Here is a 461,373-nt window from a genome sequence, read left to right as displayed (position 1 = left end):
GAGTGGTAGAATTTACTTACGTAAAACGACAGCAACGTTACGTGAAACATTTTTTAGTAGGAGGATCTTATGAAGGACTTAAAGACACAAGTTCAGCAGAAATTAATGGATATTGTAATGTCTGCCTTAAATAAAGCCATTGACGATGGGGCTTTGCCGATTAAGGACATACCTGATTTTCATATTGAAGTTCCTCAGGACAAGGGCCATGGAGATTTTGCCACAAATATCGCTATGATTTTGGCAAGGGAAGCTAAAATGCCTCCCAGAAAAATCGGAGAGGTCATTGCCGAAAGAGTTGATACTACACATAGCAACTTAATTGAAAAAATAGAGGTTGCAGGTCCCGGATTTATCAATTTTTACTTAGTACCTACTTGGGTTAATGCTGTGATTTCGGATATACTAAAATATGGCAGCGACTTCGGGCGCTGCAACACAGGTGAAGGTAAAAAAGTTCAGGTGGAATTTGTAAGTGCAAACCCCACCGGCCCTATGCACATGGGCAATGCCAGGGGTGCGGCATTAGGTGATGCCCTGGCATCAATCTTAGAAATGGTAGGATTTGATGTAACAAAGGAGTTCTATATAAATGATGCCGGCAATCAAATTGAAAACTTCGGCCTTTCATTGGAAGCCCGTTATCTCGAGCTGATGGGCAAGCAGGGCGAAATCCCCGAAGGCGGCTATCACGGTGAAGACATAATAGAACATATGAAAGACTTGATTGAGCAGGAAGGCGACAGGTTTTTATATATGGACTCTCCCACCCGCAGAGCCTACTTTATTAATTACGCGCTCGAGAAAAATATAGAGCGCATGAAAAAGGATTTGGAAAACTTTGGAGTTCATTTTGATGTATGGTTTTCAGAACAGAGCTTGCACAGTAGCGGAAAGGTAAATGAGGTTATAAAGATTTTGACAGACAGGGGATACACCTATGAAAAGGATGGTGCCCTTTGGTTTAAAGCTTCACAGTTTGGAGAAACAAAGGATGAGGTATTGATAAGGGCAAATGGCTTGCCTACATACTTTGCATCGGATATAGCTTATCATAAGAATAAATTTGACAGAGGCTTTGACTGGGTAATAAATATTTGGGGAGCAGACCATCATGGGCATATAGCCAGAATGAAGGGGGCTCTTGAAGCCTTGGGTTATGACCCGGACAAGCTTACGGTTATCATCATGCAATTGGTCAGGCTTTACCGCAATGGCGAGATAGCCCGTATGTCCAAACGTACCGGTCGGGCTGTTACCTTAGCCGACATTGTGGAAGAAGTGGGAAAAGATGCCGCAAGGTTTTTCTTTAACCTTAGAAGTGCCGATACCCACTTGGACTTCGACTTGGATTTGGCTATAAAACAATCTGACGACAATCCCGTATACTATGTTCAATACGCCCATGCCCGCATATCCAGCATACTCAGGCAGGCAAAAGAACAGGGAGTAGATATACCCAATGTAAATAATCTTACACAAAATGACATGAATAAATATGCAGACTTATTAATTGAGGAGTCCGAAATAGAGCTCATTAAAAAACTTGCCGACTTTCCCGGTGAAATAAAGCTTGCTGCCGACAATCTTGCTCCGTACCGTATTACCGTATACTCTCAAGAACTGGCATCGGCATTTCATTCCTTTTATAATAAATGCCGAGTGCTGACAGATGCTCAAGATTTGACAACCGCCAGACTTTTGCTGGTTATGGCTGTCCAGCAGGTAATTAAAAACGCACTGGCGATTTTAGGAATCAGTGCACCGGATCGCATGTAGGGTTCATCCAAGAATTGGAACTGGCAGAAATGGATAAAATAACGGTGCAAAGAAGGAATTTCAATTTTTACCAAGAATATATTATAGTTAGGATATTTTTTTATAGAGATATATATAAACTAAAACCTTGAATGAAAGGGAGGTTTTCCAGTCGTGAAAATTCGGTGGTTCGGCCATTCCTGTTTTCTTTTGGAATCAAAAGATGGCACAAAGATAGTTACCGACCCATTCGACGGAAGTGTGGGCTATAAGATACCGATGGTTGAAGCAGATATAGTAACCGTAAGTCATGACCATTATGACCATAATTATGTGGAGGGAATTCAAGGCGACCCGGAGGTTGTAAAATCTACAGGTGAATGTGCTATAAGCGGTATAAGTATAAAGGGTATCCCGGCTTTTCATGATGAAGCCAAGGGAGCCAAGCGAGGTCCCAACATAATCTACACTTTTGAGATCGATGGTATTAGAGTATGCCATGTAGGAGATCTGGGGCATTTACTTTCAAAAACCCAGATAGAAGAAATCGGCGATGTGGATGTAATCATGATTCCGGTAGGAGGAACCTTTACCCTGGATGCCGATGGAGCTGCTGCATTGATAGAACAGCTTTCCCCCAAGATTACCATTCCCATGCATTTTAGAACACCGGCTGTCAGCATGCCCATAGATCCGGTGGATAAGTTCGTAGAGAAGATGGGTGATGTGGAGCACTTAGATTCCAATACCATAGAGATAAACCCCGAAACCCTTGATAATCAGAATCGTATAGTAGTTCTAAATTACGAATAAAAAACGGTTCGGGACAAAACTCACAGCAGCCATCATTATGAGTCTGAAAACTATCGTCAAATCCCCTGAGAGGTTTTATTCTTCGGGGATTTTTACTAAAATAAAAGCTCCGGTGCTATTGACAATCACCCTTATAGATAGCTAAAATAAAGTGTATGAGATTTTTCATGTACGGATAAATATCAAGGGGGATTTATTCATGTCAACCAAATATATATTTGTAACGGGAGGCGTAGTGTCTTCCCTAGGCAAAGGTATAACGGCGGCCTCGCTGGGGCGCCTTTTAAAAAGTAGGGGTCTATCTGTCACTATGCAGAAATGTGACCCCTATATTAATGTGGATCCGGGAACAATGAGTCCCTATCAGCATGGCGAGGTTTACGTAACCGATGACGGGGCAGAAGCCGACCTTGATTTAGGCCATTATGAACGCTTCATTGATGTAAGTCTTACCAAAAACAGTGATATAACCACAGGGGAGATTTACTGGACGGTAATAAACAAAGAGCGGCAGGGCAAGTATCACGGAAAAACGGTGCAGGTCATTCCACATATAACCAACGAGATAAAAGAACGAATAATTCGCGTTGGCGAAGAATCCAAAGCCGATGTGGTCATTACCGAAATAGGAGGCACTGTCGGCGATATTGAAGGTCTTCCGTTTTTGGAAGCCATAAGACAGATGAAGACAGATGTGGGGCGCGACAATGTGCTCTATATTCATGTAACGCTTGTACCTTATATTTCTACAGCCGGTGAACTAAAAACAAAACCGACCCAACACAGTGTAAAAGAGCTTCGCAGTATCGGTATACAGCCTGATATCATCGTCTGCCGTTCGGAATATGCCATACCCAAAGATTTAAAAGAAAAGATTGCACTGTTTTGTAATGTTGAGCCGGAATGCGTCATCCAGAACTATGATGCCGAAACTATCTATGAAGTGCCTCTCATACTTAAAGATGAAGGCCTTGATGAGATAGTTGCAAAAAAGCTGGGCGTAGACGGCAGAAAAGCCCAACTTGCCGAATGGGTAGAGATTGTGCAGAGGATAAAAAATCCTTTAAAACAAGTGAATATAGCGCTGGTAGGCAAATACGTGGAACTGCACGATGCATACCTTAGTGTGGTTGAGGCCCTTTGCCACGGCGGTGCGGCCAATGATGCCAAGGTTAACATCAAATGGGTTCATTCGGAAGAGCTTGAGCAGGAAAGTGAAAAGCTTTCATCGGTTTTTTATGATATAGACGGAATAATAGTTCCGGGAGGTTTTGGCGAGCGGGGTATAGAGGGTATGATAAAGACCGTTGAATATGCCAGAGAAAACAAGATTCCGTTTTTTGGCATAGGTATAGGTATGCAGTGTGCAATAATAGAGTTTGCGCGAAATGTATGCGGTTTGAAAGACGCCCATTCCACCGAAATAAATCCTGAAACCCCTCATGCTGTCATAGATTTTCCGCCGGAAGAAAAAGCACTTAATGTCAAGGGCGCCATGCGCTTAGGCAGCTATCCCTGCAGAGTTGCCGAAAATACCATAGCCATGGCGGCATACGGCAAAGAACTTATAAGCGAACGGCACCGCCACCGCTACGAGTTCAATAACGATTATCGAAAAGTCGTTACAAATTTTGGTTTAGTGTTATCAGGTATATCACCGGATGATAAATTTGTCGAAATAATAGAGCTTAAAGAACATCCGTGGTTTTTAGGAACCCAGTTTCATCCGGAATTCAAATCTCGACCCAATAAGCCCCATCCACTCTTTACCAACTTCATAAAAGCTGCCGTTAATTTAAAAAATTAGCAGGAAAAACCAGATATTTGTCTAATAATATATATATTACTTTTCTGAAAAGGAGGAAGAGTCGTGAAAGGAATTCGACTAAGAGTGGTTTTAATTACAATGCTGTTGGTGGCCTTTTCCTTGGGTGGATACATATACTGTTTTCACGGGGAAGACTTTGCAAGTACAAATAATCTGCTGGCAGCAGCCGCAGCAGTTTTAGTTTCCGGTATTATATCTTTTTTAGTGACAAAAGGGGCCTCACGCCCGTTGGAAGCTATAGAGCAGAGCTTAAGCGCCATAGCAAAGGGTGACTTTACTGTCAAGGCTAAAAGGATTATTGGGGATGACATAGGTGCACTGGCTGATGTGTATAATGATTCTTTGGACAAGGTAAGAAAGATTTTGAAAAATGCCAAGGATACCACAGCAGATATGTTGGCATCAGCTGCTTCTATTGGAAAGATAACTCATCAGAGCAAGGAAATGTCTTCAAATATTGAAACATCCATAAAGAATGCCTTGAACCATATTACCGACAGACTTAAAGAAATGAAAGACTTAATAGACGGCATGTCGGATATGCTGTCGCAAATGACCGGTGGGGTCGAACAGATTGCCGTAAGTTCCTCTGAAGCAGCCGCAACGGCTTCCGATGCATCTCAACTTGCCGAATCCGGCCGCACTGCTATGGATCAGGTAACTTTACAGATGGGCAAAATCAAAGAATCAAGTAATTATACTGCCTCGGTCATAAAGTCTTTGGGAGAAAGCTCCGAAACTATCGGTCAGATTGTAGAAACCATTACCGGCATAGCCGACCAGACCAACCTTTTGGCATTAAATGCCGCTATTGAAGCCGCCAGAGCAGGCGAGCAGGGTCGGGGATTTGCCGTTGTGGCAGATGAAATAAGGAAACTTGCCGAGCAGTCAGGCGATGCCGCAAAACAGATAGGGCAGCTCATCGGCACTGTTCTAAATGAAGTGGATAAAGCTGTCAAGGCAAAAGACCAAGGTTCGGCCAATGTAGAAAACGGTATTAAAGCAGTGAAATCCGCCGCCGAAACCTTTGAGCAAATCTTGGTTGCCGTTGGAAAAGTGGCAGAACAGATGCAGGAGATTTCCGCAGCAACGGAGCAGATGGCGGCCAGCACAGAAAGCACCAGCGAGTCCTTTAAAAAGATGACTGATATCAGCCTGGACGGCTCCAATCAGGCACAAACCATAATTGATTCAATAGAAAAACAGCAGAAGCTGCTGGATGAAATTGCTTCCTCGGTGCTAAGACTCGGAGAAGATGCGGATAAACTTGATAAAATCATGAATGTAATAAAAATCTAAGCCTTCCAAAAGGGCCGGTAAGCAAAATTTACCGGTCCTTTTTTGTAATACTTTATTTAATCGTCGAATAAATCATGTATAATATATAATAAAGGTCGGGGTAAAACATTTAGCGGAGGTTATTCATATAATGGAAATAAAAATCATAAATCAAGATGAGAAGAAATTTTTTAACGATTTTATGGCTTGGGGGCCTAAAGGACATGTGCTTCAGTCCTATGAATGGGGCGAAGTAAAGCTGCACACCGGATGGGAACCTATCAGGCTGCTTGTCATGGATGAGGGCAAACCTAAAGCCGGAATTTCTATATTAAAGAGGAAACTGCCCATTCCGGGTTTTAACAAATGTATTTTTTATGCTCCCAGAGGACCTGTAGCCGACTATACTGATAAAGATACGCTTAGATTTCTCTTTACAAAAATAAAATCTATGGCAAAACAGCATGGGGCTATTTTATTAAAGATAGACCCGGATATAAAGGCACCCAACGATGAAGTTGTAAAAAACCTTCGCTCATTGGGCTTTAACCTTATTGATTCAGGCAAGGATTTCGATGGCGTCCAGCCTAAATTTGTTTTTCGCTTGGATATAAGCAAGCCGTTGGAAGAAATTGCTGCCGATTTCCACCATAAAACCCGCTACAATATCCGACTGGCAAAGCGCAAAGGTGTCACGGTCAAGGTGGGACGTAGGGAGGATTTAAAGCCGTTTTATGATATCCTGGAGGAAACCTGTATTCGCGATGAGTTTCTTGTAAGAAGTTTTGACTATTTTGAAACACTATGGGATGAGTTGGTGGAAAATGGGCTTGCACGGCTATTTATGGCAGAGTATGAGGGAAGGTATATAGCGGGGACGCTGGCCTTTATTTTCGGCGACAAGGCATGGTACATATATGGAGCGTCGTCCAATGAAGACCGCAATGTCATGCCTAACTATGCCCTTCAATGGGCAATGATTGAGTGGGCAAAACAAAACAACTGCACCATGTATGATTTTCGGGGGGTATCCGGGGACCTTTCACCAGATAACCCTTTATATGGGCTGTATAGATTTAAAAAGGGATTTAACGGCGAATTTACCGAATTTATCGGGGAATTCGACATGCCGCTTTCTCCGTTTTTCTACTACCTGTGGGTGCAGGTGATTCCGGCTTACCGCAAAATAAGAAAAGATGTGGTAAACTTTTTCCGCCGAGCAAAAAAAAGATAAGAAGGTGCATATATGCTTAAAAAGCTTACACACGACCAACTTAGAGAAACCTGCGATAAATCGGTTCTTTCTTTTCAATCAACAAAAGACCTAACTCCGCCTGCGGACATCATCGGTCAAGAGCGGGCCGTGCGGGCTATGGAGTTTGGCCTAAAGATAGACCTTAAAGGATATAACATTTTTATGACGGGCCTTACCGGTACCGGGAAAACAAGCTATGCCAGAGCGGCGGTTGCCAAAGCTGCTCAGGGCAGGCCGATACCTGATGATATCATCTATGTGTATAACTTTTTAAAGCCGGAAAGGCCCATTGCCATAAACCTTCCGGCGGGGAAAGGCTCTGAATTTGCAAAGGATATGGAAAAACTTATTTATGATATTCGTTCTGAAATATCAAGAGCATTTAGCGATGACAGCTTTGAAGAGCAGCGGCAGGAGATTATTGACCGCTATCAGAAACAATCCATGGAAATAATTGCAAATTTAGACGAAATTGCTAAAGCCGAAGGGTTTGCACTTCAGAAAACTGTTCAAGGCATTATAGCAATACCGCTGTCGCTTTCCGATTCAAACCCAAAACCCATGAGCCAAGAAGAATACGAAACACTTACGACTGAACAGAAAAAAGAGCTTGAGGAAAAAGGCAGGAATCTGCAAAATAAAATAGATGAAGCCATACGAAAAATGCGGGCACTTGATAAATCAGCCAGGAGAGAAATGGATGAACTGGAAAAAGGCACAGCACTTGCCGCCATAAACCCGCTTTTTGAAGAAATGAACGCAGTGTACAAAGACAACGCTAAAATCATCGATTACCTTAAAGCAGTAAAAAACGACCTTATAGCTAACCTGATGATTGTAAAAGAGGATAGGAAAGAAAAGCAAGACGGCGATGAAATCGTCCCATTATACGGCACAACAGGTGCATCTGAGTTTTTTTTGCGGTACCGCATAAATCTCTTTGTGGACAATAAAGCTACGGCACATGCACCGGTAATATTTGAAACAAATCCTACATATTATAATCTCTTTGGTAAGATAGAAGGAAGAGCCCGCCTTGGAACCGTTGTTACGGATTTCATGCTTATAAAAAGCGGTGCAATTCATAAAGCAAACGGCGGCTACCTCATAATTCAAGCTGCAGACCTTTTTAAAGAGCCGTTTGCATGGGACGCCCTTAAAAGGACACTGAACAACGGTGAGTCGCAGATTGAGAATATAGGGCAGGAATACCTCCTCTTTCCTACCGTAACATTAAAGCCCGAGGCGATTCCGATAGATGTGAAGATTATCCTCATAGGCAACCCCTATATTTACAGTCTTTTAAATGTATATGACGAGGACTTTAAAAAACTTTTCAAGGTAAAAGTTGATTTTGATGTAGAAATGGAGAGAAACCCGCATAATATAAAAAAATATGCGGAACTCATTTCCGAAATTGTAAAAACTCGCGGCCTTCTGCATTTTGACACAAACGGTGTTGCCGAGATAATTGACTACAGCTCACGCCTTGCGGAGGATAAAACAAAACTTTCCACACGATTTAATGAAATTCTTGAAGTGCTTTATGAGTCAAGCACATGGGCGGAGCTTGACGGCAGCAGCCTTGTTACAAAAGAACATGTAGAAAAGGCCGTATCAGAAAAGATTTACCGATCAAATCGCATAGAAGAGCGGCTGCTGTCGATGATTGAAAAAGAAGAGATTCTGGTGGATACGGAAGGCTTTGCTACCGGACAAATCAACGGCCTTTCGGTAATTGACACCGTCGACTATATTTTTGGTCAGCCTTCACGCATTACGGCTCGAGTTTACATGGGCAATGCCGGTGTGGTGAACATCGAACGCGAGGCTAAAATGAGCGGTCGAATTCACAACAAGGCAGTTATGATTCTTACAGGTTATCTGGGAGAAAAATATGCCCGCAGTATTCCTTTGAGTATATCGGCGAGCTTAACATTTGAACAAAATTACGGCGGCATAGAAGGGGACAGTGCAAGCTGTGCCGAGCTTATGGCACTGTTGTCGGCTATTGCATCGGTGCCGGTGCGCCAGGATATAGCGGTCACCGGTTCGCTGGACCAGCATGGGAAAATCCAGCCGGTAGGGGGTACCACCTATAAGATAGAAGGCTTTTATCACGCGTGCAAACTGAAAGGCTTTACCGGAACTCAAGGTGTGGTCATTCCTTGCCAAAATATCACAAACCTCATGCTGAAACCTGAAGTGGTAGCAGCCGCCAAATGAAGATAAGTTTCATATTTATACGGCCGAAACCATCGACGATGTCATAGAAATAATGACAGGCATGCAGGCTGAAGAATTTCACGACAAGGTAAAGGAATCGCTGAAAAATATGGCTGAAACCGCCAAAAAGTTTTATGACAGTGAGAAATGAAGAAAAATATATATTTACAGATATTACATTTATATTACATTTCCCCTAAAAATGTTGACCAGCAGCCAGACGGATGCTATAATAATTCTAGATGTTGCACATTGATAATTTAATAATGAGTTCCAAGGCATACTCAAATCTGGAACAGAGCTCATTGTTATAAATAAATTTTTCACATAATCACTAAACAAAGCAGGAAAATTCATCCTTGTTATCGAAATATACAAAATGCAAAATGACCTCAAGTTTTTCGAATCTGCCTTTAACTTTCAATCTGTCGAGCAATTATATAATTATTGCTCTGTTTTAGTGCTTTTAAAAAGATTGAAAGAAGGATAAAACTCAACTTTTAATAATTATTTTTTAAAGGGGGGATGGCACCGAGAGGACTGAGAAAAGCCTTTTTAGCAAGTATTACTTTCTTAAAAATTAAAAGGAGGATTTGAGTATGAGAAAGGCAAAAAAATTACTCGTAACCCTGCTCGTGCTTACATTTGTAATGAGCACATTCAGCGTAGGGTTCGCAGCTACAACAACTGACACAAAAGACCTGCCTACAGAAGTAGTAAGAGCCATGGCTCTCGGCTACTTAAAGGGCGATGCTCAAGGCAATCTTAACCTAGAAAATCCGATTACCAGAGCAGAAGCACTGGCTATAATTATCAGGGTTTCCGGTCTGGAAACTTCCGCAGAACTAATGAAGGGTCAGACCAAATTTGCAGATGTAAATCCTGATCCCTCGCTGGAATGGGCCACGGGTTACATAAACCTGGGAGTAGGCCAGGGAATCATCAACGGCTATCCCGATGGCACATTCAGAGGAAATGCCAACGTAACATATGCAGAAATGGCTAAGATGATTCTTTATGCCATGAACTACGGCGTAACCGTAGAAGGTGCTCCATGGCCTGCAGGCGTAATGGGCAAAGCCGATGACCTGGGACTATTTGACAAGGTCAGCTCAGCACCAGACGCACCGGCTATCCGCGGTGATGTTGTCAAGATGATCGACAACTCATTGACCATAAAGCACTTAGAGCAGACCGGCTATGGCGATCTGAAACAGTATGTCGAAGGCGACAAGACCTTCTTATCCAAGATGGATGTTGATGAACTGGAAGATGTAAGAGTAACCGAAATCGCCAGAGTCAACGACAAACTGGATGATGACGAAATAGAACTTACCGAATATGACAAAAACGGTAAAAAAGTAGATTCCAACATCTACACACTTATAGCTGATGTCAATCCCGAAGCAATCTTCGGTCTTAAGGTAGATGCATGGGTCAACGATGATGACGAGGTGTTCTTCGTAGAGGTTTCTACAGAAGATAAAGATATCCTCCTCGATGCGGTTGATGCTGAGGAGAGCGACGAAGATGAAATCTATCTGAAGGAAGCAGATAAAGCATACAAATGGGCAGATAGCGCTGTTGCCTATGTCAATTTTGAAGAAAAGGATCTCGACGAGATACCTGAAGACGCATACGGCAAGTTTGTCCTCGACAGAGGTCAGGTTGCGTTTGCTAACCTCTTTGATTTTGACGAAGTAGGTGTAGTAACAGCGGTCGACGGCAAGGTTATCGAATTCATCAACATAAATACCGATGAAGACGAAGTAGACCTTAGCGACTATGATGATGTATACATCTACAATCCCGACTTCACAAAAGCTGATGTAAAAGACATCGACGAAGACTCCGCCATTTTCTTCTGGGAAGGCGACGACGATGATGTTTACATCATAGTTAAGAACGAAACCGTAAAAGGTAATGTTGACAGTGTAAAAGAAGATAAGATTAAAGTTGACGGCAAGGAATATAAGAGAGGCAGCTTTAAGGGTACAAAAGCTCTAATCACTCTCGATAAAGGCGATAACTACGAAGAATGGGCAGACTTAGAAGCAGTTGAAGACTTCGTTGACGAAGATGTAATGCTGGTTCTCGACCTTCGCGGAAGAGTACTGCTTGTAACAGGTGCTGCCAAGGCTACCAGCGGTAACCTCTACGGCATAGTAACCTATGCAAAATCAGGCAGATATCCTACATTAACAGTCTTCAACAAAGAAGGCAAAGAAGTAGACTATGTAGCCGAGAGCTCAAAAGAGTTCGATGAGTTAACAGACTTAAAATATAATGCTAATACTCCGCAATATGCAGCATTGAAATACAAGCTGACATCCGACAGCGAAATTGCTGAAGAAAGGTCAGTATATGCTGTAATAGAAGGAACCGATATTACATCCAGAAAATCATATGACAGTGATGTAAAAGCTTCCGAAGTAATATTCGAAGGAAAACTTACAAAAGACACTGATAAGAAAACCTTCAAACTTAATGGAGAAAGCTTCTATATTTCAAGTGATACAGTAATAATGAAAGCACTAAACGAAGATGGTGAGTTAGATCCTGAGACCATATCCGTTGATAGATTCGTATCTATTGGTGTAAGCCAATATAACGAAGCTGTCGTATTTGGTGAGGCTGGTAAAGATGCAGACCTTATTGTTATGCTGAATAAGGCCTTTGAAGGAACCGAAGAAGATTACTTCTACGGCGTAGTAACCGATAAGCCTTACAAATCAGGCAGTTCTTACTATGCAACAATCAACGTCTTTGGCGAAGGCGAAAAAGACTACAAGGTAAATGATGCGGCAGACTTCAAGAAAGGTGTAGTCGTAGCATTTAACCTCAATAGTAAAGATGAGGCCGTGCTAAAGACCTCTAAGCTCTATGATGATAAAATTCTTAAGAAATACGACGATGGCTTTGTTACCATCGACGGCAAGGTCTACAAAGTAGACAGTGCGGCCGTGCTCTATAACAAAGACAAAGATGGCGACTTAGATAAGAAGATTGGTAGAACAAAACTTAAAGAGTATGCAAACAAACGAATTGACTTTGCACTTGATGATGGTATAGTAGTCGCAGCAGTAGTATACGATGGCAAAGATGGTTCATCGGATACTAAAGTTACAGGTGAAGTAACCTATATCAACGTTGACGAAGAATTAATTGAAGTAGACGGGAAAGTACTCGAACTTGATAAAAGAGTAAGACTTGTTGACGCAGACGGAAAGACCATAGCAATAGGACCAAAAGACGTAGCCAAACAATTAAAAGTAGGCGACATTCTATCTAAGATTACAGAAGAAGACGGCGTAGTTACTGAAATGAAGCTTGCTAAAGATGATGACGATGAGCCAGGAGTGCCAGAAGAAGAGCTGACAGCCGAAGCAACACTGGGTTCACTGCTTGGAGTAAAATATGCGGAAATCACTCTAAGCGATTCATCGAGAATTGACGAAGTAAAAAATGTAAAAGTAAATGGTGTAGTAAGAGATTATAATATCAAAGGTGATATTATAAGAGTTAACTTCGGTAGCGAAATCACAGATATAAAACTTATACTGAACGATGGTAGTGTAATAGATGTAACAATTAAATAACTAACTATATATAGTGTAAGTATAAGGTCTTTGCCCCACTCAATGGGGCAAAGACCCATATATAAAAAATAAAGGAGGGTCACATGTTGAGAATTAGTAAAAGATTGCTATCGCTGTTACTTGCTCTGACTCTGATACTGAGCATGACAACAGTGGCTTTTGCAAAAGATTATGACCTTATCAACAAAAACACACTGACTCGAAATGACTTTTTTGACCTGACAGACGACATGGATTTTTTCTCTGACGTTTTAGACAATCCAGGTCAGTATGTCATTGAAGTCAATGGCAAATATTATGAAGTTGAGCAGGTGGACGCAGCAACACAAGATGGAACAGGAATAGATGAAGCTGTTGTAGGCCTAGTTCCAGTTGATTTAGACACTGACGAGGAACTTAAGGTTGTAAGTGTAAGTGCTATTAATGCTAAAGAAGTTCAAATTAAGTTTAGTAAAGCTGTGAAAAAAGACACAGTCATCACTACAGGTGCACCTGATACGTTAAAGAATATAACTTTCACAAATATCGGAAGTGCTCCAGCTATTACTTCTACTTCAGCAGAAGCTAAGCTAAGCGAAGATGGTAAAACCCTAACTATAACTGCTAGTGGAACAGAGTACTTTGATGGACAATACGCTGTGTTAGTTCCGGTTGCAGTAACTGACCTAGACGGTAATCCAATAGAGGCTTATTCAGCTGTTGTGACGCTTAAGGATACTGTAAGACCTACAATCAGTGGACCAACTTATCCTGACAATAACACTGTAAAATTCGAGTTTTCCGAACCTATGAATTTAACAAGCGGAACTACACTTGAAGGGATTTCAACATTAAAAGATAAAAATGGTGCAACTGTTTCTATTACTGGTCTTATTACCTTAGCCACAGATAAAAAGTCATTTACACTAAACATGGCAGGATTGACAGTTGATGAAGAATACAAATTAACCATAGTGGGAGCAAAGGACTTTGCAGGAAATCTAATTAGTCCAAACCCCGTAACAGTAAGCTTTAAAAAACAGGTTGTTGACAATGTTAATCCAGAAGTTGTTTCCGTAGAAGCTGTTAATGATTCTAAATTAGTAGTGACTTTTTCAGAGCCAATTAAAACAACCCCTACAATATTTAAACTTAATATCGGCTCAACTGGCACTCCAGTAGCCGTTACTACTTCAAATGCAACTGTTAGCGATGATAAGACAGTAGTTACGGTGGATTTAACAACCGCTGGTTTTACTTCATTATCAGGCTTAAAGAGAGTAGATATAACCGAATTCCAAGATCTATCCGGTAATCCTGCCACTATAACAGATTCTGCGTACAACACTTTAATTAACTTCGTACCTGATACAGAGGCACCTGTGGTAAAAACTGTAACAGTAGAAACCATCAGCGGAACAAGATATATAGTTGTAGAATTTGACGAAGATGTTACTGTAACAGCAGCAGCACTTACACCCGTGACTTACGTAGTAGATGGAGTCCAAAAGACATTAACTGGCGGAATTGCAGTAGCAGCTGTAAGTGGTTACGATAAGGACAGCGATGGAAATGATGAGTCTGTAAAGATTGATACTGAAAACTATGACGGCAGTGGTGCTGTAATGCCAAACGGCGAATACACCATTACACTACCAGCAAATTTAGTAGCAGATGCTGCGGGAAAGAAAAACGCACAAACTACAATAAACGTTACTATCGGCGACATTGCCGATACAACTAAGCCAGCAGTACTAAGCGGATTAGCTGGAATTAACTTACCTGATAATGATACTGTAACTATACAGTTTACAGAAGAAGTTACAAATGCTACAGCATTAAATACCGCAAACTACACTGTAGAAGGCGAAAAGGTATTTGTGTCCGCTATATTTGATGGAGACAAAACAAAAGTTAAGTTAACTCTAAGAGATGGAGCTATTGACGTTAACGGCGAAAGAAGCTTAGAGATTAAGAACATAGCAGATAATGCCGGAAACGTTATGGATCCTGTAACATACCCTGTAGACTTTACTGAAAACGTAAAACCTCAAATGCTTTCAGCTAAAATAGTAGATGTTGACAAGATTCTAGTGACATTTAGTGAAGGAATAAAAGCTACTTCAGCTATACCTGCTAACTTTACAGTAAAAGTTAACGGCGTTTCGGATACAGTAACTGGTGTTACTGAAGAAGATGGGGCTACTGCAGTAGCTGACGGAGATACTAAAGTATTGCTAACTCTTACTACAGGAATAGCAAATTTAAGCGATGTTGTAACAGTTGAGATAGCAGACGAAACTATAGAAGATGTGAACGGAAACCTTAATAAAGGTGCCAAGACAGTAACCGCTACAAGGTAACTAACGCCAAACACAAGAAGAACTGACCTTAACCGGTTGGTTCTTCTTTTTTATTAAACACAAGGGGACAGTCCCTCTGTGTTATAAGAAATAGTAGCAATCAAGAAGAACTGACCTTAACCGGTTGGTTCTTCTTTTTTTATTGCAAAAAAACAAAATTACCATTGACATTGGAAATGATTGGGTATATAATAATGTTAGCTTACAAGCATACAAGCATGAGAGGAGGTATGATGTGATAGATTTAGACTTTAGAAGAAAAAGTAATGGGGTGCCAATTCTCTCAAAAGCTGAGATAGAAACCCTAGCCGAAATGGTTATAAAGGATTATAACCCAAAACTTCTTGAAGAGCCAGGCAGCTTAGATGTTGAGGATTTTGCTGAAGGATATGCGGACTTAGAAATGGACTACAAGGACTTAACCCATAACCAATCAATACTAGGCATGACGGTATTTTGCAACTGCTATATTCCTATATACAACGCCGAAGAAAACAAAGCCGAAGAGATACCGGTGGATGAAGGCACCATTATCGTAGATAACAGCCTTTTAAACGATGGCCAGCTAAGGCGAGGCCGCTTTACCCTAGGGCATGAAATATCCCATTGGCTATTACATCGGCACATCTATATGATTGATAAAAACCAGCTGTCTTTATTTGATTTCCTACCAAATGATACCCAACCTGTAATTAAATGCCGCAGTACCGACATAGAAAACAGCGGCAAAAGACAATTTGAAACAGATGATGACTGGATGGAGTGGCAAGCTGACTATATGGCATCAGCCCTACTAATGCCTAAAAAAGCTTTTACCAGAGCCGTTAAAGAAAAGTTCAAAGCCATGGGATTAAAGAAAGACTACTTTGAAGTAGGCACCGATTTTGAATTAAATTTACGTGCTGAAGTGCTGCCCTACGAGCTAGCAGACCTCTTTGATGTATCTGTAACAGCGGTAAGAATAAGATTAAAAGGTCTAAACTTTATTAGAAAACAACAGGAGAACAATCAATCTTTATTTGGATAAGGAGGTGTTAAAGAATGAATAAGTTTGGTGAGTTCATCACAGCAAGAAGAAAAGCAGAAAAAATTACTTTAAGAAAAATGGCAGAACTACTAGACTTCTCCCCTGCCTATTGGAGTGATATTGAAAAAGGGAGAAGGAATCCACCCAATATTAATAAGTTGGAAGAGTTGGCTAGGATATTAAAACTAACATCAGAAGAAAAATACCACATGATAGATTTGGCATCCGAAGACAGAGATGAGATCCCCATGGATCTACCCGATTATATTAAGGACAGTGGCCTAGCCAGAACTGCCCTTAGAAAAGCTCGTAGAATGGATGAAAAAGAAGGCAGTAGTGATATTACCGAAAGAGCGTGGAAAGAATTTATAAAAACCTTAGATGAAGAAAGGGGGAAATAGCCGGTGAACAACCTATTTAAGGATATGCTAGCAGAGCACTTTGAACAGGAAATCTATGATTTTTTGCAGGATCATATTATGAATAACTATGACCAATACGATTTAACCCGAAGAGCAAATGAGGTTAATGAAGTCCTCGAAGCTAGCCTCGATTTGGCTGAAGTCCTACGAGTATATAACATCAAGCAGGATGGTAGTGATGTAGCCTTTAACATGTTAGTTAGTTGTGATATTGAAATAGGAGATTACTTTGCCGGTGAAAATATCACGGAATCGGTATGCCAATGGTTTGAATTAAGCTGTAGTGCCGTTCTAGAAAACGCTACATTAACCGATTTTAGTATTGATGGAATTGAAGCTTATAATAAATAGGGGGAGAGGTGCCGATGAATTTAAGTAAAGACCTAGTGCCGATTATAAGTAAAAAGGATATGGATATAGAAGCCGCTAAGTTTTTAGAAAAGTATTGTCCCGCAGCATTAGAAAAGCCCATGCCAATTCCTGTTGAGGATATTGCAGAGTTTAAAATGGGATTGGAAATCGATTATGCAAACTTAGACAAAAACTGTGACACACTTGGAATGGTGCTATTTTCTAATGGTATGGTAGAACTTTATGATAAAGAAACAAAGAAATATTTTAAACGCCCCTATGAAAAAGGAACTATACTTGTTGAAAATGACCTAGTCGAACTGGATAACAAAGGCAGAGAAAGGTTTACTATCGCCCATGAATTAGTCCACTGGGACAAACACCAACTGAGATTCATGACCCTTTCCTATCAAGATAAAACCCTAGCTAAGGCATGTCGCTGTCCTAGTGAAAAAGTGCATAGACCCAAAAAGCCGGATGAGTGGGTGGAATGGCAGGCTGATAACCTGGCAGCAGCAATCCTTATGCCTGCTGAAATGTTCAGGCTAAAAGCGGAAGAAATTAAAAATAAATACCGTGGTAGAGTTGGAACAAAGATTAATGAATTTATGTGGAAAGGATTTAGCCCAGGCATGATTGCAGAATTTATCACTGATGAATTAGCGGATTTCTTCCAGGTTTCAAAGCAGGCAGCGGGAATTAGAATCCAGACACTAGGTATCAACTTACCAAAATAGCAAGTCTAAACCATGTATGCCATAAAGCATGTGAACACTTTTAAATACACGTAATACCATATTTTTTTACCCATAGCGTTCGCATACATGCTTATAGGACTAAACCAAAGGGGGTGAGAGTTATAGCTAAAAAAGTAAGATGCCCTGTTTGTTCAAATAAAAGACTTTTTGACCTTGTATCAGCAACCCAAGCGGAACTCATAATAAAATGCCCTAAGTGTAGAAATTTAATCTATTTATACTTTCAAAACAACCAAATAAAAGCCAAAGCAGTATGATTCATACCGAGCAGCGGAGTCTTCTGAACTACCAAATAGCCGGATGATCGCTATTAATTTAGCGGTCATCTGGCTATTTTTTTTATTTTAAATATCTTTTTTAAACATGAAATAGACCTGCATATTTAACATTTATTCTTTAGTCACAGAGCAAATAGAAGGGGGTGAGAAAGCGATGGGACCAAATGAAAGACGCATGGAAATCATAGAAGCCTTATGCCGTAGAAGGCAAGATACGATGTCCAACTTGGCGATTGAGTTTGGCGTCAGTGTTAGAACTATAAAAAATGACATTGACATCCTATCGCTTTCCTACCCTATAGAAACTATCCGGGGTCGTTATGGTGGAGGTGTTAGGGTAGCAGATGGCTATTATTTGCACAAAAAATATCTAAAGCCTGAGCAGCAAGAGCTATTGGAGCGGTTGTGTGCTAACCTTTCCGGCAATGACCTAATGGTGATGAACAGCATTATTAAAGATTTTGCTCTGAATGCCTAAAGGAAAGAAGGTGGAGCTATGAGTGATTTGCATTATGCATTAGCAGAAGAATTAGAAAAACTAGCAGCTGGATATCGTGCTTTAGCAAGAGGTGAGGTAAAGCCCTATGAGGCTAATATTCAGGATATAAGCATTGTACTCACAGAAAAAATTAAAAAAGGCAAGGTATCGGAAATTAAGGCGTTACTAAAGAAATATGGTGCAACGAAATTAGTGGAAGTTAAGAAAAAAGACTATGAGGCCTTTTATAAAGAAGCGAAGCACCTATAAAGGAGAGGAAAAGAATGAGCAAAATGAAGTTAGCTTTAGATGTTGTGGAAAATCTACGGAGTCTTGCAGATAGTATTGAAGCTTTAACGGATGTAGTAGAAGGAAATGAACCTAAAGAAAAGGTGGAAGATAATTTACCAACATTAGAACAAGTCCGGGCAAAGCTTGCGGCTTTAACCCAAAGTGGCAAGCAGGCAGAAGTGAAGGCCCTTATCACAAAATATGGAGCTAAGAAACTGTCTGAAATACCTGAGGACAAGTATCCAGAGCTACTTAAAGATGCGGAGGGGATTTAATTGGTAGAACACGCCCTACTTTCCGCCTCCGGCTCTGACAGGTGGCTTAGCTGCCCACCATCAGCAAGGCTTGAAGAATCAATAGAAGAGAGGGCCAGTGAGTATGCCAAAGAAGGCACCTTTGCCCATGCTTTGGCAGAACTCAAACTGGCCCACTACTTAGGAAACTTAACCAATCTTAAGTATAACACAGAACTAAAAAAGCTAAAACAAGATAGCTTTTACAGCCGAGGGCTAGAGGATGATGTGCAAATCTATGTGGACTTTGCCGTTGAAAAGATTAACGAAGCTAAAGCCCGTACCAAAGACGCAGTAGTGCTGTTGGAGGCCAAACTAGATTACTCCTCTTGGGTGCCGGAGGGTTTTGGCACCGGGGACTTAGTTCTTATCACAGACGGGATATTAGAAATTGTCGACCTTAAATTTGGACGTGGGGTTAAAGTTTCAGCAATTGATAACAGCCAGATGAGGCTATATGCCTCGGTGCCATCAACCAGTTTGGTTATCTCTATGATATTGAAACTGTAAGGATGACTATTCATCAACCAAGGCTTGATAGCGTTTCCACTGATGAAATGCCGGTAGATGAATTAACTAACTGGGGAGAGGCAACCATCAAACCAATCGCAGCCCTTGCCTTTAAAGGTGAAGGAGCATTTCAACCCGGGGAACATTGCCGATTTTGCAAAGTTAAGGCCACCTGCCGAGCTAGGGCAGATGAGAACCTAAAATTAGCAGAACATGATTTTAAAAAACCACCTCTTTTAACAGATGATGAGATTGTTGAAATATTGGCAGCAGCTGATGAGCTGCAAAGCTGGATATCAGATGTCCAGGCCTATGCCCTAGACCAAGCCGTAAACCATGGTAGGGAGTGGCCCGGCTTTAAATTAATCGAAGGTAGGAGCTACCGAAGATATGCAGACGAAGCGGAAGTGACGGAGGTTTTAGTAGCGGCAGGTTTTGATGAAGAAGAGATTTACACCAAAAGCCTCTTAGGCATAACCGCCATGGAAAAGCTTGTGGGCAAAAAGCAGTTTAATGAAATTCTTGGCACCTTGATAATTAAACCACCGGGCAAACCAAGGCTTGCACCGGAATCAGATAACAGACCAGCGATTAAAAGCACCGCTGAAATAGATTTTAAGGAGGAATTGTAATGAGTACAAAAGTTGTTACCGGAAAAGTGAGATTTTCATACGCCAATGTGTGGGAGCCGCAGAGTGTAAACGGCAGCGACCCCAAATATTCAGTAAGTTTAATTATCCCCAAATCAGATAAAAAGACTATCGAAAAGATTAAGGCCGCTATTGAAGTAGCAAAGCAAGAGGGGGCTTCCAAGCTAGGAAAGAAAATCCCAGCCAATTTAAAAACCCCACTTAGGGATGGGGATATTGATAGACCTGATGATGAAGCCTATGCCGACAGCTATTTTGTAAACGCCAACAGCTTCACCAAACCCGGTATTGTAGATAAAAATGTAGAGCCTATCCTAGACCAGACTGAATTTTATTCCGGTTGCTACGGTAGAGCCAGCATCACATTTTATGCATACAACGTGAATGGGAATAAAGGCATTGCTTGTGGGCTTCAAAACCTTCAAAAGTTAGAAGATGGGGGACCGCTGGGTGGCAAATCAAGACCAGAGGACGATTTTGAACCAGTGGAAATTGAGGAAGACTTTTTAGGATAATGACGATTCTGAGCATCGATATTGAAACCTATTCTAGCGTAGACCTCACCAAGTGTGGGGTTTACGCTTACACCCAAGCGGAGGACTTTGAAATATTACTTTTTGGCTATGCCTTTAATAATGACCCAGTAGAGGTTATCGATTTAGCAAGTGGAGAGCAGATTCCGGATGAAGTGACAAATGCCATAACAGATTCCGCAGTAATTAAAACAGCCTTTAATGCCAACTTCGAAAGAACCTGCTTAGCAAAATATTTAAATAAACCCATGCCACCAGAAGAGTGGCGGTGCAGCCAGGCCCATGCTCTAACTCTAGGGCTTCCTTTAAACCTTGCCGGGGTGGCCAAATGCTTAGGTTTAGCTGACCAAAAGATGAGCGAAGGAAAAGCACTCATTAGATATTTTTCCATACCCTGCAAACCCACCAAAGCCAATGGTGGTAGGACTAGAAACCTTCCCCACCATGACAGGGAAAAATGGGAAACCTTTAAAGCCTACTGTAAACAAGATGTGGTGGTGGAGCGAAGTATCCGTAAAAGATTAGAAAATTACCCTATGACTGATAAGGAACTAAAACTGTGGTCTTTAGACCAGAAGATCAATGACTATGGAGTGCGGGTAGACCGGCAGTTAGTAGAAAACGCCATCTGCTGTGATGGAATCCACCAAAAGGAATTAATGGCTGAAGCTATAGATCTAACTGGGCTTGAAAACCCCAACAGCCCGGCCCAGTTAAAGACTTGGCTTAAAGGTAACCACAACATCCAAGTAGACAGCCTATCTAAAGCCAATGTGGAAGAACTTTTAAATAAAATCAACCACCCCACCGTTACCCGAGTCTTGGAGCTAAGACAGGATATGTCCAAGACTTCGGTTAGGAAATATGAGGCCATGGACAGAGCAATGGGTGGGGATGGGCGGATAAGAGGGCTGCTCCAATACTATGGAGCCAATCGCACAGGCCGGTGGGCAGGCAGACTGGTGCAGGTGCAAAACCTGCCTCGAAACAACATGAAGGATTTGGATTTAGCTAGAAAACTACTGCTTGCCGGGGATTATGAAAGTTTGGAACTATTATTCGACAGTGTGCCGGATGTTTTATCCCAATTAATTAGAACAGCCTTTGTCCCTTCCCCTGGCCATCGCTTTATTATATCTGACTTTAGTGCTATCGAAGCAAGGGTAATCGCTTGGCTAGCCGGTGAGAAGTGGGTTGTTGATACCTTTAAAGGCCATGGCAAGATTTACGAAATGACCGCCAGTAAGATGTTTGGAGTGCCTATGGAGCTTATCGTAAAAGGCAATCCAGAGTATGAGTTAAGACAAAAAGGGAAAGTAGCAGTTTTAGCATGTGGCTATCAGGGGAGTGTTGGTGCTTTAAAAGCTATGGGAGCTTTAAATATGGGACTTAAAGAAGATGAGCTACCAGCCATTGTAGCTGCTTGGCGAGAGTCTAACCCTAATATCGTAAAGCTGTGGTGGGATGTAGAAGATGCAGCTATAAGAGCCGTAAAAGACAGGACTTCAATTACTATGCAGTATGGTCTTAAGTTCTACTACAAATCAGGAGTGCTGTTTATCAGACTCCCCTCTGGTAGAAATCTCGCCTATGTTAAGCCCAGGATTGAATTAGACACACGGTTTAACAAAGATAAATTAACTTACGAAGGTATCATGCTCGGAAACAAATGGGCTAGGATTGACACCTACGGCGGGAAGCTCACAGAAAACATCATTCAGGCAATCGCCAGGGACTGTCTAGCAGAATCCCTTTTAAGGCTAGATAAAGCCGGATATAAAATTGCCTTTCATGTCCATGATGAAGTGGTACTAGATGTCCCCCAAGGCTTTGGCTCCCTCAAAGAAGTGGAGGAAATCATGAGCCAGGATATCAACTGGGCAAAAGGACTGCCACTTCGGGCAGAAGGCTTTGAAACTAATTACTATATGAAAGATTAAGGAGGTTAAGAACCCATGTTTTATGTAAAAGCAAAAATTAACGATGCTGTGGAGATAGCCGCAGAAATTCACGATGACAATGTGTTCTGTACCTGTCCTGGCTGCGGGTGTGAGGTAGAAGTTGACCTTGCGGAAGTGTTCAGCAATAGCGACAGTGATCTGTACGGCACGGCTGTTTACTGCACCAAGTGCAGATTGGAGGGAAAATGATGAAGGAATTAATTCCAAAGGATAAATATGGTGTTTTTGCTGATGCCCGTGATACCGCAAGAGCGGACAGCAGGTTTGTTGCCAGGTTTTTTGAAAAGGAACATAAAAACGTCCTCCGGGATATTGAAAAAATCACTGACACCAATTCTGGATTGAGTGAGGAATTCGCACGGCTCAATTTTGAGCTGTCCTCTTACCGCAACTTACAGAACAAAAAACAACCTTGCTATATGATGACTCGTGATGGATTTACCATACTGGTTATGGGATACACCGGCAAAAAAGCAATGAGGTTTAAGGAGATATATATCAAACGTTTTAACGAAATGGAACAGTTCATTAAAACTCTTGTTACAGCTCGCAAGGAATTCCCATTATTAACTGAAAACATCAAGCTCTTACATGAAAATCCTAGACCATACCACTTCAGCAACGAATGTGACATGATTAATCGCATTGTTACCGGGATGTCAGCAAAGCAGTTTAGAGAAGCAAAGGGTTTAGCCAAAGGCACCAGCATTCGTCCCTATCTAACCGGTGAGCAGGTTAGGATGATGGAAACCCTGCAGAAAGTTGATATTGGCTTGCTGTTATCAGTTCCGGATTACCAGCAACGCAAGCGCTACCTGGAATGGTACAAAATGAAGCTGGTTGAAAAAATCGCTTAAGGAGGGGAGAAATCTATGGACAAGATAAATCCTGACCATTACAAGACAGGTGGCATAGAAACTATTGATTTTATCAAGGCCAAGCTCACCGGGGAACAGTTTAAGGGCTACCTGGCGGGGAATGTCATTAAGTATCTTTCTCGCTTTGAGCATAAAGCCGGAGAAGAAGATTTACAAAAAGCTCGCTGGTATTTAAACCGATTGTTGTTGCAAAGGAAAAGACCCATCATCTATGTCTGCTCTCCCCTACGAGGAGATATTGATAGAAACATTCATAAAGCCATCGGCTACTGCCGGTATATTTACAGCCGGGGCGGCATCCCGTTAGCCCCACATGTCATCTTTACCACTTTCCTGGATGATGCCGTCCCCGAGGAGAGAGCAGCTGGTATAGAGCTGGGTTTAGAGGTATTAAGCATGTGTGATGAGCTGTGGGCTTTTGGAGAAAAAATCTCTGAAGGGATGTCTTATGAGATTACAAGGGCCAAAAAGCTTGGGATTAGGATGAGAAGGTTTAACGAAAGGTGTAAGCCTCTGGAGGTGGTGGCTGGTGATGCAAGAGGAGACTAGCAATAAAAAAGTCAAGCCCTCTTTCAAATACGATGGAGTTTTAACCATTGTCACCGGAAGGAGCCGCAGGGAGCTGGAGTGGAAAAACCGGGAGACGCTGTGGTCAGAGCTGGTGAGAAAATTAAGTGTTACTACCAGAACCCATGAGACCTATGGGGAGTATAAAAAGCTCCCCAAGGCCGAAAGGGACGATATAAAAGACGTGGGTGGCTTTGTCGGTGGCACTCTAAAGGGTGGCCGTAGGAAGGCAGACTGTGTAGTCTGGCGGCAGATTATAACACTTGACGCTGACCATGTGAAGGGAGATTTATGGGCAGGGGTAGAGGTGATGTTTGGCCGTGGCTGCTGCATGTATTCTACCCATAGCCACAGCCCTTCATTCCCCAGATTAAGACTGGTTATTCCTTTAAAAAGGCCTGTATCACCTGATGAGTACCAAGCGGTATCAAGACGTATCGCCGGGGATTTGGGCATCGACTTCTTTGATGACAGCACATATCAACCCCACCGATTAATGTATTGGCCTTCTACCTCCAAGGACGGGGAGTTTATCTTTAAATACCTGGATGAAGAGTGGGCAGACCCGGATGAGATATTGGCCCGGTATCCCGATTGGCGTGACCCCTCTTACTGGCCAGAGTCCTCCCGGACTAAAGCTGAACGCAAGAAACTGGCGGATAAGCAGGGCGATCCCAGGGAGAAGCCCGGCATAGTTGGCGCCTTTTGCCGAACCTACACCATAGCCCAAGTTATCGAGAAGTTCTTAAGCGATGTCTATGCACCAGGTGATGACCCTAGCCGCTATACCTATATACCCGGAAGCACTGCAGGTGGCTTGGTCCTTTACGATAGAGACAACTTTGCCTACTCTTACCATGCTACAGACCCTATATGTGGAAAGCTTTGTAATGCCTTTGATTTGGTGAGGCTGCACAAGTTCGGTGAGCTAGATGATGAAGCCAAAGATGGAACTCCAGTTAATAAGCTGCCATCGTATATGGCTATGCAGCGACTAGCCACTGAAGATTTGGAGGTTAAAAAGCAGGTTGCTGCAGAGCGAATGGAATCTGCCAGTGATGATTTTAAGGGCGAGGAAGATTGGCAAGCGGGGCTTGAAATTGACAATAGAGGTGAATTAAAAAACACCTTAACCAATATGTCCTTGATTATAAAACATGACCCGGCTTTGGCTGGTATCTACTACAACCAGTTAAGGGATGGGGTGGATGCAGACGGGGAATTACCTTGGAAACGTCTTAAAGCTGGCTGGAATAAAACTGATGATGCAAATCTTGCCGGATACATTGACGCTCGCTATAAATTATACTCCCCAGGGAAATTAAGGGATGCTGCCTTAAAGGTTGCTGTTGAAAGAGCAAGACACCCCATCCGAGAATATCTAAACAGTTTGCCAAAATGGGACGGTGTAGAAAGGCTAGATAGGATACTAATTGATTATCTTGGAGCTGAAGATAGTGAATATGTGAGGGCTGTTACTAGAAAGACTCTAGTGGCAGCAGTGGCAAGAGTAATGGAGCCAGGTATTAAATTCGATTATATGTTGGTACTAAATGGCCCTCAAGGGATTGGTAAAAGCACACTATTTAATAGGCTGGGTGGAGAGTGGTTTAGCGATTCGTTATCTATAGCTGATATGCGGGATAAAACCGCTGCTGAAAAACTGCAAGGTTATTGGATAGTGGAAATTGGGGAGCTGGCCGGAATTAAAAAAATAGATGAGGAAACCTTAAAGTCCTTCCTATCCCGGCAGGATGATAAGTATCGAGCTGCTTATGGCTATGCAGTGGAAGATCATCCAAGGCAGTGCATCATTGTGGGAAGCACCAATAAGACCACCGGCTTTTTAAGGGATTTAACAGGAAACAGAAGGTTCTGGCCGGTTAGGGTGCCAGGTAGTCAAAACTTAAAGCCTTGGGACTTAAAAGATGTAGATCAGATTTGGGCTGAAGCTATTGTTAGATATAGAGCCGGGGAGAAGCTCTTCTTGGAAGGTGCGTTAGAAGAGACTGCTCAAAAGGTGCAGCTGGAAGCTTTAGAAAGCGATGACCGAGAAGGCTTAGTTCGGGAGTATTTAGATAGGCTTTTGCCTACTAACTGGGATGAGATGGAGTTAAGCGATAGAAGGGGTTTTATCCGAGGAGATGGTTTTAGCGATAGCATCAAAGGCGAGGTAAAAAGACAGATGGTTTGCACCCTGGAAATTTGGTGTGAACTGTTTTGTAAAGAACCTAGTGCTATGAGAAAAATTGATTCTTATGAATTAAACGCTATAATGCGAAAGATTGAAGGCTGGGAGCAAAGTGATAAGACGGTCAGGCTTCCCATTTATGGCAAGCAGCGAGTTTATATTCGGTTGGAACAAGAATAGGAACGAGGTCCGGAACAAGCGGAACAAGATCATACCTTGTTCCACCAAATATTAAAGTAGGTGGAACAAGGAGAACGAGAATTACATCTTGTTCCACATCTTGTTCCAGCCTTAAGGTCAATGCCCATAGAGGTTACAGAGGTTATGGAACAAGTGGAACAAGATTTACTATATACGATTAAAAATAAAGAATAGGCATACACACACGTATATATAACGCCTAATACGTATAGGCACATATATGTGGGTAGGGCTTGTTCCAGATATTGAGGCGGGATGATTATATGAGAGAAAAGCAAATCGAAGCAAAATTAAAGCGGGAGATAAAACGAAGGGGTGGAGCTGCTCTAAAATTCACTTCTCCTGGAATAGCAGGAGTGCCAGATAGGTTAGTGCTTTTACCTACTGGGAGCGTGGTGTTCGTGGAGCTAAAAGCACCTGGCAAGAAGTTAAGGCCTCTGCAGCTAAAAAGAAAAGAGCAGCTGGAGAGCTTAGGTTTTAAGGTTTACGTCCTGGATTCGTATGCAGCAGTTGATGCTTTTATCGAGGAGGTGGCGGATTGAAGTATATTCCTTACGATTATCAAAAATATGCCCTAGATTTTATCTTAAACCAGAAGGCAGCAGGGATATTTTTAGATTGTGGTTTAGGGAAAACAGTAATCACTTTAACTGCCATTGCCGAACTTATGCATAACCGCTTTGAAATAGCTCGACCTTTGGTAATTGCACCTTTAAGAGTTGCAGAGAGCATCTGGGATGTGGAAGCTAAGAAGTGGGATCACCTAAAACATCTACGCATCGCCAAAGTGCTAGGTTCAAAAGAAGAGCGCATCCAAGCCTTGAACACTGCTGCCGACATCTACGTCATAAATAGGGAAAACACAAAGTGGTTAGTCGATTACTACAAAAATAACTGGCCTTTTGACATGGTGGTGCTAGACGAGCTCTCCAGCTTTAAATCCCATAAAGCCCAGAGGTTTAAGGCACTTCGCAAGGTAAGGCCCTTTTGTAAGCGGGTAGTAGGCCTTACTGGCACTCCAGCTCCTAACGGGCTCATTGATTTATGGTCCCAAGTTTACCTTTTAGATAGCGGCAAAAGGCTTGGCAAAACCATAACCGGTTACCGGGAGCGCTACTTCTTGCCTGATAAAAGAAACCATAATGTAATTTTCACCTACAAACCCAAAGAAGGTGCTGAGGAAGCTATCTACAACAAGCTCTCTGATATCTGCATCAGTATGAAAAGTGGGGACTACCTGAACATCCCCGAGCGCATAGACAATATCGCAACAGTTGAGCTGCCGCCAAAGGCTATGGAGCAGTACCGAAAGTTAGAACGGGATTTACTGCTGCCGCTGCTTAATGGTGATGTGGTGGCGGGAAGTGCTGCGGTGCTGACTAATAAACTTTTGCAGATAACCGGCGGAGCGGTATACGACGAAGATGGCGGAGTGCAAGTTCTTCATGATGAAAAGCTAAAAGCTTTAGAGGATTTGGTAGAAGCAGCAAATGGCAAACCGGTTTTAATCTATTATGCTTATCGCCATGAACAGAAGCGGATACAAAAACATCTGGACTGCCGGGTGCTGGATAAACCTAAAGACATTGCTGATTGGAACAAAGGGGAAATACCGGTGATGCTGGCACATCCTGCCTCTGCTGGCCATGGCTTGAATCTCCAGGCAGGCGGCAGCACCATCATCTGGTTTGGACTGCCCTGGAGCCTGGAGCTTTACAGCCAAGCTAATGCCCGCATCCACCGCCAGGGGCAGAGGAACACGGTGGTGGTGCATCATCTGGTAGCCAGGGGAACCATCGACGAAGACGTGATGCAAGTGCTGAAGAATAAAGAAGCTGGTCAAGATGCACTGCTTAATGCGGTGAAAGCTAGAATTTATCGGGAGGTGAGTTAACCATGCATAAAGATTGTTTTGCCTATAAACATCATGGCTGCACAGCCTTAAAAGTTAGACAGTGTGAAGGCTGCAGTTTCTATAAAACCAAAGAGCAGTATGAGCTGGACCGACAGAAGGCAATAGAGAGAATTCGAAGTTTGGATGTCGAGAGACAAGAACATATCTTTGAAACTTACTACGGCGGCAAACTGGAGGTGTTAAAGGATGAATGCTAAAGAATATTTATCTAGAGCCCTATGGCTTGACCAGAGAATTAACAATAAATTAGAACAGCTGGAAACGTTACGAACGCTGGCAATGAAGGTAGGAGCCAACCTAACAGAAGAAAAAGTCTCCGGCGGCAATAATACAAAAAGTCATATGGAAAGCACCATTGTCAAGATTGTGGATTTGGAAAAGGAAATTAATGAGGATATCGATCGGCTGGTAGATATAAAAGCTGACATCATGGAGACTATTAGCCGGGTGGATGATCCTATCAGTCAAATAATACTAGAGATGAGGTATGTTAACGGCAAAGGCTGGGACGAGATTGCAAGAGGATTAAAATACAACGACCGATCAGTTTTCAAGATTCATAGCCGAGCACTAAAAGAAATTGCTAAAATACGAAAAGAGGGCAGTAAAGTTCAGTAAAGGGCAGTAGAATTCAGTCCCAATACCTGCTATAGTATAAAGTGTACAGGCATGGAAAAATATCAAGAACACCAGGTGCTGTTTGAATAGGCCTAGGGATAGATCGACCACGACTCCCAGGAAACGCAGCATTCTTGATAAAGCCCTTGGGGATTAAATCCTCCGGGGCTTTTTCTGTGCCAAGAATAACTAAGCTCTGAAAGCAATTTGCTCTCAGGGCTTTTTCTATATACGGAGGTGCTGGTATGAAACATATCAAGTGTATATCCTGTTGCTTTGCTTCGGTAGATAAAAAGGCAAGTGATAGTGGTTGGACGGCGTATGAGTGCAGCAACCCAAAGAGTGAATACTATAAAGCTTTGTTGAATGTAACTCCTGATGGCGATAAGCGTATCCGGATTACTTGGTCTGGGTGTGCCTGTGGTGAAAGAAAGGTGAAGGAGCATGCCCAGAAAACCAAAGAAGCCCTGCCGCTATCCTAGCTGTCCAGAGCTTACAGAAGAAAGGTACTGTAAAAAACACCAAAAGGAAATAGACCGGGAATACAACAAAAGCAGCAGGCCTTATAAAAAACTATATAACTCCAGCCGCTGGCAGAAACTGCGGAAGCATGTTTTAACTAAACAGCCTCTCTGTGTCATCTGCCTTGGAAATAAAAGAATCAACCCGGCAACAGTGGTGGACCATATTAAACCTCACAAAGGCGATGTGAAGCTGTTCTTTGATATTAACAACCTGCAGCCTCTATGCAAGACTTGCCATGATAGGAAAACCGCCAAAGAAGACGGCAGATGGGGCAAGAAAGGTGTTGTATATGGTTACAGCCAATAGCGTACCTTATGCACCAGGTAGAGGCAAGGCTAAAACAAATCGCTATGGCTACCGGTTCGAACTAAAACAAGAATTAAATTATCAACATCAATACGGTAAATCAAAAGCCAGTCAGGCTGAATATGGCACTCACGATAACCACTCCATCTGCCGGAAAGGTTATGGTCACGGAATTCGGGTGGCAACTTTTCTCCGGTTGCAAGCATGCGGATACAATCATCTAATAGGGTAATATTAAGTCCACGTTTTTCCGCAAGCTTATAATCCTTTTTAAATTGTGTTGTCCACAAAATCTGGCGGCTCATGATTTTAACTCCTGCAGCGCTTCCTCGACATCAAAATAAGGTTTAGCATCTGAGTTATTAGCAATTTGCTCTGCTTCAAGTAGAGCGGCCACTGTCACAGCATTAGGGGTATTTAGAGTGACATCAAAGGGAATACGTCCTTCTCTTATTGATTGGCGTAGAAAAATATTGAAGGCTGTAGTCATATTAAGTCCAAGCTCTGCAAACAGTTCATCCGCCTGTTTTTTAATATCGGCATCGATTCTAAAGCTAACACTAGCTGTTTTTTTGGCCAAGGGGATCGCCTCCTTTTCATAGTTTATGTAGATATTATAGCAAATATTTCTTGCATTGTAAAGCCAATGTAGTGGTATTAGCATTACAATAGCTTTCAAAAAATACATGCAGTAAATAGTTTTATATGCACGTTAGAGGGACCATGAGGGGGGTTCTAATTTTTAGAAACATGCTCAACAAGAGCGGCGGCGGGGTCTCGCGCAAGAATTCGCAAAATTCAAGGGCGGGGGTATATGCGATAAACCTTGACTTTGCTGTTTCAGAAGACGTTAATAACAAACAGAAAAAGGAGGCACCTATTTTGGATATTCGAAAGATACCGCTGGAAAAGTTAAATCCGGCTAAATACAATCCCAGGAAGGATTTAAAGCCAGGGGATGCGGAATATGAAAAGCTTAAGAAGTCCATGGAGACCTTCGGCTATGTGGAACCCATTGTCTGGAATAAACAGACGGGAAACATTGTAGGAGGGCACCAGAGATTAAAAATATTACAGCATCAAGGTAATACCGAGATAGAGTGTGTAGTGGTGGACCTAGATGAAACCGAAGAAAAAGCCTTAAACGTGGCCCTAAATAAAGTCAGTGGTGAGTGGGACTTACCCAAACTAGCGGATTTAATTGGCGAACTAGATAACGGAATATTTGACATTACCTTAACCGGCTTTGATGCCGCTGAAATAGAGGATTTATTTAGTAAAGTTCATGATAAGGATGTTAAAGAAGACGACTTTGATGTAGATGAAGCTTTGAAAGAACCGGTTATTAGTAAGCCAGGAGACCTGTGGCTGTTGGGTCATCATCGGCTACTTTGTGGTGACAGCACGAAAGCCAAAACCTATGAAAAATTATTGGATGGTAAAAAGGCAAATCTTGCGGTAACAGATCCCCCATATAATGTAAATTTCACCGCTGGCAAGGAAAATGAACGCCTTATTAAAAACGACAACCAGAAAGACGATGAGTTTTATGAATTTCTCTTGGCAGCCTTCAAAAATATCTATCAAGCTCTTGCTGATGGTGGGGCTTTATATGTCTTTCATGCTGACACTGAAGGATTAAATTTTAGAAATGCTGTAAAAGAAGTTGGCTTTCATCTTTCCGGGGTTTGCATTTGGGTTAAGGATTCTTTGGTACTAGGCCGAAGCGATTACCAATGGCAGCATGAGCCTATAATCTACTGTTGGAAACCTACAGGTAGACATAGGTGGTATGCTGACCGTAAGCAAACCACAGTATGGCAGTTTGACAGGCCCAAAAAGTCAAAGGAACACCCGACAATGAAGCCGGTGGCACTTTGTGCATATCCCATACAAAATAGCAGCGCTCCCAACGGCATTGTCCTTGACCCTTTCTCTGGAAGTTTTTCAACAGGAATTGCCTGTGAGCAGCTAGATCGTATCTGCTACGCTATCGAACTGGACGAAAAATATGTAGATGCAGGAGTAAAAAGATACGTTGAATACATGGGCTCAGATGATGAGGTTTTTCTAATAAGAGATGAAAAGAAAATACCATATAAAGCCTGTTTTTAAGCTTAAAAATAAAAACCTAAAGTATACAAGATATTATCCAAATACGACTTGCTATACCGTGTGTTTACGGTAATATACACATACCAAAGACACAGGGGGAGAGGAAAAGATGAAAAAGAAAGCATTTTTTGGCAGAAAGGTTGCAGACTTGGAGGAATTAAAGGCTCTAACGGGGGAAGCTAGCTCCGCCTACCAGGTAACCAAAGAGGTCCTGCTAAGCAGCAAAGAATTTGAGCAATTTGCCAGCGACTTCTTCCAGGACCAGCCTTGGATTAGCCCGGAAGACGGCGGTATTAATGAAAAGAGAGAGGTCCGCTGCATCCGGGTAATAAACAAGGAAACCGGTGAGCGGGTGCTCGTAAACAGCGAAGGCTATAACTACCCAAGATACACAGCCCTAGAAAAATAATCAAGCCCTACGGGGCTTTTTTTACTTGACTTATCTGTGGTTTTAAGTGATGTATAGACATACCAAAAACCACAGGAGGGATAGAAATGACAAGGAAAGAGCTTGTTTACAAGTTAGCCCAGCACTTGGAAATAGAACCTGTTTATTTAGCTGCACCCACTTTTGCCTATCAAGTTGGAGATTACATCGTGGACCGGCACAGTAACATTTTAGATAAACAGGAACAGGTGGTGGAGCTAAAAGATTTGCTAGAAAATCCAGTAAAAAAGGAGGAGCTAGAATTGGAAGATGCGGTTACTCAAGAAACTGCTACAGAAAAAGAACCCATTGCATTGGAAGTGACGATACCAATGGAGGGCTTCCAAGGTAAGGGTTTACGCAACTTGCTGCACATAATTTATAGCTATCAACCCTTAATTAAAAAAGCTCTAGGGCTAAAAGACGATCTTGTCAGTGAAAAGATCATTGCTGCCTTAAAACAGGAGCGGATGACGACCCTGGATCATTTTAAGCAGGCACTTGCTGGGGTAGACAGTCCTTACATTGACTTTGATTTTGAAAAGGAAACCATCACCTTTAAGCTAGGACCAGGCGGCGATGATCCAGAAAAGGCAGAAGCAGCAACCAAGCTATTTGGACTTGCAAACATCAGCGCTAGACGGCTTAAAAGCAACACCGCAGCCAAGGTCAAACATACAGATAACGAAAAATACACCTTTAGAACTTGGCTCCTGCGCCTAGGGATGATTGGCGATGAGTATAAAACAGCCCGGAAGGTGCTTCTACAAAACCTTTCAGGCAACAGCGCTTTTAGAAAACAGGCCAAGGAGGAAGCCGTAAATGGATAAGCCAAAATGCAAACTTATCGGAGAAGACGGCAACATTTTTAACCTGATGGGTATTGCCTGTAGAACTTTAAGACGGGCCGGACTTGATACGGAAGCGAAAGAAATGGTAGATAGAATAACAAAATCCAAAAGCTACGATGAAGCTCTAGTGATAATCATGGAGTATGTTGAAGTGGAGTAATTGGGTGAAGTAAGCCCCACACTTGCCCTGTAAGGGCTTTTTTAAGAGGCTAGGGCTTTCCATAGGGACCTTATATTTTTAACAAAAAGGGCTTTGGAGCGGGCAAAGCATTTGCTCAAAATTACCTAAAGTATACAAGATATTATCCAAATACAACTTGCTATACCGTGTGTTTACGGTAATATACACATACCAAACACACAGGGAGGCTGAAAAGATGAGAAAGATAAGAGACTTGCACATTGATTTTCCGGAGGAGTTAATACCAGACAACGTAGAGGTTTTAATTGACAGACTTGATGATGCCGACAACCGCAAAGTGGGAAGGCTGGCGAGAAAAGAAGAAGACAGGGGAGAATTTAGCTACGGGCTGATTAAAGCGGTTAAGGAAGCCATTCAGCAAAGAAATAGACTGGATAACACAACAACCAGCGCCAAAGACGCCAGGATAGACAGAATCCTATTTACCACAGACTCAGACGGAAGAAGAAAAAGCAGGAAATGGAACTAAAGGCCTTTAAGGCCTTTTTTCAATTGGAGGTGAAAAGCTATGGCGATGCGAGGAAGAAAACCCAAACCAACTGCACTTAAAGTTTTGGAAGGCAACCCCGGCAAACGGCCGCTAAACGATAAAGAACCCCAGCCAGAAAAGAAGGCACCCCGCTGCCCGTCATGGCTGGAGCCGGAAGCAAAGAAAGAATGGAAGCGGATGGCTAAGACTTTAGAAGCGATGGGGGTTTTAACCCAAGTAGACCGGACAGCTTTTGAAGGCTATTGTCAGGCCTATGCTAGGTGGAAAGAAGCCGAGGAATTTTTATCAAAACACGGCACCATCTTTAAAACCCCTTCCGGTTATATCCAGCAGGTGCCCCAGGTATCCATTGCCCAGACATACCTTAAAGTGATGAAGGATTTTTGCTCTGAATTTGGCCTTACACCTGCTGCCCGGACCAGAATTCAGGTAAATACCATTGACACACCAACAGATGATCCTATGGAAGAGCTGTTAAGGGTGAGCAAATAATGCTCTTTGACCATGAAAAAGCAGAGCGGGTAGTAACCTTCATCAATAATTTGAAACACACCAAGGGGGTATGGCGAGGTGTGCCTTTTGATTTACTACCTTGGCAGGATAAAATTGTTCGGGATATATTTGGTACTGTTAAAGAAGATGGCTACCGGCAATATAATACTGCCTATGTAGAAATTCCAAAGAAAAATGGGAAGAGTGAACTAGCTGCTGCCATTGCTCTATACCTTACCTGTGGCGATGGGGAATGGGGTGCAGAAGTTTATGGCTGTGCAGCTGATAGGCAGCAGGCTTCTATAGTATTTGATGTAGCAGTGGATATGGTAGATCAGTGCCCAGCCTTAAAGAAAAGAATAAAACCGGTACTATCCCAAAAGCGATTAGTCTATATGCCGACGGCTAGCTTTTATCAGGTGCTGTCAGCAGAAGCTTATACTAAACACGGCCTTAACGTGCATGGGGTGGTATTTGACGAACTACACGCGCAACCCAATAGACAACTGTATGATGTTATGACCAAAGGTAGTGGTGATGCTAGAAAGCAGCCACTATTTTTTTTAATTACCACTGCCGGAACAGATAGACATTCCATCTGCTATGAAGTCCATCAAAAAGCAGAAGATATTTTAAGAGGAAAAAGGGTTGACCCTACATTTTACCCGGTCATTTATGGGATTGATGACGATGATGACTGGGCGGATGAAAAAGTGTGGCGTAAAGCTAACCCTTCCCTTGATCATACCATTGATATAGAAAAAGTAAGAGCAGCTTTTCAAAATGCCAAACAAAACCCGGCAGAAGAAAACCTCTTTAGACAGCTTAGACTTAACCAATGGGTAAAGCAATCTGTCCGATGGATGCCCATGCATGTGTGGGATGAGTGCTCCTTTAAAGTGGACCCTGAAAAGCTAAAGGGAAGAAAGTGTTATGGCGGTCTTGACCTATCAAGCTCCATTGACATTACCGCCTTTGTTTTAGTCTTTCCGCCAGTGCCAGATGATGATAAGTATTATGTGCTCCCCTACTTTTGGATACCGGAAGAAAACATGAAACTGAGGGTAAGAAGGGATCACGTCCCATATGATATCTGGCAAAGCCAGGGGTATCTTCAAACAACAGAAGGAAATGTGATACACTACGGCTTTATTGAAAAATTCATAGAAGAGCTCTGGCAGGACTATGACATAAGGGAGATCGCCTTTGACAGATGGGGAGCAGTGCAGATGACACAGAACCTAGAAGGTGCAGGCTTTACGGTGGTTCCCTTCGGCCAGGGTTTTAAGGATATGAGTCCACCGACAAAAGAACTGATGAAATTAACTTTGGAAAAAAGAATAGCTCATGGAGGACATCCAGTCCTCTCTTGGATGATGGATAATATCCATATTAGAACAGACCCTGCAGGCAATATCAAACCGGATAAAGAAAAGAGCACGGAAAAAATAGACGGCGCAGTAGCCCTTATTATGGCGCTAGATAGAGCCATAAGAAATGAAGGAAGCAGATTTGATTTAAATGAATTTACTTCAGAAGAAACACTAGATAAACTTTGGGGCTAGGGGGTGATAAAGTGCTTGAGAGAATAAAGAACATCTTTAAACCAAAGGCCCAGGCGGTGCCGGAGGTAGTAGAAATAAACGATAGAAGGCTCTTGGAGCTACTTGGGATTGAGCCCGGGGAGCTAAACTTTAAGGGCAAAAACGCCCTAAAAGAAGCCACCGTCTTTGCCTGTATCCGCATTTTAGCAGATGCTGTAGGGAAATTACCGGTAAAGATTTATCAACATAACGGCACTGTAGACCATTATTTAACCCCGCTTTTAAAGATAAGGGCTAACCCCTGGATGAGCTCCAGGGACTTTTTTAAGGCCCTAGAGGTCCAGAGGCATCTTTATGGAAATTCCTATGCTTGGCTGGAGTTTGAAACTAAAGGCAAGAACGCAGGTAAAATAACAGGGATTTACCCTTTAGATAGCGCCAAAGTGCAAATTTACGTTGATGATATTGGGTTACTGCCAGGTAAAGGCAAACTGTGGTATGTCTACACCGACAGCAAAGGCACCGAATACCGCATTGACCCTGATGAGATGCTGCACTTTAAGGGCTTAACAAGTGATGGCATTGTGGGAATTACTCCCTTAAGCGAGCTTAAAAACACAATAGAAAATGCCGGAGCTGCTAGCCAGTATCTAAACAACAGTTTCAAAACCGGCCTGCAAACTAAAGGTATCATCCACTATGTGGGGGATTTAAGCCCGGAAGCCCAGCGAATATTTAGAGAACGTTTTGAACAGATGGCAAGCGGCCTTAAAAACGCAAACAGGGTATCCCTTCTTCCGCTAGGGTATCAATTTCAGCCCCTTAGCCTTACTATGGCAGATGCCCAGTTTCTAGAAAACACTCAGCTTACAGTAAAGCAAATTGCCGCAGCCTTTGGAGTAAAAAACCATCAGCTAAACGATTTAGATAGGGCAACACACACCAATGTAGAGCACCAGCAGCGGGAATTTTACGTTGATACCTTGATGGATATTTTAACAGGCTACGAGCAGGAACTAACATATAAACTTTTTACCCAAAAAGAACTGGATGATGGGTACTACATCAAGTTTAACGTCAATGCCATACTGAGAGCAGACCCTAAAACAAGGTACGAAGGCTATAGAATTGCCATCCAATCAGGCTTTATGACGGCAAATGAGGTGAGGGCCTTAGAAGAATTAGAGCCTAAAGAAGGAGGAGAAAGACTTTTAGTAAACGGCAACATGATGCCCATTGATATGGCAGGAGAGCAGTATAAAAAAGGTGGTGGTGAAAATGGGGAGTAAAAAGTTTTGGAACTTTAAAAACCAAGATGAAAAAACCGGGGAGCTTACCCTATACGGGGAGATTGCTAGTGCTACTTGGTGGGGAGATGAAATAACTCCTAAAGAGTTTAAAGCTGATTTAGATGGCTTGGGAGATATAGACACATTAAACATCTACATCAATTCTCCCGGAGGGGATGTGTTCGCAGGCCAAGCCATTTACAGTATGCTAAAAAGGCATAAGGCTCATAAAAACGTATATATTGATGGACTTGCAGCAAGTATCGCAAGTGTCGTAGCTATGGCCGGCGATACTATTTTTATGCCCAAAAACGCCATGATGATGATCCATAACCCCTGGACTTTTGGCTTGGGAAATGCAGATGAGTTTAGAAAGCTTGCAGAAGACCTAGATAAAATCCGGGAGGGCTTAATTGCTGCCTATGAAGAAAGGTCTGCCTTAACAAGGGATGAGATTATAAAGATTATGGATGATGAGACTTGGCTTACGGCAGACGAGTGTTTTGAATACGGGTTTTGCGATGTGGTGGGAAAGGAAAAACAGATGGCGGCATGTATTGATAAGACGCTATTAACGAAATACAGAAACACACCTAAAGAATTGTTATCAAGACTAAAACCTGATGAAAAAAAGCAGGAGTTATTAAAACAAAAAATATTACTAGAACTTGAGCTGTAAGGGCTCATTTTTATTTTGAAAGGAAGGCGATCACTTTGAGTAAAAAACTACGTGAACTACTGCAGGCATTGGAAACTGAGAAGGCAAAAGTGCGAGGGTTACTTAAAGAAGACAAAGTCCTTGATGCAGAAAAAGCCATGGAAAAGGTGCGCTCCCTGCAAAAGGAAGTGGCCCTACAGCAGGAACTGGAGGCACTAGAAGACCAGACCCTTGATGATGCAACTCCCATCGACCATACCCGCAACCGCACCGATGCCGAGCTTGAAGCAGAATATAAGCGAGTGTTTTTAAAGGGTTTAAGGAGGCAGAGGATTACTGCCGATGACCACAGCATTATTAATGAATACCGGGCAGCAATGCATGAAGGTGGAGTAACTGGAGATTCAGATGGAGACACAGGGATAATTGTTCCCCAAGATATTCAAACCAGAATAAATGAGTTAATGAGGACCTTAAACGATTTATCCAAGTATATCCGGGTAGAAACCGTTAATACCCTATCAGGCTCTAGGGTGCTGGAAAAGGATGAGGACATGGTGCCCTTTGCTGTAGTGGATGAGTATGGGGAGATCCAGGAAATCGATAATCCAAAGTTTACACCAGTTACTTACAAGCTCATTAAACGAGCTGGCTTTTTACCATTAACCAACGAGCTTTTAAAGGATACTGACCAAAATATCTTAAGCTATGTCACAAACTGGATTGCTAAAAAGCATGTGGTAACTAAAAACAGCTTAATTATTGCCATCTTAAACAGCCTTAATAAGAAGGGTTTAACAGATATCAAAGCTATCAAGAAAGTTTTAAATGTGGACTTAGACCCTGCAATTAGCCTATCCAGCACCATCATCACAAACCAGGACGGCTTTCAGTGGCTGGATGAGCAGGAGGATGCCAACAACAGACCACTCTTGCAAGATGATATTACTCAGCCGGGCAAGAAACTCTTTAAGGGAAGACCCATTGTAGTGGTGGCCAATAGAACCCTACCTTCCACCGGAACTACTACTGTTAAGGCTCCTTTCATTGTAGGAAACTTTAAGGAGCTAATGGTGCTATTTAGTAGGGGCGTTTATGAACTTGCTTCCACTAACATCGGCGGCGATGCTTGGAGAAGGGACAGCACAGAGCTTAGGACCATCACAAGAGATGACTGTGTAAAGTGGGATAGTGAAGCAGCGGTATATGGTCAGCTTACAATTTCTTCAGGTGCGTAAGGGGCGGTCTTTCCGCTCCTTTCCCTTTAAGGGGTGAGTGAATTTGATTATTACACTGGAAGAGGCAAAGATGTATCTCAAGGTAGATCATACTGAAGAAGATGATTTAATAGAATCCTTAATCGATGCCGCTGAGACTTATCTTAAAAACGCTACCGGTAGGACTTTTGATGGCTCAAACTATATTGCCAGGCTGTTTTGCTTAACCCTAGTAACTGACTGGTATGAAAACCGAGGGCTTATGGTTGGTAAAGTAGGAGAAGGGGCAAGACCGGTCATTGAAAGCCTATTAGCCCAGCTAAACTACTGCTTTCCGGAGGTGGAAAAATGAACCCAGGGGAGCTAAATAAAAGAATAACCCTGCAAAGGCCAATTATCACCATAAATGAAAGGGGCTTTGAGGAGGAAACTTGGGAGGATGTAAAAACGGTCTGGGCAAAAGTCACTAATCTTCATGGTGGGGAGTATTTTGCCGCTGCTGCTGTTCAGGCAGAAAACACGGTGAAGTTTACTATAAGGTATTTACCAGGCATCCATACCACCATGCGAATTCTTTTCCGGGGAAAACAATACAACATCACCGCAATCGATAACATCAAATACCAGAACCGCTATTTGGAGATTAAAGCATTGGAGGTGGTAGGTAGTGGCTAATTTAGAACTTGAGGGAATAGAAAACCTAATAACTGAAGTAGAAAAGTTGGGACAGCAAGGAGCAAGGATTGAGAATAAAGCCCTGCGGGAAGCGGGAGAAGCGATGAAAGAAGCCATTAAACAAGAGGCTCCCCGGAAAACCGGCACTCTAAAAAAGAGCATTGAAGTTTCTAGAGTTAAAACCAAAGATGGAGCAAAGTATGTAGAAGTAGGTCCTGGTAAGGAAGGCTGGTATGGAAAATTTTTAGAATTCGGTACAGTCAAAATGAAGGCTAAACCTTTCATGGCCCCAGGTTATGAGAAATCTAAAGAAAGGGCAATGGATGAAATTGAAAAGAATTTAAAAGAAGGCTTAGGCTTATGAGCATAAATCAAGAAGTGATAACAGCCTTAAAGGATATTGGAGTGCCGGTCTCTTTCCAAACCTACACTGGAGCGGCCGATACCTATATCACCTTTTTCACCTATCTAGATAAACCTGAGCAACATGCCGATGATGAGGAAACCATTACCGGTCACTATGTTCAAATTGATGTTTGGAGTAAGAAAGATTATACCGACCTGGTTAAAGCTGTGCATGAAAAAATGCTGGCAGCGGGTTTTATAAAACAAAGCTTTTATGACCTGTATGAGGATGACGTGAAGATCTATCACAAAGCAATGCGATTTTTTAAGGAGGTGCTGTAAAATGGCACAGGTAGGACTTAACGATTTACATTTTGCTATTTTAAGCGAAGACACTAAGGAAACATTAACTTACGAGGTTCCAGAGCCAATGGTGGGGGCTATCAATGCTACCATTAACCCGGCAGTCAACACCCAGGAGCTTTATGCCGATGACCAGCTGTGGGAGTCTGTATCAGCTTTAGGGAAAATCGATGTAGAAATAGAGACAGCGGATTTACCTCTTGACATAAGAGCAAAGATACTAGGCAACGAACTAAAAGAAGGGGTGCTGATTGAAAAAGCTACCGATGTCCCGCCCCATGTTGCCCTTGGCTTTAAGAGCTTAAAGTCTAACGGCAAGTACCGCTATATATGGCTCTTAAAAGGAGTAGCCCAGCCCATAGCTGAAGACTTCTCCACTAAAAAAGATAATGTGGAGCATAAAACTCCTAAGGTGAAATTTACCTTTATGGCAAGAGTCCATGATGGCCAGTGGAAACATACTGCGGATGAAGACAGTGAGGATTTCACTGGAGCCGCTACTTGGTTTGATAAAGTACCTGGTAGCACCGTGGCATCCAACCCGGAGCTATAGAAAGGAGGACCTAAGCCTTGGAGATTGTATTAAAAATTAATGGCAAAGACAAGACTTACACCGCTGGCTTTATCAGCGCCAGGATGGTAAGAAGGACCATCGAAGTATCCAAAGAGGTAAACTTTGATAACATCTTGCCTGAGGAGCTGGATAAGCTGATGGATTATATCGTGGAGCTCTTTGGAAATCAGTTTACCAGAGATGAGCTTTATGACGGCCTGGCCTCTAAAGACTTAATCCCCACCATCACCAAGTGTATTAATGAGGTGGTAGGCGAGGTAAGTAGCGTCACAGCAGGTGAGGGAAAAAACGAGTAGAGGGGGATGCCATGGACCCCCAAGACTTTATTGACCAGCTTTATTTAGCACTTCTTGATAAAGGCTGGACCTTAAATGATATCGATTCCATGGACATTATTTATTACTTGAAACTATTGAACAAAAAACTAGGAAACGAGAAAGTGTATATTGATGAAATCTTATAGCACCTTGCAATCAGGTGCTTTTTTCATACCCAAAAGGTGGTGAGAAATTGGCTAAAGAAATCGGGCAGCTAAATGTAAAAATCGGTCTAGACTCCACTGGTTTTCAAAACGGCATCAGTAGCTTGAACCGAGAGATGAGAAAGGTGCAGTCCGAGTTTAAGCTGGCAAGTGCCGAGATGGGTAAACATGGTAAAGAATTAGACAGCTTAAAACTTAAATCTGATAGCCTAACCAAACAGACAGAGTTGCAGCGGCAAAAGGTAAAGGCATTAGAAGAAGCCCATCAAAAGTCTGTAGAGACTAAGGGAGCCGACGCTAAAGCTACCCAGGATTTAGAGATAAAACTAAATAAGGCAAAGACACAGCTTGCCTATATGGAGCAGGATTTAAAGAAAGTAAATCAGGAAATAGAGCTTCAGTCCTCTACATGGTATAAGCTTTCCAAGAGCTTAGAGCCTCTAGGACAGTCCCTGCAGAACGCAGGCAAAAAGATGGAGGATGTAGGCAAGAACCTATCTATGAAAGTGACAGCACCTCTTGCAGCTCTTGGGGGCGTAGCAGTAAAGGTAGGCTCTGATTTTGAAGCGGGGATGAGTGAGGTTGCCGCTATCAGCGGAGCTACTGGCGAGGACCTTAAAAAGCTAGAAGAAAAAGCCAAAGAGATGGGAGCTACCACCAAGTTTAGTGCAAGTGAGTCTGCCGAAGCCTTAAAGTATATGTCTATGGCTGGCTGGGATACAACCCAGATGCTAGACGGTTTAGAAGGAGTTATGATGCTTGCAGCAGCAAGCGGTGAGGATTTAGGTCTAGTGTCTGACATCGTGACAGATGCTTTAACAGCTTTTGGCATGGAGGCAAAACAAGCCGGAGAGTTTGCAGATTTACTTGCCAGCGCAAGTTCTAACAGTAACACAAATGTTGCCATGCTGGGGGAGTCATTTAAATATGTGGCTCCCCTCTTTGGTGCATTGGGTTATTCGGCAGAAGACGCAGCACTTGCACTAGGGCTAATGGCAAATGCGGGTAGAAATACATGCTCGGTTGCAGGGAAACTTGCAGCATAAAATACCGCTCTAATTCGGTGGAAATCTAAGTTGAATATTCAAAATGCTGGGTTTGCTTAGTTCGGGGGTGAGCTAGCAATGAAAAGATTAAACCATACTGAATTTATAGAAAGAATAGAAAGACAACATGGGAAGGAAATAAAGGTATTAGGGGAATATAAAAATAAAAGAACCAAGGTTTTGGTACAACACAGCTGCGGGCATGTTTGGGAAGCTAATCCTGAACCGTTATGGAACGGGCATGGTTGTCCCAAATGTGCTAATAACCTTCGCAAGGATACCCCACAATTTAAAAAAGAAGTTTACGATGTTGCTGGGGATGAATACGAAGTTTTAGGCGAATATGTTAACACGCATACACCTATATTATTTAGGCATAACGTGTGTGGGGCAGAATTTGAAATGTCGCCAAATGCCTTTTTGCATCAAGGTCAAAGGTGTCCAAGCGAAAGGTATATCAGGAGTGCAGAATCAAATAGGCTACCATTAGAAGAAGTAAAGGCACACATTAAAGATCTAGTAGGTGATGAGTACGCTATCATTGGAGGTTATCAAGGCTCAGCTAAAGAAACTACTTTTATTCATCATAAGTGTGGAAGAAGTTTCCGGATGTTGCCCACAAGATTTATCAATCAAGGTGTCAGATGCCCACATTGCTATTTAGATCAAAACAGGTCAAACGGTGAGTATGTTGTTGTAGATTACCTGAAACAAAAAGGTGTCTTTTATCAAGAGCAATATAAAATGGATGGCTGTAGGAATGTGAGGCCTTTACGATTTGATTTTGCAGTTTTTGATACTAAACATAACTTGCAGCTTTTGATAGAGTACGATGGCTCCCAACATTTTACCCCTAAATTCCCTAACGGAGCTAAAAACTTCGAAAGAATCCAAATAAACGATCGCATTAAAAATCACTATTGTAGGGAAAATGACATTCCCCTGCTAAGAATAAAACACACTAGAAGTAGTAACTCCGATACTTTTAGGAGAAAGGTTATAGATAAGCTAGACCAAGCATTTTCAAATATTCAATAAGACAATACCGAGCCAAGCCTAAGAGGAAACTCTAGGAAGGTGTAACGACTAGGCAAAGTAGGCTAAGTATTAAAGACGCTATTTAAATAGGGTCTTTTTTATATGCCCAAATGCCCACGAATGGGCGGAACCCTAACACATGATGGTGAGGGTTAAGATATAGTCTGAACTGGGGATGAATTGACATCCCGTCATGCGGGGAAACTCCCAGAAGTAAGGATAAAGAGCCTTACGATAACACAATTGATTAAATCGAGCCAGGCCGGTACCTCTTTAAAAACCGCCATTGCAAACCTTGCAAATCCCACTGACAAGATGAAAACAGCTATGAATGAACTAGGCATCTCCATCACAGATGCCAATGGAGAAATGCTGCCGTTTAAAGATGTGCTGGATGAATTAAGGTCTAAATTTGCAGGACTTTCTGAAGAACAGCAAGCCCAGTACGCTGCCACCATCTTTGGAAAAGAAGCCATGGCAGGGATGCTGGCCATCATTAACGCCAGTGATGAAGATTATGCCAAGTTGACGGAAGCTACCAGGAACTATACCGGTACTGCCAAAGAGATGGCGGATGTAATGATAGATAACCTGCAGGGAAGTATCGTTATACTCAAATCAGGCTTAGAGGGTTTGGCTATTCAAATCTTTGATATTTTAGTCCCTCATCTAAATAAGTTGGTGGAAAAGCTGCAGCAATTAGTAGACTGGCTTGCCAACTTAAGCCCTGCTACTCAAGAAACTATCGTGAAAATTGGTATGCTTGCAGCTGCCATTGGTCCACTACTTTTAATTTTCGGCAAGCTGGTGGGTGGTATCGGCTCTGTCATAGGGGTTTTATCATCAGTATCAGGTGCCATAGCAGTTGCTACTACCGGAGCGGCAGCTGCTACCCCGGCAATAGGAGCTTTAGCCACTGCCTTTACTGTTCTTACAGGACCTGTGGGGATAGCGGTTGCAGCTATAGGAGGGGTGACGGCAGCAGGTGTTGCGCTATATAGACACTTAAGTCAAGAGAGCATCCCTGAAATTAAGCTTTTTGGCAATGAGACGTCTAAAGCCACACAAGAGGCTGTAACTGGATTTTTACAGCTCAATGATGAAGCAACCCTTGCATTAAATCAGCTTTCCTGGAGCGGTCAGAAAGTGACCAAAGACATGGCGCAGAAAATAGCCGGTAACTTTTCTCAAATGGCAAGTGATGTTCAAGCAGGTCTTGATAAACACCATCAAGAGTCTTTATCTAAGATGCAGGGCTTTGTTACTAGCAGCACTGCTTTATCCAAAAAAGAACAAGAAGAGATTTTAAACAATATGCAGCAGGGCTATGAAAGCAGGAAACAAACCATAGTTGAAGGGGAAGCTCGGATTAAAGAAATACTTGATACTGCATCTGGTGAAAAAAGAGCATTAACCAAAGCCGAGCAGGAAGAAATAAACGCTATCCAAAGGACCATGGTGGAAACCGGTATCAAAGTCTTATCCGAAAACGAAATAGAAGCCAAAGCCATCATGGAGCGCATGAGAGCTCAGGCTGGTGAAATCACTGCTTTGCAGGCTGCTGAAGTTGTAAAAAACAGCATTGAGCAAAAGGATAAAACTATCAAAGCTGCCGAAGAACAGTACAACGAAGTGGTAAAAGAAATCATCCGGCAAAGAGATGAAGCAGGGATCATCTCCAAAGACCAGGCAGATAGATTGATTAAGGAAGCTGCCCGGCAAAAAGATGAGTCCATAGCCAGAGCAGAGGAAATGCACCAACGGGTGGTAGAAGAGGCCAAGATGCAGGCAAAGGAACATGTAAATCAGGTGGACTGGGAGACAGGAGAAATAAAGAGCAAGTGGCAAGTAATGAAGGATGATATAACAACTAAGGCAAAGGAGATAAAAGAAGATGTAATAAAGAAATGGGAAGATATAAAGATAGCTACTTCAGAGAAATGGGAAAACATAAAGACATCCCTTGCAAATAACTGGCAGTCTATGAAAGAAGATACCCTACTGAAGGTTAAGGAAATAAAGGAAGATGTTACTCGAAGGTGGGAAGAACTGCAGATTTCTACAAGGGATAAATGGGCTAGCATCAAATCCTCGGTAGCGGACAGTATTGATGGCATTAAATCTAAAATATCGGAAGGCATAGAAAAGATTAAGGAATGGAACGCCACTACCGTAAAAGAAAAAGTGTTCAGCATTGTAGAGAAAATCACAAGAGTTATTAGAACTGTAACTTCCGGTGGCAGTGCTGCATCAAACTTTAGTGGAACAAGCTTTTTTCCCGGTGGGCTTACTATGGTAGGAGAACTTGGACCAGAGCTTGTAAAGCTTCCAAGGGGAAGTAAGATATATAACGACCATGAAACCAAAGAGATTTTAGGGGGTAATAAAGGGATAACTCAAAACATCACCATTAATAGTCCTACTCCCCTTACCCCGGCAGAAACAGCTCGGCAGATAAAGAACGCATCAAGACAGCTAGCTCTTGAATGGTAGGAGGTGTGCCATGCAGGAAATTATCATAACTAACCAAAACGGAGAAAGCATTACTTTGGGCAATCGGGCTCCCTTTTTCCTAGAGACCATAGACGGCGTTGGGGAAGTAGGGGTAGCTATTGAAAGCCAAAAGGCACCCAAACAAGACGGCTCAACATATATCGATAGCACCCTGGGAAATAGAGCCATTACTATCAAAGGCATGATTATAGCTAAAGGCGACCCCGATGCTGTTTTGCAAGCTCGCAGGCTGATGCAAAGGGTTATAAATCCAAAATTGGATGAAGTAAATATTGTCTATCGCCAAGGAAACTTGGTAAAGGAAATCAAGGCTATAGCTGAAAGCACACCCGTATTTCCAGCAGCAAAGGGCAATCAAGGTCTATATTACCAGAAGTTTTTATTATACCTTCTTTGCCATCAGCCCTTCTGGCTTGACACCTTCTACGAAAGTCGCAAGATGTCATATTTAATGGGCGGAATTCAGTTTAGGCTTAGGCTGCCAACAGCCTTTTCTTACCGGGGCTTTAAGAGGACGGCATTAAACGAGGGGGATGTAGCTGCACCTGTAGAAATTGAATTTACTGGACCTGCTATCAACCCTACGGTATCAAATCTTACCACTGGCGAGTTTATAACCGTCAACCGAAAGCTGGAGGAAGAAGATATCTTATATATCTCCACTGCCTTTGGGGAAAAGCATGTAAAAATTAACGGAGAGAACGCTTTTCACTATATAGAACTAGACAGCACCTTCTGGCAGCTAATACCAGGGGAAAACCTCTTAAGCTATACCAGTAACAAAGACAGCATAAAGACAAAGGTACTGGTTAAATGGAAAAACCGTTATGTAGGCTTATAGGAAGGAGGGACATTGTGGAAAGGTTTAGATTTTTTGACTCCATCGATGGTGAAGATGAGCGCTACTATACCGCTGATGAGTTTGCCGAATATTTTAGGCAGTTTATCAGAAACGGGATATTTAACGGAGGAGAAAACCTGCAAGTAGGAACTGATGAAAGGGACATGAAGATATTTATTAAGCCCGGCTATGCCTGGATTGAAGGGTATCTTTATAAAATTGAAAAAGAGCCTTTAGTATTAGAACACAGCATGGCAGACCCAGAACTTAATAGAATTGACAGAGTTGTAATTCGCCTGGACAAGACTTTAGAAAACCGCTATGTAAAGGCCTTTATTCTAAAAGGCGCTCCAGCAGAAACACCACAGGTACCGGAGCTGACAAGAGATGAAAATATCTATGAAATATCCCTTGCCCAAGTAGAAGTTATCGCAGGAAAGAGCTTTATCGAAGCACATCAAATAACTGATGAAAGACTGGACAATGAAGTATGTGGACTTGTCACACACCTTTTTGAACAGGTAAACACCACAGAGATATTCAACAGGTTTCAATCTTGGCTTGATTCTAAAACATCAGAGCCAGATGGCGATTTTTACCGAGAGTGGAAAGATTGGTTTGATGAAGTGCAGGACACTACAAATCTTGTTACAAAAACCCAGTTTGATGAGCACTTGTCGGCATGGGATGCATTTAAAGAAGAAATAAAAAAGAAGTTAGATAATTACTCTTTGTATGCTTTTGATAAAGACATAAATGGCATATTTACAGTAGTTGAGTATAGAAGAAAAGATGATACTTTATATATGAAATCGACTGTAAGCGATGCCGATGAAGAAGGTAATTACCAAATTAATACGTGGGAGTTTTTTGACACTGATGGAATTACATTATTAGATACTGTAATATGGAATATTTCCTATGATAAAGACGGGGACATAGTCAGCAAGGTGGTGAGTTGATGAATATAGATAGCGTATTAAAAGCACATGGAATCGGGTTAAAAAAGATAAAAGATTTTGAAGTAGTAACAGCAGTTGACAATTTAACCTTTCCAGTTATAGCAAAAAGAAGTGTTAGTGGCCCAGCTCCTCGGGTTGTTCCCGAGCATAATGAAGGAAAATATATATTCTATTGCGTATCTTCCAGCATTTATGTATATGATATGAAAACTCTGGACCTTGTTCAAACGATTTCTTCGCCATTTCCAAGCGCTCATAAATTTAATTATGCTTTTGTTCTTGATGGATTGGTGTTTATTAGTGGATTAGATAGGAACTTAAATGATTCTTACAACACAGTTCACATTTATGATGAAAGTACATGGACTAAAGTTGCTACATTATCCCCGGCTATTGTCGATTTTTTAGATTATGATGCTAGCTATATTTACTGTTTAACACAAAACCCTGCCGAGACAACCAGTATTTTTACTAAAATAAACAGAAGCACCTACTCAGTCACAAGAAAATCTTTTACAAACTGGTCATCACCACACTATACAAGAATGTATCCTACAAATTGTTGTCTTGTAATAGATTTTTACAATAGTTCAAATAGGGCTATCATAGACTCAAAAGGAAATATAGTTACATCATCAGTAGACTCCTTTCTATCCACGAATACGACCTTCCCCGTAAATGGTAGAACTCCTAATATAATCTACGGGTTTAATTATAGTTATAAAAATGGCTGGTATATGGCAAATGTTGGCTATTTTGATATAGAAACTTTTGCTTTGATTAAGTCTGAATATATAATGGATGACTACAATTTACATTATACGTATGGCTATGGTTTTACGCATAACAAGAATAAAACCTTAACTTTACAATGTTCAACTGAATTTAGGTCGCATCCAATAGATAAGAATGGGTTTTTTATATATGGGACTGAATCTTATAAAAACTTTAGACAGACTGGAAACTTAAGTCCCCTGTACTCTTTTGAAGATAATAAAGGCGTAGTTATTGTGGGCATTAATCCAGATGGAAACCAAATTCAATGTATGAAAACCTATATTACGGTATCAGAATAACAGGAGGGGAAATTATGTATTTTATAAAATATGACGCCGAAACAGAGAGTTTGCTTGTTCATGCTATGCCTTTCCATAAAAAATACGGATTTGGCAAGACCAAAGAGGAATTAGAACAAGAAGGTTTTTTTGTAGAAAGCATACCAGAACCACAACAAATAGAAGGTAAAGCACCAATTTTACGCTGCAATCCTACCACAAAAGAGCTCTGGTATGAATACGAAGACATACCACCAACACCAGAAGAGTTGCAACAGGAGCAACTTGGTATTTTAGGACAACAACTATTTCAAACTCAAACTGAACTGCTGGAAACTAAAAGAGAAAATGAACTTTTAGGTCAGCAGCTTTTTAATTTACAGACCATCCTAGTAGAAGAAGGGGTGATGTGACATGACAGATTTTGAGTGGTGTAAGTTTTGCTACGATAAAGGTTGGGCTAGCAAGTGGCAGCTGCAAATTTGGGTGCAAGCAGGAAAGATAACTGAAGAAGAATTTAATACTATTACAAGTCAGGAAACTTAAAGAAAGCTGGTGGGGTATGAAACCAATTAGGATACTATCACCTGCACTTGACCTACAGGGAGAGGTAGACAACTATCTCTCCCTTACCTTTTGCCGCAGCTACCACTTGCCTGGAAAGTTCCAGCTGGTCACAAATTGCAAGGTGCAAAATACCGATAAGCTAAACATTAATAGCCTTATAATGCTGGGAGCAGATAAATACAAGACAGCTATTATCCGGCACAAGGAAATCAAATCTAATGAGCGGGGCGAGGAAATACTTACCGTCAAAGGACCTGCTTTAGGGGTAATCACCCAGCAGCGCATTACCATCCCACCTACCGGACAGGCCTACGACATCCAGGAAGACGATGCAGAAACAGTGATGAAGCACTATGTGCAGCGCAACTGCAAGGACATACCAGAGATGAAGTTTCCCATGCTTGCTATAGCTGAAAACAAAAACAGGGGTCCCGTAGTTAAGTGGCAAAGCCGGTATAAGAACCTGGGCGAGGAGCTAGAGCAAATAAGCAAACTCACCGGTCTTGGCTGGCGCATCTATCCAGACTTTGAGCAAAAGAGGTGGATATTTGACATATGCAGTGGAAGGGATTTTTCTGTAAACCAGAATACCAATCCTCCTGTTATCTTTTCTCCTGAGTTTGAAAACATAAGCTCCCAGGAATTTACCGACAGCTTAATCGGCTTTGCAAACTATGCTGTTGTGGCTGGACAAGGAGAAGGGGTAGATCGGGAGATTGTCTTGGCAGGCAGTGATGCTACCGGTCTTGATAAACACGTTGTCTTTGTTGATGCCAGGGATATTAAAAACAGTGCTGACCTTTCGGAAAGGGGCAAAGTGAAACTTGCTGAACACAAAAGGATTATATCGCTTCAATCAGAGATACTTACCAAAGGTCCCTTTGAATATGAAAAAGACTGGGATGTGGGAGATATCGTAACAGTGCAGAATAAAGATTGGAACTTGACTCTGGACAGCCGGATTACCGAAGTGGAAGAAATCTACGAGGCAGGTGGGTTTAAGCTAAATGTCACCTTTGGCAGCAGCCTTCCTACCCTTGCCCGGAAGTTAAAATCTGCACTTGGGGAAATAAAAATAGAAAGTACCCGTTAAGACATTTTTTATGAAAAGGGGGAGAAACAGTATATGAAAGAGCTAATTCACACCTTGCAGCTAATTTTTGCTGCCATAGGTGGCTACATCGGCTGGTTTTTAGGTGGCCTTGACGGGCTCCTTTATGCCTTAGTGGCTTTTGTGGTTGCCGATTACATCACTGGTCTTATGGCTGCCTTCTTAGAAAAGAAGCTATCCAGCAGCGTTGGCTTTAAAGGTATCTTTAAAAAGGTGCTTATATTCGCCTTCGTAGGGCTTGGTCATATCATCGACTTTTATATTATCCAAAAAGGCAGCGCACTTAGAACAGCTGTTATCTTTTTCTATCTGTCAAATGAGGGCCTAAGCATTATTGAAAACGCTACCATGATAGGCCTGCCGGTGCCGGAAAAGCTGAAGGCAGTATTTATAGAGCTGGGAAAGGAGGATGAAAAAAGTGGCTAGATTGTGCTTTGATTACGGACATGGTGGGTCTGATCCAGGGGCTGTATATAAAGGAAGGAAAGAAAAAGACGATGTATTAAGTCTAGGTAAAGCAGTTGCAGCAGAACTAAGAAGGCATGGAGTTATTGTAGATGAAACAAGAACCAGTGATAAAACCGTAAGCCTTAAAGAGAGGGCAAGCTTTGAAAACAAAAAAGCCTATGATTACTTCATATCCTTTCACAGGAATGCTTTTAAGCCAGAAACTGCAAAAGGTGTTGAGACTTATACCTATCTAAAACCAAAAGCAAAGACTAAAGCGCTAGCAGAAAAGATCCAGTCAGCACTGGTGGGTATCGGTTTTACTAACCGAGGCGTAAAAGAGGCAAATTTTTATGTGCTAAGAGAAACAAAGGCACCTGCAGTACTCATTGAGATAGGATTTATAGATAACACAGAAGATAACCGTTTATTTGACAGCAAAAGGGACGAGATAATAAAAGCAATAGCGGGAGCAATCCTATCCCAGCTGGAAATAAAATATACTGCAAATAGCCAAACCCTATATAGAGTAATGGCGGGCTCTTTTAAAGAAAGAGAAAACGCACAAAGGCAGGTGCAGAAATTAAAGCAAGCGGGCTTTGATGCCACTATCATGATATTTAATAAGCCTTGAAACTTCAGGGCTTATTTTTTTTTAACCCTAAAACTCTTAAATTTCTAATATAAATTATGCCTTAACTATAAGTGAAAATTAACTTGATAGTAATGAAATGTAACGGTAACATGCTAGTACCAAAGAAGGAGGAGATAAAATGCTATTAGGTCAAGGGATACAAGAGTTTATAAAATACATGAAGCTGATAGACAGATCAGAGCAGACCATCACAGGCTATGAAAAAGAGCTTATCTACTTTGACAGCTTTTTAAGTGTAAAGCATAACTGTCCAGTGTATATAGAAGATGTCACACTGGAGGATATTGAAGATTATCTTTTAGACCAAAAGAAAAGGGGCATAGCATCAGCCAGTAGAAGCAGGTCAGTTTACATCTTAAGAAGCTTTTACAACTACTGCGTAAAAAAGGACATTACAGCTAAAAACATCGCAAGCCTTATCGAGCCAGTAAAAGTAAAGCAAAAAGAAAGAGGCTATTTAACAGAGGAGGAATTTAACAAATTGGCGGTTGCCATCAAGCAACCGGTTATCAGGACAGCAGTCGAGACCATGTTTTACACTGGCGGGAGGATGTCAGAGATAATACATCTAAAACTAGATGATGTAAATTTAGAAGAAAAAGTCATTCACATCACCAAAGGCAAAGGAGGAAAAGCAAGGGACATCCCGATAAATGACAAACTCTATGATATCCTAAAAAACTATATAGAAAATATAAGAGATGCAAAATCTAGTAGGTTCTTTGCCCTAAAGAGCACTGGAAAGGTTTCAAGCTCATATGTAAACAGGCTCATTAAAGAAGCTGCCTACGAGGTAGGACTTAAAAAGGATGTGTCAGCACATATCTTGCGGCATTCCTTTGGAACAAACCTTTTAGAAAAAGGGGCATCAGTTGTGAGCATCCAAAAACTATTAGGTCATGCAAACCTTGCAGTTACAACCAGATACCTTCACCAGGACATGAATAAATTAAGTGATACCGTAAATCTCTTATAGGAGGGAAAAGAATGAGCGATAATAAACCGATTTATGATACAAGGGTAAGAAAAATAATAGAGCTCTTAAAGTTTATGACAAGGGATGAAGCTGCACAAAAGCTGGGATATAAGAACTATAGAAGCCTTGACATGTACATGAGAAGGAAGAACTTTAAATACGACAGCGAAAGCGGGCAGTATGTGCCAAAGGAAAACATAGCAGATAAACTCAAAAAAGACCCTAAAAGCTATGCACCCACAAAGGTTGCAAGCATCATCACCGCCTTTGAAAAGGCAAATGCAGACCCGATGATGATTGCAAAGCAAGAGGGATTTAAAGACCATAAGGAAATGGCAGAATACATGGCAAAAAGAGGCTATGAGTGGAATGCCTATAAAGGCAACTATGTAAAGACTATAGGAAAGGTAGAAGAAAAAACAGCAGATGAGGTAATAGAGGAAACAGAAAAAAACCAAAGCCTGCCAAATGACATAGATGAATACATCCCATTTATCAGATTCCTTTATGAAAAAAGGGATGATATTTACCAACTTTTATCTGGAACTAAAGAAGACGGAACAATACCAAGATATGTAGTGCCAGGGCTTGTAAGGACTAAAGCAATTTACATGAGCGATATGGTGGCAAAGCTTACTGCAGAATTTAGCAAAGAGAAAAATATAACTCAAAGAGAGGTTATGGAAGGGGCACTGATTGAATACCTTAAAAAGTATGGGTATAAGAGGGAGGTTGATGCTTTACTTAAAAATTAGTAAAATTGTATCAAAAAGTAAAACCCACTGTTATACTCTTAAATTATAAGGTATAATAAAATAAAGAGGTGATGAGATGGGAATACAAAATCCCCACGATAAATTCTTTAAGGAAATATTCGGCAATGTAGAAGTAGCAGAGGACTTTTTTACCAACTACTTGCCTCAAAGCATATTAAACATTATAGACCTTGAAACTATTGAGCCTCAAAAGGACAGCTTTATCAACAAGGACTTAGAAGAAAGCTTTTCAGATCTTCTCTTTAAGGTAAACATAAATAATACCCCAGGTTATATCTACTTTCTCTTTGAACATAAAAGCTATCCCTCAAAGGATATAGCCTTTCAACTTCTAAAGTATATGATAGAAATCTGGGAGGCAAAGGTTAGGAAGGAACAGCTAAATAAGCTTCCAATAATTATACCCCTTGTAATATACCACGGGACAGAAAGATGGAAAGCAAGTACCGCTCTTAAAGAGATGATAAATGGATATGATAAGCTTCCTGAAGATGTAAAAGCATACATACCAAACTATGAATACTTGCTTTATGATATTTCAAGGTATACAGACGAAGAAATAAAAGGGGAAGCACAACTTAAAATATTCTTTACCACAGTAAGAGATATATTTACTAAAAGTAGTAAAGGAGCATGGGATTCTATTGATAGAGCAATAGCATACCTAAAAGAACTTGAAGATAAACAAACAGCAACAGAATACTTTGAAACACTTATGCGCTATATATTCAGTGTAGACAAGAGCTTAACAAGCTCGGATGTTAGCAAGATAGTTAAGAAAATCGAAACTACTTATCCCGAAGGGAGTGAAGTTGTGATGACACTTGCTGAAAAACTTAGAGAAGAAGGCTTAAAAGAAGGATTGGAAAAAGGAATGGAAAAAGGGCTTGAAAAAGGAATGGAAAAAGGGCTTGAAAAAGGGCTTGAAAAAGGAAAAAGAGAAGAAAGAATAACTACCGCAATAAAGCTTCTAACTAAAAAGTTCGGTCCTTTGCCAGAAGAACTTAAATCCAAGATATTAAAGCTGGATGCAGTTACCCTAGAAGTTATAATTGATGGCATCTTCGACTATGAGAGCCTAGACGATGTGAAAAAGTATCTCGGTTAGTATAGCCGGCAATACTAGGAGCAAAGCAGGGTAAATTGGAAGTAGCTAAAAGGGTAATAACTATAGGGTTGCCCATGAGCAAATAGTTGATGCTACAGGGCTACCTAAAAAAGAAATAGAAAAAATAGCCGCGGAAATGGATAATTAGATCATTTTATTACAAAACCTTTATGAATTATAAGCTTATAAAACCTATCAGTATGGATAATGCTACTCATTATATGAATGAAGACTAATTTAGGCATGTAAGGAGGCTCTAAACCCTTGATATGAGTGGGGTTAGGGCTTTTTTCTTATACATAAAAACAGTATATTTTGTGCTATTAATGCTAAAGAGGTTCAAATTAAGTTTAGTAAAGCTGTGAAAAAAGACACAGTCATCACTCCAGGTACACCTGATACGTTAAAGAATATAACTTTCACAAATATCGGAAGTGCTCCGGCTGTTACTTCAACTTCAGCAGAAGCTAAGCTAAGTGAGGACGGCAAAACTTTAACTATAATTGCTAGCGGCACAGATTACTTTGATGGACAATACGCTGTGTTAGTTCCGGTTGCAGTAACTGATACAGAAGGTAATCCAATAGAGGCTTATTCAGCTGTTGTGACGCTTAAGGATACTGTAAGACCTACAATCAGTGGACCAACTTATCCTGACAATAACACTGTAAAATTCGAGTTTTCCGAACCTATGAATTTAGCAAATGCAGCTGCACTTGAAGGAATTTCAACATTAAAGGATAAAAATGGTGCAACTGTTTCTATTACTGGTCTTATTACCTTAGCCGCAGATAAAAAGTCATTTACACTAAACATGACAGGGTTAACAGTTGGTGAAGAATACAAATTAACCATAGTGGGAGCAAAGGACTTTGCAAGCAATCTAATTAGTCCAAACCCTGTAACAGTAAGCTTTAAAAAACAGGTTGTCGACAATGTTAATCCGGAAGTTGTTTCCGTAAAAGCTGTATATAATTCTAAATTAATAGTGACTTTTTCAGAGCCAATTAAAACAACAGGCACAATATTTAAATTAGATATTGGCTCAACCGGCAGTCTGGTAGCCGTTACTACTACAAATGCATCTGTTAGCGATGATAAGACTGTAGTTACGGTGGATTTAACAACCGCTGGTTTTACTTCATTATCAGGCTTAAAGAGAGTTGATATAACCGAATTCCAAGATCTATCCGGTAATCCTGCCATTATAGCAGAGTCGGCATACAACACTTTAATTAACTTCGTAGCCGATACCGAAGCGCCGAAGGTAAAAGCTGTAACAGTAGAAACCATCAGCGGAACAAGGTATATAGTTGTAGAATTTGACGAAGATGTTACTGTAACAGCAGCAGCGCTTACACCAGTTACCTACGTAGTAGATGGAGTTCAAAAGACATTAACTAGCGGAATTGTAGCAGCAGCCGTAACTAGTCATGATAAAGACGGCGATGGAAATGATGAGTCTGTAAAGATTAATACTGAAAACTATGATGGCAGTAACAGTGTAATGCCAAACGGCAAATACACCATTACACTACCAGCAAATTTGGTAGCAGATGCAGCAGGAAATACTAACGCACTAACTACAATAAACGTTACTATCGGCGACATTGCCGATACAACTAAGCCAACAGTAATGTCGGCTGTTTATAGTGATAATGATACTTTTATAGTATTATTTAGTGAGGAAGTTACAAATGCTACAGCATTAAATACCGCAAACTACACTGTAGAGGGCGAAAAGGTATTTGTGTCTGCGATATTTGATGGAGACAAAACAAAAGTTAAGTTAACTCTAAGAGATGGAGCTATTGACGTTAACGGTGAAAGAAGCTTAGAGATTAAGAACATAGCAGACAAAGCCGGAAACGTTATGGATTCTGTTACACTCTCTGTAAACTTTATTGAGAATGTAAAACCTCAAATGCTTTCAGCTAAAATAGTAGATGTTGACAAGGTATTGGTGACATTTAGCGAAGGAATAAAAGCTACTTCAGCTGTACCTGCTAACTTTACAGTAAAAGTTAACGGCGTTCCGGATCCAGTAACTTCTGTTACTAAAGAAGATGGGACTTCTGTAGCTGTCGGAGATACTAAAGTATTGCTAACTCTTACTACAGGAATAGCAAATATAAGCGATGTAGTAACAGTTGAGATAGCAGACGGAGTTATAGAAGATATGAACGGAAACCTTAACAAAGGTGCCAAGACAGTAACTGCTACAAGGTAACTAACGTCAAACACAAGTAGCAAGCTCGGGGGAGAAAAAGCCTTCCCCCTCGCAAAGGTACCGGGTACCACCCGGCTTTTGTCGAAACTTGCGAATGAGATAAAGAAGGACCTCACAGGTAGAAATACTTGTGGGGTTCTTTCTTATTATCATTATATCGTTATTTTTATCGACTCCAAGTAAACGCAGCATTCTTAAATCCCCTGAAGATGGCCTTTTCCATGCCTTAAATCAAGGATGGTATATTATTACTGTTTACTGTATAATATAATTAAAAGCAATCTAAGTAGTAAAAGGATAGGCGCACGGAGGTAAATATGGCATTTAAGATGGATGATATTAAAGAGGCTTTGAAAAAAGATAAGATAAAGTGGAGTGGACATATTTTAACTAGAATGCAGCAAAGAGGAATAAAGATTAAAGATATTATAAATTGTCTTTCAAACGGAGAAATTATAGAGTATTATGAAGATGACTATCCTTATCCAAGCTGCCTTATACTAGGCGATACAGTTGATAATAAAAGTATTCATGTGGTATGTGCCTTGGAAGAGGACAATATTTGGATGATAACGGCATACTACCCGAGTAAAAGCGAATGGTTAGATGATTTAAAAACTAGAAGGAGGTAGGCATCATGAATTGCATTATTTGCAAAGCTAATTTGATAGAGGGAAAAGTAAATCATATTGTTGATTTTGGAGAAGGAATAATCATTATAAAAAATGTGCCTGCAAATATCTGCAAGCAGTGTGGAGAGTATTATCTAGATACCAAAATAGCTTCAAAATTAGAATCCATTGTGGAAGAAATAAAGAAAAACAAAGCAGAAGTATTTATCGTAAACTACAGTGAAATGGTAGCTTAATAAAAGGTGCCTGGCACCGCCCGAATTTTGTCGAAACTTGCTAACGAGATAAAGAAGGACCTCACAGGTATAGCATATCAGAGGAACTAAGGGGTCCTTTTGAAAACACTATGGCTAAAATCATCAATTTGGAAAATGAAATCAACCAAGAAATAGACCGGTTTATAAAGCTAAAGCAAGAAATAATGGAGACTATTTGCCAGGTGGAAGATGTGAATTGTCAATTGGTATTGGAGAAGAGATATATTAACGGTAGGTCCTGGGAGGATATCTCCCTAGAATTAGGCTATAGCAGAAGTGGGATTTTTAGAATCCACAGTGAAGGATTAAAAGAAATCAACAAAATACTAAAAAAGTGGACTAAAATGGACTAAAATGTAGTTAAAGATGTGATATAGTATAAAGTGTATAGATATAAAAATGAAAGATATTCAAGTGAAGCCTCGGGAAACTGTGTGCTTTACTTTTTTAGGAGATGAAACCAAATGAAAAAATGTGCCTACCAAGGCTACCTGCTTGAAGCAAAACCCGGCAGCCTTTATTGTAAATATCATGCCAGGATGGTTGCGATAGAAGATAAATACCCTGAGTGGTTAAAGGACAGACTTAAGGAAAAAAGAAGAGAAATTCCAAAAAGCAAGGCGAAAAATGTGATAGAATGTAAATAGTGGAAACCTGTTAAGTTGTTTCCGGTGATTGGCAGCAGGGTTTGTTTAGTATATTGTAAAGGTAACAGAGCCCACCACGCCTCTTAACAATGCGGACTAGGGTGGGAATTTTATTTGGTAGTAGTTTATTTTAACAGAAGAAACGATTTTAAAGGGGGAGGGGTATGTCCAGAAGTATCAGTTTGTCCAAAACACAACAATATTTAGAGTGGCTTAAAACGAAATTATTTCTTGACTCAAATGCCGAAAGTGCAAAAAGAAGAGTAGTTAAGCGAGGCGAAGTTTATAAATGCTATCTAGGCATAGGTATTGGCAGCGAAGAGTCCAAAGAAAGACCTTGTGTGGTTTTGCAGCGAGATAGGGCTAATTTGGAATCGCCTAACACGATAGTGGCCCCGATAACCCATACTTCATCTACACTGCCCGTAGTTATACCAATAAGTCCTAAACACGATAGTTCTGGGGGCGTTGTGCTAGATGGGAATGTGTTATTGGGAAACATTGTTTGTGTAAGCAAAGCTCGATTAGGAGATTATGTCGCAAGACTAGAGCCTTCAGAAATGAAAGCTGTTGATGAAGCGATTGCAATTTCCTTGGATATTAAGGGATACTATGATAAGTTGGATAATATACTTAATGATAAGCTGGTTTATATAGACAAGCTCAAAAAAAGGGTAAAAGACTTGGAAGAGCTCTTGGCACAAGAAAAGAAATCAGATTAGTTTTTTTAAATTTACCCTAGACAAAAAGGGATAGAAGTGTTATTATTAATATACAAAGAAGCTGTTCACGAGTGGGACAGCAGTATTACGTTTCAAATTATAGGGGACTACGAGTGAGTCCCCTAGTATCAATTTAAAAAAGCAATTAAAAAAATGTAATCAAAAACCTTGCATATGAATATTATATAAATGTGTGGGGATAATAAAGAACACAAAAACATTTTGAGACGAGTGCTCAAAGTAGTATGAAAGTCAAAAATAGGGAGTCACGAGTGGGCTCCCTAGTAGTATTTTCACGACCTATGTGTATAGTAAATACTAACGATGAACAAAAACCTTTATGGTTTTTAGCGAGAAGGTGCCCGCACCATCTCGTATTTTTATTTTTAAATGATATTTAACGTAGTATCCTGACTTTTGCAGTAAAACGAGACAAAAAAGCCCCTAACCACTTTGATACAAAGGGTTTTGGGCTTTTTATTTTTGTCAAAAAGTTGTAGTGAAAATCACCTTTTTTTAACCTCACCTAAAATTTTTTTAATATCTCCGAGTTTCATATACTTTTTGCTAAAATCAATATCCAACTCATTACCGATATCTTTAAGAACATCATTGTAAAAGCCAAAAAGATAATAATTCTCCTTAATATTACAACAGGATGCCCTACTAAGGCTCTCAAGTATTTCTGTCACAGAATACTTCCACTTTAACCTGTACTCAAGTATCCTGATAATTACAAGTGATATAAAGCAAGTTAAAAAATGAGCATCAATATGTTCTTGCAGCGACAGATAAACCGGTCTGCTCTCAAAATCGCTTTTTGTAACCTTAAAAGATTCTTCAATCTTCCAAAGACCGCGGTACATCTCAATGATCTTCTCAGGAGACTCCTTGTATTCGCTAGTAACAATGGCATAATATCCGTCGAACTTTTCTTCTTCACGTAATTTTTCTTCATCAAAAGCCAAGTGTTGGTAAACACTTTCCAATATCTCGCCGGTTTTAGCATCGAAGGTAAGGTTTTTTACATACTTAGCAGCACCGAAAGATGTTGATTTATTGTATTTTGCAGGATTCTTAATCAAATCCATTGCCTTAATCAGTGCTTGCGCACGCTCTTGTTTAGCTTTGGCTGCATACTTAGGGCTATAAAAAATCACCTGCTTTTCATCTACCGTCTTTTTTAACTTCTTTCCTCTCACCGAAGTCACCTTTATTTCTCTTGGATAAAGCCTAGATTTAATTTTAAAACCATCGCCTTTATGGATATATCCATCCTCATCAAGGACATAATCCTTAAATTCCCTATCGGCTGATCGAACAGAGTAGCTCAATATATATCCGTTTTTAGCAGAAAGGATATACCAAATATTATCCCCTGTGGTTATCCCTCTATCTGCAACAATAATAATTCTACCTAAAGAATATTCTCTTTGGATCTTACCCAATGCAGGAATCAACGTAGTTTTATCGGGAGCGTTCCCAGGGAAAAGCTTATACGTGATAGGTATACCATTTGTATCCATAAATAATCCCATCTGCACAATCGGATCCGGACGGTGTTCTTTCGAAACCCCCTTCTTCCTTAGCTCATCTTGCTTGTCTATTTCAAAATAATAATTTGTAACATCGTAATAAACCAAATCAGTATTGCGCCCATACTGCTCTTTAATGCGTTCATGTAACCAAAACTGAAGATCATCACTGTATTTATTAAAAAAAGAAAGGCATCGATAAATATCATCCAAAGAAAAGTCAAACTTCTCGAAGAACATATCCCTATTTTCAAAAGTCTTTTTCTTAGAACAAGGATACAACAAACGCGAGAATACCAGTAGTTTCATAATGGCATTGGCATCATATTTTTCTTTAGAATGTCGTTGCCTGTTTTTAAGGAATGTATCAATTTTAAGTTCATGATAAATTTTACTCAAAGCTGCATAGCCAAAATTCTTCAGGCCATCGTAATTGGATTCCATAGATTCATCTAGAGAAATTTTAAGATTAACGGGTAGCCTTTCTTCATAATGCTTTTCATTCATTTTGCGGACTTCCTCAGTGAAAAAAGCAATAGGATCGTCATATTTCTTTTCAAGCTCATCCAGATATCCAATGGAGCGAACTGTAGCTGTACGAGATTGTTTAGTTTTCTTGTCATAATAGCTACTAACGATTGATAAATAGGTCCTTCCAGTCTTTTTATTTGTACTTTTTTTAAGATATATTTTAAAAACCCCCACCGTTTTAACAATTAGGCATCTCTTACAATTATACCATGTAACGCCATAAAACACCAGCATTATTTGACTAAAATTTAAAATAAAAATACCCGAAATCATTAGTAATGTCAATGGTTTCGGGCTATGCTAATTTGGAATTGGCTGCAAAACTAGGGAAAACCTTTATGGTTTTTAGCGAGAAGGTGCCCGCACCATCTCGTATTTTTATTTTTAAATGATATTTAACGTAGTATGTATGCGATTTTTCCAAGATAAACTTAGACAGCCTATTTTATTATACAATTAAATTCGGATCAAATCTTAGCTCTGGGGCTTTTGCTCTCAGGGCTTTTTCTATGCCCTTTTTTAGGAGGTGCCCTATAAAAACAAATAAAAGTATCAGGTGTATATCCTGTTGCTTTGCCAAGGTAGATGAATATGTAAGCGAAAGCAGATGGAAGGCGTATGAGTGCAGCAACCCTGAAAGCAAATATCATAAAGCCTTATTAAATGTATCTGCCGATGGCGACAAGCATACTCGGATATCGTGGTCAGGGTGTGCCTGTGGTGAAAGAAGGTGAATGGGAATGCCCAGAAAACCAAAGATGCCCTGCCGCTATCCCGGTTGTCCAGAACTAACCGAGGATAGGTATTGCCCGGCGCATCAAAAGAAAACAGATAGGGAGTACAACAGAACCAATAGACCTTACAAGAAGCTCTACAACAACAGCCGCTGGCAGCGATTAAGAAAGCGGCATCTGTTGAAGCATCCACTGTGTGTGGAGTGCGAACGAAGAGGACGCTTTACCCCGGCAACAGTGGTGGACCATATCATCCCCCACGAAGGTAGGCTGGAACTGTTCTGGGATGAGAACAATATACAATCCCTTTGCAAGTCCTGCCATGACCGCAAGACTGCCGGAGAGGGACGCTGGGGCAAGAAGGGTGCTGTGTATGGTTACAGATAATAGTGCACCTTATGCACCAGGTAGAGGCAAGGCTAAAACAAGAATTAAATTATTAACATCTTTAAATTGTGTTGTCCATAAAATCTGGCGGCTCATGATTTTAACTCCCGCAGCGCTTCCTCGACATCAGAATAACGTTTAGCATCTGAGTTATTAGCAATTTGCTCTGCTTCAAGTAGAGCGGCGACTGTCACAGCATTAGGGGTATTTAGAGTGATATCAAAGGGAATACGGCCTTCTCTTATTGATTGGCGTAGAAAAATATTGAAGGCTGTAGTCATATTGAGTCCAAGCTTTGCAAATAGTTCATCCGCCTGTTTTTTAATATCGGCATCGATTCTAAAGCTAACACTAGATGTTTTTTTGGCCAAGGGGATCGCCTCCTTTTCATAGTTTATATAAATATTATAGCAGATATCCCTTGCACTGTAAAGCTAATGTAGTGATATTAGCATTGCGATAACTTTCAAAAAGTAGTATATGCAGTAAATAGTTTTATATGCACGTTAGAGGGTTATGAGGGGGGTCTAATTTTCTAAAGCCAGGTGTGCCTGGAACGGCGGCGGGGTATCGCGCAAGAATTCGCAAAATTCAAGGGCGGGGGTATAAAGCAAAATAGCCCTCTTTTAGAGAGCTATTTAATATATCTTTTTAGCTGTTCATAAAAGTTTTCACGGGTTCCGGCAAGAAGCACTACAATCTTTTTACCGTCAACTTCGCTGATTGTATAAGCAACTTCATAATTAATACCGTTATAGTTCACATCAAAGCCATAAATACCGGTTAGGTCACCACGTTTTGGCTGACCGATATAAGGGTTTTTACTTAATTTTAGTAGAGCCGTTTTATAGGCTTCTTTTAAGGGCTTTTCCTTTATCTTTTTAAAGAAACGCTCAGCTTGGGAACTGAATAATATTTCGTACATAATCAGTCCTCTGAGCCAAAAATGTCATCAAAATTTGCCGCTTCTTTTTCACCGGCTGCAATGGCATCTGCTTCTTCAAGCATATTGGTAACAGCTCTTTTGATATTTTTACTTTGCACTTCAAACTGCTTTACTAATTCATCACCAGAGTAACCCTGGGAAACTAAGTCTTTTAGAATCTCAACGGAAAATTCACTAGGTTCCCTATGAAGCGGTTGAATAACAATTCTACCATCTTCAAGGAAACATTCAACTTCATTCTCGAGCCCAAGGTGTTTATAGAATTGTAAAGGTATGGTAATCTGACGTTTCTTTGAAACGCTGATTATTTTACGATCCATAATATCACGCTCTGCAGCATTTGCAGACATAACTTAAACCTCCTTTGTAGTATATGCCAAATTCATAAATATAATACACAAATCCTTTATCTTTACAATTATTATAACAAAGAAACAAAGAAAACTCAATAGATTAAGGAGTGATAAAACGTGGATATTCGGCGCATTTCCATAGATCAGATTAAGCCGGCGAACAAGATAACGGAATATTTGACATCACCTTAACCGGCTTTGGTGCCGCTGAAATAGAGGATTTATTTTCTAAAGTCCATGATAAGGATGTTAAAGAAGACGACTTTGATGTAGATGAGGCCTTAAAAGAACCCACGATTAGCAAGTAAGGGGATCTTTGGCTTTTGGGAAGGCATAGGCTCATATGCGGGGACAGCACCAAAGCCAAAACCTATGAAAAGTTGATGGACGGTAAAAAGGCAAATCTGGTGGTGACAGATCCCCCATATAATGTCAATTTCACCGGTGGCCCTGTGTGCATATCCCATACAAAATAGCAGCGCTCCCAACGGCATTGTTCTCGACCCTTTCTCTGGTAGCTTTTCAACAGGAATTGCTTGTGAGCAGCTAGATCGTATCTGCTACGCTATCGAACTGGACGAAAAATATGTAGATGTAGGAGTAAAAAGGTTCGTTGAGTATGCAGGCTCGGATGATGAGGTTTTTCTAATAAGAGATGGGAAGAAAATACCATATAAAGCCTGTTTTTAAGTTCTGCATCTAATAATCCGCTTTCGTTTTCAAAAGCGGTCTTTTAAGTGCAAAAAGCAAAAGGCTATAGACAAAGCCAACTTTTTGCCTTAATTACCAACTACTTTAATAAGACTCCTGTAGATATTTTAAGAGAGTACAAAAACAAAAATTCTGTAGAAATTTCTTTTGGGTTTTTAAAGGATACCGTATTTCCAAATGAAATTTTTAAAAAGAAGCCTAGTAGGATAGAAATATTGACCTATGTAATGCTTCTTGCACTTTCCTTTTTTTCTGATGGCACATCTACCAGCTAACACAGAGGAAAGAGTCATTTTTTTACTTCGTTTAATCGGCTTTGGACCGGAAATTTACACTATAGTGAGGCCAAACCCATTTTTTTATAGAGAATAATAATTGAAAATAGTCATGGGTTAAGATGCGAAATGTGGGTTACTAAATTTAATTTAAACTAATACACCCCTGAGAAAGTATTATTTTCTTTCACAGGGGTGTATTTTAATACATAATTCTTGGTTGATTTTTAAATTAAGGCAAGATATAGCTAGGACATATAGTATTTTTTTATGGTTTGGGTTTTCTTACCCACTTAATTGTAAATTCGATATTTAGTTTTCCAATATGAACATCTCCAGTAAAAGTGGTTGTTCCTTCGCCGGATTCTAATTCAGCGGATAATTCTACTTTTTTCTTTAGCTGAAGTTCACCCTCTTTAACATCAGCTAACCCCTGATATATCACCTTCCCCTTATGATCTATAAATTGCCCAACCCAGCGACCGGATTCCTCCACAATGCGAATATTATAAAAGTCGGCCAAAAGCTTAGAATCTTCCGGAGTGCGGAAATAGCCAAATAGAATATCTTGACCTTCTGCAAGTTGCTCCATAGTAAGCTTTGTCACGTCTTCATAGGCTGTAAAAGCTGCAAATAGCTCATCATCTCCTCCAGAAATAGACATCCACCCATCTAACATATCTTTTCCAGTTTCTTTAGATGCCTGCACAAGAGAATCATTTATAGTAAAAGCGAAGTCTTCTGCTGCTTTTACAATCCTTTCTCCTGCATCTGGCAAAGGTGTGGAGTCAGAACCATTTTGACCTATTTTAAGGAGAGTTTTTATAAAAATTGACCATTCCCCTTCAAAGTTAAATTCTACCGATGAGCCAGATATTGTTATGCTTATATCGGTTTTTACGCCAGCAGGCGCGGCTGCCTTGCCAGATTCAGCAGAGGCTCGCGACTCTACTTCAGCCGAGGTTTCAAGAACTACTTTACCATCTAAATTCCTAAACTGAGCTGTCCATTTATTGGCCTTTGGATCGCCTAAAACATGAATAACGTAAAATCCGGAAGGAATCTCAGAACCATCAGGCAGCTGCACAAAAGTAAATAGAACGTCAGATCCCTTTGCTAATTGCTCAATAGTTAAAGTATCTACGCCTTCGACGGCAGTGCTGATAATTTTGGCATCAGGATTATTTAAAGCTACAACATTGATAGGTCCTATATCAGCAAGCTCAATTTTTTCTTGCCGGGCTACCTCATGCATGATTTTTTTAGTTTCAGCTCGAAAGACTTTATTTGCATCTTCCATCTTGCTGATGTTATCAGCAAAAGGAGATCGCGAAGTTAATTGGATAGTAACTTTCTGCTCACTGTGCTCATACTCTACATTTGCCCCCATAGCTTCAGCAATAAACCGAATCGGCACAAGGGTGCGATCCTTATGCAAGATAGCAGGAACATCTAAGAACATAGGCACCCCATTTACAAAGGCTTGGTTATCGCCAATTTTAAGGACGATTTCAAGTTCTCTTTCTTCTTTACTGCTTATAGTAACTTTCTGCTCACTGTGCTCATACTCTACATTTGCCCCCATAGCCTCAGCAATAAACCGAATCGGCACAAGGGTGCGATCCTTATGCAACATAGCAGGAACATCTAAGAGCATAGGCATCCCATTTATAAAGGCTTGGTTATCGTCGATTTTAAGGACGATTTCAAGTTCTATTTTTTCTATAGGAACTGATGATTTGTCATCTATTATATCTGTTTGTGCCTGAGCTGTGCCTGAAAACCCCGTTAAACCGATCAAGAGAATCAAAACCATAGCAAAAAATCTTGTAAGTTTTACAGTCATTTGAATTTATCGCTCCTTTCTGATATTTCTAAAAATAATACACACAATAGATTTTCAACCTAACTGCAGCTATCCAGTCTCAATTCTTAATTTTTTGCAATATTAATGTAAAACTATTAAATCTTAAAAATTCGACATCCCTCCTTTTTTATTAAACGAAATCAACCGTTTTTTTGACGAAAGAATATCTATAAACATCTTAAATATATATTCTCCATATTTTTGGATATTCCTTTAAAAAACAAAGACCAGCGCAACACAAGGGGACGGTTCTTTTGTGTTCCTTCTTTTGTGTTCTTTGCCGGGTAGACTATTTAGGCACGGAACAAATTCTGATTTTATGATTAGTTTTAGAGGATATATAATAAACCAAGAAGAAGTTGCTTACTCACAGAAGATTGAATAGTTGTTTCTAAAAGACCATAAGGTCTTAAAGATATTAATAGGGAAAAACACGCAGAATTAATCATTGATGCTTTTAAGTCATTGGGCTAATAATAATGAACGCAGCAGCTTTATAACAGTTGCGAGAATATTTCCTTGACGATATCATCCCGGTGGGGATTTAATCTTGATATTTATGTGTGCCGATGAAGTTAGACTGCTGATATATTGCATATCGCAATACAAAATGGTAAAATATAAATAACAAGAAGGAGGCGATATGCATGTCGAAAACCACAAGTGTTTTTGCTCGTGTCGAGCCGGAAATAAAAGAACAAGCAGAAAAGGTGTTAAATAAACTTGGCATACCTATGTCAAATGCTATTAATATTTTTTTAAGACAGGTTATTTTGCAAAACGGACTACCATTTGAAGTTAAAATTACACATAACAGACCTCTTGCAGTTGAGGATTTAACACCTGAAGAGTTTAATAATGAAATTGAAAAAGGGTTTAATGATTTAAGGGCAGGCAGAGTTGTATCTGCGGAGAAGGTAGCCGAGCGCATCAATAGGGAATATGGGCATGAGTTATAAAATTATTTATACCGAAGAATCAGAGTGGGATCTTGTAAATGTTTACAGGTATGTTGCAATGAATTTATTAATGCCAGAAACTGCGAAAAAGCAAATCGATAGAATTATGAATGCAATTAAAGGCCTGGATGAATTGCCCTTGCGGCATAAACTCTACCAAGATGAACCATGGCACAGTAAGGGCTTGAGAGTCCTTACAGTGGATAGCTATCTTGTATTTTATATAGTAATTGAAGAAGAAAAGACGGTTGCAATAGTAAGAATAATGTATGGCGGCCGTAATATAGATTTACAATTGTCAAACACAAAAATTGTTGAGTAATCCATAATGGCATCTCGATGGAGGCGCTTTTTTCATGCCTATTTTTAAGGGAGTGAGAACTCTTGTATGAAAATACCTATCCTGTCGAACTTATTTAAGTCCAGAGCCGCTCCTGAAAACAGCTTCTAGCAGAGCACCTATGCCTTCTTTTTCGGCCCTACGCCCAGATTATCCGGGATGGCAGGGGGTGATGTGCTTATGTTACCTACAGCCATGCTGATGATTCACAACCCGGTTACCTTTGTTTGGGGTGAGGAAGCCGACATGCAAAAAGGCATCGAGATGCTCTCGGAAGTCAAGGAAGCCATCATCAATGCCTTTGAAGCCAAGACGGGTCTTAAGCGAACACAAATCGCTAAAATGATGGACGCCGAGACATGGGTTAGTGCAGGAGAGCAGTGGAGCCAGGTTTTGCTAATGAGATTCTCTACAGCAAGCTAACCTTCCAGGGAACAGAGCTAAAAGCAGCAGGGCTGATGGAATCAGGTTAACAAATAAAGGGGTGATGAGTGTATGGTGGTAACTTTGGAAGAAACAAAACTGTATTTAAGAATAGATGGTGATGAAGAAGATGCACTCATCACTAATTTAATTCTTACTGCCCAGGAAATTTGCGAAGATATCTTGAGGTACCCCTTATCTGAATTTGAAGGAACACCGGCAGTATTAAGGCAAGCTGTTCTTTACTGTGTGGCCAATATGTATGAGAAAAGAGAGGAAGCCCACTATTACATGAAAAACGAGAGCGGCGGTATTTCAGAAACCATTAAAGTGATGAAACTGATACTTGGAAATCTTCGCAGGGAAAACAATACAACATAACCGCTAAGGAGAGGACAATTTGTGATATTATTAGAAATCGCAGCTGCCGTCTTAAACGATGCCATTAAAAGATATCTTAATTTTAAAGACAGGTGAAGATTTATGGCTAAGAAAAATAATATAAATTCGGATACTGATACGAAAAAACTAGCTAAGGAAGACCTTTGTTCGAAGCTCGCTGAAGCAGGAAAACAGCTTGAAAGCACAGAACTATTGTTAGATGCGAAGGATGTCTTTGAAGGCTTAAAGGAAAAATATATCAGGGCGACAAAAGACAAATCAGAAGGTATGCAGACAGTAAGCGATGAGGAAGTAGATAGAGTAGCTAAAAAGATACTATCTAAGTGCAGGAAGGCTTTTGAAGAGTTATCAAAGTAAAAAATCTGTTAGATACTGTAAAGATAAAGACGCATTACATCTTGCATCAGCTGTCTATGGGAATTGTGAATACTTTATAACATATGATGATAAATTTGTTATAAACGGAGATGGATATTGATGTTATTGAATGAGAAAAGTAAATTTACAGATAGAGAAATAATAGAAAAAGGTTCTAGGGCGTTGATAAAGGAATTAGGATATTCTGGATTTTTAAGGTTTATACGCTATGCTGAGGGCATAAGCAAAGAAGATTATTTAAAACTAGAAGATGGAATCTTTGAGGGTATGTCTTTAGATGAGATATATGATAATGCAAAGAAGTATTGGGAAAGCAAAGAACGATAAGTTATCGGTTGGCTTAGGAATAGAACTGCATACTTAAACTTAAGCAGGTACCTTGCAATCAGGTGTTTTTTATGCCTACTTTTATCTGGAACTAAAGAAGATGGAACAATTGTCCCGGTCAATAAAAATTTTGATTTTCAAACCTTTAAATAGGAACTCCAAGAATGCTATTTCAGATATGAGAAACGAGATAAATGTAGGACTTATGTTTATTTTGATGAAGAATACCTTTGATATGAACGGATACCAATTTAGGCATGCAGGGAGGTTCTAAACCCCTGTTTTAATGGGGTTAGGGCTTTTTTATTATACATGAAAATAGTATATTTTGTGCTATTAATGCTAAAGAGATTCAATTTAAATTTAGTAATGTTGTGAAAAAGATACAGTCATTCTTCAGCAGAAGCTAAGATAAGTGAGGACAGCCAATACCGGAGTATTTTTTAACGAAAACCATGCAGGATTAGCGGTTATGCTAATCTTTTCAATATTATATACAATATCTACAACATTATATTAGTTGACAGAATAAAAAAATTGGAATATTGAGAGACATTGGGATATCAAATAGAGACATTAAAAGAATGTTTCGAGATCAAGTTTATTTTATATTGTATTCGGGATGCTAATAGGTATACAAGCCGGGATTGTATTTTCCTACATAGGTGTAAGAATAGTATATGGATATAAAATGTTTAAATTTGTAAAAGAAAGGATGCTTAATAAATATAGATATAAAAATAAAGGGACTTACCAAACATTAATTCTTGAATCTGATGATGAAACAGATATATTAAACCATAGCAGAAGAAAATCAATGGTATAGTTCGGAAGAGAGCGATTCCTTGTCTTTTTTTATTTAAGGCTCAAAATAGCACTTGACAAATATCATTTACACATGTAAACTATACATAGTTTCATCGTTTACAGCTGTAAATAAAAACAACAGGGGTGGTTACATGAAAAATATCCCTAATATAACCGAATCAGAGCTTGTGGTCATGAAGATATTGTGGGAAAAGAGTCCGTTATTAGCCAGTGAAATCATCGCATTACTGCCAGAAGAGATAAACTGGTCAGACCAAACTGTAAAAACCTTTTTAAACAGACTTCTTAAAAAGCAAGCTATAACTCATAAAAAATCCGGAAGGAATTATATCTACTATCCGGCAGTATCTCGTGATGAATACATCAAAGCAGAAAACAAAACCTTTCTGCACAGGGTATATGATGGTGCTGTGGGTATGCTTTTTTCAAAGTTCCTAGAACAAGAGGAACTGACAGAAAAGGAAATCAAACATCTAGAAAATATTCTAGAACAGAAAAAAGCATCTAAAAAAAAACCATAGAAAATTTAATTAATGAGGGTTTTTAAAAATGATTATTGTATTAAAGAAAATATTCTTGAGGGTTTTATATGCGTCTTTGACATCAACAACAATAGCCTTACTCATTCTTTTTATCGGGAAAATATTTAAAGATAAACTTACACCTAGATTTCATCACATTTTATGGCTTCTTGTATTAATAAGACTATTGATGCCTTTTGCCCCTGAAAGCAACCTAAGCATATTCAACCTTTTGCCAGGCAGCAAAGACAGCATATCACTTGAGACACTAATACCCAGCACAAAAGAAACGGAACCCTTTACTAAAAGGCAAATAGACATGGCAATAAATAAAGCAAAGCCAGATCTAACTAATATCAATAAACAAGGACACCAAGACAACAATTTCTTAGAAGATGACCTACTAAAACCAAAGAAATCAATTTTAAATAAAAATGAAACAAATAAGTTTGAAAACATCATTGGCTTAAGCAGCTGTGCATGGCTTATCGGTTTTCTAACAATGGCTGCATTTTTATTAACTGCAGCAATAAGATTTAAGAAAGACACAAAAACCTTCGAAAAAATAACCCATCCAAATACTTAGATATACTAAATAATTGCAAAAAAAAGCTGGCAATAAACACGCAAATTGAGCTTTTCTGTGGTAAAGGCTTTTGCAGCCCCTTTATCTTCGGCATATTAAAACCAAGAATATACCTACCTAAACATATCTTAAACAAAATTGACGACAAAGAACTTTCACACATACTCCTACATGAACTCAGCCATTACAAAAGAAAAGACCTATTATGCAATCTACTTTCAACGCTAGCCATAATGCTGCACTGGTTTAACCCCATTGTATGGTTTGCCATGAAAAAAATGAGAGCTGACATAGAGTGCGCATGCGATATGTATGTACTTGAAAACCTAGAAGAAAATGAATTCACCCATTACGGCAGGACAATAATAAAACTCTCTAGCTTAATATCAAGACCACAGCACAATAAAATGCTCTATGCATATTTTTATGAAGGCAAAGAGCAAATTGAGAGGAGAATTATCATGATAAACATGTTTAAAAAGGGTTCATATAAACTATCGGCTATTGCCCTGATATTTTTCATAGTTCTTGGCTGCTGCACCCTTACAAATGCAGAAACTGGTACCAACACAACTTTAAAGCCGGAAAAAAATACGGAAACAGAGCAATTTAGCTTTGATGAGGCCGAAAAAGTTTTTTCCACTTTAGATAGAGCCATGGATTTTATTGATTTTGACTTTAAGGTGCCTGACAAGATGCCTACAGATTATGAATTTGACAAAATATTTTTTTATGAAGAGAAAGGATTAGCCAGTGTAGATTTTACTAAAGTTGACGTTGATAAGCAAATTGGTGTATCCATCTTAGTTTCTAACAATGATATGATAAAATATTTGAAGGAAATGCATTCAGATGCCAATGAAAAAGTTATTAATGAAAGGACTATTAAGCCCAATATAAAGTTTAGTGAAGAACCCATGAACATTTCAAATATACAGGGAACTTGTTTAACAGTAAGCAAAGACTGGGATATAAAGGAAGAAGACTTAGAAGATTACAGAAAACATGATACAGGACGTATAAAAGTTAGACCTATTACTAAAATAGTTGAAAAATACTTTATATGGCAAGATGGAAATATATGGTATAGCATACCATATTATCGTAAAAATGGCGATTTCGAAGGTTTTTCCCTTAGCGAAATTCCAAGAGATGATATAAAGATACTTCTCTCATCCCTTAAATTCCCTAAAGACATACAAAATATTGAATATAAATCAAGGGATTATGATAGGTTTTTGGAAATTTACAGTAATAAAGACCTAGAAGCGGCCCGAGAAATACTGGGATTTGCCCCTAAATTTCCACTAAACTTGCCCGGCGGATTTGTTCCAGTTTCTTCGCTCATCCGTCCTTTTAGCGAAACTCTACACGATAATAAGCTAGTTGAAATGATTAAAATGGAGACAATTTTTCAATTAAAAGATAAAGACTCCATACAAGAAATATCTTTATACCAGACAAACGACACCTCAAAATATGATGACATGATTCAAAATGGCTATATAAGCTTGGAATATTACAAAGACCCTATTATAGATGCAAAAGTAAAAAATAATGTTGCCGAAAAGAAGATAGATGTTGTTTCTATAATGATTAATGACATTAAAGTCTTAAAATATGAACTAGATATCACAAACCCCAATATAATATCAAAAGGCATAACTAAGACCCAGAATTATATATGGAAACAAAACGATGTTGTCTATGAAACCCAATTTATCGGTGATACAGGCAATCAGCAAGAGATAGTAAAAGCACTGATAAATTGACGAAGATGCCTGGCACCGCCCGAATTTTGTCGAAAACGGACGGGCACGGCAACAAGCGGGTTTGAGCTAAAAAACACAGACACCTCATAGGTAGAGATACTTGCGAGGTGTCTTTTTTCTGTTCGCGGATTTGCTAGAGAATCTTAATTCTACAGCCAGTCCTATATCCTCTATCCTCCCACGTTTAGCCTCAAAACGTCCTACAAATTAAATCCACGATTGCAAGCTGAATATTAAATCTTATCAAAAATATGTTATAATTTACCTATGAAAGTTAATTAATTAGCAAACTTGGGGGAGAAAAAGATCTTCCTTCACAAAGGTGCTTGGCACCGCCCGAATTTTAGAGGAAAAAAATAAAGTTTAGGAGGTATCTGGTTTGGGCAAAAATTTTAATAGTTATTCTTATCATAACTGCTAGCTTACTTGTAAGTTGCATGAAAACAACAAAGCAATCCATAGGAGGTGATATTTAGTAGTAAGAGAATTATGAGCCTTATTAATATCAATTTTAGGTCTATCAGGTGAAAATCATTTAAATTAAAATTAAACTCTCTGTAAATATATCTTTATATTTGACAATACGATAAACATAGAGGAGGCAATTTATATGAAAATCAAAACGAAAATAATTTTATTTACATGTATTTTATGTATAGTAAGTATTTGTTCAGCAACACTAATAAATTATAAATTTTTAGCAGGAGAGCTTCTAAATGAAACAGAAGAGAATGCAAGAAATTCAGCTAAAATTACTGCAAAGGAATTGGATAAATGGTTAAGCATACAAAAAAATTCCTTAAAAGAAATAGCAGATGCTCTTTTATATAATGACGATTTTGAATTTGATTATGTATATGGTTATTTAAGTGGTCAAGGAGAAATCAATGAAGGCAATGAATACTATGTTGGATTGCCCGATGATTCTTTAATATCAGGAGGCGGTTGGATACCTCCAGATGATTATAAACCTACTGAAAGAGATTGGTATATAAATGCTAAAGGATCAGATGATGTAGTAATATCTTCTCCTTATATAGACGCTAAAACAGGAGATGTTACAATTACTATATCTAGAGCTCTTGAAAAAAATAACAAACTAGTAGGAGTTTTAGCTTCAGACATACATTTATCCTATATACTAGGAGTTACTTCAAATATAGATTTAGGTGATTTCTCTATAGCCCCCTAACCAACTTGGAGAAAATCTTTGTATATGATAGTATAAAAACAGGGGGTTAACTTAAATGACAAGAAAACAATACACAGAAGAATTTAAAGAGCAAATAATTAAAGAATGCCAGGAAGTGGGAAACGTAGCCCTAGTAGCTCGCAGACACGATATTTCATCAAATACTATTCATAATTGGATTAGGAAAGCTCAAAAAAGAGGCTCAATTACTCCATTGCCGAAAAGCGAAGAAAAACGTATCCGTGAGGTAGAGAACAGATTAGAAGCTATAAGCAAAGAAAACAATACACTTAAGAAACTATTAGGTGAAAAAGAACTTGAGCTTGCAGTATTGAGAGATTTGAGGGATAGGATAAACCCTCAGTAGCCGACAAAGTTGCAATAGCTAAAAAGTGGATCAGTAAAGGCTATAAGGCATCCCTTATACTGAACTTTGTCGGGCTATCTTCATCCACATATTATGCTAATTTATCAAGAGAAAAAAGCAAACAAGAAGAAAATAATTCATCTGTTCCTTGCAAAAATGTAGGAGGAAGGAAAGTCCGGGATACTCTTTAACCAAAACCGGTGAAAAGATATCTGATGAACAAATCAAAGAATGGCTGAACGAACTAATATGTGGTGACGGTTTCCCCTATGGATACAATAAGCTTACTATTTGCCTCAAAGAAGAGTATAACTTGCTAATAAACCGTAAAAAGGTTTATAGGCTTTGTAAAGAGCTAAATATACTAAAGCCCCAGCGAACAATACATAGAAAGCATCCAAAACATTTAGCAAGGCAAGATACTATAACAGGATCTAATCAGCTTTGGGAGATGGATGTAAAATACGGCTATATTACAGGAACCGATCAATTCTTCTTTCAGCTGTCTTTAATAGATGTATTTGACCGCTCAATAATTGATTATCATTTGGGACTATCTTGCAAATCAAAAGATGCAGCAAGAGTACTTAAAAATTCACTATCTAAAAGAAATTTGGCAAAAGGTATGATACTTCCTAAAATAAGAACGGATAACGGTCCGCAATTTACTTCCAATCTTTTTGAAGAAACAGTAAAGGAATTAGGCGTCGTACATGAGAGAATTCCTGTAAAAACTCCAAACATGAATGCTCACATAGAATCTTTTCATTCAATTCTAGAGGATGAATGCTACAGTCAAAACGAGTTTGAAAGTTTTATGCATGTCTATTCCGTAGTAACAGACTACATGAAATACTATAACGAGCGCAGGAGACATGGCAGTATAAAATTCATGTCACCGCATAAGTTTTATGCAGCATTTATAGATGATACAGTAAAGGTCAAACCTTTTACGGCGTAATCTTTAAGCTTTAAACAATTATTAAAGTTAATGCAAAAGTACGATTTTATGAGAAATACAAAGATATTGTCCAGAGATAGGGGACCAGACCGATTTAGGAAAAGATTCCTATGGATTTTTAATAGATGGAGAAGGAAATATTATAACTCACAAAAATGAAGCCTTTAATCCTGACCCGGAAAAAGGCTATGTAAACATAAATGAAATATTAGATGGGGAACTAAAAAACATAATGGAAACAGGAAAAGCTGCAAAAAATAGAATAAATAAAATAAATGATTATGATGGGAAAGAACGAGTATTTTTTGTAGAAGATATGGAAGAAGCCAATTGGAAAGTAGGAGTAGCCATATCAAGTGCTGAAATGTTAAAAACCTTTAAAAAATCAGTAAACAGATTAATTATGATTAGTATAATAATAGTTATAATTGCAATAATGTTTTCCACCATAATGGGGAACTCTATTTCCAAACCAATCATAAAATCAGTAAAGGTAGCAGAAAAAATAGAAAGATTGGATTTGACAGAGGATATAGATGAAAAAGACCTAAAAAGAAAAGATGAAATTGGTCAAATATCATTATCCTTCCAATCCATAATAAACACCTTAAGAGATTTTGCAAAAAAAGTAAAAGAATCCTCGGAACAAGTCGCTTCATCCTCGGAAGAACTAACAGCCGTATCCGAAGAAGCAGCAGCAGCAGGTGGCAGCGTAGCAGAATCAGCCAGCGAAATAGCCGCAGACTCAGAAGAACAGCAGAAGGATATATTAAACGTTGTATCAGCAGTAGAAGAAATATCAGCTCAAATTCAAGAAATATCATCAAACGCAGAAGAAATAAACAACCTAAGTCAAGAAGTATCAGGCATTTCTGATGAAGGAAGGCATAATATAGAAAATGTCATATCCCAAATGAATAATATAGTCAAAAGTACCGGAAAAGTACAAACATCCCTAGTAGATGTAGACAACAGTTCCAAAGAGATGGACAACATAATTCAAGTTATACAAAATGTCGCAGAACAAACCAACTTACTTGCACTAAATGCAGCAATAGAAGCAGCAAGAGCAGGAGAAACAGGAAGAGGATTTGCGGTAGTAGCAGAGGAGATAAGGAAACTAGCAGGAGAAGTACAGCACTCAACAGAAGACATATATGAAATAATAAAGAAAAATCAAAGTATAATAGACGAAGCAAATGAAAACATGAACATGAGCAAAGAAGAAGTAGACAAAGGACTAGGAACCATAGACGAGACAAAAGAAACATTTATAGCAATCATAGACTCCATAGACGAAATATCCAAACAAATACAAAACATATCCAAAGCCATAAACCAAGTAGCAGAAGGAACAGAAGATGTAGTTGGTTCTGTAACTTCTATAGAAAACAAATCTAGAGGAATAGCAGAAAACATACAAAATGTATCAGCAGCAACAGAAGAACAAGCAGCCTCTATGGAAGAGATAGCATCAGCAAGTGGGAGTTTAGCAATGCTTGCAGAAGAACTTCAAATACTTGTAGCAGAGATAAAAATGTGAGAAAAGGTGCCTTGCTTGGTACCGCCCGAAATGGTATTATGAAGCTTTTGAAGAAGCAATTAATAGTCATATCTACGAAAGGCTAGAGGATGGGAGTGAAAGATGGTTAGAATTAATTGATCCTGATATAGAAATGTAGAAAATTGTGATATTATAAGGAACCGCAACATTCTTGATTAAGCCCAAAGAGGGCTTTTTTTATGCCTATTTTAGGGGTTGGAACAAATGAATAAATGCAAGAAATGCATCAGACTTACCCCAGCAACGGTGGTTGATCATATACCGTTAACTTCGTTGATTGTATAAGCAACTTCATAATTAATACCGTTATACTTCACATCAAAACAATAAATACCGCTTAGATCACCACGTTTTGGCTAACCGATATAAGGATTTTCATTTAATTTTAGTAAAGCTGTTTTATATGCATTTTTTAGAGGCTTTTCCTTTAGTTTAAAAAAACGTTCACAATCAGTCCTTTGAGCCAAAAATGTCATCAAAGTTTGACGCTTTTTTGAAACACTGATTGTTTCCTATAATATAGCCGTATTTTATATCTATCTCCCAAAACTGATTCGATCCTGTAATAATTTCTTGCTAAAAATTTTTTATAATATCGTTTAATATTTTTAGCTGCTCGGTAGAGAGTTTTTTGGCGTTTTTTAAAAGCTCTAGGTATTCGGGAGACATTTCTTCTTCATCAATACTGAAAAAGTCGATAAGTGTAATACCTAAAGCATAGCAAATTTTTTCTAAAGTTTCTATATCCGCTTTGCGATTGCCGTTTTCTATTCTGTTCATGACAGGTTGCGACAAGCCTGCTTTTATAGCCAACTGCCGATTTGATAATCCTAGGCTTTCGCGCAACTGACGTATTCTTTTACCAATGTCCGTACCGCCTTTTGCCATATTATCATAACCCCATATTCGAAAATAGAATATTACTAAACTAAATATATATGAAAAACTACAAAATCACAAGTTTTTTAGAGTAAAAACTAAGATATGAGGGTTAATTATTCATAAAACGAATAATAATGAGTTGTATATTATGCGATAATAGAATAATATTTAAGATAATTAGCCAGATATGGAGGATAGCTTATGTTTGGCCAAAAGATAAAGCAGCTTAGAAAACAAAACAACTTGTCACAGTCTGAACTTGCTCGAAGGACTAGAATCTTCAACCAATCTCAGATTAGCAAAATAGAGAACAATACAAGATTCCTCAAGGCCAACGAATTAAAAATTATTGCTGATGCATTGGGGGTGAAGGTTGAAGAACTGTTAAACAGACCTGCCTGAAATGATGAAATTAAAAAATGAGTTGCAAATATTGATGCTTAAAATCTAACAAAAAAAGAAGCAAGAGTTATCTAAGATTTATCTTAAAATATTAGGATGGGAGAGATTGTTGTGAGGTATAACTTTGATGAAGTAATTGATCGCTCAGGAACTAATTCGGCAAAGTGGGATAAAAAAACTCTGCAAGAAATGTTCGGCGTAGAGGATGTGCTGCCGTTTTGGGTGGCTGATATGGATTTTAAAGCAGCACGTCCTATAGTTGATGCGGTTGTAAAGCAAGCCGAGCATGGTATATATGGATATAGCAGCAGGCCAGATTCTTATTATGAAGCAATAATCAATTGGACAAAGAGGCGCCACGGGTGGGAAATAAAGAGAGAATGGATTGAATTTACCCCAGGAGTAGTGCCGGCGATTAACTATGCGATCCAAGCTTTTTGCATGCCGGGGGATAAGATAATGATACAAAATCCGGTGTATTATCCTTTCCACGGTGCAATAGAAAACAATGGCTGCCATATAGTAGATAATACATTAAAGCTTAACGGAGATTATTATGAAATAGATTTTGCGGATTTTGAAAAGAAGGCAAAAGACCCAAAACTGACACTTTTCATACTCTGTAGTCCGCATAACCCTGTTTCAAGGGTTTGGACAAAAGAAGAACTGGAAAAAATCGGTGACATTTGCTGCAAAAACAATGTAATTGTTCTTGCTGATGAAATTCACAATGATTTGGTCTTTTCAAGGTACAAGCATACGATGTTTGCTTCCATAAAGGAAGAATTTGCTGCAAACTCTATAACATGTACCGCACCGAGTAAAACATTTAACCTTGCAGGCATGCAAGCATCCAATATTATCATAAAAAATCCTGTTCTTAGGGAGAAATTTGAAAGAATACTGGAGAAAAATGCGATTGGCGGTCAAAACCCCTTTAGTATCGCAGCCCTTGAAGCAGCTTATAATGAGTGTGAAGATTGGTTAGATCAGCTTTTAGATTATTTGGAAGAAAATATTAGGTTTATTCATTATTACCTTGCAGAACATCTTCCAAAAGCAAAATTGATTGAGCCTCAGGGGACTTATTTAGGGTGGCTTGATTTAAGGGAATATGAACCAAACGGCAAAAAATTGGAAAGCGTTGTTTATAAGAAAGGAAAAGTTGCTTTAGATGGCGGAACTTGGTTTGGTAGGGGCGGAGACGGATTTATTAGGCTAAATTTTGCATGCCCGAAAATCTTGCTTGCGCAGGGATTAGAAAGAATATCCAAAGCTATAAACGAAGAATACAGCAAATGACCCCAAATTCCCTTTTCCTGCAGTAAAAACATGTGCAGGAAAAGGGGATATATATTGAATTTTGAAAAAAAGGAGAGATGATTATGAGCGATGTAAGTGTTAGTACCAAGGACCTAAACAGGGTTTTAGGCAGGTGGGATCTTATGGCCATGGCTGTGGGCCAAATTATTGGCGCAGGCATCATGTCTATGACCGGAATAGCCATTGGCATGACGGGTAAATCAGTATTCTGGGCATTTCTTATTGCAGCGGTTTTTGTATTAATACAGGAAATACCTGTAATAATACTTGGTGGAACCGTAAGGATGAGGGGCGGGAATTATACTCAGATAGCATTTTTGACAAGCCCCAAATGGGCAGGAATGTATATAATTACATATATAGTTAGCAATATATCTATAGCTATGTATGCACTGTCATTTGCCGATTATTTTCTTTCCCTTATACCTGGCGCACCGCACAAATTAGTATCTGCAGGGATAATGACACTTTTTTTCATAACAAATTATTTTGGAATTCAGCAAGCGTCAAAGCTACAGAACATAATGGTTGTTGTCTTAGCAACGGCATTAGCAGTATTTACCGGATTTGGGTTGCCTAAAGTGCAGCCGGGATTTTTTAGTGAACCGTATTATATGACCTCAGGAGTGCTGGGGCTGCTGTCAACGGCCGCATTTTTAACCTTTGCCACAGGAGGTGCAAGCATAGTATTAAATTATGGAGCCGAAGCAAAAAATCCGGTAAAAGACATACCATTTGTGATTGTAGTATCCACTGTCTGTGTAGCCTTTCTATATGGGCTTATGTCAATTGTCGCAGCAGGAGTGCTGCCGGTGCCTGAAGTAGCAAATCAGCCGCTTACGGTAGTTGCTGCAAAAATACTGCCAAAGCCGTTGTACGTATTCTTTATAGTTTGCGGAGCCTTGTTTGCACTTACTACGACACTTAACTCTCAAATAGGTGGAATAACAAAACCCGTCTTACAAGCATGTATTGACGGCTGGTTTCCTAAAACACTCGGAAAATTACATCCAAAATATAAGACACCGGTTTATTTACTACTACTTTTCTATATTGTAGGCATACTGCCTATCTTGACCGGATGGGATATCGGATTTGTCGGAAATATAGTTTTGTTTATAAACAGAGGGTTTTTAATAGTGCTATCAATTTCGATAGTAAGACTGCCTAAGGTTATACCGGAGATATGGGAAAGATCTAAATTCCATGTAAGTAACGGCATGTTGTGGTTTTTTGCAATAGTTTCCGCAGGAATAAATGTTGTTCAAACTTTTTTGCTTGCAAGGAATATTTCTAAAGCGGCAGTTATCGGAAATCTCTGCATATTTGCTTTTGCGATAGCATATGGTTTTCTTTTAGAGAAAAAAGTAACCATGGAAATTAGCTATGAAGAAAGCTAATTGCCATGGCTTGAAAAATTAAAAATCAAAGCGTAATAAAACATTAACATAGATTATAAGAAAAAACAAGTGTTAAGGTGCCTGGCACCGCCCGAATTTTGTCGAAAACGGACGGACATGGCAACAAGCGGATTGACGCAGACACCTCACAAGTAGAGATGCTTGTGAGGTGTCTTTCTTATTATATATCGTTATTTTATCGACTCCAGGGAAACGCAGCATTATTAAATACAAGTCCTGAAGAGCTGTTTTACGATGCCGGCAACTTGCAGCCAATATGTAAATCCTGCCACAATAGAAAGACTGCAATGGCATCTGCTTCTTCAAGCATATTGGCGACAGTTTTTTTAATATTTTTACTTTGTGTTTCAAATTGCTTTACCACTTTGCAGGGCCTAACAGAGGGGCCCATTTGCGCTAATGATATCCTGGATCTCTCGGGTAGGTATGGGAAAAGTTACGAAACCATAAACATAAGGTGCAAGTTCATATAACTGGAAATATATCATAAGAGTCCTGTTTTCTATATAAAAATCCTGGTCGGGCTTTATCTCGGTAAAATCAACTATAAGAGGTATGTTTTTTTCCTTTATTTGACGTTTTATTATATCGGACAGGGACTTTACATAATTCACATTTTCTTTAAAAAGATCTTCCAGGCGGTATATGCTTCCGGTGCCCAAATCGAAAGTAACTGATTTTAAGACCGTCATACCGTGAGCACCACCCGCAAACCAATACATTTCGATGGAAATGCTTAAAAAGCCATTCTCATTTGTTCTTATATGATATCTTCCCGTCACATCAGTTGCGGGGTTTTCATAATAACCGGTTTTCTCTATCAAGGTATTTACAATACTCATTAAAACTGAATTGATATACTGTTCCACGTTTTTATCGGCCAATCCTTCGACTGCCGGATATTCTACATCCAATCTTTCTTTTTTTATACGGTGAGTTTTAATAGTCGCACGGGGTTGATTTTGTATCATTAAATATCTCACTCCTTAAAAGAAGATGTTTTATATAGTCTATTCAGATGCGTGCGTCAAGGTGTAAAAGCGTAAGGGGTTAGTGCCCGCTTATACACTTATACAGGAAAAATAAAAACTTAATAAGAATTTACAAAATCAAGTGGTGCAATCATGTAATAATCAGGATGCAGCAAAGAGTTATGAGAGTTGAAGATATTATTGATTGTATTTTCAGTGAAGAAATTATAAAATATTTTAAAACCAAAAAAGGATTTAATATCTATCTCGTCGAATATATTTAAGATGTATTGTTTAACTAAAAAATATGGAGGTAAAATTAATGTTATCTAGGAAGATAGGAAATAAGTTTTTAATTGCTTTACTTATCATGCTTTTAGTAGCACCTACGGCTTTTGCCGGAGAACAGGTCAAGTTGATTTTTAACGGTAAGGAATATCAGGCAGACGTTACTTTAAAAGACGGTGTTACTTATGTGCAGTCTGCAGCTCTTAATAAAATCCCAGGTTTAGAAGTAGGAAACGATCCAATCGTTCCAATTCGAAAATTATTTGAAAGTCAAGGCGGGGTGGTATCCTGGGATAATGACAATAATCAGGTAATAGTATCTTGGAGGGAAAAAGCAGGAGATCTTACAGCAGACGAGCTAGTTATAAAGTATTCTGAAAGCCTTAAAGAGGCTAATACTTATAAGATGAAAGGCAGCTATCAGCTTGAGTTTGGAGTTGAAGGAGTTCAGGATTTAATTGAAATTCCGAATATGCCAAAAATGGAAGCTACAATTGAAGGAATTTTTCAATACGAACCAATGGCCATGTATATAAAGCAAACCATGAATATGCCTTTGGATGAGCTGGAGGAGTTGGGGCTTAGTCCCGAAGAATTGGAAGCAGAAGGCCTTGATGAAGAGATGGTTACAGAGATTGTTTGGCTGGACAATGCTATTTATCAGAAGAACCCCGGGTTTGACCAGTGGATAGTTCAGGATTTGGCTGAGGTAGAGGGGATGCCTGATATTAATGAGTTAATGCAAATTACCCCTCAACAATCTATGGAAATGATGAATAAGGCCGGTGTTATTAATGTATTCGGTGAAGATGTAGAAAAAGATGGTAGAGAATATTACACCATTAAAAACTATATTGATGCTGATAGCTTTAAGAGTTTAGTAGAAGAAACCATGAACAATTTTGATATAACAGCATTTATAGAAGCTGCCGGTGCACAATCGGATATGGATGCACAGGAAGCTGAAGATTTTAATGAAATGTTTGAAAAGGTATTTGAGACTATTCTTAATAACATCAATGCCGTATACTATATAGATACCTTAGTTGATAAAGAAACCTTATTACCCGACTACATGAATTTCGATTTAAATATGCAAATAGACCTCAAACCATTGATAGAGATAATAGCAGCAATGGAAGAAGTAGATGAAACTGAAGAATTATCGGAAATTCTGGAAATGCCGATAAGTCTTGAATTAAAGATGAAAGGCGACTATCAATTGTATGATTACGGAGCCGACCTTGAGCTTCCTGATCTAAGCGATGCCATTAGCCAGGAAGAATATATACAACAGTTAATGGAATTAATGGAGCAAGCAGAGCAAGATTAAGGGAATAGGCATTGGGCACTTAAATAAGGATACAGGTGCCGGGGAAGTCTTTTGAAAATAATAAGACCTGCATAACCTATATAGATATGCAGGTCTTATTATTACAAACATATATTTAGCGGCATAAATCTTAAATCAAATATAGGCAAAATAGTCCTTAACCATTTAATATCAAGGGTTAAGGCTATTTGTTTTTACAATAAAATTTTTTCAAGATCTTTGAGCCTTATATATTTATAGTTACATCAGTGCAATTAGATTATTATTGTTATTATCATGTGTCAGGAAGGGGTGGGTAAGAGGAATAATGGAGAATTGCTAGCGAAGATTGTTTGTGGTCCAGAATCAATAGCATCATGTCACAAAAAGCCTTTTGCTTACGTTATAAGTGAATAAGTGTATGCCGGGCACGGCAAACTAATGCAATAGTCCTGAAAGAATCGAAGTTCTTACTATAATCCCTAAAAGCTTATCATTGTCATCTACAACCACTATAGGGTATCTTGATTTAGTTCCTATTTCCAGAAGGTCTTTTATATATACATCTTCCTTAGTTTTATAGTAGTCATGTTTTAATAAATTTTCCAGGGATGACTTTCCATCTTTTACGGCTTTTACGCAGTCATCTATGGTTACGATACCTTCAATTTTCCTCTCGTCATTTACGACAAATACGCTAGATATGGCATTTAAGCGCATTTCCTTTATTGCAACTCGCACGCCGTCATTTATTGAAACTAATGCATTAGGTTTCATCATTATGTTCTTAGCTTGCACTACTTTTGTGCGATCAACATCTCTTACGAAGTCTTCAATATATTCATTAGATGGATTATTTAGTATCTCCTCAGGGGTTCCTATTTGAACAATTCTCCCGTCTCGCATTACTGCAACTCTATCTCCTAATCTAAAAGCTTCGTTTACATCGTGAGTTATAAAGACTATGGTCTTTTTTAATTGTGATTGAATGTCAAGCAGCTCTAATTGCATTTCTCGTCTAATGAGAGGATCTAATGCACTAAAAGGCTCATCCATCAAAAGGATATCAGGATCATTGGCAAGTGCTCTCGCAAGACCGACTCTTTGCTGCATGCCGCCGCTCAATTCACCGGGCATTTTATCTTCCCAACCCTTAAGACCGACAATCTCAAGGGTTTTTCTGGCTATCTTTTCTCGCTCATCTTTGCTGACATTTCTTATTTCCAATCCATATTCTACATTTTCCAAGACAGTTCTATGAGTAAACAGCCCAAAGTTTTGAAAAACCATTGCAGCCTTTTTCTGTCTAAATTCCCGCAATTGATCTTTGTTGTATTTTACGATGTTTTCACCATCTATTATTATTTCGCCGGCATCAGGTTTATTTAAAAGATTTAAGCATCTAATTAAAGTTGATTTGCCGCTACCGGAAAGTCCCATAATTACAAAGAACTCTCCATCTTTAACGGAAAAGGATGCCCTGTTTACACCTACAGTATGGCCTAATTCATCTAAAATTTTTTTCTTTGACCAACCTTCATTGAGCTTTTTAAGAGCAACTTTTGGTTTTGGACCAAAGATTTTAACCAAATCTTTTACTACAATCTTTTCTGTCATTTTTTAGCACCTCCATTGCGATAATTATACATGTTCATACGTATTTGAAACCTGCTGGGTGATTCGATCGATAATTATTGCAAGGAAGACAATACTTATACCCGAATTAAAGCCCATAGCTATGTCTGATCTATTGATGGCTATCAGAACATTTTCGCCAAGTCCTTTAGCACCGATCATTGAGGATATAACTACCATTGACATAGCCATCATTGTTGTTTGGTTTATACCTGCCATAATTGTAGGCATTGCTTGGGGAAGTTCGACTTTAATTAAAGTTTGCCAGCGCGAAGATCCAAAAGAATAAGCGGCTTCTCGCATCTCTTCTGGAACATTTTTTATAGCTAAACTCGTAAGCCTAATACAAGGTGGTGTAGAGTAAATAATTGTTGCAAAAACCGCCGGAACTGTTCCTAGTCCAAAGAAAATCATAGCCGGAATAAGGTAAACAAAACTCGGCATTGTTTGCATACCATCTAGGATAGGGTTTAAAATTATTTCGGCTTTTGAATTATAGGCTGTATAAATTCCCAGCGGAACGCCTATCAATATACATAAAATAACTGATGTAAGCACAATAGATAATGTGAATAACATTTCATCCCAAAGTCCAAGCAATCCTATTAAAGTAATCATAACGGCATAAGATATGCCGGATTTTATATTTTTAGTCCTCCATCCGATCAAAAAGATGAGGAATATAAAAATGAAACAAGGTATAAAGTTTAGTATAGATTGCATATTAAAGACAATCCATTTTATACCTACAGTCAAGGCATCAAAAAAACCTTGAAAATTTAATGTAAGCCAGTGGACAAAAGCTTCTACATGTACGCCAAAATCAATCTGAAAAAAATCTGGAAATTCATTCATAAATTAGAACATGTCACCTCTCAATATAAATAATTAAAGGGCATTTTTGACTTTTTGAGCTATGTCTTCAGGTACCCAATCTGCCCACAGATCTTCGTATTCTTTTAAAAACCATTTAGCTGCATCTTCAGCTTCAGCATTGTTGTCTTGCATGTAAGCTAAAAGTTTATTGGTAATTTCAGAACTTGTTTTATAGTTTTTTAGAAACTCTACAACTTCTGGTGCTTTATCTGCAACATCTTTATTTACAGCAACAGCTACTTTAACGCCTGGGAATTCGCAAGCATAACCATTTTCCCATTCTTCCGGGTCAAAGGGTTTATCTTCAAGAAGAGTCATATCATATTTACCCATTATCCATGTGGGCTCCCAGTAGTATCCCACCCAAGGCTCGCCTTTTTCAACAGCAGCCACAATAGATGCGTTTAAGGCTGTATCGGATCCGGGATTAAAATAAGTAAAATTTTCATCTAAGGAATAGGTCTCAAATTTAGTGCGAAGAATTTCATCGGCAGCCCAGTTAGGAGGAGCTCCATAAATTCTACCTTTTGTTGGTTCATCAGGATCTTTAAATACTTCCCAATACTTGGGGAGATCTTTTATAGATTTTAAATCAGATGCAAGAGGCTCAATTTCTCTTTCTTTATCACCCTTTATTACATATGTTGGCACATACAAACCTTGAGCATTATCATCAAAGTTAATCGACAATTCTTTGATTTCATCATTTTCTATACCGGCTTGGTATACCTCACGAACGTTATCTGTCCAAACCTCCATATAAATGTCGATATCGCCTTGTCTAAGACCCCTTATCGTTATAGGTGAAGAACCTGTCATACTATCTGTTTTGTAACCATAACCGTTCTCGACTATAAAACCTGCTATTGCATTATGGATTCTTATACTATCCCATCCAGCATCGGCAAAGACAAGTTTTTCCTTTGAATTGCTTTCTGCATCATTACTCCCTGCTGAACAGGCAGACATAAATACCATAAAATTAATTATTAAAGTAATAAGTAAGTTTTTTCTGATGTTAAATAAATTAATAGCATACCACTCCCTTTTTTAGTTTTTCTTACAAACACATGTTAATATTATATATACAAAAACTGTTTATCGTCAAATTACTGCTGATTTTAAATAATTTCCAGTAAAATGCAGTATATCTTAGCATCTATTATAACGGCAATTGTCAGAGCCATCAGGAAAACTGAAGAGTTGAATTGATTTTCGCCCCTATTTGCCTATCAAACCTTCCTCTTCAAGAAATTCTCTTGCTACATCAGCATGCAATCATAATTGCTTGAATAGCGTTACTATTCAGAGACTGAAAACGACTTGTCATCCTGAACACAGTGAAGGATCGGGTCTTTGACACTTAACTGAATCAAAAAATGCTTAAAGCCTTGAAGGGCTTTATTTTTTCGCCAAATTTACATATTTACTATTGTGGAATATGTTACAATGCAAACAACAGGTAGATGTCGCTGGATGCTTATAATGCAGGAATTAATTTTTATAAAGAAGATGGCGGAATATGGCTTAGCGATGCGATATCGGCTAAATTTATTAAAGCTTAAAAATAAGCCAGGGGAGAAACCGCCCGATTGAGGCTTGTGGAGATAGTAAGCTGCGAGGCTGATGAAGCGAGAATCTCCTGCCTCTAAATGAAGTGAAAGTGAAAGGTTCATGCAGTGTTTTTGCCATTTCGTTCGTCTAATATGTGAAGCGGCTTCAAAAAGATAGAGGGGAGCGAGAATGGTGATTGGTAAAATAGATTTTTACCGATAGAAAGGAGTAGAAAATGATCGATGAAATAAGTTTTAAACGAGCCAAGAATAAAGATGCAGAAAGTTTCTATAAACTGCTGGAACCTATAAAAGACCGGCTGTATAGAACGGCTTTCATGTATATGAAAAATGAAGATGATGCTTTAGACTGTGTCCATGATTCTATTGTGAAAGCCATACAATCAATTGACAGCTTAAGAGAACCACAGTATTTTAATACATGGATTACCCGCATAACTATAAACACCTGCAAGGACAATCTGAGAAAAAGTAAAAATACCATATCCCAGGACACAGTTGAATTTGAAGGCATATTAGCCATAATGATGGGGATATAGAAGAGAACGTAGATTTACATAGGGCGCTTGATAATTTAAAGGACGATGAAAAGGAATTGATTGCAATGCGGTATATGGAAGATATGAGTATAAAGGATATTGCAAAAACAGTCCATTCACCTATGGGAAAATAAATGAAAATGCCACAAAGCTTATTATAACTCCTAAGGTCGAATTTGAAGTATTAGGTGAAGATGAGCACCGCATAATTGGCCCCTCGATTCTTGAAAGTGATGAAAAAGAAGTATTAAACTACTTAAAACAGAAAGGAACATTGCCAAAAGAGGTATTCTTAGAAGATATAGTTGTAGATTTGAAGTTAAATCAGTAAGCAATAGCGAAAAGAGAAGTCTACTTCTTTCTAGAAACCGATACTTTTAAACTCGCCCTAGTGGCGAGCTTTTTACAATAATCAAAAAGTTTAATTTAATTTTTCCTCCCGTTCTTATAGGCAGGTATGATAGATATAGTTTTTCTAAAAAACATAAAATTACTTGATGTGATCCAAATATTTGTGCGACATTGACCGCATATCCTTTGGATGATATAATAAAAGTGTTGATGCAGCAGGGAAAGCACCTGTATACTTGGTAAATTTGTCGCAATATACACCCTAGAGTATTTATTTAAAAAATTACTTAGGGAGGTATGTTTAATGACTCAGTATCATGAATCTGTGGACAAGTTAAGCAGTCATACCCTTAATATCTCAAGAGCCCTAAACAGTTTAAAAGAAGAAATAGAGGCCATAGACTGGTACAGTCAAAGAGTCGATGCATCGGATGATGCGGAGTTAAAGGCTATAATGGCACATAATAGGGACGAGGAAATTGAACATGCAGCTATGCTGCTCGAATGGCTCAGAAGAAATATGGATAATTGGGATGGAGAACTCAAGGATTATTTATTTACCACAGGCTCTATTACAGAACTTGAAGGCCAAGCGGCTGAAGAAGAAGAAGCAGAGCCTGGCTTAAATATCGGAGATTTAAAATAAAAGGGGGTATGAGTAAATGTTTAACAGAGAACATGCACCTATAAGTAAAAAGGCGTGGGAAGAAATAGACGCAAGGGCAAAAGAGGTTTTAAAATCATATTTGTCCGCAAGAAAGGTTTTTAAAGTAAATGGCCCTTATGGTTTGGACTTTAATGTAATTTCAGAGGGAAGATTAGCTGATATTGTTGAAGGTGGAGGAGTTTCCTACGGAACTTATAAGGTTCAGCCTTTGACAGAAGTCAAAGTTGAATTTGAAATGGACAGGTGCGAGTTAGATAATGTTGACCGCGGAGCGGCAGATGTTGATTATGAGCCGTTGGAAAAGGCAGCAGAAAGCATCGCACTATTTGAAGAAAATGCTGTATTTAACGGGTTGGAAAAAGCCTCAATCCCCGGCATAAAAAATTCTGTAGAGCATGAAGCAATACTTTTGGGCAAAGACCAGGCTTCTATAATGAAGGCGCTGTCCGAAGGTATCATTACCCTTAGAAAATCGTACCAGGAAGGCCCCTTTGATCTTGTGGTAAATGACAAGGCATATACAAGAATCTTGTCGGCAGAGGGAGCATATCCCCTTGATGAAAAAATAGAGGATTTAATCGGCGGCAAGATAATATTCAACCATGTCATTGACGGCGCATATTTGCTGCCCCATGACCATGATGATTTGGAACTTACAATCGGACAAGACTTTGCAATAGGATATAAATGCCATACAGCCGATAAAGTGAAACTGTTCATTAAGGAATCTTTCACTTTCAGAGTGCTGGATCCAACCTTGATAGTTAAATTTAATCTAGATTAAATAATTTAGGCAGGAGAATAAAATCTCCTGCCTTTAATATATTACCCCTTATTCCACATCAAATAATTTGCCGGGATTTAGTATCATGTTAGGATCGAAGGCTTTCTTTATGCGCTTCATCAGTTCGATTTCCGTATCCTTTAGCACAAGAGGCATGTAGGCTTTTCTCTTGTGTCCTATGCCGTGCTCGCCGCTTATAGTGCCTCCGAGCTCTCCTACAATCTTATACATTTCCGGCAAGAGTTTGTTTAAGGTGTCATACCATTTATCCAGTGACCACTCCGGGTCTTTGACAGGTGTTACGTGCAGGTTTCCGTCGCCTGCGTGGCCATAGCATGGAATAGATACATTGTATTTTGCCTGAAGTTCTGCCAGCCTATCCATAAATGTTGGTATCTCAGATATCGGCACGACAATATCTTCAAGGCTTTGATGGGGGCTTACAAGCTTCCACGCTTCGGCAATGTTTCGCCTTATCCTCCATACCCTTTCAATGGTTGTGGCGTTGTCAGCTACATAGACTTCTATAGCTCCGTTTTGCATGCAAAGCTCCCCAATGGTTTCATACTGTGATTCGATTATATCCATGTTATCGCCGTCCAGCTCGATGAGGAGCATGGCTTTTGCACTCTGATAAGGGAGTTTTTCGTTTAAGTATTCGCATGATGTCTTAAATGACAGTTCATCCATAAACTCTATAGAAGTAGGTATTATTTTACCATTTGTCATTATTATGGGAACTATGTCGATTGCTTCCTTTACGCTGTTGAACAGCACTAAAAGGTCTGCTGTTGCAACGGGCATCGGCTGAAGTTTTACTATTATCTTAGTAAATATGCCAAGGGTGCCTTCTGAGCCAACCATAAGATGCAGCAGGTTGTAGCCTGTAACATCCTTTACTCTCTTGCCGCCTAAGTTTATGATATCTCCTTCCGGTGTTACCATTTCAAGTCCCATGATATATCTTGCCGTAACACCATACTTTATGGCTTTGCCGCCGCCGGCGTTTTCAGCCACGTTTCCGCCTACATAGCATGTTTCTACGCTCATGGGGTAACCTGCATAGTAGAGACCGTATTCCTTTACAACATTGTTTATTTCATTTGTAACAACACCGGGCTCAACGACAGCCATGAGGTTTTGCGTGTCAATTTCCAAAATCCTGTTCATCTTTTCTACAGATAGGACTATGCCACCATAGACGGGAACAGCGCCGCCGGAAAGTCCACTGCCTGCTCCTCTTGGTGTCACGGGTATCTTATATTTATTTGCAAGCTTTACTATCTTTGAAATCTGCTCAGCCAAAGTTGGTTTTACTACTACATCGGGCATGTGTGCATAATGCTTTTCTGCTACTTCATCATGAGAGTATGCTTCCATTGCTTCTGCATCATCATATATGACATTTCTTTCGCCTACTATCTGTTTTAGCTCATCCACAATCTGTGGAGTTACACTATTATATTTCATTCTTCGCCACCTCCAGCCTTTCTATAAGTGCGGGCACTAATTCGGTTACATCTGCTACAATACCTAAATCAGACACTCTGAATATCTGGGCATCCGGGTCTTTGTTGACAGCTATTATTGTGTCAGATGTCTGCATGCCTGCCAAATGCTGTATTGCTCCGGATATGCCAAGAGCTATATAAAGTTTTGGGTTTACTGTCTTACCGCTTAAACCTACTTGGTGAGGATACCCTATCCATCCTCTGTCTACAACATCCCTAGAGCCTCCTACCGCTCCACCTAAAAGTTTTGCCAGCTTGTAGACTATCTTAAAGTTTTCTGCCTTGCCTATGCCCCTGCCTCCGGATACGACAACATCAGCGTCTTGTATAGTGCCGCCTTGTGTCTCATCTTTTATAAAGTCTAGTCTTGCGGTTGGAAGGTCCTCTTGTGTAAGCTGTATATCTACATTTACTATTTCGCCCTGTCTGTGCTCATCTATAGGTGCAGGCCTGGTAGAGTGAGGTCTTACTGTCGCCATCTGAGGCCGCGTAGCCGTCTTTATAGTTGCCATAATATTGCCTCCTATGGCAGGCCTTGTCTGTAGTAAATTGCCTTCTTCATCGATATCGAGGCCGGTGCAATCAGCAGTAAGTCCTGTCCTTAACCTTACAGCGGTATAGGGCATGAGTGTACGTCCTTGAGTTGTAGCAGGCGCGATGATGATTTCAGGGGTATATTTTTTTACAAGTTGGGTGAGCACTTTCGAATAAGGTTCCACTAAAAAATCTTTAAGCTTGGGACTATCTACATAGTATACCTTATCTGCCCCTCTTTGGATTAGCTCATGTTTATCCTCATCTGGTATCTTGTGCCCGATTAAGACAGCTGATACTATTGAGTTATCCAGCTTTTCCTTTAAGTCCAGAGCTCTTGTAAGAAGCTCGTGGGCAACTTCATTTACCCGCCCGCCTCTTGCCTCGGCATATATCCATATTTCCTTCAAGTCCATTCCCTCCCTTATATTATTGCCTTCTCTTTGAGAAGTTCTATTATTTCATCTACAGCCTGATTGAGGCTCTTTTCATCTTTTACTTCTATAACTTTACCTTCACGTGCTACCTTCGGGCTAAATGTTTTGACTACCCTTGTAGGTGAACCTTTAAGGCCTAAATTTTCAGGGTCTGCTTCAATTTCCTTGGCTGTCCACTGCTTTATTTCCAGCTTTTTGGCTTTAAGTTTCCCTGTAAGCGTAGGAAGCCTTGGGTCTGCGATTTCTTTGACTACGGTTACCAAAGCGGGCATCGGCAGATTTAGCACTTCATAGCCGCCTTCTATAAGCCTGGTGGCTTTTATATGGCCATCTTCTATCTCTACTTTGCTGGTAAATGTTGCAAGAGGCAAACCTAAAAGAGAAGCAATACCGGGTCCTACTTGAGCAGTGTCGCCGTCTGTTGCCCTTTCGCCGCATAAAATCAAATCGAAGGGTTTTAATTTTTCTATTGCCTTAGAAATTGTGTAAGAGGTTGCAAATGTATCTGATCCTGCAAAGAACTTATCCGTTAGCAGTACAGCATCATCACAGCCCATGGCGATAGCCTCTTTTAAAGCTTCCTCGGCTTTCTGAGGTCCCATGGAAACTACAATAATCTCACCGCCGTATTTTTCCTTTAGCCTTATACCTGTTTCAATAGAATAAAGGTCTAAAGGATTTATTATGCTTTCCACACCCTCCCTAACCATTGTGCCGGTTTCGGGATCCATTTTAACATTGCTGGTTTCAGGAACCTGTTTGATTGGTATGATTATTCTCATAGGGTTTCTCCTCCCAATTTTATTTTTTTGACACATAAACTTCCTATAATAAGCTGACTATTAAAACTTCTGCACCTAGTAAAAGTGCATATATCAGGCAATACAAAAGAGTAGAATTTAGTATCTGCCCCTCGTGCTGTTCAAGACCTGTAGCTGAAGCTGCTATGGCTATGCTCTGAGGGGATATCATCTTACCGGCAGAGGCTCCTGTGGCATTGGCTGCCGCAATCCAAACAGGGTCTTTGCCTATCTGGAGCGCAACCTGCTTTTGCAGCGCTCCAAAGAGTATATTAGATGAGGTGTCACTGCCTGTTACGAATGTGCCAAGTGCCCCTATCAGTGGTGCAACAAAGGGGTATATGGGTCCTGCGGCGCTTGCTAGTGCTATTGCAATACTTGAAATCATGCCGCTGTATCCCATTATCTTAGCCATGGATACTATAGAAAGCACGGTGCCGATAGTGGGTAAAAGCTGTTTAATCGTGCGCAAAAATATGGAAAATAACTGCTCAAGGCTTGCTTTTTGCGCCAGGCCCCCTATAACGGCAGATATTAACATTAGAGTACCCGGTGTTGTAAGCCACTGGAAGGTAGCAGGCTTGCCGCCTGGCCCAAAGTAAAGCTGCATGCTGGATGCAAAGGGTGCCTTTCCCAGAAATTTCAGTGATGGTATAAGGTTTATGCTCATAATCAGTATAAAAAGGACGATGTAAGGCATCCATGCAGCGGCAAGGCCTACACTTTTATCTGCATCAATCGAAATATTTACTTTATTTGTTGCCTGGCTTTCACCTGGGAAAAGCCATATATTATCAAGTGGGAATATTCTGACACATATTATTGTACCCACCAAGGATGCAAGTGAGCCTATGATGGCTGCTACTTCAGGGCCGATATATACGGCAGTAATGGTTTGAAACAGGGCAAAGAGTACACCGCTTACTAAGCATGCACCTAATACGTCTTTTAAACTTTTAAAAGATTTTGTAAGTAAGAGGACAAGTGCGAATGGAAGTATGATAATGAAAATAATAAGTTGGTATGCAATGCTTGCTGTAACAGCTGCCAGGTTCAGTTCTGCCACCTGAGCAAGAGTTATAACCGGTATGCCTACACCGCCAAAGGCTACCGGCACCGTATTTGCGACAAGGCAAATTATTGCTGCAAAAATCGGGTCAAATCCTATACCTGCCAAAAGACTCGCAGGTATTGCAACTGCCGTGCCAAAACCTGCGGCAGCTTCAAGAAAACCTCCAAACGAGAAAGCGAGTATCAGGGCTTGGATTCTTCTGTCGGGGGATATTTTAGCAAGGGTTGCTTTAATAGTGTCCATACCGCCGGTTTCTACGGTGACATTGTATGTATACATAGCTGCGATGATAACCCATAGTATTGGCCAAAAGCCGGTAAGAACTCCTTCAACTACAGACTGCAGCACAAAAACACCCGGCATTTGCCATGCGGTAAGTGCGATGACTGCAGTTAGGACAAGTGAAGTAAAACACACCTTATAAGAAGGGAGTTTTAACCAACCAAGACCTAACAGTAAAAATAAAAGTGGAAGAAAAGCTATAAGGCTGGAAAGAAAAAGGCTTGCAAAAGGAGATGTCAAGGGCTCCCACATTTTTAAAACCTCCTGTCAAAATATTTTAGCCTATATAAACATTTCTTACTATTTAATTATATTATACTATTATACTGGTCAGACCGCAAGAGGAAAATAAAAAATATTTTGACAAATCTTTCACAATCTTTTAAGCTTTTCTTCGACAAAATCTATATGCATTTCCATTTCTCGGGCGGCAGCTTGGCCATCCTTGTTTTTTATATGGTTACATATGGCGATGTGTTGCTGAAGCAGTGCATCCACATTGCGGGGATCCTGCATAAGCCTTTTTCGTGCATCCTTTATATATGCATCTATGCCGTCGGCTATTACTTCAACCATATCTATAAGCAGTTTGTTGCCGGTGGCTTCGCTTATAATCCGGTGCAGCTTTTTATCTGCTTCGGCCCGCCTTCCCTCGTCATCGCTTTCCATCATAATCTTTATTTGTGACTGCATTTTTTCCAGGTCTTCATCTGACCGCATTTCGGCTGCCCTTTTTGCACAGGCACTTTCCAATATCTTTCTTAACTCAATAAAGTCGGCCTGGTTTTTTTCCAAGGCTATAATAAGTGAGAGCGGCTTGAACATGGAGGAAGTAATCTCATCTACAATATACGTACCTTCACCGGGCCTACTGTCAACTATGCCCATTACCTCCATTGCCCTTAAAGCCTCGCGCATGGATGCCCTGCTGACGCCCAGCATCTGACAAAGCTCCCTTTCCGGCGGGAGCTTGTCTCCTTTTTGTAGCTGTCCGCTGTATATCATATTTTTAAATTGCTCTATTATATCTTCATATACTTTTTGCACTCTAATTGGTGTAAAGTCCATCTTTCATATTCCTTTCATATTTGTATTGCTGTAAATTACAAACCTTTAACTATTTTTAATCCATCTGCCCTCTAAAAGGCAAAGCTTTTTGCCTTCCTCGCTTAATATGCTGTGTCTTGTTATAACTTCATCATCACTTTTTATAACCTGCGCCTGAGACCTTATAATCATGCCATAAGTTGTTTCCTGCTTATATGTAACCTTTAAATTTCTAAGTTCATAATTTGAAATGATATCATAAGGCAAAGCCTCTAAGGCCCATGTGACATATACCACATTATTTACATGGCTGTTGGTGTCTATGTCGCTGTATCTTACTTGAAATTTTTTTTCTATATCACAGGAGGAAAGCTCTGTTATTTCTCCGATTTCAAGAGGCTCATCAGAAGTTACCTGATAGGCTTCATACATCACATCAGGAATTTTAAGCGGACGCCTTTTGTCTGTATCCACAAAAAGCCAAACAGAATTAGCATTTACCAGCGTTTCCCCGTCCTTATTTAAAACATCAAACCAGCGATAGGCATAAAATTTTCTAAAAGAATAGGGGGCGGTTCTAACCTTAATAGTTTCACCATATCTTGGGTATTTGTTTATTTTAATATCCCATTGATATAACATCCAGGCTACATTATGCTCCTTAAGATAGTTTATGCCGACTCCCAGCTCCCGACTTTGCTGTGTGGCAATATCATCAAAGTACCTCATCAAACTAGCGATTAAAACCCTTCCCTTAGCATTTACCTCATAATAATGAATCCGGTATTCCTTTTCAAGTATATTACTACCACTCAAAACCACGACACCTCCGAGGAAATTCAGCATTGTAATCAATACAATATTATCATAAGATTGAGGTAAAGTCATTGAAAATTAGTATCTGACCTATTATTCTAAATCAACCTTGTTACTTTATAAAAGGATGGCTGGGCAAATATTTTATGTTTAGCTTTTTGGAGGCATGATGAGTCGAGAAGAACACTGAAAACTTAAATAGTTGATTAAAAATATTATGAAATATACTATCATATGATATTGAAAATATTGATTAATGTATATTATTATGATAGAATTTTCTAAGAGGAGTAAAGCAAGATGGCAGATATTTGTGAAGTGAAAGCTTTTATTAACAAAATGCGAGAACTTTTAAATCAAGGATTATTTGATTTAGTTCCTAGAGGAAAAAATTTAGATTCAATTAAAAAGGCAGGCTTAATGATTAAGCATGTTAAGGAAATTTTAAGCAATCTAAGTTACGAAAATTATAGCAAAGGTCCTTTAGCTGATATAGGATATAAAAGGCAAGGATATGTTTGGGAATTTGGATATGATATAGAAGGAACAGAATTCTACATAAAACTAAAGATTGAAGAAAGAAATAGGCAGCAGTATATTATTTGTTTATCGTTTCATGAAGCAGAATTCATATTAAAATATCCTTTGAGAGAAAATAAATAGGAGGCGGGCAGCGTGAAAAAGTTTTGCTATGTGTGTGGCAAGGAACAAGATACAAAGATCATAACTAAAGAGGAAGTTTCTATTATTCGGGGTGAAGAAATAAAATCGGAATCTCATATACGGATATGCTCTTTTTGTAAAGAAGAATTATTTGATGAGGAATTAGACGAGGAAAATATTCAGCGAACTTATGATATATATAGAAAAAAATATGGAATACTCTCCCCGGATGAAATTAAAGAAGTAAGAGAGCAATATGGGCTTAGCCAGCGTTTGTTTGCAAAATTATTAAATATAGGTGAAGCTTCTATAGCCAGATATGAGACAGGGGCTTTACCTGAAAAGTCTTTAAGTAATATGATAATGCTTTTAAAAGAGCCTCGGAACATGAAATTGCTTTTATATAAAAATGCAGAAGTTTTAAATCATAAGGAAAAGTATAAGTTAATACAAAAAATTAATGATTTAATTTCACAAGGCGAATGTGCAACATCGGATGAAATTGATTCACATCAGCTGTATATTTTGCTTAAAAATAATGCAAAAAAGGAAGGTAAAAGCATCAAAGCATATATTGAAGAAATTATTAAAAAAGATGTTGTATAAATATGAGGGCCTTGCTATGACTGCTGAAGTAGATGGGGTAAATAAATATTCGAATTGATAAGGTATTAAGAGTGAACCGAGCCTTTAAGTTAAGGAAATTGCCATGACCCATCTGAAGAGGGATATTTTATCGAAAATAACACAGAAAGAAGTATTATTTTAAGCACATTAAAACACAGTAGAAGTATTTAAGAAGCCGTAGGGATACTCACACTATGCTTATCAATAGAATCAAAAAATATGAAATAGAGGTTTCATAGCCAAAAGATATGATATACTCATAATACTAAATATCCATGTAAAGGAGCGGGGCATATATGAAGGAAAAGTTTGTGTCACTTACGGAGCAATATAAAGAGAAATTATTAAAACTGCTTATGAGATGATTCAAATCAATTCTCAGTTAACCCAGGAGGGTGACTTAGCCCAATATGTAGTAAAAAAATGAAAGATTTGGGTTAATACCAAGATGCGCATTAGAATTGGCATATTTTTTTACAGTTCGATGTAATCATTTCAAGAAAAATCGCTGCATATTAATAACTGAGAATATCAATCAAAATTTTCCAAAACATTGACATTCATTGGTATAAACGGGTATGATAGTAAAAGAAGCAGTAAAATAATTTAATATTTTGGAGGTCTTCTCATGCGTAAAAAATTTGTAATATTAACGGCTGTTTCAGTTGCGGCTGTAATGTTAATCTCAACTATTGCGTTAGGTGCCACAGGAGCCAAAGATATTAAAGCATATTACAGAGATATTAAAATTAAGGTAAATGGCAAAATAATCGATGCAGGCCAGACAGAGCCCTTTATTTACAATGATTCTACATATGTGCCCATAAGGCTTATAAGTGAAGCTCTTGATAAGGTAGTGGAGTGGGATAATAATCAAAGTATAGTGATAATAAACGACAAATCCACATCACAAACATCGCAGGAACTTGCTGCCAAGAATGCAGAGATTCAAAGTTTAACATATCAGAATTCGCTGCTGCAAAGCAAGATTATTGAGTTAAATAAGACAATCGATGAACTGAAAACAGCAGAAGAAGATAAAGATGAAAATCCTGATGATTATTTAGAGGATTATCTTTATGATGAGTATTCCAAATGGAATGGTATAAAGTTTAAATATAAAGTAAAGGAATCCAAAGGTGATTTGACTCTGACCATAGAGTTTGACCGAAGCGACTACAAGTCAGAATGGAACAAACTAACCGAGAGAAAAATTGAAAACTGGTTAAATGACATTTTTGATTATGTTACCGATGAGTTTCCAAAAGCTGATTTTGAAGGTACAATCAGAGACACAGATAAAAAGGAAACACTAGTGTCGTTTGAAAAATCTGGCAGCAAATTGAAAGTAAAGTTTTATGATGATGTTTCTTATGATGATTTGGAAGAGGACTTAAACGATTTATATGGTTCAGGCTTAACTTCATACCATAAAAACTTCGGAAGCTTAAAAGCTACTATTGAAGTGGAAGATTATGACGATGATGAGCTTTACATTACTGTTATTGTAAACACCTCAAGGTATCCCGATGAATGGGACGCTGTTAAAGATACGGCAGCAGCTGACGACTGGCTCTATGATATAATGGAATATGCTTATGACGAGTATGAAGATTATCTCATAACAGGGCATGTAGAAAACAGCAGCGGTAAAACCCAAGCCACATTTGAATGCAGTTCCTCCGGCCGTATGAAGATAAATTGGAAATAATAGCATAAAAAAACAGCTAATTCTTTTAGAATCAGCTGTTTTTTTATTTTAGCAGCAAGACTTAAGCTTCATTGTTCCCGAGTAAAGGATTTTATTACTGGTTTGTAGAACTCTTAATTAATTACATATACACTCAGACGGAGGGATTTGTTTTATGGATAGGCTTGAAAAGATAATACAGGCCATAGACTTTATCTTAAAACGTGTCCATGAGGGAATAGTCATAGCCGATAGAAACGGTAAAGTGATTTATGTAAATGAGGCAAATGAAAGGATAACAGGTCTTAATAATAAAAAGATATTAGGGAAGAAAGTTATTGATGTAGTCCCCACATCATCGTTAATCGATGTGCTCAAATACGGTAAGGAAAGGCTTGGTGTCAAGACAAAGGTAAATAACAAGTATGTTTATTCAAATATAGTTCCCATATATGAAAACGGAATATTAATCGGAAGTATCTCCATTTTTTTAGACTTAACCGAAATACAAGATTTAAATCAAAAATTAAAAGAAGCCCAGCAGCAAATCAATATTCTTTCAAAGCAGCTATCGGGTTTTATCGGTGACAAAGATTTTATTGTAGGTAGGAATCCTAAAATGCAAAAGGTTTTACATATATCCCAAAAAGCTGCCGGAGTTATTTCCAATGTTTTGATTACCGGTGAAAGCGGAACAGGGAAAGAGGTCGCGGCACGATATATTCATAAAATTGGTCCGCGAAAAGACAAACCCTTCGTAGAGGTCAACTGTGGTGCGATTCCTGAAACTCTTTTAGAAAGTGAACTTTTTGGATATGAATCGGGAGCCTTTACAGGAGCTGACCCGAAAGGCAAGATGGGGCTTATGGAAAAAGCTAATGGCGGAACTATTTTTTTAGATGAAATCGGCGATATGCCCTTTTCCCTTCAAGTTAAACTGCTGAGAGTTTTGCAGGATAATGAAATCCGCCGATTGGGCGGCGGCCGTAAAATAAAGCTGGATATTAGAGTTATATCTGCTACAAATAAATCTTTGGAAGCCATGGTAGAAAAAGGTACTTTTAGGGAGGACTTATACTACAGGCTAAATGTAATACACATTGAGCTCCCTCCTTTAAGAGAACGAAGTGAGGATATTCCTATATATGTGAAATTTCTTATGGAGAAAATCGGACAGCGCTTAGATAAAAAGATTCACGAAATATCGCCTGCGGCTTTACGCTGCCTGATAAATTATCATTTTCCAGGCAATATAAGAGAGCTGGAAAACATATTAGAAAAGAGCTTTGTCATGGATGAGGATGGGATTATTGATGTAGATGACCTGCCGGAGTTTCTGAGCTTAATACCCAAGAATGATGATTTTAATTGGGATTTTGAAGGGAATTGGCCCACATTAAAGGAGATAGAGCGAGCAATAATAGAAAGAGCACTGGCAGCCTTTCCTAACAAGACAAAGGCTGCAAAAGCATTAGGAATATCAAGGGCAACATTGTATAGAAAAATGGAGGAAATGGGTTTAAATCAGGATATTGTATAATATTGAGACATTCATATTCCAATGATATGTTTGAAATAGTCAAATTTTTAAAAAATGTCTAAAGACGATACGCTCTACTTTTAAAATTGTATCATAATAAGACAAATTAAAATGATAGTGACAGTAAGAAAGGGGCCTGTCCCATCGGCATGAAACTTGCAACACTTTATATTATAAAAATATATATTAAAAGGAGAGGAGATTAAGATGTATAAAAGAATAGCGGAACCATTTAAAATAAAGATGGTAGAGCCTTTAAAGATGATAAGCCGGGAGGAAAGGGTAAAGGCGTTGGAAGGAGCCGGGTATAATCCGTTTTTGCTAAACTCCGATGATGTTTATATTGACCTTCTTACCGACAGCGGAACCGGTGCTATGAGCGATAACCAGTGGTCGGGCTTGATGCTGGGAGATGAATCTTATGCGGGCAGCAAGAACTTTAGAAATTTAGAAAAGACCGTGAAGGATTTGTTTGGGTATAACTATGTTTTACCGGTGCATCAGGGCAGGGGAGCAGAGAAAGCGCTTTTCCCAAGCCTTATAAAGAAAAAAGGACAATATGTATTAGGTAATATGCACTTTGATACGACAAAAGCACATATAGAGCTAAGTGGTGCAAGAGCCGTAGATTTAGTCACGGAAAAGGCTTTTGATACAGCAACACCCTATGAGTGGAAAGGGAATTTTGACCTTGAGAAACTGGAAGGGTTTATAAAAGAGCATGGAGCAGAAAATGTTGCATTTATCCTAATTACTGTTACTTGCAACAGCTCCGGAGGCCAGCCGGTATCCATGGCCAACGTAAAGGCAGTAAGTGAGATTGCAAGAAAATATAATATCAGACTATTCTTTGATGCTGCAAGGTTTGCGGAGAATGCCTACTTTATAAAGAAGCGTGAAAAGGGATATGAAGATAAGAGCATAGCAGAAATAGTTCACGAGATGTTCTCTTATGGAGAAGGCTTTACTATGAGTGCTAAGAAGGATGCTATAGTAAATATCGGAGGCTTGATAGGGATTAAAGAAGATGAAGAACTGTTTAATGAAACTGCCGGCAGGGTTGTACCTTATGAAGGTTTCATAACATATGGCGGTCTTACCGGCAGAGATATAGAGTGCCTTGCTCGAGGTCTTGTGGAAGGTATAGATGAAGACTATCTTAATTATAGAATATCTCAAGTTGAATATTTGGGGCATCGTCTTACAGAAGGAGGAATTCCCATACAAACTCCTACAGGAGGTCATGCTGTTTTCGTAGATGCGAAAAAAATGCTTCCACATATTCCCTACTACCAATTCCCGGCACAGGTACTGGCTAACGCACTTTATATAGAATCTGGGGTCCGAGCAGTAGAAGTAGGCTCCTTCCTGCTTGGAAGAGATCCAGAAACAGGCGAGCAGCTTGAATCGCCATTGGAACTGTTAAGGCTTACAATTCCGCGAAGAGTTTATACGAATGATCATATGGATGTTGTTGCCGATGCACTGATTTCGATTAAAGATAAAGCTAAAGACCTAAAGGGTCTGGAGTTTACTTATGAGCCAAAAGTCTTAAGACACTTTACTGCAAGGTTAAAGCCTATCGAATAAGAACATATGCTATAATAGTCTTTAAATAACTAATAGGCCACCGCAGGTAAGTTACCTGTGGCGGCCTAAGTTGAATAATATAAAATAAAAGGGAAGGGGAGGAAATTATGGAAAACAAGGAAACGGTAAAAACCGAACGCGGTCAATGGGCATCAAGCATCGGTTTTGTTATGGCAGCAGCCGGAGCGGCAGTCGGGTTGGGGAATGTTTGGAAGTTTCCTTATCTTACCGCCAAGTTTGGAGGAGGCACATTTCTTTTTGCATACATCTTAATGCTGCTGTTTTTGGGAATACCTGTTTTAATAACCGAAATGGTCCTCGGCCGGCGTGGAAAACTAGACCCTGTAGGCACTTATTCAAAACTTTCGGGTGGGAGCAGTTTGTGGAAATTTGCAGGATATGTGGCAATAGCGGTAAACTTTATCGTGTTATCCTTTTATGGAGTGGTCGGCGGTTGGATCACAAACTATATGTTTCAGTATATCACAGGTGGAATAAAAGGTGATATTGTCGGATATTTTGGAAGTTTCGTTTCTAATCCGTATGCACCGCTTCTATGGTATGCCATATTCATGGGGCTTACAATTTATATAGTAGCCAGAGGAGTTTCCAACGGTATAGAAAAAGCCAGTAATATACTAATGCCCATATTATTTGTATTATTTATAGTTCTTTCCATTAGGGCGGTTACTCTACCCGGTGCATTTAAGGGTTTAAAATATTATTTATTGCCCGACTTTAGCGAACTTTCGGGAACTACGTTTCTGATGGCTATGGGCCAAGTGTTTTTCAGCTTGAATATCGGAGCAGGCTGCACTATGACTTATGCAAGCTATCTTTCCGAAAATGAAAATATACCAAAATTGGCTAACATAGTGCCGGTAATGGACTTCTTAGCAGCGTTTCTTGCCGGAATGATAGTAATACCTTCGGTTTTTGCTTTTAATTTAGACCCTGCGGCAGGACCGCCTTTGCTGTTTATAACGATGCCCTTTGTTTTTGAAAAGATGCCCCTAGGGACAATATTCGGACTGCTATTTTTTGTTTTGATGCTATTTGCAGCCTTAACTTCTGCGATTTCAATGCTGGAAGTCAATACTGCACTCTTGGTAGATAATTATAAAATAGATAGGAAAAGAGCTGCTTTAATAGCGGGAACGCTAATATTCATGCTTGGGATACCTTCCTCCTTATCACAAGGAATCCTGGCGAACTTTAAAATATTTGGCCTTGACTTTTTAAGTGCGATGGATTTTCTGGCATCATACATTTTAATGCCTTTCGGAGCTTTTATGATGACATTATTTGTTGTTAGAGTTTTGGGGCTTGATGAGGCTATAAAAGAAGCTACAAATGACGGTACGGTACCCTTTGGATTGGGAAAAATATGGAGTTTCTTAGTAAAATACGTTGTTCCGGTCATAATATTTTTAGTATTTTTAAGTTCCGTAGGTATTATCAAAATCTAAATGTTAGTTATTGACTTTAATTAAAAAAAACAATATCATGTTAATAATAAAGGCAAATGGCTGGTTCGTGTGAGGAATCAGCCATTTTTCGCCATGTGGAGAGGTCTTACGTGATTGATAATAGAGGGTATGCCTTGGTAGTAGTTCTCTTTGTTTCTGCTATTATATTTGCATTAGGTGCCGCAGTATTAAACATGTCCACAAATGAGTATTTGATGAGTTGCTATGCCAGGGATTACACCATGGCATACTATCTTGCAGAAGGAGGCGTGCAAGAAGCACTTTCGATTTTAAAAGACAATCCCGCTTATACACCTGGCACTAATTGGAATACTATGGGTGAAGGCCAATATAAAGTCAAAATATCGTCTAAACAGGGCGGTGATTCAATATTAATAACCTCTACTGGTAAAGTAAGAAAAGCAGAAGTTGTACTAAACGTTAATGCAAAATTGTATATAGAAATAGATGAAGAGGTATACCCTGATCCGCCTCATAGAAATGTGGAAATACAAATATTATCATGGCACTGCGAAGGGCCAATTTAATAATATAAGAAAATTGCGCATATTAAAGCCAGGTATTGAATAATTATACATATGGGTGTATAATTATAGCCAGTTATTTAGACTTAGGAGGATGAAAATGAATAGATTAGCAAAAATATTAATTTGTGTGCTATGCTTAACTTTAATACTTGGCACTATGACAGGCTGCGGCAAAACCGAACAGCAGGACCCAGACAAAGCAAATTCAGGTGAGCAGCCAAAGGAAGAAAAAAAGGTATGGATTGTAGGAACATCTCCGGACTATCCTCCCTTTGAATTTGTAGATGAGAAGGGCAATTTTGCCGGTTTTGATATGGACCTTATTCAGGAAGTCGGCAATCGACTGGGAGTGGAAGTGAAAATTGAATCGCTGGAATTTGAAAGCCTGATTGCATCTTTAAAGCAGGGCAAGATTGATGCAATTATTTCCTGCATGAGCCCAAATGAGGAAAGATTAAAAGAGGTAGATTTTACCAAACCTTACTATAAGACAAAACATGGTGTTTTAGTAAATCCGGAAGGTAAAGCTGAAATCAAAGAGCTCAATGATGTGCTAAAGTATGAATTTGGCGTTCAAAGCGGAACTACAATGGCCGCATGGGCACAGAGCCAGATTGAAAAAGGTGCAGTGAAGGAATCCCAGGTTAAATACTACACAGATGCCAATGCCGGTGTATTAGATGTGAAAAATGGGCGATTAGCTGCATTTGTAATTGACCTGCCTGTTGCCTATGAGAAAGCAAAAGAATTAGGTCTTGAAGTTGCAGTTGAAACAGTTCTAGAGAAAGATGAAGACCCGGGAATCGTTTTAAAAAAAGGGTCTGATGAAATGCTGGAAAAGTTAAATAAAATTATCGATGACATGATGGCAGATGGAACAGTAGAAAAGTTAGAAGAAAAGTGGTTTAAGCAATAATTGGAGGCTTAAGTTAATGAAAACTGAATTGTTATTTATGAAACAAGAAGATGTAATAGCAGCAGGGGCTTTAGACATGCAAAAGATTTTGGAGCTTGTGGAAAAGGTATTTTATCTTCAAGGCCATGAGCAAATTATAAATCCTCCCAAAACCGTATTTGGTATTCCTATAGGAGAGGAGCCCCAATCCCACTTTTTTTCAATGCCGGTTTATATAGGCGGAGATGTTAATAGACCGGGTATCAAGTGGGCAGCCGAGTCTAAGACAAATGCTAAGACGGGTAATCTGCCTATGGGCATAGATATGATTATTTTAAGTGATCCGGTGACGGTTCAACCAGTAGCCATCATGGACGGTATGGTCATTACTGCCATGAGAACAGCGGCTGCCGCAGGGGTTGCTGCAAAATATCTTGCACCTGATGATGCGAAGGTTGCAGGACTTGTAGGGGCTGGAGTAATAGGAAGAACAATGATTATGGCGTTAAAAGAAGTTATCCCGAGCCTAAAACAGATAAAACTGTGCGATTTGAACACGGAAAAAGCCCGAAACCTTGCAGATGAGTTTAAAGGTGAAATAGAAATCATTTTGTCAGATAATGTGGAAAATGCCGTAAGCGGTGCAGATATAGTAGCGACCATGACCACCAGTAAAAAGCCATTTGTCAAATCTGAGTGGGTGAAAACAGGTGCTATGGTTATACAGATGAGCTCATATGAGGTAGAAGCAGGAGTTGTTGAAAAGTCAGACAAGATTGTAGTTGACAGTTGGGAACAAATGAAAGAGAATGAGCTTTCTATCATAAATCAGTTAGTTAAAAAAGGTTCACTGGATGAAAAGGACATATGGTCCTTAAGCAAAGTAGTATGCGGTACAAAACCCGGCAGAGAAAACAAAGATGAGATTACTATGTTCAGCTCTCGCGGCATGGGGTCATTGGATATAATTATAGGTGATTACCTTTACAAAGAGGCTATGAAAAAAGGCCTCGGGCAAAGACTTGTATTGTGGGATGAGGCAAAATGGGTTTAATAAGTGATAAGGCTTTTGATGTTTTAAGAAGCATTCCCTACCTCCTTGAAGGGGTAGGGATAACCCTTGAAATAACAGTGATAGCCCTTGTACTGGGTACGATAGCCGGGCTTTTTTTGGCGTTGTGCAGAGTTTATGGAGGCAGTTTTCTCCACAATTTTGCCGTAGTGTATAGCCGCATTATAAGAAGCTTGCCGCTGCTTGTAATTGTGTTTATGCTTTACTTTTTAGGTTCTGAAATCATAAACATACCGGCATTTTGGGCGGCAGTTCTAGCTTTGGCGATGCATACCAGTGCATATCAGCTGGAGATTTTCAGAGGAGCTATTCAATCTATAAACAAAGGACAAATGGAGGCAGCTTTGGCATTGGGCATGAGCAAATACCAAAGCATTTTTGCTGTTATCCTCCCCCAATCTTTGCGACGGGCAATTCCTTACTGGGCCAATGAGGCAACTATTGTACTAAAAGATTCTGCTATGGCGTATGTGCTGGGTATCACCGAACTGATGCGCCGCAGTGAATATGTAAGTGCACGTACGGCTCAACCCATGTTGACATACATTGTATCGGGGTTAATCTATTTAATAATGACATATGCATTTACAAAGAGTATGGCTAAAGTTGAATCCAAAGTAAGGATTCCTGGCCTTGAAAGGTGAATTTTTAATGACTGAACCAATTTTACGTATTAATAATCTGCATAAAAAATTTAAAGATACCGAAGTGCTAAAAGGTGTAACACTTACCGTAAATGAAGGTGAAGTTGTTGTAATTATTGGTCCCAGCGGGACAGGTAAAAGTACTCTCCTTCGCTGCATTAATCGGCTGACAGAGCCTGATGCCGGTGAGATTTACTTGGGCGAACATAAAATCGAGTCGGCTAAATCAAACCTGACTAAAGTTCGCCAGCGAATTGGCATGGTATTTCAAGACTTTAACCTTTTCAATCATTTGACAGCTTTACAAAACGTCGCCATTGGCCCGATAAAGGTAAAAAAAATGAACAAAAAGGATGCTTTAGAGCTTGCAATGCGCGAATTGGAAAGGGTCGGAATGGCTGATAAGGCCCAAAATTATCCGGCAGAACTTTCGGGAGGACAAAAACAGCGAGTTGCCATCGCCAGAGCACTTGCCATGGACCCTGAAATCATGCTTTTTGATGAACCTACATCGGCATTGGATCCTGAACTGATAGGCGAGGTTTTGGAAGTAATGAAAAAATTGGCGGATGCAGGTATGACCATGGTAGTGGTTAGCCATGAGATGGGATTTGCCCGGGAAGCAGCGGATCGCATAGTGTTTTTAGAAGATGGGGTAATTGCGGAAATGGGAAGCCCGGAAAAAATATTCAACAATCCCGAAAAAGAAAGAACTCGCGAATTTATCAGCAAAATAGCCAGGCTTCACGGCAGTGATAGTGAAATGCCAGGAACCGGGAGTTGATGGGTAAATAATGGAAATGATACAGTTTTTTATCAAGATTTGGCCGGAACTATATAAAGGTCTTCTGGTATCCTTGCAGCTTTCGGCCGGTGCGCTATTGCTTGGCCTTGCCATAGGTCTTCCCATGGCACTTGCAAGGACATATGGAAAAGGTTTAGCTAAAACTTTAGCAACAGCGTATATCGAGATTATTCGCGGCACTCCCATGATTGTCCAGCTGTTTATAATATACTACGGTTTGCCTGATTTTGGAATATTACTTGACAGAATGCCGGCGGCTATTATAGCATTGGGAATAAACAGCAGTGCATATCAAGCCGAATATTTTAGAGGTGCGATTTTATCGATTGATGAAGGCCAAGGCCTGGCAGCTCAAGCATTGGGCATGACAAAAAGCCAAACCATTGTAAACATTATACTGCCTCAGGCGCTAAGACTTGTACTGCCGCCATGGTCAAATGAACTTATATATATGGTCAAATACACATCAGTTGCATTTCTGATTGCCGTACCGGAGCTTATGGCACGTGGAAAAATGATTATAACACAGACATTTAAACCCATGGAAACATTATTTTGGGTAGGGGCCATATATGTAGTCGTGCTATCCGTAATAGCTAAAGCCGTTGACATAATTGAAAAAAAACTTGCTATACCGGGATTCCAAATGAGCAGGGAAGATTAAAAACCTGCTCATTTTTTATAGGATTTCTTTGCAAATCTCCTCAATGGCAAATCGCCCGTCTGCCTCTAAAAAATCTAAAACAAGGTCTAACTGCCTGTCCACAAACTGACTGCTGTTTGATACACAGGCAATACCGATTACTGCACACCTCTTGACATCTTGCTGGTCCACTTCGGCTATTGATACATTAAATCGATTTTTTGTCCTTTCAATTACGCTTTTAACTATCTGCCTTTTATCCTTCAAAGAAAAGATGTCCCCCAAAGACAATTTCACTATCAATGTTCCTACTACCATGATTATCACCTGCCAAGCATTGTTTGACTAACTATATCCTAACAGACTGAAAATACTTGTGCAATAATCTTCCAACAATAAAATCGTTTAAAGCTTTATATAAATGTGGTATTATTGTAACAGAGGAAGGGTTAAAGGAGAATATCATGTACAAGTTTATAATTATAGCAATCCTAGCATATATCATCGGCAGCATTCCGGTGTTGATTAATGATTATAGAAAATACGGTATTGAGCTTGCAAAGGGATTTTTGACACTTATGGCGGCAGGGATGTATCTTAATTCGGGGCTTTCCTACCTTATGGCATCGGTTGGTGTTCTGGCAGGCCAGAGCAGATCGATGTTTTTAAAATTTAGCGGACATACTACCGAGGCAGTTTCCCTTGGGATAATACTTTACATGTCGCCGGTCTTCGGGATTGTGTTAATAATGACCTTTATTGCTGCAAATAGATTTCTCAAAGATTATGGACAATCAGTATTTGCTACATCTTTGATAATTCCTTTTGCTGCTTTTAGAATATTTACAAGTGACAGTTTTGTAATAATATCTTTAATTATCTTTGCCGGTATTGTAATTCAGTTCTGGCCTCCATTTTTAGAAAAAAGATTGCGCTCGAAAGTGCTTTATGATGCATTAATAGGATTAGGTGTACTTAGCTTTATTATTATTTTTTTCTTTAATAAATATGTTTATAAAGGTTTTGGCATGCAAAAAGATATAATTCGACATGGCCCGCACCATTTTAAGTATGTGGCACTGACCTTTGATGACGGTCCTGATCCGATTTATACTCCGGAAATTCTTGATATATTGAACGAAAAAAATGTCAAGGCTACATTTTTCTTAATAGGTAAGAACGTGGAAGATTATCCTGAAGTTGCTCGGAGGATAGTGAATGAAGGGCATACTATCGGAAGTCATACTTATTCCCATAGAAGCCTTATACCGCTTACAGCCAAAGGAACAGATTATGAAATTAAAAAAACTGAAGCTGCAATAGAAAAAGTAACGGGAGTCAGGCCGACTTTGTTTCGACCGCCCAGAGGAGTCTATTCAAGCTATGCTCGAAGATTGCTGAAAAACAAGCGATATACATTGGTGCTGTGGGATTTATCGGCCATAGATTGGGCGGAACTTGCACCTAAAGAGATAGTGTCAAATGTAGTAAATAATGTAAAACCCGGTTCCATCATACTAATGCACGATAGCGGAGATCTCATAAAATATCGCGGCGGCAATAGATACTCAACTGTAAAGGCCCTCCCTGAGATTATTGACAAACTGAGGGCTCAGGGTTATGAGTTTGTAACTATTGACCAAATGATATTCCTTTCTGAACTTATGGAAACGGAGGAATACTCTCATGAAGATTATCTTGGCCCAATACCAGCATATTGATGAGGTTGCAGAATTGTTTTGTTTGGCTTTTGAAGAAAGCATAACCTTTTTCACACCGATGAGCGAAAAAATAAAAAACGCTATGAAAGATGCTTTTCACCTTCTGCATGAGGTCTTTACTCAAGGTTTTTTCGTAGCAGTAGAGGGTGATAAGGTATGTGGGTATATAGTCATGGCAGATGATATAAAAAGACTTTGGATGCAAGCCATAACTTCCGGTTTTCTTAAAAAGGCCATAGTTTCGGTAATACGGGGAGAATACGGATTGACACTGCCCACACTCTATAAAATAGTTAAAAATAAATTACTTTATTTTCGATTTGAATTAACAACCAAACCCTCGGCTCAGCTTTTATCCATAGCAGTTCACCCAGAGCATCAAGGCGAAGGTATAGGTCAAAAGCTGCTGTCAAAAGGCATAGATTATATAGAATCCTTGGGTATTAAGCGTATAAAGTTGGAAGCAAGACCAGATAATACAGCTGCCGTCAAAATATATGAAAAGCACGGATTTCATACTGTAGGCCAGACTTGCGATTTACAAGGTAAATGGCTGATAATGGTGAGAGAATAGAAGTCTTTGATAGTGTTGACAAGGGAATAAATTTTGTGCTATACTTTTAAAGAGTCATCGGACAGGAGGGGTGTCCGAGCGGTTTAAGGAGCTGGTCTTGAAAATCAGTGTCTCGAAAGAGCCGTGGGTTCGAATCCCACCCCCTCCGCCATAACTGAAAACTAAAAACAAAAGTCAAACAAAGATGATCCTGCAGCATACGGATAATATGCTATATGACATCTGATATCAGACTTTTGTAAAGGAGAGATGGCCGAGTAGGTCGAAGGCGGTCGCCTGCTAAGCGATTATACGGACTAAAATCCGTATCGAGGGTTCGAATCCCTCTCTCTCCGCCATTTGCATGCGCCTGTAGCTCAATTGGATAGAGCGTCTGACTACGGATCAGAAGGCTGTGGGTTCGATTCCTGCCAGGCGCACCATTATTTAAACGCATTTAATTGCGCCCGTAGCTCAGGAGGATAGAGCAGCGGTTTCCTAAACCGCGTGCCGGGGGTTCGAGTCCTCCCGGGCGCACCATAAAATGATAAATGTAAATAAGGATTGTAGTAAAATATGCCTACACTCGAATATCAGAAGGATGATTTTTTTTTCATGAGGCAGGCCATCCAAGAAGCCAAAAGGGCTATGGAGATAGATGAAGTGCCGATTGGCGCTGTTATTGTAAAGGCTGACGAAGTCATAGCCAGAGCCCATAATCTCAGAGAAACATTGCAGGATGCAACTGCTCATGCGGAACTCTTGGCTATTAGAAAGGCCTGCGAAGTATTAGGTACTTGGCGGCTGGAAGGCTGCACTTTGTATGTAACACTAGAACCTTGTCCTATGTGTGCAGGTGCCGTCATTTTGTCGAGAGTTGACCGATTGGTGTTTGGCGCAAAAGACCCAAAGGGTGGGGCTTGCGGTAGTCTGATGAACCTTCCCGCTGATGAAAGATTTAATCATAGACCAAAGATAGCAGCCGGGATAATGGCCGATGAGTGTGGCAATATCTTGAAAAAATTTTTTCAAGATAAACGAATGAATAAAAAAGCTTAAACATAAAAGTAAAATTCTATATCGAGCAACATCTGGCATCCGACTTCTGAAACAGGGAGAGATGGCCGAGAGGTTGAAGGCGCTCGCCTCGAAAGCGAGTGGGCGGTTACCCCGTCCCGTGAGTTCGAATCTCACTCTCTCCGCCATTTAATATATTCTAGAGGCCGCAAACCAGAGCTAAGATATAAGTGTGAAACTAATTAAAAAATTGGTATTGATTGTAGACAGCAATTCCAAATCCGATGTCTAATATCAGATATCCGAGACGTGGAGAGATGGCTGAGCTGGTCGAAGGCGCGCGACTGGAAATCGCGTAACCGTGCTAAAACGCGGTTCGAGGGTTCGAATCCCTCTCTCTCCGCCATATATGAAAACAAACAAGGGTTACAGGAAGCAGGCCTGTAGCCTTTTTGAATGTATAAATTTGCAGCTTGCTTTAAGGTATTAAATATAGTAAAATAAATGAGTAACAGATTGCTTAAAAGTTTGCCGTGCTAGATGGGGAGGCAGCGGTGCCCTGTACCCACAATCCGCTACAGTGGGGTCGAATTCCCTCTAGAGGTCTTTTCCCTGTGAGGTCTGGCTTTGACAAGTGGTGACGATGACCGGGTCCTGCGCAATGGAAACTTTCGAACCCCGTCAGGTCCGGGAGGAAGCAGCGGTAAGGAAGCCCTTTCATGTGCCGCAGGGGAGCCTGGTCGGAGCTAACTGTCATTGTAACGCTCGGAGGGATGGATCGACGGAGGGTGCACGGCATATAGATTTTAGCCGCCGATATTATCGGCGGCTTTTAAAATAAATGCATGACTTTCATTTTAAGTATTTAGGAGAGATTTTCATGTCTTATGTGGCCCTTTATAGAAAATACCGTCCGCAGAATTTTGATGAAATAGTCGGCCAAAAAGCTATTGTTACAACTTTGAAAAATCAATTAAAAAGTGGTAAAATTGCACATGCCTATCTTTTCTGCGGCATGAGGGGAACAGGTAAAACCAGCACTGCCCGGGTTTTTGCTAAAGCTCTTAATTGTGAAAAGGGACCAATTGAAAATCCGTGCAATACATGCGCATCCTGTAAAGCGATAACAAGCGGCAATATGATGGATGTCATAGAAATGGATGCTGCATCAAACCGAGGGATTGATGATATTCGAGATCTCAGGGAGAAAGTAAATTTTGCTCCTTCAGAAGGTCGATATAAAATATACATTATTGATGAAGTCCACATGCTTACTACCGAAGCTTTTAATGCCCTCCTAAAAACCCTTGAAGAACCGCCTAAATATGTAATTTTTATTCTTGCAACCACCGAACCTGACAAGCTTCCGCCGACAATTCTGTCAAGATGTATGAGATTTGATTTCAAACGAATTACCACATCTGAGATTGCTGAGCGGTTAAAAAAAGTTGCACAAGATTCCGAAATTGATGTAGATGATAAGGCACTACTACAAATAGCAGCTCATTCACAAGGGTCGGTCAGGGATGCCTTGAGCCTTCTTGACAAAGCCATGGCTTTTGGCAAAGGAAAGCTTGCTTATGAGGATATACTGATACTGCTCGGAGCAGTAAGCAATGAGGTGTTTTATGATGTTTCTGCTGCGGTCATAAAAGGCAACGGCACTGACTTATTGAATGTCGTAGATGAAGTAGCAAAACAGGGTAAAGACCTTTTTAGATTTATGGATGACCTTTTAGAACATTTCAGGAATTTGCTCATGGTTTCCATTGGCGCAGACAGGAGTCTTATTGATGTTATCGATGAGGATTATGCAAAACTCCAGGAGATTTCCAAAGGATATACAAGAGAAAAGCTGTTATCTATCATAAATGTATTGAAAGATGCTGCAAATGATGTAAAATGGTCTTCACAGCCTCGGATTATATTAGAAGCAGCCTTGGTAAAACTTACACTTCCGGCATTTTGGGAAAAAGAAGAAGGATACATTGCAAGAATACAGCAATTAGAGAGGCAAGTGGCGGCTTTAGAGGAACAATTACAAAATGCGGTAAAGATTGGTTGTGATAACACAAATCAATCTATTTCGAAATCACATGATGCCGCATCTGCCAAAAATACCTTACCGACAGACACCCTAGTAAGCGATGGCCATGATTTAACTCAGAAGATAAAAAAGTCCAAGGATAAAAGCGAATCCGTTGAATCTGTTAAAATCGATGAAAGCGATAAAGAAAAGGCAGATGATTCGAAGATTTTGCTTAGACTTCAAGAGGCTTGGCCGAATGTGCTGGAAAGCTTAGGTTCCAAACGAAAAATGACACTTTACTCATCTATCAAGGCAGGCGGGATAAGACCTGCTAAAATCGAGAAGAATAAATTGTATCTCATAAATGACGGCGATGCTGTTTATGAGGAAATAATTCTAACTGAAAAGCATACTATAGAAGAGATTATAAAACAGATTACAGATATAGATGTGACAGTTAAAGGGTTTATAGTTGAGCAAGATAATGAACTGCCTGAGCCTAGCGCATCTGAAGAATTATCCGCTGCTTTAGAGGAAAACGATTCTATGGCAGATGAGTCTAAAGCCGAAAGCGAAGAAATTTCCGGCGAAGAGTATGGCAAAAGAGTTATTGAGTTTGTTGGTGAAGATATTGTTACCTTTAAAGATTAATAAAAAAATTAAGGAGGAAGAAGCTTTGAAAAATATGGGAAATATGAATAAACTTATGAAACAGGTTCAAAAGATGCAGCAGGATATGGCAAAACTTCAAGATGAGCTTCAGGAAAGAACAGTTGAAGCCACTGCAGGTGGTGGGGTGGTTAAAGTTGTAGCCAGCGGAAAAAAACAGATTGTAAGCATCGAGATAAGCCCAGAAGTCGTGGATCCTGACGATGTAGAGATGCTGCAGGACCTTGTAATGGCAGCGACCAACGAAGCACTGCAGAAAGCTGAAGATATGGTGGCTGAAGAAATGGGCAAGCTTACCGGCGGGCTAAATATGCCAGGTCTTTTTTAGGTGGGGATTAAATGGCTTATTATGCAGAGCCGCTGGATCGCCTAATCGGCGAACTTTCCCGCCTGCCGGGTATAGGCCCCAAAACAGCCCAGCGCCTTGCCTTCTATATTCTAAAAATGTCCAAAGACCGTGTGGAAAGCCTTGCAGATGCTATTTTGCAAGCTAAAGAATTAATTACCTACTGTTCGATTTGCGGAAATTTTACTGATGTGGACCCGTGCAGTATATGTCAAACACCCTACCGGGATAAAAATACAATTATGGTAGTGGAGGATCCTAAAGACATAGTAGCTATGGAAAAGACCAGAGATTATAAAGGTCTTTACCATGTGCTCCATGGAGCCATATCTCCCCTGGAAGGCATAGGCCCCGACGACATCAAGATTAAAGAACTATTGGCAAGGATAACACCGGAAATAAAAGAAATCATCCTTGCTACAAATCCCAATGTGGAAGGCGAAGCTACCGCCATGTACCTGGCCAAGTTACTCAAACCCCTTGACGTAAAGGTTACCCGCATAGCTTACGGAATTCCCATGGGCGGAGACCTAGAATATGCCGACGAAGTAACACTGACAAAAGCCCTAGAAGGCCGCCAGAAGATTTAAGATGTCAGGGAATTGTCTCCATCAAATAAAGTCCTATCATTATGCAAATTCATTTTAGGAAGTAAATAAAGTAGTATTAGGAAACATGGTTTATTAGGGATTAGGAATCTCGGGTAGGCCATGTTTTTTTTATTAGAGGTTTGTAAGGATTAAGGGATATGGAGTAAGGCTCAAGGACAGATAAATCAATGGATTAGAAGATAAGATGGAGGAGAGAATGGCAGAATAAATGGACAAAATCTCCCCTTATCCCTAGTTCCTAAATCCTATTATTTCCTCAATTCTACAAGTACTTTATTTTCAATATTTGGCCAAAAAATCAGGAAATGCAAGGACTTTAAAAGATAAATTAAAGAGAAAAGGGTGTAAATGGGAAATCAGGGATAAGGTAACAGGTCAGTAGTATCAAGGGTTTGAATGGTGTTGGTGAGAGAACTTTATTTGAAAAAGGAGAGGAGTTTGTTTGATGAACACATAGTTAGGAACAAGGGAAAAAAGGAAGTAGATGTTTTTATAGGTTATAGGGTGTAAAATAAAGGTATATGGTATGGATTGATAGAATTATCTGAAACAAAGATTATTTATATTTTTTTATTGGGGGTAACGTATGAAAAAATTGAGAAACATGATTCCGTATTTAGCAGTAATTATGTTGGACTTTTATCTGCTTCCATTTTTAATTAGAGATACTGGGTCGGCTATGCTGATGTTGCTCGTAGTAGTCCCTCTAATTTGTTTTGTTTGCTCACTTGTTTATGGGATAAAAAATTCTTTTTGTTCGGCATATGCAATAGTTGTAGCGGTTTTATTCATTCCAACGATTCTAATTTTCTATAATTCAACTGCCTGGGTATATATCTTTGGATATGGGGCTATTGCATTAGTTGGTAATGCGATAGGGATGATGTTTAGTAAGAGAAGAAAATGAGCATAACTTGTATCAGTAATTAATACGTATTGCTTTAGATATTGCTTATTAGTAAAATAATGTGAATTAAAGGTTACTTAATATAATATGTAGTCATAAATAAATTATAGAAGTGGGATGACTTGAATATTATAGGAATTGGCAATGTGAAGTTTATATTTACTGATGAGTTAGACCTTGTACCAGAGAACTTTCCAAAACCAGTACTTCAACTGGAATTTGAAGTTATGCTGCCATGGCTATTGGAAGAAAAGCCTTTATGAAAGTAAATATAGCAGTAAAATCGGAGGATAATGAGATGGATTGGAAAGAGATTAATTCAGAAAATGATATAAATGATTTACTAAAGACTTTTGGAGGATTCCATGATGGAGTTTTAAGGGAAATGCATCTTTGGAATGATTATTATGTAGACGAAGATTTAAGAATGGATTCTGGAGATGGAATGTTAAATGCAAAAGTATTATTTCAAAGGCAAGGAAAAGAGCCTTCTGTAATAGAAATAATATTTTTGGGTATTGATAAAATAAATATTGTATCGACTCCTCCTAACTACTGGTATATGATATTTGATGCAACATGGGTTTACAAAGAGGGCTTATATTATTGGGCTGAAGTAGGGGATTGGGAGATAGAAGATAATAGTGTTACATGGCTTTCTTCCCAAAATATAAAATGGAGAAGTGTGGATGGGTGGCTTGGAAGTAAGTTAAGATACGGGTCGAGTAGGTAATTACAATATGATATTTAGTTACATCAATCATAAGTACATTTATATACATTTGCAGGGGGTGATAGTTTGGCGAAGCATGATTTTGGAATAATAGATTCTTTTGAAGAAAACAAATGGTATAGTGTTTACGAACCAGAAAAATATAATTGCATTTCTGTCAGCGACGATTTAATTAAAGAATTAATTATAAAGTTTAATGACGAATTAATGACAATAAAGACATATTTTCAGGTTACAACCCAACCAGGTACTGGATTAGATTATAATGGTGTAACGCTTGTCCCTCCAGAATCCCTCAGGCAATTCAGAGATATAATTATAAAGGCAAATAGCCAATATCAATCGCAGGAACTTAAATTGCTTATTGAAAAGGTATTGTATGCGGAGTGGGAATATAAAGGAAATACATAATTTTGAAGATTTATTTGGGACAAGGAATTGCATAGCAACTATGGAATTGCCTACACAATTAGATGCATTAATTGAAAATATGCCTGTAAACTCAAAATACACAGTAGAATATTTTGTCTATAAACATACCTTATTTCCCTTTCTTGCAGCATTTATTCCAGAGGAACGTGCTAACAAAATAATTAAAACTATGAGAAATGGTGAAGGTGCTGTTTCTTACATGAGTTTGGGCCTTGTTACGAGTTCCGTTACTTTAAATCGGTACTTTCGATTTTGTCCTGAGTGTTTTAAAGAGGATATAGAAAGATTTGGAGAACCATACTGGCATAGAAGCCATCAAATTACAGGGGTATTTGTATGTGCAAAACATAAAATACCCCTTTATAATAGTACGGAACTTATAAGGGGAGGAAATAGACAAAGATTTATTGGTGCATCTCATGCGAATTGTATAGTAGAAAAAGAAATAAGTTTTCCAAGCGATTTAATGGAAAAGATGCTTTGGCTGGCAGAAGATGCAGAAATACTTTTAAACAATCAAATTGGATTTAAAGAACATGATTGGTTTAAGAATCAATTCCGGGTAAAATTAATTGAAAAAGGATATGCAAGGATGAACAATTATATTCATCAGAAGAAATTAAAAGAAGATTTTATAGAATTTTATGACTATGAATATCTGAAACTTGTTCAGTCTTCTCTACCTGATAAAAGCGGAGGCTGGCTATCTGATATGGTAAGAAAAAATGATAGAACAACTTACGCAATAAGGTACTTGCTATTAACGAGATTTCTTGAAATACCTGTCGTTGAATTATTTAATACAAAACTTGGCTTTAATGATGATAATGAAAGTAATATTGATGCTTATCAAGAACTGTGGGACCAGAGATTAATAGAACTTTCATAGTCAGGATTATCAATACGGGAAATAGCAGATATACTAAAGTCTTCCACGAAAACTATTAGAAAAGCGATTGATAGGTTAGGTATAGAGCCATTATTTTGGAAATTCAATGGTGGCGGAAAATACATTTATAAGAAATATACTGATACCGAAGAATTTAAAGTAAAAAGAGAAGAGTATAGAAAAAAATGGATTGAACTTCATGTTCAATATCCTGATAGAAGTAGTAACCAAATTAGAAGAAATAACGATGGATTGTATTCTTGGCTGAAAAAATATGATAGTGAATGGTTGAAACAAAACTATCGCAGGGTAAAAACAGTAGTTAATCCTGTTGATTGGAATAAAAGAGATGCTGAACTACTACCATTGGTAAGAGAAGTTGTAAGTGAAATGAAAGAAGGCAAGCCTAAAAGAATCACTTGGACAACCATAGGTAGTAAATTAGGGATTAGTGGATGGCTTTCTAAAAGGAAAGAGAAACTTCCACTGACAAAGGCATATATAGAGTCAGAACTAGAAAGCCTAGAAGAATATCATATAAGAAAGATTAAATTGGCAATTGAAGAATTAGAAAGGCAGGGAAAGGAGATAACATTATGGAATTTGGCAGAAACAGCAGGAGTTAAGCCAAGGTATATGAAAGTAATTTCTAAAGAAATACGGGATACATTAAGGGAGAAAGGATATAATTACATCTTTAGCAATAAACAACTTTAAGACTGTACATAAATGTGTGCAGTCTTTTTTGACAAGTGACCCCTTTCAAATTTCAGGGAGTGTTAAATAAAATTAGACAATACAAATAGTGTGTTATAATTAAAAATATAGAAGTTTATGTAAAAATAATGAATGACATGATGGTTTAAAGATGGGAGGGATTTTGTGAAGGAAGAGATTCTTAAGATAATTACAGATTATTATTTGAAATCTGGGGATTTTAATGGATTTCCATTATACAATTTTGATAAAAACTATAATGACTTGATTTGTAAGTTAATTGATGAAGATAAAGTAGAGGTGTTATCTTCAGCATTTGTAATAAACCCTCATATAAAAGCCTTGAGACTAAATATCGATAAAGAAGACCAGAAAAAAGAAGTTATTAATAAAGGTGACTCAGTTGTCTTATATCCTACTGAAAAATATCTAAAATCATTAAGTATAGGTAGTGAAAAGCCTTTTACAAAGATGCTTTTAGATGGACAGGAACAACTCAAGATATTATTTTTTGATATAGAAATATTAGAACCATATTTTCAAGACCCAAGATATAAAATATTTTGGTATGAATATGGTGGAAGTATTGAAATCTCAGAAGAGTTTTATTACGAAAACCTCGAAAATGAATATATAAATGATTTTGGATTAGGTTATCATAAAGAAAAGCCATACGAAGAAAGAGTGGTTGGGGTTTTTCTAGGAGATTTAGCATGTCTTTCACTTAAGGCGCAACTCAAATGGAAGTTAACTTACATAGAATGTCAGCATGATTATATAATTAATGAAGGTTTTTATAGAAATCAAATTTTAGGGGAATGGATAGATGAAGTGTCGATTTATGATGCTATTCTCGATGAGATGATAGTTATAAATAAAATGTGTGAGAACATGGGAATTCCATGTTTTTTCAATAAATTATATAAGCCACATACATTCGAGAAACCAGAAGATTATAGGATAATATTTCTTCCAACCCTTAAAAACTATTATAGTTTTATATTGACACTTGAAAAAATGATTGTAGATAACATTAATTATAAAACTTTTATAACTGCTACTGAACATATAAGACCAGTAGAACGAAAAGACGAAGAGGGAAATATAAGAAAGCCTCTACAAATGATGCCTGAGTGGTTTAACCAGAATTCAAAAAGTATTGAAAATGTTGATGAATTAATTATAACCCCTTTAAAATCCATTAGACAAATCAGGCAAGTTCCAGCACATAAAATATATTCTAATCATTATGATAAATCATTATTTAAGAAACAAAACGATATTATACTAAAAACCTATAAAGCAATAAGAAATATTAGATTATTTTTCACTAATTATCCAGAAAATCAGGATATAAAGATACCTGAATATCTCATTACAGGTGAAAAAATAAGGATATATTGATGAACAGGAGTGAAATGGAATGGGAGGCGCAGAAGGGGCAAGAGGTTATCTATATCAAGCAATTGCGTGTGTTTTGAATTCTATGAGAGAAGATAATTGGATAAAAGTTCAAATGGAACCTGTAACTTCAGAAGATAAAGTAGATATTGCTTATGAATATGAAGATGGCAGTTATAAAGCAATACAAGTAAAGTCATCAATTAACAATTTTACTAAAGGTGAGATATTTAATTATTTTAAATCGTTAATAAGGGATATGTCTAATGCTAATGAATACTCTTTGATTTTGATTGGAACATGTTCAGATAATACAAAAACTATAATAAATAGCATAAATAAAATTAGAAGGAATAATGTAGACAAAACAACGAAATCAGTAATAAATGATTTAGACCCAGAATTAAAGGCTGTAAAAGAAAAATTATCTATAGATTTGTTGAATAATGATATTTATAGTTTAGAATCAAATATAATGCGTGAATTTAATTATTTTTTGAGTCAACATGGATATTCTGTTGATTATCCAATTCTTGAACTAATAGTGGGCGCTATTAACTATCAGTTTAATAAATTTTCAACTAATTCAAGTTTTATTACAAAAAAAGATTATGAGAAACAAATTTTAGAGTGGATAAATTTTTGCTATCCTCAAATACAAAAAGGGAAGAGAAAACGTGTCAGTTTAATTGTTAATTATTATTATGAAAGTACTTTTCAAGATATTTTTGAAGGTCAAAAGGTTGATGTTGATTATTTATTTAAATCAAAATATGTGCTTGAGAAAAAGAAACGGCTAATAAGTCTTTTTAATGAGATTAACAGCATTCAGTTATCAAATAAAACCGCAGTAAAAAATATTGAAAAATATAATTTAACTATTCAGGATGCGTATTTATTATATAATTGGTGTGATTGTGAATATAATGAGGAATTAAAAGAGGAAATAAAGGATAAAAGTAAAAAATATTTAGATATCACCATTGAAGATACATTTTTTTATTTAGGAAATCTGAAGAAAGAAAAATACTATTTAACTGGGCCATTTATTAATTCAAAACCAAGGTTTAAAGGAGAGCAGAATGAAATAGAAAAGTATGAGAAACTTCAAAATTTTAGATATGGTTTGGACGAATTGACAGGTATTATGGAAATGTTAGAGTATATAGGTGAATATTATATAATACCACTGGCATTGAGAAATATTGGAGAATACTATGATGAGAAAATTAGGGTTAAATTAGAATTACCTAAAGACATAAACTTGTTAACACCTGATGAATTCAAATTACCTATTATAGATGTTTTAGACTATTTTATTGGCGATACTAGTATATTAAACTGTATATTAAAACATCATTCTGATAGTAATGTTGAGGAATATCCTGATTCTTATATTCCTATACCAAAAATAAGTATGCCGTACTTAAGTAATAAAGATTATTATGATGAAATTAAAAATGATTATAATGAATATAAAAGATATTTAGAAGCATTGATGAATGTTAGAGTTTTCGATGATAATAAAGATTATAAGATTCTTGAATATGAGTTTACAGAATTAAAGCCTAAGGAAAATATAGCATTTCCATCATTTATTTTAGTCAAATACGATAAATCTTTTAAGATAAGGTTTAAAATAACTTCAAAAAATTCATCAGATGTGCAGGCAGGAGAACTGAATTATATAATTTAATCAGTTTTATATAAATATGATGGTAAAAAATATATGAATGACTATAAACTTATTCCTTTTGCCTTTTCCCTGTATCTATGTATCCATCAAATAAACTCCTTTCATTTTTCAAATGTTAGAGAAGGAGTAAATAAAGTTCTTTCAGGAGACCATAGGGAAAAGGTATAAGGATTGCCTTGGAACTATGGTTTTTTTGTTAGGATTTTTAGGATAGAAAGGGACAAGGGATAAGGTTAAAATCCAGATAAATCAATGGATTGAGAGATTAAATGGAAAAGAAAATGGACAGGAGAAATGGACATAATTCTCCTTAACCCTAAATCCTATAACAACTTTATTTTCTTTTTTTACCCCTAAAATTCCAAAATGCAACTACTTTAATGAGTCAGGTTCAAGGGTAGAGGAATTAAGTAGAAAACTGGAAGAGAATAACAAACCAGTATTCTCAAGGGTTTGAGGACTGTCTATGAAAGGACTTTATTCTAAAAGGGAAAGAAGTTTGTTTGAGGTGCATAAAAGCTGTATAACCAAAATAAAGTTTTGTGACGGAAAATAAAGTCTTATCATGTTTATTAGCAACAAGGCTCAAGAATCAAGGAATAAGAATATTTTTAAGAAGGATTTAGCGACAATCGCAACAGGCTAAAAACATTGATAGTAAAGACTTAAGAGGGAAAAGGGATTATGATAAGAATAGTCCTTTTCCCTTTTTTCATATACCTTGATCTTGCTCTCATGACAGAACTTTATTTACTTTTTCAGAGGGCATTAAGGGGCATTTAAAGGCAAAAAATAATAGAAAGTAAAAAGGAGGTAAAAAGGAAGAAAAAGACAAAGGTAGAGATATCAAGGGTTAGCGGGTAGTGCGTGACAGAACTATATTTGCTTTTTGACAGAACTTTATTTTGATTGCACACCTATCAAAAAGAAAATAAAGCTATATTATTTATATGGATATAGAAAACAGGTTGCAAAAGAGGTTGAGAGGGTATTAGGAGAATTGGCTAAAAAGTCGGAAGGTGTAAGGAAGTAGATGCCTTTATAAGTTATATAGTGTAAAATGAAGGTATGCAGTATGGGTTAGTATTACAAGGTATAAATAAAGATTTACCCACATTTTGAGGGGGGAAGAAAAATGAAAAAGATAAATTATTTAATTTTATTTATTGTTGTGTTTATCGCTACATATTTTGTGCTCCGTTATTTGCCAAGTCTTCGGATTAAACTATTTGCTCCGCCAATGGAGTATTTTGTTGAGAGCATAAAGCATATGGTATTTTTTAAATCTTTAGTTTCGGTTGTTATAGGATTATTAGCGCTTGGCATACCATTCATTATTCAAGGTAGAACAAAATAAGCACATTTTTAGTTCGTTAAGACTTATCAGTAGATAAATGTGAAATATGAATTATTTACCCAACTTTCCCACCCGCTGATTGTAGGTCTATCTGCAGGGACATGTTTCACTTATTACGGTATTTATATGATGTGAATGAGAAAAACTTAAATAAGTTGTCAAACGATAATAAATTTGCAAATAATTATGAACAGTATATGGGGCAAATTCAAAAATACCATTATGACGATAACATTGAATATGCTAGAATTTTCTCTAATACAAAAGAAGAATTAATAGCAGAAGCAAAAAAATATGTTAAAGAACTTAATTATTTTGATAAAGAATTCGGCAATGAGGATGAACTATCAGAATATGAAATGGTATTGCAAGAAACAGATATTAGTTTTATAGGGCAAGGATATTATGACATTTATTTGTTTTGTGGAGAATTAGGTGTTTATAGAATAGATGCAATGCTTAGAAGCACGCTTGAGGCCGAAATGACGAGAATTTCAAGCATTGAAGAAATTTGGGAATATATTTGTGGACGCTTGGATGAGGACGAGGATTAATAATCAAGTTTCATTATAACGTAATTATGTTGGATAAAAGACTATAAAACTATTAAAAAAACAGGATGTATATTCCTGTTTTTTTATTTAGGGTTCCAGTATATTGATGTTATTTCAGAAAAATTGGAAACAAAACTATTGACTTTTCCTAAAAGTAGTAATATTATTTTCATAAAGAAAGCACATTAGAGGGGAAATTATGTTATAGAACGATGGTGAGTTGATTGGATTATATGTTTATTACCCCAGATAAAATGGATGGAAAGCGAATTTCTTATGATTATGTAGTGCAGCAATATGAAATACAGAGGCTGTTGAAAGGACATCCCCTTATAGTATTAAGGGATATTTGTGAAGAAATCACGAGCGGGATTCGAGTTAGGAAAGAGTATTATACAGATAAAGATGGATACAAAATCATTGCTCCTGGAGATATAAGAAATGAAGTTATATATATTAATGAACTTAAAATAGTACAACCAGAAGTAGTAAGAGAGAAAGACATTATAAATAATGGAGATATATTAGTTACAGCCTCAGGTAAGTCGGGACAAATAATATATGTAAATGGAATCTTGGAAGGCTGCGTTATAACATCAGATATTATTAAAATTACTTTAAAAGACAAGAGAGAAGGAATAAGACTATATAAATTCCTAAAAAGCAGCATAGGCCAAATGTTATTAAACTCCATAAAAATAGGAATCTTAAATAAAATTTTTGTAGAGGATATTGAAAAACTATCAATTCCCGAGGACTTTGACACATATGGTGATGATAACTGGTATGACATTAGTCCGTATTCAAGTGCTGAAAAATTATATAAATCAGCAGAACTTATATTTTCTAGATTACTTGATTATAAAGGCGAAGAGGAATATTTAAAATGTTTTTATGTTATGAAACATCTTGATAGCCACAGATTAGACCCTGAATATTATTCGAATTTTTACACTGAATTGTATAGGTTGATTCATAAAAATACAGGAAATGTGAAATGGCAGAGAATCGCTGAAGTTGCAGAAATTAAAAGGGCAAATAAACCTGATATAAGTGAGAACCAAAAAGTTAAGTATTTTTTATTGGCAGATATTGACCCTAATTTATCAATAATAAAAGAAACACATGAGGACTTTTATGGTAACCTAAGTAATCGAATGAGATATATTGTCAGGGATGGCGAATTAGTTACTGCTAAGGGGGGAAGTGCCACAGGGACTAAGGGACATGTATCAGCGCTTATTACAGAAGAGTTTGATGGCATGGTAACAACAGATGCACTGTATAACTTGGTTCCTAAAAATATTAGTCCCTATTATCTTCTGTTTTTGTTTAAGCAGCCAGTAATTTTAAATCAGATAAATATGTTTACTAAAGGAACACTATATAAACTTATTCAGAGAAAAGATTTTGAACAAATCAAAATACCAAGACTGGAAAGTAGTTTAGAGGAACAAATAGCAGATAAAATGCTAAATTATTTAACCAAGTTAAGAAACCAAAATTAAAGAGGTGTTGTATATGGGAAAAAATCAGAACTAATTATCCAAGGGAGAGATGCAAAAATAAGAAGTAAAGATAGTTATGGAAATGACCCGTGTCCGCCAAGGGATAAGGAACATTAACTGGGGGTGGGTATTTTGGTAGAAACAATATATGAACAACTAAAAACACCTAAGCCTATTGAAGAATTACATCAAATACTAAACGAGGCTGGGGTTAAATGGAATATGTCACAATTACAACTATTTCTTTTGATGGATAGCAATATCAAAAAGACTGGGAACCTATACAGCGCTGGAGGAAATAATCTAAATACTATTATATTAGACATAGTGGATAAAGTAATGGATGGTAAACCTGTTGCACCTATAAGAAAGATTATGGAGTATGTACCAAATGATATTACTATAAGTGCAGAAGAAATATCAAGGATAGCGGAATCTAGTGGGAAATACAAATTACATTCCAATGGTGCTGTTTTAATGAGAACGAAAAACTAGGGAGGACTTACTATGCAAGAGTTAAAGGATAAAATAAAGGAACTTGGCTATGAAACTATAAAGGATATTGATGAGACTACCTTTGTAGCCAGCCATAAAGATATATATGTATATATAAAAAAAGTAGATGAAGAGCAGTTAAGACCAGACTTGGTTGTAGCTATAACTTATGAAGCAATGGTAACAGACCCTATTTCTACATATGCTTGGATTACAAATGGTACAAGTAATGCTTATGTGCTTGTAGGAGAAGAAAAGGCTGTTTCTGAAATTCCACCTGTTTTTGAAGACGAAAGCAATGTATATTCGTGGAAAAGACAACTTACTGATAGGGATAAATGGTCAATAAGAAAATATCAAGAGTTACAGGAAACGTTCGATGGACTTCATGAAATGATATATGCAAATAAAGACCATGTGAATAACTCCAATGATGTAATAGATGAGTTCAGTAAACTTATTTTTATGGAGACATTCAGACTGCATCATCCTGAATATAGACTTGCAAAAGGAAATGTAGCAGGAAAATTATTAAATGAAATATTTAGATATGAATATGTGGAGGAATATAAAGATGCAGCAGTCCAAGAGATAAGGGAAGCATTTAAAGAGATAAAAGACCATCCGGATTATGTTGCTACTTTAGATAACGGAGAAAAGGCAAATATATTTAGTCAAGATGAATATATAAAACTTGAAAATCCTAATATCTATATTGCTGTTTTAAAGGCTCTGCAAGATTTAGGGCCAATAAAAATTGACGGTGTAGAGAGACCTGCTAATTTAATGGATTTAACAGGAGATGTATTAGGTAGAGTCTTTGATGTGCTGCTCCGAGGGAAGTTTGAGAATAAAGGTGGAATGGGTATTTATCTTACCCCAAGACAAGTAACGGAAGCAGCGGCAGAAATGGTACTGCACGACCTTACAAAAGATGGGGCTGCGAAATTAATAGAAAGGGATTCAGAAGGAATACCTACTCTGCGCATAGGTGATTTGTGCTGTGGATCTGCAGGGTTTTTAATAAAAATGCTTCAAAAAACTGAGCGCTATCTTCTAAATAAATTGACAGGAGATAAGAAGCAGTATGAGGAACTCTTTGAAGAAATTAAAGAACATAGTTTTATCGGTGCGGATAATTCACCGGGAATGGTGCTCAAAGCAAGGATTAATATGGCACTTCACGGAGCGCCTAAGTGTCCAATTTTCCAAACAAGAAATTCCTTAATGAATACAAGACTTGAACCAGGAACCTTTGATGCAATCCTTACAAATCCTCCGTTTTCAAAAACTGGAGTTTCAAAAACAATTAAAAAAGGTAGAACAACAGTAGAAAATCCAGAAGGAGTTGAAATTATTAAATATTACTCTTCTGATATAGATGAAGATGGGCAAAATCGGATGAATCCTTATGGGTTGTCCTTAGGGTCAAAACCAGATAGTAGAGGTAAGTGGAAAGAAGTAAATTCCGTAGACCCAGCAGTATTGTTTATTGATAGAAACCTTCAACTGCTAAAACCAGGTGGACTACTTATGATAGTTGTACCAGATGGAATTTTATCTAATTCAGGAGATAAATATGTCCGTGAATATATCATGGGTAAAAAGAACCCTGTAACAGGTGAATTTGAAGGCGGAAAAGCGATACTTAAAGCAGTTATAAGTCTTCCCCAGGAAACTTTTGCATTATCAGGGGCAGGTGCAAAGACATCTCTACTTTACTTAAAGAAGAAGGAACATCCAGGAGAGAAGCAGGGACCAGTATTTATGGCGGTTGCAGATGAAGTGGGGTTTACAGTAAAACAGAATGTGGAAGTTCAGTTAGGTGATGACCACAACGACTTATTAAAGATTGTGGAGGCTTATAAAAAGGGTATACCAGAGGATATGGAGTAAGGTGGTGATGTTGTGAATGAATATAATATAGTTAGTAGTATACCAAGTTGTGTTTGGACTAATGGGGTTGCAATTAATGACAGAATTGACAGCATGTATTATAGAAGTAGTAGTATAAAAGATTACCAGAAAATCAAAAAATTTAGCAAGATTAAAAGAGTATCTAATTATTTTGATGTTAGCAAATTATCTGGATTTGAATACACTGACTATTTTACTGAAGAAAATTTAAAAAGTGGTACGGTCATTGCCTTGACTAGCCAAAATGTTATGGAAAATCAAATTAATTTTGATAATATTATAAAAATACCATTTGAAATTCATAATTCTCTTGAAAGGTCAAAAATATATCCAAATGATATTTTATTATCTTATACTGGACAGTATAGAAGGGCTTGCACTGCTCCGCAGAATATTGAATTACATTTAGGACCTAATATTTGCAGGTTAAGAAGTACAAAATTAATAGATGTTCATTATGTATCTACTTTTTTAAATTGCAGATATGGACAGTCATCTTTAGATAGGGAAAAAACTATGTCTGCACAACCAACGGTTAATATGGGCAGAATAAGAGATATTCTACTTCCCATCCCACCTCCTGAAATCCAAAGATACATAGGAGATAAGGTTAGGAAAGCAGAAGAGTTGAGAGAAGAAGCGAAAAGGTTGAAAAAAGAGGCTGAAGAGATATTAAATACTGAATTGAACTTAAGTTATTTTAATGAGAGAGTTAAATATGCACCTAAAATGTATAATTGGATGTGTGGAGAGTTAATTGAGGCAAGAATTGATAGTCAATATTATATTAATGAAACTAATTTCATTAATGCCGAAATGAATAAAAAGGGGCTAAAATTAAAAAAAATTAGTGAGGTTGCAAGTGTCGGCAAGGGATTTAGTTATACAAGTTTAGATAAAAAATCAATTCCTTATATTAGAATTTCAGATTTAGATGATTTGCTTATTAATTTTGATAGTGTGGAAATGGTAGATAAAAAAACATATTCAGAAAAAAAATCAAGCCAGTTAGAACAATATGATTTAATTTTTGCAATTACAGGAGCAACAATAGGAAAAGTATCATTGTTTTATAATAACAAGTGTAGTAAAGCAACTTTATCGTCTGATACAGCCTTTGTAAGATTGAAAGATAAAAATGATGCAGCATATGTACTGCTATATTTAAAATCGATTATTGGACAAATAAGTATTTTAAAGGGGATAACTGGTGCAACAAATAGGCACTTATCGTTAGAGCACATAGGCGACATTTTTATACCTGTTATAGATAATAAGTTAAAGCGAGAAATAAACATAATAGTAATAAAAGCAATAGATAATATGTTTTTATCGAAACAATTGATAAAAGAAGCCAAGCAAGATGTAGAAGATTTGATAGAAGGCAACTTTAGCATGAAAAAATAAAAGGTTGCAAATTAGGGGGAGATAAGTTGAAAACTCAAGATGTAGTATATAAAATACTTCAAAAGTTGGATGAGACACTCGATGAAAACAATCCAGATTTTACGGATTTAAGTCCAGAATCACTTGGAATAAGTGAAGAAAGAAGAAATTATATACTAGAAATGATGCAAGATGCTGGCCTTATCAAGGGAGTTAATTTTATTAGAGATGGAAATAATAGAGCACCTATTATGGCTTTTTTAGATAATATGAAAATAACCTTAAAAGGAATAGAGTATTTAGCGGAAAACTCATCCACTGCAAAAATATTAAGAGCAGCAAAGGAAATTAAGGACTTAATTCCAGGAATATAAATGATCATGGAGATGAAAGAGGGTGATATTTATTGGTAAACATAAACGAGTTGGTTAAAAGTTTAAACTTCCTATACGATTATGGAGAAATAAAAAACAATATAGATTTGCAATACCTTATAGACCAAAATTTTATTAGGCTTATAGAGGATAGGATGGTTATTACGAAAAAATGGATTAAATTTAGTGGAAAGGTAAACAGAGAAGACTTTATATCCTCTCTTCTCTGTTTCTATCCTCCATTATTACATAAACTGTTGCAAAAGGTTTACGCAGAGGCATGTATTATAGGTCGGAGGGGGGACAGTAAAGCCCTATATGAGTTTATAGACAGTATCCCTGAATTTGTCGAAACAATATTAAAGATAAAAGATGAGACTATAGATGAAACAGGAGAGGTAAAGGGATTTTATCAGGCTATATTTAATGGTTATCCACAATATCCCTCAATACTTAACAAACTTAAGACCATGCAGTTAGTAGAGAATATAGAAGATGTAGATTCGGATTACATGGGAAAGAATCCTAATGAAATATGGACAAAAGGCAGAAAGGTAACTTCATCAATAACTCTTGCAAAGTTAGATAAAAATAAATATACATTTACCCCTTACGAATATAGGGATTTTTCAGTGGAGGAACCAGTGAGAGAAGTTCTTTCTTACCCGTGGAAAACCTTTTTAACCTTGTTGACTATGGTAGCCCTGGAATACCAGACGGCTGGCTTTGAAGGTTTAGCCATAAGACCTACAGACCACAACAATTACTATGCAGTACAAGCCTTAGACTTATACATTTTCAATACAAAAGGGAGAGAGGTTAGGGTAGGAATGCTCAATGATTTTGTATATGAGTTTTGTTTAGAGAATGACATATACTTATTTCCCGACAAGGCTCCAGAAGTAGACAAGGTGATTTTTGATATGATGGACGAACAAAAAATAGATTTTAAAGATGGAGAATATGTCCTTAATGAAAAGTTTAAAGACCTGATATACTCCAAGGATATTATTATTAAAAACCGTTCCAGAAAGTTTAAAAACATCCTTAAAGATTACATAGAAAAGTTGAGGAATACATTATGATTATTAAAATAGGTACTGATAGATTCTGGGTAAAACCATCTAACATAGAAAGATGGGCGGAAATTTTAAAATCCTTACCAGAAAAAATACCTTGCACCAGCAAAAAAGATATAGCCAGAGACTATTTAGATTACAAGGTTGATGAGGGCGGAAGGATTGTAAATGCTGATGAGGTATATGGCCTATTTGGGGTTGAAAAGACAAAAGACTCTGTAACTATCGTTGGATGTAATTTCATTAAAGAGAATGAATATGGATACGAACTTACAGAGGGTGCTATTGAACTGGTAGAGCGGTACAAACAAAATGCGGGATGGGAAAAGGTATTGGCAAGTCAATTATTAAAGTATTCTATAAGGGTTAGAACTATTGCTTTTGCAATGTTAAATGGAGGACAACTTCTTTTTGAAAAAGGATATATGAAAAACTTCGCTAAGGCTTATATAATCTTTAACAACAAGGAATATTATGTATTTAGCAATAAACCAGAAGAAATAAATATAAATGATTTAATGAGTGAAAACACTTTAAAAATATTAGGGGATTTTTGGGGAAAGGAACTTAACATAGATGAACCAGAAGAAATAATGTTTAGAGGAATTAACAAGGATTATCCTTCATTAGGCTCCATGAGTACATATTTAAAAATACCAATGCTGTTATTTGATTATTTGGGCTGGATTATTGAATATGAAGATGGAAAGTACATATTAGATAAGCAGAAAATAAAAAAACGACGCAGGTCAAAGTGTATATGAAAGTCTAGTAAATGGGGCGAATGCAGATGAATTAGAAATATTAGAACAATTAATAAAAGAATATTCTGATGCAAGAGGATTTTTCCCAATAGGAATTGTAGGCTCCATGCTTAAAACTAGTATCGATAGCCAAAGCAATATGACAGAAGAACAGTGGATTGACCATTATTTTATTACGGGAATAAACCAGGGAAGGTTTAGGATTAAGAATCATGAGCAAGGACAGCCAAGGCATGGCAGGGGACTTTTAGGTAAAAGAGATTATCAATTAATAAAATTAGAAATTATAGGTTAGGAGGTATGGGTATGTCTATATGGGCACCCTTTGGCACTAGCGATTTTCCATTAAACCAGCCAATGGTTGGACAAAAAGAGTTTTATGATATTTTTAAAGGCTTTACAAAAACCATGAAAAATGCAGGGATGGCGACCATATTCCCATTGATTTCAAAGTGGGGTGTAGGTAAATCCCGAATTGGGTTTGAACTTATCTCAGAACCTCTTGGGATGGATAAGGGCTGGATTATTAATGAAGATGGAGAACAAAAGGAAGTAAGGATTTTTAAGCCTAACTTCGAAGATAAGGTTCTTCCGTTATACATAAGGTATTCTCAAATGTGTCACCCTGATTTGCTAGGGGATAACTGGGTGGCTTATGGTATTTATACAGCCTTATCTTATTTAAGTAGAGAATCCGATGGAAGTATCCAAGGAAAGATTATGGAATCTATCCAAGATGCCCTAATTCCTATGGGTTTTGATAGAAATACCTTAGGAGATTTGCTGCAATTAAATAACGTAAATACAGATGAATTGGTAATAAGTAAAGAAAGGCTGGATGAGTTAACCCGAAAAGGAATGGAGTATGTCAAACAGTTTGATATTGAGCATTTTATGATTATTTGCGATGAAATGGAAACAGCAGGAGAAATCGCAAAGTATGGAATTGAAAAAGATAAGGAACTCGTAAACAAAGTTGATGGGGAAGCAATTCAGGTAATTACCAGTGCAATAAAACATGAAGACCCAAGAAAAAAATATCCAGAGGTTTCTTTCCTTTTGTTGTGCTCTACAGCCATTGGAGGAAGTATCCAAGGAATAGGTGCACTAGATAGAAGGACGGAAATGTATGAAATGCTTCAGAACTCCTTTGCAGACATATCAGATTTTATATATTTTCTAAACAAAAAAGGTATGATACCAGAATATCCAAAGGGGTTGGTGGAAGCAGCCTATACTATAGCAGGAGGTAATTTTGGCTGGTTTAATGTTATCATGCACAACGTAGACCAAAAGATGGAGGATAATACTATTAGGAAAGATACAGGGCACATCTTTGAAAATATACTAAACTCCAGCAATCGCTTTAAGGAAAGTTTAATTGATAAACCAGCCTTTGATTATATTAGGTGTGATGATAGGTTTAGACAGACGGTTAAACATGCTCTTCTAGGTCAAATTCCTCAGAAAAAATCCAATTATTCAGATGAAGAAATTATAGCCATGATGGATGCCAAGGCAGAAGATGGGGAGAAGTTATTTAAAGAGTTTTACCGTGTAAAATTAGAAAAAGATGATTTGGCCGTTTACCTTAATTCACAGGGCTACAAAAGAGAATTGGGGGATAATTTTATCAATAACTTTGGCAGCAGTTTTGACCTAGGTATACTTTTTAGAAGTCTGAAAACTTTTTCTCTTAATGTAAAAGAAAATGAGTACATTGTAGGTAAAGAAGAAGAAACATTTTTAGACCAGGTAAGGATGTTATATCCAAAAGAAGATATTGAAGAAGCAGCAAGATATATATATAGTTATATAATTGAAAAATTAGAAAAAGAAGATGTAAAAGAAGCAGAATATATTGGTCCCAATTTTGCCTATTTAAGCCGACTTGATAAAAGATATAGGGTAGAAAAAGATGACTTTGGATTTGTTCCTGATACGGAAAAGAACAAAGAGATTGAAGAGTTAATAAAAGAAAGAAGTAAAAATAGAAAAGAAGAAGTGAAAAGGGTTCTTTCAGGGGCATGCAGGGCTTTAGAGATAAATTATCCTGAAGAGAGTTTTTATACTATTAATGGTGTTGAATGCGTCAGGACTAAGGTAGAAGGGGGTCCTTATCTGGATGTCCACGGAGATAAAATAGTAGATATTATATGGGGTAAGGATGAAGAAAAACTAAAAGGAGTATTGCTTGATAATAGGCTCTTAAAAGACGGGGTTCATCCTGTAATTGTGATTTCTGATTCGGTAATAAGTACAGAGTATACTGATAAATTTGTTAAGGAAAAGTATGAAGGTATAGGAAAGTGCTTGATATTTGTTAATATAACCAGACTCCAAAAGGATATTTTAGAAGTTATGTCCTTAGATAAGGATATATTGGATATAAGGGAAAATAGAAATGTTATCACATCTACCTTTAGGGATAGAATTCGAAAGATTAGAGACCATTTTAATCTAAAAGCGGGAGAATGGTTTGAAAAATTAGATGAAGAAGGCTGGATTTTAAGGCCTATTATCTATAAGAAACATGATGAAAAACAACTAGCAGTTCTTTCTAATGCTTTTAAAAAAATGCTTATATATGACCTTGATTTTGAGGAACTTGGCAGTAAGAAAGATGTGAGACTATCAGATGCAGAATATACGGAGTTAAAGATTGTTTTAAAATCAACTACTATAGGAAGAATGAATGAAGGCCAAGGGTATAAAGAGACAGGATTGTTCATCAAAGAGGATGAAAACAAATATAGTATAAATATACCTTCTTGCATGAATAGGATACTGAAGTTTAATGGGAACCACAACCAATCTTTGGCTGACTATGGTAATAAGTTCTTCTTTAGCCTTATACATGAGGTAAAGCCAAAACGTATTGTAGAACAATGGATAGAGTTCATGATGGGTTTAAACCTTCTGTTAAAGACTAGGGAAGGCTTTATAGAGAGAATATCCAACTATGAGTTGAATGGAAAGTATTCTGTGGTTAAAAAGTGGCTTGAAGATGACTGCAAAAAGGAAATTAGCAGTATGAAGAAGGTTATAAACGGTCCTTATTTGGATGTTCTTGAAAAGAATCAAGTGCCCTACTATAAAGTGCAACTTCAAGATGCTGAAAAAATTAAGGATAGCATTAATGCTGATAAGTTATCAGAAAAAGATGATAAGAACATGGAAAACTTCAGAGAGGTCATTTCTAAGGTTGAGGAATTTTTAGGTGTTTGCTATCAAGTATATGACAGTGATGGATGGAATAACATCAAAACCTATAACCCAAATATCATAAAGGATATTAAAATTGATGATAAGGATAAGCCTTTATGGTTTAGGGTAAGGCATATAAGATTGTTTATAGACTATATTAATAATTTGAAAGACCCAGCCGTAAAGAGCATTATGAAGAAGATAGAAGAAATTAAAAATAATTGTATATATGAAGAATTCATGCTTCCTATTTCTCCAATAACGAATATATTGCAAAAATATTGCAATGAGTTGGAAAATTCTACGGATTATCAAAAGATGACCATAGCAGGTACAGGTACTATGGTTTCCTATATAAATACTCTGGCATATAAGTTAATGGATGGGGATTTTAGTGGGGCATATAAACGAATTGAAGATATTCTTGATGCCTGTGGCTTGGAAGTCATCGAAAATAATGAGTTAAAGTGGGCAAATGATAAAGGGATAATAGGTGAGTACAGGACAATCTATAAGAACTTTACCTCAATTATAGACTGTTATAAGAAATTACCTGAAAGTAAAAGATGGGTTGATTATTTCTCGGATGCCCCAGAAAAATTAAAAAACCACTCTGAAGTAAGAAATTTAAGCAACTGCATTAGGGAAATAGAACTATTTGTAAATGGCGGACTTGAACAGGAAATTGAAGATAACGAACCTGTTATGCTGAGTAAGCCTGATGACTTTTTAGCACTTCTTAAAAAGAGTGTTGAAGATATGCAGCAGTATGTGGGGCTCATTGAGGGTTATAGAACAAACGTTATGAACTTGGCAAGGACAAGAAAGAATGAATTTTATGACATACTACTTATAAAAACTTTGGACAAGGTACGAAAAGTACAAGGAAAGAATCCTATATCTGCCCAAATAAATATGGAGGAGTATCCGGAAGAGTCAACATATGAGGCTACCAAGATAGCAATACAGGATAAAATGAATGCCTTTACCAATGAAGGAGAATCTTTCTTTAAAAATTCATCATCAATTAAAAAGACTACTTTTGGTTTCTTTAAACAGGTGGTTGAAAAAGATGGTGATATTACATGGGATGATTACCCTGAAGAAAAGAGGGAACTGGAATTAGTGAAACTGATTCGGACAAAGGTTGAGGTGCTGTGATGTTTGTTCAAATATTAGATGAATATAAAAACAGAACAGAATATAGAATGCTTAAAGGTTTCTATAACTGTCAAATAGCAAACCTAGATGCACTTCAAAAAGGAGTTCTAGTTTTACCTGGTATTCTTTTAAATAGGATAGATAAGGAACAATTGAATTTACTAAATATCTGGCTGAAAGACAGCAGCAATCAGTTAATACTGATACCTACATGGATTGAAATGAACTTAAAAAATTTTTTCGATTCATCAATAGATATATTAATTACTAAAACAGATAGCAGTTTTGATAAAATCCCAGTAGATTATAAAATCGAAGCCACAGTAAAAGATATTATATTTCAGCAGGATGGAAAGATTTTTAGTGTTAACTATAGAAGAAATACAGGAACAGGTCTAATAACGGTAGTTACTCTACCGTTATTAGACTATAGGCTAATCCAGTTTGAGTATAAATTAAAAAATTTATTTGATTCCTTGTTTCAGGTTGACGTTTCAGCACAAGAATCTACAGTGGAGATAAAAAATTTTGCTTTAAACGATATACATATTTATTTAATTATTTTATTAGGTGCCCAAGTGGATTTGGTTAATCAAATGTCTAAAAAAATTAAGAAATACTTTGGAGTCACAGTTGATGAGGAAACTGCTATGGGAATGTATAAAGATTTAGTGGCTCATCAGTATATAAATGTCGATGGATTAACGAATAAGGGTATGGACATAGTGAAGGAAAAGAAGTTAAAACCTTTTATTCAGGTTGTAAAAAAGAGAGGTGAAAAAGAAGATGGATGGATTTAAAGAAAGCGGTACCCCTATATCCCAAAGTATAGTTGCTAATATTCAGTTGGGACTACCGGCCACAGTTTCCAAGTTGTCATCAAAAATGCGGTTTATAGATAAAATAGCCCCCACGTTAAAAGAAAGTGGAGTGATTAGAAACATAGAACTAATTAATCCTCTTACCATTAATGCTTCAGGAATTTCGGCAACTAACAGGACTTCTAATGCATTTGGTGGAATTTTATATGTTGCTGGGGCAGTACGACAGGATGTTCTCATCGATGATGGTTCTATCTATAAAACAAGGCAGGAAAGTATAGTAGATGTAGACGAAATAGATGATTTAGATAACCAGAAAAAATTAAAGTTTATAGATATCATTAATGTATATAAATTGCTTGGAGATTTAATGGAGGACGATGAAAAACCCGAACTTGTTTTGGTGGATGTACCAATATTGTTAGAGCAACAGGACGTACCTATATCAGGTAGAAAAGACCTTGAAAAAGTCTATAAACAGTGTGTTGATACAATAGAAGAATTTTGGGTTAAGTATAAAGAAAAAATATATCCATTTGATGATAATGGCATTAAAATAGCGTCAGTTGGTAACAAACGATTTGGTGCAGTAATATTTGCTCTAACACAAGACAAAGTGAAATATGTTGTTGATGATATCGACAGGAATATTATTAAGAATATGAATGGCATAATACCGAAACTACAGGATGTTGGTGTAAAAAGGCTTTTAACAGGAATTCTGGTTAAGAGAACGAGAACAGCAGCATATGAGATTAGCAGAATCAATGAGGAAGAGAGAAATAGGCTGGAACCTCAATCTGTTGGAAAATATGAGATGGTAGGAATGCATATTAAGGCTGGAAACACTACTCCTCCAATGCTTGTAGAAATTTTAGGCAGTAAAGAAGTGTGGACAACAGAAATGCTCGATGAATTGGCTTCACAGATTATATCATTAATTACATTTGACCAGCAAAAAGCAATGCCATTACCATTATGGTACGCAAAATATGCTTTAAAACCAGTTGAAGCAACAAATAACGGGAAAAATGTTATCTTACAATACTATAAATCACAAGCAAGAGAGATGCTTAAAAATGAGGAGTTAGAAAGTATTTGGAAAGAAGACTTAGATGTATTTGAAGAATAAAAGGAAGGGGTGAGTATTATTTATGGACAAATACATAGGCAAACTTATCGGTAACACTGGGAATCCTAATGATTTAAAGATTGCCCTTGAAAATAGTTTTTCTGCTAAAAGGGGTGAGTTTGTAAAAATTAAACATAGAGAAACTGAAGAAGATGGAGATACCTATGTTCTAGGAAGAATTGTTTCCATATCCAGAAGCAATATTCTATATAACTCCAACATGGGTGAGGGGTTATCATCCCTTGAAATATTACCAGGTGCGCAAATTACAGGAGAGACACTATTTGGAACCATAGAATTAGTAGGGTATAGAGATAATTATGGGCAGATAAAAATACCAAGGAGACCTCTTAACCCAGGGGAAAAGGTATATGGTGTTGATTATGAGTTTTTATCAAAATTTTATAAATTTGATGAAAATACTAGCCTTAATATAGGAAATCTTATTGGATACGATAAGGGGAGCAATATAGTTCCAGTTTATCTTGATGTAAATAAACTGGTTACAGAGCATATGGCAGTGCTGGCTATGACTGGTTCAGGTAAATCATACACTGTAGGCAGGATTATTGAAAGACTTGTTGCAGAAATGAATGGAACAGTAGTAGTATTTGATGTTCATGGGGAGTACGGGAAAGCATTTGAAAAGGGAGAGATACACTTTAATAACAATTTCGATTATATTGAGGATGAGAAAGAAAAGGAGAGTATACAAAAGATTCAGGAAAATTTATCAAAGATGCTCAATGCTGGTGGCGGAATAAAAGTATATACTCCTCAGATTGATTCTTTTGATTATAAATATAGTGCAAAGAATCATCATTTGGCTCTGCAATTTGACAGATTTGATATGGATGATTTGTCATCTATTCTTCCTGGGTTAACGGAGGCTCAAGAAAGAGTATTAGATGTTGCAATAAGATATTGGAAGGCAAAGTACAATAATCCTCCTAGAGATATTCAGGATTTAACATATTTGCTCTCAGATGAGCGAGGATTAGAAGAATTAAAGAGTTGGGATAACTTGACTGAAGGAGAAGCAAAAGCATTAAACAATAGAAGTGCAGCAGTTGCTTCTCTGAAGTTGACTAGAGTAATAAATGAAGCAAAGAGTTTTTATACAAGGGCTATCGGCGAACCTACAGATATTTATGAAATGATTGGAGAAAGAGGAAAGAGTGTTGGAAGGCTTGTAATTATAGATTTACAAGGCTTATCTGACGATGCAAAGCAAATTATTACAGCATTGATATCCAGTGAGATAATGAGAGCAGCATCAGATAAGAAAAGGCAGATAAGACCATGTTTCCTTGTTTACGAAGAGGGACATAATTTTGCACCAGCAGGTATACCGAGTATATCTAAAAAAATTATAAAGAAAATTGCTGCAGAAGGAAGAAAGTTTGGTACAGGGTTTGCAATTATATCCCAAAGGCCATCGAAACTGGACCCAGATGTTACATCACAATGTAATACAATTATTACAATGAGGTTAAAAAATCCAGATGACCAAAGGTTTATTGCAAAAACATCAGATATGTTTTCAACATCTGATATTGAGGAATTGCCATCTTTATCAACGGGAGAAGCATTGATAAATGGTAGGTCAATACCCGCGCCACTACTTGTAAAAATAGGAACAAAAGCGCTTATACATGGTGGAGAATCTCCTGAAGTTATTAAGGAATGGGGCTCATTCAATGAATAGGCAAAAGATTATTGATTTTATAAAAAAAGAATTTAAAGAAGGAAATATTAGAAATGAAATGTTCCCCATGATGACACAATTTGGGATAAGGGATTATTCAGAAACTGTTCATACTGTAGGTCTTAATTACATAACTGCTATAGGGAGACATGTAGAAGGAATTACATCCCTTTCAGAATGTCCTGTATATCCATATTCACAAACAGGTTATTATGGACAAATGGTTGCAGAAAACCAAGCCAATTACGAAGTTAAAGTTAATGAGGTAAGGCCAGATTCTATTTGGTATTCAAAAGAAGATAATAACCCTATATTGATTTGCGAATTTGAAAGATATGAAAAGAATAGAAGAAAAGATTTAAAAGTCAAAGAAAAAATAGAAAACTTGCTTATTGCTTATCATCAACTAGGCGGGAATATCCCTATCATATTATTTGTATATTGGAGTTATGCCGGGGAAAATCCGGGAGAGATTGAAGAATATATATCCATATTAGATAATGGATTTAAAAAAAGTGATGGTTCCTATATAAGAGGAATTAATGCATTAAAAACTAAGTATTTAATATATCGGTGTGTTGCTTCAGGTAATGCTGATAATCTTATGTTAAATCAATGGGTAGAGGTTGGATAAAATGAGAAAAAAGAAAGCCGTTAATTTTCGCCCACAGGTAGATATGAATATAGGAGACAAGTATTTACTAAAGGAATTTATTGATGAAGGTTCTTTTGGTTATGTATGGAGGGCTGTAAATCTTGAAAGCAAAGAAATTGTGGCACTTAAAATACCTAAGGACCAAGAACGGGGAGATAATACTTTATCCGAAGGAAAAGAATTCATTGGAAATCATCATCCAAATGTAATTACTATATACTGGATGGGACGGGTAGATGGAGTTTTTCTCATTGAAATGGAATATTTTAATGGGCATAAACTATCAGATGAATTATGTGAAACGGGATTTATGAGTCCTCGAACTTTTGAAGAAATATATAGTATGTTTTTTCAGATACTTGATGGAATAGAATATATTCATTCAAAAAATATCTGCCACGGAGATATTAAACCTCAGAATATTTTAACGAATGGGACAACAGTTAAAATAACTGATTTTGGCACAAGTAAACTGATAGAAGACTTATTTATAAAAACAATTGATGGTGGGGGAACTTGGGCATATATGGCTCCTGAAGTTGCTGGTTCAAACCGCAGATATCTGAATTCTGATATTTATGGATTGGGAGTGCTTTTATATAAGTTTTTAACTGGCAGGACGCCACATGAAACTGCTAATCAATTAATAAATAATATGCCTTATCCTAGACCAAGAGAAATAAATGACAATATACCTGAATCTGTTGAAAAAATTATTATGAAGTTACTCAAAAGAAATCCAGAAGAAAGGTATCAAAATGTAAAAGATATCAAAAGGGATTTTGAAGAAGTGTTTAAAAATGGGAACTACGATATTATTTCTTACGATGAAAACTTTGAAGTAAGGAATAAGGGCACTGATTGGATAGAAAAGGTAATCCAGTGCTACAAGAATAAAAAATTTGATAAAGCAGAATTACTGCTAAAAACGGAATATGAGAATGGAAATAAATCTGCTGATGTATTATATCACACTGCCTACACGTATTTTCAGCAGCGAAGATATTTTGATAGCATTGATATGTTAAAAAGCATAGATATTGAAAAAGTAGAAGAAATAAGAAGAGAGGCATTGGAAGATAATCTTCTATATTTAAAAGGGAAATTATTCTTTGAACTAAAAAGATACGAGGAAGCAGTCAAAGTTTACGAAAAACTTGTATCAAGAAATCCCGATGACTTAAATTACAGATATAGGCTAGCGTGTGCTTATGGTTTAAATAGCGAACAGGAAAATGCCATAGATATATTAGAGGAAATTAACAAAAAGACTCCTGGAATGCTTTATATAGTAAAAAAACTGGGGCATGCATATGACCAGAAGAAAGATTTTAAAAAGGCAAGGGCTTATTTTAATTATGCAATGAGGCTTGACCCAAATGATGAGTTGATTAGGGACAGGCTAGAGGAATATGGCAAGTATTTAGGTTATCTGAGGTATTAGGGTGAGTTAGTAATAGTAGGTAAAATTACATTTTAATATTAAAGAACTTTAAAGATGTGAGCAGGTCAGTTATATTTACAAAAAAATATCGGGGGTATAAGCATGAATACGGTTTTTAAAAAGGAAATTGAGGACATAAGCGCTTCATACGACTTATTGGAGGATAGTTTAGAAAATCTAAAAAATAAAATCCTGCAAGAGCATATACCTGATTGCAGTAAAAATGGTCAAGTTGAAGAAATACAAAATGCATTACAAATGTTTGAAAAAGTTAAAAACCATATGAATGAACTAGCAAATTTAAAGGGCTCTTACAAAGAGATATTTGGAGATTACATAATTGATAATGACCAGGAAGAAGATAACGAAGAAATTGAAGAGGAGAATGAAAAAGACATAAAAGATGTAGCAGATAGAACAACGTGGAAGAAGGAAAATGAAAACATAAGAATTGAAACGGCAAGGCCTGATGGAAGCAGTAGTTATCCCAATATAATTCCAATACACATATTTGAAGAAATTGTTCGAACTATCATAGATCAATTTGTTAGATATAATAAGGATTATATAAAGACATCTACGATATCTTCACTATTGAATGATAAAATTATTCAAGAAACAAATTATAAAAAGTCTCCAAAGACGCTTGTATACAGCGTTATTAAAGTTCTCATAAAAGAAAATATACTAGAAAATAAAGAGAATTATAAGAGAATGTATGTTTTAAGGGAAAGCCCTGAGTATATATTAAAATGGTTAGAGAGCATTTAATAATTTAATTATACAATTTTAAGTATAATTTATCAGTTAAAAAAGGATTATAGGTTGCCTTTATTAACCTAAATATATTATACAAGGCGATAAAAATGTCAAAAGAACATCCTTCAGTATTCATCAGTTATAGTTGGGATAATGAGAAACACGAAGACTGGGTAACAGTTTTAGCGGCTAAATTAAGAGAAAATGGTGTTGCTGCAACAATTGATAAATTTGAAACACAAAGTAGGACTGTTAACTTGAACAGAATGATGGTAGAAAAGATAAAAAATAGTGATAATATCTTACTCATTCTTACTGAGAACTATGCTAATAAAGCAGATACTTTCCAGGGTGGAGTTGGCTATGAAACGAACTTGTTAATACAATATATAAAAGATAATCTAGATAAAATAATCTTAATAATGAGGCATAAGGGAGACTATAGAAAAGCCGTCCCATTTTATCTGGAAGGGTTTCATTTTATTGACTTTTCACATGATGAGCAATTTGATATTAAGTTTGATGAATTACTGCATAGGATTTATCAGGTAGATGTAATTGATGTACCAAAAGTAGGAGCCAAACCTAAATTAGATTCAAAGAAAATTATTTATGATGGGGTGGAAAATGGAGATATTGGTATAATTCCCAACTTTAAAGAAATAACGGATTTGGATAAAAATAAATTTATGAAACAAAGTTATGCTGAAATATTATCCCATTTATCTGACTTTGCGGAGCAGACTAAACGAAAAAATAATAATTTTGATTATGAAAAAGATATTATACACAATCAAAAGGCTATTATAAGATTCTATATAAACGGTATGGAAAAGTATGCGATTAAAATATGGCTGGGGAATTTGCTCGGTGGTATAAGTCAAAATATATATCTGTCATATGGGTGGCTTAGCATTGATAGTGATAACTCATTTAATAATGTGATTGAATGTGAAGTAACTAAAAATAAAGATTTAAAATTAAAAATGACAATGAATTTTATGGCTGAAAATAATGCAGGTGATGCGTATGGCATTGCTGTTAAAATATGGGAAAATATTGTTCAATATCTAGGCTACTAACTTATAATAAAGAGGAGGTGCGTATTCCGGCTTATCCGGACAGTGAATCCGAAGGCATCCGGACACCTTGTCGTTATTTTAATTTTACATTTAATGATCATATTTTTCAATAAGTTTTTACAACTTTCATGCGAATGCATGTTTATTATAAAAAATTATCTTTCATAAACAATTCCATAAAGTTAAAAACCCTTATGTCATTATATTTTTAGTATAGAATATCCAAGTAATATTCCTTTGTATCCATGACTAAACTCCTTTCCATAACCTTTACCACGATTTTAAGAAGGTCTAATATAGATTTCAAGTCAATATGGCAGGTTGATTTAAGGGTTAAAAAGGAGACTAAAAGTTTTGTGGACAATTTTTAAGGGCTTATTATCTCTAATTGTTACAAAAGAGTAGTAGGTTTTTATAGTATTATCCACAGAACACATATTTTGTTGACAAATTTTGTGGAAAAGTTATGAAGTTTGTCCTATAATTTATATAGGTTATAAATATATTTTGTGGGGTTAAGGTATGAAACAATTTCTGGATTTACGTAATTGGTTTAATATAAGTGAATACTATGAACATAATAAATGTAAGACAATTACACTGTTATGGAAGGATAACCTAGAAGATGACGATATACAGTGTTTTGCGATTGAATTTGCAAAGTTGATTTGCAGATTACGGTGTAATGGTGAATTGATATTGGAGGATAATGGCGAAGATTTATGTTATAAGTTTCAGCAAGCAATTGATAATGAGGTTGAATTGGAGGAAAAAGAAAAGAAGTATCTTGCTGAATATATTTTTTTCGATGGAATGGTAAGTCAGTCTAGGTATGATGAAACAAAGAATTGTGCTGAATCCTTAGATAGAGATTTATTTAATGGGTATTTTGGTGAAGTATTATTCTATATTGTAAGAGAACAATGTCTTGAAGATGAAAAGATAATGATTGAGCCAAGTTGCCCAAAAACAAATTCGAAACAATCAGGTTTGGACTATGTAGAAATAAGGAAAAATGAAGATGATTATTATTTTATTATTGGAGAAGTTAAAACAACCGATAATACAATTGGGAGTTATCCTGACAAAATTATTGATTCTTTGATAAAAAGACCTGTACACCTAATACATCAAGAAATAAATGCCTTTAAAGAAAGAACCAAGCATAGTGGACCTGAAGATTTAAAGAATTTTATTAGCAGGATGCCAATATACTTTATGGGTAAGAATCCTACAGCACAGAAAAGATTTGCAGGAGTAATTAATTACGGAAGGAACTCTTCTCCACAACAGACTGTATTTCAAAACTTTAATACTAAATGTACAAATCATTTGTATGATAGTAGTGAGTGTAGGAGAGTAAAATTAATAGGTATCAAAGGAATCAAAAATATCAAAGAAAGAGTGCTGGAAGTGATATGGAAAAACTTATAGATATTAATAAGTTATACCTTTGCTTAAAGGATATTATAGATAATAGGGAAGATGTGGAAAAGGTTAGGGAAATTATTCTTGACCTCCACTTTTACATACAAAAAATCTTACTCAATAGAAAAGAAGTAGATAATATTGACCGATTTTCTATGGAAAGCATTTCAATGTATTTACTTTCATTGTTAACTAATGTAACAAGTGAAGAAATGAAAAAATATATTCAAGACTTTTATGTTGAAGGACTAAATATTGCTGGACTTATATTTGAATTGCTTGCTGATATAGAATTTGAAGACCCTGAAAAAAAGTATCAGTATTTATTTTATTCATCAGTTTCATACAGTTTATCAGATAAAGAAGCAAGTGCAGCGGTCATAGGGAGAAGATTAAAGTCTATAATTGAAAATGATAAACGTATTAATTTGGAAGTTGATATTAAAGAGTCATGTAGATATATTTCTTTTACTTTAACTAGAGAACTTAAGACAATTTACAAAGATAGGAATAAATTAGGTTTACCCATTAAATTATCGAATAACACCATATGGGAATTTTTGAATAGAATTTTAATCCAAAATGCTTGTTGCTTCGTTGACGGAGGTGATAATAAAAGAGTATTTAGGAATATAGAGGAACTAAAGAACTTTTTGGTTATCCAGGATGATATAGAGACATTATTCTATATTTCATTATTTAGTGAAGTATTGCAAAAAATGCACAGTAAAAGTGTCTGGACAATACTTTCCCAGGAAGGTTTTTTAAACGAATATATAAACGTGCTAACAAAATATGATAGTAAAAATGTATACGAATTATGGAGGTCTCAGTTAGATGCTTTGAGGCACAATGATAATGGATTTAATTATCTAAGTGATAGCATAAAAAGGGTACTTATTTCTATGCCAACAAGTGCAGGTAAAAGTTTTATTGCAGAATTAGCGATAGTAAAGTCACTACAGTTAGAGGAAGATAAAGTATGTATATACGTAACCCCAACACGAGCACTTATGTCGGAGATTGAAAGTAATTTATTTTATAGGTTAAGAAAAGTTGGATATAATGTAACATCAGTTCTTGATACTGACGAGAATGAGTATGAAAATGATTTACTAAATCATGCTAATGTTCTTGTAGTAACACCTGAAAAACTGGATTTACTGATGCGGAGACATAAAGAATTTATTGAAAGAATAAATTTGATTATTTTTGATGAATTTCATAAAGTGTCTGATAACAATAGGGGCTGGTTACTAGAAACACTTATAACATGGTTTATGATTAAACAGCAGCAATATAATTATAAAATTATACTAATGTCGGCTATTGTTAGTAATAACGAAGAAGTCAATGTTTGGCTTGGAAATGATGAGTTTAAGCCTGTATTGTCGGAATGGACCCCAAGTAGAAGAGTATATGGAGTTTTAAATCCTGATTACCAACAAACTAAAATTGTAAGAATTAACAAGAAAAAAAGGCAAGAGTTTACTCCCTATCATTTAATTTTTAAGTATCAAGAAAATGGAAAGGTAATCGAAGATGTATTTACAAATATAGTTGAAAAGGGAAATACAAATGGTCGTTGGATAAAAAATTATAGTAAATGTGATACTAAATACGACCGTTGTTTTAAGTTCATAACAACATTAAATAACGGTAAGGTTTTGGTTTACTTTTTTACAAAAATAGACCTAGAGCGTTTTATTAAGTATTCAGATAAATATTTGCCTTTAAAGAATGATGAAAGAATAAAGCATCTAAAAACATTTTTAGAGAGCCGACTGGGAAGTGAACACCCTCTTGTCAATAGCATATTATATGGAGTTGCCTATCATCATGGAGATTTGCCTATTGAAGTAAGAAAAGAGATAGAAAAAGCCTATAAAGCAGATTTAATAGATATTCTAGCATGTACCACAACGTTATCTGATGGAGTTAATTTGCCAATAAAAAATTTTGTTTTGGGTTCTTTTACATCGTATGAAGGAAAATATAAATTATCTATTGCAGATTTCAAAAATATAGTAGGCAGGGCTGGAAGAGCATATATTGATACAGAAGGGAAGATATTTTTAATTTTTCATCCAGAATATTATGAAGAAAGTAAGAAAAGTTACTTCAGACAGCTTTTATTTTGTGAATCTCAGGAAACTAATGTTTCAAGTTCCATAATTGGAGAACTTGATAGCATATACTCAATTCTCGACCAATTAGAGGAAGTAATAGAATTATCCATACAGGATGTAGAAAAATCCCTATTGGATTTCATTGATAGGTTACAGGTTTTTATTTTTAGTCTATATGAAGAGTATATTAACTACATAGATAGTTATGATGATTTGTATGAACTTTTAATGAATTCACTATTTGCCCAACAAGTGGATGATAAAGTATTAGATAAGTTCAATAAGATATGTATAAAATATTATAATTTCCTTGATGAATTAAATAAAAATACTTTAGAAAAATTTAATAAGACAGGACTCAGTTTTAGGTCTAATCGCATTTTGTTAGAAATTATTAACGAGATTTCAAAAAATGAAAATGAATTTGATTTTCGGTTGCAAGCAATTATTACTCCAGAAATATTTCAAAAAATACTTGATTTAAAGGAAATTAGTCCTAAACCATATTACTATAAAGTTGGTAATAAGAATGTTGATTATGATATAGACCATTATAATGCTTTTATGAGTTGGGTTAGTGGAGATGGTTTTCTTAAAATCCGCGACTCTATATTTTATGAAGATAATAATATCTCAAACAGAACCCAGACTTGTGCTAATTATATCAATGATATGTTTTTATATAAATTACCTTGGGCATTTAGTTCTTTATATGCTTTAGCCGAAGATGATTTAATGTTCGCTGATATTATCCTAAAAGATTTACCTGCTAAAATAAAATATGGTGTGCAGAATTCGGAAGCCGTTAAATTATGCACATTAGGTATTGAATCCAGAGAATTGGCTAATATATTAGCACTACTATATGAAAAGGACTCATCCAAAGATCCCGAATGGGCAATTGATAAGTGGATTTTAGAAACCTCCTTTTTCTATTTTGAAAAAAATATAAAAGGAATAGACGATATTTCTATAAGGCAAATTGCAAGAGTTAGAACTAAATTAAGAAACAGAACTTCATTTTTAAGAGATATAGGCAAAATTATATGCGAAGTAAAAGGATTACAGTTTTACAATTATTTTGCTTTATACAGTAACAAGACTATAAATAAGGATACACAAATGTTATTAAATCATGAGCCTCAAAACTTATATGATGAATTCGCTATTGAAGTTAAAACACTAAAAGGGGAAAAAATTGGCTATGTTCCTGCTGAATATTCAGAAGAAATATTCGAGTATATTCAGGGTGACGATGATTTAAAAGTGGAAATTACCAGGTTAACACCCAGAAAAGTAGAGGTAAAGATAACTATTGGCAATTAAAGAGTATGTAAAAAAACTTTCCATTTGCTTGATTAGAAAACTTGATAAGAATATGTAGCCCTCTTTATATTATATAGAGTTCAAGAAACAGGAATTTTGTAATATAGGGAGGGCTTATAATATGTTATCTAGAGCAGAAAAAAGTTATTCTATGTTTATTGAGGAAGATGTTGAGATTAAGGTTAGTAAGGAATTACTATTTCCGCTGCTCCAGCAGTTAAATAGGCACTTGGAAGCATTAAGTTATGAGCAAGGAATTATAGATAATTTTGCAATACAAGATAACATAAATCATGCAGAAATGATAATGGTTAAACTGTTAATCTTAATGGCTGAACCGTACGATAGAAAGGAAATTATACTTGAACTAAATATAGCAGAATTTTTAGTTTTTAGGGAGTGTGTACACTTAAACTTACAATTAATGGGCATGTACAATAAGAAATATGAGGACCTTGTACGGCAAATAGAAAGCATATATTCTATGCTGAATAAAAGGGATATAAAGGAATACAAGGATTACATTTATAACTATAAAGTCAATAAGGCTATTTTAAATTGATAAAGGATTAGGGTGTTGGCGATTTATTTGCTAACATTTTTTTGCAACTTAAACTTAATATAATTGTAACATAATCTTTATATTATTCTGATTTTTTGGTGACTCTAGAAAATTTTCGTGTTATGCTAAAAGTAAATAAAGGAAAAGGTGGGGAACATATAAAATGGAAAACAATATAGATAATATAGTAAGTTTGGATAACTATAGATTAAAAAAATTGAACAAAAACATAAATCCTCTCGGGGTTTTCATCTTAAAGAAAGAAAAAGAAAATTATATCTTACTGAAAAAGAAGTAGAGATTTATTAGATTTCATCGATGAAGATATAGGCTATGCAAACGAAGAAGAGGAAATGTTTATAAAACAGAATGAATGGAAGATAGTGGAGAATTGCAGAAAAGATAGACAGGATTGTGAAAGAATTAAAAAAATAATAAAGGATAATATAGAAACCTATGGAGATTATGTTGTGTTAGAACGTAATGATATAAGTTTTCTTGATTTAGAAATACACATACGCAATTATAGTACAGATAAGGAAGAGGAAGAGAGAGATTTTAAAAAATATGAAACAATAATGAAAAAATTTGATGAAAAATTAATAGATAAAAGACCCATTATATGAATTCATAGGGGCAAAGGGTTGAGGGGATAAAAGGGTTTAGAATTGCACCAAAGATTATAATATGAAAGATTACGCTTTCCATTAACCAATATGAAAAAGCATTAGTGGGAAATAGATTCTGGTAATGCTTTTTCTAATAAAGAATTTTACAACTGAAAAGGTAAACTCATGTGTTGTAAAAATATTTTTTACAAATTGTATCTTTTTAAGGGCTTTTGGTATATAATATAGTAGGAGGTGTAAAAAACGACTATGGAATTATTGTTCGAAAATAGAAAACTAATTGGTGAAAATATATTGAATATCATTAAAGATAATGGATATACAAAATCTTCTTTTTCAAGGCTTACGGACATTTCAAGGCCTACTTTAGATAAACTAATTAAAGGAGAAGTTGATAGCTTTGCCACCTTTAAAACCCATGTTCAAAAAATCTTAGAAAGCCAGAACATGGATGAAGAACAACTTATGAATTATGTTCCAAGGTACAAGGAGAAAAAGGAACTTGTTTTTGCGCTGTCTGACAATGCACCCGATAATCATGTCCTGAACCCTAAGGCTCAAGAGATGTTTGGTATTTTAGAAGATATAGTCCATATGTATGAACTGTATTACAATTAAGAAGGTGGAATTATGTCGGAATTAATAACGAATAAGAACCTTGAACAAGTTATTGAAAAAAACAAACTGATTAAAGATGATATACTAAGATTAACAAACGATTTTACAGTTAGATACAATAAGTCTGGGGTGACAGGACAAGACAAACTATCTTTTTCGGTGTTGAAAGAAAAGCATTTAATCCAGATTCCTATTGATGACAAATATTGGGGTGGAGCCATTATTACAAAGGAAAATATAAAAATACCAGTTATAAATACTGCCCAGCCCCGTGTTTATCAATACTTTGTAGCATGGCATGAAATATACCATTTGCTCTATGACCTTAATTTAATTGAAGAGACACATAATATTGCCATTGATATGGACCTAAACGAAAGAAAAGCAGATTATTTTGCTGCAAAAATGATTTTTGGCAATGTATATGAGTACTATTATTCATTAGATGATGAAGATTTCATTGATAGAGTTATGAAATGTATGGATGTATATAAGGCACCATATAAGGCTGTGCTAATAGAACTGTTTGAAGAAGCCACAACAAAATACAATGATTTAGATTTAAAAGAAAAAATTCTGGAGCATTTTGATAATAAGCCTGAAGATTTAGTACAAAAATTTATAGATCTGGGATTAGATTCAGAATTAGTAAAGCCTTCATGTGTTGTAAATTTAGGTGGGTTAGAGAAAAAGATACAAAGTGTTATGAAAGATAACCCAGATGTTTCCCATCATAAAGACAATTATGAGTTTCTACTTACGCTAAAGGATAAAATTAAAAAAGAAATGGAGGGGCTTGTCAAATGAAAGGGGAAGATATTAACTACTTGAAAAGATACCTTTCAGCAGGCAAGTCTCTTAAAGTTTGTATTTTGGATAATAACTCAATTGAATTTTTAACATGGATACATGGTAGCATTAACCCTGAAAATATATTTAGTCAGTATGATATTATTCTTATTCCGGGGTGGGTATGGGTTGAGGTATGTGACAGTGAGAATAGGGAAAATTACATAAATGACTTAAAACATTATTCGAAGGTCCAAATTATAGATGAAGTTGACTATTTAATGTTAGTGGATTATAAAGAAGCAGAATTATATTATTTGTTTCTGTACTGCTGCTACAATGTGAGCAGGCTTGTTAGTTTTATCAAGAAAAACATTCTAAGAAATAGGCCAGTGGAGGATTTAGATCCCTGTGAGGAATGGTTAAATATATTTTATAAAGAGGGATTAGACTATAGGGAACTTTCAAATGGTAGAATTCAAAGGAAGAATGCAGGAGAGATTTCAATTTCTGTTTTAAGTTATATTCTTTCCTATTACTATAGCAGAAACATTGATACTATAACTATCTTCAGCAGCGACAGGGATGCCTATGAATTTGTTTCTAAGGCTAAGGAAATGCTTTATAAAGATGAGCACTTTAAAAATAGAAAGAACACTTCTATAACCTTCAAATCGAATGACTTTTTGATTTATGAATGGACAAGGTTTGGATATATAAGTGAAGATAACATTAATACTTTTGTGGAAAGTAATAGACAGGCGAGGAGAATAAAATTTACGAGAAAAAAGCAGGATAATTCAATTGAAGAGCAAGATAAAATTATTGATAATGTTATCTTTTTAGAAATGTTAAAAGATAGTACAATGCATATAATTTTTTAATGTATTAGACTAACTTTATGATAAAAAGGTTTCCTTGATTGTTAGAATTTTTCTAACGGAAGCCTTTTTTGTGATTTTAGTTTTTCTTATCTTTCCTATATAAGAATAGGTTTGATTTCTAATACCATTAAATATGCTCCAACTATAATTGTTGCTCCGATCACTTCATTGAAGAGTAAGACAATATTACCGACTCATATTACAATAGACAAAGAACATTCTGGCATGGATGTAGATAGTGTTGTATTATTAGAAAAAGTGTTGACAATCGAGAAGAAAAGTCTTAGGAATAAAATGGGACATATCAATGATAATATTATGCAACAAGTGTCACGTGCATGGATGATGATTGGTGGCATTGAAACAGAACCTAATGAACAAATAATATCGGATAAATATATTATACGAGGAGAAATAGAATGGATAAATACAGTGAAGTAATTAAAAACTATTTAGATTATAAAGATAAATACTTCTGCGATGACTGTTTATCAAAATTGCTGAGCATAGAACCACGTCAAACTATTAATGCTGTATGTAATAAATTATTTAGGCAAGATATGATAAGCCGCCGTAAAGGCGAATGCTCATACTGTAAAAAGATTAAAATAGTAAATGGCATTAGTCATACGTATAATAACGAAGTGGTAAACAATGCAGTAAGCAGTCAGAATCATCGCTCGAATCTACAAAATATAAATAATAACGGTGTTTTTTCAAGGCTCCCTTTTGACAAATTTGAAAATAGAGTAGGATTATATTTAAATAAAAAATGTAAGGATAGTTTCTATGAAAAGCCATTAATTGTAGGCGTTAATAAAGTTCATAAGTTTGATTTGGTTTCATTGGATAACTCCATTGTGGCGGAATGTAAAAGTTATACTTGGACAAAGGATGATAATTTTCCTTCTGCTAAAATATCAACTGCAATAGAAGCAGTCTTTTATCTTTCTAGAATAATTGCTGAAAGAAAAGTTATAGTTTTCCAAGATGATTTTAATAAAAAAGGAGAAAGTCTAGTAGAAACTTTTATAAGAAGATATGATGGAATACTTGATGATGTTGAAGTATGGAGATATTTAGTCGGAGAATCAATTGAGTATGATAGAATTGAAATAAAACGGGAAGGAAAAGAATGTTGGTATAAAAATTATATAAATAAAAGATAATCTGAAATCGGCAACAAATTGATATATATTATTGTATCCTTATTCACTTGCCCCTTACCCCTTGTTCCTGTATCTATATCTACATCAAATAAAGTCCTATCATTATGCAAATTTATTTTAGGAAGTAAATAAAGTTGTTGTAGAAAACCATAGGGAAAAGGTATAAGAAATACCTTGGAACTATGGTTTTTTTATTAGATTTTTCCTTAAACCTTCTCCCTAAGGAAATCCTATCAAAAAGAAAATAAAGCTATATTATTTATGCGAATATAGGAAACAGGTTGCAAAAAAGGTTGAGAGGTTATTAGGAGAGTTGCTTAAAAAGTAGTAAGATGTATGGAGTAGATGCCTTTATAAGTTATATAGTGTAAAATGAAGGTATATAACATTAGCAGATTATTACGAGGTAAGGATAGTTTATATTATTTCTAACAAGAAGATATTCACGAATCAAACTATAAAACAAGAGGACTGATTATAAAATGAAACGACTTTTTTCACTAATTTTAATATTTACTCTTGCAATTGCATTAATTGCTTGTTCAAACAAGACAGATTCTCATAAACTTTTAACAAAAGAAGGAATTATGCCTTACAAATTATCAGAAAGCGAGAAATATATATTACAATCTTTTGGAATGGAAGATAGTTCGCAAATTATTTCTTTTTTGGCACCAAAAGAAGCAATAACTTTAAATGTAAATGTTTATATACTAGACGATAATGAAAATTGGAGCAGTATTGGTGGCGGGGCTATTTCAATAGGCATAGATAGAGAGCCCATTAAGCAACTGTCCGGAACTTTCACAATGCAACTAAAAGAAAACCATGCGATTGATTTCAATATAAATGCTGGAGGAAGGGCGTCATTTAAAACAGACGAAATTATACTTGATACAGAAACAATGGCCTCTACTAAAGCATTCTTACAGGAATTTCAGAATATAGAACTCAATAAAGAAAAACCTGTTGCTTTGATGGTTTATGATAGCGGTACAAGTATGAGAGGCTACTCACTCCAGGATTATTTTAATCCTTCAGTATTTGAAGGAATGGATTTAGTGCAGGTAGTAACATTAACTTTTACTGATAAGGAGTTGTAAGTCTCAATTTAGAACATTATTTTAGAATCGCCCTAAGAGTCATCACTTAATTTTTTATGGGGCATGGCAGTCTTCCCCCTTCAATCCTTTGTGTATGAGCCAGGGGATGAGTTTGTTATAGACCAAGCCTCTTGTATTATTACTGTAAAATTCACTGATAGCGAAATAAAAGAATTAAAACATACCTCATTTATAAGCTCTTCATTCATCAAAACAATTTGATTAATATATTAGAAAAATTGGTATATGTGCTAAACTATAGAGTGGGTATATCTTTCTAGTATATCAAGGGTGACTCCAATAAGTGGTAAGCTCTTGCAATAAATTTTGGCATAATTTTTAAATAACATTTTTGAGTTTTGTCACACATTAAAGGACATTTACAAGCATAAATTAAAATTATATTATATGAGTATAAGCGAATATAATCATGCAGGAGCGGATAAAATGATACTTATGCAAATATTAAAAGCACTATCTGATGAAACTCGATTGCGTATTTTAAATTTATTATGGCATGAAGAACTATGTGTCTGCGAATTAGAAATGTTGCTTGACATAAATCAATCCAATACTTCTAGACATCTTAGCAGACTCACAAATGCCCAAATTATAAGCTCTAAGAAGAGGGCACAGTAGGTTTACTACAAAATAAACGAAAATACTTTGAAGGAGTATGGTTTTATTAAAGAGATATTAGATAATGAATTGATAAAACTAAAAATATATAAAGAAGATTTAGAGGCACTAGATAAATACAGGAAAAGTGGGTTTTCTTGTGATGATTTTAAAGGATGGAGAAATATATTTCAAAAATAAATGTAATAGGAGGTACGCCGGTGCATGAATTGTAAAAAGCTAGAGGCTTGTGTAAAAAATACAGGATAAGAATCAGGAATAGTTTATAGTGATATAAATTTAAAAGTTTAATATAGACTTATTTAGAGGAGGGAACATTCATGGACTGCAAATGTAATACAGGATGCTGCGGAAGCACAGAAAACAATCGCGTTGAAGGGGAAAATAAAATAATCATTGATTTTCTATATTTAGATTTAAATATCTGTAATCGATGCCAGGGGACTGGCGAAGGCCTAGAAGAAGCTATTGCAGATGTAGCAAAAGTGCTCGAGTCAGCAGGAATAGAAATAGTTGTAAATAAGATTCATATCAATAGTAAGGAAAAAGCAATACAATATAGATTTGTTACTTCACCAACTATACGAGTAAATGGAAGAGATATACAAATGGATTTCAAAGAATCTTTATGTGAGCCATGTGGAGATTTATGCGGTAATGAGGTGGATTGTCGAGTGTGGGTATATAAAGGGAAGGAATACAATGTTCCTCCGAAAGCTATGATTATTGATGCTATCCTGCGCGAAGTATATGGCAACACCGAAAAAATGCCTGATAACGAGGCTAATAAAGAACCGTATCAATTGCCGGAAAATTTAAGAAGATTTTTTGAATCAAACAAAAAATACATCTAAATATATATTTATATTACCGGAAGATATCTGTCTCTTAGGGCTTTCTGCCTCTAAGAGACAGAGTGCATTTATAGCACTTTTTAACGACATCGTGAAATTATACTAAGCTCCTTAGGCTGTTTTCCGTTAGACATACATGTCTGGTATTCTGAGGCTAGCCACCATCGATATTTAAAAAAAGAAGAATTGTAAGATTAGTTAATAAAATATAAAAAGAGGGAATATAATTGAAACCAATTTTAATAATTGCACCTCATAGAAGAGTGGAACAAATTGCACGAAAAGTGGTTGAGGATTACAGTGATGTGGATGTGGTAATGGGATTATTGGACAGAGCAATTGAAATATCAAAAAATGCTGAGAAACAAGGAGTGGAAATAATAATATCTAGAGGCGGTACGGCAAATATCATCAAAAAAACTGTTTCATCAATACCTGTGGTTGAAATACCGGTTTCTCCGTATGATTTGCTTAATGCTGTAAATTCTGCTAAAAAATAAGGAAAAAACTGAACAGTTCAAAGCAGTTCTGAATCATATCAGCGAGGGTATAATAGCAATAAATAGCAATGGAGAAATTACTGTGTTTAATCCTGCTGCAGGAAGAATCATGGGAATTTCCGAGAAAGAAGCTATAGGCCGTTCAATAGATGAATTAGTTCCTGAAACAATACTCAACAGTGTTATAGAAAAGAATAAAGCTGAATTAGGCCAGGTGCTTCGTATTGGGCAAGCTCAGGTTTTAGCAAACCGGGTACCAATAATAATTAACAATAAAATGGTTGGTGCTGTTACAACTATTGAGGATATAACAAAAATACAGGAGTATGAGCAGAAAATCAGGACCAAGCTTCTAGTAAAAGGACAGGTAGCCAAGTATAAGTTTTCAGATATTATTGGAGAAAGTGATGTTTTATTAAAGACTAAAGAAAAAGCAAAGAAATATGCTGCTACTAATGGCACTGTGTTGATTATTGGCGAAAGTGGTACAGGTAAAGAGATGTTTGCTCAAAGCATACATCTGGAAAGCGAAAGAAGAAATGGACCTTTTGTTGCTGTAAATTGCACAGCAATACCTCAAAACTTGTTAGAAAGTGAGCTTTTTGGATATCAGGGAGGTGCATTTACAGGCGCAAGAAAAGAAGGCAAGTCAGGTCTATTTACTGAAGCACATGGAGGAACCATATTTTTAGATGAAATCGGGGAAATGAGCACTGAACTACAAGTGGCATTACTAAGGGTAATTCAAGAGAGGGAAGTTAGGCCCGTGGGTTCTAATAAAGTAATTCCTATAGATGTACGCATAATTGCTGCTACCAATAAAGATCTTCTGCAAGAAATACAAAAAGGAGCATTTAGAAGAGATCTATATTATAGGTTAAATATACTAAAATTGAAAGTTCCAGCTTTAAGAGAAAGAAAAGAAGATATTAAGCTACTCAGCAGATATTTTGTTAGTAAAATCTCATTAAAATATAAAAAGGTAGTGAGTATTACTGAAGGCGCTTTAGACAGATTACAGCGTTATTCATGGCCAGGGAATATAAGAGAACTTGAAAATATAATTGAAAGTCTTATTGTTTTGGCTGATGATATTATTACTGAGGCACAAGTTGACGAATTGATCGGCGAAAATGTTGAGGAAGACGCTGAGAACAAAGATTCCCTAGAAATTATAAAAAATAAACATATTTTGAAGGTTTTATCAGAGTGCGGGGGAAACCAGACATTAGCTGCTAAACGTCTCGGAATCAGTCGCACACACCTTTGGAGGCTTATAAATAATTACAAGAAGTAGCTAGACCGCAACGGTAAATTCGCTACATAATGTAACTGTAATTGTTGCATTATGTAGCGAATTTACTCTTGGTTTATACCTAATATTGCTTTACAAATCCCGCAAGTCACCTAAAATATGATTTTCAAATATTGGCATAGTAATTGCATTAAATATTAGTAGAATATCAAAAGCTTTTGCGTTTTAATTAATTTTTATAAATCAATATTAGGAGGTTAGGCTATGTCAATAGAATTAGCTTTTGTTATTGGTATGATAGTATTGTTAGTTTTAGCTATTAAGTTCCGCCTTAACGCTTTTATTTCTCTTTTAGCAACTGCAGTTGTAATTGGATTACTATCAAGAATGGATACTGTAGATATCATTAAAACAATTACAGAAGGGTTTGGAAGTACTGTAAGCAGCATAGGCATCGTAATAATATTTGGTGTTATGTTAGGTAAATATTTGGAGGATTCAGGAGGTGCACATAAAATGGCTTTAGGTGCCGTGCGAATGGTAGGTGAAAAGAATTCCTCCATTGCAATGGCCATAAGCGGCTATTTGGTTTCTATACCGGTTTTTAGTGATGTTGGGTATGTTATACTTGCTCCGTTTGCAAAGGCTATTTCCCAAAAAACCAAAATACCGATGGCGGTCTTAGGGGTTTCGCTATCGGCAGGATTATTGGCTACACATGTTTATGTTCCGCCAACTCCAGGGCCTTTGGCAGCGGCAGGAATGCTAGGTATAGATATAGGAAGGGCGATACTTTATGGATCCTTTGCCGCGATTTTTATGACCTTTTTTGGATGGGCATTTGCCCAATTTTATCTAGCTAAAAAAGGAGATGTGTTTAAGCCTGAGTTTGAAGAATCAGTAACTGAAGATAATTTATCAGAACAGGACCTTCCGGGTATGTTTGCTTCAATTTTTCCATTACTATTACCGATGTTTTTGATATTATTGAATACCACATCTAAAGCAATTTTGCCAAAAGAATCGACTTTTGTAAAAATGATGTCCTTTATTGGAGATTCGAATATAGCACTTGCTATAGGAGTAATTGCTTGCGTAGTCCTATTAGGAAAAAGGCTTGGCAAAGAAAAAGTCTTAAAAGTAATGGATAGATCGTTAAGTGAGGCTGGTTCGATTATTTTTATAACTGCGGCAGGAGGCGCTTTAGGTGCTATACTGAAAAGTTCAGGAGCGGGTACGGCTATGGCCGAAGCTGTTATGAATAGCGGGTTACCTTTTATACTTATTCCCTTTGCTATTGCAGCGTTATTAAAAATAATTCAGGGATCAGGAACTGTTGCGGTTGTTACAGCTGCAACTTTGACAGCACCATTGGCTCAACAATTAGGGATAGACCCAATTTTGATTTTCCTTGCAACAGGAGCAGGAGCAAGATCTTTCTGTCATGTTAATGATAGTTATTTCTGGGTTTATACAAAAATGAGCGGTTTTGATATGAAAACCGGACTTAGTACATTAAGTCTTTCAAATCCATTTATGGCTTTAGGAGGATTATTAGCAACATATATCGTAAGTTTGTGGGTTTAGAATAGGTTGGCTTATCTTGACAATTTTTATATAAAAATCAATTTAATTAAGATATTCAAATTTGCTAATAAGCAAGACGGAGGGATATTTAATGCATGCTATTGAAAAAATTTTAGCAAAGGCTGCAGGAAAAGATGAAGTTCACGCTGGCGAAATAGTTAATTGTAGGATTGACTTTGCTGAAATAAACGATCTTTATCTTCAAACTATATATTCTTTTTATGAAATGGGGGGTGAAAAAGTCTGGGATAAGGACAAAGTGGCATTTGTATTCGATCATTATTCACCGGCACCTACAATAAATAGTGCGCAAATACATAAGGAAATGAGGCAGTTTGCCAAGGAACAGGGGTTTGCACACCATTTTGATATTAATACTGGTGTATGCCATCAAGTCTTGGCTGAGAGTGGAATAGTGTGGCCGGGAATGATTCTTGTAGCAACAGATTCACATACTACAACCCATGGTGCCTTTGGAGCATTCGGCACAGGTATAGGAGCAACGGACATGGCTACTGTTCTGATTTCGGGCGAGCTTTGGTTTAGAGTTCCTGAAGTAATAAAAATCGAAATCAATGGGCAGCTCCAAGAAGGTGTATATGCCAAAGATGTTATACTACACATAATTGGGAAGCTCAAAGCAGATGCAGCTGTTTACAAGGCGATTGAATTCTGCGGTAATTACATTGAAAACCTTGATGTAGCAGATAGAATGACAATATGTAACATGGCTGTTGAAATGGGCGCTAAAACTGCTTATATGAAACCAAATGATAAAGTTTTCGAATATCTGAGCACAAGGATGAATGAAGAATTTGTCATTGAAGAAACTGATTTAGACTACGACTACTCAGAAACGTATGTTTTTGATGTAAGCAAATTGTCGCCACAATTGGCCGTGCCTCACAGCGTTGATAACGTTTACTCTATAGAAAATGTCGACAAGGTGAAGATTAACCAAGCATTTATAGGTTCTTGCACAGGAGGAAGAATAGAAGATATCGAGGCAGCATTTAAAATACTTAATGGAAAAAAAATACATCCTGACACAAGATTGATTATCATACCTGCCTCTACGGAAGTATTTCAACATGCAATGAAGCTTGGCTATATACAATCGCTAGTAAAAGCCGGTGCAACATTTGCTTCACCTGGCTGTGGGCCATGCTTGGGAGTACATGAGGGTTTACTTACAGAGGGAGAGGTGTGTATCTCTGCTACAAATCGTAATTTTCCCGGACGCATGGGCAGTACAGGCGCCAAGATATATCTTGCTTCACCTGCGTGCGTTGCTGCAAGTGCATTAGAAGGCAAAATAACCGACCCAAGAGAATTACTTAAGGAGGCGAAAGAAAATGCATAGCGTATTAACTGGCAAAGCCTTTGTTTATAATAATAATATTGATACGGATCAAATATATCCAGGCAGATATCTAGAACTTGTAGATCCTAAAGATATAGCAAAGCATTGTATGGAAGGGGCAGACCCTACATTTGTTGAACGTATGTCTTACGGGGATATAATCGTAGCTGGAACGAATTTTGGATGTGGCTCAAGTCGTGAACATGCAGTAATAGCATTGATAAGTGCTGGCGTAAGCGTAGTGCTGGCAGAATCCTTTGCAAGGATCTTTTTTAGAAACTCAATAAATCTAGCACTTCCACTAATGGTATGTCCGGGAATAAGTAAAAAAGTATCTAATGGAGATATATTGGAAGTGAACCTAAGGGAAGGAATAGTATTAAACAAAACAAAAAGAGAAATCATACAAGGGCAGAAAATATCCGAACATGCCATGAATATATTAGAGAATGGAGGTATTAAGCATTTATTCCAAATAAAGACTCAAAAGATGCATCAAGAAAAAAGTAGATAATGACTATATATTGCCTGTCTGAAAGATGGGCAATATACTATTTAAGATAGAAAAGGCAAATATTGAGAGCCAATACTTTCTGTTACTGGGTCTCATAATATGGCTGAAACAGCTGAAAAGACTTCGCAGGATGATTCCTGATTTATTCCGGGATTTTTATTTTAAAAGGCTGATAATTAAGGCGTAAGTTGCAAGTTTAAAGGATAATATATTTATTGACAGAAAAACAAATTAGCACTATTATATGAGTATAATCGAATATAGTCATATGGGTGGTGATAAGTTGGATTTCATAGAAATATTTAAGGCATTAGGAGATGAAAATAGAATTAGAATATTAAATCTGTTAATGAGAGAAGAACTGTGTGTATGTGAAATAGAGACAATGCTGGGAATGACTCAGTCCAACGCTTCAAGACATTTAAACAAATTAAAAAATGCAGGTATCATAACTAGTGATAAAAAATCGCAATGGGTTTATTATGGAATAAATAACGAATTTATTAAGGAAAATAATTTACTGTATGAATTTCTTAAAAACAAGATAAACGAAAATGTACAATGCCTAAAAGATGTTGAAAGGCTTAAAAAATATAAAAGCAGCGGCTTTACTTGTGAGCAATTAGGAGAAGATAAAAAACAAGTTCTAAAGTTTCTTCGATAGCAGCTTTTTTCTTGAACATAGTATTTAGCGACAGTCTACCTTGCGGATGCAGTAGCCATTTCACTTTTTGGATTGGATTCTGGAGTTGATCTTGCAACAGTTGTAGGTATAATAGTTGAAGTTCCTGTCATGCCCGCACTTGTTAGAATAGCCAACAACACAAGATACTGGTTTAGATAAACTGGTGAAAGGGGAATATAAAACACATGAAAAAGAAAGTGGCATTTGTATGTGTGCACAATTCCTGTCGTTCTCAGATGGCGGAAGGTTTGGCAAAGAAATTGGGAAGTGATGTATTGGAAGCATATTCGGCGGGAACAGAAAATTATCCTGAAGTAAAACCGCTGGCAGTACAAGTAATGGAGGAAGAAGGGGTAGATATGGGCGGATATTATCCAAAATTATTAAGTGATATTCCAAAGGAAGTAGATATTTTAATAACTATGGGTTGTAACGTAGCATGCCCTTATGTACCATGCAGGTACAGAGAAGATTGGGGTATTGAGGACCCATCAGGCGGACCAATAGAGGATTACAGAAAAACAAGGAATATTGTTAAAGAAAAAGTAATGGATTTGATACAGAGGGTAAAAAGCAAACAAATTTAATGAATATAAAAAAGATGTTAGCGGAGAGAAAAATCCGTGCACTTTTTCTTTTAAGTCTTAAAGAGGAAGTGTGCAAGACGATGCTGGAGGAGATAAAAGATAGTATAGACGATTATTTGAAACTTAAAAGAGATATTAAAAAGTGTACGAATGTTGAAGGCTATCTTGTAGTTGTGGAAAACAGGGGGGAATTATATGAATATACTAACTATGCTGTTTGGCTGGTTGAATGACCAATTATTAAAAATGAAATGGCTTTCAGAACTTATAAGGCTTTTTGTGGAGAAGGTATTTGGCTTGTCGATTAATGATAGAATAGGTGGAAGTATTCACTTCTTTATCTATGATACTATTAAAATTTTTATTTTATTATCGGTATTAATTTTTATTATATCTTATATCCAAAGTTATTTTCCACCAGAAAGGACTAAAAAAATACTCGGTAGAATAAAGGGTATAAAAGGAAACATACTTGGGGCACTACTTGGAACTATTACACCATTTTGTAGTTGTTCAAGTATACCGATTTTTATAGGATTTACTTCGGCTGGATTACCTTTAGGTGTAACTTTCTCTTTCTTGATTTCTTCACCAATGGTAGATTTAGCATCATTAATGCTTTTAATGTCATTTTTCGGTGCCAAAATTGCCATAGCCTATGTGATTGTAGGTCTTATTCTTGCGGTTGTCGGAGGTACTTTAATTGAAAAGTTGGGACTTGAAAAATATGTAGAGGGATATGTTAGAGAGATAGAGAATATAGATACCGATTTTATAGAAATGAGTCGTGATGAAAGAATTTCTTATTCAAAAGAACAAGTTAAGGATATTATCCATAAGGTATGGTTATATGTATTAATTGGGGTAGGGGTAGGGTCAGCAATTCATAATTGGATTCCTCAATCAGTTATAGAAAATGTGATTGGGGAAAATAATCCATTTGCAGTTTTAATGGCTACAGTAGTTGGTATTCCGATGTATGCTGATATATTTGGTACATTACCAATAGCAGAGGCTTTAGCTACAAAAGGAGTAGGAATAGGGACAGTATTATCCCTTATTATGGCAGTAACTGCTTTGTCACTTCCTTCTATGATAATGCTTAGTAAAGTAGTAAAAACTAAACTTCTAGCAATCTTTGTATCCATTATATCAGTAGGAATTATAATTATTGGATATCTATTCAATGCTTTTTCGTATATTTTTATATAAATAAATTGAATTAATCAATTGAGGAGGATAACTATGGTAATTAAAGTTCTAGGTTCAGGATGCGCAAATTGCAAAAAATTAGAGGCTAATGTTAAAGAGGCTGTTAAAGAATTAGGAATCGAAGCCACAATTGAAAAAGTGCAAGATTTTAAGGATATTGCATCATATGGTGTGATGAGAACACCTGCTTTGGTGGTAGATGAACAGGTTAAAATAGCAGGAAAAGTTCCAACAGTGGAAGAAATAAAGAAGTATTTATGAGGAATCCTGGTAGGAATCCGACCTAATTTATTAATTTTAGAGATGTACTATGAAAAGTCACCAAATATTTAATTGTTATTTAACTCAGCTTTAGTTTTTCTTATCTGTTTTAAAAAATGATTGAATTGGATTGCTCAGATGGCTAAAGTATGATAATCTGAGCGAGAAAGAGATAAAGTTCTATAAATTATTTGGGGCGATAGGGCTTTAGAGTGAGAGGGGCTATATAACCATGAAAAGAGCCATAAAGTTGTACAATGTGATTTTTCCTGTCTGGCTGTTACTGTTTTTCCCACCTGTAATACTTATAACATTATTTGGCAACTACATTATAGATTCTTTGGTAGTAACAGCCTGCTTTTTTGTGTATAAGTTAGCAAATTTAGGATTTAACCTGAAAATATTTTATAAAGAGTGCATATTAAAAGTCTGGCTATATGGATTTCTAGCGGATTTTATAGGCGCTGCAATATTATTTTTGCTTGGAATATGTGGAGATAGGTTTGGCTTACCCTATGAATTAGTATCGGCAATATGCTATGATCCATTTAGCCATCCTTTGGCAGTTGTAATAACAGTGAGTTCTATAGTAGTATCGGCTGCATTAATTTTTTTATTTAACTATAGATTGATTTTTAGAAATCAAATTCAGGAACACACGTTAAGGCTTAAGATTGCACTGTCCATTGCTGTTTTTACGGCACCATGGACATTCTTGATACCTACAAAGTGGTTTTATTAATAAAGCGAGCAATTAAAGAGGTATTATTAAAAGGAAACCGCATCATCAAACTGCAGAGGAATTCAAAAGGTTATTATCCGGGGTTAGTGAGCCGGCATGCATCAAAGCGAATGATCATTGCAAGTCACAAGAACTTCAACTAAAGATTAAGATGTAATCTGGGAAAAATTGAGGAATGGTCTGCACTTATGGATACAACAGGTGCTGTAGCATTCGTGTCGGCAGCCCTTCTAGCGGTTACTATTAAATTCAATTACTTTAGTCGTATATCGAGATAGAACGGTAAAATGAGATACAAGATGGATAGTAGGTATTATATACTTTGGCTATGAATGCAAATCCATTTACCCTAGTGCATCTTTATCTTGTCGGTGAAAAAGTTATGTTACTATATCAATTACAAATAGCTAGAAGTGCCCCTTTTTGTTATTACCTTTAAGCTTGTTTATTATTGGTAAGGCATCTTCGCTTATAAGATAGTTATATGTAGTTGCAGGAACCAACTCCTTCACTGTTGTTATATTTCCCTGTGAAAGCAGTTGCCGAACGTGTGAAGCACTGACTGCCGATCCTCCTTTTTCTAATCGCGGGACTTCCACTACCTCTATTCCTGCCGGAATGAGACGTTCCTTTATGGTTTTGTTGCATATTTCTGTCACCGGAGAAAAGGGTTCGGTACCAATATACCTCCTTTTGATGGTTAGAGTCGGGACAATATGCTTTAAGAAGATTTCTACATCTATGGCACTTTGAGCATATGCGAGCTTTGTGTCCTTTGTGAAATAAGAGGGAAAAGTGAGATAAGAAATTACATATCTTCCGCCGGGGATTACTTTAACATTAGGTAAGTGCTTTGTTCCTTCGATGACAAGTTTATAGCGCACATCAAAAGGAAATACAGAAAGATCTTCCTGAACCAACAATACAAACACCTTATCGCTTTGTGCAGATGCCGTTTCAATAAGATAAAGGTGGCCGAGGGTAAATGGATTGCAGTTCATCACAATTGCTGATATGTCATCATCTTTGTCTATTTTTCCTGCAAGTGATTTAATATGAAGGCAATATTCTGCAATACCCGGTCTACCCCATTCCATAAATGCTGCATAAGGTTTTGCCACAGCCACGACATTAAAACCGAGAGATTCAAATATACTTACATTCTCCGGCTTGGTAAAAAGGTAGAGATTACTTTTTTTCATTTCAAGAGCATATTTTATCAAATGAGTAATAACAATAGCAGATAAATTTTCTCCCTGATAATCAGGTGACACCGCAAGCATCTGTATCATGTCTCCTGAAAGAGAACCGGTTGCTACAAGTTCATCATTATAAAATATACCTACCGTGTAATCTACATTATAGTTTATGGTTAAACCGCATTTCTTAATCAGCTCTTCAGCTTGACTTATATCGGATAAACGTCGTTCTATGAACATTCCCAAAACCTACCCATCTTAAAATATTCAACCAAACAACTTAACTATTATATTGATAATTTGAGGAAATACCGAAACAACAACCACCAATCGAATTACTTGCAAAACATTTAGGTCAGTACTATGTATGCCCAAGTCCGAGGATATCAGTGCCATATCCGATGCTCCTGCAGGTGTTAATGCCAACATGGCTTCTTTTGTAGACATGTTAAAGTATTTACTAAGGATCTTGCCTCCAAGTATACAAGTTGAAAAGTAACCTATTAATAAAAGCAATGCCGGAATGACAAGGTATTTTAGTTCTTTTACATCACTAAAGCTGATACAACAGCCTATATAAGCACCGGAAAGAACCTGTGCAATACGTTTTGTCCACATAGGCATAAAAGCATTGTCAAAACGCAGTTTATAGTAACCAACCCCAATCATAGAAAAAATAAGTATTCCTGCGGGTATATTTAACAATTTACCAATAATTCCACAAACTGTAGCTACCGCTGCGGTCCGGACAAATGCTGATTTGGTATTAAAGTCTAGAGAAATAGCTTGTTCTTTAATGGATTTAGACGTATTGAGTTGCAAGTCGTCATTTATTTTTTTATTTTGACGACTTGCAACTATGGAGATTAGCGAAGGAAACAGACCTATACCTGCTGCCATACGGATAAATTGCATAACTACAACCTTGGGTGCATCTGCTCCCATATCTGCGCTGATGATCGGAATGTCGTTCATGCCGCCAGGAATACAGCTCATCATAGATGTCAACAAATCTAAGGGACTAATAAAATAAATCAGAAATCCTATGGTAAGGTTAAGCAATAATAGGACGGTTAGAATAAACAAAGCAGGTTTTATTAGTTTTTTTAGTTGAAAAATATCATTTTTTTCCACTGAACAGCCAATGAAAGCACCTGCAGTAATCTGTGCAGCATACTTAGCGTAAGAAGGCATATAGGCTCTGCCAAAAAAAATATTTAGAGTTGCCACACCAATAATCGCTCCGACCATCATGCCTCCGGGAACCCGAATTTTATAAAAAAAATAGCCGAAAATCAGACCCACCAAAAATGTTAAGCATAAATTTACCATATACATTTCACCCCTAATGTAATAAAATTAAGTTACAGGCTAACTTGTTATAAATCCAATATTTTTGAACCAAATCTTTCACTAACCATTCTTATAAATAGTTTGGCAGCTTTAGAAATATATGCATCCTTTTGCACTGCTATACACATTGTCCAATAAGGTGAATATTTTTCATCAATAGAGTAGTAAGCAGGTTCATAGGTGCCGGGGAAAATTTGTGAATACTGTAGGGGTACAAAAGTCACTCCAATTCCTTGACAGGCCAAGCGCCTTGCAATCTCAAAACTTTTTGTAGTAAGCACAATGTTTGGATTAATATTAGCTTTCTGCAAAATCAATTCAGAAACTTGTCTGATTCTTTGTTCACGTTTTACTAAAATAAACGGTTCATTAGCAAATAAAGTGATATCTATTTTAGGATAATCCGAATTCTCGATTTTGACGGCATATCGCTTTAAAGGATGGTCTTTTTTTGTTACAAGAAGGAAAGGGTCCTTAAATAAGGGATGAAAATCTATATTTGACATATTCGAAATCTTATAAACAGGAGAAGTGTGCATGAGAGCAAAGTCGACTTTTCCTGCGGACAGATCTTTTTCCAGTTCTGTAGAGTTTTTTTCGACAACAAACAATTCTATATTTGGGCACTCTCTTTTAAAAATAGGAAGGATTACAGGTAAAATATGCGTTGCTAGATATATAGTGCATCCGATTGTAATCCTGCCTTTTTTTAGATTATTTATATCGCTTATCTCAATTTCAAAATCATTATACATTTTCAAGATTTCGGTAGCAACCTGATAGTATCTTTGGCCGGCAAAAGTAGGTATCAAGCCGGTATTTGTGCGTTTAAACAGTGTGGTACCAAGAGAAGTTTCTATTTTTTGAACACATTTGCTCAGAGAAGGCTGAGTCAAAAAGAGCTTCTGTGCTGCTTTTGATATACTTTTTTCCTCCACGATCGTCTTTATATATAGTAGTTCACGCTCGGTCATTGTAAATCATCATCTCCTTCGATTGGGTATAACTAAAAGTTATATGGGCTATAAAAATATAGGTATTTGCCTATATCATACACATATTATAAAATAAAATTAGAAATAATACAATGATGATTTTAAAACAATATAATAATACAAATATAAACATTTAACTAAATTATCTGTATTTACGAACTTATAATATTCTAACAGATAATTAGCGAGGGGTTGAAAAAAGTATGACAGAGATTCGTAGATTAGCAAAATATATTTCGGAGTTAAATTTAAATGATATTCCTAAAGAGGTACAAAATACAGCAAAGCTGCGCGTGCTGGACACTGTAAGTGTTGCATTAGGGGCTGCCGATAATAGTCTCATAAAAAACATATTAAACACTTATAGTAATATCGTAGGAGAAAGTTCAAGTGCATATTGTTGGGGGCAAAAAAGAAAAGTTCCGGTACTTACTGCAATTTTTTTTAATGCAATGATGGGTCACGCTCTAGAACTGGATGATGTCCATACAAAATCTAAAACGCACATAGGGACGGTAGTAGTTCCTACTGCATGGTCACTGGCAGAGTATCTTGGATGCAGCGGAAAAGAGCTTATAGAAGCTGTCGTTTGCGGATATGAAACCATGTCAAGGATAGGAATGGGATTTGGCGTATCCAGTCACCGCAATCGAGGTTGGCATGTTACCAGTACAGCAGGTACTTTTGGGGCTGCTGCTGCTGCATCAAAACTGCTTAAATTAGACGAAGAAGAAACTCTCTCAGCACTGGGAATGGCAGGAACACAATCCTTTGGTCTATGGGCGTTTTTAGCCGATGGTGCGAATTGCAAAATTCTACATCCTGCCAGGGCGGCCGCCAGCGGTACAGAAGCGTCATTTCTTGCAAAATCTGGCATGACTGGCCCTGAACACATTTTAGATGCAGAAGACGGTGGTTTATTTCCAGCTACATCTGATGAGTATGATTTGAGTTTGGTTTCTAAAGATTTAGGTAAAAAATATGAGTTATTATATATGGATAACAAGCCCTATCCCTGCTGCAGAAGTACGCACTGTGCCATAGATGCTGCCCTTGCAATAAAAAACAAATATGGTATTACCGAGGATGATATCCATTGTATAGAAGTTAATACATATTTAGTGGGCTATAAACAGTGTGGTGTAAGTGAAGGCAGCTTAAACCCAGTAAAATCTGTTGATGCTAAATTTTCAACTCCTTTTACAGTTGCCTGTGCTTTCATCTTCGGCGAAGTAACATTAAATCAATTTAAGCAGGAAATTATTGATAACCCAAGAGTAAAGAATTTACTTAGAAAAGTAAAAGTAATTCCTAAAGACAAGTTTACTAAAGCGTATCCCGAACACTGGGGATGTGAGCTAAAAGTTATATGTAAAGATGGAAGGGAGTTAACCGAAGAGATTACTGATGCATCAGGAAGCATATACAATCCACTTACAACAGAACAGGTAAAGTCCAAGGCATTGACGTTATTAGAAGATATTTATCCGGAGGAGGCGTCTCGGATTATAGATATAATTTTGACTATCGATGATGCTCAAATAATACCTGCATTATAAGAGGTGCAAAATGTTAAAAGGAATAAAGTGTGCCCTTTTTAGAGGCGGTACTAGCAAAGGACTGTTCTTTTTGAAATCGGATCTTCCCCTAAATAAGGATTTATGGTCGGATATTTTTTTATCTCTTATGGGTAGTCCAGATCATCTTCAGGTAGATGGTTTAGGAGGTGGTATAGCAACTGCTAGTAAGGTAGCTATTATTTCCGTTGCAGATTCTGATAAATATGACATAGACTATTTATTCGCACAAGTTGCAGTGGATAAGCCGATTGTTTCGTATAGGGGAAATTGCGGAAATATTTGTTCGGCAGTAGGTCCTTTTGCAATTGAGTCTGGCTTGATAAAGGCAACTGACCCGGAGACAGTCGTAAGGATACATAATGTTAATACAGATAAATTAATATATGCGTATGTTCCTACAAGGGATAATAAAGTAATGTATGAAGGTAACTTTGAGATTGCCGGTGTTCCAGGCACATCTGCTTGTATAAAAATGGCGTTTCAAAATCCATCTGGTTCGGTAACAGGCAAACTTCTACCTACTGGAAATGCTGTAGACACCATTTTTATTCCGGGATTTGGTCATATTGAGGCCTCATTTGTAGATTCTTCAAACCCTCTTGTCTTTATTAGAGCGAAAGACATTGGAATGACAGGTAAGGAATTACCGGATGAGATAGATTCAAATACCCAATTGATGGAACTGCTCGAGAGAATCAGAGGTATAGCGGCAGTCAAACTAGGGTTTATTAACAACTATAATGAATCACGGAGAAAATCCCCTACCGTTCCAAAGTTATCTATGGTTTCCGTTTCTCAGAAGTATGTTACAACAAACGGTAAGGAAGTTAGACCAGATAAATATGATATTTCATGCAGAATGATGTCTATGCAGAAAACCCACAAAAATTATGCTTTAACAGGTGCCATGTGTACTGCATCCGCTGCAGTAATAGAAGGAACAATTGTTAATGAATTAGTGAAAAAAGACTTTGATTCTAGGAAACTATTAATAGGGCATCCCGGAGGAATTATGCATGCGGGTGTAGAGTATCAAATGGAAATAGACGGATCAATAAATATTACCTGGGCAATTGGTTATAGAACAGCTCGTATGCTTATGCGAGGAACTGCGTTTTATTTAAACAGGCAAAAATAGTGAGGGATATTTAGTCGAGCAAAAGGAGGGAAATGTGTGAAAATACCGTGTGTATATATGAGAGGCGGCACAAGTAAGGGCGTTATATTTTGCGAAAAGGATTTGCCTAGAGACAAAAGACAATGGGATAATATTTTTTTAAAGGTTATGGGCGGTCCTGATCCAAAGCAAATTGATGGTCTTGGTGGAACAGTTTCGTCCAACAATAAGATAGTAATAGTTTCTCCCAGCCATCGAACTGATGTTGACGTTGAATATCTTGTGGCACAGGTAGTAGTAGGCGAACCTGTAGTAGATTATTCTGCTAATTGCGGCAATATGACCTCAGCAGTTGGACCTTATGCAATATCTCAGGGTTTGGTTCATGCTCGTGATCCTATAACGAAGGTGAGAATGTTAAACCTCAATACTAATAAGATAATTGAGGAATATGTTCCTACTAGAAATGGCATTGTGGAAGAAGACGGTAATTGTGCCATCGCTGGTGTTGATGGCACAGGAGCTGAACTTAAAGTCAATTTCCTTGACCCTGCAGGAGCAAAAACTAATACGTTATTTCCAACAGGAAAAGCAGCGGACAAGATTATGGTTGAAGGTTTGGGAGTTATATCTGTATCCATAATAGATATATCCAATGTTTTTGTTTTTGTCAATAATTATGATGTTGGCATAAATGGTGATGAACTGCCTGCTGAACTAAATAATGATAAAAAACTTTTAGACATTTTTGAACGCATAAGAGGAACCGCCGCACAAGAAATAGGCCTTGTGGACAAGTGGCAGGATGCGGCGACTAAAACGGCTGGTTCTCCCAAACTGATAGTTCTATCACCACCTATGGACTATATAGACATAGCAGGTAGAGCCGTAAAAAAAGATGATATGGATATTTGCGTAAGAGTAGTTTCTGTTGGTGCAGTACATAAGGCTTGTCCCTTAACAGGCGCAACAGCCATTGGAGGTGCCGCATTTATAAAAGATTCCATCATGCAGCAATATCTTGATGGCAGGAAATTAACTGACACTGTTAGAATCGGTCATCCGAGCGGGGTGATGAAGGTATATGTGGATTATGAAATTACTGATGGGCAAATTCGTTTTAATGGCATAGCTTGCCAGAGAACTGCTAGAAAAATTATGGATGGATATGTTTATATTAAGGATTAGAAGGTTTTGAGCGATTTATATATGCACATGTGTTATCTAATTATAGAAAGGTAGATAAATAATATGAATTATATAAATGAAGCCTTAAAAAAATTTGAGTCCCTGATTGATTCCGAACTTAAAAGAATTGAAAAGATGAAAAGCCAGGATGATTTTATAGATTACAAAAAACTTGACAAGGTGATTATCGGAATTTTACCGGGTGACGGTGTTGGACCTATTATTATGAAACAAGCGCTTAGGGTGTTAAATCATTTGTTACAAAAAGAAATTGCTGAAAAAAAGATAGAAATTCGGATTATTGACGGGTTGACTATTGAAAACCGCTCAGCAAAAATGCAGACAGTTCCGGATGATGTGCTTGAAGCAATTAAAAAATGTAATGTTATTCTTAAGGGTCCAACCGTTACCCCAAAAGCTACTGACCCCTGGCCGAACCTTCCCAGTGCTAATGCGACCTTAAGACGCGAATTAGACTTATTTGCCAATTTAAGGCCTGTAAAAATACCGGAAAAGAATATAGATTGGGCTTTTTTCAGAGAAAACATAGAAGGAGCATATATTCTTGGAAGTAAAGGTATCCAGGTTAATGAAGATCTTGCAATAGATTTTGTAGTAGAAACGAAACAAGGTTCCGATAGAATTGCCAGAGCTGCTTTTGAATATGCAAAAAATAACGGCAAGAAAAACATTACCGTAGTAACTAAAGCAAATATAGTGAAATTAACTGATGGCAACTTCATAAAAGCAGTCAGAAAGGTTGGTCAAGAATATCCGGATATTGATATCCAGGAAAGATACGTAGACGCAACAGCAGCGAAGTTGAACAATCCTGAATTTAATAAGGGTTTAGAGGTTTTTGTGCTGCCTAATTTATATGGTGACATTATTACAGATATTGCTGCCGAAATTCAAGGTGGCCTGGGTACAGCAGGCAGTGCAAATATCGGGAAAAGATACGCTGTGTTTGAAGCAATTCATGGTACGGCTCCTGATCTAATTAATAATGGAAGAGGAGATTATGCCAATCCTTGCAGCTTATTAAGAGCAGTTGCAATGTTATTATCGCATATAGGATATAATGATAAATCTTTCCAACTTGACAAAGCATTGGAAATTTGCACTATAACTGAGCGTAAAGTCGTGGTAACAACTAAAAAAACCGATGCCTCTGCTGCGGAGTTTACTGATTACTTGTTAGAAACATTGAAAAGAATAGGTACAGTTAACTAGCAAATTATTATGATTATTATAATGTGAAAGGACGAAATATTAATGATTAAATTATATGATACCGGCGTTTTTCTTTTAAATAAAAAAGAAATAATCTGCGATGATAAAAATGCCACTGCAATAATCAAAAATAAAACTGGCATGGCTGTATCAAAAGAGGAAGCACGAAAGGGAACCATAGCATATTCAATTGTAAATCATCATGATGTAGTCTCTGATGATACAGAGAATCTGAAGATTAAATTTGATGCTTTAACTGCCCATGATATTACATATGTTGGTATAATCCAGACAGCAAGAGCTAGCGGTATGCAAACATTTCCGGTTCCATTTGTTATGACCAACTGTCATAATAGTCTTTGTGCTGTTGGAGGCACTATAAACGAAGATGATCACATGTTTGCTCTTTCTGCGGCTAAAAAATACGGGGGCATTTATGTACCTCCCCATTTAGCGGTAATTCATGCTTATAATAGAGAAGTAATAAGTAAATGCGGTACAATGATTCTTGGTTCAGATAGCCATACAAGATATGGTGCACTTGGAACAATGGGTGTAGGTGAAGGCGGCGGTGAGCTGGTTAAGCAACTTCTAGGAAAGACATATGATATTGCAAGACCAAAGGTTATAGGCATCTACTTAACCGGTAAGCCACAAAAAGGCGTAGGGCCTATGGATGTCGCACTTACCATAGTAGGAAGTGTTTATAAAAACGGTTATGTAAAAAACAAGGTTATGGAGTTCATCGGTGATGGTATCCATAATCTAAGTGTAGAATACAGAAACGGTATCGATGTAATGACAACCGAAACTACCTGCTGGTCCTCTATATGGCAGACGGATGAAAAAGTAAAAGAATATTACAGCATTCATGGCAGAGCAGAAGACTATTCAAAACTTGAAGCACAAGATGTAGCATATTACGATGGCCTTGTCTATGTAGACCTTTCTAAAATCAAGCCAACAATTGCGATGCCGTTTCATCCCAGCAATATATACACCATCGAGGAGCTAAAGGCAAACCCCATCGAAATAATGAATCATGTGCAGAAAGAAGGCAGCAAGCAATTTGATAATCCCGATATAAAATTAGATCTTGTGAGCAAAATAAAAGACGGACAAGTTTATGCAGATCAGGGTATTGTAGCAGGCTGCGCAGGCGGTATTTATGATAACATTGTTGACATTGCAGATATAATAGATGGAAAGTCAATCGGCAATAGTACATTTAAAATGAGCGTTTACCCCGCAAGCCAACCAGCTTATGTAGAAATGGTTAAAAACGGGACCATAGAAAAATTAATGAATGCCGGTGTAATTGTCAGGTCCGCATTCTGCGGTCCCTGCTTTGGTGCTGGAGATACGCCTGCCAACCAGGAACTTTCTATAAGACACACAACCAGGAACTTCCCTAATCGCGAAGGTTCTAAACCTACAGAAGGTCAGCTTTCATACGTTGCACTTATGGATGCACGCTCAATTGCAGCTACTGCTATAAATAAAGGCAAGCTGACGGCTGCAACAGAAATAGATGCAAACTATACCAAACCCAAGTACTTTTTTAATAAAAGTATATATGATAAACGTGTATTTAATGGTTTTGGCAAGGCAGAACCTGATACGGAGCTAAAATTCGGTCCCAACATCAAAGACTGGCCGACAATTCCCAGTCTAACGAATGACTTACTTTTAAAGGTTGTAAGTTATATTACAGATCCTGTCACAACAACTGATGAGCTTATTCCATCGGGAGAAACTTCATCTTACCGTTCAAATCCGATGAGACTAGCAGAGTTTACCTTATCCAGGAAAGATCCGGCATATGTGAATAAGGCTAAAGAAGTGCAAAGATATGAAATCGAAAGAGAAAGTGGAAAGGATCCAAGCACCATTTCAGAAGAAATCAAGAAAGCTTATGACAAAATTAGGACAATAAAGGGATTCGAAAATATTGACCCCAAGAATATAGGAATTGGCAGCACAATTTTCGCTAACAAACCAGGTGATGGCTCAGCAAGGGAGCAGGCGGCTTCCTGCCAGCGAGTTCTTGGCGGATGGGCCAACATAGCTCGAGAGTATGCAACTAAACGATATCGTTCAAATCTTATCAACTGGGGTATGATTCCGTTTATCATTAAAGAAGAGCCTCCATTTAAGAAGGATGACTATATATTCATTCCCGATTTAAGAAACGCTATATTCGAGGGCAAAGCAGAAATTAAAGCATATGTAGTCAGTGATGAAATTACTGAGTTTACTGTTTCTGTAGATGATCTAACAGAGGATGAAAAACACATTATTGCAGCAGGTTGCTTAATTAATTACTATAAAATGAAACAATAAATAATGATGATAAGTAGTTATTAAGATAAGTGAGGTGAGTACGAAGATATGAATAAAAGCATGACAAGAAAAATAATAGAGGATCATTATATTTCTGGTAATATGGTTGCGGGTGAAGAAGTTGCCATTAGAATTGACCATACTCTAACGCATGATGTTACAGGTACACAGGCATATTTGGCTTTTGAAACCTTAGGCATTCCCAGGGTAAAAACAGAGAAATCTGTAAGCTATATTGACCATAACCTCCTTTATACTGATAACAAAAATATGGATGATCATTTGTATTTGCAGTCGATTGCAAAAAAGTATGGTCTTTATCTTTCAAGAGCCGGCAACGGTATTTGCCATATTGTTCATCTTGAACGTTTCGGAATACCTGGCAAAACACTGCTGGGATCAGATAGTCATACTCCTACAGGAGGAGCTATTGGCATGCTTTCTATTGGTGCGGGCGGAATGGATGTAGCAATGGCTATGGCAGGGGAACCGCTATATATAAAGATGCCGTATATTATAAATGTAAACTTAAAAGGTAAACTAAGAGGCGGAGTATCTGCGAAAGACATTATTTTAGAGATGCTTAGAAGGATCGGCGTAAAAGGCGGTCTAGGCAAGGTTTTTGAATATACTGGTCAAGGCCTTGATTGTCTAAGCGTTTATGACCGGGCAACTATTGCTAACATGGGTGCGGAAATGGGTGCAACCACGTCAATATTTCCCAGCGATGAAACAGTTCATAAATTCTTTACTCATCAGAAAAGAGAAGCAGATTGGGTTGAATTATATCCTGATAAAGACGCTTACTATGATGGTGTTATAGAAATTGATTTGAATACATTAGAACCTATGGTTGCAAAGCCTCACATGCCTGATAATGTGGTAAAAGTATCTGAGCTTAAAGATGTTAAAGTGAATCAGGTATTTATTGGAAGTTGCACAAATGCCTCTTATACTGATTTTGTAAAAGCCGCAAAGATAATGGAAAACAAGGTTGTACATGATGATGTCAGTTTAAGCATTGCTCCGGGAAGTCGCCAAATATTTAGCATGCTTTTGAGAGACGGCATTATCTCTAAGCTCGTTGCTTCCGGTGCCAGGGTGTTGGAATGCGGTTGTGGCCCATGTGTTGGTATTGGGCAAGCACCGAATACTGGGGGAATTTCTTTGAGAACCTCCAATAGAAATTTTAGAGGTCGAGGTGGCACTCTAGATGCTTACCTCTATCTTGCTAGCCCGGAAGTGGCTGCTGCTACGGCATTAACAGGTTATATTACAGATCCGAGAGATGTTATTGACTCTAAGCTCTTGGAAAATATTGAAGAACCACGAGAATATATTATTAACGATAATATGGTTATTAATCCAATAGAAACTAACGAAAACATTGAAATAATAAGGGGGCCGAACATTAAGCCAATGCCAGTCAATGATCCGATGGAGGAAATAATTGAAGCTAGGGTTGTTGCAAAGTTTGGCGATAACATTACCACTGATGACATTATTCCTGCCAGTGCTCAATTTTCAGCTTTACGTTCCAATATTCCTGCGATAAGCGAGATAACCTTTGGCCGTATTGATCCGGGCTTTTATTCAAGGGCAAAGGAGTATAAAAAGAGCATTATCATAGGCGGGGAAAATTACGGACAAGGTTCGAGTAGAGAACATGCTGCAATTGCACCAATGTACTTGGGCGTAAAGGCAGTTATAGCTAAATCGATGGCAAGAATACATAAAAATAATCTGGTTAACCATGGCGTAATACCTCTATTATTTGCTGACAGTGCTGCTTACGACAGTATTGAACAAGGTGATTGTCTCTATATTGAAGATGCAATCAGTCAGATTAGGACCAAAAAAGTTAAAATCCTAAATAAAACAAAAAACACGTTTTTTGAAACAATTGTAGATCTAACTGACAGAGAAGTTGAGCTGATTATAGCAGGTGGTAGACTAAGATTCATTCAGAATAAAAGCAAGATAAATAAACATTATTAAGATTTAAAATACAACTAATATAACTTCATTCCTCATCCACGTTTTTCCCCCTAATTGTATTGGTTGGAAATTTTAAAATTTCCAACCAATACAAAGGTTCTAATTAACCGACTACATACAAAACGTTAAACTTTGCATTTAAGAGAATAAGTAACAATCTAAGTAAAACAGCCTATAAATATTAATGATTAATTTTATTTATTAAAGTTAGAAAAATTTTTCTTAATCAGCATTTTTCATACTTCAAAATGCAAACAAAATTACTGAAAGGTTGTGCATGTTTGAATGCAAATAAAAAACACTGCTTCTGCTGGAACATTGGAGTCCGGTGACATTATGATAATTTTAGAAGAGGGTGATAATGGAATCGAGATTGATCTTAACAGCACTGTTGAAAAACAGTATGGTGAACATATAAGTGAAGTCATAAAACATACCCTTATGGATTTAGGCGTAAGAAATGCAAAGGTAGTTGCAAAGGACAGAGGTGCACTGGATTGCACAATAAAAGCCAGGGTCATGGCGGCATACTATAGAGCAATTGAATCTACAGACTACAAGTGGGGTGATGGTGAATAACATGGCATATCAAAAAGAAAGACTTAGAAGAACTATGATGTTTGTTCCCGGTAACAATCCTGGCATGATGAAAGATGCGCACTTATATGGTGCAGATTCTTTGATGTTTGACCTGGAAGATTCAGTAAAATTATCAGAAAAAGATGCAGCCAGATTTCTTGTTTATAATGCTCTAACAACTCTAAATTATGGTGATGTAGAGAAAGTGGTTCGTATAAATCCTTTGAATACTGAATTTGGTAAGGCTGATATTGATGCCATGGTTAAAGCCGGTGTCGATGTAATCAGACTGCCGAAATCAGAAACTGCAGAGGATGTTATAGAAGTAGATAAGTATATTACTGAATGTGAGATAAAATATGGTATGGAAGTCGGTAGTACAGGCATGATGGCTGCTATTGAGAGTGCATTGGGGGTCATTAACGCATATTCAATTGCTACAGCAAGTAATCGCCTCATAGGAATTGCACTTGGTGCAGAAGATTATGTTACTGACCTCAAAACTTCAAGAACCCCTTCTGGGATAGAGCTTTTTGCCGCAAGAACACAAATTGTGATAGCTTCTAGAGCAGCGGGTATTGCAGCACTGGATACGGTGTTTTCCGATGTAAATGATGAGGATGGTTTCCGCAAGGAGGTACAGCTAATTAAGGATTTAGGATTTGATGGAAAATCGGTGCTTAATCCCAGACAAATTGGGCCTGTTATTGAAATATTTACACCGACACAAAAGGAAATAGACCATGCCGAAAGAGTTATTGAGGCATTAAAAGAAGCAGAATCCAAAGGTCTTGGTGTAATCAGCCTTGATGGTAAGATGATTGATAAGCCAGTAGTAATCAGAGCACAACGCACTCTTGAGCTGGCAGAAGCTGCCGGTATTTACAATAGACAAAAAAGGGGGGAGAACTGATGCGAAACATATTAGGGATTGAGTTTCCGCAATACATCGAAGGAATAGGCGAATTAAAAGCATTCGACGGCAAGCGTCATAGTGGGACTCCTTTTGAAGCAAAACTAAAATCTCCAAATGGACGTAATAATAAAATTGTAGAATCCTTAGAAAAGGCAATTGAACTTTCTGGCCTTAGAGATGGCATGACAATATCTTTCCATCATCATTTCCGCAATGGCGATTACATAGTCAATATGGTACTTGAAACTTTAGCGAAAATGGGCTTTAAAGATATGGTAGTAGCAGCCAGTTCGTTAACCCACTGTCACGCACCAATGATTGAACATATTAAAAGCGGTGTTGTAAAACGTATAGAAACCAGTGGACTTCGTGGAGAACTCGCAAATGCCGTATCAGCAGGCCTAATGGATATCCCTGTTATATTTCGTTCGCATGGTGGCAGGGCTTATGCCATTGCTTCCGGGGAGTTAAAAATTGATGTAGCATTTCTGGGGGCGCCTTCCTGTGACTGTGCAGGTAATGTCAACGGATTCAACAGAGATGGTGACAATTCCTATGACTGTGGCTCCCTTGGATATGCCATGCCCGATGCTGAGTATGCCGATAAGACAATAATTCTTACAAATAATATCGTACCATATCCTAATACTCCCTGTGCCATACCGGAAATTAATGTAGACTATATTGTTAAAGTAGATGAAATAGGCGACCCAAAAGGGATAGTAAGTGGTGCAACCAGATATACAACAAATCCTAGAGAACTAAAAATAGCTAAGATGGCATCAGATATAATGGAGCATTCAGGTTACTTTAAAAACGGCTTCTCTTTCCAAACAGGAACCGGTGGCGCTTCTCTTGCAGTGACACGCTTTTTACACGATAAAATGCTTAAAAAAGGTATTAAAGCAAGTTTTGCACTAGGAGGGATTACCGGTGCTATAGCCAAACTTCACGAAGAAGGTCTTATTAAAAAGTTATTAGATGTTCAGGACTTTGATCTTGAAGCTGTAAGGAGCGCTAGAGAGAATCCTTTTCACTGTGTTGTAAGTGGTCATCATTATGCAGGCTCAGGCATAGAAGGCTCGGCAGTAGATCAATTGGATATGGTAGTCCTTAGCGCACTAGAGATTGATACGAATTTTAACGTAAATGTTTTAACAGGCTCAGACGGAGTTATAAGAGGTGCAATAGGCGGCCATCCGGATACAGCGTCAGGGGCAAAAATGACCATAGTAGTAGCACCCCTTATTCGAGGAAGAATTCCTACAGTTCTTGATAAAGTTAATACTATTGTAACTCCGGGCAGTACAGTTGATGTATTTGTTACAGAATATGGTGCTGCAGTAAACCCATTACGTAAGGATCTGATTCAAAAGCTGACGTCAGTAGGAATAAAACTACATACTATTGAAGAACTGAAAGAGATTTCGGAGCAAATTGTAGGCAAACCAAAGCCTGTTGAATATGGTGAAAAGATTGTAGGGCTGGTTTATTATCGAGACAACAGCGTAATTGATGTAATTAAGAAAGTTTGAAAGGAGATTACCGTGGCTAAGATTAGCGTTCCTTATGGCGAAACTGCTCAAGAGGCTTTTATCAGTGATGATATCGAGTTGCAGGTAATTGATGTAGATGTGCCCAAAGTGAATATAAGTGAAGAGCGACTGATAAAAGAAGCTATGGACAATCCCATTGGTTCTGATAGGGTTGAGAACCTTGTCACAAAGAATGATCAAGTAGTTATTGTAGTTAATGACCATACAAGGCCTGGACCAACTAGAACAATTGTAAAGGAGGTGATAAACAGACTAAAGTCGGCGGGGGTCATGGATGATCATATTAAATTCATTGTAGCGACTGGCAGCCATAGAAAAACTACTGAAGAAGAAATTTCACAAATTATCGGTTCGGAGTATAAGTCAAGATTTGAAGTAGTTGTTCACGACTGCATGGACAAAGAGAATATCGTTTATATAGGTAATACGACTTCAGATGTTCCAATTTATGTAAATAAACTGGTTGCTCAGTGCACATTCTGCATTACTACTGGATTAATATCACCACATCATACTGCTGGATACAGTGGAGGGAGAAAAAGCATAGTTCCGGGTGTGGCCGGAATAGATACCTTAAAAATACATCATTCTTTGCCCATAAGACCTTTTGAACCTTCTATGGGGTTCATTTATGGAAACCCTTTTCACGAGGTTGCTTTAGAGGCTGCGAAGAAACTAAATGTAAAGTTTATGGTAAACGCCGTTCAAGACCCCCATAAGCAAAATATAGCATTTGTTGCCGGTGAAATTGAACAAGCCCATGCAAAGGGTGTGGAAATATGTAAAAAAGTTAGCAGAGTCGAAATAAGTGGTCTGGCAGATATCGTAATTGCCAGCCCTGGAGGTTATCCAAGAGATTGTAATCTGTATCAAGCACAAAAGGCATTATCTGTTGCAGAACCACTTGGAAAGCCGAATTGCACCTATATACTTGTTGCTAATGCAGAGGAAGGTATTGGAGAAGGCGTGTTTCGCAAGTGGTTGGTAGAAGCAAAAACCCCACAGGAGGTAATTGAAAGATTCAAAAGAGAAGGCTATAGTGTCGGAAGCAACAAAGCTTTTATGTATGCAAGAGCCATGACAAAAGGGAGAGTCATTATCGTTACAGAAAACATTAAGGAAAAAGACCTGAACGAAATGATGTTGGAATGGGCTCCTAATTTGCAGACAGCAATTGATAAAACTTGTTGTGAAAAAGCTCCTGAGAAAATCATCGTATTACCGCGTGCGGTAAATATTATACCGCATGTGTTAATAAAATAATTATTAATTATGAGGAGATGTTAAGTTGAAAAAGAAAATTGCATTGTTATTATTAATAGTGCTGGTATTTACTTTGTTGGCAGGCTGCTCAAAAAAAGATTCATCCGGCAATGATAGCGGTGAAAAAACAGTTCAAACTGTTAAAAAACAGTATTTAACATTTGCAGCGCCACCTGCAAGCTCTGCACTTTATCCTTATTGGGTATCAGTTGGAAAAGCAATCTCAACAACATACCCTGAATTTCAAATTACTGTATCTGAGTCACAAGGTGCAGTGGATATTGCAAAGCGTATCCGTAGCGGTGAAGTTATTGTAGGAAATTGCGTATCTAGTACTGACTACGAGAATTATCATGGTGTAGGAGTTTTTGATGGGGATCCGAATGAAGACCTTAGGATACTATGGTACTACGAAACTACACCTGAGCAATTTGTAGTTTCGAAAACCTCGGGTGTAAATACAGTCTATGATCTGAACGGAAAAAAATTTAATCCAGGTGGGACAGGGACTTCGGCAGCGTCTATTACCTTTTCAATTTTAGAATTTTTAGGTGTATCACCCGACTATTTTGAGGCTGGCCAGGCGGATGCTGCTGATGCATATGCGAATAGACAGATCATAGGAACAGTAAAACTCGGCCCTATTAACGATAGTTACGTTATGCAGTTAATTGCATCCCAGCCAGCTAATCTGATAAATTTTTCTGATGAGGATATTGAAAAGATAATTAAAGAGTTTCCTTATTTGATTCCAGTAACTATTCCAGCAGGAACTTATCAAGGTGTTGATTATGATGTGAAGACAATTGCCACTATCCAAGGCGCGCAAACTACTACTAAACTCACTCAAGAGGATGGCTATAAGATGATTAAAGCAATGTGGGAAGAGGGTAAGGAAATTTGGCAGAGTGCGTATACGATTGGAGCTCAAAATAACATTCTTGAGTTATCATTAAGATCTTCTGTTCCACTTCATGCAGGAACTGTGCAATATCTGAAAGAACAAGGCTATGATGTACCTGCATCATTAATCCCGCCAGAATACAAAGAATAAGTCGAATGACACTTAAATATGGATGTGAAGGATTTCCTTCTTTAAATTTGTTGATTATGTTTACAATTACCTATAAACTGTTTCCCGAAAAGGGAATCCTTCTTTTTCCTAAATTCTTTTTTAATTTTTTTATGGATATTCGACTTAGTAAAATGAGAAAGTTTTTAAGTTCTAAATCAAGAAAGGATGTTACGATATGAGAAAGTTAACTGGCTTTTGGAAATCGGTAGTTACTGCTTTATCAATCTCATTAGTGATATTTCAGCTTTATACATCAGGTTTTGGTGCTTTTCCGGATATCGTTCAGCGAAGCGTCCACCTCTTTTTTGTACTTACACTATGTTTTATTCTAAAACCAATGCATAAGGGTAAGGATTTAGATAAAGTTCCTATCATTGATATTGTTCTTTCCATATTGGCGGCTGCATCAACGTTATATATGTTTTTAAACTATCAAAAGATATTATGGGATCCTCTTCAGTGGATAAGCACATTGGACAAGTTTTTTGCGGTTGTATTGGTAATTTTGGTGTTAGAAGCCAGCAGAAGAACTGTAGGTTTAACATTTCCTATAATGGCAGTAATACTTTTGGTATATGCATATTTCGGGGAATATTTCCCAGGCATGTGGGGTCATCAACAATTTTCTTTTAACTATATTTTTCAGAACTTCTATCACAGTACTAACGGTATATGGGGAACCATGGTAGGCCTCTCGGCAACGATGCTAGCTATGTTTGGCATTTTTGGATCTGTATTATCAGCAACAGGTGGTTCGGAGACATTTGTGAAGTTAGGACAGATTTGTACTGGTAAAGCTGTAGGCGGACCTGGCAAGGTTGCACTTATCGCAAGCGGCCTTTTTGGAATGATTTCTGGAAGTGCCATGGCAAACGTAGTAGCTACAGGGACTTTTACAATTCCACTAATGAAAAAATCTAGATATTCTAACGAGTGGGCAGCAGCGATTTCTGCGGTAGGATCTACAGGTGGTCAGATTATGCCTCCGATGATGGGAGCTGGAGCTTTTATTATGGCACAGTTAATTAGTGTGCCATACTTAAAAATTGCAGTATCAGCAATTATTCCTGCATTGCTGTATTATCTTGGAGCTTTTGTAGCGATACATTTTATTTCTCTAAAGCTACAAATTCGAGGAGAAGCGATGAAAGAAAAAATTTTATTTACAGAATATGCAATTATATTTGTCCCTATTGCTATATTTGTATTTTTTTTGATAAAGGCTTATACAGTCACAGTAGCAGCTTTTTACGCAACTATTGGTGCTATAATCACCTGTGCTGCTTGCTACTTTCTAAAAACAAAAAGCATTTCAAGAGCAGCAAAAGATACTGGGGCGCTTTGCTTTGATGTGTCACTGAAAGGTGCTGCGAGTATTTTGGATATGGCTTCTCTTTTGGCTGGTTCGCAGATTACTATTTCATTGATTTCTATGACGGGCGTTGGAGTTAAATTATCAGATCTAATTGTTAGTATTGGTCAAAATAATATGTTTTTATGTCTATTTCTTTCAATGTGTGTCTGTATTATTTTAGGTATGGGACTTCCAACTACAGCGGCTTATGTACTAGCGGCAGCTATTCTGGCACCTGCTTTGATTTCTCTTGAATTATCACCATTAATTGCACATCTTTTTGTTTTTTACTTTTCAACTCTTGCAACTATTACTCCACCTGTTTGTGCTGCTGTATTTCTCAGCTCTGGAATTGCAGAGGCCAACTGGTTGAAAACAGGATGGTTATCTTGTCTTATTGCTATACCAGCTTTTGTAGTTCCATATACTTTTTCTTACAATCCAGCTCTGCTGTTGATGGGTAACCCATATAATATCATAGTAGGAACCATAACTGCAGTTATTGGAGTAGTTTTTACTGGTATTGCGATAGCTGGTTACACAAATAAAGATATGAGTATAATTGCTAGATCTACTATGTTTTTAGGAGGTATTTTATTGTTAATTCCAAATCTTATGTGGAGCATTATAGGACTGGTTATTTGCTGTATTTCTTTTTTTATTAGTAGTAATGCAGGCAAAAAAAAAGAGGAAGGAGTGGCTTAAGTGGCTAGAACGAGAATTAGTATTAAAGGGGCTTGTGATTTACACATTCATACCTCTCCTGATATTTTTGACCGTCTTGCAAATGATGTTGAAACTGCAACGATATGTCGGGATGCAGGAATGCGTGCAATAGTTTTTAAGTGTCATGCAGATACAACTATGGTAAGAGCTTATCACACTCAAAATCAGGTAGAGGGAATTAAAGTTTTCGGTGGTGTGGTATTGAATCATCAGTCAGGTGGGATTAATCCTGCTGCAGTCGATGTAGCCTTAAAGCTAGGTGCTGTACAGGTATGGATGCCATCCTACCATTCGCTTGCTCATTATAATGAAACCGGAAAATTGGGTGCTTATGGTCATCAAGGTGATGGGGTAACAAATTATCCAATAAAGGGAATTACTGTTTTAGATGAAAACGGAAAACTGATTCCTCAGGTATATACCATATTAGAGATGGTTAAGAAGTATAATGCAATAATTGGTACAAGTCATTTATCTGCTAAGGAAGCACTAATGGTCATTGCTGCTGCAAGAGAAATCGGATGTCAGAAGGTTGTCTTGACCCATCCTTTCTTTGCACCGCCTTCTTGCACAGTTGAGCAGGTAAAAAAAGCCGTGGATATGGGAGCATATGTGGAATTTTGCGCTGGAAATGCACTTAGTCCAATACCAAAACCGATTCCAATATCTCTTTATAAGGAAACAATAGATATCGTGGGAAGCAAAAATCTGATAATTTCTAGTGATACAGGGCAACCGAGAAAAACTCTTGCCCCAGAAACCATGAGGATGTTTGCCCAAACTTTAAATTATATGGGAGTGCCTGAGAAAGATCTGTCTGCAATGCTCTGTTACAACTATAATAATCTTTTAGACTTAGATTGATTATTTTAATGAATATCTTATAGATTATAATCCACATATATTTACATTTACAACATTAGTGCTGATTCTACTGTAAAAACCTTTTTTATAATTAGACACATTATTTGGATATTTGCTAGATAAAACCAACATTTTACAGTAGAATCAATGTTTTGCAAGTATTAGTAAAGAATCGGATAAAAAACCTCATGTCTAGTTCCAAAGGAGGCATGATAAGTTTCTCACATTGATAGATAAGTATCAGGCAAGCTATAGGTATAAACAAAATTGTCGTAACTCATCCGGAATTTTTGGCCGTAGGGATGTCTCGTGACGACCAATCGAGAATTGTAAAAGACTATGATGTTTTCTTAGAGAGATGCTATGCTCAGCCCATGGGTGCCAGTGTTGATAAAAGCAACCTTAAGGACAATCTGCAGATAATTAACGAAGTCGGTTACAAAAATGTAATGGTGGACACAGAGGAGCAGATTGATTTTTTGATACGGAAGATTCCATTCATGTTACTTGGTTTGAATAAGTAGTTTTGTAAAATATTATGATATAAAGAAAGGAGATTATTATGATTAGTTTAATTGTGGTATTAGCAATTGTCATTTCAATTGCCTTAGGTTATAAGACTAAGATTAACACTGGATTTTTTGCCATTTCCTTTGCTTACATCATCGGATGCTTTTTTTTAGACCTAAAGACCGGAGAAATTATAAACATGTGGCCCATAAAAATCTTCTTTGTCATTTTTGCTTGTTTCGCTTTTTTATAATTTTGCGCTTGTGAATGGAACATTGGAAAAGCTTTCTCAGGCTCTACTTTATCGCTGCCGCAAAGCACCAAAATTACTTCCTTTTGCTATTTTCCTGGCGGCAACACTGATTGCCAGCTTAGGCGCGGGTTACTTTACAGTAATGGCATCACTAGCTCCTATTACACTTCTGCTTTGTGAAAAAACAGGTATGAATAAAATTGTGGGTGCAGTTTCTGTAAACTATGGTGCGCTGGCAGGTGCTAATTTTATGACCAGTGCTAGTGGTATTATCTTTAGAGGCTTGATTGAAGACGCAGGTTTGGCTGATTCTGCTTTTGCTTGTTCAACCAATATTTTTGTTGCTACGATGATCATTCCCATTCTTGTAATATCTGGTTTAGTGTTATTCTCTAAAAGTTGGAATGAATTTGGAGAAAATCTTGAAATCAAAGAACCGGAGCCCTTAAATCATAAACAGAGAAGTAATCTTTATCTCATTGTGTCAATGGTGGCAATTGCTCTTGCTGCTCCAGTTTTGCATTCAATTTTTCCTGATAATAAGGTCATTGCATTTATTAATTCTAAAATTGATATTGGTCTTATTGCGATTGTTCTTTCTGTTGTTGCACTTCTACTTAAGCTTGCTGACGAGAAAGAGGTTATTGCTAAGGTTCCGTGGAATACCCTGATTATGATTTGTGGTGTTGGTATGTTAATTTCTGTGGCAATCAAAGCAGGAACCATTGATATTCTTTCAGGCTGGGTGGAAGCCAACATGCCTTCATTCTTAATACCCATTGTAATGTGTATTGTTGCTGGAATTATGTCTTTTTTCAGCAGTACATTGGGAGTTGTATGCCCTGCTCTTTTTCCTATTATCCCATCCCTTGCAGCTGCAACAGGAATTAAAGCTAAGGTTTTATTTACATGTGTTGTTATTGGATCACAGGCAACATCTATTTCCCCCTTTTCTTCTGGTGGGAGTCTGATATTGGGTTCTTGCGCTACAGAGGAAGATCGTGCTGAAATGTTTCCCAAGTTAATGTTTCGAGCAGTGCCTATGTGCCTCGCGGCTTCTACAGTAATGAGTATTATTATTTCTACTATCTTAGGTTAAAGACTTTAACTAACAAATGATAATAGCTAGCGGTAAGATAAATTATTTGTTTTGCAATCGGTTTTACAAAATACTATTGGAATACTTTTTCTATATTAATTAAGTGCTATGCTTATTAATACAGGTATGAGAAATAATTAATTGCTTTTGTAGTTCAATAAAATATGTAGAAAAGATATTGGAATTTACTTAGCTACTTAACGATTTTTTCCGATTCGAATCGAAAAAAGGAGGGCTTTCATGATAATAACAACAGATATTTATGAACAGATTGGAAGTTGCTGCACAACTGCCCTCCTTTCCGAAGTTTATACATCGCCAAAACCGGGTTTGGTCGACCGTATAAATAGCGGTGCTCATACCGATATGAACTTTTTTACTTTTGTAGAAAGCATAGCAGCTATTTCACCCTATTTCAGAAATTTTGCAGAAATAGGGTATAGTTTTGATGAAATAAATGAAAAAAGTCTTGACAAGATACGGCCTTTAGGTATCAAATGTGAAAAAGCAATGTTTAATGCCACTAAAGGTATAAACACTCATAAGGGAGCGATATTTTCTCTGGGAATACTTGCCGCTGCTGCCGGATACTGCTACAAAAAAGGATTAGGTTTTTCAGCAAATACAGTATGTTATGTTTCGGCAAAAATCGCCAAGTCAGCAGAAAAAGATTTTTTATTAACAAATGACACTGCGTCCATGACCAATGGGCTCAAGCTTTATGCTGCCCACGGTATACGCGGAATTCGAGGAGAAGCGGCTTCTGGCTTTTTCTCTGTAAGAAAGTATGCCCTTCCGGTTATGCAAAAACTTGTTCTTAGCGGTGAATATAGCAAGAATGATATTTATTTACAGGCGTTGTTACATCTGATGATGCATGTTGTGGATACAAACGTTATTTCCAGATGTGGCATCGAAGCAATAGAATATGTGAAAAGCTCCGTAAGAAATGTACTCTCCATGGGTGGTGCTTTGTCACTCCATGGTAGAGAAGAGCTTTTTCGGATGGATGAGGATTTTACAAAGCACAATATCAGTCCGGGTGGGTGTGCGGATTTACTTTCTGTAGCTATCACGCTATATTTGCTAGAAAACATATAAGGATAACTATTATCACCTAAGTTTTTAATTCATATAAGGAGAAAAAAATGGATATAGAGCTGTTGAAAGTGCTTGAGGCAAGAGAGCAGCGGTGGAACACGCGGAAAAAGCTGGTGGAAAAGCGGAACGGTTGTATAATTACTATTACCCTATGTGTCCCTATTATTTTTCGAAAAGATGAGGAATTTTACATGCTTTTCCTGCAACTTTGCAAGAAATTTTTCAGGGCGTTAATTTCCGGTGGCTATCAGGTTTGTTTTGAGGGATGCATGCGTAGCATGATGGCCCTGCTTTCTTCATATCTGCTAAGACCGATGCTAAAAAGATTAAAAGAATTTGCGTGGAGTTTGAAGAGTCTACTATAGGTGGGCGCATATTGGATATTGATGTTATGGACAGCACCGGAGAGCCAATTAGTCGTAGAGATATAGAATTACCGCCAAGGAAATGTTTTATATGTGAAAACCCTGCCGCAACTTGTGTATCCAGAAAACTCCATTCAGAACAAGAAATTTATCTTTATGTGGAACAAATCAAAGAACTAATAGAAATGCAATTTTCGCAGCCGATAAGTACTCATAATAAATTATATATATAAATAATAAGAACTTTCTATTAACATTTACTAAACCTTTTACTGAAACATTTCACTTTTTAATATAAAATTTCATGGGAGGTGATTAAAATAGAGCCAATCCTTTTTGTAGCAGTGTCAAAGACAATGGCAAAAAGCGCTGCAGAGGCTGCTGCGGAACTGGACATAGAGTTACCGATAGTAGTGAGTAAAATGAGCGAATTTGAAAATTTGGTTTCAACTTATAATGATATAGATGTTTTTATCAGCAGGGGTGCTGCTGCTGAAACCTTAAATAAATTGTATGGCAAGACTGTAGTTGAGATCACATCAACAATTGAAGATTTTTTAACTCCCATCGAAAAAATATGCGATATGGGTATTAAAAAAATAGGTATTGTGACCCATGCAAGTGTTATTAGTGAGCGGGACTTTAATATATCGGATGTAAAAATTTACATGCGCCCATGGCATGAAAAGGTTAAACCAGAACAAATTATTGAGCAGCTTGCAGCGCTAGGAGTTCAGGGAATTGTAGGCAGCTTGAAACCAACTGAAATAGCTAAGAGCTACGGCCTTACTACAGAACTTTTGGATTCAGGCAAAGCTTCCATTAAGCGCGCTATTGAAGAAGCTGCAAAAATTGCAAGAGAAAGGGAAAAGGAACGATTGCTTGCAGCGGAAAATTTACAACAAACTCAACAGTATGCTAGTGAAATATATAAAGCAATAGAACATGCGGTTGCAGAAACCGAAGAATTAACGGCATCATCTCAAGAGCTTGCAGTAATAAGCAGTGAAGCCGCCGGTGCCGCACAGACAGCTTTTCAGGATGTTAGCAATACTGAGGAAATATTGGAGATAATCAGGCATGTTGCTCAGCAAACTAACCTACTGGGTCTAAATGCGGCTATTGAAGCTGCAAGAGCCGGCGAATATGGTCGAGGCTTTTCGGTGGTGGCCGGAGAAGTGCGCAAGCTAGCGAATGAAAGCAATAATTCTGTTCAAAGAATAAATATAATGCTTAAGAAATTTCAAAATTCGGTTGAATCTGTACTCAAAAACGTTAAAAATATAGACATAATTACACAAGAGCAAGCTAATGCAGCACAAGCAATAGCAAGAATGCTTGAAGAACTTCAGAAAATAGGCAAGAAACTTTCGGAAGCAGGGCAAAAAGCTGGACTTTCACAACAATTCCAGAAATAATTATCGCTAAAATAAACCACTATCATTTTGCAAATTATTAATAAAGTTATTTTGGGAAACATGGCTTATCAGGACAAGAGAAAGTTCTGTAGGCCATGTTTTTTATTGGAATTTAAAGATAATAGTGATGCAACAAGAATATCCCCCCCATAGGGGGATAAAAAGAGGAGATATAGAAATATGTGAATAGTGAAACTGTTTGGCCCGCAATGATGGTTTCTCCTATTTTGCAAAGGATACCAGTGCTGCAATAAAATCGTCATATGTTTTTACATCCAGTATGGTTTTCAGCTTTTTCTCTTCGGAAATCACCTCGGTAATGAAATCAAAAATATCTTTTAAAAACAGACTGTCTCGGATATTAATAGCAAGCATAAAAATTATATTAACCTTGTTGTTATTCCACATAATGGCATTTGGGTGAATAGATACAGCTATAGCGGAGTTTCGCGCGCACATTTCCAGCGGATGAGGCATGGCTATGTTCATATATGCGCTGGAACTGACCCGCTCCCGTTCAAATAACTTTTCTTTAAAAGAGCTGTCAACGATGCCCTGCTTTTCAAGTACATCGGCCATAACATTTATGGCGTCATTTTGGTCCTTAAAGCTTTCGTCTACAAAAAACAGTTCTTCCTTAAACATCACTTCCAGCTTCGACTTCACCTTTGCTTTTATCCTATCCTTCAGTACCTCTTCTATTTTTTTGGAAACAGATAATATGTCCTTATTGGTGAGGTAAGCAGATATTTGCACGTAGGGTTTGCCGGGATATACTTCAAATGGGATAGTTGTAATAATTAAGTCGTAATCGGAATAAGCCTCAAGTTCATGCTGCGTAGAAACTATCTCGGTTATCAGTAGGTTATCTTCAAAGATCGAACTAAGTCTATTCGCTATATCCACCGATTTATTTAAGTATTGAGGATTTACTAATATTGCTCTAACATCATGCTTTATTGCCTTCCTTTCTTCAATTAAAACCCCCAGGTGAAGTGCAATATATGATATCTCATCTTCGGTTAACACATAACCTTCCTCTTGTGTGATGATATTAGCGATAAATACAGAAACATCGTAGATAAATGGGTATGAGTTCTTAATGTCCAATACCTGCGGATTACGTAGAACGATATTATGTTTAAGCCGGATAAGCAGGTTCTTTATATGCAGTGCGAACCTCACTGTGAAATCCTGGCGTATTATTGTTATATTATAAGTTTCTTTGGTACGGGTCTGTATCAAGGAAACTAGCCGAATAATATCCTCTCCGACAAATTCGCTCAACTGATCCATGTTGATATCATTTATGGAGTTAGAAATTGCTCGAGTCATTATAAGTAGGGCAAAGTCATAAATCTCACCATCGACAAACTCCATGCCAAACTGCTTTTCTATATGTTCGGTAATATCCATTACTATCTCTTGAATATGTGCGTTGACTAAGCTTTTCCAGCTGTCGGTGCCAGTGACTTCCTTACCAGTTTTTCTTATTAGCTTCCTTTCCATGGTTATGGCTATTTGCAGTACCAAATTAAGCAATGAGAAGTCGTCCATAAAATAATGATGTTCACTTAGCTTATCCGACACTATTTGTTTTACGATAGTCAGATCGAAATGGGGTAAGTAACTTTGCATAAGATTTATGCTTAGGAACGAGTCTTTAGAATCCTCGTAAATAAGCTTACTTATCAGCTTTTTTTTGGTTGTTTCCTGTCCGTCAATAAAGACCAGATTGTCTTTTGTCTTTATAGTAAGCTCATAGTCGGCAAGCTCCTTTTTCAGTTTTTGCAGCTCATTTGTTAAGGTTACCGGAGAAATGAACAATTCATTTGCAAGGTTGTCAAAGTCATACCTGTCAGTTTCCAGCAATAGCTTCTGCAAAATGAACTTTTTTCGATCTATTACGGTTTGTGGGGAATAGAGTATTTTTTTTGCCGAGCTTATAACATTTGACAGCTGCTTTTTATCCCTTACAATATAACCGTTGCGGGAGGATTCGATCAGATTTGGAAATTCAGAGTTAATGTTGCTAATATAGCTTTTGATGGTTCTGACCGAAATATCCAGAAATGCAGACATAGAAAAAGACGTAACCCAGCTGTCCTGAGTACTTAGAAATTTTAGTATAGTAAGTTCCTTGCTCGTCATACCAATGCACCCTCTTCAATCGAAACATCTTATAGGTACAACCTCTATAATACAGTATATGCTATTACTGTAGGATAGTAAATATTTGAACTCGCACTTGACAAGTGCAATACCTGGTATACAAATTAAACAAAGCCTGTTCTATAATAAAAATAAATTATGCAACCTATCTACCGGTTGAAAAACTTTTGCAATAAGAACGGAGGCACGCAATGGATGCTATTCAGGAATGCATGGAGATGATTTCGTATGGAGGTGATGCGAAAAGTCTTGCATTATTAGCTATCAAGCAGTCGCGGGAAGGCAAGTCCGAGGAAGCGGCAGTTACTATGAAAAAAGCTGAGGAGTCATTGACCAAAAGCCATCAGGCGCACACTAACCTGCTAAGCTACGACGCCAAAAACCAGGATCTACAGGTTACCATTTTTATGGTACATGCTGCGGACCATCTGAATGCCGCGGAGACGATTTTTGTTCTTGCCAAGGAACTGATTTTGTTACACAAGGAGGTTAAACATGTATAAAATTGCATTGGTTTGCCAGCATGGCGCAAGTACCGGCTTGTGCGTGCGCAAAATGATAGAAGCTGCGGAAAAGCTTGGTATTGAAAGTAGTATCGCAGCGTATCCAGATTCCCAGATGGACAACCTTATTGAAGAAATGGATTGCATCCTGCTAGGACCACAGCTTATGTTCAAGAAAGAACAATTCAAGAACGAATACCCGAAATATGCGGGGAAAATCGCCGTTATAAATACCATAGACTTTGGTATGATGAACGGTGAAAAGATACTAAAGGACGCAATTGCCTTAATTGAATCATTAAAATAATAGAAAAGAGGTATTTTATGGAAAAGTTTATTGGCACGCTGCAAAAAAAGCTGATGCCTATCGCAAATAAACTGTCTAACAACAAGTTTATGAATTCTCTGGGGCAAACATTTCAACTGCTACTACCCATTATAATCATTGGTTCGTTTGCATGCCTGGGTGCGTTTTTAGATATTCCATTTTGGCAAAGTTTTGTCACATCTACCGGGCTGCAGCTTATCCTTATGACTATACAGTCGCTGACGCTTAGCATCATAGCGCTTTATGTTGTTATAGTGCTGCCATTCCAGTATGCACAAAAGCTTAAAATTAACGCAATATCAGCATCAGTTATTTCGTTGATGGCATTTTTGCTACTTACTCCCCACGAACTGTATACTGCAATTCCAACCGAATGGCTCGGATACTCGGGTTTGTTCAGTGCTATAATAGTAGGCGGGTTGGTGCCCCAGCTTATCAAATTCTTGCTTGATAAAAAGATTTATATACACATGCCTAAAGGGGTGCCTCCCATCGTGGAAGACTCCTTTGCTTCGCTGGTTCCTGCTGCGTTTGTTTTAATTATTGCTGTTGTTATTTCGCAAATGCTGATACTTACCAGTTTCGAAAACTTTCACAATGTCATCTATACTGTTATACAGGCTCCGCTTCAGGGATTTGGTCTGTCGCTGCCGGCTTATCTTGTAATGCAGATTTTGTGTACTCTGCTGATGTTTTGCGGTATACATGGCAACACAATTTTTGCCACATTTACTCCACTTACCATGGCAGCCAGCGCCGAAAACTTGGCTGCACTGGCCGCAGGGCAGCCTCTGCCCAATATCATTACTAGTTCCTTTTCTGTGCTATGTCAGCCGGGCGGTATTGGTGGTACATTCGGCTTAGCAATTTTACTCTTGTTCTTTTCTAAATCAAAACGCCTTAAAACACTGGGTAAAATGTCTATTGTACCAGCAATATTCGGCATAAACGAGCCGTTGATTTTTGGTATTCCCATTTTGCTAAACCCGCTATTATTCATCCCTTATGTACTCTGCCCAATAGTATGCACAACCTTAAGCTATGTTTCTATTGCTATCGGTATCGTTCCAAGATTATCCGGTGTTGAGGTCAACTGGACAATGCCTCAGATTGTTTCCGGATTCCTTGCGCAGGGCTGGCAGGCTGCTGTGCTGCAAGTGGTGCTGATTGCGGTTACTACCCTGATATGGTTTCCGTTCTTCAAGATGGTGGATAAACAGATATCCTTCGAGGAGAGTGAATCGGATACTAAGGACGATAAGGCTACCAAATAAGTGCATAGCTGAAAACAAGTGAAAAAGAATAGTTCATAACTATTCTTTTTTATCTAAAATTTCTAAGTGAGGAGAAACGATATGCAATTTCCAAACTTGTATAGCCCTATAAAAATAAACAATATGGTTTCAAGAAATAGAATAGTGGCCGCTCCTACAGGTGATGTATTTGAAGAAAAAGCTCTTGGAGGTGCCGGAATAGTTATATGCGGACATACCATTGTAGAGCCGGGAAGGTCCAGTTTTGCCAGCGGAAACGAGCCCTATTTATTCCACAAATATTCGGTGGAGGAAGCTCAATCAAGGATACGCAAATGCCACCAGTCAGGTGCTAAGGCGTCACTGGAACTTTTTCACGCAGGCCAGTACGCTCGAGTGATAGACTATGCGGTGGGACCTGTAGGTTTCATTCGAGAAGATGGTGTGGAAGTGAAGGCCATGACTCCCGAAATGATGGAGCATGTAGCCAATTGTTATGCACAGGCCGCAAAGGACGCACGCGACTTGGGTTTCGACATGGTATTCATGCACTTTGGACACGGTTGGTTGCCACCACAATTTTTATCGCCATTATTTAATAAGCGCACCGATGAATATGGCGGTTCGTTTGAAAACCGTGCAAGGTTCCCTAAAATGATACTTGAAAAGGTAAGGCAGGCGGTTGGGCCGAATTATCCCGTGGATATGCGTATCAGCTCGGTGGAGTGGGTGGAGGGCTCTATTGAGTTCGAGGATACGCTTAAGTTCATCAAACTGGTGGAACCTCTGATAGACACCGTGCAGATTTCTTGCGGGCTTGACATAAACCATGAGGGCAATGTGCATATGGTTACTACTAATTTTAAAGAGCATATGCCAAATGCAAAATATGCGCGGATTGTAAAGCAGAATGTAAGCATTCCGGTTTCGGTTGTAGGTGCAGTGATGAATCCTTACGAGGCGGAAGAGCTTATAGCATCCGGTGCGGTAGATTTGGTTGCATTTGGTAGAAGCTTTATAGCCGATCCCGACTGGCCCAATAAAGCAAAGGACGGTAAAACGGACGACATAGTGCCGTGTATTCGCTGCCTTCAATGCTACCATATTTCTACAAACAGAAAAAACGTCGGCTGTTCGGTGAATCCGAGGTTTACAAATGAATCATTTGTAATAAAAAACCTAGAAAAGGCCGAAACAGTAAAAAATATTGTTGTTGTCGGTGGCGGCCCGGCAGGTATTATGGCTGCACTTACTGCAGCCAAACGAGGACACAAGGTAACTCTATTTGAAAAAAACGACCGTCTTGGCGGGGCGTTATGCCATATCGTGAAGCAGTACTATAAACAAGATATCAGGTTGTATCTTGACCATCTTCTCAGGCAGGTGGAAAAGCATAATATCGATATAAGACTGAACATAGCTGCGACCCCGGAGATGGTAAAAAGCATGTGCCCAGATGCCATTTTTATAGCAGTTGGTTCTATTCCTGCCAAACCACCTATAAAAGGTATTGACGGAATAAACGTTACTGATTTTTATGAGGCCATAGACAATCAGGACTGTATCGGACAAAATGTAGTGATAATAGGCGGTGGGACAATAGGTGCAGAAATAGGGCTGGAGCTGGCAGAACTGAAGCATAAAAAAGTCACTATAGTAGAGCCTACGGGCGAACTTGCCGCACAGGGCAATATGCTGTATAAGATAGCGCTAAGGCAAAAAATGGATGCAGTGAGCACACTTAAGCGAATGCTAGAAACCACGTGCAAAGAGATAACAAAGGATGGTGTTATCGTTGTTCCCAAGAACGGTGAGGAGAAGTTTTTAAAAGCTGATACCGTAATAATTTCTACTGGGGTGACTGCTAACAGGACAGTAGCCGAAAGTTTTTACGGTATTACGCCGGATACCTTTACAATTGGAGACTGCGAGAAACCCCGAAAAATAATGGAAGCCGTTTTCGAAGGGTATACTATCGCGTCGCGTATATAGGAGGTATGAGATACTATGAATCATTTGCCAGATAACTTTTTATGGGGCGGGGCAGTTTCCGCAAACCAGTGCGAGGGTGCCTATGACGTCGGCGGTAAAGGTTTGAGTATTGCAGATATTGCTACCGCAGGTGGCCTAGGGGTCAAACGGGAATATACAGATGGGGTAATTAAGGGAAAGTATTACCCTAGCCATCAGGCAATAGATTTCTTCCACAGGTACAAGGAAGATATTGCAATGTTTGCCGAAATGGGGCTTAAATGTTTCCGCACCTCGATAAACTGGACAAGGATTTTTCCATTAGGAGACGAGGCGATGCCTAATGAGGCAGGACTGAGATTTTACGATGATTTATTTGATGAATGTTTGAAATACGGCATAGAGCCTGTTGTGACCATTTCCCACTATGAAACGCCGTTTGCGCTGGTAAAAAAATACGGCTCGTGGCGAAGCCGAAATATGATAGACTTGTTCTTGCGCTTTTGTGAGGCAATCTTTAACAGATACAAAGAAAAAGTAAAGTATTGGATGACATTCAACGAGATCAATGTTATCACCCTAAACCCGATAATGGCAGCGGGGATAAAAATAGAAGAGGGCGAAGATTTTGACAGAGTTATTTATCATGCGGCACATCATCAGCTGGTCGCCAGTGCAAAGGCTGTTCAATTGGGGCACCAAATAAACCCCGATTTTAAGATAGGCATGATGATGTTGTATCCTACGTTCTACGCAGAAACATGCAAGCCGGAAGACCAACTTATAGCAATGAAATCAATAGACAAGCACTACTATTTTTCCGATGTGCAGGTGCGCGGACGCTATTCATCCAAGGCTATAAGATATCTCGCAAATAAGGGAATTACCTTACAAACTAACCCGGAAGATGATAAGGCACTGGAGGAAGGCATAGTAGACTATATAGGTTTTAGCTACTATAATAGCAATGTGGCTACCACGCGTCCTGATGCAGCATTTACCGGCGGGAATATGTTAAATGCGGTGAAAAATCCGTACCTTGAAGAAAGCGCCTGGGGATGGTCTATCGATCCCATTGGACTGCGCATAGCACTTAATAACTTATATGAGAGGTATCAAATACCACTGTTCGTTGTGGAAAATGGACTTGGTGCGGTAGATACAGTTGAAGAGGACGGCAGCATACACGATGATTATCGCATAGACTATCTACGGCGCCACGTAAAAGCCATAAAAGCCGCCGTTATTGAAGACGGAGTAGAATGTATAGGCTATACGCCGTGGAGTTGCATAGACCTGGTAAGTGCCTCTACCGGAGAGATGAAAAAGCGCTATGGGTTTATTTATGTAGACAAAGATGATGACGGAAAGGGCAGCCTTGCACGGAGTCGCAAAGATTCGTTTTTCTGGTACAAAAAATGTATAGAAACGAACGGTGAGGAAATCTAAAAAGGTCTGCGTCATTGTGCCTTGGCTGGTAGGTCAAAGTATTTTTAAACATGACTTTAATGGGAGAATACATCCCACTGAGCAAAAGCCATTCGATTTTCCACACTGGAAAAACTGTGTGAAGTGTTGGACTGCCAACCGGGTGATATTTTAAAATACTCAAAAGAAGAAAAATAAAAGGCTGTATTTCTTAATGATTCTGCTTTTTCAGTTCTTCATAAAGTTCTTTTACGGGTTTGTTGTATATTGGGTGCAAAAAAGAGGGAGATATTTCGCATATAGGACCTAAGACAAAAGAGCGGTTATGGGCATCGGGGTGGGGGATTTTAAGATTGTCTTCATCAACTATAATATTTTCATAGAAGATAATGTCAAGATCTATATTTCTCGGCCCCCAGTGGATTTTTCGCACTCTCCCCATCTCTTGCTCAATAGCAAGCAGCTCTTTTAAAACTTCTTGAGGAGAAAGATTTGTATCTGCAATACATGCCCCGTTTAAAAAAGTGTCTTGGTCTTCATAACCATATGGTTCTGTCTCTATTATGGTTGAAACCTTGATTATATTAAGTCCGCGGGCCTTCATTTTTTCTAAAGCTGTTTTAATGTTTTGTTCTTTATTGCCCATATTACTTCCAAACGCTATTATCACCTGCGGCACTTTATCGCCTCCACCATTTCAATAATCCTGACGTTTTCCTTTACATCGTGCACTCGCACCATATCCACATCTTGATAGGCACAAAGTGCGGTAATGGCAAGAGTACCTTCCAGTCTATCGTCAGCAGATTTTAAATCAAGAGCCTTACCGATAAAAGACTTTCTTGATGCGGCAATAAGTAAAGGCCTGTGAAGACTTTGAAGCTCACGAACTCTGTCCATTATCTCCATGTTATCTTTATAGGTTTTTCCAAAGCCTAGGCCCGGGTCGAGAATTATATTGTTTTCATCCATGTTGAAACTTATTGCATAGTTAATCTTATCGATAAAATACTGTGCAATTTCTTTTATAAGGTCATCATATGTAGGATTTTCTTGCATATTTTTAGGGGTGCCTTTTATGTGCATAAGGATATATGGTGCATTGCTTTTAGCTGCTACCTCTACCAGTTTTTGGTCAAAACTAAATCCGCTTACGTCATTTATTATATCAGCGCCTGCCTCTAAAGCTTTTTCCGCTACATTTGACCTATAGGTATCTACGGAAATCATTATATCGTGATAATTTTCCCTTATAGCTTTTATGGCCATAACAACCCTTTTTGCCTCATCTTCCTCGCTGATGGGGTCGGAGCCGGGCCTAGTTGACATTCCGCCTATATCGACAACATCTGCACCCGATTGTATCATATCTCGGGCAGTGTCTAATATTTCTTGTATGCTTTGCTTTCGAGAACCAGAGTAAAATGAATCAGAAGTGACATTTATTATGCCCATAACACGAGTCTTGTCAAAGCTTAAAGTTCTGCCCCAAGGGGATTTTATAAAGTTTGTTTTTTCTGTTGAAAAAAATTTCTTAAGTTCGCAGCAAGCTTTGTCTAACTTAAAATAAGGCATCTTTTGAAGTTTTTCCATCAAGATATTGTAGTGTTTTTTAGTGCCGAGAAGGATTATATCTGAAGTTTCAACATTGCAATCTACGGCATTTTTATGAACTACGGCATCACCGCCCGATGAAAGCATTTCTTGTTTTATGATATTTGCTCCGGGTGTAGGTATATCAAAGAGTTTAAGAGGAATTATCATGGACTTGTCTTTAAAAATATTAAAAGATGCGGGATGTGCATTGACTTTTTTCATTTCATTTTTTAGATATTCTTGAGATATTTCTAATATCATATCAAAGCTATCTCCCTTCAACTTAATGCTTTTTCAACCCAAGCAAAAGCTTCGTGATTGTGAATACTTTCATGGCTTTCTACTTCCACCCTGTAGCATTTAAGCCCGTCTTCTTTCTCCAGCAAAAGAGCCGCATCTCTTGCCACATCTTCTACAAATTTTGGCGTATTATAGGCTGCTTCGGTTACATATTTTTCATCTTCACGCTTTAATAGGGAATAAACAGGGCTTGATGCAGACATTTCTGCAATTGCTGCTAAATGTTCAAACCAAATTTTCTTTTTGGTTTTTACAAGGATTTTAACATTTGCCCGCTGGTTATGAGCACCAACGCTGCTAATAGCCTTAGAACATGGACAGAGAGTCTGCACGGGAACCACAACCCCGATAATTATTTCAGTTTCATCGCGGTTTTTCTCACCCAATATCATTGCTTCAATTTTAAGCGGCGATATATTCTTGCTTACAGGCGATTCTTTCCAAATAAAATATGGGAACTTGCATTCAAAAAAACTGCTTTCGGCATCAAGCTTTGTTTGTATGCTGCTTAAGATGCTTAAAATAATCTGAGGGTTTAGAATATCTATATTATTTAAGACTTCTACAAATCTACTCATATGAGTTCCCTTTATATCGTGATTTAAGGCTACAGAAAGGCTAATATTGGCAACGGTATTTTGAAATCCGTTTGTTTGGTCATATACCTTTAAGGGCCAGTCAATGTTTTTGATGCCTACTCTGTTTAGTGAAATACCTCGAGTATCTATTTGGCTTTGGATATCTTTTAACAAATCATTCACCCCTGTACATGATGCCACAATTTTCTGTTTCCCAAACCTGGATTTCATAAAGTCGGCAGTTTTCCCTAGATAATTCATCATATAGTCTATCCCAAATCCATTTGGCGATATTTTCGGCAGAAGGTTGCTTTATAAAGTCATTCAGATAGGAGTGGTCCAGCTGCTGCAATATTTTGGATTCAACAACGTGTTTTAGCTCAGAAAAATCCATAATCATATCTTCTTTTCCGGGCTTGCCCTCTAATTTAACGACAAGCTTATACGTATGCCCGTGGAGTTTTTCACATTTTCCATGATATTCCACGAGATTATGAGCTGCATCAAACTTGAATTTTCTTGTTAAAATCATTGATTTCCTCCTTGCTTATGCACATATTTTACGATATTTAACCCTATTATAACATGTAAATAATATTTAACCACACACTGAACATATTTTACTTATCATTAAGGAAGTCATATGTGATAGATTTGTAGAATGTATACATATATAATTTTATTAGTTAGAAAGGAATATTTAATATGAATAGGCGACAAGTAGATTTACTGAAAAAATTAATAATTCAAGATGATTATCAGCCGATAAAATATTTTTCTGCTATATTTGGCACATCAATGAAAACAATATCAAAGGATCTTGATGATATTGAGGAAATTATTAGTCCCACCGGTGCCAGAATAGAGAGGAAGCAAGGAAGAGGGATTAAGCTATGCTATACCTTGCCTCAGCTAGATAAGCTAAATGAGATATTAAATAATATATCACCTCTTGACAGCGACAAGACTGTAGAGGATAGAAGAACTGAAATTCTGTTAAATCTACTTATAAATACAAACAAGTACACCACAATCCAGAAACTTTCAGATAAATATATGGTGAGCAGGACTTCCATTAATAATGACCTAAAAGAAGTTCAGGAAAGGTTAAAAAAATATAACTTGGAACTTTCAAAAACCTTGAAGGGAACCAGAATAATCGGCAGTGAGATAAATATCAGAAAAGCTTTGGTTTCTACTATTCAAGAATATGCTAAAATCAATCCCGGTTATATATCCGAATATCAAAGCATCCGGCATAAGGAGCTTAATATTGCTGAAATAAATAGCATGCTAAACAGCAAGTCTATTTCATTTTTCGAAGAGCTGCTAAACAAATTGGAGAATGAATTGAAGCTGGTAATCTATGAACCCTATTATACAAATTTGCTAAGTCATTTGGTTATTATGACAAATAGGATAATTAACGGAAACTATATTGAAGATAATCCAGATTACAATAATTCTATGCTAGCGATGAATGAAAGGCTGTATGACGCTGCCGTATATTTAATTAAGGAAATAGAAAAGAAATTTGATATTAAGATTAACAAACAAGAAATTGCTTATGTGTATAAATATCTAATATCCGTCGGACTAAGTTTTGAAGATGATAAAAAATGTATTAAAGAAGCTGATTTATCCTATGTATATTTTACCAAGGATTTAATAAGCATTATATCTCAAATGCTGGATGTCAATTATGATTTAAGCCTTGATTTATACGATAAATTATTGCTGCATGTAAGGCCTATGCTCAACAGGGCAAAATATAATATTCAAATTAAAAATCCTTTATTGGATGATTTTTTAAGGGAATTTGAAGAAGAATTTTTTATAGTAAAGGTTGGCTGCTTTTTACTCTGCAACAGATATGGAGTAAATATGATAAACGATCATGAAGTGGCATATATTCTATCCTATTTTATTTCTGAAAACGAAAAAATGGCCAGTGCCATAAAGGTGCGAACAGTAGTAATATGCCATAGTGGCTATGGCACCAGCAGATTATTGGCTGCAAGATTGGCAAAGACTTTCAGCAATATCGAAATTTCAGGGATAATTTCATCTAATGCGATTAATAGTGCTGATTTAGAGAAAGTAGATTTAATAGTCTCCACAGTGGATTTGGACACGGATAAACCTTATTTAATAATATCAGCTTTTTTAAATGAAATAGATAAAGAAAATGTAAAAAACTATATAGAAAATATATTAGAAAGCAAGAAAAAATCGATTTCCTCAGAACATGAAGAGATTTCTATAAAATTTATTGATGATAAAGAGGGAATAAAAGAATTTATAAGTTTGCTTATTGAAGATGAGCTGATTCATGTTAAAGATAACATCTATTTATACCTTAGAGCAGAGAAAGCAAACTCGGCTCGGAAATACCTCATTGAGAAAAAATGTATAATTGCCGTCGATTATTCCGATTATAGCTTCTTATCAAAAGTTATAAGGTTTTTGATAAGAGAAGGGTTGGATAAGGAGGGGCAATATGGAAAGTAAAAGCCTAATTACCGAGGATAATATTCTTATAGATTTTAATGTAAGTTCTAAGGAGGAAGCCATAGATAAACTTGCGGAGTTGCTAGTAGAGTCAGGAGCTGTTTTGGATAAACCGGGTTTTTTAAAAGATATATATGAAAGAGAAAGCAGAGGTTTTACATATGCAGGAGATTATTTAGCGATTCCTCATGGCTGGTCCAAGCATGTAGTTAGAACAGCGGTGGCTGTTTTAAAAACAAAAGATCCTATTATTTGGGATGAAAAGGGGAATTTAGTAAAACTTATTATCATGTTTGTCATTCCACAAGGCAACGAGATAGAACAAGGATTGGAGAAAATAGGGCAGCTGTTTTCTTCACTGGGAGATGTGGAAGCTGTAAAAAGATTGTTAAACGCTGATACAAAGAAGGAAATAGCCCGGCTGATTTGTAGCTATGCAAATGTTAAATCAAAGTTTTAAACATAAAAGAAAAAGCCAATAATTGCAATTAATATAATTACAACAATTGGGAGGTGAATAAAGATGAAAAAGATTTATCTTTTTTGCGATCAAGGGATGAGCACAAGCATGCTTGCTAAAAGAATGCAAGATATAGGGGAAAAACACAATCTGCCTCTTGAGGTAAAAGCTCATTCAATTAAAACCTTAGAAAAAATCATGGAGGAAAAGAACCCTGATTGTGTTTTATTAGGTCCTCAGGTTAGCCATTTGTTGGAGGATACCAAAAGAAGGCTGGTAAACTATAATGTTCCAGTTGGAGTCATTGATTCCGCTGATTATGGAATGATGGATGGGGAGAAGGTTTTAAAGAAAGCAATATTACTTATGAAAAATCACAAAAAGAAGGGAGAATAATAATGTTTAATAAACTAGAAAAGACTCTAATGCCTATTGCGGATATGTTGGGCAAAAACAAGATTTTAGTTGCTATACGTGATGGATTTCTAGTTTCAACGCCGGTGATTATTGTCGGCTCTATGTTTATATTGTTTGCAAACTTTCCGGTGCCGGGCTGGTCCGAGTTTTGGGCAAGAATATTTGGAACAGGTTGGGAATCATATTTTTCTAACGTTGCACGGGCAACTTTTGATATAATATCAATATTAACAGTAGTGGGCATAGGATATGCTTATGCTAGAGAAATAGGAGCAGACAAAATACAAGGAGCGGTTGTTTCGCTGGTATCCTTTATAATCTTAATGCCTACGGCAATTCCGTATGAAGGCGTAGAAGGGCCATCTTTTGTAAGAGCTATAAGCTTTTCTTATATAGGCACAAATGGAATATTTTTAGCAATGCTTGTTTCGATTTTGTCAGTTCAAATATTCAACTGGGGATACAAAAAGGGCTGGACAATAAAGCTGCCACAGGGAGTGCCGCCTGCTGTTTTTGATTCATTTGCAGCTTTAATACCGAGTTTCCTAGTGATGTTCATATTTTTCTTGGTGAGAATTGGATTTGAGCTTACACCATATGAATCTGCACATAATTTTATATATACTGTGCTGCAGGCTCCGTTAATGGGGGTTGGAAATAGTTTAGGAGCACAAATTGTTTACGTTGTATCATGTTCTATTTTCTGGTTCTTTGGAATAAACGGACCTGCAGTTGCAAATTCAGTTTTTTCTCCAATATTTAGAACTTTGTCGATGGAAAACTTGGCGGCCTTTGAAGCAGGATTGCCATTGCCTCATATATACACAGGACAGTTTGTTGACCTTTTTCAAACATTTGGCGGAGGAGGAAGCACGCTTTCTTTAGTTATTCTTATGGTAACAGTGTGCAAGTCGGAAAGAATTAAGCAATTAGGAAGATTATCGATTGTGCCGGGCATTTTCGGAATCAACGAGCCTATCATATTCGGCCTTCCGATAGTGCTAAATCCTATAATGGTTATACCCTTTATTGGCGTGCCTTTGATGAATACAATTTTATCGGCAATAGCCTTTGAAACAGGATTTTTACCCTATACCAATGGTGTTTCACTGCCGTGGACAACACCCTTGGGTTTCTCAGGATATTTGTCAACAGGCAGCTTGAGGGCATCGGCATTCCAATTTTTATTGTTGATTTTAGGTTGTGTAGTATACTACCCGTTCATAAAGATACTTGATAAGAGTTACCTAAAAGACGAAGAATCTCAGAGCGAAGAAGATGAGTTGGCTGATATTTCATTTGAAGACTTATCTTTGGACGATCTTTAAGTCAGTTGCCGGTGACGGCAGTAAACTGGAGGTTAAAAGGTTAAGATGAGAGTTTTGATGGTATTTGACCAAATACAAGCAGGAATGGGAGGCAAGGAAAGGTCGGATCTTCCCCTTGGAGGCAAAAGGGGCGCAATAGGCTCAGCTCCCATGATCGAACCGCATCTTAAAAACGTAGATGGCGAAATTATAGCTTGTTTGTATTGCGGCAATGATTATTTTAAAGAAAACGAAGAAATAGCAACTAAAAAAATGACTGCTATGGTGAAAAAAATAAACCCTGATGTAGTTATCTGCGGACCGGCATATAACTATAAAGGATATGCATATATGTGCGCTGTTGTTGGCAAAAATATACAAGAAAAAACAGATATACCGGTTGTAGTTGCTATGTCAAAAGAAAATGAAGATGTTATTTCAGAATATAAGGATGTTTTACATATTGTAAAGATGCCTAAAAAGGGAGGCATCGGATTAAGCGAATCATTGAACAATATCTGTGTTTTAGCAAGAAAAATGTTTGATAAAGAAGATATAGAGGAACTAGCGAAAAAAATATGTTATTAGAAATATTATGAGGTAGCTCTGCAAAGGCTACCTCATATCTCAACTTTTACGATGGAGACTTAAAAATGGAACAGGTTTTAAATGATAAGATTGATGAATATAAGGAAAAACTATTGAAGTCTATAATAGAAGTGGTCAATATACCCAGTGTCAAAGATGAACCGAAAGATAATGCACCATTTGGAGACCGAATAAAAGAAGCGCTATTTGTGACATTAGATATAGCAGAGAATTTAGGCTTTAAAACAAAAAATTTAGATAATTATATTGGATATGCTCAGTACGGGGATAAAGAAGAGGGGTATATAGGAGTTATAGGACATTTGGATGTAGTGCCTGCAGGAGAAGGATGGAAGTTTCCACCTTTTAGCGGGCATATTGAAGATGAAAAAATATATGGCAGAGGCGTATTAGATAACAAAGGACCGATTTTAGCTGCGCTATATGCCTTATACGCTATTAAAGAATCTCGATTAAAGTTGAGCAAGCCAGTTAGAATAATATTCGGCACCGATGAAGAAAGCGGATTTAATGATGTTCGATATTATTTAAAGAAAGAAAAACCACCCGTAATGGGATTTACCCCTGATTGTAAATATCCCGTTGTATATGGAGAAAGAGGAAGGGCAAATATTCAATTTGAAATTGAGTATAATGACAAAAACTATAAAAACGCCGCTGATGAGTTTTTCGGTTTTTTAAATGATTATATTCTATCTAGTAAAAGCTGTGGAGATAGATTAGGCATTGATTTTAGCGATGCGGAATTTGGCGTTATGGAGATGAGGGGCCATAATATTCATATCGAGGATTCTAAATTTCTGTTTAATCTTAGCTTAAGCTATCCGGCAATTGTAAGCATCGATGAAATAATAAAAAGAATAAAATCAAAGCTCTCGAAAAACATAAAATTAAATCTTCTTTTAAACTATAACCCTGTTAAATTCGACAAAAATTCTTTTCTGATTAAATCACTGCAAAAGGCATATGAAGAGGTTACAAAATTAGATGGAACGCCAGTTACAACCACAGGGGGAACTTATGCAAAAATAATGCCTAACATTGTGCCTTTTGGACCTTCTTTTCCTGGGCAGAAAGGAATTTCTCATAATCCAAATGAATATATGAGCATAGAGGATATAATATTAAACAGCAAAATATTTGCTCAAGCTATATATAATTTGGCAAAATAGATGAAGCAAAATAAATAGAGGCGGAGGCGATAGCATGGGCTGGGCAATCATAGGCACCTGGAGAATGGCCTTGGAAGGCATTGAAAAATCAGCAAAGCTGCTTTCTAACGGAGGAAGTTCAGGAGATGCCATTGAAACAGCTATAAAGATGGTAGAGGATTTTCCTTACTATAAATCTGTCGGATACGGAGGCCTTCCTAACGAAAACGGGGAAGTTGAACTCGATGCGGCATATATGGATGGTGATAGTTTATCCATTGGAGCTGTTGCGGCGATTAAAGATTTTAAGAATCCTATCAGCATAGCCAGAAAGTTGAGCGAAGAAAGATTTAATTCATTTTTGGTAGGATACGGAGCAGAGGAATATGCTCATAAAAATGGATTCGAAAGGATGAATATGCTTACTGAAAGAGCCATTATCCATTATAAAAACAGATTGAAAGAAACGGTAAATAAGGGGCTCAGTCCCTATGACGGTCATGACACTGTAGGAATGGTTGCTCTTGACTTGGCCAATTCTATGGCAAGCGGTACGTCTACAAGCGGCCTTTTTATGAAGAAAAGAGGAAGGGTGGGAGATTCTCCGCTATCCGGCTCAGGCTTCTATGTAGATAGCAAGATAGGAGGCGCTACTGCTACGGGACTGGGAGAGGATATAATGAAAGGGTGCATCTCTTATGAAGTAGTCAGGTTGATGAAGGATGGTTATGCCCCTCAAGAGGCAGCGGATAAGGCCGTCTTCGAACTTACTAACCTGCTTATAAGTAGAAGGCAAAAGGCGGGAGATATCTCCGTAGTTTGCATAAACAATAAAGGAGAATTTGGGGCTGCTACAAATATTAAAGAGTTTTCCTTTGTAGTAGCTACCGAAAAATTGCCGCCAACTGTTTATACATGTACTGTTGAAAACAACAAAACGATTTATCAAGTGGCTACAGAAGAATGGATGCACAATTATATGAAGACAAGGACAGCTCCCTTAAAATTAAAATTAAAATAATAATAATAATTGATACAACAGATATAGAAAGATGGTGGACATATGGAAGGCATGGAATTATTAAATTTTCAAATGATAAGCAATGTCGGAGATGCGAAATCATTTCTGTTTAAAGCTTTAAAAGCTGCTAGGGAAGAAGACTTTAAAGCAGCAGAGAAGCTTATTGAAAGTGCAGACGAAAGTCTGTTAAAAGCCCATGAGATACATAGAGAGTTGCTGCAACAGGAAACTCAAGAGCCAATTGAGCTATCTCTTTTATTGATGCATGCTGAAGACCAAATGATGTCGACGGAATTGTTAAGGGATATTACCAACGAGATGTTATTGGTTCATAAAAAGTATTCGGGAGATGATAAAAAATAAGGGAAGACCTTAATTCCTTTCATCATGGTAATTTAACTTAGTTGAGTAAACCGGACAGTTACTACTAATCGTTAATACAGTAAAGACGGCTGGATGAAGCCGTCTTGCAGCGCCTCATCTGATGTTTAACAACATAGCAGAATACGAACACAGGCACAGATAAAATATGTTGCACAAAAAGGAGGAAATCAATGGAGATTTTAATGAAACCTATCGGCTATATCCGATCGCCTTATAAAGACAAGACTGCCGCTGCCAAACAAAGTACACTCTCACAAGGAACGACAGCTGTTATTGAGATATTGGATGAGTATGTGGAAGGCATAGCTGATATTAAGGAAGGGGAATACGGCGTCGTATTGTTCTACTTTCACAAATCCGAAGGCTATAAACTAACGACACTGTCCCGCAAAAGCAATAAAATTATGGGCGTGTTTTCTACAAGATCTCCCAACCGTCCAAACGGCATAGGAATGTCCATTGTCCGATTTATTAAAAAAGAAAATAACCGGCTGATTTTTGAAGGAGTAGATATGCTGGATGGCACCCCCGTGCTTGATATTAAGCCTTGCTGACCTTTACTTTGTTACTATTTCACCTCTGTCATAAAAATATAGAAAAAAAGTGGATTTTATGAGCACCTCGAAGTAGACAATTTTACTTTCGAGGTGCTTTTTTATATGCATGAAACTTACTATTTTTTACCTATAACTTAACAAAATACAAAAAAGATGGTACTTAATATAATAGTTGTAGACACTAATTGACACTAGTTTATGGGAAGAATGAAATTTTGTGCTAAAAAACAGGCTATTGCACAACAACTTTATGTGTAAATATCTGAATAAGCAAATAGCATATAAAAATGATTTGCTTATCGCACATATTTAGTATACAATATTGTTTAAAAAGTGCTTATTGGTGGTGAAAAAGCTTGTTAAAAAGGCCTCATTTATCAAAATTATTCCCAATATTTTTTTTATGGATAGGGATAGGATTATCATCAGGAATTATACAGTTATATATGCATAAGAAATGTGGCAAAAATTTACTTATGACTGCATCTTTAACTATTCAAATTATTATGTGGCTTGGATTGGGATATTCCTTTAAAAAATTGTACATATTTGCATATCAGGATGAATTGACTAATTTATGGAATAGGCGATATTTATACACTAGACTCAAAGATGAAATGAAGAGATTGAAACAAAATAAAGTCTTATCACTTGCTATTATAGATATAGATAATTTTAAGCGTATAAATGATACTTTCGGCCATTTATTCGGGGATAAGGTATTAATAGAAATGGCCTGCATATTACAAAAAAACCTTCGTAAGAATGATATTGTTGCCAGATGGGGCGGAGAGGAATTCATAATAGTTTTGCCGAAAACCGATGTAAAAGGAGCAAAAATAGTTTTTGAGAGGATAAGAAAAATAATAGAAAACTATGATTTTGGATGCAAAATTACTGTATCCGGAGGAATTGCTTTTGTCGGGGAAGATATAGAAGCAGACAAGCTAATAGGTATGGCTGATGAGGCGCTTTATGAGGCTAAAAGAAGAAAAAACTTGATAGCCGTATATGGCGAATAACCAAGTTTGATGGTTTTAAAACATAAGTACAGACATCATGCGGGTTTGCTGAGACGCAAAAAGCAAATTCGTCACTGCGAAATAACTCTTCAATTTTCCGATAGATTTAATAAGTCTGGAGTAAAAAGATATAAAATATCTTCTTGACAATATTGGTCTATTAGAATAAACTATACCCACAAAGGTTTACTGCAATAAACCAAATTAGAAGACAAATTTAATTTTTTACTTCCTGCATTCCTTACAGCTTTTTTACAAGATAAGAAACTTTCAAAAAAAGAAGCTTAAGAGATACAAAAAATGATAGAGGAGGCGGCAAAGTGAGCAAGCTCTTTGCCTTTGGAGAAAGCAATGTCAAAGGGCACATAAAAAATATATTAAATTATAAAAAACCTGTGTTCTGGGTTATATGCTCTGCCTGCATTTTAGTTGGAGTGATATCTATTGTGCTTGCGGCAAATCCTTTAAACAAACCTCAAGACTCGTATTTAACATCAGCTGAGAAATTCTTAGAATATAAGACGGAGTATGTGGGTGATGCATCAAAGGTTGGCAATATAATAAGGCTATTAAAGTTTCCGGAAAAGGTAAAATATGACCACTTTGAACTTCACACAGAAAATGTTCCTTATGGAATTACAGTGCATTTAAAAACTGATACCCAAACAAAGAATTTCTATACGGGAGCCAATTTAGCTTTAAATCAAACACCTTTTGAGAAAAATGCCATCATCATGTTTTCGCTCATAGGTAATGTTGATTATATCAACTTTAATTTGACTGACGGCAAAAATGACTATTTAATTCAATACACAAAGGACCAGGCGGATGCTATGATGGGAAAGGATGTGCGAGAGTTTTCTGGAGAAAAACTCACATTTGCACGACTTTTAAAAACGGCAGACAAGATAGAAGAAGATTTTATTAATAAGTATGAAAATAGTTCCATTAGTACAATTAGTACAATTGGCGGAGCAGATGGGCCGCTTAAAATGTACGAAACATATAAAGCCGATGAGTCAGATCCAATTACCGGCTTTGCGTGGGAAGTAGTAAATAAGGATATCGAATACTATGAAGAAGATCCGAAAGTAAAAATTGTTGACAGCAAAATAACTCGTTTGGAACTTGTTGAAAGCTTTAATGACTTGACAGATGAGACCATTGATGTATATGCGCTGGAATATCGTCTGCTTCCTGAAGACTTAAGCAAAGTGGTTTTAGCAGGCGGCATGGATGTAGACGAAAACGGTTGGCTCAAGGAGACCAGCAGCATGGGAAGTCCTATGCTTGTAGTATCTCAAAATGGCGGCAATATGAAATTTATTGGAATAATTATGAGTGGGACTGCAGCGGAAGATGGAAGCTTGAAAGCAGCTGTAAAAGGGCTGCTGGAGAAAAAACAATAAAAAATCATACTTTTTCACAACAACTTTATGACTGAAACATAAAGCCTGAATGCCTGTAAAGGCGTGGTGTTCAGGCTTTTTTTCACATGTTTTTGTGTAAAAGTTTAAATGTATAACATTTGATTTATATGCTGGCTGCCGGCGAAATGCCACCCTCTAAGCTCAAGACCCAAAAGCGCAAACCTTAACCGACAAAAACCGTATTTATATTTCTATTTTATAGACTAATTAAGCGTTGACTTAATCAAGAACTGTGCTATAATTTTAATTAGGTATTTACTTAATTAAAATTGGAAGGTGGTAGCTTATGGATACGTTAGCCGTGATAAAGGCTTTAGGTGATGAGTCGAGATTTAAAATCATTAACATTCTGCTGGAATATAACTATTGTGTAAGAACCTTGGCTCAAGAACTTGGGATTTCGGAAGCTGCTGTATCTCAGCATTTAAAAGTGTTAAAAGAGGCAGGCCTGCTTGAAGGCGAAAGACGAGGCTATTATATGCACTATGATGTAAATCGAGATGTCCTACATAAACTTGCATCAAAAATTGAAGAATTAGCGGCTGCCCAGCGCAAGCCCTGCAATCTTAAAGAAAAAGAAGGCTGCGATCCTAATGAAGGACAAGAATGTTACATGCAAAAAACAGGAGAGAAATGTTCTGACGAGGTTCGATTTTTCTGCCACGGCAGCAATAAAAGAGAAAGCGGAAGACAAGATGCCAATTATAACTGTCACGAATCTTAAAAAGACATTTGGAAAAGTTTGTGCGGTTGATGATATTTCCTTTGAGATAGATGAAGGGGAAATATTTGGCTTTCTAGGACCCAACGGAGCAGGCAAGACTACAACCATCAATATGATGATCGGACTTGCAAGACCTACCGACGGAGATATTGTAATTTATGGTATTGATGCCGTAAAGGACGTTAAAAAGGTTCAGGGGATTATAGGGGTAGTGCCTGACGAGAATAATTTATATGATGATATGGACGGTTTTGATAATCTTTGCTTTTGCGCCGCTTTATATGGAATGGGAAAAAATGAGCGGGAAAAAAGAGCGCAAGAATTACTGGAAGACTTTGATTTAGCTGCTGCGGAAAAACGTCCATTTAAAGCATATTCTAAAGGGATGCGCCGCAAGCTTACAATAGCTGCAGGGATTATACATGATCCCAAGATTCTGTTCTTAGATGAGCCGACTACGGGCATAGATGTGGAAAGTGCTCGACAGATAAGAAGGCTTATAGTGAGCTTAAAAGAGCAAGGCAAGACAATATTTCTTACCACTCACTATATTGAAGAGGCTCAGCGTGTATGTGACAGAGTTGCCTTTATCGCAAATGGAAAGATTGTAAAAGTGGGCACTGTGAAAGAGCTTGTGGAAAATGCGCAGCATGAACACAGAATAAAACTTGTTCTTGACAAAAGCATTAAAGGTATGAAGGAGGAAATCGAAAGCAGTTTAGAAAACTGCAAGCTTAAAATACAAGAGGAAAACTCCTGCCTTATTATTTCAAAAGAGCGCATAGCACTATATCCTGTCCTTCGGATTTTAGACAGCAAGGGAGTATCGGTTTATGAAGCAATAGAAATAAAGCCATCTCTTGAAGATGTATTTGTCAGTGTAACGGGAATCGAAGCCTTCAAGTTGAAAAAGGAAAAAGAAGGGGTGGAAAAATAGGAATGAAAACATGGATTGCATTTTGGAATATTTTAAAAAAGGATGTCAGAACCTATTATCTAAAGCCCCCTAACATCAGCTGGGGAATTATCTTTCCTGTTTCATGGACGCTAATGCAGCTTATCCGTGCGCCTGGCAAAATAGAAATTATAGAACTGCTGCCGGGACTAATGGCAATGAGCGTGCTATTTGGCACAACCTCGATGCTGGCTGTTACAATCACGTTTGAGAAAAAAGGGCGCTCCTTTGACAGGCTGCTCCTTGCTCCAATAAGCCTTAACATGATGGTTCTTGCAAAATTATCCGGTGCAATAATATTCGGTATAATCAATGCCTTTGTGCCGGCTATCTTCGCAGCTTTCTTTATAGATTTGAGCGAAGTGAACTGGGTAATTGCTTTTGCTGCGATTTTTCTCATTGCGGCTACTTCCACCTTAATAGGTCTATTTATTGCCGTTTCGGCAAAAGAAGTCTTCGAGGCGCAGACCTTTTCCAACTTCTTCAGGTTTCCTATGTTGTTTTTATGCGGGCTGTTTATACCAATTAACCAACTGCCTGCCCCTTTAAGACTTATTTCCTTTTGCCTGCCGCTGACATATGGAACCGACATGCTCAAGGGCGCCATCATGGGAAACCCGGCTTTGAACATCTTTCTTAACATCCTCGCCTTGCTGACCTTTACTTTGTTACTATTTCACCTCTGTCATAAAAATATAGAAAGAAAGTGGATTTTATGAGCGGCAATTCTTTTCTCGACTATATAGAATTTAACAAAGCAAGGAAAGTTCAATTTAAGGTAGAAGATGTAACACTCGCAAGCGAAAAGAGTCTATCTAAGGATTGGCTAAACCTTAAGGTTATTTTTTTATAAGAGAGTCAGGGATGAAACTGGCTTGCTGGTTTAATTCTACTGTAATTCGGAAATATGTTGACAGAATTTTATTTTTTGAAAAACTTCAACAAATAGTTGACTTTACTAAGCAGTTAGGATATAATAATCACAGCAACATTCAAAAAGCAATTACTTTACATAAAATTCTAAATAACTTAGCAAAAACTTATTCAAAAACTGTTTTCGGATTTTATTGCTTAAGAAGGGGATTTATGTTTTAAGTAATTGCTAAAATTTTTTAGGAGGATAGAAAGCATGAAGATTTTAGGAATTTCCGGAGGAACAAAAAATGGTGCAAATGATTCAATGTGCAAAGAAGCATTAATAGGAGCAAAGGAAGTAGGAGCTGAGGTAGAGTTTATTCACTTAATGGACTTAGATATTAAATATTGTACCGGTTGCACAACATGTGTTCAATCACTTTTTTCGGGAAAAGGGAACATGTGTGTTTTAAATGATGATTTTGACTGGCTACTTGATAAAATGCTAGACGCTGACGGAATCGTATTCGCTACTCCGATTTTTGAAAAAGGAGCATTGGGACTTTTCCATACCATTACCGATCGATTTGGCCCTCGAATGGATCGGGGTAACAACGTGATTGCAACCAAAATGGCGGAAGAGGGACATGGAAAGCCAATTGATCCCAGAATTATTAAGGACAAGGTTATTTCTTTTATGGGAATTGGCGGTTCGGATTGGATGACGAGAGTTCAATGCGACATGGCAATGTTAGCGCTGACTCCAATGTGGAAGATCATTGAAAATGAAGTTTTTCCATGGTCGTTGGGAATCATCGCAGATGATGAAAAGGTTGCTCGAGCACACAAAATTGGAAGAAATTTGGCTCTGGCTGCTGTAAACTTTGAAAAGGCAGAATATTTAGGAGAAGAAGGAGTATGTCCTCATTGCCACAGCAGGAACTTCTTTCTAAGTAATGATAGTACTAAAGCAATTTGTTGCTTATGCGGCATTGAAGGAGATGTTAAGATTGTAGATAATAAAGTTTGCTTTGTATTTCCGGAAGAACAATTAGAACATGCTCATGACACATTGCCAGGAAAGTTTAAACATGCCAATGACATTAAAAACAACACTCTAAGATATAATGACATTAAAAAAAGTGATGATTATAAAAAACGAATAAAAAAATATAAAGAGTTTATCGAACCACTCAAACCGCATAATTAATACATAATTAAAAAATCATTAGTAATATTTTATTGCATAAATAAAGAGAGGAGTGTTGAGTGTTAGATGGATACTGAATTTAAACCAATGAGAAGCCTGATTTACGTAGGTGTTGCGAAGGAAGAATACCGGCATAAATTAAAAAACTGGTTATACCGTTACCATATTCCGGATAGTATTTCTCAATTTGCACCATATGTCACAAAGTATGCGTTTTATAATGCATTGCCGGTTCCTCCTGAAGGTGAGCGATTTGGCGCTTATAATATGCAGCTAACTGAACACTACTGGTTGATCAATCCGATGAATCCTCAATTAAAGATTAAGGCATTTACTGAATTCTTCCCGGTAGATGTTTTGAAGTGGCAAGGAAATATTCCCGATGACGCAGATGCAGATTCCGTGAATATTGAAGGTGATGCAGCACGTAGTTCCGGAGGAGATAATGGGATGCCTCCGTTCATCTTTGCTTTTATCCCATTTTGGTGGGAAGAAGACTTTAAAGGAGCTGGAAGAACTGTTGAAGATGGTCCGAATTATCGCTGGCAATTTTTAATTCAATATCCGAACGGAATATCTTTAGAAGAAGGAGATCAATGGTTCTATAAAAAGTTAGTTCCTGCATTCAAAGAAATGCCGGAGGTAAATCGTTTTTTAACAAGCAGGGTAATTCGCGATGTAAATGATTGTCAATTCCATCGCGTAATTGAGATGTGGTTTGATGGCCCGGAAGAGTGGTATCGGGCGGCAGTAGAAAAAGGAAAATCTATTGAAAGACCACATTGGGCAACAGCCGAAGAATTTCCATATCTTAAACCAAAATTTCAAATTGCAAGCTTATTTTTAACAGATATTGCAGACTCTGATAACTATTCACAGTACCGTGGATATATTACTATGAGATAAATATTTAACAATATGATAGGAATGCAATTTTTTCTAAGAAAGGAGAAATTAATCTCTTATGACTTTGAGAAAAGAACCATTAGCTAAAAATATAGAATGGATTGGCTTTGATGATTTGAATGGGAAACCCGGATTTCAGATGGCAATGCAAAAATGGGAAGATAAATATTATCTATATGTTGCTTCATTCCGCCATAATGGTTGGAATATTGTGGATGTTACAGATCCGGCACATCCGCGAAATGTAAAATGGTTAGAGGGGCCATGGTTTTTTGATGGTATACGTGATGGGCAAAGCACGCCAAAGATTCAAATTGCAGATGGTTTGATGATTACCGCACATGGTGGCACCATGAAAGAGCTTCATGGTACTGAAACAGGACTTCCGTATTGGGGCGGGATTATGATTTGGGATATCAAGACAGATCCGGAGAATCCCAGATTGATTTCAAAATTTGAATGCAAAGGAGGAGCCGGAGTTCACCGCTTCTTCTATAATGGCGGACGTTATATTTATGTTACGGGATCCTGCGAAGGGTTCAATAACTTCATTTTACGTATAGTTGATATACAGGACCCTGAAAATCCTGTTGAAGTCGGTAGGTGGTGGGCGGATGAACAATTTCTGAATAACAAGGTCGGAAGCAAGTCTGCGCGATACGGCTCCGCTGAAGCGCTATCAGCTCCCTTTCTTCATGCTAATGTTGTTAAAGATGATATATGCTATTGTGCCTATGCGAATAAAGGATTTGTAACGCTAAATGTCGAGGATAAGACTCAACCAAAACTCTTGGGATGCCTTTCTCTTAATCCTCCGTTTGGAGGCGGCTCAGCAGGAGCTCCTGTGCATTCGGTTTTACCTTTAGGAGATAGACCATATGCTGTTGTTACAACTGAAGGAGAGCGATCCAGATATTTCTGCAATGAAGCAACGGAAGGTTTGTTTAAGAAGATTAATACACAACCAATGAATATGCTGGGAATTGTAGAGATACATGATTTGTCAAACCCGTGCCTCATATCTGTATTTCCGTATCCGGAAGTTCCCGAAGGATATACCCATGGTGAGAATTTTAACATTGTAGATGGAGTAAGAGTTCCATTTGGGCCACATAACATTTTTGATGCATTTGGTCAAGACGTTTATAAAAAGGTAGATAACAAGGTATACTGCTGCTATTTTAATGCAGGATTAAGAATTTATGATGTTTCAGATCCTTTTGTTCCAAAAGAGTGCGCATATTTTATGCCGCCAGATCCAGAAAAGCTCCTGTTTGATAATAAGACTCACGATCTCCTTCCTGGGGCTCCCGTAGCTATTACAGAGGATGTTTTAGTTGATGATAGGGGATATATCTATGTTGATACCTTCCAAGACGGATTGTATATTTTAAAAGAAAAGGGTGAGTGATGTGGAAGAAAAACCAAGCGTTAAATTTTTTATAGTTCAAACCATCATCAGTGGACTGCCGCTGGCACTCATCATGACAATTTCGGCATCTATATTAGGAGGCGCAGGAATTAATTCTAGAATTTTGCCATTAACCATTGTAGCATTTATCTTAGTTTGCGTCATAAACGCATTATTCCCGATTCCTAAAATTTTAGAAGGTTTTCCACAAAAGTTTGGGCTTAATCCTAATTCCCTTCCGGGAATATTAGTGGGAAATCTTGCTGTAAACTTTATTTTTACAACTATTATCAACTTTGTGTTAACATTGATCAATGTACCTAAATTTCCAGATATGATTTTTGCGTTCTTGCAGCTATATATACCGATTTTTATCATAAGCTATATAGTATCATTAATTATTGCACCAATAGCAGCTAAGGTTGCTATGAGTATAGACAAACATTAAACATAAACAGCCGGTAATACCGGCTGTTTATGTTTAAACAGATTCTTCTTTTTCTTCTTTGCTTTTTGATGTTTCACGGAGCTCATTAATGTAATTATATACGGTGTAGCGTGATACTCCTAAAGCCTTTGCAATTTTTGGAACACTTTTTTGAATCTGTAGAACTCCTTTACTTAAAAGATCACTGATTACAGCGATGCGATCTTCCTTAGTATATTCTTGAACTGGTTTTTTTATAAGCTTTAAACTCTCTTGGATAATGTCATTGATCGGCAGCGGAGTGACCAATTCAAAAATTTCTAAATCATCTTCTTCTTCCTCCATACTAAGGAATTGGTCAAGATAATAATGTAATTTTTCAAGTTTTGTGCAATCATAATTAATACAAAATGACAATGTTTTTGATCCGATTTTCTTAACTATTGTCGATGACTTAAGTAATTTTGAGTTTTTTTTCAAAACTTTTTTGTAATTGATATAAGTACCTTCCTTTGCCTGTTCAATTCTATATTTAGATTCTTCATTAAGAGGAGAACCAATGTCACGACCTGTGACATGTCCATTATGGATAGATATTACAGCTTTATCCGGATAATCCAAGTCTGAAATACAAACCTCACAGTTTGGACCAAACATTTCAGAGATAACCTTGCCTAGTTTATCCAAAAAATCTAAAAGCTCTTTTTCGTGTTCTTTGTCCATTAATTTACCTCCTGTGGCATATGTGTCATTTACTGAGGTTTGCGATTTGTGCGTAACAAAAAAACAGAAATGTTTACACATATACCTGATTTTAATTTTATAGGGGAGTTGGTAGAAAGTCAAGAGCAAAGCTGAGCAAGCCAATAATACAAACAATAAGTTGAAATATATTAATAAATAAACAAAATGTTGACATGCGCCTACGAATTTGTTATTATTAAAATAGACAATGGCCATTGCCTTATAGGTAAGAGGGTTGGAATCTAAAATTATGGATTGAAAATTAAAAAGGTAGATGAAACATATTAAAAAATGTTAGAAATTAAAAACGAATGGAAAGGGAATAGATATGAAACAATTAATGACGGGAAATGAAGCTATTGCTCGCGGTGTATACGAGGGCGGTTGTCATTTTGCATCTGCCTATCCTGGAACTCCGAGCACAGAAATTTTAGAAAACCTCATTAAATATAAAGAGGTAAAATCAGAATGGGCACCTAATGAAAAAGTAGCAATGGAAGCTGCAATAGGTGCTTCCATTGCAGGAGGAAGAGCATTTGCCGCAATGAAGCATGTCGGATTGAATGTAGGAGCAGATCCACTATTTACTTATGCCTATATGGGGGTAAATGGAGGATTTGTCTTTGTTTCTGCAGACGACCCTGGTATGCATTCGTCACAAAATGAACAAGACAATAGAAATTATGCTCCTTTCGCTAAGATTGCAATGTTGGAACCGTCAAACAGCCAAGAATGTTATGAGATGTCAAGAGATGCATTTGAACTGAGTGAGAAGTACAATACGACAATAATGATTCGAACCACAACCAGAGTTAATCACAGCAAAAGTCTGGTTAAGTATGGCGAGAGAAAAGAAGTCAAGATTAAAGATTATAATCGCGAAATGGGAAGAAGCCGATTTGATGCAGTGCCTGCTTTGTCTAAAAAATTACGTATCGACCTTGAGGCCAGACTAAAATTACTGGCAGAGTATTCCGAGGAATCTCCTTATAATTTTATTGAATGGAATGATAAAAATATAGGCATCATCACTTCGGGCGTATCTTATAATTACGCTAAGGAAGTCTTTGGTAATAAAGCTTCATACTTTAAACTAGGCTTTACATATCCGCTTCCACTTAAAAAAATTGCAAAATTTGCTCAAGAGGTTAATACACTATACGTAATTGAAGAATTAGATCCATACCTCGAAAATCAATTAAAGGCGGCCGGTATTTCCTGTATAGGCAAGGAAAAGATTCCGAATATTAACGAATTAACTCCTAATATCATTGCAGAGGTACTGTTGGGTAAAAAAACAGAAATAATTAAAGTCGATTCCAAGAATCTAATTGATCGACCACCTATGCTTTGTGCCGGATGCCCTCATAGGGGTTTCTTTTATGAACTTGGCAAGGTTAAGAATATTATGATTGCTTCGGATATAGGGTGCTACGGCTTAGGCGGTTCAGAACCTCTTAATGCAAAGGACACATGTATTTGTATGGGAGGAAGTGCCGGCACGGGACATGGTGCACAGACAATCTTTAATAAAAAGGAAGAAGGGAAACGAGTAGTTGCTGTAATGGGTGACTCAACTTTCTTTGCTACAGGACTGAATGGAGTTGAAAATGCATTATATAACGGAAGCAATCTAATTACAGCAGTTCTCGATAATAGAACTACTGCGATGACTGGACATCAAGAAAATCCAGGAACAGGGTATACCGCAGGCGGACATACTACCACTGCAATTCAAATCGAAGACGTAGTTCGGGCTCTCGGATGCAATAATATTCGAACTTTTAACCCGCATAATCTTAAAGAAACAAAAGAAACCATTCAGTGGGCTCTAAATCTTAATGAAGCTAGTGTTATTATTGCAAGATACCCTTGCGCTTTAAAAAAATACTCCAAGGAAGATATTGAAATATTTGGAGGTCTTAACAAAAAGTATGAAGTTGACGAAGAAATTTGCAACGGATGCAGGGCTTGCACAAGAACGGGATGCCCCGCGATAAATTTTAGCATGAACAACAAAAAGTCGTACATTGATCAAGCGCAATGCATAGGGTGCAGTGTGTGTGCACAAGTCTGTCCGGTCAATGCAATTCATGAAAAAGGAGAGTAATAGGCATGGCAGTGACAAATATTTTATTGGTTGGAGTTGGAGGCCAGGGAATTGTTTTAGCAAGTAACGTCCTAACTAGTGGTTTGATCGAAGCCGGATATGATATTAAGATGTCTGAAATTCACGGAATGGCGCAAAGAGGCGGAAGCGTGTCTACACATGTGCGTTTCGGAGATGAAGTAATGTCTCCGATTATCGGAGAAGGACAGGCTGATATTATTGTTTCTTTTGAAAAGATGGAAGCACTTAGATATTTAAATTTCTTAAAGACCAACGGAAAGGTCCTTGTAAATGATGTAGAACTACCGCCAGCACCGGTATTGGCAGGAAAGGCTGTTTATCCCAGTAATATTATTGATATACTGAAACTATATGCAGATGTCCGTGTCATTAATGCAACAGAGATTGCTTGTCAGTTAGGAAATGAAAAAGTTGCAAATATGGTTATGTTTGGGGCACTGGCAAAATTCATGAATCTTACCCAGATTGACTGGAAGGCCATTATTGCGCGAACAGTTAAAGAAAAATTCATCGAAATTAATAAAAGAGCCTTTGATAAAGGTCAAGAATTAATCTAGCGAGGCGAAAAGCATTATGATTTTAAAAAATTTTGATGAGGTTATAAATCGAGTAGGAAAACTACCTAAGCGCAAACGATGTGCCATAGTTGCAGCAGATGAAGCATCAATTACAGCTTCTCTTGCAGCTGAGGAAAAAGGGCTTGCAACTCCAGTTTTTATAGGGGAAAGAAGAAATATTGAAGTTATATTAGAACAATTGAACGCTAAAAAAGCTTATGAGATATATGATATTCCCGATTCTGCAGAGGCAGCACTTTTGGGAGTAAGGCTTGCGAGAAATAAAGATGTAGATTTTATCATAAAGGGCCATATAGAAACTTCAGCACTTTTGAAAGCAGTTGTTAACAAAGAAGAGGGTTTAGGAATCGGAAAACTAATGAGCCACATTGCTTTTAATGAAATCAGTACATATCATAAGCTTCTGATTACGACTGATGGAGGCATGAATCTTTATCCCGATGTTAATCAAAAACAAATGATCATAGAAAATTCAGTCGATATTTTAAAGAAGCTTGGATATGATGAACCTAAGATAGCATGTCTTGCAGCAGTTGAAAAAGTAAATCCCAAGATGCCGGAGTCGGTTGATGCAGAAGAGCTTAAGAGGAGAAATCAGGATGGAATCATAAAGGGTTGTATCATAGAAGGTCCTATCTCTTTTGACATAGCTTATTGCAGAGAAGCGGCAAAGCTTAAGAACTATGAAAGTCTAATTGCGGGAGATGCTGATGTTCTTCTTGTCCCAAATATCACAGTTGGCAATGTATTAGGAAAGTCATTAGTATATGCGGCAGGTGGAAAAATGGCAGGTTTCGTTGTAGGAGCCCAATGCCCAATAATTTTAACATCTCGAAGCTCTACCGCAGAGGAAAAGTTTTTATCTACTGCCCTTGCTTCCCTAATTGACCAGTAGGAGGTTACTATGAAGATATTAGTGATAAATCCAGGCTCTACCTCGACTAAGGTTGCAATATATGAAGATGAGCGAGAACTTTTTGTGGAAAATATTCCTATAAAACTCGAAGAGCTCAAGAAATATAAAACAATTTATGACCAGTTAGATATGCGCTATTGGCAGGTAGTAACTTTTCTTGAAAAGCATGGCTTTTCAGAGTCGAATATAGATGTTATTGTTTCTCGTGGAGGAATGCTCCCGCCTGTTCATTCAGGAGCTTATGTGATCGATGACAAGCTGGTCGAAACGCTACGCTACCATCCTTCGAGCCTTCACGCATCGAATCTGGGAGCGCTCATAGCGCATAAAATAGCTAAGCCCGGAAACATTCCGGCATATATATATGACTCAGTTGCGGTAGATGAATTATCGGAGATTGCCCATCTTTCAGGAATAAAAGGTAGAAATAGAAAAAGTTATAGCCATGTGCTAAACACTCGGGCGGTTGCAAGAAGATATTGTATGGAAAAAAATCTTGATTATACAGAGTCTACACTGATTGTAGTACACCTTGGAGGAGGAATCTCGGTTAATATTCAGAAGGGCGGAAAAGTCATAGATGTAGTTACCGCCGAGGAAGGTCCTTTTTCTCCTGAGAGAGCCGGAGGCCTGCAAGTACTTATTTGTATAGATATATGCAATGAGGAAGGTATAGAAAAACTTCAAAAGTATGAGAGCGGAGCAGGAGGGTTTGTATCTTATCTTGGAACAAACGATGCTAGAAAAGTCGAAAGTCTTGTTGTAAAAGGCGACCCTGAAGCCAAAATCGTTTACCAAGCATTAGCCTATCAAGTTGCAAAGGCAATTGGAGCTCTTGCAACCGTGGAGAAAGGGAAAATAGATGCAATTTTATTGACTGGAGGAATTGCATACTCTAAGATACTAACTGATTGGATTAAAGAGTATGTCCAGTATATAGCGCCGGTTTCAACATATCCTGGCGAATTTGAGATGCAGGCTCTTGCACTGGGTGCTCTGCGAGTAATGAGAAAAGAAGAAGTTGCACGCCAAATTGAAGAGGACTTTGACTTTGAATAGTTTTGCTTAATGTAAAAAACATAAAGGGAGGTGTCCAATGGAGAAGAGAAATCAATATGTTATTGTTGGAGTTATTGTCATGCTCCTTGCCGGAGTTGTCTATGCATGGCCTGTTTTAAGCGAACCTATTGGAAGAGAATTCGCAGAGATTTCTGCAACAAAACTTTCTTTTACATTTACTTTATGCATGATTTCTTTTTGCCTAGGTGGAATTTTGGGTGGAATTCTTCAAAAGCGGACTTCTCCCAAAATTATTTTACTGGCGTCGGGGATTTTATTTGCTTTAGGCTTTATAGCATCTTCAAGAGTAAAAGAAATATCTGCTTTATATTTTACATACGGAGTGTTAGCAGGACTAGCTTCTGGCTTGGCGTACAATACTGTAATGAGTGTGGTAATTCCGTGGTTTCAAGATTGTCAGGGGCTTATCTCGGGAGTTCTCTTAATGGGTTTTGGATTTGGAAGTATGATTTTAGGATATGTCTATACGGCATGTACGCAGGATCAGATTGGTGCATGGAGAAATACATTTATAGAATTTGGGATTTTAATTGCTTTAGTTTGTTGCCTTTCAGCAATATTTCTTAAAAAGAAACCCTTACAAGATGGTACAAATATAGAAATAAATGACTCAAACGATGATACCCCTCCTTTTCAGATGTTCACTAAGGGCTTATTTTGGCTTTATTTCCTTTGGGCGGTATTATTGAGCGCATCAGGGCTTGCACTTATTGCTCAAGCCAGATCTTTTGCAGGAATAATTGCTAATAATTACTCATCAGAAACAATTGCTTTTATTGTTGGCCTTATTTCAATATTCAATGGTGTTGGAAGAATATTTTTTGGGGCTATTTATGATCGAATTGGAAGAAAGAAAACAATGCTCTTAATTACAATTATATTTTTAGTTGCTGTAGTAACTCTAATTTTAGCTCAGCTGAAGAACTCGTTTATCTTTATGATTATTGCATTTATCACAGCAGGTTTTTCTTATGGAGGAATAACACCGACAAATTCGGCATTTGTCTATTCTGAGTATGGAGAACTTCATTATTCTGAGAATCTGGCATTTATCAATCTGAATTTGTTATTTGCATCATTTGGAGGAACTATTTCAGGCTACTTATATGATTATTATGGCTCGTTTTTAAGCACATTTTTTGCTATGTTGCTTGCCGGAACATTAAGTATGTTTATTGTATTTTTAATGAATAGAATGACAAAAGAGGAATAGCTAATTGACAGGGAACAAAAATAACCAATAAAAATATAATGATATTTAAAAGAGCTACAAACTTGATTATTTGTTTGTAGCTCTTTTATATGTGTGCATTCATAGATTACTTTAAAACTTCTATTACGAGCATCGGTAAAGGAAAACTCGAAAAAATATAGAATATTAACATATGGCTTGATATAATTCTGTATATACTTATGTCTAATCTGATAAGTTGAAATTGAAAATCGATAATACATGCAGCAGGAGTGATATATTTGACCAACTTTCAAGACAAGGTTAATTTTATATGGACCATAGCGGAACTTTTAAGAGGTCCTTACAAAAAAGAGCAGTATGGAGATGTGATTCTCCCGATGGCTGTCCTTAGAAGATTCGATTGTGTTTTGGCAGAAACTAAGGAAGAAGTATTGAAAGCATATGAAGCTTTGAAGGAAACAGGACTTCAAAATATGGACCCTGTTTTGAATAAAATATCGAAACAGAAATTTAACAATACAAGCAAATATGATTTTGAAAAATTACTGGCAGACCCTGATAACATCGCAAGCAATTTAAGAAACTATGTTAACGGGTTTTCAAAGAATGCCAGAGAAATCATAGAATATTTTGATTTTGACAAGCAGATTACAAAACTTAATGATAATAACCTGCTCTATCTTATTGTATCTGAGTTTAATAAGATAGATTTACATCCCGATGCGGTAAGCAATATGGAGATGGGCTATATATTCGAGGAGCTTATAAGAAGATTTTCTGAACATGCTGAAGCTGGTGATCACTATACGCCTCGAGAAGTTATAAGGCTTATGGTAAATATACTTTTAAATGAGGATAAGGAAAGTTTGACAACTCCAGGTCTTGTCGTAACTGTCTATGATTGTTGTGCCGGTACCGGCGGTATGCTCTCGGTTACCGAGCAATATTTGAAAGAACTAAACCCGGGCATACAGGTGGAATTATTCGGTCAAGAGATAAATCCACAATCCTACAGCATTTGCAAATCTGATATGCTCATAAAGGGGCAGGATGCAGACAACATTATTTTAGGTGACAGTTTTACAGAAGATGGGCACAAGGGTAAAACATTTAGATATATGCTGACAAATCCCCCTTTTGGGGTAGAATGGAAGAAAGCAGAAAAGTTTATCCGTGAAGAATATGAAAAAGAAGGGTTTGACGGCAGATTTGGTGCAGGTCTTCCCAGGATATCAGATGGTTCTCTTTTGTTCCTGCAGCATTTAATATCAAAGATGAAGCAAGATGAAAAGGGCAGCCGCATTGCCATTATATTCAACGGCTCACCCTTGTTCACAGGAGATGCAGGTTCGGGGGAATCAGAAATAAGGCGCTGGATAATTGAAAATGATATGCTGGAAGGAATTATTGCTCTACCTGATCAGCTGTTTTATAATACAGGCATTTCTACCTATATTTGGATAGTAACCAACCGCAAAAACAATGATTTAATGAAAGGACCTGCAAGAGCAGGGAAAATACAGCTAGTCAATGCAGTAGACTTTTACCAGAAGATGAGAAAAAGCCTCGGCAACAAGAGAAATGAAATCAGCGAAGAACAGATAGAGGAAATTACGCGGATATACGGAGAATTTAAGGAAAACGAATACTGCAAAATTTTTGATAACGAAGACTTTGGCTACCGGAAGATAGTTGTAGAAAGACCTTTAAGACTAAACTTTCAAGTAACCGAGGAGAGGATAAACAACCTCTACAATGAAAGAGCCTTTCAAAAACTTGCCGAATCTAAGAAAAAAGGTACGGCAGGTCTTCGCGAAATAGAAGAAGGCAAGAAACTGCAGCAGCAGATTATAGCGGTACTGAAAACTATGAATTCTGATATTATGTATAAAAATAGAGAGGTATTTACAAAAGAGCTTAAAAAAGCCTTCAAACATAGCGATGTAAAGCTTGATAATGCACTGCTTAAAGCTATTATTTCAGCCTTATCAGAGAAAGATGAAACAGCAGATATCTGTCTAGATGCTAAAGGAAATCCTGAACCGGATCCGGATTTGAGAGATACGGAAAATGTACCTTTAAAAGAAGATATACATGATTACTTTGAACGGGAAGTAAAACCCCATGTGCCAGATGCCTGGATAGATGAATCCAAGACAAAAATAGGGTACGAAATCCCTTTCACACGACATTTTTATAAATATGAACCACTAAGACCTTCCGAGGAAATCTTAGAAGAAATAAAACAACTTGAAAAAAGCATCCAGCAAAAACTCCAAAAGGTGATAGGCGAATGAGCAACTTCAAAAGATATGACAAATACAAAGATTCCGGCATCGAGTGGATAGGGGAGATACCCGAGGGGTGGAAGATTACAAAACTCAAATATATATGTAGCATTACAATGGGGCAATCACCCAAATCGGAAGAATATAGTCTTGAAGAAGGAGGGCTGCCATTTTTACAAGGAAATGCAGAGTTTACCGAACTGTATCCCCAACCTAAAATCTATTGCGATACGGCTAATAAATTTTCAAAAGCAAATGACATACTTCTTTCTGTAAGGGCTCCTGTTGGCAAAATGAATATATCTGATAGAGTATATGGCATAGGAAGAGGCTTATGCGCGATTACAGCTCAGAAGGTTCATTTAAAGTATCTATGGTATAGCATGAATGTCAGTTTAGAAGAACTTTCTATTAACTCACAAGGCAGCACATTTGAAGCGGTAACAGTTGCAGATGTAGATAATTTATCGGCAATTGTACCTCCAGCGGACGAACAAATATCCATCGCCAACTTCCTCGACCAAAAAACAGCTGAAATCGACGACCTTATTGCTGATAAAGAAAAACTGATTGAACTACTGCAGGAAAAGCGGCAGGCAGTCATAACCGAAGCAGTAACAAAAGGTCTTAACCCAAATGTAAAGATGAAGGATTCGGGGATTGAGTGGATAGGGGAGATACCTGAGGGGTGGAGAGTTTCGAAAATAAAGTACGAAGCCTTAATTAATAAGAAGACGCTAAGCGAAAACACGGACGATGATTTCGAAATAGATTATATCGATATAGGCAGCGTGACCTCAGTAGGCGAAATAAATGGAATTCAAAGTTTGAGCTTTAAAGATGCACCTAGTAGAGCTAGAAGAGTTGTGTCTGAAGGGAATACAATAGTATCTACAGTCCGAACATATTTAAAAGCGATAGCATTTATTGAAAATGTTCACTCAAACTTAGTGTGTTCTACAGGATTTGCAGTATTGACCCCACTATCAAATATTGTCCCAAAATACTTATTTTATTTAATGAGATCAGAAAAATATGTTAATGAAATTGTTCGAAGGTCAGTAGGAGTCAGTTATCCGGCAGTTAATGCTTCAGATATTGGTGTTTTAGAATGCGTATTACCAAGCGTAAGAGAGCAAATAAACATAGTAGAATATCTTGATAAATGCAGTAAGCGGATTAATCAATTAACCAATGAGATAGAATTACAAATCCAAAAACTTAGAGAATATCGCCAATCCCTTATTTTTGAAGCGGTGACGGGCAAAATTGATGTAAGAGATTATGCTGCTATTAGTTAGGTGAGGTGAAGCACATGGGTGATTTAAAACCTTTTAGTATTAAAGTTTGTGAGGCAAAAAGCTATGATGAAAATTAGTTCATTTGAGGTGAGTTAATTGGCTAGAACTCCTGTAGAGCTTTCGGAAAAAGGTTTTGAGGAATATATTGAGGAGCATCTTTTAAATTCCGGTTATATTAAGGGCAATCCTGCCGACTATAATAGGGAGTTTGCGCTTGATGCTAAGATTCTTTTTGAGTTTTTAGAGGATACTCAGCCTAAGAAGATGGATAAATTAAAGGAAATCTACAAGGACCAGCACAGATTTAAGATACTGAGCAGATTAAACCGAGAGCTTAACAATCGGGGCATGATCGATGTGTTAAGGCATGGAATTAAGGACTATGGTGTGTATTTGGACCTTGCTTATTTTCAGCCTGCCAGCAAATTAAATGAGGAGATAGTAAGGCTCTATGAAAAGAATCGCATATCTGTTACAAGGCAGGTGCGCTATAGCACAAAAAGTGAAAATAGCATTGATATGCTCATCTGTGTCAATGGTCTTCCTGCTGTGGTGTTGGAACTTAAAAATCCTTTTACCGGTCAGACTTATGAAGATGCCATAATGCAGTATAAGCAAGATAGAAACCCTAATGAGCTGCTTTTTCAGTTTAAAAAAAGAGCCATAGTATTTTTTGCGGCAGATACTTCGGAAGTTTATATGACGACAAGGCTTGCAGGAGATAAGACCTTCTTTTTACCTTTTAATAAAGGGAAAGATGGGGGCAGAGGCAATCCGGATAACCCTAATGGATTTAAAACCGCTTATCTTTGGGAAAAGATACTCCAAAAGGATAGCTTAATGGATATACTAAAGAGGTTTGTATTTATTGAGACTGAAGAGAAAAAAGACATAGACGGAAAAACTTATATTTCAGAAAAAGTCATATTTCCAAGATACCATCAATTAGATGTAGTAAGAAAGTTGGAAGCTGATGCAAGAGAAAAGGGAGTAGGGACGAATTATCTTGTGCAGCACAGCGCAGGATCAGGGAAGACTAACTCTATTTCTTGGCTTGCCCATCGACTTGCTAATTTACATGACGATGATGATAATTCGGTATTCGATTCGGTAATCGTTATTACAGACAGAAGAGTTTTAGACAAGCAGCTGCAGGAAAGCATTTATCAACTTGAACATAAGCACGGGGTTGTTCAAAAAATAGACAAGGACTCCAACCAGTTGGTTGAAGCGCTAAAGAGCGGTACGAGGATTATCATTTCTACCTTGCAAAAATTTCCTTTTATAATTGAAAAAGTGGGAGAACTGGAAAACCGCAAATATGCTGTTATTATAGATGAGGCTCATTCAAGCAGTGCAGGAGAAAATATGGCTTCTTTGCGAGAAGTGCTGTCGGCAAGCAGCCTTGAAGAAGCAGCAAGACTTGACGAAGAACTAGAGGGCAAAGGATACGATCCTGAAGAAGAAATCTTGAATACAATAAAGAAAAGAGGAAGGCAGCCCAATATTAGCTTTTTTGCATTTACCGCCACGCCCAAAGCTAAAACGCTGGAGATGTTTGGAACTATAGGCGAGGATGGCTTGCCTCATCCCTTCCATTTATATTCAATGAGACAAGCTATTGAAGAGGGGTTTATCTTAGATGTGCTCCAAAACTATGTGACTTATGAAACCTATTTTAAATTAGCAAAAAAGATAGAAGATGACCCTGCTTTTGACAAAGCTAAAGCAACGAAGGCTCTTACAAGGTATGTAAGCCTTCATCCCCACAATATTGCGCAAAAAACTGAAATCATGGTGGAACATTTCAGAAATGTGACCAGCCATAAAATAGGGGGAAGGGCAAAGGCTATGGTTGTAACAAGTTCTAGGCTTCATGCGGTTCGCTACAAACATGCCTTTGATGAATACATCAAAAAGAAGGGCTACAAAGGGCTAAAAACATTAGTAGCATTTTCGGGGATAGTAAGAGATGAAGGTATAGAATATACGGAAAGCGATATGAACGGCTTTAAAGAATCAGAGCTTCCGGAACGTTTTGCAACTGATGAGTATCAAGTGCTTTTGGTTGCAGAGAAATACCAAACAGGATTTGACCAGCCGCTACTGCATACTATGTATGTGGATAAAAAGCTATCAGGGGTTAAGGCTGTTCAGACTCTATCAAGGCTAAACAGGACTTGTCCGGGAAAAGAAGATACCTTTGTGCTTGACTTTGTAAATAAGGCAGAGGATATTCAGGAAGCCTTTAAGCCTTATTATGAGGCTACTATTGTGGAAGAAGTGACAGAGCCTAATCTGCTCTATGATATTCAGTCAATGCTGGATGCTTACGGAGTGTATATTAAAGAAGAACTGGATAAGTTTGCTTATATATATTTTAAACCTAAGGAAAAAAAGACATCAAAAGACAGAGCTGCATTAAATAGCCTTATAGATATGGCGGTAGAAAGATTTAAAAAGTTAGATGAAGAACATAAGGAGGATTTTAGCAGCCAGGCAACAAAGTGTGTAAGGCTTTATTCTTTTATCCTTCAGATAACGCCTTTTGAGGATGTAGAGCTGCACAAGCTGTATGTGTATTTAACTTATCTATTAAAAAAGCTGCGCAAGGAGAAGGGTTCTACTATTCATCTGGCAGATGAGATCGCTTTGGAGTATTATACAACTAAAAAGACATTTGAAGGAAGCATTTCGCTCGGTGGAAATTATGAAAATGTGCCGGTTTCTCCGCCAAGGTATGGGGGAGGAAAGGTGCGCGAAAACCAAAAAGAATACCTTTCAAGCATCATTGAGCGCCTCAATGAGCGCTTTGGCACTGATTTTACAAAAGCAGATCAGCTGTCAGTAGAGCAGATTAAAGAAGATTTTGCCGCTGACGAGGACTTAGTCCTAAAAGCTAAGACAAATACTATCGATGATTTTAGACTTGCCTTTGAAAAAGTCTTTATAAATAAGGTAGTTGACAGAATGGACCAGAACCGAACGTTCTTCACTCGCGTTTTAGATGATGAACAGTTTAGAAATGCCCTCATGGAATACATGCTAGTTGAAACCTACGAGAAACTTAGCAAGGGGGCGTAATAACTTTGGATGTAAAGCATACGCAACCCAGTTTATAGATATAGCAGATTAAGCACTGTATTAAGAGAAGTAAGAAAACAGAATAACCGTATCAGATTATAGGATTTGTTTATTGCTTGAAACTAGTATTGATTCATTTGCTGCTCTATTATATAGTAATCTAATATGTCTTCAAACGAGATAATGCCTACAACCTCATCATTGTCGCCCTCTACAACAGGTAATGCAATAATATTATAATCTCTCAGGCGCTTTGCAACATCCAATATTTCCTCATCTGCATGCGCCTTTATAACTTCTTTTGTCATGACCCATTCTACGGGGCAGCTTTTATAATGGCCCGGATCCATCAAAAAACGGTAAATATCCGCTTTTACAATCATTCCAACCAGGCGATTATCTTCATCTACAATGGGGGTACCGTTTACCTTTTCTTTGTTCATAATTTCAAGTGCCCTATCAACAGTCTCGTCAGGTCTTATTACTATTACCGGAGACTTCATTATTTCTCTGATTTTCATAAGATTACCCCTTTCCTAAAAGTTTTGTCAATCTATTTCCTATATTTAATATATCATTTTTTTACCAGAATATCGAGTGGTATGAAAATAGAATAGATATTGGCTTTTTATGTGCTTATAAAAAACAGGAAACAAAAATATAGGCTGCAGTGTTAAGATAGGTGTTCGATTTGTTCAGAAAGAGAAGAATATTACCAAATTTAGCTTGACACCAATTGCCGTCGATAATATAATTTGTGATGAAGGGCAAATATATAATAAAGGGAGGCGTTATTGTTGAGAAGGTTAATAAATGATCCTTATGATGTTGTAGAAGAAATGTTGGAAGGGTTTTGTAGAGCTCACAATGATTATGTTCACCTCTATGAGAACGATGGCCGTGTTGTTGTAAGCAATTTGGCCCCAGTAAAAGACAAGGTAGGAGTTATTATAGGTGGTGGTTCGGGTCATGAGCCTTTATTTTTGGGATATGTTGGTGAAAATTTTGCGGATGCTGCAGTAATTGGAAATATTAATACATCTCCTTCACCCGAAGCATGCTATAATGCGGTAAAAGCTGTGGATGCCGGTCGAGGCTGCATATACCTTTATGGTAATTATGCCGGAGATGTGATGAATTTTGACATGGGAGCAGAACTTGCTGCAGAGGACGGTATTCGCGTAGAAACGGTTACTGTTACCGACGATGTATATTCATCTAAAAATATAAAAGATCGAAGGGGAGTAGCCGGCGATTTCTTCGTATTTAAAATTGCTGCGGCTAAAGCAGCTATGGGCGGTGATTTGGATGAGGTTGTTGCTGCAGCTTCAAAAGCAAATGATAATACCAGATCTATGGGTGTTGCTCTGTCTTCGGCTACCCACCCGGCTACAGGAAAGCCTATGTTTGAACTGGCCGATGGAGAAATGGAAATTGGAATGGGAATTCATGGTGAACCGGGAGTAAGAAGAGGCAAACTGCAGAATGCAGATAAAGTGGTAGATGAGATCATGAGTCATATCTTACCAGATTTACCATTTAACGCAGAAGATGAAGTTGCAGTCATTGTTAACAGCCTTGGTGCTACGCCGTTAATGGACTTGCATATTTGTTTTAGGAGAGTAGCTCAAATATTAGATGATAAAAAGATAAAGATATACAGATCATTTGTGGGTCCTTATGCAACTACTATGGACATGAGCGGAATGTCTATAACATTGATGAAATTGGATGATGAGTTAAAGAAAATGCTGGATTATCCATGTGCTACACCTTATTATATTAAAAAATAAGCTAATAATGAAGTAAGTTTTTTCTAAAGGTTTTCAGATGAAAGAAGGTATCATATGTATACAGATTGCGTAATGGACAAAGAATATTTTTTTAATGTTATTGAAAAAATAGCTGAACTTGTTGAAGAGAAACGAGATTATTTGACAGAACTGGATGCTGCTATTGGTGATGCTGATCATGGCTTTAATTTAAGCATAGGTTTTCGTGAAGTATCTAAAAAAATGCCGGAATGGAAAGATAAAGATATAAAAGGGTTTTTTAAAAGTGTTGGCATGACATTGCTTTCAAAAGTAGGTGGCGCATCAGGCCCTCTTTACGGAAGTTTCTTCATGAAATTTGGTGAACCAGCTGACGGCAAGGAGGAAGTAACGTTTGAAGAACTTTTCCAGATGTTTAAGCAAGGAGTAGAGGCTGTAGAGTTTAGAGGAAAGGCTTCAGTAGGAGAAAAAACAATGGTAGATGTCTTAAGACCTGCCGTAGATGAATTCGAAAAAGCTATGAAGGAAAATCTTGCACCTAAAGAAATTATGGAGGCTTTTATTGATACGGCAAGAAAAGGTGCCGAATCAACTATAGACATGATCGCAAAAAAAGGCCGAGCTATGAGGCTTGGAGAAAGATCTATAGGTCATTTGGATCCTGGTGCAGCTTCATCAACCATGATTTTAGAGGTTTTTGCAGACTGTTTTCCATGTTAGAAAGAAAATCAAAAAGCCGGTGGGATAAGCAAGTTTTTATCCACCGGCTTTATTTTGATATTTAAAATTTTTAAACCACAAATAGCCTTATACCCATATCTTCTATAAATTTTCTCCATTCTTGAGTAATTCCGGAATCTGTAACAATAGTATCAATTTCATTCAATTGTGCAAAATACGCAGTGCGAACTTTTCCAAACTTACTTGAGTCTGCTACAAGTATTCGATTTTCAGCTGACTGCAAAATAGCATGTTTAGTAGGAACTTCGTAACTATTGGCACAAGTAAGGCCTAATTTTTTATGCACACCGTGGGCTGAAATAAAAAGTTTTGTTGCACGTATATTCTCTATCAAACTGATTCCTTGAGGTGATTCAAACATTTGATCATTAGGGTGAAAGTAACCGCCAGCAAATATGATTTCTACATTTTGTTTCTTTACAAGCTGTTCTAGTACATTGAAATTGTAACACAGCACAGTGATGCTTATATCCTCAGGTATGTACTTAGTGAGTTTATCTGTGGTAGAACCATTATCTATAATAACTATGTCTCCTGGCTCGATTAAACCTGCAGCAAATTGACCGATTCGGTCCTTCTCTATGTTCATTTTAGTTTTTTCAGAATATAATTCGTAATCGCTTAGATCCGAATCCGAGTCAGCCTTATAGGTAGCTTTACCATGACTTCGAATTATAATGTCATCGGCCTCTAAAATGTTCAAATCTCTACGAATAGTCATTTCAGAGACATGCAGCATATCAGAAAGATTTTTAACTGACATCGTTTCATTCTTTTTCAACAGGGCGATAATTTGATTTAAGCGTTTGCTTTTGCTGCCCATGTAATTTCCTCTCTCTCAAATATGTTAGATATAACTTAATTTTATTATACACGATAAAACAAAAAAAACAAACAAAAAAACATATTTATTGAATAAATATGTAAAACTTAAAATGCAAGACACAAATCAAAATAGTTTCGAACAAAAGCAACCATTATATGTTTATATTAGAATTAATTTCTAAAAATTATTAAAAAAGCAATAAAAAAATCATCAAACAATCAATAAATATGTTGATTTGTTCGAATAGAAGGCGTATAATGGTAGCAAAAGGTGTATAAGTAAACAAATATTATGTTTTTGAGGTGAAATATTATGAAAAAACAAACCATTGTGATTGGTTGCGATAATGCGGCAGTTTCGATGAAAAAAATGTTAATTGATTTTTTAGAGGAGAAGGGTATTGCTGTTGAAAATATGGGATGTGACTCGCCTGATGATCCTACGAATTATCCAACTATAGCAAAACGTGTATGTGAAAAAATTATTGAAAGTGGATATACAAAACGAGGTATTCTTGTTTGTGGAACAGGAATCGGTATGTCAATAACTGCTAATAAATTCAAAGGCATACGTGCAGCTGTCTGCCATGAAAACTATTCGGCAGAGCGCTCTATACTTAGTAATAACTGCAACGTGCTTTGCTTAGGAGAACGGGTAATAGGTCATGAACTAGCTAAAAAGGTAGTAGGCGAGTGGATTACATTAGAGTTTAAAGATGGCAGATCGACACCTAAGGTTCAGGAAATAATTGATATTGAAAAAGAAAATTTCAAATAAAAGGCTTTAATGTTAAGTGCTATATGACATAAAGGTACAAAGAGGGATTAAAAGAGGGATTACATGAATAAAATGGGGAAATTGTATATAGGCACAAATACGAAAATGTATATGAACATTTCTCAAACTACAGATTTTTTAACAAAACTTCATGGATTAACACTAGATATTTCTCGCAAAAACATGGAGTTATTTGTTATCCCATCATATACGGCTCTAAACTCTGCAAGGAAATCAGTTCCGAAAGAGAGCATTTCTTTAGGCGCACAAAATATGTGTTGGGAAGACCGGGGTCAATTTACCGGAGAGATTTCGCCGCTGATGCTTAAAGAAATCGGTGTGCAAATTGTGCAAATCGGTCATTCGGAGAGGAGGCTTATTTTTAAAGAAACTGATGTAGAAGAAAACAAAAAGGTATTATGTGCGTTAAGACATAATTTTACGCCACTTCTCTGTATTGGTGAGACAATCGAACAAAAGGAAAAGGGAATATCTGATGAAATTTTAAAGATACAAATTAAAATGGGTCTAGATAAGGTTACACCAGAACAGGCAAAAAATATTTGGATTGCATATGAGCCAGTTTGGGCAATAGGTGTAGACGGTATTCCGGCATCAAAGGAATACGCAAACGAAAAGCATAAGGTGATAAAAGACACACTTATAGAGCTATTCGGGGAAACTTTAGGCAGAAATATTCCGGTGCTCTATGGCGGCAGTGTCAACAATCAAAATGCCGCAGACCTTATACAGATGCCGTATATCGACGGATTGTTTATTGGTCGAAGTGCATGGGATGCTGATAATTTTAATATAATTATTCGAAATGTGCTGCCGACATTTTTAAAAAAGCTTAAGCTGAATTAGATGCAAATTAACATTTTTGTTTATTTTGATAAAAGCGGACAAGCCATTTGATAAAAGCGTTAGGGGGAACAAAAATGCAAGATTATGATGTAGTAGTTATAGGCGGTGGAATTGTTGGAACTGCTGTTGCACGTGAGTTGTCAAAATATAAAATAAAAACTGCTTTACTGGAGTCAAAACTTGATGTGGGCGCTGGGACTACAAAGGGTAATGGCGGAGTTGTACATGCCGGATACGATCCAGCTCCTTCAACATTAAAAGGCAAATTAAATGTTAAAGGAAACTTAATGTACCCCAAACTATCTAAAAATTTAGGTTTTAATTTTAAAAATACCGGGTCTTTCGTTGTAGGCTTTAATGATGATGATTTAGCATATTTAAAAAAGCTATTAGAAAATGGCAAAAAAAATGGTGTTCCAAATATCAGGATAATAAGTCAAGATGAAATGAGAAAAATAGAGCCGAACATTAATCCGGATGCAAAATATGCTTTATATGCTCCAGGCGCAGGTATCGTTGAGCCGTTTGAGGTAGCAATAGCGTTTGCAGAAAATGCCTTTGAAAATGGTTGTGAAATCTTTAGAGGCCAAGAAGTAGTTGACATTGAAAAAATAGGAAATGATTTTGTTATAACGACACCTAAAAGTCAATATAGGTCACGGTATGTTGTTAATGCGGCAGGGGTATATGCAGACAAAATAGCAAATATGCTGAAAATTCATGATTATACAATAAATCCTAGACATGGTTCATTGCTAATTTTTGATAAATCAATGGATATCGACTTAAATACTGTAATGTTTCCAATTCCAAGCAGTCACACAAAAGGTATAGCTGTTATACCGACTATAGCGGGTAATATAATAATCGGTTCTACGGCTGAAATGGTAGAAGATAAAGAAGATACCTCAACAAAAAAAGATGAGATAGACCAACTTCTAAATGGTGCCAAATTGCTTGCACCTAAGATTAATCCACGTAAAGTTATAAGGGAATTTGCCGGGTTAAGGCCTGTTGCAATTGATAATAATGATGATTTTTATATCGGAGCTTCAAAAGATGTGAGGGGATTTATAAGTGTGGCAGGTATTCAATCGCCAGGTGTTGCGGCATCACCTGCTATTGCTGAATATGTGAGAGATATACTATCTAATGAAGGATTAGAACTAAAAGAAAAGTCAGACTTTAATGAATACAGGCAAGCACCTGTAGATTTTAGTGAATTAAGTGAAGAGGAGAAAAATAATTTAATCAAGAAGGATCCTAAATATGGGCAAATAGTTTGCAGGTGTGAATATGTGACTGAAGGAGAGATAATTGATTCTATTAGGAGACCTGTTGGAGCACTTACCATAGATGGCGTTAAAAGGAGAACAAGAGCGGGTATGGGCCGTTGCCAAAGTGGATTTTGTCAGCATAAAGTATTATCAATTCTGTCACGAGAGCTAAATCTCCCAAAAGATAGAATTGCTTTAGATGAAAAAGATTCTAATATAGTGTTTGGGCTATTAAAACAGTAGTTAACTAATTTGCAAGGTGGGAGGTTTTAGAAAATGGAAGCATTAACTTATGATGTAGCGGTTATTGGAGGAGGGCCTGCAGGGTTGGCAGCTGCTTTAGAAGCTTATAAGACCGGTGCAAAAGTTGCGATATTAGAAAGAAATGAAGAGCTGGGCGGTATACTAAACCAATGTATACACAGCGGCTTTGGATTGCAATACTTTAGAAGTGAGTTAACAGGTCCGGAATATGCTGAAAAGTTTATTGAAATGGTCAATGACACAGATATTGATGTTTTTTTAAATACTATGGTTATCAATTTATCAACTGATAAAAACATAATAGCTTTTAACAAAAACGGATTAATGCAAATAAATGCTAAGGCCGTGGTGCTTGCAATGGGATGCAGGGAAAGACCAAGGGGTGCCATAATGACGCCGGGATTTAGGCCTTCTGGGATATTTACGGCGGGCCAAGCTCAAAGATATATCAATATAGAAAATTTAAAACCTGGGAACAAAGCTGTAATATTAGGTTCTGGAGACATAGGGCTTATTATGGCTAGAAGATTAACCCTAGAAGGAATTAAAGTAGTAGGAGTATATGAAATAATGCCTTACCCAAACGGACTTTATAGAAACATTAAGCATTGTCTTGAAGACTTCAATATACCACTTCATTTATCTATGACGGTCACCAACATCTATGGCAAAAAAAGACTTGAGGCTGTGGAAGTGGCAAAAGTAGATTCTAATGGTGAGCCGATTAACGGCACCGAAGAGAGGATTGAATGTGATACATTATTGTTATCTGTTGGGTTAATACCAGAAAATGAACTTTCTTTAAATGCAGGTGTCATATTAAATGACACTACCAACGGTCCAATAGTAAGCGACAAGCTAGAGACAAATATTCCGGGTATTTTTGCATGTGGTAATGTTCTTCATGTACATGACCTTGTAGATAATGTGACTAAAGAAGCAGAGTTTGCCGGGAAAAATGCGGCATTGTTTGCACAAAACGGGAAAATCGACAGCCTTAAGATAACAGTGAAAACGGGAAATGAAATTAGATATACTGTGCCTAACTGTATTTATAAGGACGATGATATAGGAAAAGTAAATATGTTCTTTAGAGTAAAAAGACCTATAGTAAACGGACGTTTAATATTAAAATCAGGGGATAAAGTTATATTTGAAGGCAAAAACACAAATTTTAAGCCGAATAAAATGGAAAATATCCGCATTTCGAAGAACTTATTAAATAATATGCTCGATGAAATAGTTGTTGATGTCAAGGAGGAGGTTTAAATGGCTGATACGCAATTGATATGTACATCTTGCCCCAAGGAGTGCAATTTAAGTATAAGCTTGCAAGATGATAAAATCATAAAAATACAGGGGAACAGCTGCAAGAAAGGTATAGACTATGCTCAAATTGAAATGACGGATCCCAGAAGGATACTCACAACAACAGTCTTAATAAAGGATAGCGAGCATTTGCTTTTGCCGGTTCGTTCCAGCGCTCCGCTGCCTAAGGATATGTTGCAAGAGGCAGCAAAAATCACAAGAGGTTACAAAGTTACACCTCCAATAAAACGAGGGGATGTGGTAATTGCGAACATTTTAAATAGCGGTGTCCATATTATAGCATCAAGGAGCATTCCTGCTAGTATTTAATTTTCAAGTAGGTGTCAAAATATTTTATTCCAAGGAGGGTGTTTATGGGTCGTATTCTAGTTATTGACCAAGGTACAACCGGTTCGAGGGCTATAATCTTTGATGAGCACGGCGAGCGACTGTTTATGGAATACAAGGAATTTAGGCAGATATACCCAAAACCCGGGTGGGTGGAACATGATCCTATGGAAATTTGGGATGTTACATTAGATGTAACTAAAAGGGTTTTGGCAAATGCAAACATGTCGGGGAAAGATATTTCAGCTATAGGAATTACAAATCAAAGAGAAACTACAACACTCTGGGATAAAAATACCGGTAAGCCATTATATAATTCGATTGTGTGGGCATGTAGAAGAACTACGGATATATGTCAAGACCTTATTTCCAAAGGTTATAATGAAATATTTAATAAAAAAACAGGCTTAATCATTGACCCGGTTTATTCGGCAACTAAAATCAGATGGATTATGGATAACGTGGATGGCGTCAAGGAAAAAGTTGACAGAGATGAGGTGCTTTTCGGGACAATAGATAGCTGGCTTTTATGGAATTTAACAGGCGGCAATGTCCATGCAACTGATTTTTCTAATGCCTCAAGGACTATGCTGTTTAATGTAAAGGACATTAAATGGGATGAAGAATTACTTAAAATAATGGATATTCCTGCTAATATGCTTCCAGAGGTAAAACCTTCTGTGGGGTTATTTGGATATACCGATAAAAAGCTTTTTGGGAAAGAGATTCCTATAACTGGCATAGCCGGTGATCAGCAAGCGGCGCTCTTTGGTCAGACCTGCTTCGAAGAAGGCGATACAAAAAATACATATGGAACCAGTTGCGTGCCGTTGATGTTTACAGGTACTAAACCCGTATTTACTGATAAAGGACTTTTAACGTTGGCATGGGGCTATAATAATGAAGTGAAGTATTCTATGGGTGCAAGCATTTTTACGGCAGGTTCAGCAATTCAATGGTTGCGCGATAATCTTAATTTGATAAGCAGCTCATCCGAAACCGAAGAACTGGCAAAATCAGTAGAAGATAATGCGGGTGTCTACTTTGTTCCTGCATTTACCGGATTAGGTGCACCGCATTGGGACATGTATGCACGAGGCATGATTATAGGCTTGACATCAAATGCAACAAAAGCGCATTTGGTAAGAGCCACACTAGAGTCGCTGGCGTATCAAACAAGGGATTTATTAGATGAAATAGAGAGTAAATCAGCGATAAAACTTAAATGTTTAAAAGTAGATGGCGGGGCGGCTAAAAATAACTTTTTAATGCAATTTCAAGCTGACATATTAAATTGTCCTGTGATTAGGCCTAAGGATATTGAGACTACATCTTTAGGAGCGGCATACATGGCTGGTTTGGGAATTGGTATATGGAAAGACGAAAATGAGATAAAGCAATTGTGGAAAATTGACAAGGAATTTTATCCGAGTATGCAGAAAGATAAGCGCGAAGAATTATATAGTAACTGGAAACATGCTGTAGAACATGCTAGGGGATGGCTAAAAAAATAAAAATGGAGAGGATAGAATGAGTAAATACTTTGTTGGTATTGATGCGGGCACTTCCATAGTAAAAAGTGTGGTATTTGATACAAATGGAGAAGAGATTTACGTATCAAAGCAGAAGACACAAGTTTTATCACCTAAACCTAATTGGTCCGAACAGAATATGGACTCTGTTTATATAGCCACAATTAAGTCTTTAAGCAATTTAATCTTGAGCTCCGGAATATCTTCGGAAGATATTATAGCAATAGGCCTTACAGCTCAAGGTGACGGATGCTGGATGATAGACAAAGATGGAAACCCGGTAAGAAATGCTATATTATGGTCAGATGGCAGAGCTGCTAACTTAATCAAAGAATGGCAAGAAAATGGTATCGCTGAAAAAGTTTACAATATTTGTGGCTCAGCATTATTTCCGGGAGCTCAAGGTGCTATATTAAGATGGTTAAAAGACAATGAGCCTGAAAATGCATCTAAAATAGCATACGCCTTTTACTGCAAAGATTGGTTAAGGTTTAAACTTACAGGAGATATTGCAACTGATGAATCGGATGCATCTCTGCCATTTTTTGATATAGTGAAAAAAGAGTATTCCGATGAGGTATTAGCTTACTTTGGAATTGGCGATATGAAGGGAGTGCTTCCAAAGGTTATACCGGCAAGAAAGGCTGTATCTTACATTACTGATGAAGTTGCGGAAATTACAGGTTTAAAAAAGGGAACACCGTTAGTAGTTGGACCATTTGATGTTATCTCTACGGCAATAGGCGTTAATGCCATTGATGATGGAGTTGCATGTTCAATTATTGGGACAACATGCTTTAACGAAGTAACAATGGACAAACCGGATATATCTCCATTAAACGTAGGAATGACTGTTGTGCACGGCATTCCGAATAAATGGATGAGAGCTTTTGGCGCAATGAATGGAACTCCAAACTTAGACTGGTTTATCGAAGAACTAGCTAAGGCTGAAAAGGATGCAGCAGAAATATTAGATATTGATTTATATACTTATTTTGAAGATAAAATAAGTAGTATCCCTATAGGTTCCAACGGAATAATTTATCATCCATATATTAGTCCCGGCGGTGAGCGTGCACCTTTTGTAAAGCCTACGGCAAAAGCCCAATTTATGGGTATAAATTTAGACAATGATAAGTATGACTTACTAAGAGCTGTCTATGAAGGTGTTGCAATGTCAATGCTAGATTGCTATAAACATATGCCGGGGAATATAAAGGAAATCCATCTCTCAGGCGGAGGAGCTTCTAGTGAGTTTTGGTGCCAGATGTTTTCAGATGCCATAGGCAGAGTAATAAAAATTCCAAGAGGAAGTGAATTTGGTGCTAAAGGCGCTGTAATAAATGCAGCAGTGGCAATTGAATATTTTGACAGTTACGAAGAGGCAATTAATAACATGGTAAAAATGGAACGCGAATATGAGCCGAATATGTCAAATTATAAGGAATATCAGACATTATATAATATATACAAAGAAATTTATACAACAAATTGGGATGTATGGGATAAAATGAGTCAAATTAAACGATAAAATTCAACAATGAAAGGGGATATCGCAATGGATATTGTATCAATTTTAGCTGCTTTTGGTGGAGGAGTTTTTGGTAGTTTAATCGGAGGCACCACGGCCTTTATATTCACAGGTTTAATGGGGCTTGCCGGTATAGTAGTATCATTATCAGGAGGCGGAGATGCTATACTAAATAATATTGCCTTCGGGCCATTTTTCGGTCCACATGTGGCTTTTGCCGGAGGCGTTGCAGCAGCAGCCCTTTCGGGTAAAATAAAGAAAAATTTAGAGTCGGAAGGGACAGAGGAATGTTTAGCTAAATCACAACAATATGTTGATGGCTGCGATACACTGACGCCGATTTTTAAAACAAAAGATCCTTTAGTAATTTTAGCAGGAGGAATATTCGGGATATTAGGATTAATAGTAAACTATTTTTATGCAGAAATCTTACATTTACCAATAGATACTATTGGATTTACAGTATTAACCTTAGGTGTTGTTTGTAGACTTTTAATAGGCACTACCGGCTTATTTGGGAAAAAACCCGAAAATGTTAACCGTTATGCTTTTGAGCCGCAACAACTAATATTTTCTTTAATATGGTCATTTGGCTTTAGTGCAGTAGTTGCTTATGCTTGTTATACGTTAAACATAAATAATATAGGTTTTGTAATAAGCGCGTGCTCTCTTATCTTTTTATATTTTGGTCTAGATTTTCCGGTAACGCATCATATTTCTATGATTACCGGTTATGCAACTATTGCCTTTGGAAGTGTATTTTTAGGAGCTTTATTTGGCGTGATAGCTTTTCTTGTGGGAGAATTTATATTAAGAACATTTTCAAGCTATGCGGATACACATATTGACATGCCTGCGTTTACAATTGCAGTGCTGAGTTTTTTAATATTGGGCATATTAAGCTAACGCAAGAATGTTATAACAAATAGGACAAGCATATAGCCGTCGCCTTAAATTGTGATTGGAGGATTTGAAGATGCAAATGAATCGAAACAAAATTTTCGCTTTAAATGAAGAGATACGTAAAAAAGATTATGTTTTAGCAACATACTATATAGAGCTTGATAAAGATATAGATGTAATGGCTAAAGCATCCGCAATGGCGATAGGGCAAACAGTGGGTACTTGGATTCCAGTGCCTGGAATTACGGAGGAGATGCAGGAGCATCATATGGGAAAGGTAGTCAGCATCATTGACATACCACCGTATGAGCTTTCTACACAAATTGATGTAGAAAAATGTTCTTATCTTATACAAATTGCATATCCCTATATTAATTTTGGTGCGCAATTTCCTATGATGATTACAACATTGCTAGGCAATGATGCATCTACTTCCGCACAAGTAAAGCTAATGGATTTGCAGTTTCCGGAAAGCTTTGCATCTCAGTTTAACGGACCTAATTTTGGATTAGAGGGAGTACGAAAGCTTACAGGTGTTTACGATCGTCCTTTGGTATTAAACATGATTAAACCATGTACGGGATTTTCGCCTAAAGTAGGAGCAAAGATTTTTTACGAAACAGCTCTCGGCGGTGTAGATTTGATAAAAGATGACGAACTGCTGGGCAATCCGAATTTTTGCAAAGCAGTCGATCGTGTCAAAGAATATAATGAGGCAGCTAAAGCGGCTTTGGAGAAAACCGGTAAGAAAACGGTTTATGTAGTCAATATTACCGACAGTGTGGATAAAATTTTAGACAATGCAAAAAGAGTCGTTGATGCCGGCGCGCAAGCAGTAATGATAAATTTTGCTGCCGTGGGTTATGATATGCTTCATAATTTAGCTAAAAATATAAATGTACCTATCTTAGGCCATTATGCAGGTGCCGGCATGTTTTATGAAGGTGTGCTAAACGGAATGAGTTCACCCTTGGCTATAGGTAAACTACCAAGACTTGCAGGAGCAGACATAGTGATGATGAATACACCCTACGGCGGCTATCCCTTAAAATATCAAAAATATATCCAAACAACCAATGAATTGTCACTGCCTTACTATAATATCAAGCCTTCAATGCCTGCAGTCGGAGGCGGAGTCCACCCGGGTATTGCTGAACGCTATATTAAGGATTTGGGAACTGATATTATACTTGCACCCGGCGGCTCGATCCAGGGCCACCCGAAAGGTGCAGCGGCAGGGGCAAGAGCTATGCTCCAGGCAATTGATGCTGTGATGCAGGACGTACCTTTGGATGAAGCAGCAAAAGAGCATAGCGAGCTTAAGATTGCGCTTGATTTATGGGGATATAAAAAGTAAACTCACTTACTTTCGGCACCTGTATGGTACAGGTGCCGTTCAAATTTAATGTATTAATTTTTCAAATAAACAAATAGGAGGATTCCATGGAAAAGAACATATTATTTGCACAATCAGGGGGTCCCACCCAAGTCATAAATGCCAGTTGTTATGGAATAATAAAGGAAGCAAGAAAATATGATATGAAAATTTATGCGGCAAGATATGGTGTTGAGGGAATTTTAAATGAAAATATCATAGAAATAACAGATATAGATGATGGTTCCTTAGAAATTTTAAGATTTTCGCCCTCGGCTGCCTTTGGATCTTGCAGACATAAGCTTAAAGAGGATGAGTTTGAAAAAGTATTAGATTTGTTTTTGAAATATAACATAGGATATTTCCTATATATCGGTGGAAATGATTCTATGGATACCGCCAATAGATTTTCTGAATATGTAGCTAAAAACGGATATGATATTAAAGTAATCGGCATACCTAAGACAATAGATAATGATCTCTTAAATACACATTTTTGTCCGGGCTATGGCAGTGCTGCAAAGTATATAGCAACATCCGTAAGAGAGATGGATTTTGATGCAAACGTATATGAAAAGAATATCATAACAATTGTAGAAGTAATGGGGCGAGATAGCGGCTTTTTGGCTGCGGCTAGTGCCTTGGCAAGAGATGAATTGGTTGAATCGCCCCATCTTATATATCTTCCGGAAATACCTTTTGATGAAGAGGAATTTTTGCAAGAAGTTAGCGATGTCTATCAAGAAAGAGGAAAGGTTTTAATAGCAGCATCCGAAGGCCTTAAAGATGAGCAAGGAAATTATATCTTCCTTAGAGAAAAAAAGGCGGATAAGTTTGGCAATATTCAAATGGGCGGGGTTGGTAAGTATTTAGAGAGTATAGTGAAGGAAAATATTGCAGACAGGGTAAAGACCATAGAATTTTCCGTGCTCCAAAGGTGTGCCGCACATATTTTATCAAAAACTGATAACGATGTAGCAGCAATGGTTGGCAGTGCCGGAGTAAGATATGCTTTGGAAGGATGTAATGATGTTATGGTTTCTATCATGAAAAACAACGATAGTTTTTCAACTTCGACAACGCCTTTAAAAGATGTAGCGCTGGAAGTAAAGACTTTCCCCAGGGAGTGGATAGATGAGAAAAATAGGTGGGTTACCAAAGAGGCAATTGATTATATAACTCCACTTATTCAGGGTGAGGTAAAGCCGATTTTTAAGGATGGTTTGCCGAAATATTTAAGGTTTATTTAATGACTGTTTCTAAAACAAATTTTAGAATTATTGATTTAAAAGCCGGCATCTTTCATATTAGTCATATTAGTGCCGGCTTTTAAATCCTATTTTTATATCAAACAATGTTTTAAAAAGCTCTATTACTGGTAACGTCTTATAGACTTTGCTATTATTTTTAGTTCCTATAGTTAGTAAAATATTATTTGATGAATTGTTAATTAAATGATACATATATAGTAAGGGGTGATTATAATGTTCGATGAAATTAGCTCCGCATTATCGTTTTATAAAGAAGAAATAAAAGCGGCAAAGCTTTATGCATATCTTTCGGAAGTTGAGAAAGACGAAAAGATGAAGAAAGAATTTCATGAGCTTTGCCGTATTGAAACAGCCCATGCAAATTTCTGGTATGAGTTTCTTGATAGGAGGGGGCATGCTCCTAAAAAAGGCAGCGATTCTCTTGGCTTGGGTGGGTCAAAACTCCTTCGGGCAATATTAGGCCCAAGGCTTTACTTGTCAATTTTAGAGATGACAGAATCCTTAAGCACGGAAACCTATTATAAGTTTCTTCAGTCTGCTAAGATGTCTGATGATGAAAGAAAGGGTCTTAAAAAGATAATTGAAGAAGAGCTGGATCATGAAAATTTCTTTGAATCCCAGCAAAGTGCATTGCCGGCAGAAAATATCAGAGATTTTATTATGGGAATGAACGACGGCCTTGTAGAGCTTTTGGGAGCCGTTACCGGTTTGTCGGCGGTATATCCGAATAATCCGCTGTTTGTCGGGATAAACGGTTTGGTCGTTGGATTAGCTGGGGCTCTTTCCATGGCCATAGGCAGCTTTATTTCTGTTCGCTCACAGCGTCAGGTAAATGAAGGCATAAGAAAGAAGTTGGAATTGCTTTTTGGCGTTTCCGAAGAAAGGGCCAAGCGAGAGTTGGTGTCTAAGTTGACCGAATCCGGTCTGCCGGAGGATGTAGGAGAAGAAGTTGCCGATAAGATAGGTAAAAACCATGAATCAATGGTCAGCTTGCTTGTAGAAGAATCTGATGAGGATGAGATAAAGTCTGCAATATTTACGGGTATTGCGTATATTATCGGCGTAGTATTTCCGGTGCTTCCGTATTTTATAATGGGTTCATCTTTTGCCGCATTAGCCTTATCCGCTTTTTTAGCAGCTCTGGCTTTAGCCAGTGTAGCTACCATAGTATCCGTTACAGCTGGAAATTCGAATATAAAAGGTAAAATAGCCGAGATGGTAATAACAGGTCTAGGTGCTGCTGGGATTTCATACCTATTTGGGCTTTTAGTTCAAAATGTATTTGGCATCAGTGCATAAATAAAATCACATTAAACGGAAAATTTTATAAGGGCTGTTACCGAACTTTTATTTATAGATTCTCATAAATCAAAGCCATGCATGTAAGATGGTTTTACCGCTTACATGCATGGCTTTCGACTTTATACGGGGCTTTTATGTATGAATATGCAACTGCCCCTGGTATTCCTGCGATAATTTGAAGTGTGCAGTTAAGCAGTTAATCGGCACAAATCTCAAGACTCTTGGCTTTTACACCCGGTATAGAATTTAACTTATCTTCCAGGCTTTTACGTTCGGCTTCGGTGCCGCCGAGCTGAAGCAGAACTAACCCTTCTTCAGAGCAGGCATTATCCGTTTCGTGCAAACCCAATCTCATTTTTATAATACAGCCGTGCTCTGTGAGGGTTTCCTGAACTTCACCGGCATTTTTTGAACGGTGGTTAATCAGTACAGCCATTAGATTATAGCAGTTCATTTTCATACCTCCCTAATTTTATCTTTTGTGAAGCTTAATAAATTGATTTGATATTCGATCTGATGTAAATATTGTAACATACTTGTGAATAATTCGTCAATAATAATTACTATTAAAAATACTATCAGTGAGTAGAAGCTGTTAGAACCGCTTTTGTAAATGTACTATAAACATGGTAAAAAGCAGTTTTATTATGTAAAACTTAATATTTTTTGGTTTTTTAATGTTATTTTTTAGATTTTATTGATATAATAGGTGTGTAGCATAACTAATTCTAATTAATTATGTGCTTGATATGGAAAAGAAAGGATGTTGCCCCATGGAGAATTTTTCTCTTCCTACAGCTACAGGCGTAGCGGCTATTGGTCTGAAGACCGGTCTTATCTTTCCTAATGATGATATTGCTGCAATTACAACTGAAGCAGTAAAATCATTTGTAGAAGATAAGGACATTATATGTGTTACTGAAGCGGTGGTAGCCCGTTCTCAGAATCGTTACATATCTTGTAGCGATTTAGCTGAAGATATTCAAAAAAAATTGAACTTAAAACCAAAAAGTACTTTAGCGGTTATCAGTCCCATTGCAAGCAGGAACCGATTTGCCTTGGTATTAAAAGCGCTGGCCATGGCGACACGCGGTGGGAAAGTTATTGTGCAGCTTTCGATGCCGCTGGATGAAGTAGGCAATCAGGTAATGGATGAAGAATTTGCTACAACGCGAATCAGATTGAAAAAGGTTTTAAAAAGCCTTAGAGAGGCAAGAGAGAATACGCCACAGCTAAATGTCCTTATACGGGAGATTATAGCTGCTTTGAAATTACAAGAACTAGGTTACAATATTTTGAGCATACGAAAGATTACCGGCACAGGTATTGCAGATTTGACGGTGAGAACTCCGGAAGGTAAGCTGGCTGTGGCTGAGGTTACCTTTGCTAATTTAGAAAAAGCTAAGAAAAAGGCCATTGAGATTAAGCAAGACGTGGACGGGGCGGAGCAGGCAATGGTAATTGCTGTTGACTTGGGCCACCATAAGATTGTTATGGCGGATGCCGAAACAACTGATGAAGCAAAAACTTATGACTTTGGTCCGCAATTGGAAAGCTATCATGATCCCGATGTGGTTTATATCAATGAGCTGGAAAATATTAAATTTTCCCATCCTATTACGGGTATTGATTATAGAGATTTGTATATTGAGATGATCGAGTCGGGCGACGCCGAAGGCGAAGTGCTGTTTACCAATAATCCGCTAAAGGTTTATGATCGCGGATATATTAACGGTGTATGCATTTCAGCGGTTCATGAACGTGATAAGCTAAAGGAGTTATTTACATCTTTTGGCGCCATGGTTCCGGTTTTGACATTACAGGATATAGGGCCAGGGCCATGGGGTGTGATTGGTTCCAACGTTTCAGACTTTGAAAAAGGTGTACTTAAACTGCTGCCTGGCGATGCCGACGGTACCGCTGAAAATATCAAAGCCAAGATTAGAGAAGTTAGCGGTAAAGATGTAGAGGTGTTGATTTTTGGAGATGGTGCTTATAAAGACCCGGATACAGGAATATATGAAATGGCAGACCCACATCCGGCTATTGGAGTAAGCAGCGGACTTAAGAGTGCTGCCCTTAGGACAGGTAGTAAGCTTAAGCTTCAGGTGGATACATTATATAACCAAGGTTACTCCAGGGAAGAGATTGGAAATATGTTAAAAAACAAACAGGATAAAATCACCAAAGAAAGCTTAGGCACGACTCCTAGAAGTGTAACCAGCATTGTAGCTACTTTAGCTGACTTAGTAGCGGGGTCTGCAGATGCCGGAACACCTATTGTACTTGTTCGCGGCTTCCAATATTCTCGAGCAAATTAAACAGTAGTTTTAAAACTCATCTCCCGTATATCCATGTAAATAAATGGTTATAATTTCTAATAAGGAGATGAGTTTTATGACAAAAGACGATATTTTAAACATCTTTTCGAAACTGCCTTCTCGGTTACTTTCGGACAATGATGATGAAACCATAGAAACACCGAAAATACGGCTTTCTGATGAAATTAGAAAGGCGCATGAAGAATGGAATCAAGCTCAGAAATATTTCCAGTGTGTTTTAGATCCTGAATTGGTAGATTATGCAATTTTTACAGAAGAGGCCGCTCGAAGGAAGTATATCTATCTCTTAAATAAGGCAAAAAACGAAGGTATAAATACAGAAGAGTTAAAATAGCATAGTAAAAAAAGACAGTGGGGGGTGGAGATAAGGTGCAGATAGATTTTGCTGCAGTTCTGGCTTATGCTTTTGGTCTTTTGTTGCTGTATATAGTTGGCCGGATTCTAATCATGCCCCTGCGAATCGTATTAAAGCTCATGTACAACGCGCTAATCGGCGGAGTTGTTTTACTGCTGTTAAACTTTCTCGGAGGATATATAGGCCTTCATATAGCTTTAAATCCAGTAACGGCGCTGGTGGTAGGTTTTTTGGGCGTACCAGGGGTTGTGATGCTGCTGGTTCTGCAATACATACTGGCGGGATGAAGTGTGCAATCTCAACGGGGGCCGGTTTTACTGGCTCCTTGTTTTTTTAAAGAAAATATTATTGAAAAATTTTATTATTTAATGCCTTAGAATATCTTGACCACTTTTAAGCAGTCTGTTATACTTAAAAAGAAATAACTGTTATAGCCATTAACATCTTAAAAATCACAATACATACAATCTGTACTAGGCAAGAGAAGCGTATGTATTATAACAGTTTTTGATTTATGTATCTTTACTACAACAGTTTTTAATTTGTCAAATAAAACAAAATACTGCTTTTATAAGTTTAGTCTTATAAAGGCATATTTATCCGGCTGTTTATATGTTTAATATTGCTTTTTTAGGTAAAATATAAATATGATATTCATATGAAGGGAGGACTTTTCATGTCAGAAAAAGTACTGGAAATCCGCTGGCATGGACGAGGCGGGCAAGGAGCTAAAACTGCAGCCTTAATGCTTGCGGAAACTGTGGCCCAAATGGGAAAGTATGTTCAAGGCTTTCCTGAATACGGTCCAGAGCGAATGGGAGCACCTATTCTTGCGTTTAACAGAATAAGTGATGAGCCCATTCATATTCATTCAAATGTAATTAACCCGGATATTGTCATTGTATTAGATGCGACTTTATTAGGGGAAAAAGTTACGGCTGGGGTGCCTGAAGATGGAATCTACATTGTAAATACCACAAAAACTCCACAGGAAGTAAGAAAGAAGCTCAATATAAAAGGCGGCAAAATATTTACTGTTGATGCCAACCAGATTTCATTAGACACCATTGGCAGAGTCATTCCCAATACACCCTTAATGGGAGCTTTTGTAAAGGCTACCGGCCTTATGTCCTATGACGAGTTCATCGAAAATGTAAAGGGTGAGCTTGAGAAGAAATTTAAGACTAAGCCTGAAGTTATAGCTGGCAACATAAAAGCTATAGAAAGGGCTTATCAGGAGGTGAAGGGCGAATGACACCCAGTGATAAAAATTTGAGTCAGTGCTGTTCAAGTAAATGCATAAGTCCTGATATGAATTGGAAAGAACTAACAAAAGCAGGTAATATATACACACCGGGAAATGCCAGCGCATATGAAACCGGTGATTGGCGCACCATCAGGCCTGTTTGGGACGAGGAGCGCTGTATACATTGTCTAATTTGCTGGCGGTATTGCCCGGATGCTTCGATAATTTCTACCGGCGGGAAATTCGATTCTTTTGATTATAAACACTGCAAGGGTTGCGGAATTTGTGCCAATGTCTGCCCTACACATGCTATTGAAATGATTTCTGAAGACGAAATAGAAAAGCAGAAGGAGGCGAAAAAAGATGAAGAATAAGGTTGCTTTGACCGGAAACGAAGCTGTTGCTCAGGCTATGAGACAGATAAATCCGGATGTAGTTGCAGCTTACCCGATAACTCCTTCTACGGAAGTTGTTCAGATGTTTTCCTCCTTTGTGGCCAATGGTAAGGTAGATACGGAATTTGTCACAGTTGAAAGTGAACATAGTGCTATGAGTGCTACCATGGGCGCATCGGCGGCCGGAGCTAGGGCTATGACTTGTACATCAAGCCAGGGTCTAGCTTATATGTTTGAGGTAGTATATGTGGCTGCTTCTATGAGACTTCCAATTGTGTTTCCCGTAGCCAACCGAGCTTTGAGTGGTCCTATCAATATCCACTGCGACCACAGTGATGCTATGGGAATTAAGCAAGCAGGCGTAATACAACTGTTTTCGGAAAATGCTCAAGAAGCTTATGACAATATGATACAGGCAATCCGTATTGCTGAACATCCTGATGTACAGTTGCCTGTCAGCGTAAACTATGACGGATTTATTACCAGCCATGCTTTAGATGTGCTGGAAATACTGGATGATGAAACTGTCAGAAACTTTATCGGTGTATATAAGCCGCATGAGGCTTTATTAAATGTAAATAAGCCAGTATCAATGGGCAACTTCGATATGTATGATTACTATTTTGAACACAAGTACCAGCAGGTAGCGGCTATGGAAGCTGCAAAAAGGGTAATTGAAGAAGTCGGCAAAGAGTATGCAAAAATTTCCGGCAGGAATTATGGTCTGGTCGATGCGTACAAGCTCGATGATGCTGATATGGCCGTAGTAGTAATGAACTCTGCGGCAGGCAGCTCTAAAGGAGTTTGCGATGAGCTCAGAGCTAAAGGTCTTAAGGTAGGTGTATTAAAACCAAGAGCATTCAGGCCATTTCCGCATGAAGCTATTGCTGATGCGCTAAAAGGTGTAAAAGCTGTAGCGGTTCTTGACAGAGCTGAAACCTTCTCTACACTGGGAGGGCCTATGTTTGCCGATGTGAGAAACTCTCTCTATGATTTAAAAAATGATATTAAGGTAGTAAACTATGTGTATGGTCTTGGCGGCAGAGATTTGCGATTGGAAGATGTAGAGCAGATATACAGCGATCTTGATGATATCATCAAGACGGGAAAAGTTGATAATTTCGTAAGATATTTAGGACTTAGAGAATAGGAGGTGCAATGATGGCTACATTAAAAGAACTTGCTCAAGTTGAAGAAAGATTTGTCGGAGGTCATAGGCTTTGTGCCGGATGCGGGCATGGTATTTCAGTGCGCATGGTTTTAAATGCCCTGGAAAACGATGAAAATGTAGTAGTAGGTTGTGCTACAGGCTGCCTTGAAGTTGCCTCCACAATATATCCATATACGGCGTGGAATTGTTCCTTTATACACAACGCATTTGAAAATGCTGCTGCTACCATCAGCGGTGTAGAAGCTGCATATAGATCATTAAAGAAACAGGGTAAATTGAAGGATGACTTTAAATTTGTGGCCTTCGGTGGTGACGGAGGGACTTATGATATAGGCTTGCAATCACTTTCCGGTGCTATGGAGCGAGGCCATAAGATGGTATATGTCTGTCTTGATAATGGTGCTTATATGAATACCGGTATTCAGCGTTCAAGTGCGACACCTATAGGTGCCGATACTACTACGAGCCCAGCTGGAAAGGTTATTCCCGGAAAACAGCAGCCTCGTAAGGACTTGGCAGCCTTAATAGCAGCACATAATATACCCTATGTAGCTCAGACGGCAATAAGCAATTGGCAGGATGTCCATAAAAAGGCAAAGAAGGCCTTTGAAGTTGACGGCCCAGCTTTTATCAATATTTTATCACCTTGCCCGCGAGGATGGAGGTACAACACTCCGGATATTGTGGACTTGGTTAAAAAGGCTGTCGAAACACGTTTTTGGCCCCTTTATGAGGTGGAAGACGGTAAATGGAAACTTAATAGTAAACCTAAGAAATATGTATCTGTTGAAGAATTTTTAAAACCTCAAGGAAGGTTTAAACATGTATTTGCACCGGGTAATGAAGATTTACTGAAGCGCATTCAAGAAGAAGTGGACAAACAGTGGCTTGCTCTTCTTGAACGTTGTGGCGAAGAACCTGAATTACCCCCACGTTAACTCTTTTTAAATCCTTCACACTTAAAAACTTAAATAAATCCCGTATTACTACAGGTTTGAAGTGATACGGGATTTATTTTTCTTTCAACAAAATTGGATTTTAATAATAAGCTATATATAAAAGTGTGTATTTATGAGGGGGTGTGAGGGTGGCAGAAAGTACATTTAGATTTGGTTTAGCATTAAGCGGCGGGGGGATAAGAGGTGCGGCACATTTAGGGATATTAAAAACACTAATCGAAAATGGTATTTACCCTGATATAATTTCTGGAACCAGCGCAGGAAGTATAGTTAGTGCTTTGTATGCTGCTGATGTAAATTTTAACGAATTGGCAAAAAAATTTAAGGATATTAATCCCGTACATTTGCTGGACCCGACTATTCCGGGAGTATATACCTTATTACTGCTTTATTATTATTGGACTAAAAGGCCCATGCTTAATTGGACTTTTCCAAAAGGGCTGTTGAAGGGAGAAAAAATTGAAAGCTTGCTTGAAGATGTTCTAGAGAGAAAGCATTTTAACAACTTGAAGGTTCCGCTATCAGTGGTTAGTGTTGATATAAACTCAGGTCAAACAGTGATATTTTGTCCTAAAAATAATGTTCCAAGAAAGAAAATGAATAATACGGTTTTTATAACGGATCAAAGTTTGGCTGTGGCAGTAAGAGCCAGTATATCCTTACCCGGGATATTCATTCCGAAAGTAGTTAAAGGCCATACATTAGTAGATGGAGGCATAAAAAATAATATACCCGTGGATATTCTGCACGCTCAGAAAGCAAAAAAAGTTATAGGCGTAGATTTGGGAGTATCGGAGAATAGAGCAAAAGTGGATTCAATTGTGGATATTCTCATGGCAACAATAGATATTATGGGAGATGAGCTGTCATACTATATAAGAAAGGAAAATCCGGGGTATTACATCTATCCTGATATACAGGGCATCGGATATAAAGATTTTGACCGTATACCTGAAATTATAAAGTATGGGGAGATAGCGGCGAAAAAGGAACTGCCTAATATAATTGAATATTTATCATCATAAATAAAAAGGCATATGGAGAACTTTTGCGTTGCTTAATGTTCCATATACCCTGATTTATATAGGAAGTCTAGCATGTAATCTTCAAGGATATCTTCAACACTTTTTTCCTGTTTTTCTTCTTCGTAAATTGAAAAGGCTGAACTGTCATTATAACATTCCATATAAAAGCCCCCTTACGAATGATTGTATACAAGTATTATTGTATTTATTATATACCTTTGTGTCAGAAAGTCAACAATGAAAAATATATTTTTTTTAAAACAATATATTTTTTTATCCATTATTTTAAATATAAAAGTGTCAAAACAGAAAAACTCTCAATATTGACATAATAAAATTTTTGCTATATACTATACTAAAATAATAATCATTATTAATATTGGAGGTGTCAATGATGGCAGTATTCAAGTGCAGTGCCTGTGGGTATGAGAAAGAAAGTCGTTGTAAGCCTAGGAAATGTCCGGAGTGCGAAGCCAAGGATACCTTTACTAAGGTAGAAGCACCCAAGGAGGATAAATAAGGGATTAAATGGATAATAAAAAAGGTTTTATTCGTAAGACTAAGCAAAGAGATTTAATTTTAAAGACATTAAAAAATACTGATACACATCCCACGGCTGATTGGATTTATGAACAAGTAAAAAAAGAAATGCCTAATATAAGTCTTGGTACAGTTTACAGAAATCTAGGCATGCTTAAAGATTTAGGCGAGATAATAGAGCTCAATTGCGGCAACAAGTATAGTCGTTTTGACGGTAACCCGGAAAATCACTATCATTTTGTTTGCACTGAGTGTGAGAAAGTAATAGATATTAAAGGATGTCCTGTAGATAAAGAATTGGATTTATGTGTAGCTCGAGAAAATGATGTGGAAGTGTTTTTCCACAGAACTGAATTTTATGGTCTTTGTCCGGATTGCAAGAAAAAAAAAGAACAGCAGCAGGTTTAAGAAAGGCGGTCTTTTCAGATCGTCTTTTTTATATTGGCTTTTTAGGTAAAGATTGATTTTTTATAGTGAAATCAGTATTTGATTTATCGGCCAAACCCTTATAAAGCGCCGCCGCCTTTAACAAAGTTATTTCTTAACCGGAACCATATTTCGTAATAATAAATAAGACAGAGGGAAAGATAGCTACACAGTAATCAAGAGATAAAAATTTACTATACGCTCTTTTTTGGATTTGAAAAGGCAATATATAGTATTATATAATTAAATTACTACTAGATATAGTATATACTATTCTGAATTATTAAGAAGCTGTTTTGTAAAGTCTTAACAAATTTTAATTTTATAAATCCTGTTTAAGATACCGTAAATAGGGGAAAATTTGATTTAAAAGAAATAGGCAATCAAAACAAAAAGGGTGATCTGATGGGAACGGACAAAATAAATTTGACGGAAAATGCAAGGGTGGTTTTAGAAAAACGATACCTTGCCAAGGATTCAAGCGGTAAGGTTATAGAAACTCCCGAGACTTTGATAGAAAGAGTGTCTAATGCCATTGCTAAGGCAGAGCTAAAGTATGTTCAGGATAAATCTGATGATTGGGCTAAGAAATTTTATGATATGATATCGGAACTTAAATTTCTGCCGAATTCCCCCACGCTGATGAATGCCGGAAGAGAGCTTGGCCAACTTTCGGCTTGCTTTGTGCTGCCTGTGGAGGATTCGATGGAAGGGATATTCGATTCAATAAAATCATCAGCACTTATACATAAAAGCGGCGGCGGGACAGGATTTAGCTTTTCGCGTCTTCGCCCAAAGGGAGCTATGGTTAAATCTACCGGAGGTGTGGCATCAGGCCCCATATCCTTTATGAAGGTGTTTAATGCAGCTACCGAGGCTGTAAAACAAGGTGGGTGTGTGGATGAAAATACTCGAATTGCTACGGTAAACGGCCTTATTAAAATAAAAGAATTAGCCCCTTGTGATCTCCCGGAGGACAGCTGGCATAAATATGAAACACCGCTAAAATTGTATACCGATGAAGGTGTAAAAGAGGCCGACGAGTTTTATGTTCACGGTAAAGCAAAGGTCAAGAAAATATCCACGGAGTGCGGATATTCTGTATGTATAACACATGAGCACCGGCTCCGGGTAATCGACAGTGACGGCAACTATATTTGGAAACATGCAAAAGATATAAAAAAAGGTGATTGGTTAGCCCTTAAGAAAAATACATATCCCGAGACTACTGACTATCGGTTACCGGATTTTGAATATGAGTCACATTTTAATGCCAAGGAAATAACTTTGCCTCAGGAACCTTCTGAAGACCTTGGCGAGTTTATAGGTTACTTTATAGGTGATGGTAGTTTCAGTTTCAATGAAAGAGGTACCGGTCGGGTGATATTTTCCGTTGCCGATGATGAACCGGAAGTTTTTGATAGGATAATATCCTTGGGCAACAAACTTTTTTCCATAGAGCCGGTTATAAACAAAAAGCCGGGAGACAAGAGTTCAAATCTATTTTATAATTCTACGGTCCTTGCCCATTGGCTGAAACACATCGGTGTTGATAAAGTTTCTTCCATGGATGTAAAAGTGCCTGAGATAGCTTTCCGAGCAGGAGTCAACTTTGCTACGGGTTTTTTGAGAGGACTGTTTAGCGCAGATGGAACCGTAAGTAAGGAAGGTTATGTGACATTATATTCCATTTCAAAGGAATTGGTCGATGGAGTAAGAGAACTGTTATTATCTCTTGGCATTCCTTCCAGAACAATCATCAACATTGACCGACAGGACTCTCTTGGCAAAAATCCAATATACAGGCTTAACCTAATTACACAAGAGGGTTATGTGATATTTAGAGACAGGATAGGATTTATTTCTACGGCAAAAAATGATCGCTTGGAAGTGATTGATAATAGAGCTTGGGAATTTAATGATATTATACCTAATCAACAGCAAGTCTTTGCCAAAATTTACGACGGCCCGGGTAGGGGGTGCGGTCATGAAAGGATGGACCTAGGTGCCAACCGGGAGCTTTATAGGGATATACAGCACTATTTGCCTAAGGTGGCGGCACCGAGGAATCTAAATCGCAGCAGGTTAAGTTACCTGGCTGAGAAATATCCGGAAGTTGCTGAAAGTCCGCTCAAATGGTTCTTGGAAAATAATCAGTTTTATGATAGGGTTGAAACTGTTGAGGACGATGAAGCGTTTACACTGGACCTTTCGGTACCTGATAATAATACTTATATTGCAGCCGGCTTTATAAGCCATAACACGCGCCGGGGTGCCAACATGGGCATACTCCGGGTGGACCATCCGGATATTTTAGATTTTATCCAATGTAAGAAAAATGACAAGGAAATTACCAATTTTAATATAAGTGTGGCTATTACCGATAAGTTTATGGAAGCACTGAAAGAAGATGGAAATTATGACCTTATCGACCCACACACGAAAAAACCCACAGGAAAACTCAGGGCAAGGGAAGTCTTTGATTTAATAGTGGACATGGCATGGAACAATGGCGAGCCGGGAATCGTATTTATCGATAGGATGAATGAGGACAATCCTACTCCGGAAATTGGTGATATTGAAAGCACGAACCCCTGCGGTGAACAACCTCTTCTGCCTTATGAGTCGTGCAACTTAGGTTCTATAAATCTTGCTAAATTTATAAAAAAATCCGGTAATAAAAATACAATTGATTATGAAAGTTTAAAGGAAACGGTACACCTGGCTGTGCGCTTTTTAGACGATGTAATCGATGTAAACCTGTATCCCTTAAAGGAAATTGAGGAAATGACCAAGGCTAATCGAAAAATCGGTCTTGGCGTGATGGGCTTTGCCGATATGCTGATAGAACTGGGTATTCCGTATAATTCCGATGAGGCGGTAAAAACTGCCGAAGCCATAATGAGCTTTATTGATAGTGAATCTAAAAATGCATCTTGCGAGCTTGCAAAAGAGCGAGGAGTTTTCCCTAATTGGGAAAAGAGCATCTATAAGGAAAAGGGCATGCGCATCCGAAATGCTACTACTACCACAATAGCGCCAACAGGAACTATAAGTATTATTGCGGGGGTTTCCAGCGGCATTGAACCAATATTTGCCCTAGCCTTTGAACGCCACGTAATGGACAACCAGCGATTGGTAGAAGTTCATCCGATTTTCAAACAGGTTCTTAAAGAGCAGGGCCTTTATAGTGAAGAACTGATGCAGAAAGTAGTAACTCAGGGAACGCTTCAAGGTATAGATGAATTACCCAAAGAAATAAAAAGAGTTTTTGTTACGGCACATGATATTAAGCCGGAATGGCATATAAAAATGCAGGCGGCTTTCCAAAAATACACCGATAATGCTGTGTCCAAGACCGTAAACTTTCCAAACAGTGCTACTCGGGAAGATGTTAAAACAGTATATATGATGGCTTATAATCTAGGCTGTAAAGGCGTTACAATCTATAGAGACGGAAGCAGGCAGGAACAGGTTTTAAATAAAGGTACAAAAAAAGAAAGGCCTGCACGTTATAAAATAAAACCAAGACCCAGGCCAAGTGTAACCTACGGCAATACAGAGAAAGTAAAGATTGGCTGTGGAAACCTTTATATCACTGTAAACTCTGACGAAAACGGCATCTGTGAGGTATTTACCAATTTAGGCCGAGCAGGGGGCTGCCCATCTCAGTCAGAAGCCACTAGCCGCCTTATTTCTATGGCTTTACGTTCAGGAATTGATGTAAAAGCTATAGTAGAACAACTAAAGGGCATTCGCTGCCATTCCACTTTACGGCAAATGGCAAACAATAAAGATATAAAAGTGCTTTCATGTCCTGATGCTATAGGTCGAGCTATAGAACGTAGCATTGGCGAGAATGTAATAGTAAACGGCAACGGCAACGGATCCAATGAGGCCTATATTAAGCGCTATTTGGATACCGATCCCGAAGCAACGGCGACCTCTGAGGATGGATTGCATAATCCAAATCCTACTAAAAAAAAAGTAAACGGAGGTACCTGCCCTGAATGTGGCCATAGACTTGAGCACGAAGGCGGCTGCGTTATCTGTCGAAGCTGTGGTTATTCCAAATGCGGTTAATAGATTGAGTTGAGTAACATTTGCCCCTTAAGCATTTTCCTGGCTTTAAGGGGCTTTTGCATTATTGATGGGAGAAGTTCTTTCTGATAAAATTAAGTGGAAACACTGACACTACAGATTGTTTTTTAATAATCGGAGTAAAGGAGATAGCCATGATTAGACCGGATTTCGGATGGATAGAAGTGATTGCATCAGGCGCCATGTACGCCGGCAAAACCAGAGAATTTATAAAACGCATTGATGAACTTAAATGGGCAAAGAAAAAAATTCTGATTGTAAAGCCCATGCTTGACGACCGTTACGGTGAAAGCTGTGTGATGTCGCATAACGGAGATAATGTAACAGCTATAAACATAAAATGCCCCTTGGAAATTCTCGAGCTTATAAAAAGAGATAATTATGATGTAGTTGCCATAGATGAAGCACAGTTTTTTGATAAAAAAATTGTACAAGTAATAAAGGATCTGAGAGATAGCGGGTTTTTAGTGCTGATTACAGGCCTAAATACCACAGCAGAAGGCAAGCCTTTTGGTCCTATGCCGGAAATCCTCTGTATTGCGGATGATATTACCATATTATACGGTGTATGTGCCGCCTGCGGGAAACCGGCCACCAAGACATTGGCTTTATTTGACAAAGACCAGGATATCGTCGTAGGCGGCCAAGGGAAATATGAGCCGCGCTGCAATAAGCACTGGGTTCACAACCGACTGTGATTTGTAGCAAACATTTTAATTCTAAAAAAACTGTGGGAGGAATTCTTTATTTTCGGCCAGGATGTCATCCAACAGCTTTTTTGCTATGCTTGAAGATGGTACCAAGGGATGTATGGTTAATGCTTGCAAGGCCGAATGGTAATCTCCGCTTATACCGGCGTGTACAGTAAGTTCTTCATAGGCTTTTACCACTTGCATTAATCCCCTTATTTTGGCAGGCACATGTCCGACGCTTAGCGGATGTGCTCCGTCTTTATCAATAATACAGTTGGTTTCAATCACTGAGTCTTCGGGCAAATCAAGAATTGCACCGTTGTTTTTTACATTAATTATTTGTATATCCTTTTTGTTATTTGCTATAGAGCTGATAAGATTGCATGCGGCATATGAATAAAGAGCACCACCGCGCTTTTCCAACTCAGGCGGTTTTACATTTAATTTTGGATTCCTGTAAATTTCAAACAGTTCCTGTTCAACCATTTTTACTACTTGGCCCCGAGTGCCGGTATGTGATGCTTCTTTGATTTCCTCTTCCAGCATTTTATCCGACATATAGTAGTAGCGGTGATAAGGACATGGGAGCATGCCCAGAGATTCAATCAGGTCTTTGTCCCATAGTAAATCAGGAATGTTCTTCATGTTAAAATCCTGTCCGGAAGCAAGCTGAAGCAGCAGTTTTTCTGTTACATCTTCCCCGTCTAGAAAGATTTTTTGCCCCCATACTAAGTGATTCAATCCTGCAAATTGTATGTATACCCTTTCCATTTCGACTCCAAAAGCCTCAGCCACATAATTGACCATGTTGACAGGTACATTGCAAAGCCCAAGCATTTTAACTTCCGTATGTTTTAACACAGTCTCAGTAATTATGCCGGATGGATTAGTGAAATTTATCAGCCATGCGTCAGGTGCAAATTGTTCTATATCTCTGCATATGTCGATTGTAACGGGAATTGTTCTCAGTGCTTTAGCAAAGCCGCCCGGACCGGTAGTTTCCTGCCCGATGACACCATATCTCAAAGGAATCTTTTCATCCCTTATACGTGCATCGAGACCGCCAACTCTGAACTGAGATATTACAAAATCGGCGCCGGAAATTGCCTCGTGTCTGTCAAAAGTCAGATGAATATTAATATCAAGTCCTGCCTTCTCAACCATCCGCTGTACCAAACCGCCGACTATTTCCAGTTTATGTCTGCCCGGCTCGATATCCTCCAAATATATATCGCCAATCGGTAATTCTGCAGCTTTACTAATAAAGCCTTCGATGAGCTCGGGAGTATAACTTGATCCGCCTCCAATGACAGCAACCTTAAATTTTTTCTCAAACAAATCGTTAAACCTCCTTATTTTTTAAGCCATGACGAATTATTTCAGCTTAAACTTGAATTTTTGCCATGGATGTATTAAGTCTATTAAAAACACTTCTTCAGGAATTATTCTACCTACAACATTTATTTTTCCGCTGTTTTCCATATCTTTTAATGCTATTTGGAGCTCCCCTGCATATCTTTTGTATGAGGAACTTGGAATTAAGATATCACCCCTTTTTATATCCTGTTTGGGATTAAAGAGCTTAAAAAAATTATTCTTATATTTTACTCTGCTAAGAGTAGACCTTATTAAGTATTCCGAGATATCACCTCTGTTAAAGTGAGGCTCATCAAGGACAATTTTTTTCTCAATTTCGGAGATGCCATCTTCAAGTTCTACATTTAAACTTAATATATCTTTATCTAAAGAACTTAAGGTTTTTAATTCATCTTCCGATGCATAACAGTTACCTATTATTACCGTATCTATAAGACCGGTATTAAAAAAATCTTTGGCCTGGGTTTCTATCGGAAGGTTTCGATGCTCTTCCAGCGTGCAGAGTCCGTCATTATCCGGCCACGGCCCAAACTTTGCGCTGGAAGATGTAACAAATGCCGCGGCAGGTATCCCGTAGGATGTAAATGCCTTTGAACATTTTAAAAAATGTTCCCTCGATAACCCGGTATATCTCAACGGATAAAAATTGTGGCAGCCCAGGAGATTATCTATGTTGGGCCTAAATTCCATGATATTTTCCAGATATTTTATTCCGGAGCTCATGTTTATTTCGATTTTAAGATTATAAGGATTGTAAGTCATAAGACTTTCGTCAAAACCGTTGGAACCCGTGTCAAAGCGTATGCCAAAAAGGCCAAGATTGTAAAAAAATTCTATATCGTTCGGACAAACTCCTAAAGTTTGTAAGACCTCTGGATTTATATCTGCAATTACTTTCATATTATTTTTCCTGGCATATAAACATACTTTCTTGAAACATTCTAACATATGTTGATCGTTTTCTACGGAAATGAGGTTAGTAAATATTCTTGTAAAGCCATATTTGCGAGCTGTATCTATATATCTACAATCATCTTCTATATTAGTTTCTGCAGGATATATGGAAATCCCCAGTTCTTTCATTTAGGCTTCACCTTTCTTCTTTAAACTCTCAAGTTCGCTGAATACCTTGACAAATTCTTTAGCCAAGGTATTCGTTGTAATGGAATTCATCAAATGGTCCTGTGCATGCACTAAAAGTATCGACATAGAAAAGCTCTCACCGGCTGCTTCTCTGTGCATTAAAGAGGTCTGAACTTTATGCGCCATTATAAGTTTTTCGTCAGCTTCTTTAAAACAATCTTCGGCTTTGGCAAATTCTCCGTTTCTTGCATATTCTATCGCTTCGATGGAAAGGCTTGTTGCTTCACCGCTGTATGTTATCAAATTAAGTATATCTCTTTCTAAATCCATAAGATAATCGCTCCTCATTATATTTGTTTTATAAATGTTGTCCAAAATGCTAAGTTTTTAATGCAACAAGATATGCAGAAGTAACGAAGTTTTCCGTTACTTCTGCTTGAGCATATTTATTGGGGCAAATCCATATCATTTGAAGATTCTTGTCTATCCAACAGGATTACAAATGGAATATATATTAGAGTAGCAATTACAAGATTTACTACGGCTAATATTGCTGCTCCAAGACTTCCTCCTGTGGCTAAAAATGCTCCGATTCCTACAGGTGATGTCCAAGGAATTGCAACGTATGTAGGAGGAACCAAGCCTATGGCTGTAGCAAGATACGAAATAAGTGTGAGTATCGGTTCAATTATTATAAAAGGTATAAATAGTATTGGATTTAATACTATGGGTAAGCCGAAGATAATAGGTTCATTAATCTGGAAGATGCCGGCAGGCAGTGCAAGTTTTGCCAGACTCTTTAAATCCTGCCTTTTTTTACAAACAAGCAATATGGCAATAACTAAACCCAGCGTTGCACCTGAACCGCCAAGATGAGAATATGTGTCAAAAAATACCCTTGTAATAAGGTTTGGAGGTACTGCGCCTTGCTGAATTGCAGCAGCATTGGCCTGCAGTGCCGGAACGTAAATAGCATTCATTACAGGGTCAAGCAGGTTTGCTCCATGAAGTCCAAAAAACCAAAATAGTGTTATCAGGAAGGTTGCCAGCATAGCCGAACCTACGCTTTGACCGAGATTCTGAAGCGGAATCTGAATAGTCTGCAATATAATATCATACAAGCTTGTGCCGCCCATAGCTGTAATTATTGAAGTTAAAATTCCAAAAACATAAACTGTGACAGCACTGGGAATCAATGCTGCAAAAGCTCTACCAACAGATGGAGGTACATCGCCGGGCATGTTTATGACCAAATGAGCCTTAGTGAGTTTTACAAATATTTCAGTTGCTATAATGGCAACTAAAAGGCCTGTAAAAAGTGCCGTAGCATCCAAATAATTTATTTTAATAAAACCCCAACCTACCCCTTCGGGTGCCTGAGGAAGAGTAATTATAAAACTTGCTACGGATATTAAACCTGCGACCAATGCATCTTCATCATAGCTTTTTGCCAGATTGTAACCTACGGAAAAAACTATAAGCAGAGTCATTATAGCGAAGGTGCCCCACCATACAGCACTATTTATTGGAACCAGAAACTCCAGTGCCGGTACCCAAATACAAAGAGTATTGTTTAGAAGTACAGCGAAAGAACCTGCGAGTATCAACGGCATAATCCCGGCAAATCCATCACGTATAGCTACAAGATGCCTCTGAGCTCCGATTTTGGCCGCTATTGGCACAAAATGCTTATCCATCCATTCTATAAAGGCTTCCATAACCAAAATCCTCCTTTTTCAATTTACTTTTTTCTTATACGCCTTCCTGATCTGATAATTTAAGTGCTTGCTCCAAAACTGCCTTTCCGTTCATCATTCCATAATCCCTACTGTTTATGACATCCAGAACAATTTTTTTGCCGGCAAGAGTCTTCTTTAGCTCATTATATAAGTACCGTACCTGTGGCCCCAAAAGAAGTACATCCGTATCATCGTAATGATTTTTAGCTTCTGCTTGTGATGTAGCTACAATTTCTACGTCCTTTAAGCCTTTTTTTTGAGCAGCTTCCTGCATTTTTTTGACAAGAAGACTTGTGGAAGACCCTGAAGAGCATACCAGCATAATCTTTTTCACATTTTCACCTCCTTGCTACTATTTATATACGCAAGTATCATGCCGAATATTTACAACTGGACTTTTATTCTCAAATATCGAAGGATTCTGGTGTGAGGGAAATAAGAAAGTGTGTATTTATTCAATACACACTTTTTACACTATTACACACTTATTAAAAATTACTGTTCAGTGGATGTATTTTCTAGGAACATTCTGCAAAGATATGCGCACTCATGCGGCCCGATATCTATATTGAAATAATCTTCAATCGGTTTTATGTAGTTTATTATGGTATTTAGTTCACTGCTATGTGCTTTTTTATATTCCTCAAAATTCTCAAAAACTGTCCTTTTGCCGCCTGACGCCAGCTTTTCTATTAGAAAGGCTATGTGAAGTATTATACCTATTTTTACTTCCGATGGTATTGTTAAACTCAGTGCTCTTTGGATATCCAGAACAACTGATTTGGACATCCTAAAACAATCTTTTGCATTTACTGCTCTGAGATGCTCGCACAATGATACTTCTATTTTTTCACAGATGTCGACTTCATCGATAAGTTTTAGCAAAAAGTCTTTTGCTTTGCCCGTCAGTAAATCAACAGCCGATATGTATGGTATGTGGCAAATGGTAAAATCAAGAGTGCCAACAATCGCTACAATGTTATGTGTTTCTTGATATTTTTCCACGCTCCTATTAAACTCTGCTTTGTTTATAAATTCAAGTGGGATGACTTTTATATGATTATTAATTAAATACTCTTCTTCAAGAATTCTTTTTAGTTCTTTTGCAGCACCATGACCGGTAAAACACGCAGTAATTATAATGTTTTCTTTGCTCTTTTCAACCTTTTTCATATTATAAAGTTCTATTGGATTTGTTTTTGATACAGATTCATATATTTCATCCAAATGTTTTCCCATAATGGCCTTATGGCAAGCATCTATGACCATTAAAGTAGTTACCATATCTATTGTTTTTATCTTTAAATTTGTTTCTTCAGCTATCATGTTTCCAAAATTCTTAAGTGACCCCATATCCACAAGCAATAAGATTCCTTTTCCGGTGTCGGACTTAATTGCATACTCCTTTATTGTTTCATACATTTTTTCCGGATCCATGCTCAATGGCATATCAATACCTATGACGTGTTCGGTTCCGGCAAGGTCATTTGCAACCTGGGCCATACTACTTGCCGTTGAATTGCCATGCATTGCAACTAAGATTGCCACTTTACCTTCGGGTTTATTACTTTCTATGACGGTATCAGGTACAAAGAACATGGCAAGATAGCCTATCTCATCTAGAGGGGTTTCAACTTTAAACCTTTGGTCAATTAGCTTTGCTGCTTCTACGGCTGCTATAAACTCATCAGGGTAATTGATTCTTATGAAATTAATGCGGGGATTGTATATTTTTCCTCCTGATCTTATGCGGTCTATGGTTTTTTGAAGATGTAAGGCCAAGCCGAAAAAGATTTTTTCATCCATATATCTGTTTAATTTCATTTCCGCCATATCTAGTATATCTTCGGTTACGGCTATAACCTTTTCTCCCACTATTTTGGAAATTTCGTCTTTATGATATTTGCCAACCATGTTTTGAATATATTTTTTAAAGTGTTTTTCTATTTCACTATTTAAAATTCTACTTATTTCCTTTTCCTCAATTCCACTTTTATTCAATATTTCTAATTTTTCTTCTATAACATCATAAAAATGGCGTTCACTATTGTCTTTAGAAAAAATTGCATGAAAGTCTTTATCGGGAGAAAAATACAGCATGTCTTCGTTGTCGCTTATCAATGTTTCTATTTCATCTCTGAATTTATGCAGGTGCATAATGCCCCTTTTTACATGAGGCGGAAGATCTTCGGACGAAATCATCAGGAATTCTTTGCTTTGTGATTTGTAGTTTAAAAAAGCCTTAGCACAAGCTAACTGAATATCGTTCTTTAGCTGACCTATGTTTCCTGTGCAATTATAGAGTAAGTATGATATAAAGCAGTTTCTTTCAATATATATAGCCTTACTTATACGTGCCGATTCTTCGCTCAAAAAGGAACAAATAAGACTGCATCTTTCGGCTAGACTCTTTTCCCGCAATGGAGGCAGATTTATTGTTACAGGTATTCTCCTTATAAAAGTTTTTAGAAGATAGGATTGAGGTTCTTCCGTAGTGGCAGCTATTAGTCGGGCATTTGCCCGAACAATTTTCTCGGTTTCACCAAGTGGCCTAAAATATCCTTTGTCCATGTAAATAAAGAGCAGTTCCTGACCTTGAGGCGGCAAACGGTGTATTTCATCTAAAAAAATTATCCCGCCGTCTGCTTTCTTTAAGAGGCCAACCTTGTCATCTAATGCACCGGTATAAGCACCTTTTTTGACTCCGAAAAGCTGTGCTATCAGGAGCTGAGGATTGTCTGCATAGTCTGCACAGTTAAAGCTTATGAATGGAGCATCATCCGGTATTAAACTTGATTCTATAGCAAAGCCGTATATAGCTTCTGCAAATATTGACTTACCTGCACCGGTTTCACCGAGTATCAATATTGGGAGGCCGTCGGGCGGGTAAGCCATAGCAGCTTTTGCCAATTGGACGGCTGCTTTTAAACTCATATCGGAACCGATAAGTCTGTCTAATGAGATTTGGCTGTTTAGACTTTGCTCTGGAACAACTTTTTTATTTTCGTTAGTCTTGTAAAGTACCGGCTTACCCTTTATTTTGTCGATTTTACCATTTTTATAAAGTTCATTTAAGTACCGGCTTACATTTGCCCTGTCCATTCCAATTTCTGAGGCAATATCCGCTGCACAAACCCCATCGTGTTTGTCCTTTGTTAACTGTATCAGGACATCTAAAACCTCATCTATCTTTTTCATAAAGACCACCCTAAGCTGGAGTTTTGTATTGATATATGCTTCTTATATGTATATTAGTATTTAAATTGATAAATGTAAAGCCATACTGCATCTGGCAATTGCCTTTTTCTTTAGCAGCTAAACTCATCCGCGGCCAAGCTGATGCAAAACTCCGGGCACAGCTTCAATGAGAACAAATATACCTATGCCGACAAAAAGAATACCTGCCGCAAGTTTAAGGTATGCAGTGGGAACATAACGTGACACCACTTCACCAAACAGTGCACCTATAAGAGTAACAAGGACCAATGCAAGTGAGGCTCCGAGGAATATGGGCAGCGGTTTTTTATACTGTGTTACTAAGGTAAATACGGCAAGCTGAGTTTTATCTCCCATTTCTGCCAGGAACAACATACCAAAAGCCATGAAAAAAAGTTTTAAGTCCATAAAAACACCTCGCTTAAATTTTAGAATAAAGTTGTTTTGATGTATTAAGTATCAGGAAAGGTAATAATAAAGACCTTTATTCCGCAGCAAATCAATACAATCAATACCCGGAATAAAGGTCTCATTCCCAAGAATGGTGAAAGCCCAGGCAAGATGTCTTGCCAGCATGTTGAGCCTTCAAAGGCAAAAGCCCGAACTACTCCCCTTTATTATTGCATTTATTATACCAACATTTTATATGTCAATCAAGGCTTAAGAAAAATCTGTGCAGTTATTCCGCGTTTTTATTGACACAGATATTAAACTTTGATAAACTTTGGAATAATAATTGTAGCAAAATTATTTGGGGGCGATTTTTTGGATAAATTTCACAAGGAGGGTTTAAGTTTTGATGATGTCTTGGTCATACCTTCAAAATCTGAAGTGCTGCCAAGAGACGTGGATATTACAACAAGGCTTACCAATAAAATTAAACTTAATATTCCAATAATAAGTGCCGGAATGGATACGGTAACTGAGGCACGGCTTGCTATTGCCATCGCCAGGGAAGGCGGTATAGGTATAATCCATAAGAACATGCCTATTGAAATGCAAGCTTTAGAAGTGGACAAGGTTAAGAGGTCCGAACATGGAGTAATAGTTGACCCGTTTTATTTATCTCCGGAAAATCTCATCGGAGATGCTTTAGAGCTTATGGAGAGGTATAAGATATCCGGAGTGCCGATTACTGAGGGAAAGAAACTTGTTGGCATTCTTACAAACAGGGATCTTCGCTTTGAGGATGATACAACTAAAAAAATCAAAGATGTTATGACTAAGGAAAATCTGGTGACGGCACCGGAGGGAACGGACCTTGATGGTGCTATGAAAATCTTAAAGAAGCATAAAATAGAAAAACTTCCCATAGTTGATGAAGATTTTAATCTAAAGGGTTTAATTACAATCAAAGATATTGAAAAAGCTATCAAATATCCTAATTCAGCAAAGGACCAAAAGGGAAGATTATTAGTAGGTGCGGCAGTTGGGATAACCGCCGACATGAAAGACCGCTTGAAGGCATTGGTGGAAGCTAATGCAGATGTGGTAGTTGTTGATACTGCACATGGTCATTCAAAAGGTGTTATTGAAGCTGTATATAAAATTAAGGAAATGTATCCGGATCTTCAAGTTATAGCTGGAAATGTAGCTACTGCCGATGCAACGCGCGATTTGATAAATGCGGGTGCTGATGCTATAAAAGTAGGAATGGGCCCCGGCTCTATTTGCACCACTAGAGTTGTAGCGGGTATCGGAGTACCGCAAGTTACTGCGATTTATGAATGCTCGCAGGAAGCAGCAAAGTACAATATACCTATTATAGCAGATGGTGGAATAAAGTATTCGGGAGATATTGTAAAAGCTATAGCTGCAGGAGCTGATACTGTCATGTTGGGAAGTCTGTTTGCAGGCACTGAAGAGAGCCCGGGTGAAATAGAAATATTTAACGGCCGAAGCTTTAAAGTATATAGGGGTATGGGTTCTATTGGAGCTATGGAACAGGGCAGTAAAGACCGCTATTTTCAGGAAAACATGAAAAAGCTGGTGCCTGAAGGAATTGAGGGACGAGTTCCATACAAAGGGTCGCTTTCTGAAACCGTATATCAGCTGCTCGGAGGACTTCGGGCCGGTATGGGTTACTGTGGGGCCAAAGATATTCAGGAACTTAAAAAAGCAAAATTTGTAAGAATTAGTGCATCAGGGCTCAGAGAAAGCCATCCACATGACATATATATTACTAAGGAAGCCCCTAATTATTCGCAAATATAGTTTTGCAATAGGATCGGAAAAAAACCGATCCTATTTTATTATTGCTAAGAATAAGGTTCGTATTGTTCAAGAATGCAGAGTATGATATTATTTTTATTAAGTAACAGAAAAATTCGATTGAATTTAAGAATAAACATTTTTCAATAATATATTTAGCAGGAAATCGGTTTATATTAGTAGAATAATATATTAGGCAATATTTATATAATTTTCGGCGGTTCAATATTTCATTTAAAGATAAGGAGGAGATCAGGTTTGAAAAACTATAAAAGTGACATGATAAGGAACATAGGTCTTATTGGTCATAGCGGTTCCGGAAAGACATCCTTGGCCGAAGCTATGCTGTATAATTCAGGCTCCACTGATCGTTTGGGGAAAATTGATGAAGGTAATACGATTTGCGATTATGATCCTGAAGAGATTAAAAGGAGAATTTCTATAAGTAATGCAATTGCTCCTTGTGAATGGAAAGACAACAAGATAAATATTATTGATACTCCTGGATATTTTGATTTTGTAGGTGAAGTAAAAAGCGCTCTTAGAGTGGTTGAAAATGCGGTTATAGCCGTTTGTGCCGTATCCGGTGTTGAAGTAGGCACTGAACAGGTATTTAAATATGCTGAAGATGCAAATCTGCCACGCATATTTTTCATAAATAAAATGGATCGAGAAAACGCAAATTTCAACAAAGTACTCGACCAGATTCGTGAATTTTTTGGTCCTAAGGCGGTTCCTCTACAGCTTCCTATTGGTTCTGAAGCAAATTTCAACGGTATCGTGGATATAGTATCAGAGAAGGCGTATAGTTTTGCTGATAAGAATCTAAAAGAATGTGCAGTCCCTGAAGATTTAAAGGATACCATGGCAAAATACAGATCGGCATTGTTGGAAGCCGTGGCGGAAACAGATGATGATATTTTAATGAAATATTTGGAAGGGGAAGAACTAACCGATACCGAAATTGAAAAAGGATTGCGCAAAGGGATAATTTCGGGAGATATATTTCCTATTCTATGTGGCTCATCTTTGACAAATAAGGGAATTAATCTATTATTGGATGTAATCTGCAATTATGCAGCTTCGCCGCAAGACCGCCCTGATGAAATAGGAGTAAAACCGGGTACAGATGAAGAGATTATAAGAAAATGCAGTGCCGATGAACCTTTTTCAGCGTTAGTATTTAAAACCATGGCAGATCCCTATGTGGGTAAACTGACGTTGTTTAAAGTGTTTTCAGGCAGTGTAAAATCTGATACTTCAGTATATAATGTTACTCAAAACCAAACTGAAAAATTTGGTCAGATTTATGCTTTGAAGGGCAAAAAACAGGAAAATATTACCGAGGTTTTGGCAGGAGACATAGCAGCAGTGGCTAAACTGCAGTATACTACAACCAATGATACTCTGGCAGATAAGGAAAATCCCATATTACTTAAACCTATTGATTTTCCAAAGCCTGTACTGACATTAGCTGCACAGCCTAAGTCATCCGGGGATGAGGATAAGATTTCATCGGGTCTTGCAAGACTTATGGAGGAAGATAAGACTTTTGAAGTTTCAAAGGATCCGGAGACAAGTCAACTCCTTGTTTCCGGCATGGGAGAAATACATCTTGAAGTTTTAGCAGCAAAGCTTGCAAATAAGTTTGGGTCAGAGATTGTACTGGAACCTCCCAAAATTCCATATCGTGAAACTATCCGCGAGACAGTCAAAGTTGAAGGCAAACACAAAAAACAAAGTGGTGGCCGAGGCCAGTATGGCCATGTATGGCTTGAACTTCAACCTACTGATTTAAATGAAGAATTTCAGTTTGAAGATAAAATTTTTGGCGGTGCTGTGCCGAAACAGTATGTGCCTGCTGTTGAAAAAGGAATTAGAGAGGCATTAAAAGAGGGTGTGCTCGCAGGATATCCCATGATAGGCATAAAGGCCATTTTATATGATGGGTCTTTTCACCCGGTTGATTCTTCTGAAATGGCTTTTAAAATTGCAGGCTCAATGGCTTTTAAGAAAGGTGCACTTCAGGCAAAACCGGTGCTTTTAGAGCCTATTATGGATTTAACGGTGGTTGTACCCGAAAATTTCATGGGCGATATTATTGGAGATTTAAATAAGCGCCGCGGCAGAGTGCTTGGCATGGATCAGAAGGATGGTATGCAGCATATTAAAGCACAGGTACCTATGTCGGAAATACTTCGTTATGCTACTGACCTGCGTTCGATGACACAAGGCAGAGGTTCCTTTGTGTCGACCTTCAGCCATTATGAAGAAGTACCTGCGATGATTGCAGAAAAAATAATAGCTGAAACTAAAAACAATAAGGAGTAATTTTTCCATAATATGTGTCCTCCATTCTTGAATTTAAGTTTTGCTTTAAGGAAAAGCTTAAATATAAGAAAGTATATGACCGGATAAAAACCGGTTCAGACATTAAAAGGAGGACACAGTATGGCAAAATCCCAAAAAAGAGTGCGCAAAAAAATGCACACAAACTCCAAATCAAACGACGATAGAAATGCTGTTGGGAAAAAAGTTGATAACACTATAGAAGATCGACTTACTGATGATACGATGTACGGTGAGATAATTCCAAGCTTGATGGGATGGATTTCGCCTGAAAATCAAGAACAAAGAACTAATCGCCTTATGGAGATTTCTGAAGAAATAACAGCTTTAAAGAAAAAAAGGAAATAGTACAACAAGGGAGGACAGAGAGTCTTCCCTTGCATTTTTTGTAACAAATTTAATTGTGATTAATGCTTGCATATTTTTCTAAGGTGAAATATAATATAAGTAAAGGTCAGAGAAAGTCAATAACATTTTAGAAGCAAATCATATCCTTGAGAGAGGAGGATATTATGGCAAATCTTTCAGATATGATTGAGGATTTTATTAAGGAAATGTTTGATGATATGCCGGAAGGAATTCTTGAAATACAAAGGAATGAGATGGCAAATCAGTTTCAGTGTGCTCCGTCTCAGATAAATTATGTCCTTACAACTCGCTTCACCTTAGAGCGCGGCTATTTTGTTGAAAGCCGCCGAGGTGGCGGAGGATATATTAGGATTAAAAAGTTAAAAATAAGAGAAGATGAATTTTTAAGAGATGTCATTGAATGTATTGGCGATTCCATTTCCGGCTCCGATGCGAAAGCCATTATTGAGAGGCTGTGGGAAGAGGATGTAATAACAGACAGGGAAAAAGAAATCTTATGTGCTACAGTCAGTAAATGCAATTTACCACTAAGTTCTTCTGACCGTAACTTAATTAGAGCACGGATTATGAAAGCCGTGATTACAACTATAATGGACTTTGAAGCTAGAAAAGGGGGAGAAGAATAATGCTGTGTGAAGAATGTCAGATGAGACCGGCAACGATTCACATTACTAAAATAGTTAATAATGAAAAATTTCAAGTGCACCTTTGTGAGGTATGTGCAAAGCAGAAACACATCTCGCTTCCAACGGGTTTTAGCGTCTTAGGATTTGATGATGCCGGTTTTTCAGTAGGCAAACTGCTTTCAAGTTTCTTTGAACCGACAGAGCAAAGTCTTACTAATGCTATGGATAATGCTAAATGCAGCAGATGCGGCTTGAGCTTTGATAATTTTATTCAGACCGGCCGCTTTGGATGCAGCCAGTGTTATAATACATTTAAAGATCAAATGAATCCATTGCTGCGTAGAATACATGGCAAGACTTATCATGTTGGAAAAGTGCCTAGAAGGACCGGAGGGCAACTTAGGATACAGCATGAAATCAATCGGTTAAAAGGAGAACTCCAAGAAGCCGTAAATGCAGAAGAATATGAACGTGCAGCGGTAATACGGGATAAAATAAAGCAACTGGAACAAAGTAAAAACGCTGAAAATAAAGATAAAGATACAGAATAGGAGATGGTCGAATGGGTATAGAAAATCTCATGGAGCCTTCTAATATTAAGTGGATAAGTTCACCCGGACCTGACAGTGATATAGTTATAAGCAGCAGAGTTAGACTTGCACGCAATATAAATGATATCCCATTTCCTCATCTTCTACCTGAACAAGAGGCCAAGACTATCATAAAGAATGTACACGAAACCTTAAGAGCAGATGCAAATTTAGGGCAGAATATTGAATTATACAATATGGCAGAACTGCCCGAGGAACACAAAATACTGCTTTCGGAAATGCATCTTATCAGTCCGGATTTGGCTTCTTCAAAAAATGGTGCAGTTATTGTTAATCAGGATGAAACAATAAGCATAATGATAAATGAAGAAGATCATTTGAGAATACAGGTCATGCTTCCGGGATTGCAGTTAGATGAAGCATTTAAAGAAATAGATAAGATCGATGATTTACTTGAAGCAAAACTCGATTTTGCCTTTGATGAAAAAATAGGCTATCTTACAGCTTGCCCGACTAATGTAGGAACCGGCATGAGGGCATCGGTAATGATGCATTTGCCGGTGCTTACAATGATGGATCAGATGGGGCAGATATTTGCTACCATATCTCAAGTGGGTTTGGTAGTTCGAGGCATCTATGGAGAAGGGTCGCAGGCCAAAGGCAATCTATACCAGATATCTAACCAGATAACCTTAGGCAAATCAGAAGAGGATATAATTCAGAATGTAATGGGTGTAACCCGTCAGATATTAATGAGTGAACGCAAAATTAGGGAGAATTTATCCGGTGAAGCTCGAGTCCGTTTAGAGGATAGAATACTAAGATCTTATGGCATATTGACAAATGCCAAAATTATTTCATCACAGGAAGCCTTAGCATATATATCTGATGTAAAATTAGGTGTTGATATGGGGATTATAAAGGATTTAGAGCCATTGGTTTTGAATAGTTTGTTTATTACAACCGGTCCGGCCTATATCCAGGGAATATCGAATACTGAAATGTCACCGGTGGAACGGGATTTATATAGGGCGGACTTTATAAGACAAAAAATAAGAAAATGAGGTGAAATTATGAACGGAAGATTTACTGAACGAGCTCAAAAAGTAATTGCCTATGCACAGGAAGAAGCTAGACGTCTTAATCATAACGTAGTGGGCACTGAGCATTTACTTTTGGGTCTGTTAAGAGAAGGTGAAGGAGTTGCTGCCAGGGCTTTGATTAATCTTGGTGTAGATGCAGATAAAGTAAGAAGTCAGGTAGAGATGATGATAGGAGTAGGGCCCTTTCCGATACAGGGACCTATCGGTTATACACCCAGAGCAAAGAGAGTAATGGAGCTTGCTATAGATGAATCCAGGAGATTAGGTCATAACTATGTAGGTACTGAACATATCTTACTTGGTCTTATTCGAGAAGGTGAAGGAGTTGCGGCACAGGTATTGGCTAATTTGGGCGTAAGCTTGGATAAAGCTCGTGAAGAAGTTTTGAACCTGTTAGTGGATTCAAAGGCCCAAGGAAGTTATAAGAAATCAGCCAATACTCCAACACTCAATCAGTTTGGCAGAGACCTTACAGAACTGGCTGCTGAGGGTAAGCTTGATCCGGTGGTGGGACGCGAGAAGGAAATCGAACGGGTGATACAAGTTCTTACCCGCCGCACTAAGAACAACCCCTGTCTTATAGGCGAGCCGGGTGTAGGAAAAACTGCTGTGGTGGAAGGGCTTGCACAACAGATTATCGAACAAAATGTACCTGAGATTTTAAAGGATAAAAGAGTAGTAAGTCTTGATATGGCATCATTGGTTGCCGGAACTAAATTTCGCGGTGAGTTTGAAGAGCGCCTCAAAAAAGTAATGACAGAAATAAAGCAAGCGGGGAATGTCATACTTTTTATTGATGAGATGCATACGATTATAGGGGCCGGTGCTGCCGAAGGAGCTATCGATGCTTCAAATATACTCAAACCGGCTCTGGCTCGAGGCGAAATTCAAACAATTGGCGCCACAACTATCGACGAATATAGAAAATATGTGGAGAAGGACCCGGCACTGGAGCGTCGTTTTCAACCCATTATGGTGGAGGAACCGACAGTGGAAGAAACCATACAGATACTAAAAGGCTTGAGAGATAGATATGAGGCACATCATCGTGTTAAAATCTCCGATGAAGCGATTGAAGCTGCTGCAAAACTTTCTTACAGATATATTACCGACAGGTTTTTACCTGACAAAGCCATTGACTTGATTGACGAGGCAGCTTCTCGAGTGCGCTTAAAGACACTTACGGCTCCACCTGAGCTTCGCGAGATGGAAGATAAACTAGAAGCTATCCGAAAGGAAAAAGATGCGGCCATAAGAGCACAAGAGTTTGAAAAAGCAGCAAGCCTTAGAGATAAGGAACAAGAAGTCAAGGCAGAGGTGGAAAAATTAAAAGAGTTATGGCAAAAAGACTATAAATTTGAGAACTCTACTGTAAAAGAGGAAGATATTGCACATATTGTTGCAATTTGGACGGGAATACCTGTTAAACGCTTAACGGAAGAAGAGTCAGAGCGTCTGCTGAAATTGGAAGAAGTTTTGCATAATAGAGTCATAGGTCAGGACGAAGCTGTAAAGGCTGTTGCAAAAGCTATACGGAGGGCTTATGCCGGCCTTAAAGACCCTGCAAGACCTATAGGTTCGTTTATATTCTTAGGACCTACGGGAGTAGGCAAGACAGAATTGGCAAGGGCTTTAGCCGATGCAATGTTTGGCGATGAAGATGCCATGATCAGGCTGGATATGTCTGAATACATGGAGAAATTTGCTGTATCTCGAATTGTCGGCGCTCCTCCGGGATATGTGGGATATGAAGAGGGCGGCGAACTAACTGAAAAAGTTCGGCGCAGACCTTATTCGGTTATACTTTTTGACGAAATAGAAAAGGCTCATCCGGATGTTTTCAACATTCTTTTGCAAATTCTTGAGGACGGCAGGTTAACTGACGCAAAAGGTCGAACTGTAGATTTTAGAAATACTATACTCATCATGACTTCTAATGTTGGTGCAAATCTTATACAAAAACCGAAGGTATTAGGTTTTGCTCCGGTGCAGGAAGAAGAAAAGAGCTATGCTGAAATGAAGGATATGGTTTTAAATGAACTTAAGAGAACATTTAAGCCTGAATTTCTAAACCGCATAGATGAGATTATAGTTTTCCATCCTCTCAGTGAGGAACATATTCGAGAAATAGTTACTCTTATGATTGATGAGGTTAACAGAAGACTTACCGAAAAGCAAATTTCCATTGAGGTTACTGACAAGGCTAAAGATGTGTTGGCCAAAGAGGGTTATGATCCCATGTATGGCGCAAGGCCGCTTCGCCGTGTAATTCAAAAGAGAATTGAAGACAGACTTTCTGAAGAAATGTTAAAAGGCAGTATTACAGATGGTGATGTGGTATTAGTTGATGTTGACGAGGATGAGAAAGAGTTCACATTTAAGAAAAAAGAGCTTACAACAACTAAATTTTAATTTTAATGCTTGACATAAGGCAGCAAAGGCAACCTTTACCTAAAAAGGCCTTAGCTGCCTTTCTTCTGCCTAAAGCTTGAGGGGGAGAATACTTTGAAAGAGAAGAAAAGATTTATATGCCAGCAGTGTGGTGCTGTTACACCAAAGTGGATGGGACGTTGTCCTGAATGCGACAGTTGGAACAGCATTGTGGAGGAAAAGGTTTTACCTGTTGAGAAGGTATCCGGAGTATATAAAAGCCCGTTGAATTTAAAGGATATAATTTATTCCGAAGATGAGAGGATTTTAACATCAATAGATGAATTAGATCGCGTATTAGGCGGGGGAATCGTCCCCGGCAGTCTTGTTTTAGTTGGCGGGGATCCAGGAATCGGTAAGTCCACTCTTATGTTGCAGATTTGCGGCAATTTAAGCAAAAAAACAAGTGTACTTTATGTGTCCGGTGAGGAATCGGAAAAACAAATAAAACTTAGGGCAGATAGATTGGGAATTAAAGATGGTGCTTTATATATACTGGCTGAAAACGATATGAACATAATTGAGATGGCAATTAAGGAATTACGGCCGGATGTTGCAATTATTGACTCAATACAGACCGTGTATTTTCCAGAACTTTCATCAGGCCCCGGAAGTGTAAGCCAAATAAGAGAAGCAACTGTTAAATGCCTGAGGATTGCCAAAGAAACAGGTTCTGCCATATTTATTATAGGGCATGTTACCAAGGAAGGCAGTTTGGCAGGTCCTAAGCTGCTTGAACATATGGTGGATTCTGTCCTTTATTTTGAGGGTGAAAGATATCATTCTTATAGGCTTTTAAGGTCTGTGAAAAACCGGTTTGGGTCAACAAATGAGATAGGTATTTTTGAAATGAGGGATAAAGGTCTGGTAGAAGTGAGTAGCCCGTCAAAGTATTTACTTTCCGGTAAGCCGAAAGATACTGCGGGGTCGGCGGTAGTGTGCGTTTTAGAAGGAACCAGACCTCTTTTGGTAGAGGTCCAAGCTCTGGTATCTCGGTCAGGTTTTAACCTGCCCAGGAGGCAGACATCCGGTATCGATTATAATCGCGCAGCTCTTTTAATAGCGGTTTTAGAAAAAAAATTAGGATTTATGTTAGCTCAAGAAGATATATTTATAAATGTAGCAGGAGGAATAAAAATAGAGGAGCCCGGAGCTGATTTAGCGGTAGAATTAGCCGTTGCGTCCAGCTTTAAAAACCGTCCGGTGATGGAAGATACCGTCATAATCGGTGAAGTGGGCCTGGCTGGAGAAGTAAGAGCTGTAAGCCATGTTGAAAAAAGGGTTCAGGAAGCAGCTAAACTGGGGTTTTCAAAAGCTATCATTCCTTATGAAAATGCCATAGACATGCAAAAATCCCCAAAAATAAAGATTGAAGGCATAAAAAATGTTAAGGAAGCTGTTGAAATAGGTCTAAAATAAAAAAGAGAGTGTCTTAAACACTCTTTTTTGCCTATTTGTATGAAAAGCCAAAAATTGTTTAGAAATCACAATAACACTTGAGATGCGGCAGCTGCTTGCATTTAAAGCGCAAAACATAGTATTTGCCACTTTTTACGACAGGTTGTATATTCCCAGTGTCGATAGTTTTTCATTTTCGTTGCAGATGATATCTTTCATGTTAAGGCCTAAGATGTTGCAAAGTGCTGCGAGATAAAAAAGATGATTTCCTATTTCCTGTTCTATTATTTCCTTACAATCATCACAAAGTTTTCCTTGAACATGAGTATCCATATATGATACCAATTCATAAAGACTTATCTCGGCGGGGACTTGCTGTTTTTTTGCATTAATTTGTATGCAACCACAGCTTGTTACTGATTTAGATACGGCACGATTAACCCTAGCAGAAGTTTCGTTAATCTTGGTAAGTACATCTATAATACTTTTGTGTCTTACTAAACAGCCGGCAACAGTATCTTGAAATTTTTCCAAGCCAAGGTCTTTCACTTGGATTCCCCCTTGTAATAGTATGTCTGACTCTATTATAGTCATCTGCTATATAGTTTGTCAAATGAAAGCTAAATATAAATATTGTTAATTGCAATCCTTATTTATAAAGCTAATTTCTGCTGTTTAATGAGATGGGAGTGGAAGTTACTGCTTTATTTTAACTTGCATTTAGCGAAGTAAGAAAAAATTTAAAATAGCATTGACACATTTGATGCCTTGTAGTATAATTAAAATTTCAATTGACAAAATCCTCAAAATATGTTATTATATCACTATATATATCTTGAGGAGGAACGCATGGATGTTCAATATTGGAGATAAAGTTGTTTATCCAATGCATGGAGCAGGAGTAATAGAAGCTATAGAGGAAAAAGAGATACTTGGTGAAAAGCAAAAATATTATATTATGCGGATGCCCATAGGCGATATGAAAGTTATGATACCTTTAAACAACATAGAGGATATAGGAGTTCGACAGGTAGTCGGGGATGAGGAGATAAGTGAGGTATTTAACATTTTACGCGGAGAAAAGAGCAAAATGTCTTCCAACTGGAACCGCCGTTACAGAGCGAACATGGATAAAATAAGAAGCGGGAATATATTCCAAGTAGCAGAGGTAGTCAGGAATTTATCACTTAGAGATAAAGAAAAAGGACTTTCGACCGGCGAACGTAAGATGCTTGAAAATGCAAAACATATACTTGTAAGCGAGATAGTGCTAAGTAAAAACATACAGGAAGATGAAGCGCTTCAAATGATTGAAAATGCATTCATTTGAAGCGCATTTTTATTTTTGTATATTATAAAACTAGAATAATTTAATATATGTTTGAAATTGCGCTTCGACAGAAGCCTTTATTTTGCCATAAATTTACTTGATGGTGTGGATTTAATTGTTTTTTTATTATATAATTATTGGAAAGTAAAATAAAAATCATTATAATGATTATAATTTAAACAGGAGGTGACATTATTGGCGAATAAAGCCGCACGAATTATTATTACAATTGCTGGTTTTGCTATTGGATTTCAGATTATGTTCTTGATTCTTTATTTTAATAGCTATCTTGGTTTTTTTCGTTTGGACTATCTTCCTACTCTTGCTGTTGAGCTTGTAGGTGCACTTATTATTGGAATCATTTTTTATTTTTTAAGTCCACGTATTATTAATACCTGCATAAAGGCTAAAGATTGGATTGAAAACAAACTGCAAACGACGCCTATGCAGGACATATTATATGGATTTTTAGGCACTGTAATGGGGCTTTTGCTTGCGAATCTTTTTACACGAGCGTTTCTTGGCATACCTTGGATAGGTGGGTATATCCCTATTATATTTAACATTATAATGGCCTATTTGGGTGCGAGTATTGCTCTCAAGAAAAAAGATGAACTTTCGAACATCATTTCATCTTCCCTAGGGACTTTACAAAAGAAGAAGAAAAAACCGGCTGTTATAAATTTGGTAAAACCTAAAATATTAGATACAAGTGTAATTATAGACGGTCGTATAGCAGATATTTGTCGAACGGGTTTTATTGAAGGGACTTTAGTTATTCCGGGATTTGTGCTGGAAGAGTTAAGACATATCGCCGATTCTTCAGATGGCCTCAAGAGAAATCGAGGCAGAAGAGGTTTGGATATTTTAAATAAGATACAGAAGGAACTTGATATAGAAGTTGAGATTTATGAAGGGGATTTTGATGATATAGCCGAAGTGGACAGCAAGTTGGTGAAACTTGCTCAGATTCTTGAAGGATGTATCATTACCAATGATTTCAACCTGAACAAAGTGGCTGAATTTCAAAAGGTAAAGGTGCTCAATATCAATGAACTTGCTAATGCTGTGAAACCAGTGGTACTCCCCGGCGAGGAAATGATGGTTCAGGTTATTAAAGATGGTAAAGAAATGGGTCAAGGTGTGGCCTATCTTGATGACGGAACTATGATAGTGGTGGACGGGGGGAAAAAATATATTGGGGATACCATAGAAGTGGTAGTTACCAGTGTGCTCCAAACCGCTGCCGGAAGGATGATATTTGCAAAGCCGAAATCCTTATAACTTGAGGTGAATGTTTATGCAGGTGAGTGCTGTAATAGCTGCGGGCGGCCATGGAAAACGTATGAACAGCAGTGTTAGTAAGCAATTTCTAACAATAAAAGGTCATCCGATACTCTACTATACTTTAAATAAATTTGAAAAGATGGATGTTATAAGTTCGATTGTGCTGGTAACAGGTGTAGATGATATGGATTACACCAGAAATGAAATAATCCGAAAATATGGATTTAAAAAAGTAAAACTAGTTGAAGGCGGCAAAGAACGCCAAGATTCTGTTTATAACGGTTTGAGAGAACTCTCTCCTCAAACCGATATTGTTGTTATACATGACGGCGTAAGACCATTTGTTCCGATAAAGCTCATAGAAAAAAGCATAACTGCTGCAATAAAGTATAAAGCAGTTGGTGTGGCTGTGCCGGTAAAAGATACCATTAAAATTGTCGGCGACGGCAATACAATAAAAAGCACACCTGACCGTAAAACCCTTTGGTCCATTCAAACACCGCAAACTTTCAAGTATGACCTTATTCTGGCAGCTTATGAAAAGGCCATAAGCGAAGGCTTTTATGGGACAGATGATACGGTCTTGGTGGAACGCATGGGATTGTCTGTTAAAATTATCGAAGGTGCTTATGAAAATATTAAAATTACTACGCCGGAAGATATAATTTTTGCCGAAGCCTTTGTGGCTCTAGGATTTGGAGATTTCAGGAGGTAAGGTATGAGAATTGGCTTGGGTTTTGATGTCCATAAACTTGTAGCAGGTAGGAAGCTTGTGCTGGGCGGTGTGATAATTCCATTTGAAAAGGGATTATTGGGGCACTCGGACGCAGATGTGCTGGTTCATGCCATAAACGATGCCTTGTTGGGAGCTGCGGCTTTGGGAGATATAGGCAAGCACTTTCCCGATAATGATCCAATATATAAGGATATAAGCAGCCTGATATTGCTTAAAAAGGTAAAAGAACTTTTAAGCGATGCAGGGTATCAAGTTGTCAATATCGATTCGGTAATATGCGCTCAAAAACCAAAACTGTCTCCTTATATTGATAATATGTGCAAAAATATTGCGGATACTCTTGAAGTGGATATAGATAGAATCAATATAAAGGCTACCACCACGGAAGAATTAGGTTTTGAAGGCCGAGGTGAAGGCATTTCTGCACAAGCTATATGTATGATTGAAAAATATAAATTTTAGCAGATACTTGACTTTAGACTAGAAATTTAATAGTATATAAACAAAATAAAAAATAGCGAAGCGTTGAAGGGATTTGTAGGCTTGACACCCCTTGCAGAGAGAAACCGTCACCGGCTGAAAGCGGTTTTAAGGAAGACAAGACCGAAATTGCACCCCAGAGCTCATACCTTGAATCAAGTAGAGGTTATGCGGCTGTAGCCGTTAAAGCTGAAGTTATAAGACAGAGTGGAACCGCGAGTCCTTCGCCTCTGATGAGGCGAAGGACTTTTTGGTATTTATTGCAAGATTGATATAGCTCCGTCGAAGGGAGCGCTCTTTAACCATTCAGGAGAGTATCTGTAATCACATAGAAAAATGAAAAAACGAAAATAGGAGGTAAGCAGAATGTTAGATACTATAAAACAGGACATAAGGGTTGTCTTTGAACGGGATCCCGCTGCCAAAAGCGTAGTAGAGATTGTATTGTGCTATCCGGGCTTTCATGCAATTTTACTGCATCGCATTGCTCACAGCCTTTATAAGCATAATTTGATTCTAATAGCCAGGCTCATTTCACAGATAAATCGTTTTTTGACGGGGATTGAAATTCATCCGGGCGCAAAAATAGGCAAAGGATTCTTCATAGACCATGGTATGGGTGTAGTTATAGGTGAAACGACCGAAATAGGTGATAACGTGACACTGTATCAGGGAGTAACCCTAGGCGGCACCGGTAAGGACAAAGGTAAACGGCATCCAACATTAGGTAATAATATCGTTGTGGGATCGGGCGCAAAAGTTCTGGGGCCTGTAAAAATCGGCGATAATTCTAAGATCGGGGCCGGAGCTGTTGTATTAAAAGATGTGCCTTCTAATTCTACAGTGGTAGGAATACCAGGTAAAGCGGTAGTTCGCCAAAATATAGACTTTGCCGATACAGATTTTACCAAGGTCGATTTAAATCATCACCTTCTTCCGGACCCGGTAGCAGACATGATGAGGAGTTTGCAGAAAAAGATAGAAACTTTAGAAATGAGGATTGCGTTTTTAGAAAAGGAACTTAACTCAAAAACAGGATAAACCAATATTCATATTTCAAAGTAGCAACTGAATATGGCAGGCAAATACTACATTTTATAATAAAGACCTTTATTGTTCTAATCTAATAGGTGCAGGTGTGTTCAAAGACCGCCCTTTAGAAATTTTATGTGGAGGGAATATTCAAATGCTAATATACAATACACTTACAAGAAAAAAAGAAGAATTTGTACCATTAGAAGATAATCATGTAAAAATGTATACATGCGGTCCGACGGTCTACGATTTTTTTCACATTGGTAATGCGCGAGTTTTTATTACATTTGACATGGTCAGAAACTATTTAAAATTTCGCGGCTATGATGTGACATTTGTCCAAAACTTCACTGATATTGATGACAAAATGATAAAAAGGGCAAATGATGAAGGTATAACTGTAAAAGAATTGGGAGAGCGCTTTATAGGAGAATATTTTCACGACGCTGATACACTAGGGATAACGCGGGCGGACGTCCATCCTAGAGCAACTGAGCATATTGATGAAATAATTGATTTAATAAAGATTTTGGTAGAAAAGGGATATGCCTATGAAGTAAATGGTGATGTCTACTACAAAACCAGCAGATTTAAAGACTATGGAAAACTTTCACATCAGAACATCGATGAATTGAAGGCTGGTGCTCGAATTGAACCCGGAGAACAGAAAAAAGATCCGATAGATTTTGCATTGTGGAAAGCGCAGAAGCCAGGAGAACCAGCGTGGGACAGCCCTTGGGGAAAGGGGCGTCCGGGATGGCATATTGAATGTTCGGTCATGGCTATGAAGTATCTGGGAGAAACCATTGACATACACGGCGGCGGTCCTGACCTTATTTTTCCTCATCATGAAAATGAGATTGCTCAAAGTGAAGCTGCTACCGGGAAGCCTTTCGCACGATTTTTTATGCACGTTGGATATCTCAATATCAATAATCAAAAAATGTCTAAATCCCTCGGGAATTTTTTTACGGTTCGCGATATATTAAAAACCTATGATCCCGAAGTTTTGAGATTTTTCATGCTATCATCACACTATCGAAATCCTATTAATTTTAGTCAGGATTTAATGGAGCAGGCTAAAAACTCATTGGAACGCCTGCACAATGCCATATACAGCATGGAACACCTTGAAAGCGTAGCGCAGGACAAAGATCTTGCAGAGGATGATGAGAAGTATCTAAACAAGCTTGAGACTAATAAGAATGAATTTATAAAAGCAATGGATGATGATTTTAACACTGCCGATGCAATTGCCTCTCTCTTTAACATAGTAAGGGAATATAACATGTTTGTTGACGAGAATTCTCCTAAAAAACTTATAGTCGATACAAAAGATGCAATACTTACTTTGGGAAGTGTGCTGGGGCTTTTTAGAAAATTTATGGAAAAGACCTTATTAGATGAAGAAATTGAGCAAAAAATAATAGAAAGAGAGCAAGCCAGGAAGGAAAAAAACTATGCACTTGCTGATAAAATCCGCGATGATCTGAAAGCTCAAGGAATAATTTTAGAGGATACACCGGCGGGTGTTCGCTGGAAACGGCTGTAGAAACCAAGGAGGGATAATTATTTCAGATAATATTGACGGCAAATTAGATGCAAATTCGCTATCGGCATTGGCTTTGGCCTTTGTAGGAGATTCGGTGTTTGACTTATTTATTAGGACAATGCTGGTTGGAAGCGGCAAAAAAGTAAGAGACCTTCACAAGGAAGCTGTGGGCTATGTGAAGGCCTCTGCACAAGCTGCTATCTTGAAGGCACTGGAACCAAAACTTACCTCAGAAGAAAGAGATATCGTAAGAAATGCTAGAAATGCCAAGGTTAATACGATTCCAAAACATGCCGATATTATGGAATATCATTACAGCACTGCTTTTGAGGCACTGCTGGGGTATCTTTACCTTACCGGACAAAACCGGCGTTTAAATGAAATCTTGCTGTTGGCATATAATAAAGACCTGCAATAGTTTGAATATCTTAACCCTATTTTGATGGCGGATACTTGCCGCAGCCAAAATCACCTTCAGGGCAGTATCCCAATTTTTCACATGGAGCTCCAGCCTTTTCAAAAAGGCTTGGAGCAATTTTTTTAACCTCAGCCAGCATTAAATTTGCCAATTGCCGAATTTCTGTTTGAGCGCGCTCACAACAGCGCAAGTTAAAGAAATTATACAAGCTTCTTACATTCATTGTCATAACTAACCTTGTCTGAGTGCCAAGGGGCAGTATGTACCTTGCATCTTCCTGGTCGATACCGGCCCTAATCAAGTCAATATAGTGTTTTTTGCAGGCATCAAGGCCTTTGATATATGTAAGCAATGCTTTTGTACTTTTCGAGATACTTTCTGGAGCCATAGCATAGTACTTCTGATCAATAAAATTCTGCATAATTGACAGGATTTCCTCATTAAGCTGTGCGTTTTTATTGCAAAAACCAAGGAGTTTGTCCTCGCTGTAAAGAGAGACGGCAAAATCCAGATTTCCATAGATATATCTTACAAAATTTAAAGCAGATTCGTTTTTTATTAATAATTTTGTATCACTCGAAATAATATTAAAATGAGTATCCCTAAGTATAGATTCAAGTTCTAGAGGAAAAGCAATAGAAAATCCCGGATTATCCGGACTTTCAGATAACATCCCTGCTCCGTCAAAAATCCCGCGAATATATGATGGCTTATGCAAATCAATAATATTTTCCGGTGTTTGGCCCTTTATATGATTTTTTTCTATAAGAGATGGATTAACATTGACTTTCTGACCTGATAATTTAGTAGCCAGTAAGAGTCCTTCCAGGTAACTTACATTCTCAGATGTAGAATCATCATCGGAAACTTCCAGTGATATCTCTTCATCAAAAGGATTATTGTATCTTAGGCTTTGAACTGAATAAGATGCGATGCGATGCCGCGTAATCTGAGCCAATAGAGTGCGGCTTACCCCGTCTATGGCAAAAGTGAAACTCACATGTTCCATAGGAGACATATGCCCCATATCCATAAGTTTTTTAATAAATGATGTGGCTTTTTCCTGGCTGAAATTTTCCATTATTTGCGTTGCACTGATTTTGGAATAACAAAGACGTGCTGCAGCCGCCACGGTTTTTTCCGGTTCAGGTGTATGAGCTAAAATTGTAACTTTCATCAAACCAGCCTCCTTGACTTTTTTGGAAAATTAAAATATCATTTGTACAAACCTTTTCTAATTATATCATATAACGATATCGCACCGCAGCAAAGTTGCGATTAAAAAAGAAATAACACCAATAAAATGATAAATTACTACACAGCAGGAGCTGATTAAGATTAACGATGATCAGATAGAAGGCAGAAATTCGGTATGGGAAGCTTTACAAGCAGGTAGACCTATAAATAAGATTTATATAAAAAAAGGCGAGTATCATGGACTGATAAGGGATATAATTGAAAAAGCAAGGAATACCGGTGTTCCGATTTCGGAAATAGATGAGGCGGCTTTTTTATCAATGGCTAAAACAGCAGGGCATCAGGGAATTTTAGCTAAAGTTGCGTCTAAAGACTATTACAGCGTTGAAGATATCTTGAAAACCGCACGGGATTTAGATGAAGACCCATTCATTCTGATTTTAAATGAACTTACAGATCCCCAAAACCTCGGAAGCATTATCCGCACCGCTGACGGAATGGGAGCACATGGCATAATAATACCAAAAAACAGAGCATGCGGCATAACTCCAACGGTTGCAAAGATATCTTCCGGAGCCGTTGAATACGTCAAAGTAGCTCGAGTTACCAACATAGCGAGGACTATAGATGAACTTAAAAAAGAAGGATTATGGATAATTGGTGCCGATGCCGAAGGAAAGAATTATTTTGAAGTAGATCTTACAGGTTCGATTGCTCTTGTTATAGGTGGTGAAGACAAGGGGCTTGGTAAACTGGTAAAACAAAAGTGCGATATCTTGGTGCGAATTCCTTTAAGAGGCCGGATAACCTCACTTAATGCTGCTGTAGCCGCATCAATACTAGGATACGATATACTCAGACAAAGGATAACAAGCCATGGACAAACAATCTAGCGAGTATCTATTGGTGGATGGTTATAATATAATTAACGCATGGCCTGAGCTGATTGATGAAGCAAAGAAAATCGACTTAGGGTCGGCCCGAGATAAGTTGATAGACATCATGGCAGATTATTCGGCATTTACAGGAACTTTTGTAGTAATAGTTTTTGACGCACATCAGGTTGATAAAAACAGAAGAACCAGTTATACCATCAATGGTGTTGAGGTTGTTTATACAAAAGAAGGCGAAACTGCCGACCATTATATAGAAAAAGTTGTAGATGCTATTGGCCGGCAGGAAAAAGTAAGAGTAGCTACTTCTGATTGGATAGAACAACAGATAGTAATGGGCAGAGGAGCTCATCGCATTTCGGCCAGGGAATTATATGAAGAGGTAAATAATATAAGGGCAAAACGGCAGACTATGGGGAAAAGCAAAACAAAGGAAAAAGAGACTTTGGCAGATATAATTGATCCAAAACTAAAAGAACGCCTGGAAAAACACATAATAGACCTAGACTAATAAAAATAGGCGAGCTTAATGCTTGACTACTGTAAGGGAAATAGGCTATAATAACATTTGTAATGGCTTACTGTTCTTTTAAAAATTCATGGGGGCGATTTTATTGAATATCGGGCTTCCTAAAGAGGAATATCTGCTTTTTGATGATATGACCGATGAAGAGATAGTATGTGAAGCTACAAATGGTGACCACGAGGCCCTAGAATACCTTATCAATAAGTACAAGAATTTTGTCAAATCTAAAGCAAGATCTTATTTTTTAATAGGTGCGGATCGCGAAGATATTATCCAAGAAGGAATGATTGGCCTTTATAAAGCTATAAGAGATTTTAATCCTGAAAGGCTGTCCTCTTTCAGAGCTTTTGCAGAACTTTGCATAACAAGGCAAATCATCACCGCAATTAAAACGGCTACCCGCCAAAAACACATTCCCCTTAATTCATATGTTTCGCTTAACAAACCACTTTATGATGAAGATTCCGATAGAACATTACTGGATATACTTTCTGGTGTAAAAATTTCTGACCCCGAAGAGCTTATAATCAGTCAAGAAGAGTTTGAAGAGATTGAGGATAAAATGGGGGAAATCTTGAGTAAATTGGAATGGCAGGTGTTAATGGCGTATCTTGGAGGCAAATCCTATCAGGAAATTGCAAAAGACCTTAAACGTCATGTTAAATCAATTGACAATGCGCTCCAACGAGTAAAGCGGAAACTGGAAAGGTTTCTTGAAGTTCGGGATATAGGCTAATTAGTTGTAACTGTTATGACCTTTTGTTGATTAAAGTTAACTTTGTTTTTATAATAAAAATTATTATGGAGAGATTCCCGAGTTGGCCAAAGGGGGCAGACTGTAAATCTGCTGGCAGCGCCTTCGGTGGTTCGAATCCACCTCTCTCCACCATAATAGTGAATAGAGGACAGTGGGTAGTGGAAAGGTTCGGAAGGCAACAATCGACGCAGGAGAATCAAAAGTTTTTAATTCCGGCATCCGACATTATTACCCACATCTGAAATGTGCGGGAATAGCTCAGTTGGCTAGAGCGTCAGCCTTCCAAGCTGAATGTCGCGGGTTCGAATCCCGTTTCCCGCTCCAGTATTGAATTCTAAAAGCTGTAATACTTATAAGTATTACAGCTTTTAAAGTAAAACGAGCTTATTTTCTGTATATAGGTAATATCAATAAGAAATATATTGATAAAAGTGTAATTTCTTCATAAACCGCTATGGCAGTAGGTCGAGAAGAATTAAAGAAGGGTGCATAATACATATTAACAGAGGTAAAAGTGATTCATTTTAAGTTGCATTTAGCGGGGAGAAGCAGATGACAAATTTTAACCTTGACGAATAATGAAATTTATATTAGAATATAATACGTTACATCACCGGCAGGTGTTGTGGCTCTCAACGCAAAAAAAATTTGTCGCGGGGTGGAGCAGTCTGGTAGCTCGTCGGGCTCATAACCCGGAGGTCGTCGGTTCAAATCCGGCCCCCGCAACCAAAAGCCCACGTAGCTCAGCAGGCAGAGCGTCGCCTTGGTAAGGCGGAGGTCACCGGTTCAAGCCCGGTCGTGGGCTCCATTTTTGCATCAAATATATTTGAAAATTCACTTTAAACAGTTGCAATAATGCAGGTTTTTGTTTAAAATAAGTAGTAATGATGGACAAACTGTAATTTATTTTTATTATGTATATTTTTACATATTAAGGAGGATAAACATGGCAAAGCAGAAATATGAAAGGAAAAAACCCCATGTAAACATAGGGACAATAGGTCATGTAGACCATGGCAAGACAACCCTTACAGCAGCAATAACCAGAGTATTATCAGATGTGGGACTATCAAACTTTGTAGACTACGACAACATCGACAAAGCACCAGAAGAAAGAGAAAGAGGAATAACCATAGCCACATCCCACGTAGAATACGAAACAGAAAACCGGCACTATGCCCACGTAGACTGCCCCGGCCACGCCGACTATGTAAAAAACATGATAACCGGAGCAGCCCAGATGGACGGAGCAATACTAGTAGTATCAGCAGCAGACGGCCCAATGCCCCAGACAAGAGAACACATACTGCTTGCCCGTCAAGTAGGCGTACCCTACATTGTAGTATTCCTAAACAAAGCCGACATGGTAGACGACGAAGAACTAATAGAACTAGTCGAAATGGAAGTAAGAGAACTACTTACAGAATACGAATTTCCCGGAGACGACATACCAATAGTAACCGGCTCAGCCCTAAAAGCCCTAGAATGCGGCTGCGGCAAAAAAGACTGCAAATGGTGCGGCAAGATATGGGAACTCATGGAACAAGTAGACAACTACATCCCCACACCCGAACGTGACACAGACAAACCCTTCCTCATGCCAATAGAAGACGTATTTACAATAACCGGCAGAGGCACCGTAGTCACCGGTAGAGTAGAAAGAGGCACCGTAAAAATAGGCGACGAAGTAGAAATAGTAGGCATAGCAGAAGAAACCAGAAAAACCGTAGTAACCGGAGTAGAGATGTTCAGAAAACTCCTAGACTCCGCAGAAGCCGGAGACAACATAGGAGTATTACTCAGAGGCATAAACAGAGACCAAGTAGAAAGAGGAATGGTACTTGCCAAACCCGGCAGCATCAAACCCCACACCAAATTCAAAGGCCAGATATACGTCTTAAAGAAAGAAGAAGGCGGCAGACACACACCATTCTTCAACGGCTACCGGCCCCAGTTCTACTTCAGGACAACCGACGTAACAGGCTCCATAACCCTGCCTGAAGGCACAGAGATGGTAATGCCTGGTGATAACGTAGTCATGGATGTCGAACTTATAGCACCCATAGCTATTGAACCAGGGCTTAGGTTTGCTATTCGTGAAGGTGGCAGAACCGTAGGAGCCGGTGTAGTAACTGAGATAATTGAAAAATAGCGAAAAATAGGGGAATCGCGAGATTCCCCTTAGCTTTTTTATTTAAAAACCCGTAATATCAAGCGTTGTATTGATTATCATCTGTTAAAAATTCACATTATTTTTGAGAAGATCAAAAAAAGGTTTTAAAAGCTAAAAGCTATTTTATTGACAACGCACTTTAATTATCCTGACTTTTGCAGTAAAACAAGACAAAAAAAGCCCCTAACCACTTTGATACAAAGGATTTTGGGCTTTTTATTTTTGTCAAAAAGTTGTAGTGAAAATCACCTTTTTTTAACCCCACCTAAAATTTTTTTAATATCTCCGAGTTTCATATACTTTTTGCTAAAATCAATATCCAACTCATTACCGATATCTTTAAGAACATCATTGTAAAAGCCAAAAAGATAATAATTCTCCTTAATATTACAACAGGATGCCCTACTAAGGCTCTCAAGTATTTCTGTCACAGAATACTTCCACTTTAACCTGTACTCAAGTATCCTGATAATTACAAGTGATATAAAGCAAGTTAAAAAATGAGCATCAATATGTTCTTTCAGCGACAGATAAACTGGCCTGCTCTCAAAATCGCTTTTTGTGACCTTAAAAGATTCTTCAATCTTCCAAAGACCGCGGTACATCTCAATGATCTTCTCAGGCGACTCCTTGTATTCGCTAGTAACAATGGCATAATATCCGTCGAACTTTTCTTCTTCACGTAATTTTTCTTCATCAAAAGCCAAGTGTTGGTAAACACTTTCCAATATCTCACCGGTTTTAGCATCGAAGGTAAGGTTTTTTACATACTTAGCAGCACCGAAAGATGTTGATTTATTGTATTTTGCAGGATTCTTAATCAAATCCATTGCCTTAACCAGTGCTTGCGCACGCTCTTGTTTAGCTTTGGCTGCATACTTAGGGCTATAAAAAATCACCTGCTTTTCATCTACCGTCTTTTTTAACTTCTTTCCTCTCACCGAAGTCACCTTTATTTCTCTTGGATAAAGCCTAGATTTAATTTTAAAACCATCGCCTTTATGGATATATCCATCCTCATCAAGGACATAATCCTTAAATTCCCTATCGGCTGATCGAACAGAGTAGCTCAATATATATCCGTTTTTAGCAGAAAGGATATACCAAATATTATCCCCTGTGGTTATCCCTCTATCTGCAACAATAATAATTCTACCTAAAGAATATTCTCTTTGGATCTTACCCAATGCAGGAATCAACGTAGTTTTATCGGGAGCGTTCCCAGGAAAAAGCTTATACGTGATAGGTATACCATTTGTATCCATAAATAATCCCATCTGCACAATCGGATCCGGACGGTGTTCTTTCGAAACCCCCTTCTTCCTTAGCTCATCTTGCTTGTCTATTTCAAAATAATAATTTGTAACATCGTAATAAACCAAATCAGTATTGCGCCCATACTGGTCTTTAATGCGTTCATGTAACCAAAACTGAAGATCATCACTGTATTTATTAAAAAAAGAAAGGCATCGATAAATATCATCCAAAGAAAAGTCAAACTTCTCGAAGAACATATCCCTATTTTCAAAAGTCTTTTTCTTAGAACCAGGATACAACAAACGCGAGAATACCAGTAGTTTCATAATGGCATTGGCATCATATTTTTCTTTAGAATGTCGTTGCCTGTTTTTAAGGAATGTATCGATTTTAAGTTCATGATAAATTTTGCTCAAAGCTGCATAGCCAAAATTCTTCAGGCCATCGTAATTGGATTCCATAGATTCATCTAGAGAAATTTTAAGATTAACGGGTAGCCTTTCTTCATAATGCTTTTCATTCATTTTGCGGACTTCCTCAGTGAAAAAAGCAATAGGATCGTCATATTTCTTTTCAAGCTCATCCAGATATCCAATAGAGCGAACTGTAGCTGTACGAGATTGTTTAGTTTTCTTGTCATGATAGCTACTAACGATTGATAAATAGGTCCTTCCAGTCTTTTTATTTGTACTTTTTTTAAGATATATTTTAAAAACCCCCACCGTTTTAACAATTAGGCATCTCTTACAATTATACCATGCAACGCCATAAAACACCAGTATTATTTGACTAAAATTTAAAATAAAAATACCCGAAATCATTAGTAATGTCAATGGTTTCGGGCTATGCTAATTTGGAATTGGCTGCAAAACTAGGGTAACAGGCTCCATAACCCTGCCTGAAGGCACAGAGATGGTAATGCCTGGTGATAACGTAGTCATGGATGTCGAACTTATAGCACCCATAGCTATTGAACCAGGGCTTAGGTTTGCTATTCGTGAAGGTGGCAGAACCGTAGGAGCCGGTGTAGTAACTGAGATAATTGAAAAATAGCGAAAAATAGGGGAATCGCGAGATTCCCCTTAGCTTTTTTATTTAAAAACCCGTAATATCAAGCGTTGTATTGATTATCATCTGTTAAAAATTCACATTATTTTTGAGAAGATCAAAAAAAAGGTTTTAAAAGCTAAAAGCTATTTTATTGACAACGCACTTTAATTATGATAAATTTATTAAAGTGACAAAACAGCGAAAAATCCTTACACAAAACAATAGAAGCGAAACACTAGGAGGTGTACTCATTGAGGGTCAACATAGTTTTAGCATGTACAGAATGCAAAGAGAGGAATTATTTTACCCAAAAAAATAAAAAAAATGACCCCGATAGACTGGAGTTGAATAAATACTGCAGGCGCTGCGGAAAACATACACTGCACAAAGAAACCAAATAAAAGCTAGGAGGATTGTCTTATGGCAGCGGCTAAGGAGGGCATCATAAAAAGGACTGGAAAATTTTTCAGAGAAGTAAAGTCCGAGATGAGAAAAGTAACATGGCCGACTAAGAGTGATTTAACCACATATACTGTTGTGGTTTTTGTATCTGTTATAATTGTGAGTGGATTTATATGGATAGCTGATACTATTCTTTATAAATTAATATCATTAGTTCTCCGATAATTGAAGGAGGTTGGGCACGGCCCGGTGTAGTATGTCAAAAAATTGGTATGTTATTCATACTTATTCAGGTTATGAAAATAAAGTAAAAACTAACTTGGAAAAGCGCGTAGAATCTATGGGAATGCAAGATAAGATTTTCCGTGTTCTTGTTCCTGTGGAAGAAGAAGTTGAAATAAAAAATGGTAAACGAAAAGTTACCCAGCGCAAGATTTTTCCGGGTTATGTTTTGGTTGAGATGATAGTAACAGATGATTCTTGGTATGTGGTGCGAAACACACCGGGAGTTACCGGCTTTGTCGGAGCGGGCAGTAAACCCATTCCGCTTCAAGAATCTGAGACTAAGCTAATCTTAAAGCAGATGGGCATAGAAGAACCAAAACAGAAGTTTGATATTGATATAGATCAAAATGTTAAAGTTGCTTCAGGTCCATTTGAAAACTTTGTAGGGAAGGTCATAGAAATAAACCATGATAAGCAGAAGTTAAAGGTGTTAATTTCTATGTTCGGAAGAGAAACCCCTATAGAATTAGGTTTTGATCAAATAGAAAAAATATAATATAAGTAGTATAACAGGAGGTGCGCAAATGGCAAAAAAAGTTGTATCTGTAGTTAAACTTCAGATTCCTGCAGGTAAAGCAACGCCAGCTCCACCGGTAGGACCGGCTCTTGGCCCTACGGGGATAAATATAATGAACTTTTGCAAAGAGTTTAATGAAAAGACAGCACATCAAGCTGGGTTAATTATACCTGTGGAACTTTCAGTATATCAGGATAGATCTTTTACCTTTGTTTTAAAAACGCCGCCGGCCTCTGTATTATTAAAAAAGGCTGCAGGTATAGAGAAGGGCTCTGGAGAGCCAAATAGAAACAAAGTAGGAAAGGTCAGTAAAAAAGATGTTCAAGATATAGCTAAATTAAAGATGGTAGATCTTAATGCCGATAATATCGAAGCTGCCATGAAAATGGTAGAAGGTACAGCCCGCAGCATGGGCATTACGGTAGAATAAACAGATAGCAAGTGGGAGGATTTTCCGCTAATACCACAAGGAGGTTTATAATAAATGGCTAAACGTGGCAAAAAATATTTAGAAGCTTTAAAACTTGTAGATAGAACAAAATTGTATGATGTTCAAGAAGCTATAGAGCTTGTAGAAAAGACAGCCGTAAAAAATTTTGATGAAACTATAGAGGTGGCAGTTCGCCTTGGCGTTGATCCAAGACATGCGGACCAACAGGTAAGAGGAACCGTTACCCTTCCTCATGGCACAGGTAAGGATGTTAGGGTATTAGTTTTTGCCAAAGGTGACAAAATCAAGGAAGCTGAGGAAGCCGGAGCTGATTTTGCAGGTGCTGAGGATATGGTGGCTAAAGTTGAAGGTGGTTTTCTCGACTTTGACGTAGCCATTGCAACACCCGATATGATGGGCAGTGTAGGTAAGTTGGGAAGGATTTTAGGTCCTAAAGGTCTCATGCCGAATCCTAAGGCGGGCACAGTGACTTTTGACGTAGGTAAAGCTGTTAAAGAGGTTAAAGCCGGTAAGATTGAGTTTAGAGTTGATAAGACTAAAATTGTTCATGCTCCCATTGGCAAAAAATCTTTTGGTGTAGAAAAATTGACTGATAACTTTAAAACTTTTATGGAAGCCATAATTAAGGCAAAGCCGGCTTCAGCCAAAGGGCAGTATATTAAGAGTGTTACAATATCCAGCACTATGGGGCCTGGAATTAAAATAAATCCTCAAAAAATAATAGAGAAAAAATAATCATTATTAATTAGATTAATTAGGTTTATCTTTAAACTAAATATGATTATTGTTATATATTATGCTGCAGACCGTAGGTGCTATAAAGCTTAATTTCCTACCGAGGCAAAACTTTAGTAATGATTTCTATTTTTAAAAATCATTACCAAAAACCATGTGGTCAAAAAAGCCTTTCTGCAGAAACGGAAAGGCTTTTTTAAATAAGAAATTATATTTTATTACCAAATAAAATATATCTAGGAGGTGAAACAGTGGCAGTAAAAGAGGCAAAAGTTAAAGCTGTTGAAGAATTAAAAGATAAGTTTGATCGGTCAAGTGCCGTAATTCTTACTGACTATCGAGGCTTGAATGTTGCCGATATAACTGAGCTTCGGCGAAAACTTAAAGAACAGGGAATTGAGTATAAGGTTGCAAAAAATACTTTAACACGAATTGCTATTAAAGATTTTGATTATGATTTAGATGAGTTTTTAGAAGGTCCTACAGCCATGGCTTTTAGTTATGAAGATCCGGTGGCTCCGGCAAAAGTACTTACAGATTTTGCTAAAATCCATAAAGAGCTTGAGATTAAGGCAGGAGTTGTTGAAGGTAAGGTCGTAAGTAAAGATGTTATTAGTGAATTGGCCAAAATGCCTCCGAAGGAGCAGCTTTTGGCAAGTGCGGTTGGTGCAATTCAGTCGCCGCTGTATGGTATTGTAGGAGTAATGCAGGGTACCTTGCGCAACGTGGTCTATACTTTGCAGGCAATACAGGATAAAAAAGCCTCATAGCACACATCGTTTTGGTGCACAGGTTTTATTATGTAAAACAAATAAATTTAAATTTTTATATGAAAAAAAGGAGGAAATTTTAATGACAAAGGAAGAAATTATTTCTGCTATTGAAAATATGACAGTTTTAGAACTATCAGAACTTGTAAAAGATCTTCAGGAGAGATTTGGTGTAACCGCTGCCGCTCCGGTAGCTATGGCTGCTGCTCCTGCCGCAGGTGGAGCTGCTGAAGCCGCTGAGGCTGAACAGACTGAGTTTGATGTAGTTTTAACTGCTGCAGGTGACCAGAAGATTAAGGTTATAAAAGTTGTTAGAGAAATTACTGGCCTTGGCCTAAAAGAAGCTAAAGACCTAGTAGACGGTGCTCCTAAGGCAGTTAAAGAAAAAGTCAGTAAGGAAGAAGCCGAACAGATTAAGGAAAAACTCGCTGAAGTCGGTGCATCAGTAGAAATAAAATAAGTAAAAGTTAATTTGTTAAAACTCATAAGCCTCGGCAATACCTATCTGATAGGTATTGCCGAGGGCTTAATTGGTTTAATATATCTATATAAAAAATTAGCCCCACATCTTAGGGCCGCTGATGTGGGAGCGAAAAAGCAATGAGCAGCTCATTATTATTCAATCTCTATGGGGACTGACTTATCGGGTTTTTCTTTTTTAGGAACGGTTATATTTAAAACACCATTTTCAAGTTTTGCTACAACTCCTTCATCGCTTGCATCTGCTAAGAAGATGTTGCGCTGCATCGAAGTATGGCGTCTTTCTCTGTGAATGTAATTCTTACCTTCTTCTTCAACCTTTTCTTCTCTGTTTACGGAAATTTGCAATCTTCCTTCATCGATGGTTACATTAACTTCTTCTTTTTCAACACCGGGAAGCTCTGCTGCAATGTAGTAGTTCTTGTCATCTTCTAAGACATCAATTTTGAAAGTGTCGGCAGCAAGACTCCTTCTAAAAGGCCAACTATCAGTAAAAAAGTCGTCGAGCATGTTGTAAAAATCATCAAAAGTACTGCTCAGTAAATCAGGTGTTCTTCTGTTGAAGGGAACTAATCCTGCCATATGCACCAACTCCTTTACTGTGTAGTTTTTTTATCTGTTAGCACTCTCGGCCCTTGAGTGCTAACTTCAATTATTTATATACCATACTTTTCGTAATTTGTCAAGTATGTCTACAAAAAAATTTTTAGTTTTTTATTGTATATATATTCAAAACATTTTTTACGATAATATTTTAAAGTTTGCCTATTTTTTCCCTAAGTATGATATCATTATTAGTAAGCAAATAAAAGAAAGAGGTAGGTTCTGCTATGAATGTAAAGGAAGATACAACAAAGAGAGGAGATATGTTCTATGAAACGATTGATAAAGCACTATGCAGTGTTGAAAATCTTGGGTACATAGATTTAGTTATCGGGATTCCGTTTTATAATGAAAAGGAAAGCATAAAGCATGTTTTGAAAATAGTAGAGGAAGGGCTTAAGGCATTTCCTGATATAACAAAACTTATAGTATGTGTTGGGGCTCCTGAAGGCAAGGAAGCACTAGAAGTTATTAAAAATGTTGATATACAAGTGCCAAACATCTCATTTATAATGGATTCGGGCATAAATGGCAGAGGATTCAGTATAATGGCTATAATGGAGATTGCAAAAAGGCTTGAGGCAGATGCCATAATCTTAAAAGCTGACCTCGTGGCAGAAAATGAGCAAGGATTTAAGCCATCTTGGATAGAGGAACTGGTATACCCGCTTACAGAAGGTTATGATGCGGTTTTTGCAAGTTTTAAGAGACATTATTTTGAAAACACTACAGGAAACCTATTTGTAAAACCTATTCTTGAAACAATGTATGGGTATAGCTTAAATGATCCTTTGGCCGGCATATATGGAATTGCACATGACCTTTTGGAGGATTATTGCATGGAAGCAGCCCATTGGTATAGCTATATAGGGGGATATGGCATAGACCCTTGGCTGGTAACTCGGGCGATTGTATGGAATAAAAGAATTTGCGAAGTAAGCCTTGGAGCAACACTTGCTCCCCAATCCATGATTAAGGTCACTTATTTATTTAAAGAAATAGCAAGGTCGCTGTTTGAGTGTATTATAAATGATCAAGACCATTGGCTGACCCAACGCAATATTCTTGAGTACCCTTCCAGATTGCTGCTGTATTCACTAGAAAGCAAGGATACGCCGAAAGAAGTATTCTATAAGCTTACTGACTTTATACAGGCATTTAAATCAGGATATGAGAGATATGAAATAATATATAAAACAATATTGCCCGAAGAATCAGCCCGTTTGGCATATGAAATTTATAATCTTAATTATGAGAATTTTGAGTTTGATGAGCTGACATGGTCAAGATTTGTATATCAGTTTTTGCAGGCGTACTGCTTTGATAAAAAAGTATCAAAAGAAGATATTCTAGCTGCTTTAACAGTGATATATGAAGGGCGTATAGCAGGTTATACGAAACAGGTTAGAAAATTTAGAGATTGTTTTATGAATATCGAGGGCTTAGATGTAGATGAGCTTGTATATAAAAAAGCAGTTGATTTTCATATGGTTCAGATAGAAACATTATTAAGTTTAAAAGACGGTTTTATTGAAACATGGGTTAAAAAATCTACTGAAACAGAACCGCCTATAACTCCATTAGATTATATAGAATTTATTCCAGGCGTACCTGTAGTATTACCTAAACAGTTAAAAAATTTAAACGGCGAAATTGTATGGACAAATGGAATTTTTAACGAAATAAGAAAAAAATATTATCGTGATTTTAATAATTATATCTATGACAGCTTAAAAATACCTAAAACCTGTCTTTCATCAGATATAGTTGATGGTGTAAGTGCGTTTATGGCACGGCTAGAAGATGTTGTAGATAGATTGTTTCCCGGTGATTTATACTCTTGCCAAGGTGTTGTGGAAACCGTAAATAAAATAATCGAGCTCATACCCTGTGGCAAGGTTTTGGTAGTCAAGGCTGAGGTTTTAAAAAAATTACTTTATGAATTTGCACCGCTTAATCTTTTAATAAGTTTGGGATATGCGAATGTAACCGAGTTATTAAATGATATGAGTCCGCGAAAGGCATTGACTTTAGCGAGTATTGCAGAAGAAAGAGCATATATGGATAGAATAAATCTTTGGCTTGAAGATAACCTCAGGCCGGATAGCATGGAAAAAGTTGATATAGAAACAATTATAGTTAGTAAGGATACACTACCAAACTTGTCTGGGATGAAGAATATAAGCAGCTTAAATAAGATAACAGGTACAATTCTGATAAGCAGCTTAAGTAAAGGTATGGGAGGTAAATATCCTAAGCTCCTTTATTTTACACATATTATGAAGAACATAATTGAGGCTGAGCATTATGCATATATTTGGGAATCATATGCTAAAGAACGCAGGAATTTTGGAATTAAAGTAATTAATTCTATTGTAGGGCATCATGGAAGGGATATATTTTCAGCCCACAATATATTTGAAAATTGGCACCAAAGGGAACTTGTATCGAGGCTGAGAGAATTAGTGAAAAAACTTGAGCTACAGGGATTAAATGCGGAGGCTGAGGCTATTTCATTAATGGCAGAAGGATATGGTTTATCGCTTACCCTTGAAGACGGAACTTTCGTTCCGTGTTCGGCATGGAGCTGGGCCAGTTATAGTTTTAAAGGTGGGGAAGGTGTGCCGACTCCTCTTTCACTGCATGTGGAGAGAAACTGGTTTAATACTGAACTTTTAGAGGAGATATGCAGGCAGATGGGTTATAAACCCGGAGAAATAATGGAACGCGTATTTCAGCTCATGGGAGAGGGCAAGGAAAGCTATGACCTTGCAAATATTTTATTAAAAGTTAAACCATATAGTGATGCCGTGATAGTGCAAGATATAGAAAATTGGCCTCCAGCAGGAACACTTTTACGCTATGAGCATAATCCCATATTAAAGCCTATACCGGAACATCGGTGGGAATCAAAGTATGTGCTTAATGCAGCAACTATCCGGATAGAGGACAGGGTTTATATACTCTACAGGGCATTTGGCGATGATAATATTTCAAGGATTGGTATGGCTATATCAGATGGATATAATATATTGGAAAGATTGCCAGAGCCTATATTTTACCCCAAAACCGATGAGGAAAAGAAGGGCTGCGAAGACCCGCGTACGGTTATAATCGGTGATGAAATATATATGCTGTACACAGCTTATGATGGCGTTGTAGCACAAATAGCCGCAGCATCTATCGGTATTGAAGATTTTTTAAAAAGGGATTTTAGCAAATGGAAAAGACTAGGCCTTGCCTTTCCTAATGTATGGAATAAGGATGCCATACTTTTTCCCGAGAAAATTAACGGTCAATATGTCTTGTATCACAGGATAGAACCAAGTATATGGGCATCATACTCAAATGAGCTTAAGTTTCCATGGTCTAGGAACGGACATAAGATAATCATAGGTCCAAGAGCCGGTATGATGTGGGACTCTCTTAAGATTGGCGCAGGTTCACAACCAATAAAGACAGCCTATGGATGGCTGCTTATATATCACGGTGTTGATGACAATCTGGTATATAGGCTGGGTGTGATACTTGTTGATTTAAATGATCCCAGCAGATTGTTATATCGATCTCCAAATCCTATTCTATCGCCGCAAATGTCCTATGAAGTAGGCAATGATTCATCTACATGGGTACCCAATGTGGTATTTACATGTGGTGCGGTGCCGACTGAAGACAAAGATATATTAGAAGCAGATGACGAAATCTTGGTATATTATGGGGCTGCAGATACTTATTTATGTGTTGCATATGCAACAGTTAAAGACTTAATACCCGATGAAATAAGAAGGAAAATCTAAAAGAAGTAAAAAATAACGGGGCTGTTGCATAATGCGTGAAATCCCCGTATAAAATTCAAAGCCATGCATTAATGTAGCGATGAAACTACATTATGTGCATGGCTTTTATTTTTATTTATTAGGTTCGATAAAAAATATGATTTTACTGTGTAAAGTCAGTTTTGCAACAATTTCTTTACACTGCCGGAATATAACTAATGCTGTTATTTTCTGATAACATTGCTGTCATGGTTTGATAAGTAAGCAGAAAGCTTACGAGAGCTTCAGCACCCTGGTTCATGTTCAGACCATCATAAACGAGGGCATCATGGCATCCCCCTGATTTTTCATTATATAACTGCAAGCCGTTTATATTTTTTCCCCAATACCAATTATATGAGATATTTGCCTTTGAGATATATTCCTTTTTTCCCGTAGCAGTATATCCTTGAACACAGGCTAATATAATGGAAGCTGCGTCAACGGGCTGCTGGTCAAAAGCAGGCAAACTACCATTTTTTCTCCACCAGCCTTTATTTCCTACAATAGACAGATAACCGTTTTTTAAAAGTGAATCTGTTAGAAAGCCTAAAGACTCTTCGGCAATATCAAGAGAGCTTCTATCATTTGAAATTGTGTAATATGAAAACAGGGAATGTGGCAGCACCGCATTACAGTAAGTAAGGTATTCCTCAAACCATTTCCAATCTTTAGTTTCATTATTACTATATGCTTTCTTCAATTGGCAAGCCATGTCATTTGCAAGCTTATAAATATCAGGGTGAATATATCCGTTGCTTATTAAAAATGTAAGACCTATTAATGAATACGCAATTGCTCTTAAACTGCTAAAGCCTGATATAGCAGGCAAGGTTTTTTCCAAAACAGTCTTTGCTTTACTTTTTACATTATCGGATGCATTGCCGCTGCACAATGCGTAACAACAAGCTAGAAAAGCTCTTCCTATGCTATCTTCAGAATCAATAGTTGTAAAAAAAGCATCCTCGATTTTTAAATTTACGAAACTGCCATCTGAACGTTGAGCACTTTTTAGAAAATCTATATAAGTCTTAGCAAATTTTCTGCCTTCTGTGTTCATATTTAAAGCAACAAGGAGAGCTCTGGCATTATCATCTACAGTATAACCGCTTTTCTTCAGAGGTGTATCATATTTTGCAAATTGTATTATACCTGTATCATCGGTCATTTTATCAAGGTGCTTAAAAGAAACCCCAATACTCATTAACTTATCCCTCCACAGCTCGAGCATTAAGAAGCAATTGATTTAAAAAATTTATATATTGTTTTGCTACATTGCTCCAGGTCATTTTTTCGCCAAGGTAGCGCGTTTTTTGTTCAAGATTTTGTTTTAGCATCGGATCAGTAATTATTTTTTCGATTAAGGCGGCAAGCTCCGAAGGGTTATTGCTGTCCTGAGCTATAAGTCCTCTTCCGTCACCGAGTATCTCAATTGCGTATTCATAAGGAGTGGATACTATAGCTCTTCCGCAGCCAACAGCGTAAGTCAATGTACCGCTTACGGCTTGGTCTTTATTAGGATATGGAGTTACATATATGTCTGTCATATAAAGATAATCACCCAATTTATCCAATGGCAGATATTGATTAACGAATTCTATATTTTCGTTTAACCCTAAATTTTCAACTAAATTTAGAAGCAAATTTCTATAAGATTCGCCGTATTTCTTAGAAAGAGATGGATGAGTCTTGCCAAGTACAAGATATAATATATTTGGGTATTTTTGCGCAAGCTTACTTATGGCCTTTATACAGTTTTCAATACCCTTTCCAGGCCCCAAAAATCCAAAAGTAGAAACTATGGTCCTGCCTTTATAACCATATTGTTGCTTTAGCGCTTCCCTATCCTTTGGTTCAAAGAAAGGAACACCATGAGGTATTACGCATAGCTTAGATTTAGGAATATGGTAAATGTTTTCTAAAAGCCCGGCAGCTCTTTTAGTCATACAATTAACACCGATTGCCATATTTCCCAATTCATCAAGCACCTGTTTTTGACCAGGACTTGGTTTTGACAAAACAGTATGAGTAGTGACGATAAAGGGTTTTTCAAGCTTTCTGGAAAAATCAAGGACGTAACTGCCATCAGGACCGCCGAATATTCCATATTCGTGCTGAATTATTACGATGTCTATCGAAGATTCATTTACAAAGTCTGCCGCAGATATAAAACTTGCTCTTTCATCTTGACTTATTTGAAAAACAACTTCAGTGGGATAATCATAGTTGGCATTGTTATCTGTAATAGCAAGAATTTCTACATTTTCATTAAAGCGAATAAGATTATCCCTAAGGTCACTGGAAAATGAGGCTATGCCGCATTCTCTCGGCGGATAAGTACTTAAAATAGCTATATTCATTAAAAATCACCCCTTTAATTAAATTTTTAAGCCATAAGACACCTCCCGCGTATAACATAGTTACAGTTTAATTACTGCATTTCCATTCCCATCGCACATGTCTTGTGAGATAATATGGTACAGATAGATGCCGCAGTTTTTCTCCTCATACACTATAGACAGTTTTGCACTATTGGAAATAAATCAGAGATCTTCTTTGACATACAGCTTGTCCATCAAACCTACTTATACAGGTTGCAAGAATAATAATGACCCTTCTTTAATAAATAAAAGCTGCCACCTAAAGCACAACTCCCAGTAGATAAAAAATACAGTAAAATATGTTATTTTATTAATAATTATACCAGATATTTCAGTCTATTTCAATAAAATGCAAGATGGCTGGATACTGCCTGTTCTGAAGTTGCAGAATTTTATATTTTCTGATTGCAACTATTTGGCATTATGGTATACTCATAATTACAAGAAATATAGCTTGAACAGGAGTGAGTTTTATGGAGGAGCTATATAATTCAATATTTCGCCGCAAATCTATCCGAAAATATGATGTAAGTCCGCTGCCGCCTGATACGCTTTCAGAGATAAAACAGTATGCGAGCAATGTCAAGCCGCTTGTGCCAACAATCAAAACAGATTTTTCTTATCTGACCGCTGAAAACGTCAAAAATCCTTTGCCCATAAAGGCGCCTCATTATATTTGCATCTATTCCGAAAAAGCAGAGCACTATTTAATGAACGCAGGTTTTATGCTGCAGCAAGTCGATCTTTATTTATCTGCAAAGAGTATTGGTAGTTGCTGGCTGGGTATGGCAAAACCCGCAAGTAGAGCTTTGCTCAAGATGAATGGTATGGATTTTGTTATAATGCTTGCCTTCGGAAACGCTGCAGAACCATTACATAGGGCAAGTATATCGGAGTTTAAACGAAAAGCTCAAAATGAAATAAGTACATTAAGCGAAGCTTCCGACATTCTAAATGCCGTACGCCTTGCTCCATCTGCAACAAACAGTCAACCGTGGTTTTTCACGGGAAATGCTGAAAAGATACAGGTCCACAGAGTTAAGCTGGGAATTGCTAAAGCTGCTATAAATGACAAGTTCAATCAGATTGATATTGGAATTGCTCTATGCCATCTTTATATAGCCGCAAGTGTAAAAGGTAAGAATGTTGAATTTTTATATGATAAAAGTGATGAAGACAAAGCACCCAAGGGTTATGAGTATATGATGACTGCAGTGCTATATTAATGTCGATATAATAAATTCCTCGATATTCCGGGGCTTGACGAATTAGAAGTTTTGTTATAAAATATAGAATGTCTGGCGGCTAAAGTCAGGCATACAATGACGCGGGGTGGAGCAGTCTGGTAGCTCGTCGGGCTCATAACCCGGAGGTCGTCGGTTCAAATCCGGCCCCCGCAACCAATATAATAATGTAATAATGGATGGCGAGAAGTGGATAGTGAATCATACATCCAACCTCTCATACTATATTCATATTCGGGGCGGCGTAGCTCAGGTGGCTAGAGCATGCGGTTCATACCCGCAGTGTCCGGGGTTCAAATCCCTGCGCCGCTACCATCTTCATGGCCCTGTGGTCAAGTGGTTAAGACATCGCCCTTTCACGGCGGTATCAGGGGTTCGAGTCCCCTCAGGGTCACCAAATTGTAAAACAAGTCGCATTTTGAGCGGCTTATTTTTTTGTCAATCTAAAGCAGTCAATCTGCTTTTTTGTTTTATGCTTTACAATGTTGTCGCTCTTAGCATAATTCAGTTCGATTTTGTCGCATAATTTTATTGGATAGTTTCGTAATATTGACAATATTTACATCCACCTTTCGATATAATAAAAGCTACCGAATACATCAAGGAAGGTGGATAAACTTGATTAACCGAGCACAGCTCAAGTGGTATGATTATTTGGGGCAAAAATCGCATGAATCTCAAAATACACCTTTTGCATCAGCATCGTTAAAACCTTTAGCCAAGGAAGTTATACCGGTAGGCATAATTGCTTATCTTTTTGGCATGGCCTCTATAAACGGGCTTTATCCCTTCGCCCTTTCTTTTATGGCAGCAAATTTACTTTATCGAAAAGAATATATACTCCCCGGAATTTTTTCATTTTTAGGCACCTTAATGGCAATGAAAAGTCTATCATCATTTCGATACTTATGTGCAATGGGTATTTTTCTGCTGATTTATAATCAATTAAATAGGATAAATTGGAAAAATGAATTTTTATTTGGCACAGCAGTGTTTGTTTCAAATATGTTTGCAGGTGCGGTATTTTTGATTAATCGTGCAGTTTCACCATATGACATATTTTTGCTTATATTAGAATCAGGCATGGCTTGTGTTATGACATTTATGATTTCAGGAGGTATGCCTTGGATATTTAATGAGCAGGTTCAACCTATAGAAAGAAATATATGTATGGTTATGCTGTCAGGGGTAATCCTGTCTATTGCCAGAAATTTCGTATTTTTAAACATGAATGTTCGTGATATTATAGGGGTATTTTTAGTTTTATTGCTGGCATTGGCAAATGGTTCCGGAGCAGGAGCGGCAGCAGGAATCATCGTAGGGATAACCGGTTTTTCCTTGAGCCTGTCACCATGGTCAACTGCTATAATGGCGTTTTCAGGTCTTGTATCAGGCGCTTTTAATAAACTTGGGAAAATTGGTGTGATAACGGGCTTTTCATTGGGGTATTTATTATACAATTTTCATGTAAATTCTATAGGTACACTTATAATATCACCGAAGACTTTAGCCGCATCTTTTGCATTGCTTTTAATTTTACCGCAAGCCATGATAAAAAGAGTAAAGTTATACATTAGCAACCCTTGTAACGATGCACAAATAAAAGCCTACAATCTTGAAGAACGAGCAAGAGATCGACTTCACGAATTAGCTTCACTGTTAAATGACCTGGGAGGTGTATTTAAAGAGATTTTTGTGAAAGATGAAGACCGAGTTCTACCGTCGGAATATCTGGACTCTGTCTGTCGTAAAGTGCAGCTTATGATTTGTTCGGATTGCGGTATGCGCAGGATTTGTTGGGAAAAAGAACTTAAACGCACAATGGGAGCTTTTTATACATTAATTAAACATCATGAAGGAATATATGATAGAAAGGAGATTCCCTTTCTGTTTAAATCTCGCTGCAGTCAAACCGAAAAGATAAAGGAGATTGTCAAAGAAAGCAGTAATCTTTTTAAGATAACATGTCAGATGGATAATATTATAAAGTATAACCAAGAATTAATACAGGAATATTTCGCAAGAGCGGCGGATGTAGTCGAGGCAATGGCAGCAGGTGCATGGGAAGAGGACTATGAAATAAATATAGATGATGAACTTTTAGAAAGACTTTCCGGATTGGATATAGATGTAGAGCGAATATATACCGATTATAGCAATAACAGATTATGTGTTAACATAATAAAACATCCATGTGAAAATAGCAAGCAGTGTAAAACCTTAATTCCAACGGCGGTATCTGATGCGCTAGGCAGAAAAATGAGCACTAAAGTCGTAGATTGTCCGTTAAAAAGCGGAAATTCGATGTGCCGTTTAAAGATTACATCAAATGGGGTGCTGGATGTATGTGTAGGAGTGGCTGGTGTAGCGAAAGAAGGTCAAAATGTTTCGGGAGATGGATTTTCTTATTTGGAATTAAAGGAAGGCAGGTATATGCTAGCTTTATGTGATGGTATGGGCGTAGGAGAAAATGCGGCACGGCATAGCGAAAAAACACTGACATTGTTGGAACGACTGTCAGAAGCAGGATGTGCTCAGGAAACAGTGCTAAAGGTAACCAATTCGGCCATGATTGCGGTTAATCGCGATGAAAGCTTTTCAACTATAGATATGGTTCTGATTGATACAGCAAGTGGGATAGCAAAATTTATTAAAGCCGGTGCACCGGCAGGATTTATAAAACGTGGTACAAAGATAGAAATGATTAAAGGCGGCAGCCTGCCTTTAGGAATAATAGATGAAATTTCTCCTAAGATTACCGAAAAAACAGTGCGGCCGGGCGATATGATAGTAATGGTAACAGATGGAATCATAGATGCATTCTCAAACGGACAAAATGGCGAGGAAATGCTCAGCCGATTTCTGCGTGAAACAAAAACAGCTAACCCTCAAGAAATGGCTGAAAAAGTTTTAAAGAAGGCAAAGGAAAAGAACAGCATAAGGGACGATATGACCGTCCTTGCGGCAAGAATATGGGAAAAAAAGTTAAGTTAGTTATGCAAAACGGTTTTATCACAAGGAGGTAGCAGAAAACTCATATCAAACTTTCCGGGTTGATATTTATTTTAACAAAGCTTATTATTAGTGTAGATGTTATTTTTTTCATATTGAGCAATACTTACTATTGTAGTTTTAGCTTAAAATAAATAGAACTTTGGGAAATGTAAAAAAATATTATAGGAAGAAATATAAGAAGATGGATATTCTACAGCATTTTTTAGAAACCACAAGAAAATATAATATGATTCAAAAGAAAGATAAAGTCATTGTGGCAGTTTCCGGCGGGCCTGATTCTGTTTGTCTGCTTCACCTTTTTATGACCTTCAAGAGTGAATTAGATATCAGTCTTTATGCTGCTCATTTGGATCATATGTTTCGCGGGCGGGAATCAGAAGAGGATGCCTGCTTTGTAAAGACTTTATGTGATAGATGGGGTGTTCCCCTTTTTAGTGAAAATATCAATGTACCTGAATATGTCAAAAAATCAGGCCTTTCTCCTGAAGATGCGGCACGGCGTGTGCGGTATGATTTTTTCGAACGAGTCAAAAAACAAACAGGTGCTCAAAAGGTAGCCACCGGGCATAATAGAAATGACCATGAAGAAACGATACTTATGAATATATTCAGGGGTGCCGGGCTGGACGGACTCATCGGCATAGAACCGGTTCGAGACTGCTACATAAGACCGCTTATCGAGATACCAAGAGAAGATATTGAAAGATATCTTAAACATAAGGAAATTCCCTTCAGAATCGATGCCACAAATCTTACCACAGATTATTTCAGAAACAGTATCCGCCTTGAACTTATGCCGCTTATAAGAAAAAAATATTGTCCTCATTTAGGACAATCCTTGCGGCGCCTATCGGAGATTGCCAGGAGAGACCTTTCCTTTATGGAACAAGAAACAGAAAAAGCCCATGCAAATGTAATCAGGTATGAGCCTGCAAAAGTGATAATAGATGTAAAAAAGTTTTCCAAGCTGCATGAAGCTATTAAATACCGCTTGACAAGGCTAGCAGTTGAGAACCTTACAGGGGATGTAAAAGATTTTGAAGCAAGGCATGCAAAATTATTAGTGGACTTTATCGAAAGAGCTTTACCAGGCAGTTTGCTTGACCTGCCTAAAAACCTTCAGGGATTGAAGGAGTATGAGCATTGCATTCTTTCAAAAGAAGTTTTTGATTATCCCGCCGATTATTGTTACATCCTTGAAGTTCCCGGCGAGATAAATATACGGGAAACAGGTATTACCTTAAAAGCATATATAGAAACTTACGGCGAAAAAACTAAAATAAACACCGAGCCGACAATTGCCTGCTTAGATTATGATAAAATCAATTCGAATTTAGTTGTAAGAAACCGAAGACCCGGAGATAGATTCAAACCCCTTGGGTGCATTGGATTTAAAAAATTGAAAGATTTCTTTATTGACGAAAAGATTCCCCAAAGAAAAAGAAATCAAATACCTATTGTAGAAGCAGGAGGTAATATTATTTGGGTAGGCGGCATGAGGATTGACGATAGATTTAAGGTGACCGAAGAAACCACGAGAGTTTTGGTTTTGGTGGTGCAAGGGCTTTGAATTAAAATGACGTACTCAACTTTCCCAGCCTAAATTTCCGGAGCGAACCTTGATAAATCAACACTTTCGAGCAAACAAATTTAATTTATTTTTCCAAAATAAATGCAGCAAGGTAGGAAAGCTGGGTAATATAATTAAAAATAAAAATGATTTTAGGAGGAATTTAAATGATATTAGAAAAATTTGATTTATCAGGGAAGGTAGCTATAGTAACTGGTGCCAGAACGGGCTTAGGTCAAGGAATGGCTGTCGGACTGGCTGAAGCCGGAGCAGATCTTGTTATCGTAAATCATTCACCTATGCCGGAAACTGAGAATGAGATTAAAAGATTAGGCAGAAGATGCCTTTCTATTGAGGTCGAACTCTCTGATATAGGTCTGATACCTGAAATAATTGAAAAAACCTTAAACGAATTTAATAAGATAGACATCCTAGTAAATAATGCCGGAATAATTAGAAGAGCTCCGTCTGTTGAATTTACTGAAAAAGACTGGGATGATGTAATGAATTTAAACCTAAAGACAGTGTTCTTCTTAAGTCAGGCTGCGGCAAGAGAAATGATAAAAAATAACGGAGGTAAAATAATTAATATCGCATCGATGTTATCATTTCAAGGAGGCATACTTGTGCCATCTTATGCCGCCAGCAAGGGAGGAGTTGCTTCTTTAACAAAAACATTAGCAAATGAGTGGGCCGCATACAATATCAATGTAAATGCCATTGCTCCAGGGTATATGGATACTAATAATACAGAGCCGATTAGAAAAGACGAGGGAAGAAACAAATCTATCATTGAGAGGATACCCGCAGCTAGATGGGGACTTCCTGAAGATTTAAAAGGTGCTGTAGTTTATCTTGCTTCAGAGGCATCAAATTATGTAACCGGGCATATTTTATGCGTAGATGGGGGGTGGCTGGCAAGATAATAAGCTAAAAACGCATTGACTTAAAAGGAAATAGCAAAATTACGACTAAAAATAAGGAGGGATTATTTCTAAAAGAAAAATAGATATATTAAATTCAAAACTAAATACGTGAAACTGTGTTGAATAAAGAATTTATATTGTAAAATGTCTGATCATAAAAGCTGACACATATATAATAAACAGTTTTATAGTATAAATCCCCCTTTCGCTTTGAAATACACAGGTAAAGTGGACACTAAGGATGCCGAGAAATTTACAATTAAGGGCACCCTTATATATATGAAATTGTTCTGGACCATAAGTTGCCTGGGCTACTTTAATTATTCTTTAAGTCATACATGAAATATTTAAAAATAATAATAGAAGTAGTTAATAAAAACAGAAAGGGGGAAGAAATTTATGTCAGCATCTTATTTTAAAAAACATGTTTTAGTGTTAGTGTGTTTACTGGTGCTATTTATAGCATTAAGTGGATGCGGTCAGGGGCCGCCGAAGGGTGAGCAGGATGAGGATACCCAAGAAGAAACCAAACAAGAAACAATGGTATTAAAGCTTGCAGAAGTCCAGCCTGAAGATTACCCCACAACTATTGGCGATAAGGAAATGGCAAGAATTGTTGAGGAGAAGACGAATGGCAGAATAAAGATTGATGTTTATGCTGGCGGACAATTAGGAGATGAGAAGTCTGTAATCGAGGCCGTTCAGCTGGGCGGAATAGATTTTGCAAGGATTAATTCTCAACCATTATCAGAGTTTTCAAAGTATTTAGGAGTTTTTTCCATGCCTTACCTGTTCGATGATGAAGACCACTTTTGGAGGGTAATGAACGGCCCTATCGGTGAGGAGATTCTAGATGGATTAGAAAAAGACGATATGATCGGCCTTACTTATTATGATAACGGTTCCAGGAGCTTTTACAATAGAATAAGAGAAGTAAGAACTCCTGCAGATATGAAGGGAATGAAAATAAGAATCCAGCAATCTGAGATTATGGTTGAACTAATTGAGTGTCTTGGCGCATCTGCAACACCGATGCCTTTCGGCGAAGTGTACAGTGCGCTGCAAACAGGAGTAATTGAGGGAGCAGAAAATAACTATCCGAGTTATTATACAACTTCTCACTATGAAGTTGCAAAGTATTTTACGCTTGACCATCATACCAGAGTTCCTGAGGTGGTCATTGCGTCTAAGGCATTATGGGATAAATTAAGTGAAGAAGATAGGGCAATTATAAAAGAAGCGGCTAGAGCTTCTCAAGACGTTCAAAGAGAAGCATGGAAACAATATGAGAAAATGGCTGAAGAAAAAGTAATAGCTCATGGCTGTATTATTACTGAAGTTGAAGATATGAAAATGTGGCAAGATGCGATGGCACCGTTATACGACAAATACGCAGGAGAATACGAAGAGCTGATAGAGAAAATAAAGCAAGCTAGATAAAATCCAAATGGTGATATAGTTTAATTTATCGCCGATTCGGTTGCCGCAGCAGTAATCATTAAAGAAAAACATTAATAAAAAATTTATATAATAAAATTCTAATTGGAGGTTTATTAAATGCTGGATGTTAGATACGCTTCAAGTAACAAAGATGCAAAAAGTTATGATACTGCGAGGCTTAGAGAAGAGTATCATATTGATGGGCTTTTCAAGAAAGATGATATTAGATTAGTATATTCTCACTTTGATAGGATAATTGCAGGTTCAGTCTGCCCTGCTGAAAGAGAGTTAAAACTAGAAGCAGGAAAAGAAATAGGAGCAGAATACTTTCTTGAAAGAAGAGAGCTTGGAGTTATCAATATTGGAGAAAAAGGCATTGTTTCTCTTGATGGAAAAGATTATGAGCTAGGAGCAAGAGATGGACTTTATGTAGGTAAGGGAACAAAAGATATAGTTTTTAAATCAATAGATAAAAGCAAGCCTGCAAAGTTTTATATAAATTCTGCGCCGGCACATAAAACCTTCCCAACTGTTAAAATAAATATTAAGGAAGCAAATCCAGTTACTTTAGGTTCGAAAGAGGAGCTAAATGAACGAACCATATATCAATACATACATCCGAATGTGTGTGAGTCATGCCAATTACTAATGGGTATGACAATGCTTAAAGAAGGCAGTGTGTGGAATACAATGCCTTGTCATACACACGATCGCAGGATGGAAGTATACATTTATTTTGATATGGCTGATGATGCATTGGTATTTCATATGATGGGAGAACCTCAAGAAACCAGACACATTATAATGAGAAACGAAGAAGCCGTAATTTCACCTTCCTGGTCTATTCATTCAGGCGTCGGAACTCAAAAGTACACCTTTATATGGGGAATGGTAGGTGAAAATCAAGCATTTGATGACATGGACCACATAGATAATAAAGATCTATTCTAAGAAACTTATCCTAATGGTTACTTAAATGAAAAATGCATTAAAAAATAGGAATAAACACCCATATAGCTCAGTTGTTAAATACAGCAACGACTAAATGGGTGTTATTTTTTATTGTAAATTCTAATTGCTGAAACTTTAATAAATCCGTTAAAGCCGATTATTAGTAATTATTGTGTCTACTGAAACTTACTGATAAGTAGATTGGCATGGCTACAATTTATAATATGGTATTGCGAATTTAGTCGTCTAAAATAAAGCTAAATTTCTTCTATGTGATATTTTTATATAATTCTTGCATAAGTATGTTTTTTTAGCCAACATCCACCCTGAACTAACGCTGCCAAATTAATATGAGTGTTTTAGTATAAAATAATTTATTATAAATTTAAATAAAAAGAAGGATTTTTAAAAAAATCGTAGAATTACTATATTAGAGTAAAAAAATTACTACTATACAACGATGGGAGTTGAAAAAAATCGGTATATTTACTGATATAAGAGTAAAATATAATACCTTATCTCCAGTTCAGCAAAAGATAGCAGATACAGTTTTAAATAGTGGTGGGGATATTGCATTAATGACTATAAATGACTTAGCAGAAAAGTGCAACACCAGTGAAACAACCATAATGAGATTTTTGCGTAAACTTGGTATTAATTCCTACCAAGTATTTAAAGTGAGGATAGCCCAAGAATCGTCATCAAGTCCTTCAAAAATTATCTATGAAGATGTGGAGCCAAACGACTCTATTGAAGAAATTAAAAATAAAGTAATTTATTCGACAAACACTTCTATACAAGATTTAGCTGATATTTTACCGGATAATGCCATCGAATCAGTGGTAAATCTAATTTGTAATGCAAATAGGGTGCTGTTTTTTGGTGTAGGAGCATCTGGAGCAATAGCATATGATGCCTTCCATAAATTTTTGCGAATAGGGCTTAATGTAAGTTTTTGCAATGATTCTCATATTATGAGCATACAAGGATCTCAAACTAAAAATAAAGATTTGATTTTTGCTATTTCACATTCAGGCGAAAGTAAAGAGATTTTGGATGCAGTAGAAATAGCAAAAAAGAACAAAGCTAAAGTTGTTTCCATTACAAGTTATCCAAACTCAACTTTAGCTAAAATGTCTGACGAGCTCTTGCTAAGCTCTACAAGCGAACGAAAATATCGTTCTGACGCGATGGTATCCAGAATTGTACAATTGGTAATAATTGATATACTCTACATTATTTTAGTTCTCAAGTATGGACAAGAGGCAATTGAAAACGTTAATAAATCAAGGCTTGCTGTTGCGAAAAAGAAAAAATAAATAGAAAATAAAGTAATTAACTGTAAGACTAACATGCAAAGGAGGTGTCAAGTTAAATCTAGTAATTTGTAACAATATTTGAATAGTAATAGCTATCTTGCGAGTTTTTGTGCGCCAAATCAGATTATTTTTACCCTAGCATGTCAGATTAATAATGAGCTTGCTAGTTGAATTTTGTGATGAGAGTGTATCCAATAGTTGCCAGTAAAAGTTAAAAATTTACAATAAATAAAATAGAAAAAGGAGAAAACTTTATGCCTAGTAAAAAGATGAAAGCGTTATTAGTTGGAGATGCTATGATACCAGTAGAAGGTTTCGAAAAAGCAACAAGAAAATATCTGTCTGATTATGTAGAAGAGATTTACGCATATAATTGGGAGGAGAATTGGGATAGATTACAAGAACGGAGGTTAATTGTAGAAAAAAATGGTCCAGAAGTGGAAGATGTTCTACCATTTATTGAAAAGGCTATAGATGCAGAGATGCTATTAGGTCTTTTTGTTCCTGTGTCCAAAAGAAATATGGATCTTATGCCGAACCTAAAAATAGTAGGAGTAGCTAGAGCTGGCCTCGAAAATGTTAATGTAAAAGAAGCTACTAGAAGAGGTATTATTGTTTTTAATGTAAGAGGTAGGAATGCTGAAGCTGTTTCAGATTTTGCTGTAGGATTGATGATAGCAGAATGCAGAAATATCGCTAGGGCACACCATGCTATAAAAAATGGGATTTGGCGTAAAGAATTTTCTAATTCTGATTGGACTCCAGAACTTAATGGCAAAACGGTTGGTCTTGTTGGCTTTGGGTATATTGGAAAACTTGTTGCAAAAAAACTTTCAGGCTTTGGTGTAAATATAATAATCTATGATCCGTTTGTTAAAAAAGAAAAAGTAGAAGAATTAGGTTTCCGACATGTCGATAAAGACACTTTATTTAGAGAAAGTGATTTTATTTCACTTCATGCAAGATTAAGCAAAGATACTAAGAATTTAGTTAGTGAAAAAGAACTTTCGTTAATGAAGCCTACTGCCTATCTTATTAATACAGCAAGAGCAGGACTAATCGATCAGGAAGCTCTAACTAATGCATTGAAAAACAAAAAAATTGCCGGAGCTGGCTTGGATGTATTTTGGGAAGAACCACTTCCTGAAAATAGCGAATTTCTAGAACTTGACAATGTTACCTTAACAACTCATATTGCGGGCACCACTAAGGAAGCTTTAACTAGGTCTCCAGAACTTCTTGTCAGGGACATTGAAAAGTTTTTATCTGAAGGAAAAGCAGACTTTATCATAAATCCTGAGGTTTTAGAAAAAGAAAATGTGAAGAAATGGTTAAAGGAGCTGAAAGTGTGATTGTAAATCTAAAAGAAATTTTATGCGATTGTAAGCAAAAGAAGTATGCAGTGGGGTCTTTTAATGTATATAATTATGAAACAATAAAAAGTGTCATAAAATCTTCGAAAGAAATGTGCATTTCAACAATCGTAGCTTTTGGCGAAAAATATTACCAAAATATGCATCCCAAAGAGGTTTATAAACTGGTTAATGAAATGGCTGAGAGAGAAAGAGTAACTGTAGCATTACATTTAGATCATTGTAAAAACATAGAAAATATTTTACTAGCAATTCAAGCAGGATTTACATCGGTAATGTTTGATGGTTCAATGTTGCCCTTTGAAGAAAATATCGAAAAAACAAAACGTGTTGTCGATATTGCTCATGCAGTTGGTGTTTCCGTTGAAGCTGAGCTAGGTTCAATAAAAGCAGGTGCGTACTCTTCCGAAGAAGGCTATGATGAAATATACACCGATCCAGATAAAGCAAAAGAATTTATAGAAAAAACCAATGTGGATGCTTTGGCAGTTTCTATAGGAACTGTGCATGGCTTTTATAAAGGGGAACCCAGAATAAATCTAGACATTTTAGATAAGATTTACAAAAAAACAGATATCCCTCTTGTTTTGCATGGTGGGTCAGGATTACCGGAAGACACAGTTAGAAACTGTATTCAAAGGGGAATTTGCAAAATTAACGTAAACACAGAAATATCCTATAGCGTTGTTGAAAAAATGAAAAAATTTTTATTGACAGCTGAAGCCCTTCCTCATTTTTCTGAATTGTCCACAATAGCAGTGGAAGAAGGATCTAGAGTCGTAAAAAAATACATGGAACTATTTTATAATAAATAGGAAGAAAGAGAATATTTTTAAGGCCAAAATGTAATCGTCAAGAGTAAGTGATTGTGCTCTTGACGCTCGAATATATTTTAAATATTTCAAATTTAGCCAATCAATCAATTATTTAACTAGTTAATAACGATATGCCAAAGGAACCGTTGAAATCAATCAATTTCGTTTTTATCAAGAAGAATTTTAAAGTGAAGTTTGAAATTTAGTATAAAAAATGAAGTCATTAAGACTGCAAATTGCGGTTTTAAAGCCTATCTTAAATAAATAGGATAAAAAACAAAATATATGAAGCAACTTAGGCCAAAAAAGATTTCAGAGAATAAGCAGCTTACTTTATAGCCTACAATCTCATTATAAAAGTTGAGTTGAGATAACGGTGGTACAGATAGGTTGATAAGATAATTACAAATAGGGAATGAATTAGCATAGAAGTTTGATTGTTGCTTATTTCTTTGAAAGAGGATGTGGTCATATAGGGTTACCTATTTAGACATAGAAAATTCTATAGTGTTGCAACATAAAAAAATCGTTTCCAAACAATTTAGTTCACACTATAGAAATACATATTTTATCTATAACTATATTCCCTTGTAAGTGTAATCACTGTTACCTCGGCGAAACTTTAAGGATGAGTAGGAAATATAAAGAAAAATAAAAATAAAAAGAGGAGGTAATATTAAATGGTTCAAGGTCCACTGTTAATAGTAATATTTCTATTAAGTATAGTGTTTATACTTCTTTCAATAATCAAATATAAGGTTAATCCATTCATTGCATTACTGTTAACTTCCTTGCTAATTGCATTCATGGTAGGAATACCTATAGGTGAAATACCGGAGACAATTACAGGAGGATTTGGGTCTACACTAAAAGGTATTGGAATCATGATAGGTCTAGGCATTATTTTAGGTGAACTTTTATCAGCATCAAAAGCTACAGAACAAATTGCTAATGCTCTATTAAGCAAAGTTGGGGTAAAAAAGTCTCCTTTGGCAATAAACATGACAGGTTTTTTAGTTTCTATTCCAGTATTTTTCGATGCAGCGTTTGTTATACTTGTTCCCTTGATTAAGGAGTTGTCTAAAAAAACGAAAATTTCATTTATTACATTTGTGGCAGCATTATCGGTAGGCTTGATAGTAACACATAGCCTTGTTATACCAACACCAGGACCTATCGCTGTTGCAAGTAATATGGGTGTTAATGTTGGAGTTTTTGCATTTTATTCTTTAATTGTAGCAATTCCGGCTTCTCTAATTGGTGGATATATATATGGAAAATATTTAGGTAAAAAATATCCGTATGATGAAAAAGAAGTGGAAGACGTAATTGATTCAAATTGCGAACAAGATACTTCCGCTAGACCGTCAGGAACTCTATCTATTATATTGTTGTTATTGCCTATAGTGTTAATATTACTAGGAACATTAATGACATCTCTATTAAACCCCGATTCAGTGTTTTCGACATTCTTTGCTTTTATTGGAGACAAGAATATTGCTCTACTAATATCCGTTATTATCGCATCGCTTTGCCTGAAACCATATCTTGAAAAACCCGTTGAAGATATTATAGCTGCAGCTGCTGAACAAGCCGGGTTGATTTTATTGATTACAGGTGCCGGTGGTTCTTTAGGAAATGTTATCAACAAAAGCGGGATAGGCTCATATATAGTCGAATTACTTTCGGGGTGGAATGTTTCGATAATAGTTCTTGCTTTCTTATTAAGTCAAATTTTAAGAGCTGCTCAGGGGTCAACTACTGTTGCATTGGTTACAACATCTTCTATTCTAGGACCAATGGCATATGAATTGGGTGTTTCACCTGTGTTGGTTGGCCTTGCAATATGCTGCGGTGGCATAGGTTTATCATTACCAAATGATTCGGGATTTTGGGTAGTAAATAGATTTTCAGGATTTCCGCTTAAGAAAAATATCGAAGCATGGACAATTGGCGGCTTTATAGCTGGATTCACAGGATTCATTATAGTTTTGATACTGAATATGTTTGCCGGCATATTGCCTGGCCTATAAATATTCTAAAGAGCCTGATGAAAAGTAATATATAGAATTACGTTAATTGTAAAACCTTTTATGGTGCTTGTGGATTGAAAATACACTTATTAAACAGTATGACCAGACAAGTTTAAAAAATGGAAGCAAGGTGATCTTTGAAATGTATATTCTTTCGCTAGATGTAGGCACTTCGAGTATGAGAGGGATTATTTATGATGAAAGAGGTAAATTGATTTATTCTTGTCAAGAGCATTATAAAGTAGAGTACAAACCACCAAATATTGTAAAACAAGATCCTCTAACATGGAAGAGAGCATTATATAATGTGTTAAATTGTATCTCTGAATATGTAAAACAACAAAATATAGACTTAGAGGCTATATGCGTAACCTCTCAAAGAGCATCTGTGATACCGGTTGATCGTGAAAACCAACCGTTATATGATGCAATAATGTGGCAAGATAAGCGTAGTTACAAACAATGTTCAGATATTAATAAAATAATTAGTAGCGAGGAACTATACAAAAAAACCGGATTAGTTTTAGACCCATATTTTTCCTTGCCTAAGATGATATGGTTGAAGCAAGAAAAACCGGAGATATACAAAAAAACATATAAACTTATCGGCGTACAAGACTACATTATTTTTCTATTAACAAATAAGTATGTAACCGATTGGACCCAAGCTTCCAGGACAATGTTAATGAATATCTCGAATTTTAAGTGGGACGATAGTATCATTGACCAGGTAGGACTAGATAAGTCTCTTTTGCCAGAGCTATGTCCTCCCGGCAGTATTGTAGGGCAAATGTCTGAGGAAGTATCTAAGCTGACTAATCTAAAAACAGGAATTCCAGTGATAATATCAGGTGGAGATCAACAGTGTGCAGCTATCGCTCTTAATGTTATAAAACCTGGTATTGTGGAAGTAAATACGGGTACAGGATCGTTTATCATTATGTATTCTGATAAACCAATTTTTGATAAAAACAATACTAGGACACTATGTAGTGCTGCAGCAATACCAGGAAAGTGGATTGTTGAAGCTGGAGTTTTGACAACGGGCTCTATTTATGGCTGGGTAAAAGAACAATTCTATAAAGATGATGAAAATTTTGTACAAATAAATAAAGAAGTAGAGCAAGCGCCTGTGGGATCTGATGGTGTAGTAATGCTTCCGCACTTTGAAGGTAGTGCAGCTCCTTACTGGAATCCATTGGCAACGGGATTGATTTTTAATTTAACGCTGGGGACAAAACGCGCAAGCATAGCTAGATCTGCATTAGAAGGTATAACCTTAGAATTAGCAGAGAATATAAAATTACTAGAACAGGTAACAGAAGCAGAAATACATACAGTAACAATAGCAGGTGGTTTAACAAAATTTGATGTTTTTAATGAAATCCAGGCAGATGCATTTAATAAGCAGGTAGTTAAATTTAAAAACAGTGAAGCAACTTCGTTTGGAGCAGCGATTAGTGCTATGGTCACCTTAGGAATCTATGCTTCATATGAAATAGCGCTTCAAAAAATACAAAAAGAAAAAGATAAGATAACCTATACCCCCAATATGGAAAATGTAGAAAAATATAAAAAAATAGCTTGGAGAAAAAATGAATTATACAAAGCGCTGGATGATAAAAATATCTATAGAACCCTTCAAAATGATATTCAGCTAATTCATTCGTAGCACAAAACCAATTTATACAAATTTTACAAAGGATTAAGGCAGACGCTTTAAAAAAGATAATTTTTTCATAGTATAGAAGTATTTTTTACCACTAAAAAATTCCTTAGGAATGTCTATATTATATAAAAATCCTGAGAGAATCTTATTCTTTTTTTAACCAATTGCATTATGGTAATCTAACGCTATTTACATTTAATTCAAAAACAAACCAAATCATTTGATCATAAAAAATAATGCTCTTAACCAACACCTTTTAGGTACGGGTCGAGAGCATTATTTTTAAGCAGTGTAAAGGATTGCAGTAAGTTATTAGCAAAATTTAACGCTTGTAGGTTTGATGATCATCCTGCCGATATCAAGTATTTATAAGCATCTGCCGATCTGCTTCAAATTTGGGTTAAAAAAGTGTAAAGACTTGCCTTTTAAAATCTCTTAATATAACTGAGAGTAGTTTGTCTTTCCTAAATTCATTAAAATATTTCTATGATTAACTAGATTTCCAACCTGATACGTGTCAAGGACTCTATTTATTATTCAATGATAGAGGACACACCTACAGATTCTTTTCTAAATTTAAAGGCTTGTTTAATTGATGCTTCGAACGCACTAAGCAATCTGTTTAAAAAAAAGTTATAAAACATCAAAAAATTAAACAATATGGCCATAACAAATTATTAGAAATTTTGATATTCTATTGTTAGATTGTAATATATGAAAATACTAAGAAATGTAGGTGCTTTTATGAAGATAATTGTAGCTCCTGATTCATTTAAAGGAAGCTTAACTTCTATACAAGCAGCAGAAGCAATAGAATGTGGAATAAAAAAAGCAGCTCTAACCTGCAAAGAGAATGTTGAAATCATAAAAGTTCCAATGGCCGATGGAGGAGAGGGTACTGTTGAAGCTATTATAAGTGCGATTGGAGGTAAAATAATACAAACTAAAGTTCTCGATCCATTAGGCAGGAAAATAGATTCTTTTTTTGGCGTTTTACCTGATAATACCGCGGTTATTGAAATGGCAGCTGCTTCAGGTTTGAATCTCTTAACAGTAGAAGAAAGAAATCCCATGAAAACTACCAGCTATGGCACTGGAGAATTGATAAAAGCGGCACTTGATATTGGCTGCAAAAATATAATAATAGGCATTGGCGGCAGTGCAACTAATGATGGTGGAGTTGGAATGTGTCAAGCTTTAGGTATAAAATTTTTAGATAAGGAGGGCAAACAAATTGGTTTTGGAGGTGGTGAACTATATAAAATTAATAAAATCGACATATCATCGCTAGATTCACGGATTAATGATACTATTATAACGATAGCGTCAGATGTAAAAAATACTCTATGCGGACCGAATGGAGCTTCAGCCATTTATGGCCCGCAAAAAGGCGCAACATCTGAAATGGTAGAAATTTTAGACAGAAACTTAAAACATTTTGCAACTGCAATACAAAAGCAATTTAACAAAGATGTGTTAAATGTTCCTGGCTCAGGTGCTGCTGGCGGATTGGGTGCGGCACTGATGGCCTTTTTTCGGGCTGAGCTGCGTCTGGGGATTAACCTTATTATGGAACTTGTTAAATTGGAAGATAAAGTTAAAGAGGCAGACATTGTAATAACAGGCGAAGGCTCAACAGATTATCAGACACTTTATGGTAAAGTTCCTCTTGGTATTGCAAAAGTAGCAAGAAAGCACAATAAGCCAGTTATTTGTATATCGGGATCTTTAGGCGAAGGCTATGAAGAATTATACAATGAAGGCATTGAAGCATTATTCAGCATAGTTAGCAGGCCGATGAGCTTAGAAGAAGCGATGAGGATGGGTGATGTCTTATTAGAAAAGATTACTACAAACGTTTTAAATATATGTTTTATGAAATAGAAATTATTATGTAGTTAAGATTCAAGTTTAAAATATTAATATAGGGGGTACTTTTAATGTCAACAGCGTATATACTTACTGCATTTGCGGCATCAATTGTTTTGATGATAGTTTTGATTTCTAAATTCAAAGTTCATCCTGCAATGGGTATCTTGCTTTCTGTCATAATACTTGGTATTGCAATTGGCACACCTCTCGAAGAGATTGCGGGGACAATTAATAAAGGTTTTGCAAATACAATAGAAAGTATAGCTATTATAATTTTTCTTGGTTGTATTCTAGGTAAAGTATTGGAGCAAACAAATGCTGCAGTGAGCATAACAAAGACTACTGTTAGAATGTTTGGCACAAAAAATGTTATTTGGGCTATAGCGGCAAGTGCAGCTATATTAGGAATTCCTGTGTTTGCCGACTCAGTTGTTATCCTACTTATACCAATTGTATCAGTGCTTGCAGTAGAAACAGGTAAATCTATGATTTCATATGGTGGCGCATTGTATTTAGGTGCGTTAGTAACGCATTCCTTGGTTCCACCTACACCTGGTCCAGTTGCAGCGGCAGCATTACTTGGACTACCAATTAGCGATGCAATTATATGGGGCATTATTGTCTCGGTTCCATCCATCATTGCTGGTGTTTTATATCTAGAAAGGTTAAAAATACCTGTTCAGCCCAAAGAAGAGTATCTTATAGCTGCGAAAAACGCTGATGATGTTGTACTTCCATCTACGACAAAATCACTAATACCAATTATTGTTCCAATTATTTTAATAATGCTTAACACTTTTTTTAATACATATTTTGCAAAATCTATAGCTGCTAATGTATTTTCTTTTGTGGGTGACCCACTGACAGCACTTCTTATTGCTTGTTTTACATCTACAATTCTCATAGGACCCGAATGGAAAACAAAAAAAGTACTTAATGACTGGGTAGAAGAATCAATTAGAACTGCAGCGATGCCGATAATTGTTACTGGCCTTGGTGGGTCCCTTGCTATATTTATAAAAAATGCTAAGGTCGCAGAGCATATTGCGGAGGCGGTTGCAAATACAGCTATACCCGGTATTCTTATACCTATTTTAATGGCAGCTATTATACATGTTATAACTGGTTCCAACACTCTTGGTGTTATGACAACTGCAGCCCTCGTTCAGCCTATGTTAGAAATTCTGAATATTTCACCACTGGCAGCCTTTCTCGCCTGTGGAACAGGCGCACTCATGTTCAAACATTCCAATAGCTCGGGTTTTTGGGTAACAACTTCAATGTCAAATATGACACTGACTCAGGGTATTATTTCTATTGGTGGGTTTTCAACAGTTGCGGGTTTTGTTGGAGCTGTAGTCACTATTATACTTCACTATATAGGATTAATTTAATAATTTTAAAAAGGGAATTTGAATAAACATGAGTCCATTATTTATTTGTGCTGGTGATAGCAAGTTTAAAGAGAAAATTACAATAATATAGCGTTTGATTTTATTTTAATAAATTAATCTGATATAACCAAAAAGCGATTAAAATTAGTTAATATTGTCAGTTTAAAATTTACAGAAAGGAAAATGTAATATGAGTATTATAACAAAAGCTGCTCTGTTAAAGGGCCCTTATGATATTGAACTAGTGGAAAAAGAATTAGTTTGTAGAGAAGATGAGGTTATAGTGAAAAATCATTTAATCGGCATATGTGGTTCAGATAAAAATATGTATAGAGGCTTAATGCCACCTAAAACTTCTGAATTTAGGCAAGATCCAAAATACCCATTTGAACTAGGCCATGAAAGCGGTGGTACAATAGTTGAGGTCGGGGGTAAGGTTACAGATTACAAAGTAGGAGATAAAGTTATGGCATTTGGGTGGAATAATAATTATGCCGAGTATTTTAAATCAAAGACATGGCAACTGCAACCTGTTCCAGACGGACTAGATTTGGACATTGCAAGTCTCGGCGAACCAGTAGCTTGTGCAATGCATTCGGGGCTTAATAGTGGTACTCAGCTAGGTGACACTGTAGTAATAATGGGTGGAGGTTTTGCGGGCCAGATTATTGCTCAGTGCGTAAAGAAAAAAGGTGCCTTTAAGGTTATTGTTGTAGACGTTCTGGATGGGAAGCTTCAGCTAGCTAAAAAGCTTGGAGCTGATATTACGATAAACTCAAAAAAAGAAAACGTGAAAGACATTATAGACGAACTTACAAAAGGTGTGGGTGCGGATGTAGTTATAGAAGCTGCGGGAACTCAAGAGTCCCTTAATATGGCAAGCGATATAATTAAACATAATGGAAAATTTGTATTCTATAGTTGGATTACACAGCCTGTGACTTTAAATATAAGTAGGTGGCATGATGATGGAATTGAGTTTATTAATACATGCCTTGTGCATCACACATGGCACCATAGATATGTATGGACATTTGATGCTTTAAAACCTGTACAGCTTGGGCTTATAGATATTAAATCTCTTATTACTCACCAATTCAAGCTTGATGATATTAAGGCTGGTTTTGAGTTGGCAGATAAAGATGATGCGGCAATAAAAGTAATATTCCGTCCATAACTCATTAAAGTAAATTCGTTTTCTGGCGATAACTACTTTTCTGAGATAGGAAAAGTTTAATTTATTATTATTATTATTTAACAACATCTATTTAAGGTGACTATGAAAGTTATGATGTTTACTTAAGAAATTGGTTCAAAAGTCAACCAGCATATGTTAGCTAATCATAGAAATGTTGCAAAAAAGTAGTAATAAATAAGCCATTAGCATAATTGCTAATGGCTTATTGTTACAACAACTGACTAAATTATGTAATTTCAAAAACTTAACTAATATGATAATCTCACAAGCCTAATTTCATATGAGAGATTTCATAAAATTACTTAGAAATATGATCGATGTATAATTGGAAAACGATTAAGGCGTTCAAGTGAAACATAAATATTATGGAGCAAAGCTGGCATCCGCCTCATGCAACCAAACAAAAGGATTTAAAGCATAGATTCTGTAAGGTATGAGAGGGTGCAACCATGAGAAAAGTTGAATTATTATGGTCATAAAAAAACAAAAAGATTTAGTTGCATTAAGGTTGTCTTTTATAACTAAATCTCAACCATATCGGTTCGATACTATCATGATACTTGCTCTTAGTATGTGAAAGTGAGATATTTAAAGAAAACTAAAGATTATATATGGAGGGAGTGGAAGAATGAAAAACAAGTTCAATATACCAATCGAACTTGCAAACAGGATAGTAGATATCATATCTTCTCTTACGGGAAACAATGTTAATGTGATGGATGATAGAGGAATTATAATTGCTACTAAGCAAGAACACCGACTAGGCACTGTACATGAAGGTGCAAGGAAGATAATGAATATGGAGGCGGATTTTGTATCTATCACAGAAGAAGATGCTGAGAAAATGGAGGGCGTTATGCCGGGGTATAACGGTCCAATTGAGCTTGATGGAAGAAGAATAGGCTGTATAGGTATAACCGGAGATCCCGAGAGAGTTGAACCCCTTCAAAAAATGGCGGCAATTATTGTTGCGGATGAAATAAGAAAAAACATTGAAATTGCTCATGAGAGAGAAATAATAAATAATATGGCAGAAAAAATAAAAAATGCATATGAGGCAATAAGTCAAGCTGCACTTGAGGCTGATAAAATAGCAGAAACTGGAAAAAACATGGAAGAGCTTTCAAAGGAAGTAGAATTGAAAATCGATAATATAAATGAGGTTTTAGCACTAATTAAGCACATAGTAGATCAAACAAATTTATTAGGAATTAATGCAGCTATAGAAGCTGCAAGGGCGGGTGAGTATGGACGTGGCTTTTCCATAGTAGCTCAAGAAGTAAGGAAATTATCATTTGATTCGGCGGATTCTCTGAAAAATATAAATGCAGTATTAAATGAGATTAAAATAACCATACGCGACATATCAAGCGGTGTTTATAAAAATGCTCAAAGTACGTCAGCCCAAGCTGAGGCACTTAAGAAAATAGAGTATAGCATATCAGAAATACAAACAGAAATGGAAAGGTTTGATATGTAAAAAAAGGATTATGATGCCCGGATATCGAATAGATAAAATAGTAATGGCAGGGGGAATACAGGGTGGAAATAACCCATGAATACGCTCAGAGTATAGTTGAGAAAACCAAAGATCTCCTTGGTAAAAACATTAATATTATGAACAGTTTGGGCATAATTGTGGGGAGCAGTGATAAAACCCGCATAGATACCTTTCATGAAGGTGCGGCAGAAGTTATAAAAACGGGTAAAGGGATGGAAATAACTTCCGAACAAGCTGAAAAGCTGGAAGGGGCAAAACCGGGAGTGAATCTGCCCATATATCTGAATGATAAAATAGCAGGTGTTGTCGGAATTACTGGGGAACCAGATGAAGTAAGGCCGTTTGGCCAGCTGCTGAAAATTTCTGTTGAAACCATGCTAAAACAGTTTTTCCTATCAGAGCAGCTGCGTATGGAACAAAATGCAAAAGAACTTTATATCCATGATATCATAAACGGCAACATCCAAGATGATAACATGTTTTTAGCTAAGGGCGAAGTGCTGGGATATGATATGTATCTCCCAAGGATAGCTCTTGTGGTAAAGATATATGATTTTGATGATAATAAAAACAAAGAAGATCTTCTCAAGAAAACACATTTAAAAAACATAAAGCACAGTTTGGATTTGATTGTACAAGAAAGACAGGAGAAAATACTTGATTGCATAAAGAGCGTCTATAACGATCCACAGCACATGATAAGTCATAACGGCAGCGATAACTATATCATACTTTTTGCACCTAAGAAGGTCAATATCGATACTATAAAAAATCAATTAAGGGAAATCGCAGAAGTTTTTCGGAAAAAACTAAAAAAATACTCAGTCAATTTTTGCATCGGAGTTGGCTCATATTATCCAGAACTTACCGGGCTGCGAAAATCTTATAAAGAGGCTGTAAAGGCCATACAAATTCAAGATAAATCGTCTATAAACAATAAATTACCAGAACTTGTCTTTGCCTTTGATATGGCACTTGAGATGATGCTGGCAAATATATCAGAGGAAACCATTCAAACATATAAAAGCCAGGTATTATCAAAACATGGTGCAGCAGATTTTTTGGATGATACTAGGCTGGTTAAAACATTAAGGGCGTATTTTGCATCCGATTTAAACATTTCCAAGACTGCTGAAGAGTTGAAAGTTGCCAGGAACACTGTTAGCAGCAGGCTTGATGAAATAAAGGCGTTAACCGGACTCAAACCGAGCGATTTTAATGATGCGGTAAAGCTGAAAGTTTTATTGACGGCCATTGATCTAAAATAACAAATATATATTAATTTCATTGAAGCACCTTCTTTTTCTAAATTCATGGTCAACGTGCAGTGCGAATTGTTATAATTGTGAATAGCGTTTTATCTAAGCGATTTATTTTTATAAATAATGGCGGATATATTTGATTAATGTAATATATCTGCTATTTTTTGTAGATTTAACAAAAAAATATAAGCTAACAATCCAAAATTTCTATAAGATGCTGGTATTGATTATAATTACCAAAACAATATCAAAAACAAACACTTGCTTGGCTAAAGGCATTATGATAAAATTAACTTTAATTAACTTAAGGCATTTTTGTTGAAGTTTTTGCAGTAATGTAAATCATATATAGACAGGAGGATAATATTGTTAAATAATGACATAGAGAGGGTTTTAATAACTGAAAAACAGCTTAGAGAGAAAGTAGAGCAGTTAGGAAAAAAAATTAGCAGCGACTATAAAAACAGTGATAATTTCCTTATGGTAGGCGTGCTTAAAGGTGCTGTGGTATTTATGTCTGATTTGATTCGATGTGTCAATCTCCCGCTGCAGATTGATTTCATGGCCGTATCAAGTTACGGCACTTCTACGGAGTCATCGGGCGTTGTAAGAATTTTAAAGGATCTTGATGAATCTGTGGAAGGTAAGGATGTTTTAATAATTGAGGATATAATCGATTCCGGTTTGACTCTCAGTTATATGTATAACATATTAAAATCTCGCAAGCCTGCCAGTATTAAAATTTGTGCATTACTTGATAAGCCAAGCCGCAGAAAAGTAGAGTTAGATGTAGATTATCTGGGATTTGAAATTCCCGATTATTTTGTTGTTGGATATGGCCTTGATTATGCTGGGAAATACCGAAATTTGTGCGATGTTTGCGTATTAAAACCGGAGATTTATCAGGATTAACAATAAATCGAGAGGTGTATATAAGCTTTTGTGTAATTGTAAAAATGTTTTGTGTGTGGTAAAATATCGTGGGATAACTAAATCCGGGAAGGAGGAGAATTATTGAACAACTTTTTCAAGAGCATAAGCTTTTACTTGCTAATTATTATTCTGGTCTTGTCAGTGGTACAATGGTATTCTAACCAGGAAGCAGCTCAGATTAGACTGGGATATTCAGAATTACTTCAGCGAATTGACAATAAAGAGGTTGAAAAAATTGTTATAGTTGAAAACAACATTAAAGGCACTTTAAAAGATGGTCAAAATTTTGTAAGCTATGTCCCGGATCTGACTACTTTTATGGCTAAAATAGATCAACCTGCAAGAAAAGGTGAATTAGTAGTTGATTCAGAACCTAAACCTACCACTCCTTGGTGGACACAGATTTTATCGCCGATTTTACTGATGGTATTTATAGTAGGTGCATGGTATTTCTTAATGCAGCAGAGCCAAGGCGGAGGCGGCCGAGTGATGTCTTTCGGTAAGAGCAAGGCTAAACTTCATACTGATGATAAAAGAAGAGTAACCTTTAAAGATGTTGCAGGGGTTGATGAGGCAAAAGAAGAACTAGAAGAGGTAGTGGAATTTTTAAAGCATCCGAAGAAGTTTATAGAAATCGGAGCACGTATTCCCAAGGGGGTTTTGCTGGTAGGGCCTCCGGGAACAGGAAAAACGCTTTTAGCAAGGGCAGTTGCCGGAGAAGCAGGTGTTCCATTCTTTAGCATAAGCGGTTCAGATTTTGTAGAAATGTTTGTAGGTGTAGGAGCTGCAAGAGTTAGGGATTTGTTCGAACAGGCTAAAAAAAATTCACCATGTATTGTGTTTATCGATGAGATAGATGCCGTTGGCCGCCACAGGGGTGCAGGGCTTGGTGGAGGACATGATGAAAGAGAACAAACATTAAATCAATTATTGGTTGAGATGGATGGTTTTGGTATAAATGAAGGTATAATTATTTTAGCAGCAACTAACAGGCCTGATATCTTAGATCCGGCACTGCTTAGGCCTGGCAGATTCGATAGAGAAGTAGTAGTGGATCGTCCTGATGTAAAGGGCAGAGAAGAAATACTGAAAGTGCATTCAAGGAACAAGCCGTTGGCAGAAGATGTAGATCTGTCGGTACTTGCCCGAAGGACACCAGGGTTTACCGGGGCCGATTTAGAAAACTTGGTCAACGAGGCGGCACTTCTTTCAGCACGGCGAAATAAGAAAAAGATAGAAATGCCGGAGCTGGAAGAGGCGATTACCAGAGTTATTGCCGGCCCTGAAAAGAAGAGCCGTGTCATGACTGAACGTGAGCGCAGGCTGGTAGCTTACCATGAAGCCGGGCATGCCGTAGTGGCACATTTGTTGCCAACAGTTGATCCAGTCCATGAGGTGTCTATTGTACCCCGTGGCAGGGCTGGCGGATATACTATGATTTTACCAAAAGAGGATCGCTTCTTTATGGGTAAAAGTGAATTGATGGATCAGATAACGCATTTGCTTGGCGGCAGGGTTTCCGAAGAATTAGTGCTCAACGAAATAAGCACCGGTGCACAGAATGATTTGGAGCGAGCAACTCAGATTGCCAGAAAGATGGTAATGGAATTTGGTATGAGCGAGAATATTGGGCCTATGACTTTGGGCCATAAGCAGGAAGAAGTTTTCTTGGGAAGGGATTTAGCTCAAGGCCGAAATTACAGTGAGGAAGTCGCAGCTTCCATAGATAAGGAAGTTAAGAACATTATTGTAAGCTGTTATGATAGTGCAAGAATGATTTTATCTGAAAATATCAATAAACTTCATAAGGTTGCTCAAGCCTTACTTGAAAATGAAAAGCTCAAAGAAGAAGAATTCTTGGAAGTATTTGCAAGTGCATAATCTAAAATCGCAAATGTTAAGAAGCTATGGCATAGCCATAGCTTCTTTTTGCTGTACACGGTCATTTAAGATTTTTAGTTTAAAGTATAATTTTAAATGTGATGTGGGAGCATAAATCAGGGGTGATGCTATTGTACATAGATGCAGGAGATATATTATTTCTTATTGCGGCATTTTTGGCAGGTGTTGCCATGGCCGGCCAAGGCAGTATGAACTCAGCGGTAAGTAAAGCGATCGGTTTATCTGAGTCTACCTTCATAGTTCACCTGAGTGCCACACTGGTTATGTTCATTATATTACTATTAGGTTTGGGAAACGGAAATTGGGCTAATTATACAAAAGTTCCATGGTACTACTATGCCGGAGGCCTTATAGGTGTCATGATTACTTACGGCGTAGTTATAAGCATTGCTAAATTGGGTGCGGCTGTAGCCACCACATCTATTATCGTAGGTCAAGTGCTTGCTGCATGCCTCTTGGACCACTTCGGTTTATTCGGTCTGGAAAAGGTGCCGATGACTTGGTTAAAGCTTTTAGGTGTTGGTTTTTTGGCATTGGGAGCAAAGCTGCTTTTAGGATAATTGGGTAATTTCATAAAGCAATGTGAATTAGTCAGGAAACATTGACTATATGTTGGAACTTGAAATTGATAATACTCAGTATTGCTTTTTATTTAATGTATTGGTAAAATAAAAATGAACGAAACATAAAAACGTCCGGCATCCTATATAGGAGCTGGAACGGAGGTGAAAAAATGAAGACAGAGTTAACGGTCAATCGTCGGTACACGCGAACTCTGACGGTATCAGGACTTTTGGGAGCCTTATCCATTGTGCTTGGAATGACTCCGCTGGGCTTTATCCCAGTTCCAACCGCAGCAGGTCATGCTACCATTATGCACGTGCCGGCAATTCTAGGTGCCATCTTGGAAGGACCAATGGTAGGAACCCTTACGGGTTTAATTTTTGGCCTTTACAGTCTTTTGAGAGCAGGCAGTGCTCTTTTTGCTGACCCGCTTATAGCAATCGGCCCTAGGATACTTATTGGCATAGTGACTTATGGCGTATACCGTCTAACACGTAGTGAGGCGTTGGCAGCAGCGTGTGGTACTTTGACTAATACGGCGGGTGTTATGAGTCTTGCTGTTCTGCGAGGATATATGCCGGCAGCAGCAGCATGGATGGTAGTATTCACACATGGTATACCCGAGATGATAATCGCTGTTGCTATCACTGTTACTATTTCCAGAGCTTTGCGAAAAAGCAGAAGGTGAATTCATGATACTTGCAATTGATGTAGGAAATACAAATATGGTTTTTGGCATTTACGAGAATGAAAATTTAAAAGCATCATATAGAATAGCAACACATCACGAATATACTGAGGATGAATACAGTCTTGTATTTAATTCACTACTGGGTTTTAGAGACATAAATCCTGCAAGCATTGAGGGAGGAATTATTTCCTCAGTTGTTCCGTCCTTGACAATAGTTTTAGAAAAAATGTGTAAAAAGTATTTTTATTTTACACCGATAGTAGTCGGACCTGGCATTAAAAGTGGAATAAACATAAAATATGAAAATCCTAAAGAAGTCGGAGCTGATCGTATAGTCAATGCAGCGGCTGCTTTTCACAAATACGGCGGTCCTGTTATAATCGTAGATTTTGGCACTGCTACTACCTTTGATGCATTGACAGCTGAGTGCGACTATTTAGGTGGTGCTATTGCTCCGGGAATTGGGATATCTTCCGAGGCACTGTTTAAGACTGCCGCTAAATTATACAGAGTAGAAATTGCAAAACCGGAAAAAGTGATAGGTAAAAATACAGCAACTAGCATACAATCCGGTATCTATAATGGATATGTAGGATTGGTAGAAAATATTGTTGAGAAGATGAAGGAAGAAATGGGCGACGGTCATGTATTTACAGTGGCTACCGGGGGTCTGGCACCTCTTATATGCAGCACAACCAAAAATATAGATACAGTAGATATGATGCTTACACTGGATGGCTTGAAGCTGATTTATGAAAAAAATGTTAGCTAGAAGTTAAGGGAAAACTTTGGTTTTCCCTTAACTTTTATAACACCGGAGGTTTATATATTGCAAAAACCCTTTCAAGAAATTCCATTATATCTTGCACCTATGGCCGGTATTACGGATATGCCTTTTAGGACTATATGCAAGCAAATGGGCGCTGATGTATTAATGACAGAAATGATAAGCACGCGAGGACTTGTATATAATGATAATAAAACTGCAAAATTGCTGCAGGTAAATCCCGATGAAAATCCTATAGGAGTTCAACTGTTTGGCAATGCTCCGAAGGATTTTGAAGAATCGGTAAAAAAGATTGATGACCTGCCGTTTGATTTTATAAACATAAATATGGGCTGTCCCACTCCTAAAATAGTCAAAAATGGTGACGGATGTGCTTTAATGAAGGATGTAAAGCTGGCATCAAGCATAATAAAAGTGACTGCCAGAGCTTCTCGAAAGCCGGTATCTGTAAAAATTAGGAAGGGCTGGGATAAGGACAGTATTAATGCTGTTGAGTTTTCATCTGCGGCTGAAGACAGCGGGGCATCTATGATTATAATTCACGGCAGAACCAGGGAGATGTTTTATTCCGGAAAAGCTGATTGGGATATAATAAAAAGTGTTAAAGATGCGGTAGATATCGCGGTAGTAGGTAATGGGGATGTTTTTACTTCCGAAGATGCGGTTGAAATGCTTAAAAAAACAGGTTGTGATGGTATAATGATAGGCCGAGGTGCACTAGGTAATCCTTGGATTTTTAGAGAAGTAAAGTATTTTTTAAAAACAGGGAAAAAAACTGCAGCACCAACTTTGAAAGAAAGGCTTGAAATAATGTTACTTCATTTAAACAATGCTATATCCTATCATGGAGAACATTTGGGAGTATTGGAAATGCGTAAACATTTGGCATGGTATATAAAAGGATTACCACATTCTGCTCCTGTTAAAAATGCTTTGCAGCAGTGTAGGGATGTCGGCAGTATAGAGGAAATACTGAATAATTATTTTTATAGACTGAAGCAGACTGGTTATTAGAACATGTTAGGAGGAACTTGCGAAAGGAGGTTTGCTTTATGGACACTTATGCAATACCAATTGTAAACGGAGTACTGCCGCGCCCTGATGGAGGTGTACTTCAAGGAGTGTTTCTCGACTCATTTTTTGCCAATATGTTAGTAAAAACCGGTGTTGGAAATGATATTTTCTTATTTCCCCTTTCTTCCGATGACAAGAGCTTATATCCCGTAGGAGTTTTAGTTAGAATTGAAGATATGTGGGTGGATAAAGTTCCTCAGGGTAGTGACGCTACAGCTCTTTTTGCACGGGTAATCGGCCGAGAAAGATGTAAAGCAAGGAAATTTTCTCTTTCCAATGAAGGCCTTTTTGCCTTGGATATTGAGAAAATAGATATATATGAATTGCGATCTTTGGGTTATCCTATAATCTGCGGGGCCGGATGGCATCCTACGGGAGGATATACGACTTTTGGTTCAAATCGAAAGGATATTGAGATTACAATATACGGTTTTGAATTGGAAACGGGTAAAGATGTGGCTATTGTGGGATATTTGGGTAGTGAGATAGAACCCGAAAAGGCACACACAGTAGAACATGCCATAATCCGTTCACTTAAAAACTATGCCATGTGCACACCAAAAACCCTAAGGGAATGTATGGAGAAGGAAACGGAAGAGTTGAAGTGGTCTGTAGAAATCGGAATTGCTAAAAAACTTCCTGAAGTTTTTGGTGTAACAAAAAGCGGATTTTGTGGAAATCCATTGACACAAATGGCTTCATACTATCTTTCCGAGGAGTTTCAAAACCAAATAGAAAGTGGCGAAGACATTTTAAATTCTCTATCCAAAGCTAGAAAAAAGACTGTTTCTAGGTTGACAAAGGATATGGATATAAGTTCGCGTAAGGGTTTAAGGCAACTTCAAGCCTTAAAGAAGGGTATGTTTCATGATGATACACCGGAGGAATTGAAGGTCTTAAAACGAGTGATAATGAAATTTCCAGCGAATCCGTGGAATTAATTTTTTTTTAAATAATCTCAGAATATTATAGTCAAGGTTACTATTCAGAGATTGAAAACGACTTGTCATCCTGAACGCAGTGAAGGATCTTTGTAAGGATTAAATAAGATTCTTCGCTGCGCTAAGAATGACAGCAATATATAGCAAAATGACAGACCTCTGAATAGTTACTAATCAAGAGTGCTTAACCTTAAAAAAGGTTAAGCACTCTTGATTTTTCCTATAACATGGTATAAAATAGTATGAGCACAAAAATGTGCACAAGGAGGTGCTGCTGTGGATCTCATAAGAATTGGAGATAAGCTTATCAGTGTATCGCGTATAGAGAATATTATACAAGAAATGCTGGATTTAAGGCAGCAAGGGGTTTCTCAAGCTGAGGTTGCCAAAAAGTTTAATACTGACAGGACCTTCCTATCCCGCTTGGAAAGCCTGGGTGAAATCAGAAAAGGTAAAACCATAGCAATAGTCGGGTTTCCTTTAAAAAATACTGCAGAACTTAAGCAGCTAGCATTTCAGGAAGGTGTAGACTTTTCACTGCTGATGACTGATAAAGAGCGCTGGGATTTTGTTTATGAAAAAAGCGGCATCGAACTTTTAAATGAGGTTATGGGCCTTATATATCAAGTAAGACAGTATGATGTGGTTATTCTGCTGGGTTCTGACCAAAGACTTAGACTATTCAAGGCACTCTTGGATAAGGAAGTGATTTCGATAGACATTGGTAAATCACCGATGACAGAAGATGTTTATGTAGACCCGCAAAATTTGAGGAAGATTATAAGAATGACAAAAAAGGAAGATTGAAATGAAACATGTTATGAGCGTGAGCATAGGTTCTTCCAAGAGAAATCACAAAGTCGAAACAAAAATTCTAGGAGAAGAATTCATAATCGAGCGAGTAGGAACTGATGGTGACATAAAAAAGGCCATAGAAATTATTCAGGAAAATGACGGCAAAGTTAGTGCCTTTGGCATGGGTGGCATCGATCTTTATGTGTGTATAGGCAATAAGCGCTTTACAATAAAAGATGCCGTACCCATAGCGCAGGCGGCGAAAATATCGCCTATTGTTGATGGTTCGGGCCTTAAAAATACTTTAGAAAGAAAAGTCATAGACTATCTAACAGAACATGAAATTGTAGACTTTAAAAACAAGAAAGTCCTTCTAGTGTGCGGTTTAGACAGATTTGGGATGGCGGAGGCATTAGAAAAAACCGGGTGTGATTTAGCGCTGGGAGATTTAATTTTTACATTAGGTATACCGATTCCCATCAAATCACTCAAGAGCCTAAATGTTTTGGCAAGTATTTTAGCTCCTATTATTTGCAAATTGCCATTTAGCATGTTATATCCCACTGGAAAAAAACAGGAGAAAAAAGTCGGCTCGAAATTTGAGCGTTTCTATGATGAGGCTGATGTTATTGCCGGTGATTTTCTTTTCATAAAACGCTATATGCCAGATGAAATCCCCGGCAAAATTATACTGACGAATACGGTTACTGCCGATGATGTAGAGATGCTTTCTAAAAGCGGTGCCAAAATGTTGATTACGACAACGCCCGAATTAAACGGCAGGTCCTTTGGAACTAATGTAATGGAAGCAGTAATTGTATCGCTTTCGGAAAAACCTTATAAATCATTAACTCCCAAGGATTATGAAGAACTTTTAGATAAGCTTGGATTTGCTCCGAGAATAGAAATATTAAATTAGAAAATAATTTATGAGGTGTAATCATGGAAAAGTTTGCATTTATAATACATCCTATTGAAATTTCTGATGTATACAGGAAATTAAAATTTATGCAGAAGCTGCCGGAAAGCATGGTAGAGAAAGCAATGAAGATAGTGCCGCCTTTTACAATTTCACATATAACAGGTGTGAAAAGTCAATACAATGAAGCAGAAGGCTGGTTTGTAACTTGCCCGCTTACAACCAAACAAATGATAGAGCTGCCGGAAGAGTATGTAATTAAAAAAATAATCAAGGCCGGAAAATTAGCTGAAAAGCTCGGTGCAAAGATAGTCGGCTTAGGAGCTTTCACATCAGTTGTAGGAGATGCAGGCATTACCATTGCCAAAAATTTAAATATCCCCGTTACTACAGGCAACAGCTATACTGTAGCTATGGCAATTGAAGGCACTAAAAAAGCCACGGAAATTATGGGTAAAAATATTAAAGATGCTCAGGTATTAGTTATTGGGGCTGCCGGCTCTATAGGCAAGGTATGTGCACAAATAATGGCTAAGGATTGTAAGTTTTTGACATTAGCCGGTAGGCATACGGAAAAGCTTGAAGATGTGGCCGATAAGATACTGAAAGATACCGGCCTTTCAGTTAAAATCACTTCAAATGTCAGGGATGCTGTTAGAAATGCGGATGTAATCATAACCGTTACCAGCAGTCTTGATGCTATAATAGAGGCGGAAGACTTAAAACCGGGTGCGGTAGTGTGTGACGTTTCACGACCGCGCGATGTATCCAAAGAAGTTGCTGAAAAGCGGGATGATGTTCTCATTATTGAAGGCGGAGTAGTTGAGGTTCCGGGTGATGTTAACTTCAATTTCAACTTTGGTTTTTCACCTAAAACTGCCTATGCATGCATGGCAGAAACCATGATGCTGGCATTGGAAGACCGTTATGAAAGCTTTTCTTTGGGCAGAGACCTTACCGTAAAGCAAGTTGAAGAAATAACGAAAATAGCCAATAAGCATGGCTTTAAATTGGCAGGATTTAGAAGTTTTGAAAGAGAAGTAACACAAGAACAGATAGAACGTATCATACGAAATGCAAAGAAGAAATCAGAACAGGCAAGCTGACAGCTTAAAATCCCATCTGCTCTTTTTGGAGTGGATGGGATTTGTTCTTACTTTTTACCCTGCATTATGTTAAAATAACAATTACAGGAAAGGATGTTTAAAAGGGAGGGATTAATATGGTGGAAAATGATGAAACGAAAAGTTTCATTATGGTCTTATTTGCAACGATTGCTTTTATTTCTACATACTACATAATGATGCCGGTTATTCCTAAGTATATGCTCAATATGGGCTTTGACAATTTAACCATAGGCACTACAATGGGTCTTTTTTCAGTGAGTTCTATGATTGCAAGGCCGGTAGGGGGTGTGTGGATAAACACATATAACAGCAAAAAAGTTATGCTGGCATCTATAGTAATATTTTTCTTAACTCCCTTTTTGATAAAAATGCCATATACTTTAATAGGCTTAGCTTTAACCCTCCTGGTTTACGGATTTACTGTCGGTACTTTTACGGTAGCATCGGCAAATTTTACTGCTGAAATAGCTTCATCGGAAAATCTTGTAAAATTTATGGGTTTTAATTCAATTTCGGTTATAATTGCAAAGGGCTTATCACCGGCAATTGGAATAAAACTTATAGATAATTATAATTTTAATATTGCTGTATATGCTACTGTGGGAGCTGCGGTTATAGCATTGATTTTAATACTTTGTATTTCTGATGTTAAAATTGATGCAAAAGCTGATATTGATTCAAACTTCATTAAGGTGCTATTGCATCCAAGCGTATATTTACCAACCATTGTATTGTTTTGCGGCATGGTCACCTTTGGTGCGATTTCTGCAATGCTGCCGGTCTTTGCCGATGCTAAAGGGATAACGGGAACAGAGTATTTTTTTGTTATAAATACTGCAGTTGTAGTAATAACTAGACTTGTCATAGGGCGATGGAGTAATCGCTATCTTGAACAATTAATAGCCTTTGCCTTAGCAGTTCTTACGGCTTCGTTTATCTTAATGAGCTTTGTCGATAGTTTTGATAAACTTATTATAGTAGCAGTAATCTATGGAGTGGGTTTTGCGTTATTATTTCCGCTAATGACATCTTTGCTGGTGCTTACTATCCAAGGAGTATCGAGAAGTATGGCGCTGGGGGTGTTTACCGCAGCTTTTGATTTAGGTGTGGCTGCTGGAGTTACGCTAGGCGGTTTTAGCAAATATATTGACTTTGAACGGCTTTATCTTTTCTTGGCAATACTGCCTTTTATCGGTTTTTGCTTGTATCAGTATATCTATAGACCTTTTATAAGAGAAATTCGTTAAAACTACAGATATTATCAATTTTAGGAAGTATAGTTTTGCAGAAGGGAAAAGGATTATCCTTTGCTAATCATCCTGTAGCTTTATTTTAGCATTAGGATATCTTTTAAAATAAATAAAAATAACTATGTTTGGACCACTAAAAACGTGGGCCTAAACATAGTATACGGGAGGTTCGAAAATGTGCAAGTTGTCAGGTTATCTGATGCCGCATCCACCTATTATGGTAGAGGAAGTTGGCAGAGGCGAAACTCAGAAGGTAATTTCATCTGTAAATGCTGCTAATGTTGTGGGCAAAGAAATTAAAGAATTATCTCCAGACACTGTAGTTATTATATCTCCTCATGGCCCTATATTTGCCGACGCATTGTGCATTTATGATTTTTTTCTAAAGGGCAGTCTTGCAGCATTTGGGGCACCTGAAGTTAAGATGAGTTTTGAACGTGACGATGATTTAGCAAATGAACTGCGCAAAAGGGCAAATCAGCACGGTATTCCTACAGTGACAACCAGTGAAGTAAGGGTGGCAAGATATGGGTTTAAAGAAGAGCTGGACCATGGAGTAATAGTGCCGATGTATTTTATAACAAAGTATTATTCAAACTTTAAATTACTGCCTTTGGCCTTTGGCATGCTGCCGTATGAGCAGTTATATGCTTTTGGAAAACTTATACAAGAATCTGCAAAAGTGCTCAATAAAAAAATAGCAGTAATAGCAAGCGGAGACCTTTCTCACAGGCTTACCATAGATGCGCCGGCAGGGTATGACCCCTGTGGAAAGTTATTTGATGAAAAATTGGTAAATGCCTTGAAGAAATTTGATTTGGAAGCCCTGAGGTCGATAGAACCTTCGATAGTAGAAAGGGCCGGTGAATGTGGGCTCAGGTCTGTTTGGATTATGGCAGGTGCATTGGATGGCTATAAGGTAAGATCAGAAGTGCTTTCTTATGAGGGGCCTTTTGGAGTCGGCTACTGCATAGCAAGGTTTAAGCCGGAAGAGGAAAAAGAAAATCTGTCGGGCGAGTTCAATAAAAATAGCGTTAAAGCTACTGATACTCAAGAGAAAGCAGAAGACCCATATGTAAAACTTGCTCGTTACACTCTTGAAACTTATGTTAAAGATGGAATAATACCGGATTTGCCTATTGAGGATTTACCTGAGGAAATGCTAACCAAAAGAGCGGGAGTTTTTGTTTCAATAAAAAAACATGGAGAGCTTCGTGGATGTATAGGGACTTTTTTACCGACTCGCAAGAATATTGCCGAAGAGATTCAAAGAAACGCTATCAGTGCCGGATGTGAAGATCCGAGATTTTATCCCGTTACAGCAGAAGAATTACCTGAACTCGAGTATTCTGTTGATGTGCTGACAGAACCTAGGCCTGTTTACAGCTTAGATGAGCTTGATCCTAAAAAATACGGTATTCTTGTGCAAAAAGGTTTTAGATCTGGTCTTTTATTGCCCGATTTGGAAGGCGTTGACACTGTAGAACAGCAGTTGAATATAGCACTTGCAAAAGCCGGCATAAGTCCTGATGAGAAATATCAAATAAAAAAATTTGAGGTGGTCAGGCATTCTTAATATCAATAGGCTAATTATATCATTTCTTTGATGCAATATTTTTTATCTATATTCAAATCAATGTAGTTACTGTCTATACGAACGACAGGCATAGACGGATTATGCGGCGGTAAATAAACAACTTCTCCAATTTGGCCGGTATTCATTATAACTTTGGCACCAAGATAATAATTAGCGATATTTGAGAGAAACGTTATCATTATCTTGGTGTCAAAATGTCCCAGACCAACACTCTGAAACTCTCTGAATGTATCAAAAGGTGTAATTCTTTTCTTATAAACTCTATCTGAAGTCATTGCATCATAAACATCGGAAATGGAAATGATTTTTGTATAAAGATGGATTTTATTTCCTTTTACTCCGAAAGGATAGCCTTTTCCATCTTCACGTTCATGATGCATTAAAATAACTTGACGGACATCATGTCTTAATCCTGTAATATTTTTTGACATATTATAACCGATGATAGTATGTTTTTTCATACAATTAAACTCATCTGGAAGCAATTTTCCTTTTTTATTTAGTATGTTGCTAGGTATTCGTGCTTTGCCCAAATCGTGAAGAATACCGGCAGTAATAACGTGCCGAATCTGTTCAGTAGAAAGTCCAAGCCATTTAGCAGTCAGCATGCCATATATAGCAACATTAAAACTGTGTGTATAGGTGTATTCATCGGCTTTTTTCAGTTCGTTGATGCACTTTAGTACACCAAACGGGCTTTCGCTTTTGGCAAGTATAAAATTAGAGGTCTGTGCAATCTCTTGATGAGATATTTTTTTACCGGAGGCAAGATGATGCAAGATTATTTTTACTGAATTTAAAGATTTGCTATATGCCTCCATTAACTCCTGCGTGCTTATCCCGCTAACTTGTTTTTCATCTTCAGAATATATATATATTTGACTAATTCCATGGTTTATTAACTGGTTTATTATATAAGCGTTAAGCATGGTGTTTTGGGGTAGTAGAAAGACACCTCTGTTTGTGATGACATCTTCAGCAGCTATTTGACCTTCGCAGCAATCCGAGATATTGACAAGTTTTTTTGTTGGAGGGATCATAGAAGTAGATTTTTCCACATTATAAGCCTCCCTTGAGCATAAATGATATCATATGTTGAGAAATCGTCTTTTAAGTAGATATTTCTACATAAAATGATAAACACCTTCCCAATATATAGATAGATTTTGAAAACTCAGTTTCCTTTTACTCTTAAGCATTCTCAAAAGGTTACTATTCAGAGGTTGAAAACGACTTGTTATCCTGAACGCAGTGAAGGATCTTTGCAAGGATTAAATAAGATTCTTCGCTGCGCTCACAATGACGGACCTCTGAATAGTTACTTTACAGTTGTTGCGAAAATAAGTATTTTTAAATTTGTAATTACACTGCCCTAAAAACGTGATATAATAAGGACTATGGTCAATGATGCTGTTATCAAATAGTACAGGAAAAAAGGATTGCATTATTGCATATATGTGTTATAATTATACAATATAATGCATAATTATAAAAACTTTAAATGTACTTGGGGTGAAAACTTTGAAAGCGGACATATATAAAACCATAGTGGTCAAAGTCGGGACAACGACACTTGTTCACGAAAACGGCAAGTTGAATATAGCCGGAATGGAAAGATTAGTTAGGGTAATTTCCAACATCAAAAATAGCGGGAAAAATGTTGTTTTAGTTACATCAGGAGCTGTAGGAACAGGGGCAGGAAGGCTTGGGATAAAAGGGAAAAGCGATATTAGAATAAAACAGGCTCTGGCAGCGGTGGGACAGGGCATATTGATGCAGTTTTATGAAAAATTATTTTTGGAGTACGGCATCAATGTAGCTCAGATATTACTTACAAAGGATGATTTGGAAAATGGTGTCAGACGTCAAAATGCCTTTAATACTTTGACTACCCTTTTTGAGTTCGATGTTGTTCCTATAGTAAATGAGAATGATACAATTGCAGTAGAAGAAATCGTATATGGTGACAACGATACATTAGCAGCAGTTGTAGCTACGCTGATTGATGCAGATCTTTTAGTCCTTCTTTCGGATGTAGACGGCCTATATACCTTGCCTCCTCATGAACCCGGAGCAGAAAAAATACCTTATGTTAAAGAAATTACACCTGAGATTGAGGCAATAGCAGAAGGTACTTATTCAAATCTAGGAACCGGTGGCATGCAAAGCAAGGTAAAGGCAGCAAAAATTGCTACTGAAGCGGGTATTGCTATGGCAATTATCGGCGGGGAAAATCCTACTGATATTTATAATATTTTAGAAGGGACGAATTGTGGGACATTTTTTGAGCCAAAGAGCAAGGCATGTACATCAAAAAAAAACGTGATTTAATGGAGTGATTTTTTTGAGTATGATTTTAGATATAGCTAAAAAAGCCAAGGAAGCATCTTGTAAAATAGCCGGTATTTCCACAGCAGTTAAAAATGATGCGCTGCGCATGATGGCAGAAGCACTTGAACAAATGAAAGATGAAATAATTGAGGCAAATGAAAGAGATGTTGCAAAAGCTCGTGAAATAGGTTTAAAGGAAGCATTAATAGAAAGACTTATGTTAAACAGCACTCGGATTGACGGTATGATAAAAGAGCTTTTGGCACTTGTTGACCTTCCAGATCCTGTAGGAAACGGTACAGCAATTAAGCGGCCCAATGGTCTCACCTTATTAAAACAAAAGGTGCCGTTGGGTGTAGTCGGCATAATATATGAATCTCGTCCTAACGTTACTTCGGATGCTGCAGGCCTTTGCATAAAAGCAGGAAACAGTGTCATCCTTAGAGGTGGGTCTGAGGCAATTAATTCTAATAAGGCTATAGTTAAAGCGCTTTGCCAAGGGCTTGAAAAGGCAAATCTTCCCACATACTGTATACAACTAATAGAAGATACCAATCGAGAGAGGATTCAAGAACTTTTCCAAATGAGGGATTATGTCGATGTATTGATTCCTCGCGGTGGCAGTGCTCTAATTAAAAATGTTGTGGAAAATTCCAGGATACCTGTAATAGAAACAGGTGAAGGTAATTGCCATATATATGTTGATGAATTTGCCGATCTTAGCATGGCAAAGAGTATTCTTATAAATGCAAAGACCAGCAGACCTTCTGTATGTAATGCAGCGGAGAAACTGCTTGTTCATGAGAAAATTGCTCATGCATTTTTACCGGAGGCTTTGCAAGAACTGCAAAACTTCGGAGTAGAGATTCGCGGATGTGAAAGAACGAGAAAGATTTACCCAAATGTTGTGCCTATAAAAGCAGATGATTGGTCTATTGAATATTTAGACATGGTTATCGGTGTTAAAGTAGTAGACAGTATCGATGAAGCCGTGGAGCATATCAACCGTTTCGGAACAGGCCATTCTGAAGCCATTGTTACTAAAGACTACGAAAGGGCAAATTTATTCCTCTCAGGGGTGGATGCGGCTTGCGTATATGTGAATGCCTCCACACGGTTTACTGATGGAGGCGAATTTGGCATGGGGGCAGAAATAGGAATCAGCACGCAAAAACTCCATGCTAGGGGTCCAATGGGACTTGACGAACTTACTACAACAAAATATTTGATTTTGGGTAATGGCCAGGTACGCAATTAATGGATATGATTGGAAGTTAAAGTATTTTTTATATAGATAAATTTTGATTATTAGAGCGTTTTAAGACGCTCTTTTTTCACATATGAAATGATTTTTTAAAAATTTTTTAAAGAAAGAAATCTTTCTGAAAGGTAATTTTAAATTAATTATATTTCGACAGGAGCTTTATCCAAACCGTCTTGTATAAATAATGTCTTATAGCGGTTAGAACCCTTGTAAAAACATTATATTTAAAGTTATAATGTAGTTGTGGAAAGGTCTGCATAAATGGGAAGTGTAGTGCGATAATTGATTTAGGGAGGTTAAAGGCGGTTTCTTTTAGCAGAAACCACCAATCTGATATGAAAGAAGCTATGTATTACAAAAAAAACAATGATGGTACTATCGAATGTGGTCTATGCCCTCATCATTGCAGGATTAGCCAAGGTCGCACCGGTATTTGCAGGGTTAGGAAGAATATTGGCGGTAAATTATATTCCATGAATTATGGCAGGGTTTCATCTTTGGCTATGGATCCTATAGAAAAAAAGCCTCTGTATCATTTTTACCCCGGCAGCATGATTTTTTCCGTCGGCAGTGTAGGATGCAATTTTAGATGCAAATTCTGTCAGAATTGGCAAATTGCACAACTTACGGATATTCCAACTAGCAAAGTATCGGCAGAGGAATTGATAAATGCAGCCAAACAGCGACAAGACAATATAGGGATAGCTTATACCTATAATGAGCCGACTGTATGGTATGAATTTGTACTAGAATGTGCAAAACTAGCTAAGCGTGAAGGCTTAAAGAATGTGCTTATTACCAATGGTTTCATTGAGAAAGAGCCGCTGCAAGAAATACTCCCACTTATCGATGCTATGAATATTGATGTAAAGGCTTTTCACGAAGACTTTTATAAAGACATGGTTTCCGGACAACTTTTACCGGTAAAGGAAACCGTAGAAGAGGCACAGAGAAAATGCCATGTGGAAATAACTACACTTATCATTCCGGGCATAAATGATAGCATGGAAGAGATAAAAGCTCTTGCACAGTGGCTTTCATCACTAAGAAAGGATATACCCTTGCATCTTACTCGTTATTTTCCTAATTACAAACTCGATATTTTGCCAACTCCTGTAGAAAAAATAAAAATGGCACGAGATACTGCAATGAAATACTTAGACTACGTATACACCGGCAATATGATAGATGAAATCGGCGGCAATACTTACTGCCCCTCGTGTGACAAACTCATTATTGAAAGGGCAGGCTATCAGGTACAAGTGAAAACGGAAGATAATAAATGCCCAAAATGCGGGACGCCTATTTTATTGATTAAAGATAGTGAAAAATAGGAGGAACATGTCTATTTCCCAGGAAATATAACCTGTGACGTCGAAAATATTACAAAATAGCGAAATTAAGACATAAAAAACAGAGAGGAGAAAATGACATAGACACTAAACCAGCAAATATTATTGAATCATTTAAAATACTTGATGGCAATGCCAGGACTTGTGTAATATTTGAGCCTATGTGGGGCATACCTTATGTACTCTATAATTTTTATTTAAGTCTTTATATGAAAAGTCAGGGTATAACAGATAAACAAATAGGTTTTCTGATATCTCTGGGCTTTATTTCAGCTATAATTTTTTCCATGCTTGCTGGGCCGATAACAGATACTTTAGGAAGAAGAAAAACTACGCTGATTTTTGATATTATAGGTTGGCCGTGCTCAATTCTAATATATGCACTTGCTCACAACTTTTGGATGTTTGCCCTTGGCATTATTGTCAACGGTGCTCACAGAGTTACTGCGGTTTCCTTCAATCTTATGGTCATAGAAGATTCTAGCAATGAACAACGCTTTGCGGCATTTAATCTAATCAACATAATAAATATATCGGCAGGCCTACTAACTCCCATTGCAGGAATGGCTGTAAAATTATATGGTATTGTTAAGGCTGAAAGGTTCTTTTTAATTTTTGCAGTAATCAGTATGACTGTTATGATGATTTTGCGCTATCATTTTCATACCGAAACCTTAATGGGCCAAACAATATTGCAAGAACGGCTTGAGCATGGTAAAAAGTCTGGTCTAAATAAAGGCATATATAGAGAAATAGCCGCAGATTTACGATGCAAACCTACGATTTTAATGATAATGAGTGTTGTTATATTATTTAATATGTACACCACAATTGGAACACATTTGAGCCTATACTTTGCACCTTATATGTCAGAGGTGTTGGGAATTGAAAAATCGATGATTTCACTGCTGGGTGTTGCAAATTCTGCAACGATGATTATTGTATTTGTATTTATAAACCCCGTTTTAAGCAGAGGCGATATGGTCAATAATATGATAGTAGGCCTGATGCTGCAAGCTGCCGCACTTTTTTTACTTGTCACAATACCGGAAAATAATTTTTTAATTACTGCATTTTCCCTTGTAATTTTTGCAGCCGGATTTGGAATATTTAAGCCTTGCGTAGATTCTATGTTAGCAGAGCTTACAGAAGGCAAAACAAGAGCTACGATTTATTCTTTAGTGAATACAGGTATTTCGATTTTAAGTGCGACAATGGGATTGATATCAGGGTATATCTATGATTTAAATCCCCGTCTGATATACATAATTTCAATTTTAATTTTAACTTTGTGCATAGCTATTTTAGCAGTAATAAAAAGGTCATTACCTGCCGATTATACCGATGTTGCTTTATAAAAACCCTTGTGCAAAATTATAGCGTGTGCTATAATACAAAAGGTATTTTATTTTTAACAGAAATTAATTTTATCTGATAAGATTACAATAAAGAGGTGAAATGAATGAAGAAAGGAATTCATCCTAAATACGTAAAAGCCACAGTAAGATGTGCTTGTGGAAATACTTTTGAAACAGGTTCAACAAAAGAAGACCTGCGTGTAGAAATATGTTCAAAGTGCCATCCTTTCTTTTCTGGTAAACAAAAACTGGTTGATACCGGCGGTCGTGTAGAAAGATTTAAGAAGAGATATGGCTTAAAAGGTGATGAGTAGTCTTAGAAGGTTGGAGGTTGTCTCTGACCTTTTTTCTTAATCTTTTAACCTTTATTTATGAATTTAAGGAGGAAGAAAATGCAGCCAGTCAAACCCAGTATTGGTGGGCAGGCCGTGATTGAGGGCGTTATGATGAGAGGCCCTAAAACTACCGCCATTGCTGTTAGAAAAAATGGGGAGATTATTGTAAAAACAGAAAAAAACCGCTCGATTTCAGATAAATACAAGCTTCTTAAACTGCCCATATTAAGAGGTATAGTGTCATTAATTGAAATGCTTATTTTAGGTATTCAAACTCTGTCGTATTCTGCAAGCATGGCGGGGTATGAGGATGAAGAAGAATTAACGAGCAAGGATATCGCCTTGGCATTAGTTTCTGCTCTGGGATTTACTATTTTATTGTTTGTGGTTTTGCCCACAGTTGCCGTCAAATTTATAAGCAGTAATTTAACAAATCCATTCTTGTTAAGTCTTGCGGAAGGGCTTTTACGAATAGCAATTTTTGTAATATATATCATAGCTATTTCCTCCATGAAGGATATCAGGAGAGTTTTTGAGTATCACGGAGCCGAACATAAGACAGTTCATTGCTATGAGCATGATGAAAAATTAACTCCCGAAAATGCTGAAAAATACTCAACTGTTCATCCCAGGTGCGGAACCAGCTTTATGATGCTTGTAATGGTTGTAAGTATACTATTATTTTCTGTAATTAGCTGGCAGGGGATAATTCAGCGGATATTATCAAGGATAGTTATGCTGCCGCTGGTCGCGGGAATTTCATATGAGCTTATCCAGCTTGCCGGTAAAAGCAATAGCCCACTTATAAAGGCACTGAATGCTCCGGGTATGTGGCTCCAAAGGCTGACTACGCGAGAACCTGACAGGTCTCAATTAGAGGTGGCTATAGCAGCGATAAAAGGCGTTTTAAATTGAGTTTTGTGCGAACTACAGGAAGGTGATTATATGATAGAAAAATTGGAAATCATAGAAAAGAAATATGATGAATTGACGAAAAAAATAGCAGATCCGGAAATTATAGCAAGGCAAGAAGAATGGATAGGTCTTACAAAAGAACATGCTTCTCTTGAAGAAATCGTAACGAACTTTAGGGAATATAAAGAGGTTTTAAAGCAGCTGGAAGAAAATTCCGAGCTTTTAGAAGATGCTGCTGGTGATATTGAAATGGAACAGCTCATAAAAAGTGAGTTGGAGGCATTAGAAGAAAAAAAATCTAAGCTACAGGAGCAATTGAGAATCCTACTGCTTCCACAGGATCCTAATGATGACCGAAATGTAATAATGGAGATAAGAGCAGGAACCGGCGGCGATGAAGCTGCTCTTTTTGCGGGGGATTTGTTCCGCATGTACAGCCGATATGCAGAGAAACAAGGTTGGAAAGTTGAGATTATAGATTCAAATCCTACTGAACTTGGAGGATTTAAGGAAGTCATATTTGAAATTAATGGCAAGGGTGCTTACAGCCGTTTAAAGTATGAATCCGGCGTCCACAGGGTGCAGCGGGTTCCATCTACAGAGGCCGGTGGCAGGATTCATACTTCTGCAGCTACGGTTGCGGTTTTGCCTGAGGCCCATGAAGTTGATATTGAGATAAATCCGGATGACCTTAGAATAGATATATACAGAGCGTCGGGGCATGGAGGCCAGGGAGTTAACACCACCGACTCGGCGGTAAGAATAACACACATTCCTACCGGTTTAGTGGTTACATGCCAAGACGAACGCTCACAGCTCAAAAACAAGGATAAGGCCATGAAGGTTTTACGAGCACGTCTTTTGGAAAAAGTTCAAGAAGAGCAGGAACGTGAGATAGCGCAAAACCGCAGAAGCCAGGTAGGCTCTGGCGACCGCAGCGAAAGGATACGCACGTACAACTTTCCGCAGGGGAGAATTACAGATCATCGTATTAATCTAACTACTCATCAACTTACAAATGTATTACAGGGAGAGCTTGATGAATTAATAGATGCATTAGTGGCAGAGGATCAAGCTAAAAAACTGGCTCAAGCAGAATAAAAAAAGGGAGTTTTATCGTTGAAGGTAAGGGAAGCCTTAATGATAGGGAGAAAAAGACTTTCCGATGCGGGTGTAGCAAACCCTGCCCTAGATTCGGAACTGATATTGGGATATGTTTTAGGGAAGGACCGGCTTAAACTATTGGTCTATGATGAGATGAGCATTACCAAGCAGCAGCTTGAATGTTTTAATGATTTACTGGCACTTCGATGCCAATCTACACCCATAGCATATATTATAGGCCGGAAGGAGTTTTACGGCCTTGATTTTTATATAAAACCCGGGGTCTTGATTCCCAGACCTGAAACCGAGTTCTTAGTAGAAGAAACCTTAAATGTCATTTATTCTATTGAAAACCCCTTGATTGCCGATTTATGTTGCGGAAGTGGAGCTATCTCGGTGGCGGTGGCAGTAAATAATAACAGAGTAAGGGTATATGCTTCGGATATATCAGATGTGGCATGTGAAGTAGCAAGTACAAATATAAAATTGCACGGGGTGCAAGACCGTGTTTCACTGATGCAGGGAGATTTATGGATGCCTTTTGAAGAAAAAAATATCAGGGGTTTTGATGTGGTCGTTTCAAATCCTCCATACATTCCTAAGGAAGAACTTTCTACCCTCCCTGATGATGTTAAAAACGAACCGCAAATTGCACTAAATGGTGGTACCGGTGGACTTGAATTCTACCGAAGGATAGTTTTGAGAGCTCCGGAATTTTTAAAAATCGGAGGCAGGATTATTTTTGAAATAGGTTGGAATCAAGCTCGCGATGTAGAAATTATGCTAAAAGAAACCGGATTTCAAGATATAAAAATAATAAAAGATTATGCAGGCTTTGACAGAGTAATTTCAGGTGTTTTTTGCGGTCTGTAGCGGTAAGGCTAAAGCTATATAAAAAGAAGGTTAAATTAATGTTAAACACTCAAATAGTTTCCGTTGATAAAAACCGGCCGGAAGGTTATAAGATAAAAAAAGCGGCAGAAATAATAAAAACAGGAGGTCTGGTGGCTTTTCCCACTGAAACAGTTTACGGGCTGGGTGGCAATGCTTTAGATGAACATGTGGCAAAAAAGATATATGCTGCTAAAGGAAGGCCGCAAGACAATCCGCTAATTGTTCACATTCATTCTCTTTCCCAACTTGATGAACTTGTAAAAGAAATCCCCACAAGGGCTGCTGTTTTGATGGACAAGTTTTGGCCGGGCCCTCTGACGATTATATTTCACAAAAAGGATATAATACCATATAGCACTACAGGAGGTCTTGATACGGTAGCTATTAGGATGCCGGCTCATTCGGTAGCTCTTGAACTGATTAAGGAGTCAGGGGTTCCTATAGCCGCACCCAGTGCTAATATCTCGGGAAGGCCTAGCCCTGCATGTGCTGAGGATGTTGCAGAAGATTTATTTGGAAAGATTGAAATGATTCTAGATGGAGGCCCAACATCGGTGGGTGTAGAGTCTACCGTTTTGGATCTTTCCGAAAAAGTGCCTATTATTCTAAGACCGGGCGGAGTTACTAAAGAGGATTTAGAAGATGTTCTGGGGTGTGTAAACTTGGATCCGGGCCTTGCTCCGGGAGAAAAGCCCCGCTCACCGGGACAGAAATACCGGCATTATGCTCCAAAAGCCCAAATGACTGTTATAGAAGGTTGTATGGAAAACCAAGTTAAAACTATCCAAGAATTAACAAAGCAGTTGGAAAGCGGTGGACTTAAAGTAGGCATAATGGCAACGGCGCAGACCCGGCACCTATACACAAGGGGTTATGTTATTTCCGTAGGTGATAGAACGGCACCGCTTACAATTTCATCAAACCTTTTCACCATTTTAAGGAAATTTGATCGTCTAGGAGTAGATAGGATTTTCGCTGAGGGTATTTCTAAAGACGGTATTGGCCTTGCGGTGATGAACAGACTTTACAAAGCGGCGGGATATAAGATTCTGAAGGTGTAGGAGGTGCTTTGACATTGAAAAAAGTAGTATTTGTCTGTACTGGCAATACATGCCGCAGCAGTATGGCAGAAGCCCTTTTTAAAAAAATGCTCGGTGACTTGGGAAAGCATAAAGAAATTGAGGTTTTTTCCTGCGGCATAGGTGCTATTGAAGGACAACCGGCCTCTGAAAATGCGAAGAAAGTCATGGAAATGGAAGGAATAGATTTGGAAGCACACAGGGCAAAACCTTTTACTAAGGATATGTTAGGCGCAGATCTTATTCTTACGATGACTCAGAGCCATAAAGATTATATAATCAATCAATTTCCTGAGGCTAAAGGTAAAGTTTTTACATTAGGAGAATTTGCAGGCGATAATATGGAGATCAGTGATCCTTTTGGTCATGGTGTAGAAGTATATAAGATGGTAGCTGAGGAAATTAAACAAAAATTAAGAAAAGTAATTGAAAGGCTGGAAAACAACTAGACAACATTCGTAAATTAAGTATATAATTAACGAAGATAATTTTAAAATGCAAGGAGGGAAAGAATTGACTATAGCTATAGCAAGCGACCACGGCGGTTATGAATTAAAAAAAGAGATAATGAAATATCTTGATAAAAGTAAGATAGATTACAAAGATATGGGAGTGTTTTCTACCGAATCCGTAGATTATCCGGATATAGCTATTCCTTGCGCAGAGGCTGTTGCCAGGGGAGAATTTGAAAAGGGCATAATAATTTGCGGCACAGGAATAGGCGTATGTATTGCCGCCAATAAGGTAAAAGGTATTCGGGCGGCACTGTGTCATGATACTTTTTCAGCTCGGATGTCAAGACAGCATAATAATGCTAACGTTTTGACTATGGGCGGTAGAGTTATTGGCCCGGGGCTTGCCATAGATATTGTAAAAGAATGGCTTGCTGGTGATTTTGAAGGGAATCGCCATGAGCGCAGAGTGGAAAAGATAAGCGAATATGAAAACAGCATATAAATAAGTTTAATTCCTAACAATTAAAAAAGAGGTGTTCAAAATTGGATATACTTAAACTTGTAGACCCTGAAATAGCTGATGCTATTGAAAAAGAAACTTACCGTCAGCAGTACAAGCTGGAGATGATTGCTTCTGAAAACTTTACAAGTAAAGCAGTTATGGAAGCTCAAGGTTCGGTGCTTACTAATAAATACGCAGAGGGTTACCCCGGCAGGCGCTATTATGGTGGTTGTGAATTTGTAGACATTGTAGAAAATATTGCCAGAGATCGAGCAAAGAAGTTATTTTCTGCAGAACATGTAAATGTTCAGCCACACTCTGGTTCTCAAGCTAATATGGGAGTCTATTTTGCTTATCTTAATTACGGTGATAAAGTCTTAGGCATGAATCTTGCCCATGGCGGTCACCTTACACATGGAAGCCCGGTAAATATCTCAGGAAAATACTTTGAGTTTATTCCATATGGTGTTTCCAAAGAAACCGGATATATTGACTATGATGAATTGGAAGCCTTGGCACAAGAACACAAGCCCAAAATGATAGTAGCGGGTGCCAGTGCATATCCCAGAATAATTGACTTTGAAAGGATTTCCCAAATTGCAAAACAAGTTGGAGCCTATGTTATGGTAGATATGGCTCATATAGCAGGTTTAGTAGCAGCCGGTTTGCATCCGAATCCCGTTCCTATCTGTGATTTCGTTACAACAACGACTCACAAAACTCTCAGAGGTCCGCGAGGTGGCGTGATATTTTGTAAACAGGAATATGCCAAAGCAATAGACAAGGCCATTTTCCCCGGAATTCAGGGCGGACCTTTAATGCATGTGATTGCTGCCAAAGCTGTTTGCTTAAAAGAGGCATCAACTGATGAATTTGTCGAATATCAGAATCAAGTGGTAAGAAATGCGAAAGCTTTGGCTAAAGCCCTTTTAGGCAAGGGATACAACCTAATTTCCGGGGGCACGGACAACCATTTGATATTAATTGATATGCGGTGTAAGAACCTAACAGGAAAAGAGGCAGAACACCTCTTAGAGGAAGTAGGAATTACAGTAAATAAAAATGCTATTCCGTTTGATCCGGAAAGTCCAAATGTCACCAGCGGCATACGAGTGGGGACACCTGCTCTTACTTCCAGAGGAATGAAAGAGCAAGAGATGGAAAGGATTGCAGAGCTGATGGATGAAGCTCTTACCAAGGGCCAAGATGAACGTATAAAGGCAAAAATATCCAAAGCGGTTAAAGCCCTCTGTGAGCAATTTCCACTCTATTCTAAGTAAAACAGGAGGCTGTCATCCATGGAAAATGTATTTGTGTTGGACCACCCCTTAATTCAGCATAAACTGGCTTTGATTAGAGATGAAAACACTGGTTCAAAAGAATTTCGCGAGCTAGTGGAAGAAGTAGCTGTTCTTATGGCCTATGAAGCAACGAGAAACATGCCGCTAGAAGAAACGGAAGTAAAAACTCCGGTAGGTCCGGCGAAAGTCAAAGTTCTTTCAGGTAAAAAAATGGGTATAATTCCCATACTACGAGCAGGCCTTGGCATGGTAAACGGCATGTTGAAACTAATTCCGGCAGCAAGGGTTGGCCATATCGGCCTATACCGGGATCCGGATACCCTATTGCCGGTAGAGTATTACTGCAAATTACCATCCGATGTAAGTGAGCGAGAACTGATTATATTAGACCCTATGCTGGCTACGGGAGGATCTGCCGCCAAAGCGGTAGAAATTCTCAAAGAAAAGGGAGCAACCAATATAAAACTCATGTGCTTAATAGCTGCCCCCGAAGGGATAGAAGCTGTCCACGAAAAACATCCCGATGTAGAAATATATACCGCTTCCATTGATGAAAAATTAAACTCTCACGGCTACATAGTTCCCGGCCTAGGCGATGCCGGCGACAGGCTGTATGGAACAAAATGAAGAAAAATCTCGAGGCTGTCCTATGTAGGACAGCCTCGTTTTACACTAAGGAGGTACCTAACTGCTTTTTAAGCGGTGAAAGTATCTCCTCATTTGTTTTATATCATGATTAACCCCAACTTCACGCTGAAAACTATTTCTATGAATTTCGAAAACCTTCCATTCTGGATTGATATAGCTCGTATATTTTATAAAGACTCTGGACAATTTATCATTTCAACAGTTTTTTAATTTGCATTCTATAAATAAAAATTTTTTCCAGGATTTAAGATTATGAAAAAAACTATTTACAAAATGATTATTTTATGATAAAATAAAATTCAGATAATAAGATTTTTAATGACTATTAAAAAGGGGAGCAAATTACAGATGGATAAAAAAATTAAAGTAGGAGTAATTGGTGTAGGACAAATGGGATATTATCACGCGCAAATTTACAAAAAAATGCCAATGGTAGAACTTGCGGCTCTTTGTGAGTATAATGATGCGCGATGTAGGCAACTTCAAAAAGAGTTTCAATGCAAAATTTATAAAAATTATAAAGAACTGCTAGAAAATCCAGAAATAGATGCAGTAAGCATTACCTTACCAGACAATATGCACAGAAATTGCGTAGAGGTAGCAGTGGCAAACAAAAAACATATTTTGCTCGAGAAACCATTAGCAAAGAAATTAGAAGACGGCAAAGCTCTATACGAAGCCACAAAGGATTACGATAAAATATTCACAGTAGGTTTTTTGCTTAGATTCGATCCCAGATTTAATATGTTAAAGCAGTCATTAGATAAAGGAGAGTTAGGTGATATTATTCATATATATTGCAGAAGAAACAGTCCAATAATAGGACCTAGGCGATATGTTGGAGCCTCAGATTTAAGTATGCACGTTATGATACATGATATTGATTATATTAACTGGTTTATGGGATGTCAACCGATAAAAGTATTTGCGAAAGCAAGAAGCGTTCTTCTTAAAGAAAATAGTATGAATGATGTTATTTACGCAATTGTAACATATGAAAACAATGCAATTGCATGTATGGAAGCTTGCTGGACCTTGCCCGAAAATTCACCTACAATAATTGACGATAAAGTAGAACTTGTTGGGACGAAAGGTGTAGCATACGTAGATTCTTGTGATAATGGGTTGAAAATTGTTAGTAATAACAAAATCATTTACCCAGATACCAGGCATTGGTATTATGTAAATAATGAAGTTAAAGGAGATTTAGCAGAAGAAATTAGAGCATTTGTAAATAATATAGCCGAAGGAACAAAATCAATTATTGCTCCAAAAGAAGCTTATGATTCCTTAAGAGTTGTTGATGCAATTGAAAGATCTATCAAGGAAGGCAAAGAAATAAATTTATAATATAATGCGAGGAGATGCAAAAATGTCATTTAGAGTTAAAGCTCAAAAATTTGGCAATAATCTTAGTGGCATGGTTATACCAAATCTTGGTGCATTTATGGCATGGGGAATTCTCACTGCGGTTGGTATTGCTATTAGCAATGACATGCTTAAAAGCTTTATAACTCCGATGCTTAATTATTTGTTGCCGCTTTTAATTGCTATCGCAGGCGGAAAAATGGTTTATGGCTATAGAGGTTCGGTTATTGCTGCAGTAGCTACTATGGGTGTTATTATTGGCTCTGATATTACAATGTTCATTGGTGCAATGATTATGGGCCCTTTAGCAGCGTGGTTCATTAAAAAGTTTGACCAACTAATTGATGGAAAAGTCCCTCTTGGATTTGAATTGTTAGTCAACAATTTTTCAGTTGGAATTATAGGAGCAACCCTTGCTGTGCTTAGTTATTTATACCTAGCTCCTGCAATTAGTTCATTAACCCAAGTCCTCGCAGGTGGAGTAGATTTTCTTGTCCAGCATAGATTACTTCCCCTAACTGCAGTATTTATAGAGCCAGCAAAGATACTATTTTTGAATAATGCTATCGGCCAAGGTATATTGAGTCCTTTAGGAAGTACACAATTAGCAAAAGTTGGAAAATCTGTTCTTTACTTACTTGAGTCAAATCCGGGACCGGGCTTAGGCGTGTTATTGGCCTATATGTTCTTTGGAAAAGGTAATTCAAAAGCTTCAGCGCTTGGAGCGGGTATTATTCATTTTTTCGGAGGTATCCATGAAATATACTTTCCATTTGTTCTCATGAATCCTGTTCTTGTAATTCCGTTGATCTTTGGTGGGATGACTGGAACCTTTTTATTTTCTATGTTCAAAGTTGGGCTTGTTGGTGTAGCTTCTCCAGGTAGCATCTTATCGATTTCTATGATGGCGGCGCCTGGAGATCATCTTAAAATTATACTTTCAATATTTGCTTCTGCTGCTATAACATTCGCAATTGCGGCTCCTCTTGTAAGAAGAGCAGAAAATGATGATAAGGAATTGAAAAATGCCGCAGCTGAAATGGAAAGTTTAAAAGGGAAAAAGAGCCGGGTGTCATCTATATTCAATAATGATAAAGGCCATGCCTTTGATTTTTCAAAAGTAAGAAATATAGCATATGTTTGTGATGCTGGTTTGGGTTCAAGTGCGATGGGTGCTAGCATATTACAAAAGAAAATCACAAAAGCTGGTATCACTGATGTTAAAGTGTTTCATGCTGCTGTAAGCGATTTACCCAAGCAGTGTGAAGTAGTTATTACTCACAAATCTTTGCTAGACAGAGTAGTTGAGAAACAGCAAAATGCCTATCATGTTGGAATAGTTGACTATTTGAATGCGCCTGAATATGATGATTTGATCAATAAGTTGAGTGAGGCCAAAATTAGGCGGAAACAGCAGTAAGGAGAAAACCACAATGCTAAAGGCAGTTATAATGGATTTTGACGGTTTAATACTAGATACTGAGGTTATATGGTACCAAATATTTGCTAAATGGTTTAAGGAAAATAAGAATTATAACTTGTCAGTTGAAGAGTTTCTAAAGTGCGTAGGTTCGAATCCTGAAAGTTTATTTAAATATTTAGAAATAAAATATAATTTGAAGATAGATAGAAAAGAATTTCTTAGAGATACAGAAGATCAATTTCTCAAACAGTGCCAAACTTTACCTCCAAAGGAAGGAGTAATTGATTTTGTTAAATCAGTTAAAGAGGCTAGATTAAAATTATCCCTTGCTACTTCAGGTACACGGTCAAAATCTATTAGCCAACTAACTAGGTTAGATTTACTTGACTATTTTGATTTAATTATTACCGGAGAAGATGTAAAAAGGATTAAGCCTTTTCCAGATTTATTTTTAGAAACCATCAAGAGATTAGGAATTATCAAAAGTGAAACAATTATATTCGAAGATTCTTTAAATGGACTTATAGCTGGACAAAAGGCAGGCATAAATGTTTTTCTTATACCAAATGAAGTAACGAAACACAGCAATTTTGAAAATTATTTTGATAAGAAAGAATCTCTAAAGCAAGTAGATATTAGGAAAATTATAAGTAGATATAATTAAGTTAATGAAAACTTATTTTCATTTTTTGACAAAATACCGAGTAGAATAGTTAAATGACTATCACAAGAGGGAGGTCTAGAAGCTTTTGATGTTGGAAAAAGTAACATTAGATGATATACAAATTGGCGTTAAAGCTGTAGATTGGAAAGATGCAATCATCAAATCTTCAAAAATATTATTAGAAAAAGGTTCTATTGAAGATATATATGTAGAAGAGATGATTCGCGTTCTGAGTGATGTGGGACCTTATATAGTTCTTGGAAAACATGTAGCATTAGCTCATGCTAGACCAGAATACGGTGTAAATGAACTCGCATTGAGTTTCACTACATTGGAACCCCCAGTTGAATTTGGTTCTGAAAATTTTGATCCCATTAAACTAATTATTACATTAGCTGCAATAGATTCGAATAGCCATATTGAAATGTTAGGTGAATTAGCCGATACATTAATGAATGAGAAAAAGGTAAAGGCTCTTTTTGATGCAAAAACAAAGGAAGAATTCTATAAAATTTTAAAGGCTTAGAATGTATTATAAAAAGAATAATCTTAGCATATGGAGACATAAAGATGACAGATAACAAGGACAAGATATTTAAGCAAATAAAAAACAAACTTATCGTATCTTGCCAGGCACTGCCCGATGAACCGCTTCACAGTTCCTTTATAATGGGTAAGATGGCTTATGCGGCATATTTAGGCGGAGCCGGTGGGATAAGAGCCAACAGCATTGAAGATATAAGGGAGATAAAAAAGAACGTAAAACTTCCAATAATTGGTATAATAAAAAAAGTTTATGAAGGCTCAGAGGTATTTATCACACCTACCGAAAATGAAGTCGAATTGCTGTACAATGAAGGCGTTGACATTATCGCAACAGACGCTACCAAGAGAATAAGGCCGGACGGCACTACAATCAGTGAAATGTTTCCGAAACTTAGAGAAAAGTATCCTGACCAAATATTTATGGCAGACTGTTCAACATACGAAGAGGCAAAAGAGGCTTATGAATTGGGATTTGACTGCCTTGGCACTACCTTATGCGGATATACGGAATATACAAAGGATAGAAAACTGCCGGATTTGGAACTGATAGGAAGGCTTACTAAAGATTTCGACGTTCCTGTTATAGCCGAAGGGGGTATATGGGCTCCTGAAGATATAAAAAAAGTATTTAGCTTAGGCGTCCATGCAGCCGTCGTTGGCAGTGCAATAACAAGACCTATGGAAATAACCAAGAGGTTTGTAAATGCAATCGATGAAGCAGTGGATTCTGGCACGTGTGTTAAATAGATGGATTTTATAAAGGATGATTATTAATGAAGATACTTGCTGCGGATATTGGAGGAACATCCATAAAGCTTGGTATATCTGATGAAAAAGGTAATCTGGACGTTTTCAAGGAATATCCATCTGAAGCTAAAAAAGGCGGAAAGTTTCTTGTAGAAAAGCTGATAAGCATAATAAGCGAATATAAGGAATTCGAAGCTATCGGCATCAGTACCGCGGGACAGGTGGATTGTGAAAAAGGCTCGATTATATATGCCAATGAAAATATACCAAATTACACAGGAACGAAACTGAAGGATATTTTAGAAAGCAGATTTTGCGTGCCGGTAAAAGTAGAAAATGATGTTAATGCAGCAGCGCTCGGCGAAAAATATTTTGGAGCAGGCAGAGGATTTAATAATTTTCTTTGCCTAACATATGGCACCGGTATTGGCGGGGCAATTATCGCAGACTCAAAACTTTACAAAGGTCATAATGGGATTGCAGCTGAGTTTGGCCATATTATAACGCATCCCCTGGGCAAAAAATGCAGCTGCGGCAGTTTGGGCTGTTATGAGGCTTACGCCTCTACCAGAGCTATGGTAGAAAAGGCCGAAAAACTGCTTAAAACCCCCTTGGACGGAAGAGAGATTTTTGATAGAATGAAACAAGGCGATACCCAAATGCAGAATATGGTAAATGAATGGACCTTTGAGATAGCACTAGGGCTTACGTCCCTAATTCACATATTTAACCCGGCTGCCGTTATCCTGGGTGGAGGGGTCATGGAACAGGATGTGTTTGTAGGTATGATTTCTGATAAAGTACATGGGATGATTATGGAAAGCTTTAGGGACGTTAAAATTATTAAGGCATCTCTCGGAAATAAAGCCGGAATCCTCGGAGCAGTATCCCTTCATTTAAAAGAGGCGGCAGAAAGAAGTGATGCATCATAAAATCAGATATATTTTCACAAATTCGGTCAAGGTATAACTTATTTACTAATACTGAAAAGAAAATTGCCGATTATATCCTTGAACATGCAAATGACGTAATTTATATGTCAATTACCGACTTAGCCGATACGTGCGGTGTAGCAGACTCGAGCATATTTAGATTCTGTAAGACTTTAGATTTTAAGGGCTATCAAGAGTTTAAAATAGCACTGGCTCACAGCATTTCACCTGACGACGAGGGAACTTTCCATCTGTCAAGTCAAATCACCATGGAAGATACCATAAAAGAAATATCTTCAAAGCTGCTTGCAACGAATATCAGTGCCTTAAACGAAACCTATAATCTGGTAAAAGAGGAAGATGTCAAAAAAGCAGTTGACTTCCTTATAAATGCCAACAGGATTCATTTTTTTGGTGTTGGAGCCTCCCTTATAACAGCTTTAGAAGCTAAAAACAAGTTTATGAGAATAACAAATAAAACCGAATGCTCTATAGATGCACACTTGCAAATTATGTCAGCAGCTCTGATGGATGAAAATGATGCAGCGGTTTTAATTTCCTATTCAGGTTCGACTAAGGATACAATAGAGATTGCAAAGCTTGCAAAGGAAAGAGGCGCCAAAACTATTTGCATTACCAGATTTGCTAAATCACCTCTTACCGCATATTCTGATGTTATTTTGCTGTGCGGTGTAAACGAAGGTCCCCTTCAAAGCGCCAGCTTGTCTGCAAAAATTTCACAGCTTTTCTTGCTGGATATCCTCTATGCCGAGTATTTTAAAAGAACTCGCAAAGAATCCATAGCAAATAAAGAAAATACATCTAAGGCAGTTGTCGAAAAACTGCTTTAACCCATCGCTGTCTCACAGAGATGGGTTTTTAAATTGCTTTTTACATAATTAAAATTATATAGTAATATTGTAATAGTATTAATAAAAATCAATACTATTAATACATAAATTTAATAAAGATAATCTTTCAAAAAAACTGTTGTTTCAAAAACCGTTTAATGCTAAACTTGATGCAAAACAAAGCTCACAGAAAGTACGTCAAATTATAGATGTAATAATAAATATTTTAAATAGTTATATGGTTTGAGTATATATTATGGTTAAGATGTAGCGCAACTATTATGATTTAACATACATACTATTTACTTGGAAGGAGTTTTTTATTATGAGGAAAGACTGGGATAAGTATTTTTTAGAGATAGCATTTAAAGTAAGGGAAAGGTCTACATGCCCAAGGCTTCAGGTAGGTGCTGTGGTTGTAAAGGATAATAGAATAAAAGGAACAGGATACAACGGCAGTCCGTCAGGCATGGATCACTGTGATGATGTAGGGTGTATGATACGAGGAAACCATTGTGTGCGGACTATTCATGCTGAGGTCAATGCCCTCTTAGAATGTTCTCCTGAAGAACGCAAAGGTGCTACAATATATGTCACTGCTCGCCCCTGCGCAGAGTGCTCTAAACTTATCATAAACTCAGGGATAAAGCGAGTAGTATATGCTATTGAGTACCCACCTGATTATGATTGGTTCAAAGACGCTCCTTGGATAGAAGTGGTTTGTATGTCCCTGGATACATAATGTGTTTATTATAAATTCAAACGTATATATTCTTATTTATAAGTAGAAAGTCCTCAATCCTATTCACCTTTTAGGGAGTCCCAAAAGGTGAATTTATGTGCCTGGCATAGGGAAAAGCTAAGTGGTGAAAGTCCGCTACTGATCTGGCTTAGCCAAAGGCAAGGGTTGCCTGTGGTGACATCGGTTACGCGCACAAGTGCGTAATAAAAGAAGCCGGAGGCAGAATCCTTAGCTGACGAACAGGAACCGCATAAAACTGGCGGCCTTGCTGATGATTGAAATTATTCCTCTTTTATTATGCCTGCAACTAGCTGTGTCCATTCCATAGAGCACTTTATGAATATCTTAATATCTTATAGTGCTACAATAATACGCTAAATTAAGGAAAAATACAAGGTATTTTTACTAATTTGAAGGATCGTTGTAAATTTCTTATTGATATTTTTCTTAGTTTATATTTTAATTTTACCATTTTATGTTTTCACATGTTCATTCTGGTGACAAATGCACTGTCGAATCTTAAAAGTGCGGCAATATTCCTTACTTCTGATGCATCAGCATGTGAGAAGGATTCATTATAGCTGTAACTGGTGGACAACTGTCAAGGTAATTACATAGCATTTCTAATTTTACTTAATTGTCAAGAAGGATTTTGTAAAATTATATAGAATATAAATACATTAATATGAAACTGTGTTCCGCTATGCAAAATCAGCGAATATGGTTTAACAATAATAAAAATACATAGGAGGTTGTGTTGCTGTGAAAAAAAAATACATTACAGGAATTGTAGTTTTTCTGCTTGTTGCTATGTTCTTAGTAGGATGTGGTAACAGCAATAATAACAGTAATTCTAAAGCCCAAGAAACTAATAATGAAAAAGTAGTTACAGATTTCCCCAAAAAGAATATTGAATTAATTGTACCCTTTGCTGCAGGAGGAGGTACAGATGCAGTTGCCAGAGCCCTTGCGAATGCTGCCGAAAAGCAATTGGGGCAACCTGTCGTGATAGTTAACAAAACAGGAGGTTCCGGTGCAGTTGGTATGACGGAAGGTGCTAATTCAAAACCTGATGGTTATACAGTGACTATGATAACAAGAGAAATAGTATCTCTACCACTTATGGGTCTTGCAAGTATTTCGGCAGATGATTTTGACCTTATAGCAAATATTAATCAAGATCCTGCGATGATATTGGTTAAATCGGATTCAAAATATAACAGTGCAAAGGATCTTCTTGATGATGCAAAGAAAAATCCAGGTCAGATAAAATTTGCAAGTACAGCAAAGCCCAATTTCTATGTATTAGCTCTTGAAATTGATCAAGATGTAAAATTTAATCATATTCCCTATAATGGTGCAGCTGAAGCAATACCAGCAGTGTTAGGTGGGCATGTTGATTTTACCATTACAAATCCGGGAGAAGCCTTATCTCAAATAAAAGCCGGTCAGTTAAGACCTTTAGCTGTTATGGCTGACAGTAGGCTGGAGAATTTACCTGATGTTCCAACTCTAAAAGAGGAAGGAATAGATGTAGTATCTGGGACATGGCGGGGACTTGCGGTGCCAAAAGGAACCCCAAAAGAAGTAAAAGATATATTGAGCGACGCTTTTAAAAAGGCTTGTGAGGACGAACAATTTGTAGACTTCATGGAAAAATCAACTTTAGGTATCTATTATCTTGATGCTGAAGAATTTAGGACATTCATTGACAATGATACCGAGTTATTGAGTAAAATAGTCGATGAGTTAAAAAAAGAACAATAATACAATAATATATGATGACCGCTAGAATGCTCTAGCGGTCTACAAGCAGGTGATATAAAAATGAAGAGGATAAATATAGTTACAGGAATTATCTTTATAGCTTTAAGTATTTTTATTTTTGTACAATCACTAAGTTTTCAGCAGACAATGATAACAGATAATTTCATAGGTGCTGCCTTTTTTCCAAGAATGATTGCAGTAATTATGCTTATTTTGTCCGCAATATTGATCGTAAGTTCTATCTTGGAAAAGGACTGGCACAATGATACCAGTAGTATATTTAAATGGGAAACATTTAAATTTCCATTAATTGGAGTGATTGTTTTATTGATATACATTATGTTATTGGATAAATTAGGTTTTATCATAGACACGATAATACTTAATATTGTCCTTTTAAGCATATTTAGATATAACAACAAGATACTAACTTTGTTATTATCCTGCGCAATAACTTTAGCTATATTTCAGGTATTTCAAAGAATACTGATGGTACCTTTGCCCAGCGGTTTATTAGGCTTTTAAGGGGGACTATATATGTTTGAATTACTATTGGCAGGTCTAAAAATAGCACTGACTCCAAGAATGTTTTTTCTATTGATTTTAGGTGTGAGCGGTGGAATTGCGATAGGTGCATTACCAGGCCTTACGGCTACCATGGGTGTTGCAATTCTTCTCCCACTTACTTTTGGTATGGAAGCAACTGCAGCACTAGTTATGTTGGTGGGCATATATATTGGTGCGATATATGGTGGCTCCATCTCGGCAATATTGTTAAAAACTCCCGGTACACCGGCAGCAGCGGCAACAGTGTTTGATGGTCACACTATGGCTCAAAAGGGTGAAGCGGCTAAAGCACTTAGCATGGCAACTATTGCTTCTTTTGTCGGCGGGTTAGTAAGTACAATTTTACTAATTACAATATCACCGATTCTAGCTAATTTTGCTCTCCGATTTAGCGCGCCGGAATACTTTGCCCTTGCAGTATTCGGATTAAGTATTATAGCAAGTATCTCTGGTGATAACCCAATAAAAGGACTTTTGTCAGGAATGTTCGGCTTATTCATCTGTACTGTGGGTATGGATCCTGTAACAAGTTTTCCCAGATTCACCTTTGGTAAAATCGAGCTTTTAAATGGCTTTTCTGTTATTCCGATATTAATCGGCCTTTTTGCTGTTTCTGAAGCTCTTGTCCAAATGGAAAGTATCTTTGAAAAAGATATAACAATTCAAAAGTTTAAAAGTGGAATTGTTTCTATCAAAGAAATAATCAGGGTTCTACCTGTTATGTTAAAATCAGCAGTAATGGGAACATTTATAGGTGCGATACCTGGAGCAGGAGCGGATATTGCAGCTTTTGTATCTTATAATGAAGCGCGAAGAAGCTCAAAAAACCCAGAGAAATTCGGTACAGGCATTTTAGAAGGCATTGCTGCTCCGGAAGCCGGAAATAATGGAGTAACAGGAGGGGCACTGGTTCCTTTGTTAACATTAGGTGTACCTGGAGATGCAGTTACTTCTATACTCTTAGGTGCTTTGATAATACAAGGCCTTCAACCAGGGCCGATGCTTTTTACCGAAAATGCCGATATTGTATATGGTCTTTTTAGTTCTATGCTTGTAGGCAATATTATAATGTTAATTCTTGGCCTTACAGGTATTAGATTATTTAGTAAAGTTGTTGAGATACCTAAGAAGATTATAATACCTGTAATTCTATCCCTTTCTATTGTTGGATCTTTCTCAATAAACAATAGTATATTTGATGTCTATGTAATGTTGCTGTTTGGGATAATCGGCTATTTTATGCAAAAGGCCCAGATGCCCACTTCGCCGATAATCTTGGCAGTTATATTGGGTCCTATGGCAGAAAGCAATCTAAGGAAATCATTATTGTTGTATCAAGGAAGTATCAAGTTTTTATATACAAGACCTATAACTGCTATATTCTTGTTGCTATCTATCTTTTCCATAGTATCTTCTTACATGAAAGTCGAAAATAATAAACAAAAGCTTAAACAGGAGCATAGTAATTGAACATAAATCTTTCTTTGCTTTACGACAGTATGCATAAAAAACCATATTGGTTTTCAGTATAGGCCCTAAGAAAATGGTTTATTCTTGATGTGTTCGGTATGAGCAACCACTTGAACTTGATTGTGAAAATCCTCTGCGGGCTTGATAGAAGGAAGTGCTAGTCAAAGGCAAGGGGAAACAGAGTAAAAACCTTATATCTAAAAGCATACCCAGTAAAGCAATTAGAAATACTTAAAAGAGATGATAAAACACAAAAACTGTGCATACATAGATTGGGGTAATTCAGAAGGCTTCCTGCAAGTGCTCAGTCCTATTATATAAAGAGAAATTATTATATACAGCCAACCAATCCAAGTTAATTGAAATTCTTTTAAGTACAATAAAAGATAATGGAGTTCTATTGCTAATTCAAAAGTTTCTAAACGTGGGAATTACGGACAAAGGAATGTTCCTAAATAAAAAGCAAAAAAGACGTTCCTCAAAGGGGGATTATGCTAAGCTTAGCACAGTCCCCCTTGTGGTCTCCCAATTTCTGTTTATTGAAAACTCCTATCCGCTATCACTAGTGCTTTAATAAACTTTTTAAATGGTTCCAGTATCTTGCCATCACTAACTTTTCGATTTATCGCATCTAGGATTAGTTCATGGTCTAGTCTAACGAAGTATTTTAACAGATCTATATATACTACTACATGCTTTAGCTGGTATTTCTTCCCTTGTGTTCCAGCTTATTTAGACTTATCAAATTATATACATAAAAATTTTTTCTTTTAAAAGAAGGATTTTGGCGGAAAGTGTAGAATTATCTAAATAATGATGTATGACGTATGACGTATGATGAGAGAAGATGATAAATGTGTCTAAAGTAAGAAAAAATTTATCTAATGAAGTTGCAAATACAATAATACAGATGATACAAGATAATAAATACAAACCAGGAAGCAAGCTTCCTAATGAAATGGAATTATCGGAGATGTTTGATGTAAGTAGAACAACAATCCGGGAAGCAGTTAAAACTCTTGCGTCTAATAATATAGTAAAGATAGTCCGTGGTAAAGGCACTTTTGTAGCTGAAAAACCAGGCTTAATAAATGATCCCCTAGGTGTAAGTTTTATACAAGATAAAAATTTAATTTTATGCCTATTTGAAACAAGATTATTAATTGAGCCTAGAGTTGCAAATTTAGCTGCAAAAAGAGCTACCCCGGGAGATATAAATAAGCTTCAAAGCTTATTAATAGATATGGAGGAGGTGATCAATAGAAAAGAAAACCACAGTGATATTGATATAGAATTTCACACCGCTATAGCAAAAGCTACACAAAATCCCATAATTGAGCGAATAATACCGATAATTATCGAATCCATCATTAAAGGCTATTTTGAGACGGTCAATGTACCTGGAAGCCCAGACAGGGCTTTAAAGTACCATAAGAGTATATTTAAAGCAATTAACAATAGTGATCCTGAAGGTGCAGAGAAAGAAATGCAAGCACATTTAGAAGCAACCTTAGAAGATATAGACATTGCAGAAAAAGCAAGGCAACGTCAAGTAAATAGTGACTAAATCATAAGCAAAAACAAAGGGAGGTTTTACGAATGAAAAAAGGCTATAAAAAGTACTTTAGTCTTATAGTGATTTTACTTTTATTGACGAGTCTTATAACTGGTTGCGGAGATACCAATACAGCTGATTCTTCGGATCAAGGAAAAGAAGAAATTGTAAAATTGAAACATTGGTTGTGGCTTGATGATCCAAACGATCCAACATTTTCTCAGCTGGTGGAAGAATTTAATAATACACATCCTAATATTCAAGTAGAAGTAGAAGTTATTGGATGGAATGACTTCCATACAAAATTATTAAACAGTGTAACTGGTGGCAGCGGGCCAGATACTTCATCATTTAAATTAACTTGGCAGCCGGAATTCATAGGTCAAGATGCGCTTATGCCTCTTAATGATTTTTTGAAAGAGTGGCCAGGGAAAGATGATGTTGCGGAAAACCTGTGGGATGTAATGGAATACGAAGATGGGAATAATTACGTAATGCCGTGGGAACTTCAGGTGCTTTATATGTATTATAGGCCTAGTATGTTTGAAGAGGTAGGAGCAGAAATACCAGATACATGGGATGAATTTCTAGAAATTGCTAAGAAACTTACCAAAGATACAGACGGGGATGGCAAAGTCGATCAATATGCTTTTGCCATGCGAGGGGCTAGAGGTGGACATGAGCCATGGGCAAGTTTTATTTTATCAAATGTACCAGAAAATACGTTCTTTGATGATGAAGGCAATTGCACATTAACATATCCAGAAGCAATTGAAGCTAATGAGCTTTTCTTGGATTTATATAAAAAATATAAAGTAGTTCCTCCTACTGCGGTCGCTGATGGCTTTAACGAAATTATTACTAATTTCAAATCAGGAAAAGCTGCTATGGTTATACATCATATTAAGTCCTCTAATGGCATGATAGAGCAATTTGGTGATGATGTAGATGCATTTCCGGTACCTGCCGGCCCCCATGGACGATGGACCTCTATGGGCGATACAGAAAATGTAATTTATAAGTCAACTAAACATCCACAAGAAGCTTTTATATTTGTTTCGTGGTTATCCGAAAAAGAGCAAATAGAAAGATGGTGTAAAGCAACTGGAAATGTTCCTGTTTTGAAATCTCTTCAAGATCAGGATTACTTTAAGGAGAATAGATTTATGGTAGCGTCTTTTGAATCAATGCCTTATGCCCACGTGTTTCCAATAAATGAAAATATGGGTGAATGGATAGAATCTTTGTGGCCTGCAACGACCCAACAAGCGCTGGAAGGTAAAATCAGCAGCAAAAAAATGATGGAAATTTTAGCTGAAGGAATGACAAAATAATTTTTTAAAAGTGAATTGGTTCAATAAGAAGGGGCCGAAAAATCGACAAATAAGCTGTAAATTCTATTTTTTGTTCGGCCCCTGTGCATTTATTTTGCGTTCCGGATTAAGGAGTGAGTCAACATGAGAAAATCACGACTTAACATAACACCGTATTTGCTTGTGGCACCAGCCTTTATCTTAATGATTCTAATAGTAGGTTATCCGATACTTAATTCGATTTATATGAGTTTTTTGGATTACACTTTATATAAACCTAAAAATATAGAATTTGTTGGACTTGCAAACTATTTAAAAGTGTTGAATGATCCGATATTTAAAGAGGCCTTGCTAAATACTATTCTGTGGGTTGTATTTGGAGTATTTTTCCAATTTTTGTTTGGTTTAATCCTAGCAATGCTTTTAAACAGGGAATTTAAAGGAAGAGGTTTTATAAGATCAATTATATTGATTCCATGGGTTACCCCTGGTGTTTTAATTGGTCTTATGTGGACATGGATGTATGATGGAAACTATGGTGTAATAAATGACATTCTTTCGAAACTGCATATTATAGATAACTATATTCCATGGCTAGCCAGCTCTAATACTGCACTGGCATCAGTTATAGTAACCATTATATGGCAAGGTATTCCATTTTTTGCTATCATGCTTCTGACAGGTCTTCAAGCTATACCTATAGAACTCTATGAAGCTGCTCATGTAGACGGGGCTAGTAGCTGGCGCACTTTTTGGCATATAACAATGCCGTTGCTCAAACCTACAATCCTTGTTTCGTCGCTACTGAGAATCATATGGGTAGCTAATTCCGTTGATGTAATATACACCATGACAGGTGGAGGCCCAGGATACAGCACACATACTTTAAGTGTTTATACCTATATAAAAGCTCAAAAAGCTTTAGATTTTGGTTATTCATCAACATTAGCAATATATCTTACTTTGATACTTTCTTCAGTTGCGTTTTTGTATTTAAAAAATTTGAATTTAAAGGAGGTAAGGTGAAGTGAAGAAATCTAAATTTGCCAAAAACCTGCTATTCTTTTATATTCCGTTGGTACTACTCATAATTTTTGCTCTATTTCCCTACCTCTGGACTTTTCTTACATCGATAAAACCAGAAAAAGAGCTTTATACGCCGGCTTTACAATACTTACCCCGACAGCCAACTTTAGAGAATTATATAACTCTTTTTAACAAAACAAACTTTTTTAAAAGCATGGGTAACAGCTTTTTAGTAGCTGGAGTTACATCTATTATTAGCCTGTTAGTATCTATTCTTGCAGCGTATTCATTTGCTCGATTTAATTTTAAAGGGAAAATGTTTTTCATGGTTTCCTTCTTGCTTATAAATATGTTTCCGCCTGTATTACTTTTAACCCCTCTATTTACTATTATGCAAAGGCTCAACCTATTATATACTCCATATTCCCTTATTATTGCCTATTCGACTTTTACAATACCTTTTTCAGTTTGGCTTTTAACAGGATATATACAGGATTTACCCGTATCTTTAGAAGAAGCAGCAATGGTTGATGGATGTAGTAGACTTGGAGCATTTTTTAGAATAACTTTACCATTAACCATTCCTGGAATTATAGCTACAGGCATTTATATTTTTATTACTGCTTGGAATGAATTTATTTTTGCTTTGATGTTTACTAACGAAGCTACTAGAACATTGCCTGTAGCTCTTCAGACATTTATCGGGCAGTTTGAAATCCAGTGGGGTTTATTAACTGCAGGAGGTGTCATAACAACAATTCCGGTTGTAGTTTTGTTTATGTTTGTTCAAAAAAGTCTGGTAGAAGGTTTGACTGCAGGTGCTGTGAAAGAATAGTTTTTACTTACGAAGGAGGAAAGTATATGCAAGAGAATATACAAGTAAACGAACTGCCTTCAAGTGATCTACATTTTATTAGCAGTGAAGTGCGAAAAGATGTAATTAAAATGCTTGGAAAAGCAAACTCCGGACATCCCGGCGGTTCACTGTCTATAGTAGATATTTTAGTAACATTATATTATAGAGTTATGAAGGTTGATCCGAAAAAACCTGATTGGGAAGATAGAGATCGTTTAGTATTAAGTAAAGGTCATGGATGCCCTGCTTTGTATTCTGTTTTGGCTCGTAGAGGTTACTTTAATATGGACCAGCTTGGTACGCTCAGGCAATTAGGATCAATACTTCAAGGTCATCCTGACATGAAAAGGACTCCCGGCATCGACGTATCGGTGGGATCATTAGGACAAGGATTATCAGTAGCGGTAGGGCTAGCTTTGGGAGCCAGATTAAAAAATAAGGATTATAAAATTTATGCTATTATTGGTGATGGGGAAATGCAGGAAGGTCAGATATGGGAAGCATTAATGGCATCGATTCATTATAAACTTGATAATCTTACAATTGTATTGGATTATAATAAACTTCAGATCGATGGGACAAATAATGAAGTGCTGAGTCTTGGTAATGTTAAAGATCGCATGCAAGCTTTTGGATTTAATGTTTATGAAATAGATGGCCACAATTATGATGAAATATACGGTGCATTATCTGCATTAGCAATTTCTCAAAAGCCCAAATTTATAATTGCACATACCATAAAAGGTAAAGGTGTTTCATTTATGGAAAATAAAGTAGAATGGCATGGGAAAGCCCCGAACAATGAAGAAATTACAAAGGCTCTTATAGAACTAGGAGGCAAATCAATATGACAAATATGAAGTCACCACGCATTGCATATGGAGAAGCTTTGGTCGAACTGGGCCTTAAAAATAAGCAGGTTGTTGTTTTGGATGCAGATCTTGCTCATGCAACACAGACAGTAATCTTTAGCGAAAAGTTTAAAGACAGATTTTTTAATATGGGTATTGCAGAACAAAACATGATTGGAGTTGCAGCTGGTTTAGCCTTATCAGGTTTTATTCCATTTGCCAGCACATTTGCTATATTTGGAGCCGGAAGAGCGTTTGAACAGATAAGAAACACCGTTTGCTATCCAAACCTGAATGTAAAGATTGCTGTTACGCATGCAGGGATAACAGTTGGTGAGGATGGGGCTAGTCATCAAGCTATAGAAGATATTTCACTAATGCGGTCTATTCCGAACATGAAAGTTGTAGTCCCCTGTGATGCGATAGAAACCAAAAAAGCTATTTTTGCCGCAGCGAAAATACATGGCCCGGTATATATAAGAATTGCAAGGCCGGTAGCTCCGATCATAACTGAAGAAAATACTGATTTTAAAATAGGTAAGGCTCAAATTTTGAGGAAGGGGAAGGATTTATCTATTTTTGCCACAGGATTAATGGTGGATAAAGCCATGAAAGCGGCTAATGTCTTATATGGCAAAGGGATAGAAACTACGGTAGTAAATATTCATACAATTAAACCGCTCGACGAAGAATTAGTATTAAGCGAAGCTGCAAACACAGGGAAAGTAATTACGGTAGAAGAACATTCAATAATTGGAGGTTTAGGATCTGCTATAGCTGAAACTCTTATAGGGAGACTACCGGTTAAAATGAAAAGAATAGGCCTAAACGATACTTTCGGTCAATCGGGCAATCCAAATGCGTTGATGGAATATTATGGGTTAACTGTAGAAAATATAGTTAAAACAGTTAATGAGATACTAAACTAACCTGATGACGAAATCTTTTTTTTCGAAAGTATCAAAGTGCTTCCCTCTGCTTAGACCTCAAATTTCAAATCATTGACAAACCATCTTATTTGAAATAAAATAATGAATGAAAGAGCATACACTACAAAGGGAGCGATTTCATTGCAACATTACATATACGGTTTTTTGATGTCAATGGTTTTGGCATACTTAGTGACACCGTTTGTAATGAAACTTTCTTGGAAAATTGGAGCTATTGATGTACCTACTGATACCCGAAGAGTTCATAAAAAACCAATGCCTAGGCTTGGCGGTCTTGCCATTTATATTTCTTTTGTGGTAGTAGGGTTAATAACTTTACCTTTAAATCTTCCTTATGTACAGGGGATATTTTTAGGTGCAACCATAATTGTAATAGTTGGAATTTTAGATGATATCTACGACCTTCCCGCTAAAGTAAAGCTGTTGGGGCAAATTGCAGCTGCAGTAGTGCTGCTGCTTTTTGGTATAAAAGTACAGTTGATTACAAATCCGCTCGGAGGCATGATTCTCCTTGGGAAATTAGCCATTCCCGCAACCTTATTTTGGGTAGTGGGGATTACCAATACACTAAATTTTATTGACGGACTTGACGGGTTGGCGGCCGGAATTGCCGGAATTGCCGCTTTTACTATGATGCTGGTAAATTTGAGTCTTGAACAGGCTAATGGAGCTCTTATAATGGCTCTTCTTGCCGGTGCTGCAATTGGATTTTTGCCATATAATTTTAATCCGGCTAAGATTTTTATGGGTGATACGGGTGCTATGTTTTTAGGTTTCGTTCTGGCTGCCCAAGCTATTGAAGGGGCTGTTAAAAGTGCTACCGCCATAGCCTTGATTGTTCCCATATTAGCCTTAGGGCTGCCTATTTTTGATACAGCTTACGCAATTTTACGCAGGTTTGTAAATGGCAAGCCGTTAATGCAGGCAGATAAAGGTCATGTACATCACAGACTAATGGCTATAGGATTATCTCAGAAACAGGCTGTGCTGTATATGTATGTTATAAGTATTTCGCTGGGGATATGCTCAGTGGTTCTGGCCATGATAGGCATTAAGCAGGCAGCAGCAGTATTCGCCTTAGTAATTTTTATGTTGTTAGTTTCGGTAAGGTATATAAATATAACTGTAGAAGCGAAAAAATCTACTCATGGAATGTAAAGGGGAGTAGCCATTGGACAAAATAAAAATTCTGGTGATTTTTGGTACAAGACCTGAAGCTATAAAAATGGCACCATTGGTGCAAGAACTTAAAAAAAGAGATAATTTTCAGTGTGAGGTAGCGATTACAGCTCAACACCGGGAAATGTTGGATCAGGTGCTGAGCCTTTTTAACATAAAAGCCGACTATGATTTAAATATAATGACCGAAAAGCAAACATTATTCAGTATTACAACAAGTGCCCTCCTTGGTTTAGGAAAAGTCTTGGATAAGGTAAAGCCTGATATGGTAATAGTTCATGGTGATACCACCACTACATTTGCCGGTGCTTTGGCAGCTTTTTATCATCGAATTAGGGTTGGGCATGTTGAAGCAGGCCTTAGAACTCACGACAAATGGCTTCCGTTTCCCGAAGAAATGAACAGAAAGCTCACAGGCTCCCTTGCCGACATACACTTTTCACCTACTGAAATTGCTCGAAAAAATCTCTTGGAAGAGGGAGTAAAACCGGAAAAAATAGTGGTTACCGGTAATACGGTAATAGATGCATTAAAAACTACGGTAAAACAAGATTTTATTTTTTCTACTGATTTGCTAAATAATCTAGACTATAAAAGGCAGAAAATTATTCTGGTTACAGCCCATCGTCGGGAGAACTTGGGCAAACCTTTGGCTAATATTTGTCATGCCCTTCGAAAATTAGCGGATAACTTTCCCGAAGTCAAAATAATATATCCAGTGCACTTAAATCCGGCTGTAAGGGATACTGTTTTTGATATTCTGGGCGGGCATGAGCGCATACTACTCCTTAAACCTTTAGATACCGATGAAATGCATAACCTAATGGCTCATTGCTATATGGTAGTTACCGATTCGGGCGGCCTTCAGGAAGAAGCTCCGTCTTTGGGTAAACCGGTGCTGGTCTTAAGAAATGAAACCGAAAGACCGGAAGCTGTTAAAGCCGGCACTGTTAAGATAATTGGTACAGAAAGTGAAACCATTTATGAAGAAGCAAGGAAGCTTTTAACAGATAAAGATGAATATGAACAAATGGCTAATGCTATAAATCCTTATGGTGATGGTCATGCCTCGGAAAGAATTGCAGATTTTTTACTTTATTATTTTGGGATTAATAAGGATAAACCGGCAGAATTTAAAGCTCAATATTAAAATAATGCAATATTAAATATTAGAATAATGGTGCAGGTAAGCAGCAGGCTTAGTTATCTACTGCTGCATATCAAACTGACATATATTACAAAATAGGGCCTTAAACAGGGTCCTTTTTTATATATAATCAGTAAACTTTTGTAAAAGTAATGATATCATGACTGGCGTATCTTTATACATTAGAATCTTAAGAATATTAGCAATAAAGGAGTCTATTACATAATATAGAATTCTATATTGCAATAAACTATTCAATTCAGAAATCCAGGCGGAGGAAAGTTATGAAGAATTATCAGAGCCTGAATGAGAGGGTTATTGACATAAAAAATAATAATCAAGAAGTCAGTCGGCTGATTGAAGAATATAAGCCGTTTATAGCATCGACGGTGGAAAACCACCTTGGAAGGTATGTTGAATATGGAGTTGATGATGAACTTAGTATTGCTATGATAGCTTTTCATGAGGCCATCAAGAAATATGATATAACAAAGGGAAATTTCCTATCTTTTGCTAGAGTTACCGTAAAGCGCAGGCTTATAGACTATTACAGAAAAGAACAGAGAAAAAGCAGTCGGGTAGTACATGCCGAACCAATCCAGCAGCAGGATGACGAATCAATTGATATTTTTGCTGCTGAATCTGTAAAAGAATATACCGAAGCACAAATAAGTCAATGGAGAAGACTAGAAATTCAGGAAATTAAAAAAGAACTGGAACTGTGGGGAATATCCTTTTCTGATGTCGCTAAGAGTTCGCCCAAACAAGAAGGCACCAAACAAACCTATCTTAAAGCCATAGATTTTATTGTGAATAACCCTGAAATATTAGATATAGTCAAGCAAAGAAAGTATTTACCAATTGGAAAAATTACATCGGCTCTAAAAATATCCCGAAAGAGTATTGAAAGAGGTCGAAATTATATAGTAGCAGCAGTGTTGATTTTATCAGGAGATTATCAGTTTATCAATGAGTATATAAAGTGGAGGTGATAGCATTGAAAGGTATCATAGTTGACCTTGATGGCAAATATATCATTGTAGCCAACAGCAAGGGCGATTTTAAAAGGGTATATAACAATTATCCCGGATGCCAGATAGGTGATGAAATAACCATTAAAGAAAGCAGAACAGCCTTTTTGGAACCTATGCTATCATCTGTATTTGCAAAGAGGGCTTTAGCTGCTGTAGCATGTTTTCTTATCATGATTATTGGAAGTTATGGTATATATGGCTATGTAAGTCCTGTTACATATGTAACGGTTGATATTAACCCCAGTGTAGAATTTTCAATAAACAGATATGATTTGGTGCTTAAGGCATATGGCTTAAATGATGAAGGGAATTCCATAGTGGGCGATGGCCGTGAATATAAAAATATGAAGCTTGACGCAGCACTTAATTTGCTGCTTGTGCGGGCGGCAGAGTTTAATTACTTAAATAAAAATACAAATACCGTTATGCTTACGGCGTCTAATGTAAAAGATTCCATATCTCCAAATATACAAAAACAATTAGAGGAAATATCTAAAAACGGATTTCAAGCAGAAACGGCAAATACATCCGGCGGTGAAATAAAAACTGAAGATGTGGAAGCAAAGAACAATAATGCTGCAGAATCAGCCAAATCCGACTTAGATATAATAGTAGAAAGTACAACTTTTGAAAAACACCAAGCGGCAAAGAAGCTGAACATATCTCAAGGTAAATTGGTATTATATGACAAATTGAAAGAAGTGAAACCGGATATTTCATTAAAGCGTGTAAAAGAAACTCCAGTGACTCAAATCATTAAAGAACTGGAACAGGCAAGTAATGAGCAAATTAAAAAATTCGATCAAAAAGGTAATGATAATATCTATAATAAGCAGCAATGGAAAGAAATAAAGACATTGAAGAAAGACATAAAAAACCAATACAAGGATATAAAAAAGAATAATAAATTTCTACCAAAAGAGGAAAACAGAAAAAACCAAGAGCAGCTGATAAAAGCAATAAAGGATAAGATAAAGCAAACTGAAAAAGACTCAAAAACGAGAATAAAGCTAAATAATAGAAGTAATAAAGGTCAGAAAAAGTTTAATAAAAAGCGCAACGGAAATTAGAATGAAAATTATATAAAATTCGCATCTAATATTTAGAATTAGTACTTGCAAATGTGACAAGATTCACATATAATCCCGTTTTCGACACTTGCAAAAATGCATAATTAATGGAATCCGCTATAATAGTGGATTCCATTAATTCTTAGGTTTTTTAAAATGTTGTATGGGAATTTTACTTAGAGATTTTTTTAATGATTTTATTTAGCTCCTTCGGCTTGTAGTATTTCTTATCAAGCCCCAAGACATATATGCCGTTTAAAGCGGTACACACCTTACTTGCCGTGTATGTTGCCATATAGCACATATCATTCATGTTTGCAACATTCATGTTCTTTAACGTCTCTAGAATATTTTCCGTTGTAAAGTGTTTGCCGTATTGATCCAGTTTATACTCCAATAACCTGTAAATCAGGAGTGCGGTGTAGCAAATCATAAAGTGCGCTATTATCCTTTCCTTGTTTCTGTGGTAGATTGGCCTTGCGCGAAAGTTGGTCTTTAGTACCCGAAAACAGTCTTCAATCTTATAGCGCCTTGAATTTATCTCAAGTATTGATTTTGCGCTATCTTCCAGATTTGTCGCAACTGCATAGTAGCCGTCATATTTTTCCTCTCTTTCAATTGCGGCTTTATCGAGTTCATAACAATCAGAGGCTTTTTCCCCACTTTTTCCGACGGATATCTTCCTTATGAAACGGGTCACATCATGCGGCCCTTTTTTTACATCCTCTACGGCATTATGCTTTATGATGTCCTTTGCTCTTTCAATCTGCCTATTCCTTATACTTCGCTGGTATTCCATCATTTTCCTTGAAAATGTGACGATGATGCGCTGCTTTAAAGCAGCCTTGGACTTTACATTCTTGCTAGTGCCATTCTTAAACGTCTTTTCCTCATACAGGCCGACATCTACCGCCTTTGACGCATCTATTACCTTATAGGCGACATCGTTGTACAAAGAAAGGTTTTCTTTATTGAATCTGTCAAACTCCTTCATATGGAAAATCGTAACAGGAGAGTCATCTGAAAGAAGCCTGTAGCCGAAATCGTTAAACATTGCATCCTTTAGAGGTTTGGACAGTTTCTTTACTGATTGCGTTACAATGAAAGCCCTTCTCACGAATGAATTGTACTGCCTTATATCAAGAGAGCCAAGGCCTGCATCTGCACAGTAGATGAACGGCTTTCCCTTAAACATCTTTGTGATTTTCTTTTCTAAAGGGATGGCGGATTTTTGCTCATTGTCAGAGCCGGGATTGATGCACATTGATATAGGGATGCCGTTACCGTCCATGAAAAGCCCCATTTGCACAAGAGGGCTGGGCTGGTGCTGCTTTGAAGGGCCATACTTGCGAAACCCTTTAATTATCTCCCCCGTTACCTCATCTACAAAGTCCTCGTCCTCTTCTTCGGTTTCAAAGTAATAGTTTGTACAGTCAAAATAGCATACCGATGTATTCCTTACAGCGATATTTTCACTGTTTAAATAAAGATGCTCTAAATACCTATCATAATTATCTTCTAATATATCCATAAAACGCAGTATATGCTGATACTCAAATGAGGGCTGCTCAAAATATGTATCCAGCTTATCAAATGTCCCACATTTGGATTTAGGGTCAAGTATCCTTGCAAAGGTAAAAAATCTGTTTATGTCATTACAGCTAAATGTAACCTTACTATCTGTCTGAATCTGTTTAAAAAAATCAGCGATCTTAAGATCATGATAGATTTTCTGTAGAATAAAGTAGCCGATATTTACGAGAGTTGACTTTGATGCAATGTAATTAGCAGCCGTCAGCTTCTCACTAAAATCAAGTTTTATGTCCATATCAGCTTTACCTTTTTTGTATTCCTCATTATACTTACGCACCTGTTCCTTAGCATAAGCAAGGGGATCAGAAGATATTTTAAGAAGCTCGGAATGTTTGCCGATTCTCTTTACATTTTTAGTTGTTGTCTTTTTACCGTTGCGAAACCCCATCTGGATAAAATATGTAGGATCCTTAGACTTCTTATCATAATATAGTTTCATATATTCACCATCCTCTGCTAAGCTTACTATATCATGGATAAGATTAATATACAACACCATACAACAAAATATATTAAAAATTTGACAACAAAAATGTTGTGATATCGGCCTTTGTAAGGTTTTTATTCATGCGCAACTGTCAAACTCCCGGATAAAATAAAGCAAACTGAAAAAGACTCAAAAACGAGAATAAAGCTAAATAATAGAAGTAATAAAGGTCAGAAAAAGTTTAATAAAAAGCGCAACGGAAATTAGAATGAAAATTATATAAAATTCGCATCTAATATTTAGAATTAGTACTTGCAAATGTGACAAGATTCACATATAATAATACAATATAATAGAAAGAAATCATAGATGCAAAATGTGCTAAAAACCCTCAGCTGAGTTGTGAGATAAAGTTTGAATTTCTTATATCAATGTTATATAATTTATACCATGAAAGATTATAAAGGTCTACAATATATTGTATTTGCTACACAAATAGGAATAAATATTGCACTACCTATAGCAGGTGGTATGTATATTGGAGCTTATATGGACCAAAAGTTTTCCACTGGTAGCGCTTTTTTAATTTCCGGCACTTTGCTGGGCGTTTTTTTCTAGCATTACAGGAGTCTACAGGTTGATATCCCATGAATTAAAGAAAAAGGGTAATAATAAAGATTAGAAAATCCGTTTTTAATTTTTAAAGGGAGGTGGTAGATATTGAAAGAAGCATTAGAAGATGTGAAGGCTGCAGAACAAGAAGCGAAAAATATTTTAGATGAAGCCGAAAAAGAGGCAAAAGCTATTGTAGCAGACGCAGCCGAGGAAGGAGAATCAATCCTTCAAGATGCAAAAAAGCAAGGTGAAGAGCAAAGACAAAAACTTATTCAGGAAGCAGAGGCTGAAGCATTGAAAATAGTTGAGAGCCTCAAGAAGGAGCATGAAGAACAGGTCAAACACTTAAAAGAGATTTCCGCCGGCAAAACCGAAGCGGCGGTGGACATGATCGTAGAGAGGATCGTGAAGTCCTATGGCGATAGTTAAAATGGAAAAAATGCACCTTTTAGGCCTGAAAAAAGAGCAGAGTCAGATAATGAGTGCTTTGCAAAAAACCGGTATTGTTGAAGTAATTGACATAGTAGAGGATAATGATGAAACGGCAAAAGAGGTGCAGCAAGACAGTAAGATTCGCAGTGAACTGACAAAAGATTTAATGGATTTAGAATCTAAACTTAATAATCTGAAATTTGGTATTGATTTTTTAAAACCCTTTGCTAAATCTGTAAATCCGCTCATACAAGGGAAGCCAAATATTAAAAAAGATGAATTGGCGAAGGTTTTAAAAGATGAAGCACAGGTTTTAGAGGCATTACAAGCTGTTTTTGATTTGGACAAAAGACTTGCACAGTTAAAAGTGGAAGAATCAAAAATTCTAAATCAAATTGAAATACTTTTACCGTGGCAATCTTTAGATATTCCATTTGAACAGCTCGGTGATACGCAAGAAACTGTCTTTATTACGGTGGTGATGCCCAGAAAGGCAAAGGATGAGCTTGAAAAGAGCCTTGAGGAAGATGAATTGCTTGCCTGCATAAAAGCTCTTGGTGAAAACCGTGATGATGTTTATACACTGGTGATATATCATAAAAATCACAAGGAAGCTGTGCAAAGTCTGTTTAAGGAATTCTCGGTAACCGTTCAAGACTTTCCTGGTTTAACCGGTACTCCGGCTCAAATTATAAAGCAGGATAAAGAACGGCTTGCAGATATAGAAAAGGAACGTGAAGATATCAAGCGTAAGTCGCAGGAACTATCCAGTCAAAAGCTGTATTTTGAAATCCTATATGATTATTATTCGGTAGAAAGAGATAGAAAAAGCAATATTCTAAAGCTGCTTGATACTGATAAATCCTTCTATTTGCAGGCATGGCTTCCTGAAGAACACAAGGATTTTGTCAAGGATAAGATTTTAGGTGTTACTGAATCGGTTTATTTAGAGTTTAACGAACCGGATGAAGATGATGACATGCCGGTGCTGCTTTCAAATGCAAAATTGGTAGAACCTTTCGAAGTGATAACTGAACTTTACAGTTTGCCTGATCCAAGGGGAATTGATCCAAATCCATACATGGCACCATTTTACTTTATTTTTTTTGGAATGATGCTCAGTGATGCGGGCTATGGGATTGTGGTAAGCCTGCTTACGGCCTTAGCTCTGCTGAAATTTAAACTGGAGGGTTCTGGCAGGAAATTTGTATCAATGTTTTTCCTTTGTGGTATATCAACAGTTATTTGGGGAGCAATTTTTGGCGGCTGGTTCGGCGATCTCATCAAAGTCAAGCCGCTATGGATAAATCCCTTAGATAATCCCATGTCTGTTCTGATATTGTCGTTTATCATGGGGATAATACAGATATACACAGGAATTATCTTAAATGCATATAAAAACATCAGAGCGGGCCACGTAGCTGATGCTTTGATGGATCAGGGGTTGTGGCTGGTGCTGCTGACAGGTTTGTTGATGTTTGCAGTTCCACAGCTGGGAGCAGTAGCCAAATATGTAGCTATCTTTGGAGCAGTTGGATTGATTCTGACGCAGGGAAGGTCACAAAAGAACATTGTAATGAAACTTGCTTCAGGAGTTCTCAGCTTGTATGATATTACAGGCTACCTTAGCGATGTATTGTCATATTCCAGGCTGCTTGCCTTAGGCCTTACGACAGGCGTTATAGCGACTGTAATAAATACCATGGCTAAAACAGTAAGCGGAAGCATAGTTGGTTATGTAGTAATGGTACTCATTCTAATAGGAGGACATGTGTTTAACATATTAATCAATATATTAGGTGCATATGTTCACAGCAGCCGTCTGCAGTATATTGAGTTTTTCAGCAAATTCTATGATAGTGGCGGTCGAGCTTTTGACCCGCTGAGAATCAAAACAACTTATGTGAAATTGGAAGATTTATAAATATACATTTAGAATAATATTTGAGGAGGAGTTATAAATGTCACTAACTTTTGGACAGGTTATAGCACTAATAGGGGCGGCACTGGCTGTAGGTCTGCCGGGAATTGGATCTGCAAGAGGTGTAGGCATTGTGGGTGAAAGTGCATCAGGGCTTATAACAGAAGATCCGAGCAAATTTGGTCAAGCACTGATACTTCAAGCAATTCCGGGAACACAGGGTATCTATGGCTTTTTGGCAGGATTTCTCACCATCCAAAAACTTGGATTACTATCCGGAACATTGGTAGACATTACTACTTTTCAGGGATGGCTTATATTCGCTGCTTGTATGCCTATTGCGATAGTCGGCTTTATGTCGGCCATTTATCAGGGCAGAGTAGCTGCCGCTTCAATAGGTATAGTATCTAAGCGTCCTGAAGAAGTAGCCAAGGGTATAACTTTTGCGGCCATGGTTGAGACCTATGCTGTGCTTGCGTTGCTGGCGACTATATTGATGTTGTTCGGCATCGTAATATAAGGGAGTGTCTTGCCATGGAGGGTATTGCAAAGATAAAAGCGACGATATTGGAGGAAGCCCAGGAAGAAAAGCAAAAACTTCTTGAAAATGCTCGGGCTCAAGCTCGGGATATAAGGGCTAAGTATGAGAATAAAGCCGAGGAAATTTTAAACGACATTTTAGAAAAGGCGAACAGGGCGGCTGAGGAGAAAAAGCGCAGAATACTTTCTATGGCCCAGCTGGAAAATCGAAAAGCACTACTTCAAGCAAAACAACAAATAATTGATGAAGTTTTCGAAAAGGCAAAAGCTAAACTAAAGAATATGTCAGATGAAGATTATAGCAACCTGATCGCTGAAATGCTTTTAAAGAGTGTAGTTACCGGCAATGAAGAAGTGGTAATTTCTGAAGATGACAAGAATAGGATTACACCGGATTTTATTAAAAAAATCAATGAAAAGCTAAAAAGCATGGGAAAACAGGGAAATCTTAGAATTTCCGAAACTCCCGGCAAAATGATAGGTGGATTTATACTCAAATCCGAGGACATGGAGATTAATTGCACATTTGATTCCCTTATCAACATGGAAAGGGAAGAATTGGAAACAGAAATAGCAAAAATACTTTTCGAGGAGTGATTAAATGGCGAAAGATACGGATTTTTTATATGTTTCGGCCCGAATAAAATTTTTGGAAACCAAACTCCTCGGAAAAAACGCTATTGATAGGCTGCTTGATGCTCCAGAAGCAGAGGATGTAATTAAGGCATTGAGTGATACTGAGTACGGCAGCGACATTGCCGATATGGAAAATATCTATGATTTCGAAAAAGTCTTGGAACAGAGTATGGAAAGAACTATCAGGACTTTGAAGGAATCATTTAAGAATCACGAGATTATAAGATTCTTTACCTTAAAAAATGATTATCATAATTTAAAGGTAATCGTAAAGGGGAATATACTTGGTGCGGAGTTTAAAGAATATTTCTCACAACTGGGTGAGGTTTCCCCTGAAGAAATGCAAAAATATGCACAAGGGGATACCGGAGCAATAGTACCTGATACCCTAAAAGAAGCTTATCATAGAGCCGTGGAAACATATGAAATAACAAAAAATCCACAAAAGGTAGATTTAGTGCTGGATCAGGCCCTTTTCAAAGAAATGACGAAGATTGTTGAAAGCTCAAGTGATTCCTTTTTAAAGGAATACCTGGCTGCTTTGGCAGACCTTACAAACATAAAAACATTGGTGAGATTGCAAAAGACAGATGCAGATATACGCACTCTCGAAAGTGCATTAGTTGAGGGTGGAAATTTAACAAAAGAATTTTTCAAAGAGATTTTTACAGGCAATACTCAAAATATAATCGAAGCTTTTAATTCAACGCCGTATCATGAGGTGGTTGAAGAAGGTCTTGCATTATGGGAGTCAACAGGTAGTCCTTTGGTTTTTGAAAAAATGATTGATAATTATATGGTTGCTCTGGCAAGAAGAGGTCTTTATAAACCTTTTGGCCCGGAAACAGTTATAGGTTATATGGCCGCTAGGGAAAACGAGTTGAAGCTTCTGAGAATCATAATAGTTGGAAAGATTAACGGCATATCCTCGGATATGATAAGGGAGCGATTGAGAGATGTCTATGTATAAAATAGCGGTGGTAGGAGATAAGGATACAGTACTTGCTTTTAAATCTCTGGGGGTCGATATCTTTCCCGTCTTAAGCGATAGGGAGGCAAGCTTTACAATAACTAGGCTTGCTAAGGAAAACTATGCGGTTATTTTTATTACGGAACAGATTGCAAAAGAAATTCCGGAGAAAATAGACCAGTTCAGGAGTCAGATGCTTCCGGCCATAACACTGATTCCCGGCAACCAGGGCACTTTTGGAATCGGAATAGGTGAAGTGAAAAAGTCCGTGGAAAAAGCCATTGGAGTAGATATCATATTTGGAAAAGAGGGAGAGGAATGACGAATGGTGTTGTAGTGAAAGTTTCCGGTCCCCTCGTAGTGGCAACGGGGCTGCCCGAAGCCAAGATGTTCGACGTGGTCAAAGTAGGAGAGCAAGGCCTAATTGGTGAGGTTATAGAGGTCCATGGAGAAAGACTTTCAATTCAAGTCTATGAGGAAACTTCAGGCTTGGGCCCCGGGGACCCGGTAATTTCTACAGGGCTTCCCCTCAGCGTTGAACTGGGACCGGGACTACTTGAGGGGATATTCGATGGAATCCAGCGACCCCTCGATGTTATAGAATCAACGATGGGAAGCTATATAACAAGAGGCATTGATGTCCCGGCACTTGATAGAAAAAAGAAATGGGAGTTTAAACCCATTGCTAAAAAAGGACAGAAAGTATCAGGAGGAGATTTTCTCGGAAGTGTTCAAGAAACTGTAATAGTGGAGCATAAGATTATGGTGCCTCCGCATATTTCAGGTGAAGTTGTAGAAATCTATGAAGGAGAATTTACTGTTACAGATGTAATTGCAAAGATAAAAACTGATAGCGGTGATATCGTCGATGTTACAATGATGCAGAAATGGCCTGTCAGAATGATACGGCCATATAAGCAAAAACTTCCTCCTGAGGAACCTATGGCTACAGGACAGCGAGTAATTGACACGTTCTTTCCGGTAGCAAAGGGCGGCTCAGCTTGTATACCAGGACCTTTTGGCAGCGGGAAAACCGTTGTTCAGCACCAGCTGGCAAAGTGGGCGGATGCGGAAATCGTTGTTTACATCGGTTGCGGTGAACGTGGCAATGAGATGACTGATGTTTTGCTTGAGTTTCCGGAGCTTCTTGACCCCAAAACCGGTGAACCGCTAATGAAGAGAACTGTTCTGATTGCAAATACTTCAAACATGCCGGTGGCAGCTCGAGAAGCTTCTATATATACTGGTGTAACCATAGCCGAGTATTTTAGGGATATGGGTTACAGTGTAGCTTTAATGGCTGATTCAACATCGCGTTGGGCCGAGGCCTTAAGGGAAATGTCCGGACGTCTTGAGGAGATGCCCGGTGATGAAGGTTACCCGGCGTATTTATCTCGAAGGATTGCCGAGTTTTACGAAAGGGCTGGAAGGGTTGTTACCATCGGCAGTGATAATAGGGAAGGTGCCCTTACGGCAGTCGGAGCGGTTTCGCCTCCCGGCGGCGACCTTTCGGAGCCGGTAACTCAGGCTACACTGCGTGTTGTGAAAGTATTCTGGGCATTGGATGCATCGCTGGCTTATGCCAGACATTTTCCAGCTATAAATTGGCTAACCAGTTATTCCCTGTACTCTGATACGGTAGAAGATTACATGAATCAAAACATATCTGGTAATTGGAAAGAGTTAAGGGCAGAGGCTATGAGACTTTTACAGGAAGAGGCCAGCCTACAGGAAATTGTGCGATTGGTAGGTATTGACGCTCTTTCGACAAATGATCGACTCATACTGGAAGTAGCCAGGTCAATAAGAGAAGACTTCCTCCATCAGAATGCCTTTCATGAAGTGGATACTTATACTTCTTTGAATAAACAGTATAGAATGTTGAAACTTATTCTGATGTTCTATGAAGAATCTAAAAAGGCAATCGACAGCGGAGTAGTATTTTCTGAAATAGAAAATTTGCCGGTTCGGGAGCGGATTGGCAGAGTTAAGTATGCCGATGAAAAAGACATGAAAATATTTGATGAAATTGAATCCGAACTAAAACAGCAGCTTAAAGCCTTAATGGAAGGGGGAAAAGCTGAATGATTAAAGAGTATAGAACTGCTAGGGAAATTGCAGGCCCCTTAATGATGGTAGAGAATGTAGAAGGCGTAAAGTACAATGAGCTCGTTGAAATTGAAACGGCTTCAGGCGAAATACGACGCGGACAAGTACTTGAAATCGACGGCGATAAAGCGTTAGTTCAGCTTTTCGAAGGCTCAACGGGACTTAATATAAATGACTGCAAAATAAGATTTTTGGGCAAGAGTATCCAATTGGGTGTTTCGATCGATATGTTAGGCAGAGTATTCGATGGTTCAGGAAGACCCAAGGATAATGGTCCCAAAATAATTCCCGAAAAGCGGCTTGACATAGACGGCAGCCCTATAAACCCGGCGGCACGTGACTACCCATCGGAGTTTATACAAACTGGAATTTCGGCTATTGACGGCTTAAATACACTGGTCAGAGGTCAGAAGCTGCCTATATTTTCAGGTTCAGGTTTGCCGCATGCCCAGCTTGCAGCTCAAATAGCACGGCAGGCAAAGGTTCTGGGAACGGAAAGCAAGTTTGCCGTTGTCTTTGCGGCGATGGGTATTACCTTCGAAGAAGCAGACTATTTTATTTCAGACTTTAGAAAAACCGGCGCTATAGACAGATCAGTGCTTTTTATGAATTTAGCCAACGATCCGGCTATTGAACGTATATCAACACCGCGTATGGCACTTACATGTGCTGAGTTTCTCGCATTTGAAAAGGATATGCACGTCCTAGTTATCTTAACTGATATGACCAACTACTGTGAAGCCCTTCGAGAGGTTTCAGCCGCAAGGAAAGAGGTTCCCGGCCGCAGAGGCTATCCTGGGTACCTTTACACAGACCTTTCCACCATATATGAAAGAGCAGGGCGTTTGCGGGGTAAAAAAGGCTCAATTACGCAGATACCGATTTTAACGATGCCTGAAGATGACAAGACACATCCCATCCCGGACTTGACAGGATATATTACAGAAGGTCAGGTCATCCTTAGTCGTGAACTGTATACAAGAGGCATAATGCCGCCTATTGACGTGCTGCCTTCGCTTTCAAGGCTTAAGGATAAGGGTATCGGTGAAGGTAAAACCAGGGAAGATCATGCCGATACTATGAACCAGCTGTTTGCTGCTTATGCTCGCGGTAAAGAAGCGAAGGAATTAGCCGTAATTTTGGGTGAGGCTGCACTCAGTGATGCAGATAAACTCTTTGCCAAATTTGCCGATGAATTCGAAAAACGTTATGTTTCTCAAGGTGAAAATGAAGACAGAAGCATTGAGGAAACACTCAATTTAGGGTGGGAGCTATTGACCATTTTACCCAAAGCAGAGCTTAAGAGAGTTAGGGATGAATATATTGACAAGTATTTACCTAAAAAAGGAGAAGACTGAGAATGAAAACTCGAGTAAATCCCACTCGAATGGAGCTTACCCGTTTAAAGAGGCAAATAGTTGTTGCACGTCGTGGACACAAACTGCTTAAGGATAAGCAGGATGAGCTTATTAAAAAATTTATCGACTTAATTAAGGAAAATAAAAGGCTCAGAGAAGAAGTAGAACACGATTTGGAGATGGCCCTGAAAAGCTTTACCATGGCACGAAGTCAAATGCCTCAGGAAGTGCTTGAGGAAAGTCTCATGATTCCGGCAGCACAGGTAAATATAGATGTTGGGAAACAGAATATCATGAGTGTAAATGTACCGAAAATTGATATTCACTTGCAAGAAGGCAGCAATATCTACTCATATGGTCTTGCGAATACATCTGCAGAATTGGACAATGCCATAAGCATACTTTCAGGTATGCTGCCTAAAATGCTAAAACTTTCGGAAATCGAAAAAACTTGTCAGTTAATGGCTGATGAAATCGAAAAAACTCGCCGCAGGGTCAATGCATTGGAATACGTTATGATTCCTTCAATGGAAGAAACTATAAAGTATATTACCATGAAACTCGATGAGAATGAACGTTCAAATATCACAAGACTTATGAAAATCAAAGAAATGGTTATGTAAACTTAAATGAATTAAAAGGAACCGTCCCTAAAAATGGCATTTTTGGGGACGGTTCCTTTTAATTCACTTTTGCGCCAGACATTGATATCCATTATGTTTATCTGCTTTTGGTAATAAGCAAAGGATTTGCAAAGAAGGATATTATCAAAAACAGGCGAATTAACAAAATAGAGCATATAACATGAAGGGAATGACTTTGTTATGAAACCTGTTACCGTTCTTATCCCGGCATACAATGAGGCACCTAGGATAGGAGATGTTCTAGATGTAGTGTGCAGCTACCCGCAAGAAAAACGAGTAATAGTAATCGATGATGGTTCTGCGGATGATACGTACAAAGCTGCTCAAAGAGCCGGAGTAGAGGTAATAAGACATGGGAAAAATCTCGGAAAGGGAGCTGCACTGCAGACGGGGATAGATTATGTTGATGATTCATCTCTGTGGCTTTTTCTTGATGCAGACCTAATTAATTTAAAACATCAGCACATGGATGCCCTGCTTTTGCCATTGGAAGAAAATCCACAAGTGGGTATGACAATAGGCATGTTTAAAAGCGGGGGCAAGAAGAATGTTGATCTGGCTCAACGATATTTTTCTATTTTAAATGGGCAAAGAGGGCTAGCAAACTTTTTTGTAAAGAGCCTTCCCTCGCTTTCATGGGCTCGGTTTGGTGTTGAGATATTTTTAAGCCGTTTAGCCGAAAAGTATAATATTCCGGTAATTGAGCCGGCTTTACAAGATATAACCCACTATACCAAAGAGGAAAAATATGGATTTAAACTTGGTTTCATGTACAGATTGCAAATGTATAAAGAATGCTTATATGCACTTTTTAACTGGCAAAAGCATGTTCCGACACATGATAAATCAATTAAAAATTTATCTAAAGACATATCACATTATGAATAATGAATCCTTATAAAAAGCTGCTTCACAAAACGTGGAGCAGCTTTTTTATGTGAGGCCGACAAGAGTACCAGAACTTTATTGAGCAAAAATCGACCGCAACCTACCAATATTTGACCGACACAGTCGACTGCAAGGCTGCCGTTACTGTGCCTTTTAGCATTTTCAGGGTAATTAATTTATTGTAAATAAATGATTATTATAAAAGATGTTTATATATCAAATACTATTGTTAAAAGCAAATATAAAACGTTGCATATAAAAAATGTTATAAAAACCAAAATATACCAAAACAAAGTCTTAAAAACAATATGTCAGTTTCAATTAATAGACAAAAACTAGCAGGATTCACTGAAGGAGATGCTTGGACAATTCTCGAATCTTCCTTTTATGTAATTTAAAATACATCAAAGCATAATTTTGGTAAGAAACGGTAATAATTATACAAGGAACCTTTTAATCTAATTTTATTTAATTCTAAATTGAAAAGCACATAAAGCTATTACGTTTGTAAAAGGCGTAAAGAAAAAAGATATTTTTCAGGGGGATTATCTTATGAAATTTTTAAAGACTTTAACTGCAGCAGTAATACTTTTGGTTATGATTACACCTAAGGCCAATTGCAGTCAAGATAGTGATAATTTGTTAGCAGGAGCCCTCAGTGAAGTTGGTGCAAATCCCGAAATACTGGATATTGTGGACTGGTCGGTTATTAATCGCGAATTTATGGATTTTACTCAAATGCAGCAATATCAGGATGAAATAATGAAAATTTTTAATGCTGAAAAGGAAAATTTTGATTTCACGGAGGAAAACAACGAAACGTACCGAATATTAAATACTGAGGGTAAATTAGATTCCGATACTTTTCTACAAATAATTATTCAGTCAGTGATTTTACCTGCAGAATATGAAAAAGATCCTCAAACGTATTTAACAATAAGTATTAGCAGTCGGAATCTGGAGAAATACAATGATTTTGTAAAAAAAGTCAGCAAAACCATTAATTCCTTAGGTGGCCAGTCAAAAATTACCTCTTGTGTTACTGGAACGTTTAATGGTAAACTTGATGAGGCAAAGCAGGATAAATTAGTAGAAACAATTGCAAGTTATTTTGAAATTATCAATACAGAAAAAATTCAAGACAAATATAATTTTAGTATAATAGGATTTAGCCCGCTATTATCCGAGGGTATACAGATATTAGGTAAAAATTATAATATCCATATTGCAATAAGATATAATTCAGATGAAGATATAACATATATATGGATTGGAACACCAGTCATTTCTCTTGAATACTGAATGAGTTTATAAGGGTATAATATGGATATTTTAACCAAAATACCCGTTATACTAAACTATCGGAGGGAAAGTCGTTGTCAAGTATTGTTGTTGAGGGAGGAAAGCCGTTAGAAGGAACCGTCAGGATAAGCAGTGCTAAAAATGCGGTATTACCTGTTATGGCTGCATCACTGCTCACTGAAGCCGAATGTATTATCGAAGATGCCCCCGAATTGGAAGATGTAAAAGTCATGAGAGAAGTTTTAAAATCTATGGGAGCTAAAGTTTTTCGTGATAAAGATTGTATAAAAATAAGTGCAGGGACAGTTAATTCTTTTGAGGCACCTTATGATTTGGTCAGAAAAATGAGGGCTTCTTTTTTGGTGATGGGTCCGATGCTTGCAAGAAAGGGACGAGCACGTATATCAATGCCTGGTGGATGCGCTATAGGTTCAAGGCCTATAGATTTGCATTTGAAAGGTTTTGCTTCATTGGGAGCTGATATCGAGCTTGGTCATGGGTTTGTGGAGGCTAGATGTGATAAACTTGTAGGATCTGTTATATACTTAGATTTTCCAAGTGTTGGAGCAACGGAAAATATAATGATGGCTGCTGCCTTGGCTCAGGGGCAGACAACTATTGAAAATGCCGCTAAGGAGCCGGAGATAATTGACCTGGCTAATTTTTTAAACAGCATGGGAGCAAAAATCCGGGGCGCAGGCACTGATGTGATAAAAATTGAAGGCGTTAAGGAACTTTCAGGTATTTCATATACTGTGATTCCGGATAGGATTGAAACAGGCACTTTCTTAGTTGCCGGAGCCATAACTGGCGGTAATATCCTGCTTGAAAATGTAGTACCAGAGCATTTGAAGCCGGTAATAGCCAAACTGATAGAATGTGGTGCAAAAATTACTGAGGAACCGGAGGGTCTGCGAGTGATAGGCGATGGCAGGCCAATCGCATCTGATGTCAAAACTCTGCCTTATCCTGGATTCCCAACAGATATGCAGGCACAAATGATGGCTTATTTAAGCATTGCCAGCGGAACCAGTATGGTTATAGAAACGGTTTTCGAAAATCGCTTTATGCATGTGGAAGAATTAAAGCGTATGGGCGCTAAGATAAAGATAGAGGGAAGAAGTGCTGTAATAGAAGGCGTTGAAAAGCTTTCGGGAGCACCTGTAAAGGCTACTGACCTTCGGGCGGGTGCCGCACTAATTCTTGCCGGTTTGGCTGCAGAAGGAACAACCCAAGTAATGAACACATATCATATTTACAGAGGATATGTAAATATTGTGGAAAACCTTCAAGGGCTAGGAGCTAAAATAAAAAAAGTCGATTAAGAGGATAAAGCCATCCTGCTTGTTGACTGACTTTACTAATAAATAATAACCACACGTTTTACGTGTGGTTATTATTTATTTTTTGGATATTCTTTTCACCGGGGTTATTTGGTACATATTTGCACTAACACAATTTAATTACAATATGAAATTTGTTAAACCTGACGAGTATTTATGCCGGTTTTAAGGTTTAGCAAAGACAGATTTCGCTTTGGACTGTCAAATTCGAAAGGATAACACATATATCCAACAAGGTGCTAATAAAATATAATATGAGCTTGGTTATCTGGAGGGATTTAATGAAAGGAGCAGGCTATTATATAATTTTCTTTATAATTTTTGTTGTTATTGTTGTCCCGGGTTTGATAGTGAAAAGCTGCAAACCCATACAGTTTGAAGGCCCAAGTGAGCAAAAGAGGATAAAAGAGGCTGCTGGCGAGAATTTTATTAGTGTCTATATAAATTCATCTAAAAAGATTGAAAAAATATTACTGGAGGATTACGTAAAAGGTGTAGTAGCTGCTGAAATGCCGGCCAGCTTTAATATCGAAGCCTTAAAAGCTCAGTCAGTAGCAGCAAGGACATATGTATATAAGCGGTGGCGCACTGTAGGAGGTAATGGATGCAGCCTGCATCCCGAAGCGGATGTATGCGATGATCCAAGCCATTGTCAGGCTTGGATTACAAAAAGTGAGATGCTGAAAAAGTGGGGATTATTTTCCTATTATCACTATTACAGTAAGATTAATCAAGCTGTAAACTCTACTGCCGGCATGATCATATTATATCAGGATGAACCCATAGATCCGTTGTTTTTTTCTACCAGCAACGGCAAAACCGAAAACTCCGAAGATGTTTGGGAAAAGCAAATCCCGTATCTTAGAAGCGTAGTAAGTCCCGATGAAGAAGCAGCACCGCGCTTTTTTGCTGTAAAGGAGTTTACTGTCGAAGAAATTGTATCTAAGCTACGTCAAAAGTGGCCTGATATAGTTATTGACCATAAGAATCCGCAAGCCCAGTGGAAGGTGTTAGAAGTCAGTGAGGGAGGGCGAGTCAAAAAAATGCAAGTTGGTAATAAAGTAATAAAAGGTACTGAGTTTCGTCAATTATTCGAGCTGAACTCAACAGATTTTAAATGGGAAAGATCCGGCAAAAATATTAAAATAATGACAACAGGCTACGGACATGGCGTGGGCATGAGCCAATACGGTGCTGATGCGATGGCTAAAAATGGTGCCGGTTATATTGATATAATTAAACATTATTACAAGGGTGTAGAAATAATTAAAAAAATAGAATAGCGGCGTTGGCAGAAGGCTATGAAATAAGGATAAAATTTATCTCTTGTGCCAGTAAACAAATGCATAACAAGGAAAATACTGGTCATAATATAGATGAGGTGATTATATGAACCGATTCAAATGGCCAGTAAAACTTTCTTCATGTTTTAGAAAAGTTAAGGACTCTGGTAATAAACTTGTCAAACAAGTAATTCAACTGCCTAAAAAGACTTTGTTTGCTGCATTTTTGATTACACTTTTAATCATAACCAACAGTTTTTTTTGGTGGTATCGGGCTACACATAAAGGCTTTGAATTTAACGAAAGTGCTAATAAAGAACCTCTGTCTGAGTGGCAAATTGATATGAACGAACAGGTTTTAAATGAAGAAAATATAGAGAAGCAATACGGTTTGAATAATAATACTCAGAATTTGAGTAGTTCATCTAAGGAGCATCAAGAGAAAAAAGAAGATCAACAAAACCCTGTAAAACCCAGTGAGGTAGCTGGAAATTTGCAGCAACAAACAGCTTTTGACACAGAAAAAGTTAAAAAAACAAAAGAGGATGGATCCGGTAATATAACAAAAGCAGCAGGAGAGGAACCAGAAGAAACTGCGGTGGTTTCAGCTATGGCAACCATGGCTATGCCGGCTATGGGAAGGGTAACAACAGCTTTTGCTATGGATACCCTAATCTATTCTAAGACTTTGGAGCAATGGAACTGCCATAGCGGTATTGACATTGCCGCTGACATCGGTACACCGGTAAAAGCCGTTTTAGACGGAACGGTAGCTGAGGTAACAAATAATGATCCTAAGCTGGGGGTAGTTATAGTTATTGACCACGGCGGCGGTGTTAAAACTTTATATGGGAATCTTAATTCGGATAAATTGGTTAAAGAAGGCGAGCAGGTTAAAAAAGGTCAAGTAATTTCAGCTATAGGCAAGACTGCACCTTATGAGATAGAAGATCCTCCTCATCTTCACTTTGAAGTGCTAAAAGATGGTAAAAATATAGATCCACAGCAATATCTTCCTGAAATCAGGTAGATGTCGGAGGATACCACAGCAACTCATAACTGAAATACCTGCACTTAAGCAGCCGAAAGCGTGGCGGAAAAGCCCGCTTTATTTTTTTGAATATTAACAATTTGTATACCTCTGGCAAATGATGTATTTCAAAAAAAGCATACTTTGCTTTTTTATCTTCTATAAAGCTACTTTACATCATATATATTTATTAAACTTGCTTGAAGGGGGAACTGCCGTGAAAGATTATATGAGGGAGCGAATCCTAGAAATCGCAGATTATATTATTGATACTAAGGCTACCGTCAGACAAGCCGCCAAAGTTTTTGGCGTATCGAAAAGTACGGTGCACAAGGATATGACCGAAAGATTATTGGAGATAAATCCGCAAAAAGCAATCGAGGTAAGAGAAGTACTGGAATTTAATAAAGCCGAACGGCATATTAGAGGTGGAAGAGCTACAAGAGAAAAATACATACATCTTTAAACAAGAATAAAAGAGGATTTTTGAAAAAAATGTAGAATTAATTCCTAAATGTGTTAAATTTGACAGGAGGCAACGAAACTTTCATGGATATAGGTATTGATTTAGGAACCGCTTCAATTTTGGTTTATGTTAAGGGAAAAGGAATTGTACTTCAAGAACCCTCTGTAGTTGCTATGGATAGATCCACCGGCAAGATGTTGGCTGTAGGAGAGGAAGCCCGAAGAATGATAGGGCGTACTCCAGGCAATATAGTGGCTATACGTCCGCTGAAGGAAGGCGTTATTGCGGATTATTCCACAACGGAAATCATGCTTAAGTATTTTTTGAACAAAATTGCACACAGCAGAATTTTTCGACCGAGAATGATGATATGTGTTCCGGCAGTTATTACAACTGTTGAAAAAAGAGCGGTTATTGAGGCTGCCAATGCGGCGGGAGCCAGGCAAACATATTTAATAGAAGAACCTATAGCAGCTGCTATAGGTGCCGGCCTGGATATTTCAAAACCTTTTGGAAGTATGGTTGTTGATATCGGAGGCGGCACCACGGATATTGCAGTTATGTCCCTGGGAGGCATTGTCTGCGGTGAGTCTTTAAGAGTAGCCGGCGATAAATTTGATGATGCTATTGTGAGGTTTGTAAAGAAAGAATTTAATCTTATGATTGGGGAAAGATCCGCTGAAGAGGTTAAGATTAATGTGGCTGATGTTTTTCCCGAAAGTGATGAAGACAAGGCTGTTTCGATGGAAGTAAGAGGTCGAAGCCTAATTAGCGGACTTCCTCAAAACGTCACCATTACTGCAGGCCAGACCTGTGAAGCACTTCAAGAACCTGTAGAACAGATTGTAAATACTATATATAGTGTTTTGGAAAAAACTCCGCCGGAACTAGCATCTGATATCAGTGAAAAGGGTATAGTAATGACCGGTGGCGGTTCGCTGCTTAAAGGCATGGACAAGTTGATTTGCAGAAGAACCGGTATTCCGGTTATAATTGCAGAAGAGGCAATTTCTGCTGTGGCTATTGGAGCCGGTAAAGCATTAGAAAATTTGGACATACTTGGTCCTAATGCTGTTTTTACCAAATAACCCACTTCTTTAAGAAGGAGGTGATTAAAATTGATAAGAGGTCTTTATACAGGAGCTTCAGGAATGCTGTCTGAAATGAGCAGAACTGATGTCATTTCAAACAACCTTGCCAATGTAAATACTTCTGGGTTTAAGAAAGACAGGGCGATTTTCAGAGCTTTGCCAGAGATGAATATCCATCGGTTTGATGATCCGATAACTGTCGGCCTTGATCGGGTTATAGATCCGAGGCCTTTCATTGGCATGCTGGGTACTGGAGTAATGCTGGATGAAATAAATACGGATTTTTCCCAAGGCGCTATAAAGGTAACGTCAAATCCACTAGATATTGCCTTGAGAGGGGAAGGCTTTTTTGAGGTTCAGACTCCCGAAGGCATACGGTATACAAGAGACGGCAGTTTTACCATAGACCGGGATGGATATATTGTTACAAAAGACGGTTATTATGTTCTGGGTGAGAATGGACCGATGCTGTTGCCTCAGGAAGGTGATGTTGTAATAAGTCAACAAGGAGAAGTGACTGTAAGCGGTCAATTTGTGGACAGGCTTGAAATAGTAAATTTTGCCGACCAAGGGCAGGTTGTAAAACAAGGCAGTAATTTATATAACTCCCAAGCACCAACGGTTCCGACTGATGCCGAAGTGATTCAGGGTGCTTTAGAAGGGTCAAATACCAACACGATTTCAGAAATGGTTGATTTGATAACAGCCTTTAGAGCGTATGAAGCCAGCCAGAAGGTAATACAAACTCATGATGAAACTCTTGACAGAGCTGTAAATGATATAGCAAGCATATAATTTTGGGGCCGGACTGAATACTCAGAGGCCCTCCACTGCCGACTGACTGAAGCAGTGATAATATAAGGAGGAGTAAACTATGATGCGCGCACTGTGGAGTGCTAGTTCTGGTATGCAGGCACAACAATTGAATATGGACATTACATCAAATAATTTGGCTAATGTAAACACAGCGGGTTTTAAGAAAAGCCGTGCAGAATTTAAAGATTTGCTATATGAAACACTTCAGCGGCCGGACAGTCCCGAGTTGCTTTCAGGAGCAGCAGTACCTGTAGGAATTCAAGTAGGTCATGGAGTTAGACCTTCGGCTACAGGCCGAGATTTTAACGAAGGTAATCTTCAGCCTACTGGTAATACATTTGATGTAGCTATTGAAGGGACAGGGTTTTTCATGGTAGAAAGACCCGACGGCAATCTGGCTTTTACCAGAGATGGTTCATTTAAAGTATCCTTGGATGGAACCGACAGAAATTTAGTCACATCGGAAGGATATTATGTTCTAAGCGGAGACGAAAGCTATATAACCATTCCTGAGGAATATACCGATATTAGTATTTCATCAGATGGTTTGATTACAGGACAGGATGAAGATGGGACAATAGAAGAATTAGGTCAAATAGGGATTGTTAAATTCTTAAATCCTCAGGGACTTTTGGCTATCGGCAACAATCTCTTTGAGGCAACTGAAGCTTCTGGAGAATATGTGCCAATGGAAGATGTATCAGATCCCGGATATGGTACATTGCTACAAGGATTTTTGGAGATGTCCAATGTTCAGGTAGTGGAAGAAATGGTAAACCTTATCATTGCCCAGAGAGCCTATGAAGTAAATACCAAAGCCGTCCAGGCATCTGATGAAATGCTGGCTCAGGCCAATAATCTCAGGCGTTAGGGGAATGAATTATGGAAATAATAGACAGTAGAATTGATTTTATTCCTATATCCCAGTTTAAGATGCATTCTTTAAAAAGCGAAAACAAAAATGAAACAGAATTAAAAGAGGTTTGTCAGCAATTTGAATCAATCTTTTTAAATTATATGCTAAAATCTATGAGGGATACAATACCCGATGGGGGCATGTTTGAAAAAGGTGTAACTTTTGATATTATGCAATCTATGCATGATGAAGCCCTAGCTGAAGAAATTTCTCAAAACGGAGGAATCGGATTGGCACAGCAGCTTTATGAACAGCTTTCAAAATATATTTAGGAAAATTTATTAAATATAAATGGGACGGACTTTACGGTTCGTCCCTAATTGATTTAAAATAGGTAATTTTTCATCATCGATTGCTCTCAAATTGAAGGATACAATCCTTTGTTTATAAATTGTATTATACTTTGAATCTAAAAAAATTGTTTTTAAGCCAATTATTATTTGAAAAGGATGGTTTTTATGCTTAGCATCGAAGAAATAAAAAAAATAATACCACATAGATATCCGTTCTTATTAGTGGATCGAATACTGGAATTGGAGGAAGGAAAGAGGGCAGTAGGTGTTAAAAATGTCTCTGCTAATGAAGAATTTTTCCAGGGGCATTTTCCGGGAAAACCCATCATGCCCGGAGTATTAATAGTGGAAGCCTTGGCTCAAGTTGGAGCCTGTGCGATTCTAAGCTCTGAAAACAATCGTGACAAGATAGCACTTTTTGCAGGTATTGATAGAATGAGATTCAAGCGTCAGGTAATACCGGGTGACCAGTTGCGACTTGAAGTAGAACTTACGAAAATAAAAGGTCCTATCGGAAAAGGTAAAGCTAAAGCAACAGTAGATGGTGAAATAGTCGCCGAAGGTGAATTGATGTTTGCGATATCAAGCCTATAAGATTAAATTTAAAAATATCAAGTCTAATTTCAAGGAGGAATGCCTCGATTTTTAACGGTATAGCTTTCTGTATCAAAATTGATTATAATTATTTATAGTAATGGGGGGCAATCAAAATGCAATTTTATTTAATTAGTGGGCTAATTTTTGCATTTTTTGTAGCTATTTTTGCACTGTGGAATTCCTCGGAGATTATTATTCGATTTCCGTTTCTGGGCGAATTTGCAACCTCACAGGCCTTAGTGATAATCGGCTCAGCGATGCTTGGAGCACTGGTTATAATGGTATTTGGTCTTGTTAAAAGTTTCAAAATGAATCAACAAATAAAAAAACAGGCAAGAACGATAAAAGATTATGAACAAATTATTGATAAAATGAAAAAACAGCTGGATGAAAAACAATTAAAAAAGGAAAATGGTGCAGAAATTTAACTACGCAAGATAAAAAAAGTAACCCTTCTTGCAGGGTGGTCTAGGACATGCGCGACACGTATGTTAAAGTCAGCACTTGAAATTGTATTAATGGTTGTGTTAGTATAGTATAAATGAATATTTTTGGCGATGAATGAGTAAAGTAGCTGTTTTAGGTTACAGTATAAAGAGAGCAATCCGGTTGGTGGAAGGATGCGTACCAAAACAAGTGAATTACACTCAGGAGTTTTCGGTCTTTAGCGGCTTAAGCCGTTACTGTATAAGAGGCATTTAGACGAAATATTTTAAATGCGAATTAAGGTGGTACCACGAGCTTCCTCGTCCTTAAAAGACTGGGAAGCTTCTTAATTACATGATTTCAAGACCAGCTATTAAAAGTCAAGAGATAATTTAATTTATTTTGCCTTTGTGATTATAAAATTTCTGTCAGAACCCGTCAAGGGAAAAAGCATCCCTTGACAGAACCTGCCATAAATACTTATGTAAAATTAGGCAAAACAAATAAACCTAAATATAGAATAAAAAATTTAGGTTGTAAAAGCAGGTTAGTTTTTACCAATCCTATTTAATATCAGGCACATAGGGTTTGTTATCACGAAGGACTGCAAAGATAATATTACACATCTTTCTAGCGACAGCCCCAATGGCAGTTAAATGATGTTTCCCTCTTGCCCTAAGTGATTGATAATAGACTGACAGAGCTGGGTCTTTGAAGGCTGCAACAGTAGCAGCTAACCAAATTGCCCTACGAAGATATGGAGAACCACGTTTAGAAATTTTAGTCTGTGTCCCCACAAAATCACCAGATTGTTTTACGGCTACATCAAGACCTGCATAGGCAACAAGTTGGGGTGCAGCTTCAAAACGGGAAATATCACCAATTTCTCCGATAATAATAGCACCAAGAACATCACCAATACCTGTAATAGTAGTAATAACTGAATTGGTTTGGTGAAGGAGTGTAGAAATTTCAGTTTCAAGTTCTTTTAGCTGTTCTTCGATAAAATTAATTTGGGCAATAATTTGCTTAATTTGAAATGCAAATGCATCTTTTGCAAAGTTAATACCAAAAGTATTAGTAGCAGACTCTTGAATTTCAGAAGCTTTTGAAATACCAAAACGTCCTCTACTAGCTTCGGATAGAAGTTTGGAAAGAGTCCCTGTATCTATGGATAACATATCCTCTGGAGTAGGATATTTAGAGAGCAGCTCCCTAGAAGTTACTCCAAAGGTATCAGAAAAAAGCTTAGAGTATTCAGGGAAAACTTGATCCAAAAGAGCAATACACTTGCGTTTCCAATCAGAGCATTCATCTACTAAAGCGAGACGGTATCTGGATAATTGGCGTAAGGCCATAACATCTTCATCAGCTAAAGAAGTAGTGGAAAATTCACCGAAACGCATAATTTGAGCAATGATAAAGGAATCCTTAGAGTCGTTCTTAGTTTGCCTAATATACATCTTTCTAAATGCATCTGATTGAATAGGGTTAATAACATTTACAGTAAACCCTAGATCAATTAGATATGAATAAAGGCTAACCCAATAATGACCAGTAGCTTCCATACCAATAACAGTGTTGGAAGTATCAGCTTCAAATCTTTCAAGCAAGGCAATTAATTTATTGCAACCTACTTGAGAATTTGAAAAGGATATACTTTTATCAAGAAGCTTACCATTAGAATCAATAATAGAAGCTTCGTGGTTTTGTTTAGCAATATCAATACCAACATAAAACATAAAATCACCAGCTTTTAATATATTTACAGATAAAGTCTAGGACCTCTCTACTTTACATGATGCAACCTCGTTAGATATTCAGTAACTTTTGTACTATCCAGCTCATTCGCATATGGATGTAAAGAAGAGGCGTAACCCTTGAAAAGGAAGACTAGGCTTCAAGGAGGAAAACTACGACCTCTATCTGTACAATTATTATCTCACAAGAATAGTGAGATAGAAAAGAAATATAGTTTTTAAACTATGACTTTATTATACGAGGAGGAAAGATTACAACATGGACAATGTATACGATATTCTAAAAGAAAGAGGATTTATTGAACAGGCGACACATGAAGAAGAAATCAGAGAGCTTCTTGAAAAGGAAAAGGTTGTTTTTTATGTTGGCTTTGACCCTACTGCTGACAGCCTGCACGTAGGTCATTTGCTTCCAATGATGGCTATGGCACATATGCAAAGAGCCGGCCATGTTCCAATAGCTTTGTTGGGTGGGGGCACTGCAATGATAGGTGACCCATCAGGTAGAACCGATATGCGCAAAATGCTAACTCGGGAACAAATAGATTATAATGCAAGACAATTTAAAAAACAGTTCGAAAAACTTCTTGATTTTTCGGATAATAAGGCCTATATGCTAAATAATGCAGACTGGCTAATGCAACTTAACTATATAGATTTTCTGCGTGAAGTTGGTCGGCATTTTTCTGTAAATCGCATGCTTACAGCTGAGTGCTATAAACAACGGCTGGAAGCAGGCCTGACCTTTTTGGAGTTTAACTATATGCTGATGCAGTCTTATGACTTCTTACATTTGTATAGGAAATACGGTTGTAAATTGCAGATGGGCGGCAATGACCAATGGTCGAATATTATAAGCGGTGCTGACTTAATCCGGAGAGTGGAAGGAGATTCGGCTTATGGCATGACATTTACGCTTCTTACCACCAGCGAAGGTATAAAGATGGGTAAGACTCAGGCGGGAGCCCTTTGGCTGGATCCTGAAAAGGTATCACCCTATGATTTCTATCAATATTGGAGAAATATTGACGATAGAGATGTCGAGAAATGCTTGTCACTTCTAACATTCCTTCCCATGGATGAAATCAAACGGCTCAGCTCTTTGGAAGGTGCCCAAATAAACAAGGCTAAAGAAGTGCTGGCATTTGAGCTTACTAAAATGATTCACAGCGAAGAAGAAGCCAAAAAGGCGCAAGAGGCTGCAAGAGCACTTTTTAAGGATGGTGCAGATATGTCTTCAGTTCCCCAAACAGAAATAGATGCACAAAAGTTAAGCGATGGTATGGAATTACTTGAGCTTTTAATGCTTACCGGCCTGACTTCCTCAAAAAGTGAAGGAAGAAGACTTATTCAACAGGGAGGCATTTATGTTGCAGACAAACGAATTGATGACGTTGAGTTAAAAATTACCGCAGAGGATTTCGATGATGACAAAACACTCTTACTTAGAAAAGGCAAAAAAGTTTATCATATGGTAAAACTATTATAACCTCAAACTATAAATGGACGTTTAAATTTCAAAACGTCCATTTTCCTCATCATAAGCAGATAAAGCAAAAGTTACTATTCAGAGGCTGAAAACAACTTGTCATCCTGAATACAGTGAAGAATCTTTATAAGGATTAAACAAGATTCTTCGCTGCACTCAGAATTCCCACGTGTTTCCACGCCACAATAAACGAATATTAATTGCTATTCCTTGATTATACACTAGTTATGGCATGAGTTCGAGTGTCATTGTCACAATGAGGTTGACTCAGAATTTGAAAATACTCCTGCTGCAGAACCACAAATTGTCTTTGAAAAACGTATAGCAATGTAGCTATTAAGACAGGGGTAACGCCATAATAACAATAGCAAGGAATATTATTATACAAACTGTTTATGAGCGTTGTTGTGGGATTGACGTGCACAAAAACTTATTGTTGCCTGCTTTAGAAACGGGAAAAAAGCAGAAGTACGGGAGCTTATTGGAAACCTATCTATAACATTCTGGAATTACCAAACATTGATGTGATGGTTGTTAATGCACATCACATGAAAACTGTCCCCGGGCGTAAAACTGATATCAAAGATGCTCAATGGATAGCAGACCTTTTACAACATAGTCTTTTAAAGAGTAGTTTTATCCCTGATAAGGAACAACGCGAACTTCGTGAAATAGTACGCTACCGTAAAAATCTAATCGAAGAGCGTTCAAGAGAACTTAATCGTCTAGAAAAAACCTTAGAAGGTGCTAATATAAAGCTAAGTTCTTTCGCTTCCAGCTTAACCGGTGTAAGCAGCCGTAAGCTGATAGAGCAACTGCTGCCGTAGCCCATTCCATGCTCATTGCAATATACCACATGTTAAAAGATAATGTTCATTTTAAGGATCTAGGTAGCGATTATTATACAAAGTTCAATAAAGAGAAAAAAGCTAATTATTACTTTAAAAAATTACAAGAATTAGGAGTGTCATTTCCCGTTTCAGTGGCTACCTAAAATATAATTTTTTTTGGGCATTGCTCTTTGAGCTGGTCGAAGGGTGATTAATCAACCACCCTTAGTTAAGTGTGTCTTTGTTTAGTTATATATTCATAACAATGACAGCAGTATATAGCAGAATGACAGACCTCTGAATAGTAACAAACAAGAAATTAGCCGGGCAGATATATATTATGATGTGCAAATAGAAATCTTTGATGTATAATTATGATGAATATTATAAAGGGGAGTGGGTTTTAATAAAGAAATCAGCCGTATTTTGGGGATACTTTTCATATAAAGATTGGGAGATGCATTTGGCGGCCAGTCCAAAAGGTCTATGCTATGTGCTTTGGTCAAACAAGCCATTTAAGGTATTAGAGATTTGGGTAAATAAGTATTTTTTTCAAGCCGATTTAATCTATAATCAAGATAAATTAGAACCATATATGATTCAACTTGAGGAATATTTAAAGGGTCGGCGGCATACCTTCGATATTCCCTTAGACTTACAAGGTACATGCTTCCAGATATCAGTGTGGAAGACACTGCTAAATATACCATATGGAACAACTAAGACATATTCGCAAATAGCTCGAGAAATTAATAATCCAAAGGCCGTGCGGGCAGTTGGAAAAGCCATCGGAGCAAATCCTGTGTCCATAGTGGTACCGTGCCACAGAGTCATCGGTAAGGATGGAACACTTACAGGCTTTGCGGGTGGAATAGAAATAAAGGAAAAGCTCCTGAGGATAGAAGGAATATCAAATATCAAGAGCTAAATAAAAGAGAATAACCTGTTTTCATGCAAACATTAAATTTTTTTGTATTCAAATATTTTATGGGAAGATGATTAATTATGACGGTTACTCTTGAAGATTTTTTAGTACAATTATTTTCAAACCCAGCTTTGATTATTACTGTATTGTTGACACTAGGAACTGTTATGGTCAACGGGTGGACCGATGCTCCAAATGCTATTGCGACATGTATTTCTACACGTTCCATGGAACCACAACCTGCAATTATTATGGCTGCTATTTTTAATTTCTTAGGTGTATTTGTTATGACAATAGTTAATTCGAGGGTAGCAGAAACCATATATAATATGGTGGACTTTGGAGGAGATGCTCATAAAGCTCTTATTGCATTGTGTGCGGCTTTATTTGCAATTGTGGTATGGGCTACCGCTGCATGGTGGTTGGGCATACCGACTAGCGAAAGTCATGCATTGATAGCAGGTATAAGCGGCGCTGCAATAGCACTGCAAAAGGGCATTGGCGGTATCAATTTCGATGAATGGATAAAAGTTTTATATGGATTGGCATTATCCATGTTCTTAGGTTTTTTTTCCGGATGGTTAGTAGTTAAAGTAATCGAAAAGGTTTTTAGCGGCTTTGACCGTAGAAAAACATATGGTTTGTTTAAATATGCTCAAATAGTCAGTGCCGCCGGTATGGCCTTTATGCATGGTGCTCAGGACGGTCAAAAGTTCATGGGTGTGTTTATGCTCGGCATATTTCTTGCACAAGGGCAAGCTTCGGTTACTGAATTTGTTATTCCGTTATGGTTGATTATATTATGCTCCATAGTGATGTCACTGGGGACATCCATAGGCGGTATGCGAATTATCAAATCCGTAGGAATGGAAATGGTGAAACTTGAAACCTATCAAGGATTTTCTGCAGATCTTGCAGGTGTTATATGCTTATTTCTAGCTTCTGTGCTGGGACTACCCGTCAGCACTACGCATACCAAGACAACGGCTATAATGGGAGTAGGTGCAGCAAAGAGAATCTCATCCGTAAATTGGGGAATTGTAAGAGAAATGGTAATTGCCTGGTTGATGACTTTTCCGGGCTGCGGATTAATTAGTTTTTTATTGGCATTACTATTTATGAGATTATTTTAAAACAAAAATAAATAGATTGGGGAAGGCAACTATTATGCGTAAAAAGGATAATTATTATTTCGATACTTTTGTTCAATTAGTAGATTATTCCTGTGAAGCCGCAGATTTGTTAAATCAAATTATGATTGACTACGATGCAAAACAGATAAAAGATAAAATGGAAGAAATGCATACTATAGAACATACTGCAGATGTTGAAAGACATCAAATGATTGGAAGACTGGTAAAGGAATTTATAACCCCGATTGAACGTGAGGATATTATGGCAATAGCGGATTGTATTGATACTGTTACAGATACCATCGAAGATGTATTAATGCGAATGTACATGTATAATATCAGTGAGGTTACAAAACATGCCCAGAAGATGACTGAGATTATCGTAAAATGCTGTAGATTATTAAGACAGGCATTTGATGAATTCCCAAATTTCCGCAAGTCTCAAAAGCTCCATGAACTAATTGTAGAAATCAATGAGCTGGAAGAAGAAGGAGACGCACTCTACACTGAAGCTATAAGAGCCCTATATCTCAGCAATGTAAATTATAAAGAAATAGTCGCATGGGATAACACATATCATTATCTGGAAAAATGCTGCGATGCTTGTGAAGATGTAGCAGAGGTTATAGAAAATGTAATAATGAAAAATTCCTGAACAACTCTTCTGCTGCCAGTGTTAATTTTTTAACTGAGAGGCTTGTAACTTTCGGAGTTTGCAAAAAATTCGAAAACTAGAAATAAGAAAATAATAAAAAAATATATTGACATATTAAAAAACTAGCAATATAATATAAGCATATGGAATCGGTTCCACAAAATGAGGTTTTGCCATATGAGACTTACAATCAATGATATAGCTAAAAAAGCAAATGTATCTAAATCAACTGTTTCAAGGGTGTTAAATAATTCTGGATATGTTAATAAAGAGACAAGAGAGAAAATAGAAAAAGTCATAAAAGAGAATGCTTATTACCCTTCAGCTCAAGCTCGAAGCTTAAGTAAAAGAGAGAGTAATACTATTGGTGTGATTATTCCCGAAGCTGATAATTCTTTTTTTGGAGAAGTTTTAAGAGGGATTAGCGAAATTGCGGATGAAAACGGTATGACTTTAATCTTTTGCGATACCAATAATAATGTTATTAAGGAAAAAAGAGCTTTAGACATGATTATTATGCAAAGGGTAAAAGGGTTGATTTTTACTCCGGTGAATGATCATAGCAATGATGAAGTTGAACAAAAGCTTAAACAGAAATTAAGAGCATTAAACATACCAACTGTTTTGTTGGACAGGGGAATCGAGAATTCAGAGTGGGATGGAGTCTTTTTCGAAAACTATAAAAGTGCTTATAAAGCTACTGAAATATTAATAAATGAAGGACACAAAAAGATAGGTGTTATAACAGGCGACTTAAATCTAAAAATAGGAAGAGATAGATATAGAGGATTTTTAGATGCTTTAAAAGACTATAATATTCCCGCTTTGAAGAAATACATCTATATAGGAAATTTTTCCGTAGAAAAAGCTTATCAGGTATCAAAGCAATTTTTGGAAGATAATGATTTGCCAGATGCCTTACTAACTTCTAACAATAGAACAACATTAGGGCTACTTAAAGCACTGAACGAAAAAAATGTTCTTCCGGGAAAAGATATAGCTGTTATAGGAATCGATAACATTGAAGTGCTTGACATTCTTGGTTATAAGATTAGCTGTGTAGCAAGAGATACGGTAGAAATGGGCAGATTAGCTATGCGACTATTATTGGAGAGGTTCGAAAATCCGAAGAAGGAACGAGAGAATTGTATTATGCCATTTAAAATTAACCTAAAGGGTTCCGAAAAAAAATTGTAAAAAAAAACATATATTTGACTAAAAATTTTTTCGCAAATATGGGAGCGGTTCCATATTTAAGTTTTTAATTGCAGTGCTTATGGTGCAGCAATTAAAATAAAAAAATTAAAAGTAATAGGAGGAAGAGTTTATGAGAAAAAGAGTTTTTGCCTTGCTATTGGTATTACTACTTGTTATTCTGGCAGGATGTGGCAAAACGGGCACTGATTCTCAAGAAGGGAATCTAGATTCAGCGAATACGGGAGGAGAAAATGCAGAACCTTATAAGATTTCTGTAATAGTCAAAGCAACAGATTCGGATTATTGGCAAACGTTGCTCGCCGGTGCAAAAGCAGCAGAACGGGATTGTGGTGGTAAAGTTATTGTAACTACGGACGGTCCTCCATCAGAAACAGATATTGATAAACAAGTTTCTATTTTGGAAAATGTTATCTCAACTCAACCAGATGCTATAGTTATTTCTTCTACCAGCTCTGATGCAACTGTGCCAGCTATTGAAAATGCTATGTCGCAGGGGATTCCGGTTATAACTATTGATAATAAGCTTAACACAGACAACTATACGTCATTTTTAGCTACAGACCACAGAATTGCAGCAGCTTCAGCAGCTGAGGCGATGGTAGATGATTGGAAAGAAATGGGTATTGATCCATCTGGCAAGAAAGTTATCGTAATTAGTTCGGTAGCCGGAACAAAAGTCAATACTGAAAGAACGGAAGGTTTTATCGAAAAGATTACTGAACTTGTTCCTGAAATTGTAGTTCTAGAAACTCAGTATGGAGATAACGATATTTCTAAGGCTTTAAGTATTGCTGAAAACACAATTGCAGCTAATCCGGATTTAATTGGTATATTTGCAGATAACAACCATATGGGTGTCGGAGTTGCTAAAGCTCTTGAAGAAACAGGGAAACATAATGATGTAGTGTGTTATGCATTTGATACGAATGAAGATGAAATCAAAGCTCTTAAGGATGGAATATTAAAAGGTTTAGTTGTGCAAAATCCGTTTGGGATGGGCTATGATGGTGTAATGTTTGCTGTTGATGCAATTGAAGGTAAACCGGTTTCAAAAGATGTAATTATCGATGCTACGATAGTAACAAAAGAAAATATGGACGAACCAGAGATACATAAACTTTTATATCCGCTAGAATAACCATAACAAAATAAAAATGTCACAGACATGCTGCTTTAAATGTCTGTGACATTTTTAAGAAAATTTATTACAAATGGCAACAAACAAGGAGATTGTAGAGGGAGGGTAATCATGCCTTTATTAGATGAGAATATTGTAAGCATTAAAAATTTGACTAAAGATTTTCCTGGAGTTAGGGCACTAGATGATGTAAGTTTTGATATTTGTAAAGGCGAAGTCCATGCTCTGGTTGGGGAAAATGGTGCAGGAAAGTCTACTATTATTAAAATTTTAATGGGAGTTTACTCGAGAACATCAGGAGAAATATTTATTGATGGCGAATCGGTAGATTTTAAATCACCACAGCAAGCTGAAAAATACGGTTTAGGGGCAGTTTATCAGGATGTAAACTTAGCCAAAGATTTAACTGTAGCTGAAAATTTCTATATGGGGCATCTTCCAAAAAACAAATTAGGCCTTGTGGATTACAAGACTATGTACAAAGAAACAGAAGAGATTTTGGAGTCTATTAATATGCATGTTAATCCAAGGTCTATTATAAACGAGCTATCTGTTGCTCAGCAAGAAATGATTGCAATTGGTAAGATGCTGCATATTAAAGCTAAATTAGTTATATTTGATGAACCGACCGCATTACTAACAAACGAAGAAATAGAAGAGTTATTTAAGATAATTCGATTGTTAAAGAGTCGAGACGCGGGAATTATTTATATCACACACAGGTTAGATGAAGTATTCCAAATTAGTGACCGTGTAACCGTCCTTAAAGATGGTATGAAAGTGAAGACGGTAAACACAGATGAAACCAATGAAGATGATTTAATTACTATGATGGTTGGCCGAAAAACCGGCGATATGTATAAAATCAATCAGGCTAAGCATGGAACCGTAGTATTAAAAATAGAAAATCTTTCTAGAGATAAGGTATTTAGAAATATAAATTTTGAGGTAAGAAAGGGCGAAATATTTGGTATGTTTGGATTGGTAGGCTCAGGGCGTACTGAAATAGTAAAATGTATCTTTGGTGCAGACAAAAAAGATTCAGGAGATATTTATATTAATGACCAGAAAGTAAAAGTGGATAATCCTGAGGAAGCTATAAAGAAAGGTATAGCCCTTCTTCCGGAAAATAGAAAGGATGAAGGACTGGCATTGGGCTTATCAATTTCTTTTAATACAAATATGGTAGCGATCGATAAAGTATCATCTCACGGAGTTATCGATTGGGTAAAAAGTGACAAAAAAGCAATTGAATTAGCGGAAAGATTAAAAACAAAAACTCCCTCGATACATCAGCTGGTTGGAAATCTTTCAGGTGGAAATCAACAAAAAGTCGTAATTGCAAAATGGCTAGCTCAAGAAAGTGATATTTTCATCTTTGATGAACCAACAGTTGGAATCGATGTTGGAGCTAAACAAGAAATATATAAAATTTTTGAACAGCTTGTCAAGCAAGGCAAATCCATTATTGTAATTTCTTCATATTTACCAGAAGTTATGGGATTATCAGATCGGATTCTTGTAATGTACGAAGGGGAACAGATGGAAATATTGGAAAAGTCGGATTTTGATGAAGAAAAAATCTTAAAGTTGGCTTCTGGCATAAAATAAGGGAGGTTATTATGAGCAGTGTAGTAAAAGAAAAAGCTAATATGAATAAGCAAAATAAAGATGCAAACAAGACGAAGCTGTTTAGCAAGGGGATGAGAACAGAAATCTATTTGATTATATTATTAACCTTGTTATTTCTATTTTTTTCAGTTACTTCAGATGTATTCTTGACAGTAAACAATTTAAAGACTCTTGCACGGCAAGCTTCAATTTATGGAATAATTGCGATAGGCATGCTGGTAGTTATTATTTCTGCAGGTATTGACCTATCGGTAGGCTCTGTTACTGGCCTATCAGGTATTGTGGCGGCTTTATGTATGGCAAATGGCATTTCAATTTTTGCTTCTTTAATTATTGCTTTAGTTTCAGGTCTTGTTATTGGTTTGATTAATGGCATATTGATACATAATGGAAAAGTCCCGCCTTTCATTGCGACTATGGGAACAATGACAGTAGTAAGAGCACTTATTATGTTGCTAACTAATGCAAGTATGATATCTGGTCAACCTGAGGCATTTAGGAAAATCACCCAGACTGAATTCTTAAATATACCGTTTTTGTTTTTAGTATGGGTTGTTGTGATAATCATTGCTATGTTTATTACAACAAAAACAGTTTTTGGGAGGAATGTTTATGCTGTAGGCAGTAATAAAGAAGCAGCCAGACTCAGCGGTATAAACATTAAAAAAACCATATATGGTGTTTATATATTTTCTGCGTTTGCTTGCAGTATAGCTGGAATTTTACTTACATCCAGACTTGGAAATGGTGTTCCTACGGCTGGAGATGGTTATGAACTTGATGCTATTGCTTCAGCAGTAGTTGGAGGGGCAAGTCTGGATGGAGGAACGGGCAGTGTAATTGGGACAGTTCTAGGTTCAATGATTATGGCGACACTCCGGCAAGGCGGTGTATTACTTGGAGTAAACTCCTTTGTTCTGGAAATTATAATTGGTTCATTAATTGTTGTGGCAGTTTTAGTAGATAAAGTAAGACATCAATACATATAAAAGTCTAAGGAGTATATTAAGACATTTAAATAAAATTATAGATGGAGGTTTTTAATATGTTATATAAAAAAGTTGAAAAAATTAAAGAAGAAATCGCTGTAATCGGAGTGGGTTGCTGGAATTTTGGAGGTCAATGGGATAATTCAGACGAAGAAAATTCTATAAAGATTGTCCATACAGCTATTGACAATGGAATTAACCTTTTTGATGTAGCTCCAGTATACGGTTTTGGTAAAGCAGAAACCGTGCTAGGGAAAGCTTTAAAAGGTAGCAAACGTAGCAAAGTTTTGATAGCTACAAAGTGTGGATTGATTTGGAATGAAAAGCATGAAACTACAAATAATCTAAGCAAAGAAAGCATATTAAAGGAAATAGATGACAGCTTGCGCAGGCTTCAAACAGATTATGTTGACATATATCAACTACACTGGCCTGATCATAATACACCAATTGAAGAAACAGTTAGTGTTTTAGAGGAAATCAAAAAAACCGGGAAGATTAGATATATTGGTTTATCCAATTTTTCACAAAAAGATGTAAAAACTTTTATGTCTATGATTGAAATAAATTCGCAACAGGCCTTATACAATATGCTGGAAAGAAATACCAATAGTTATCATAATATACCATTAGAATATAAAACAGAAGATGAGGTACTGCCAACAGTTAGAAAGTATCAGCAAGCTTTCTTTCCATATAGCCCATTATTCCAAGGCCTACTTACTGGCAAATTCAAGGCAAATGGCAACTTTTCCGAAAAAGACATTAGGAATGAGAACCCAAAATTAAGAGGAGAACTATACAAAAAATATTACGAAGGTGTTGCTGCTTTAGAGAATTTTGCAAACAAAATTGAAAGGCCATTAAATGAAATTGCGTTGAATTGGTTAAGACAGAAAAATGAAGTAACTTCCATTATTGCGGGTGCTTCCAGTATAGCTCAACTGGAAAAAAATATTCGTTCGACGATGTGGGATTTGACCGAAGAGGAACTAAATGAAATCGAAATAATTATAGAACCTTATAAATATATATAAGTGGTGATGAAATGAATAAATATTTATTAGCTCATGATTTGGGAACGTCAGGCGATAAAGCTACTCTTTTTACTGCGGATGGAACATTGATAAATAGTTGCACATATGAATACGAAACAAAATTTTTTAATGGCAACTGGGCTGAGCAAAATCCTTTAGATTGGTGGAAGGCATTTTGCGAAACTAATAAACATCTCTTGGAAGGAGTAGATAAAAGAAAAGTTTCGGCAGTAGCATTTAGCGGTCAGATGATGGGCTGCGTCTGTGTGGATTCTAATGGAAGGCCATTGAGGAACGCAATTATATGGGCTGACCAGCGAAGTACAAAAGAAGAAGAAACCATAAGAAACAAGATTGATGAAAGCAGGTTCTACAAAATAACGGGACATAGAATTAGTGCTTCATATAGCATAGAAAAGTTAATGTGGGTGCGCAACAACGAACCTGATGTTTTTAAGCAGACCTGCAAAGTTCTGTTACCTAAAGACTATATCATATATAAGCTTACGGGTGAATTCGTTACAGATTATTCGGATGCATCTGGAACTAATGCCTTTGATATCGTTAAATGTAAATGGTCAGATGAAATAATGGAAGCAGCAGGTATAGATAAATGTTTATTTCCGGCTGCATACCCTTCAACTAATATCGTAGGAGAAATATCTAAAAATATAGCAGGAGAATGTGGATTAGCTTCAGGCACTAAAGTTATAATTGGTGGAGGTGATGGGGTATGTGCATCTGTCGGAGCTGCATCTGTAGTGGAAAATGCCGCATATAACTATCTTGGTTCTTCTTCATGGATATCATTTACATCTAAGGAGCCGGTTTTTGATAACGAGCTTAGAACCTTTAACTGGGTTCATATGGTTCCCGGCTATTATTCTCCAACAGGCACTATGCAGGCCGCAGCTAACTCTTATAATTTTGTTAAGAAGATTCTTTTCGACGGGTTATCGATATTAGAAAAGAATAAGATTAGCATTTACGAATTGATGGATAAAGAAATTAACAGTTCAAAAGTTGGCGCTAATGGCCTTGTATTTCTACCATATCTATTAGGAGAAAGAAGCCCAAGATGGAATCCTAAAGCAAGAGGTGCTTTTATAGGGCTTAAGATGGAACATACCAAAGGAGATTTGCTGCGTGCCACAGTTGAAGGAATTCTTATGAATCTTGCTATCATACTGCAAGTTTTCAAAAAAGAATCTGATATTAGCGATATAAATGTCATTGGGGGATTAGCACAAAGTGATGTTATACTCCATCTATTATCAGATATATATGGCATAAAGGTTCATAAGTTGAACTATCTTGAAGAGGCAACTTCTATCGGGGCAGCTGTTGCAGCTGGCGTGGGAAGCGGCGAATTAAAAGACTTCAATGAAGTACATAAATTTATTAAAATTAAGGAAGATATTATTCCTGATTTGGAAAATCACAAGAAGTATGAAAGAATTAAAAAAGTGTTTGATGAAAGTTATTATGCTCTGTTAGATGTTTATGAGCAATTAAATAAAATATAGAAAGGAACACCAAGATGAATTTAACAATTGACGAGTTAGCGAATATGATTGATTATACATTGTTAAAACCGGATATATCAAATAAAGATTTATTTCAACTTTGCCAAGATGCTATAAAATATAATTTTAAAACAGTTGCAATTAACAATGCGGTGATTCTATTTTGCAAAAAAATACTAAAAGGAAGTAATGTTCTTTGTGATGCGGCGGTTTCGTTTCCCCTTGGGCAATCAACCATCGAGACAAAAGTATTTGAAACAATAGATGCAATTGAAAAAGGTGCAGGAGAGGTGGATTACGTTGTAAATATTGTAGAAATTAAAAACGATAATTGGGCTTATATCGAAGAAGAAATGCGAGAAATTGTAGAAGCCTGCAATGAGAGAGGAGCTATTTCAAAAGTAATATTCGAAAATTGCTATTTGAGCGATGATGAGAAAAAGAAATTATGCGAAGTTGCTCTAAAGGTAAAACCAACATTTATAAAAACGTCTACAGGTTTTGGCAATGGTGTGGCAACAATCGAAGATGTCAAGCTGATGAAAGCATGCGTCGGTGATAATATTAAAATTAAGGCTGCCGGAGGCATAAGAGATATCCAATCTGTCCTAAAGTTTATAGAAGCTGGAGCAAGTAGGATTGGCACCAGCAGCGGTGTGAAAATTATTGAAGAGTATAAAAAATTAAAATCAAAAAAATGATGGCTTCAGGAGGAGAAAAGAGATGAATTCTAATTATGCCACTGGATTGCAGCATGTAGGAATTCCAACAAAGCGTCTGGGTATATCGGTTGACTTTTATAAAAAACTTGGTTTTAAAGTTTACTTTAGATCTAATAATGTAGTTTTTATGAAACTAAATGCTTTACTTATAGAATTATATATAAACAGTAATACTTCTAGAAAAGCCGGTACCATTGACCATATTTCATTAAATGTTAAAGATATTGAATCTGCATTTTCAGAATTCAGATCTTCAGGTTTTAAAATACTAGACTCAGAAATTAAAAGCCTTCCATTTTTTGAAAATGGGGTACGCTTCTTTACTATTGAAGGGCCTAATGGAGAGAAAATAGAATTTAACGAGTTAATAAAAAAATAATTTTAAGTTTCCGCATTTTTTTCTGAATCGTAGATAAATCAATACCTTTAACGTTTAATATGTAAACAGCAAATAAAATACTGCAAGTCAATGTAATTTATAGTCTTGTGTAAATGCGGTTTATTTTTTGCGGAAACTCAAAAAAAATAATATATTGAAAAATTATATATATTGTTATATAATAGAACAAACTTACTACAATATAAAAATTGAAAGACAAGGGCGTCTTTCTATATGGCAATGTAGCCACGTCATAAAAGCAGAGGATTGTTAGTATATGCTCAAAGACGTGGCTTGATTTATTTAAAAATAAATCCCGTACAAAGCAGGAAAAACCAAAAATACATAGAATACAACTACAATTACAATAATAATTATACTTATTATCTATAATAAGGCAAAAAAAGATCCCCCATATCTTTTTTTTGTCAGTGTTTTAAATCAAAACAAAGGCGGTGAAGGTGTGGACGATCATGAAGCTAAACAGAGAATTATACAGGAATACGTTCCAGGCAAACAAATTACCTTAGCACATCTTATCGCCAGCCCTGACAATTCTCTTTATCAAAAATTAGGGATAGAAAAGGCAGGAGCAATAGGCATTATGACTATCACTCCAAGTGAGGGTGCTATTATTGCAGCCGATATAGCAACTAAAGCTGCTGGTGTGGATATAGGTTTTCTTGACAGATTCAGCGGTTCTTTAGTAATAACAGGGGATGTGGCATCGGTTGAGGCATCATTAAAGCAAGTCACAAATGTATTAAAGGAAGTTCTCGAGTTTTCTCCGGCTCCAATAACCCGTTCATGAGGTGAAACATATTGCTAATTTTGAGGTGAAAGAATTGCAGAAAAGAGTCATGTTTATTGGTGCTTCCGGGTCGGGTAAAACCACCCTTATAAAAACACTGAGGGGCTGCGGAGAAGCTGTAAAAACCCAAGCGCTTACTTTCGAAGATGGCTTTATAGATATTCCAGGGGAATATATGGACATAAGGCGCTTAAATCACGCAGTAATCACAACAGCAATGGATGCCGATGCAATATTTGTAGTCCAGGATTCTACAAGCTCTAAACCCACAACCCCTCCCGGCTTTGCTGAAATGTTCAATATCCCGGTGTACGGAATAATAAGCAAAGTAGACTTGCCGGAATCTAACATACAAAAAGCTGCGGAATATTTAAAAATGTGTGGGGTGAAGGGGCAATACTATCCTGTGTCAGTGATAACAGGAGAAGGAGTTAAAGAGATAAAAAATTTGATCAAAAGTATATAATCGCCATTACTATTGGTTAGGCATTACCCTCACCCCACAAGATTATAATTGTTGTAAAAATAACTATTATCACTGAGGTTTATTCATTTTATTAAATTGATTGCCTCGCTGCATATTGCCATTCATTGTAGTGTTGCCCGTTGTGGGAAGCTGGCCCGATAACTGTTGCTTTATATTTTTAACCCTGTCTCTTACAAAATTCAGTATAGAAGTTGAACTAGCCATCATTCCCCTGCCACCTGCACCAGGCCCACTCCTTGCGCCACCACCCATGCCGCCTTGAGGGGGCTCAGGTCTTTCGCCGTTTTCAAGATTTTCTGGCATGCCCTGAGGCTTTTGAAACTGCTGCTCATCTTGGGGTTGGATCTGCTGAGGAGGCATTGAGTTTTCCTGTTGATTGTCTACATCTTGAGGAGCAGTATTTGCTGTTGAATCCGTTGACTCTTCAGAATAAGTAATACTTGCCTCAAACTGTTCCATTGTACAGAATTTAGTAGGATCCGCTTCTACATATGGCCTTATAATAGATGCTAACTGTGTAACCCTTTCCTCAAAGTTTTCCAGATAATTCAGCAGTTCCTGGATGTAACCGTGATATCTTTCCTTATATTCCTCCACTGCTAGCAGGTTGTTAATAAGTGGAAGACTTTCCATATTCACACCTAATACAGGCTCATCAATAGGAATTGTTATCTGATTATTACCTCCGCCAAATCCGCCGATAGACATGTTATAGTCCCAGGGAATTACAGTAAATTTGCCATTTTGTCCATATAGATAATAGTTTTGCGCCAGATTTCCGTTGTAGCTGTCGTAATTGCCTAAAACCGTATTTACTGCGATATATTTTAATGCACTGTCAACATCAAGCACACTTTCAATATCACCCTTTTCTCCCTCGGGCATTTCATTTAGAATCTGTATAAAGTTTTTAAGGTCGGTTTTTGATTCGTCACTGCCAACTTTTAGCTCACTTTTTTCATAGTTGTTCCCCTCTACATATTGAAGGGTGCTGCCCTGTTCCTGCTTATACAGATTGCCGTCGGCACCGCCAAAGTTGCGCTCTAAAAAGCTGTCGTCTATAGCTTCAACCATGAGATAGAATCCAAATAATTCTCCATTAATATACACATTTGCATAACTTGCAAGGGGTGCATCTGCACCGATTTCTCTAAGAGCTTCATAGCTTAAATATTCCCTCATATATGAGGGATCTGAGTACATGTTATTTAGCACGAACTCATCAAGGCCAAGAAGGTTTTGCCCTTTTTCATACTTGTCCAGCTTAACTCTAAAACTGTATCGGTCTGAATCACTGCTGGCAACAGATTTCAGAGTAAGATTTCCCTTTGTTCTAAATCCCACATTTTCTAAAGTCATATCACCTATCTTAATCGTTGCACTCTTATATTCCTCTGCAAGCGGGTCTGCGAGCATGCTTTCCCAATCCGCTTCTGAAATTTCAATGTAGATGTCGTTTATGCGATCCCTTTCAAACAATTCCTCATAAGCCATTTCATTTCCTGAAGTTATTTTTTCGGTTTCAGTTTCGTTTTCTTTTTCTGCTGCTATGGGTGAATTGCCATGCATATAGAATACAGCAATTGACCCTAATGTAAGTATTGTCGCGAGCGCAATGGCTATATATTTTTTTGCTATTTTACCATTTTCCATTCTATCTCCTCCAAATGCCTAGTATTCTGTCGAATCTGCACACATTGACAGTGTAATGTTCAAATTGCCGTTTCTGCAGCGAAGTGCGTCCAGAAACTCTTTTTGATTAATATCCTTATTCATAGTTACCGTATAAACCAGTTCGTAAAGACTTCCTAAACCAGTCGTTTTTACTTTAGCAAGGGTATGATCGACGGTAAAAGTATCAAAGACTTCATCAAATGCCCCTTCATAATCCAAATCCTCGGGAATTGTTATTTTAAGCAATTTCTGACCTGTATTTTTAGCTCCAAAATTAAACAGGCTAAGCATTATCATTAGCAGGCAAAGAACTGCGGTGAACAATGCCGCATACTGGTAAAACCCTACACCGCACGCAAGACCTGCAGCCAGTGCAAACAGTACATAGGAAATGTCTTTTGGATCTCCGGGAGCACTTCTAAATCGTATGATTGAAAATGCACCTGCTAAACTAAATGCCCTTGCAACATTACTTCCTATTAAAAGGATAATAATTGCAATCAAAGTGGGAACGAGAACCAGTGTAAGAGAAAAATTCTGCGAGTAATTGTTTTTATTACTGGTCTTCATATAAGTTAAACTAATAACCATACCCAGGATAAAAGAAATAGCAATTGTCAATAAAGTATTTCCTAAAGATATTGAGGTATCAGCCGCGGCTGCACCGAAAATTGTTTGGAACATATATTTTTACCTCCTTTCGCTTTGTAATTGTTTAACAGCATTCTTTTATATTCTGTGCCATATTTAGAAAAACTTATTGAATAGACTTTGTATTCAGAAAGCAACCTTGATAGCCAATAGGGGATAGCATTTAAGGTTTTAATTTCCATGAGCACCTTATCATCTTCTAATAAATTTTCTCCATAATCGCCGCTTTCAAGCTTTAAGTCGTATCTTCTTGTTCTTATGTTTACATCAAAGGTTATTCTCAGGTTTCTGTCATCTGTGCAAAAGAATGCTTTTCTGTCATATGCAATGTAAACCTTTGCCCTAGGCGCATTGTATATTTTTAACATATAAGCTATCTCATTGATAACCTGATAATTTATGTAGTTTTTTTGTTCAGGTTTTATGCCGGTGTTTATAAAATCATAAGCCTCGTTAAGACTTAGGGCTGTGCGCCTTTTATTGACTAAGCCACAGAACTTTTTCTTGATTTCAACATAAACCAGCTCATCTTCTTCAGGAATCCCATATGCCCTTATTCGAAGCTTTTCTTTATATTTAGGTGCACAAATAGATTTTCTGATTAAGTAATCGTCAGCAGTATCAAGGTAGAGATTGCTTATTGTATAAAATTCAGAGCTTCTGTTATACTCATCTGGTTCCATATAGTTTAAAAGTTTATCTTGTATGCTTTTGGCTGTTGATTTATTAAGTAAAAACTTGCGCTCATATCTGTTGAAAGTTTCAATTGCCATGGTAGTTCTCCTTTCTCATATCTTTGTTTTGCTTCAAGCTTGCCTTTATTTTAAATGGAGTACCTTAAAAAAACCTTAAATAATTAAAAAATAAATTTAAAATGTGTAAAGATGCAACATTTAAGCTTGATTTAAGAATGCTCGTGTATAATAATACAGTTAGAAGAATTAAAAAAATGAAGGTGGTTCTATGAGAATATTAATCGTAGAAGATGAGCTTCATTTAGCGGAGGCTTTAACGCAGATATTAAAGAAAAACAATTATACCGTTGATGCGGTACATGATGGAGAATCTGGTCTTGATAATGCCTTAAGTGGCATTTATGATTTAATTATCCTGGATATAATGCTTCCAAAAATGAATGGCATTAGCATACTAAAGCATATTAGAAAACAGGAAATCGCAACGCCTGTGATACTTCTTACGGCAAAAGGAGAAATTTCTGATAAGGTTATGGGTTTGGACAGCGGTGCGGATGATTATTTGCCAAAACCTTTTGCAACAGAGGAGCTGTTGGCAAGGATAAGAGCTTTGTCAAGGCGAAAGGGGGATATATTGCCGGATTCTTCTTTAAAATATGGAGATATTGAATTAGATGCTTTAAATCTTAAATTGTCAAAGGATAGCAAAGATGTGAAACTTACCTTAAAAGAAAGTGAGCTATTAGAGTTTTTAATGTTGCGCAAAAACATCGTAACTTCTAAGGAATTGATTATCGAAAAGCTTTGGGGGTTTGATTCGGAAGTCGAACCAAATAATGTGGAAGTTTATATTTCGTTTTTGAGAAAGAAACTCTCATTTTTAAATTCTAAAGTCAGCATAGTTACCGTGCGCGGAGTAGGATACATTTTGGAAGGTGGAAATTAATGTTTAAGCAGCTCAGAAACAGATTCCTCATTTTAAATTTAATCATTATTTCCTTTATAATGCTGCTTGCCTTTTCATCAATTTATTTAATAACTTATAATAATGTGCAAGCTGATATTGAACGGGAACTGCGTAGAGTATCAGAATTTGACAGAAATTCAGGGATAAATAAGAGCAAACCACAATCCGGATTTACAGATACTTTACCGCCCGTTGATGCTAATCGCTTGCAACCACCGCCGGACCGCTCGGTTTCGTTTTTACTGGTAACTGATGAAAATGGGAATATCATATCCTTTTCTTCAATCTTTGATGTAGATATAGACTTCTATGAAACTGCAAAAAATTTTGCTGTCTCAGCAAATAAAGATATGGGTAAATTTAAACTAAACGATACTTATTGGGCATTTCTAATAAAGCCGCACCCGGCCGGATACCAAATCGTATTTTTGGACATCACATCTCGGCAAGGCATCTTGACCAATCTCATATATACATTTCTTTTTGTGGCGCTTATTATGCTTTTTATTATTTTCTTTGTAAGCAAATTCTTTGCAGATAGAGCTATTAAGCCTGTCCAGGAAGCCTTTGAAAAGCAAAAACAATTTATAGCCGATGCGTCCCATGAGTTAAAGACACCACTTGCAATAATCAATACAAATGCAGATGTGCTTTTAGCAAATCCTCAAGACTATATAAAAAATCAGTCTAAGTGGCTTTATTATATTAAATCAGAAGCTGAGCGAATGACAAAACTTACAAATGACCTTTTATATCTTGCACAGATGGACTATTCGGATGTAAAAATGATTTTTACCGATTTTAACCTGAGCCAACTAGTTGAAAATGCTATTTTGACGATGGAAGCAGTATTTTTTGAACATGGCATTTCGCTAGAGTATGAGATTGAACCTAACTTGATAATATGTGGCAGTTGCGAACAGATTCAGCAAGCAGTTACAATCCTTTTGGACAATGCAGTAAAATATACTAATACTAAAGGGAAGGTTATAGTTTCCTTAAAAAGGCAGCAAAGCAATGTGCTCTTATCTGTAGCAAATACCGGCGAGGGAATCCCTCAAGAAAATATCAGCAAGGTATTTGACAGATTTTACCGCACAGATGAATCGCGGACAAGAAAAAGCGGAGGCTACGGGCTAGGTCTTGCTATTGCAAAAACTATCATCGAGCAACATGGAGGGAAAATCTCCGTTAAAAGTAATCCAAATGAAAATACGATATTTTATGTTAAACTACCTGCTGTTACTACATTGATTTAGAGGCGGCCAACTTTTCAGTCGAAAAAATATTAAATTAAAAGATGACGCTACCGTAATTTTAACTGAAAGATTTGATTATGATGATATATCGGGGTTCTATGTTGAATATAAGCCTAGAAAAAAGGCTGCTACAGTGAAGTTAGATTATTTATGGTATAATTAATAATATTATTGAACTAAATATGTGTTAAAATAATAAGGTATTGTCAAAATGCGATAAGGCCTTCATAAACAATCCGGCAAGCCGGTTAAAATAGTCATGCTGTTACTAAATGCAGGAGTTAATATATCTGAGAGGAGATACCAAACATGCTAAATGATATCGAAAAAAGGAAACCTACCTTGAAAGAAGCTGTTATAGCTTTATTGTTAGTAATAACGGTAATTTTGATTTCTATTAAGACTGCTCTTGTTCTTGAAACGGCATTGGTGCTGGGAACTGCAGCAGCTGTTCTTGTAGGCTTTTATTTAGGATATTCTTGGGAAGACATCGAAAAAGGTATGCTTGATGGGATGAGAAATGGTTTAGGTGCTTGCATAATATTGATAGTAATCGGTATGGTTGTTGGCACCTGGATTTTAGGTGGTACTATTCAAACTATGATTTATTACGGATTAAAACTACTTACGCCTCAAATATTTTTGCCTGCCGGCTTTATGCTTTGCGCATTAACCTCTGTATTGATAGGCAGTTCTTTCGGCACAATTGCAACTATGGGCATTGTCCTTATGGGCATTGCTGAAGGCCTTGGTATTCCAAGAGCCTTAACAGCAGGAGCTATAGTTTCCGGTGCTATGTTTGGAGACAAAGTTTCACCACTATCAGACTCTACTAACCTTACGGCAGCCATGACCGGAACCAAGTTATTCGACCACGTTCGTTCAATGCTGTATGTATCAGGGCCCGGTGTGGCAATTTGTTTAGCAATTTACACCTTTGTCGGACATAGATATGCCACAGCAGGAAATGTCGATTTTGGAACCGTAGAAAGCATTTTGACAACCCTAAGCAGCAATTTTAATCTTTCTATTATGACTTTAATTCCGCCGGCAATTGTAATTATCCTTTCAGTATTAAAGGTGCCTGCCATTGTTGCACTGATGATTAGTTTTATTTCGGCAGGTGCTTTATCGATATTTACTCAAGGAGCTAGTCTTGCAGGCATAATTGAGGTGGGAGCAAATGGATTTATCTCTAACACCGGTCATGAGCTTATAGATAAGCTCCTTACTCAAGGCGGGATAAATTCTATGATGAGTACTGTTGCCATAATTATGGCGGGAACTGCTATGGGAGGTATATTAGAAAAGTGCGGGATATTACAAGTATTACTTGAAAACCTTATGAAACATATAAAAAAGCCAAGAGACTTAATCTTAGCTTCACTGGCAAGTGCATATATAATGCTGCTTGCAACGGGAGAAATGATGGTATCCATTATAGTTCCAGGCAGGACTTTAGAGCCCGCATTTCGGGATATGAAGATACACACCAGCGTTCTTTCGAGAACTCTTGAAACCGGTGCTACCTTAATGTGCGGAGCATTACCGTGGGGAGTTGCATCTGTTTATGCACAAAATGTTCTCAATGTTGGCTTAGAATATATCCCATACTGCTATCTCCCCTTTATTGCTCCGATTATTGCTATAATCTATGCTTTTGTAGGTTTTGCAACGTTTCCAGCTGAACCGGAAGAAAGTTAAATGAGGGGATGATATCTATTGACAAGGTTATAAGGAAAATCAGACCGATTTTACATGACTTTCAACCCAAATCTTATACAAAAGACCCATGGGAGGAATTGGCAAAATATAAAATAAAAAAAGATGATATTATAGACTGCTCTCTGGGAGTAAACCCTTATGGCTGTTCAACCCTTGCACAAAAAGCCACTAGTAATATTTACTGGGAAGGTATTGCTAAATATCCCGATACATCATATACCGCAATAAAAAAAGCCATTATAAATCTTTGGTCAGGTGTAGCTGAATTAAAGGAGAATGAAATCTTTTTAGAAGCAGGCTCTGTAAGAATTCTAGCTAAATTGAACAGATTATTTATAGAAAATGGCAGTAAAGTACTGGGTTATTGCCCGCAATTCTCGGAGTATGAAAACTTAGTAAAAATGTATGGAGGAGTTTATAATTTCATTGGCTTGAGAGAAGAAGAAAATTTTAAATTCTGCCATAAAAGATTTTTAGATGCAATTAATGATTCATATAATATCATTTATATTGATAATCCAAATAACCCTACAGGTCAAGTTTTGAAGATTGCAATAATAGAGGAGATTGTCAAAAGAGCAGCAAATTATGGGATACCTGTTATTGTAGATGAGGCGTATGGAGATTATATGGATGCTTCAAATTCAGCTATAAGTATCTGTGAAAAATATGATAATTTACTGACAGTACGCTCGCTTTCAAAAGGCATGGGGCTTGCTAATATAAGGTTAGGTTACCTTATTGTTAAAGGCCGCCTTAAAGAATATTACAATACTGCAAACATACCTGCATTTGTCTTTCCTGATATTATGAGTAATATAATAACTGAAACATTGAGGGATACTGAATTTATATTACAATGCAGAAAAGACATAAAGCAGAACAAAGCAAGACTTTTATCAATGTGCAAGGATAAATTTACCATATATGAAACCGGTCTTGAAGTGCCGATACTTACCTTAGGGTGCAAAGATAAGGGAAATCTATATGATTACTTTTTAAAACATGGAGTTATAACCGCTCCTGGAGATGAATTTACCAACTTAGGCAGAAATTATGTCCGACTTTGCATACCTGCTAATATAGAAGTTCTTCTTGAAAGAATAGCAAAAATGAATTAAGCTGTCCCATAGTGATAAGATTTTAAAATTTGGCTGAGTTTATTAATATTATAATATTAAAAGCGAGAGGTAATAATTTAAAAGATTTTAACCGTATAAAACCGATGGATATCCTGACGCAATCCGTTGGTTTATTTTTGGGCAGATTTGACACTTTTTAGAAAAAGCTGTATAATGTACCCACATATACCCCCGAGGGGGTATATAGAAAGTGGGGTTATTTAAATGAATGTGGAAAAAACTTATAATGTAACCGGCATGACATGTGCTGCATGCTCGGCTGCCGTTGAACACAGCGTAAAAAAGGTTTATGGTGTAGAGTCGGTAACAGTAAACCTGCTGACAAACAGCATGCGTGTTAAATACGATGATGAAAAGACATCAGATATTGAAATAATAAAAGCCGTAGAAGATGCGGGATATGGTGCATCTTTAAAAGAGAAAAAGGGAATAAAGCAAAAAGCAGAAACAACTAAAGCTAAGACTTTGGCAGATGCGGAAATAGAGGATATGAAACTGCGCTTGAAGGTTTCTATTTTATTTATGATACCTCTAATGTATATATCCATGGGACATATGCTAAATCTGCCGCTGCCGTCTTTCTTATCCGGCATAGAAAATGCGGTTTCTTTTGCCTTTGCTCAGTTTTTATTGGTGTTACCGATTGCTTTTGCTAATCGTAAATTTTACACAATAGGTTTTAAAACTTTATTTAAAGGTCATCCAAATATGGATTCGCTGATAGCTATCGGCTCAGGCTCGGCCCTTATCTATGGTGTATTTGCCATTTTTCGCATGAGTTATGGTTTGGGTGCCGGCGATTTTGAATTAGTCCACAGATACTATCATGATTTATATTTTGAATCAGCAGCCATGATTTTAACCCTTATCACAGTAGGAAAGTTTTTAGAAACTCGAGCCAAGGGTAAAACCACAGACGCTATTAAGAAATTGATGGACCTTGCGCCAAAAGCCGCCAGGGTAGAAAGGGACGGCTTGGAAGAAGAAATCCCGGTAGAGTCGGTCAAAGTAGAAGATATTATAGTAATACGTCCTGGAGATTCAATCCCGGTGGATGGTATAGTGATTGAAGGGCAATCTGCCGTGGACGAATCCGCATTAACTGGTGAAAGTATTCCGGTAGAAAAGCAGCCTGGAGACAGGGTAAGTGCAGGGACTATAAACAGAACAGGTGCTTTTAAATTTAGGGCTACACAAGTGGGAGAAGATACGACACTTGCTAAAATAATAGCATTGGTGGAAGATGCAAATGCCACGAAAGCTCCGATAGCAAAGCTCGCAGACAGGATAAGCGCCGTCTTTGTCCCCACAGTAATCTGTATTGCTCTTATTGCAAGCATAGCGTGGCTTTTTGCAGGCTACAGTTTTGAATTTGCTTTGTCAATAGGGATATCGGTTTTAGTTATCTCATGCCCCTGCGCATTGGGACTTGCTACGCCTGTTGCGATAATGGTCGGAACCGGAAGGGGGGCAGAGCACGGAATATTAATAAAGTCGGCAGAGGCTTTAGAGGCGCTTTGCAGTATAAACACCGTTGTCATAGATAAAACCGGAACATTGACACAAGGTAAGCCTCAGGTAACAGACATTGTGCTTTGCGGGGCAGAATCCGAAGAAGAACTTTTGAAAATTGCCCAGGCATTAGAGAAAAATTCGGAACACCCGCTGGCAGAAGCTATTTTAAGTTATTGCAAAGAAAGAGAAATTCCGCTGATAGAAATTGACGAATTCAGGTCTATTCCAGGCCGAGGCGTAGAAGGGTACATTAAAGGGATGGCATACTTTGCGGGAAATGAGCAGTTTATCAAAGAAAAGCAAATTGACATAAACATGGCTGTTGAGCTGTCGGACAACTTTTCAAATGAAGGTAAAACCCCGCTTTACTTTGCAAGTGCTCATACATTACTAGGGATTATTGCTGTTGCAGATGTTTTAAAACCTACTAGCCGCCAAGCGGTTCAGAAATTTAAACAAATGGGCATTAAAGTAGTTATGCTTACAGGAGACAACCCTAAGACGGCAGAAGCCATACGCCTGCAGTTGGAGATTGATGAAGCAATAGCAGGAGTGCTGCCTCATGAAAAGGATAAAAAGATTCAAGAGCTTCAAAGCCGGGGACAAAAGGTTGCTATGATTGGCGACGGAATTAACGATGCACCTGCTTTAGCAAGAGCCGACGTAGGAATAGCCATAGGTGCAGGAACAGATGTTGCCATTGAATCTGCGGATATCGTCCTTATAAGAAGCGATTTAATGGATGCGGTGGCGGCTGTAGAACTTTCCAAAGCAACAATAAGAAATATAAAGCAAAATCTTTTCTGGGCGTTTTTCTACAACACCTTGGGCATTCCCATTGCTGCAGGAATCTTATATCCTGCCTACCATATAAAGCTTACTCCTATGATTGGTGCGGCAGCTATGAGCATGAGCTCGTTTTTCGTAGTTACGAATGCGCTGAGGCTTCGAAAATTTAAACCTACTGTACCTAAAACAGAATGTAGCGTTCAGTGCGGCATGCAGAAAAATGCATCAATGACCGTTGCTAAGGTAAGTAATTCCTCAAATAATAAAAATAATGAAAGGGAGATTGAAAAAATGAAAAAAGTTTTGAAAATCAAAGGCATGATGTGTGAACACTGTAAGATGCGTGTTGAAAAGGCTTTAAATGCAATAGATGGAGTTAACGCAAGTGTTAATCTAGAGGATGGTTCAGCCGAGGTAGCATATCTAAAACCGATATCTGATGAAACGTTAAAACATGTTATAGAAGAAGCAGGGTATGAAGTAACATCCATTGTGGAGGAGGTATAAGACTTGAAAGCTGATAGAGAGCAGGCATTGCGAAAGCTAAAAACCGTGCGAGGGCAGATCGATGGGCTTATCAAAATGGTAGAAGATAATCGCTACTGTATCGATATTTCTAATCAGCTGATGGCATCTATTGCGATTTTGAAAAATATCAATAAGGATGTACTCGATGCACATTTAAAGCACTGCGTAACTGAGGTTTTCGATTCCGGTGACCAGACAGATAAAAAACAGAAAATCGATGAAATGATCAAGATAATAGATAAACTTTCAAAATAAAATCCAAACTTGTTTTACGAGCGGTTTTTGCTATATAGCTATATATATTTGAAGGAATTGCATATATTATGACGAATAACTATATTATATACGGATGTATTATATAATTGGATGATTTTATAATAAATACAACGGCAATTTAAGGAGGCACAGCAATGATGAGGGAACCAGTGAACACATGGACCCATTTTATCACTTTTTTAGCAGGTATTGTCGGTCTAGTCTTTTTAATTGTATTTTCATATAACAACCCTGAGAAACTGATTACGCTGACAATTTACGGAGCCAGTGTTATTATACTCTATGGAGCAAGCACTGCATACCATTGGGCCAAGACTACTCCTAGAAAACAGCTGATACTCAGGAAATTGGATCATATCTCAATTTTCATCTTAATAGCGGGCACATACACGCCAGTGCTCTATTTTGGCCTAGAAGGAACATGGAGGTGGGTAATGCTTGCGATTATTTGGGGACTTTCACTGGTAGGCATAATCATAAAGATGTTTTGTGTAGGAGTACACCGCTGGGTTTCCACGATATTTTATATTGTACTTGGTTGGATGGCTATAGTTCCAATGGCTAAATTAATCCAGGCATATCCGAAAGAGGCGATTTTGCTTTTGTTTTTAGGAGGCCTGTCTTATACCATTGGAGGAATAATCTATGCGACGAAGATTTTCAACTTTATTCCCAACAAATTTGGCTTCCATGAGGTCTTTCATATATTTATTTCTGTTGGGTCAATACTACACTTTGCAATGATTATGAAATTTGTATTGCCCATGTAAACTGTAAAGGCTATTACTAATATTAAGAATTGGAGGCCCGCAAATGCAAAACGAGATGCAGCGCCGGGTAAAAAATATCCATGCAAATTTTACACTAGTGGATGCACATATTGACTTGCTTTTCGATGTTGAAAAGAAAAGAAGAAAAGGAGAAAGGCAAATAATCGAAAACTATTATATGCCTGAATTTAAAGAAGGTGGAGCAAATATCATAGTTTCATCGATATATATCACTGAAGATTACCTTCCGGAATTAGGTTTAAGAAAAGCATTGGACCAGATAAGCGCTTTCTATTCGGACCTTGACGAGTCAAAAGACAAGATTAAATTTATAAAAAGCTATTCTGATGTAAAAGAAGCCATGGAAAAAGGAATTATCGGGATTCTGTTGTCATTTGAAGGCGTTGACCCATTGATGAACGATATAGGTTTGCTTCGACTTTTTTATGAGCTTGGAGTAAGGGGAGTAGGCATCACTTGGTCAAGACGAAACTTTGCAGGAGATGGATGCAGCTTTTCTAAGGTGAAAGATAAAAAGAATGGCCTTTCGCAATTTGGCGAAAAAGTTGTAGAAGAAGCCGAAAGGCTTGGAATGATGCTAGATGTCAGCCATTTAAACGAAGCTGGATTTTGGGATGTAATAAAGATTGCATCAAAACCTGTAATAGCATCCCATTCCAACTGCAGGGCTCTTTATGGAATAATGAGGAATTTGAGCGATGAGCAAATAAAAGCTATAGCCGCAACGGGCGGCGTAATAGGAATCAATGGTGTAAGCTCAATAGTTGCGGAAAAGTACGCAGATGTGAAAGCTTTGGCAGACCATGTAGATCATTTAAAAGCAGTGGCAGGCATAGAGCATATTGGTTTGGGTTTTGACTTTTGCGACAAAATATTTGGCAACAAGACAGACTCTAAAGACAAAAAAGAGGGCGAAGACTATGATGTAATAGACAGTTATCCGAATATACATAAACTTACAGAAGAGCTTATATCAAGAGGATATTCAGATAATGAAATTAGACTTATTTATGGAGAAAACTTTTTAAGGGTTTACAAAACTATTTTAAGGTAAGGGGGCAAATGATATGCAGTATAAAAAGGCGGATTTATTCAAAAGGTTTCTTGCGGCATTGATTGACGGTATTATTGCGAGTTTACTTATATATATTCCGATATTGGGAGCAATTGTAAGCACGGTTTACCTTCTGACAAAGGATGCTGTGGCCTTTGAAATAACAAAAAATGCAGATTTTAAAAATCGTAGTATCGGTAAAAAGATTATGGGACTTGAAGTTGTTTCTCTGGAAGGCAAAGACATAGATTGGACAATATCTGTAAAGAGGAACTTACCTATTGCTATAGGCAGTGCTTTTGGCATAGTACCTATTTTGGGATGGATAATCGGCAGTATAGTCGGCTTTGCTCTGATGGTGGTTGAAATTGTATTGGCAGTAACAGATAATGACGGTAGAAGACTTGGCGATAAATGGGCAAATACCCAAGTGGCAGAAAGCCAGGATTTAAAAGAAAAAGATGATGTAATAGATATTTAACTTAACACATTATACAATAAATATACCAGAAGGATTGAGTGTAAGTAAATGGCAAATGAATATAAATGGATTGTATGTGATTTAGACGGAACACTGCTAAACTCTGCGGGAGAGATAACCGACGAAAACCGAAAAGCTATTGAGATTCTAAAAACAAAGGGCAAAGAGGTTATTATAGCAACCGGCAGACATGACCTTATTGCAAACAAATACCTTTACGAACTGGACTTGGCAACTCCTATAATAGCTTGTAACGGTGCATTGATAAAGGATGTTCGAACAGGTGAAATTTTGTATATGAAAACAATGGAGCCGAATGTTGTTGCAAAGCTTGTAGACTATTGCAAAGACAACCGCTTGGACTATTTAGTATATACTCCTGAGGGCATTTATTACAGTGAAAACTCAAAACGCATAAATTTAGTTAGAGAATATAACATGAGCGTAAAAAAGGAACTGCAAGCCCAAAGTTATAGTGTTAAGGATTTGGACATTTCCAATCAGGATATAATTAAAGTTTTGATAAACGACCAAAATAAACATATTTTGGAAAGGTTAAATAAAGATATAAATACAGATAACAGCTTGACTATCGTAAGTTCCGGAAGGGGTCTAATCGATATTATGAGTTGGGGCGTGTCAAAAGGCAAAGCGCTTATAACTCTATCTAAGCACCTTGATATCAGTTTTGAAGAAATTGTGGTTTTCGGCGACAACCACAATGATATAAGCATGTTTGAAGTAGCCGGCCTGTCCATTGCCGTGGATAATGCAGAAGAAGAACTGAAGAAAGCGGCGGATTATGTAACACTGTCAAATGATATGTCAGGAGTAAGCTATGCTATTTATAAGCATATATTAAGAACGGTATAAAGTAATGTTCCTCTAATCAGCATTTTGTAAAATAATAGGTCTAGATAACACTATTACAAAATAAACATAACTTTTTATATAAACGCTATTGTTTAATAGGAGGAATACTGATATAATAATATACAAAATATAGTATATTGAACGGGTGGTAATTTGATAAACAAAGAATTATTGACTAAAAACGGAATAGCTGTTTTAAAATTAGCAAGAGAATTTATTTCACTAAAAAAGGATGACCGAATTGAGCCGGTAGGAGTTTATGCTGAGAAATTCCATCTGGGACGAGGCACCATTCAATCTGCTTTACGATTCTTGGAAGAAACCGGAGCTGTAAAGCTTGAGCCGAAAGGTCACCTGGGTACATTTATTGAAGGCTTAGATTACCGAAAGTTATGGGACGTGGCAGGCTTGGGAAGTGTTACAGGCGCCATGCCTCTTCCGTATTCAAGAAGATACGAAGGACTTGCTACCGGCATTTATAAGGCATTTGAAAAATCCGGCATTCCCTTTAATATGGCATACATGAGAGGCGGATATAAAAGGCTGGAAGCTTTGGAACAATCAAAGTATGATTTTATAATTATCTCGAAACTGGCTGCTGATATGGGTGTTTTATCAGGGAAAGATATTGAAATGGTTATAGATTTCGGCAATTATTCATATGTAAAAGACCACAAAGTATTGTTCGCAAATCCTGAAGACAGTGAAATTAGAGATGGCATGAGGGTTGCACTGGATAAGAGCTCACCGGATCATTTTATACTTACAACTTATGAATGTGAAGGCAAAGAAGTTAAATATGTTGAGCTTACGTATAATCAGATCTTAAAAAGCTTGCTTGATAAGAAAGTTGATGCAGCTATTTGGAATATAGATGAGATTGAAGATAGAAATTTAAGCATATCTTATTTTGATTTAAAAAATCTTAAGGCTGTAAAACTAAAAGAAGACAATACAAAAGCAGTATTGGTTACCAAAAAATCCGAATGGGGTTTAAGGGATATTCTAAGAAATGTCATTGATAAACAATATGTTATTGAAATACAAAAAAAGGTATTAGAAGGAAAAATGCTGCCAAATTATTAATTTTTTTTGCGTAACCATACAAAGTTCTGTATATTGAACGGAGGTCATATGATGGATATTAATAACAGGATAAAAATTCTCTATGACGGAGGTGTTATTGATGGTAAAGTGAGGGACTTGGCATTAAAAACTGCTGCTTGGTTAAGCCAGATGGGCATAAATGTTGAAGATGAAAAGGGAAACATGTTTATTACGCACCTTGCCATGTCTTTTCAAAGGATAAAAGATGGCAATACAGTGGAAGCTTTAGAAGACTTTATAATAGACGAACTGCAGAATAACAAGAATTATCCCAAAGCCCAAGACTTTATCGACTTCATCGAAAAAGAAGGGAAAATCAAGCTGCCGGAAAGCGAGAAGGGGTATATATTACTTCATATATGCAGCTTAATGGAAAAGGAGTGTTAAATAAAATGATTAGGATAGCAGTTGGCGGGGCTATTGATAAAGCTAAGATAGCTGAAATAATTAGAAAAATAGGAGGTGAGGCAGTAGATGTCAAGATAATGTCAGACATTGAAGCGGCTATGGCGGTAAAAAATGGAAATGCTGATTATTATATTGGAGCTTGTGCCACGGGAGGTGGTGGAGCTTTGGCCTTGGCTATGGCTCTGATAGGTGCTGCAAAATGTGCAACTGTATCGATGCCTGGAAAGCCACCCCAAAGTGAGAATGTGAGAAAAGCTGTAAAAGAAGGTAAAGTTGCTTTTGGATTTACAAATGATCATATTGAAAAAGCAGTGCCGATGATTGTAAATGCCATATTAAATAATAAGGAGGAGTAATGTAAAATGAACACTGTTGTTATAGCAGCCATTGGGGCGCTTGCCGCCATTTTGGCAAATAGAGGAATAGCAGTATTTAATGATGGATTAAGGCCAATAATGCCTGAATATATTGAAGGACGAATGACAAAAGCAGAACTAGCATCTACGAGCTTTGCGATGTGTTTTGGTCTAGTAGTAGGATTTGGAATTCCGGTTTCAATAGGTGCTTCTATTCTTTTGATTCACAGTATACTCTTAGGTACTGATATCATCGGGACTTGGGCACCTAAAGGCGCTGCCGGTGATATTATTTCAGGTACTATAGGAGCATTATATGGAGTTGGACTTTTAGCAGGACTTCAGTGGATCGTAAATTTGTTTAAGATACTACCGGTAAATATTTTTGATGCCATGAGTGCCATAGGATCGCCGGTAACAATGGCGTTTGCAGCCTTTCCGGCATTAGCGGTGGCGCTGCAGCAAGGCGTTAAAAAAGGATTTATTACACTGGCAGTATCAGGATTTATCAGGGTATTAATTGTGAGATTTAGTCCTATAACTGTCGGAAGCTCCGAAATTGCTCTTAATCCAGATGGTATGGCGATGCTTGCAGGAATGGTGATTCTAATTATTTTTGCATCTCAAGAAAAATCAAGCGGTGAAACCGGTTTAGCAGCTATTTTCAGCGAGAGAGTTGCAAGAATCAAGAAAAATGTTTGGATATTGGCGATTATGGGGGCACTGGTGGCTATGGGGACAGCTTTGCACTTAGTAGCCGGTGATCCAATCTCTTTGAATCTTGTAAAAGAGATGAAATACACCGATGCAGCGATGGCAGCTTTAGCTAGAGCTATAGGATTTGTGCCATTGGTAGCTACAACGGCGATAACAACCGGCGTCTATGGCCCGGTGGGTATGACTTTTATTTTTGCTGCTGCTCTTTTTGTAAATAATCCCTTCGTTGCAGCTATACTTGGATTTATTATAATATTCGCCGAAGTATATTTATTAAGCAGTATAGCCGGTTTCTTGGATAAATTCCCCGGTATAAGAAATTCTGCAGATAACATAAGAACGGCTATGAGTCAGCTTTTAGAGATAGCGCTTTTGGTGGGCGGCATCAATGCTGCAAATTTGATGATTCCGGGATTGGGCGTATTCTTGGTCATTGGAATTTATTTGCTGAATGAAGCAGCGGGAAGACCGATAGTTCGGATGGCTATTGGGCCCATAGGAGCTATTTTAGTAGGGATAATAGTAAACATCTTAGCGGTGATTGGACTTTATATACCGCCGGCTGCCTAAAGAAGGGATGTAATTATTAATGGATACTGTCTTAGGTAAAACAGATAAATTAGGTCGAACCCTAATGCACGAGCATTTAACAATAGATCTTTCCGCAAAAAAAGATGCTGATGCAAATCTAAATGATGATGAAGCCATGATTGAAGATATGGAGACGTTAAAAGCACATGGTATAGATACAATTGTAGACGTTACAAATTTGGGTATGGGCAGAGATATTGCCAGGATGATAGCAATATCTGAGAGATCAGGCATAAATGTTGTAGCTGCTACGGGATTTTACAAAACCACGTTTTTCCCCAAAATGGTATATGAAAAGAACGTAGAAGAACTTTCAACTTTTATGATAAACGAAATAGTAAATGGCATAGATAAGACTGAGATAAAAGCGAGGATAATAGGAGAAATAGGCACCAGTCAAGATGCATTTACTAATGAAGAAAAAAAGGTGTTTCAAGCTGCCGCCTATGCCCATAAAATTACTGGCGTTCCTATAACAACACATACAACTTTAGGAAAACTAGGTTTAAAGCAAATAGAATTGTTCGAAAAAAACGGTGTGGATTTGGAAAAGGTTATTATAGGACACGTCGATTTAAACCCAGACATAGATTATTATTTCAAGGTTTTAGAGAAAGGTTGTTATATTGGATTTGATACTATAGGTAAAAATAGTTATCAACCCGATACGCTCAGAGCTAGTAATCTTTGCAAGTTGATAGAACGGGGTTATGCGAGCAGAATAGTTCTTTCTCTTGATATAACCAGAAAGTCTCAACTAAAAAAATATGGTGGTTATGGGCGCTCCTATATACTAGAATCTTTTGTGCCTATGCTTTTAAGAAATGGTATAAATCAAAAAGACATTGACATGATGATGATAGAAAATCCAAGACGTGTTTTCGGAGGTAGATAATTTGCAAACATTTCCATTAGAATTTTTAACTTTAAGTGAAGCTAAGAAACTTCAATTTAAGCTTGTAGACACTATTACTCATCATTTTACAGGGGCTGAGTTTTTGAGCATGGGTGATCTTGGAGTTGTACCAGGTTTAGGCAGACCCAAGACTACGGCAAAAGTGGAAAGAGTAATAGCGGATTTTTTCGAAGCGCAAGATGCTGCACTTGTTAGGGGAGCAGGAACAGGAGCCATTCGCTGTGCGTTGCAAGCAGTTCTAAAAGCCGGTGATAAAATCTTAATACATGATGCGCCAATTTACTCTACAACAGCTACAACTTTAGAATTTATGGATATTGATACTGTAAAGGCAGATATGAATGATACAAACGAGGTTTTAAAAGCTATAAATCCCGGTATCAAACTTGTATACATTCAGCATTCGAGACAGAAGAGTTCTGACAGTTACAATATGTATGAGCTCATTAATGCTATAAGAAAAATGACTAATATCCCAATAATTACCGATGAAAATTATACGGTTTTTAAAACGAAGCATATCGGAACTCAGGTTGGTGCATCGGCTTCTTGCTTTTCATGCTTTAAACTTTTAGGGCCTGAAGGCATAGGATGTGTTGTAGGTGTTAGTGAGGTAATAGACAGGATAAGAAGTATGAATTACTCAGGCGGAGGACAAGTTCAAGGATATGAAGCTATGGAGGTTTTGCGCTCGATGGTTTTTGCACCCGTAATGGCAGCTGTTCAAGCAGAAGAAATTACAAAAATTGCTAAAATGATAAATGGCGGAGAAATAGAAGGCGTAGAGGCTGCGCACATAGTTAATGCTCAATCAAGGACTATTTTAGCAAAATTATCAGATCCCATTTCTTCAAAAGTTATTGAGGAAGCTAATAAACTAGGTGCTGCAACACATCCTGTGGGAGCTGAATCCAGATATGAAATTACGCCAATGTTTTACAGAGCATCTGGTACATTCATAAAAGAGAATCCCGAAATGAAGGATTATATGATAAGAATAAATCCAATGAGAGCAGGATGGGAAACAGTAATAAGAATATTAAAAGAGGCAGTTAGAAAAGCAAGGTGATCAAATGTTTTTAGAAGCTACTTTAAAGAATAATCCAATGTTAATAGATATTGCTGCAAAATTTCATAAAGCTGGGTTAATAGAACCTAATACGTATGTTATAGATTTGGATGTGGTTAGTAAAAATGCTGAACTGATTTTTGAAGCCGGCAAGAAATTCGATATAGACTTATATTTTATGACGAAGCAGTTTGGTAGAAATCCCGTAATTGCTAAAGCGATAATGAATGCAGGTATAAAAAAGGCAGTTGCAGTGGATATGGATGAAGCCAGGGTACTTTTTAATCATGGAGTTAAAATAGGGCATTTGGGCCACTTAGTTCAAATACCTAAAAGATTCATAAAAGAAGCACTTTCTATGAAACCTGAAGTTATAACATGCTTTAGCCTAGATAAAGTCAAAGAGGTATCTGACGCTGCCCGAGAAATTAGGACGGTGCAGAATATACTTTTGCGGGTTGTAGACGATGACGACTGCTTTTATCCCGGACAAGAAGGAGGAATAAAGATGGATGCCTTAGAAAACACAGCCAAAGATATTAAGAAACTTGATAATGTGAATGTTGTAGGCGTCACCTCCTTTCCCTGTTTTTTATACGATGAGATATCAGAAAAGATTGAGCCTACACACAACATATACACGCTTATAGATGCGGCAGAGCGTCTTAAAAATCTAGGATTTAAAATTACTCAAATAAATGGCCCCAGTGCTACTTGCGTTTCATCAATTCCACTGCTAAAAGAGCTGGGAGTAACCTGCGGTGAGCCTGGTCATGCTTTTACCGGAACTACCCCTCTTCATGTAAAAGCTTTAGAACCTGAAAAATCTGCCATAGTCTATGTCACGGAAGTTTCTCATGTAGATGGTAATAGGGCATATGTATTCGGAGGAGGATTTTATCCGAGGTCTAAAATGAAAAAGGCATATATCCCCGATCAAAAACGTTTGTTAGATGTGGAAGAACTTCCACCTGAGTCTATAGATTATTATTCTGCTGTAATTACCGATGAGTGCAACCTTCATGTAGGTGATACGGCAATATATTCCTTTAGAACCCAAATTTTTGTTACCAGGTCGAAGGTTGCAGTTGTTAAGGGCATACAAAGCGGAAATCCAAAGTTGTTGGGAGTATTCAATTCTCTGGGAGATGAGATAAGTAAGTGAAAAGAGCGATTCTTTTAGTTATAGACAGTCTGGGCGTTGGAGAAATGGACGATGTATCAAAGGTGAGGCCGCAAGATAAAGGTGCTAATACTTTAAAACATGTGGCTGAATCTAACGATGATTTTACAATATCAAATCTTGAAACTTTAGGAGCCGGTTATCTTGTAGATACCAAGAAGATTAAACGAGTTAAGAATCCATTGGCAAGCTATGGGAAAAGCAAACTGGCTCACTTCGGAGCCGATACCTATCAAGGACACCAGGAGATAATGGGCAGTAAACCAAAAAAGCCGGTAGAAAAGCCTTTTGCTTACTATATAGATAAAGTGGAACATGCTTTATTAAAAAAGGGATACAGAGTTACAAGGCCTAATTTAAAACACCCATTTCTATTAGTAAATGACCTTGTGACCATAGCAGATAACATTGAAGCAGATCCGGGACAAAACTATAATGTGACGGCACCTCTTGATTATATTTCCTTTCAAGATGAACTTGCTATCGGCAGGATAGTCAGAGAAAATGTTGAAGTAGGCAGGGTTATAGTACTGGGAGGTAGAGGTATTACAGTTGAAGATATTTTAAATGCTGTAGAGATCAAACAAAATAATATCATTGGCATAGATTGTCCAAAATCAGGAGTATACAAAAGCGGCTATATGGTAAGACATCTGGGGTATGGTGTAAACCCCGAGGTTCAGATACCTTCTATAATGCATAAAAGCGGATATCAGGTTTCTCTTATAGGCAAAGTAGCCGATGTGATCGAGTGCGAAGGTGCAAATTATTATCCTAAAGTAGAAACCGAAGGTGTAATGGAACTCATACTGGAACAAATGAAGCTGCAGCACAGTGGCTTAATAGCGGCAAATGTCCAAGAAACCGATCTTGCAGGGCACTCCCAGGATTATAAGAGATATGCTCAGAAACTCATGTTGGCGGACAAGTATTTAGGCAGTATTATGCGAGGCATGGAAAAGGAAGATATATTAATAATAACGGGAGATCACGGCAATGATCCTACCATCGGTCATAGTCACCATACTAGAGAGAAGACTCTGCTTTTAGTATACGGAAAACAATTAAAGGCAGTCAATTTAAAAGAAAGAGAAACCCTTTCCGACATAGCTGCCACCATTGCCGATTACTTTAACTTAGACATGCCTGAAAATGGCAAAAGTTTTTTGGAATGCCTAAAAGATGTTTAGAGAATGCTCAGGGATGGTTCTAAAATATTCATGAATATTTTAGAACCATCCCTGTTTTTTTGTTCTATTTTTCTTTTTTTATCCACCGACTATTTCTCCATCTGCCTGCACACTCGATATTGCCTTTTTCTTTTAGTTCTTGTAAGACCCTTCTTATAGTTGAGTCACCTGCATTGGGAAACCTTTCCCTGATTTCGGAGATGGTAAAATCCTTTGCAAAGCCATCTAAAATTTCTTTCTTTATATCATAATACATGCCGCCTCTAAAGTTAGGAGACGGTTCGTAGTTTGCCGCCTGTTCGGCTGCTTTGTCGGGGAATACGTCATTTTCATGAGACTCAATAGCTTCAAAAAACCTAAGAGTCCATTCATTGGCCAGTTTTCTGTTGCCGGCAAAGATGATATTGGTTTTAGGATGTAGAGCGGAAAGCTCCGCAAGAGCTTTAGCCATAAAAGAAGGCGTGTATACTGTTAGTTTATCGGGGTTTAGAAAGTCCGAGTAATTGGCCTCTACTACTAGTGCAGAATGGGTATAAGCTTCCATCTCCCCAAGCTTTTGGTGAAATATGGGGAGATTACTCAAATCGATTCTTAAGTTTTCGAAGGTCTTTCGTTCTACCACGGCTACAATTCCATCTTTTCTTAAAAGGGCGTAATCTCCGGCATCAAGAGCTTTTCTCTCTACAGTGCAATCATTAAATTTCCACGGGTATTTTTCATTTGTATCTATCAAGACATGAATCTGTGCATTACCTTGGGCTGTAAGTCGAACCTTTGGCTTTCTCTCCCTCAATCCCTGCTGGGTTCTCCAAAATATCTGCTCATATTCGCCTTCTTTTTGTTTATACTTCTTTTTTAAAAATAAAAATTCACATCTTTTATTGGTGGCTCGATCCAGAACTACCGAAAGTCGTTTTCCATAGCGGCTCAAGTTTACTACCGGCACACGTTCTATTTCTTCAATGGAATCTGAATAATCTTCTGATTCTCTCAAACAAAAAATCTGAGTCCCGGCTCCAGGCCACTTACTTTGAACTCTAAGGCACAGTTTTGTTTTATCATCCATTTTTATGCTGAGCCTGTAGGGAAACTTCTCATTATTTGTTGATTCAAGAATCCACCATAGAGAAGACATATTTACTCTCCTTTTAATACATTTACTACTTATATAATTAATTATATGTGTTTTACTTGGTTTGCACAAGATTTTCGGGGCGATTTTCAGGGACGGTTCCAAGATATTCATGAATATCTTGGAACCGTCCCTGAAAATATTGCTAAACATAGCGTCCCTAAACATCGTCAAACCGTCCCCGAAAATTGCTCTAAAAATCGCTGAAATTTCTTTAGAAATTTCTGTTTTGCCTCTTGACTGATAATGATTTTCATATTATAATTTAATTAGGATTGAAAATTGTTATCAACGGAGGCGATGATATATGTTGAAGAAATATCTTTTTGAAGATAAGGTTGCAAAAGAAAAGATTGCAAAAGCTAAAAAAGACATCCAAAAAATACTTTCAAGCCTGTATGAAGACTAATTAAAGCTAAATATGATGCAACTTGTGCCGCTCTATATGCGGCATTTATTTTTGTCTGAAATGCTCAGCCTGCAGCATGAGGAGGTTTTCTCCTGATTTTGAAGGATTTAAAATATAATAGAGGAATTTCTTAAGAGATGTCAAAGTATATATACAATAATGTTCGGGGAAACTTGTCCAAGGAGGTGATTTAAGTGAAAAAGGTTGCTATATTGATAGAGAATTTTTTTGATGAAAAGGAGTTAATATATCCTTATTTTCGGCTTAAAGAGGCGGGGTATGAGGTGCATTTAGTAGGTTCGGACAAAGACAAGGCATATGTGGGGAAGAGCACATTTACGGAAAAAAGCACTCATTCTTCCAAGGAAGTAAAGGCCAAGGACTATGATGCTGTTGTAATACCGGGAGGCTACTCTCCAGACCATATGCGCAGGAATGAAGATACATTGAATTTTGTAAGGGAAATGGATAAACAGGGTAAGCCGATAGCCGCTATTTGCCATGGACCTTGGATGATGGCTTCTTGCTGTAATTTAAAGGGTAAAAGATTAACCGGATTTTTTTCAATAAAGGATGACATTGTAAATGCGGGTGCGGAATATGTAGATGCAGAGGTAGTCGTAGATGGAAATTTAATAACATCAAGGAATCCCAATGATTTGCCGGCATTTTTAAAGGCTATAATTGAAAAAATTGGATAGCAATTGCTTATAATAGGGGGAGGATATTATGCAAAAGTATGATTTTGATACTGTTATCGATCGAAGCGGTAATTATTCTTCCAAATGGGATGAACTAAAAAAAATGTTTGGCCGAGACGATTTGCTGCCCATGTGGGTAGCTGATATGGATTTTATGAGTCCACAGCCGGTTGTAGATGCGCTAGTTAAGAGAGCAAAACAGGGAATCTATGGATACACGTCAAGACCGGAATCTTATTTTGAATCAGTGGCCAGATGGATGAAAAAACGGCACAATTGGGATGTGAAAACCGAGTGGATGATATATACTCCTGGAGTAGTGCCGGCGTTAAGCTTTATTATTAATGCTTTTACATATCCGGGAGATAAGGTATTGGTTCAGCAGCCGGTTTACTATCCATTTTTCAGGGTTATTGAAGATAACGGCCGCAGAATTGTAAATAATCCGTTGATTTATAAGGAAGGGCGTTATACAATGGATTTTGACGATTTGGAAGAAAAAGTCAAGGACCGGCGTATTAAACTCATGTTTTTATGCAGCCCGCATAATCCTGTAGGCCGTGTGTGGACGAAGGATGAGTTGATAAGACTGGGAAGGATATGTATTGACAATAATATTTTGGTAGTATCTGATGAAATACACCATGATATCTTATACCCCGGAGTAAAGCATATACCTTTTGCATCGATATCGGAAGAATTTGCTCTAAGTTCTATTACATGTACAGCTCCCAGCAAAACCTTTAACTTGGCGGGACTTCAAACCTCAACCATAATAATTCCTAATACAGCTTATTATGATATATACAGAAATTTTATAAAAAGACTGCAACTGCTCAGAAATAATGCCTTTGGATTGGTAGCTCTTGAAGCTGCCTATACACACGGAGAGGAATGGCTTGACCAGCTTTTGGAGTATTTGGATGGAAATTTAAGGGCATTTACGGAAGGCATAGAAAAAGATGTTCCACAGATAAAGGTCGTAAAACCAGAGGGAACATATCTGGTATGGCTGGATTGCAGGGAACTGGGATTTGATGCTCATCAACTGAATGACTTTATTATAGATAAGGCAAAACTTGCTTTTGAAAGTGGATATTGGTTTGGCCATGGTGGTGAAGGATTTCAGAGAACCAACATAGCCTGTCCAAGAACATATGTAAATGAAGCAGTAAAACGCCTGAAGTCAGCGGTAGAAAGTATAAAGTAAAAGTGTAAATAAAGGGCCGCAGGTTTTTGAAATCTGTGGCTTTTTTTAGTTTGACTACAGTTTCAAACACATGTATTTAATATACAAATATAGACGGTAAATAACTTGGTGTGATAGAATGAAGTCATAAACGCGATTTAAGTGAAATTCTTCAATGATATGGAGGTTTGACAAATGTCCGATGTGTTTGATATTCAGCGAAATGATGAATGTATTTGTGGAAGCGACAAGAAATATAAAAGGTGCTGCTTGCCCGCAGTTGAAAAAATCGAAACAGAGTTAATGAGAAAATTAAGCGATGATTTCAGCATTACTGCATATGCAAAGGATCTTATAAGGGTAATAAGTGTGATGTTTGGAGTTAAATTTGACGAAGCAAAAGCTGAAGCTGTTGATGTGGAAAAATTATCAAATATTATTGCCCAAGTATGGAGTGCACAAGAAGAGTTTTCCAAAGATAGTTTTTTAAAACTTAATAATGATATTGCTGATATGCTTAGAGAAAATGAAAACTTGAAGATTTTTCGATTACCAGGAAGTATTTTAGCACATATGGAGCTTGATGATTCAGAACAGGTAGACATGCTCTTAAACCAAATAGCTGATAATTTTTCTATGGAAGAAAATCTTTTTGCACTAGCGTATTTAATTCGCAATAATAATTTTACAGATGATGAACTTGAAAAGATTCTTCATTGGATATTTATGGGTCTAATAGATGAAACACATCAAAGTTTTTTTGAGTTAATTCTTCAAGCAAGCATTGAGGATATAAACGAAGCAGGTAAAAAATTTGAACAAATTATAAAAGAAGAAGATGAAACTGCTTGTCGAGTAGATATTGCAGAAATCCATGAACTATTTAAAGAATATCCGGTATTTGAAGATTATTTTGGCGTGCATATGTTAGAGAATATTAAAGACGATCTGGAATTTATTTTAAAAAGCGAAATAGATTTCAAGTTCCCGTTTTTTCTAATCTATGGCTTTTTCCTAAAGCTTACTTCAGCAATAACTCAGATGTTTATTCAAAATTTACCATATGCCGATATAAATAAAGAATTAAATTTTATGGATATGCTCATTGATGCAGGGCCTGAATTTTTAAAGCAAGAGATCATAATTACCGAATCATATGGATGTATTACAAGAACATTAATTGAAACAATGGAAAAATCTAAAGATAAAGACTTACAAGAGAAACTCGCAAAGGTAACCGAATTCTTCTTACTCCCAACAGGAGCACACCTATTAGCAATTGAAGAGATTATTTTAACATCAATGAAAAAATTCCTAGAGAATTTACCACAAGCTATTGATGATAGTACGATTGTGCTGAAATCTATAGAACAACTAATTACCGATGAGTTTTTTGATAAATACATTTCATACCTTGAATTAAAGGGCTTAAACGAACAGGCTGAATTCTTAAAGGAAATTTATAAAGAAACTAATATTAAATGTCAAATTGAAAAAGCAGGCCTTAAGGAAATTTTTTATAATCTAGGTCTAGGGGACAAATGGTAGGTCCAACCTCCGCTTATATACTTAGTCTGTTTCTATCTTTGCAGTGTGGAATACTTATTAACTTCTGGAAAACGATTATTCTTTACCCTTGGGTTCATTTTCCTTAATAGATATACCAAAATCATTATTAAATTATAAGGAGTAATAGAGTCTGTATTAAGAGCAGCAGAATGTCTTGCCGAATTAGAGGATAAACAGACTGGAATAGAATACTTTGAAACGCTTATAAGGTATATGTTTAATGCAAGAGCTGATTTAACTACAAAAGATGTGGATATCATGGTCAAGAAAATCGACAATATTTATCCGAAAGGGAGTGAGGTCGTGATGACTTTAGCTGATAAACTCAGAGAAGAGGGAAGAGAAGCTCTTATTAAAACCGCAATAAAATTATTAACTAAAAAATTTGGGTCTTTGCCAGAAGAAATCAGGGTCCGAATATCAAAATTGGACTTAGTAACTTTAGAAGTTATAATAGATGGTATTTTTGAATATGAAAGTTTGGAAGATGTTAAAAAATACATTAATTAAATAAGGGGGGCTAACCACACTCATGCACTTATTGTAGCAGTTAAAAGATTGTAAACGATTTACAGAAAATAAGTGTAACAGCAGGGGTCAACCCCCTTTTTATTACACTTTGAACATAGATACAAAATTGTTAAATATATAACTATACTTTGATTTTATGTAATATTATGATATTATTTATTTAATGGTAAGACCACCATACCATTATACCGATACTGTTAAATAATAATTTGATAGGAGGATTTTGAAATGAAAGTAAGGCTCCCATATCACAAAACTTTTTTAGATGTTGATATCCCTGATGAAAATTTTTTAGGGGTGTTAAGTTCAAAAGCTGATAAATATAAGCCATCCTTATCCCAGGAAGAGATAGTTAAAGCTGCTCTTGACAATCCTATAGGAAGTCCACATTTAGAAGAATTAGTAAAAGGAAAGAAAGAGGTTTTAATAATAACAAGCGACCATACACGACCCGTGCCGAGTAAAATTACAATGCCCATATTACTAGATACAATCCGAAGGGCAAATCCGGATATAGATATAAAAATTATGATTGCAACAGGTTTTCACAGACCGACAACAAAAGAAGAAATGATAAATAAATTCGGGGAAGAAATAGTTAAAAAAGAAACTATTATAAACCATATGGCTTTTGATAAAGATCAACTAGAATATGTTGGTGTTCTGCCGTCAGGTGGAAAACTATATTTAAACAAAATGGTTTGCAAATCAGAATTAGTTATATCTGAGGGCTTTATTGAACCGCATTTTTTTGCCGGATTTTCAGGGGGAAGAAAGAGCATTCTTCCGGGCGTGGCAGGTGCAACATCCGTCATGGAAAATCATTGCGCAAAATTTATTGCAAGCCCTTATGCGAGAACAGGAAACCTGGAAAATAATCCAATACATGAAGATATGCTATTTGCGGCAAAAGCAGCCAATCTTGCCTTCATATTAAATGTTGTAATAGATAAAGATAAAAAAATCATAAATGCTTTTAGCGGTGATAGCGTTTTAGCGCATGAGGAAGGGTGTAAATTTGTAAAACAACTTTCAAGTGTAAAGGCAAAGCCTGCAGATATTGTCATTTCAACAAACGGAGGGTATCCCCTGGACCAAAACCTTTATCAATCCGTAAAAGGAATGACTGCAGCAGAGGCAGCGTGTCGCGAGAATGGAGTAATCATAATGGTTGCTGCATGTAATGACGGCCATGGTGGTGAGTCTTTTTATAACAATATGAAAAATGCAAAAAGTCCCAGGGAAATTTTAGATAGATTAGTAAAGGTGCCTCCGGAAGATACGGCACCTGATCAATGGGAATTTCAAATTTTATCAAGGATTCTTGACAAGCATACCGTCATATTTGTAACAGATATGTGCGACCCCAAAATGATTGAGGACTGCCACATGATTCATGCTTATACAGTAGAAGATGCTATCAAGCAGGCACTTAAACTCAAAGGAAATGATGCAAAAATTACTGTAATTCCAGATGGTGTTTCGGTGATAGTGGAGAATGATGAAAATATATAAGAGCCAATAAGTAAGGCTGCAATATAATTCTATCCTTGACAGCTATAAGGAATAAAAAGCCTGGAAATTCTTATAAAGAGTGGATTCTAGGCTTTCTTCTTTTATTTAAATTTCGTGCCGTTTTTATTTTTATTGCTATTAAAATTTGTACATGGGCTGTGAGGTAATATTACCTTCCCAAAGTTTTTTAATTTCCATCAGATAGGTTTTAGAGTTGATACTCTTGCATGAATTTTTAATTTAATAGAATATGTTGCAGTATTTAATGTAAGCATAGTATAGAATTGCCACAATTGCTTTGAAAGATATTAGACTTTTCATAACAATAAGTCTGTTATATAATTCAAAATGAAGGAGGTTCTATAATTTGATGGACGAGCGGTGTGCGCAGCTACTTGGTCAAATAATATCGGCAGAAAAACCAATCAAAATTTCAGAGCTAGCAAAGTTTTTCAAGGTATCATCAAGGACAATCAGGTATGATTTAGATAAAATAGATGATTTTTTAAAGACAAATGAATTGCCACAATTAATACGGAAGCCTAATTCTGGCATAAGTTACTTCCCACTATTACATCAAAGACAAAAAATAACCACATTGCTTGAAGAAATTAATAGTTATAACTATGTACTAACACCACAAGAACGAAAGACAATCATATTGACCGAACTTTTTCAGGCAAAGGATTATACGACTATTGATGAAATAGCAAGTATACTTTCTGTAAGTAGAGGCACCGTAGTCAATGACCTAAAAGGAGTTAGGAAGTGGCTTTTGAAATATGGCCTTCAACTTGAGTCTTTGCCTCGCTTTGGCATGAGGATAAAAGGCCGTGAACAGAATTTGCGTAGGGCTGCAATCTCTCTTTTGTCAGAGAATATGGAAATCGAAAAGGCGCTTAACTTTATCAAGGCCCCAATTCATAGAAGAATAAATATAGTGGCAAATCAGCAAATAAAAAAGCTATTTCAAGACCTCGATGTTTTGCCTATAGAAAAATCAATACAATTAGCTGAAAAGCAATTAAAAACAACTTTTGCCGATAACGCTTACTCAGGCTTGGTGATTCATCTAGCTCTTGCGATAAAGCGCATTCAACTTGATAAAAACATCATCATGCCGGAGGATGAATTATCCAAACTAAAATTTACAAAAGAATTTGCAGTAGCCTCTAGCATGGTTACTTTTTTGGAGCAAAGTTATAATATAAGAATTCCTACTGATGAGATTGGTTATGTTACTATACACCTTTTAGGAGGCAAGGTAACCGAAACTGATATATTTGCAAGTCAGGAATGGCTGCAGTTACAAGTTTTAACTAATGATATTATTAAAGCCATCGGCGAAAAATTAGATATAGATTTTTTGTTAGATGGAGAGTTATATAATGGGCTTTTAAAGCATTTAGAACCTACAATTTATCGCCTAAAACATAATCTTCCTCTCAAAAACCCAATTTTAAAGGAGATTAAATATAATTATCCAAAGATATTTAAAGCCGTAAGAAGTTCTTTAAAACCTATTGAAGATTATGTCGGTCATAAAATTCCGGATGAAGAGGCTGGATTTATTGCAATTCATATAGGAGCAGCTCTTGAAAGGAATAAACCTGCATCTAGCAGCGTTTATAATGCAGTCGTAGTTTGCGGAACAGGTGTAGGTACGGCTAAACTCCTGTCTTCTAGGATAGAAAGCCAATTCAGTAATATAAACGTTATTGATACGGTCGCCAGTCGCCAGGTAGCAGAAGTTAGCAAGAATAGAAAAGTAGATCTAATAATTTCTACTGTTCCTACCGGTTGTAAAGATATACCGGAAATTATAGTAAATCCATTGCTGCCGGAAGAAGATATTGAAAAAATGCATAAACTTTTGATTAAGATTTCACCAAAGGATTCTATCGGAGCAGATGCTCAAACTCAAATCGAAAATCTTCTAGAAATAATAGATAAGTATTGCTTTATTAAAGATCGATTAAATTTAGTAAATGAATTGTCGAAGTTTTTAAATCTTACAAATCATATCGACTCGAAGGGAGTTGCCCGGCCAGTGTTAAAAGATCTACTGACAGAAAAAACCATAAAACTTAATGTCGAAGCAAGTAATTGGGAAGAAGCTATCAGAAAAGGAGGTGAGTTGTTAGTCCAAGAAGATTTTGTAGAGCCTAGTTATGTGGAAGCCATGATTAGAAATGTCAAAGAATTGGGCCCCTATATTGTTATAGCCCCTGGTATTGCAATGCCACATGCTCGACCTGAGGATGGAGTAAAAAAGGTATGCATGAGTTTAATAACACTTAAAGGACCAGTTTCTTTTGATAATAAGGAACCGGTAAAACTAATTTTAACGTTTGGAGCAACGGATCATCATACCCACCTACAAGCCCTTTCTGATCTTATGAGACTTTTTTCTAATTCTTCTTCGATAGATGCAATTTTACAGGCTTCAGAAGTAAAAGAAGTTATTGATGTAATAGAGCTATCTGCAACAGGAATACAATAATAATATCAGCTGTAGATTCAGGGAAAAATAACAGTGAAGGGGTGAAAATGTGATGAAAATACTAACGGTATGTGGACTTGGTCAGGGAAGTAGTCTTATTTTGCGGATGAACGTAGAAAGTGTCCTAAAGGAATTGGGGATAGAAGCTGATGTTGATAATTCCGATGTAAGCACAGCTCTCTTTACAAAACCAGATGTAATTATGACAAATAAGGAGTTGGCTGAGAACTTAAAAGAAGCCAAGATACCAATTTTAATCGTAAAAAACTATTTTGATAAGGATGAAATCAAAGAGGTGTTACAATCATTTTTTAAAAAATAAGGGAGGTATTGTAAATGAATATTGTTTTTTGGATTGCTACAAACATCCTGGGGCAGCCTGCTATACTAATAGGCTTGATAGTGCTATTGGGATTGGTGCTTCAAAAGAAGACGTTTAGTCAAACTATGACTGGAACATTTAAAGCTATTATAGGATTCATGATTATAAACGGTGGTTCTGGAATCATAGTAAATGCTTTAAATGTGTTTCAGCCAATGTGGCAAGAAGTTTTTGGTCTTAAAGCACAAGAGTTAGGGCAGTTTATGGGTCAGCCTTCTTTTAGTCAGCAATTTGGCTCAGCGGTAACCCTTGCAATGGTGCTCGGATTTTTAATTAATGTTTTTCTAGCTAAATTCACAAAATGGAATTATATCTATCTAACCGGTCATATGATGTTTTGGACTTCGATGATTTTTGCCGGCATTATTATCAACACTGTTGGAACTGCAGTAGCAACATGGAAATTGGTCTTATTTTTATCGCTGTTTCTGGGTTTTTACTGGACAATTCAGCCTGCCCTAACTCAGCCTATTATGCGTAAAATCACAGGCGGTGACCAAGTTGCGCTGGGCCACACCAGTGCGTCAGTATCATTGATTGGTGCTTGGTTGGGAAAGATATTTGGTAATAAGGAACAAGATTCTGAATCATTACAGATGCCGAAAGGATTGGAATTTTTGCGGGATTCCAATGTAATCATAGCACTTATTATGTCTGCATTATATTTAATTGGTGCATTGATACTTTTAGCAAAACCTGAAACGCCAGCAATTGCAGAACTCAAAGCAATTGCTGGAGATCAGAATTTTGCAATATTTTCATTAATCCAAGGATTTCAATTTGCAGGAGGTATTGCAGTAGTTTTGTTTGGTGTTAGAATGTTAATCGGTGAAATTGTTCCAGCTTTTAAAGGTATAGCTGATACAATAGTGCCTAATGCTAAACCTGCTTTAGATTGTCCGATAGTTTATCCATATGCACCAACTGCATCTATTTTAGGTTTCCTGGGCTGTTTTGCTGGGACACTTATTTGGTTGGTAGTTTTAGGTAAAACTGCAGGATATATCTTTGTGCCAACAATGATAGCCTTATTTTTCCATTCAGCAACTGCTGGGGTATTTGGCAATGCTACAGGAGGAGTTCGTGGTGCTCTGATAGCAGGATTTATAACTTCTACTGTTATAGCATGGGGTCAATACATCACTGTAACATTTTTAATCAATTCAACTATTCCAGATACCGCTATGTGGGCTGGAGATAGTGATATGTTCATCCTAGGTCCTTTAGTGGCTTTAATAAGTAAACTTATATTTTAAATATTGGGTGACGGTCATGGCCTGCTTATAGGCATAGGCCGTCATCCAACTTATGCACTTCATTTTTTTAGTCTGACTGAAAGGAGCAATATATATTGAGTTTTATAAGAACTTTCTCAGGAGATATAAAGCCGGAAGAACTTGGTTTCACATATTCTCATGAACATATTGTATGCATTCCGCCGTATTGGAAAGAAAGAAATGAAGATGATCTTTTGCTTGATGATGAAAATAAATCTCTACAGGATGTTATGGACTTTAAAAAAGCCGGCGGAAGTACGATAGTTGATGCTACAGCTGTCGATTATGGCCGTCAGGTAGAGTCTGTAAAGCGTATATCTGAAAAGACAGGAATTAAGATTATTGGAACGGCAGGATTTAACAAAGCTTTTTTATGGAATGCAAAGCTTAAGGGAAATATTAGATCGATTGTTGGAAATTATGAAACATATGGTGAATGGATTGAAAACGCCTCGGTCTATGAGCTTGCTAAATATGTAATTGGTGAGATCGAAGAAGGTTTAGAAGGTACAAGTATTTGCGGTGGGCAGTTGAAATTTGGAACAGGCTATAATTCAATTTCACCGTTGGAAATAAAAACTATTAAAGCTATAGCTATTGCCCATAAAGAAACAAAAGCACCTATTCATAGTCATACCGAGGCGGGAACTATGGCTTTAGAGCAAATAGAAATTCTTAAAAATGAAGGAATTAAGTTAGAATATGCAGCTTTTGGTCATATGGATCGGAATCTAGACCCATATTATCACACACAGATTGCTAAAACAGGAGCATTTCTTTGCTTTGACGGCATTGGAAAGATAAAATATGCGCCCGAGAGTAGTAGAATAGATGCAATCTTACAGTTAGTTAAGAAGGGCTTCAAAAACCAAATCTTAATAAGTGGTGATACTGCCAGAAAAAGTTATTATAAACATTATAATTATGGCTTAGGGCTTGAGTTTATTATTAAAAAATGGACTCCAAGATTTATCGATCAAGCAGAAGACGCAGGTCTTGACGGCGAAAAGCTAATTGAAGATTTCTTTATAAATAACCCTATGCGCTGTTTTGCATTTAAAAAGTAGGTGAAAAATAAATGGATATGCAAAAACTAACTTATTTAGAATTTCAGGAATTTATCAGCAAAAAACCTATTGCGATATTACCCATTGGAGCCGTAGAAGCCCACGGACCTCATCTTCCGATTGGAACCGACAATTATCTTGCTGAGCGATTATCAAGAAAAGTTGCAGAAAAAGTTGATGCATTAGTGCTGCCCACTTTTTCTTATGGGCAAGTATGGAGCCTTAGAAATGTGCCAGGAAGTATAAATGTAAGCAATGAACATCTAACTGGTGTTTTAACGGATATTGGCAAAAGTTTATATAAGTTTGGTGTACGATATTTTGTAATTATAAATACTCACGTTGGTAACATGACCGCTATAAAAGAAGCAGCAAGAAACTTATATGATTTTTATAAAGATTTAAAGGTATTTTATTTCATATACCCAGGAACGGCGAAAATTACAAAAGAAGTACGAGAATCAAAACCTATGCCGGGAGGATACTTTCACGCTTGTGAAATAGAAACTTCATACATGCTTTATCTGGCTCCGGATTATGTTAAGATGGACAAAGCACTGGATGATTTTCCTGATTTACCAGAAGATTTTGAGTATACACCTACTCCTTGGGATGAAATCACAGATACTATTGTTTTAGGCAGTGCCACACTTGCAACAGAAGAAAAAGGGCAAAAAATAATCGATGTGGCAGTTGAAACTATAGTTAAAATACTTGAAAAGACTAAATAGATAAAGAAGGTGTTTTGATGGTTGATGAGTACTATAAAATCATACAGGATTTAATCATGAAAATAAAAGAAAATGAAAAGGATAAAATTGAATTGATTGCCAAAAAGATTACAAAATCTATCGAGATGAACGAAATTGTGCACTTTTTTGGCGCTGGACACTCTCACATACTGTGTGAAGAGGTGTTTTACAGAGCAGGTGGCTTAGTACCGATAAATCCAATTTTTGATGAAAACTTGATGCTTCATAATGGAGCCTTGAGGTCTTCAAAACTGGAAAGAATGAACGGCTATGCCCAAACTTTTATGGAGTCTGTTGAGATACGACCAGGAGAAATAGTTTTTGTCATATCTACATCGGGAAGGAATGGTGTGCCAATTGATGTTGCACTTTTAGCAAAGCAAAAGGGAGCTGAAGTGGTAGCTATTACTTCCGTGGAATATTCCATGAGTCAGCCATCAAGGCATTCATCAGGGAAAAGGCTCTTTGAAGTTGCAGATATTTATATAGACAACCATTGTCCGGAAGGTGATGCTCTTCTTTCACTGGAAGGGTTTCCTATGCGATTTTCCCCCGGATCCACCATTGCTGGTGACTTCATAATTCAAGCTATTTTAGCAACGAGTATAAAAATTATGATAGATAATGGTATAACTCCTCCTGTGTTCTTAAGCGGCAATCTAGATGGCGGCGATGAACATAATAAAAAACTCATAGAAAAGTATAAAGATAGGATTATATATTATAGGTAAACTAAAGATTAGCTTTACTTATTTGTTATGTATTTAATTTGAGCTATAATGAAAACCTTATAGACTAAAAAGAGGTGTTAGTATAGGTGATTGAAGTTATTGCTACTTGTGTAGATGATGCCATTGCAATAGAAAAATACGGTGGTCAGAGGGTTGAACTTTCATCAGCTTTGTCCGAAATGGGTATTACATCCAGCTATGCTTTGATAAAAAACGTGTTAGATAAGGTAAAAATTCCGGTCCATGTACTAATTCGTCCTCATTCAAAATCCTTTATTTATAGCGATAATGACATGCAAGTGATGAAGGAAGACATAGAAATAGCTAAAAAATTAGGGGCTAATGGAATTGTTATTGGGACTTTAGATGAGCATAATCGGATAGATGAAGAAAAACTTAAAGAGCTGTTAGCTTTTGCTGATGACATGGATGTGACCTTTCATCGAGCTATAGATAGTACTGAGTCCTGTGTTGAAAGTGTGCGAACTTTATTAAAATATCCAAAGATAAAGCGGATTGTCACTGCCGGCGGGAAAGGTAAAGTGACAGATAATTTAGATGTCATCAGAAAAATGGTAGGGGTAGCAAATAATAAGATAACAATTATGTTAGGTGGTGGTTTAAACAAGGAAAATTTGCAATTGGCCATAGAAAGGACCGGAACTTGTGAGGTGCACTTTGGTAGCGGGGTTAGGGAAAACTATCACTATACCGGCAATATCAGTCGGGAATTGATGCAGGAAGTAATAGAGGAGTGGCGTAAATCTAATATATGCATTTCCTAAATAATCTTTACAAGCTTCCTCGGTATATAGCTTGCAGATTTGTGCATTGGGAACCCTTACTGAAAAAGGTATTTTTTGTGTCTGTAAAATGATATCGTCTACCCAAAAATCATTATCGGTCAATTTAGTTTAAGGTGTAATGATTTTAATTATTTCTTACATCTTCCCACTTCCTCTATATATTGCCTGCATGATTTGGGCAAGGGGGAAGTCTTTACTCCAAAAGGCATTTTTTGTGTCGGCAAAGGCAGTTGCGTGGATAAAAGGGGCCGCAGGAGGGCTGGATACAGGTAGAGGTTTGCCACTCCAAAAATCTTCTAAAGAATAGGCGATGGCAGTATTATTTTCTTTTGCAAAGGCAGATGCAGTTGTCCCGGAAAATAGTGATGTGGAAGGTTTGGCCTGGGCCGTGATGTTATTGCTACCATTCCGGGATTTTCTTTTTCTATCATCGAATTTTAACAGACGGTTTAAGACATCCTCTTTTTCCATACCTCTGAGTTTAAAGACCAAGAAAGGGTCTTTGTCAAGCTCTTCGGCTACAATATAGTGAACTGCTGCAATATGCTTGCACGGCACGGCAAAATCAGGACATGAACATCTTGCGTCAATTTCGCTATCGTCCGCTGGCAACAGACTTATTCCCACTTCCTGAAAAATAGCTGCTATATCTTCCGGCATATCTCCGGAAAGAAGTTTTGCAGCATATAATGCTTTTGTACTAAGGTGTTTAAGAACGGTCTGCCACTCTTTTCTTGTTAATTTTACAACTTTAATGGTAACCTTATATGGTGTAGATCGCGAGCCTTGAACTTTTGCCGTTATCTTGCCTGGCTCGATATGAAACTCAAGCACACTGCCGTTTCTGGCATAGCGCCTCCCACGCTCTAAGCGATTAGCCCAGCCAAAGGATTCTAAGATGCTAATCCAATGCCTGCCCCACCATGTATTTGAAAATGAATTTCCTTTAGCCATAAAATCTTCTCCTATTCTAAAGCCGATTTCCGACTCAGTGTAATAAGGTCTGCTATTTGCTCGTTATCCATTTCTGTGAGCCACGCTTCATCACTGCCTATTATATAGTCTGCCAGCTTTTGCTTTTTAACAATAAGTTCGTCAATCCGTTCTTCCAAAGTTCCTTGGCATATATACTTATATACTTGTACATTCTTCTTTTGTCCGATGCGAAAGGCTCGGTCCGTTGCCTGATTTTCCACTGCTGGGTTCCACCATCGGTCAAAGTGAAAGACATGATTGGCCTTTGTTAAATTTAAGCCAACTCCACCTGCCTTCAGGGAAAGGATAAATATTTTTGGCTCCTTACTTTTTTGAAAGCGTTGCACCATATCATCCCTAGCTGTTATAGGCACACCTCCATGTAAAAACATCACTTCTGCATCGCAGATTCTATCTAGATAAATTCTCAACAGTTCTCCCATTTCCCTAAACTGCGTAAAAACTAAGGCAGAATCGCCTTCAAGAAGTGCCTCATACAACATTTCTGAAAGCCTGATAAGTTTGCCTGAGCGTCCGTCTAATTTACTTTGATCATGCAAAAAATGGGTCGGATGGTTGCATATCTGTTTAAGCTTCATAAGTGTCGTAAGTATTAGACCCCTTCTTTCGATTCCTTCAGCATCATCGAGCTTTTCCAGGGTATCCTTTACCACAGCTTCATAAAGACTGGCCTGTTCCCGCGTCAAAGGGCAGTAGACCTTAGTTTCCTGCTTTTCCGGCAAATCTTTTATAATAAGAGGATCGGTTTTGACCCGCCTAAGGATAAAGGGCTTTACCAATTTCTGCAATTTTTCCAACGGTTTTTTTTCATTGTATTTCTGTATAGGCAGTTCAAATTTTGTCCTAAAGGAATTAAAGCTGCCAAGATAGCCTGGGTTTAAAAAATCCATAATTGACCACAATTCAGCCAAACGATTTTCTACAGGTGTTCCTGTAAGCGCAATTCTAGTTTGGGACTTTATTGATTTTATGGCTTTTGTCTGTTTACTAGTCGGGTTTTTGATATTTTGGGCTTCGTCTACGACAACCCTTTTCCAGTTAATGCTTTGAAGTTCCTTGATATCTCGGCGTGCAAGACCAAAACTTGTTATTACCAGGTCAGAGGTAAGAGCTTGTTTTTTAAAATCCTTTTTCTTAAGCCGGTCTTGACCGTAATGTATCATTAAAGATAGAGTGGGGGCAAACTTATAGGCTTCACGTTGCCAGTTTCTGACTACTGAAGTAGGGCACACTAGGAGTGTTGGAATGCCTGCCGTTCCCTCCTCTTTTTCCTTTAGGAGCAGGGCCAAAATTTGGATAGTTTTGCCGAGCCCCATATCATCGGCCAGACAACCGCTAAGACCCCATTTTTCTAAGTATATCATCCAGGACATGCCGCGTTTTTGGTAATCTCTTAGCTTGCCGTAAAAGCTTTGAGGCTGCTCATGTACATTAAAACTGTCGGGTTCTTCCAGTTTTTTTATAAGATCGGAAAACCAGCCCTGTGTTTCTATCTGCCCTATAGATTCTTCCTCAAAAGCAGCGTTGGCTAAATTTATGGCGTCAGACAACATCAGTTTACCGTGATTTTGTTTTTTTCTTTGTGACCATATATTTAAAATGTTATTTATCTCATCTTTTCGAACTTCAATCCACTGTCCATTTATATTGACAAGTGGAATTTTTATATCAACTAACCGCTGCCACTCCTCAACGGATATCTCCTCATCTCCTATAGCAAGGGCGATATCATAATCTACCAGAGCATCTATGCCCATTAGCCCTGTACTCATTGACGGCATATGGTCTTCTTTGGAGCCTAATTTAAGTTTAACATTTACCTTCCTGTCGGCTCGATCTTTTTTCCACCAATTAGGAACTAAAATTCCGAAGCCGTTTTCCTCTAATGTTCCTGCACCATGTTTTAAGAAATCATAAGCCTCAATAGCCGTCAATTCCCACTGGGAAGGCGCATCTTTTTCCAAGCTTTTAAGAAGCGGCGGATAGATTTCAGATGCCTTTCCAAGACTTGCCAGTAAAATTTCTCGAGGATTTCTGCATAGTTTAAAGAGTGTGCTGTTTTGTGCGCCCCTTTGCCAAATTTCATCGGTGGGGACTATGAGGCTTGGGTCGTCCCTACCTTGCAGCAGAAAACGGATAACCCAGTTGCCGTCCTGCTTTTTGGGCTCTTCCAGCTTAAAGCATAATCGGAAGGGGATATCATAGGTCGTTTGATGATAAGTCAGCCATTTTTTAAATTTCTTATAAAATGGTTTAAAATCATCATTAAAATTTATAGGCTGCATTTTGCTGTCAAGAAGAGCATGAATGAATTCGGATTCAACATGTTCAGGGAAAGCCCGTAGAATCATATCTATGATTTTTGAAGTTTTTAAATTTCTGACAAGGTGGTCGAGGGTTACAGCTATAAAATGTTCAGTAAGGCTATGTGCATCAAAGCCTAAAGATGTACTCCCAGCCATACCCGGCATGCTGCTTGAAAAGTTTGACAGACTCTTTTCGTAAGCCACAGGGTCTCCTGCAAACTTCCATAAGGCATAATAATTACCTTCAGTGCTTTGAACAATGTCTGGTAAAAACTGTTCTGATTTGACAAGGCTTTTTACATAAGAGGTGACGGATGCCCAGTAAATTAAATCACTGCCCAATATAAGTTCTTCCGGGTCTTCTATAAAATCTGAGAACGACGAAAGGGTAAAAAAGGCTTCATCTATATTAAGTGCGATGCCGGGAACGGACCAATCGCTTAAAGTTATTTCCGTTTCTCTTTCTGAGTATTTCTTTATTGATAAAGAAGAAATAGGCTCGCTGTGATAAGTAGGAAGAAGAAAGCTTATCACGATCTTTTTATAGGCATTATTTATAGGTAAGCCAAGTTTCTTAATAAGTTCATTAATGCTTTTTGTCGGGTATGCATATGGAAAGAACTTTTTCGGATTATGAAATATATCGGGGTAGTTAGTGTCGATACTGCGAGTTTCAAACCATAGAAAAAATTTTCCTGTATTAACAAATGATTCATCAGTATTCGGTATCCAAGTGCCATGAATTACAATAGGCATATTATTCTCCTTATAGGTATAATAAAAAAATGTCTATAAGTATAATTATAAGGTTATAATAGAGTAAAAATCAACAAGTATTTAGAAAGGCTTTTATAATTTTAAGTAATGCGGTTATAAAAACTGTATTCGATATGCTATAATTGTAATTGCGAGCTTATGAAAGTTAATTTTAAAATGTCTATTTTATTTATTGCAATAGGAGGTAAAAAATGGACTTAGAATTAATTAGCAGTGATGTTTCAAAAGCAATTGAGGAATTATTTGCTATAGCACCGGTAAAAGCCGGTCAACTTCTGGTGATAGGCTGCAGCACCAGTGAGGTTATGGGAGGAATGATAGGAAAGGCTTCCAGTATGGAAGTTGCAGAAGCTGTAGTAAAGGGAATAGCAAATGTCATACCCAAGTACGACATAAGACTGGCAGCTCAGTGCTGCGAGCATCTAAACCGAGCGTTGGTTGTCGAGGCAGAAGTTGCCGAACAATACAATTTAGAAATAGTAACGGTGGTGCCGGTAATGCATGCAGGAGGTTCCTTTGCCACTACGGTTTATGCGAATATGCAGCATCCGGTAGTAGTGGAGTATGTAAAGGGTCACTTTGGCCTTGATATAGGTGATACGCTGATAGGTATGCACATAAAGCATGTCGCTGTTCCGGTAAGACTCAGTATCGATAAAATAGGACAAGCACACTTAACAGCAGCCCGGTACCGCCCCAAATTAATCGGCGGTGCTCGGGCAGTAATACCGGAAACTTGGGATAAAAAAGGTTGTAAATAACAGATAAGATTTTACGGTTTTATTAAAGGGCTATACTTTTGATTATATTGCCGGTTTCGATGTCAAGAAGAGATATATGGGAATCTTCGAAAACAGCCATAGATGGTATGTCATCCTTGGGAAGTGCACAGGAACCGGGGTTTAAGAGGATAAGCCCTTGCTTTTTTATCAGGTTTTTTACATGTGTGTGGCCGGTTATGATTATATCAATCCTCCATTTTTTAGCAAGCAAAATCAATTCATCTTCCGTAGTTTCATGGCCATGTGTAACCATGATTTTATATTTTTCTAAGACTAATATGGCATAGGGGGATTGGATGGGAATTGCGAGCATTACTTGGTCAATCGGGGCATCACAGTTGCCGGCGGCAGCGATAAAGGGCATGTCTATGGAATTTATGGCTTTGGCAAGTTCCTGAGGATTATATCCTGCCGGCAGCGGATTTCTGGGCCCATGGTACAGTATATCCCCTGCGTGAATGATGTAGTCGTAAGGCTTGGCAATTTGCAAAGCCTTGTTAAAAGCATCCAAGCTCCCGTGAGTGTCACTTAATATGGCAATTCTCATATTTGCACCTCCAATTTATGAAACTCCTTTAGTTTGCACAACTTTGATGTTTCGCTCAGCCAATTCTTTTATAAATCTATCGGGATTTACTGCTGCTTCCGGAGCAAAGACACCTTTTCGGGTTATCTCACCCCTTGCCATCATCATAGCACCGATGGCAAGGGGTACACCGGTAAGATTGCTCATATGATCAACTGCTTGGTACACCAAGTGCTGTCTTTTACCGTTTAAATATCCCTTTACGTCTACTCGAATGCCTGACAGAGGGACAGCCGGTTTTTGGATTTTTTCAAGAATAGGCAGCACAGTTTTTATAACATTACCTACAAACTGTTTTTTGCTTGGGGTATTTGTCAAACCTAATCTGGAAATAACAATAGCAAGTTTATTAAGGTAACTTTCCTTAAGACCGCCTTTTAGTGTGACGGTTTTTACTCCTTCTAAATACAGTGGCAGTGTTACCGGTTCCGGATGGCCTAAATGATACATATCGACAAAGTCCAACGGCTCTAGAAACTCAACTTTTTCTTTGCCGCTGCCGGCGGGGATTTCTATCTTTTTACCGTCAATAAAACTTGTTACCTTGCCGGTAAATATGTGAATGGTATGAAGGGTAACAGCAAGTCCTGTAGCATCAGAAGCACTGCCTGCCCAATATATATTGATTTCCTCAACTTCATCTAATTCATCGGCACCCTTTCGAGCAAGGATGTTACTGATACCGGGAGTCCAACCTAAACCGGTTAAAATGCTTAAATTTGCATTTTTGGCCTTTTCATCCAAAGTTAAAATACTCTCTGCCGCATCATAATCATCACAAATGCTGACATAGTGAACATTTGATGCAATAGCAGCTTCTACCGCAACCTTTTCAAATTTATAAAAGGGGCCCATAGCACTTGCAACCACGTCTTTACCCTGCATTGCTGAAATCAGAGTTTCCGGTCGATTAGCATCTATGTAGACAGCTTTGACCTTCTCACCAAGCGCATCTGCCAGCTTTTTGGCAGCAGCTATATTAATATCTGCGATAACAAGTTCCGTAACCTCTTCGCTTTTTGCCAAATCTCTTACGGCACGGCTGCCCATATCACCGGCACCGCCCAATACGGTTATCTTCATAGTTTTTACTCCTTTCGCTTTAAAACCATATATGTGCTTTTATTATACATCAAAAGTTTGATTTCAGTACAAAAACCTCAATTTTTTAATTTAATTATCAGTGGTAAGGTGAACGGCCATTGGCCGCCAACCCCTATAACAAAAAACATTGAATTGATATTTTTACGGCAAAACTGACTTTTTACAGTAGAATCAGTTTTTTAATTGATGTCTATTTTTGCGGGTTAGAAGCTAACTATTTATTAAAAAAAGAGGGCAAATCATACAATTGTATGATTTGCCCTTAAAACTAGGGAGTAGTGTAAATTGGCAAGGCTTTTAAGCTTTGGGCTATCATTTGTCCTTTAGAGCCTTTGGAATATCAGGCTCATAAAATATCCACATGCTCGTTGCAGAAACGCCCGAAAAAGCTACTACGGCTACAAAGGATGCTAGGGAAGAGAGAATCTGTGTTTTAAACCTTTTAAACATTTTTCCACCTCCCGAAGATTTTTGTTATTATTCTAACAATTGTAATATTCTTCAAAAGAAACGAATTTCCTGCTAGACTCGCACAACTGGCAGTTTTCGCAATGTAATCGGCAGAATATTAGGTATGAATGGCAGAATATGATTATAAATTAGACAGATATTTTGTCTTTGATAAACAGATATTTTCCTTTACTCATATAAGCCTTTTTGTCATAGCCGTAAAAACTTATTTCATATGAGTCGCCTAAGCTCTCGATACATTCAACCATACCGATGTTTACGATATAAGATTTATGTGTTCTGTAAAAATGGCTGTTTAATTCAGATTCGATGTCCTTAAGGTTTTCATTACACATAAATGGGCCTTTTCTGGTGTGTATGGTGGTGTCTTTGCCGTTTTTTTCAATAAATATGATATCTTTTATGTTTAAAAAGAGTATTTTGTTTTTAATTCTAACAGGAAATATTTCAGCGATTTTTAGTTTGTTGTCTAACATGCTGGATTCACGTTTGACTATGAGATTGTTGATAGTTTGATTGAATCTTTCAATGTCGATAGGCTTTAGTATGTAATCATATGGATGAACTATAAAAGATTCATGTGCATAATCAGGATATCCCGTAATAAAGACTATGGAAGTATCAGGGTCGAAAGTGTTGGCGATTTTGGCAACTTCAATCCCATCAATATCGGGCAAGTCGATGTCTAAAAGCAAGATATGAGGAGACTGTTTTTTTATGATTTCAACTGCTTCATTTCCGCAAGATGCAGGGAAAATTTCTTCAACAAGAGAGTTCCCCTTTAAAAGCTTGCAAATCATAGCCAAAGTATTTTTTTCATCTTCACAAACAAGTATATTTGCCATGCATCAACCCTTACCTTTCTAAAATTCAGTGATATGAAATCCTTAGTATTTTATACCCCAACGGGGTAACAAACAGCATTCCTTCTAATACTCCAAAGAAAATAGCCTTTAACAGATTGTAATTGCCAATAAAGTAAAACATATGAGTAAGAATAAATAATACACCTAATATTATTATTGTGATTCCTTTAAGTTTTTGTCTGGTGCATAAATCCGAGACAACCTTTTTTTCTGTTCCTGCAGGTACCCATTTTAAAGTGATGAAAAGGCTTATAATGAAAAAAATATCACTTACAATTATAAGGTGATTTGTGTCAAAAGATATATATTTAATTATCAAACCATTTAAAGCGAACATACAAACACCTGTTGCATAGCATGATGCATAGGTTTTAAGATGAGCACCTCCGGCAAAATTTCTGATTGAAGCAAAGGCAAAAAGACTTAACATTGTTTCAGGGAGGGTATGTAAAACCAAAGAAACAGTAAGGATTGAAAAAAATTTAAAGGTCATACCCAGCATAATTTCAAATCCATATTCCAATATTTCTTTGTCATATTTTTCATATCCCAGTTCTGAAATTATTATCTGTGACAACTTTTGAGAACAACTCCGAAGCACCAATTTCACCACCCTTTTTTGGAAGATATATAGTAAAGGTTGTTAAACCGTCATATATTGACAAAGAGATTTTGCCGCAGTATTTATCTATTATCTTTTTTACTACATAAAGGCCAAAACCTCTTGCGTCTTTATGTTTTGTACTAAAACCGGCATCATAAATTTTATACATATCAGATTCTTTAATCGTCACGCCGTTATTTGAAATCTTAAAGATGTAATTTTCTTCATCCTCCTGCAGCTCAAGATTTATATTTCGCTCACCGGTTTTTTCCATAACGGCTTCTATCGCATTGTCCAATACATTGCCTATAACTGTGCTTAGTTCCCATGAACTCATTTTGAGGTTTCTTATTTTATTTCCATTTGATTTTACATAAAAATTTATATTATTTCTTTTGGCGGTTTCCATTTTGATATTTAAAACAGCGGTTAACCCCAAGTCTCCTAAGCGCAGTAATTCGCTGGTGTTCCGATAATTTCCGGCTATACCATTGACATATTGTTTAAGTTCCTCATATTCTTCTGTGTATATCATGGCCTGTATGGTTTGAATGTGCTGGGAATGCTGATGTCTTTCGCTTCTTAATGTATTAAGCAATTCTTCAATTTCTTTCAAATATGAATTCACAGATTCGTATTCCACCTCTTTTTTTGAATAATACTCAATATATTTTAATGCGAAATAAAGGCTCAAAATCATTATTATGAAAGAAACTATTATAAAAGGCAGACTTTTATAATATAGTTGGGCATCCGTTGCAAACATCACCTGATTCAGCATCAAAATTACCATTAACTGAAAGGTTAAAGTAAAAATTATTACAAGATTTTTTCTGTTCACCTTATCTCACCTGCATATTTTGTGTAAATGCATACAATTGAGTACGTAATTCCAGCGACAGGAATAAATAGAGTAATATTAAGCCAAGGGCTTTCTTGAAAAGTATAGATATTCAACTTATATAAATTAAATATAATCAATACAAATGTATATTGAATTAATCCAAACAGCACTGATACGATGAATAGTGGAATAAAACTACGACTAAACTTAATTTTATGTATTAAATCAAACAACAGGGCCAAGACTAAGATCAACAAAATTGTGTGCAAGCTGAATAAAAAATGCTGTCCCAAATGGAAGGCAATATTTCTAATGAAAAATGCAGCCACACCATACAACATCGATACTTTAAGAAGCTTGCAGAAAGAAACCTTTTTTTTGTTCATGAGTTTTATGGTTAAGATTTGTAACAATAAGGCTTCGGGTATAGATTCAAAAATCACTACATACCAGGGTATGGGAAACATTTAAATTACTCCCTTCTTTTCAGAGGGCATCCCTTCCCGGCAATTGTTTTTTTGCGTTTTTTCGATTTAAGGAGATTTTTTGTTGGTTTGAGTAATACCAGATGAGGAGATCCCCTAGTCATAGAAATATTTTTATAAGCAGTATTTACCTGCTTATAAAAATATTCTAAACTAACTGCGATTTTCCTCTTTCTGGCTTAAATAATTTACTTATCGTAAATATTTTCTGCAATATTTTCATTTTTCCTGCCTACAAGGTA

Annotated in this window: 437 protein-coding genes, 13 tRNA genes, 1 other RNA gene, 13 pseudogenes and 2 other annotated features; of the genes and pseudogenes, 402 read left to right on the top strand and 62 right to left on the bottom strand. The window is 37.4% G+C overall.

What is annotated here, in order from left to right; genetic code table 11:
- Nucleotides 1–69 precede the first annotated feature (69 nt).
- From argS to TEPIRE1_RS12150, 28 genes and pseudogenes are all read left to right on the top strand, one after another.
- Nucleotides 70–1,779, top strand: coding sequence for an arginine--tRNA ligase (argS, locus tag TEPIRE1_RS12290; RefSeq protein WP_013779479.1), 1,710 nt, complete (start codon nucleotides 70–72; stop codon nucleotides 1,777–1,779).
- Nucleotides 1,780–1,932: 153 nt separating this feature from the next.
- Nucleotides 1,933–2,571: an MBL fold metallo-hydrolase gene (locus TEPIRE1_RS12285; RefSeq protein ID WP_013779478.1), complete on the top strand. Its 639-nt coding sequence runs from the start codon at nucleotides 1,933–1,935 to the stop codon at nucleotides 2,569–2,571.
- A gap of 199 nt (nucleotides 2,572–2,770) precedes the next feature.
- Entirely contained in the window at nucleotides 2,771–4,378 is a 1,608-nt protein-coding gene (locus tag TEPIRE1_RS12280; protein ID WP_013779477.1) for a CTP synthase, read from the top strand.
- 63 nt (nucleotides 4,379–4,441) lie between these two features.
- Complete coding sequence (locus tag TEPIRE1_RS12275; protein WP_013779476.1) at nucleotides 4,442–5,698, top strand: methyl-accepting chemotaxis protein; 1,257 nt, start codon at nucleotides 4,442–4,444, stop codon at nucleotides 5,696–5,698.
- A 130-nt stretch (nucleotides 5,699–5,828) separates the two neighbouring features.
- Nucleotides 5,829–6,911 (top strand): lipid II:glycine glycyltransferase FemX, encoded by a 1,083-nt coding sequence (locus TEPIRE1_RS12270; protein ID WP_013779475.1) that lies wholly within the window; start codon nucleotides 5,829–5,831, stop codon nucleotides 6,909–6,911.
- 12 nt (nucleotides 6,912–6,923) lie between these two features.
- Nucleotides 6,924–9,158: a Lon protease family protein gene (locus tag TEPIRE1_RS12265; RefSeq protein WP_015295926.1), complete on the top strand. Its 2,235-nt coding sequence runs from the start codon at nucleotides 6,924–6,926 to the stop codon at nucleotides 9,156–9,158.
- A 599-nt stretch (nucleotides 9,159–9,757) separates the two neighbouring features.
- A complete protein-coding gene (locus TEPIRE1_RS12260; RefSeq protein WP_013779474.1) occupies nucleotides 9,758–12,757 on the top strand; it encodes an S-layer homology domain-containing protein in 3,000 nt (999 codons plus the stop codon).
- An 83-nt stretch (nucleotides 12,758–12,840) separates the two neighbouring features.
- On the top strand, nucleotides 12,841–15,099 hold the full coding sequence (locus TEPIRE1_RS12255; RefSeq protein ID WP_013779473.1) for an Ig-like domain-containing protein: 2,259 nt from the start codon (nucleotides 12,841–12,843) through the stop codon (nucleotides 15,097–15,099).
- A 235-nt stretch (nucleotides 15,100–15,334) separates the two neighbouring features.
- The gene (locus tag TEPIRE1_RS12250) at nucleotides 15,335–16,126 is read left to right on the top strand and encodes an ImmA/IrrE family metallo-endopeptidase (protein WP_013779472.1); all 792 of its coding nucleotides are present in this window, start codon (nucleotides 15,335–15,337) and stop codon (nucleotides 16,124–16,126) included.
- Between the two features lie 14 nt (nucleotides 16,127–16,140).
- Complete coding sequence (locus tag TEPIRE1_RS12245; protein ID WP_013779471.1) at nucleotides 16,141–16,527, top strand: helix-turn-helix domain-containing protein; 387 nt, start codon at nucleotides 16,141–16,143, stop codon at nucleotides 16,525–16,527.
- Between the two features lie 3 nt (nucleotides 16,528–16,530).
- Nucleotides 16,531–16,899, top strand: a complete 369-nt coding sequence (locus tag TEPIRE1_RS12240) for a hypothetical protein (protein WP_013779470.1) — start codon at nucleotides 16,531–16,533, stop codon at nucleotides 16,897–16,899.
- Nucleotides 16,900–16,913: 14 nt separating this feature from the next.
- Nucleotides 16,914–17,636 (top strand): ImmA/IrrE family metallo-endopeptidase, encoded by a 723-nt coding sequence (locus TEPIRE1_RS12235; protein ID WP_013779469.1) that lies wholly within the window; start codon nucleotides 16,914–16,916, stop codon nucleotides 17,634–17,636.
- Nucleotides 17,637–18,089: 453 nt separating this feature from the next.
- On the top strand, nucleotides 18,090–18,413 hold the full coding sequence (locus TEPIRE1_RS12230) for an HTH domain-containing protein (RefSeq protein WP_013779468.1): 324 nt from the start codon (nucleotides 18,090–18,092) through the stop codon (nucleotides 18,411–18,413).
- An 18-nt stretch (nucleotides 18,414–18,431) separates the two neighbouring features.
- Nucleotides 18,432–18,683 carry a hypothetical protein gene (locus TEPIRE1_RS12225; RefSeq protein WP_013779467.1) on the top strand — a complete coding sequence of 84 codons (252 nt, stop codon included), beginning with the start codon at nucleotides 18,432–18,434 and terminating at the stop codon, nucleotides 18,681–18,683.
- 14 nt (nucleotides 18,684–18,697) lie between these two features.
- Nucleotides 18,698–18,979 (top strand): hypothetical protein, encoded by a 282-nt coding sequence (locus tag TEPIRE1_RS12220; protein ID WP_013779466.1) that lies wholly within the window; start codon nucleotides 18,698–18,700, stop codon nucleotides 18,977–18,979.
- Nucleotides 18,980–20,139 (top strand): annotated as a pseudogene (locus TEPIRE1_RS12215) (DUF2800 domain-containing protein).
- The gene (locus TEPIRE1_RS12210) at nucleotides 20,139–20,672 is read left to right on the top strand and encodes a DUF2815 family protein (protein ID WP_013779464.1); all 534 of its coding nucleotides are present in this window, start codon (nucleotides 20,139–20,141) and stop codon (nucleotides 20,670–20,672) included. Before TEPIRE1_RS12215 ends, TEPIRE1_RS12210 begins: the two are co-directional and overlap by 1 nt.
- The gene (locus TEPIRE1_RS12205; RefSeq protein ID WP_013779463.1) at nucleotides 20,672–22,630 is read left to right on the top strand and encodes a DNA polymerase; all 1,959 of its coding nucleotides are present in this window, start codon (nucleotides 20,672–20,674) and stop codon (nucleotides 22,628–22,630) included. The genes TEPIRE1_RS12210 and TEPIRE1_RS12205 overlap by 1 nt, the downstream gene beginning before the upstream one ends.
- 15 nt (nucleotides 22,631–22,645) lie before the next feature.
- Nucleotides 22,646–22,840 (top strand): hypothetical protein, encoded by a 195-nt coding sequence (locus TEPIRE1_RS12200; RefSeq protein WP_013779462.1) that lies wholly within the window; start codon nucleotides 22,646–22,648, stop codon nucleotides 22,838–22,840.
- Nucleotides 22,840–23,508 (top strand): Rha family transcriptional regulator, encoded by a 669-nt coding sequence (locus TEPIRE1_RS12195; RefSeq protein WP_013779461.1) that lies wholly within the window; start codon nucleotides 22,840–22,842, stop codon nucleotides 23,506–23,508. The genes TEPIRE1_RS12200 and TEPIRE1_RS12195 overlap by 1 nt, the downstream gene beginning before the upstream one ends.
- Nucleotides 23,509–23,523: 15 nt before the next feature.
- A complete protein-coding gene (locus TEPIRE1_RS12190) occupies nucleotides 23,524–24,078 on the top strand; it encodes a DUF3310 domain-containing protein (protein WP_013779460.1) in 555 nt (184 codons plus the stop codon).
- Nucleotides 24,062–26,467 carry a virulence-associated E family protein gene (locus TEPIRE1_RS12185; RefSeq protein ID WP_013779459.1) on the top strand — a complete coding sequence of 802 codons (2,406 nt, stop codon included), beginning with the start codon at nucleotides 24,062–24,064 and terminating at the stop codon, nucleotides 26,465–26,467. Before TEPIRE1_RS12190 ends, TEPIRE1_RS12185 begins: the two co-directional genes overlap by 17 nt.
- Nucleotides 26,468–26,751: 284 nt before the next feature.
- The gene (locus TEPIRE1_RS12180; protein WP_013779458.1) at nucleotides 26,752–27,030 is read left to right on the top strand and encodes a VRR-NUC domain-containing protein; all 279 of its coding nucleotides are present in this window, start codon (nucleotides 26,752–26,754) and stop codon (nucleotides 27,028–27,030) included.
- On the top strand, nucleotides 27,027–28,382 hold the full coding sequence (locus TEPIRE1_RS12175; protein WP_013779457.1) for an SNF2-related protein: 1,356 nt from the start codon (nucleotides 27,027–27,029) through the stop codon (nucleotides 28,380–28,382). The genes TEPIRE1_RS12180 and TEPIRE1_RS12175 overlap by 4 nt, the downstream gene beginning before the upstream one ends.
- Before the next feature lie 2 nt (nucleotides 28,383–28,384).
- Entirely contained in the window at nucleotides 28,385–28,600 is a 216-nt protein-coding gene (locus tag TEPIRE1_RS12170) for a hypothetical protein (protein ID WP_013779456.1), read from the top strand.
- Nucleotides 28,590–29,021, top strand: coding sequence for a DUF1492 domain-containing protein (locus tag TEPIRE1_RS12165; RefSeq protein WP_013779455.1), 432 nt, complete (start codon nucleotides 28,590–28,592; stop codon nucleotides 29,019–29,021). Before TEPIRE1_RS12170 ends, TEPIRE1_RS12165 begins: the two co-directional genes overlap by 11 nt.
- Nucleotides 29,022–29,266: 245 nt before the next feature.
- Entirely contained in the window at nucleotides 29,267–29,503 is a 237-nt protein-coding gene (locus TEPIRE1_RS12155) for a hypothetical protein (protein ID WP_013779454.1), read from the top strand.
- Nucleotides 29,466–29,852: an HNH endonuclease signature motif containing protein gene (locus TEPIRE1_RS12150; RefSeq protein WP_013779453.1), complete on the top strand. Its 387-nt coding sequence runs from the start codon at nucleotides 29,466–29,468 to the stop codon at nucleotides 29,850–29,852. Before TEPIRE1_RS12155 ends, TEPIRE1_RS12150 begins: the two co-directional genes overlap by 38 nt.
- A gap of 29 nt (nucleotides 29,853–29,881) precedes the next feature.
- Here TEPIRE1_RS12150 and TEPIRE1_RS12145 read toward each other — a convergent pair whose 3' ends face one another.
- Both TEPIRE1_RS12145 and TEPIRE1_RS12140 read right to left on the bottom strand, forming a co-directional pair.
- Complete coding sequence (locus tag TEPIRE1_RS12145) at nucleotides 29,882–30,157, bottom strand: type II toxin-antitoxin system YafQ family toxin (RefSeq protein WP_013779452.1); 276 nt, start codon at nucleotides 30,155–30,157, stop codon at nucleotides 29,882–29,884.
- Nucleotides 30,154–30,432: a type II toxin-antitoxin system RelB/DinJ family antitoxin gene (locus tag TEPIRE1_RS12140; RefSeq protein ID WP_013779451.1), complete on the bottom strand. Its 279-nt coding sequence runs from the start codon at nucleotides 30,430–30,432 to the stop codon at nucleotides 30,154–30,156. Before TEPIRE1_RS12140 ends, TEPIRE1_RS12145 begins: the two co-directional genes overlap by 4 nt.
- A 302-nt stretch (nucleotides 30,433–30,734) precedes the next feature.
- On the opposite strand from TEPIRE1_RS12140, the gene TEPIRE1_RS12135 reads away from it, so the two are divergent.
- The 37 genes from TEPIRE1_RS12135 (at nucleotide 30,735) to TEPIRE1_RS11960 (ending at nucleotide 59,159) form a co-directional block, all read left to right on the top strand.
- Nucleotides 30,735–31,967, top strand: coding sequence for a site-specific DNA-methyltransferase (locus tag TEPIRE1_RS12135; protein ID WP_041591602.1), 1,233 nt, complete (start codon nucleotides 30,735–30,737; stop codon nucleotides 31,965–31,967).
- A gap of 109 nt (nucleotides 31,968–32,076) precedes the next feature.
- Nucleotides 32,077–32,376, top strand: a complete 300-nt coding sequence (locus TEPIRE1_RS12130) for a DUF6329 domain-containing protein (protein WP_013779449.1) — start codon at nucleotides 32,077–32,079, stop codon at nucleotides 32,374–32,376.
- An 86-nt stretch (nucleotides 32,377–32,462) separates the two neighbouring features.
- A complete protein-coding gene (locus TEPIRE1_RS12125) occupies nucleotides 32,463–33,224 on the top strand; it encodes a hypothetical protein (RefSeq protein ID WP_013779448.1) in 762 nt (253 codons plus the stop codon).
- Entirely contained in the window at nucleotides 33,217–33,405 is a 189-nt protein-coding gene (locus tag TEPIRE1_RS12120) for a hypothetical protein (RefSeq protein ID WP_015295921.1), read from the top strand. The genes TEPIRE1_RS12125 and TEPIRE1_RS12120 overlap by 8 nt, the downstream gene beginning before the upstream one ends.
- A 217-nt stretch (nucleotides 33,406–33,622) precedes the next feature.
- The gene (locus TEPIRE1_RS12115) at nucleotides 33,623–33,916 is read left to right on the top strand and encodes a hypothetical protein (protein WP_013779447.1); all 294 of its coding nucleotides are present in this window, start codon (nucleotides 33,623–33,625) and stop codon (nucleotides 33,914–33,916) included.
- 39 nt (nucleotides 33,917–33,955) lie between these two features.
- Complete coding sequence (locus TEPIRE1_RS12110) at nucleotides 33,956–34,429, top strand: phage terminase small subunit P27 family (protein ID WP_013779446.1); 474 nt, start codon at nucleotides 33,956–33,958, stop codon at nucleotides 34,427–34,429.
- Nucleotides 34,429–35,994 (top strand): terminase large subunit, encoded by a 1,566-nt coding sequence (locus tag TEPIRE1_RS12105; protein ID WP_013779445.1) that lies wholly within the window; start codon nucleotides 34,429–34,431, stop codon nucleotides 35,992–35,994. The genes TEPIRE1_RS12110 and TEPIRE1_RS12105 overlap by 1 nt, the downstream gene beginning before the upstream one ends.
- An 11-nt stretch (nucleotides 35,995–36,005) precedes the next feature.
- The gene (locus tag TEPIRE1_RS12100) at nucleotides 36,006–37,262 is read left to right on the top strand and encodes a phage portal protein (RefSeq protein WP_013779444.1); all 1,257 of its coding nucleotides are present in this window, start codon (nucleotides 36,006–36,008) and stop codon (nucleotides 37,260–37,262) included.
- Nucleotides 37,252–37,941: a head maturation protease, ClpP-related gene (locus TEPIRE1_RS12095; RefSeq protein ID WP_013779443.1), complete on the top strand. Its 690-nt coding sequence runs from the start codon at nucleotides 37,252–37,254 to the stop codon at nucleotides 37,939–37,941. Before TEPIRE1_RS12100 ends, TEPIRE1_RS12095 begins: the two co-directional genes overlap by 11 nt.
- 35 nt (nucleotides 37,942–37,976) lie before the next feature.
- Nucleotides 37,977–39,158: a phage major capsid protein gene (locus TEPIRE1_RS12090; RefSeq protein ID WP_013779442.1), complete on the top strand. Its 1,182-nt coding sequence runs from the start codon at nucleotides 37,977–37,979 to the stop codon at nucleotides 39,156–39,158.
- 43 nt (nucleotides 39,159–39,201) lie between these two features.
- Nucleotides 39,202–39,489, top strand: coding sequence for a head-tail connector protein (locus TEPIRE1_RS12085; RefSeq protein WP_013779441.1), 288 nt, complete (start codon nucleotides 39,202–39,204; stop codon nucleotides 39,487–39,489).
- Nucleotides 39,486–39,812, top strand: coding sequence for a phage head closure protein (locus TEPIRE1_RS12080; protein ID WP_013779440.1), 327 nt, complete (start codon nucleotides 39,486–39,488; stop codon nucleotides 39,810–39,812). Before TEPIRE1_RS12085 ends, TEPIRE1_RS12080 begins: the two co-directional genes overlap by 4 nt.
- Nucleotides 39,805–40,176, top strand: a complete 372-nt coding sequence (locus TEPIRE1_RS12075; RefSeq protein ID WP_013779439.1) for an HK97-gp10 family putative phage morphogenesis protein — start codon at nucleotides 39,805–39,807, stop codon at nucleotides 40,174–40,176. The genes TEPIRE1_RS12080 and TEPIRE1_RS12075 overlap by 8 nt, the downstream gene beginning before the upstream one ends.
- Nucleotides 40,173–40,499, top strand: a complete 327-nt coding sequence (locus TEPIRE1_RS12070; RefSeq protein WP_013779438.1) for a hypothetical protein — start codon at nucleotides 40,173–40,175, stop codon at nucleotides 40,497–40,499. Before TEPIRE1_RS12075 ends, TEPIRE1_RS12070 begins: the two co-directional genes overlap by 4 nt.
- Nucleotide 40,500: 1 nt before the next feature.
- Nucleotides 40,501–41,073, top strand: coding sequence for a major tail protein (locus tag TEPIRE1_RS12065; protein ID WP_013779437.1), 573 nt, complete (start codon nucleotides 40,501–40,503; stop codon nucleotides 41,071–41,073).
- Between the two features lie 17 nt (nucleotides 41,074–41,090).
- A complete protein-coding gene (gpG, locus tag TEPIRE1_RS12060; protein WP_013779436.1) occupies nucleotides 41,091–41,390 on the top strand; it encodes a phage tail assembly chaperone G in 300 nt (99 codons plus the stop codon).
- Between the two features lie 11 nt (nucleotides 41,391–41,401).
- On the top strand, nucleotides 41,402–41,557 hold the full coding sequence (locus TEPIRE1_RS13850; protein ID WP_013779435.1) for a hypothetical protein: 156 nt from the start codon (nucleotides 41,402–41,404) through the stop codon (nucleotides 41,555–41,557).
- Nucleotides 41,558–41,604: 47 nt separating this feature from the next.
- The gene (locus TEPIRE1_RS12055; protein WP_013779434.1) at nucleotides 41,605–42,621 is read left to right on the top strand and encodes a phage tail tape measure protein; all 1,017 of its coding nucleotides are present in this window, start codon (nucleotides 41,605–41,607) and stop codon (nucleotides 42,619–42,621) included.
- 78 nt (nucleotides 42,622–42,699) lie between these two features.
- The gene (locus TEPIRE1_RS12050) at nucleotides 42,700–43,659 is read left to right on the top strand and encodes a DUF2726 domain-containing protein (RefSeq protein ID WP_013779433.1); all 960 of its coding nucleotides are present in this window, start codon (nucleotides 42,700–42,702) and stop codon (nucleotides 43,657–43,659) included.
- Nucleotides 43,660–43,839: 180 nt separating this feature from the next.
- Nucleotides 43,840–46,152 carry a phage tail tape measure protein gene (locus tag TEPIRE1_RS12045; RefSeq protein ID WP_013779432.1) on the top strand — a complete coding sequence of 771 codons (2,313 nt, stop codon included), beginning with the start codon at nucleotides 43,840–43,842 and terminating at the stop codon, nucleotides 46,150–46,152.
- 10 nt (nucleotides 46,153–46,162) lie between these two features.
- Nucleotides 46,163–47,014 carry a phage tail family protein gene (locus TEPIRE1_RS12040; RefSeq protein WP_013779431.1) on the top strand — a complete coding sequence of 284 codons (852 nt, stop codon included), beginning with the start codon at nucleotides 46,163–46,165 and terminating at the stop codon, nucleotides 47,012–47,014.
- A 14-nt stretch (nucleotides 47,015–47,028) separates the two neighbouring features.
- Nucleotides 47,029–47,976, top strand: a complete 948-nt coding sequence (locus TEPIRE1_RS12035) for a hypothetical protein (RefSeq protein ID WP_013779430.1) — start codon at nucleotides 47,029–47,031, stop codon at nucleotides 47,974–47,976.
- Nucleotides 47,976–49,052, top strand: coding sequence for a YncE family protein (locus TEPIRE1_RS12030; RefSeq protein WP_013779429.1), 1,077 nt, complete (start codon nucleotides 47,976–47,978; stop codon nucleotides 49,050–49,052). The genes TEPIRE1_RS12035 and TEPIRE1_RS12030 overlap by 1 nt, the downstream gene beginning before the upstream one ends.
- Nucleotides 49,053–49,066: 14 nt before the next feature.
- Complete coding sequence (locus tag TEPIRE1_RS12025; RefSeq protein WP_013779428.1) at nucleotides 49,067–49,444, top strand: hypothetical protein; 378 nt, start codon at nucleotides 49,067–49,069, stop codon at nucleotides 49,442–49,444.
- Nucleotide 49,445: 1 nt separating this feature from the next.
- Entirely contained in the window at nucleotides 49,446–49,577 is a 132-nt protein-coding gene (locus tag TEPIRE1_RS13570) for an XkdX family protein (protein WP_013779427.1), read from the top strand.
- Nucleotides 49,578–49,593: 16 nt separating this feature from the next.
- Nucleotides 49,594–50,691 (top strand): siphovirus ReqiPepy6 Gp37-like family protein, encoded by a 1,098-nt coding sequence (locus TEPIRE1_RS12020; RefSeq protein WP_013779426.1) that lies wholly within the window; start codon nucleotides 49,594–49,596, stop codon nucleotides 50,689–50,691.
- Nucleotides 50,692–50,724: 33 nt separating this feature from the next.
- Nucleotides 50,725–51,135, top strand: a complete 411-nt coding sequence (locus TEPIRE1_RS12015; protein WP_013779425.1) for a phage holin family protein — start codon at nucleotides 50,725–50,727, stop codon at nucleotides 51,133–51,135.
- On the top strand, nucleotides 51,128–51,790 hold the full coding sequence (locus tag TEPIRE1_RS12010) for an N-acetylmuramoyl-L-alanine amidase (protein WP_013779424.1): 663 nt from the start codon (nucleotides 51,128–51,130) through the stop codon (nucleotides 51,788–51,790). The genes TEPIRE1_RS12015 and TEPIRE1_RS12010 overlap by 8 nt, the downstream gene beginning before the upstream one ends.
- 139 nt (nucleotides 51,791–51,929) lie before the next feature.
- Nucleotides 51,930–52,787 (top strand): tyrosine-type recombinase/integrase, encoded by an 858-nt coding sequence (locus TEPIRE1_RS12005; protein WP_013779423.1) that lies wholly within the window; start codon nucleotides 51,930–51,932, stop codon nucleotides 52,785–52,787.
- Nucleotides 52,788–52,798: 11 nt separating this feature from the next.
- On the top strand, nucleotides 52,799–53,542 hold the full coding sequence (locus TEPIRE1_RS12000; protein ID WP_013779422.1) for a hypothetical protein: 744 nt from the start codon (nucleotides 52,799–52,801) through the stop codon (nucleotides 53,540–53,542).
- A 76-nt stretch (nucleotides 53,543–53,618) separates the two neighbouring features.
- A complete protein-coding gene (locus TEPIRE1_RS11995) occupies nucleotides 53,619–54,671 on the top strand; it encodes an Rpn family recombination-promoting nuclease/putative transposase (protein WP_013779421.1) in 1,053 nt (350 codons plus the stop codon).
- A 361-nt stretch (nucleotides 54,672–55,032) separates the two neighbouring features.
- The gene (locus tag TEPIRE1_RS11990) at nucleotides 55,033–56,901 is read left to right on the top strand and encodes an Ig-like domain-containing protein (protein ID WP_013779420.1); all 1,869 of its coding nucleotides are present in this window, start codon (nucleotides 55,033–55,035) and stop codon (nucleotides 56,899–56,901) included.
- Between the two features lie 317 nt (nucleotides 56,902–57,218).
- A complete protein-coding gene (locus TEPIRE1_RS11980) occupies nucleotides 57,219–57,533 on the top strand; it encodes a DUF4258 domain-containing protein (protein ID WP_013779419.1) in 315 nt (104 codons plus the stop codon).
- A 5-nt stretch (nucleotides 57,534–57,538) separates the two neighbouring features.
- Nucleotides 57,539–57,769, top strand: a complete 231-nt coding sequence (locus tag TEPIRE1_RS11975) for a type II toxin-antitoxin system MqsA family antitoxin (RefSeq protein WP_013779418.1) — start codon at nucleotides 57,539–57,541, stop codon at nucleotides 57,767–57,769.
- 110 nt (nucleotides 57,770–57,879) lie between these two features.
- Nucleotides 57,880–58,143, top strand: coding sequence for a DUF1492 domain-containing protein (locus tag TEPIRE1_RS11970; RefSeq protein ID WP_023211634.1), 264 nt, complete (start codon nucleotides 57,880–57,882; stop codon nucleotides 58,141–58,143).
- A gap of 111 nt (nucleotides 58,144–58,254) precedes the next feature.
- Complete coding sequence (locus TEPIRE1_RS11965; RefSeq protein ID WP_013779417.1) at nucleotides 58,255–58,437, top strand: hypothetical protein; 183 nt, start codon at nucleotides 58,255–58,257, stop codon at nucleotides 58,435–58,437.
- Between the two features lie 164 nt (nucleotides 58,438–58,601).
- Nucleotides 58,602–59,159, top strand: coding sequence for a type II toxin-antitoxin system PemK/MazF family toxin (locus TEPIRE1_RS11960; RefSeq protein ID WP_013779416.1), 558 nt, complete (start codon nucleotides 58,602–58,604; stop codon nucleotides 59,157–59,159).
- 506 nt (nucleotides 59,160–59,665) lie between these two features.
- Here TEPIRE1_RS11960 and TEPIRE1_RS11955 read toward each other — a convergent pair.
- Nucleotides 59,666–61,384, bottom strand: a complete 1,719-nt coding sequence (locus tag TEPIRE1_RS11955) for an IS1634 family transposase (RefSeq protein WP_048894750.1) — start codon at nucleotides 61,382–61,384, stop codon at nucleotides 59,666–59,668.
- 581 nt (nucleotides 61,385–61,965) lie between these two features.
- Between TEPIRE1_RS11955 and TEPIRE1_RS11945 the strand changes: the two genes are divergently transcribed.
- Complete coding sequence (locus tag TEPIRE1_RS11945) at nucleotides 61,966–62,346, top strand: HNH endonuclease signature motif containing protein (protein ID WP_013779415.1); 381 nt, start codon at nucleotides 61,966–61,968, stop codon at nucleotides 62,344–62,346.
- Between the two features lie 92 nt (nucleotides 62,347–62,438).
- Here the strand turns inward: TEPIRE1_RS11945 and TEPIRE1_RS11940 are convergent, their stop codons facing one another.
- The 3 genes from TEPIRE1_RS11940 to TEPIRE1_RS11930 form a co-directional block, all read right to left on the bottom strand.
- Entirely contained in the window at nucleotides 62,439–62,717 is a 279-nt protein-coding gene (locus TEPIRE1_RS11940; RefSeq protein ID WP_013779414.1) for a type II toxin-antitoxin system RelB/DinJ family antitoxin, read from the bottom strand.
- A gap of 263 nt (nucleotides 62,718–62,980) precedes the next feature.
- Nucleotides 62,981–63,271, bottom strand: a complete 291-nt coding sequence (locus TEPIRE1_RS11935; protein ID WP_013779413.1) for a type II toxin-antitoxin system RelE/ParE family toxin — start codon at nucleotides 63,269–63,271, stop codon at nucleotides 62,981–62,983.
- A gap of 2 nt (nucleotides 63,272–63,273) precedes the next feature.
- Nucleotides 63,274–63,642: an AbrB/MazE/SpoVT family DNA-binding domain-containing protein gene (locus tag TEPIRE1_RS11930; protein WP_013779412.1), complete on the bottom strand. Its 369-nt coding sequence runs from the start codon at nucleotides 63,640–63,642 to the stop codon at nucleotides 63,274–63,276.
- A gap of 179 nt (nucleotides 63,643–63,821) precedes the next feature.
- Between TEPIRE1_RS11930 and TEPIRE1_RS14535 the strand changes: the two are divergent.
- Nucleotides 63,822–64,335 (top strand): annotated as a pseudogene (locus tag TEPIRE1_RS14535) (DNA methyltransferase); the annotation flags it as partial.
- A gap of 47 nt (nucleotides 64,336–64,382) precedes the next feature.
- The gene (locus TEPIRE1_RS11920; protein ID WP_023211631.1) at nucleotides 64,383–64,631 is read left to right on the top strand and encodes a hypothetical protein; all 249 of its coding nucleotides are present in this window, start codon (nucleotides 64,383–64,385) and stop codon (nucleotides 64,629–64,631) included.
- Between the two features lie 268 nt (nucleotides 64,632–64,899).
- Here the strand turns inward: TEPIRE1_RS11920 and TEPIRE1_RS11915 are convergent, their stop codons facing one another.
- The gene (locus TEPIRE1_RS11915; RefSeq protein WP_013779411.1) at nucleotides 64,900–66,477 is read right to left on the bottom strand and encodes a copper amine oxidase N-terminal domain-containing protein; all 1,578 of its coding nucleotides are present in this window, start codon (nucleotides 66,475–66,477) and stop codon (nucleotides 64,900–64,902) included.
- Between the two features lie 668 nt (nucleotides 66,478–67,145).
- Here TEPIRE1_RS11915 and TEPIRE1_RS11910 point away from each other — a divergent pair.
- From TEPIRE1_RS11910 to TEPIRE1_RS11840, 11 genes and pseudogenes are all read left to right on the top strand, one after another.
- A complete protein-coding gene (locus TEPIRE1_RS11910) occupies nucleotides 67,146–67,457 on the top strand; it encodes a type II toxin-antitoxin system RelB/DinJ family antitoxin (protein WP_013779410.1) in 312 nt (103 codons plus the stop codon).
- On the top strand, nucleotides 67,447–67,779 hold the full coding sequence (locus tag TEPIRE1_RS11905) for a type II toxin-antitoxin system RelE/ParE family toxin (RefSeq protein ID WP_013779409.1): 333 nt from the start codon (nucleotides 67,447–67,449) through the stop codon (nucleotides 67,777–67,779). Before TEPIRE1_RS11910 ends, TEPIRE1_RS11905 begins: the two co-directional genes overlap by 11 nt.
- A gap of 198 nt (nucleotides 67,780–67,977) precedes the next feature.
- Nucleotides 67,978–68,220 carry an ATP-dependent Clp protease proteolytic subunit gene (locus TEPIRE1_RS11900; RefSeq protein WP_015295910.1) on the top strand — a complete coding sequence of 81 codons (243 nt, stop codon included), beginning with the start codon at nucleotides 67,978–67,980 and terminating at the stop codon, nucleotides 68,218–68,220.
- 72 nt (nucleotides 68,221–68,292) lie between these two features.
- The gene (locus TEPIRE1_RS11895; RefSeq protein WP_015295909.1) at nucleotides 68,293–68,601 is read left to right on the top strand and encodes a head-tail connector protein; all 309 of its coding nucleotides are present in this window, start codon (nucleotides 68,293–68,295) and stop codon (nucleotides 68,599–68,601) included.
- A gap of 102 nt (nucleotides 68,602–68,703) precedes the next feature.
- Nucleotides 68,704–68,979: a hypothetical protein gene (locus TEPIRE1_RS11890; protein ID WP_013779407.1), complete on the top strand. Its 276-nt coding sequence runs from the start codon at nucleotides 68,704–68,706 to the stop codon at nucleotides 68,977–68,979.
- Between the two features lie 120 nt (nucleotides 68,980–69,099).
- Complete coding sequence (locus TEPIRE1_RS11885; protein ID WP_013779405.1) at nucleotides 69,100–69,327, top strand: hypothetical protein; 228 nt, start codon at nucleotides 69,100–69,102, stop codon at nucleotides 69,325–69,327.
- 959 nt (nucleotides 69,328–70,286) lie between these two features.
- On the top strand, nucleotides 70,287–70,676 hold the full coding sequence (locus tag TEPIRE1_RS11870; protein ID WP_015295906.1) for a BlaI/MecI/CopY family transcriptional regulator: 390 nt from the start codon (nucleotides 70,287–70,289) through the stop codon (nucleotides 70,674–70,676).
- A gap of 28 nt (nucleotides 70,677–70,704) precedes the next feature.
- Nucleotides 70,705–73,034 (top strand): annotated as a pseudogene (locus TEPIRE1_RS11860) (M56 family metallopeptidase).
- Between the two features lie 610 nt (nucleotides 73,035–73,644).
- Entirely contained in the window at nucleotides 73,645–74,226 is a 582-nt protein-coding gene (locus TEPIRE1_RS11855; RefSeq protein WP_023211628.1) for a cache domain-containing protein, read from the top strand.
- 55 nt (nucleotides 74,227–74,281) lie between these two features.
- Nucleotides 74,282–75,554 (top strand): annotated as a pseudogene (locus TEPIRE1_RS11845) (IS3 family transposase).
- A 232-nt stretch (nucleotides 75,555–75,786) separates the two neighbouring features.
- A complete protein-coding gene (locus tag TEPIRE1_RS11840) occupies nucleotides 75,787–77,097 on the top strand; it encodes a methyl-accepting chemotaxis protein (RefSeq protein WP_023211625.1) in 1,311 nt (436 codons plus the stop codon).
- Between the two features lie 275 nt (nucleotides 77,098–77,372).
- On the opposite strand, the pseudogene TEPIRE1_RS14185 reads toward TEPIRE1_RS11840, so the two are convergent.
- A pseudogene (locus TEPIRE1_RS14185) lies at nucleotides 77,373–77,459 on the bottom strand (type II toxin-antitoxin system RelE/ParE family toxin); the annotation flags it as partial.
- A 235-nt stretch (nucleotides 77,460–77,694) separates the two neighbouring features.
- Nucleotides 77,695–78,006, bottom strand: a complete 312-nt coding sequence (locus tag TEPIRE1_RS11830) for a helix-turn-helix domain-containing protein (RefSeq protein ID WP_013779402.1) — start codon at nucleotides 78,004–78,006, stop codon at nucleotides 77,695–77,697.
- Nucleotides 78,007–78,201: 195 nt separating this feature from the next.
- Here TEPIRE1_RS11830 and TEPIRE1_RS11825 point away from each other — a divergent pair, with 195 nt between their 5' ends.
- The 3 genes from TEPIRE1_RS11825 (at nucleotide 78,202) to TEPIRE1_RS11815 (ending at nucleotide 81,125) form a co-directional block, all read left to right on the top strand.
- Nucleotides 78,202–78,402, top strand: a complete 201-nt coding sequence (locus TEPIRE1_RS11825; protein WP_013779401.1) for a helix-turn-helix domain-containing protein — start codon at nucleotides 78,202–78,204, stop codon at nucleotides 78,400–78,402.
- A 111-nt stretch (nucleotides 78,403–78,513) separates the two neighbouring features.
- On the top strand, nucleotides 78,514–79,704 hold the full coding sequence (locus TEPIRE1_RS11820) for a MalY/PatB family protein (protein ID WP_013779400.1): 1,191 nt from the start codon (nucleotides 78,514–78,516) through the stop codon (nucleotides 79,702–79,704).
- An 83-nt stretch (nucleotides 79,705–79,787) separates the two neighbouring features.
- Nucleotides 79,788–81,125 (top strand): APC family permease, encoded by a 1,338-nt coding sequence (locus TEPIRE1_RS11815; protein ID WP_013779399.1) that lies wholly within the window; start codon nucleotides 79,788–79,790, stop codon nucleotides 81,123–81,125.
- Nucleotides 81,126–81,520: 395 nt separating this feature from the next.
- Here TEPIRE1_RS11815 and TEPIRE1_RS11810 read toward each other — a convergent pair whose 3' ends face one another.
- On the bottom strand, nucleotides 81,521–82,117 hold the full coding sequence (locus tag TEPIRE1_RS11810) for a DUF3298 and DUF4163 domain-containing protein (RefSeq protein WP_013779398.1): 597 nt from the start codon (nucleotides 82,115–82,117) through the stop codon (nucleotides 81,521–81,523).
- A 322-nt stretch (nucleotides 82,118–82,439) separates the two neighbouring features.
- Between TEPIRE1_RS11810 and TEPIRE1_RS11805 the strand changes: the two genes are divergently transcribed.
- Nucleotides 82,440–83,738 (top strand): DUF6612 family protein, encoded by a 1,299-nt coding sequence (locus tag TEPIRE1_RS11805; RefSeq protein ID WP_013779397.1) that lies wholly within the window; start codon nucleotides 82,440–82,442, stop codon nucleotides 83,736–83,738.
- A gap of 417 nt (nucleotides 83,739–84,155) precedes the next feature.
- Here TEPIRE1_RS11805 and TEPIRE1_RS11800 read toward each other — a convergent pair whose 3' ends face one another.
- The 3 genes from TEPIRE1_RS11800 to TEPIRE1_RS11790 are packed head-to-tail and all read right to left on the bottom strand — an operon-like array spanning nucleotide 84,156 to nucleotide 87,206.
- A complete protein-coding gene (locus tag TEPIRE1_RS11800) occupies nucleotides 84,156–85,334 on the bottom strand; it encodes a quaternary amine ABC transporter ATP-binding protein (RefSeq protein ID WP_013779396.1) in 1,179 nt (392 codons plus the stop codon).
- A 24-nt stretch (nucleotides 85,335–85,358) separates the two neighbouring features.
- Entirely contained in the window at nucleotides 85,359–86,207 is an 849-nt protein-coding gene (locus TEPIRE1_RS11795; protein WP_013779395.1) for an ABC transporter permease, read from the bottom strand.
- 33 nt (nucleotides 86,208–86,240) lie between these two features.
- Nucleotides 86,241–87,206, bottom strand: a complete 966-nt coding sequence (locus TEPIRE1_RS11790; protein WP_015295892.1) for an ABC transporter substrate-binding protein — start codon at nucleotides 87,204–87,206, stop codon at nucleotides 86,241–86,243.
- 811 nt (nucleotides 87,207–88,017) lie between these two features.
- Between TEPIRE1_RS11790 and TEPIRE1_RS11785 the strand changes: the two genes are divergently transcribed.
- The 4 genes from TEPIRE1_RS11785 to TEPIRE1_RS11775 all read left to right on the top strand — a co-directional run bounded on the left by TEPIRE1_RS11785 (nucleotide 88,018) and on the right by TEPIRE1_RS11775 (nucleotide 90,143).
- On the top strand, nucleotides 88,018–88,341 hold the full coding sequence (locus TEPIRE1_RS11785; protein ID WP_015295890.1) for a sigma factor: 324 nt from the start codon (nucleotides 88,018–88,020) through the stop codon (nucleotides 88,339–88,341).
- Between the two features lie 56 nt (nucleotides 88,342–88,397).
- Nucleotides 88,398–88,475 carry a hypothetical protein gene (locus TEPIRE1_RS14530; RefSeq protein ID WP_414929850.1) on the top strand — a complete coding sequence of 26 codons (78 nt, stop codon included), beginning with the start codon at nucleotides 88,398–88,400 and terminating at the stop codon, nucleotides 88,473–88,475.
- A 521-nt stretch (nucleotides 88,476–88,996) separates the two neighbouring features.
- Nucleotides 88,997–89,338 carry an encapsulin-associated ferritin-like protein gene (locus tag TEPIRE1_RS11780; protein ID WP_013779392.1) on the top strand — a complete coding sequence of 114 codons (342 nt, stop codon included), beginning with the start codon at nucleotides 88,997–88,999 and terminating at the stop codon, nucleotides 89,336–89,338.
- A gap of 16 nt (nucleotides 89,339–89,354) precedes the next feature.
- On the top strand, nucleotides 89,355–90,143 hold the full coding sequence (locus TEPIRE1_RS11775; RefSeq protein ID WP_013779391.1) for a family 1 encapsulin nanocompartment shell protein: 789 nt from the start codon (nucleotides 89,355–89,357) through the stop codon (nucleotides 90,141–90,143).
- A 48-nt stretch (nucleotides 90,144–90,191) separates the two neighbouring features.
- Here TEPIRE1_RS11775 and TEPIRE1_RS11770 read toward each other — a convergent pair whose 3' ends face one another.
- The 6 genes from TEPIRE1_RS11770 to TEPIRE1_RS11745 all read right to left on the bottom strand — a co-directional run bounded on the left by TEPIRE1_RS11770 (nucleotide 90,192) and on the right by TEPIRE1_RS11745 (nucleotide 96,642).
- Entirely contained in the window at nucleotides 90,192–91,613 is a 1,422-nt protein-coding gene (locus tag TEPIRE1_RS11770) for an FAD-binding oxidoreductase (RefSeq protein WP_013779390.1), read from the bottom strand.
- Nucleotides 91,603–92,598 carry an electron transfer flavoprotein subunit alpha/FixB family protein gene (locus tag TEPIRE1_RS11765; protein ID WP_013779389.1) on the bottom strand — a complete coding sequence of 332 codons (996 nt, stop codon included), beginning with the start codon at nucleotides 92,596–92,598 and terminating at the stop codon, nucleotides 91,603–91,605. Before TEPIRE1_RS11765 ends, TEPIRE1_RS11770 begins: the two co-directional genes overlap by 11 nt.
- Nucleotides 92,599–92,612: 14 nt before the next feature.
- The gene (locus tag TEPIRE1_RS11760) at nucleotides 92,613–93,407 is read right to left on the bottom strand and encodes an electron transfer flavoprotein subunit beta/FixA family protein (RefSeq protein ID WP_013779388.1); all 795 of its coding nucleotides are present in this window, start codon (nucleotides 93,405–93,407) and stop codon (nucleotides 92,613–92,615) included.
- Between the two features lie 43 nt (nucleotides 93,408–93,450).
- Entirely contained in the window at nucleotides 93,451–95,031 is a 1,581-nt protein-coding gene (locus tag TEPIRE1_RS11755; protein ID WP_013779387.1) for an L-lactate permease, read from the bottom strand.
- Nucleotides 95,032–95,151: 120 nt separating this feature from the next.
- Nucleotides 95,152–95,847 (bottom strand): FadR/GntR family transcriptional regulator, encoded by a 696-nt coding sequence (locus TEPIRE1_RS11750; RefSeq protein ID WP_013779386.1) that lies wholly within the window; start codon nucleotides 95,845–95,847, stop codon nucleotides 95,152–95,154.
- Between the two features lie 45 nt (nucleotides 95,848–95,892).
- Complete coding sequence (locus TEPIRE1_RS11745; RefSeq protein ID WP_013779385.1) at nucleotides 95,893–96,642, bottom strand: acyl-[acyl-carrier-protein] thioesterase; 750 nt, start codon at nucleotides 96,640–96,642, stop codon at nucleotides 95,893–95,895.
- Between the two features lie 300 nt (nucleotides 96,643–96,942).
- Here TEPIRE1_RS11745 and TEPIRE1_RS11740 point away from each other — a divergent pair, with 300 nt between their 5' ends.
- The 12 genes from TEPIRE1_RS11740 (at nucleotide 96,943) to TEPIRE1_RS11685 (ending at nucleotide 108,849) form a co-directional block, all read left to right on the top strand.
- Nucleotides 96,943–97,305, top strand: coding sequence for a type II toxin-antitoxin system MqsR family toxin (locus tag TEPIRE1_RS11740; RefSeq protein WP_013779384.1), 363 nt, complete (start codon nucleotides 96,943–96,945; stop codon nucleotides 97,303–97,305).
- 12 nt (nucleotides 97,306–97,317) lie between these two features.
- A complete protein-coding gene (locus TEPIRE1_RS11735) occupies nucleotides 97,318–97,911 on the top strand; it encodes a type II TA system antitoxin MqsA family protein (protein ID WP_013779383.1) in 594 nt (197 codons plus the stop codon).
- Nucleotides 97,912–98,560: 649 nt separating this feature from the next.
- Nucleotides 98,561–99,643, top strand: coding sequence for a stalk domain-containing protein (locus tag TEPIRE1_RS11730; protein WP_013779382.1), 1,083 nt, complete (start codon nucleotides 98,561–98,563; stop codon nucleotides 99,641–99,643).
- Between the two features lie 154 nt (nucleotides 99,644–99,797).
- Entirely contained in the window at nucleotides 99,798–101,162 is a 1,365-nt protein-coding gene (locus TEPIRE1_RS11725) for a sigma-54 interaction domain-containing protein (RefSeq protein WP_013779381.1), read from the top strand.
- A gap of 207 nt (nucleotides 101,163–101,369) precedes the next feature.
- Nucleotides 101,370–102,752: a tryptophanase gene (locus TEPIRE1_RS11720; RefSeq protein ID WP_013779380.1), complete on the top strand. Its 1,383-nt coding sequence runs from the start codon at nucleotides 101,370–101,372 to the stop codon at nucleotides 102,750–102,752.
- A gap of 107 nt (nucleotides 102,753–102,859) precedes the next feature.
- Entirely contained in the window at nucleotides 102,860–104,221 is a 1,362-nt protein-coding gene (locus tag TEPIRE1_RS11715) for a sodium-dependent transporter (RefSeq protein ID WP_013779379.1), read from the top strand.
- A gap of 110 nt (nucleotides 104,222–104,331) precedes the next feature.
- The gene (locus TEPIRE1_RS11710) at nucleotides 104,332–104,769 is read left to right on the top strand and encodes a hypothetical protein (RefSeq protein ID WP_013779378.1); all 438 of its coding nucleotides are present in this window, start codon (nucleotides 104,332–104,334) and stop codon (nucleotides 104,767–104,769) included.
- Between the two features lie 97 nt (nucleotides 104,770–104,866).
- A complete protein-coding gene (locus TEPIRE1_RS11705) occupies nucleotides 104,867–105,685 on the top strand; it encodes a transporter substrate-binding domain-containing protein (protein WP_013779377.1) in 819 nt (272 codons plus the stop codon).
- Nucleotides 105,686–105,701: 16 nt separating this feature from the next.
- Nucleotides 105,702–106,718 carry an ornithine cyclodeaminase family protein gene (locus TEPIRE1_RS11700; protein WP_013779376.1) on the top strand — a complete coding sequence of 339 codons (1,017 nt, stop codon included), beginning with the start codon at nucleotides 105,702–105,704 and terminating at the stop codon, nucleotides 106,716–106,718.
- Complete coding sequence (locus tag TEPIRE1_RS11695; protein WP_013779375.1) at nucleotides 106,709–107,380, top strand: amino acid ABC transporter permease; 672 nt, start codon at nucleotides 106,709–106,711, stop codon at nucleotides 107,378–107,380. Before TEPIRE1_RS11700 ends, TEPIRE1_RS11695 begins: the two co-directional genes overlap by 10 nt.
- Before the next feature lie 7 nt (nucleotides 107,381–107,387).
- Complete coding sequence (locus TEPIRE1_RS11690; RefSeq protein ID WP_015295886.1) at nucleotides 107,388–108,164, top strand: amino acid ABC transporter ATP-binding protein; 777 nt, start codon at nucleotides 107,388–107,390, stop codon at nucleotides 108,162–108,164.
- Between the two features lie 10 nt (nucleotides 108,165–108,174).
- The gene (locus TEPIRE1_RS11685) at nucleotides 108,175–108,849 is read left to right on the top strand and encodes an amino acid ABC transporter permease (RefSeq protein ID WP_013779373.1); all 675 of its coding nucleotides are present in this window, start codon (nucleotides 108,175–108,177) and stop codon (nucleotides 108,847–108,849) included.
- A 15-nt stretch (nucleotides 108,850–108,864) separates the two neighbouring features.
- Here the strand turns inward: TEPIRE1_RS11685 and TEPIRE1_RS11680 are convergent, their stop codons facing one another.
- Nucleotides 108,865–109,146 carry a DUF503 domain-containing protein gene (locus TEPIRE1_RS11680; protein WP_013779372.1) on the bottom strand — a complete coding sequence of 94 codons (282 nt, stop codon included), beginning with the start codon at nucleotides 109,144–109,146 and terminating at the stop codon, nucleotides 108,865–108,867.
- 146 nt (nucleotides 109,147–109,292) lie between these two features.
- On the opposite strand from TEPIRE1_RS11680, the gene TEPIRE1_RS11675 reads away from it, so the two are divergent.
- The 63 genes and pseudogenes from TEPIRE1_RS11675 (at nucleotide 109,293) to TEPIRE1_RS11390 (ending at nucleotide 164,788) form a co-directional block, all read left to right on the top strand.
- On the top strand, nucleotides 109,293–110,549 hold the full coding sequence (locus tag TEPIRE1_RS11675) for a glycerol-3-phosphate acyltransferase (protein ID WP_013779371.1): 1,257 nt from the start codon (nucleotides 109,293–109,295) through the stop codon (nucleotides 110,547–110,549).
- Nucleotides 110,515–111,123, top strand: coding sequence for a GNAT family N-acetyltransferase (locus TEPIRE1_RS11670; protein WP_013779370.1), 609 nt, complete (start codon nucleotides 110,515–110,517; stop codon nucleotides 111,121–111,123). Before TEPIRE1_RS11675 ends, TEPIRE1_RS11670 begins: the two co-directional genes overlap by 35 nt.
- 64 nt (nucleotides 111,124–111,187) lie before the next feature.
- Nucleotides 111,188–111,274: transfer RNA gene (locus TEPIRE1_RS11665), tRNA-Ser, on the top strand.
- 92 nt (nucleotides 111,275–111,366) lie between these two features.
- Nucleotides 111,367–111,461: transfer RNA gene (locus TEPIRE1_RS11660), tRNA-Ser, on the top strand.
- A 7-nt stretch (nucleotides 111,462–111,468) separates the two neighbouring features.
- Nucleotides 111,469–111,545: transfer RNA gene (locus tag TEPIRE1_RS11655), tRNA-Arg, on the top strand.
- Between the two features lie 20 nt (nucleotides 111,546–111,565).
- Nucleotides 111,566–111,642, top strand: a tRNA-Arg gene (locus TEPIRE1_RS11650).
- Nucleotides 111,643–111,678: 36 nt separating this feature from the next.
- Entirely contained in the window at nucleotides 111,679–112,161 is a 483-nt protein-coding gene (gene tadA / locus TEPIRE1_RS11645) for a tRNA adenosine(34) deaminase TadA (protein ID WP_013779369.1), read from the top strand.
- 55 nt (nucleotides 112,162–112,216) lie between these two features.
- Nucleotides 112,217–112,307 (top strand) — tRNA-Ser (locus TEPIRE1_RS11640).
- Nucleotides 112,308–112,430: 123 nt separating this feature from the next.
- Nucleotides 112,431–112,525: transfer RNA gene (locus tag TEPIRE1_RS11635), tRNA-Ser, on the top strand.
- A gap of 125 nt (nucleotides 112,526–112,650) precedes the next feature.
- Nucleotides 112,651–112,915, top strand: an RNA gene (gene ffs, locus TEPIRE1_RS13550) — signal recognition particle sRNA large type.
- Nucleotides 112,916–112,999: 84 nt separating this feature from the next.
- A complete protein-coding gene (dnaX, locus tag TEPIRE1_RS11630) occupies nucleotides 113,000–114,799 on the top strand; it encodes a DNA polymerase III subunit gamma/tau (protein WP_013779368.1) in 1,800 nt (599 codons plus the stop codon).
- Nucleotides 114,800–114,833: 34 nt separating this feature from the next.
- A complete protein-coding gene (locus TEPIRE1_RS11625) occupies nucleotides 114,834–115,145 on the top strand; it encodes a YbaB/EbfC family nucleoid-associated protein (protein WP_041591596.1) in 312 nt (103 codons plus the stop codon).
- Between the two features lie 11 nt (nucleotides 115,146–115,156).
- Nucleotides 115,157–115,753 carry a recombination mediator RecR gene (recR, locus tag TEPIRE1_RS11620; RefSeq protein WP_013779366.1) on the top strand — a complete coding sequence of 199 codons (597 nt, stop codon included), beginning with the start codon at nucleotides 115,157–115,159 and terminating at the stop codon, nucleotides 115,751–115,753.
- Between the two features lie 607 nt (nucleotides 115,754–116,360).
- Entirely contained in the window at nucleotides 116,361–116,681 is a 321-nt protein-coding gene (locus TEPIRE1_RS11615; protein WP_013779365.1) for a hypothetical protein, read from the top strand.
- Nucleotides 116,682–116,979: 298 nt separating this feature from the next.
- On the top strand, nucleotides 116,980–117,414 hold the full coding sequence (locus tag TEPIRE1_RS11610) for a hypothetical protein (RefSeq protein ID WP_013779364.1): 435 nt from the start codon (nucleotides 116,980–116,982) through the stop codon (nucleotides 117,412–117,414).
- Nucleotides 117,415–117,480: 66 nt separating this feature from the next.
- Nucleotides 117,481–117,825: a hypothetical protein gene (locus tag TEPIRE1_RS11605; protein ID WP_013779363.1), complete on the top strand. Its 345-nt coding sequence runs from the start codon at nucleotides 117,481–117,483 to the stop codon at nucleotides 117,823–117,825.
- Nucleotides 117,794–118,735 (top strand): TnsD family Tn7-like transposition protein, encoded by a 942-nt coding sequence (locus TEPIRE1_RS13945; RefSeq protein WP_023211617.1) that lies wholly within the window; start codon nucleotides 117,794–117,796, stop codon nucleotides 118,733–118,735. The genes TEPIRE1_RS11605 and TEPIRE1_RS13945 overlap by 32 nt, the downstream gene beginning before the upstream one ends.
- Nucleotides 118,736–118,747: 12 nt before the next feature.
- Nucleotides 118,748–119,452 carry a TnsD family Tn7-like transposition protein gene (locus tag TEPIRE1_RS13940; protein ID WP_197537095.1) on the top strand — a complete coding sequence of 235 codons (705 nt, stop codon included), beginning with the start codon at nucleotides 118,748–118,750 and terminating at the stop codon, nucleotides 119,450–119,452.
- Nucleotides 119,453–119,617: 165 nt separating this feature from the next.
- Nucleotides 119,618–120,856 (top strand): hypothetical protein, encoded by a 1,239-nt coding sequence (locus TEPIRE1_RS11595; RefSeq protein WP_013779362.1) that lies wholly within the window; start codon nucleotides 119,618–119,620, stop codon nucleotides 120,854–120,856.
- A gap of 19 nt (nucleotides 120,857–120,875) precedes the next feature.
- Nucleotides 120,876–122,549, top strand: coding sequence for a hypothetical protein (locus tag TEPIRE1_RS11590; RefSeq protein ID WP_013779361.1), 1,674 nt, complete (start codon nucleotides 120,876–120,878; stop codon nucleotides 122,547–122,549).
- A gap of 1,135 nt (nucleotides 122,550–123,684) precedes the next feature.
- Complete coding sequence (locus TEPIRE1_RS11585) at nucleotides 123,685–123,906, top strand: hypothetical protein (RefSeq protein ID WP_013779360.1); 222 nt, start codon at nucleotides 123,685–123,687, stop codon at nucleotides 123,904–123,906.
- 101 nt (nucleotides 123,907–124,007) lie between these two features.
- On the top strand, nucleotides 124,008–124,460 hold the full coding sequence (locus TEPIRE1_RS11580; protein ID WP_015295866.1) for a hypothetical protein: 453 nt from the start codon (nucleotides 124,008–124,010) through the stop codon (nucleotides 124,458–124,460).
- A 233-nt stretch (nucleotides 124,461–124,693) separates the two neighbouring features.
- A complete protein-coding gene (locus tag TEPIRE1_RS11575; protein WP_013779358.1) occupies nucleotides 124,694–125,968 on the top strand; it encodes a restriction endonuclease subunit S domain-containing protein in 1,275 nt (424 codons plus the stop codon).
- A gap of 18 nt (nucleotides 125,969–125,986) precedes the next feature.
- A pseudogene (locus TEPIRE1_RS14560) lies at nucleotides 125,987–126,085 on the top strand (DUF2188 domain-containing protein); the annotation flags it as partial.
- A 15-nt stretch (nucleotides 126,086–126,100) separates the two neighbouring features.
- Nucleotides 126,101–126,463: a hypothetical protein gene (locus TEPIRE1_RS11570; protein WP_013779357.1), complete on the top strand. Its 363-nt coding sequence runs from the start codon at nucleotides 126,101–126,103 to the stop codon at nucleotides 126,461–126,463.
- Nucleotides 126,464–126,475: 12 nt separating this feature from the next.
- Nucleotides 126,476–128,359: an HsdM family class I SAM-dependent methyltransferase gene (locus tag TEPIRE1_RS11565; protein WP_013779356.1), complete on the top strand. Its 1,884-nt coding sequence runs from the start codon at nucleotides 126,476–126,478 to the stop codon at nucleotides 128,357–128,359.
- A gap of 12 nt (nucleotides 128,360–128,371) precedes the next feature.
- Entirely contained in the window at nucleotides 128,372–129,787 is a 1,416-nt protein-coding gene (locus TEPIRE1_RS11560; RefSeq protein WP_013779355.1) for a restriction endonuclease subunit S domain-containing protein, read from the top strand.
- A 26-nt stretch (nucleotides 129,788–129,813) separates the two neighbouring features.
- A complete protein-coding gene (locus tag TEPIRE1_RS11555) occupies nucleotides 129,814–130,140 on the top strand; it encodes a YjcQ family protein (protein WP_013779354.1) in 327 nt (108 codons plus the stop codon).
- A 50-nt stretch (nucleotides 130,141–130,190) separates the two neighbouring features.
- Nucleotides 130,191–131,225 carry a hypothetical protein gene (locus tag TEPIRE1_RS11550; protein WP_231848293.1) on the top strand — a complete coding sequence of 345 codons (1,035 nt, stop codon included), beginning with the start codon at nucleotides 130,191–130,193 and terminating at the stop codon, nucleotides 131,223–131,225.
- Entirely contained in the window at nucleotides 131,222–131,983 is a 762-nt protein-coding gene (locus tag TEPIRE1_RS11545; RefSeq protein ID WP_015295860.1) for a hypothetical protein, read from the top strand. The genes TEPIRE1_RS11550 and TEPIRE1_RS11545 overlap by 4 nt, the downstream gene beginning before the upstream one ends.
- Nucleotides 131,984–132,089: 106 nt before the next feature.
- Nucleotides 132,090–132,278 (top strand): hypothetical protein, encoded by a 189-nt coding sequence (locus TEPIRE1_RS13935; RefSeq protein ID WP_015295859.1) that lies wholly within the window; start codon nucleotides 132,090–132,092, stop codon nucleotides 132,276–132,278.
- Nucleotides 132,279–132,289: 11 nt separating this feature from the next.
- The gene (locus tag TEPIRE1_RS11540; RefSeq protein WP_013779351.1) at nucleotides 132,290–136,351 is read left to right on the top strand and encodes a hypothetical protein; all 4,062 of its coding nucleotides are present in this window, start codon (nucleotides 132,290–132,292) and stop codon (nucleotides 136,349–136,351) included.
- Complete coding sequence (locus tag TEPIRE1_RS11535) at nucleotides 136,351–137,151, top strand: hypothetical protein (protein WP_013779350.1); 801 nt, start codon at nucleotides 136,351–136,353, stop codon at nucleotides 137,149–137,151. The genes TEPIRE1_RS11540 and TEPIRE1_RS11535 overlap by 1 nt, the downstream gene beginning before the upstream one ends.
- The gene (locus TEPIRE1_RS11530; protein WP_013779349.1) at nucleotides 137,138–138,304 is read left to right on the top strand and encodes a hypothetical protein; all 1,167 of its coding nucleotides are present in this window, start codon (nucleotides 137,138–137,140) and stop codon (nucleotides 138,302–138,304) included. Before TEPIRE1_RS11535 ends, TEPIRE1_RS11530 begins: the two co-directional genes overlap by 14 nt.
- 22 nt (nucleotides 138,305–138,326) lie before the next feature.
- Entirely contained in the window at nucleotides 138,327–140,012 is a 1,686-nt protein-coding gene (locus TEPIRE1_RS11525) for a helicase HerA domain-containing protein (protein ID WP_013779348.1), read from the top strand.
- Nucleotides 140,005–140,646 (top strand): hypothetical protein, encoded by a 642-nt coding sequence (locus TEPIRE1_RS11520; RefSeq protein ID WP_013779347.1) that lies wholly within the window; start codon nucleotides 140,005–140,007, stop codon nucleotides 140,644–140,646. Before TEPIRE1_RS11525 ends, TEPIRE1_RS11520 begins: the two co-directional genes overlap by 8 nt.
- Before the next feature lies 1 nt (nucleotide 140,647).
- On the top strand, nucleotides 140,648–142,111 hold the full coding sequence (locus TEPIRE1_RS11515) for a serine/threonine-protein kinase (protein WP_013779346.1): 1,464 nt from the start codon (nucleotides 140,648–140,650) through the stop codon (nucleotides 142,109–142,111).
- A 102-nt stretch (nucleotides 142,112–142,213) separates the two neighbouring features.
- Nucleotides 142,214–142,882: a hypothetical protein gene (locus tag TEPIRE1_RS11510; RefSeq protein ID WP_013779345.1), complete on the top strand. Its 669-nt coding sequence runs from the start codon at nucleotides 142,214–142,216 to the stop codon at nucleotides 142,880–142,882.
- Between the two features lie 95 nt (nucleotides 142,883–142,977).
- Nucleotides 142,978–143,952, top strand: coding sequence for a toll/interleukin-1 receptor domain-containing protein (locus TEPIRE1_RS11505; protein ID WP_013779344.1), 975 nt, complete (start codon nucleotides 142,978–142,980; stop codon nucleotides 143,950–143,952).
- 522 nt (nucleotides 143,953–144,474) lie between these two features.
- Nucleotides 144,475–145,386 carry a Hachiman antiphage defense system protein HamA gene (locus TEPIRE1_RS11500; RefSeq protein WP_013779343.1) on the top strand — a complete coding sequence of 304 codons (912 nt, stop codon included), beginning with the start codon at nucleotides 144,475–144,477 and terminating at the stop codon, nucleotides 145,384–145,386.
- The gene (locus TEPIRE1_RS11495) at nucleotides 145,371–148,835 is read left to right on the top strand and encodes a DEAD/DEAH box helicase (protein WP_013779342.1); all 3,465 of its coding nucleotides are present in this window, start codon (nucleotides 145,371–145,373) and stop codon (nucleotides 148,833–148,835) included. The genes TEPIRE1_RS11500 and TEPIRE1_RS11495 overlap by 16 nt, the downstream gene beginning before the upstream one ends.
- Nucleotides 148,836–148,956: 121 nt before the next feature.
- Nucleotides 148,957–149,397, top strand: a complete 441-nt coding sequence (locus TEPIRE1_RS11490) for a hypothetical protein (protein ID WP_013779341.1) — start codon at nucleotides 148,957–148,959, stop codon at nucleotides 149,395–149,397.
- A gap of 353 nt (nucleotides 149,398–149,750) precedes the next feature.
- Entirely contained in the window at nucleotides 149,751–150,023 is a 273-nt protein-coding gene (locus TEPIRE1_RS11485) for a hypothetical protein (RefSeq protein WP_015295848.1), read from the top strand.
- 252 nt (nucleotides 150,024–150,275) lie between these two features.
- Nucleotides 150,276–150,644 (top strand): helix-turn-helix domain-containing protein, encoded by a 369-nt coding sequence (locus TEPIRE1_RS11480; protein ID WP_013779338.1) that lies wholly within the window; start codon nucleotides 150,276–150,278, stop codon nucleotides 150,642–150,644.
- A 12-nt stretch (nucleotides 150,645–150,656) separates the two neighbouring features.
- A complete protein-coding gene (locus tag TEPIRE1_RS11475) occupies nucleotides 150,657–151,451 on the top strand; it encodes an ImmA/IrrE family metallo-endopeptidase (RefSeq protein ID WP_013779337.1) in 795 nt (264 codons plus the stop codon).
- Entirely contained in the window at nucleotides 151,448–152,317 is an 870-nt protein-coding gene (locus tag TEPIRE1_RS11470; RefSeq protein WP_013779336.1) for a hypothetical protein, read from the top strand. The genes TEPIRE1_RS11475 and TEPIRE1_RS11470 overlap by 4 nt, the downstream gene beginning before the upstream one ends.
- Before the next feature lie 111 nt (nucleotides 152,318–152,428).
- Complete coding sequence (locus TEPIRE1_RS11465; RefSeq protein ID WP_013779335.1) at nucleotides 152,429–152,758, top strand: type II toxin-antitoxin system PemK/MazF family toxin; 330 nt, start codon at nucleotides 152,429–152,431, stop codon at nucleotides 152,756–152,758.
- The gene (locus TEPIRE1_RS11460) at nucleotides 152,737–153,486 is read left to right on the top strand and encodes a hypothetical protein (RefSeq protein ID WP_013779334.1); all 750 of its coding nucleotides are present in this window, start codon (nucleotides 152,737–152,739) and stop codon (nucleotides 153,484–153,486) included. The genes TEPIRE1_RS11465 and TEPIRE1_RS11460 overlap by 22 nt, the downstream gene beginning before the upstream one ends.
- Before the next feature lie 482 nt (nucleotides 153,487–153,968).
- A complete protein-coding gene (locus tag TEPIRE1_RS11455; protein WP_013779333.1) occupies nucleotides 153,969–154,589 on the top strand; it encodes a hypothetical protein in 621 nt (206 codons plus the stop codon).
- A gap of 447 nt (nucleotides 154,590–155,036) precedes the next feature.
- Nucleotides 155,037–155,228 (top strand): ArsR/SmtB family transcription factor, encoded by a 192-nt coding sequence (locus TEPIRE1_RS14180; protein ID WP_231848291.1) that lies wholly within the window; start codon nucleotides 155,037–155,039, stop codon nucleotides 155,226–155,228.
- 320 nt (nucleotides 155,229–155,548) lie between these two features.
- Complete coding sequence (locus TEPIRE1_RS11445; protein ID WP_013779332.1) at nucleotides 155,549–156,082, top strand: DUF2703 domain-containing protein; 534 nt, start codon at nucleotides 155,549–155,551, stop codon at nucleotides 156,080–156,082.
- Nucleotides 156,083–156,309: 227 nt separating this feature from the next.
- Nucleotides 156,310–156,582 carry a PrpR N-terminal domain-containing protein gene (locus TEPIRE1_RS13930; protein WP_015295842.1) on the top strand — a complete coding sequence of 91 codons (273 nt, stop codon included), beginning with the start codon at nucleotides 156,310–156,312 and terminating at the stop codon, nucleotides 156,580–156,582.
- Entirely contained in the window at nucleotides 156,566–157,879 is a 1,314-nt protein-coding gene (locus tag TEPIRE1_RS11435) for a sigma-54 interaction domain-containing protein (protein WP_331704475.1), read from the top strand. Before TEPIRE1_RS13930 ends, TEPIRE1_RS11435 begins: the two co-directional genes overlap by 17 nt.
- A 222-nt stretch (nucleotides 157,880–158,101) precedes the next feature.
- Nucleotides 158,102–159,424 carry a GntP family permease gene (locus TEPIRE1_RS11430; protein WP_013779331.1) on the top strand — a complete coding sequence of 441 codons (1,323 nt, stop codon included), beginning with the start codon at nucleotides 158,102–158,104 and terminating at the stop codon, nucleotides 159,422–159,424.
- A 91-nt stretch (nucleotides 159,425–159,515) separates the two neighbouring features.
- A complete protein-coding gene (locus TEPIRE1_RS11425; RefSeq protein ID WP_013779330.1) occupies nucleotides 159,516–160,787 on the top strand; it encodes a 3-isopropylmalate dehydratase large subunit in 1,272 nt (423 codons plus the stop codon).
- Entirely contained in the window at nucleotides 160,780–161,301 is a 522-nt protein-coding gene (locus TEPIRE1_RS11420) for a 3-isopropylmalate dehydratase small subunit (protein ID WP_013779329.1), read from the top strand. Before TEPIRE1_RS11425 ends, TEPIRE1_RS11420 begins: the two co-directional genes overlap by 8 nt.
- A 283-nt stretch (nucleotides 161,302–161,584) precedes the next feature.
- On the top strand, nucleotides 161,585–161,965 hold the full coding sequence (locus tag TEPIRE1_RS11415) for an ArsR/SmtB family transcription factor (protein ID WP_015295839.1): 381 nt from the start codon (nucleotides 161,585–161,587) through the stop codon (nucleotides 161,963–161,965).
- Nucleotides 161,966–162,004: 39 nt separating this feature from the next.
- A pseudogene (locus tag TEPIRE1_RS14525) lies at nucleotides 162,005–162,145 on the top strand (arsenical-resistance protein); the annotation flags it as partial.
- A gap of 26 nt (nucleotides 162,146–162,171) precedes the next feature.
- Complete coding sequence (locus tag TEPIRE1_RS11410; RefSeq protein WP_013779327.1) at nucleotides 162,172–162,573, top strand: arsenate reductase ArsC; 402 nt, start codon at nucleotides 162,172–162,174, stop codon at nucleotides 162,571–162,573.
- Nucleotides 162,573–162,806 (top strand): hypothetical protein, encoded by a 234-nt coding sequence (locus TEPIRE1_RS11405; RefSeq protein ID WP_013779326.1) that lies wholly within the window; start codon nucleotides 162,573–162,575, stop codon nucleotides 162,804–162,806. Before TEPIRE1_RS11410 ends, TEPIRE1_RS11405 begins: the two co-directional genes overlap by 1 nt.
- Entirely contained in the window at nucleotides 162,769–163,785 is a 1,017-nt protein-coding gene (locus TEPIRE1_RS11400) for a permease (RefSeq protein WP_013779325.1), read from the top strand. The genes TEPIRE1_RS11405 and TEPIRE1_RS11400 overlap by 38 nt, the downstream gene beginning before the upstream one ends.
- A gap of 33 nt (nucleotides 163,786–163,818) precedes the next feature.
- A complete protein-coding gene (locus TEPIRE1_RS11395) occupies nucleotides 163,819–164,046 on the top strand; it encodes a thioredoxin family protein (protein ID WP_013779324.1) in 228 nt (75 codons plus the stop codon).
- Nucleotides 164,047–164,278: 232 nt separating this feature from the next.
- Entirely contained in the window at nucleotides 164,279–164,788 is a 510-nt protein-coding gene (locus TEPIRE1_RS11390) for a hypothetical protein (RefSeq protein ID WP_013779323.1), read from the top strand.
- A gap of 407 nt (nucleotides 164,789–165,195) precedes the next feature.
- Here TEPIRE1_RS11390 and citC read toward each other — a convergent pair whose 3' ends face one another.
- Genes citC through TEPIRE1_RS11375 form a run of 3 tightly spaced genes read right to left on the bottom strand, consistent with a single transcriptional unit; the run spans nucleotide 165,196 to nucleotide 168,314 of the window.
- Nucleotides 165,196–166,227 (bottom strand): [citrate (pro-3S)-lyase] ligase, encoded by a 1,032-nt coding sequence (citC, locus tag TEPIRE1_RS11385; protein ID WP_013779322.1) that lies wholly within the window; start codon nucleotides 166,225–166,227, stop codon nucleotides 165,196–165,198.
- A 27-nt stretch (nucleotides 166,228–166,254) separates the two neighbouring features.
- Nucleotides 166,255–167,319, bottom strand: coding sequence for an AbrB family transcriptional regulator (locus TEPIRE1_RS11380; RefSeq protein WP_023211615.1), 1,065 nt, complete (start codon nucleotides 167,317–167,319; stop codon nucleotides 166,255–166,257).
- 47 nt (nucleotides 167,320–167,366) lie between these two features.
- Nucleotides 167,367–168,314 (bottom strand): LysR family transcriptional regulator, encoded by a 948-nt coding sequence (locus TEPIRE1_RS11375; protein WP_013779320.1) that lies wholly within the window; start codon nucleotides 168,312–168,314, stop codon nucleotides 167,367–167,369.
- A 224-nt stretch (nucleotides 168,315–168,538) separates the two neighbouring features.
- Between TEPIRE1_RS11375 and TEPIRE1_RS11370 the strand changes: the two genes are divergently transcribed.
- The 18 genes and pseudogenes from TEPIRE1_RS11370 to TEPIRE1_RS14285 all read left to right on the top strand — a co-directional run bounded on the left by TEPIRE1_RS11370 (nucleotide 168,539) and on the right by TEPIRE1_RS14285 (nucleotide 190,873).
- On the top strand, nucleotides 168,539–169,894 hold the full coding sequence (locus tag TEPIRE1_RS11370) for an MmgE/PrpD family protein (RefSeq protein ID WP_013779319.1): 1,356 nt from the start codon (nucleotides 168,539–168,541) through the stop codon (nucleotides 169,892–169,894).
- 10 nt (nucleotides 169,895–169,904) lie between these two features.
- Nucleotides 169,905–171,053, top strand: a complete 1,149-nt coding sequence (locus TEPIRE1_RS11365) for a 2-methylaconitate cis-trans isomerase PrpF family protein (protein ID WP_013779318.1) — start codon at nucleotides 169,905–169,907, stop codon at nucleotides 171,051–171,053.
- A gap of 36 nt (nucleotides 171,054–171,089) precedes the next feature.
- Nucleotides 171,090–172,220, top strand: a complete 1,131-nt coding sequence (locus TEPIRE1_RS11360; RefSeq protein WP_013779317.1) for a 2-methylaconitate cis-trans isomerase PrpF family protein — start codon at nucleotides 171,090–171,092, stop codon at nucleotides 172,218–172,220.
- Between the two features lie 63 nt (nucleotides 172,221–172,283).
- Nucleotides 172,284–173,453, top strand: a complete 1,170-nt coding sequence (locus TEPIRE1_RS11355; protein ID WP_013779316.1) for an isocitrate/isopropylmalate family dehydrogenase — start codon at nucleotides 172,284–172,286, stop codon at nucleotides 173,451–173,453.
- A gap of 42 nt (nucleotides 173,454–173,495) precedes the next feature.
- A complete protein-coding gene (locus TEPIRE1_RS11350) occupies nucleotides 173,496–175,796 on the top strand; it encodes a hydratase (RefSeq protein ID WP_013779315.1) in 2,301 nt (766 codons plus the stop codon).
- A 48-nt stretch (nucleotides 175,797–175,844) separates the two neighbouring features.
- Entirely contained in the window at nucleotides 175,845–177,794 is a 1,950-nt protein-coding gene (locus TEPIRE1_RS11345; protein WP_013779314.1) for an aconitate hydratase, read from the top strand.
- A gap of 285 nt (nucleotides 177,795–178,079) precedes the next feature.
- Complete coding sequence (gene citD / locus TEPIRE1_RS11340; RefSeq protein ID WP_013779313.1) at nucleotides 178,080–178,373, top strand: citrate lyase acyl carrier protein; 294 nt, start codon at nucleotides 178,080–178,082, stop codon at nucleotides 178,371–178,373.
- Nucleotide 178,374: 1 nt separating this feature from the next.
- Nucleotides 178,375–179,286: a citrate (pro-3S)-lyase subunit beta gene (gene citE / locus TEPIRE1_RS11335; RefSeq protein ID WP_015295832.1), complete on the top strand. Its 912-nt coding sequence runs from the start codon at nucleotides 178,375–178,377 to the stop codon at nucleotides 179,284–179,286.
- Nucleotides 179,286–180,824, top strand: coding sequence for a citrate lyase subunit alpha (gene citF / locus TEPIRE1_RS11330; protein WP_013779311.1), 1,539 nt, complete (start codon nucleotides 179,286–179,288; stop codon nucleotides 180,822–180,824). Before citE ends, citF begins: the two co-directional genes overlap by 1 nt.
- 12 nt (nucleotides 180,825–180,836) lie before the next feature.
- Nucleotides 180,837–182,108, top strand: coding sequence for a lactate racemase domain-containing protein (locus tag TEPIRE1_RS11325; RefSeq protein ID WP_013779310.1), 1,272 nt, complete (start codon nucleotides 180,837–180,839; stop codon nucleotides 182,106–182,108).
- A gap of 25 nt (nucleotides 182,109–182,133) precedes the next feature.
- A complete protein-coding gene (locus TEPIRE1_RS11320; RefSeq protein WP_013779309.1) occupies nucleotides 182,134–183,162 on the top strand; it encodes a TAXI family TRAP transporter solute-binding subunit in 1,029 nt (342 codons plus the stop codon).
- A 196-nt stretch (nucleotides 183,163–183,358) separates the two neighbouring features.
- Entirely contained in the window at nucleotides 183,359–185,242 is a 1,884-nt protein-coding gene (locus tag TEPIRE1_RS11310; RefSeq protein WP_013779308.1) for a TRAP transporter permease, read from the top strand.
- Nucleotides 185,243–186,127 carry a DUF6282 family protein gene (locus tag TEPIRE1_RS11305; protein ID WP_013779307.1) on the top strand — a complete coding sequence of 295 codons (885 nt, stop codon included), beginning with the start codon at nucleotides 185,243–185,245 and terminating at the stop codon, nucleotides 186,125–186,127.
- Nucleotides 186,128–186,429: 302 nt separating this feature from the next.
- Nucleotides 186,430–186,651, top strand: coding sequence for a hypothetical protein (locus TEPIRE1_RS11300; RefSeq protein WP_041591448.1), 222 nt, complete (start codon nucleotides 186,430–186,432; stop codon nucleotides 186,649–186,651).
- 38 nt (nucleotides 186,652–186,689) lie between these two features.
- A pseudogene (locus TEPIRE1_RS11295) lies at nucleotides 186,690–187,989 on the top strand (SLC13 family permease).
- 240 nt (nucleotides 187,990–188,229) lie between these two features.
- Complete coding sequence (citG, locus tag TEPIRE1_RS11290; protein WP_013779305.1) at nucleotides 188,230–189,090, top strand: triphosphoribosyl-dephospho-CoA synthase CitG; 861 nt, start codon at nucleotides 188,230–188,232, stop codon at nucleotides 189,088–189,090.
- A 47-nt stretch (nucleotides 189,091–189,137) separates the two neighbouring features.
- Nucleotides 189,138–189,688: pseudogene (locus TEPIRE1_RS14520) on the top strand (citrate lyase holo-[acyl-carrier protein] synthase).
- Nucleotides 189,689–189,811: 123 nt separating this feature from the next.
- A complete protein-coding gene (locus tag TEPIRE1_RS14285) occupies nucleotides 189,812–190,873 on the top strand; it encodes a PrpR N-terminal domain-containing protein (protein ID WP_015295824.1) in 1,062 nt (353 codons plus the stop codon).
- A 222-nt stretch (nucleotides 190,874–191,095) separates the two neighbouring features.
- Here TEPIRE1_RS14285 and TEPIRE1_RS11270 read toward each other — a convergent pair whose 3' ends face one another.
- Nucleotides 191,096–193,024 (bottom strand): BglG family transcription antiterminator, encoded by a 1,929-nt coding sequence (locus TEPIRE1_RS11270; RefSeq protein ID WP_013779302.1) that lies wholly within the window; start codon nucleotides 193,022–193,024, stop codon nucleotides 191,096–191,098.
- A 212-nt stretch (nucleotides 193,025–193,236) separates the two neighbouring features.
- On the opposite strand from TEPIRE1_RS11270, the gene TEPIRE1_RS11265 reads away from it, so the two are divergent.
- The 6 genes and pseudogenes from TEPIRE1_RS11265 to TEPIRE1_RS14280 form a co-directional block, all read left to right on the top strand.
- On the top strand, nucleotides 193,237–193,548 hold the full coding sequence (locus TEPIRE1_RS11265) for a PTS lactose/cellobiose transporter subunit IIA (RefSeq protein WP_013779301.1): 312 nt from the start codon (nucleotides 193,237–193,239) through the stop codon (nucleotides 193,546–193,548).
- Complete coding sequence (locus TEPIRE1_RS11260; RefSeq protein ID WP_013779300.1) at nucleotides 193,541–193,855, top strand: PTS sugar transporter subunit IIB; 315 nt, start codon at nucleotides 193,541–193,543, stop codon at nucleotides 193,853–193,855. Before TEPIRE1_RS11265 ends, TEPIRE1_RS11260 begins: the two co-directional genes overlap by 8 nt.
- A 17-nt stretch (nucleotides 193,856–193,872) precedes the next feature.
- Entirely contained in the window at nucleotides 193,873–195,150 is a 1,278-nt protein-coding gene (locus TEPIRE1_RS11255) for a PTS sugar transporter subunit IIC (RefSeq protein WP_013779299.1), read from the top strand.
- 81 nt (nucleotides 195,151–195,231) lie between these two features.
- The gene (locus TEPIRE1_RS11250; protein ID WP_013779298.1) at nucleotides 195,232–197,121 is read left to right on the top strand and encodes an FAD-dependent oxidoreductase; all 1,890 of its coding nucleotides are present in this window, start codon (nucleotides 195,232–195,234) and stop codon (nucleotides 197,119–197,121) included.
- 15 nt (nucleotides 197,122–197,136) lie between these two features.
- Nucleotides 197,137–198,549 carry a 6-phospho-beta-glucosidase gene (locus tag TEPIRE1_RS11245; protein ID WP_013779297.1) on the top strand — a complete coding sequence of 471 codons (1,413 nt, stop codon included), beginning with the start codon at nucleotides 197,137–197,139 and terminating at the stop codon, nucleotides 198,547–198,549.
- A gap of 81 nt (nucleotides 198,550–198,630) precedes the next feature.
- Nucleotides 198,631–198,726 (top strand): annotated as a pseudogene (locus TEPIRE1_RS14280) (helix-turn-helix domain-containing protein); the annotation flags it as partial.
- Nucleotides 198,727–198,739: 13 nt separating this feature from the next.
- Here TEPIRE1_RS14280 and folK read toward each other — a convergent pair.
- Genes folK through queD form a run of 4 tightly spaced genes read right to left on the bottom strand, consistent with a single transcriptional unit; the run spans nucleotide 198,740 to nucleotide 201,534 of the window.
- Nucleotides 198,740–199,207, bottom strand: a complete 468-nt coding sequence (folK, locus tag TEPIRE1_RS11240) for a 2-amino-4-hydroxy-6-hydroxymethyldihydropteridine diphosphokinase (protein ID WP_013779296.1) — start codon at nucleotides 199,205–199,207, stop codon at nucleotides 198,740–198,742.
- Nucleotides 199,195–200,385, bottom strand: a complete 1,191-nt coding sequence (folP, locus tag TEPIRE1_RS11235; RefSeq protein WP_013779295.1) for a dihydropteroate synthase — start codon at nucleotides 200,383–200,385, stop codon at nucleotides 199,195–199,197. The genes folK and folP overlap by 13 nt, the downstream gene beginning before the upstream one ends.
- A 17-nt stretch (nucleotides 200,386–200,402) precedes the next feature.
- Complete coding sequence (folE2, locus tag TEPIRE1_RS11230) at nucleotides 200,403–201,233, bottom strand: GTP cyclohydrolase FolE2 (protein WP_048894714.1); 831 nt, start codon at nucleotides 201,231–201,233, stop codon at nucleotides 200,403–200,405.
- Entirely contained in the window at nucleotides 201,178–201,534 is a 357-nt protein-coding gene (gene queD / locus TEPIRE1_RS11225) for a 6-carboxytetrahydropterin synthase QueD (RefSeq protein ID WP_013779293.1), read from the bottom strand. The genes folE2 and queD overlap by 56 nt, the downstream gene beginning before the upstream one ends.
- A gap of 173 nt (nucleotides 201,535–201,707) precedes the next feature.
- Between queD and TEPIRE1_RS11220 the strand changes: the two genes are divergently transcribed.
- The 18 genes from TEPIRE1_RS11220 to TEPIRE1_RS11130 all read left to right on the top strand — a co-directional run bounded on the left by TEPIRE1_RS11220 (nucleotide 201,708) and on the right by TEPIRE1_RS11130 (nucleotide 218,380).
- Nucleotides 201,708–203,513, top strand: coding sequence for a BglG family transcription antiterminator (locus TEPIRE1_RS11220; protein WP_013779292.1), 1,806 nt, complete (start codon nucleotides 201,708–201,710; stop codon nucleotides 203,511–203,513).
- Nucleotides 203,503–203,973 carry a PTS sugar transporter subunit IIA gene (locus tag TEPIRE1_RS11215; RefSeq protein WP_013779291.1) on the top strand — a complete coding sequence of 157 codons (471 nt, stop codon included), beginning with the start codon at nucleotides 203,503–203,505 and terminating at the stop codon, nucleotides 203,971–203,973. Before TEPIRE1_RS11220 ends, TEPIRE1_RS11215 begins: the two co-directional genes overlap by 11 nt.
- Nucleotides 203,974–204,036: 63 nt before the next feature.
- Complete coding sequence (locus TEPIRE1_RS11210) at nucleotides 204,037–204,369, top strand: PTS sugar transporter subunit IIB (RefSeq protein ID WP_013779290.1); 333 nt, start codon at nucleotides 204,037–204,039, stop codon at nucleotides 204,367–204,369.
- Between the two features lie 2 nt (nucleotides 204,370–204,371).
- Nucleotides 204,372–205,718 (top strand): PTS sugar transporter subunit IIC, encoded by a 1,347-nt coding sequence (locus TEPIRE1_RS11205; protein WP_013779289.1) that lies wholly within the window; start codon nucleotides 204,372–204,374, stop codon nucleotides 205,716–205,718.
- A 45-nt stretch (nucleotides 205,719–205,763) separates the two neighbouring features.
- The gene (locus tag TEPIRE1_RS11200; RefSeq protein WP_013779288.1) at nucleotides 205,764–206,285 is read left to right on the top strand and encodes a GrdB-related putative oxidoreductase; all 522 of its coding nucleotides are present in this window, start codon (nucleotides 205,764–205,766) and stop codon (nucleotides 206,283–206,285) included.
- Nucleotides 206,286–206,350: 65 nt separating this feature from the next.
- Nucleotides 206,351–207,478 carry a Sapep family Mn(2+)-dependent dipeptidase gene (locus tag TEPIRE1_RS11195; RefSeq protein WP_013779287.1) on the top strand — a complete coding sequence of 376 codons (1,128 nt, stop codon included), beginning with the start codon at nucleotides 206,351–206,353 and terminating at the stop codon, nucleotides 207,476–207,478.
- A 34-nt stretch (nucleotides 207,479–207,512) separates the two neighbouring features.
- Entirely contained in the window at nucleotides 207,513–208,478 is a 966-nt protein-coding gene (locus tag TEPIRE1_RS11190; RefSeq protein WP_013779286.1) for a N(4)-(beta-N-acetylglucosaminyl)-L-asparaginase, read from the top strand.
- A gap of 51 nt (nucleotides 208,479–208,529) precedes the next feature.
- Entirely contained in the window at nucleotides 208,530–208,841 is a 312-nt protein-coding gene (locus TEPIRE1_RS11185) for a PTS lactose/cellobiose transporter subunit IIA (RefSeq protein ID WP_231848289.1), read from the top strand.
- 191 nt (nucleotides 208,842–209,032) lie between these two features.
- Entirely contained in the window at nucleotides 209,033–209,416 is a 384-nt protein-coding gene (gene tsaA, locus TEPIRE1_RS11180; RefSeq protein WP_013779284.1) for a tRNA (N6-threonylcarbamoyladenosine(37)-N6)-methyltransferase TrmO, read from the top strand.
- Nucleotides 209,417–209,865: 449 nt separating this feature from the next.
- Nucleotides 209,866–210,441 carry a GGDEF domain-containing protein gene (locus TEPIRE1_RS11175; RefSeq protein ID WP_144312805.1) on the top strand — a complete coding sequence of 192 codons (576 nt, stop codon included), beginning with the start codon at nucleotides 209,866–209,868 and terminating at the stop codon, nucleotides 210,439–210,441.
- Between the two features lie 320 nt (nucleotides 210,442–210,761).
- The gene (locus tag TEPIRE1_RS11170) at nucleotides 210,762–211,850 is read left to right on the top strand and encodes a DUF4825 domain-containing protein (RefSeq protein WP_013779282.1); all 1,089 of its coding nucleotides are present in this window, start codon (nucleotides 210,762–210,764) and stop codon (nucleotides 211,848–211,850) included.
- Between the two features lie 307 nt (nucleotides 211,851–212,157).
- On the top strand, nucleotides 212,158–212,595 hold the full coding sequence (locus TEPIRE1_RS11165) for an ArsR/SmtB family transcription factor (protein WP_013779281.1): 438 nt from the start codon (nucleotides 212,158–212,160) through the stop codon (nucleotides 212,593–212,595).
- On the top strand, nucleotides 212,567–213,532 hold the full coding sequence (locus TEPIRE1_RS11160; protein ID WP_013779280.1) for an ABC transporter ATP-binding protein: 966 nt from the start codon (nucleotides 212,567–212,569) through the stop codon (nucleotides 213,530–213,532). Before TEPIRE1_RS11165 ends, TEPIRE1_RS11160 begins: the two co-directional genes overlap by 29 nt.
- Before the next feature lie 2 nt (nucleotides 213,533–213,534).
- On the top strand, nucleotides 213,535–214,269 hold the full coding sequence (locus TEPIRE1_RS11155; protein WP_013779279.1) for an ABC transporter permease: 735 nt from the start codon (nucleotides 213,535–213,537) through the stop codon (nucleotides 214,267–214,269).
- A 410-nt stretch (nucleotides 214,270–214,679) separates the two neighbouring features.
- Complete coding sequence (locus tag TEPIRE1_RS11145) at nucleotides 214,680–215,615, top strand: flavodoxin family protein (protein WP_013779276.1); 936 nt, start codon at nucleotides 214,680–214,682, stop codon at nucleotides 215,613–215,615.
- A 66-nt stretch (nucleotides 215,616–215,681) separates the two neighbouring features.
- Nucleotides 215,682–216,521 (top strand): hypothetical protein, encoded by an 840-nt coding sequence (locus TEPIRE1_RS11140; RefSeq protein WP_013779275.1) that lies wholly within the window; start codon nucleotides 215,682–215,684, stop codon nucleotides 216,519–216,521.
- A 58-nt stretch (nucleotides 216,522–216,579) separates the two neighbouring features.
- On the top strand, nucleotides 216,580–217,932 hold the full coding sequence (locus tag TEPIRE1_RS11135) for an LVIVD repeat-containing protein (protein ID WP_013779274.1): 1,353 nt from the start codon (nucleotides 216,580–216,582) through the stop codon (nucleotides 217,930–217,932).
- A gap of 1 nt (nucleotide 217,933) precedes the next feature.
- On the top strand, nucleotides 217,934–218,380 hold the full coding sequence (locus TEPIRE1_RS11130) for a hypothetical protein (RefSeq protein WP_013779273.1): 447 nt from the start codon (nucleotides 217,934–217,936) through the stop codon (nucleotides 218,378–218,380).
- Between the two features lie 33 nt (nucleotides 218,381–218,413).
- Here the strand turns inward: TEPIRE1_RS11130 and TEPIRE1_RS11125 are convergent, their stop codons facing one another.
- Nucleotides 218,414–219,082 carry a helix-turn-helix transcriptional regulator gene (locus tag TEPIRE1_RS11125; RefSeq protein ID WP_013779272.1) on the bottom strand — a complete coding sequence of 223 codons (669 nt, stop codon included), beginning with the start codon at nucleotides 219,080–219,082 and terminating at the stop codon, nucleotides 218,414–218,416.
- Nucleotides 219,083–219,431: 349 nt separating this feature from the next.
- Here TEPIRE1_RS11125 and iorA point away from each other — a divergent pair, with 349 nt between their 5' ends.
- The 8 genes from iorA to TEPIRE1_RS11085 all read left to right on the top strand — a co-directional run bounded on the left by iorA (nucleotide 219,432) and on the right by TEPIRE1_RS11085 (nucleotide 231,676).
- Nucleotides 219,432–221,213 carry an indolepyruvate ferredoxin oxidoreductase subunit alpha gene (gene iorA / locus TEPIRE1_RS11120; RefSeq protein ID WP_013779271.1) on the top strand — a complete coding sequence of 594 codons (1,782 nt, stop codon included), beginning with the start codon at nucleotides 219,432–219,434 and terminating at the stop codon, nucleotides 221,211–221,213.
- 5 nt (nucleotides 221,214–221,218) lie between these two features.
- The gene (locus TEPIRE1_RS11115; protein WP_013779270.1) at nucleotides 221,219–221,791 is read left to right on the top strand and encodes an indolepyruvate oxidoreductase subunit beta; all 573 of its coding nucleotides are present in this window, start codon (nucleotides 221,219–221,221) and stop codon (nucleotides 221,789–221,791) included.
- Between the two features lie 16 nt (nucleotides 221,792–221,807).
- Nucleotides 221,808–222,707 (top strand): phosphate acyltransferase, encoded by a 900-nt coding sequence (locus tag TEPIRE1_RS11110; protein WP_013779269.1) that lies wholly within the window; start codon nucleotides 221,808–221,810, stop codon nucleotides 222,705–222,707.
- Nucleotides 222,708–222,716: 9 nt separating this feature from the next.
- The gene (gene buk, locus TEPIRE1_RS11105; protein ID WP_013779268.1) at nucleotides 222,717–223,787 is read left to right on the top strand and encodes a butyrate kinase; all 1,071 of its coding nucleotides are present in this window, start codon (nucleotides 222,717–222,719) and stop codon (nucleotides 223,785–223,787) included.
- Nucleotides 223,788–223,824: 37 nt separating this feature from the next.
- Nucleotides 223,825–225,021, top strand: coding sequence for an MFS transporter (locus TEPIRE1_RS11100; RefSeq protein ID WP_013779267.1), 1,197 nt, complete (start codon nucleotides 223,825–223,827; stop codon nucleotides 225,019–225,021).
- A 260-nt stretch (nucleotides 225,022–225,281) separates the two neighbouring features.
- Nucleotides 225,282–227,300 carry a type I restriction-modification system subunit M gene (locus tag TEPIRE1_RS11095; RefSeq protein ID WP_013779266.1) on the top strand — a complete coding sequence of 673 codons (2,019 nt, stop codon included), beginning with the start codon at nucleotides 225,282–225,284 and terminating at the stop codon, nucleotides 227,298–227,300.
- Nucleotides 227,297–228,592: a restriction endonuclease subunit S gene (locus TEPIRE1_RS11090; protein ID WP_013779265.1), complete on the top strand. Its 1,296-nt coding sequence runs from the start codon at nucleotides 227,297–227,299 to the stop codon at nucleotides 228,590–228,592. Before TEPIRE1_RS11095 ends, TEPIRE1_RS11090 begins: the two co-directional genes overlap by 4 nt.
- A 96-nt stretch (nucleotides 228,593–228,688) precedes the next feature.
- Nucleotides 228,689–231,676, top strand: a complete 2,988-nt coding sequence (locus tag TEPIRE1_RS11085; protein WP_013779264.1) for a type I restriction endonuclease subunit R — start codon at nucleotides 228,689–228,691, stop codon at nucleotides 231,674–231,676.
- 122 nt (nucleotides 231,677–231,798) lie between these two features.
- Here TEPIRE1_RS11085 and TEPIRE1_RS11080 read toward each other — a convergent pair whose 3' ends face one another.
- Nucleotides 231,799–232,197, bottom strand: coding sequence for a CBS domain-containing protein (locus TEPIRE1_RS11080; RefSeq protein ID WP_013779263.1), 399 nt, complete (start codon nucleotides 232,195–232,197; stop codon nucleotides 231,799–231,801).
- Nucleotides 232,198–232,473: 276 nt separating this feature from the next.
- On the opposite strand from TEPIRE1_RS11080, the gene TEPIRE1_RS11075 reads away from it, so the two are divergent.
- Nucleotides 232,474–233,469, top strand: a complete 996-nt coding sequence (locus tag TEPIRE1_RS11075; RefSeq protein ID WP_013779262.1) for a dihydroxyacetone kinase subunit DhaK — start codon at nucleotides 232,474–232,476, stop codon at nucleotides 233,467–233,469.
- Nucleotides 233,470–233,523: 54 nt separating this feature from the next.
- A complete protein-coding gene (gene dhaL, locus TEPIRE1_RS11070) occupies nucleotides 233,524–234,168 on the top strand; it encodes a dihydroxyacetone kinase subunit DhaL (RefSeq protein WP_013779261.1) in 645 nt (214 codons plus the stop codon).
- Between the two features lie 70 nt (nucleotides 234,169–234,238).
- On the opposite strand, the gene TEPIRE1_RS11065 is transcribed toward dhaL, so the two are convergent.
- Nucleotides 234,239–235,012, bottom strand: a complete 774-nt coding sequence (locus TEPIRE1_RS11065; protein ID WP_013779260.1) for a DeoR/GlpR family DNA-binding transcription regulator — start codon at nucleotides 235,010–235,012, stop codon at nucleotides 234,239–234,241.
- Nucleotides 235,013–235,327: 315 nt separating this feature from the next.
- Between TEPIRE1_RS11065 and rpiB (TEPIRE1_RS11060) the strand changes: the two genes are divergently transcribed.
- The 11 genes from rpiB (TEPIRE1_RS11060) to TEPIRE1_RS11010 all read left to right on the top strand — a co-directional run bounded on the left by rpiB (TEPIRE1_RS11060) (nucleotide 235,328) and on the right by TEPIRE1_RS11010 (nucleotide 247,767).
- Nucleotides 235,328–235,792: a ribose 5-phosphate isomerase B gene (gene rpiB, locus TEPIRE1_RS11060; protein ID WP_013779259.1), complete on the top strand. Its 465-nt coding sequence runs from the start codon at nucleotides 235,328–235,330 to the stop codon at nucleotides 235,790–235,792.
- A gap of 63 nt (nucleotides 235,793–235,855) precedes the next feature.
- Nucleotides 235,856–236,659, top strand: a complete 804-nt coding sequence (locus TEPIRE1_RS11055) for a triose-phosphate isomerase (protein WP_013779258.1) — start codon at nucleotides 235,856–235,858, stop codon at nucleotides 236,657–236,659.
- Between the two features lie 74 nt (nucleotides 236,660–236,733).
- Nucleotides 236,734–238,179: an NAD(P)/FAD-dependent oxidoreductase gene (locus tag TEPIRE1_RS11050; protein ID WP_013779257.1), complete on the top strand. Its 1,446-nt coding sequence runs from the start codon at nucleotides 236,734–236,736 to the stop codon at nucleotides 238,177–238,179.
- Nucleotides 238,180–238,212: 33 nt separating this feature from the next.
- Nucleotides 238,213–239,469, top strand: coding sequence for an NAD(P)/FAD-dependent oxidoreductase (locus tag TEPIRE1_RS11045; RefSeq protein ID WP_013779256.1), 1,257 nt, complete (start codon nucleotides 238,213–238,215; stop codon nucleotides 239,467–239,469).
- On the top strand, nucleotides 239,470–239,838 hold the full coding sequence (locus tag TEPIRE1_RS11040) for a DUF1667 domain-containing protein (RefSeq protein WP_013779255.1): 369 nt from the start codon (nucleotides 239,470–239,472) through the stop codon (nucleotides 239,836–239,838). It abuts the gene before it with no gap.
- 44 nt (nucleotides 239,839–239,882) lie between these two features.
- On the top strand, nucleotides 239,883–241,370 hold the full coding sequence (glpK, locus tag TEPIRE1_RS11035; RefSeq protein WP_013779254.1) for a glycerol kinase GlpK: 1,488 nt from the start codon (nucleotides 239,883–239,885) through the stop codon (nucleotides 241,368–241,370).
- A gap of 16 nt (nucleotides 241,371–241,386) precedes the next feature.
- The gene (locus TEPIRE1_RS11030) at nucleotides 241,387–242,919 is read left to right on the top strand and encodes an FGGY-family carbohydrate kinase (protein WP_013779253.1); all 1,533 of its coding nucleotides are present in this window, start codon (nucleotides 241,387–241,389) and stop codon (nucleotides 242,917–242,919) included.
- Nucleotides 242,920–242,946: 27 nt separating this feature from the next.
- Nucleotides 242,947–243,825, top strand: a complete 879-nt coding sequence (locus TEPIRE1_RS11025) for a hypothetical protein (protein ID WP_013779252.1) — start codon at nucleotides 242,947–242,949, stop codon at nucleotides 243,823–243,825.
- Between the two features lie 70 nt (nucleotides 243,826–243,895).
- Nucleotides 243,896–245,179, top strand: coding sequence for a RuBisCO large subunit C-terminal-like domain-containing protein (locus tag TEPIRE1_RS11020; RefSeq protein WP_013779251.1), 1,284 nt, complete (start codon nucleotides 243,896–243,898; stop codon nucleotides 245,177–245,179).
- Nucleotides 245,180–245,265: 86 nt separating this feature from the next.
- Complete coding sequence (locus tag TEPIRE1_RS11015) at nucleotides 245,266–246,447, top strand: 6-phosphofructokinase (RefSeq protein ID WP_013779250.1); 1,182 nt, start codon at nucleotides 245,266–245,268, stop codon at nucleotides 246,445–246,447.
- A gap of 234 nt (nucleotides 246,448–246,681) precedes the next feature.
- Complete coding sequence (locus TEPIRE1_RS11010) at nucleotides 246,682–247,767, top strand: VIT1/CCC1 transporter family protein (RefSeq protein ID WP_013779249.1); 1,086 nt, start codon at nucleotides 246,682–246,684, stop codon at nucleotides 247,765–247,767.
- 199 nt (nucleotides 247,768–247,966) lie between these two features.
- Here TEPIRE1_RS11010 and TEPIRE1_RS11005 read toward each other — a convergent pair whose 3' ends face one another.
- Nucleotides 247,967–248,224, bottom strand: a complete 258-nt coding sequence (locus tag TEPIRE1_RS11005; RefSeq protein ID WP_013779248.1) for a CPF_0552 family protein — start codon at nucleotides 248,222–248,224, stop codon at nucleotides 247,967–247,969.
- A 319-nt stretch (nucleotides 248,225–248,543) separates the two neighbouring features.
- Here TEPIRE1_RS11005 and TEPIRE1_RS11000 point away from each other — a divergent pair, with 319 nt between their 5' ends.
- From TEPIRE1_RS11000 to TEPIRE1_RS10965, 8 genes are all read left to right on the top strand, one after another.
- Complete coding sequence (locus TEPIRE1_RS11000; RefSeq protein ID WP_013779247.1) at nucleotides 248,544–250,091, top strand: coenzyme F420-0:L-glutamate ligase; 1,548 nt, start codon at nucleotides 248,544–248,546, stop codon at nucleotides 250,089–250,091.
- Nucleotides 250,092–250,167: 76 nt separating this feature from the next.
- The gene (locus tag TEPIRE1_RS10995) at nucleotides 250,168–250,446 is read left to right on the top strand and encodes a DUF2508 family protein (RefSeq protein ID WP_013779246.1); all 279 of its coding nucleotides are present in this window, start codon (nucleotides 250,168–250,170) and stop codon (nucleotides 250,444–250,446) included.
- A 35-nt stretch (nucleotides 250,447–250,481) separates the two neighbouring features.
- Nucleotides 250,482–250,754, top strand: coding sequence for a pro-sigmaK processing inhibitor BofA family protein (locus TEPIRE1_RS10990; protein ID WP_013779245.1), 273 nt, complete (start codon nucleotides 250,482–250,484; stop codon nucleotides 250,752–250,754).
- 389 nt (nucleotides 250,755–251,143) lie between these two features.
- The gene (locus TEPIRE1_RS10985; RefSeq protein ID WP_013779244.1) at nucleotides 251,144–251,722 is read left to right on the top strand and encodes a 2-oxoacid:acceptor oxidoreductase family protein; all 579 of its coding nucleotides are present in this window, start codon (nucleotides 251,144–251,146) and stop codon (nucleotides 251,720–251,722) included.
- Nucleotides 251,719–252,087, top strand: a complete 369-nt coding sequence (locus TEPIRE1_RS10980; RefSeq protein ID WP_013779243.1) for a 4Fe-4S binding protein — start codon at nucleotides 251,719–251,721, stop codon at nucleotides 252,085–252,087. Before TEPIRE1_RS10985 ends, TEPIRE1_RS10980 begins: the two co-directional genes overlap by 4 nt.
- Nucleotides 252,077–253,258 carry a 2-ketoisovalerate ferredoxin oxidoreductase subunit alpha gene (gene porA, locus TEPIRE1_RS10975; RefSeq protein ID WP_013779242.1) on the top strand — a complete coding sequence of 394 codons (1,182 nt, stop codon included), beginning with the start codon at nucleotides 252,077–252,079 and terminating at the stop codon, nucleotides 253,256–253,258. The genes TEPIRE1_RS10980 and porA overlap by 11 nt, the downstream gene beginning before the upstream one ends.
- 8 nt (nucleotides 253,259–253,266) lie before the next feature.
- Nucleotides 253,267–254,217: a thiamine pyrophosphate-dependent enzyme gene (locus TEPIRE1_RS10970; protein WP_015295799.1), complete on the top strand. Its 951-nt coding sequence runs from the start codon at nucleotides 253,267–253,269 to the stop codon at nucleotides 254,215–254,217.
- Nucleotides 254,218–254,366: 149 nt separating this feature from the next.
- Nucleotides 254,367–255,263, top strand: a complete 897-nt coding sequence (locus TEPIRE1_RS10965; protein ID WP_013779240.1) for a patatin-like phospholipase family protein — start codon at nucleotides 254,367–254,369, stop codon at nucleotides 255,261–255,263.
- A 32-nt stretch (nucleotides 255,264–255,295) separates the two neighbouring features.
- On the opposite strand, the gene TEPIRE1_RS14275 is transcribed toward TEPIRE1_RS10965, so the two are convergent.
- On the bottom strand, nucleotides 255,296–255,424 hold the full coding sequence (locus TEPIRE1_RS14275; protein WP_013779239.1) for a hypothetical protein: 129 nt from the start codon (nucleotides 255,422–255,424) through the stop codon (nucleotides 255,296–255,298).
- 233 nt (nucleotides 255,425–255,657) lie between these two features.
- Between TEPIRE1_RS14275 and TEPIRE1_RS10960 the strand changes: the two genes are divergently transcribed.
- From TEPIRE1_RS10960 to TEPIRE1_RS10945, 4 genes are all read left to right on the top strand, one after another.
- Nucleotides 255,658–255,783, top strand: a complete 126-nt coding sequence (locus TEPIRE1_RS10960) for an RCKP-type rubredoxin-like domain-containing protein (RefSeq protein WP_173391421.1) — start codon at nucleotides 255,658–255,660, stop codon at nucleotides 255,781–255,783.
- An 8-nt stretch (nucleotides 255,784–255,791) separates the two neighbouring features.
- Complete coding sequence (locus TEPIRE1_RS10955) at nucleotides 255,792–256,211, top strand: Fur family transcriptional regulator (RefSeq protein ID WP_013779237.1); 420 nt, start codon at nucleotides 255,792–255,794, stop codon at nucleotides 256,209–256,211.
- A 438-nt stretch (nucleotides 256,212–256,649) separates the two neighbouring features.
- Nucleotides 256,650–260,312: an adenosylcobalamin-dependent ribonucleoside-diphosphate reductase gene (locus TEPIRE1_RS13260; protein WP_414929849.1), complete on the top strand. Its 3,663-nt coding sequence runs from the start codon at nucleotides 256,650–256,652 to the stop codon at nucleotides 260,310–260,312.
- Nucleotides 260,313–260,464: 152 nt separating this feature from the next.
- Nucleotides 260,465–261,028, top strand: coding sequence for a thymidine kinase (locus TEPIRE1_RS10945; protein ID WP_013779235.1), 564 nt, complete (start codon nucleotides 260,465–260,467; stop codon nucleotides 261,026–261,028).
- A gap of 21 nt (nucleotides 261,029–261,049) precedes the next feature.
- Here the strand turns inward: TEPIRE1_RS10945 and TEPIRE1_RS10940 are convergent, their stop codons facing one another.
- The 7 genes from TEPIRE1_RS10940 to TEPIRE1_RS10910 form a co-directional block, all read right to left on the bottom strand.
- Nucleotides 261,050–262,360: a 6-phospho-beta-glucosidase gene (locus tag TEPIRE1_RS10940; protein WP_013779234.1), complete on the bottom strand. Its 1,311-nt coding sequence runs from the start codon at nucleotides 262,358–262,360 to the stop codon at nucleotides 261,050–261,052.
- 36 nt (nucleotides 262,361–262,396) lie between these two features.
- Entirely contained in the window at nucleotides 262,397–263,482 is a 1,086-nt protein-coding gene (locus TEPIRE1_RS10935) for a DUF871 domain-containing protein (RefSeq protein WP_013779233.1), read from the bottom strand.
- Nucleotides 263,483–263,812: a PTS lactose/cellobiose transporter subunit IIA gene (locus TEPIRE1_RS10930; RefSeq protein WP_013779232.1), complete on the bottom strand. Its 330-nt coding sequence runs from the start codon at nucleotides 263,810–263,812 to the stop codon at nucleotides 263,483–263,485. It abuts the gene before it with no gap.
- A 116-nt stretch (nucleotides 263,813–263,928) separates the two neighbouring features.
- Nucleotides 263,929–265,200 carry a PTS sugar transporter subunit IIC gene (locus TEPIRE1_RS10925; protein ID WP_013779231.1) on the bottom strand — a complete coding sequence of 424 codons (1,272 nt, stop codon included), beginning with the start codon at nucleotides 265,198–265,200 and terminating at the stop codon, nucleotides 263,929–263,931.
- Between the two features lie 34 nt (nucleotides 265,201–265,234).
- On the bottom strand, nucleotides 265,235–265,555 hold the full coding sequence (locus TEPIRE1_RS10920; RefSeq protein ID WP_013779230.1) for a PTS sugar transporter subunit IIB: 321 nt from the start codon (nucleotides 265,553–265,555) through the stop codon (nucleotides 265,235–265,237).
- A gap of 161 nt (nucleotides 265,556–265,716) precedes the next feature.
- Nucleotides 265,717–268,419 (bottom strand): sigma 54-interacting transcriptional regulator, encoded by a 2,703-nt coding sequence (locus tag TEPIRE1_RS10915; RefSeq protein ID WP_013779229.1) that lies wholly within the window; start codon nucleotides 268,417–268,419, stop codon nucleotides 265,717–265,719.
- Nucleotides 268,420–268,542: 123 nt separating this feature from the next.
- A complete protein-coding gene (locus TEPIRE1_RS10910) occupies nucleotides 268,543–268,845 on the bottom strand; it encodes a TMEM165/GDT1 family protein (protein WP_013779228.1) in 303 nt (100 codons plus the stop codon).
- Between the two features lie 357 nt (nucleotides 268,846–269,202).
- On the opposite strand from TEPIRE1_RS10910, the gene guaB reads away from it, so the two are divergent.
- The 8 genes from guaB to radA all read left to right on the top strand — a co-directional run bounded on the left by guaB (nucleotide 269,203) and on the right by radA (nucleotide 279,495).
- The gene (guaB, locus tag TEPIRE1_RS10905; protein ID WP_013779227.1) at nucleotides 269,203–270,651 is read left to right on the top strand and encodes an IMP dehydrogenase; all 1,449 of its coding nucleotides are present in this window, start codon (nucleotides 269,203–269,205) and stop codon (nucleotides 270,649–270,651) included.
- Nucleotides 270,652–270,906: 255 nt separating this feature from the next.
- Nucleotides 270,907–272,979, top strand: coding sequence for an elongation factor G (fusA, locus tag TEPIRE1_RS10900; protein WP_013779226.1), 2,073 nt, complete (start codon nucleotides 270,907–270,909; stop codon nucleotides 272,977–272,979).
- A 120-nt stretch (nucleotides 272,980–273,099) separates the two neighbouring features.
- Complete coding sequence (locus tag TEPIRE1_RS10895) at nucleotides 273,100–273,345, top strand: hypothetical protein (RefSeq protein ID WP_013779225.1); 246 nt, start codon at nucleotides 273,100–273,102, stop codon at nucleotides 273,343–273,345.
- 164 nt (nucleotides 273,346–273,509) lie between these two features.
- Nucleotides 273,510–273,992 (top strand): CtsR family transcriptional regulator, encoded by a 483-nt coding sequence (locus TEPIRE1_RS10890; RefSeq protein WP_013779224.1) that lies wholly within the window; start codon nucleotides 273,510–273,512, stop codon nucleotides 273,990–273,992.
- A complete protein-coding gene (locus TEPIRE1_RS10885; protein WP_013779223.1) occupies nucleotides 273,992–274,543 on the top strand; it encodes a UvrB/UvrC motif-containing protein in 552 nt (183 codons plus the stop codon). Before TEPIRE1_RS10890 ends, TEPIRE1_RS10885 begins: the two co-directional genes overlap by 1 nt.
- 11 nt (nucleotides 274,544–274,554) lie before the next feature.
- Nucleotides 274,555–275,607, top strand: coding sequence for a protein arginine kinase (locus tag TEPIRE1_RS10880; RefSeq protein ID WP_013779222.1), 1,053 nt, complete (start codon nucleotides 274,555–274,557; stop codon nucleotides 275,605–275,607).
- A 9-nt stretch (nucleotides 275,608–275,616) separates the two neighbouring features.
- On the top strand, nucleotides 275,617–278,058 hold the full coding sequence (locus tag TEPIRE1_RS10875) for an ATP-dependent Clp protease ATP-binding subunit (protein WP_013779221.1): 2,442 nt from the start codon (nucleotides 275,617–275,619) through the stop codon (nucleotides 278,056–278,058).
- Between the two features lie 93 nt (nucleotides 278,059–278,151).
- Nucleotides 278,152–279,495 (top strand): DNA repair protein RadA, encoded by a 1,344-nt coding sequence (gene radA / locus TEPIRE1_RS10870; RefSeq protein ID WP_013779220.1) that lies wholly within the window; start codon nucleotides 278,152–278,154, stop codon nucleotides 279,493–279,495.
- A gap of 132 nt (nucleotides 279,496–279,627) precedes the next feature.
- On the opposite strand, the gene TEPIRE1_RS10865 is transcribed toward radA, so the two are convergent.
- The gene (locus TEPIRE1_RS10865; protein ID WP_013779219.1) at nucleotides 279,628–280,023 is read right to left on the bottom strand and encodes a nucleoside triphosphate pyrophosphohydrolase family protein; all 396 of its coding nucleotides are present in this window, start codon (nucleotides 280,021–280,023) and stop codon (nucleotides 279,628–279,630) included.
- A 304-nt stretch (nucleotides 280,024–280,327) separates the two neighbouring features.
- Between TEPIRE1_RS10865 and TEPIRE1_RS10860 the strand changes: the two genes are divergently transcribed.
- From TEPIRE1_RS10860 to TEPIRE1_RS10830, 7 genes are all read left to right on the top strand, one after another.
- Nucleotides 280,328–280,804, top strand: coding sequence for a CarD family transcriptional regulator (locus tag TEPIRE1_RS10860; RefSeq protein WP_013779218.1), 477 nt, complete (start codon nucleotides 280,328–280,330; stop codon nucleotides 280,802–280,804).
- A 195-nt stretch (nucleotides 280,805–280,999) separates the two neighbouring features.
- Complete coding sequence (locus tag TEPIRE1_RS10855) at nucleotides 281,000–282,088, top strand: PIN/TRAM domain-containing protein (RefSeq protein ID WP_013779217.1); 1,089 nt, start codon at nucleotides 281,000–281,002, stop codon at nucleotides 282,086–282,088.
- Between the two features lie 16 nt (nucleotides 282,089–282,104).
- Nucleotides 282,105–282,806 carry a 2-C-methyl-D-erythritol 4-phosphate cytidylyltransferase gene (gene ispD, locus TEPIRE1_RS10850; protein ID WP_013779216.1) on the top strand — a complete coding sequence of 234 codons (702 nt, stop codon included), beginning with the start codon at nucleotides 282,105–282,107 and terminating at the stop codon, nucleotides 282,804–282,806.
- 3 nt (nucleotides 282,807–282,809) lie between these two features.
- Nucleotides 282,810–283,289 carry a 2-C-methyl-D-erythritol 2,4-cyclodiphosphate synthase gene (ispF, locus tag TEPIRE1_RS10845; RefSeq protein ID WP_013779215.1) on the top strand — a complete coding sequence of 160 codons (480 nt, stop codon included), beginning with the start codon at nucleotides 282,810–282,812 and terminating at the stop codon, nucleotides 283,287–283,289.
- A gap of 384 nt (nucleotides 283,290–283,673) precedes the next feature.
- A complete protein-coding gene (epsC, locus tag TEPIRE1_RS10840; protein WP_013779214.1) occupies nucleotides 283,674–284,348 on the top strand; it encodes a serine O-acetyltransferase EpsC in 675 nt (224 codons plus the stop codon).
- A 145-nt stretch (nucleotides 284,349–284,493) separates the two neighbouring features.
- Nucleotides 284,494–285,894 carry a cysteine--tRNA ligase gene (gene cysS / locus TEPIRE1_RS10835; RefSeq protein WP_013779213.1) on the top strand — a complete coding sequence of 467 codons (1,401 nt, stop codon included), beginning with the start codon at nucleotides 284,494–284,496 and terminating at the stop codon, nucleotides 285,892–285,894.
- Nucleotides 285,872–286,312: a Mini-ribonuclease 3 gene (locus TEPIRE1_RS10830; RefSeq protein ID WP_013779212.1), complete on the top strand. Its 441-nt coding sequence runs from the start codon at nucleotides 285,872–285,874 to the stop codon at nucleotides 286,310–286,312. Before cysS ends, TEPIRE1_RS10830 begins: the two co-directional genes overlap by 23 nt.
- Nucleotides 286,313–286,328: 16 nt before the next feature.
- On the opposite strand, the gene thyX (TEPIRE1_RS14555) is transcribed toward TEPIRE1_RS10830, so the two are convergent.
- On the bottom strand, nucleotides 286,329–286,733 hold the full coding sequence (gene thyX, locus TEPIRE1_RS14555) for an FAD-dependent thymidylate synthase (RefSeq protein WP_462708870.1): 405 nt from the start codon (nucleotides 286,731–286,733) through the stop codon (nucleotides 286,329–286,331).
- A 471-nt stretch (nucleotides 286,734–287,204) separates the two neighbouring features.
- Nucleotides 287,205–287,492, bottom strand: a pseudogene (thyX, locus tag TEPIRE1_RS14550) (FAD-dependent thymidylate synthase); the annotation flags it as partial.
- A gap of 130 nt (nucleotides 287,493–287,622) precedes the next feature.
- Here thyX (TEPIRE1_RS14550) and rlmB point away from each other — a divergent pair.
- The 8 genes from rlmB to tuf all read left to right on the top strand — a co-directional run bounded on the left by rlmB (nucleotide 287,623) and on the right by tuf (nucleotide 291,837).
- Nucleotides 287,623–288,402 carry a 23S rRNA (guanosine(2251)-2'-O)-methyltransferase RlmB gene (rlmB, locus tag TEPIRE1_RS10820; RefSeq protein WP_331704474.1) on the top strand — a complete coding sequence of 260 codons (780 nt, stop codon included), beginning with the start codon at nucleotides 287,623–287,625 and terminating at the stop codon, nucleotides 288,400–288,402.
- Nucleotides 288,386–288,913, top strand: a complete 528-nt coding sequence (locus TEPIRE1_RS10815; RefSeq protein ID WP_013779209.1) for an NYN domain-containing protein — start codon at nucleotides 288,386–288,388, stop codon at nucleotides 288,911–288,913. The genes rlmB and TEPIRE1_RS10815 overlap by 17 nt, the downstream gene beginning before the upstream one ends.
- A gap of 88 nt (nucleotides 288,914–289,001) precedes the next feature.
- A complete protein-coding gene (gene sigH, locus TEPIRE1_RS10810) occupies nucleotides 289,002–289,664 on the top strand; it encodes an RNA polymerase sporulation sigma factor SigH (protein ID WP_081460123.1) in 663 nt (220 codons plus the stop codon).
- 67 nt (nucleotides 289,665–289,731) lie between these two features.
- Nucleotides 289,732–289,817: transfer RNA gene (locus TEPIRE1_RS10805), tRNA-Tyr, on the top strand.
- Nucleotides 289,818–289,932: 115 nt separating this feature from the next.
- A tRNA-Gly gene (locus TEPIRE1_RS10800) sits at nucleotides 289,933–290,009 on the top strand.
- A 328-nt stretch (nucleotides 290,010–290,337) separates the two neighbouring features.
- Nucleotides 290,338–290,414, top strand: a tRNA-Met gene (locus TEPIRE1_RS10795).
- Between the two features lie 3 nt (nucleotides 290,415–290,417).
- A tRNA-Thr gene (locus TEPIRE1_RS10790) sits at nucleotides 290,418–290,493 on the top strand.
- Nucleotides 290,494–290,631: 138 nt separating this feature from the next.
- Nucleotides 290,632–291,837 (top strand): elongation factor Tu, encoded by a 1,206-nt coding sequence (tuf, locus tag TEPIRE1_RS10785; protein WP_013777320.1) that lies wholly within the window; start codon nucleotides 290,632–290,634, stop codon nucleotides 291,835–291,837.
- Nucleotides 291,838–292,103: 266 nt separating this feature from the next.
- Here the strand turns inward: tuf and TEPIRE1_RS10780 are convergent, their stop codons facing one another.
- Nucleotides 292,104–293,822: an IS1634 family transposase gene (locus TEPIRE1_RS10780; protein WP_041591587.1), complete on the bottom strand. Its 1,719-nt coding sequence runs from the start codon at nucleotides 293,820–293,822 to the stop codon at nucleotides 292,104–292,106.
- Nucleotides 293,823–293,985: 163 nt separating this feature from the next.
- Here TEPIRE1_RS10780 and TEPIRE1_RS13530 point away from each other — a divergent pair.
- The 8 genes and pseudogenes from TEPIRE1_RS13530 to rplL all read left to right on the top strand — a co-directional run.
- Nucleotides 293,986–294,168: pseudogene (locus TEPIRE1_RS13530) on the top strand (EF-Tu C-terminal domain-related protein); the annotation flags it as partial.
- Nucleotides 294,169–294,416: 248 nt separating this feature from the next.
- Nucleotides 294,417–294,566 carry a 50S ribosomal protein L33 gene (gene rpmG / locus TEPIRE1_RS10775; protein WP_013779206.1) on the top strand — a complete coding sequence of 50 codons (150 nt, stop codon included), beginning with the start codon at nucleotides 294,417–294,419 and terminating at the stop codon, nucleotides 294,564–294,566.
- Nucleotides 294,567–294,585: 19 nt separating this feature from the next.
- Nucleotides 294,586–294,792, top strand: coding sequence for a preprotein translocase subunit SecE (gene secE, locus TEPIRE1_RS10770; RefSeq protein ID WP_013779205.1), 207 nt, complete (start codon nucleotides 294,586–294,588; stop codon nucleotides 294,790–294,792).
- 31 nt (nucleotides 294,793–294,823) lie between these two features.
- The gene (nusG, locus tag TEPIRE1_RS10765; RefSeq protein WP_013779204.1) at nucleotides 294,824–295,348 is read left to right on the top strand and encodes a transcription termination/antitermination protein NusG; all 525 of its coding nucleotides are present in this window, start codon (nucleotides 294,824–294,826) and stop codon (nucleotides 295,346–295,348) included.
- A 28-nt stretch (nucleotides 295,349–295,376) separates the two neighbouring features.
- Nucleotides 295,377–295,799 (top strand): 50S ribosomal protein L11, encoded by a 423-nt coding sequence (rplK, locus tag TEPIRE1_RS10760; protein WP_013779203.1) that lies wholly within the window; start codon nucleotides 295,377–295,379, stop codon nucleotides 295,797–295,799.
- Between the two features lie 54 nt (nucleotides 295,800–295,853).
- Nucleotides 295,854–296,555 carry a 50S ribosomal protein L1 gene (rplA, locus tag TEPIRE1_RS10755; RefSeq protein WP_013779202.1) on the top strand — a complete coding sequence of 234 codons (702 nt, stop codon included), beginning with the start codon at nucleotides 295,854–295,856 and terminating at the stop codon, nucleotides 296,553–296,555.
- A gap of 46 nt (nucleotides 296,556–296,601) precedes the next feature.
- Nucleotides 296,602–296,763, top strand: a sequence feature (ribosomal protein L10 leader region).
- Nucleotides 296,764–296,806: 43 nt separating this feature from the next.
- Nucleotides 296,807–297,325: a 50S ribosomal protein L10 gene (gene rplJ / locus TEPIRE1_RS10750; protein ID WP_013779201.1), complete on the top strand. Its 519-nt coding sequence runs from the start codon at nucleotides 296,807–296,809 to the stop codon at nucleotides 297,323–297,325.
- A gap of 82 nt (nucleotides 297,326–297,407) precedes the next feature.
- Nucleotides 297,408–297,785, top strand: a complete 378-nt coding sequence (gene rplL, locus TEPIRE1_RS10745) for a 50S ribosomal protein L7/L12 (protein ID WP_013779200.1) — start codon at nucleotides 297,408–297,410, stop codon at nucleotides 297,783–297,785.
- Nucleotides 297,786–297,940: 155 nt separating this feature from the next.
- On the opposite strand, the gene TEPIRE1_RS10740 is transcribed toward rplL, so the two are convergent.
- A complete protein-coding gene (locus TEPIRE1_RS10740; RefSeq protein ID WP_013779199.1) occupies nucleotides 297,941–298,387 on the bottom strand; it encodes an Hsp20/alpha crystallin family protein in 447 nt (148 codons plus the stop codon).
- Nucleotides 298,388–298,635: 248 nt separating this feature from the next.
- Between TEPIRE1_RS10740 and TEPIRE1_RS10735 the strand changes: the two genes are divergently transcribed.
- Nucleotides 298,636–302,205, top strand: a complete 3,570-nt coding sequence (locus TEPIRE1_RS10735) for a glycoside hydrolase family 130 protein (RefSeq protein ID WP_013779198.1) — start codon at nucleotides 298,636–298,638, stop codon at nucleotides 302,203–302,205.
- Between the two features lie 175 nt (nucleotides 302,206–302,380).
- On the opposite strand, the gene TEPIRE1_RS10730 is transcribed toward TEPIRE1_RS10735, so the two are convergent.
- A complete protein-coding gene (locus TEPIRE1_RS10730; protein ID WP_013779197.1) occupies nucleotides 302,381–303,427 on the bottom strand; it encodes a hypothetical protein in 1,047 nt (348 codons plus the stop codon).
- Between the two features lie 4 nt (nucleotides 303,428–303,431).
- Nucleotides 303,432–304,583: a glycosyltransferase family 4 protein gene (locus TEPIRE1_RS10725; RefSeq protein WP_013779196.1), complete on the bottom strand. Its 1,152-nt coding sequence runs from the start codon at nucleotides 304,581–304,583 to the stop codon at nucleotides 303,432–303,434.
- A gap of 494 nt (nucleotides 304,584–305,077) precedes the next feature.
- Between TEPIRE1_RS10725 and TEPIRE1_RS10720 the strand changes: the two genes are divergently transcribed.
- The 31 genes from TEPIRE1_RS10720 to amrA all read left to right on the top strand — a co-directional run bounded on the left by TEPIRE1_RS10720 (nucleotide 305,078) and on the right by amrA (nucleotide 340,745).
- A complete protein-coding gene (locus TEPIRE1_RS10720) occupies nucleotides 305,078–305,830 on the top strand; it encodes a nitroreductase family protein (RefSeq protein WP_013779195.1) in 753 nt (250 codons plus the stop codon).
- A 100-nt stretch (nucleotides 305,831–305,930) separates the two neighbouring features.
- Nucleotides 305,931–306,007: transfer RNA gene (locus TEPIRE1_RS10715), tRNA-Met, on the top strand.
- A gap of 79 nt (nucleotides 306,008–306,086) precedes the next feature.
- A tRNA-Met gene (locus TEPIRE1_RS10710) sits at nucleotides 306,087–306,163 on the top strand.
- A 7-nt stretch (nucleotides 306,164–306,170) separates the two neighbouring features.
- Nucleotides 306,171–306,245, top strand: a tRNA-Glu gene (locus tag TEPIRE1_RS10705).
- Between the two features lie 221 nt (nucleotides 306,246–306,466).
- A complete protein-coding gene (gene spoIIE, locus TEPIRE1_RS10700; RefSeq protein ID WP_013779194.1) occupies nucleotides 306,467–308,842 on the top strand; it encodes a stage II sporulation protein E in 2,376 nt (791 codons plus the stop codon).
- A gap of 202 nt (nucleotides 308,843–309,044) precedes the next feature.
- The gene (tilS, locus tag TEPIRE1_RS10695) at nucleotides 309,045–310,433 is read left to right on the top strand and encodes a tRNA lysidine(34) synthetase TilS (protein ID WP_013779193.1); all 1,389 of its coding nucleotides are present in this window, start codon (nucleotides 309,045–309,047) and stop codon (nucleotides 310,431–310,433) included.
- A 167-nt stretch (nucleotides 310,434–310,600) separates the two neighbouring features.
- Nucleotides 310,601–311,359, top strand: a complete 759-nt coding sequence (kduD, locus tag TEPIRE1_RS10690) for a 2-dehydro-3-deoxy-D-gluconate 5-dehydrogenase KduD (protein ID WP_013779192.1) — start codon at nucleotides 310,601–310,603, stop codon at nucleotides 311,357–311,359.
- Between the two features lie 399 nt (nucleotides 311,360–311,758).
- Nucleotides 311,759–312,799 carry a TRAP transporter substrate-binding protein gene (locus TEPIRE1_RS10685; RefSeq protein WP_013779191.1) on the top strand — a complete coding sequence of 347 codons (1,041 nt, stop codon included), beginning with the start codon at nucleotides 311,759–311,761 and terminating at the stop codon, nucleotides 312,797–312,799.
- A gap of 117 nt (nucleotides 312,800–312,916) precedes the next feature.
- Nucleotides 312,917–313,750 carry a 5-dehydro-4-deoxy-D-glucuronate isomerase gene (gene kduI / locus TEPIRE1_RS10680; RefSeq protein ID WP_013779190.1) on the top strand — a complete coding sequence of 278 codons (834 nt, stop codon included), beginning with the start codon at nucleotides 312,917–312,919 and terminating at the stop codon, nucleotides 313,748–313,750.
- A gap of 467 nt (nucleotides 313,751–314,217) precedes the next feature.
- Nucleotides 314,218–315,069 (top strand): MurR/RpiR family transcriptional regulator, encoded by an 852-nt coding sequence (locus TEPIRE1_RS10675; RefSeq protein ID WP_013779189.1) that lies wholly within the window; start codon nucleotides 314,218–314,220, stop codon nucleotides 315,067–315,069.
- Nucleotides 315,070–315,323: 254 nt separating this feature from the next.
- Nucleotides 315,324–316,421: a 2-hydroxyacid dehydrogenase gene (locus TEPIRE1_RS10670; RefSeq protein WP_013779188.1), complete on the top strand. Its 1,098-nt coding sequence runs from the start codon at nucleotides 315,324–315,326 to the stop codon at nucleotides 316,419–316,421.
- On the top strand, nucleotides 316,418–317,257 hold the full coding sequence (locus TEPIRE1_RS10665) for a class II fructose-bisphosphate aldolase (RefSeq protein ID WP_013779187.1): 840 nt from the start codon (nucleotides 316,418–316,420) through the stop codon (nucleotides 317,255–317,257). The genes TEPIRE1_RS10670 and TEPIRE1_RS10665 overlap by 4 nt, the downstream gene beginning before the upstream one ends.
- Before the next feature lie 680 nt (nucleotides 317,258–317,937).
- Nucleotides 317,938–319,290, top strand: coding sequence for a GntP family permease (locus tag TEPIRE1_RS10660; RefSeq protein WP_013779186.1), 1,353 nt, complete (start codon nucleotides 317,938–317,940; stop codon nucleotides 319,288–319,290).
- A 142-nt stretch (nucleotides 319,291–319,432) separates the two neighbouring features.
- The gene (locus tag TEPIRE1_RS10655) at nucleotides 319,433–320,962 is read left to right on the top strand and encodes an FGGY-family carbohydrate kinase (protein WP_041591447.1); all 1,530 of its coding nucleotides are present in this window, start codon (nucleotides 319,433–319,435) and stop codon (nucleotides 320,960–320,962) included.
- A 741-nt stretch (nucleotides 320,963–321,703) separates the two neighbouring features.
- A complete protein-coding gene (locus tag TEPIRE1_RS10650; RefSeq protein WP_013779184.1) occupies nucleotides 321,704–322,843 on the top strand; it encodes a glycerate kinase in 1,140 nt (379 codons plus the stop codon).
- Between the two features lie 56 nt (nucleotides 322,844–322,899).
- Nucleotides 322,900–324,225 (top strand): GntP family permease, encoded by a 1,326-nt coding sequence (locus TEPIRE1_RS10645; protein WP_013779183.1) that lies wholly within the window; start codon nucleotides 322,900–322,902, stop codon nucleotides 324,223–324,225.
- A gap of 190 nt (nucleotides 324,226–324,415) precedes the next feature.
- Entirely contained in the window at nucleotides 324,416–325,402 is a 987-nt protein-coding gene (locus tag TEPIRE1_RS10640) for a zinc-dependent alcohol dehydrogenase (RefSeq protein WP_013779182.1), read from the top strand.
- A gap of 649 nt (nucleotides 325,403–326,051) precedes the next feature.
- Nucleotides 326,052–326,903, top strand: coding sequence for a sugar diacid recognition domain-containing protein (locus tag TEPIRE1_RS10635; RefSeq protein ID WP_013779181.1), 852 nt, complete (start codon nucleotides 326,052–326,054; stop codon nucleotides 326,901–326,903).
- 62 nt (nucleotides 326,904–326,965) lie between these two features.
- On the top strand, nucleotides 326,966–328,192 hold the full coding sequence (locus TEPIRE1_RS10630; protein ID WP_013779180.1) for a CdaR family transcriptional regulator: 1,227 nt from the start codon (nucleotides 326,966–326,968) through the stop codon (nucleotides 328,190–328,192).
- A 360-nt stretch (nucleotides 328,193–328,552) separates the two neighbouring features.
- Nucleotides 328,553–329,098 carry a hypoxanthine phosphoribosyltransferase gene (gene hpt / locus TEPIRE1_RS10620; protein ID WP_013779178.1) on the top strand — a complete coding sequence of 182 codons (546 nt, stop codon included), beginning with the start codon at nucleotides 328,553–328,555 and terminating at the stop codon, nucleotides 329,096–329,098.
- A 102-nt stretch (nucleotides 329,099–329,200) separates the two neighbouring features.
- Nucleotides 329,201–331,000: an ATP-dependent zinc metalloprotease FtsH gene (gene ftsH, locus TEPIRE1_RS10615; RefSeq protein WP_013779177.1), complete on the top strand. Its 1,800-nt coding sequence runs from the start codon at nucleotides 329,201–329,203 to the stop codon at nucleotides 330,998–331,000.
- Between the two features lie 125 nt (nucleotides 331,001–331,125).
- Nucleotides 331,126–331,581, top strand: a complete 456-nt coding sequence (locus TEPIRE1_RS10610; RefSeq protein WP_041591585.1) for a DMT family transporter — start codon at nucleotides 331,126–331,128, stop codon at nucleotides 331,579–331,581.
- 173 nt (nucleotides 331,582–331,754) lie between these two features.
- A complete protein-coding gene (locus TEPIRE1_RS10605; RefSeq protein WP_013779175.1) occupies nucleotides 331,755–332,273 on the top strand; it encodes an ECF transporter S component in 519 nt (172 codons plus the stop codon).
- 4 nt (nucleotides 332,274–332,277) lie between these two features.
- Nucleotides 332,278–333,048, top strand: coding sequence for a type III pantothenate kinase (locus tag TEPIRE1_RS10600; protein ID WP_013779174.1), 771 nt, complete (start codon nucleotides 332,278–332,280; stop codon nucleotides 333,046–333,048).
- Between the two features lie 57 nt (nucleotides 333,049–333,105).
- Nucleotides 333,106–334,077, top strand: coding sequence for a tRNA dihydrouridine synthase DusB (dusB, locus tag TEPIRE1_RS10595; protein WP_013779173.1), 972 nt, complete (start codon nucleotides 333,106–333,108; stop codon nucleotides 334,075–334,077).
- Nucleotides 334,078–334,115: 38 nt separating this feature from the next.
- On the top strand, nucleotides 334,116–335,078 hold the full coding sequence (locus tag TEPIRE1_RS10590) for a hypothetical protein (RefSeq protein WP_013779172.1): 963 nt from the start codon (nucleotides 334,116–334,118) through the stop codon (nucleotides 335,076–335,078).
- Nucleotides 335,079–335,354: 276 nt separating this feature from the next.
- Entirely contained in the window at nucleotides 335,355–335,885 is a 531-nt protein-coding gene (locus TEPIRE1_RS10585) for a hypothetical protein (protein WP_013779171.1), read from the top strand.
- 1 nt (nucleotide 335,886) lies between these two features.
- Complete coding sequence (locus tag TEPIRE1_RS10580; RefSeq protein WP_013779170.1) at nucleotides 335,887–336,792, top strand: hypothetical protein; 906 nt, start codon at nucleotides 335,887–335,889, stop codon at nucleotides 336,790–336,792.
- 23 nt (nucleotides 336,793–336,815) lie between these two features.
- Nucleotides 336,816–337,898 carry a shikimate 5-dehydrogenase gene (locus TEPIRE1_RS10575; protein ID WP_013779169.1) on the top strand — a complete coding sequence of 361 codons (1,083 nt, stop codon included), beginning with the start codon at nucleotides 336,816–336,818 and terminating at the stop codon, nucleotides 337,896–337,898.
- Nucleotides 337,899–338,014: 116 nt separating this feature from the next.
- Nucleotides 338,015–339,166, top strand: coding sequence for an MFS transporter (locus TEPIRE1_RS10570; protein ID WP_013779168.1), 1,152 nt, complete (start codon nucleotides 338,015–338,017; stop codon nucleotides 339,164–339,166).
- A 178-nt stretch (nucleotides 339,167–339,344) separates the two neighbouring features.
- The gene (gene amrA / locus TEPIRE1_RS10565; protein WP_013779167.1) at nucleotides 339,345–340,745 is read left to right on the top strand and encodes an AmmeMemoRadiSam system protein A; all 1,401 of its coding nucleotides are present in this window, start codon (nucleotides 339,345–339,347) and stop codon (nucleotides 340,743–340,745) included.
- A 14-nt stretch (nucleotides 340,746–340,759) separates the two neighbouring features.
- On the opposite strand, the gene TEPIRE1_RS10560 is transcribed toward amrA, so the two are convergent.
- Nucleotides 340,760–341,824, bottom strand: a complete 1,065-nt coding sequence (locus tag TEPIRE1_RS10560) for an HD-GYP domain-containing protein (RefSeq protein ID WP_013779166.1) — start codon at nucleotides 341,822–341,824, stop codon at nucleotides 340,760–340,762.
- 463 nt (nucleotides 341,825–342,287) lie between these two features.
- Between TEPIRE1_RS10560 and proB the strand changes: the two genes are divergently transcribed.
- The 34 genes from proB to TEPIRE1_RS10390 all read left to right on the top strand — a co-directional run bounded on the left by proB (nucleotide 342,288) and on the right by TEPIRE1_RS10390 (nucleotide 376,362).
- A complete protein-coding gene (gene proB, locus TEPIRE1_RS10555) occupies nucleotides 342,288–343,097 on the top strand; it encodes a glutamate 5-kinase (RefSeq protein WP_015295757.1) in 810 nt (269 codons plus the stop codon).
- A gap of 19 nt (nucleotides 343,098–343,116) precedes the next feature.
- Nucleotides 343,117–344,355, top strand: coding sequence for a glutamate-5-semialdehyde dehydrogenase (locus TEPIRE1_RS10550; protein ID WP_015295756.1), 1,239 nt, complete (start codon nucleotides 343,117–343,119; stop codon nucleotides 344,353–344,355).
- Nucleotides 344,356–344,696: 341 nt separating this feature from the next.
- Nucleotides 344,697–345,695, top strand: a complete 999-nt coding sequence (amrS, locus tag TEPIRE1_RS10545; RefSeq protein WP_013779163.1) for an AmmeMemoRadiSam system radical SAM enzyme — start codon at nucleotides 344,697–344,699, stop codon at nucleotides 345,693–345,695.
- A 179-nt stretch (nucleotides 345,696–345,874) separates the two neighbouring features.
- Entirely contained in the window at nucleotides 345,875–347,071 is a 1,197-nt protein-coding gene (locus TEPIRE1_RS10540; RefSeq protein WP_023211596.1) for an MFS transporter, read from the top strand.
- Between the two features lie 104 nt (nucleotides 347,072–347,175).
- Nucleotides 347,176–347,385, top strand: a complete 210-nt coding sequence (rpmE, locus tag TEPIRE1_RS10535; RefSeq protein ID WP_013779161.1) for a 50S ribosomal protein L31 — start codon at nucleotides 347,176–347,178, stop codon at nucleotides 347,383–347,385.
- Between the two features lie 78 nt (nucleotides 347,386–347,463).
- Complete coding sequence (locus TEPIRE1_RS10530) at nucleotides 347,464–348,321, top strand: DUF1385 domain-containing protein (protein ID WP_013779160.1); 858 nt, start codon at nucleotides 347,464–347,466, stop codon at nucleotides 348,319–348,321.
- A gap of 30 nt (nucleotides 348,322–348,351) precedes the next feature.
- Nucleotides 348,352–349,422, top strand: a complete 1,071-nt coding sequence (prfA, locus tag TEPIRE1_RS10525) for a peptide chain release factor 1 (protein WP_013779159.1) — start codon at nucleotides 348,352–348,354, stop codon at nucleotides 349,420–349,422.
- An 18-nt stretch (nucleotides 349,423–349,440) separates the two neighbouring features.
- Entirely contained in the window at nucleotides 349,441–350,298 is an 858-nt protein-coding gene (gene prmC / locus TEPIRE1_RS10520) for a peptide chain release factor N(5)-glutamine methyltransferase (RefSeq protein WP_013779158.1), read from the top strand.
- Between the two features lie 38 nt (nucleotides 350,299–350,336).
- Nucleotides 350,337–351,380, top strand: a complete 1,044-nt coding sequence (locus tag TEPIRE1_RS10515) for an L-threonylcarbamoyladenylate synthase (RefSeq protein WP_013779157.1) — start codon at nucleotides 350,337–350,339, stop codon at nucleotides 351,378–351,380.
- 14 nt (nucleotides 351,381–351,394) lie between these two features.
- The gene (locus TEPIRE1_RS10510) at nucleotides 351,395–351,847 is read left to right on the top strand and encodes a low molecular weight protein arginine phosphatase (protein WP_013779156.1); all 453 of its coding nucleotides are present in this window, start codon (nucleotides 351,395–351,397) and stop codon (nucleotides 351,845–351,847) included.
- Between the two features lie 64 nt (nucleotides 351,848–351,911).
- Nucleotides 351,912–352,355 carry a ribose 5-phosphate isomerase B gene (gene rpiB, locus TEPIRE1_RS10505; protein WP_013779155.1) on the top strand — a complete coding sequence of 148 codons (444 nt, stop codon included), beginning with the start codon at nucleotides 351,912–351,914 and terminating at the stop codon, nucleotides 352,353–352,355.
- Between the two features lie 41 nt (nucleotides 352,356–352,396).
- Nucleotides 352,397–353,635 (top strand): serine hydroxymethyltransferase, encoded by a 1,239-nt coding sequence (locus TEPIRE1_RS10500; RefSeq protein ID WP_013779154.1) that lies wholly within the window; start codon nucleotides 352,397–352,399, stop codon nucleotides 353,633–353,635.
- Nucleotides 353,636–353,653: 18 nt separating this feature from the next.
- Nucleotides 353,654–354,283, top strand: a complete 630-nt coding sequence (upp, locus tag TEPIRE1_RS10495) for a uracil phosphoribosyltransferase (protein WP_013779153.1) — start codon at nucleotides 353,654–353,656, stop codon at nucleotides 354,281–354,283.
- 369 nt (nucleotides 354,284–354,652) lie between these two features.
- Nucleotides 354,653–355,654: a Gfo/Idh/MocA family protein gene (locus tag TEPIRE1_RS10490; RefSeq protein ID WP_013779152.1), complete on the top strand. Its 1,002-nt coding sequence runs from the start codon at nucleotides 354,653–354,655 to the stop codon at nucleotides 355,652–355,654.
- A 22-nt stretch (nucleotides 355,655–355,676) separates the two neighbouring features.
- A complete protein-coding gene (locus TEPIRE1_RS10485) occupies nucleotides 355,677–357,092 on the top strand; it encodes a PTS mannitol transporter subunit IICB (RefSeq protein WP_013779151.1) in 1,416 nt (471 codons plus the stop codon).
- A 13-nt stretch (nucleotides 357,093–357,105) separates the two neighbouring features.
- A complete protein-coding gene (locus tag TEPIRE1_RS10480) occupies nucleotides 357,106–357,759 on the top strand; it encodes an HAD family hydrolase (RefSeq protein WP_013779150.1) in 654 nt (217 codons plus the stop codon).
- 85 nt (nucleotides 357,760–357,844) lie between these two features.
- On the top strand, nucleotides 357,845–358,285 hold the full coding sequence (locus tag TEPIRE1_RS10475) for a PTS sugar transporter subunit IIA (protein WP_013779149.1): 441 nt from the start codon (nucleotides 357,845–357,847) through the stop codon (nucleotides 358,283–358,285).
- A 44-nt stretch (nucleotides 358,286–358,329) separates the two neighbouring features.
- Complete coding sequence (locus TEPIRE1_RS10470; protein WP_013779148.1) at nucleotides 358,330–359,052, top strand: N-acetylmannosamine-6-phosphate 2-epimerase; 723 nt, start codon at nucleotides 358,330–358,332, stop codon at nucleotides 359,050–359,052.
- Nucleotides 359,053–359,078: 26 nt separating this feature from the next.
- Nucleotides 359,079–359,984, top strand: coding sequence for an ROK family protein (locus TEPIRE1_RS10465; protein WP_013779147.1), 906 nt, complete (start codon nucleotides 359,079–359,081; stop codon nucleotides 359,982–359,984).
- A complete protein-coding gene (locus TEPIRE1_RS10460; protein WP_013779146.1) occupies nucleotides 359,978–360,835 on the top strand; it encodes a MurR/RpiR family transcriptional regulator in 858 nt (285 codons plus the stop codon). Before TEPIRE1_RS10465 ends, TEPIRE1_RS10460 begins: the two co-directional genes overlap by 7 nt.
- A gap of 325 nt (nucleotides 360,836–361,160) precedes the next feature.
- Complete coding sequence (locus TEPIRE1_RS10455) at nucleotides 361,161–361,577, top strand: deoxycytidylate deaminase (RefSeq protein ID WP_013779145.1); 417 nt, start codon at nucleotides 361,161–361,163, stop codon at nucleotides 361,575–361,577.
- Between the two features lie 762 nt (nucleotides 361,578–362,339).
- Nucleotides 362,340–363,344, top strand: coding sequence for a tripartite tricarboxylate transporter substrate binding protein (locus TEPIRE1_RS10450; RefSeq protein ID WP_013779144.1), 1,005 nt, complete (start codon nucleotides 362,340–362,342; stop codon nucleotides 363,342–363,344).
- A 60-nt stretch (nucleotides 363,345–363,404) separates the two neighbouring features.
- Nucleotides 363,405–363,869: a tripartite tricarboxylate transporter TctB family protein gene (locus TEPIRE1_RS10445; RefSeq protein ID WP_013779143.1), complete on the top strand. Its 465-nt coding sequence runs from the start codon at nucleotides 363,405–363,407 to the stop codon at nucleotides 363,867–363,869.
- A gap of 12 nt (nucleotides 363,870–363,881) precedes the next feature.
- Nucleotides 363,882–365,381, top strand: coding sequence for a tripartite tricarboxylate transporter permease (locus TEPIRE1_RS10440; protein WP_013779142.1), 1,500 nt, complete (start codon nucleotides 363,882–363,884; stop codon nucleotides 365,379–365,381).
- Nucleotides 365,382–366,228: 847 nt separating this feature from the next.
- Nucleotides 366,229–366,948: a FadR/GntR family transcriptional regulator gene (locus tag TEPIRE1_RS10435; protein WP_013779141.1), complete on the top strand. Its 720-nt coding sequence runs from the start codon at nucleotides 366,229–366,231 to the stop codon at nucleotides 366,946–366,948.
- A gap of 32 nt (nucleotides 366,949–366,980) precedes the next feature.
- On the top strand, nucleotides 366,981–368,270 hold the full coding sequence (locus TEPIRE1_RS10430; RefSeq protein ID WP_013779140.1) for an ABC transporter substrate-binding protein: 1,290 nt from the start codon (nucleotides 366,981–366,983) through the stop codon (nucleotides 368,268–368,270).
- A gap of 123 nt (nucleotides 368,271–368,393) precedes the next feature.
- Nucleotides 368,394–369,275, top strand: coding sequence for a carbohydrate ABC transporter permease (locus TEPIRE1_RS10425; protein WP_013779139.1), 882 nt, complete (start codon nucleotides 368,394–368,396; stop codon nucleotides 369,273–369,275).
- Between the two features lies 1 nt (nucleotide 369,276).
- The gene (locus tag TEPIRE1_RS10420; RefSeq protein WP_013779138.1) at nucleotides 369,277–370,110 is read left to right on the top strand and encodes a carbohydrate ABC transporter permease; all 834 of its coding nucleotides are present in this window, start codon (nucleotides 369,277–369,279) and stop codon (nucleotides 370,108–370,110) included.
- 26 nt (nucleotides 370,111–370,136) lie between these two features.
- Nucleotides 370,137–370,982: a transketolase gene (locus tag TEPIRE1_RS10415; protein ID WP_013779137.1), complete on the top strand. Its 846-nt coding sequence runs from the start codon at nucleotides 370,137–370,139 to the stop codon at nucleotides 370,980–370,982.
- Nucleotides 370,979–371,911 (top strand): transketolase family protein, encoded by a 933-nt coding sequence (locus TEPIRE1_RS10410; RefSeq protein ID WP_013779136.1) that lies wholly within the window; start codon nucleotides 370,979–370,981, stop codon nucleotides 371,909–371,911. The genes TEPIRE1_RS10415 and TEPIRE1_RS10410 overlap by 4 nt, the downstream gene beginning before the upstream one ends.
- A 141-nt stretch (nucleotides 371,912–372,052) precedes the next feature.
- A complete protein-coding gene (locus tag TEPIRE1_RS10405) occupies nucleotides 372,053–373,090 on the top strand; it encodes a glycosyltransferase family 4 protein (RefSeq protein WP_013779135.1) in 1,038 nt (345 codons plus the stop codon).
- Nucleotides 373,091–373,103: 13 nt separating this feature from the next.
- A complete protein-coding gene (gene wecB, locus TEPIRE1_RS10400; protein ID WP_013779134.1) occupies nucleotides 373,104–374,261 on the top strand; it encodes a non-hydrolyzing UDP-N-acetylglucosamine 2-epimerase in 1,158 nt (385 codons plus the stop codon).
- 281 nt (nucleotides 374,262–374,542) lie between these two features.
- On the top strand, nucleotides 374,543–375,250 hold the full coding sequence (sigI, locus tag TEPIRE1_RS10395; RefSeq protein WP_013779133.1) for an RNA polymerase sigma-I factor: 708 nt from the start codon (nucleotides 374,543–374,545) through the stop codon (nucleotides 375,248–375,250).
- A 5-nt stretch (nucleotides 375,251–375,255) separates the two neighbouring features.
- Complete coding sequence (locus TEPIRE1_RS10390; RefSeq protein ID WP_013779132.1) at nucleotides 375,256–376,362, top strand: anti-sigma factor domain-containing protein; 1,107 nt, start codon at nucleotides 375,256–375,258, stop codon at nucleotides 376,360–376,362.
- A gap of 172 nt (nucleotides 376,363–376,534) precedes the next feature.
- Here the strand turns inward: TEPIRE1_RS10390 and TEPIRE1_RS10385 are convergent, their stop codons facing one another.
- Nucleotides 376,535–378,394, bottom strand: coding sequence for an IS1634 family transposase (locus TEPIRE1_RS10385; protein ID WP_231848286.1), 1,860 nt, complete (start codon nucleotides 378,392–378,394; stop codon nucleotides 376,535–376,537).
- Nucleotides 378,395–378,832: 438 nt separating this feature from the next.
- On the opposite strand from TEPIRE1_RS10385, the gene TEPIRE1_RS14515 reads away from it, so the two are divergent.
- From TEPIRE1_RS14515 to TEPIRE1_RS10275, 22 genes are all read left to right on the top strand, one after another.
- Nucleotides 378,833–379,000: an AtpZ/AtpI family protein gene (locus tag TEPIRE1_RS14515; RefSeq protein WP_023211591.1), complete on the top strand. Its 168-nt coding sequence runs from the start codon at nucleotides 378,833–378,835 to the stop codon at nucleotides 378,998–379,000.
- Between the two features lie 102 nt (nucleotides 379,001–379,102).
- On the top strand, nucleotides 379,103–379,426 hold the full coding sequence (locus tag TEPIRE1_RS10375) for a hypothetical protein (RefSeq protein ID WP_013779129.1): 324 nt from the start codon (nucleotides 379,103–379,105) through the stop codon (nucleotides 379,424–379,426).
- Nucleotides 379,413–381,353, top strand: coding sequence for a V-type ATP synthase subunit I (locus tag TEPIRE1_RS10370; protein WP_013779128.1), 1,941 nt, complete (start codon nucleotides 379,413–379,415; stop codon nucleotides 381,351–381,353). Before TEPIRE1_RS10375 ends, TEPIRE1_RS10370 begins: the two co-directional genes overlap by 14 nt.
- Before the next feature lie 37 nt (nucleotides 381,354–381,390).
- Complete coding sequence (locus tag TEPIRE1_RS10365; RefSeq protein WP_013779127.1) at nucleotides 381,391–381,870, top strand: V-type ATP synthase subunit K; 480 nt, start codon at nucleotides 381,391–381,393, stop codon at nucleotides 381,868–381,870.
- Nucleotides 381,871–381,884: 14 nt separating this feature from the next.
- Entirely contained in the window at nucleotides 381,885–382,487 is a 603-nt protein-coding gene (locus TEPIRE1_RS10360) for a V-type ATP synthase subunit E (protein ID WP_013779126.1), read from the top strand.
- Nucleotides 382,488–382,491: 4 nt separating this feature from the next.
- The gene (locus TEPIRE1_RS10355) at nucleotides 382,492–383,496 is read left to right on the top strand and encodes a V-type ATP synthase subunit C (protein ID WP_013779125.1); all 1,005 of its coding nucleotides are present in this window, start codon (nucleotides 382,492–382,494) and stop codon (nucleotides 383,494–383,496) included.
- Nucleotides 383,489–383,818, top strand: coding sequence for a V-type ATP synthase subunit F (locus tag TEPIRE1_RS10350; protein WP_041591582.1), 330 nt, complete (start codon nucleotides 383,489–383,491; stop codon nucleotides 383,816–383,818). The genes TEPIRE1_RS10355 and TEPIRE1_RS10350 overlap by 8 nt, the downstream gene beginning before the upstream one ends.
- A complete protein-coding gene (locus TEPIRE1_RS10345) occupies nucleotides 383,815–385,584 on the top strand; it encodes an ATP synthase subunit A (RefSeq protein WP_013779123.1) in 1,770 nt (589 codons plus the stop codon). Before TEPIRE1_RS10350 ends, TEPIRE1_RS10345 begins: the two co-directional genes overlap by 4 nt.
- On the top strand, nucleotides 385,581–386,963 hold the full coding sequence (locus TEPIRE1_RS10340) for a V-type ATP synthase subunit B (protein WP_013779122.1): 1,383 nt from the start codon (nucleotides 385,581–385,583) through the stop codon (nucleotides 386,961–386,963). Before TEPIRE1_RS10345 ends, TEPIRE1_RS10340 begins: the two co-directional genes overlap by 4 nt.
- A 2-nt stretch (nucleotides 386,964–386,965) precedes the next feature.
- Nucleotides 386,966–387,586 (top strand): V-type ATP synthase subunit D, encoded by a 621-nt coding sequence (locus TEPIRE1_RS10335; RefSeq protein ID WP_013779121.1) that lies wholly within the window; start codon nucleotides 386,966–386,968, stop codon nucleotides 387,584–387,586.
- 201 nt (nucleotides 387,587–387,787) lie between these two features.
- Nucleotides 387,788–388,495 (top strand): glycosyltransferase family 2 protein, encoded by a 708-nt coding sequence (locus tag TEPIRE1_RS10330; protein ID WP_013779120.1) that lies wholly within the window; start codon nucleotides 387,788–387,790, stop codon nucleotides 388,493–388,495.
- A gap of 552 nt (nucleotides 388,496–389,047) precedes the next feature.
- Nucleotides 389,048–389,797 carry a YwmB family TATA-box binding protein gene (locus TEPIRE1_RS10325; RefSeq protein ID WP_013779119.1) on the top strand — a complete coding sequence of 250 codons (750 nt, stop codon included), beginning with the start codon at nucleotides 389,048–389,050 and terminating at the stop codon, nucleotides 389,795–389,797.
- A 74-nt stretch (nucleotides 389,798–389,871) separates the two neighbouring features.
- On the top strand, nucleotides 389,872–391,122 hold the full coding sequence (gene murA, locus TEPIRE1_RS10320) for a UDP-N-acetylglucosamine 1-carboxyvinyltransferase (RefSeq protein WP_013779118.1): 1,251 nt from the start codon (nucleotides 389,872–389,874) through the stop codon (nucleotides 391,120–391,122).
- Nucleotides 391,123–391,421: 299 nt separating this feature from the next.
- The gene (spoIID, locus tag TEPIRE1_RS10315) at nucleotides 391,422–392,423 is read left to right on the top strand and encodes a stage II sporulation protein D (RefSeq protein ID WP_013779117.1); all 1,002 of its coding nucleotides are present in this window, start codon (nucleotides 391,422–391,424) and stop codon (nucleotides 392,421–392,423) included.
- A gap of 106 nt (nucleotides 392,424–392,529) precedes the next feature.
- Complete coding sequence (locus TEPIRE1_RS10310; protein ID WP_013779116.1) at nucleotides 392,530–393,453, top strand: M23 family metallopeptidase; 924 nt, start codon at nucleotides 392,530–392,532, stop codon at nucleotides 393,451–393,453.
- 217 nt (nucleotides 393,454–393,670) lie between these two features.
- Complete coding sequence (gene spoIIID, locus TEPIRE1_RS10305; RefSeq protein WP_013779115.1) at nucleotides 393,671–393,919, top strand: sporulation transcriptional regulator SpoIIID; 249 nt, start codon at nucleotides 393,671–393,673, stop codon at nucleotides 393,917–393,919.
- A gap of 83 nt (nucleotides 393,920–394,002) precedes the next feature.
- Complete coding sequence (gene mreB / locus TEPIRE1_RS10300) at nucleotides 394,003–395,007, top strand: rod shape-determining protein MreB (RefSeq protein WP_013779114.1); 1,005 nt, start codon at nucleotides 394,003–394,005, stop codon at nucleotides 395,005–395,007.
- Between the two features lie 30 nt (nucleotides 395,008–395,037).
- Entirely contained in the window at nucleotides 395,038–395,805 is a 768-nt protein-coding gene (gene flgF, locus TEPIRE1_RS10295; RefSeq protein WP_013779113.1) for a flagellar basal-body rod protein FlgF, read from the top strand.
- Between the two features lie 79 nt (nucleotides 395,806–395,884).
- Nucleotides 395,885–396,697: a flagellar basal-body rod protein FlgG gene (gene flgG, locus TEPIRE1_RS10290; RefSeq protein WP_013779112.1), complete on the top strand. Its 813-nt coding sequence runs from the start codon at nucleotides 395,885–395,887 to the stop codon at nucleotides 396,695–396,697.
- An 11-nt stretch (nucleotides 396,698–396,708) separates the two neighbouring features.
- Entirely contained in the window at nucleotides 396,709–397,014 is a 306-nt protein-coding gene (locus tag TEPIRE1_RS10285) for a rod-binding protein (RefSeq protein ID WP_013779111.1), read from the top strand.
- 186 nt (nucleotides 397,015–397,200) lie between these two features.
- Entirely contained in the window at nucleotides 397,201–397,629 is a 429-nt protein-coding gene (gene fabZ, locus TEPIRE1_RS10280; RefSeq protein WP_013779110.1) for a 3-hydroxyacyl-ACP dehydratase FabZ, read from the top strand.
- A gap of 116 nt (nucleotides 397,630–397,745) precedes the next feature.
- Nucleotides 397,746–398,060 (top strand): LapA family protein, encoded by a 315-nt coding sequence (locus TEPIRE1_RS10275; protein ID WP_013779109.1) that lies wholly within the window; start codon nucleotides 397,746–397,748, stop codon nucleotides 398,058–398,060.
- 120 nt (nucleotides 398,061–398,180) lie between these two features.
- Nucleotides 398,181–398,389, top strand: a binding site (T-box leader).
- 232 nt (nucleotides 398,390–398,621) lie between these two features.
- Here the strand turns inward: TEPIRE1_RS10275 and TEPIRE1_RS10270 are convergent.
- Nucleotides 398,622–399,800 (bottom strand): IS110 family RNA-guided transposase, encoded by a 1,179-nt coding sequence (locus tag TEPIRE1_RS10270; protein ID WP_013777234.1) that lies wholly within the window; start codon nucleotides 399,798–399,800, stop codon nucleotides 398,622–398,624.
- 277 nt (nucleotides 399,801–400,077) lie between these two features.
- Between TEPIRE1_RS10270 and tyrS the strand changes: the two genes are divergently transcribed.
- The 15 genes and pseudogenes from tyrS to TEPIRE1_RS10195 all read left to right on the top strand — a co-directional run bounded on the left by tyrS (nucleotide 400,078) and on the right by TEPIRE1_RS10195 (nucleotide 414,768).
- The gene (tyrS, locus tag TEPIRE1_RS10265; protein WP_013779108.1) at nucleotides 400,078–401,307 is read left to right on the top strand and encodes a tyrosine--tRNA ligase; all 1,230 of its coding nucleotides are present in this window, start codon (nucleotides 400,078–400,080) and stop codon (nucleotides 401,305–401,307) included.
- 382 nt (nucleotides 401,308–401,689) lie between these two features.
- Nucleotides 401,690–402,128: pseudogene (locus TEPIRE1_RS14150) on the top strand (IS110 family transposase); the annotation flags it as partial.
- A gap of 373 nt (nucleotides 402,129–402,501) precedes the next feature.
- A complete protein-coding gene (locus TEPIRE1_RS10255; RefSeq protein ID WP_013779107.1) occupies nucleotides 402,502–403,065 on the top strand; it encodes a methylated-DNA--[protein]-cysteine S-methyltransferase in 564 nt (187 codons plus the stop codon).
- A 77-nt stretch (nucleotides 403,066–403,142) separates the two neighbouring features.
- The gene (locus tag TEPIRE1_RS10250) at nucleotides 403,143–404,195 is read left to right on the top strand and encodes an inorganic phosphate transporter (protein ID WP_013779106.1); all 1,053 of its coding nucleotides are present in this window, start codon (nucleotides 403,143–403,145) and stop codon (nucleotides 404,193–404,195) included.
- 34 nt (nucleotides 404,196–404,229) lie between these two features.
- A complete protein-coding gene (locus tag TEPIRE1_RS10245; protein ID WP_013779105.1) occupies nucleotides 404,230–404,850 on the top strand; it encodes a DUF47 domain-containing protein in 621 nt (206 codons plus the stop codon).
- A gap of 177 nt (nucleotides 404,851–405,027) precedes the next feature.
- A complete protein-coding gene (locus tag TEPIRE1_RS10240) occupies nucleotides 405,028–406,047 on the top strand; it encodes a LacI family DNA-binding transcriptional regulator (protein WP_013779104.1) in 1,020 nt (339 codons plus the stop codon).
- A gap of 130 nt (nucleotides 406,048–406,177) precedes the next feature.
- The gene (locus tag TEPIRE1_RS10235) at nucleotides 406,178–407,206 is read left to right on the top strand and encodes an ABC transporter substrate-binding protein (RefSeq protein ID WP_013779103.1); all 1,029 of its coding nucleotides are present in this window, start codon (nucleotides 406,178–406,180) and stop codon (nucleotides 407,204–407,206) included.
- Between the two features lie 111 nt (nucleotides 407,207–407,317).
- A complete protein-coding gene (locus TEPIRE1_RS10230) occupies nucleotides 407,318–408,817 on the top strand; it encodes a sugar ABC transporter ATP-binding protein (protein WP_013779102.1) in 1,500 nt (499 codons plus the stop codon).
- 11 nt (nucleotides 408,818–408,828) lie between these two features.
- Nucleotides 408,829–409,827 carry an ABC transporter permease gene (locus TEPIRE1_RS10225; RefSeq protein WP_013779101.1) on the top strand — a complete coding sequence of 333 codons (999 nt, stop codon included), beginning with the start codon at nucleotides 408,829–408,831 and terminating at the stop codon, nucleotides 409,825–409,827.
- A gap of 56 nt (nucleotides 409,828–409,883) precedes the next feature.
- Complete coding sequence (locus TEPIRE1_RS10220; RefSeq protein ID WP_013779100.1) at nucleotides 409,884–410,864, top strand: aldo/keto reductase; 981 nt, start codon at nucleotides 409,884–409,886, stop codon at nucleotides 410,862–410,864.
- Between the two features lie 11 nt (nucleotides 410,865–410,875).
- Nucleotides 410,876–412,390 carry a xylulokinase gene (xylB, locus tag TEPIRE1_RS10215; RefSeq protein ID WP_013779099.1) on the top strand — a complete coding sequence of 505 codons (1,515 nt, stop codon included), beginning with the start codon at nucleotides 410,876–410,878 and terminating at the stop codon, nucleotides 412,388–412,390.
- Nucleotides 412,391–412,404: 14 nt separating this feature from the next.
- On the top strand, nucleotides 412,405–413,091 hold the full coding sequence (deoC, locus tag TEPIRE1_RS10210) for a deoxyribose-phosphate aldolase (protein ID WP_013779098.1): 687 nt from the start codon (nucleotides 412,405–412,407) through the stop codon (nucleotides 413,089–413,091).
- A gap of 22 nt (nucleotides 413,092–413,113) precedes the next feature.
- The gene (locus TEPIRE1_RS10205; RefSeq protein WP_013779097.1) at nucleotides 413,114–413,491 is read left to right on the top strand and encodes a VOC family protein; all 378 of its coding nucleotides are present in this window, start codon (nucleotides 413,114–413,116) and stop codon (nucleotides 413,489–413,491) included.
- A gap of 463 nt (nucleotides 413,492–413,954) precedes the next feature.
- Entirely contained in the window at nucleotides 413,955–414,302 is a 348-nt protein-coding gene (eutS, locus tag TEPIRE1_RS10200) for an ethanolamine utilization microcompartment protein EutS (protein ID WP_013779096.1), read from the top strand.
- Nucleotides 414,303–414,336: 34 nt separating this feature from the next.
- Complete coding sequence (locus TEPIRE1_RS10195; RefSeq protein ID WP_013779095.1) at nucleotides 414,337–414,768, top strand: EutP/PduV family microcompartment system protein; 432 nt, start codon at nucleotides 414,337–414,339, stop codon at nucleotides 414,766–414,768.
- Between the two features lie 69 nt (nucleotides 414,769–414,837).
- Here TEPIRE1_RS10195 and TEPIRE1_RS10190 read toward each other — a convergent pair whose 3' ends face one another.
- From TEPIRE1_RS10190 to TEPIRE1_RS10180, 3 genes are read right to left on the bottom strand one after another with little or no spacing between them, the layout of a single operon-like run.
- Nucleotides 414,838–416,442: a CotH kinase family protein gene (locus TEPIRE1_RS10190; protein ID WP_013779094.1), complete on the bottom strand. Its 1,605-nt coding sequence runs from the start codon at nucleotides 416,440–416,442 to the stop codon at nucleotides 414,838–414,840.
- An 18-nt stretch (nucleotides 416,443–416,460) separates the two neighbouring features.
- Nucleotides 416,461–417,147 (bottom strand): DUF4956 domain-containing protein, encoded by a 687-nt coding sequence (locus tag TEPIRE1_RS10185; RefSeq protein WP_013779093.1) that lies wholly within the window; start codon nucleotides 417,145–417,147, stop codon nucleotides 416,461–416,463.
- On the bottom strand, nucleotides 417,096–417,887 hold the full coding sequence (locus tag TEPIRE1_RS10180; protein ID WP_013779092.1) for a polyphosphate polymerase domain-containing protein: 792 nt from the start codon (nucleotides 417,885–417,887) through the stop codon (nucleotides 417,096–417,098). Before TEPIRE1_RS10180 ends, TEPIRE1_RS10185 begins: the two co-directional genes overlap by 52 nt.
- Nucleotides 417,888–418,077: 190 nt before the next feature.
- Between TEPIRE1_RS10180 and TEPIRE1_RS10175 the strand changes: the two genes are divergently transcribed.
- The 18 genes from TEPIRE1_RS10175 to TEPIRE1_RS10090 all read left to right on the top strand — a co-directional run bounded on the left by TEPIRE1_RS10175 (nucleotide 418,078) and on the right by TEPIRE1_RS10090 (nucleotide 436,746).
- Nucleotides 418,078–418,755, top strand: coding sequence for a response regulator transcription factor (locus TEPIRE1_RS10175; RefSeq protein WP_013779091.1), 678 nt, complete (start codon nucleotides 418,078–418,080; stop codon nucleotides 418,753–418,755).
- Nucleotides 418,755–420,035: a sensor histidine kinase gene (locus tag TEPIRE1_RS10170; protein ID WP_013779090.1), complete on the top strand. Its 1,281-nt coding sequence runs from the start codon at nucleotides 418,755–418,757 to the stop codon at nucleotides 420,033–420,035. The genes TEPIRE1_RS10175 and TEPIRE1_RS10170 overlap by 1 nt, the downstream gene beginning before the upstream one ends.
- Before the next feature lie 309 nt (nucleotides 420,036–420,344).
- Nucleotides 420,345–421,739 (top strand): Na+/H+ antiporter NhaC, encoded by a 1,395-nt coding sequence (gene nhaC, locus TEPIRE1_RS10165; protein WP_013779089.1) that lies wholly within the window; start codon nucleotides 420,345–420,347, stop codon nucleotides 421,737–421,739.
- 8 nt (nucleotides 421,740–421,747) lie between these two features.
- The gene (locus TEPIRE1_RS10160) at nucleotides 421,748–422,881 is read left to right on the top strand and encodes a pyridoxal phosphate-dependent aminotransferase (RefSeq protein WP_013779088.1); all 1,134 of its coding nucleotides are present in this window, start codon (nucleotides 421,748–421,750) and stop codon (nucleotides 422,879–422,881) included.
- A 225-nt stretch (nucleotides 422,882–423,106) separates the two neighbouring features.
- Nucleotides 423,107–425,713: a heavy metal translocating P-type ATPase gene (locus tag TEPIRE1_RS10155; RefSeq protein ID WP_013779087.1), complete on the top strand. Its 2,607-nt coding sequence runs from the start codon at nucleotides 423,107–423,109 to the stop codon at nucleotides 425,711–425,713.
- A 3-nt stretch (nucleotides 425,714–425,716) separates the two neighbouring features.
- Complete coding sequence (locus tag TEPIRE1_RS10150; protein WP_013779086.1) at nucleotides 425,717–425,989, top strand: metal-sensing transcriptional repressor; 273 nt, start codon at nucleotides 425,717–425,719, stop codon at nucleotides 425,987–425,989.
- 158 nt (nucleotides 425,990–426,147) lie between these two features.
- Entirely contained in the window at nucleotides 426,148–426,780 is a 633-nt protein-coding gene (gene trhA, locus TEPIRE1_RS10145) for a PAQR family membrane homeostasis protein TrhA (RefSeq protein WP_013779085.1), read from the top strand.
- A 43-nt stretch (nucleotides 426,781–426,823) separates the two neighbouring features.
- Nucleotides 426,824–427,855: a dipeptidase gene (locus TEPIRE1_RS10140; RefSeq protein WP_013779084.1), complete on the top strand. Its 1,032-nt coding sequence runs from the start codon at nucleotides 426,824–426,826 to the stop codon at nucleotides 427,853–427,855.
- A gap of 13 nt (nucleotides 427,856–427,868) precedes the next feature.
- The gene (locus TEPIRE1_RS10135; protein WP_013779083.1) at nucleotides 427,869–428,336 is read left to right on the top strand and encodes an RDD family protein; all 468 of its coding nucleotides are present in this window, start codon (nucleotides 427,869–427,871) and stop codon (nucleotides 428,334–428,336) included.
- A gap of 48 nt (nucleotides 428,337–428,384) precedes the next feature.
- A complete protein-coding gene (locus TEPIRE1_RS10130) occupies nucleotides 428,385–429,209 on the top strand; it encodes a Cof-type HAD-IIB family hydrolase (RefSeq protein ID WP_013779082.1) in 825 nt (274 codons plus the stop codon).
- Between the two features lie 153 nt (nucleotides 429,210–429,362).
- Nucleotides 429,363–430,295, top strand: a complete 933-nt coding sequence (gene yhfZ, locus TEPIRE1_RS10125; protein WP_013779081.1) for a GntR family transcriptional regulator YhfZ — start codon at nucleotides 429,363–429,365, stop codon at nucleotides 430,293–430,295.
- A 51-nt stretch (nucleotides 430,296–430,346) separates the two neighbouring features.
- Nucleotides 430,347–430,703: a PRD domain-containing protein gene (locus TEPIRE1_RS10120; protein WP_013779080.1), complete on the top strand. Its 357-nt coding sequence runs from the start codon at nucleotides 430,347–430,349 to the stop codon at nucleotides 430,701–430,703.
- 5 nt (nucleotides 430,704–430,708) lie between these two features.
- Entirely contained in the window at nucleotides 430,709–431,080 is a 372-nt protein-coding gene (locus tag TEPIRE1_RS10115) for a DUF2620 family protein (protein WP_013779079.1), read from the top strand.
- A 6-nt stretch (nucleotides 431,081–431,086) separates the two neighbouring features.
- A complete protein-coding gene (locus tag TEPIRE1_RS10110; RefSeq protein WP_013779078.1) occupies nucleotides 431,087–432,367 on the top strand; it encodes a YhfT family protein in 1,281 nt (426 codons plus the stop codon).
- Between the two features lie 19 nt (nucleotides 432,368–432,386).
- Nucleotides 432,387–433,283 carry a phosphotriesterase family protein gene (locus TEPIRE1_RS10105; protein WP_013779077.1) on the top strand — a complete coding sequence of 299 codons (897 nt, stop codon included), beginning with the start codon at nucleotides 432,387–432,389 and terminating at the stop codon, nucleotides 433,281–433,283.
- Nucleotide 433,284: 1 nt separating this feature from the next.
- On the top strand, nucleotides 433,285–434,373 hold the full coding sequence (locus TEPIRE1_RS10100; protein ID WP_013779076.1) for an aminotransferase class V-fold PLP-dependent enzyme: 1,089 nt from the start codon (nucleotides 433,285–433,287) through the stop codon (nucleotides 434,371–434,373).
- A gap of 4 nt (nucleotides 434,374–434,377) precedes the next feature.
- On the top strand, nucleotides 434,378–435,538 hold the full coding sequence (locus TEPIRE1_RS10095) for a YhfX family PLP-dependent enzyme (RefSeq protein WP_013779075.1): 1,161 nt from the start codon (nucleotides 434,378–434,380) through the stop codon (nucleotides 435,536–435,538).
- Nucleotides 435,535–436,746, top strand: coding sequence for a phosphopentomutase (locus tag TEPIRE1_RS10090; RefSeq protein ID WP_013779074.1), 1,212 nt, complete (start codon nucleotides 435,535–435,537; stop codon nucleotides 436,744–436,746). The genes TEPIRE1_RS10095 and TEPIRE1_RS10090 overlap by 4 nt, the downstream gene beginning before the upstream one ends.
- A 64-nt stretch (nucleotides 436,747–436,810) precedes the next feature.
- On the opposite strand, the gene TEPIRE1_RS10085 is transcribed toward TEPIRE1_RS10090, so the two are convergent.
- Complete coding sequence (locus TEPIRE1_RS10085) at nucleotides 436,811–437,881, bottom strand: ERCC4 domain-containing protein (RefSeq protein WP_013779073.1); 1,071 nt, start codon at nucleotides 437,879–437,881, stop codon at nucleotides 436,811–436,813.
- 600 nt (nucleotides 437,882–438,481) lie between these two features.
- Between TEPIRE1_RS10085 and TEPIRE1_RS10080 the strand changes: the two genes are divergently transcribed.
- The 12 genes from TEPIRE1_RS10080 (at nucleotide 438,482) to TEPIRE1_RS10025 (ending at nucleotide 451,289) form a co-directional block, all read left to right on the top strand.
- Nucleotides 438,482–438,988 (top strand): type 1 glutamine amidotransferase domain-containing protein, encoded by a 507-nt coding sequence (locus TEPIRE1_RS10080; RefSeq protein ID WP_013779071.1) that lies wholly within the window; start codon nucleotides 438,482–438,484, stop codon nucleotides 438,986–438,988.
- A 28-nt stretch (nucleotides 438,989–439,016) separates the two neighbouring features.
- Nucleotides 439,017–440,198, top strand: coding sequence for a MalY/PatB family protein (locus TEPIRE1_RS10075; protein WP_013779070.1), 1,182 nt, complete (start codon nucleotides 439,017–439,019; stop codon nucleotides 440,196–440,198).
- A gap of 174 nt (nucleotides 440,199–440,372) precedes the next feature.
- Nucleotides 440,373–441,725, top strand: a complete 1,353-nt coding sequence (locus TEPIRE1_RS10070; RefSeq protein WP_013779069.1) for an SEC-C domain-containing protein — start codon at nucleotides 440,373–440,375, stop codon at nucleotides 441,723–441,725.
- 327 nt (nucleotides 441,726–442,052) lie between these two features.
- On the top strand, nucleotides 442,053–442,256 hold the full coding sequence (locus tag TEPIRE1_RS10065) for a DUF4351 domain-containing protein (RefSeq protein ID WP_015295704.1): 204 nt from the start codon (nucleotides 442,053–442,055) through the stop codon (nucleotides 442,254–442,256).
- Nucleotides 442,257–442,505: 249 nt separating this feature from the next.
- The gene (gene larA / locus TEPIRE1_RS10060) at nucleotides 442,506–443,792 is read left to right on the top strand and encodes a nickel-dependent lactate racemase (protein WP_013779068.1); all 1,287 of its coding nucleotides are present in this window, start codon (nucleotides 442,506–442,508) and stop codon (nucleotides 443,790–443,792) included.
- Between the two features lie 370 nt (nucleotides 443,793–444,162).
- Entirely contained in the window at nucleotides 444,163–446,295 is a 2,133-nt protein-coding gene (locus tag TEPIRE1_RS10055; protein ID WP_013779067.1) for a BglG family transcription antiterminator, read from the top strand.
- A gap of 52 nt (nucleotides 446,296–446,347) precedes the next feature.
- Complete coding sequence (locus TEPIRE1_RS10050) at nucleotides 446,348–446,617, top strand: PTS sugar transporter subunit IIB (RefSeq protein WP_013779066.1); 270 nt, start codon at nucleotides 446,348–446,350, stop codon at nucleotides 446,615–446,617.
- A 14-nt stretch (nucleotides 446,618–446,631) separates the two neighbouring features.
- Nucleotides 446,632–447,933 (top strand): PTS ascorbate transporter subunit IIC, encoded by a 1,302-nt coding sequence (locus TEPIRE1_RS10045; protein ID WP_013779065.1) that lies wholly within the window; start codon nucleotides 446,632–446,634, stop codon nucleotides 447,931–447,933.
- A 95-nt stretch (nucleotides 447,934–448,028) separates the two neighbouring features.
- On the top strand, nucleotides 448,029–449,021 hold the full coding sequence (locus TEPIRE1_RS10040) for a phosphotriesterase family protein (protein WP_013779064.1): 993 nt from the start codon (nucleotides 448,029–448,031) through the stop codon (nucleotides 449,019–449,021).
- Nucleotides 449,022–449,032: 11 nt separating this feature from the next.
- Entirely contained in the window at nucleotides 449,033–449,752 is a 720-nt protein-coding gene (locus TEPIRE1_RS10035) for a creatininase family protein (RefSeq protein ID WP_013779063.1), read from the top strand.
- Nucleotides 449,753–449,769: 17 nt separating this feature from the next.
- Complete coding sequence (locus TEPIRE1_RS10030) at nucleotides 449,770–450,504, top strand: sugar isomerase domain-containing protein (protein ID WP_013779062.1); 735 nt, start codon at nucleotides 449,770–449,772, stop codon at nucleotides 450,502–450,504.
- Nucleotides 450,505–450,590: 86 nt separating this feature from the next.
- The gene (locus TEPIRE1_RS10025) at nucleotides 450,591–451,289 is read left to right on the top strand and encodes a copper homeostasis protein CutC (RefSeq protein WP_013779061.1); all 699 of its coding nucleotides are present in this window, start codon (nucleotides 450,591–450,593) and stop codon (nucleotides 451,287–451,289) included.
- A gap of 156 nt (nucleotides 451,290–451,445) precedes the next feature.
- Here the strand turns inward: TEPIRE1_RS10025 and TEPIRE1_RS10020 are convergent, their stop codons facing one another.
- Entirely contained in the window at nucleotides 451,446–452,264 is an 819-nt protein-coding gene (locus TEPIRE1_RS10020) for an SWIM zinc finger family protein (RefSeq protein ID WP_013779060.1), read from the bottom strand.
- A gap of 11 nt (nucleotides 452,265–452,275) precedes the next feature.
- Nucleotides 452,276–455,368 (bottom strand): DEAD/DEAH box helicase, encoded by a 3,093-nt coding sequence (locus TEPIRE1_RS10015; protein WP_013779059.1) that lies wholly within the window; start codon nucleotides 455,366–455,368, stop codon nucleotides 452,276–452,278.
- A 212-nt stretch (nucleotides 455,369–455,580) separates the two neighbouring features.
- Between TEPIRE1_RS10015 and TEPIRE1_RS10010 the strand changes: the two genes are divergently transcribed.
- Nucleotides 455,581–456,150, top strand: coding sequence for a TIGR01440 family protein (locus TEPIRE1_RS10010; RefSeq protein WP_013779058.1), 570 nt, complete (start codon nucleotides 455,581–455,583; stop codon nucleotides 456,148–456,150).
- A 22-nt stretch (nucleotides 456,151–456,172) separates the two neighbouring features.
- On the opposite strand, the gene yfcE is transcribed toward TEPIRE1_RS10010, so the two are convergent.
- The 6 genes from yfcE to TEPIRE1_RS09985 all read right to left on the bottom strand — a co-directional run bounded on the left by yfcE (nucleotide 456,173) and on the right by TEPIRE1_RS09985 (nucleotide 460,643).
- A complete protein-coding gene (yfcE, locus tag TEPIRE1_RS10005; RefSeq protein WP_013779057.1) occupies nucleotides 456,173–456,718 on the bottom strand; it encodes a phosphodiesterase in 546 nt (181 codons plus the stop codon).
- A gap of 15 nt (nucleotides 456,719–456,733) precedes the next feature.
- Nucleotides 456,734–457,840 carry a saccharopine dehydrogenase family protein gene (locus TEPIRE1_RS10000; RefSeq protein ID WP_013779056.1) on the bottom strand — a complete coding sequence of 369 codons (1,107 nt, stop codon included), beginning with the start codon at nucleotides 457,838–457,840 and terminating at the stop codon, nucleotides 456,734–456,736.
- Nucleotides 457,841–458,173: 333 nt separating this feature from the next.
- Nucleotides 458,174–458,311 (bottom strand): cyclic lactone autoinducer peptide, encoded by a 138-nt coding sequence (locus TEPIRE1_RS13520; protein WP_013779055.1) that lies wholly within the window; start codon nucleotides 458,309–458,311, stop codon nucleotides 458,174–458,176.
- Between the two features lie 149 nt (nucleotides 458,312–458,460).
- The gene (locus TEPIRE1_RS09995) at nucleotides 458,461–459,177 is read right to left on the bottom strand and encodes a LytR/AlgR family response regulator transcription factor (RefSeq protein WP_013779054.1); all 717 of its coding nucleotides are present in this window, start codon (nucleotides 459,175–459,177) and stop codon (nucleotides 458,461–458,463) included.
- Between the two features lie 25 nt (nucleotides 459,178–459,202).
- Complete coding sequence (locus TEPIRE1_RS09990) at nucleotides 459,203–459,775, bottom strand: accessory gene regulator ArgB-like protein (RefSeq protein ID WP_041591445.1); 573 nt, start codon at nucleotides 459,773–459,775, stop codon at nucleotides 459,203–459,205.
- Nucleotides 459,741–460,643, bottom strand: a complete 903-nt coding sequence (locus tag TEPIRE1_RS09985) for a sensor histidine kinase (RefSeq protein WP_013779052.1) — start codon at nucleotides 460,641–460,643, stop codon at nucleotides 459,741–459,743. The genes TEPIRE1_RS09990 and TEPIRE1_RS09985 overlap by 35 nt, the downstream gene beginning before the upstream one ends.
- Nucleotides 460,644–461,373 lie beyond the last annotated feature (730 nt).

This window comes from Tepidanaerobacter acetatoxydans Re1 (genome assembly GCF_000328765.2).
Lineage (GTDB): Bacteria > Bacillota > Thermosediminibacteria > Thermosediminibacterales > Tepidanaerobacteraceae > Tepidanaerobacter > Tepidanaerobacter acetatoxydans.
The sequence above is the reverse complement of the archived record's forward strand: the minus strand, read 5'-3'. Positions and strand labels throughout refer to the sequence as shown.

Excerpts from the sequence above, each read along its gene's own strand:
- argS (WP_013779479.1), top strand. The coding sequence starts at position 70 with ATGAAGGACTTAAAGACACAAGTTCAGCAGAAATTAATGGATATTGTA.
- TEPIRE1_RS12280 (WP_013779477.1), top strand. The coding sequence starts at position 2,771 with ATGTCAACCAAATATATATTTGTAACGGGAGGCGTAGTGTCTTCCCTA.
- TEPIRE1_RS12270 (WP_013779475.1), top strand. The coding sequence starts at position 5,829 with ATGGAAATAAAAATCATAAATCAAGATGAGAAGAAATTTTTTAACGAT.
- TEPIRE1_RS12265 (WP_015295926.1), top strand. The coding sequence starts at position 6,924 with ATGCTTAAAAAGCTTACACACGACCAACTTAGAGAAACCTGCGATAAA.
- TEPIRE1_RS12260 (WP_013779474.1), top strand. The coding sequence starts at position 9,758 with ATGAGAAAGGCAAAAAAATTACTCGTAACCCTGCTCGTGCTTACATTT.
- TEPIRE1_RS12255 (WP_013779473.1), top strand. The coding sequence starts at position 12,841 with ATGTTGAGAATTAGTAAAAGATTGCTATCGCTGTTACTTGCTCTGACT.
- TEPIRE1_RS12245 (WP_013779471.1), top strand. The coding sequence starts at position 16,141 with ATGAATAAGTTTGGTGAGTTCATCACAGCAAGAAGAAAAGCAGAAAAA.
- TEPIRE1_RS12235 (WP_013779469.1), top strand. The coding sequence starts at position 16,914 with ATGAATTTAAGTAAAGACCTAGTGCCGATTATAAGTAAAAAGGATATG.
- TEPIRE1_RS12230 (WP_013779468.1), top strand. The coding sequence starts at position 18,090 with ATGGGACCAAATGAAAGACGCATGGAAATCATAGAAGCCTTATGCCGT.
- TEPIRE1_RS12225 (WP_013779467.1), top strand. The coding sequence starts at position 18,432 with ATGAGTGATTTGCATTATGCATTAGCAGAAGAATTAGAAAAACTAGCA.
- TEPIRE1_RS12220 (WP_013779466.1), top strand. The coding sequence starts at position 18,698 with ATGAGCAAAATGAAGTTAGCTTTAGATGTTGTGGAAAATCTACGGAGT.
- TEPIRE1_RS12210 (WP_013779464.1), top strand. The coding sequence starts at position 20,139 with ATGAGTACAAAAGTTGTTACCGGAAAAGTGAGATTTTCATACGCCAAT.
- TEPIRE1_RS12205 (WP_013779463.1), top strand. The coding sequence starts at position 20,672 with ATGACGATTCTGAGCATCGATATTGAAACCTATTCTAGCGTAGACCTC.
- TEPIRE1_RS12200 (WP_013779462.1), top strand. The coding sequence starts at position 22,646 with ATGTTTTATGTAAAAGCAAAAATTAACGATGCTGTGGAGATAGCCGCA.
- TEPIRE1_RS12195 (WP_013779461.1), top strand. The coding sequence starts at position 22,840 with ATGAAGGAATTAATTCCAAAGGATAAATATGGTGTTTTTGCTGATGCC.
- TEPIRE1_RS12190 (WP_013779460.1), top strand. The coding sequence starts at position 23,524 with ATGGACAAGATAAATCCTGACCATTACAAGACAGGTGGCATAGAAACT.
- TEPIRE1_RS12185 (WP_013779459.1), top strand. The coding sequence starts at position 24,062 with ATGCAAGAGGAGACTAGCAATAAAAAAGTCAAGCCCTCTTTCAAATAC.
- TEPIRE1_RS12180 (WP_013779458.1), top strand. The coding sequence starts at position 26,752 with ATGAGAGAAAAGCAAATCGAAGCAAAATTAAAGCGGGAGATAAAACGA.
- TEPIRE1_RS12170 (WP_013779456.1), top strand. The coding sequence starts at position 28,385 with ATGCATAAAGATTGTTTTGCCTATAAACATCATGGCTGCACAGCCTTA.
- TEPIRE1_RS12165 (WP_013779455.1), top strand. The coding sequence starts at position 28,590 with ATGAATGCTAAAGAATATTTATCTAGAGCCCTATGGCTTGACCAGAGA.
- TEPIRE1_RS12155 (WP_013779454.1), top strand. The coding sequence starts at position 29,267 with ATGAAACATATCAAGTGTATATCCTGTTGCTTTGCTTCGGTAGATAAA.
- TEPIRE1_RS12150 (WP_013779453.1), top strand. The coding sequence starts at position 29,466 with ATGCCCAGAAAACCAAAGAAGCCCTGCCGCTATCCTAGCTGTCCAGAG.
- TEPIRE1_RS12145 (WP_013779452.1), bottom strand. The coding sequence starts at position 30,157 with ATGAGCCGCCAGATTTTGTGGACAACACAATTTAAAAAGGATTATAAG.
- TEPIRE1_RS12130 (WP_013779449.1), top strand. The coding sequence starts at position 32,077 with ATGAAAAAGAAAGCATTTTTTGGCAGAAAGGTTGCAGACTTGGAGGAA.
- TEPIRE1_RS12125 (WP_013779448.1), top strand. The coding sequence starts at position 32,463 with ATGACAAGGAAAGAGCTTGTTTACAAGTTAGCCCAGCACTTGGAAATA.
- TEPIRE1_RS12120 (WP_015295921.1), top strand. The coding sequence starts at position 33,217 with ATGGATAAGCCAAAATGCAAACTTATCGGAGAAGACGGCAACATTTTT.
- TEPIRE1_RS12115 (WP_013779447.1), top strand. The coding sequence starts at position 33,623 with ATGAGAAAGATAAGAGACTTGCACATTGATTTTCCGGAGGAGTTAATA.
- TEPIRE1_RS12110 (WP_013779446.1), top strand. The coding sequence starts at position 33,956 with ATGGCGATGCGAGGAAGAAAACCCAAACCAACTGCACTTAAAGTTTTG.
- TEPIRE1_RS12105 (WP_013779445.1), top strand. The coding sequence starts at position 34,429 with ATGCTCTTTGACCATGAAAAAGCAGAGCGGGTAGTAACCTTCATCAAT.
- TEPIRE1_RS12095 (WP_013779443.1), top strand. The coding sequence starts at position 37,252 with ATGGGGAGTAAAAAGTTTTGGAACTTTAAAAACCAAGATGAAAAAACC.
- TEPIRE1_RS12080 (WP_013779440.1), top strand. The coding sequence starts at position 39,486 with ATGAACCCAGGGGAGCTAAATAAAAGAATAACCCTGCAAAGGCCAATT.
- TEPIRE1_RS12070 (WP_013779438.1), top strand. The coding sequence starts at position 40,173 with ATGAGCATAAATCAAGAAGTGATAACAGCCTTAAAGGATATTGGAGTG.
- TEPIRE1_RS12065 (WP_013779437.1), top strand. The coding sequence starts at position 40,501 with ATGGCACAGGTAGGACTTAACGATTTACATTTTGCTATTTTAAGCGAA.
- TEPIRE1_RS13850 (WP_013779435.1), top strand. The coding sequence starts at position 41,402 with ATGGACCCCCAAGACTTTATTGACCAGCTTTATTTAGCACTTCTTGAT.
- TEPIRE1_RS12050 (WP_013779433.1), top strand. The coding sequence starts at position 42,700 with ATGAAAAGATTAAACCATACTGAATTTATAGAAAGAATAGAAAGACAA.
- TEPIRE1_RS12040 (WP_013779431.1), top strand. The coding sequence starts at position 46,163 with ATGCAGGAAATTATCATAACTAACCAAAACGGAGAAAGCATTACTTTG.
- TEPIRE1_RS12030 (WP_013779429.1), top strand. The coding sequence starts at position 47,976 with ATGAATATAGATAGCGTATTAAAAGCACATGGAATCGGGTTAAAAAAG.
- TEPIRE1_RS12025 (WP_013779428.1), top strand. The coding sequence starts at position 49,067 with ATGTATTTTATAAAATATGACGCCGAAACAGAGAGTTTGCTTGTTCAT.
- TEPIRE1_RS13570 (WP_013779427.1), top strand. The coding sequence starts at position 49,446 with ATGACAGATTTTGAGTGGTGTAAGTTTTGCTACGATAAAGGTTGGGCT.
- TEPIRE1_RS12020 (WP_013779426.1), top strand. The coding sequence starts at position 49,594 with ATGAAACCAATTAGGATACTATCACCTGCACTTGACCTACAGGGAGAG.
- TEPIRE1_RS12015 (WP_013779425.1), top strand. The coding sequence starts at position 50,725 with ATGAAAGAGCTAATTCACACCTTGCAGCTAATTTTTGCTGCCATAGGT.
- TEPIRE1_RS12005 (WP_013779423.1), top strand. The coding sequence starts at position 51,930 with ATGCTATTAGGTCAAGGGATACAAGAGTTTATAAAATACATGAAGCTG.
- TEPIRE1_RS12000 (WP_013779422.1), top strand. The coding sequence starts at position 52,799 with ATGAGCGATAATAAACCGATTTATGATACAAGGGTAAGAAAAATAATA.
- TEPIRE1_RS11995 (WP_013779421.1), top strand. The coding sequence starts at position 53,619 with ATGGGAATACAAAATCCCCACGATAAATTCTTTAAGGAAATATTCGGC.
- TEPIRE1_RS11980 (WP_013779419.1), top strand. The coding sequence starts at position 57,219 with ATGGCATTTAAGATGGATGATATTAAAGAGGCTTTGAAAAAAGATAAG.
- TEPIRE1_RS11975 (WP_013779418.1), top strand. The coding sequence starts at position 57,539 with ATGAATTGCATTATTTGCAAAGCTAATTTGATAGAGGGAAAAGTAAAT.
- TEPIRE1_RS11970 (WP_023211634.1), top strand. The coding sequence starts at position 57,880 with ATGGCTAAAATCATCAATTTGGAAAATGAAATCAACCAAGAAATAGAC.
- TEPIRE1_RS11965 (WP_013779417.1), top strand. The coding sequence starts at position 58,255 with ATGAAAAAATGTGCCTACCAAGGCTACCTGCTTGAAGCAAAACCCGGC.
- TEPIRE1_RS11960 (WP_013779416.1), top strand. The coding sequence starts at position 58,602 with ATGTCCAGAAGTATCAGTTTGTCCAAAACACAACAATATTTAGAGTGG.
- TEPIRE1_RS11945 (WP_013779415.1), top strand. The coding sequence starts at position 61,966 with ATGCCCAGAAAACCAAAGATGCCCTGCCGCTATCCCGGTTGTCCAGAA.
- TEPIRE1_RS11935 (WP_013779413.1), bottom strand. The coding sequence starts at position 63,271 with ATGTACGAAATATTATTCAGTTCCCAAGCTGAGCGTTTCTTTAAAAAG.
- TEPIRE1_RS11930 (WP_013779412.1), bottom strand. The coding sequence starts at position 63,642 with ATGTCTGCAAATGCTGCAGAGCGTGATATTATGGATCGTAAAATAATC.
- TEPIRE1_RS11915 (WP_013779411.1), bottom strand. The coding sequence starts at position 66,477 with ATGACTGTAAAACTTACAAGATTTTTTGCTATGGTTTTGATTCTCTTG.
- TEPIRE1_RS11910 (WP_013779410.1), top strand. The coding sequence starts at position 67,146 with ATGTCGAAAACCACAAGTGTTTTTGCTCGTGTCGAGCCGGAAATAAAA.
- TEPIRE1_RS11905 (WP_013779409.1), top strand. The coding sequence starts at position 67,447 with ATGAGTTATAAAATTATTTATACCGAAGAATCAGAGTGGGATCTTGTA.
- TEPIRE1_RS11900 (WP_015295910.1), top strand. The coding sequence starts at position 67,978 with ATGTTACCTACAGCCATGCTGATGATTCACAACCCGGTTACCTTTGTT.
- TEPIRE1_RS11895 (WP_015295909.1), top strand. The coding sequence starts at position 68,293 with ATGGTGGTAACTTTGGAAGAAACAAAACTGTATTTAAGAATAGATGGT.
- TEPIRE1_RS11890 (WP_013779407.1), top strand. The coding sequence starts at position 68,704 with ATGGCTAAGAAAAATAATATAAATTCGGATACTGATACGAAAAAACTA.
- TEPIRE1_RS11885 (WP_013779405.1), top strand. The coding sequence starts at position 69,100 with ATGTTATTGAATGAGAAAAGTAAATTTACAGATAGAGAAATAATAGAA.
- TEPIRE1_RS11870 (WP_015295906.1), top strand. The coding sequence starts at position 70,287 with ATGAAAAATATCCCTAATATAACCGAATCAGAGCTTGTGGTCATGAAG.
- TEPIRE1_RS11855 (WP_023211628.1), top strand. The coding sequence starts at position 73,645 with ATGAAAATCAAAACGAAAATAATTTTATTTACATGTATTTTATGTATA.
- TEPIRE1_RS11840 (WP_023211625.1), top strand. The coding sequence starts at position 75,787 with ATGGAAACAGGAAAAGCTGCAAAAAATAGAATAAATAAAATAAATGAT.
- TEPIRE1_RS11830 (WP_013779402.1), bottom strand. The coding sequence starts at position 78,006 with ATGGCAAAAGGCGGTACGGACATTGGTAAAAGAATACGTCAGTTGCGC.
- TEPIRE1_RS11825 (WP_013779401.1), top strand. The coding sequence starts at position 78,202 with ATGTTTGGCCAAAAGATAAAGCAGCTTAGAAAACAAAACAACTTGTCA.
- TEPIRE1_RS11815 (WP_013779399.1), top strand. The coding sequence starts at position 79,788 with ATGAGCGATGTAAGTGTTAGTACCAAGGACCTAAACAGGGTTTTAGGC.
- TEPIRE1_RS11810 (WP_013779398.1), bottom strand. The coding sequence starts at position 82,117 with ATGATACAAAATCAACCCCGTGCGACTATTAAAACTCACCGTATAAAA.
- TEPIRE1_RS11805 (WP_013779397.1), top strand. The coding sequence starts at position 82,440 with ATGTTATCTAGGAAGATAGGAAATAAGTTTTTAATTGCTTTACTTATC.
- TEPIRE1_RS11800 (WP_013779396.1), bottom strand. The coding sequence starts at position 85,334 with ATGACAGAAAAGATTGTAGTAAAAGATTTGGTTAAAATCTTTGGTCCA.
- TEPIRE1_RS11795 (WP_013779395.1), bottom strand. The coding sequence starts at position 86,207 with ATGAATGAATTTCCAGATTTTTTTCAGATTGATTTTGGCGTACATGTA.
- TEPIRE1_RS11790 (WP_015295892.1), bottom strand. The coding sequence starts at position 87,206 with ATGGTATTTATGTCTGCCTGTTCAGCAGGGAGTAATGATGCAGAAAGC.
- TEPIRE1_RS11785 (WP_015295890.1), top strand. The coding sequence starts at position 88,018 with ATGATCGATGAAATAAGTTTTAAACGAGCCAAGAATAAAGATGCAGAA.
- TEPIRE1_RS11780 (WP_013779392.1), top strand. The coding sequence starts at position 88,997 with ATGACTCAGTATCATGAATCTGTGGACAAGTTAAGCAGTCATACCCTT.
- TEPIRE1_RS11775 (WP_013779391.1), top strand. The coding sequence starts at position 89,355 with ATGTTTAACAGAGAACATGCACCTATAAGTAAAAAGGCGTGGGAAGAA.
- TEPIRE1_RS11770 (WP_013779390.1), bottom strand. The coding sequence starts at position 91,613 with ATGAAATATAATAGTGTAACTCCACAGATTGTGGATGAGCTAAAACAG.
- TEPIRE1_RS11760 (WP_013779388.1), bottom strand. The coding sequence starts at position 93,407 with ATGAGAATAATCATACCAATCAAACAGGTTCCTGAAACCAGCAATGTT.
- TEPIRE1_RS11755 (WP_013779387.1), bottom strand. The coding sequence starts at position 95,031 with ATGTGGGAGCCCTTGACATCTCCTTTTGCAAGCCTTTTTCTTTCCAGC.
- TEPIRE1_RS11750 (WP_013779386.1), bottom strand. The coding sequence starts at position 95,847 with ATGGACTTTACACCAATTAGAGTGCAAAAAGTATATGAAGATATAATA.
- TEPIRE1_RS11740 (WP_013779384.1), top strand. The coding sequence starts at position 96,943 with ATGGCAGATATTTGTGAAGTGAAAGCTTTTATTAACAAAATGCGAGAA.
- TEPIRE1_RS11730 (WP_013779382.1), top strand. The coding sequence starts at position 98,561 with ATGCGTAAAAAATTTGTAATATTAACGGCTGTTTCAGTTGCGGCTGTA.
- TEPIRE1_RS11725 (WP_013779381.1), top strand. The coding sequence starts at position 99,798 with ATGGATAGGCTTGAAAAGATAATACAGGCCATAGACTTTATCTTAAAA.
- TEPIRE1_RS11720 (WP_013779380.1), top strand. The coding sequence starts at position 101,370 with ATGTATAAAAGAATAGCGGAACCATTTAAAATAAAGATGGTAGAGCCT.
- TEPIRE1_RS11715 (WP_013779379.1), top strand. The coding sequence starts at position 102,860 with ATGGAAAACAAGGAAACGGTAAAAACCGAACGCGGTCAATGGGCATCA.
- TEPIRE1_RS11705 (WP_013779377.1), top strand. The coding sequence starts at position 104,867 with ATGAATAGATTAGCAAAAATATTAATTTGTGTGCTATGCTTAACTTTA.
- TEPIRE1_RS11700 (WP_013779376.1), top strand. The coding sequence starts at position 105,702 with ATGAAAACTGAATTGTTATTTATGAAACAAGAAGATGTAATAGCAGCA.
- TEPIRE1_RS11695 (WP_013779375.1), top strand. The coding sequence starts at position 106,709 with ATGGGTTTAATAAGTGATAAGGCTTTTGATGTTTTAAGAAGCATTCCC.
- TEPIRE1_RS11690 (WP_015295886.1), top strand. The coding sequence starts at position 107,388 with ATGACTGAACCAATTTTACGTATTAATAATCTGCATAAAAAATTTAAA.
- TEPIRE1_RS11685 (WP_013779373.1), top strand. The coding sequence starts at position 108,175 with ATGGAAATGATACAGTTTTTTATCAAGATTTGGCCGGAACTATATAAA.
- TEPIRE1_RS11680 (WP_013779372.1), bottom strand. The coding sequence starts at position 109,146 with ATGGTAGTAGGAACATTGATAGTGAAATTGTCTTTGGGGGACATCTTT.
- TEPIRE1_RS11675 (WP_013779371.1), top strand. The coding sequence starts at position 109,293 with ATGTACAAGTTTATAATTATAGCAATCCTAGCATATATCATCGGCAGC.
- TEPIRE1_RS11670 (WP_013779370.1), top strand. The coding sequence starts at position 110,515 with ATGAAGATTATCTTGGCCCAATACCAGCATATTGATGAGGTTGCAGAA.
- tadA (WP_013779369.1), top strand. The coding sequence starts at position 111,679 with ATGCCTACACTCGAATATCAGAAGGATGATTTTTTTTTCATGAGGCAG.
- dnaX (WP_013779368.1), top strand. The coding sequence starts at position 113,000 with ATGTCTTATGTGGCCCTTTATAGAAAATACCGTCCGCAGAATTTTGAT.
- TEPIRE1_RS11625 (WP_041591596.1), top strand. The coding sequence starts at position 114,834 with ATGGGAAATATGAATAAACTTATGAAACAGGTTCAAAAGATGCAGCAG.
- recR (WP_013779366.1), top strand. The coding sequence starts at position 115,157 with ATGGCTTATTATGCAGAGCCGCTGGATCGCCTAATCGGCGAACTTTCC.
- TEPIRE1_RS11615 (WP_013779365.1), top strand. The coding sequence starts at position 116,361 with ATGAAAAAATTGAGAAACATGATTCCGTATTTAGCAGTAATTATGTTG.
- TEPIRE1_RS11610 (WP_013779364.1), top strand. The coding sequence starts at position 116,980 with ATGGATTGGAAAGAGATTAATTCAGAAAATGATATAAATGATTTACTA.
- TEPIRE1_RS13945 (WP_023211617.1), top strand. The coding sequence starts at position 117,794 with ATGCGGAGTGGGAATATAAAGGAAATACATAATTTTGAAGATTTATTT.
- TEPIRE1_RS11590 (WP_013779361.1), top strand. The coding sequence starts at position 120,876 with ATGGGAGGCGCAGAAGGGGCAAGAGGTTATCTATATCAAGCAATTGCG.
- TEPIRE1_RS11585 (WP_013779360.1), top strand. The coding sequence starts at position 123,685 with ATGAAAAAGATAAATTATTTAATTTTATTTATTGTTGTGTTTATCGCT.
- TEPIRE1_RS11580 (WP_015295866.1), top strand. The coding sequence starts at position 124,008 with ATGTTTCACTTATTACGGTATTTATATGATGTGAATGAGAAAAACTTA.
- TEPIRE1_RS11575 (WP_013779358.1), top strand. The coding sequence starts at position 124,694 with ATGTTTATTACCCCAGATAAAATGGATGGAAAGCGAATTTCTTATGAT.
- TEPIRE1_RS11565 (WP_013779356.1), top strand. The coding sequence starts at position 126,476 with ATGCAAGAGTTAAAGGATAAAATAAAGGAACTTGGCTATGAAACTATA.
- TEPIRE1_RS11545 (WP_015295860.1), top strand. The coding sequence starts at position 131,222 with ATGATTATTAAAATAGGTACTGATAGATTCTGGGTAAAACCATCTAAC.
- TEPIRE1_RS13935 (WP_015295859.1), top strand. The coding sequence starts at position 132,090 with ATGCTTAAAACTAGTATCGATAGCCAAAGCAATATGACAGAAGAACAG.
- TEPIRE1_RS11540 (WP_013779351.1), top strand. The coding sequence starts at position 132,290 with ATGTCTATATGGGCACCCTTTGGCACTAGCGATTTTCCATTAAACCAG.
- TEPIRE1_RS11535 (WP_013779350.1), top strand. The coding sequence starts at position 136,351 with ATGTTTGTTCAAATATTAGATGAATATAAAAACAGAACAGAATATAGA.
- TEPIRE1_RS11530 (WP_013779349.1), top strand. The coding sequence starts at position 137,138 with ATGGATGGATTTAAAGAAAGCGGTACCCCTATATCCCAAAGTATAGTT.
- TEPIRE1_RS11525 (WP_013779348.1), top strand. The coding sequence starts at position 138,327 with ATGGACAAATACATAGGCAAACTTATCGGTAACACTGGGAATCCTAAT.
- TEPIRE1_RS11520 (WP_013779347.1), top strand. The coding sequence starts at position 140,005 with ATGAATAGGCAAAAGATTATTGATTTTATAAAAAAAGAATTTAAAGAA.
- TEPIRE1_RS11515 (WP_013779346.1), top strand. The coding sequence starts at position 140,648 with ATGAGAAAAAAGAAAGCCGTTAATTTTCGCCCACAGGTAGATATGAAT.
- TEPIRE1_RS11510 (WP_013779345.1), top strand. The coding sequence starts at position 142,214 with ATGAATACGGTTTTTAAAAAGGAAATTGAGGACATAAGCGCTTCATAC.
- TEPIRE1_RS11505 (WP_013779344.1), top strand. The coding sequence starts at position 142,978 with ATGTCAAAAGAACATCCTTCAGTATTCATCAGTTATAGTTGGGATAAT.
- TEPIRE1_RS11500 (WP_013779343.1), top strand. The coding sequence starts at position 144,475 with ATGAAACAATTTCTGGATTTACGTAATTGGTTTAATATAAGTGAATAC.
- TEPIRE1_RS11495 (WP_013779342.1), top strand. The coding sequence starts at position 145,371 with ATGGAAAAACTTATAGATATTAATAAGTTATACCTTTGCTTAAAGGAT.
- TEPIRE1_RS11490 (WP_013779341.1), top strand. The coding sequence starts at position 148,957 with ATGTTATCTAGAGCAGAAAAAAGTTATTCTATGTTTATTGAGGAAGAT.
- TEPIRE1_RS11485 (WP_015295848.1), top strand. The coding sequence starts at position 149,751 with ATGTTTATAAAACAGAATGAATGGAAGATAGTGGAGAATTGCAGAAAA.
- TEPIRE1_RS11480 (WP_013779338.1), top strand. The coding sequence starts at position 150,276 with ATGGAATTATTGTTCGAAAATAGAAAACTAATTGGTGAAAATATATTG.
- TEPIRE1_RS11475 (WP_013779337.1), top strand. The coding sequence starts at position 150,657 with ATGTCGGAATTAATAACGAATAAGAACCTTGAACAAGTTATTGAAAAA.
- TEPIRE1_RS11470 (WP_013779336.1), top strand. The coding sequence starts at position 151,448 with ATGAAAGGGGAAGATATTAACTACTTGAAAAGATACCTTTCAGCAGGC.
- TEPIRE1_RS11460 (WP_013779334.1), top strand. The coding sequence starts at position 152,737 with ATGGATAAATACAGTGAAGTAATTAAAAACTATTTAGATTATAAAGAT.
- TEPIRE1_RS11455 (WP_013779333.1), top strand. The coding sequence starts at position 153,969 with ATGAAACGACTTTTTTCACTAATTTTAATATTTACTCTTGCAATTGCA.
- TEPIRE1_RS14180 (WP_231848291.1), top strand. The coding sequence starts at position 155,037 with ATGATACTTATGCAAATATTAAAAGCACTATCTGATGAAACTCGATTG.
- TEPIRE1_RS11445 (WP_013779332.1), top strand. The coding sequence starts at position 155,549 with ATGGACTGCAAATGTAATACAGGATGCTGCGGAAGCACAGAAAACAAT.
- TEPIRE1_RS11430 (WP_013779331.1), top strand. The coding sequence starts at position 158,102 with ATGTCAATAGAATTAGCTTTTGTTATTGGTATGATAGTATTGTTAGTT.
- TEPIRE1_RS11425 (WP_013779330.1), top strand. The coding sequence starts at position 159,516 with ATGCATGCTATTGAAAAAATTTTAGCAAAGGCTGCAGGAAAAGATGAA.
- TEPIRE1_RS11420 (WP_013779329.1), top strand. The coding sequence starts at position 160,780 with ATGCATAGCGTATTAACTGGCAAAGCCTTTGTTTATAATAATAATATT.
- TEPIRE1_RS11410 (WP_013779327.1), top strand. The coding sequence starts at position 162,172 with ATGAAAAAGAAAGTGGCATTTGTATGTGTGCACAATTCCTGTCGTTCT.
- TEPIRE1_RS11405 (WP_013779326.1), top strand. The coding sequence starts at position 162,573 with ATGAATATAAAAAAGATGTTAGCGGAGAGAAAAATCCGTGCACTTTTT.
- TEPIRE1_RS11400 (WP_013779325.1), top strand. The coding sequence starts at position 162,769 with ATGAATATACTAACTATGCTGTTTGGCTGGTTGAATGACCAATTATTA.
- TEPIRE1_RS11395 (WP_013779324.1), top strand. The coding sequence starts at position 163,819 with ATGGTAATTAAAGTTCTAGGTTCAGGATGCGCAAATTGCAAAAAATTA.
- TEPIRE1_RS11390 (WP_013779323.1), top strand. The coding sequence starts at position 164,279 with ATGAAAAGAGCCATAAAGTTGTACAATGTGATTTTTCCTGTCTGGCTG.
- citC (WP_013779322.1), bottom strand. The coding sequence starts at position 166,227 with ATGTTCATAGAACGACGTTTATCCGATATAAGTCAAGCTGAAGAGCTG.
- TEPIRE1_RS11380 (WP_023211615.1), bottom strand. The coding sequence starts at position 167,319 with ATGGTAAATTTATGCTTAACATTTTTGGTGGGTCTGATTTTCGGCTAT.
- TEPIRE1_RS11375 (WP_013779320.1), bottom strand. The coding sequence starts at position 168,314 with ATGACCGAGCGTGAACTACTATATATAAAGACGATCGTGGAGGAAAAA.
- TEPIRE1_RS11370 (WP_013779319.1), top strand. The coding sequence starts at position 168,539 with ATGACAGAGATTCGTAGATTAGCAAAATATATTTCGGAGTTAAATTTA.
- TEPIRE1_RS11365 (WP_013779318.1), top strand. The coding sequence starts at position 169,905 with ATGTTAAAAGGAATAAAGTGTGCCCTTTTTAGAGGCGGTACTAGCAAA.
- TEPIRE1_RS11355 (WP_013779316.1), top strand. The coding sequence starts at position 172,284 with ATGAATTATATAAATGAAGCCTTAAAAAAATTTGAGTCCCTGATTGAT.
- TEPIRE1_RS11350 (WP_013779315.1), top strand. The coding sequence starts at position 173,496 with ATGATTAAATTATATGATACCGGCGTTTTTCTTTTAAATAAAAAAGAA.
- TEPIRE1_RS11345 (WP_013779314.1), top strand. The coding sequence starts at position 175,845 with ATGAATAAAAGCATGACAAGAAAAATAATAGAGGATCATTATATTTCT.
- citD (WP_013779313.1), top strand. The coding sequence starts at position 178,080 with ATGCAAATAAAAAACACTGCTTCTGCTGGAACATTGGAGTCCGGTGAC.
- citE (WP_015295832.1), top strand. The coding sequence starts at position 178,375 with ATGGCATATCAAAAAGAAAGACTTAGAAGAACTATGATGTTTGTTCCC.
- citF (WP_013779311.1), top strand. The coding sequence starts at position 179,286 with ATGCGAAACATATTAGGGATTGAGTTTCCGCAATACATCGAAGGAATA.
- TEPIRE1_RS11310 (WP_013779308.1), top strand. The coding sequence starts at position 183,359 with ATGAGAAAGTTAACTGGCTTTTGGAAATCGGTAGTTACTGCTTTATCA.
- TEPIRE1_RS11300 (WP_041591448.1), top strand. The coding sequence starts at position 186,430 with ATGTCTCGTGACGACCAATCGAGAATTGTAAAAGACTATGATGTTTTC.
- citG (WP_013779305.1), top strand. The coding sequence starts at position 188,230 with ATGATAATAACAACAGATATTTATGAACAGATTGGAAGTTGCTGCACA.
- TEPIRE1_RS14285 (WP_015295824.1), top strand. The coding sequence starts at position 189,812 with ATGGCAAAAAGCGCTGCAGAGGCTGCTGCGGAACTGGACATAGAGTTA.
- TEPIRE1_RS11270 (WP_013779302.1), bottom strand. The coding sequence starts at position 193,024 with ATGACGAGCAAGGAACTTACTATACTAAAATTTCTAAGTACTCAGGAC.
- TEPIRE1_RS11265 (WP_013779301.1), top strand. The coding sequence starts at position 193,237 with ATGGATGCTATTCAGGAATGCATGGAGATGATTTCGTATGGAGGTGAT.
- TEPIRE1_RS11260 (WP_013779300.1), top strand. The coding sequence starts at position 193,541 with ATGTATAAAATTGCATTGGTTTGCCAGCATGGCGCAAGTACCGGCTTG.
- TEPIRE1_RS11255 (WP_013779299.1), top strand. The coding sequence starts at position 193,873 with ATGGAAAAGTTTATTGGCACGCTGCAAAAAAAGCTGATGCCTATCGCA.
- TEPIRE1_RS11250 (WP_013779298.1), top strand. The coding sequence starts at position 195,232 with ATGCAATTTCCAAACTTGTATAGCCCTATAAAAATAAACAATATGGTT.
- TEPIRE1_RS11245 (WP_013779297.1), top strand. The coding sequence starts at position 197,137 with ATGAATCATTTGCCAGATAACTTTTTATGGGGCGGGGCAGTTTCCGCA.
- folP (WP_013779295.1), bottom strand. The coding sequence starts at position 200,385 with ATGATATTAGAAATATCTCAAGAATATCTAAAAAATGAAATGAAAAAA.
- folE2 (WP_048894714.1), bottom strand. The coding sequence starts at position 201,233 with ATGAAATCCAGGTTTGGGAAACAGAAAATTGTGGCATCATGTACAGGG.
- queD (WP_013779293.1), bottom strand. The coding sequence starts at position 201,534 with ATGATTTTAACAAGAAAATTCAAGTTTGATGCAGCTCATAATCTCGTG.
- TEPIRE1_RS11220 (WP_013779292.1), top strand. The coding sequence starts at position 201,708 with ATGAATAGGCGACAAGTAGATTTACTGAAAAAATTAATAATTCAAGAT.
- TEPIRE1_RS11215 (WP_013779291.1), top strand. The coding sequence starts at position 203,503 with ATGGAAAGTAAAAGCCTAATTACCGAGGATAATATTCTTATAGATTTT.
- TEPIRE1_RS11210 (WP_013779290.1), top strand. The coding sequence starts at position 204,037 with ATGAAAAAGATTTATCTTTTTTGCGATCAAGGGATGAGCACAAGCATG.
- TEPIRE1_RS11205 (WP_013779289.1), top strand. The coding sequence starts at position 204,372 with ATGTTTAATAAACTAGAAAAGACTCTAATGCCTATTGCGGATATGTTG.
- TEPIRE1_RS11200 (WP_013779288.1), top strand. The coding sequence starts at position 205,764 with ATGAGAGTTTTGATGGTATTTGACCAAATACAAGCAGGAATGGGAGGC.
- TEPIRE1_RS11195 (WP_013779287.1), top strand. The coding sequence starts at position 206,351 with ATGGAACAGGTTTTAAATGATAAGATTGATGAATATAAGGAAAAACTA.
- TEPIRE1_RS11190 (WP_013779286.1), top strand. The coding sequence starts at position 207,513 with ATGGGCTGGGCAATCATAGGCACCTGGAGAATGGCCTTGGAAGGCATT.
- TEPIRE1_RS11185 (WP_231848289.1), top strand. The coding sequence starts at position 208,530 with ATGGAATTATTAAATTTTCAAATGATAAGCAATGTCGGAGATGCGAAA.
- tsaA (WP_013779284.1), top strand. The coding sequence starts at position 209,033 with ATGGAGATTTTAATGAAACCTATCGGCTATATCCGATCGCCTTATAAA.
- TEPIRE1_RS11175 (WP_144312805.1), top strand. The coding sequence starts at position 209,866 with ATGCATAAGAAATGTGGCAAAAATTTACTTATGACTGCATCTTTAACT.
- TEPIRE1_RS11165 (WP_013779281.1), top strand. The coding sequence starts at position 212,158 with ATGGATACGTTAGCCGTGATAAAGGCTTTAGGTGATGAGTCGAGATTT.
- TEPIRE1_RS11160 (WP_013779280.1), top strand. The coding sequence starts at position 212,567 with ATGCCAATTATAACTGTCACGAATCTTAAAAAGACATTTGGAAAAGTT.
- TEPIRE1_RS11155 (WP_013779279.1), top strand. The coding sequence starts at position 213,535 with ATGAAAACATGGATTGCATTTTGGAATATTTTAAAAAAGGATGTCAGA.
- TEPIRE1_RS11145 (WP_013779276.1), top strand. The coding sequence starts at position 214,680 with ATGAAGATTTTAGGAATTTCCGGAGGAACAAAAAATGGTGCAAATGAT.
- TEPIRE1_RS11140 (WP_013779275.1), top strand. The coding sequence starts at position 215,682 with ATGGATACTGAATTTAAACCAATGAGAAGCCTGATTTACGTAGGTGTT.
- TEPIRE1_RS11135 (WP_013779274.1), top strand. The coding sequence starts at position 216,580 with ATGACTTTGAGAAAAGAACCATTAGCTAAAAATATAGAATGGATTGGC.
- TEPIRE1_RS11125 (WP_013779272.1), bottom strand. The coding sequence starts at position 219,082 with ATGGACAAAGAACACGAAAAAGAGCTTTTAGATTTTTTGGATAAACTA.
- iorA (WP_013779271.1), top strand. The coding sequence starts at position 219,432 with ATGAAACAATTAATGACGGGAAATGAAGCTATTGCTCGCGGTGTATAC.
- TEPIRE1_RS11115 (WP_013779270.1), top strand. The coding sequence starts at position 221,219 with ATGGCAGTGACAAATATTTTATTGGTTGGAGTTGGAGGCCAGGGAATT.
- TEPIRE1_RS11110 (WP_013779269.1), top strand. The coding sequence starts at position 221,808 with ATGATTTTAAAAAATTTTGATGAGGTTATAAATCGAGTAGGAAAACTA.
- buk (WP_013779268.1), top strand. The coding sequence starts at position 222,717 with ATGAAGATATTAGTGATAAATCCAGGCTCTACCTCGACTAAGGTTGCA.
- TEPIRE1_RS11100 (WP_013779267.1), top strand. The coding sequence starts at position 223,825 with ATGGAGAAGAGAAATCAATATGTTATTGTTGGAGTTATTGTCATGCTC.
- TEPIRE1_RS11090 (WP_013779265.1), top strand. The coding sequence starts at position 227,297 with ATGAGCAACTTCAAAAGATATGACAAATACAAAGATTCCGGCATCGAG.
- TEPIRE1_RS11080 (WP_013779263.1), bottom strand. The coding sequence starts at position 232,197 with ATGAAAATCAGAGAAATAATGAAGTCTCCGGTAATAGTAATAAGACCT.
- dhaL (WP_013779261.1), top strand. The coding sequence starts at position 233,524 with ATGTATACAGATTGCGTAATGGACAAAGAATATTTTTTTAATGTTATT.
- TEPIRE1_RS11065 (WP_013779260.1), bottom strand. The coding sequence starts at position 235,012 with ATGGGCAGCAAAAGCAAACGCTTAAATCAAATTATCGCCCTGTTGAAA.
- rpiB (WP_013779259.1), top strand. The coding sequence starts at position 235,328 with ATGAAAAAACAAACCATTGTGATTGGTTGCGATAATGCGGCAGTTTCG.
- TEPIRE1_RS11055 (WP_013779258.1), top strand. The coding sequence starts at position 235,856 with ATGAATAAAATGGGGAAATTGTATATAGGCACAAATACGAAAATGTAT.
- TEPIRE1_RS11050 (WP_013779257.1), top strand. The coding sequence starts at position 236,734 with ATGCAAGATTATGATGTAGTAGTTATAGGCGGTGGAATTGTTGGAACT.
- TEPIRE1_RS11045 (WP_013779256.1), top strand. The coding sequence starts at position 238,213 with ATGGAAGCATTAACTTATGATGTAGCGGTTATTGGAGGAGGGCCTGCA.
- TEPIRE1_RS11040 (WP_013779255.1), top strand. The coding sequence starts at position 239,470 with ATGGCTGATACGCAATTGATATGTACATCTTGCCCCAAGGAGTGCAAT.
- glpK (WP_013779254.1), top strand. The coding sequence starts at position 239,883 with ATGGGTCGTATTCTAGTTATTGACCAAGGTACAACCGGTTCGAGGGCT.
- TEPIRE1_RS11030 (WP_013779253.1), top strand. The coding sequence starts at position 241,387 with ATGAGTAAATACTTTGTTGGTATTGATGCGGGCACTTCCATAGTAAAA.
- TEPIRE1_RS11025 (WP_013779252.1), top strand. The coding sequence starts at position 242,947 with ATGGATATTGTATCAATTTTAGCTGCTTTTGGTGGAGGAGTTTTTGGT.
- TEPIRE1_RS11020 (WP_013779251.1), top strand. The coding sequence starts at position 243,896 with ATGCAAATGAATCGAAACAAAATTTTCGCTTTAAATGAAGAGATACGT.
- TEPIRE1_RS11015 (WP_013779250.1), top strand. The coding sequence starts at position 245,266 with ATGGAAAAGAACATATTATTTGCACAATCAGGGGGTCCCACCCAAGTC.
- TEPIRE1_RS11010 (WP_013779249.1), top strand. The coding sequence starts at position 246,682 with ATGTTCGATGAAATTAGCTCCGCATTATCGTTTTATAAAGAAGAAATA.
- TEPIRE1_RS11005 (WP_013779248.1), bottom strand. The coding sequence starts at position 248,224 with ATGAACTGCTATAATCTAATGGCTGTACTGATTAACCACCGTTCAAAA.
- TEPIRE1_RS11000 (WP_013779247.1), top strand. The coding sequence starts at position 248,544 with ATGGAGAATTTTTCTCTTCCTACAGCTACAGGCGTAGCGGCTATTGGT.
- TEPIRE1_RS10995 (WP_013779246.1), top strand. The coding sequence starts at position 250,168 with ATGACAAAAGACGATATTTTAAACATCTTTTCGAAACTGCCTTCTCGG.
- TEPIRE1_RS10985 (WP_013779244.1), top strand. The coding sequence starts at position 251,144 with ATGTCAGAAAAAGTACTGGAAATCCGCTGGCATGGACGAGGCGGGCAA.
- TEPIRE1_RS10980 (WP_013779243.1), top strand. The coding sequence starts at position 251,719 with ATGACACCCAGTGATAAAAATTTGAGTCAGTGCTGTTCAAGTAAATGC.
- porA (WP_013779242.1), top strand. The coding sequence starts at position 252,077 with ATGAAGAATAAGGTTGCTTTGACCGGAAACGAAGCTGTTGCTCAGGCT.
- TEPIRE1_RS10970 (WP_015295799.1), top strand. The coding sequence starts at position 253,267 with ATGATGGCTACATTAAAAGAACTTGCTCAAGTTGAAGAAAGATTTGTC.
- TEPIRE1_RS14275 (WP_013779239.1), bottom strand. The coding sequence starts at position 255,424 with ATGGAATGTTATAATGACAGTTCAGCCTTTTCAATTTACGAAGAAGAA.
- TEPIRE1_RS10960 (WP_173391421.1), top strand. The coding sequence starts at position 255,658 with ATGGCAGTATTCAAGTGCAGTGCCTGTGGGTATGAGAAAGAAAGTCGT.
- TEPIRE1_RS10955 (WP_013779237.1), top strand. The coding sequence starts at position 255,792 with ATGGATAATAAAAAAGGTTTTATTCGTAAGACTAAGCAAAGAGATTTA.
- TEPIRE1_RS10945 (WP_013779235.1), top strand. The coding sequence starts at position 260,465 with ATGATTAGACCGGATTTCGGATGGATAGAAGTGATTGCATCAGGCGCC.
- TEPIRE1_RS10935 (WP_013779233.1), bottom strand. The coding sequence starts at position 263,482 with ATGAAAGAACTGGGGATTTCCATATATCCTGCAGAAACTAATATAGAA.
- TEPIRE1_RS10930 (WP_013779232.1), bottom strand. The coding sequence starts at position 263,812 with ATGGATTTAGAAAGAGATATACTTAATTTGATAACATACAGCGGTGAA.
- TEPIRE1_RS10925 (WP_013779231.1), bottom strand. The coding sequence starts at position 265,200 with ATGGAAGCCTTTATAGAATGGATGGATAAGCATTTTGTGCCAATAGCG.
- TEPIRE1_RS10915 (WP_013779229.1), bottom strand. The coding sequence starts at position 268,419 with ATGAAAAAGATAGATGAGGTTTTAGATGTCCTGATACAGTTAACAAAG.
- TEPIRE1_RS10910 (WP_013779228.1), bottom strand. The coding sequence starts at position 268,845 with ATGGACTTAAAACTTTTTTTCATGGCTTTTGGTATGTTGTTCCTGGCA.
- TEPIRE1_RS10895 (WP_013779225.1), top strand. The coding sequence starts at position 273,100 with ATGGCAAAATCCCAAAAAAGAGTGCGCAAAAAAATGCACACAAACTCC.
- TEPIRE1_RS10890 (WP_013779224.1), top strand. The coding sequence starts at position 273,510 with ATGGCAAATCTTTCAGATATGATTGAGGATTTTATTAAGGAAATGTTT.
- TEPIRE1_RS10885 (WP_013779223.1), top strand. The coding sequence starts at position 273,992 with ATGCTGTGTGAAGAATGTCAGATGAGACCGGCAACGATTCACATTACT.
- TEPIRE1_RS10880 (WP_013779222.1), top strand. The coding sequence starts at position 274,555 with ATGGGTATAGAAAATCTCATGGAGCCTTCTAATATTAAGTGGATAAGT.
- TEPIRE1_RS10875 (WP_013779221.1), top strand. The coding sequence starts at position 275,617 with ATGAACGGAAGATTTACTGAACGAGCTCAAAAAGTAATTGCCTATGCA.
- TEPIRE1_RS10860 (WP_013779218.1), top strand. The coding sequence starts at position 280,328 with ATGTTCAATATTGGAGATAAAGTTGTTTATCCAATGCATGGAGCAGGA.
- ispD (WP_013779216.1), top strand. The coding sequence starts at position 282,105 with ATGCAGGTGAGTGCTGTAATAGCTGCGGGCGGCCATGGAAAACGTATG.
- ispF (WP_013779215.1), top strand. The coding sequence starts at position 282,810 with ATGAGAATTGGCTTGGGTTTTGATGTCCATAAACTTGTAGCAGGTAGG.
- epsC (WP_013779214.1), top strand. The coding sequence starts at position 283,674 with ATGTTAGATACTATAAAACAGGACATAAGGGTTGTCTTTGAACGGGAT.
- cysS (WP_013779213.1), top strand. The coding sequence starts at position 284,494 with ATGCTAATATACAATACACTTACAAGAAAAAAAGAAGAATTTGTACCA.
- thyX (WP_462708870.1), bottom strand. The coding sequence starts at position 286,733 with ATGCAGAATTTTATTGATCAGAAGTACTATGCTATGGCTCCAGAAAGT.
- TEPIRE1_RS10815 (WP_013779209.1), top strand. The coding sequence starts at position 288,386 with ATGGACAAACAATCTAGCGAGTATCTATTGGTGGATGGTTATAATATA.
- sigH (WP_081460123.1), top strand. The coding sequence starts at position 289,002 with ATGGGGGCGATTTTATTGAATATCGGGCTTCCTAAAGAGGAATATCTG.
- tuf (WP_013777320.1), top strand. The coding sequence starts at position 290,632 with ATGGCAAAGCAGAAATATGAAAGGAAAAAACCCCATGTAAACATAGGG.
- secE (WP_013779205.1), top strand. The coding sequence starts at position 294,586 with ATGGCAGCGGCTAAGGAGGGCATCATAAAAAGGACTGGAAAATTTTTC.
- nusG (WP_013779204.1), top strand. The coding sequence starts at position 294,824 with ATGTCAAAAAATTGGTATGTTATTCATACTTATTCAGGTTATGAAAAT.
- rplK (WP_013779203.1), top strand. The coding sequence starts at position 295,377 with ATGGCAAAAAAAGTTGTATCTGTAGTTAAACTTCAGATTCCTGCAGGT.
- rplA (WP_013779202.1), top strand. The coding sequence starts at position 295,854 with ATGGCTAAACGTGGCAAAAAATATTTAGAAGCTTTAAAACTTGTAGAT.
- rplL (WP_013779200.1), top strand. The coding sequence starts at position 297,408 with ATGACAAAGGAAGAAATTATTTCTGCTATTGAAAATATGACAGTTTTA.
- TEPIRE1_RS10740 (WP_013779199.1), bottom strand. The coding sequence starts at position 298,387 with ATGGCAGGATTAGTTCCCTTCAACAGAAGAACACCTGATTTACTGAGC.
- TEPIRE1_RS10735 (WP_013779198.1), top strand. The coding sequence starts at position 298,636 with ATGAATGTAAAGGAAGATACAACAAAGAGAGGAGATATGTTCTATGAA.
- TEPIRE1_RS10730 (WP_013779197.1), bottom strand. The coding sequence starts at position 303,427 with ATGAGTATTGGGGTTTCTTTTAAGCACCTTGATAAAATGACCGATGAT.
- TEPIRE1_RS10725 (WP_013779196.1), bottom strand. The coding sequence starts at position 304,583 with ATGAATATAGCTATTTTAAGTACTTATCCGCCGAGAGAATGCGGCATA.
- TEPIRE1_RS10720 (WP_013779195.1), top strand. The coding sequence starts at position 305,078 with ATGGAGGAGCTATATAATTCAATATTTCGCCGCAAATCTATCCGAAAA.
- tilS (WP_013779193.1), top strand. The coding sequence starts at position 309,045 with ATGGATATTCTACAGCATTTTTTAGAAACCACAAGAAAATATAATATG.
- kduD (WP_013779192.1), top strand. The coding sequence starts at position 310,601 with ATGATATTAGAAAAATTTGATTTATCAGGGAAGGTAGCTATAGTAACT.
- TEPIRE1_RS10685 (WP_013779191.1), top strand. The coding sequence starts at position 311,759 with ATGTCAGCATCTTATTTTAAAAAACATGTTTTAGTGTTAGTGTGTTTA.
- kduI (WP_013779190.1), top strand. The coding sequence starts at position 312,917 with ATGCTGGATGTTAGATACGCTTCAAGTAACAAAGATGCAAAAAGTTAT.
- TEPIRE1_RS10670 (WP_013779188.1), top strand. The coding sequence starts at position 315,324 with ATGCCTAGTAAAAAGATGAAAGCGTTATTAGTTGGAGATGCTATGATA.
- TEPIRE1_RS10660 (WP_013779186.1), top strand. The coding sequence starts at position 317,938 with ATGGTTCAAGGTCCACTGTTAATAGTAATATTTCTATTAAGTATAGTG.
- TEPIRE1_RS10655 (WP_041591447.1), top strand. The coding sequence starts at position 319,433 with ATGTATATTCTTTCGCTAGATGTAGGCACTTCGAGTATGAGAGGGATT.
- TEPIRE1_RS10650 (WP_013779184.1), top strand. The coding sequence starts at position 321,704 with ATGAAGATAATTGTAGCTCCTGATTCATTTAAAGGAAGCTTAACTTCT.
- TEPIRE1_RS10645 (WP_013779183.1), top strand. The coding sequence starts at position 322,900 with ATGTCAACAGCGTATATACTTACTGCATTTGCGGCATCAATTGTTTTG.
- TEPIRE1_RS10640 (WP_013779182.1), top strand. The coding sequence starts at position 324,416 with ATGAGTATTATAACAAAAGCTGCTCTGTTAAAGGGCCCTTATGATATT.
- TEPIRE1_RS10635 (WP_013779181.1), top strand. The coding sequence starts at position 326,052 with ATGAAAAACAAGTTCAATATACCAATCGAACTTGCAAACAGGATAGTA.
- TEPIRE1_RS10610 (WP_041591585.1), top strand. The coding sequence starts at position 331,126 with ATGCTATTGTACATAGATGCAGGAGATATATTATTTCTTATTGCGGCA.
- TEPIRE1_RS10605 (WP_013779175.1), top strand. The coding sequence starts at position 331,755 with ATGAAGACAGAGTTAACGGTCAATCGTCGGTACACGCGAACTCTGACG.
- TEPIRE1_RS10600 (WP_013779174.1), top strand. The coding sequence starts at position 332,278 with ATGATACTTGCAATTGATGTAGGAAATACAAATATGGTTTTTGGCATT.
- TEPIRE1_RS10590 (WP_013779172.1), top strand. The coding sequence starts at position 334,116 with ATGGACACTTATGCAATACCAATTGTAAACGGAGTACTGCCGCGCCCT.
- TEPIRE1_RS10580 (WP_013779170.1), top strand. The coding sequence starts at position 335,887 with ATGAAACATGTTATGAGCGTGAGCATAGGTTCTTCCAAGAGAAATCAC.
- TEPIRE1_RS10575 (WP_013779169.1), top strand. The coding sequence starts at position 336,816 with ATGGAAAAGTTTGCATTTATAATACATCCTATTGAAATTTCTGATGTA.
- TEPIRE1_RS10570 (WP_013779168.1), top strand. The coding sequence starts at position 338,015 with ATGGTGGAAAATGATGAAACGAAAAGTTTCATTATGGTCTTATTTGCA.
- amrA (WP_013779167.1), top strand. The coding sequence starts at position 339,345 with ATGTGCAAGTTGTCAGGTTATCTGATGCCGCATCCACCTATTATGGTA.
- TEPIRE1_RS10550 (WP_015295756.1), top strand. The coding sequence starts at position 343,117 with ATGATTTTAGATATAGCTAAAAAAGCCAAGGAAGCATCTTGTAAAATA.
- amrS (WP_013779163.1), top strand. The coding sequence starts at position 344,697 with ATGAAAGAAGCTATGTATTACAAAAAAAACAATGATGGTACTATCGAA.
- TEPIRE1_RS10540 (WP_023211596.1), top strand. The coding sequence starts at position 345,875 with ATGTGGGGCATACCTTATGTACTCTATAATTTTTATTTAAGTCTTTAT.
- rpmE (WP_013779161.1), top strand. The coding sequence starts at position 347,176 with ATGAAGAAAGGAATTCATCCTAAATACGTAAAAGCCACAGTAAGATGT.
- TEPIRE1_RS10530 (WP_013779160.1), top strand. The coding sequence starts at position 347,464 with ATGCAGCCAGTCAAACCCAGTATTGGTGGGCAGGCCGTGATTGAGGGC.
- prfA (WP_013779159.1), top strand. The coding sequence starts at position 348,352 with ATGATAGAAAAATTGGAAATCATAGAAAAGAAATATGATGAATTGACG.
- TEPIRE1_RS10515 (WP_013779157.1), top strand. The coding sequence starts at position 350,337 with ATGTTAAACACTCAAATAGTTTCCGTTGATAAAAACCGGCCGGAAGGT.
- upp (WP_013779153.1), top strand. The coding sequence starts at position 353,654 with ATGGAAAATGTATTTGTGTTGGACCACCCCTTAATTCAGCATAAACTG.
- TEPIRE1_RS10490 (WP_013779152.1), top strand. The coding sequence starts at position 354,653 with ATGGATAAAAAAATTAAAGTAGGAGTAATTGGTGTAGGACAAATGGGA.
- TEPIRE1_RS10485 (WP_013779151.1), top strand. The coding sequence starts at position 355,677 with ATGTCATTTAGAGTTAAAGCTCAAAAATTTGGCAATAATCTTAGTGGC.
- TEPIRE1_RS10480 (WP_013779150.1), top strand. The coding sequence starts at position 357,106 with ATGCTAAAGGCAGTTATAATGGATTTTGACGGTTTAATACTAGATACT.
- TEPIRE1_RS10470 (WP_013779148.1), top strand. The coding sequence starts at position 358,330 with ATGACAGATAACAAGGACAAGATATTTAAGCAAATAAAAAACAAACTT.
- TEPIRE1_RS10465 (WP_013779147.1), top strand. The coding sequence starts at position 359,079 with ATGAAGATACTTGCTGCGGATATTGGAGGAACATCCATAAAGCTTGGT.
- TEPIRE1_RS10455 (WP_013779145.1), top strand. The coding sequence starts at position 361,161 with ATGAGGAAAGACTGGGATAAGTATTTTTTAGAGATAGCATTTAAAGTA.
- TEPIRE1_RS10445 (WP_013779143.1), top strand. The coding sequence starts at position 363,405 with ATGAAGAGGATAAATATAGTTACAGGAATTATCTTTATAGCTTTAAGT.
- TEPIRE1_RS10440 (WP_013779142.1), top strand. The coding sequence starts at position 363,882 with ATGTTTGAATTACTATTGGCAGGTCTAAAAATAGCACTGACTCCAAGA.
- TEPIRE1_RS10435 (WP_013779141.1), top strand. The coding sequence starts at position 366,229 with ATGATAAATGTGTCTAAAGTAAGAAAAAATTTATCTAATGAAGTTGCA.
- TEPIRE1_RS10430 (WP_013779140.1), top strand. The coding sequence starts at position 366,981 with ATGAAAAAAGGCTATAAAAAGTACTTTAGTCTTATAGTGATTTTACTT.
- TEPIRE1_RS10425 (WP_013779139.1), top strand. The coding sequence starts at position 368,394 with ATGAGAAAATCACGACTTAACATAACACCGTATTTGCTTGTGGCACCA.
- TEPIRE1_RS10415 (WP_013779137.1), top strand. The coding sequence starts at position 370,137 with ATGCAAGAGAATATACAAGTAAACGAACTGCCTTCAAGTGATCTACAT.
- TEPIRE1_RS10410 (WP_013779136.1), top strand. The coding sequence starts at position 370,979 with ATGACAAATATGAAGTCACCACGCATTGCATATGGAGAAGCTTTGGTC.
- sigI (WP_013779133.1), top strand. The coding sequence starts at position 374,543 with ATGAAGAATTATCAGAGCCTGAATGAGAGGGTTATTGACATAAAAAAT.
- TEPIRE1_RS10385 (WP_231848286.1), bottom strand. The coding sequence starts at position 378,394 with ATGAAACTATATTATGATAAGAAGTCTAAGGATCCTACATATTTTATC.
- TEPIRE1_RS14515 (WP_023211591.1), top strand. The coding sequence starts at position 378,833 with ATGAAAGATTATAAAGGTCTACAATATATTGTATTTGCTACACAAATA.
- TEPIRE1_RS10370 (WP_013779128.1), top strand. The coding sequence starts at position 379,413 with ATGGCGATAGTTAAAATGGAAAAAATGCACCTTTTAGGCCTGAAAAAA.
- TEPIRE1_RS10365 (WP_013779127.1), top strand. The coding sequence starts at position 381,391 with ATGTCACTAACTTTTGGACAGGTTATAGCACTAATAGGGGCGGCACTG.
- TEPIRE1_RS10360 (WP_013779126.1), top strand. The coding sequence starts at position 381,885 with ATGGAGGGTATTGCAAAGATAAAAGCGACGATATTGGAGGAAGCCCAG.
- TEPIRE1_RS10355 (WP_013779125.1), top strand. The coding sequence starts at position 382,492 with ATGGCGAAAGATACGGATTTTTTATATGTTTCGGCCCGAATAAAATTT.
- TEPIRE1_RS10350 (WP_041591582.1), top strand. The coding sequence starts at position 383,489 with ATGTATAAAATAGCGGTGGTAGGAGATAAGGATACAGTACTTGCTTTT.
- TEPIRE1_RS10345 (WP_013779123.1), top strand. The coding sequence starts at position 383,815 with ATGACGAATGGTGTTGTAGTGAAAGTTTCCGGTCCCCTCGTAGTGGCA.
- TEPIRE1_RS10340 (WP_013779122.1), top strand. The coding sequence starts at position 385,581 with ATGATTAAAGAGTATAGAACTGCTAGGGAAATTGCAGGCCCCTTAATG.
- TEPIRE1_RS10335 (WP_013779121.1), top strand. The coding sequence starts at position 386,966 with ATGAAAACTCGAGTAAATCCCACTCGAATGGAGCTTACCCGTTTAAAG.
- TEPIRE1_RS10330 (WP_013779120.1), top strand. The coding sequence starts at position 387,788 with ATGAAACCTGTTACCGTTCTTATCCCGGCATACAATGAGGCACCTAGG.
- TEPIRE1_RS10325 (WP_013779119.1), top strand. The coding sequence starts at position 389,048 with ATGAAATTTTTAAAGACTTTAACTGCAGCAGTAATACTTTTGGTTATG.
- spoIID (WP_013779117.1), top strand. The coding sequence starts at position 391,422 with ATGAAAGGAGCAGGCTATTATATAATTTTCTTTATAATTTTTGTTGTT.
- TEPIRE1_RS10310 (WP_013779116.1), top strand. The coding sequence starts at position 392,530 with ATGAACCGATTCAAATGGCCAGTAAAACTTTCTTCATGTTTTAGAAAA.
- mreB (WP_013779114.1), top strand. The coding sequence starts at position 394,003 with ATGGATATAGGTATTGATTTAGGAACCGCTTCAATTTTGGTTTATGTT.
- flgG (WP_013779112.1), top strand. The coding sequence starts at position 395,885 with ATGATGCGCGCACTGTGGAGTGCTAGTTCTGGTATGCAGGCACAACAA.
- TEPIRE1_RS10285 (WP_013779111.1), top strand. The coding sequence starts at position 396,709 with ATGGAAATAATAGACAGTAGAATTGATTTTATTCCTATATCCCAGTTT.
- fabZ (WP_013779110.1), top strand. The coding sequence starts at position 397,201 with ATGCTTAGCATCGAAGAAATAAAAAAAATAATACCACATAGATATCCG.
- TEPIRE1_RS10275 (WP_013779109.1), top strand. The coding sequence starts at position 397,746 with ATGCAATTTTATTTAATTAGTGGGCTAATTTTTGCATTTTTTGTAGCT.
- TEPIRE1_RS10270 (WP_013777234.1), bottom strand. The coding sequence starts at position 399,800 with ATGTTTTATGTTGGTATTGATATTGCTAAACAAAACCACGAAGCTTCT.
- tyrS (WP_013779108.1), top strand. The coding sequence starts at position 400,078 with ATGGACAATGTATACGATATTCTAAAAGAAAGAGGATTTATTGAACAG.
- TEPIRE1_RS10255 (WP_013779107.1), top strand. The coding sequence starts at position 402,502 with ATGTATAATTATGATGAATATTATAAAGGGGAGTGGGTTTTAATAAAG.
- TEPIRE1_RS10250 (WP_013779106.1), top strand. The coding sequence starts at position 403,143 with ATGACGGTTACTCTTGAAGATTTTTTAGTACAATTATTTTCAAACCCA.
- TEPIRE1_RS10245 (WP_013779105.1), top strand. The coding sequence starts at position 404,230 with ATGCGTAAAAAGGATAATTATTATTTCGATACTTTTGTTCAATTAGTA.
- TEPIRE1_RS10240 (WP_013779104.1), top strand. The coding sequence starts at position 405,028 with ATGAGACTTACAATCAATGATATAGCTAAAAAAGCAAATGTATCTAAA.
- TEPIRE1_RS10235 (WP_013779103.1), top strand. The coding sequence starts at position 406,178 with ATGAGAAAAAGAGTTTTTGCCTTGCTATTGGTATTACTACTTGTTATT.
- TEPIRE1_RS10230 (WP_013779102.1), top strand. The coding sequence starts at position 407,318 with ATGCCTTTATTAGATGAGAATATTGTAAGCATTAAAAATTTGACTAAA.
- TEPIRE1_RS10225 (WP_013779101.1), top strand. The coding sequence starts at position 408,829 with ATGAGCAGTGTAGTAAAAGAAAAAGCTAATATGAATAAGCAAAATAAA.
- TEPIRE1_RS10220 (WP_013779100.1), top strand. The coding sequence starts at position 409,884 with ATGTTATATAAAAAAGTTGAAAAAATTAAAGAAGAAATCGCTGTAATC.
- xylB (WP_013779099.1), top strand. The coding sequence starts at position 410,876 with ATGAATAAATATTTATTAGCTCATGATTTGGGAACGTCAGGCGATAAA.
- deoC (WP_013779098.1), top strand. The coding sequence starts at position 412,405 with ATGAATTTAACAATTGACGAGTTAGCGAATATGATTGATTATACATTG.
- TEPIRE1_RS10205 (WP_013779097.1), top strand. The coding sequence starts at position 413,114 with ATGAATTCTAATTATGCCACTGGATTGCAGCATGTAGGAATTCCAACA.
- TEPIRE1_RS10190 (WP_013779094.1), bottom strand. The coding sequence starts at position 416,442 with ATGGAAAATGGTAAAATAGCAAAAAAATATATAGCCATTGCGCTCGCG.
- TEPIRE1_RS10185 (WP_013779093.1), bottom strand. The coding sequence starts at position 417,147 with ATGTTCCAAACAATTTTCGGTGCAGCCGCGGCTGATACCTCAATATCT.
- TEPIRE1_RS10180 (WP_013779092.1), bottom strand. The coding sequence starts at position 417,887 with ATGGCAATTGAAACTTTCAACAGATATGAGCGCAAGTTTTTACTTAAT.
- TEPIRE1_RS10175 (WP_013779091.1), top strand. The coding sequence starts at position 418,078 with ATGAGAATATTAATCGTAGAAGATGAGCTTCATTTAGCGGAGGCTTTA.
- TEPIRE1_RS10170 (WP_013779090.1), top strand. The coding sequence starts at position 418,755 with ATGTTTAAGCAGCTCAGAAACAGATTCCTCATTTTAAATTTAATCATT.
- nhaC (WP_013779089.1), top strand. The coding sequence starts at position 420,345 with ATGCTAAATGATATCGAAAAAAGGAAACCTACCTTGAAAGAAGCTGTT.
- TEPIRE1_RS10160 (WP_013779088.1), top strand. The coding sequence starts at position 421,748 with ATGATATCTATTGACAAGGTTATAAGGAAAATCAGACCGATTTTACAT.
- TEPIRE1_RS10155 (WP_013779087.1), top strand. The coding sequence starts at position 423,107 with ATGAATGTGGAAAAAACTTATAATGTAACCGGCATGACATGTGCTGCA.
- trhA (WP_013779085.1), top strand. The coding sequence starts at position 426,148 with ATGAGGGAACCAGTGAACACATGGACCCATTTTATCACTTTTTTAGCA.
- TEPIRE1_RS10140 (WP_013779084.1), top strand. The coding sequence starts at position 426,824 with ATGCAAAACGAGATGCAGCGCCGGGTAAAAAATATCCATGCAAATTTT.
- TEPIRE1_RS10135 (WP_013779083.1), top strand. The coding sequence starts at position 427,869 with ATGCAGTATAAAAAGGCGGATTTATTCAAAAGGTTTCTTGCGGCATTG.
- TEPIRE1_RS10130 (WP_013779082.1), top strand. The coding sequence starts at position 428,385 with ATGGCAAATGAATATAAATGGATTGTATGTGATTTAGACGGAACACTG.
- TEPIRE1_RS10120 (WP_013779080.1), top strand. The coding sequence starts at position 430,347 with ATGGATATTAATAACAGGATAAAAATTCTCTATGACGGAGGTGTTATT.
- TEPIRE1_RS10115 (WP_013779079.1), top strand. The coding sequence starts at position 430,709 with ATGATTAGGATAGCAGTTGGCGGGGCTATTGATAAAGCTAAGATAGCT.
- TEPIRE1_RS10110 (WP_013779078.1), top strand. The coding sequence starts at position 431,087 with ATGAACACTGTTGTTATAGCAGCCATTGGGGCGCTTGCCGCCATTTTG.
- TEPIRE1_RS10105 (WP_013779077.1), top strand. The coding sequence starts at position 432,387 with ATGGATACTGTCTTAGGTAAAACAGATAAATTAGGTCGAACCCTAATG.
- TEPIRE1_RS10095 (WP_013779075.1), top strand. The coding sequence starts at position 434,378 with ATGTTTTTAGAAGCTACTTTAAAGAATAATCCAATGTTAATAGATATT.
- TEPIRE1_RS10085 (WP_013779073.1), bottom strand. The coding sequence starts at position 437,881 with ATGTCTTCTCTATGGTGGATTCTTGAATCAACAAATAATGAGAAGTTT.
- TEPIRE1_RS10075 (WP_013779070.1), top strand. The coding sequence starts at position 439,017 with ATGCAAAAGTATGATTTTGATACTGTTATCGATCGAAGCGGTAATTAT.
- TEPIRE1_RS10070 (WP_013779069.1), top strand. The coding sequence starts at position 440,373 with ATGTCCGATGTGTTTGATATTCAGCGAAATGATGAATGTATTTGTGGA.
- TEPIRE1_RS10065 (WP_015295704.1), top strand. The coding sequence starts at position 442,053 with ATGACTTTAGCTGATAAACTCAGAGAAGAGGGAAGAGAAGCTCTTATT.
- larA (WP_013779068.1), top strand. The coding sequence starts at position 442,506 with ATGAAAGTAAGGCTCCCATATCACAAAACTTTTTTAGATGTTGATATC.
- TEPIRE1_RS10055 (WP_013779067.1), top strand. The coding sequence starts at position 444,163 with ATGGACGAGCGGTGTGCGCAGCTACTTGGTCAAATAATATCGGCAGAA.
- TEPIRE1_RS10050 (WP_013779066.1), top strand. The coding sequence starts at position 446,348 with ATGAAAATACTAACGGTATGTGGACTTGGTCAGGGAAGTAGTCTTATT.
- TEPIRE1_RS10045 (WP_013779065.1), top strand. The coding sequence starts at position 446,632 with ATGAATATTGTTTTTTGGATTGCTACAAACATCCTGGGGCAGCCTGCT.
- TEPIRE1_RS10035 (WP_013779063.1), top strand. The coding sequence starts at position 449,033 with ATGGATATGCAAAAACTAACTTATTTAGAATTTCAGGAATTTATCAGC.
- TEPIRE1_RS10030 (WP_013779062.1), top strand. The coding sequence starts at position 449,770 with ATGGTTGATGAGTACTATAAAATCATACAGGATTTAATCATGAAAATA.
- TEPIRE1_RS10020 (WP_013779060.1), bottom strand. The coding sequence starts at position 452,264 with ATGGCTAAAGGAAATTCATTTTCAAATACATGGTGGGGCAGGCATTGG.
- TEPIRE1_RS10015 (WP_013779059.1), bottom strand. The coding sequence starts at position 455,368 with ATGCCTATTGTAATTCATGGCACTTGGATACCGAATACTGATGAATCA.
- TEPIRE1_RS10010 (WP_013779058.1), top strand. The coding sequence starts at position 455,581 with ATGGACTTAGAATTAATTAGCAGTGATGTTTCAAAAGCAATTGAGGAA.
- yfcE (WP_013779057.1), bottom strand. The coding sequence starts at position 456,718 with ATGAGAATTGCCATATTAAGTGACACTCACGGGAGCTTGGATGCTTTT.
- TEPIRE1_RS10000 (WP_013779056.1), bottom strand. The coding sequence starts at position 457,840 with ATGAAGATAACCGTATTGGGCGGTGCCGGTGATATGGGCAGCCGTGCC.
- TEPIRE1_RS13520 (WP_013779055.1), bottom strand. The coding sequence starts at position 458,311 with ATGTTTAAAAGGTTTAAAACACAGATTCTCTCTTCCCTAGCATCCTTT.
- TEPIRE1_RS09995 (WP_013779054.1), bottom strand. The coding sequence starts at position 459,177 with ATGGCAAATATACTTGTTTGTGAAGATGAAAAAAATACTTTGGCTATG.